The sequence below is a fragment of the Yoonia sp. 208BN28-4 genome, assembly GCF_037543925.1.
Taxonomy (GTDB): Bacteria; Pseudomonadota; Alphaproteobacteria; order Rhodobacterales; family Rhodobacteraceae; genus Yoonia.
The window spans coordinates 226,647-673,371 of sequence record NZ_JBBIFY010000002.1; the positions used below are offsets into that span (position 1 = coordinate 226,647).

At 58.9% G+C, this 446,725-nt stretch carries 477 protein-coding genes, 4 tRNA genes and 1 riboswitch (2 of these 482 only partly in view); of the genes, 284 read left to right on the top strand and 197 right to left on the bottom strand.

Features of this window, described 5'->3' with window-relative positions; genetic code table 11:
- Window positions 1–51: the start of a DMT family transporter gene (locus V8J84_RS07190; protein WP_339929541.1), read on the bottom strand. Its footprint begins 384 nt before the window's first position; only the first 51 of its 435 coding nucleotides appear in the window; its start codon is at window positions 49–51; the stop codon falls past the left edge of the window.
- A 141-nt stretch (window positions 52–192) separates the two neighbouring features.
- On the opposite strand from V8J84_RS07190, the gene V8J84_RS07195 reads away from it, so the two are divergent.
- The 3 genes from V8J84_RS07195 to V8J84_RS07205 all read left to right on the top strand — a co-directional run bounded on the left by V8J84_RS07195 (window position 193) and on the right by V8J84_RS07205 (window position 2,096).
- On the top strand, window positions 193–585 hold the full coding sequence (locus V8J84_RS07195; RefSeq protein WP_339929543.1) for a cytochrome c: 393 nt from the start codon (window positions 193–195) through the stop codon (window positions 583–585).
- 96 nt (window positions 586–681) lie between these two features.
- Window positions 682–1,323: a DUF3047 domain-containing protein gene (locus tag V8J84_RS07200; RefSeq protein WP_339929545.1), complete on the top strand. Its 642-nt coding sequence runs from the start codon at window positions 682–684 to the stop codon at window positions 1,321–1,323.
- Window positions 1,323–2,096 carry an alpha/beta hydrolase family esterase gene (locus V8J84_RS07205; protein WP_339929547.1) on the top strand — a complete coding sequence of 258 codons (774 nt, stop codon included), beginning with the start codon at window positions 1,323–1,325 and terminating at the stop codon, window positions 2,094–2,096. Before V8J84_RS07200 ends, V8J84_RS07205 begins: the two co-directional genes overlap by 1 nt.
- 27 nt (window positions 2,097–2,123) lie before the next feature.
- Here the strand turns inward: V8J84_RS07205 and V8J84_RS07210 are convergent, their stop codons facing one another.
- Complete coding sequence (locus V8J84_RS07210; protein WP_339929549.1) at window positions 2,124–3,056, bottom strand: restriction endonuclease; 933 nt, start codon at window positions 3,054–3,056, stop codon at window positions 2,124–2,126.
- Window positions 3,049–5,007: a DNA topoisomerase IV subunit B gene (gene parE / locus V8J84_RS07215; protein ID WP_339929551.1), complete on the bottom strand. Its 1,959-nt coding sequence runs from the start codon at window positions 5,005–5,007 to the stop codon at window positions 3,049–3,051. The genes V8J84_RS07210 and parE overlap by 8 nt, the downstream gene beginning before the upstream one ends.
- Window positions 5,008–5,158: 151 nt before the next feature.
- Here parE and V8J84_RS07220 point away from each other — a divergent pair, with 151 nt between their 5' ends.
- Window positions 5,159–5,623: a CoxG family protein gene (locus V8J84_RS07220; RefSeq protein WP_339929553.1), complete on the top strand. Its 465-nt coding sequence runs from the start codon at window positions 5,159–5,161 to the stop codon at window positions 5,621–5,623.
- The gene (locus tag V8J84_RS07225) at window positions 5,616–6,536 is read left to right on the top strand and encodes an XdhC family protein (RefSeq protein ID WP_339929555.1); all 921 of its coding nucleotides are present in this window, start codon (window positions 5,616–5,618) and stop codon (window positions 6,534–6,536) included. The genes V8J84_RS07220 and V8J84_RS07225 overlap by 8 nt, the downstream gene beginning before the upstream one ends.
- Here the strand turns inward: V8J84_RS07225 and V8J84_RS07230 are convergent.
- The gene (locus V8J84_RS07230) at window positions 6,533–7,084 is read right to left on the bottom strand and encodes a GNAT family N-acetyltransferase (protein ID WP_339929557.1); all 552 of its coding nucleotides are present in this window, start codon (window positions 7,082–7,084) and stop codon (window positions 6,533–6,535) included. The genes V8J84_RS07225 and V8J84_RS07230 overlap by 4 nt on opposite strands.
- A gap of 136 nt (window positions 7,085–7,220) precedes the next feature.
- On the opposite strand from V8J84_RS07230, the gene V8J84_RS07235 reads away from it, so the two are divergent.
- Window positions 7,221–8,159 carry an isopenicillin N synthase family dioxygenase gene (locus tag V8J84_RS07235; RefSeq protein WP_339929559.1) on the top strand — a complete coding sequence of 313 codons (939 nt, stop codon included), beginning with the start codon at window positions 7,221–7,223 and terminating at the stop codon, window positions 8,157–8,159.
- Window positions 8,156–8,644, top strand: a complete 489-nt coding sequence (locus tag V8J84_RS07240; RefSeq protein ID WP_339929561.1) for a hypothetical protein — start codon at window positions 8,156–8,158, stop codon at window positions 8,642–8,644. The genes V8J84_RS07235 and V8J84_RS07240 overlap by 4 nt, the downstream gene beginning before the upstream one ends.
- Here the strand turns inward: V8J84_RS07240 and V8J84_RS07245 are convergent.
- Entirely contained in the window at window positions 8,618–9,265 is a 648-nt protein-coding gene (locus tag V8J84_RS07245) for a DUF2461 domain-containing protein (protein ID WP_339929563.1), read from the bottom strand. The two genes, V8J84_RS07240 and V8J84_RS07245, sit on opposite strands and share 27 nt — an antisense overlap.
- 140 nt (window positions 9,266–9,405) lie before the next feature.
- Here V8J84_RS07245 and V8J84_RS07250 point away from each other — a divergent pair, with 140 nt between their 5' ends.
- Complete coding sequence (locus V8J84_RS07250; RefSeq protein WP_339929564.1) at window positions 9,406–10,794, top strand: MATE family efflux transporter; 1,389 nt, start codon at window positions 9,406–9,408, stop codon at window positions 10,792–10,794.
- A 9-nt stretch (window positions 10,795–10,803) separates the two neighbouring features.
- On the top strand, window positions 10,804–11,397 hold the full coding sequence (locus tag V8J84_RS07255; protein ID WP_339929566.1) for a DedA family protein: 594 nt from the start codon (window positions 10,804–10,806) through the stop codon (window positions 11,395–11,397).
- On the opposite strand, the gene V8J84_RS07260 is transcribed toward V8J84_RS07255, so the two are convergent.
- Both V8J84_RS07260 and V8J84_RS07265 read right to left on the bottom strand, forming a co-directional pair.
- Window positions 11,394–11,810: a hypothetical protein gene (locus V8J84_RS07260; protein WP_339929568.1), complete on the bottom strand. Its 417-nt coding sequence runs from the start codon at window positions 11,808–11,810 to the stop codon at window positions 11,394–11,396. The two genes, V8J84_RS07255 and V8J84_RS07260, sit on opposite strands and share 4 nt — an antisense overlap.
- Before the next feature lie 120 nt (window positions 11,811–11,930).
- On the bottom strand, window positions 11,931–13,133 hold the full coding sequence (locus V8J84_RS07265; protein ID WP_339929570.1) for a pyridoxal phosphate-dependent aminotransferase: 1,203 nt from the start codon (window positions 13,131–13,133) through the stop codon (window positions 11,931–11,933).
- 82 nt (window positions 13,134–13,215) lie between these two features.
- Here V8J84_RS07265 and V8J84_RS07270 point away from each other — a divergent pair, with 82 nt between their 5' ends.
- The 3 genes from V8J84_RS07270 to V8J84_RS07280 all read left to right on the top strand — a co-directional run bounded on the left by V8J84_RS07270 (window position 13,216) and on the right by V8J84_RS07280 (window position 14,474).
- Window positions 13,216–13,608: a helix-turn-helix domain-containing protein gene (locus V8J84_RS07270; protein WP_339929572.1), complete on the top strand. Its 393-nt coding sequence runs from the start codon at window positions 13,216–13,218 to the stop codon at window positions 13,606–13,608.
- Window positions 13,605–13,889 (top strand): succinate dehydrogenase assembly factor 2, encoded by a 285-nt coding sequence (locus tag V8J84_RS07275; protein ID WP_339929574.1) that lies wholly within the window; start codon window positions 13,605–13,607, stop codon window positions 13,887–13,889. The genes V8J84_RS07270 and V8J84_RS07275 overlap by 4 nt, the downstream gene beginning before the upstream one ends.
- A 72-nt stretch (window positions 13,890–13,961) precedes the next feature.
- Window positions 13,962–14,474 (top strand): MarR family winged helix-turn-helix transcriptional regulator, encoded by a 513-nt coding sequence (locus V8J84_RS07280; RefSeq protein WP_339929576.1) that lies wholly within the window; start codon window positions 13,962–13,964, stop codon window positions 14,472–14,474.
- Here V8J84_RS07280 and V8J84_RS07285 read toward each other — a convergent pair.
- The 5 genes from V8J84_RS07285 to V8J84_RS07305 all read right to left on the bottom strand — a co-directional run bounded on the left by V8J84_RS07285 (window position 14,468) and on the right by V8J84_RS07305 (window position 18,940).
- Window positions 14,468–15,184, bottom strand: a complete 717-nt coding sequence (locus tag V8J84_RS07285; protein ID WP_339929578.1) for a DUF1194 domain-containing protein — start codon at window positions 15,182–15,184, stop codon at window positions 14,468–14,470. The genes V8J84_RS07280 and V8J84_RS07285 overlap by 7 nt on opposite strands.
- Window positions 15,181–15,891, bottom strand: a complete 711-nt coding sequence (locus V8J84_RS07290; protein ID WP_339929580.1) for a DUF1194 domain-containing protein — start codon at window positions 15,889–15,891, stop codon at window positions 15,181–15,183. The genes V8J84_RS07285 and V8J84_RS07290 overlap by 4 nt, the downstream gene beginning before the upstream one ends.
- A 6-nt stretch (window positions 15,892–15,897) precedes the next feature.
- Entirely contained in the window at window positions 15,898–16,326 is a 429-nt protein-coding gene (locus tag V8J84_RS07295) for a VOC family protein (RefSeq protein ID WP_339929582.1), read from the bottom strand.
- A 66-nt stretch (window positions 16,327–16,392) separates the two neighbouring features.
- On the bottom strand, window positions 16,393–17,790 hold the full coding sequence (locus tag V8J84_RS07300; protein ID WP_339929584.1) for a hypothetical protein: 1,398 nt from the start codon (window positions 17,788–17,790) through the stop codon (window positions 16,393–16,395).
- Window positions 17,791–17,797: 7 nt separating this feature from the next.
- On the bottom strand, window positions 17,798–18,940 hold the full coding sequence (locus tag V8J84_RS07305; RefSeq protein ID WP_339929586.1) for a hypothetical protein: 1,143 nt from the start codon (window positions 18,938–18,940) through the stop codon (window positions 17,798–17,800).
- 171 nt (window positions 18,941–19,111) lie between these two features.
- On the opposite strand from V8J84_RS07305, the gene thyX reads away from it, so the two are divergent.
- Window positions 19,112–20,035, top strand: coding sequence for an FAD-dependent thymidylate synthase (gene thyX, locus V8J84_RS07310; protein ID WP_339929588.1), 924 nt, complete (start codon window positions 19,112–19,114; stop codon window positions 20,033–20,035).
- An 81-nt stretch (window positions 20,036–20,116) separates the two neighbouring features.
- On the opposite strand, the gene V8J84_RS07315 is transcribed toward thyX, so the two are convergent.
- Entirely contained in the window at window positions 20,117–20,323 is a 207-nt protein-coding gene (locus V8J84_RS07315; protein ID WP_339929590.1) for a cold-shock protein, read from the bottom strand.
- Window positions 20,324–20,459: 136 nt separating this feature from the next.
- On the opposite strand from V8J84_RS07315, the gene V8J84_RS07320 reads away from it, so the two are divergent.
- Window positions 20,460–20,801, top strand: coding sequence for an arsenate reductase family protein (locus tag V8J84_RS07320; protein WP_339929592.1), 342 nt, complete (start codon window positions 20,460–20,462; stop codon window positions 20,799–20,801).
- 28 nt (window positions 20,802–20,829) lie between these two features.
- Complete coding sequence (locus V8J84_RS07325; RefSeq protein ID WP_339929594.1) at window positions 20,830–21,198, top strand: hypothetical protein; 369 nt, start codon at window positions 20,830–20,832, stop codon at window positions 21,196–21,198.
- 115 nt (window positions 21,199–21,313) lie between these two features.
- Here the strand turns inward: V8J84_RS07325 and thrS are convergent, their stop codons facing one another.
- The gene (gene thrS / locus V8J84_RS07330) at window positions 21,314–23,260 is read right to left on the bottom strand and encodes a threonine--tRNA ligase (protein ID WP_339929596.1); all 1,947 of its coding nucleotides are present in this window, start codon (window positions 23,258–23,260) and stop codon (window positions 21,314–21,316) included.
- Between the two features lie 232 nt (window positions 23,261–23,492).
- Here thrS and V8J84_RS07335 point away from each other — a divergent pair, with 232 nt between their 5' ends.
- The 7 genes from V8J84_RS07335 (at window position 23,493) to V8J84_RS07365 (ending at window position 29,139) form a co-directional block, all read left to right on the top strand.
- Window positions 23,493–24,086 (top strand): hypothetical protein, encoded by a 594-nt coding sequence (locus V8J84_RS07335; protein ID WP_339929598.1) that lies wholly within the window; start codon window positions 23,493–23,495, stop codon window positions 24,084–24,086.
- A gap of 182 nt (window positions 24,087–24,268) precedes the next feature.
- Window positions 24,269–24,514, top strand: coding sequence for a hypothetical protein (locus V8J84_RS07340; protein ID WP_339929600.1), 246 nt, complete (start codon window positions 24,269–24,271; stop codon window positions 24,512–24,514).
- Window positions 24,515–24,702: 188 nt separating this feature from the next.
- Window positions 24,703–25,260 carry a hypothetical protein gene (locus V8J84_RS07345; RefSeq protein WP_339929602.1) on the top strand — a complete coding sequence of 186 codons (558 nt, stop codon included), beginning with the start codon at window positions 24,703–24,705 and terminating at the stop codon, window positions 25,258–25,260.
- Window positions 25,261–25,316: 56 nt separating this feature from the next.
- Window positions 25,317–26,066: an alpha/beta fold hydrolase gene (locus V8J84_RS07350; RefSeq protein ID WP_339929604.1), complete on the top strand. Its 750-nt coding sequence runs from the start codon at window positions 25,317–25,319 to the stop codon at window positions 26,064–26,066.
- Between the two features lie 77 nt (window positions 26,067–26,143).
- A complete protein-coding gene (locus V8J84_RS07355) occupies window positions 26,144–27,481 on the top strand; it encodes an MFS transporter (RefSeq protein WP_339929606.1) in 1,338 nt (445 codons plus the stop codon).
- A complete protein-coding gene (locus V8J84_RS07360) occupies window positions 27,474–28,331 on the top strand; it encodes an alpha/beta hydrolase (RefSeq protein WP_339929608.1) in 858 nt (285 codons plus the stop codon). Before V8J84_RS07355 ends, V8J84_RS07360 begins: the two co-directional genes overlap by 8 nt.
- A 94-nt stretch (window positions 28,332–28,425) precedes the next feature.
- Window positions 28,426–29,139 carry an alpha/beta fold hydrolase gene (locus tag V8J84_RS07365; RefSeq protein WP_339929610.1) on the top strand — a complete coding sequence of 238 codons (714 nt, stop codon included), beginning with the start codon at window positions 28,426–28,428 and terminating at the stop codon, window positions 29,137–29,139.
- Between the two features lie 4 nt (window positions 29,140–29,143).
- Here V8J84_RS07365 and phaZ read toward each other — a convergent pair whose 3' ends face one another.
- The gene (gene phaZ, locus V8J84_RS07370; protein WP_339929612.1) at window positions 29,144–30,442 is read right to left on the bottom strand and encodes a polyhydroxyalkanoate depolymerase; all 1,299 of its coding nucleotides are present in this window, start codon (window positions 30,440–30,442) and stop codon (window positions 29,144–29,146) included.
- Between the two features lie 94 nt (window positions 30,443–30,536).
- Between phaZ and V8J84_RS07375 the strand changes: the two genes are divergently transcribed.
- A complete protein-coding gene (locus V8J84_RS07375; protein WP_339929614.1) occupies window positions 30,537–32,342 on the top strand; it encodes a PHA/PHB synthase family protein in 1,806 nt (601 codons plus the stop codon).
- Here V8J84_RS07375 and V8J84_RS07380 read toward each other — a convergent pair.
- A complete protein-coding gene (locus tag V8J84_RS07380; RefSeq protein WP_339929616.1) occupies window positions 32,339–32,755 on the bottom strand; it encodes a GFA family protein in 417 nt (138 codons plus the stop codon). The two genes, V8J84_RS07375 and V8J84_RS07380, sit on opposite strands and share 4 nt — an antisense overlap.
- Window positions 32,756–33,025: 270 nt before the next feature.
- On the opposite strand from V8J84_RS07380, the gene V8J84_RS07385 reads away from it, so the two are divergent.
- Entirely contained in the window at window positions 33,026–33,469 is a 444-nt protein-coding gene (locus V8J84_RS07385) for a phasin family protein (RefSeq protein WP_339929618.1), read from the top strand.
- An 86-nt stretch (window positions 33,470–33,555) separates the two neighbouring features.
- Here the strand turns inward: V8J84_RS07385 and V8J84_RS07390 are convergent, their stop codons facing one another.
- A complete protein-coding gene (locus V8J84_RS07390) occupies window positions 33,556–34,590 on the bottom strand; it encodes an ester cyclase (RefSeq protein WP_339929620.1) in 1,035 nt (344 codons plus the stop codon).
- 130 nt (window positions 34,591–34,720) lie between these two features.
- Here V8J84_RS07390 and phaR point away from each other — a divergent pair, with 130 nt between their 5' ends.
- The gene (gene phaR / locus V8J84_RS07395) at window positions 34,721–35,275 is read left to right on the top strand and encodes a polyhydroxyalkanoate synthesis repressor PhaR (protein WP_339930695.1); all 555 of its coding nucleotides are present in this window, start codon (window positions 34,721–34,723) and stop codon (window positions 35,273–35,275) included.
- Between the two features lie 23 nt (window positions 35,276–35,298).
- Here phaR and V8J84_RS07400 read toward each other — a convergent pair whose 3' ends face one another.
- From V8J84_RS07400 to V8J84_RS07470, 15 genes are all read right to left on the bottom strand, one after another.
- Window positions 35,299–36,363 carry a hypothetical protein gene (locus V8J84_RS07400; RefSeq protein WP_339929622.1) on the bottom strand — a complete coding sequence of 355 codons (1,065 nt, stop codon included), beginning with the start codon at window positions 36,361–36,363 and terminating at the stop codon, window positions 35,299–35,301.
- A 77-nt stretch (window positions 36,364–36,440) separates the two neighbouring features.
- Window positions 36,441–37,808, bottom strand: a complete 1,368-nt coding sequence (locus V8J84_RS07405) for an aminotransferase (protein ID WP_339929624.1) — start codon at window positions 37,806–37,808, stop codon at window positions 36,441–36,443.
- A gap of 84 nt (window positions 37,809–37,892) precedes the next feature.
- Window positions 37,893–39,359: a mannitol dehydrogenase family protein gene (locus V8J84_RS07410; protein WP_339929626.1), complete on the bottom strand. Its 1,467-nt coding sequence runs from the start codon at window positions 39,357–39,359 to the stop codon at window positions 37,893–37,895.
- Window positions 39,360–39,388: 29 nt separating this feature from the next.
- Entirely contained in the window at window positions 39,389–40,159 is a 771-nt protein-coding gene (locus tag V8J84_RS07415; protein WP_339929628.1) for an L-iditol 2-dehydrogenase, read from the bottom strand.
- A complete protein-coding gene (locus tag V8J84_RS07420) occupies window positions 40,159–41,163 on the bottom strand; it encodes an ABC transporter ATP-binding protein (protein WP_339929630.1) in 1,005 nt (334 codons plus the stop codon). The genes V8J84_RS07415 and V8J84_RS07420 overlap by 1 nt, the downstream gene beginning before the upstream one ends.
- A 12-nt stretch (window positions 41,164–41,175) precedes the next feature.
- Complete coding sequence (locus tag V8J84_RS07425; RefSeq protein WP_339929632.1) at window positions 41,176–42,006, bottom strand: carbohydrate ABC transporter permease; 831 nt, start codon at window positions 42,004–42,006, stop codon at window positions 41,176–41,178.
- 2 nt (window positions 42,007–42,008) lie between these two features.
- The gene (locus V8J84_RS07430; RefSeq protein WP_339929634.1) at window positions 42,009–42,875 is read right to left on the bottom strand and encodes a carbohydrate ABC transporter permease; all 867 of its coding nucleotides are present in this window, start codon (window positions 42,873–42,875) and stop codon (window positions 42,009–42,011) included.
- Between the two features lie 122 nt (window positions 42,876–42,997).
- Entirely contained in the window at window positions 42,998–44,314 is a 1,317-nt protein-coding gene (locus tag V8J84_RS07435) for an ABC transporter substrate-binding protein (RefSeq protein ID WP_339929636.1), read from the bottom strand.
- 93 nt (window positions 44,315–44,407) lie between these two features.
- Complete coding sequence (locus tag V8J84_RS07440) at window positions 44,408–45,433, bottom strand: LacI family DNA-binding transcriptional regulator (RefSeq protein ID WP_339929638.1); 1,026 nt, start codon at window positions 45,431–45,433, stop codon at window positions 44,408–44,410.
- Between the two features lie 126 nt (window positions 45,434–45,559).
- Window positions 45,560–46,858: an NAD(P)/FAD-dependent oxidoreductase gene (locus V8J84_RS07445; RefSeq protein WP_339929640.1), complete on the bottom strand. Its 1,299-nt coding sequence runs from the start codon at window positions 46,856–46,858 to the stop codon at window positions 45,560–45,562.
- 3 nt (window positions 46,859–46,861) lie between these two features.
- Window positions 46,862–48,214 carry a glutamine synthetase family protein gene (locus V8J84_RS07450; RefSeq protein WP_339929642.1) on the bottom strand — a complete coding sequence of 451 codons (1,353 nt, stop codon included), beginning with the start codon at window positions 48,212–48,214 and terminating at the stop codon, window positions 46,862–46,864.
- Window positions 48,211–48,894, bottom strand: a complete 684-nt coding sequence (locus V8J84_RS07455; RefSeq protein WP_339929644.1) for a type 1 glutamine amidotransferase — start codon at window positions 48,892–48,894, stop codon at window positions 48,211–48,213. Before V8J84_RS07455 ends, V8J84_RS07450 begins: the two co-directional genes overlap by 4 nt.
- 58 nt (window positions 48,895–48,952) lie before the next feature.
- Complete coding sequence (locus V8J84_RS07460; protein ID WP_339929646.1) at window positions 48,953–50,284, bottom strand: glutamine synthetase family protein; 1,332 nt, start codon at window positions 50,282–50,284, stop codon at window positions 48,953–48,955.
- Window positions 50,285–50,350: 66 nt separating this feature from the next.
- Entirely contained in the window at window positions 50,351–51,157 is an 807-nt protein-coding gene (locus tag V8J84_RS07465) for an ABC transporter permease (protein ID WP_339929648.1), read from the bottom strand.
- Between the two features lie 175 nt (window positions 51,158–51,332).
- Window positions 51,333–52,217 (bottom strand): ABC transporter permease, encoded by an 885-nt coding sequence (locus V8J84_RS07470; protein WP_339930697.1) that lies wholly within the window; start codon window positions 52,215–52,217, stop codon window positions 51,333–51,335.
- A 112-nt stretch (window positions 52,218–52,329) separates the two neighbouring features.
- On the opposite strand from V8J84_RS07470, the gene V8J84_RS07475 reads away from it, so the two are divergent.
- Window positions 52,330–53,400 carry an NAD(P)/FAD-dependent oxidoreductase gene (locus tag V8J84_RS07475; protein WP_339929650.1) on the top strand — a complete coding sequence of 357 codons (1,071 nt, stop codon included), beginning with the start codon at window positions 52,330–52,332 and terminating at the stop codon, window positions 53,398–53,400.
- Window positions 53,401–53,463: 63 nt separating this feature from the next.
- On the opposite strand, the gene V8J84_RS07480 is transcribed toward V8J84_RS07475, so the two are convergent.
- The 6 genes from V8J84_RS07480 to V8J84_RS07505 all read right to left on the bottom strand — a co-directional run bounded on the left by V8J84_RS07480 (window position 53,464) and on the right by V8J84_RS07505 (window position 57,411).
- A complete protein-coding gene (locus V8J84_RS07480) occupies window positions 53,464–54,189 on the bottom strand; it encodes a transporter substrate-binding domain-containing protein (protein WP_339929652.1) in 726 nt (241 codons plus the stop codon).
- Window positions 54,190–54,218: 29 nt separating this feature from the next.
- Window positions 54,219–54,992, bottom strand: coding sequence for an ABC transporter ATP-binding protein (locus V8J84_RS07485; protein WP_339929654.1), 774 nt, complete (start codon window positions 54,990–54,992; stop codon window positions 54,219–54,221).
- 84 nt (window positions 54,993–55,076) lie between these two features.
- Window positions 55,077–55,832 (bottom strand): PhnD/SsuA/transferrin family substrate-binding protein, encoded by a 756-nt coding sequence (locus tag V8J84_RS07490; RefSeq protein WP_339929656.1) that lies wholly within the window; start codon window positions 55,830–55,832, stop codon window positions 55,077–55,079.
- Entirely contained in the window at window positions 55,829–56,263 is a 435-nt protein-coding gene (locus V8J84_RS07495) for a tellurite resistance TerB family protein (protein ID WP_339929658.1), read from the bottom strand. Before V8J84_RS07495 ends, V8J84_RS07490 begins: the two co-directional genes overlap by 4 nt.
- Before the next feature lie 53 nt (window positions 56,264–56,316).
- Window positions 56,317–56,610 carry a DUF1330 domain-containing protein gene (locus V8J84_RS07500; protein ID WP_339929660.1) on the bottom strand — a complete coding sequence of 98 codons (294 nt, stop codon included), beginning with the start codon at window positions 56,608–56,610 and terminating at the stop codon, window positions 56,317–56,319.
- Between the two features lie 3 nt (window positions 56,611–56,613).
- Window positions 56,614–57,411 (bottom strand): 23S rRNA (adenine(2030)-N(6))-methyltransferase RlmJ, encoded by a 798-nt coding sequence (locus V8J84_RS07505; protein WP_339929662.1) that lies wholly within the window; start codon window positions 57,409–57,411, stop codon window positions 56,614–56,616.
- Between the two features lie 119 nt (window positions 57,412–57,530).
- On the opposite strand from V8J84_RS07505, the gene V8J84_RS07510 reads away from it, so the two are divergent.
- Window positions 57,531–58,277, top strand: a complete 747-nt coding sequence (locus V8J84_RS07510; RefSeq protein ID WP_339929664.1) for a MipA/OmpV family protein — start codon at window positions 57,531–57,533, stop codon at window positions 58,275–58,277.
- Window positions 58,278–58,351: 74 nt separating this feature from the next.
- On the opposite strand, the gene V8J84_RS07515 is transcribed toward V8J84_RS07510, so the two are convergent.
- The 3 genes from V8J84_RS07515 to V8J84_RS07525 form a co-directional block, all read right to left on the bottom strand.
- Window positions 58,352–59,995 carry a CTP synthase gene (locus V8J84_RS07515; RefSeq protein WP_339929666.1) on the bottom strand — a complete coding sequence of 548 codons (1,644 nt, stop codon included), beginning with the start codon at window positions 59,993–59,995 and terminating at the stop codon, window positions 58,352–58,354.
- A 168-nt stretch (window positions 59,996–60,163) separates the two neighbouring features.
- The gene (secG, locus tag V8J84_RS07520; protein ID WP_339929668.1) at window positions 60,164–60,523 is read right to left on the bottom strand and encodes a preprotein translocase subunit SecG; all 360 of its coding nucleotides are present in this window, start codon (window positions 60,521–60,523) and stop codon (window positions 60,164–60,166) included.
- Window positions 60,524–60,611: 88 nt separating this feature from the next.
- Window positions 60,612–61,007, bottom strand: a complete 396-nt coding sequence (locus V8J84_RS07525) for a DUF6524 family protein (RefSeq protein WP_339929670.1) — start codon at window positions 61,005–61,007, stop codon at window positions 60,612–60,614.
- 139 nt (window positions 61,008–61,146) lie between these two features.
- Between V8J84_RS07525 and V8J84_RS07530 the strand changes: the two genes are divergently transcribed.
- Together V8J84_RS07530 and V8J84_RS07535 are read left to right on the top strand one after the other, a co-directional pair.
- Complete coding sequence (locus V8J84_RS07530; protein ID WP_339929672.1) at window positions 61,147–62,439, top strand: adenylosuccinate synthase; 1,293 nt, start codon at window positions 61,147–61,149, stop codon at window positions 62,437–62,439.
- Between the two features lie 10 nt (window positions 62,440–62,449).
- On the top strand, window positions 62,450–62,695 hold the full coding sequence (locus V8J84_RS07535; RefSeq protein ID WP_339929674.1) for a DUF2842 domain-containing protein: 246 nt from the start codon (window positions 62,450–62,452) through the stop codon (window positions 62,693–62,695).
- Between the two features lie 183 nt (window positions 62,696–62,878).
- Here V8J84_RS07535 and V8J84_RS07540 read toward each other — a convergent pair whose 3' ends face one another.
- Window positions 62,879–63,790 (bottom strand): pirin family protein, encoded by a 912-nt coding sequence (locus tag V8J84_RS07540; RefSeq protein WP_339929676.1) that lies wholly within the window; start codon window positions 63,788–63,790, stop codon window positions 62,879–62,881.
- A gap of 153 nt (window positions 63,791–63,943) precedes the next feature.
- Here V8J84_RS07540 and V8J84_RS07545 point away from each other — a divergent pair, with 153 nt between their 5' ends.
- Together V8J84_RS07545 and V8J84_RS07550 are read left to right on the top strand one after the other, a co-directional pair.
- The gene (locus tag V8J84_RS07545; protein ID WP_339929678.1) at window positions 63,944–64,891 is read left to right on the top strand and encodes an NAD(P)-dependent oxidoreductase; all 948 of its coding nucleotides are present in this window, start codon (window positions 63,944–63,946) and stop codon (window positions 64,889–64,891) included.
- 67 nt (window positions 64,892–64,958) lie between these two features.
- On the top strand, window positions 64,959–65,438 hold the full coding sequence (locus V8J84_RS07550; RefSeq protein ID WP_339929680.1) for a hypothetical protein: 480 nt from the start codon (window positions 64,959–64,961) through the stop codon (window positions 65,436–65,438).
- 53 nt (window positions 65,439–65,491) lie between these two features.
- On the opposite strand, the gene V8J84_RS07555 is transcribed toward V8J84_RS07550, so the two are convergent.
- The 3 genes from V8J84_RS07555 to V8J84_RS07565 are packed head-to-tail and all read right to left on the bottom strand — an operon-like array spanning window position 65,492 to window position 68,081.
- Window positions 65,492–66,085, bottom strand: coding sequence for a TadE/TadG family type IV pilus assembly protein (locus V8J84_RS07555; RefSeq protein ID WP_339929682.1), 594 nt, complete (start codon window positions 66,083–66,085; stop codon window positions 65,492–65,494).
- A complete protein-coding gene (locus V8J84_RS07560; protein WP_339929684.1) occupies window positions 66,082–66,630 on the bottom strand; it encodes a TadE/TadG family type IV pilus assembly protein in 549 nt (182 codons plus the stop codon). The genes V8J84_RS07555 and V8J84_RS07560 overlap by 4 nt, the downstream gene beginning before the upstream one ends.
- Window positions 66,627–68,081 (bottom strand): TadE/TadG family type IV pilus assembly protein, encoded by a 1,455-nt coding sequence (locus V8J84_RS07565; RefSeq protein ID WP_339929686.1) that lies wholly within the window; start codon window positions 68,079–68,081, stop codon window positions 66,627–66,629. The genes V8J84_RS07560 and V8J84_RS07565 overlap by 4 nt, the downstream gene beginning before the upstream one ends.
- Window positions 68,082–68,474: 393 nt before the next feature.
- Between V8J84_RS07565 and V8J84_RS07570 the strand changes: the two genes are divergently transcribed.
- From V8J84_RS07570 to V8J84_RS07625, 12 genes are all read left to right on the top strand, one after another.
- A complete protein-coding gene (locus V8J84_RS07570; RefSeq protein ID WP_339929688.1) occupies window positions 68,475–68,987 on the top strand; it encodes a YcxB family protein in 513 nt (170 codons plus the stop codon).
- Between the two features lie 152 nt (window positions 68,988–69,139).
- Complete coding sequence (locus V8J84_RS07575; protein ID WP_339929690.1) at window positions 69,140–70,393, top strand: sarcosine oxidase subunit beta family protein; 1,254 nt, start codon at window positions 69,140–69,142, stop codon at window positions 70,391–70,393.
- Between the two features lie 4 nt (window positions 70,394–70,397).
- Window positions 70,398–70,868, top strand: coding sequence for a hypothetical protein (locus V8J84_RS07580; RefSeq protein ID WP_339929692.1), 471 nt, complete (start codon window positions 70,398–70,400; stop codon window positions 70,866–70,868).
- A 2-nt stretch (window positions 70,869–70,870) separates the two neighbouring features.
- Window positions 70,871–71,134 (top strand): sarcosine oxidase subunit delta, encoded by a 264-nt coding sequence (locus V8J84_RS07585; protein ID WP_339929694.1) that lies wholly within the window; start codon window positions 70,871–70,873, stop codon window positions 71,132–71,134.
- Window positions 71,131–74,037 carry a sarcosine oxidase subunit alpha family protein gene (locus V8J84_RS07590; RefSeq protein ID WP_339929696.1) on the top strand — a complete coding sequence of 969 codons (2,907 nt, stop codon included), beginning with the start codon at window positions 71,131–71,133 and terminating at the stop codon, window positions 74,035–74,037. Before V8J84_RS07585 ends, V8J84_RS07590 begins: the two co-directional genes overlap by 4 nt.
- Window positions 74,030–74,569: a sarcosine oxidase subunit gamma gene (locus V8J84_RS07595; RefSeq protein WP_339929698.1), complete on the top strand. Its 540-nt coding sequence runs from the start codon at window positions 74,030–74,032 to the stop codon at window positions 74,567–74,569. The genes V8J84_RS07590 and V8J84_RS07595 overlap by 8 nt, the downstream gene beginning before the upstream one ends.
- A gap of 31 nt (window positions 74,570–74,600) precedes the next feature.
- The gene (gene dnaG, locus V8J84_RS07600; RefSeq protein WP_339929700.1) at window positions 74,601–76,580 is read left to right on the top strand and encodes a DNA primase; all 1,980 of its coding nucleotides are present in this window, start codon (window positions 74,601–74,603) and stop codon (window positions 76,578–76,580) included.
- Window positions 76,581–76,705: 125 nt separating this feature from the next.
- Entirely contained in the window at window positions 76,706–78,685 is a 1,980-nt protein-coding gene (rpoD, locus tag V8J84_RS07605) for an RNA polymerase sigma factor RpoD (protein ID WP_339929702.1), read from the top strand.
- Window position 78,686: 1 nt separating this feature from the next.
- The gene (locus V8J84_RS07610; RefSeq protein WP_339929704.1) at window positions 78,687–78,962 is read left to right on the top strand and encodes an HlyU family transcriptional regulator; all 276 of its coding nucleotides are present in this window, start codon (window positions 78,687–78,689) and stop codon (window positions 78,960–78,962) included.
- A gap of 88 nt (window positions 78,963–79,050) precedes the next feature.
- Complete coding sequence (locus tag V8J84_RS07615) at window positions 79,051–79,494, top strand: hypothetical protein (protein ID WP_339929706.1); 444 nt, start codon at window positions 79,051–79,053, stop codon at window positions 79,492–79,494.
- Between the two features lie 123 nt (window positions 79,495–79,617).
- Complete coding sequence (locus V8J84_RS07620) at window positions 79,618–79,878, top strand: hypothetical protein (protein WP_339929708.1); 261 nt, start codon at window positions 79,618–79,620, stop codon at window positions 79,876–79,878.
- 9 nt (window positions 79,879–79,887) lie between these two features.
- The gene (locus tag V8J84_RS07625; protein ID WP_339929710.1) at window positions 79,888–80,301 is read left to right on the top strand and encodes a secondary thiamine-phosphate synthase enzyme YjbQ; all 414 of its coding nucleotides are present in this window, start codon (window positions 79,888–79,890) and stop codon (window positions 80,299–80,301) included.
- Here V8J84_RS07625 and V8J84_RS07630 read toward each other — a convergent pair.
- Window positions 80,279–81,844, bottom strand: coding sequence for a tetratricopeptide repeat-containing sulfotransferase family protein (locus V8J84_RS07630; RefSeq protein WP_339929712.1), 1,566 nt, complete (start codon window positions 81,842–81,844; stop codon window positions 80,279–80,281). The two genes, V8J84_RS07625 and V8J84_RS07630, sit on opposite strands and share 23 nt — an antisense overlap.
- A gap of 187 nt (window positions 81,845–82,031) precedes the next feature.
- Here V8J84_RS07630 and nrdR point away from each other — a divergent pair, with 187 nt between their 5' ends.
- Both nrdR and ribD read left to right on the top strand, forming a co-directional pair.
- Window positions 82,032–82,499 carry a transcriptional regulator NrdR gene (nrdR, locus tag V8J84_RS07635; protein ID WP_339929714.1) on the top strand — a complete coding sequence of 156 codons (468 nt, stop codon included), beginning with the start codon at window positions 82,032–82,034 and terminating at the stop codon, window positions 82,497–82,499.
- On the top strand, window positions 82,496–83,581 hold the full coding sequence (gene ribD / locus V8J84_RS07640) for a bifunctional diaminohydroxyphosphoribosylaminopyrimidine deaminase/5-amino-6-(5-phosphoribosylamino)uracil reductase RibD (protein WP_339929716.1): 1,086 nt from the start codon (window positions 82,496–82,498) through the stop codon (window positions 83,579–83,581). Before nrdR ends, ribD begins: the two co-directional genes overlap by 4 nt.
- On the opposite strand, the gene V8J84_RS07645 is transcribed toward ribD, so the two are convergent.
- Window positions 83,578–85,596 (bottom strand): capsular polysaccharide biosynthesis protein, encoded by a 2,019-nt coding sequence (locus tag V8J84_RS07645; RefSeq protein ID WP_339929718.1) that lies wholly within the window; start codon window positions 85,594–85,596, stop codon window positions 83,578–83,580. The genes ribD and V8J84_RS07645 overlap by 4 nt on opposite strands.
- Before the next feature lie 6 nt (window positions 85,597–85,602).
- Window positions 85,603–86,748 carry a polysaccharide biosynthesis/export family protein gene (locus V8J84_RS07650; protein WP_339929720.1) on the bottom strand — a complete coding sequence of 382 codons (1,146 nt, stop codon included), beginning with the start codon at window positions 86,746–86,748 and terminating at the stop codon, window positions 85,603–85,605.
- Window positions 86,749–87,089: 341 nt separating this feature from the next.
- On the opposite strand from V8J84_RS07650, the gene V8J84_RS07655 reads away from it, so the two are divergent.
- On the top strand, window positions 87,090–87,665 hold the full coding sequence (locus V8J84_RS07655) for a hypothetical protein (RefSeq protein ID WP_339929722.1): 576 nt from the start codon (window positions 87,090–87,092) through the stop codon (window positions 87,663–87,665).
- Between the two features lie 7 nt (window positions 87,666–87,672).
- On the opposite strand, the gene V8J84_RS07660 is transcribed toward V8J84_RS07655, so the two are convergent.
- Window positions 87,673–88,959 carry a capsule biosynthesis protein gene (locus V8J84_RS07660; RefSeq protein WP_339929724.1) on the bottom strand — a complete coding sequence of 429 codons (1,287 nt, stop codon included), beginning with the start codon at window positions 88,957–88,959 and terminating at the stop codon, window positions 87,673–87,675.
- Between the two features lie 160 nt (window positions 88,960–89,119).
- Between V8J84_RS07660 and V8J84_RS07665 the strand changes: the two genes are divergently transcribed.
- Together V8J84_RS07665 and V8J84_RS07670 are read left to right on the top strand one after the other, a co-directional pair.
- A complete protein-coding gene (locus V8J84_RS07665; RefSeq protein WP_339929726.1) occupies window positions 89,120–89,725 on the top strand; it encodes a riboflavin synthase in 606 nt (201 codons plus the stop codon).
- Window positions 89,722–89,937: a hypothetical protein gene (locus V8J84_RS07670; protein ID WP_339929728.1), complete on the top strand. Its 216-nt coding sequence runs from the start codon at window positions 89,722–89,724 to the stop codon at window positions 89,935–89,937. The genes V8J84_RS07665 and V8J84_RS07670 overlap by 4 nt, the downstream gene beginning before the upstream one ends.
- A 96-nt stretch (window positions 89,938–90,033) precedes the next feature.
- On the opposite strand, the gene V8J84_RS07675 is transcribed toward V8J84_RS07670, so the two are convergent.
- Window positions 90,034–90,258, bottom strand: a complete 225-nt coding sequence (locus V8J84_RS07675) for a GDCCVxC domain-containing (seleno)protein (protein ID WP_339929730.1) — start codon at window positions 90,256–90,258, stop codon at window positions 90,034–90,036.
- Window positions 90,240–90,443, bottom strand: a complete 204-nt coding sequence (gene merF / locus V8J84_RS07680) for a mercury resistance system transport protein MerF (protein WP_339929732.1) — start codon at window positions 90,441–90,443, stop codon at window positions 90,240–90,242. The genes V8J84_RS07675 and merF overlap by 19 nt, the downstream gene beginning before the upstream one ends.
- Before the next feature lie 425 nt (window positions 90,444–90,868).
- Here merF and V8J84_RS07685 point away from each other — a divergent pair, with 425 nt between their 5' ends.
- The 6 genes from V8J84_RS07685 to V8J84_RS07710 all read left to right on the top strand — a co-directional run bounded on the left by V8J84_RS07685 (window position 90,869) and on the right by V8J84_RS07710 (window position 94,434).
- On the top strand, window positions 90,869–91,282 hold the full coding sequence (locus V8J84_RS07685; protein WP_339929734.1) for a MerR family transcriptional regulator: 414 nt from the start codon (window positions 90,869–90,871) through the stop codon (window positions 91,280–91,282).
- Window positions 91,283–91,523: 241 nt separating this feature from the next.
- Window positions 91,524–92,666 carry a 3,4-dihydroxy-2-butanone-4-phosphate synthase gene (gene ribB, locus V8J84_RS07690; RefSeq protein ID WP_339929736.1) on the top strand — a complete coding sequence of 381 codons (1,143 nt, stop codon included), beginning with the start codon at window positions 91,524–91,526 and terminating at the stop codon, window positions 92,664–92,666.
- The gene (locus V8J84_RS07695; RefSeq protein WP_339929738.1) at window positions 92,666–93,199 is read left to right on the top strand and encodes a 6,7-dimethyl-8-ribityllumazine synthase; all 534 of its coding nucleotides are present in this window, start codon (window positions 92,666–92,668) and stop codon (window positions 93,197–93,199) included. Before ribB ends, V8J84_RS07695 begins: the two co-directional genes overlap by 1 nt.
- A complete protein-coding gene (gene nusB, locus V8J84_RS07700; RefSeq protein ID WP_339929739.1) occupies window positions 93,196–93,663 on the top strand; it encodes a transcription antitermination factor NusB in 468 nt (155 codons plus the stop codon). Before V8J84_RS07695 ends, nusB begins: the two co-directional genes overlap by 4 nt.
- Window positions 93,664–93,739: 76 nt before the next feature.
- Window positions 93,740–94,033 (top strand): hypothetical protein, encoded by a 294-nt coding sequence (locus tag V8J84_RS07705; RefSeq protein WP_339929740.1) that lies wholly within the window; start codon window positions 93,740–93,742, stop codon window positions 94,031–94,033.
- A 209-nt stretch (window positions 94,034–94,242) separates the two neighbouring features.
- Window positions 94,243–94,434, top strand: a complete 192-nt coding sequence (locus V8J84_RS07710) for a hypothetical protein (RefSeq protein WP_339929741.1) — start codon at window positions 94,243–94,245, stop codon at window positions 94,432–94,434.
- 272 nt (window positions 94,435–94,706) lie between these two features.
- Here V8J84_RS07710 and V8J84_RS07715 read toward each other — a convergent pair whose 3' ends face one another.
- Window positions 94,707–94,847: a hypothetical protein gene (locus tag V8J84_RS07715; RefSeq protein WP_339929742.1), complete on the bottom strand. Its 141-nt coding sequence runs from the start codon at window positions 94,845–94,847 to the stop codon at window positions 94,707–94,709.
- 202 nt (window positions 94,848–95,049) lie between these two features.
- Between V8J84_RS07715 and V8J84_RS07720 the strand changes: the two genes are divergently transcribed.
- Window positions 95,050–95,517 carry an MmcB family DNA repair protein gene (locus V8J84_RS07720; RefSeq protein WP_339929743.1) on the top strand — a complete coding sequence of 156 codons (468 nt, stop codon included), beginning with the start codon at window positions 95,050–95,052 and terminating at the stop codon, window positions 95,515–95,517.
- Here the strand turns inward: V8J84_RS07720 and V8J84_RS07725 are convergent.
- Window positions 95,514–96,206 carry a rhomboid family intramembrane serine protease gene (locus V8J84_RS07725; protein ID WP_339929745.1) on the bottom strand — a complete coding sequence of 231 codons (693 nt, stop codon included), beginning with the start codon at window positions 96,204–96,206 and terminating at the stop codon, window positions 95,514–95,516. The two genes, V8J84_RS07720 and V8J84_RS07725, sit on opposite strands and share 4 nt — an antisense overlap.
- A gap of 84 nt (window positions 96,207–96,290) precedes the next feature.
- Here V8J84_RS07725 and trpS point away from each other — a divergent pair, with 84 nt between their 5' ends.
- Window positions 96,291–97,307, top strand: a complete 1,017-nt coding sequence (gene trpS / locus V8J84_RS07730) for a tryptophan--tRNA ligase (protein WP_339929747.1) — start codon at window positions 96,291–96,293, stop codon at window positions 97,305–97,307.
- Here trpS and V8J84_RS07735 read toward each other — a convergent pair.
- Window positions 97,304–97,495 (bottom strand): DUF6324 family protein, encoded by a 192-nt coding sequence (locus V8J84_RS07735; protein WP_339929749.1) that lies wholly within the window; start codon window positions 97,493–97,495, stop codon window positions 97,304–97,306. The genes trpS and V8J84_RS07735 overlap by 4 nt on opposite strands.
- 104 nt (window positions 97,496–97,599) lie before the next feature.
- Here V8J84_RS07735 and V8J84_RS07740 point away from each other — a divergent pair.
- Window positions 97,600–97,676, top strand: a tRNA-His gene (locus V8J84_RS07740).
- Between the two features lie 157 nt (window positions 97,677–97,833).
- Here the strand turns inward: V8J84_RS07740 and V8J84_RS07745 are convergent.
- Genes V8J84_RS07745 through V8J84_RS07765 form a run of 5 tightly spaced genes read right to left on the bottom strand, consistent with a single transcriptional unit; the run spans window position 97,834 to window position 102,375 of the window.
- On the bottom strand, window positions 97,834–98,136 hold the full coding sequence (locus tag V8J84_RS07745) for a DUF4387 family protein (RefSeq protein ID WP_339929751.1): 303 nt from the start codon (window positions 98,134–98,136) through the stop codon (window positions 97,834–97,836).
- Window positions 98,133–99,464: an acyclic terpene utilization AtuA family protein gene (locus tag V8J84_RS07750; RefSeq protein WP_339929753.1), complete on the bottom strand. Its 1,332-nt coding sequence runs from the start codon at window positions 99,462–99,464 to the stop codon at window positions 98,133–98,135. The genes V8J84_RS07745 and V8J84_RS07750 overlap by 4 nt, the downstream gene beginning before the upstream one ends.
- On the bottom strand, window positions 99,457–100,962 hold the full coding sequence (locus V8J84_RS07755; RefSeq protein WP_339929755.1) for a tripartite tricarboxylate transporter permease: 1,506 nt from the start codon (window positions 100,960–100,962) through the stop codon (window positions 99,457–99,459). Before V8J84_RS07755 ends, V8J84_RS07750 begins: the two co-directional genes overlap by 8 nt.
- A complete protein-coding gene (locus tag V8J84_RS07760; RefSeq protein WP_339929757.1) occupies window positions 100,962–101,411 on the bottom strand; it encodes a tripartite tricarboxylate transporter TctB family protein in 450 nt (149 codons plus the stop codon). Before V8J84_RS07760 ends, V8J84_RS07755 begins: the two co-directional genes overlap by 1 nt.
- Before the next feature lies 1 nt (window position 101,412).
- Complete coding sequence (locus V8J84_RS07765) at window positions 101,413–102,375, bottom strand: Bug family tripartite tricarboxylate transporter substrate binding protein (RefSeq protein WP_339929759.1); 963 nt, start codon at window positions 102,373–102,375, stop codon at window positions 101,413–101,415.
- Between the two features lie 152 nt (window positions 102,376–102,527).
- Here V8J84_RS07765 and V8J84_RS07770 point away from each other — a divergent pair, with 152 nt between their 5' ends.
- The 8 genes from V8J84_RS07770 to V8J84_RS07805 all read left to right on the top strand — a co-directional run bounded on the left by V8J84_RS07770 (window position 102,528) and on the right by V8J84_RS07805 (window position 109,447).
- On the top strand, window positions 102,528–103,193 hold the full coding sequence (locus V8J84_RS07770) for a response regulator transcription factor (RefSeq protein WP_339929761.1): 666 nt from the start codon (window positions 102,528–102,530) through the stop codon (window positions 103,191–103,193).
- Window positions 103,194–103,234: 41 nt separating this feature from the next.
- Window positions 103,235–104,575, top strand: coding sequence for a sensor histidine kinase (locus tag V8J84_RS07775; RefSeq protein ID WP_339929763.1), 1,341 nt, complete (start codon window positions 103,235–103,237; stop codon window positions 104,573–104,575).
- Window positions 104,545–105,579, top strand: coding sequence for an ABC transporter substrate-binding protein (locus tag V8J84_RS07780; protein WP_339929765.1), 1,035 nt, complete (start codon window positions 104,545–104,547; stop codon window positions 105,577–105,579). The genes V8J84_RS07775 and V8J84_RS07780 overlap by 31 nt, the downstream gene beginning before the upstream one ends.
- 107 nt (window positions 105,580–105,686) lie before the next feature.
- On the top strand, window positions 105,687–106,715 hold the full coding sequence (locus tag V8J84_RS07785; RefSeq protein ID WP_339929767.1) for an RluA family pseudouridine synthase: 1,029 nt from the start codon (window positions 105,687–105,689) through the stop codon (window positions 106,713–106,715).
- A 178-nt stretch (window positions 106,716–106,893) separates the two neighbouring features.
- Complete coding sequence (gene rpoH, locus V8J84_RS07790) at window positions 106,894–107,790, top strand: RNA polymerase sigma factor RpoH (RefSeq protein WP_339929769.1); 897 nt, start codon at window positions 106,894–106,896, stop codon at window positions 107,788–107,790.
- A gap of 134 nt (window positions 107,791–107,924) precedes the next feature.
- Window positions 107,925–108,896, top strand: coding sequence for a Gfo/Idh/MocA family protein (locus V8J84_RS07795; RefSeq protein WP_339929771.1), 972 nt, complete (start codon window positions 107,925–107,927; stop codon window positions 108,894–108,896).
- Window positions 108,897–108,908: 12 nt separating this feature from the next.
- On the top strand, window positions 108,909–109,178 hold the full coding sequence (locus V8J84_RS07800) for a DUF4389 domain-containing protein (protein ID WP_339929773.1): 270 nt from the start codon (window positions 108,909–108,911) through the stop codon (window positions 109,176–109,178).
- Window positions 109,178–109,447, top strand: a complete 270-nt coding sequence (locus V8J84_RS07805; protein WP_339929775.1) for a DksA/TraR family C4-type zinc finger protein — start codon at window positions 109,178–109,180, stop codon at window positions 109,445–109,447. The genes V8J84_RS07800 and V8J84_RS07805 overlap by 1 nt, the downstream gene beginning before the upstream one ends.
- 4 nt (window positions 109,448–109,451) lie before the next feature.
- Here V8J84_RS07805 and V8J84_RS07810 read toward each other — a convergent pair whose 3' ends face one another.
- The 7 genes from V8J84_RS07810 to V8J84_RS07840 all read right to left on the bottom strand — a co-directional run bounded on the left by V8J84_RS07810 (window position 109,452) and on the right by V8J84_RS07840 (window position 116,709).
- A complete protein-coding gene (locus V8J84_RS07810) occupies window positions 109,452–111,269 on the bottom strand; it encodes a M3 family oligoendopeptidase (RefSeq protein ID WP_339929777.1) in 1,818 nt (605 codons plus the stop codon).
- A 74-nt stretch (window positions 111,270–111,343) separates the two neighbouring features.
- Window positions 111,344–112,219: an amidohydrolase family protein gene (locus V8J84_RS07815; RefSeq protein WP_339929779.1), complete on the bottom strand. Its 876-nt coding sequence runs from the start codon at window positions 112,217–112,219 to the stop codon at window positions 111,344–111,346.
- The gene (locus V8J84_RS07820; protein ID WP_339929781.1) at window positions 112,212–113,801 is read right to left on the bottom strand and encodes an ATP-dependent DNA ligase; all 1,590 of its coding nucleotides are present in this window, start codon (window positions 113,799–113,801) and stop codon (window positions 112,212–112,214) included. Before V8J84_RS07820 ends, V8J84_RS07815 begins: the two co-directional genes overlap by 8 nt.
- On the bottom strand, window positions 113,798–114,427 hold the full coding sequence (lepB, locus tag V8J84_RS07825; RefSeq protein WP_339929783.1) for a signal peptidase I: 630 nt from the start codon (window positions 114,425–114,427) through the stop codon (window positions 113,798–113,800). The genes V8J84_RS07820 and lepB overlap by 4 nt, the downstream gene beginning before the upstream one ends.
- On the bottom strand, window positions 114,424–115,449 hold the full coding sequence (locus tag V8J84_RS07830) for a ligase-associated DNA damage response exonuclease (RefSeq protein ID WP_339929785.1): 1,026 nt from the start codon (window positions 115,447–115,449) through the stop codon (window positions 114,424–114,426). Before V8J84_RS07830 ends, lepB begins: the two co-directional genes overlap by 4 nt.
- Before the next feature lie 17 nt (window positions 115,450–115,466).
- Entirely contained in the window at window positions 115,467–116,420 is a 954-nt protein-coding gene (locus V8J84_RS07835) for an alpha/beta hydrolase (protein WP_339929787.1), read from the bottom strand.
- 1 nt (window position 116,421) lies between these two features.
- Window positions 116,422–116,709 (bottom strand): SCP2 sterol-binding domain-containing protein, encoded by a 288-nt coding sequence (locus tag V8J84_RS07840; protein ID WP_339929789.1) that lies wholly within the window; start codon window positions 116,707–116,709, stop codon window positions 116,422–116,424.
- Window positions 116,710–116,879: 170 nt separating this feature from the next.
- On the opposite strand from V8J84_RS07840, the gene V8J84_RS07845 reads away from it, so the two are divergent.
- From V8J84_RS07845 to V8J84_RS07865, 5 genes are all read left to right on the top strand, one after another.
- Entirely contained in the window at window positions 116,880–117,350 is a 471-nt protein-coding gene (locus V8J84_RS07845) for a tetratricopeptide repeat protein (protein ID WP_339929791.1), read from the top strand.
- 33 nt (window positions 117,351–117,383) lie between these two features.
- Window positions 117,384–120,170: a helicase-related protein gene (locus V8J84_RS07850; protein WP_339929792.1), complete on the top strand. Its 2,787-nt coding sequence runs from the start codon at window positions 117,384–117,386 to the stop codon at window positions 120,168–120,170.
- Window positions 120,167–120,574, top strand: coding sequence for an RNA-binding S4 domain-containing protein (locus V8J84_RS07855; RefSeq protein ID WP_339929793.1), 408 nt, complete (start codon window positions 120,167–120,169; stop codon window positions 120,572–120,574). Before V8J84_RS07850 ends, V8J84_RS07855 begins: the two co-directional genes overlap by 4 nt.
- Before the next feature lie 51 nt (window positions 120,575–120,625).
- Window positions 120,626–120,961 (top strand): ferredoxin FdxA, encoded by a 336-nt coding sequence (gene fdxA, locus V8J84_RS07860; protein WP_055294642.1) that lies wholly within the window; start codon window positions 120,626–120,628, stop codon window positions 120,959–120,961.
- Window positions 120,962–121,190: 229 nt separating this feature from the next.
- Entirely contained in the window at window positions 121,191–121,697 is a 507-nt protein-coding gene (locus V8J84_RS07865; protein WP_339929794.1) for a CarD family transcriptional regulator, read from the top strand.
- A 183-nt stretch (window positions 121,698–121,880) separates the two neighbouring features.
- Here the strand turns inward: V8J84_RS07865 and purD are convergent, their stop codons facing one another.
- Window positions 121,881–123,137, bottom strand: coding sequence for a phosphoribosylamine--glycine ligase (gene purD, locus V8J84_RS07870; RefSeq protein ID WP_339929795.1), 1,257 nt, complete (start codon window positions 123,135–123,137; stop codon window positions 121,881–121,883).
- 70 nt (window positions 123,138–123,207) lie between these two features.
- Between purD and xseA the strand changes: the two genes are divergently transcribed.
- Entirely contained in the window at window positions 123,208–124,707 is a 1,500-nt protein-coding gene (gene xseA / locus V8J84_RS07875; RefSeq protein WP_339929796.1) for an exodeoxyribonuclease VII large subunit, read from the top strand.
- A 26-nt stretch (window positions 124,708–124,733) separates the two neighbouring features.
- Here the strand turns inward: xseA and V8J84_RS07880 are convergent, their stop codons facing one another.
- Together V8J84_RS07880 and V8J84_RS07885 are read right to left on the bottom strand one after the other, a co-directional pair.
- Window positions 124,734–125,114 (bottom strand): hypothetical protein, encoded by a 381-nt coding sequence (locus V8J84_RS07880; RefSeq protein ID WP_339929797.1) that lies wholly within the window; start codon window positions 125,112–125,114, stop codon window positions 124,734–124,736.
- Window positions 125,115–125,155: 41 nt separating this feature from the next.
- Window positions 125,156–126,184, bottom strand: a complete 1,029-nt coding sequence (locus V8J84_RS07885; RefSeq protein WP_339929799.1) for an alkane 1-monooxygenase — start codon at window positions 126,182–126,184, stop codon at window positions 125,156–125,158.
- A 199-nt stretch (window positions 126,185–126,383) separates the two neighbouring features.
- On the opposite strand from V8J84_RS07885, the gene V8J84_RS07890 reads away from it, so the two are divergent.
- The 5 genes from V8J84_RS07890 (at window position 126,384) to V8J84_RS07910 (ending at window position 132,139) form a co-directional block, all read left to right on the top strand.
- Window positions 126,384–128,072, top strand: coding sequence for an NAD(P)H-dependent oxidoreductase subunit E (locus tag V8J84_RS07890; protein WP_339929801.1), 1,689 nt, complete (start codon window positions 126,384–126,386; stop codon window positions 128,070–128,072).
- Window positions 128,073–128,182: 110 nt separating this feature from the next.
- Window positions 128,183–129,679 (top strand): signal recognition particle-docking protein FtsY, encoded by a 1,497-nt coding sequence (ftsY, locus tag V8J84_RS07895; protein WP_339929803.1) that lies wholly within the window; start codon window positions 128,183–128,185, stop codon window positions 129,677–129,679.
- Window positions 129,676–130,557: a hypothetical protein gene (locus V8J84_RS07900; protein WP_339929805.1), complete on the top strand. Its 882-nt coding sequence runs from the start codon at window positions 129,676–129,678 to the stop codon at window positions 130,555–130,557. Before ftsY ends, V8J84_RS07900 begins: the two co-directional genes overlap by 4 nt.
- A complete protein-coding gene (locus V8J84_RS07905; RefSeq protein WP_339929807.1) occupies window positions 130,557–131,468 on the top strand; it encodes a DMT family transporter in 912 nt (303 codons plus the stop codon). The genes V8J84_RS07900 and V8J84_RS07905 overlap by 1 nt, the downstream gene beginning before the upstream one ends.
- A 74-nt stretch (window positions 131,469–131,542) precedes the next feature.
- On the top strand, window positions 131,543–132,139 hold the full coding sequence (locus V8J84_RS07910) for an inner membrane-spanning protein YciB (RefSeq protein ID WP_339929809.1): 597 nt from the start codon (window positions 131,543–131,545) through the stop codon (window positions 132,137–132,139).
- Here the strand turns inward: V8J84_RS07910 and V8J84_RS07915 are convergent.
- On the bottom strand, window positions 132,136–132,462 hold the full coding sequence (locus V8J84_RS07915; protein WP_339929811.1) for a PilZ domain-containing protein: 327 nt from the start codon (window positions 132,460–132,462) through the stop codon (window positions 132,136–132,138). The two genes, V8J84_RS07910 and V8J84_RS07915, sit on opposite strands and share 4 nt — an antisense overlap.
- A gap of 118 nt (window positions 132,463–132,580) precedes the next feature.
- Window positions 132,581–132,658: riboswitch (SAM riboswitch) on the top strand.
- 61 nt (window positions 132,659–132,719) lie between these two features.
- Here V8J84_RS07915 and metZ point away from each other — a divergent pair.
- The 6 genes from metZ (at window position 132,720) to V8J84_RS07945 (ending at window position 139,832) form a co-directional block, all read left to right on the top strand.
- Window positions 132,720–133,904, top strand: a complete 1,185-nt coding sequence (gene metZ, locus V8J84_RS07920; protein ID WP_339929813.1) for an O-succinylhomoserine sulfhydrylase — start codon at window positions 132,720–132,722, stop codon at window positions 133,902–133,904.
- A 71-nt stretch (window positions 133,905–133,975) separates the two neighbouring features.
- On the top strand, window positions 133,976–134,374 hold the full coding sequence (locus V8J84_RS07925; protein WP_339930699.1) for a GNAT family N-acetyltransferase: 399 nt from the start codon (window positions 133,976–133,978) through the stop codon (window positions 134,372–134,374).
- A 123-nt stretch (window positions 134,375–134,497) separates the two neighbouring features.
- On the top strand, window positions 134,498–135,601 hold the full coding sequence (gene folE2 / locus V8J84_RS07930) for a GTP cyclohydrolase FolE2 (protein ID WP_339929815.1): 1,104 nt from the start codon (window positions 134,498–134,500) through the stop codon (window positions 135,599–135,601).
- Window positions 135,602–135,709: 108 nt separating this feature from the next.
- Window positions 135,710–136,615 (top strand): hypothetical protein, encoded by a 906-nt coding sequence (locus V8J84_RS07935; RefSeq protein ID WP_339929817.1) that lies wholly within the window; start codon window positions 135,710–135,712, stop codon window positions 136,613–136,615.
- 143 nt (window positions 136,616–136,758) lie between these two features.
- Window positions 136,759–138,207, top strand: a complete 1,449-nt coding sequence (locus tag V8J84_RS07940) for a TrkH family potassium uptake protein (protein WP_339929819.1) — start codon at window positions 136,759–136,761, stop codon at window positions 138,205–138,207.
- Window positions 138,208–138,209: 2 nt separating this feature from the next.
- On the top strand, window positions 138,210–139,832 hold the full coding sequence (locus V8J84_RS07945; protein WP_339929821.1) for a thiamine pyrophosphate-binding protein: 1,623 nt from the start codon (window positions 138,210–138,212) through the stop codon (window positions 139,830–139,832).
- Here V8J84_RS07945 and V8J84_RS07950 read toward each other — a convergent pair.
- Window positions 139,819–141,576 carry a trypsin-like peptidase domain-containing protein gene (locus V8J84_RS07950; RefSeq protein ID WP_339929823.1) on the bottom strand — a complete coding sequence of 586 codons (1,758 nt, stop codon included), beginning with the start codon at window positions 141,574–141,576 and terminating at the stop codon, window positions 139,819–139,821. The two genes, V8J84_RS07945 and V8J84_RS07950, sit on opposite strands and share 14 nt — an antisense overlap.
- A 243-nt stretch (window positions 141,577–141,819) precedes the next feature.
- On the opposite strand from V8J84_RS07950, the gene V8J84_RS07955 reads away from it, so the two are divergent.
- The 8 genes from V8J84_RS07955 (at window position 141,820) to glmM (ending at window position 152,164) form a co-directional block, all read left to right on the top strand.
- Window positions 141,820–142,755 (top strand): glycine--tRNA ligase subunit alpha, encoded by a 936-nt coding sequence (locus tag V8J84_RS07955; RefSeq protein WP_339929825.1) that lies wholly within the window; start codon window positions 141,820–141,822, stop codon window positions 142,753–142,755.
- Window positions 142,752–143,282, top strand: coding sequence for a DUF6446 family protein (locus V8J84_RS07960; RefSeq protein WP_339929827.1), 531 nt, complete (start codon window positions 142,752–142,754; stop codon window positions 143,280–143,282). The genes V8J84_RS07955 and V8J84_RS07960 overlap by 4 nt, the downstream gene beginning before the upstream one ends.
- Window positions 143,282–145,339, top strand: a complete 2,058-nt coding sequence (glyS, locus tag V8J84_RS07965) for a glycine--tRNA ligase subunit beta (protein WP_339929829.1) — start codon at window positions 143,282–143,284, stop codon at window positions 145,337–145,339. Before V8J84_RS07960 ends, glyS begins: the two co-directional genes overlap by 1 nt.
- 75 nt (window positions 145,340–145,414) lie before the next feature.
- Window positions 145,415–147,961, top strand: a complete 2,547-nt coding sequence (locus V8J84_RS07970; RefSeq protein ID WP_445285960.1) for a putative PEP-binding protein — start codon at window positions 145,415–145,417, stop codon at window positions 147,959–147,961.
- A gap of 169 nt (window positions 147,962–148,130) precedes the next feature.
- Complete coding sequence (locus tag V8J84_RS07975) at window positions 148,131–148,805, top strand: cell wall hydrolase (RefSeq protein ID WP_339929831.1); 675 nt, start codon at window positions 148,131–148,133, stop codon at window positions 148,803–148,805.
- Window positions 148,806–148,900: 95 nt separating this feature from the next.
- Complete coding sequence (locus V8J84_RS07980) at window positions 148,901–149,815, top strand: dihydroneopterin aldolase (RefSeq protein WP_339929833.1); 915 nt, start codon at window positions 148,901–148,903, stop codon at window positions 149,813–149,815.
- Window positions 149,812–150,828 carry a dihydropteroate synthase gene (folP, locus tag V8J84_RS07985; RefSeq protein ID WP_339929835.1) on the top strand — a complete coding sequence of 339 codons (1,017 nt, stop codon included), beginning with the start codon at window positions 149,812–149,814 and terminating at the stop codon, window positions 150,826–150,828. The genes V8J84_RS07980 and folP overlap by 4 nt, the downstream gene beginning before the upstream one ends.
- Window positions 150,821–152,164 (top strand): phosphoglucosamine mutase, encoded by a 1,344-nt coding sequence (glmM, locus tag V8J84_RS07990; RefSeq protein WP_339929837.1) that lies wholly within the window; start codon window positions 150,821–150,823, stop codon window positions 152,162–152,164. The genes folP and glmM overlap by 8 nt, the downstream gene beginning before the upstream one ends.
- Here the strand turns inward: glmM and V8J84_RS07995 are convergent.
- Together V8J84_RS07995 and V8J84_RS08000 are read right to left on the bottom strand one after the other, a co-directional pair.
- A complete protein-coding gene (locus V8J84_RS07995) occupies window positions 152,161–153,075 on the bottom strand; it encodes a DMT family transporter (RefSeq protein WP_339929839.1) in 915 nt (304 codons plus the stop codon). The genes glmM and V8J84_RS07995 overlap by 4 nt on opposite strands.
- 70 nt (window positions 153,076–153,145) lie before the next feature.
- The gene (locus V8J84_RS08000; protein ID WP_339929841.1) at window positions 153,146–153,607 is read right to left on the bottom strand and encodes a GyrI-like domain-containing protein; all 462 of its coding nucleotides are present in this window, start codon (window positions 153,605–153,607) and stop codon (window positions 153,146–153,148) included.
- Window positions 153,608–153,748: 141 nt separating this feature from the next.
- On the opposite strand from V8J84_RS08000, the gene V8J84_RS08005 reads away from it, so the two are divergent.
- A complete protein-coding gene (locus tag V8J84_RS08005; protein ID WP_339929843.1) occupies window positions 153,749–153,913 on the top strand; it encodes a hypothetical protein in 165 nt (54 codons plus the stop codon).
- A gap of 55 nt (window positions 153,914–153,968) precedes the next feature.
- Here V8J84_RS08005 and ilvC read toward each other — a convergent pair whose 3' ends face one another.
- Window positions 153,969–154,991 (bottom strand): ketol-acid reductoisomerase, encoded by a 1,023-nt coding sequence (gene ilvC, locus V8J84_RS08010; protein WP_339929845.1) that lies wholly within the window; start codon window positions 154,989–154,991, stop codon window positions 153,969–153,971.
- A 131-nt stretch (window positions 154,992–155,122) separates the two neighbouring features.
- Here ilvC and V8J84_RS08015 point away from each other — a divergent pair, with 131 nt between their 5' ends.
- The 3 genes from V8J84_RS08015 (at window position 155,123) to V8J84_RS08025 (ending at window position 157,285) form a co-directional block, all read left to right on the top strand.
- Entirely contained in the window at window positions 155,123–155,578 is a 456-nt protein-coding gene (locus tag V8J84_RS08015) for an Lrp/AsnC family transcriptional regulator (RefSeq protein ID WP_339929847.1), read from the top strand.
- The gene (locus tag V8J84_RS08020; RefSeq protein ID WP_339929849.1) at window positions 155,575–156,027 is read left to right on the top strand and encodes an Lrp/AsnC family transcriptional regulator; all 453 of its coding nucleotides are present in this window, start codon (window positions 155,575–155,577) and stop codon (window positions 156,025–156,027) included. Before V8J84_RS08015 ends, V8J84_RS08020 begins: the two co-directional genes overlap by 4 nt.
- Before the next feature lie 130 nt (window positions 156,028–156,157).
- The gene (locus V8J84_RS08025) at window positions 156,158–157,285 is read left to right on the top strand and encodes an aminotransferase class V-fold PLP-dependent enzyme (RefSeq protein WP_339929851.1); all 1,128 of its coding nucleotides are present in this window, start codon (window positions 156,158–156,160) and stop codon (window positions 157,283–157,285) included.
- Here V8J84_RS08025 and V8J84_RS08030 read toward each other — a convergent pair.
- The gene (locus tag V8J84_RS08030; protein ID WP_339930703.1) at window positions 157,282–158,475 is read right to left on the bottom strand and encodes a UbiH/UbiF family hydroxylase; all 1,194 of its coding nucleotides are present in this window, start codon (window positions 158,473–158,475) and stop codon (window positions 157,282–157,284) included. The genes V8J84_RS08025 and V8J84_RS08030 overlap by 4 nt on opposite strands.
- 122 nt (window positions 158,476–158,597) lie before the next feature.
- Here V8J84_RS08030 and V8J84_RS08035 point away from each other — a divergent pair, with 122 nt between their 5' ends.
- Complete coding sequence (locus V8J84_RS08035) at window positions 158,598–159,251, top strand: GntR family transcriptional regulator (RefSeq protein ID WP_339929853.1); 654 nt, start codon at window positions 158,598–158,600, stop codon at window positions 159,249–159,251.
- Here V8J84_RS08035 and V8J84_RS08040 read toward each other — a convergent pair.
- Window positions 159,205–161,103: a glycosyltransferase family 2 protein gene (locus tag V8J84_RS08040; protein WP_339929856.1), complete on the bottom strand. Its 1,899-nt coding sequence runs from the start codon at window positions 161,101–161,103 to the stop codon at window positions 159,205–159,207. The two genes, V8J84_RS08035 and V8J84_RS08040, sit on opposite strands and share 47 nt — an antisense overlap.
- Before the next feature lie 77 nt (window positions 161,104–161,180).
- On the bottom strand, window positions 161,181–162,344 hold the full coding sequence (gene carA, locus V8J84_RS08045; RefSeq protein WP_339929858.1) for a glutamine-hydrolyzing carbamoyl-phosphate synthase small subunit: 1,164 nt from the start codon (window positions 162,342–162,344) through the stop codon (window positions 161,181–161,183).
- Between the two features lie 202 nt (window positions 162,345–162,546).
- On the opposite strand from carA, the gene V8J84_RS08050 reads away from it, so the two are divergent.
- Window positions 162,547–163,008: a GatB/YqeY domain-containing protein gene (locus V8J84_RS08050; protein ID WP_339929860.1), complete on the top strand. Its 462-nt coding sequence runs from the start codon at window positions 162,547–162,549 to the stop codon at window positions 163,006–163,008.
- 160 nt (window positions 163,009–163,168) lie between these two features.
- On the top strand, window positions 163,169–163,339 hold the full coding sequence (locus tag V8J84_RS08055) for a DUF3008 family protein (protein WP_339929862.1): 171 nt from the start codon (window positions 163,169–163,171) through the stop codon (window positions 163,337–163,339).
- Here the strand turns inward: V8J84_RS08055 and V8J84_RS08060 are convergent.
- Window positions 163,336–163,824 carry a DUF2244 domain-containing protein gene (locus V8J84_RS08060; RefSeq protein ID WP_339929864.1) on the bottom strand — a complete coding sequence of 163 codons (489 nt, stop codon included), beginning with the start codon at window positions 163,822–163,824 and terminating at the stop codon, window positions 163,336–163,338. The two genes, V8J84_RS08055 and V8J84_RS08060, sit on opposite strands and share 4 nt — an antisense overlap.
- Before the next feature lie 75 nt (window positions 163,825–163,899).
- Window positions 163,900–164,424, bottom strand: coding sequence for a TetR/AcrR family transcriptional regulator (locus tag V8J84_RS08065; RefSeq protein ID WP_339929866.1), 525 nt, complete (start codon window positions 164,422–164,424; stop codon window positions 163,900–163,902).
- A gap of 78 nt (window positions 164,425–164,502) precedes the next feature.
- On the opposite strand from V8J84_RS08065, the gene V8J84_RS08070 reads away from it, so the two are divergent.
- Window positions 164,503–164,886 (top strand): hypothetical protein, encoded by a 384-nt coding sequence (locus tag V8J84_RS08070; RefSeq protein WP_339929868.1) that lies wholly within the window; start codon window positions 164,503–164,505, stop codon window positions 164,884–164,886.
- Window positions 164,887–164,941: 55 nt separating this feature from the next.
- Here the strand turns inward: V8J84_RS08070 and ctaD are convergent, their stop codons facing one another.
- A complete protein-coding gene (gene ctaD / locus V8J84_RS08075) occupies window positions 164,942–166,615 on the bottom strand; it encodes a cytochrome c oxidase subunit I (RefSeq protein WP_339929870.1) in 1,674 nt (557 codons plus the stop codon).
- A 224-nt stretch (window positions 166,616–166,839) separates the two neighbouring features.
- Between ctaD and V8J84_RS08080 the strand changes: the two genes are divergently transcribed.
- The 3 genes from V8J84_RS08080 (at window position 166,840) to V8J84_RS08090 (ending at window position 169,697) form a co-directional block, all read left to right on the top strand.
- Entirely contained in the window at window positions 166,840–167,970 is a 1,131-nt protein-coding gene (locus tag V8J84_RS08080) for an Acg family FMN-binding oxidoreductase (protein ID WP_339929872.1), read from the top strand.
- 10 nt (window positions 167,971–167,980) lie between these two features.
- Window positions 167,981–168,424, top strand: coding sequence for a MarR family winged helix-turn-helix transcriptional regulator (locus V8J84_RS08085; RefSeq protein WP_339929874.1), 444 nt, complete (start codon window positions 167,981–167,983; stop codon window positions 168,422–168,424).
- Between the two features lie 61 nt (window positions 168,425–168,485).
- Window positions 168,486–169,697, top strand: a complete 1,212-nt coding sequence (locus tag V8J84_RS08090; protein WP_339929876.1) for an aminotransferase-like domain-containing protein — start codon at window positions 168,486–168,488, stop codon at window positions 169,695–169,697.
- Here the strand turns inward: V8J84_RS08090 and lipB are convergent, their stop codons facing one another.
- On the bottom strand, window positions 169,698–170,357 hold the full coding sequence (gene lipB / locus V8J84_RS08095) for a lipoyl(octanoyl) transferase LipB (RefSeq protein ID WP_339929878.1): 660 nt from the start codon (window positions 170,355–170,357) through the stop codon (window positions 169,698–169,700).
- A 199-nt stretch (window positions 170,358–170,556) separates the two neighbouring features.
- Between lipB and V8J84_RS08100 the strand changes: the two genes are divergently transcribed.
- Window positions 170,557–170,643 (top strand) — tRNA-Leu (locus tag V8J84_RS08100).
- Window positions 170,644–170,704: 61 nt separating this feature from the next.
- Here V8J84_RS08100 and V8J84_RS08105 read toward each other — a convergent pair.
- From V8J84_RS08105 to V8J84_RS08125, 5 genes are all read right to left on the bottom strand, one after another.
- Complete coding sequence (locus V8J84_RS08105) at window positions 170,705–171,265, bottom strand: PqiC family protein (protein ID WP_339929880.1); 561 nt, start codon at window positions 171,263–171,265, stop codon at window positions 170,705–170,707.
- Window positions 171,266–171,268: 3 nt separating this feature from the next.
- Window positions 171,269–173,716, bottom strand: coding sequence for a PqiB family protein (locus V8J84_RS08110; protein WP_339929882.1), 2,448 nt, complete (start codon window positions 173,714–173,716; stop codon window positions 171,269–171,271).
- Window positions 173,713–174,351 (bottom strand): paraquat-inducible protein A, encoded by a 639-nt coding sequence (locus tag V8J84_RS08115; RefSeq protein WP_339929884.1) that lies wholly within the window; start codon window positions 174,349–174,351, stop codon window positions 173,713–173,715. The genes V8J84_RS08110 and V8J84_RS08115 overlap by 4 nt, the downstream gene beginning before the upstream one ends.
- On the bottom strand, window positions 174,315–174,965 hold the full coding sequence (locus V8J84_RS08120; protein WP_339929886.1) for a paraquat-inducible protein A: 651 nt from the start codon (window positions 174,963–174,965) through the stop codon (window positions 174,315–174,317). The genes V8J84_RS08115 and V8J84_RS08120 overlap by 37 nt, the downstream gene beginning before the upstream one ends.
- Window positions 174,966–175,058: 93 nt before the next feature.
- The gene (locus V8J84_RS08125) at window positions 175,059–175,700 is read right to left on the bottom strand and encodes an AAA family ATPase (protein WP_339929888.1); all 642 of its coding nucleotides are present in this window, start codon (window positions 175,698–175,700) and stop codon (window positions 175,059–175,061) included.
- Window positions 175,701–175,997: 297 nt separating this feature from the next.
- Between V8J84_RS08125 and V8J84_RS08130 the strand changes: the two genes are divergently transcribed.
- The 7 genes from V8J84_RS08130 to V8J84_RS08160 all read left to right on the top strand — a co-directional run bounded on the left by V8J84_RS08130 (window position 175,998) and on the right by V8J84_RS08160 (window position 186,199).
- On the top strand, window positions 175,998–176,864 hold the full coding sequence (locus tag V8J84_RS08130; RefSeq protein WP_339929890.1) for a YihY/virulence factor BrkB family protein: 867 nt from the start codon (window positions 175,998–176,000) through the stop codon (window positions 176,862–176,864).
- A 131-nt stretch (window positions 176,865–176,995) separates the two neighbouring features.
- The gene (locus tag V8J84_RS08135; protein ID WP_339929892.1) at window positions 176,996–179,947 is read left to right on the top strand and encodes an Ig-like domain-containing protein; all 2,952 of its coding nucleotides are present in this window, start codon (window positions 176,996–176,998) and stop codon (window positions 179,945–179,947) included.
- 145 nt (window positions 179,948–180,092) lie between these two features.
- A complete protein-coding gene (locus V8J84_RS08140) occupies window positions 180,093–181,355 on the top strand; it encodes a TolC family protein (RefSeq protein WP_339929894.1) in 1,263 nt (420 codons plus the stop codon).
- Window positions 181,352–183,682 carry an ATP-binding cassette domain-containing protein gene (locus tag V8J84_RS08145; RefSeq protein ID WP_339929896.1) on the top strand — a complete coding sequence of 777 codons (2,331 nt, stop codon included), beginning with the start codon at window positions 181,352–181,354 and terminating at the stop codon, window positions 183,680–183,682. Before V8J84_RS08140 ends, V8J84_RS08145 begins: the two co-directional genes overlap by 4 nt.
- 2 nt (window positions 183,683–183,684) lie before the next feature.
- On the top strand, window positions 183,685–184,854 hold the full coding sequence (locus V8J84_RS08150) for an HlyD family efflux transporter periplasmic adaptor subunit (protein WP_339929898.1): 1,170 nt from the start codon (window positions 183,685–183,687) through the stop codon (window positions 184,852–184,854).
- Entirely contained in the window at window positions 184,844–185,422 is a 579-nt protein-coding gene (locus V8J84_RS08155; protein ID WP_339929900.1) for a DUF1349 domain-containing protein, read from the top strand. Before V8J84_RS08150 ends, V8J84_RS08155 begins: the two co-directional genes overlap by 11 nt.
- Before the next feature lie 15 nt (window positions 185,423–185,437).
- The gene (locus V8J84_RS08160) at window positions 185,438–186,199 is read left to right on the top strand and encodes an SDR family oxidoreductase (RefSeq protein WP_339929902.1); all 762 of its coding nucleotides are present in this window, start codon (window positions 185,438–185,440) and stop codon (window positions 186,197–186,199) included.
- Window positions 186,200–186,205: 6 nt separating this feature from the next.
- Here V8J84_RS08160 and V8J84_RS08165 read toward each other — a convergent pair whose 3' ends face one another.
- On the bottom strand, window positions 186,206–186,964 hold the full coding sequence (locus V8J84_RS08165; RefSeq protein ID WP_339929904.1) for an SDR family NAD(P)-dependent oxidoreductase: 759 nt from the start codon (window positions 186,962–186,964) through the stop codon (window positions 186,206–186,208).
- A gap of 70 nt (window positions 186,965–187,034) precedes the next feature.
- Between V8J84_RS08165 and V8J84_RS08170 the strand changes: the two genes are divergently transcribed.
- The 6 genes from V8J84_RS08170 (at window position 187,035) to V8J84_RS08195 (ending at window position 193,295) form a co-directional block, all read left to right on the top strand.
- Window positions 187,035–187,475 (top strand): methyltransferase family protein, encoded by a 441-nt coding sequence (locus tag V8J84_RS08170; protein WP_339929906.1) that lies wholly within the window; start codon window positions 187,035–187,037, stop codon window positions 187,473–187,475.
- Between the two features lie 100 nt (window positions 187,476–187,575).
- A complete protein-coding gene (locus tag V8J84_RS08175) occupies window positions 187,576–189,150 on the top strand; it encodes a Re/Si-specific NAD(P)(+) transhydrogenase subunit alpha (protein WP_339929908.1) in 1,575 nt (524 codons plus the stop codon).
- A gap of 13 nt (window positions 189,151–189,163) precedes the next feature.
- Window positions 189,164–190,597, top strand: a complete 1,434-nt coding sequence (locus V8J84_RS08180; RefSeq protein WP_339929910.1) for an NAD(P)(+) transhydrogenase (Re/Si-specific) subunit beta — start codon at window positions 189,164–189,166, stop codon at window positions 190,595–190,597.
- Between the two features lie 112 nt (window positions 190,598–190,709).
- On the top strand, window positions 190,710–191,387 hold the full coding sequence (locus V8J84_RS08185) for a hypothetical protein (RefSeq protein ID WP_339929912.1): 678 nt from the start codon (window positions 190,710–190,712) through the stop codon (window positions 191,385–191,387).
- 188 nt (window positions 191,388–191,575) lie between these two features.
- Window positions 191,576–192,250: a hypothetical protein gene (locus V8J84_RS08190; protein ID WP_339929914.1), complete on the top strand. Its 675-nt coding sequence runs from the start codon at window positions 191,576–191,578 to the stop codon at window positions 192,248–192,250.
- A gap of 271 nt (window positions 192,251–192,521) precedes the next feature.
- Window positions 192,522–193,295: a hypothetical protein gene (locus V8J84_RS08195; protein ID WP_339929916.1), complete on the top strand. Its 774-nt coding sequence runs from the start codon at window positions 192,522–192,524 to the stop codon at window positions 193,293–193,295.
- A gap of 56 nt (window positions 193,296–193,351) precedes the next feature.
- Here the strand turns inward: V8J84_RS08195 and V8J84_RS08200 are convergent, their stop codons facing one another.
- The gene (locus tag V8J84_RS08200) at window positions 193,352–193,906 is read right to left on the bottom strand and encodes a pseudouridine synthase (protein ID WP_339929918.1); all 555 of its coding nucleotides are present in this window, start codon (window positions 193,904–193,906) and stop codon (window positions 193,352–193,354) included.
- A gap of 232 nt (window positions 193,907–194,138) precedes the next feature.
- Between V8J84_RS08200 and V8J84_RS08205 the strand changes: the two genes are divergently transcribed.
- Window positions 194,139–195,311, top strand: a complete 1,173-nt coding sequence (locus V8J84_RS08205) for a type III PLP-dependent enzyme (protein ID WP_339929920.1) — start codon at window positions 194,139–194,141, stop codon at window positions 195,309–195,311.
- A 149-nt stretch (window positions 195,312–195,460) separates the two neighbouring features.
- The gene (locus tag V8J84_RS08210) at window positions 195,461–196,747 is read left to right on the top strand and encodes a DUF3422 family protein (RefSeq protein WP_339929922.1); all 1,287 of its coding nucleotides are present in this window, start codon (window positions 195,461–195,463) and stop codon (window positions 196,745–196,747) included.
- On the opposite strand, the gene V8J84_RS08215 is transcribed toward V8J84_RS08210, so the two are convergent.
- From V8J84_RS08215 to V8J84_RS08230, 4 genes are all read right to left on the bottom strand, one after another.
- Window positions 196,744–198,108 carry an MATE family efflux transporter gene (locus V8J84_RS08215; protein WP_339929924.1) on the bottom strand — a complete coding sequence of 455 codons (1,365 nt, stop codon included), beginning with the start codon at window positions 198,106–198,108 and terminating at the stop codon, window positions 196,744–196,746. The genes V8J84_RS08210 and V8J84_RS08215 overlap by 4 nt on opposite strands.
- 57 nt (window positions 198,109–198,165) lie before the next feature.
- Window positions 198,166–199,116, bottom strand: a complete 951-nt coding sequence (locus V8J84_RS08220; RefSeq protein ID WP_339930705.1) for an ABC transporter permease — start codon at window positions 199,114–199,116, stop codon at window positions 198,166–198,168.
- Between the two features lie 28 nt (window positions 199,117–199,144).
- Window positions 199,145–200,152: an ABC transporter permease gene (locus tag V8J84_RS08225; RefSeq protein WP_339929926.1), complete on the bottom strand. Its 1,008-nt coding sequence runs from the start codon at window positions 200,150–200,152 to the stop codon at window positions 199,145–199,147.
- An 81-nt stretch (window positions 200,153–200,233) separates the two neighbouring features.
- Window positions 200,234–201,952, bottom strand: coding sequence for a peptide ABC transporter substrate-binding protein (locus V8J84_RS08230; protein ID WP_339929928.1), 1,719 nt, complete (start codon window positions 201,950–201,952; stop codon window positions 200,234–200,236).
- Between the two features lie 294 nt (window positions 201,953–202,246).
- Here V8J84_RS08230 and V8J84_RS08235 point away from each other — a divergent pair, with 294 nt between their 5' ends.
- Genes V8J84_RS08235 through V8J84_RS08245 form a run of 3 tightly spaced genes read left to right on the top strand, consistent with a single transcriptional unit; the run spans window position 202,247 to window position 206,388 of the window.
- Complete coding sequence (locus V8J84_RS08235; RefSeq protein WP_339929930.1) at window positions 202,247–204,058, top strand: ABC transporter ATP-binding protein; 1,812 nt, start codon at window positions 202,247–202,249, stop codon at window positions 204,056–204,058.
- Window positions 204,055–205,209 (top strand): acetylornithine deacetylase, encoded by a 1,155-nt coding sequence (gene argE, locus V8J84_RS08240; protein WP_339929932.1) that lies wholly within the window; start codon window positions 204,055–204,057, stop codon window positions 205,207–205,209. The genes V8J84_RS08235 and argE overlap by 4 nt, the downstream gene beginning before the upstream one ends.
- A gap of 15 nt (window positions 205,210–205,224) precedes the next feature.
- Window positions 205,225–206,388: a M20 aminoacylase family protein gene (locus V8J84_RS08245; protein WP_339929933.1), complete on the top strand. Its 1,164-nt coding sequence runs from the start codon at window positions 205,225–205,227 to the stop codon at window positions 206,386–206,388.
- 158 nt (window positions 206,389–206,546) lie between these two features.
- Here the strand turns inward: V8J84_RS08245 and moaA are convergent, their stop codons facing one another.
- Window positions 206,547–207,548, bottom strand: a complete 1,002-nt coding sequence (gene moaA / locus V8J84_RS08250; protein ID WP_339929935.1) for a GTP 3',8-cyclase MoaA — start codon at window positions 207,546–207,548, stop codon at window positions 206,547–206,549.
- A gap of 87 nt (window positions 207,549–207,635) precedes the next feature.
- Here moaA and V8J84_RS08255 point away from each other — a divergent pair, with 87 nt between their 5' ends.
- Window positions 207,636–208,214: a D-galactarate dehydratase gene (locus tag V8J84_RS08255; protein ID WP_339929937.1), complete on the top strand. Its 579-nt coding sequence runs from the start codon at window positions 207,636–207,638 to the stop codon at window positions 208,212–208,214.
- Window positions 208,215–208,253: 39 nt separating this feature from the next.
- Here V8J84_RS08255 and V8J84_RS08260 read toward each other — a convergent pair whose 3' ends face one another.
- The 3 genes from V8J84_RS08260 to glmU are packed head-to-tail and all read right to left on the bottom strand — an operon-like array spanning window position 208,254 to window position 212,113.
- Complete coding sequence (locus V8J84_RS08260; protein ID WP_339929939.1) at window positions 208,254–208,937, bottom strand: DNA alkylation repair protein; 684 nt, start codon at window positions 208,935–208,937, stop codon at window positions 208,254–208,256.
- Complete coding sequence (gene glmS / locus V8J84_RS08265; RefSeq protein WP_339929941.1) at window positions 208,934–210,757, bottom strand: glutamine--fructose-6-phosphate transaminase (isomerizing); 1,824 nt, start codon at window positions 210,755–210,757, stop codon at window positions 208,934–208,936. The genes V8J84_RS08260 and glmS overlap by 4 nt, the downstream gene beginning before the upstream one ends.
- 3 nt (window positions 210,758–210,760) lie before the next feature.
- A complete protein-coding gene (glmU, locus tag V8J84_RS08270) occupies window positions 210,761–212,113 on the bottom strand; it encodes a bifunctional UDP-N-acetylglucosamine diphosphorylase/glucosamine-1-phosphate N-acetyltransferase GlmU (RefSeq protein ID WP_339929943.1) in 1,353 nt (450 codons plus the stop codon).
- 137 nt (window positions 212,114–212,250) lie between these two features.
- Here glmU and V8J84_RS08275 point away from each other — a divergent pair, with 137 nt between their 5' ends.
- Complete coding sequence (locus V8J84_RS08275) at window positions 212,251–212,913, top strand: HAD-IA family hydrolase (RefSeq protein WP_339929945.1); 663 nt, start codon at window positions 212,251–212,253, stop codon at window positions 212,911–212,913.
- 66 nt (window positions 212,914–212,979) lie between these two features.
- On the top strand, window positions 212,980–214,176 hold the full coding sequence (locus V8J84_RS08280) for a DegT/DnrJ/EryC1/StrS family aminotransferase (protein WP_339929947.1): 1,197 nt from the start codon (window positions 212,980–212,982) through the stop codon (window positions 214,174–214,176).
- Window positions 214,177–214,279: 103 nt separating this feature from the next.
- On the opposite strand, the gene V8J84_RS08285 is transcribed toward V8J84_RS08280, so the two are convergent.
- The gene (locus tag V8J84_RS08285) at window positions 214,280–214,771 is read right to left on the bottom strand and encodes a CreA family protein (RefSeq protein WP_339930707.1); all 492 of its coding nucleotides are present in this window, start codon (window positions 214,769–214,771) and stop codon (window positions 214,280–214,282) included.
- A gap of 168 nt (window positions 214,772–214,939) precedes the next feature.
- On the opposite strand from V8J84_RS08285, the gene V8J84_RS08290 reads away from it, so the two are divergent.
- The 39 genes from V8J84_RS08290 (at window position 214,940) to V8J84_RS08480 (ending at window position 248,086) form a co-directional block, all read left to right on the top strand.
- Window positions 214,940–215,584: a hypothetical protein gene (locus tag V8J84_RS08290; RefSeq protein ID WP_339929949.1), complete on the top strand. Its 645-nt coding sequence runs from the start codon at window positions 214,940–214,942 to the stop codon at window positions 215,582–215,584.
- Between the two features lie 134 nt (window positions 215,585–215,718).
- A complete protein-coding gene (locus V8J84_RS08295; RefSeq protein ID WP_339929951.1) occupies window positions 215,719–216,882 on the top strand; it encodes an acyl-CoA dehydrogenase family protein in 1,164 nt (387 codons plus the stop codon).
- Complete coding sequence (locus V8J84_RS08300; RefSeq protein WP_339929953.1) at window positions 216,882–217,175, top strand: hypothetical protein; 294 nt, start codon at window positions 216,882–216,884, stop codon at window positions 217,173–217,175. The genes V8J84_RS08295 and V8J84_RS08300 overlap by 1 nt, the downstream gene beginning before the upstream one ends.
- Window positions 217,172–217,627, top strand: coding sequence for a hypothetical protein (locus V8J84_RS08305; protein ID WP_339929955.1), 456 nt, complete (start codon window positions 217,172–217,174; stop codon window positions 217,625–217,627). The genes V8J84_RS08300 and V8J84_RS08305 overlap by 4 nt, the downstream gene beginning before the upstream one ends.
- A 112-nt stretch (window positions 217,628–217,739) precedes the next feature.
- Window positions 217,740–219,314 (top strand): carboxyl transferase domain-containing protein, encoded by a 1,575-nt coding sequence (locus V8J84_RS08310; protein ID WP_339929957.1) that lies wholly within the window; start codon window positions 217,740–217,742, stop codon window positions 219,312–219,314.
- Entirely contained in the window at window positions 219,314–219,865 is a 552-nt protein-coding gene (locus V8J84_RS08315) for a thermonuclease family protein (protein WP_339929959.1), read from the top strand. Before V8J84_RS08310 ends, V8J84_RS08315 begins: the two co-directional genes overlap by 1 nt.
- Window positions 219,866–219,867: 2 nt before the next feature.
- Window positions 219,868–221,808, top strand: coding sequence for an acetyl/propionyl/methylcrotonyl-CoA carboxylase subunit alpha (locus V8J84_RS08320; RefSeq protein WP_339929961.1), 1,941 nt, complete (start codon window positions 219,868–219,870; stop codon window positions 221,806–221,808).
- A complete protein-coding gene (locus V8J84_RS08325) occupies window positions 221,805–222,464 on the top strand; it encodes a glutathione S-transferase family protein (protein ID WP_339929963.1) in 660 nt (219 codons plus the stop codon). Before V8J84_RS08320 ends, V8J84_RS08325 begins: the two co-directional genes overlap by 4 nt.
- 141 nt (window positions 222,465–222,605) lie before the next feature.
- The gene (locus tag V8J84_RS08330) at window positions 222,606–223,463 is read left to right on the top strand and encodes a hydroxymethylglutaryl-CoA lyase (protein ID WP_339929965.1); all 858 of its coding nucleotides are present in this window, start codon (window positions 222,606–222,608) and stop codon (window positions 223,461–223,463) included.
- Complete coding sequence (locus V8J84_RS08335) at window positions 223,460–224,233, top strand: crotonase/enoyl-CoA hydratase family protein (RefSeq protein ID WP_339929967.1); 774 nt, start codon at window positions 223,460–223,462, stop codon at window positions 224,231–224,233. The genes V8J84_RS08330 and V8J84_RS08335 overlap by 4 nt, the downstream gene beginning before the upstream one ends.
- A 195-nt stretch (window positions 224,234–224,428) precedes the next feature.
- Window positions 224,429–224,794, top strand: a complete 366-nt coding sequence (locus V8J84_RS08340) for an NADH-quinone oxidoreductase subunit A (RefSeq protein WP_339929969.1) — start codon at window positions 224,429–224,431, stop codon at window positions 224,792–224,794.
- Window positions 224,785–225,315 (top strand): NuoB/complex I 20 kDa subunit family protein, encoded by a 531-nt coding sequence (locus tag V8J84_RS08345; RefSeq protein ID WP_339929971.1) that lies wholly within the window; start codon window positions 224,785–224,787, stop codon window positions 225,313–225,315. Before V8J84_RS08340 ends, V8J84_RS08345 begins: the two co-directional genes overlap by 10 nt.
- Window positions 225,312–225,923 carry an NADH-quinone oxidoreductase subunit C gene (locus V8J84_RS08350; protein WP_339929973.1) on the top strand — a complete coding sequence of 204 codons (612 nt, stop codon included), beginning with the start codon at window positions 225,312–225,314 and terminating at the stop codon, window positions 225,921–225,923. Before V8J84_RS08345 ends, V8J84_RS08350 begins: the two co-directional genes overlap by 4 nt.
- Window positions 225,920–227,158 (top strand): NADH-quinone oxidoreductase subunit D, encoded by a 1,239-nt coding sequence (locus tag V8J84_RS08355; protein WP_339929975.1) that lies wholly within the window; start codon window positions 225,920–225,922, stop codon window positions 227,156–227,158. Before V8J84_RS08350 ends, V8J84_RS08355 begins: the two co-directional genes overlap by 4 nt.
- Before the next feature lie 94 nt (window positions 227,159–227,252).
- Complete coding sequence (locus tag V8J84_RS08360; protein WP_339929977.1) at window positions 227,253–227,552, top strand: hypothetical protein; 300 nt, start codon at window positions 227,253–227,255, stop codon at window positions 227,550–227,552.
- A 121-nt stretch (window positions 227,553–227,673) separates the two neighbouring features.
- Window positions 227,674–228,825 carry an NADH-quinone oxidoreductase subunit E gene (locus tag V8J84_RS08365; protein ID WP_339929979.1) on the top strand — a complete coding sequence of 384 codons (1,152 nt, stop codon included), beginning with the start codon at window positions 227,674–227,676 and terminating at the stop codon, window positions 228,823–228,825.
- Between the two features lie 174 nt (window positions 228,826–228,999).
- A complete protein-coding gene (locus V8J84_RS08370; RefSeq protein ID WP_339929981.1) occupies window positions 229,000–229,875 on the top strand; it encodes an NADH:ubiquinone oxidoreductase in 876 nt (291 codons plus the stop codon).
- Between the two features lie 30 nt (window positions 229,876–229,905).
- Complete coding sequence (locus tag V8J84_RS08375; RefSeq protein WP_339929983.1) at window positions 229,906–230,130, top strand: DUF5337 domain-containing protein; 225 nt, start codon at window positions 229,906–229,908, stop codon at window positions 230,128–230,130.
- A 41-nt stretch (window positions 230,131–230,171) separates the two neighbouring features.
- The gene (gene nuoF / locus V8J84_RS08380; RefSeq protein WP_339929985.1) at window positions 230,172–231,458 is read left to right on the top strand and encodes an NADH-quinone oxidoreductase subunit NuoF; all 1,287 of its coding nucleotides are present in this window, start codon (window positions 230,172–230,174) and stop codon (window positions 231,456–231,458) included.
- Window positions 231,455–231,733 (top strand): hypothetical protein, encoded by a 279-nt coding sequence (locus tag V8J84_RS08385; RefSeq protein ID WP_339929987.1) that lies wholly within the window; start codon window positions 231,455–231,457, stop codon window positions 231,731–231,733. The genes nuoF and V8J84_RS08385 overlap by 4 nt, the downstream gene beginning before the upstream one ends.
- Window positions 231,734–232,003: 270 nt before the next feature.
- The gene (locus V8J84_RS08390) at window positions 232,004–232,330 is read left to right on the top strand and encodes a hypothetical protein (protein ID WP_339929989.1); all 327 of its coding nucleotides are present in this window, start codon (window positions 232,004–232,006) and stop codon (window positions 232,328–232,330) included.
- A gap of 15 nt (window positions 232,331–232,345) precedes the next feature.
- The gene (locus V8J84_RS08395; protein ID WP_339929991.1) at window positions 232,346–232,549 is read left to right on the top strand and encodes a hypothetical protein; all 204 of its coding nucleotides are present in this window, start codon (window positions 232,346–232,348) and stop codon (window positions 232,547–232,549) included.
- A 5-nt stretch (window positions 232,550–232,554) separates the two neighbouring features.
- Window positions 232,555–233,037 (top strand): DUF3291 domain-containing protein, encoded by a 483-nt coding sequence (locus V8J84_RS08400; protein WP_339929993.1) that lies wholly within the window; start codon window positions 232,555–232,557, stop codon window positions 233,035–233,037.
- Window positions 233,034–233,267: a hypothetical protein gene (locus V8J84_RS08405; protein ID WP_339929995.1), complete on the top strand. Its 234-nt coding sequence runs from the start codon at window positions 233,034–233,036 to the stop codon at window positions 233,265–233,267. Before V8J84_RS08400 ends, V8J84_RS08405 begins: the two co-directional genes overlap by 4 nt.
- A 78-nt stretch (window positions 233,268–233,345) precedes the next feature.
- A complete protein-coding gene (locus tag V8J84_RS08410) occupies window positions 233,346–233,690 on the top strand; it encodes a hypothetical protein (RefSeq protein ID WP_339929997.1) in 345 nt (114 codons plus the stop codon).
- Window positions 233,691–233,809: 119 nt separating this feature from the next.
- Entirely contained in the window at window positions 233,810–234,214 is a 405-nt protein-coding gene (locus V8J84_RS08415) for a DUF5333 domain-containing protein (protein WP_339929999.1), read from the top strand.
- Window positions 234,215–234,370: 156 nt separating this feature from the next.
- Window positions 234,371–236,389 (top strand): NADH-quinone oxidoreductase subunit NuoG, encoded by a 2,019-nt coding sequence (gene nuoG / locus V8J84_RS08420; protein WP_339930001.1) that lies wholly within the window; start codon window positions 234,371–234,373, stop codon window positions 236,387–236,389.
- A gap of 57 nt (window positions 236,390–236,446) precedes the next feature.
- Entirely contained in the window at window positions 236,447–236,779 is a 333-nt protein-coding gene (locus V8J84_RS08425) for a hypothetical protein (protein WP_339930003.1), read from the top strand.
- 9 nt (window positions 236,780–236,788) lie between these two features.
- The gene (nuoH, locus tag V8J84_RS08430) at window positions 236,789–237,829 is read left to right on the top strand and encodes an NADH-quinone oxidoreductase subunit NuoH (protein WP_339930005.1); all 1,041 of its coding nucleotides are present in this window, start codon (window positions 236,789–236,791) and stop codon (window positions 237,827–237,829) included.
- Between the two features lie 3 nt (window positions 237,830–237,832).
- Window positions 237,833–238,327, top strand: coding sequence for an NADH-quinone oxidoreductase subunit NuoI (gene nuoI, locus V8J84_RS08435; RefSeq protein WP_339930007.1), 495 nt, complete (start codon window positions 237,833–237,835; stop codon window positions 238,325–238,327).
- Window positions 238,324–238,725 carry a carboxymuconolactone decarboxylase family protein gene (locus tag V8J84_RS08440; RefSeq protein WP_339930009.1) on the top strand — a complete coding sequence of 134 codons (402 nt, stop codon included), beginning with the start codon at window positions 238,324–238,326 and terminating at the stop codon, window positions 238,723–238,725. Before nuoI ends, V8J84_RS08440 begins: the two co-directional genes overlap by 4 nt.
- Window positions 238,722–239,327 carry an NADH-quinone oxidoreductase subunit J gene (locus tag V8J84_RS08445; protein ID WP_339930011.1) on the top strand — a complete coding sequence of 202 codons (606 nt, stop codon included), beginning with the start codon at window positions 238,722–238,724 and terminating at the stop codon, window positions 239,325–239,327. The genes V8J84_RS08440 and V8J84_RS08445 overlap by 4 nt, the downstream gene beginning before the upstream one ends.
- Window positions 239,328–239,454: 127 nt before the next feature.
- A complete protein-coding gene (gene nuoK, locus V8J84_RS08450; RefSeq protein WP_129763037.1) occupies window positions 239,455–239,760 on the top strand; it encodes an NADH-quinone oxidoreductase subunit NuoK in 306 nt (101 codons plus the stop codon).
- Window positions 239,761–239,766: 6 nt separating this feature from the next.
- On the top strand, window positions 239,767–241,881 hold the full coding sequence (gene nuoL, locus V8J84_RS08455; RefSeq protein WP_339930013.1) for an NADH-quinone oxidoreductase subunit L: 2,115 nt from the start codon (window positions 239,767–239,769) through the stop codon (window positions 241,879–241,881).
- Window positions 241,881–243,422 (top strand): NADH-quinone oxidoreductase subunit M, encoded by a 1,542-nt coding sequence (locus V8J84_RS08460; RefSeq protein ID WP_339930015.1) that lies wholly within the window; start codon window positions 241,881–241,883, stop codon window positions 243,420–243,422. Before nuoL ends, V8J84_RS08460 begins: the two co-directional genes overlap by 1 nt.
- 9 nt (window positions 243,423–243,431) lie before the next feature.
- Window positions 243,432–244,874, top strand: a complete 1,443-nt coding sequence (nuoN, locus tag V8J84_RS08465; protein WP_339930017.1) for an NADH-quinone oxidoreductase subunit NuoN — start codon at window positions 243,432–243,434, stop codon at window positions 244,872–244,874.
- Window positions 244,864–245,622, top strand: coding sequence for a biotin--[acetyl-CoA-carboxylase] ligase (locus V8J84_RS08470; protein WP_339930019.1), 759 nt, complete (start codon window positions 244,864–244,866; stop codon window positions 245,620–245,622). The genes nuoN and V8J84_RS08470 overlap by 11 nt, the downstream gene beginning before the upstream one ends.
- A gap of 14 nt (window positions 245,623–245,636) precedes the next feature.
- Complete coding sequence (locus V8J84_RS08475) at window positions 245,637–246,407, top strand: type III pantothenate kinase (protein WP_339930021.1); 771 nt, start codon at window positions 245,637–245,639, stop codon at window positions 246,405–246,407.
- Window positions 246,407–248,086, top strand: coding sequence for a ribonuclease J (locus V8J84_RS08480; RefSeq protein WP_339930023.1), 1,680 nt, complete (start codon window positions 246,407–246,409; stop codon window positions 248,084–248,086). Before V8J84_RS08475 ends, V8J84_RS08480 begins: the two co-directional genes overlap by 1 nt.
- A gap of 103 nt (window positions 248,087–248,189) precedes the next feature.
- On the opposite strand, the gene V8J84_RS08485 is transcribed toward V8J84_RS08480, so the two are convergent.
- From V8J84_RS08485 to V8J84_RS08500, 4 genes are all read right to left on the bottom strand, one after another.
- Window positions 248,190–249,752 (bottom strand): DEAD/DEAH box helicase, encoded by a 1,563-nt coding sequence (locus V8J84_RS08485; RefSeq protein WP_339930025.1) that lies wholly within the window; start codon window positions 249,750–249,752, stop codon window positions 248,190–248,192.
- Between the two features lie 119 nt (window positions 249,753–249,871).
- Complete coding sequence (locus V8J84_RS08490) at window positions 249,872–250,495, bottom strand: hypothetical protein (protein WP_339930027.1); 624 nt, start codon at window positions 250,493–250,495, stop codon at window positions 249,872–249,874.
- The gene (locus V8J84_RS08495) at window positions 250,495–251,142 is read right to left on the bottom strand and encodes a hypothetical protein (protein WP_339930029.1); all 648 of its coding nucleotides are present in this window, start codon (window positions 251,140–251,142) and stop codon (window positions 250,495–250,497) included. Before V8J84_RS08495 ends, V8J84_RS08490 begins: the two co-directional genes overlap by 1 nt.
- An 8-nt stretch (window positions 251,143–251,150) precedes the next feature.
- Complete coding sequence (locus V8J84_RS08500) at window positions 251,151–252,746, bottom strand: peptide chain release factor 3 (RefSeq protein WP_339930031.1); 1,596 nt, start codon at window positions 252,744–252,746, stop codon at window positions 251,151–251,153.
- Between the two features lie 131 nt (window positions 252,747–252,877).
- Between V8J84_RS08500 and V8J84_RS08505 the strand changes: the two genes are divergently transcribed.
- Together V8J84_RS08505 and V8J84_RS08510 are read left to right on the top strand one after the other, a co-directional pair.
- Window positions 252,878–253,522 carry a hypothetical protein gene (locus V8J84_RS08505; RefSeq protein ID WP_339930033.1) on the top strand — a complete coding sequence of 215 codons (645 nt, stop codon included), beginning with the start codon at window positions 252,878–252,880 and terminating at the stop codon, window positions 253,520–253,522.
- Between the two features lie 71 nt (window positions 253,523–253,593).
- Window positions 253,594–254,151, top strand: a complete 558-nt coding sequence (locus V8J84_RS08510; RefSeq protein ID WP_339930035.1) for a hypothetical protein — start codon at window positions 253,594–253,596, stop codon at window positions 254,149–254,151.
- A gap of 89 nt (window positions 254,152–254,240) precedes the next feature.
- On the opposite strand, the gene V8J84_RS08515 is transcribed toward V8J84_RS08510, so the two are convergent.
- Window positions 254,241–255,251 carry a Hint domain-containing protein gene (locus V8J84_RS08515; RefSeq protein WP_339930037.1) on the bottom strand — a complete coding sequence of 337 codons (1,011 nt, stop codon included), beginning with the start codon at window positions 255,249–255,251 and terminating at the stop codon, window positions 254,241–254,243.
- A 152-nt stretch (window positions 255,252–255,403) separates the two neighbouring features.
- On the opposite strand from V8J84_RS08515, the gene V8J84_RS08520 reads away from it, so the two are divergent.
- The 3 genes from V8J84_RS08520 (at window position 255,404) to V8J84_RS08530 (ending at window position 258,454) form a co-directional block, all read left to right on the top strand.
- Complete coding sequence (locus V8J84_RS08520; RefSeq protein ID WP_339930709.1) at window positions 255,404–256,183, top strand: SDR family oxidoreductase; 780 nt, start codon at window positions 255,404–255,406, stop codon at window positions 256,181–256,183.
- Between the two features lie 3 nt (window positions 256,184–256,186).
- Window positions 256,187–257,305, top strand: coding sequence for a DNA alkylation repair protein (locus tag V8J84_RS08525; protein ID WP_339930039.1), 1,119 nt, complete (start codon window positions 256,187–256,189; stop codon window positions 257,303–257,305).
- Between the two features lie 75 nt (window positions 257,306–257,380).
- Window positions 257,381–258,454 (top strand): ABC transporter ATP-binding protein, encoded by a 1,074-nt coding sequence (locus V8J84_RS08530; protein ID WP_339930041.1) that lies wholly within the window; start codon window positions 257,381–257,383, stop codon window positions 258,452–258,454.
- Here the strand turns inward: V8J84_RS08530 and V8J84_RS08535 are convergent.
- The 3 genes from V8J84_RS08535 to ccmI are packed head-to-tail and all read right to left on the bottom strand — an operon-like array spanning window position 258,451 to window position 260,359.
- Window positions 258,451–258,696: a DUF1289 domain-containing protein gene (locus V8J84_RS08535; protein WP_339930043.1), complete on the bottom strand. Its 246-nt coding sequence runs from the start codon at window positions 258,694–258,696 to the stop codon at window positions 258,451–258,453. The two genes, V8J84_RS08530 and V8J84_RS08535, sit on opposite strands and share 4 nt — an antisense overlap.
- Window positions 258,693–259,169 carry a Holliday junction resolvase RuvX gene (gene ruvX, locus V8J84_RS08540; protein ID WP_339930045.1) on the bottom strand — a complete coding sequence of 159 codons (477 nt, stop codon included), beginning with the start codon at window positions 259,167–259,169 and terminating at the stop codon, window positions 258,693–258,695. Before ruvX ends, V8J84_RS08535 begins: the two co-directional genes overlap by 4 nt.
- Window positions 259,166–260,359, bottom strand: a complete 1,194-nt coding sequence (gene ccmI, locus V8J84_RS08545) for a c-type cytochrome biogenesis protein CcmI (RefSeq protein WP_339930047.1) — start codon at window positions 260,357–260,359, stop codon at window positions 259,166–259,168. The genes ruvX and ccmI overlap by 4 nt, the downstream gene beginning before the upstream one ends.
- Window positions 260,360–260,542: 183 nt before the next feature.
- Between ccmI and V8J84_RS08550 the strand changes: the two genes are divergently transcribed.
- The 10 genes from V8J84_RS08550 (at window position 260,543) to rarD (ending at window position 268,909) form a co-directional block, all read left to right on the top strand.
- Window positions 260,543–261,793, top strand: coding sequence for a sarcosine oxidase subunit beta family protein (locus V8J84_RS08550; RefSeq protein ID WP_339930049.1), 1,251 nt, complete (start codon window positions 260,543–260,545; stop codon window positions 261,791–261,793).
- A 70-nt stretch (window positions 261,794–261,863) separates the two neighbouring features.
- Window positions 261,864–262,091, top strand: a complete 228-nt coding sequence (locus tag V8J84_RS08555; protein WP_339930051.1) for a hypothetical protein — start codon at window positions 261,864–261,866, stop codon at window positions 262,089–262,091.
- Between the two features lie 132 nt (window positions 262,092–262,223).
- Complete coding sequence (locus tag V8J84_RS08560) at window positions 262,224–262,424, top strand: hypothetical protein (RefSeq protein ID WP_339930053.1); 201 nt, start codon at window positions 262,224–262,226, stop codon at window positions 262,422–262,424.
- Between the two features lie 120 nt (window positions 262,425–262,544).
- Window positions 262,545–262,874: a sarcosine oxidase subunit delta gene (locus V8J84_RS08565; protein WP_339930055.1), complete on the top strand. Its 330-nt coding sequence runs from the start codon at window positions 262,545–262,547 to the stop codon at window positions 262,872–262,874.
- Complete coding sequence (locus V8J84_RS08570) at window positions 262,871–265,867, top strand: sarcosine oxidase subunit alpha family protein (RefSeq protein ID WP_339930057.1); 2,997 nt, start codon at window positions 262,871–262,873, stop codon at window positions 265,865–265,867. The genes V8J84_RS08565 and V8J84_RS08570 overlap by 4 nt, the downstream gene beginning before the upstream one ends.
- Window positions 265,860–266,423: a sarcosine oxidase subunit gamma gene (locus V8J84_RS08575; protein ID WP_339930059.1), complete on the top strand. Its 564-nt coding sequence runs from the start codon at window positions 265,860–265,862 to the stop codon at window positions 266,421–266,423. The genes V8J84_RS08570 and V8J84_RS08575 overlap by 8 nt, the downstream gene beginning before the upstream one ends.
- Before the next feature lie 99 nt (window positions 266,424–266,522).
- A complete protein-coding gene (locus tag V8J84_RS08580) occupies window positions 266,523–267,122 on the top strand; it encodes a superoxide dismutase (RefSeq protein ID WP_339930061.1) in 600 nt (199 codons plus the stop codon).
- A gap of 120 nt (window positions 267,123–267,242) precedes the next feature.
- Window positions 267,243–267,428, top strand: a complete 186-nt coding sequence (locus V8J84_RS08585) for a hypothetical protein (protein WP_339930063.1) — start codon at window positions 267,243–267,245, stop codon at window positions 267,426–267,428.
- Window positions 267,421–267,873: a host attachment family protein gene (locus tag V8J84_RS08590; RefSeq protein WP_339930065.1), complete on the top strand. Its 453-nt coding sequence runs from the start codon at window positions 267,421–267,423 to the stop codon at window positions 267,871–267,873. The genes V8J84_RS08585 and V8J84_RS08590 overlap by 8 nt, the downstream gene beginning before the upstream one ends.
- A gap of 121 nt (window positions 267,874–267,994) precedes the next feature.
- Window positions 267,995–268,909 carry an EamA family transporter RarD gene (rarD, locus tag V8J84_RS08595; RefSeq protein ID WP_339930067.1) on the top strand — a complete coding sequence of 305 codons (915 nt, stop codon included), beginning with the start codon at window positions 267,995–267,997 and terminating at the stop codon, window positions 268,907–268,909.
- Here the strand turns inward: rarD and V8J84_RS08600 are convergent.
- Window positions 268,846–269,403 (bottom strand): LOG family protein, encoded by a 558-nt coding sequence (locus tag V8J84_RS08600; protein ID WP_339930069.1) that lies wholly within the window; start codon window positions 269,401–269,403, stop codon window positions 268,846–268,848. The genes rarD and V8J84_RS08600 overlap by 64 nt on opposite strands.
- 87 nt (window positions 269,404–269,490) lie before the next feature.
- Between V8J84_RS08600 and V8J84_RS08605 the strand changes: the two genes are divergently transcribed.
- The 3 genes from V8J84_RS08605 to V8J84_RS08615 all read left to right on the top strand — a co-directional run bounded on the left by V8J84_RS08605 (window position 269,491) and on the right by V8J84_RS08615 (window position 273,295).
- Entirely contained in the window at window positions 269,491–271,083 is a 1,593-nt protein-coding gene (locus V8J84_RS08605) for a LysM peptidoglycan-binding domain-containing protein (RefSeq protein WP_339930071.1), read from the top strand.
- A 68-nt stretch (window positions 271,084–271,151) separates the two neighbouring features.
- The gene (locus V8J84_RS08610) at window positions 271,152–272,975 is read left to right on the top strand and encodes an ABCB family ABC transporter ATP-binding protein/permease (protein WP_339930073.1); all 1,824 of its coding nucleotides are present in this window, start codon (window positions 271,152–271,154) and stop codon (window positions 272,973–272,975) included.
- Window positions 272,975–273,295: a hypothetical protein gene (locus V8J84_RS08615; RefSeq protein WP_339930075.1), complete on the top strand. Its 321-nt coding sequence runs from the start codon at window positions 272,975–272,977 to the stop codon at window positions 273,293–273,295. The genes V8J84_RS08610 and V8J84_RS08615 overlap by 1 nt, the downstream gene beginning before the upstream one ends.
- Here the strand turns inward: V8J84_RS08615 and V8J84_RS08620 are convergent.
- The 3 genes from V8J84_RS08620 to V8J84_RS08630 are packed head-to-tail and all read right to left on the bottom strand — an operon-like array spanning window position 273,292 to window position 278,707.
- Window positions 273,292–273,663, bottom strand: a complete 372-nt coding sequence (locus tag V8J84_RS08620) for a hypothetical protein (protein ID WP_339930077.1) — start codon at window positions 273,661–273,663, stop codon at window positions 273,292–273,294. The two genes, V8J84_RS08615 and V8J84_RS08620, sit on opposite strands and share 4 nt — an antisense overlap.
- Complete coding sequence (locus tag V8J84_RS08625) at window positions 273,660–277,430, bottom strand: efflux RND transporter permease subunit (protein WP_339930079.1); 3,771 nt, start codon at window positions 277,428–277,430, stop codon at window positions 273,660–273,662. Before V8J84_RS08625 ends, V8J84_RS08620 begins: the two co-directional genes overlap by 4 nt.
- Window positions 277,427–278,707 (bottom strand): efflux RND transporter periplasmic adaptor subunit, encoded by a 1,281-nt coding sequence (locus V8J84_RS08630; RefSeq protein WP_339930081.1) that lies wholly within the window; start codon window positions 278,705–278,707, stop codon window positions 277,427–277,429. Before V8J84_RS08630 ends, V8J84_RS08625 begins: the two co-directional genes overlap by 4 nt.
- Window positions 278,708–278,985: 278 nt before the next feature.
- Here V8J84_RS08630 and V8J84_RS08635 point away from each other — a divergent pair, with 278 nt between their 5' ends.
- The 4 genes from V8J84_RS08635 to V8J84_RS08650 are packed head-to-tail and all read left to right on the top strand — an operon-like array spanning window position 278,986 to window position 282,854.
- Window positions 278,986–279,672: a hypothetical protein gene (locus V8J84_RS08635; RefSeq protein ID WP_339930083.1), complete on the top strand. Its 687-nt coding sequence runs from the start codon at window positions 278,986–278,988 to the stop codon at window positions 279,670–279,672.
- A gap of 24 nt (window positions 279,673–279,696) precedes the next feature.
- Entirely contained in the window at window positions 279,697–280,989 is a 1,293-nt protein-coding gene (locus V8J84_RS08640; protein ID WP_339930085.1) for a PQQ-like beta-propeller repeat protein, read from the top strand.
- 48 nt (window positions 280,990–281,037) lie between these two features.
- Window positions 281,038–282,492, top strand: a complete 1,455-nt coding sequence (der, locus tag V8J84_RS08645) for a ribosome biogenesis GTPase Der (protein WP_339930087.1) — start codon at window positions 281,038–281,040, stop codon at window positions 282,490–282,492.
- Complete coding sequence (locus V8J84_RS08650; protein ID WP_339930089.1) at window positions 282,492–282,854, top strand: hypothetical protein; 363 nt, start codon at window positions 282,492–282,494, stop codon at window positions 282,852–282,854. Before der ends, V8J84_RS08650 begins: the two co-directional genes overlap by 1 nt.
- Here the strand turns inward: V8J84_RS08650 and V8J84_RS08655 are convergent.
- Together V8J84_RS08655 and serS are read right to left on the bottom strand one after the other, a co-directional pair.
- Window positions 282,851–283,564, bottom strand: a complete 714-nt coding sequence (locus tag V8J84_RS08655) for a tryptophan-rich sensory protein (protein ID WP_339930091.1) — start codon at window positions 283,562–283,564, stop codon at window positions 282,851–282,853. The genes V8J84_RS08650 and V8J84_RS08655 overlap by 4 nt on opposite strands.
- A 34-nt stretch (window positions 283,565–283,598) precedes the next feature.
- Window positions 283,599–284,891 (bottom strand): serine--tRNA ligase, encoded by a 1,293-nt coding sequence (gene serS, locus V8J84_RS08660; RefSeq protein WP_339930093.1) that lies wholly within the window; start codon window positions 284,889–284,891, stop codon window positions 283,599–283,601.
- 203 nt (window positions 284,892–285,094) lie between these two features.
- Between serS and yajC the strand changes: the two genes are divergently transcribed.
- The 8 genes from yajC (at window position 285,095) to V8J84_RS08700 (ending at window position 291,159) form a co-directional block, all read left to right on the top strand.
- Window positions 285,095–285,376, top strand: coding sequence for a preprotein translocase subunit YajC (gene yajC / locus V8J84_RS08665; RefSeq protein WP_339930095.1), 282 nt, complete (start codon window positions 285,095–285,097; stop codon window positions 285,374–285,376).
- Between the two features lie 70 nt (window positions 285,377–285,446).
- On the top strand, window positions 285,447–288,077 hold the full coding sequence (gene secD / locus V8J84_RS08670; RefSeq protein WP_339930097.1) for a protein translocase subunit SecD: 2,631 nt from the start codon (window positions 285,447–285,449) through the stop codon (window positions 288,075–288,077).
- Between the two features lie 12 nt (window positions 288,078–288,089).
- Entirely contained in the window at window positions 288,090–288,443 is a 354-nt protein-coding gene (locus V8J84_RS08675) for an Mth938-like domain-containing protein (RefSeq protein WP_339930099.1), read from the top strand.
- On the top strand, window positions 288,444–289,058 hold the full coding sequence (ccmA, locus tag V8J84_RS08680) for a heme ABC exporter ATP-binding protein CcmA (protein ID WP_339930101.1): 615 nt from the start codon (window positions 288,444–288,446) through the stop codon (window positions 289,056–289,058). It begins immediately after the preceding gene.
- The gene (gene ccmB, locus V8J84_RS08685; protein WP_339930103.1) at window positions 289,055–289,711 is read left to right on the top strand and encodes a heme exporter protein CcmB; all 657 of its coding nucleotides are present in this window, start codon (window positions 289,055–289,057) and stop codon (window positions 289,709–289,711) included. Before ccmA ends, ccmB begins: the two co-directional genes overlap by 4 nt.
- Window positions 289,712–289,752: 41 nt before the next feature.
- Window positions 289,753–290,481, top strand: a complete 729-nt coding sequence (gene ccmC, locus V8J84_RS08690; protein WP_339930105.1) for a heme ABC transporter permease CcmC — start codon at window positions 289,753–289,755, stop codon at window positions 290,479–290,481.
- A complete protein-coding gene (gene ccmD / locus V8J84_RS08695; RefSeq protein ID WP_445285961.1) occupies window positions 290,481–290,624 on the top strand; it encodes a heme exporter protein CcmD in 144 nt (47 codons plus the stop codon). Before ccmC ends, ccmD begins: the two co-directional genes overlap by 1 nt.
- Window positions 290,617–291,159: a DsbE family thiol:disulfide interchange protein gene (locus tag V8J84_RS08700; protein ID WP_339930109.1), complete on the top strand. Its 543-nt coding sequence runs from the start codon at window positions 290,617–290,619 to the stop codon at window positions 291,157–291,159. The genes ccmD and V8J84_RS08700 overlap by 8 nt, the downstream gene beginning before the upstream one ends.
- A 192-nt stretch (window positions 291,160–291,351) precedes the next feature.
- Here V8J84_RS08700 and acnA read toward each other — a convergent pair whose 3' ends face one another.
- Complete coding sequence (gene acnA / locus V8J84_RS08705) at window positions 291,352–294,123, bottom strand: aconitate hydratase AcnA (RefSeq protein ID WP_339930111.1); 2,772 nt, start codon at window positions 294,121–294,123, stop codon at window positions 291,352–291,354.
- Between the two features lie 255 nt (window positions 294,124–294,378).
- Between acnA and V8J84_RS08710 the strand changes: the two genes are divergently transcribed.
- A complete protein-coding gene (locus V8J84_RS08710; protein ID WP_339930113.1) occupies window positions 294,379–295,071 on the top strand; it encodes a DUF1223 domain-containing protein in 693 nt (230 codons plus the stop codon).
- On the opposite strand, the gene V8J84_RS08715 is transcribed toward V8J84_RS08710, so the two are convergent.
- From V8J84_RS08715 to V8J84_RS08740, 6 genes are all read right to left on the bottom strand, one after another.
- The gene (locus V8J84_RS08715; RefSeq protein ID WP_339930115.1) at window positions 295,072–295,947 is read right to left on the bottom strand and encodes a lysophospholipid acyltransferase family protein; all 876 of its coding nucleotides are present in this window, start codon (window positions 295,945–295,947) and stop codon (window positions 295,072–295,074) included.
- 3 nt (window positions 295,948–295,950) lie between these two features.
- The gene (nthA, locus tag V8J84_RS08720; protein ID WP_339930117.1) at window positions 295,951–296,604 is read right to left on the bottom strand and encodes a nitrile hydratase subunit alpha; all 654 of its coding nucleotides are present in this window, start codon (window positions 296,602–296,604) and stop codon (window positions 295,951–295,953) included.
- Entirely contained in the window at window positions 296,604–296,867 is a 264-nt protein-coding gene (locus V8J84_RS08725) for an SH3-like domain-containing protein (protein ID WP_339930711.1), read from the bottom strand. Before V8J84_RS08725 ends, nthA begins: the two co-directional genes overlap by 1 nt.
- Before the next feature lie 13 nt (window positions 296,868–296,880).
- Window positions 296,881–297,231, bottom strand: coding sequence for a ScnB-like protein (locus V8J84_RS08730; RefSeq protein ID WP_339930119.1), 351 nt, complete (start codon window positions 297,229–297,231; stop codon window positions 296,881–296,883).
- 45 nt (window positions 297,232–297,276) lie between these two features.
- Window positions 297,277–298,302, bottom strand: coding sequence for a FliG C-terminal domain-containing protein (locus V8J84_RS08735; RefSeq protein ID WP_339930121.1), 1,026 nt, complete (start codon window positions 298,300–298,302; stop codon window positions 297,277–297,279).
- Window positions 298,303–298,383: 81 nt separating this feature from the next.
- Window positions 298,384–298,875: an autoinducer binding domain-containing protein gene (locus tag V8J84_RS08740; protein ID WP_339930123.1), complete on the bottom strand. Its 492-nt coding sequence runs from the start codon at window positions 298,873–298,875 to the stop codon at window positions 298,384–298,386.
- Between the two features lie 140 nt (window positions 298,876–299,015).
- Between V8J84_RS08740 and V8J84_RS08745 the strand changes: the two genes are divergently transcribed.
- Entirely contained in the window at window positions 299,016–299,624 is a 609-nt protein-coding gene (locus tag V8J84_RS08745; RefSeq protein ID WP_339930125.1) for a helix-turn-helix transcriptional regulator, read from the top strand.
- A gap of 99 nt (window positions 299,625–299,723) precedes the next feature.
- Window positions 299,724–300,377, top strand: a complete 654-nt coding sequence (locus V8J84_RS08750) for an acyl-homoserine-lactone synthase (RefSeq protein ID WP_339930127.1) — start codon at window positions 299,724–299,726, stop codon at window positions 300,375–300,377.
- A 126-nt stretch (window positions 300,378–300,503) separates the two neighbouring features.
- Here the strand turns inward: V8J84_RS08750 and purB are convergent, their stop codons facing one another.
- Window positions 300,504–301,805, bottom strand: a complete 1,302-nt coding sequence (purB, locus tag V8J84_RS08755; RefSeq protein ID WP_339930129.1) for an adenylosuccinate lyase — start codon at window positions 301,803–301,805, stop codon at window positions 300,504–300,506.
- A 134-nt stretch (window positions 301,806–301,939) separates the two neighbouring features.
- On the opposite strand from purB, the gene V8J84_RS08760 reads away from it, so the two are divergent.
- The 3 genes from V8J84_RS08760 (at window position 301,940) to V8J84_RS08770 (ending at window position 303,325) form a co-directional block, all read left to right on the top strand.
- Complete coding sequence (locus tag V8J84_RS08760) at window positions 301,940–302,224, top strand: hypothetical protein (protein WP_339930131.1); 285 nt, start codon at window positions 301,940–301,942, stop codon at window positions 302,222–302,224.
- The gene (locus V8J84_RS08765) at window positions 302,224–302,646 is read left to right on the top strand and encodes a DUF6314 family protein (protein WP_339930133.1); all 423 of its coding nucleotides are present in this window, start codon (window positions 302,224–302,226) and stop codon (window positions 302,644–302,646) included. Before V8J84_RS08760 ends, V8J84_RS08765 begins: the two co-directional genes overlap by 1 nt.
- Window positions 302,647–302,719: 73 nt before the next feature.
- A complete protein-coding gene (locus tag V8J84_RS08770) occupies window positions 302,720–303,325 on the top strand; it encodes a biotin transporter BioY (protein WP_339930135.1) in 606 nt (201 codons plus the stop codon).
- A gap of 58 nt (window positions 303,326–303,383) precedes the next feature.
- Here the strand turns inward: V8J84_RS08770 and V8J84_RS08775 are convergent, their stop codons facing one another.
- From V8J84_RS08775 to V8J84_RS08800, 6 genes are all read right to left on the bottom strand, one after another.
- Window positions 303,384–304,583 (bottom strand): bifunctional alpha/beta hydrolase/OsmC family protein, encoded by a 1,200-nt coding sequence (locus V8J84_RS08775; protein WP_339930137.1) that lies wholly within the window; start codon window positions 304,581–304,583, stop codon window positions 303,384–303,386.
- Window positions 304,584–304,683: 100 nt separating this feature from the next.
- Complete coding sequence (gene dddP / locus V8J84_RS08780; protein ID WP_339930139.1) at window positions 304,684–306,027, bottom strand: dimethylsulfonioproprionate lyase DddP; 1,344 nt, start codon at window positions 306,025–306,027, stop codon at window positions 304,684–304,686.
- Between the two features lie 85 nt (window positions 306,028–306,112).
- Entirely contained in the window at window positions 306,113–306,649 is a 537-nt protein-coding gene (locus V8J84_RS08785; RefSeq protein WP_339930141.1) for a hypothetical protein, read from the bottom strand.
- Window positions 306,650–306,772: 123 nt separating this feature from the next.
- Window positions 306,773–308,179: a type I glutamate--ammonia ligase gene (gene glnA / locus V8J84_RS08790; protein WP_339930143.1), complete on the bottom strand. Its 1,407-nt coding sequence runs from the start codon at window positions 308,177–308,179 to the stop codon at window positions 306,773–306,775.
- Window positions 308,180–308,224: 45 nt separating this feature from the next.
- Entirely contained in the window at window positions 308,225–308,563 is a 339-nt protein-coding gene (locus tag V8J84_RS08795) for a P-II family nitrogen regulator (RefSeq protein WP_339930145.1), read from the bottom strand.
- A 266-nt stretch (window positions 308,564–308,829) separates the two neighbouring features.
- The gene (locus tag V8J84_RS08800) at window positions 308,830–309,297 is read right to left on the bottom strand and encodes a Hint domain-containing protein (protein WP_339930147.1); all 468 of its coding nucleotides are present in this window, start codon (window positions 309,295–309,297) and stop codon (window positions 308,830–308,832) included.
- A gap of 176 nt (window positions 309,298–309,473) precedes the next feature.
- Here V8J84_RS08800 and V8J84_RS08805 point away from each other — a divergent pair.
- From V8J84_RS08805 to V8J84_RS08815, 3 genes are all read left to right on the top strand, one after another.
- A tRNA-Leu gene (locus V8J84_RS08805) sits at window positions 309,474–309,558 on the top strand.
- Between the two features lie 21 nt (window positions 309,559–309,579).
- Entirely contained in the window at window positions 309,580–310,911 is a 1,332-nt protein-coding gene (tig, locus tag V8J84_RS08810; protein WP_339930149.1) for a trigger factor, read from the top strand.
- Window positions 310,912–311,082: 171 nt separating this feature from the next.
- Window positions 311,083–311,559: a hypothetical protein gene (locus V8J84_RS08815; RefSeq protein ID WP_339930151.1), complete on the top strand. Its 477-nt coding sequence runs from the start codon at window positions 311,083–311,085 to the stop codon at window positions 311,557–311,559.
- Between the two features lie 78 nt (window positions 311,560–311,637).
- Here V8J84_RS08815 and rplI read toward each other — a convergent pair whose 3' ends face one another.
- Genes rplI through rpsF form a run of 3 tightly spaced genes read right to left on the bottom strand, consistent with a single transcriptional unit; the run spans window position 311,638 to window position 312,878 of the window.
- Complete coding sequence (gene rplI / locus V8J84_RS08820; RefSeq protein ID WP_339930153.1) at window positions 311,638–312,255, bottom strand: 50S ribosomal protein L9; 618 nt, start codon at window positions 312,253–312,255, stop codon at window positions 311,638–311,640.
- Window positions 312,256–312,267: 12 nt separating this feature from the next.
- Window positions 312,268–312,495 (bottom strand): 30S ribosomal protein S18, encoded by a 228-nt coding sequence (rpsR, locus tag V8J84_RS08825; protein WP_339930155.1) that lies wholly within the window; start codon window positions 312,493–312,495, stop codon window positions 312,268–312,270.
- Window positions 312,496–312,521: 26 nt separating this feature from the next.
- Window positions 312,522–312,878 (bottom strand): 30S ribosomal protein S6, encoded by a 357-nt coding sequence (rpsF, locus tag V8J84_RS08830; protein WP_339930157.1) that lies wholly within the window; start codon window positions 312,876–312,878, stop codon window positions 312,522–312,524.
- A gap of 267 nt (window positions 312,879–313,145) precedes the next feature.
- Here rpsF and V8J84_RS08835 point away from each other — a divergent pair, with 267 nt between their 5' ends.
- Window positions 313,146–313,736: a hypothetical protein gene (locus V8J84_RS08835; RefSeq protein WP_339930159.1), complete on the top strand. Its 591-nt coding sequence runs from the start codon at window positions 313,146–313,148 to the stop codon at window positions 313,734–313,736.
- Window positions 313,737–313,883: 147 nt separating this feature from the next.
- A complete protein-coding gene (locus V8J84_RS08840; RefSeq protein ID WP_445285962.1) occupies window positions 313,884–314,474 on the top strand; it encodes a YceI family protein in 591 nt (196 codons plus the stop codon).
- Between the two features lie 57 nt (window positions 314,475–314,531).
- On the opposite strand, the gene V8J84_RS08845 is transcribed toward V8J84_RS08840, so the two are convergent.
- A complete protein-coding gene (locus tag V8J84_RS08845; RefSeq protein WP_339930161.1) occupies window positions 314,532–315,716 on the bottom strand; it encodes a cytochrome b/b6 domain-containing protein in 1,185 nt (394 codons plus the stop codon).
- A 175-nt stretch (window positions 315,717–315,891) separates the two neighbouring features.
- Between V8J84_RS08845 and fabD the strand changes: the two genes are divergently transcribed.
- From fabD to V8J84_RS08860, 3 genes are all read left to right on the top strand, one after another.
- Window positions 315,892–316,827 (top strand): ACP S-malonyltransferase, encoded by a 936-nt coding sequence (gene fabD, locus V8J84_RS08850; RefSeq protein WP_339930163.1) that lies wholly within the window; start codon window positions 315,892–315,894, stop codon window positions 316,825–316,827.
- 24 nt (window positions 316,828–316,851) lie between these two features.
- Entirely contained in the window at window positions 316,852–317,589 is a 738-nt protein-coding gene (fabG, locus tag V8J84_RS08855) for a 3-oxoacyl-[acyl-carrier-protein] reductase (protein ID WP_339930165.1), read from the top strand.
- A 148-nt stretch (window positions 317,590–317,737) separates the two neighbouring features.
- A complete protein-coding gene (locus tag V8J84_RS08860) occupies window positions 317,738–317,971 on the top strand; it encodes an acyl carrier protein (protein ID WP_339930167.1) in 234 nt (77 codons plus the stop codon).
- 17 nt (window positions 317,972–317,988) lie between these two features.
- On the opposite strand, the gene V8J84_RS08865 is transcribed toward V8J84_RS08860, so the two are convergent.
- Window positions 317,989–318,924, bottom strand: a complete 936-nt coding sequence (locus V8J84_RS08865; protein WP_339930169.1) for a PilZ domain-containing protein — start codon at window positions 318,922–318,924, stop codon at window positions 317,989–317,991.
- 138 nt (window positions 318,925–319,062) lie between these two features.
- Between V8J84_RS08865 and fabF the strand changes: the two genes are divergently transcribed.
- From fabF to cysE, 21 genes are all read left to right on the top strand, one after another.
- Window positions 319,063–320,322 (top strand): beta-ketoacyl-ACP synthase II, encoded by a 1,260-nt coding sequence (gene fabF, locus V8J84_RS08870; protein WP_339930171.1) that lies wholly within the window; start codon window positions 319,063–319,065, stop codon window positions 320,320–320,322.
- Entirely contained in the window at window positions 320,322–321,476 is a 1,155-nt protein-coding gene (mltG, locus tag V8J84_RS08875) for an endolytic transglycosylase MltG (RefSeq protein ID WP_339930173.1), read from the top strand. Before fabF ends, mltG begins: the two co-directional genes overlap by 1 nt.
- A 190-nt stretch (window positions 321,477–321,666) precedes the next feature.
- Complete coding sequence (locus V8J84_RS08880) at window positions 321,667–322,017, top strand: hypothetical protein (RefSeq protein WP_339930175.1); 351 nt, start codon at window positions 321,667–321,669, stop codon at window positions 322,015–322,017.
- Entirely contained in the window at window positions 321,911–323,296 is a 1,386-nt protein-coding gene (locus tag V8J84_RS08885) for a DNA-packaging protein (RefSeq protein WP_339930177.1), read from the top strand. Before V8J84_RS08880 ends, V8J84_RS08885 begins: the two co-directional genes overlap by 107 nt.
- A 112-nt stretch (window positions 323,297–323,408) precedes the next feature.
- Window positions 323,409–324,590, top strand: a complete 1,182-nt coding sequence (locus V8J84_RS08890) for a phage portal protein (protein ID WP_339930179.1) — start codon at window positions 323,409–323,411, stop codon at window positions 324,588–324,590.
- On the top strand, window positions 324,580–324,789 hold the full coding sequence (locus V8J84_RS08895) for a hypothetical protein (RefSeq protein ID WP_339930181.1): 210 nt from the start codon (window positions 324,580–324,582) through the stop codon (window positions 324,787–324,789). Before V8J84_RS08890 ends, V8J84_RS08895 begins: the two co-directional genes overlap by 11 nt.
- Window positions 324,790–324,800: 11 nt before the next feature.
- Window positions 324,801–325,334 carry an HK97 family phage prohead protease gene (locus V8J84_RS08900; protein WP_339930183.1) on the top strand — a complete coding sequence of 178 codons (534 nt, stop codon included), beginning with the start codon at window positions 324,801–324,803 and terminating at the stop codon, window positions 325,332–325,334.
- A 46-nt stretch (window positions 325,335–325,380) separates the two neighbouring features.
- Complete coding sequence (locus V8J84_RS08905; RefSeq protein WP_339930185.1) at window positions 325,381–326,574, top strand: phage major capsid protein; 1,194 nt, start codon at window positions 325,381–325,383, stop codon at window positions 326,572–326,574.
- Between the two features lie 189 nt (window positions 326,575–326,763).
- On the top strand, window positions 326,764–327,363 hold the full coding sequence (locus V8J84_RS08910; protein ID WP_339930187.1) for a head-tail connector protein: 600 nt from the start codon (window positions 326,764–326,766) through the stop codon (window positions 327,361–327,363).
- Window positions 327,360–327,698 (top strand): phage head closure protein, encoded by a 339-nt coding sequence (locus V8J84_RS08915; RefSeq protein ID WP_339930189.1) that lies wholly within the window; start codon window positions 327,360–327,362, stop codon window positions 327,696–327,698. Before V8J84_RS08910 ends, V8J84_RS08915 begins: the two co-directional genes overlap by 4 nt.
- A complete protein-coding gene (locus tag V8J84_RS08920; RefSeq protein ID WP_339930191.1) occupies window positions 327,695–328,108 on the top strand; it encodes a DUF3168 domain-containing protein in 414 nt (137 codons plus the stop codon). The genes V8J84_RS08915 and V8J84_RS08920 overlap by 4 nt, the downstream gene beginning before the upstream one ends.
- A gap of 25 nt (window positions 328,109–328,133) precedes the next feature.
- Window positions 328,134–328,550 (top strand): phage major tail protein, TP901-1 family, encoded by a 417-nt coding sequence (locus V8J84_RS08925; RefSeq protein WP_339930193.1) that lies wholly within the window; start codon window positions 328,134–328,136, stop codon window positions 328,548–328,550.
- Window positions 328,550–328,864: a gene transfer agent family protein gene (locus V8J84_RS08930; protein WP_339930195.1), complete on the top strand. Its 315-nt coding sequence runs from the start codon at window positions 328,550–328,552 to the stop codon at window positions 328,862–328,864. Before V8J84_RS08925 ends, V8J84_RS08930 begins: the two co-directional genes overlap by 1 nt.
- Window positions 328,861–329,049: a rcc01693 family protein gene (locus V8J84_RS08935; RefSeq protein WP_339930197.1), complete on the top strand. Its 189-nt coding sequence runs from the start codon at window positions 328,861–328,863 to the stop codon at window positions 329,047–329,049. The genes V8J84_RS08930 and V8J84_RS08935 overlap by 4 nt, the downstream gene beginning before the upstream one ends.
- A 5-nt stretch (window positions 329,050–329,054) precedes the next feature.
- On the top strand, window positions 329,055–329,714 hold the full coding sequence (locus tag V8J84_RS08940) for a phage tail tape measure protein (RefSeq protein WP_339930199.1): 660 nt from the start codon (window positions 329,055–329,057) through the stop codon (window positions 329,712–329,714).
- A gap of 12 nt (window positions 329,715–329,726) precedes the next feature.
- The gene (locus V8J84_RS08945; protein ID WP_339930201.1) at window positions 329,727–330,359 is read left to right on the top strand and encodes a DUF2460 domain-containing protein; all 633 of its coding nucleotides are present in this window, start codon (window positions 329,727–329,729) and stop codon (window positions 330,357–330,359) included.
- Window positions 330,356–331,237: a DUF2163 domain-containing protein gene (locus tag V8J84_RS08950; protein ID WP_339930203.1), complete on the top strand. Its 882-nt coding sequence runs from the start codon at window positions 330,356–330,358 to the stop codon at window positions 331,235–331,237. Before V8J84_RS08945 ends, V8J84_RS08950 begins: the two co-directional genes overlap by 4 nt.
- Window positions 331,234–331,662 (top strand): NlpC/P60 family protein, encoded by a 429-nt coding sequence (locus V8J84_RS08955; RefSeq protein ID WP_339930205.1) that lies wholly within the window; start codon window positions 331,234–331,236, stop codon window positions 331,660–331,662. The genes V8J84_RS08950 and V8J84_RS08955 overlap by 4 nt, the downstream gene beginning before the upstream one ends.
- A 3-nt stretch (window positions 331,663–331,665) precedes the next feature.
- A complete protein-coding gene (locus V8J84_RS08960; protein ID WP_339930207.1) occupies window positions 331,666–335,574 on the top strand; it encodes a baseplate multidomain protein megatron in 3,909 nt (1,302 codons plus the stop codon).
- A 2-nt stretch (window positions 335,575–335,576) separates the two neighbouring features.
- Entirely contained in the window at window positions 335,577–335,861 is a 285-nt protein-coding gene (locus V8J84_RS08965; RefSeq protein WP_339930209.1) for a DUF7742 family protein, read from the top strand.
- Window positions 335,862–335,945: 84 nt separating this feature from the next.
- On the top strand, window positions 335,946–336,755 hold the full coding sequence (gene cysE, locus V8J84_RS08970) for a serine O-acetyltransferase (RefSeq protein WP_339930211.1): 810 nt from the start codon (window positions 335,946–335,948) through the stop codon (window positions 336,753–336,755).
- Window positions 336,756–336,821: 66 nt separating this feature from the next.
- On the opposite strand, the gene V8J84_RS08975 is transcribed toward cysE, so the two are convergent.
- From V8J84_RS08975 to V8J84_RS09010, 8 genes are all read right to left on the bottom strand, one after another.
- Window positions 336,822–338,159, bottom strand: coding sequence for a pyruvate dehydrogenase complex dihydrolipoamide acetyltransferase (locus V8J84_RS08975; RefSeq protein ID WP_339930213.1), 1,338 nt, complete (start codon window positions 338,157–338,159; stop codon window positions 336,822–336,824).
- A 13-nt stretch (window positions 338,160–338,172) separates the two neighbouring features.
- Window positions 338,173–338,472: a hypothetical protein gene (locus V8J84_RS08980; protein ID WP_339930215.1), complete on the bottom strand. Its 300-nt coding sequence runs from the start codon at window positions 338,470–338,472 to the stop codon at window positions 338,173–338,175.
- Complete coding sequence (locus tag V8J84_RS08985) at window positions 338,469–339,851, bottom strand: pyruvate dehydrogenase complex E1 component subunit beta (RefSeq protein WP_339930217.1); 1,383 nt, start codon at window positions 339,849–339,851, stop codon at window positions 338,469–338,471. Before V8J84_RS08985 ends, V8J84_RS08980 begins: the two co-directional genes overlap by 4 nt.
- A 72-nt stretch (window positions 339,852–339,923) precedes the next feature.
- The gene (pdhA, locus tag V8J84_RS08990; protein WP_339930219.1) at window positions 339,924–340,937 is read right to left on the bottom strand and encodes a pyruvate dehydrogenase (acetyl-transferring) E1 component subunit alpha; all 1,014 of its coding nucleotides are present in this window, start codon (window positions 340,935–340,937) and stop codon (window positions 339,924–339,926) included.
- Window positions 340,938–341,100: 163 nt separating this feature from the next.
- Complete coding sequence (locus V8J84_RS08995; protein ID WP_339930221.1) at window positions 341,101–341,400, bottom strand: FtsB family cell division protein; 300 nt, start codon at window positions 341,398–341,400, stop codon at window positions 341,101–341,103.
- A gap of 89 nt (window positions 341,401–341,489) precedes the next feature.
- Complete coding sequence (locus V8J84_RS09000; RefSeq protein WP_339930223.1) at window positions 341,490–342,065, bottom strand: hypothetical protein; 576 nt, start codon at window positions 342,063–342,065, stop codon at window positions 341,490–341,492.
- Window positions 342,066–342,128: 63 nt separating this feature from the next.
- Window positions 342,129–343,022, bottom strand: coding sequence for a fructose bisphosphate aldolase (locus V8J84_RS09005; RefSeq protein ID WP_339930225.1), 894 nt, complete (start codon window positions 343,020–343,022; stop codon window positions 342,129–342,131).
- A 91-nt stretch (window positions 343,023–343,113) separates the two neighbouring features.
- Window positions 343,114–344,304: a phosphoglycerate kinase gene (locus V8J84_RS09010; RefSeq protein WP_339930227.1), complete on the bottom strand. Its 1,191-nt coding sequence runs from the start codon at window positions 344,302–344,304 to the stop codon at window positions 343,114–343,116.
- A gap of 144 nt (window positions 344,305–344,448) precedes the next feature.
- On the opposite strand from V8J84_RS09010, the gene V8J84_RS09015 reads away from it, so the two are divergent.
- The 3 genes from V8J84_RS09015 to V8J84_RS09025 all read left to right on the top strand — a co-directional run bounded on the left by V8J84_RS09015 (window position 344,449) and on the right by V8J84_RS09025 (window position 346,583).
- Window positions 344,449–344,955, top strand: a complete 507-nt coding sequence (locus V8J84_RS09015) for a peptidylprolyl isomerase (protein ID WP_339930229.1) — start codon at window positions 344,449–344,451, stop codon at window positions 344,953–344,955.
- A complete protein-coding gene (locus V8J84_RS09020) occupies window positions 344,948–345,493 on the top strand; it encodes a peptidylprolyl isomerase (RefSeq protein ID WP_339930231.1) in 546 nt (181 codons plus the stop codon). The genes V8J84_RS09015 and V8J84_RS09020 overlap by 8 nt, the downstream gene beginning before the upstream one ends.
- A 190-nt stretch (window positions 345,494–345,683) precedes the next feature.
- Window positions 345,684–346,583, top strand: coding sequence for a DMT family transporter (locus tag V8J84_RS09025; RefSeq protein WP_339930233.1), 900 nt, complete (start codon window positions 345,684–345,686; stop codon window positions 346,581–346,583).
- Here V8J84_RS09025 and V8J84_RS09030 read toward each other — a convergent pair.
- From V8J84_RS09030 to V8J84_RS09040, 3 genes are read right to left on the bottom strand one after another with little or no spacing between them, the layout of a single operon-like run.
- Entirely contained in the window at window positions 346,558–347,967 is a 1,410-nt protein-coding gene (locus V8J84_RS09030) for a protein adenylyltransferase SelO (protein ID WP_339930235.1), read from the bottom strand. The two genes, V8J84_RS09025 and V8J84_RS09030, sit on opposite strands and share 26 nt — an antisense overlap.
- Window positions 347,964–348,413, bottom strand: a complete 450-nt coding sequence (locus tag V8J84_RS09035) for a GNAT family N-acetyltransferase (RefSeq protein WP_339930237.1) — start codon at window positions 348,411–348,413, stop codon at window positions 347,964–347,966. The genes V8J84_RS09030 and V8J84_RS09035 overlap by 4 nt, the downstream gene beginning before the upstream one ends.
- A complete protein-coding gene (locus V8J84_RS09040; RefSeq protein WP_339930239.1) occupies window positions 348,410–349,351 on the bottom strand; it encodes a nucleoside hydrolase in 942 nt (313 codons plus the stop codon). The genes V8J84_RS09035 and V8J84_RS09040 overlap by 4 nt, the downstream gene beginning before the upstream one ends.
- Window positions 349,352–349,692: 341 nt before the next feature.
- Between V8J84_RS09040 and V8J84_RS09045 the strand changes: the two genes are divergently transcribed.
- Both V8J84_RS09045 and V8J84_RS09050 read left to right on the top strand, forming a co-directional pair.
- Window positions 349,693–349,950, top strand: coding sequence for a hypothetical protein (locus V8J84_RS09045; RefSeq protein ID WP_339930241.1), 258 nt, complete (start codon window positions 349,693–349,695; stop codon window positions 349,948–349,950).
- A 136-nt stretch (window positions 349,951–350,086) separates the two neighbouring features.
- Window positions 350,087–350,365 carry a hypothetical protein gene (locus V8J84_RS09050; protein ID WP_339930243.1) on the top strand — a complete coding sequence of 93 codons (279 nt, stop codon included), beginning with the start codon at window positions 350,087–350,089 and terminating at the stop codon, window positions 350,363–350,365.
- Between the two features lie 66 nt (window positions 350,366–350,431).
- Here V8J84_RS09050 and ilvN read toward each other — a convergent pair whose 3' ends face one another.
- From ilvN to V8J84_RS09080, 6 genes are all read right to left on the bottom strand, one after another.
- Complete coding sequence (gene ilvN, locus V8J84_RS09055; protein ID WP_339930245.1) at window positions 350,432–351,004, bottom strand: acetolactate synthase small subunit; 573 nt, start codon at window positions 351,002–351,004, stop codon at window positions 350,432–350,434.
- A 91-nt stretch (window positions 351,005–351,095) separates the two neighbouring features.
- On the bottom strand, window positions 351,096–352,847 hold the full coding sequence (locus V8J84_RS09060) for an acetolactate synthase 3 large subunit (protein ID WP_339930247.1): 1,752 nt from the start codon (window positions 352,845–352,847) through the stop codon (window positions 351,096–351,098).
- Between the two features lie 272 nt (window positions 352,848–353,119).
- Window positions 353,120–354,058 (bottom strand): fatty acid desaturase, encoded by a 939-nt coding sequence (locus tag V8J84_RS09065; RefSeq protein WP_339930249.1) that lies wholly within the window; start codon window positions 354,056–354,058, stop codon window positions 353,120–353,122.
- 109 nt (window positions 354,059–354,167) lie between these two features.
- Window positions 354,168–354,830: a hypothetical protein gene (locus V8J84_RS09070; RefSeq protein WP_339930251.1), complete on the bottom strand. Its 663-nt coding sequence runs from the start codon at window positions 354,828–354,830 to the stop codon at window positions 354,168–354,170.
- A gap of 99 nt (window positions 354,831–354,929) precedes the next feature.
- Window positions 354,930–355,805 (bottom strand): glutathione-dependent disulfide-bond oxidoreductase, encoded by an 876-nt coding sequence (gene yghU / locus V8J84_RS09075; protein WP_339930253.1) that lies wholly within the window; start codon window positions 355,803–355,805, stop codon window positions 354,930–354,932.
- Window positions 355,806–356,140: 335 nt separating this feature from the next.
- Window positions 356,141–356,236, bottom strand: a complete 96-nt coding sequence (locus tag V8J84_RS09080) for a cache domain-containing protein (RefSeq protein ID WP_339930255.1) — start codon at window positions 356,234–356,236, stop codon at window positions 356,141–356,143.
- 441 nt (window positions 356,237–356,677) lie between these two features.
- On the opposite strand from V8J84_RS09080, the gene V8J84_RS09085 reads away from it, so the two are divergent.
- The 3 genes from V8J84_RS09085 (at window position 356,678) to V8J84_RS09095 (ending at window position 361,267) form a co-directional block, all read left to right on the top strand.
- Complete coding sequence (locus V8J84_RS09085; RefSeq protein ID WP_339930257.1) at window positions 356,678–357,760, top strand: TRAP transporter substrate-binding protein; 1,083 nt, start codon at window positions 356,678–356,680, stop codon at window positions 357,758–357,760.
- Between the two features lie 129 nt (window positions 357,761–357,889).
- The gene (locus V8J84_RS09090; RefSeq protein WP_339930259.1) at window positions 357,890–358,894 is read left to right on the top strand and encodes a TRAP transporter small permease subunit; all 1,005 of its coding nucleotides are present in this window, start codon (window positions 357,890–357,892) and stop codon (window positions 358,892–358,894) included.
- Window positions 358,895–358,912: 18 nt separating this feature from the next.
- Window positions 358,913–361,267 carry a TRAP transporter large permease gene (locus V8J84_RS09095; RefSeq protein WP_339930261.1) on the top strand — a complete coding sequence of 785 codons (2,355 nt, stop codon included), beginning with the start codon at window positions 358,913–358,915 and terminating at the stop codon, window positions 361,265–361,267.
- Window positions 361,268–361,336: 69 nt separating this feature from the next.
- On the opposite strand, the gene rpiB is transcribed toward V8J84_RS09095, so the two are convergent.
- The 5 genes from rpiB to V8J84_RS09120 all read right to left on the bottom strand — a co-directional run bounded on the left by rpiB (window position 361,337) and on the right by V8J84_RS09120 (window position 364,357).
- Entirely contained in the window at window positions 361,337–361,786 is a 450-nt protein-coding gene (rpiB, locus tag V8J84_RS09100; protein WP_339930263.1) for a ribose 5-phosphate isomerase B, read from the bottom strand.
- 38 nt (window positions 361,787–361,824) lie between these two features.
- Window positions 361,825–362,646, bottom strand: coding sequence for an arginyltransferase (locus tag V8J84_RS09105; RefSeq protein WP_339930265.1), 822 nt, complete (start codon window positions 362,644–362,646; stop codon window positions 361,825–361,827).
- A gap of 66 nt (window positions 362,647–362,712) precedes the next feature.
- Entirely contained in the window at window positions 362,713–363,174 is a 462-nt protein-coding gene (locus V8J84_RS09110; RefSeq protein WP_339930267.1) for an RDD family protein, read from the bottom strand.
- A gap of 106 nt (window positions 363,175–363,280) precedes the next feature.
- On the bottom strand, window positions 363,281–363,721 hold the full coding sequence (locus V8J84_RS09115; protein ID WP_339930269.1) for a DUF2852 domain-containing protein: 441 nt from the start codon (window positions 363,719–363,721) through the stop codon (window positions 363,281–363,283).
- 162 nt (window positions 363,722–363,883) lie between these two features.
- Window positions 363,884–364,357 carry a YbaK/EbsC family protein gene (locus V8J84_RS09120; protein ID WP_339930271.1) on the bottom strand — a complete coding sequence of 158 codons (474 nt, stop codon included), beginning with the start codon at window positions 364,355–364,357 and terminating at the stop codon, window positions 363,884–363,886.
- 27 nt (window positions 364,358–364,384) lie between these two features.
- Between V8J84_RS09120 and V8J84_RS09125 the strand changes: the two genes are divergently transcribed.
- Genes V8J84_RS09125 through V8J84_RS09135 form a run of 3 tightly spaced genes read left to right on the top strand, consistent with a single transcriptional unit; the run spans window position 364,385 to window position 367,814 of the window.
- The gene (locus V8J84_RS09125) at window positions 364,385–364,777 is read left to right on the top strand and encodes a nuclear transport factor 2 family protein (protein WP_339930273.1); all 393 of its coding nucleotides are present in this window, start codon (window positions 364,385–364,387) and stop codon (window positions 364,775–364,777) included.
- On the top strand, window positions 364,774–367,542 hold the full coding sequence (locus V8J84_RS09130) for a glutamine-synthetase adenylyltransferase (protein ID WP_339930275.1): 2,769 nt from the start codon (window positions 364,774–364,776) through the stop codon (window positions 367,540–367,542). Before V8J84_RS09125 ends, V8J84_RS09130 begins: the two co-directional genes overlap by 4 nt.
- Window positions 367,542–367,814: a hypothetical protein gene (locus tag V8J84_RS09135; RefSeq protein ID WP_339930277.1), complete on the top strand. Its 273-nt coding sequence runs from the start codon at window positions 367,542–367,544 to the stop codon at window positions 367,812–367,814. Before V8J84_RS09130 ends, V8J84_RS09135 begins: the two co-directional genes overlap by 1 nt.
- On the opposite strand, the gene eda is transcribed toward V8J84_RS09135, so the two are convergent.
- Together eda and edd are read right to left on the bottom strand one after the other, a co-directional pair.
- Complete coding sequence (eda, locus tag V8J84_RS09140) at window positions 367,811–368,452, bottom strand: bifunctional 4-hydroxy-2-oxoglutarate aldolase/2-dehydro-3-deoxy-phosphogluconate aldolase (protein WP_339930279.1); 642 nt, start codon at window positions 368,450–368,452, stop codon at window positions 367,811–367,813. The genes V8J84_RS09135 and eda overlap by 4 nt on opposite strands.
- Before the next feature lie 89 nt (window positions 368,453–368,541).
- The gene (edd, locus tag V8J84_RS09145; protein WP_339930280.1) at window positions 368,542–370,347 is read right to left on the bottom strand and encodes a phosphogluconate dehydratase; all 1,806 of its coding nucleotides are present in this window, start codon (window positions 370,345–370,347) and stop codon (window positions 368,542–368,544) included.
- Window positions 370,348–370,479: 132 nt separating this feature from the next.
- On the opposite strand from edd, the gene V8J84_RS09150 reads away from it, so the two are divergent.
- The 3 genes from V8J84_RS09150 to V8J84_RS09160 all read left to right on the top strand — a co-directional run bounded on the left by V8J84_RS09150 (window position 370,480) and on the right by V8J84_RS09160 (window position 373,222).
- Window positions 370,480–371,691: an RSP_2647 family RNA methyltransferase gene (locus V8J84_RS09150; RefSeq protein WP_339930282.1), complete on the top strand. Its 1,212-nt coding sequence runs from the start codon at window positions 370,480–370,482 to the stop codon at window positions 371,689–371,691.
- A 10-nt stretch (window positions 371,692–371,701) separates the two neighbouring features.
- Window positions 371,702–372,247 carry an RSP_2648 family PIN domain-containing protein gene (locus V8J84_RS09155; protein WP_339930284.1) on the top strand — a complete coding sequence of 182 codons (546 nt, stop codon included), beginning with the start codon at window positions 371,702–371,704 and terminating at the stop codon, window positions 372,245–372,247.
- Window positions 372,248–372,418: 171 nt separating this feature from the next.
- Window positions 372,419–373,222: a PRC-barrel domain-containing protein gene (locus V8J84_RS09160; protein WP_339930286.1), complete on the top strand. Its 804-nt coding sequence runs from the start codon at window positions 372,419–372,421 to the stop codon at window positions 373,220–373,222.
- 80 nt (window positions 373,223–373,302) lie between these two features.
- On the opposite strand, the gene V8J84_RS09165 is transcribed toward V8J84_RS09160, so the two are convergent.
- Genes V8J84_RS09165 through V8J84_RS09195 form a run of 7 tightly spaced genes read right to left on the bottom strand, consistent with a single transcriptional unit; the run spans window position 373,303 to window position 378,267 of the window.
- Window positions 373,303–373,986 (bottom strand): M48 family metallopeptidase, encoded by a 684-nt coding sequence (locus tag V8J84_RS09165; RefSeq protein WP_339930288.1) that lies wholly within the window; start codon window positions 373,984–373,986, stop codon window positions 373,303–373,305.
- A gap of 39 nt (window positions 373,987–374,025) precedes the next feature.
- On the bottom strand, window positions 374,026–374,643 hold the full coding sequence (locus tag V8J84_RS09170; protein WP_339930290.1) for a DedA family protein: 618 nt from the start codon (window positions 374,641–374,643) through the stop codon (window positions 374,026–374,028).
- Window positions 374,640–375,005 carry a hypothetical protein gene (locus tag V8J84_RS09175; protein ID WP_339930292.1) on the bottom strand — a complete coding sequence of 122 codons (366 nt, stop codon included), beginning with the start codon at window positions 375,003–375,005 and terminating at the stop codon, window positions 374,640–374,642. Before V8J84_RS09175 ends, V8J84_RS09170 begins: the two co-directional genes overlap by 4 nt.
- A 60-nt stretch (window positions 375,006–375,065) precedes the next feature.
- On the bottom strand, window positions 375,066–376,253 hold the full coding sequence (locus tag V8J84_RS09180; protein ID WP_339930294.1) for a vWA domain-containing protein: 1,188 nt from the start codon (window positions 376,251–376,253) through the stop codon (window positions 375,066–375,068).
- A gap of 5 nt (window positions 376,254–376,258) precedes the next feature.
- Window positions 376,259–376,429 (bottom strand): hypothetical protein, encoded by a 171-nt coding sequence (locus V8J84_RS09185; protein WP_339930296.1) that lies wholly within the window; start codon window positions 376,427–376,429, stop codon window positions 376,259–376,261.
- 27 nt (window positions 376,430–376,456) lie between these two features.
- On the bottom strand, window positions 376,457–377,821 hold the full coding sequence (locus V8J84_RS09190) for a DUF2927 domain-containing protein (RefSeq protein WP_339930298.1): 1,365 nt from the start codon (window positions 377,819–377,821) through the stop codon (window positions 376,457–376,459).
- Entirely contained in the window at window positions 377,818–378,267 is a 450-nt protein-coding gene (locus V8J84_RS09195; RefSeq protein WP_339930715.1) for a GNAT family N-acetyltransferase, read from the bottom strand. The genes V8J84_RS09190 and V8J84_RS09195 overlap by 4 nt, the downstream gene beginning before the upstream one ends.
- A gap of 483 nt (window positions 378,268–378,750) precedes the next feature.
- Here V8J84_RS09195 and V8J84_RS09200 point away from each other — a divergent pair, with 483 nt between their 5' ends.
- The 6 genes from V8J84_RS09200 to V8J84_RS09225 are packed head-to-tail and all read left to right on the top strand — an operon-like array spanning window position 378,751 to window position 383,206.
- Complete coding sequence (locus tag V8J84_RS09200; protein ID WP_339930300.1) at window positions 378,751–379,329, top strand: hypothetical protein; 579 nt, start codon at window positions 378,751–378,753, stop codon at window positions 379,327–379,329.
- Window positions 379,329–379,997, top strand: a complete 669-nt coding sequence (locus tag V8J84_RS09205) for an ABC transporter ATP-binding protein (protein WP_339930302.1) — start codon at window positions 379,329–379,331, stop codon at window positions 379,995–379,997. The genes V8J84_RS09200 and V8J84_RS09205 overlap by 1 nt, the downstream gene beginning before the upstream one ends.
- Entirely contained in the window at window positions 379,994–381,163 is a 1,170-nt protein-coding gene (locus V8J84_RS09210; RefSeq protein ID WP_339930304.1) for an ABC transporter permease, read from the top strand. The genes V8J84_RS09205 and V8J84_RS09210 overlap by 4 nt, the downstream gene beginning before the upstream one ends.
- A gap of 26 nt (window positions 381,164–381,189) precedes the next feature.
- Window positions 381,190–381,966 (top strand): DUF4198 domain-containing protein, encoded by a 777-nt coding sequence (locus V8J84_RS09215; RefSeq protein ID WP_339930306.1) that lies wholly within the window; start codon window positions 381,190–381,192, stop codon window positions 381,964–381,966.
- The gene (locus tag V8J84_RS09220; RefSeq protein ID WP_339930308.1) at window positions 381,963–382,310 is read left to right on the top strand and encodes a hypothetical protein; all 348 of its coding nucleotides are present in this window, start codon (window positions 381,963–381,965) and stop codon (window positions 382,308–382,310) included. Before V8J84_RS09215 ends, V8J84_RS09220 begins: the two co-directional genes overlap by 4 nt.
- An 11-nt stretch (window positions 382,311–382,321) precedes the next feature.
- The gene (locus V8J84_RS09225; protein WP_339930310.1) at window positions 382,322–383,206 is read left to right on the top strand and encodes a metal ABC transporter substrate-binding protein; all 885 of its coding nucleotides are present in this window, start codon (window positions 382,322–382,324) and stop codon (window positions 383,204–383,206) included.
- Between the two features lie 151 nt (window positions 383,207–383,357).
- On the opposite strand, the gene V8J84_RS09230 is transcribed toward V8J84_RS09225, so the two are convergent.
- Window positions 383,358–384,197, bottom strand: a complete 840-nt coding sequence (locus tag V8J84_RS09230; RefSeq protein WP_339930312.1) for an AAA family ATPase — start codon at window positions 384,195–384,197, stop codon at window positions 383,358–383,360.
- Between the two features lie 197 nt (window positions 384,198–384,394).
- On the opposite strand from V8J84_RS09230, the gene dksA reads away from it, so the two are divergent.
- Window positions 384,395–384,817 carry an RNA polymerase-binding protein DksA gene (gene dksA / locus V8J84_RS09235; protein ID WP_339930314.1) on the top strand — a complete coding sequence of 141 codons (423 nt, stop codon included), beginning with the start codon at window positions 384,395–384,397 and terminating at the stop codon, window positions 384,815–384,817.
- On the top strand, window positions 384,817–385,950 hold the full coding sequence (locus tag V8J84_RS09240; protein WP_339930316.1) for an FAD-dependent monooxygenase: 1,134 nt from the start codon (window positions 384,817–384,819) through the stop codon (window positions 385,948–385,950). The genes dksA and V8J84_RS09240 overlap by 1 nt, the downstream gene beginning before the upstream one ends.
- Here V8J84_RS09240 and xth read toward each other — a convergent pair.
- The gene (gene xth / locus V8J84_RS09245; protein ID WP_339930318.1) at window positions 385,947–386,753 is read right to left on the bottom strand and encodes an exodeoxyribonuclease III; all 807 of its coding nucleotides are present in this window, start codon (window positions 386,751–386,753) and stop codon (window positions 385,947–385,949) included. The genes V8J84_RS09240 and xth overlap by 4 nt on opposite strands.
- A gap of 103 nt (window positions 386,754–386,856) precedes the next feature.
- Window positions 386,857–387,180 carry a HesB/IscA family protein gene (locus V8J84_RS09250; protein WP_339930717.1) on the bottom strand — a complete coding sequence of 108 codons (324 nt, stop codon included), beginning with the start codon at window positions 387,178–387,180 and terminating at the stop codon, window positions 386,857–386,859.
- Between the two features lie 114 nt (window positions 387,181–387,294).
- On the opposite strand from V8J84_RS09250, the gene V8J84_RS09255 reads away from it, so the two are divergent.
- The 10 genes from V8J84_RS09255 (at window position 387,295) to V8J84_RS09300 (ending at window position 397,509) form a co-directional block, all read left to right on the top strand.
- Window positions 387,295–388,437, top strand: coding sequence for a deoxyguanosinetriphosphate triphosphohydrolase (locus V8J84_RS09255; RefSeq protein WP_339930320.1), 1,143 nt, complete (start codon window positions 387,295–387,297; stop codon window positions 388,435–388,437).
- A gap of 136 nt (window positions 388,438–388,573) precedes the next feature.
- Window positions 388,574–389,194: a hypothetical protein gene (locus V8J84_RS09260; protein ID WP_339930322.1), complete on the top strand. Its 621-nt coding sequence runs from the start codon at window positions 388,574–388,576 to the stop codon at window positions 389,192–389,194.
- 135 nt (window positions 389,195–389,329) lie between these two features.
- Window positions 389,330–389,944: a VPLPA-CTERM sorting domain-containing protein gene (locus V8J84_RS09265; RefSeq protein ID WP_339930324.1), complete on the top strand. Its 615-nt coding sequence runs from the start codon at window positions 389,330–389,332 to the stop codon at window positions 389,942–389,944.
- A 52-nt stretch (window positions 389,945–389,996) separates the two neighbouring features.
- Window positions 389,997–391,838 (top strand): cation:proton antiporter, encoded by a 1,842-nt coding sequence (locus V8J84_RS09270; RefSeq protein ID WP_339930326.1) that lies wholly within the window; start codon window positions 389,997–389,999, stop codon window positions 391,836–391,838.
- 95 nt (window positions 391,839–391,933) lie between these two features.
- Complete coding sequence (gene argS / locus V8J84_RS09275) at window positions 391,934–393,676, top strand: arginine--tRNA ligase (RefSeq protein WP_339930328.1); 1,743 nt, start codon at window positions 391,934–391,936, stop codon at window positions 393,674–393,676.
- 75 nt (window positions 393,677–393,751) lie between these two features.
- Window positions 393,752–394,786: an SPOR domain-containing protein gene (locus V8J84_RS09280; protein ID WP_339930330.1), complete on the top strand. Its 1,035-nt coding sequence runs from the start codon at window positions 393,752–393,754 to the stop codon at window positions 394,784–394,786.
- Window positions 394,787–395,788: a glycoside hydrolase family 3 N-terminal domain-containing protein gene (locus tag V8J84_RS09285; RefSeq protein ID WP_339930332.1), complete on the top strand. Its 1,002-nt coding sequence runs from the start codon at window positions 394,787–394,789 to the stop codon at window positions 395,786–395,788.
- Between the two features lie 6 nt (window positions 395,789–395,794).
- A complete protein-coding gene (locus tag V8J84_RS09290; RefSeq protein WP_339930334.1) occupies window positions 395,795–396,607 on the top strand; it encodes a segregation and condensation protein A in 813 nt (270 codons plus the stop codon).
- A complete protein-coding gene (scpB, locus tag V8J84_RS09295) occupies window positions 396,594–397,250 on the top strand; it encodes an SMC-Scp complex subunit ScpB (protein ID WP_339930336.1) in 657 nt (218 codons plus the stop codon). Before V8J84_RS09290 ends, scpB begins: the two co-directional genes overlap by 14 nt.
- A 55-nt stretch (window positions 397,251–397,305) precedes the next feature.
- Complete coding sequence (locus V8J84_RS09300; RefSeq protein WP_339930338.1) at window positions 397,306–397,509, top strand: hypothetical protein; 204 nt, start codon at window positions 397,306–397,308, stop codon at window positions 397,507–397,509.
- On the opposite strand, the gene V8J84_RS09305 is transcribed toward V8J84_RS09300, so the two are convergent.
- From V8J84_RS09305 to V8J84_RS09345, 9 genes are all read right to left on the bottom strand, one after another.
- Window positions 397,510–397,878: a hypothetical protein gene (locus V8J84_RS09305; RefSeq protein ID WP_339930340.1), complete on the bottom strand. Its 369-nt coding sequence runs from the start codon at window positions 397,876–397,878 to the stop codon at window positions 397,510–397,512. It lies immediately after the preceding gene.
- 98 nt (window positions 397,879–397,976) lie between these two features.
- Window positions 397,977–399,053, bottom strand: a complete 1,077-nt coding sequence (locus V8J84_RS09310) for a 2'-deoxycytidine 5'-triphosphate deaminase (protein ID WP_339930342.1) — start codon at window positions 399,051–399,053, stop codon at window positions 397,977–397,979.
- 70 nt (window positions 399,054–399,123) lie between these two features.
- Window positions 399,124–399,200, bottom strand: a tRNA-Pro gene (locus V8J84_RS09315).
- Window positions 399,201–399,271: 71 nt separating this feature from the next.
- Window positions 399,272–400,204 carry a MerR family transcriptional regulator gene (locus tag V8J84_RS09320; protein ID WP_339930344.1) on the bottom strand — a complete coding sequence of 311 codons (933 nt, stop codon included), beginning with the start codon at window positions 400,202–400,204 and terminating at the stop codon, window positions 399,272–399,274.
- Between the two features lie 2 nt (window positions 400,205–400,206).
- Window positions 400,207–400,509, bottom strand: coding sequence for an integration host factor subunit alpha (ihfA, locus tag V8J84_RS09325; protein ID WP_339930346.1), 303 nt, complete (start codon window positions 400,507–400,509; stop codon window positions 400,207–400,209).
- A 97-nt stretch (window positions 400,510–400,606) separates the two neighbouring features.
- The gene (locus V8J84_RS09330; RefSeq protein ID WP_339930348.1) at window positions 400,607–401,578 is read right to left on the bottom strand and encodes a beta-ketoacyl-ACP synthase III; all 972 of its coding nucleotides are present in this window, start codon (window positions 401,576–401,578) and stop codon (window positions 400,607–400,609) included.
- Between the two features lie 4 nt (window positions 401,579–401,582).
- Entirely contained in the window at window positions 401,583–402,692 is a 1,110-nt protein-coding gene (plsX, locus tag V8J84_RS09335; RefSeq protein WP_339930350.1) for a phosphate acyltransferase PlsX, read from the bottom strand.
- A 34-nt stretch (window positions 402,693–402,726) separates the two neighbouring features.
- Window positions 402,727–402,933: a 50S ribosomal protein L32 gene (gene rpmF / locus V8J84_RS09340; RefSeq protein ID WP_339930352.1), complete on the bottom strand. Its 207-nt coding sequence runs from the start codon at window positions 402,931–402,933 to the stop codon at window positions 402,727–402,729.
- 184 nt (window positions 402,934–403,117) lie between these two features.
- Window positions 403,118–403,672 (bottom strand): YceD family protein, encoded by a 555-nt coding sequence (locus V8J84_RS09345; protein ID WP_339930354.1) that lies wholly within the window; start codon window positions 403,670–403,672, stop codon window positions 403,118–403,120.
- Window positions 403,673–403,756: 84 nt separating this feature from the next.
- Here V8J84_RS09345 and V8J84_RS09350 point away from each other — a divergent pair, with 84 nt between their 5' ends.
- On the top strand, window positions 403,757–404,233 hold the full coding sequence (locus V8J84_RS09350) for an outer membrane protein assembly factor BamE (protein WP_339930356.1): 477 nt from the start codon (window positions 403,757–403,759) through the stop codon (window positions 404,231–404,233).
- A gap of 20 nt (window positions 404,234–404,253) precedes the next feature.
- On the opposite strand, the gene msrB is transcribed toward V8J84_RS09350, so the two are convergent.
- Window positions 404,254–404,649: a peptide-methionine (R)-S-oxide reductase MsrB gene (msrB, locus tag V8J84_RS09355; protein ID WP_339930358.1), complete on the bottom strand. Its 396-nt coding sequence runs from the start codon at window positions 404,647–404,649 to the stop codon at window positions 404,254–404,256.
- Window positions 404,650–404,743: 94 nt separating this feature from the next.
- On the opposite strand from msrB, the gene V8J84_RS09360 reads away from it, so the two are divergent.
- Together V8J84_RS09360 and V8J84_RS09365 are read left to right on the top strand one after the other, a co-directional pair.
- Entirely contained in the window at window positions 404,744–405,475 is a 732-nt protein-coding gene (locus V8J84_RS09360; protein ID WP_339930360.1) for a GNAT family N-acetyltransferase, read from the top strand.
- Window positions 405,476–405,522: 47 nt separating this feature from the next.
- The gene (locus V8J84_RS09365) at window positions 405,523–407,337 is read left to right on the top strand and encodes an ABC-F family ATP-binding cassette domain-containing protein (protein ID WP_339930362.1); all 1,815 of its coding nucleotides are present in this window, start codon (window positions 405,523–405,525) and stop codon (window positions 407,335–407,337) included.
- A gap of 6 nt (window positions 407,338–407,343) precedes the next feature.
- On the opposite strand, the gene V8J84_RS09370 is transcribed toward V8J84_RS09365, so the two are convergent.
- The 5 genes from V8J84_RS09370 to mazG all read right to left on the bottom strand — a co-directional run bounded on the left by V8J84_RS09370 (window position 407,344) and on the right by mazG (window position 411,944).
- On the bottom strand, window positions 407,344–408,054 hold the full coding sequence (locus V8J84_RS09370) for a hypothetical protein (protein WP_339930364.1): 711 nt from the start codon (window positions 408,052–408,054) through the stop codon (window positions 407,344–407,346).
- Window positions 408,045–409,103 carry a GSCFA domain-containing protein gene (locus tag V8J84_RS09375; protein WP_339930366.1) on the bottom strand — a complete coding sequence of 353 codons (1,059 nt, stop codon included), beginning with the start codon at window positions 409,101–409,103 and terminating at the stop codon, window positions 408,045–408,047. Before V8J84_RS09375 ends, V8J84_RS09370 begins: the two co-directional genes overlap by 10 nt.
- Window positions 409,104–409,226: 123 nt before the next feature.
- The gene (locus V8J84_RS09380; protein ID WP_339930368.1) at window positions 409,227–409,850 is read right to left on the bottom strand and encodes a CatB-related O-acetyltransferase; all 624 of its coding nucleotides are present in this window, start codon (window positions 409,848–409,850) and stop codon (window positions 409,227–409,229) included.
- Window positions 409,851–410,025: 175 nt separating this feature from the next.
- A complete protein-coding gene (locus V8J84_RS09385) occupies window positions 410,026–411,030 on the bottom strand; it encodes a Fe(3+) ABC transporter substrate-binding protein (protein WP_339930370.1) in 1,005 nt (334 codons plus the stop codon).
- Between the two features lie 77 nt (window positions 411,031–411,107).
- Window positions 411,108–411,944, bottom strand: a complete 837-nt coding sequence (gene mazG / locus V8J84_RS09390) for a nucleoside triphosphate pyrophosphohydrolase (protein ID WP_339930372.1) — start codon at window positions 411,942–411,944, stop codon at window positions 411,108–411,110.
- Between the two features lie 63 nt (window positions 411,945–412,007).
- Between mazG and V8J84_RS09395 the strand changes: the two genes are divergently transcribed.
- The 8 genes from V8J84_RS09395 to V8J84_RS09430 all read left to right on the top strand — a co-directional run bounded on the left by V8J84_RS09395 (window position 412,008) and on the right by V8J84_RS09430 (window position 419,088).
- Entirely contained in the window at window positions 412,008–413,177 is a 1,170-nt protein-coding gene (locus V8J84_RS09395; RefSeq protein WP_339930374.1) for a M20 aminoacylase family protein, read from the top strand.
- Window positions 413,178–413,440: 263 nt separating this feature from the next.
- On the top strand, window positions 413,441–414,409 hold the full coding sequence (gene speB, locus V8J84_RS09400) for an agmatinase (RefSeq protein WP_339930376.1): 969 nt from the start codon (window positions 413,441–413,443) through the stop codon (window positions 414,407–414,409).
- A complete protein-coding gene (gene speB, locus V8J84_RS09405) occupies window positions 414,409–415,350 on the top strand; it encodes an agmatinase (RefSeq protein ID WP_339930378.1) in 942 nt (313 codons plus the stop codon). The genes speB (V8J84_RS09400) and speB (V8J84_RS09405) overlap by 1 nt, the downstream gene beginning before the upstream one ends.
- Window positions 415,351–415,422: 72 nt before the next feature.
- Window positions 415,423–415,866, top strand: coding sequence for a DUF1499 domain-containing protein (locus tag V8J84_RS09410; RefSeq protein ID WP_339930380.1), 444 nt, complete (start codon window positions 415,423–415,425; stop codon window positions 415,864–415,866).
- 18 nt (window positions 415,867–415,884) lie between these two features.
- Entirely contained in the window at window positions 415,885–416,940 is a 1,056-nt protein-coding gene (gene prfA, locus V8J84_RS09415) for a peptide chain release factor 1 (protein ID WP_339930382.1), read from the top strand.
- Complete coding sequence (gene prmC, locus V8J84_RS09420) at window positions 416,937–417,797, top strand: peptide chain release factor N(5)-glutamine methyltransferase (protein WP_339930384.1); 861 nt, start codon at window positions 416,937–416,939, stop codon at window positions 417,795–417,797. The genes prfA and prmC overlap by 4 nt, the downstream gene beginning before the upstream one ends.
- A 176-nt stretch (window positions 417,798–417,973) precedes the next feature.
- Window positions 417,974–418,522, top strand: coding sequence for a DUF4167 domain-containing protein (locus tag V8J84_RS09425; RefSeq protein WP_339930386.1), 549 nt, complete (start codon window positions 417,974–417,976; stop codon window positions 418,520–418,522).
- Entirely contained in the window at window positions 418,519–419,088 is a 570-nt protein-coding gene (locus V8J84_RS09430) for a hypothetical protein (RefSeq protein ID WP_339930388.1), read from the top strand. The genes V8J84_RS09425 and V8J84_RS09430 overlap by 4 nt, the downstream gene beginning before the upstream one ends.
- Here V8J84_RS09430 and rsmA read toward each other — a convergent pair.
- The 6 genes from rsmA to lptF are packed head-to-tail and all read right to left on the bottom strand — an operon-like array spanning window position 419,044 to window position 426,417.
- Window positions 419,044–419,886, bottom strand: a complete 843-nt coding sequence (rsmA, locus tag V8J84_RS09435) for a 16S rRNA (adenine(1518)-N(6)/adenine(1519)-N(6))-dimethyltransferase RsmA (protein ID WP_339930390.1) — start codon at window positions 419,884–419,886, stop codon at window positions 419,044–419,046. The genes V8J84_RS09430 and rsmA overlap by 45 nt on opposite strands.
- A gap of 45 nt (window positions 419,887–419,931) precedes the next feature.
- Window positions 419,932–420,900 carry a 4-hydroxythreonine-4-phosphate dehydrogenase PdxA gene (pdxA, locus tag V8J84_RS09440; RefSeq protein ID WP_339930392.1) on the bottom strand — a complete coding sequence of 323 codons (969 nt, stop codon included), beginning with the start codon at window positions 420,898–420,900 and terminating at the stop codon, window positions 419,932–419,934.
- The gene (locus V8J84_RS09445; RefSeq protein WP_339930394.1) at window positions 420,897–422,111 is read right to left on the bottom strand and encodes a peptidylprolyl isomerase; all 1,215 of its coding nucleotides are present in this window, start codon (window positions 422,109–422,111) and stop codon (window positions 420,897–420,899) included. Before V8J84_RS09445 ends, pdxA begins: the two co-directional genes overlap by 4 nt.
- A gap of 18 nt (window positions 422,112–422,129) precedes the next feature.
- On the bottom strand, window positions 422,130–424,220 hold the full coding sequence (locus tag V8J84_RS09450) for an LPS-assembly protein LptD (RefSeq protein WP_339930396.1): 2,091 nt from the start codon (window positions 424,218–424,220) through the stop codon (window positions 422,130–422,132).
- On the bottom strand, window positions 424,217–425,311 hold the full coding sequence (gene lptG, locus V8J84_RS09455; protein ID WP_339930398.1) for an LPS export ABC transporter permease LptG: 1,095 nt from the start codon (window positions 425,309–425,311) through the stop codon (window positions 424,217–424,219). The genes V8J84_RS09450 and lptG overlap by 4 nt, the downstream gene beginning before the upstream one ends.
- The gene (lptF, locus tag V8J84_RS09460; protein ID WP_445285967.1) at window positions 425,308–426,417 is read right to left on the bottom strand and encodes an LPS export ABC transporter permease LptF; all 1,110 of its coding nucleotides are present in this window, start codon (window positions 426,415–426,417) and stop codon (window positions 425,308–425,310) included. The genes lptG and lptF overlap by 4 nt, the downstream gene beginning before the upstream one ends.
- A gap of 171 nt (window positions 426,418–426,588) precedes the next feature.
- Here lptF and V8J84_RS09465 point away from each other — a divergent pair, with 171 nt between their 5' ends.
- Window positions 426,589–428,058, top strand: coding sequence for a leucyl aminopeptidase (locus tag V8J84_RS09465; RefSeq protein WP_339930402.1), 1,470 nt, complete (start codon window positions 426,589–426,591; stop codon window positions 428,056–428,058).
- Window position 428,059: 1 nt separating this feature from the next.
- Window positions 428,060–428,506, top strand: coding sequence for a DNA polymerase III subunit chi (locus tag V8J84_RS09470; RefSeq protein WP_339930404.1), 447 nt, complete (start codon window positions 428,060–428,062; stop codon window positions 428,504–428,506).
- A 119-nt stretch (window positions 428,507–428,625) separates the two neighbouring features.
- Here the strand turns inward: V8J84_RS09470 and V8J84_RS09475 are convergent, their stop codons facing one another.
- The 3 genes from V8J84_RS09475 to V8J84_RS09485 all read right to left on the bottom strand — a co-directional run bounded on the left by V8J84_RS09475 (window position 428,626) and on the right by V8J84_RS09485 (window position 431,778).
- Window positions 428,626–429,204, bottom strand: a complete 579-nt coding sequence (locus V8J84_RS09475) for a retropepsin-like aspartic protease family protein (RefSeq protein WP_339930406.1) — start codon at window positions 429,202–429,204, stop codon at window positions 428,626–428,628.
- Between the two features lie 19 nt (window positions 429,205–429,223).
- Complete coding sequence (locus tag V8J84_RS09480; RefSeq protein WP_339930408.1) at window positions 429,224–429,853, bottom strand: MarC family protein; 630 nt, start codon at window positions 429,851–429,853, stop codon at window positions 429,224–429,226.
- Between the two features lie 71 nt (window positions 429,854–429,924).
- Entirely contained in the window at window positions 429,925–431,778 is a 1,854-nt protein-coding gene (locus tag V8J84_RS09485; RefSeq protein ID WP_339930410.1) for an ABC-F family ATP-binding cassette domain-containing protein, read from the bottom strand.
- A gap of 125 nt (window positions 431,779–431,903) precedes the next feature.
- On the opposite strand from V8J84_RS09485, the gene ndk reads away from it, so the two are divergent.
- Window positions 431,904–432,326: a nucleoside-diphosphate kinase gene (gene ndk / locus V8J84_RS09490; protein ID WP_148055205.1), complete on the top strand. Its 423-nt coding sequence runs from the start codon at window positions 431,904–431,906 to the stop codon at window positions 432,324–432,326.
- A 13-nt stretch (window positions 432,327–432,339) separates the two neighbouring features.
- On the opposite strand, the gene V8J84_RS09495 is transcribed toward ndk, so the two are convergent.
- Window positions 432,340–432,756 (bottom strand): DUF4112 domain-containing protein, encoded by a 417-nt coding sequence (locus V8J84_RS09495; RefSeq protein ID WP_339930412.1) that lies wholly within the window; start codon window positions 432,754–432,756, stop codon window positions 432,340–432,342.
- 91 nt (window positions 432,757–432,847) lie between these two features.
- Between V8J84_RS09495 and V8J84_RS09500 the strand changes: the two genes are divergently transcribed.
- Window positions 432,848–433,405 (top strand): hypothetical protein, encoded by a 558-nt coding sequence (locus V8J84_RS09500; protein ID WP_339930414.1) that lies wholly within the window; start codon window positions 432,848–432,850, stop codon window positions 433,403–433,405.
- On the opposite strand, the gene V8J84_RS09505 is transcribed toward V8J84_RS09500, so the two are convergent.
- On the bottom strand, window positions 433,402–433,731 hold the full coding sequence (locus tag V8J84_RS09505; RefSeq protein ID WP_339930415.1) for a TfoX/Sxy family protein: 330 nt from the start codon (window positions 433,729–433,731) through the stop codon (window positions 433,402–433,404). The genes V8J84_RS09500 and V8J84_RS09505 overlap by 4 nt on opposite strands.
- A 155-nt stretch (window positions 433,732–433,886) precedes the next feature.
- Between V8J84_RS09505 and V8J84_RS09510 the strand changes: the two genes are divergently transcribed.
- Window positions 433,887–434,057: a hypothetical protein gene (locus V8J84_RS09510; RefSeq protein ID WP_339930417.1), complete on the top strand. Its 171-nt coding sequence runs from the start codon at window positions 433,887–433,889 to the stop codon at window positions 434,055–434,057.
- A gap of 67 nt (window positions 434,058–434,124) precedes the next feature.
- Here V8J84_RS09510 and V8J84_RS09515 read toward each other — a convergent pair whose 3' ends face one another.
- The 7 genes from V8J84_RS09515 to V8J84_RS09545 all read right to left on the bottom strand — a co-directional run bounded on the left by V8J84_RS09515 (window position 434,125) and on the right by V8J84_RS09545 (window position 439,929).
- A complete protein-coding gene (locus V8J84_RS09515) occupies window positions 434,125–436,275 on the bottom strand; it encodes a DEAD/DEAH box helicase (protein WP_339930419.1) in 2,151 nt (716 codons plus the stop codon).
- Between the two features lie 85 nt (window positions 436,276–436,360).
- The gene (locus V8J84_RS09520; protein WP_339930421.1) at window positions 436,361–437,185 is read right to left on the bottom strand and encodes a CPBP family intramembrane glutamic endopeptidase; all 825 of its coding nucleotides are present in this window, start codon (window positions 437,183–437,185) and stop codon (window positions 436,361–436,363) included.
- Complete coding sequence (locus V8J84_RS09525) at window positions 437,186–437,992, bottom strand: class I SAM-dependent methyltransferase (RefSeq protein WP_339930423.1); 807 nt, start codon at window positions 437,990–437,992, stop codon at window positions 437,186–437,188. It abuts the gene before it with no gap.
- Complete coding sequence (locus tag V8J84_RS09530) at window positions 437,989–438,588, bottom strand: HD domain-containing protein (RefSeq protein ID WP_339930425.1); 600 nt, start codon at window positions 438,586–438,588, stop codon at window positions 437,989–437,991. The genes V8J84_RS09525 and V8J84_RS09530 overlap by 4 nt, the downstream gene beginning before the upstream one ends.
- Window positions 438,589–438,597: 9 nt before the next feature.
- A complete protein-coding gene (locus tag V8J84_RS09535) occupies window positions 438,598–439,014 on the bottom strand; it encodes a hypothetical protein (RefSeq protein WP_339930427.1) in 417 nt (138 codons plus the stop codon).
- A 6-nt stretch (window positions 439,015–439,020) separates the two neighbouring features.
- Window positions 439,021–439,269: a hypothetical protein gene (locus V8J84_RS09540; protein WP_339930429.1), complete on the bottom strand. Its 249-nt coding sequence runs from the start codon at window positions 439,267–439,269 to the stop codon at window positions 439,021–439,023.
- A gap of 6 nt (window positions 439,270–439,275) precedes the next feature.
- Window positions 439,276–439,929: an alpha/beta hydrolase gene (locus tag V8J84_RS09545; RefSeq protein WP_339930431.1), complete on the bottom strand. Its 654-nt coding sequence runs from the start codon at window positions 439,927–439,929 to the stop codon at window positions 439,276–439,278.
- A 182-nt stretch (window positions 439,930–440,111) separates the two neighbouring features.
- On the opposite strand from V8J84_RS09545, the gene V8J84_RS09550 reads away from it, so the two are divergent.
- From V8J84_RS09550 to V8J84_RS09590, 9 genes are all read left to right on the top strand, one after another.
- The gene (locus V8J84_RS09550; RefSeq protein ID WP_339930433.1) at window positions 440,112–440,576 is read left to right on the top strand and encodes an Rrf2 family transcriptional regulator; all 465 of its coding nucleotides are present in this window, start codon (window positions 440,112–440,114) and stop codon (window positions 440,574–440,576) included.
- Window positions 440,577–440,681: 105 nt separating this feature from the next.
- A complete protein-coding gene (locus tag V8J84_RS09555; protein ID WP_339930435.1) occupies window positions 440,682–441,716 on the top strand; it encodes a cysteine desulfurase family protein in 1,035 nt (344 codons plus the stop codon).
- Between the two features lie 26 nt (window positions 441,717–441,742).
- On the top strand, window positions 441,743–443,266 hold the full coding sequence (sufB, locus tag V8J84_RS09560) for a Fe-S cluster assembly protein SufB (RefSeq protein WP_339930437.1): 1,524 nt from the start codon (window positions 441,743–441,745) through the stop codon (window positions 443,264–443,266).
- Window positions 443,263–443,595, top strand: a complete 333-nt coding sequence (locus V8J84_RS09565) for a hypothetical protein (RefSeq protein WP_339930439.1) — start codon at window positions 443,263–443,265, stop codon at window positions 443,593–443,595. Before sufB ends, V8J84_RS09565 begins: the two co-directional genes overlap by 4 nt.
- 27 nt (window positions 443,596–443,622) lie before the next feature.
- Complete coding sequence (locus tag V8J84_RS09570; RefSeq protein ID WP_339930441.1) at window positions 443,623–443,790, top strand: hypothetical protein; 168 nt, start codon at window positions 443,623–443,625, stop codon at window positions 443,788–443,790.
- A gap of 111 nt (window positions 443,791–443,901) precedes the next feature.
- Window positions 443,902–444,408 carry a hypothetical protein gene (locus V8J84_RS09575; protein ID WP_339930443.1) on the top strand — a complete coding sequence of 169 codons (507 nt, stop codon included), beginning with the start codon at window positions 443,902–443,904 and terminating at the stop codon, window positions 444,406–444,408.
- Between the two features lie 99 nt (window positions 444,409–444,507).
- A complete protein-coding gene (sufC, locus tag V8J84_RS09580; RefSeq protein WP_339930445.1) occupies window positions 444,508–445,263 on the top strand; it encodes a Fe-S cluster assembly ATPase SufC in 756 nt (251 codons plus the stop codon).
- Window positions 445,263–446,549 (top strand): SufB/SufD family protein, encoded by a 1,287-nt coding sequence (locus tag V8J84_RS09585; protein ID WP_339930448.1) that lies wholly within the window; start codon window positions 445,263–445,265, stop codon window positions 446,547–446,549. Before sufC ends, V8J84_RS09585 begins: the two co-directional genes overlap by 1 nt.
- 17 nt (window positions 446,550–446,566) lie before the next feature.
- A protein-coding gene (locus tag V8J84_RS09590) for a YIP1 family protein (protein ID WP_339930450.1) crosses the window boundary here: on the top strand, window positions 446,567–446,725 show its 5' end (the start). The gene runs 333 nt beyond the window's last position; only the first 159 of its 492 coding nucleotides appear in the window; it begins with the start codon at window positions 446,567–446,569; the stop codon falls past the right edge of the window.

A 446,725-nucleotide genomic window follows, 5' to 3' on the forward strand; every position in this document is an offset into this window, starting at 1 on the left:
AATGGGAATGCCGATCCCTGCGGCGAACATGATGGCGATGTGATGGGTCATGGCGTGGCCTTTCGGTAATTCACCGCGCAGGCTAGGCGGGTGGGGATCGCGATGCAAAGGTTTGTCAGGGCTCGTGTGATCCAGATCAAAGCACTGCCATTGTTCCCCTCCCATAATGGGAAAAAACAAGGAGGCACCTCAATGACATATCGCGCATTACTATTCCCCCTCATTTTGGCCGCTTGCAGTCTGGAAACCGAAGTGCCTGACGGGCGCGCGGCCTTTGCGGCAAATTGCGCGGGCTGTCACGGCGCTGATGCGATGGGGCGCGGTACAATCACCCGCGACACCGGCATCATCACCCCCGACCTGACCACACTAGCCAAACGCAACGGCGGCACGTTCCCCCGCACCTATGTCATGGCCACGATCGACGGGCTGGATCGCGGCGCGCATTTTTCCAACGCCATGCCAGAGTTCGGCGCAGGCGATCTGGGCGAGGCTGTAATTGTCGAGATGGACGGGCTTGGCACGCCTGTGCCCTTGGTTCTGCTGGCGCTGACCGACTATCTGGAGAGCATCCAGCAGGACTGACGCGCCTGACATTTCCGTGATCCACAAAGTCGTGAAGTGAAACTCCTGCCGCGCCTGATACGTGATTTCCCAAACGTATCTGATAGGAGAGACTCTATGACATTGCTGCGCACCGCCATCCTTGCCGCTTCCCTGACCGCCACCGCCGCTGCGGCGGGACCGGTTTCGTTTTCATCCGGCTGGCAAGAGCAGCGCCTGTCGCTTTTCTCGTCCAATGATTACAGCTTTGGCAATCAGCTTTCGATGACATCCGACGGGTCGGTCAGCATTGCCTACGCCCGCGTGCCGCAGTCTGACTGGCAGGCATCGTCGGCATCATGGGGCTGGACGGTGAACCAGTCCGTGCCTGCAACTGACCTGCGCCGTAAGGGTGGTGACGACCGCAACCTGTCGCTTTATTTCGTTTTCCTGCCCGATAGCAAAGCCGCTGCGATGCAAGGATCGGGCATCAATGCACTGCTGAGTGACAGCGATGTGCGCGTGCTGCTTTACACATGGGGCGGCAACCATAGCCGCGGGGCTGCGTTCCCGTCGCCTTACCTGCCGGGGCAGGGCATGAACATCGCGCTGCGCCCCGCGGGAACCGGATCGTTCAATGAGAGCGTGAACCTTGCGGCCGACTACGCCAATGCGTTCGGCGGCCAACCGGGCAGCCTTGTGGGCCTTGCCGTATCGGGCGACAGCGATGACACCGACAGCATGATCTCTGCCGCTATCGGCAATCTGCGTCTGAATTGATGCGCTTTCTGGTCGCCCTCGCGCTGATCCTTTCGCCTGCGGTCGCATCAGCTTGCGGACAGGATACCGACTGCGTGGTGGGCGATCGTATCTACCGGATTGCGGTGCCCGAGGGCGTCGCAAACCCCGGCGTGCTTGCCTACGCCCACGGCTACCGCGGGTCGGCGGCGGGGGCGATGCGCAATGGCAACCTGCGACGGCTCGCGCACGAGAACGGCATGGCCTATCTGGCGCTGCAAGGCGTGGACGGAAGCTGGCAACTCCCGAACCGCCCCCGCGCGCGTGACAACACCGGTGAGGCCGAGTTCGCCTACGTCGAAGCCGTCTTGTCCGACGCCGAAGCCCGCTTTGGTCTGGACCTGTCGCGGTCCGTGATGACCGGATTTTCCGCAGGCGGCATGATGACGTGGAACATCGCCTGCCACCGCTCGGAGCTGTTTGAGACCTTTGTGCCGATGTCCGGCACCTTCTGGGATCCGGTGCCTGAGACCTGCACATCGCCCCCCGCGAACGTGGTGCATATCCACGGGAACGCGGACACCACCGTGCCTTTGTCCGGCCGCGCCATCGCCGACAGCAGCCAAGGCGACGTGCTGGAAGCTCTGGCGATGTACGCGGGCTACGGCGGGTTTACAGGCGAAGAGCGTGCGCAGGTTGGCGACATGACCTGCGAGACGCGACTCAACGCCAACGGCCATCGCCTAGGCTTCTGCCTGTTCGACGGCGGACACGGGTTTGGTGTGGGGCGATTGCGGGCTGCATTGGCCGATTGAATTATGACCTGCGCCACTATTGTCTCTTCATGTTTCGTCGAAAAATGTTTCGTCAAGTTCCATCAGGCGAATTAGTGATTTCTCTCTGCACCCAATACCATAAGTGATCATGAGTTTAGTGAGCCTTGCACCATCAATCAGCACAATCCGTCCGCCAAGCGCACGGGCCGTTTCGATTGCCGATGACGTGAATGATGATGTAGTGACGAAAATGCCCTTTGTCGCTTTATGTATGCTGAGTGCGCCAAAAAAATCTCTAATGTCGCCGGACCCAATTGAGTTTGCAGAAGCATATCGTTTTGCTTGCAAATAAATCTGATCGACCCCCAGCGGGTCTTGGTCAATAACTCCATCGACACCATTATCGCCTGTTTGCCCAAGCGCACGGCCGGCGTTTTCGGTTGATCCACCGTAACCCATGGCTATCAGTAGATCGACTATGAGTTGTTCGAAAAACGCTGGTGAGGATTGCTGAGTAGCAGTCAGCAGATTCATGGAAAGCGATCTATTCCACCGTTTGTGGGCATTTTCTATCTGCTCATCCGGAGTAGTCTCCTGTTCAGTCTCGACTAGTTCAGATGTTACTACATCAGGCTTATTCGTCCGTTGTTGAAAATCCTGAAACTGGTCGAACTGTTCGAGATACCTCTTATCAATCATTAGATTTGGATCGGTCAGGGCTTGGCGACCCTCATCAGTCAATTCAAACCAACCTCTTTGAGTATTGCGAACAAGACCCGCTTGCTTGAGATAAGATCTTGCCCAATGAATTCTATTTGCAATTACAGTCTGTTTGCCACTTGGTAGCATAACTGATCGCTCTTCATCAGTAAGTTCAAGCTCCGTTGAAATCTCATTAACGACATCGCTTATTTTGCGCGGGGCATTTTTCGCGGATTCTAAAACAGGCCTCATTAATTCTTGATAGTTGGGCAATTTTCGTTTGGCCTCCTCAAACATCCAACTCCTCCACAAACCGCGCGTTTTCCTGAATGTACTGGAAGCGCAATTCCGGCTTTTTGCCCATCAGACGCTCCACCAGATCACCCGTCTCACCCGGCACATCATCTCCAACGGTCACGCGGATCAGTTTGCGGGTGTTGGGGTCCATCGTGGTCTCTTTGAGGTCCTTCGCGTCCATCTCGCCCAGACCCTTGAAGCGTTGCACGTCGATTTTACCCTTTCCACCCAAACCCTTGGCCATCACAGCGTCCTTCTCGGCATCATCCGCCACATAGACGCGGCGCGCGCCCTGGGTCAGGCGGTAGAGGGGCGGGCAGGCCAGATACAGATGCCCCGCGTCGATCATCGGGCGCATTTGGGTGAAGAAGAACGTCATCAAGAGCGCCGCGATATGCGCGCCGTCGACGTCCGCGTCGGTCATGATGATGATCTTTTCGTAGCGCAGATCGTCGATGTTGAATTTTGTGCCCATGCCAACGCCCAGCGCCTCGCACAGGTCGTTGATCTCGGCGTTGGTGTTCAGCTTGCCGGATGCGGCGCCCAGCACGTTCAGGATTTTACCCTTGAGCGGCAGCAGCGCCTGCGTTTTGCGATCCCGCGCGCCTTTGCCGGAACCACCAGCCGAGTCGCCTTCCACGATAAACAGTTCCGTGCCAGCGCGGTCCTTGTTGGTGCAATCGGTCAGCTTACCGGGCAGGCGGAGTTTTTTGGTGGCGGACTTGCGCGCGGTCTCTTTCTCCTGACGGCGGCGCTGGCGTTCCTCGGCCCGCAGCACCAGAAAATCAAGGATCGCGCCTGCGGATTTCGTGTCGGCCGCCAGCCAGTTGTCGAAGTGATCGCGCACAGCACCTTCGGTCATTTTCGCCGCCGCTTCGGTCGACAGGCGGTCCTTGGTCTGGCCCACAAACGCAGGCTCGGCGATGAAGCATGACACCAGCGCACAGCCGCCGGACGTCAAATCCTCACGCGTGATCTGGGCCGCTTTCTTGTTGCCTGCCAGTTCGCCGTAAGCCTTCACACCCTTCAAAACCGCCGCCCAAAAGCCCGCGACGTGCGTGCCGCCCTCGGGCGTGGGGACCGTGTTACAGTAGGACTGGATGAAGCCGTCGCGCACGGGCGTCCAGTTGATCGCCCATTCCACCTTGCCCGGCGCGCCGAATTTCTCCTGAAAATCGACGGTGCCCGCAAAAGGTTTCTCGGAATAGGTCGTAGCGGTGCCCAGCGTTTCGTTCAGGTAATCGGCCAGACCGCCGGGGAAGTGGAAGGTCGCCTCTGTCGGGGTCTCGCCGTCGTCGATTTCTGATTTCCAGCGGATTTCGACGCCGGAGAAGAGGTACGCTTTGGAGCGGATGGATTTGAACAGACGCGCGGGTTTGAAGCGGTGAGAGCCGAAGATTTGCTCGTCCGCGTGGAAGGTGAATGTCGTGCCGCGCCGATTGGGGGCGGCTCCCACTTTTTCAACAGGTCCCAAAGGGATACCGCGTGAAAAGCGTTGTTCATACAGCTCCTTGTTCCGTGCAACCTGCACGACAAGGCTGTCGGACAGCGCGTTCACTACTGACGCGCCCACGCCGTGCAGACCGCCGGAGGTCTGGTAGGCCTTGCCGCTGAATTTGCCGCCCGCGTGCAGGGTGCAAAGGATCACCTCAAGCGCGGATTTGGCGGGAAATTTCGGGTGCGGATCAATCGGGATGCCGCGCCCGTTGTCGCGGATTGTGACGGCGTAATCTGCGTGCAGTTCCACCTCGATCCGGTTCGCGTGGCCCGCGACAGCCTCGTCCATCGAGTTGTCCAGCACCTCGGCCACAAGGTGGTGCAGCGCACGTTCGTCCGTGCCGCCGATATACATGCCGGGGCGTTTGCGGACAGGCTCCAGCCCCTCCAGCACCTCGATGCTGTCGGCGTTATAGTCGTCAGGTCCGGTTCCGGACAAAAGATCATCGGCCATGTGTGCTGCTCGCTTTGTTTGGGCCTACAATATGGGGGCACGGGCAGGGGGGCAATGCGTAAGGCGCGACACGCACTTGCGTAAGGCGCGACAATTGTCACAAAGTGGCGCAACACCCCACCCGTTGCGGCCCATCAAAGAAGGACATCGCATGGAACTGTCAGACGAGATTGTCATCAACGCGCCCAAGGATCAGGTCTATGCGGCCCTGAATGATCCGGCGATTTTGCAGCAGTGCATTCCGGGGTGCGAGGAGTTGATCAAACACTCCGACACAGAACTTGAGGCAAAGGTCGTGCTGAAGATTGGCCCTGTGAAGGCCAAGTTCAGTGGTGACGTGGTATTGGATAAATCTGGCGCGCCCGATGCTTTCTCATTGGTCGGGAAGGGCAGCGGCGGTGCGGCGGGTTACGCCAAGGGCGGCGCTGACGTGACGCTCACTGCAGATGGTGACAAGACAATCCTGCGGTATGAGGCAAAGGCCGACACTGGCGGGAAAATCGCACAGCTTGGCAGCCGCCTGATCCAGAGCACGGCCAAGAAGCTGTCGGCCAAGTTCTTTGCTTCATTTGCCGAGATCGTGGGCGAGGGCGAGGACGCGCAGCCCGTTGCCTGACGACATATCCTATGTGGAACACGCCAGCGATGTGATTGCGGCCGCGGCGGATTTGGCCCGCGCGGGTCGCAAGTTTGCGCTGATTACATCTGTCGGCATCGAAGGCGGTGCAGCCCGTGAGGTCGGGTCGCTTGCGCTGGTGGATGATCGCGGTGCGATGGCGGGCTATCTGTCCAACGGTTGCATCGACAGCGATATCCAGTTTCACGCAACCGAGGCGCTGCGCCTTGGGCGAAAACAACTTGTCCGCTACGGCAATGGATCGCGCTTTGTCGATCTGAAGCTGCCATGTGGGGGGGCGCTGGATGTGTTGATTGATCCAGCCCCCGATCTGGATGCAGTGCTGGATGCGAGCGACAGGCTGACAGCGCGGCACCCGACCGACCTTGCGTTCACAACGCCTGATGGGGAACAGCACCGCTTTACCTATTTGCCCAAGTTCAGGCTTGTGCTGGCGGGACGCGGCGCGATTTTTCGGGCCGTCGCCGAAGTGGCGCAGTCAGCGGGCTTTCAGATCGGGCTTTTGTCACCGCAAGAGGATGATCTGGCGGCGGTGGGCCATTTGGCGATCACCGCGCCTGTGCATCTGACATCACCGGATCAGGCGATCACGCTAGCTGATCTGGATGCGCATGCGGGTTTCCTGACGCTGTTTCACGATCATGAATGGGAGCCTGCACTTGTGCGGGCGGCCCTAGACACGCAGGCGCGCTATGTCGGGTGCCTTGGCAGTTTACGCACGCAAGCGGCACGCAAGGATACATTGCGCGCGATGGGCGTGCAGGAGGATGATCTGGCGCGGCTGCGTGGCCCTATCGGGCTTGTCCCGTCACTAAGAGAGGCGCCGTTGATTGCTATTTCAGCCATTGCTGAGATCGTCACCCATCTGCCAGCCGCCATCACGCGATCCTAGCCACGCATCCGGCGCACGGCCCAATCCGATTTTGTCAGTTTAAAGACCAGCCAGTCAGCCGTGGCATTGGTCAGCGCCAGTTGTGCACGGTAGCTGAATTTCGCACCAAGCTTTTCCGTCGCCTTTTGGGACCGGATGTTATCGGGATCAATGTGGAACCAGACCGTGTCGGTTGATTTGAACGCGTGATCCAGCATCAACAGCTTGACCGCAAAGTTCACATCACCGCCCCAGAACGCATGATGCAAAAACGTGAAACCGATCGAGATGCCGGAGGGATTATCGGGTGCCGCGTAGTAGCGCGAACATCCGATGACAGCGAGCGTCTTTTGATCGCGGATCGTCAACGTCCCGCCACTGTTCAGCAGAAACCGGAAATAGGGGCGAAAGACGTGATCAAGATACCTGTCTTTGCTGGGATGACCGGCCCATGTCTCGGGATCGGCGGCGGCGACGGACAACGCCTCGTAATCTTCAACCCGCAACGGGCGAAGGATCACAGCATCTCCGGTCAGGATCGGCTGGGCATGAAAGCCGGGTGGAAACATGGCACGCTCAATTCAACAAACACAAAGTCTTCTTAACACACTAGCTGACGTTTACGTCAAACTTGAGGCAAGGTTTCGATATTGCGCACAACCATCAGGGTCGCCACAGTCGGACCCATGACAAAAGGATCGCATCATGTCGTTTCCACAGTTTGATCTGGCCGCGTTCGAGGCCGCGTCAGGGCCCGCACGCAAAGCCATGGCTGTTCGTCTTGACGAAATATGCCGCGACACCGGATTTGTCGTTCTGACAGGGCACGGGGTGGATGATGCGATCATCGCGAACCAGTGGCAGGCCATGCAACGGTTCTTTGACCAACCGCTTGCCGACAAGCAGGCCACTGCAGCACCTTATCCGGGGTATCCTTACGGCTATCTTGGCCCCAATAGCGAGGCGTTGGCAAAATCGAAGGGGCACGACACGCCGCCTGATTTGAAGGAAAGCTTCAACGGTGGTCCGGCAGAGGTGCCCGAGGGCATCACCGATCCTGACGCGCTGGCCTTTCGCTATGTTCCGACGCCATGGCCCGACGTCGCGGGCTTCCGGCATGCATGGCAAAACTACTATGCCGCAATGGAGAATCTGGCGGGCCGGATCATGGCGGCAATGGCGCAGGCGTTGTCACTGCCGTCCGATTTCTTCGCGCCCTACATCGGACACCCCATCTCGGCGCTGCGGGCTTTGCATTATCCTGCAACGCAAGGGGCTGCATTGAAGGACCAACAGCGGGCCGGGGCGCATTCCGACTACGGATCACTGACAATCCTGTTGCCACAACCGGGGTCGTCAGGGCTGCAAATCGCCCGCGATGACGGCTGGCTGGACGTGCCTGCACCCGACGGGGCGTTTGTGATCAACATCGGTGATCTGATGGCCCGCTGGACCGCCGACCGTTGGGTCAGCACCTTGCATCGCGTGGTGGCCAAACCGGATCAGCCCGCCCGCCAAAGCATCGCCTTTTTCCATCAGCCCGACTGGGACGCAGAAATTGTGCCGCTGGACGGATCAAGCGCCTATCCGCCTGTGCGCTCTGGCCCGTATCTGATGGAAAAATTCAAGGCCACAGGGCAATGACCGTCCCACGTGCAGCGCCACTGCCAGACGACGCATTGCTGCGTGTCTATACCGAACAGGGCGCTTACACGGACTGCTTTGTCAAAGATGTGGCAAACGATGTCGATCTGGCTGGTTACTTGATGGGTTTTTACACGACCCCGCTTTTTCGGGTGGAACGGTTGATCTTGCGGCTCGCACTCAAGCGGCCCTCCACGGACGCGGATGTGGCAGCCCTCGCGCGCAAGCAGTCAGACAGCTTTGCCGCATGGGACGTCGAGGCGCGAACCGAGGATCAGGTATTGCTGTGCGATATGGGGCAGGCGACACGGTCTTGGTTCAAGGTGGCGCGATCGGGGACTGGCACGCGGCTTTATTTCGGCTCGGCTGTGGTCGCGCCTGACCATTGGCTCATGCGGGCGTTGCTGCCGCTGCACAGGCTTTACGCGCGGGCGCTGCTATGGTCGGTCAGAAAGCCTTCAGCTTTCGGCGATCTGGATCAATAGCGCGTTCAGTGGCCAAGCTGCGCGAAAACGATCAAGGATCGCTGCGGGCAGGTCCGACGTTTGCTGAAGCTCGCTGCGCGCAATCACGCCTTTCATCCGCAACAGATGTTCGGCCGGATGGTCCTTGGCATAGGCTGGCGGCACACGCTTCAGCGCAGGGTCGCCCAGCGTAAAGCCCGCTTTTTCAATCTGCGCTACGATCCCCAGAATACGCTTGGTATCAAGGTCCACAAAGGTGCGCCAATCGGCCAGAACGTCTTTGTCAAAGCCCATGATCCCGACCCCTGTGGTGACATAGTCGATACCGATGCCGAAAAAGAAAACAGGCATTTGCCGGGCATCGCCAGTGATCGACCACATCATATGCAGGTGCGTTTTGTAGGGTGTCTTGTCCTTGGAAAAACGCACGTCGCGGTGGGGCCGGAAAATCTTGCCGGTCACCGGTGCGCCAGCAAGATCGGCAAGCGGCGGTGTCAGTTCGTCCAGCAGCGCCTGCGCGGGCGCTTTAAGCTTTGTGTCGTAGGTCGTTTTATGATCCTGCCACCACGCTTTGGCATTGTTCTGCTCAAGCGTCGTAAAGAACGCTTGGGCATCGGGGATCAGGGGGGCGAAATCTGTCATGGTGTGGCTGCTTGTCTGCAAAGGGCTCTGACAGCGTGACGGATGCGGGTTGCTGTGTCCAGCCAACGGCATGTGACGTTGTTCCGGTTGCCGACCGAAATCCGCTGGACCCGTTGCGGCAGGGGGCCTATCACTCAGTGATGAATACCCCATCTCCCTCTGTCCAATCTGTGCCGGCCCAAAGCTATGCGCAGCACAGCTCTGCCATTTTCCGGCTGGGGCTGCCGCTGGCGCTCAGCAACATGGCGCAGTTTGCAATCCACATCACCGATACGCTGATGCTGGGGCGCTATGACGTCACCGCGCTGGCCGCGGCGACCATCGCCACCACGCTGTTTTTCGTCACGTTTATCGTGGGTGCAGGCTTTGCGACGGCTGTGACGCCAATGGTCGCCGCCGCCGCCGAGGAGGCCGACGACCAGAAGGTCCGGCGTGTCACGCGCATGGGGCTGTGGCTGTCGATCATCTACGGTATCGTTTTCACCATTCCGTTTATGTGGTCCGAAGATATCCTGCTTTTCATCGGGCAAGAGCCAGAGGTGGCCGCCGCCGCGCATGACTATCTGCTGATTGCAGCATGGCAGATGGTGCCGGCCTTGCTGGTGATGACGCTCAAGGCGTTTTTCGTGGCGCTTGAAAAGACCGCGATGATCCTGATTGCGACCATCGGCATTGCGCTCTTGAACGTGGTTTTCAACTACGCCCTTATCTTCGGCAATCTGGGCATGCCGGAACTGGGCCTTCAGGGGGCCGCGATTGCGTCACTGCTGGGCAATCTGATCGGTCTGGCCGTGCTGACTGTTTATGCCTTGCGTGCCACGCCGCAGTTCAAGCTGCTCCAGAACTTTCACAAGCCGGACCGCGAATACATGGCGCGCGTTTATGCGCTGGGATGGCCCATTGGCCTGACATCCTTGGCGGAGGGCGGGTTGTTTTCGGCAACCGCCGTGATGATGGGGTGGATCGGCACAATCGAACTGGCCGCCCACGGCATCGCGATCCAACTGGCCAGCCTGACATTCATGGTGCATCTGGCGCTGTCGCAGGCTGCCACTGTGCGGGCCGGGCGCGCGCTGGGGCGGCGTGACGAGGTGGCTTTGCGCCGTGGCGGTGCCGCGGCGATCTTTATGTCGCTGGTCTTTGCGGCTGTCACGATGATCGGCTTCTGGGGCTTTCCCGAATTCCTGATCGCCCTGTTCCTTGACTCGGACGAACCGCAGCGGGTTGACCTGATTGCCGTGGGCGTGGGTCTGTTGTTCATGGCGGGCCTGTTCCAGATCGTCGATGCCTTGCAGGTTATGGCGCTGGGTCTGTTGCGCGGGGTGCTGGACACGACTGTGCCGATGATCATGGCCACGGTCAGCTATTGGGTGATCGGGATGCCGGTGGCCTATCTGCTGGCGTTCCCACTGGGCATGGGCGGTGTGGGCCTGTGGCTGGGGCTGGTTGTGGGCCTGACCGTTGCTGCGGTTTTGTTGTTCTGGCGGTTTTGGTGGCGGTCGGTTTTCATTGACCGTGTCGCGCCCTAAATCTGCATCATGTTTGACTTTATCACCGAAACCATTGTGCAATTTGGCGCGCTTGGCATTGCCGTCTTGATGTTTGCTGAGAACATCTTTCCGCCCATCCCTTCCGAGCTGATCCTTCCGCTTGCGGGCTACCTTGTGGCGGACGGGCAGATGAACGCCCTGACCGTGATGGTTGCAGCCCAGATCGGCACGCTTGCAGGTGCAATGCCGTGGTATTGGGCAGGCCAAAAGCTGGGGAAAGGGCGGCTTCTTGATCTTGCCGACCGCCATGGGCGCTGGCTGACTGTAACGCGGGCCGAGATGGAGCGGGCTTTTGCTTGGTTCGACCGCAATGAAAATCGTGCCGTGTTTCTGGCCCGTCTGGTGCCGGGATTGCGCACCGTCATTTCGCTGCCAGCAGGGATGGCGCACATGCCGCTGACCCGCTTTCTGGCGCTATCCGCCGCAGGAAGCTTGATCTGGACGGCTGTTTTGTTGGCCGCAGGGTTTGTGTTGCAAGCCAACTACGCCCGTGTCGGGGCTTGGATGGATATGGTGGTGAACGTGGCGCTGATCGGGTTGGTGGGTGTTTACGTCTGGCGCCTGATCCGCTGGCGGACCTAGTCTGACGTATCGCTGTCGCGCAACAGCCGGTCGGCCTTTTTGCGCACCAGTACAGTGCGTAGATCATGCATGGCGAGCAGCAAAGGGTCGGTGACGGATTCAAGATCCTCGTCCGAGGCTTTGGACTGCACCCATTGCGTCGTCAAATTCAGATGGTCCACGGCGCGGTGGATGTCGTCAATATCGCGCCGCGCGAGCAGCGCCACACGATCATTCAGCCAGTTCTGAATCGCGTCGATATCTTCGTCCGTCAGCGTGCGATCACCATGCGGTTTCACCTCGCCATTACGGACGTTGACCACAGCCACCTGATCCATTTCGATCCGGCGCTGACGGTTTTCGGTATCCACACGGAACACCGCTGCCCCGTTTTCACGGATCCGAAAATAGTAGTCTGGAAGCTCTGCGCCCATGAAGGCCTCTGGATGTTGTCAGGCGAACGTTATCAGCCCCATATCAACAGGACCAGAACGGTTTTATGGCGCGATTGCGGCAGATCGGGGTGCTAGAGTTTTCTGGTAAATCCTGTCGCCCTACGTCAGCCCTTCGCAAAACGTGATGATGCGGTTGCATGCGTCTTCAAGCGCGGCGTTGGACGTCGCATAGCTGACACGGAAATTAGGGCTTAGCCCGAAAGCTGCGCCAAAAACAACGGCCACGCCGGTTTCTTCCAGAAGGGCCGTCGCAAAAGCCTCGTCATCGGTGATCTGTGCGCCGCCAGCCGAGGTCTTGCCGATACATTCTGCAATGGACGGATACACGTAAAACGCACCTTCAGGGCGGGGGCACACGATGCCGGGCGCTTTGTTCAGCATATCCACGACCAGATCGCGCCGTGTCACGAACAGATCGTTGTTTGGTGCCAGAAAATCCTGCGTGCCGTTCAAGGCTTCAACCGCAGCCCACTGACTGACGGAACAGGGGTTGGACGTGGATTGCGACTGCACCTTGCGCATTGCCTTGATCAGTATCTCTGGACCCGCCGCATAGCCGATCCGCCAGCCCGTCATCGCGTAGGCCTTTGACACACCGTTCACGGTGAGTGTGCGGTCATAAAGCTGCGGTTCCACCTGTGCGGGGGTGCAGAATTTGAAATCACCATAGGCCAGATGTTCATACATATCATCTGTCATGACCCAGACATGCGGATGCCGCAGCAACACATCTGTCAGCGCCTTCAACTCGTCCCAGCTATAGCCCGCGCCCGTGGGGTTGGATGGCGAGTTAAACAAAAACCACTTGGTTTGCGGCGTGATCGCGGCCTCAAGCTGCTCGGCGGTGATCTTGTAGCCTTGCTCCATGACGCCTTCGACAAACACCGGTGTGCCGCCGCCCAGCAGCACCATATCGGGGTAGCTGACCCAATAGGGGGCAGGGATAATCACCTCGTCACCGGGGTTTAGCGTGGCCATTAAGGCGTTATAGAGCACCTGTTTCCCACCCGTGCCGACAGTCACCTGCGCGGGCGTATAATCCAACGCATTGTCGCGCTTGAACTTGGCGCAGATCGCCTGCTTCAATTCGGGAATACCATCTACGGCTGTGTATTTCGTTTTGCCGTCCGCGATGGCCGCAACGGCTGCATCCTTGATGTTTTGCGGCGTATCAAAATCAGGTTCGCCCGCACCCAGCCCGATCACATCGCGCCCTGCTGCCTTCAGCTCTTGCGCCTTGGTTGTGACCGCGATGGTTGGTGACGGCTTCACGCGGTCGAGTGTCGCAGATAAAAAACTCATGGGGGCGCTCCTGTGGTCAAGATGGGTCTGTCATGTCATAGGGTGCGCCACGCCCGTGACGCAAGCGACAAGGAGCCTGATGATGCCCGACGATGAAATTAACTGGTACAGCGAAGAAAACGCCACCTTGGGCGACAGGCTTGCCACAGCCCGCGAGGCCGCAGGGTTAACCCAGGCGCAACTGGCAAAACAGCTTGGCGTGAAAACTTCCGTGCTTGATGGCTGGGAAAACGATCGCAAAGAACCCCGTGCGAACCGTCTGCAAATGCTGACAGGTCTGTTGGGTGTATCGCTACGGTGGCTTTTGACCGGTGAAGGCGACGGCCCTGATAACGAGGCCGAGGATTTGGCCGTGTCTGCCGATCTTGAGGCGCTGCTGGCAGAAATCCGTTCCGTGCGCACAACAGTCGCGGCCGCCGGTGTGCGGTTAGGGCAGTTGGAAAAGCGCCTGCGCACAGCGATCCGCGACCAATGACCAACGAGACACACGAAGCACGGGTCAAGCGGCTTTATATGCGCTCGATCCGTCGCGGCATCAAAGAGATGGACCTGATCCTGTCTGCCTATGCCGCCGCCCATTTGAACGGGCTGAGCGACGACGATCTGGCGCTATACGATGCGCTTTTGGCTGAAAACGATCACGACATCCTAAGCTGGGTCACCGGCCACGCCCAAGAGCCGGAGCAGTATCGCGCCATCATGGACGATATCCGTGGACTGGCCGAAGGTCTGACCCGCCCCGGCGCGGCATTGTAGAAAACACAATCGCTTAACCAAACATTCGTGAATTTGGCCGATAAGCATCCCGACCCAAGCTGGAGGACCGGGATGAGCATTCACAAGACAGTCGCAGAAGACGCGCCGATCGCGCCTCATTCGACGGCTTTCATGGCCAGTTATCTGGACGGTTTAACGCTGGTTGAACGACTGCACCGGCTTTTGCTGGATGTGATCAAGGATGAATTTGAACGCGTGGGCGTGCAGGAAATCAGCCCCGTGCAGGGCTTGCTGCTGTTCAATGTCGGCCTGAACGAGGTGACCGCAGGCGAGCTGAAATCGCGCGGCTACTATCAGGGGTCGAACGTCAGCTATAACCTGAAAAAGCTGGTGGACGCGGGCTATATGCACCACCAGCGTAGCGAAATTGATCGCAGATCAGTCCGCGTCAGCCTGACCGAAAAGGGCCGTAAGATCAGGCTTGTGGTGGGTAAGCTGTTTGCAACCCATGCCAATGGCCTGACCGATGGCGGCGTGTTGGATCAGGAGGGGCTGGACGATATCAACACCGCCCTGCGGCGGGTCGAACGGTATTGGACCGAACAAATCCGCTATATCTATTGATCGGGTGGCGTCGCGTCGCTTAACGCAAGGCTTGTCAATTCGCGCAGCAGCTTACGCTCCATCGCGGCGGCGTAATCGGTAAAGCCAAGTGCGGCCTCCACAAATGCATCAGGTCCCCGAATGACGCGGGCGGCGAAATAGGATGAAAGTTCCTTGATCTCGGCTTGCCTGCGATCATGGCTCCCTGCGCTCGTCGCGATCACCAATCCGTTGACAACAACACCGGCAGGGGTGCGGCTGTCGGGAATGTCCTGCGGGCGTGGTCCGGTATTTGCCTCACCGTCGCCGGAAATATCCAACGTGCGTTTCCAGCAGTTTTGTCGTTGATCCAGCAGATCAAAACCAAAAATCATTGCCGAACCAATGGCTGTAGTCAGATCAGCGGTCACGCGATTTGTGGATCGGAGAACCGTCGTCGCTGCTGCAAGGTCATCCGGCGTCAACAGTGTCTGCCAATCCAGCACGAGGCGCTGATAGGTCGGCCCGCTCCACTCATAAACGGCAATATCGACAGGGGCTGCCGATTGTGCGAACAAAACCTGCTGCACCGCCTCGCTTTCCAGCGCTGTGGCCAGGCCATCAAGCTGCAACCGGTATTCAGTTGCGTCAACGGAACCCGAGACATCCAAGCCCAGCGCTAGCGCCTGACGACATGCAGCATCAGCAGTCGACGCAAAACACGCTGAAATTATTGCGAAGAACCGTATCATCCGCGCGTCGGTGTGTCGGTGGCACCAGTGCGCCCGATCATCTGGGACAGCAATTCTCGCAGCAGTTTGCGCCGCATCGTTTCCTCAAAATCTTCAAACCGTGTAGCGATTTCCAAAAACGCGCCGGGGCCGCGTAGAACTTCGTTTCGGTAAAACGGGATCAGCCCATCGTTTCCAGCAAATGATCCGGCATCAATCACAAGGCCATTCACGATGACATTGTCGAACGGGAATGCGGCGTAAGCCTCTGCAGGACCAAACCCGTGATTGTTTTTCCCGTCACCGGCGACATCAATCGTGCGATTTGCACAGGCCGGCACCTCGCGCAATTTGGTGGCGGCAAAGCCCAAGGCATAGCCCAGCGATGTGGGCGAATCCCGCGCAATGCGGGTGCTATTGGCAACGGTATTGGCGGCATTGAACAACACTTCCGGTGACGTGATCGCAACCCAATCGACGATGATGTCCTGATTGTATTGCCCGCTCCACTCAAAAATCAGCAGGGACACCGGGTCAGAACTGACCAGAAACGCGTCCTGAACATCGGGATGGAGGAGGGCGCTTGCCAGCCCATTGCGCTGCAACGCGTCTTCGCGCGCATCAACCGAATTGGACACATCCATTGCCAGAACAAGCGCGAGGCGGCAGGCATCGGCAGCGCCGGACCAAAGGCCCAACGCTGCACAAATGCCAAGTGTTTTCAACACGGTGACTTACCAGTGACCTGTGTTTTCCATGCTGGCCCAAGGCTCCTGACTGGGAAGATCATCGCCTTCTTGCAGGAGTTCGATCGAAATGTTGTCGGGCGAGCGTACAAACGCCATATGCCCGTCGCGCGGTGGACGATTGATGGTTACGCCGGCGTCCATCAGCTTTTGGCACAGATCGTAGATGTTGGGCACACGGTAGGCCAAATGCCCGAAATGACGGCTGTCATCCGGCAACGCATCATCGCCGTCCCAGTTATAGGTCAGCTCTACCGGGCAATCCTCGTCACCGGGGGCCGCCATGAAGACCAGCGTGAAACGCCCGCCTTCGTTTTCCATCCGCTTGGTCTCTTCCAGACCCAGCAGGCGATAGAAATCCATAGACTTTTCAAGGTCTTTCACGCGCACCATCGTGTGCAGATATTTCAAACCCATGTTCGTATCCTTTCAATTGCTTGTCAGGAACCTAGAGCCAGCAGACCGGAAGGCCAAGGTGGCGTGCTAGAATGATGACTGCAAATCAAAGCCGACGCGGGTATATTCGCGATCAAACAGGTCGATCGAGGATTCCTGTCGTGTCGCCTCGAACGTGACCACGGGTTGAAAGCCAAAAAGCTCGACCTGAGAGACCACCGCCCGCATCCGCGCAGTTGTCGTGCGATCAGTGCGTTCGTTGACGCCAACGTCAAATCGCGAGTCGTCGTAAAGGCGTTCTTCGTATTCCAGACCAAATCCCACATCGAAACCAAGGATCGGCTCCGCCAGATTGTAGTCACCGGCGACGCGGTAGGACGTGTAATCGGAATCCAGTGTGTCAGAGTCGCTTTCGCGAAGGCCAAGCGTGAACTGCGCCGTGTCACCCCACGAAAACGCGTGGGTCCAGCTGCCAGTGATGCCAAAGCTGTTGATCGGATCCTGATCCTGAAGCCCGACCGTGCGTTGCAGCGACATGGACAGGTTCAAGCGATCAGTCGGTGTCAGGTTCCAGGCATGCGAACCGGTCAGCGTGGCAGACCGCGAATAGGGTTCATCGGCGTACCAGTTTTGCGAGACCTGAAAGCTAAGCGATGTGGGCAGGTCGCCGGGCCGGCCAATGAACCGATGCGTCACACCAAATGTGAGGTTGGCATCGGCATAGTCGCTGCCTTCGGCGTCAGGTGCTTGTTCGCGGGCATCATCGCTGAGCCTGTAAGTCCGATAGTTGGCCGCGGCGGTCAGAAATGTGCCGCTCGTGTCTGTTGTGCGCAGACGGTAAGCAGTGTTGAAGCCGCCGCTGATCTCGTAGCCGGACAGGGCCTGCGCATCGCCGGACAGGTCTGCGGGTGCGTTCGGGTCACGCCCAAAGAAGATGTTCAACTGTTGCAACAGTTCGGTTGGCTGCGTTGTCTCGCTCGCGCTGCCATTGTTGATGTTGCTAGATGGCGTGATGCCAAAGCGGAAGCTGGTCGACCACGGATTGCGATTGCGCAGAAACTGGTAGTCTTCGGCGACGCCTTGTGCCGCTGCGGCGTTCGGGGCGAATTGGCGCGCAAGGCGGAGCCAGATTTGTGCGCGGGTATCATTGCCCTGACGCGCGTGGGCCAGAGCGACAAGGCGCGCGGATGTAAATGTCGCCTCGCGGCCTTCGGCCTCCCAGAATGCCTGACGCCCGCGCGTAATTGCGGTGGCGTAGTCTTCTTGCACAATGGCAGTTTCGGTGCGCAGCAGCAGGGCGCTGACGTTAGACGGCGCGACAGACAACAAGGCGTCAGCCCCTTCAGCGGCGGCAGCAGGGCGCCCTTCGCGGAGTGCCTGCACAGAGGCTGCATAAAGATCGGTCGGAGTAATCAAAATATCTTGGGCTGCCAGCGGAGACGCGAGCAGCCCAAGTGCGAAAATTGCAGTTTTATGAAAAATCATTGTTTCCTCAGCGATAAACGATAAAGCCTCCGGTTTCCTGAGCTGTGACCTCTTGGTAGCGGGGATCAAGCGATTCCACTTTCAAGACGCCGACAATTTCACCACCGTCGCTTGGGTCAGTCGTATCACCTGCGATGACTGCATAATAGTTGCCTTCCTCATAAGTGACGCGCGATCCGGTGTCCGAGAGGATCGAGTTGGCAACACGGCCACTGAATTCGCCGTTTGGCTGGATGTCTGTGCCACCGACAGTGATCGAGAAGGGCAGGCGTGGGAGAACGAGCCCGCCTTCGCCGCCAAGCGCAACAGGCGACCCGTCAATGTTGAAGGCTTGACGGTTTGTCACCTCACCGCGCACAGCGTTGTTGTCGTTGAAGTCACGGAAATCGATGGCAATTTCCATGTCACCCTGTGTCAGCTCCATGCCATCGCGGCCTGAAAAGACACGCACGCCGGCATAGCTGCCGGTAAAGATCGCCTGACCCGTTTCCGGCAGAACCACCGATCCGTTACGTTCGTATAGATAACCACCAAAGCCGAAGCCCGTAAAATCGCCTGTGCGCACAATCGCAAGCGACGTGCGCGGTTCGCCTGTATCAAGGCTGTTTTCACTTACACCGTAAATTGCACGGAAGGGGCGAACCTGATCGATGGCATTGCCTGTCAGGAAGTCAGGTGATGCAACGTCGGCCTCGTAGACCTGGAAGGCAGAACCAAGCTGCGAAATCGGATCACCGCGTGAATATGTGTTTTCACCGTCAAAACCCAGACCATCCACGATCAGCGCATCACGCGGCAGCGGGATATATTGCACAGCAGACACGCGGCCATTCACGGAACTGTCGCCAGCCGCCTCTGCCCGGATAATGTCGCCACGGGCGATCAGGTCAGTGCTTTGTGGTGGGCGTACGGTGCCCGTATTAAGCGAATCGGTCGCGCCGGTGTTGCCGTCAGGGTTGTTGCCACCGGCTGCATCTGTTGTGCTGCCACCTGTGTCACCGCCGCCGGTCGAACCGCCGGTATCGCCGCCACCTGTGCTGCCGCCGGTTGTTGAACCGTCCGTGCTGCTTTCGTCAAATGTGAAGGGCTGGCCATCACCACAGGCGGCCAGCGAAAGGATCAAAAGCAATGGTGCGGAAAAACGGATCATGGGGCGGCCTGTTTTAAGAACATATTGTTGACGCAATCATCGTTAACGCACCCTTTGGAGTCAATGCGAGATACGCCGCCGGACCACATCATTTTACGCGATATCGAGGTTTTTAGATCACAACCCTCAATATATAGTGAAGAACGACTCGCTCGCTTACAGGAGAACTTGATGCCCATCACAGCCGAACAACAGGCCGAAATCGACGCGCTGCGTAGCGCACCGCAACCCACCTTGCGGGCCGTTTCCGCCGGCATGGAGGAGCATCTTTATCGGGCATATGATGTTTTAGATCATGGGTTTATCCGCGTCATTGATTACATGGGCGACGATGCCGCGATCTGTCAGGCCGCGCGCGTATCCTATGGCAAGGGCACCAAGTCGGTTCAGAATGATGCGGGTCTGATCCGCTATCTGATGCGTCACTGGCATTCGACCCCCTTCGAGATGTGCGAGATAAAATTGCACGTCAAATTGCCGGTTTTTGTCGCGCGACAGTGGATTCGCCACCGGACAGCGAACGTAAACGAGTATTCTGCGCGGTATTCGATTCTTGATCGCGAGTTCTATATTCCAGAGCCGTCACAGCTGGCGGCACAGTCGGTGATTAACAATCAGGGTAGGGGTGCTGCGTTAACACCGGATGAATCGGCGCGTGTGCTTGAGATCCTCAAGGGTGATGCCGCGCGGTCGTATGATCATTATGAGGAGATGATTACTGACACATCCGATCAGGAAGGCGGCAAACAGGGACTTGCGCGCGAACTGGCGCGGATGAACCTGCCCGCCAATATCTACACTCAATGGTACTGGAAGGTTGATCTGCACAATCTGTTCCATTTCCTGCGCCTGCGTGCGGATACCCACGCGCAATACGAAATCCGCGTTTATGCTGATGCGATCTGCAAGGTCGTCGCCGATTGGGTCCCCGCTGCCTATGGCGCGTTCGAAGACTACCGCATGGGCGGGGCTGTTTTGTCGGGAAAGGGGCTCGATTGCCTCAAGCGGATGCTGAAAGGCGAGGACGTCACGCAGGAAACATCCGGCATGAGCAAAGGCGAATGGCGCGAGTTCAAGGCTGCGCTGGACGACTAGACAATCATCCGCGCCGCGGCGCGGACAATTCCCGCAGACATGAAAAAGGGGCGACACCAGCGCGGTGTCGCCCCTTTTCATTCACGACAGCGCGATATTTCCCGCCATCTGTCGGCCATCACGGCCGTCAATCAGATCATAGGTGACTTTCTGGTCATCGGCCAAACCGGTGAGGCCAGACTGTTCGACCGCCGAGATATGCACAAAAACATCTGCTCCACCCTCATCGGGTGCAATAAACCCGAACCCTTTGGAAGTGTTGAACCATTTGACTGTGCCGCTGGGCATGTGACATCTCCATCTTCGGTATTTCATTCAAGGTGACCTAGAGTTAGGCCGATTTCTTGAAAGACAAACAATCATCGGCTGGAATGGTTGCATGATGTGTGGCAACACGCCGCGGGTGCATAAAACGGGGGCAGTGATGCGACTGATTGGTTTGAAAACATGCGACACCTGTCGCAAGGCGCTGAAAGAACTGCGGGCGGCGGGGCTTGATCCCGAGGTGATTGACGTGCGTGCAGATGGCGTCACGGATGCCGATCTTGATGCAATTGTCGCAAATTTCCCCCTCAAGGCGGTGAACAAATCGTCCACCACTTGGCGAGGATTGTCGGACGCCGAAAAAGACAGTGATCCCAAGGCGTTGTTGCAAGCTCATCCAACTTTGCTGAAACGGCCCGTCATCATTGCGGATGACATGACGATAGGGTGGGACAAGGCCACACGCGCCCGTTGGCTTGGCGATGCGGCGATGGGTGCATAGCTAGGTCTGGCAACAACAGGAGAATGACATGCGCAGTGCCGCAAGCCTTTTGGGTATCATCGCCGGTTTGATCGGCATCATCGTTGGTATGGTCGGTTTTGGTTTTGCCACGGTAACCGAGCAGAACGCGGAACTGGGCGAGATTTTCGGCCTGCTGGATAATCCCGCGTTCGTGAAATTCGCAAGCTTCTCGGCGCCCTTGCTGGCGATTGCCGGTGGCGCGATGGCCAAGACCCGCGCGCTTTGGGGCGGGATCGCTTTGCTGGTGTCGTGTGTGTTGTTCTACACAGGCTTTGGGTTCAACGTGGGCACGATGTTCCCGATCGGCTTTGCCGGACTGGCTGGCGTGCTGGCGATTGCGGCGGGGAAGCCGGACGAGGAACGCGCGCATTTCTGAGCGTTCCGTGTGTTGACGGGGCAGGAGCCTCCGGCGGGAGTTGTTTTGGCCAAATGAAGACGGGGCGCGGCAGGTTGATGCCGCGCCCCGCTTTTTGACAGTGCCGAATTTGCGACTAGCGCAAGTCTGGCGGGGTGGCTTCGATCTTCAGGTCGGCGACGATCTCGTCCAGCGGCACAACCTTCGTCTGTTTCTCGCCCAAGCGCCGCAGGTTCACCGTCCGGTCCCCGACCTCACGCGCACCAATAGCAAGAATCGCTGGCACCTTGCCGTGACTGTGTTCGCGGACCTTATAGTTGATCTTCTCGTTGCGCGTATCGGCCTCGGCCCGCACACCGGCGGCGCGCAGGGCGGCGACAACCTCGTTCACATAGTCATCCGCGTCCGAGATGATCGAGGCCACAACAACCTGACGCGGGGCCAGCCAGAACGGCAGCTTGCCCGCGTGTTCTTCGATCAGGATACCGATGAAACGCTCAAACGATCCCAGCGTCGCGCGGTGCAGCATCACAGGGCGGTGCTTGTTGCCGTCCTGCCCGATGTAAGTCGCGTCCAGCCGTTCGGGCAGCACAAAGTCCACCTGATGGGTGCCGCACTGCCAGTCGCGGCCAATCGCGTCGGTCAGCACAAACTCCAGCTTGGGGCCATAGAACGCGCCTTCACCGGGGTTGATCTCGGGTTCGATCCCTGCCTTGCGGGTGGCCGATAGCAAAGCCTCTTCGGCCTTGTCCCATACTTCATCCGATCCGGAGCGTGTTTCTGGTCGATCCGAGAATTTCACGCGGAAGTTCTCGAATCCAAGGTCTTTGTAGATGCCCGACAGGAAGTCGATATAAACCGCTGTTTCGCTCTCGATCTGGTCCTCGGCGCAGAAGATGTGACCGTCGTCTTGGGTGAACCCGCGCACGCGCATGATGCCATGCAACGCGCCGGATGGCTCGTAGCGGTTGCACGACCCGAATTCGGCCATGCGCAGCGGCAAGTCGCGGTAGGATTTCAGGCCTTGGTTGAAGATCTGTACGTGACACGGGCAGTTCATCGGCTTGAGCGCGTTTACGGCCTTTTCGCGGGCATGCTCCTCGTCCACTTCGACGATGAACATGTTTTCCTGATATTTTTCCCAGTGGCCCGAGGCCTCCCACAGCTTGCGGTCCACGACCTGCGGGGTGTTCACCTCGACATAGCCGCCCGCGCGCTGCTGGCGGCGCATGTAATCTTGCAGCAGCGTGTAAATCGTCCAGCCGCCCGGGTGCCAGAACACCTGACCGGGGGCTTCTTCCTGCATGTGGAACAGGTCCATCTCGCGGCCCAGCTTGCGGTGGTCGCGTTTGGCGGCTTCCTCCAGACGATGCAGGTGGGCCTTCAGCCCTTCTTTGTTGGTAAACGCCGCGCCGTAGATACGTTGTAGCATCGGGCGGTCGCTGTCCCCGCGCCAGTAGGCGCCCGCGATGTTCATCAGTTTGAATGCGTCGCCGGGAACCTGACCCGTGTGTTGCAGGTGCGGGCCACGGCAGAGGTCCTGCCAGTCGCCGTGCCAATACATGCGCAGCGGCTCGTCGCCGGGGATGCTTTCGATCAGTTCGACTTTGTAGGGCTCTCCGCGGTCCTTGTAGTACTGGATCGCGCGATCACGCTCCCAAATCTCGGTGCGGACCTCATCGCGCTTGTTGATGATCTCTTTCATCTTCTTTTCGATCAGCGCGAGGTCTTCTGGCACAAACGGCTCCTTACGATCAAAATCGTAGTACCAACCGTCCTTGATCACAGGCCCGATTGTGACCTGCACATCGGGCCAAATCTCTTGCACCGCGCGCGCCATGATGTGCGCCAGATCGTGGCGGACCAGTTCCAACGCAGGCTCTTCGTCCTTCATGGTGTTGATCGCGATGCTGCTGTCGGCGTCGATGGGCCATTGCAGGTCCCAGTGCTGGCCATTCACCGTGGCAGAAATCGCCTTCTTGCGCAGGCTGCTGGAAATGTCAGCGGCCACGTCGGCGGCAGTCACACCGGCATCATACTGGCGTGCGTTACCATCGGGAAATGTCAGAGAGATTTGGGCCATATGTCTGGCTCCTTGTCGGTTTGGCGCCCACGGAACGCCCGGTTGCAGGGTATATCGCAGCCCTTTTGCGCAGGGGAGGTGGCCCTGTCAAGCGGCTGGCTGGCCTGATCGAATTCCAATTCGGTCTGGGTGTCAGCGCACCAGTCATACCGCGGGATCGCTACGTTGCAAATGCAACCTGGCCGTGCCATCTAAGCGCCACACAAAACCCTTATCCTACGGACCTCACTTCATGACTTTCAAATTGTCTCTGCCCGCCCTGATCTGTGTCGGAACCCTGTCAGCTTGTGGCGGGTCATCGTCTGGCATTGGGTTCGATCAACTGCGTGGCACCGGGGAACGTGTCACACTCGCGCTGCGCGATCTTGACTCTACGCCATTGCGGGACTTGCCGTCTGGCACGGCGACTTACGAGGGGATCGCGGTTCTGGGTGAAGCGCCGTCTTCATTTGCAAGTCAGGCAGAATATGCCGTTGTCGGCGCCTCGACCGTCACAGTCAATTTTGCTGACGCCGATGACATTGTGGCGTCCGTTACAGATTTGTTTGAGGTTGCCCCCGAATCGCTGAGCTCCGACAGCGACCTCCGGTTTGAACAGTCAGCGCGCGCAGTTGATGGCGGGCTGACCTATGACGCAACAACAGAAGCCATCACCGGTTCAATCACACGATCTTCAGGCGAAACGCGCGACTACGAACTGTTCGTGACAAGGAGCGAATACCTAGGCGACGATGCCGAGGGGCTTGAGACAATCAGCACGGGCCAGTCCACAAGCGAAGGCAGCAGCCCGAAATTTGTGTTCCTGCGTACGTCTGGGTTGCGCTGAATACAATCACGCGACGCCTGCCAAAGGGTCAGCCGATGTGTCTGCCCCTTTGCAGGATGCGGATTGCCAAGATTGTATACCCAGATAGACCTTGCATGCGACACCCCGCTTGCTAAAAGCGACACATCGTTTCCAATCGGAAACGCATCGTCGTCAAAAGGGAAAACCCCGGGAGTATTTGAATGGCTGCCTATAACCGCACTTTTGAACTGAGCATCAATGACGTCGCCCTGATCGAAGAGGCGCTGCGCGCGCGCGGTCGCGAATTGTCGAACATGCGTCTGGCTTTGTCAGAAGAAAACCCCGCCCACCTTGAGGCGATCCGCGTTGTCGAAGGGGACCAGCGCGAGAACGAAGGTCTTTTGGGACGTCTTCATAACCAGAAGATTTTTTACCGTCCCAAAAAGGCGGTTTACGTCAGCGGCTAATGCTGTCGCTGCTCTCGGATTAACGCATTCTTAACCATGGTGCCGTCTGATCGGACGAAGCCCGCAGGATTGGCCTGCGGCGTTTTCGTTTGTCGTGGCCCGTGACTGGCCGCCTGTCGGAGCCTGAAATGCGATCCATTACGCTTCAAAAGCCAATTTTGCGCATGGCGCTGATCGCTTGCCTTCCCGTGTTGACAGCTGGTTGTGGCGGATCGGGCGGCGATACCTCCATGACGGCAAAACCACCATCCATCGCCCGCTTTGACGACGGTATCGACATCCTGCGCCGTCTGGGAGGCGAAGCGGCCATGGCGCCGCTGACGCCAAGCCGTGGGCTGCCCGCCTCGCTGGCGCAATATTCCGGAGCAGTTCTGATCGACGCAGGCGATCTGCCAACGATCGTCGGGAGGCTTGAAGTGGACGTTGATTTCACCGCCGCCGGACAGGTCAGCGGCACAGCGGATCTCTTTCAGGATTTGTCGGGGGGCGCTTACAGCGGCACACTTTCTGCAACTGGCGGGCAGATCACGTCCGAAACCTCGCTCGGGGTGGAAACGGTTGATCTGGCGCTGGACCTTGATGGCAACCTCGCGCGTGGCGGGGGCGATGACGTCACTTATGACCTAAGCTACACGGGCACGTTCTTTGGCGCGGCAGCGCAATACCTGTCAGGCAATCTGCGCGGCACGGCACTGTCGGATGGCAATCCGGTTGGCGTCACCGGACAAGCCGAACTGTCGCGCTAGGCGGCACCTGCACGCGGGGGCTTGCGATGCATTGTCCGGTGTGATGATTTCGGACCATGACACAAAGCGACACACCCACATTCGTCACCCCGCAAGGCCGCAGGCTTGCCTATCATCTGACCGATGGCACCGGCCCCGCGATTGTCTTTCTTGGCGGCTTTAAATCCGACATGGAAGGCACGAAAGCCATCCATCTTGAGGCTTGGGCCAAGCGCGAGGGGCGTGCTTTCCTCCGGTTCGACTATTCCGGCCACGGACAAAGCTCCGAGGCGTTCACCGATGGTGCGATTGGCGACTGGTTTGAGGATGCCTGTGCGGCACTAGGGCTGATCGCTGGCAAGGTGATCCTTGTGGGGTCGTCCATGGGCGGCTGGATTTCGCTCTTGGTTGCCCGCCAGATGCCAGAGCGGATTGCAGGCATGGTCACAATCGCAGCCGCGCCCGATTTCACCGAAGACAGCATGTGGGCAGGATTTGACGCGGCACAGCGCGATGAACTGGCCAGCGCGGGGCAGGTGGCTTTGCCGTCGGACTATGGCGATCCCTACATCATCACCGAGCGTCTGATCACCGAAGGGCGTAACCGGCTTGTCCTGCGAGAGCCGCTGGCGCTCCCGTTTCCGGTGCGGTTCTTGCAAGGCACAGCGGATGCGGATGTGAAGATGTCGGTGGCGCTGCGCCTGCTGGATCATGCGGACGGACCAGACATGCGCCTGACACTTGTGGACGGGGCCGATCACCGCTTCTCCGACGACACCTGCCTTGATCTGATCGTGCAGTCCGTGCGCGACGTGATAGACGCATAGACCACAACGCCACGTCACGCTTTGTGCAATCAGACACCGCCCCTAAGGTCGCGCAAACGCCTTGGGAGGGGACCGTCATGGCACTAAGCACACTTCAAAAAGCAGGCTGGGGACTGGCCGACATGGGCGTGGTCGTCTTTGTGGTGGTCAAGCAACTGCTGATCCTAGCGTTTCTGACTTCCTACCTTGGGGTACCGGTTGGCATTGCCGGTCTGGTGACGACGGCTGTGCTGGTCTTTGACATGATCACCGATCCGCTTGTCGGGTATCTGTCTGATGCCACGCAAAGCCGCTTTGGCAGACGCGCGCCGTGGATGGCCACCGGCGCGGTTGTGATGGCGGCGGCAATGGTCGCACTTTTTGCCGTGCCAGAAGGCTTGGGGCAAACCGGCAATCTGGCATGGGTCACAGGCTTTTTCATCCTTGCGACAATCGGATTTACGATGGTCGCCATTCCCTATGGCGCCCAAGCGGGCGAGATCACGCAAGACCCCAAAGAGCGGTCGACCATGACAGGCTGGCGCATGGGATTTGCCAGCATCGGCATCCTTGTGGGCGGCGCGGTGATCCCCGGACTTGCTGGCGGAATGGGCTATGCCATGGCAGCCCTGACGGTGACGCCGCTGATTGTGGGGGCGGTGTGGTTATCGCTGTGGTCCACGCGAAAGGCACCCCGCGTTGCGGATGCAGCAAAGGTATCACTGCGCGGCATGTATGGTCTCGTCTTCACCAACAAACCCTTTGTCGTGCTGGTGATCCTCTACGGCGTAATGACGCTTGCGATCGCGCTGATTACGGCGGGCCTGCCCTTTGCGGCCATTTATCTGATCGTGGACAGTGGTGATACGATGCTGTCGGGGGCCGCGGCGGCGCTGACCACCCTCAGCCTGATGTTCGCGGCCTTTGTCGTGGGCTCCATTCTCAGTCAGGCGATCTGGGTCCTTTTGTCCCACGCGCTGGGCAAGGTGACAGCGCTGGTGATCGGCCTGTGCCTGTATGCTGTCCTGCTTTATGGCCTCTATACCGTCCTGCCATCGGTCAACGTGACCGCGATTGCTGGCATGTTTGTCTTGGCGGGCATGACGAACGGCGCGTATCAGCAGATCCCTTGGGCGATTTACCCCGACCTGATGGATGTGACCCGCAACCAGACAGGGGCCGCGATTGAAGGGGCGTTTTCAGCTGTCTGGCTCTTTGGGCAAAAGCTGGCCAACGCCGCTGCACCCGCCCTGCTTGGCCTGATCCTGTCTGTGGCAGGCTGGCAAGAGACGCGTGACGGCGTGGCACCGCAAAGTGACACGGCATTGGCCGCACTGCAAACCGCGATCACATTGGTGCCCGCTGGTATTTTGCTGGTGGCGGTCCTAGGTTTGATTGCAATCTATCAACCATTGGTGCGCCGCCTTCATGCCTGACATTTCGACCCTGACCGACGACCTTGATCGCGCCGAAAGCCTTGTGCCGCGTCTGCGTGCGGGCTGTCAGAAGCAGGTGGTCTGGGCAGGCCAACCGGGCGCAAAAACGGCGCTGTCCGTCATTTTTATCCACGGGTTTTCCGCGTCCTGCGGCGAACTGCGGCCCTTGCCCGATCTGGTCGCCGAGGGACTTGGCGCGAACTTGTTTTTTACGCGACTGACAGGTCACGGGCAGGACGGTGCTGCCATGGGTGAGGCCACGTTACAGGCGTGGCTTGATGACACGGCCGAGGCGCTTGAGATCGGTCAGACCATCGGTGACGAGGTGATTGTCATTGGCTGTTCCACCGGCTGCACGCTTACAACACTTGCGCTGACGGCGGGCGCGCAGATCAAGGGCTTTGTTCAGGTATCCCCCAACTACGGGCTGGCGCACCGGATCGCTCAAGCCGTGCTGGATGCGCCGTTCTCGGATCGCTGGGGCCATCTGGTCGCAGGTGCCACCCGCGAGTTTGAGGTGCAAAGCCCCGGACACGCGCAATTCTGGACCACGCGCTATCCGATCCGTGCCGTCAATCCGATGGGGCAGGCTGTGCGTGCTGCCAAAGCGGCCAAATTGGAAGACCTGACCACGCCGACACTGGCGGCATTCACCGAAACCGATCAGGTGGTCAACGCGGGTTCAATTCACCGCGTGCTTAAACGCTGGGGCGGGCCGGTCACGCATGTGCCGCTCGTGCAGGGGCCTGATGATGATGCGATGGGGCACGTGATGGCCGGCGATGTGTTCAGTCCCAAACAGACCGCCCCCTTGGCTGCGCGGATAATTGACTGGGTGCGCACGCTTTAGCGGTCGGGTCTTGCGGTAACCGGCAGATGGGGCCTAGAAGGGATTGCACCCTGACGCATGCAACGACGTCGGGGACCCACAAAAGGCCTCAGGCATGACCAGCGAAACCCTTGTTCTTATTCCGCCAATCCTGTGCGACGCGCGCGTTTTTGCGCCGCAAATGTCTGCGATTTCAGCGCAGCACAGCGTTCTGTTTGCCGTCACCCGACACGGCGAGCGGATCAGCGAGATCGCATCGACCATTCTGGATAGCGCGCCGTCGCGTTTTGCTCTGGCAGGCATGGGCATGGGCGGGATGATCGCGATGGAGCTGTTTCGCCGCGCACCGGGCCGGATCACGCGGATCGCGCTGATTGCGACAAACCCGCAGGCAGATACGCCTGACGTGGCCGCCAACCGCGAACCGCTGATTATTGCAGCACGCGCAGGCCGGATGAATGACGTGATTGCGCATGAACTGGCACCTGCGGCACTGGCACCCACCGCCAACCGGCCCGAGGTGGCAGCACTGGTGCAGGATATGGCGCACGGGCTTGGCCCCACCGCTTATGTGAAACAGGCCCGCGCGATGCAGCGCAGGCCCGATCAGCAGGATGTTCTGCGCAAGATCAAGGTGCCAGCCCTGATTATGTGTGGTGACCATGATACCCAGAATACCGTGCGGCGGCACGAATTCATGGCGGACATGATCCCCTATGCAAAGCTTGAGGTTCTGCCAGATGCCGCGCATCTGCCGACGCTGGAGCGGCCCAATCGCAGCACGGCCATCCTGCAAAGCTGGATGGCCGAGCCGTTTGTGCTGCGCTAGGCGCTTACTTTAGCGCGACGACCTTGGGGTCTTTGGCCTTTGGCGCGGATTTGCTTTTGGCCTTTGGCGTGTCGCTTGCGTTGGCATCAATGAAATCGAGCACCAGCGGGCGGATGTTGTTGCGCCAGCTTGATCCCGCGAAAATGCCATAGTGGCCCGCACCGGGCTCAAGATGTGCGGCCTTCTTGCTGTCGGGCAGGCCCGTCAGTAGATCAAGTGCGGCCAGACACTGACCGGGGGCCGAGATATCATCGTCCTCGCCCTCGACAATTTTGACGGCGACAGTGGTGATCTTGCCGATATCCACGCGGCGGCCATCGACGACAAAGTCATTGCGCGCGATGTCACGATCTTTAAACACGCGTTCCACCGTGGACAGATAGAACTCGGCTGGCATGTCCATCACGGCCAGATATTCGTCGTAGAATGCGTTGTGCTTGTCATGTTCTGAAGCCTCGCCCTTGGCGGTGCGAATGATCTGGTCGCGGAAGGCGTTGGTGTGCGTTTCACTGTTCATCGAAATGAACGACGCCAGCTGCAACAAACCGGGATAGACCATGCGCCCCACGCCCGCATATTTGAAGCCGACACGCTGGATCATCGTCTGTTCCAACTGGCCCATCGTGACGCGGCGGCCAAAATCTGTGACGTCCGTGGCGGCGGCGTCAGGATCAATCGGACCACCGATCAGGGTCAGCGACAGCGGCTGCGCGTCTGGGTCTTCTTCGGCAAGATAGGCCGTCGCAGCCAGTGTCAGCGGGGCAGGCTGGCACACGGCAATGACGTGAATGTCGCTACCCAGCTCGCGCATGAAATCGACCAGATAGAGCGTGTAGTCCTCAACATCGAACTTACCCGCACTGACAGGAATGTCGCGCGCGTTGTGCCAATCGGTGACGTAAACTTCGCAGTCGGGCAGCAGGCTGATGACTGTCTTGCGCAAAAGCGTGGCGTAGTGTCCCGACATCGGGGCGACCAGCAGCACACGGCGCTTGCGCACATCGCGGCCCGGCATGGTGAAATGAATCAAATCGCCAAACGGCTTTTCCATCACGGTTTCGACAACCACAGGGAAATCGCGGCCGCTTTGGCCTGTGACGGGGGGGATGTTCCAGTCGGGTTTCACAACCATGCGGCTGAACGTGCGCTCTGTCACTTCGCCCCAGGCACCCAGCCAGTCCATTGCAGGGTTCGCGGTCATCGACATCACTGGATAGGCGGCAAAGGCTCTTGCTGTTGCACCAAGCCATTGATTTGTATTCCGGATGCCTTCCATCATGTCGTAGGTCATCATATACTTCATTGGAAACGTAACTCCTGCATGTTGCTGCCGCTCATCTGGCAAAACCTGTCACCTGACAAATGCTGCACATGCACGGTAGGAGGACTGGCCGACCATGACAACCGATGATTCAGCACCCGACACAACATCTGCCCAAAATGTGACAAAACTAGAGGCAAATCTGGGGCGGATCGAGGAATTGACCCAACGTCTGCTGGCTGCGATGGCGCAGAAAAAGCAATCTCCGGCATCATTGCAGGGTCCATCGCCAGAGCTTTATGCACAAGCAGCAACGGCCTACATGACCGAAATGATGAATAATCCGGGCAAGATTATCGAACATCAGCTGTCCTATTGGTCCAAATCGGTAAAGCATTTTGTAGAAGCCCAGCACGTGCTGGCCCAAGGCAAGATGGAGCCACCCACAGACGAAACACCCGCCGACCGCCGCTTTGGTCACGAGATGTGGGAGACGAACCCCTACTTTAACTACATCAAACAACAATATCTGATGAACGCCGAAGCCGTTCAGACCGCAATCGCCGATATCGATACGATGGACGGCGAGGAAAAGAAGCGGCTGGAATATTTCGGTCAGCAGATCATCGATATGTTCAGCCCGACCAATTTTCTGGCCACCAACCCCGAGGCGCTGTCGCTCGCCGCCGAGACCGAAGGCGAAAGCCTGATCAAAGGTCTTGAAAACATGATCAACGACCTTGAGGCCAACAACGGAGAGCTTGTCGTCACGCTGGCCGATAAGCAGGCGTTTTCCGTCGGCAAAAACCTTGGCACCACGCCCGGGCAGGTCGTGTTCCGCAACCACATGTTCGAGCTAATCCAGTATACGCCCGTGACAGAGCAGGTTTACAAGACGCCGCTGGTGATCTTTCCGCCGTGGATCAACAAGTTCTACATCCTTGACCTGAAACCGCAGAACAGCATGATCAAATGGGCGGTAGAGCAGGGCTATACCGTCTTCATCGTGTCGTGGGTGAACCCCGACGCCAGCTATCGCGATACGGCCATGACCGATTATGTCGAAGACGGCTATCTGACCGCGATCGCGCAGGTCAAAAAGATCTGCGATGTCAAAAAGGTCAATGCGGTGGGCTATTGCATCGCTGGGACCACGCTGTCAATCACGCTGGGGCTGATGGCGCAGCGCAAAGATACGTCTGTTAACGCCGCCACGTTCTTTACAACGCTCACAGATTTCTCGGATCGCGGCGAAGTGGGTGTGTTCCTCGACGATGATTTCGTTGACGGGATCGAGGCCGAGGTGAACGACAGCGGTATCCTGTCGTCATTCTACATGTCGCGCACGTTCAGCTTCCTGCGCTCGCGCGATCTGATCTACGGCCCTGCGATCAACAGCTACATGCTGGGCAAGGCACCACCTGCCTTTGACCTGCTGTATTGGAACGGCGACGGCACCAACCTGCCTGCAAAGATGTCCGTCGAATATCTGCGCGGGCTGTGTCAGGACGACAAGCTGGCGACGGACGGATTTCCCATTGCCGATACCACGGTCCATTTGTCCGAGGTGAAGGTGCCTGTCTGCGCCATCGCCTGTGAAACCGATCACATCGCCGCTTGGAAAAGCAGCTATCGCGGCGTGCAAAAGATGGGATCAAAGGACAAAACCTTTGTCCTGTCCGAAAGCGGGCACATTGCGGGTATCGTCAATCCGCCCAGCAAAAACAAATACGGACACTATACCAACCCCGAGCTGGGCCTCACGCCGGAAGACTGGCAGGCGGATGCCGACCATCACGCAGGATCGTGGTGGCCGCGCTGGCATAAGTGGCTGTCGAAAAAGTCCGGTAAAAAGGTGCCCGCACGCACGCCGGGCGATGCGACACATCCCGTGCTGGAACCCGCACCCGGCAGCTATGTCAAAGGCGAGCGGCCCACCTAGGTTTTGATGTAGCGCAATACCCCCGCGATCTGGGGCGCATCAGGATCATCGCTGGGATGGATCTGCCCCTCGTTGACCGGCACATCGGGAAAATCAAACGGGCTGATCCCTTCAAGGCAGGCCGCGTTCACACCGTATTCGTTCGGGTTCGACCGCCTGCGGTGGTGGGTGTATATCCTGCATGTCTTGCAGAAATAGTGCTCAGCAGTGCGGGTGTTGAACTGGTAAAGCGTCAGGTTGCTATCGCCCTTGGTAATCGTGAATTGATCCAGTTGTGCGGTAAAGGCCACCGCACCCCGCATGGCGCAAAACGAACAGTTGCAGCGCCTTGGGGCTGATGTGCCACCGGTCAGCGTGGTTTCGAATTGCACAGCGCCGCAATGACATTTTCCCTTGTGGGTTGAGTCGGCCATGATCTGCATCCTTGTCTTGCCCTAAAGGCAGATTTGCGAAGTTGGAATGGGCTTACAAGGGCAAAAAATTTACGGTGGAATCGGGAAAAAGGCGCGTCAGCGCCGTTGTTTTACAGTTAAATCAGGGCATTATGCACCTGCAGAAAAAATCTATGCTGCAGTGCAGAAAATACTTGAAATGCCGCAGTGCAGCATGTATCTATGTGTCAGACGAGAACAGCGGGTCCTCCCCCCGCGAGACACACCAAGTAACCTGAAAGGTTGTTTACAATGGCTAAGACACAAGATTTCACCGCAGTCTTCAAAGACATGATGGGTTCTTTCCCAGTTGACACAAAAGCATTCGACGATGCTTTCAAATCCCAGACAACACTGGCCGAGAAAATGTCCGCAGTCGCAATCGACGCTGCTGGCAAGTCGACAGACCTGTCCGCAAAGTGGACACAGGACACACTGACAAAGCTGCAGGACATGTCCAAAGCCAAGGCAGAACCTGCTGACTACGCAAAAGCAATGACAGACTTCGCAACTGCAAACGCTGAAGCTGCTGCCGAGCACATGTCCGCTTTCGCCGAGATCGCGAAAAAGGTCCAGACACAGACAATGGAACTGATGATGGCCGCTGGCAAAGACATGTCCGAGGACATGCAGGCTGCCGCAAAGAAAGCCACTGAAGAAGTTACAACAGCTGCGAAAAAAGCAACTGCAAAGTAAGTCACAGGATTTCGCCGGACTGATCCTCCCTTGAAGTCCGGCACTCCTGAAAGGCGGTCCGCATAATGCGGGCCGCCTTTTTCGTTTTACATACCGCTTGGCACGGTGATCCGGCCCACATTGCGGGCTTTGTTGAACTCGGCCACGCGACCCAGCACATCGACACCGATCTGCGCGTATAGATCGAGCAGGTCGACCAACACCCAGTTTTCGCGGATCAGGCCATCTTCGACCCGCCAGAAGTCCAGACTGCGCAACAACACCTCTTTGTCCGACGGGGCAATCCCCATCCAGCCGTCGCCCGACAGCGTCAGCCGCATATTGGGCCAGCCGGTTTCACAGGCGTAGTTTCCTTCACCAACCCAATGCGACATCAGATCACCCATCGCATCCAGTTTGCGGTCCGGCATGCCGCGCAGGAACGGTATCTGGTGCCAGTTGCGGAACCCTGAAATCCCGCGTGCCGTGCCAATCCCTGCAGGGCCATACCAGTTGAAACGCGGGTGCCAGTAGGTTTCGAGGTTCATCACTGCAGGGTCGGGATCGGCAGGATATTTGCACAGGTCCGTCAGCATCGCGATCACATGATCCACCGCCTCTTGTCCGTCGCCCGAAACGCGCAGACCGTCCTGCGTCATTGGGGCAGGGGTGCAAAGGTAGGCCCCCAGCTGTGGCGCCATCGGCCAGGCATTTGTCTGCATCATCAGCTCTGGCAAATCCCAGATCGCCTGCATTTCGGTGATCTTGCCGTCTGTGATCTGGAAAAACTCGTGATAGCGCATGTGCACCAGCCGCCCCAATGGCGGGATACCCAGAAAGTCGCCTGTCATCGTGCCCATGTAGTTGCCCATGGTGCCGACCCAGTCCTGACCCTCTGGCGTGGTGCCAGCCATCACGATCATGTCGCGCCGTTCAAGATCAGGGATCGCATCGACCAGTGGCGCGATACAGGTTGCGTGATAGGCCTGCGCACCATTGAGCGAGCCAAACGGGTGGCACAGGTGCAGCGTGGCATCAGGTGCAAAGCAAGGGTCAAGCGCGTCACGGACAGATGCGGCGTCAACGCAGGACAGGGCGGCCTGATAGGGGGCGATTGCGGATTTGATCTGATCGGGGGTCATTTTTGCGTCCTTCGGCAGTGGTCTTACCTGCCATTACGTCAATTTCGCCGACCGGCCCATAGTTCTTTTCTTTTTGGCGGATGCAGCATAGGCTTCTCTGCACTGCAATATGTCTTGGGAGGGACAGACCGTGGCATCCACCGACAAACCGCTTTTGATCAAACGCTACGCCAGCCGCCGTCTCTATAATACCGAGACAAGCGACTACGTTACGCTTGAAGACATCGCCACCTTCATCCGCGAGGGCCGCGAGGTGCAGATCGTTGATCTGAAGTCGGGGGATGACCTGACACGGCAGTATCTCCTGCAAATCATCGCCGAGCACGAAAGCCGCGGTGAAAGCGTGCTGGGCGTCGATATCCTGACCGATCTGGTGCGCAGCTATACCACGCAGGCCTCTAGCGTTGTGCCGCAATTCCTCGCGGCCAGCTTTGAGATGCTGCGCGACGGGCAGTCCAAGGCGATGGAAAACATGGGATCGATGAACCCGATGGCCAATATGCCGGGGTTCGAGGCCATGCGCGCCCAACAGCAAGCCTTCATGAAAGCGATGACCGGCGGCATGATGGGTGGGGCGGCGTCACCCGGCGACACCGGTGCCTCTGAAAACGGCAACGATGATCTTGATGATATCAAAGCCCAACTTCAGGCTATGCAGGACAAGCTATCGAAGATGGGGAAATAGACCCACCTTCGACGCTGCGGGGCTTACCCCCCGATTTTGTTTAGCTCACCGGTGACGATCACCTGACAGACGCCAAATCCACCTTGTTGGATGTTGTTTTCCCACGTGATGCGCGTGGGGCTTTCGATGCTGGCATTGAACACAACCAGCGACATAAGTTGATCGTTCATCTCCAATCGGTTCACCAAAAGCGACCAGTTCCCGTCGCCGCGATCTTCCCAACTGCCCATGGCCTGCGTGTCGGGGAACATCGGGTTCAGGCTAAAGCGTGCGGGCCAGACGATATCCATGGTTTTGGTCAGGCCAGCGACCTGCTCCTGGATCGCGCCGGAAACTGCAGCGGGACAATCGGCTGAGGCGGAAAAGTCCGACATCGTCATTTCCCACTGGCCGTCCTCGACAGGGCTTGTGTCGGCACCAGCACACATCACGCCCATTTCGTCCGGCGTCAGGACCGACCAGAAGCTTTGCCGTGTGGTCGTGTCGTAATACATCGCCGTGACACCTGCTGGCATCGGCTCTTGCATATAGTTCCACACGGTCAGCTGCTCGGCCGTGCCGCTTTGCGTAAAGATGTTAAGCGTGCCTTCGGCGGTGCAGAAATACTTGGTGATCTCGATCACCGGCTTCTGGACGCAGATCTCGTCCAGCTGTGCGTTGCTCTCGGATGTCCAGCGGCCTGCGCTGGTCTGATCAATGTAGATGCGTTGCCCGTGTTCGGGGGCAAAGCGATCAATGTTATATTCCTTGGCGCGGGCAATATCGCCAACAGCCACACGCGAGACCGAAATCTCGCCATTTACGGCACAGCGGATAGACTCGACATAAGTCGGAGCCGCGCAGAACGCTTCGGCCTCGGCAATCGTGGCCCAGATCGCTTGCGGCAGATCGGTGCGCAGGACGATGTGGCTGTCGCTGGGCCGCCCATATTCGTTCAGCCACAGATCGCTGTTGTATGTGTCCAAAACGCTGTCGGCGATTTGTTCAATCTCGCCGCCGTTGCATTGATACGTCTCAACCGTGATTTCGGCGGCGGCGAATTGCGCGATGCCCACAAAAGGCAGCGCGAGGGTTAAGTGTTTCAGCATTTTGATATCCTTGGATAAATTTGTCCAAGGTATGCAGACTGCGCCGCTGTCGCACCATCCCCCCAAATACGGGGGGACTAGGCCACGTCGGCAAAGACGCCTTTGAGGGCGCGTTCCAGCTTGGCGAACATTTCATCCATCTGGGACGGCGTGAACACAAAAGCGGGGCACAACACCACGGCTTGTCCCAGCGGGCGACAGATCAGGCCCTGATCGGTGCAGGCATTGGCGATCCGCTCGGATACGGACAGCGATCCGTCAAACGGCTTTTTCGTATCCTTATCGGCCACAGCCTCAAGCGCGCCCATCAGGCCCTTGCCGCGCCATTCCCCGATATTCGGGTTCTCGGCCAGCCGCGCCATGCCTTCCTCGAACAGCGGGGTGAGCGTGCGGACGTTGTCCAGCAACCCTTCGTTCATCACCACATCAATCGCTTTCAGCGCGATGGCGCAGCCCACAGGATGCCCCGACGCCGTGAACCCATGCGGAAATTCCTCAATCGCCTCGGCCGCGGCCTGCAAATGATCAGTCAGGTCCGGCCCAAGGATCACAGCACCCATCGGAAAGAAACCAGCCGTCAGGTTTTTGGACGAGATGATCGCGTCAGGTACAAAATCATAGGTTTCGCAGCCCCACGTATTCCCCGTGCGACCAAAGCCGGTGATCACTTCGTCAGCAATCAGCGGAATACCGTGCTTTTTGAGAATTGGTTGGATCGCCTGAAAATACCCCTCGGACGGTGGGATGACACCGCCAGCGCCCATGACAGGCTCTGCAAAGAAACCGGCGATGGTGTCGGCACCCTCACGGGCGATCGTGTCTTCAAGCTCCTGCGCCATGCGCTGGGTGAACCGCTGCTCCGTCTCGCCGTCCTTGCCAAACCGCCAATAGTGCGGGCAGGACAGGTGGATGAAGCCGTCCAGCGGCAGACCAAACACAGAGTTATACGGCTTACCTGTCATCGATGCCGAGACCGCCGTCACACCATGATAGGCATTCACGCGCGTCAGGATCTTGCGCTTTTTCGGGTGCCCTTCTGCACCGCCCAGAAACCACAGCATCTTGACCATCGTGTCATTCGCCTCGGACCCGGAGTTGGTATAGAACACCTTGCCCCGCTCAAACGGTGACACCTCGACCAGTTTTTCGGACAGCATCACCGTCTGGTCCGACATCCGGCCAAAGAAGGCGTGATAACCGGGAAAGCGGTCGTATTGTGCCTTTGCGGCTTCGGTCAGGCCCTTGTGGTCAAAGCCTGCGACCATGTTCCACAGGCCCGAATTGCCATCCAGATACTCGCGCCCGTGCACATCATAGACATATGGACCTTTACCGTGGGTCAGCACGATTGTGCCGCGATCCTTGACCGTGGGCAGATCGGTGAAACCGTAAAAGGAATGGGCATCCGCGCGGGATTCCCAGCTATTGGGCGAATTGTCGTTCATGGTGTGACCTATAATGGCGATGCTGGAACGCTATCGCGCAAAGCGGTGATTTGGCAATCACCACATAGCAGCCACAGCGCGACGTCAGTCGTTCAAATACGTCTGAAGTGTCGCTTCCAGACCTTGGTCCCAGATCATGTTCAGCCATTTGGAGAAGGCATCAGCAAACGCGGGCTGATCGGCCAGATCACCATAGAACTGACGCTGTTCCAACCAGACCGACGGATCGTCCTTTGCAGCCAGTGCGGCGGCGTTCAGATCGTCCCAGAACGGATCGTTTGGTGCAATCTCTGATCCGTCCTCGCGGGTGCCAGCGCACATGCGGGCCCATTGGGCCTCGACCAGTGCAAGACCAGTCACGGATATGCCAGCTTTCAGGCCGTCGCGGATGGACGGGATCACAAAACCAGGGTGGCGGGACGCGCCATCAAAGGCCACACGCCGTGTGGTGTCCACGATGCGCGGGTTGGCAAAGCGGCTTTTGATCAGCGTCACATAGTCGGTCGGCTTCATCCCCGGCACAGGGGCCAGATGGGGCAGAATTTCTGTTGTCGCGACCTTTTCAAACAGGGCCGCGATGCCGTCGTGGGCCATGCAGCCTGCAATGGTTTCAATCGACAGCAGTTCACCTGCGTTGGCGATAATCTGGTGCCCGCCGTTCAGCACGCGGATTTTCATCGCTTCGAAATCGTGCACGTCGTTGGTGAACGTTGCACCGACCTTGTCCCAGTCAGGGCGGCCCGCGCAGAAGTCGTCTTCGATCACCCACTGGCGATAGTTTTCATGCGTCACAGGCGACGCGTCATCAATGCCGAGCGATTTGACCAAGGCCAGTTCGTTTGGCCCAGTCGCAGGAACGATGCAATCGACCATGGAATTGGGGAAGCTACAGTGCGCGTCGATCCAGTCCGCCAGATCGGGGTCCGACAGACGGGCGAGGGACACGACGGTCTGCCGCAAGATCGCGCCATTGCCTTGCAGGTTATCGCAACTCATGCAGGTGAATGGGCCTGTGCCCGCATCACGGCGCGCCTTGAGCGCTGCAATCATCGCACCAAATGCTGTGCGCGGTGCGGCAGGGTGGGCGGCATCATATTTGATATCTTCGTGGGCGGCATCGAACCCTTTGGTGGCGGGATCAATGAAATAGCCGCCTTCGGTCACGGTCAGTGCCACAATGCGGATCGCCGGATCGGTCATCTGCGCAATCAACGGCGCGTTATCCGCAGCCACGGGCGCAAAGCCGATCATGGAACCGATCACCTCGGCAGAGGTGCTGGCGGGATCAAGTTCGATCAGCGTGGTCAGGTAATCCTGCGCCGCAAGACGGTCACGCTGTGCCGCATCGCCTTCGCGGACACCCGCACCGATGATCGCCCAATCATGTGCAAGGCTGTCCTGCATCAGACGGTGCAGATACCACGCCTGATGGCCACGGTGAAAATTGCCAAGGCCGATGTGGACGATGCCCGGCGTCAAAGCGCTGCGATCATACGTCGGAACGTCAATGGCATCGGGCAATTCCTTGAGTGTCGCATTGCTCAATTTCATCGTCGTTCTCCCCTTCACGTGCATATTCATCAGCTTAACCAGTTCCCGCCATCGACATTGTAGGTCTGGGCCACGACGTAAGCGGCGTCGTCGCTCGCCAGAAAGACCGCCATGCCTGTCAGATCATCCGCAGTGCCCATCCTCCCGAAAGGCACAGCTTCACCGACTTCTTTTTTCTTCTGGCCCGGTGCCTTGCCTTCGTGTTTGGCAAAAAAGGCATCCACGCCGTCCCAGTGTTCGCCATCCACCACACCGGGTGCGATAGCATTCACGTTAATTCCGTGCGCAATCAGGTTCAGACCTGCCGATTGCGTCAGGCTGATCACAGCAGCCTTGCTGGCGCAGTAGACCGCAACAAGGCTTTCGCCCCGCCTGCCGGCCTGCGAGGCCATGTTGATGATGCGGCCTTTGATGCCACGATCCATCATGTGTCGTGCCACGGCCTGCATCGTAAAAAGCGTGCCGCTGACGTTGATGTCAAACACGCGCGCATAGTCTTCGCGCGTGATCTCGGCGATAGGGGCGGCGGTGAAAATCGCCGCGTTGTTGATCAGGATGTCGATCTGACCCAACGCTTTGACGGTCTGGTCTACGCCCGCGTCGATACTGGCCTGATCGGTCACGTTCACGTGCACTGCGATGGCGTTCTCGCCCAGGCTTTCAGCCGCCTTGGTCGCGCGATCAATGTCGATATCCGCAATAGCGACGCGCGCCCCCTCTGCCACATAGCGCGCGGCGAAGGCGAGACCGATGCCGCGTGCGGCACCGGTAATCAGGGCTGTCTTTCCAGCAAGGCGCATTAGGAAATACGCAAGCCTTGAGCGTCGAACTTGTGCATTTCGGCGACGCGCGGGTTCAGGTGAATTTCGTCACCGTGGGTGAGTTTGACATCACCAATCGCGCGCACTGTCAGCGTTTCGGCCAGACCCGTGTTGTGGATGTGGAAGAACGTGTCGGACCCAAGGTGCTCGGATACGCCAACGGTGCCTTTCCACATGCCGCCGCTTTCAACAACGTCGATGTGCTCGGGCCGGATACCAATTGTATGCGCACCGTATTTCATCGCCTCGTCACCATCGACAAAGTTCATCTTTGGCGAACCGATAAAGCCGGCCACAAACTTGTTGCGCGGGTTGCGATACAGCTCAAGAGGGGAGCCGACCTGCTCGATCACGCCAGCCTGCAGCACGACGATCTTGTCGGCCATTGTCATGGCTTCCACCTGATCGTGCGTCACGTAGACCATGGTGGTCGCCAGCTTCTTGTGCAGTTCGGAGATTTCCATCCGCATGCCGACACGCAAGGCCGCATCAAGGTTCGACAGTGGTTCGTCGAACAAGAAGGCAGCAGGCTCGCGCACAATCGCACGGCCAATAGCCACACGCTGGCGCTGACCACCCGACAACTGGCCGGGGCGACGGTCGATGTAGTCGGCCAGGTTCAAAATCTTGGCTGCGTTTGCCACGCGGCTGTCGATCTCGGACTGGTCCATCTTGGCCATCCGCAGCGGGAAGGCGATGTTCTTGCGCACCGACATATGCGGATAAAGCGCATATGACTGGAACACCATCGCAAGGCCGCGCTTGGCTGGTACCAGATCAGTGGCGTCTTTGCCGTCGATCTCGATGTGGCCCGAAGTGATGTCTTCCAGACCTGCGATCAGGCGCAGGAGGGTGGACTTACCGCAGCCAGAGGGGCCGACGAAGACCGTGAATTCACCATCGTGGATTGTCAGATCAAGTGGCGGGATGACTTGAACGTCACCAAAGCTCTTCGTGACCTGCTTGAGTTGTATCTGTCCCATATCTCAGGTTCCTTATTTCACTGCGCCGAAGGTCAAGCCGCGGACAAGTTGTTTCTGGCTGAACCAGCCAAGGATGAGGATTGGCGCGATGGCCATTGTCGATGCAGCACTCAGCTTGGCAAAGAACAGTCCCTCAGGTGAGGAGTAGCTGGCGATGAACGCTGTCAGTGGCGCCGCGTTGACGGCTGTCAGGTTCAGGGTCCAGAATGCTTCGTTCCAAGCAAGAATGAAGTTCAGCAGCAAGGTTGACGCGATGCCGGGAATGGCCATCGGTGTCAGGATGTAGAGGATCTCCTCCTTCAAGGTGGCCCCGTCCATCCGTGCTGCTTCCAGGATCTCACCGGGAATTTCGCGGAAGTAGGTGTAAAGCATCCAAACGATAATCGGCAGGTTGATCAGCATCAGGATGATGACAAGTGCCACGCGGTTATCCAGAATGCCCAGCTGAATGCAGATCAGGTAGATCGGATAAAGCACACCCACCGCTGGCAGCATCTTGGTCGAGAGCATCCAGAGCAGGATGTCTTTGGTCCGCTTGGAAGGCACAAAGGCCATGGACCATGCGGCGGGGACGGCGACAATCAGACCCAGAACCGTAGAGGCACCAGCGATGATGATCGAGTTCCACAAGAACCGTGCGTAATTCGACCGCTCCAGAACAGTTGCGTAGTTTTCCAGCGTCCATTCGAAGTTCAGAAAGATCGGTGGGCTGGCGATGGCCTGACCCTCGGTCTTGAACGACGTCAGGATAGTCCAGAGGATCGGGAAGAAGATCAGCAGGCCGATTGCCCATGCAAAGACGGTGTTGATCAGTTTGCGTTGTGACGTAACAGAGCGTGCCATGATCAGTTATCCAAATTCTTGCCGACGATCCGCATCAGGAAAATCGCGACGATGTTTGCAAGGATGATGGCATAGACGCCACCGGCGGATCCCAGACCAATGTTCTGGCTTTCCAGCACGCGCTGGAAGATGAGGTAGGACAAAGTGCGCGTTCCGAAGGCACCACCTGTGGTCACGAAGATCTCTGCGAAGATCGCCAGCAGGAAGATGGTCTGGATCAGGATCACGATGGTGATTGCCCGGCTCAGGTGCGGCAGCACAATGAAGAAGAACCGTTTGTGGAATGGCGCGCCATCCATTTCGGCGGCCTCAAGCTGTTCGCTGTCCAACGACTGGAATGCAGTCAGCAAGATCAGGGTCGCAAAGGGCAGCCACTGCCAGCTTACAATCATGATCAGCGCAGGCATGGCCTGATCGGACAACCAACTGACGGGTTCGGCCCCGAAGAACCTGAACAAATGCGCAAACAAGCCGTTGATGGGGTCCATGAACATGTTCTTCCAAACCAGTGCGGACACGGTTGGCATGACAAAGAAGGGGGCAATCACGAGGATGCGCACAACGCCCTGGCCCCACATCGGCTGGTCCAGAAGCATGGCAATCAGGATGCCAAGAACGACGGTAATAATGAGGACACCCAGCACGATAATCAGCGTTGTCTGTACCGCGGGCCAGAATGAACTGGAGGATACGAACCGGACGTAGTTGTCAAAACCGGTCCAGCCCTGATCGCCACCACGCAGGGGCAGATACGTGCGGAATGAAAACCACAGCGTCATGATCAGCGGAACCAGCATCCAGCCCAAAAGCAAAATAACGGCAGGTGCCATCATCAGTCTTGCGGCGGATCGGGAAGCTTTGGTGGCCATTGGATGTATCCTTCCTGTGAACAGAAAGCGCGTTTTTAGCGCTCTGTTTTCAGACGATTATCAAATACAGGGGGTCGAGATGTCCAGAGGGCGGCGCGTGGCCACCCTCTGGGGGGAGGAGCTTACTGGTAACCAGCAGCTTCCAGTGCTTCGTTGACGATGTCCTGACCTTTGGCCAGTGCCTCTTCAACAGTCTGCTGACCAGCGTAGGCGGCAGAGAATTCCTGGCTCACTTCAGTCCAGAAACCTGCGAACTCGGGGATCGCCATGAACTGCACGCCTGTGTACGGCACAGGATCAACAGTTGGGTTAGTTGGATCAGCCGACAGGATCGAGTCCAGTGTCATCTGGGCGAAAGGAACCGCCTGATACTCTGGGTTGTCGTACAGCGACTGACGTGCACCTGGTGGTACGTTTGCCCAACCTTCGTTGGCTGCAACCATTTCGATGTACGCTTTACCAGTTGCCCACTCGATGAACTGCTTGGCTTCGTCCTGCTGCTGTGTGCCGGCAGGAATTGCCAGTGCCCAAGCCCAGAGCCAGTTGGAGTTCTTGCCAAGGCCTGTGTTTGGCGCAAGAGCGAAACCAACGCTGTCAGCAACTTCGCTGTCGTCTGGGTTTGTCACGAAGGACGCAGCCACTGTGGCGTCGATCCACATGCCGCACTTACCCTGGTTGAACAGGGACAGGTTCTCGTTGAAACCGTTGGTTGCGTAGCCTGTTGGGCCGGACGCGTCCATCATGTCCTTGTAGAAGTTCAGGGTGTTCGCCCAAGCTTCGCTGTCCAGCTGTGCGTTCCAATCTTCATCGACAACGCGTGCGCCGAAGGAGTTTGCCATTGCGTTGATGAAAGCACCGCCTTCACCCCAACCGGCCTTACCGCGCAGGCAGATACCGTTGATTTCTGCGTCACGGTCGGTCATCGCGGCTGCTGCCTCTGCGATGAATTCCCATGTTGGCGCGTCGGGCATTTCCAGACCAGCAGCTTCCATCAGGTCAGTGCGGTACATGATCATGGACGATTCACCGTAGAATGGTGCAGCGTACAGTGTGCCGTCGTGGGACAGGCCACCAGCCATTGCTGGCAGGATGTCAGCGGCGTCATACTCGTCGGACATGTCGTCCAGTGGGACCAACCAGCCGTTTGCGCCCCAGATCGGTGCTTCGTACATACCGATTGTTGTGATGTCGAACTGACCACCGTTTGTGGTGATGTCAGTTGTCACACGCTGGCGCAGTGTGTTCTCTTCCAGTGTGACCCACTCGACAGCAATGCCTGTCTCTTCGGTGAACTGGTCTGTGTAACCCTGCATACGGATCATGTCGCCGTTGTTTACGGTGGCGATTGTGATCGTTGCGGAGTGGCCGTCTGCAAATGCGCTGCTTGCTGTGATCAGCGAAAGCGCGGTTGCAGCACGAAGTGTGCTCTTCAAAGACATCCGGTAATTCCTCCCTAGTAGATGTGCAGCCACGCTATAGGATCGGTCAACGCCGCGTCAACAAAAAATTTACGCGCGTAAAGAAATTGGCTGTCACGCGGAGTCGCGCATGATGAGCTTGCCCTCAAGACGTGTGCTTTTCCAAGGCTCTACGTGGCCATCGATGGCAGCAAACAGGGCATCTGCGGCATGCTTGGACACCGCGTCATAGTCGTGCGAAATGGTTGTCAGGGGCGGGCAGGTGTAGCGTGAATGGGGGTGGCCGTCTTGCCCGGCGACACGAATCGAGCAGCCTTCCGTGCGCCCGACGCGAATCCCCCGCTCGTAGCAGGCGGTCAGCAATCCAATGGCCAGACGGTCGTTGCTGCACAGAATCGTATTGGTCGAGAACTGACCTTCGGACAGGGCCTTGTGTCCACCAAGACGTCCAATCTCTTCAAACGCCCAGCCTTCACCTTCGACCGACACCACCTGCGGGGTGAATCCGAACTTCTCCATGGCATTCAGGTAGCTTTGCCGACGCCTGTGGGCGTTCGGGTTTGCCGGTGTTTTCATTTCGAAAAAGCAGGGCGGCTCACCCGTGCGGCACAGATAATCCGATATATGCGCCGTAAATTGCATATTATCGGATCCCACAAAGCCAAGCCCGATTTCCTCAACGCTGCTGTCGAAAATAAGCGTGGGGACGTCTTCGCTGAACTTCTCAAGCGCCCTGACATTGGACGCGCGCCCCAAGGGCGCAATCAGAACGCCTGCGGGTTTCATGGACCGCAGGTTATCAAGCACTTCGACCTCAAGATCGGGGTCGCCATGAGCGCTGAACAGGGTCGGGCGATAGCCTGCATCAAGGCACCTCTGTTCCAGATTGCGCGCGATCTCGGCGAAATAGGGGTCGGCCAGCAACGGCACCACAATCCCGACATTCTTTGTCAGCTTGCGGTTCTGGTTCATCGCAAAGATGTTCGGACGATAGTCGTATTTTTCAATCGCGGCCTCGATCCGCGCACGCGTCGAAAGCCGCACGCTGTCGGGATCGTGGAAGAACTTGGAAACCGTTGGGCGAGAGATGCCGCTGATCGCGGAGAACTCCTCCATGTTTCTGATTTTCTGTTGTGCCATTGTTTTGTTGCTTTTCGTTCTTACAGTGCGGCAATAGTTTCTTGTCGCGCGTTAAAAAGCAACTTTCTTTTCGGTGAATTAGTTTTTACCAATGGAAAAAGAGGTTTGGCAATTCTGTGATGGTCGTCAAACGCCCAATCGGTCGCGCATCGCGTACCACGACATTGCCAGTGTCAGCAGCGGCGCGCGCAAGGCGCCACCACCCGGAAACTTGGGCGCGGGCAGTAGTGCAAGCGTGTCAAACTTGCCTGCCTGACCTGCAATCGCCTCGGCCATTACCTTGCCCGCAAATCCTGACAGGGCCACGCCATGCCCCGAAAACCCCGCCGCCGAAATCATGTTTGGCGCAACGCGCTGCACGCTGGGCAGGCGTGACATGGTAATCCCCAATGTGCCGCCCCAGACGTAATCAATGCCGACACCATCAAGCTGCGGGAAAAGCGATGTCATCCGCTGCACCAAAGCTGTCGAGATATCCTTGGGAAATCCGATCGAATAGCTTTCGCGCCCGCCAAACAAAAAACGGTTATCCTCTGACATGCGGTAGTAGTTGACCACAAACTTGCTGTCAGCCACCGCGATATCGAGGGCCAGCACCATTTGCGCGTCGCTAAGCGGGGCGGTGGCGCAGATAAAGCTGTTGATCGGCATGACCCGCTGCGTGACCTTCGGCACGATATTGGGCAGGTATCCGTTTCCGGCCAGCACAACATGCCGCGCCATTACATGACCGCGTCCGGTTTGCACCTTGGCCGGATCACCCTCGACAATCCGGTGCACCTCGGACCCTTCATAGATCACAGCGCCAGCGTCTTCGGCCGCTGCGGCAAGCCGCGTCACATAGCGCAGCGGGTGAATGTGACCCGCACCATGATCTAGAACGCCGCCGTGATAGCTTTGCGTTTTGACCAGCGCGCGCATGGCATCCTGATCCAGATCATCAATCTGGTCGTAGCCGTAGGTGTCGCGCAGATAAGCGGCATCGCGTTGATCCTCGGCTGCCTCTGCCGCCGAATAGGCCCCGTGCGCCACGCCGGGTTTGAACATGATATCGGGCTGGTCGCGGGCGAAGTCGCGGATATCCTGCTTTGCCTCCTCGCTCATGTCCCAAAGGGCGCGGGCGTTGTCTTGGCCAAGTTGCTTGGCAAGCCACCGCTGCGATTTGTTGTAGCCCGACCCGACCTGTCCGCCGTTTCGGCCAGATGCGCCAAACCCCGCCCGATGCGCGTCCAGCACCACAACCGACAGACCGCGCCGCGCAAGGTGGAGCGCCGCTGACAGTCCGGTAAATCCGGCCCCGACCACACAGACATCCGCCGTCACAGCGCCTTTCAGGGCAGGGCGCTGCGGCGGCAGGTCCGTTGACGCGGCATACCAGCTTGCCGGATGTTCACCCTTTTTGTCATTGCGGAAAAGTGGGTTCATGGATCAGACGTTCAGCAAAAGGTGTTCGCGTTCCCAAGGGCTGATGACTTGCAGGAATTCGCTGTATTCCGCCCTTTTCACAATGGAAAACACGCGCGCAAATTCCGCACCCAGCACGCCGTGCATCTCGGTGGCTGCATCAAACAGTTCCATCGCCTCGTATGGACTTTGCGGGATATCGGGCTCGGCGTCATAGGCCTCACCCTTGTAGCGCTTGTCGGGGGCGATCTTGTTGACCAGACCCAAATAGCCGCAGGCCAGTGATGCGGCGATGGCCAGATAGGGATTACAATCCATGCCCGCCAAGCGGTTCTCGATCCGCCGCGCGGCTGGATCACTGATCGGGATGCGGATGCCCGTCGTGCGGTTATCGCGTCCCCATTCAAGATTGATCGGCGCGGCATAGTCTTTCACGTAGCGGCGAAAGCTGTTCACATAAGGGGCCATCACGCCGATGACGCTTGGCATGTGTTCCTGCAACCCGCCAATAAAGTGGAAGAACGCGTCCGTCTCGCCGCCACCCTTGCCGGTAAAGATATTCCGGCCCTCGTCATCAATCACCGAATGGTGGATGTGCATCGCGCTGCCGGGCTCCCCGCTGATCGGCTTGGCCATGAAAGTGGCAAAACAATCGTGGCGCAGCGCCGCCTCGCGGATCAGGCGTTTGAAATAGAACACCTCGTCAGCCAGTTTGACAGGATCGCCGTGGCGCAGGTTGATCTCAAGCTGGCCTGCGCCGCCTTCCTGCGTGATGCCGTCAATCTCAAAGCCTTGCACTTCGGCGAATTCGTAAATGTCGTCGATCACGGGGCCATAGTCATCCACCGCCGTCATCGAATAGGCCTGACGACCAGCCGCAGGGCGCCCCGTGCGGCCCATCATCGGTTCAATCGGCTTGGCAGGGTCCACGTTGCGGCCCACCAGATAGAACTCCATCTCGGGTGCGACAACGGGCGTCCAGCCCTGCGCCTCGTAGAGTGCCACCACGCGTTTCAGCACGTTGCGCGGGGAATACCCAACCGGATCGCCTTTTTGGTCAAAGGCATCGTGAATTACCTGCAATGTCCCGTCCGACGCCCAAGGGGCCGCCGTCGCCGTGCCCAGATCGGGGCGCAGGATCATGTCTGGTTCGGTAAACCCGCCCGGTCCGGCGGCCTCACCCCAATCGCCCGTGATGGTCTGGAAAAAGATCGAATTGGGCAGATGGAAATGCGTCTGCTTTTCCCACTTGGCAGCTGGCACAGCCTTGCCGCGCGCGATGCCGGGCAAGTCGGGGATCAGGCATTCCACCTCGTCCAGACGGCTTGCCTCAAGGTATTTCAAAGCCGCTTCGGGGATGTCATCGGTCCAGGTCATGCGACACGTCTTTCCTTGAAGAACGACACAACCTGCTGGGCCAGTCGCGCGTTATCAACAGGCGCGTCAATGTTTGCGCGCACGGTATCAAGCAGACCGTCCGGCACCACACCCGGCCCGCGATAGGTCGCAAGCCCGTCGACAAACGCGCCGTCAAATTCGGGATGCGCCTGCACGGTGAACGCTTTTTGTCCGTAGACCAGTGCGGCATTGGCGCAAAAATCATTGCTGGCACAAACCTCGGCACCTTCGGGCAGGGCCACAACCTGGTCCTGATGCCACGCATTCAGATAGATCGTTTCGCCTTGCCAGTCATAGGACTGCCGACCAACGGCCCAGCCGCCTTCGAACTTCATCACCTTGCCACCCAGCGCCTGCGCGATGATCTGATGGCCAAAGCAGACGCCAACCATCGGAATATCTGCGGCGTAACAATCGCGGATGAACGTCTCAAGCGGGGCAATAAACGGGTGATCCTCGTAAGCGCCATGTTTCGAGCCGGTGATCAGCCAGCCATCGCAATCGCGGATCGTGTCGGGAAAGGCCATGTCGACCACGTTATAGACGACAAAGTCAAAGCCGTTTCCATCGAGGAATTTTTCAAACAGATTGCTGAAGTTGCCTGACAAAGGCCGCAGTTCCTCTGGGGCGTGGCCGGTCTGGAGAATACCGATTTTCATTTGGATGTCCTGTCGCGCGTTTGCAAAGACGTTAGGCCCGTGATGTCACGCGGGCAAGTCAGACTGTATCGAGATAAAGCTCAAGCTGTTCTTCCGGCGTCAGTTGCTGGAAATAGTGCAGCTCTTGCCGCTTGGTCAGCACAAAGTTCTTGATCAGCAGCGGATCAAAAATGCGTTTGACCATTTCACCTGTCTCAAACGCATCAATCGCGGCGGCCCACGTGTCGGGAATCTGCCGGATTTCCTGATCATAGGCATTCCCCGAAATCGGGGCGGGCGGTGTCAGCTTGTCCTCGATCCCGATCAGGGCGGAGCCCAGTACAGCCGCCAGAAACAGATAGGGGTTCACATCGCCACCGGCCACGCGGTGTTCCACGCGGCGCGCCTTGAAGCTGCCGCCAGGCACGCGGACAGAGGCCGTGCGATTGTCATAGGCCCAGCAAATGGCCGTTGGCGCATGGCTGTCCGGCACCAGCCGTTCATAGGAATTGCCGTGCGGCGCAAAGATCAGCGCCAGTTCAGGTATACCCTTCAGGCAGCCCGCGATGGCATTACGCAACACGTCAGAGCCTTCGAACGTATCGTTGTCCATGATATTCCGACCATCTTTGTCGATGATCGAAAAATGCGTGTGCAAGCCGTTGCCCGCGTGTTCGGGATAGGGCTTTGCCATAAAGCTGGCAGCCATCCCGTGCTTGCGGGCCAGCCCGCGCACCAGCATCTTGAACAGCCACGCATCATCAGCGGCCTTCAGCGCGTCATTGACGTGTTCGAGGTTCACCTCGAATTGGCCCAGACCGCCTTCGGAAATGGCAGCCTCTGCGGGAATGTCCATCGCCTCACAGGCGTCGTAAAGATCGTTGAAGAACACATCAAACGCATCCAGCGCCCGCAGCGACAGAATTTCCGCGCCGGGGCGGCGTTTACCCGATCGCGGACTGCGCGGCTGGCGCAATTCGCGGCCACTGTCATCGACCAGATAGAACTCCATCTCGGTGGCGACGACAGGCGTCAGATCAAGCGCAGCAAACCGTTCAACAACCCGCGCAAGCGCGTGACGCGGATCGCTTTGATACGGTGTGCCGTCCTCCCAATGCATCCAGACCGGAAGCAGCGCCGACGGGCGTTCCAGCCACGGCATCGGCACATAACCGCGCTCGGTGGGCAGCAAAATTCCGTCTGCGTCGCCTGTCTCGAACACCATCGGGCTGTTGTCCACATCCTCGCCCCAGATATCGAGGCTCAGAACAGAGAGCGGGAACCGCGTGCCTTCGGCCTCGAGCTTTTCGGCAAAGCGGCGGGGTACGCGCTTGCCACGGGCCTGACCGTTCAGGTCGGCAGCGCCACAGCGCACGTTACGGACATCGGGGTTTTCGTGAAGCCAGCTCATCGCGTGGGGGGCCTGAAATAAAGGAGTTACGCCATTGCTATGCGCCCAAGTGCGCGCAAGTGCAAGCTACCGAATGATCTGCGGGCGAATACGCAAACGGCGGCGGCGCTCTTGCGGCAAATGCCGGTTCAGCCGCGCGTTGATGATGCCGAAAATGCTGATGACGATCAGTGTCAGGATGATGAAATACCCCGCCAGAATGGGGTAGGGGATAAACGGGTTGAACGTCTTGTCGGCAAAATAACTGGCGTAATACAGCGCGTCGCCCTTTTGCTGAAACGCGGGAAAGCCTGCGAAATAAACCAGCGTGGTGGCGTGGAACAGAAAGATCGCCTCGTTCGTGTAAGCAGGCCAGCCGAGACGCAGCATCGTGGGCCAGATCACCCGCTTGAACCGCGCCCAGCCCGACATCCCGTAGGCGTCAGCGGCCTCGGTGTCGCCCTTGGGAATGGACTGCAGCGCGCCATAGAATATCTCGCCCGAATAGGCGGCAGTGTTGAGGATCAGCACCACCAACGCGCCGAAAGTGGCGGACGTTAGGGGGCTGAAGATCGGGTAAACGCCCTTAAGCGACAGGAACAGGAAGTAGGCGAAAAAGAACTGGATAAAGAGCGGTGAGCCGCGGAAGAGAAAGATAAACCACTCTGCCGGTTTGCGGGTCCAGCGGCTGGTCGAGGCCTTGCCCATCGCCACCGCCGTCGCCAGCACAAACCCGATGATCAGGGCCAGCACGCCAAAATAGATGTTCCAGATCATGCCCGACCCGATCAGGGTGAACTGCTGGCAAAGGGTGAAATCCGAACGCGGCAATAGACGCTCACCAATCCCGATGGAGCGCAGGCCGTAGTCGAGGATAGTCTGGGCGCAGCTCATGGGGCACAGCCCCGGGCAGCGCACTCCCTGGAGGGCGTTTGGACCATCTGTTTGACTGGTGTCATATCAACCAAATCAGCGGCACTACTCATTGCAACGTCGCAAAAGCGCCCTCCGTGGGGAGGGAGTGCGCTGCCCGGCGATGCCGGGCGGGACAAGGATATGGTGTTTCGCATCACGCCGCTGCCTTTCGCTGTGCTTCGCCGCCAGACGTGGCCTGACCCTTCGTCAGCCGCGCCATGATCCGGTCCAGCACGACCTCGGACACGCGGGTAAAGCACAGGTAAAACACCAGCAGCCCGAAGAAGTACCACATGCGCCAGTCGGGGTGCGGGTAGTCGGTGAATTGCGGCGTCTTGGACCCGCCCAGCTCGCGCGACCAGTAGACGATATCCTCCACACCCAGCAGAAACAGCAGCGGCGTGGCCTTGATCAGCACCATCCAGAGGTTTGACAGGCCGGGCAGGGCATAGACCCACATCTGCGGCACAAGAATGCGCCAGAAGGTCTGGCGGCGCGACATGCCGTAAGCCTCTCCGGTTTCGATCTGCCCGCGTGGCACCGCCCGCATCGCGCCATAAAGCACGTTGGCCGCAAACGCCCCGAACACGATGGCAAAGGTCAGAACAGCAAGGAAAAACCCGTAGGTTTCGTGAATCCACTGCGGCGCGTTGCCAAGGGGCAGTTTCGCCTGCGCGCAGACGACAAAGTCATTGCCCTGCCGCACCGCATCGGGCCAGTCGGGGCACTTGATCCGGTGGCGGACGTATTCAAAGCCCTGATCCAAGGCGATGACAAAAAACAGGAAAAACGCGATGTCAGGCACACCGCGCACAATGGCGATGTAGGTTTTGCCGAACCAGCGCAGGGGCGCAAAATTGCTCCGCGCCGACGCCGCCCCGCCAAATCCGAACGCGAGTGCTGCCGGCGCTGTGATCGCCAAAAGCAACAGCACCGTGCCCAGCGAATAATACAGGTTCATGTGCTTGCCCGTGGTCAGGTAGCACGACAGCCAAGTGAACCCTTCAAGGGTGGCGGGATCTGCACAGTAGCTAAAGATGGCGCGCCCCTTTTGGTCTTGGCGGTTATGGGTCCGACGAACAGCATTGCATGTGATTGCGTTGTCGCCAATATGTATCGCTACGAAAACAGCAGTTTGAGGGCGTTGTATCATGGTGCAATCCATACTTGTCGTGGGATCGGGCATCATCGGCGCAGCGACGGCCCTGCATCTGGCGCGCGACGGCCACCGCGTGCGGGTGATCAGTGCGGGTGCTGGCCCTGCGACGGCGACCGCATTTGGCTGGATCAACGCAAGCTTCTACCTCGACATCGCCCACCACCACCTGCGTGTCGCGGGCATCGCGGCATGGCGCAGGCTTGCGTCAGAGCTTGCGCTTGATGTGACATGGCCGGGGTGTGTGTGCTGGGACATGCCCCCCGCTGAACTGGCGGCCACTTATGATGCACTTCGCGGCGTGGATTACCCCGTCGAGATGCTGACCCGCGCACAAGTCGCGGACATGGAGCCTGCCTTGCGCGACGCCCCGCAGACGGCTCTGTTCTTCCCCGAAGAAGGGGCGGCACAATCCGCAGCCATCCCACGGCAGTTGCTTGCAGCGGCGCAGTCATTTGGTGCGCAACTGATCGAGAATACGCCCGTGACAGGTGTCCATATGAGAAATGGCCGCGCCGCGGGCGTTGAGACAGCCCAAGGCAGGTTGCTCGCCGATCAGGTTATTGTCGCCGCTGGCACGGGCACGACGGCGCTGGCGCAAACAGCGGGTGTTGATATCCATCTGGTTCCGCGCCCCGCCTATATCGTGCGCACCACACCACTGCGGCCGATGCTCAACCACATCCTTGCCTCTCCCGTCGGGGAAATCCGGCAAGAGGCGTCGGGTCAGCTCCTCTTGCCCGCCGCACTTGGCCATCAGGGCGACACAACGACCTCGCTTACCCACACGCCCGAAGCGGCAGCCGATGACACCGTCGCGCGCCTGAAAGGTATGTTCCATGGGCTGGACAATCTGCGCTGGTCACAGGTGCAACGTGCCGAACGCCCTGTGCCCGAGGGCGGACAGCCGATCGTCGGCGCATTGGACAACGGACTTTACGTGGCGGTGATGCATTCGGGCATTACGCTTGGCCCGCTGATGGGTCAGCTTATTGCGCGTGAGATCACGCACGGCCTTGATGCGGATGAGGCGGCCCTTTTGGCCCCGTACCGCCCCCGACACTGAGAGCCGCACGAAAAAGGGCCGCCAAACTGGCGACCCTCTCTCACGTTTTGGTCTACTGCCGACTTAGAACGTCGCGGAGTCTGGCAGCCACTTCACGATCAGCTCGTTCAATGTGCCGTCGTCCTTCATGGACTGGATCGCCGCGCTGAACTTCTCACGCAGCTCTGCATCGCTTTCGCGCAGGCCAAGGCCGATACCGCCACCGATCAGAACGTCTTGGGACACCAGTGTCATGTCCGCGTCGGCCTCAGCAACAGGTGCGAGGAACGCTTTGTCGGCCAGAACCGCATCCGCTTCGCCGTTTTTCACAGCAGCGACAGTTTCGTCAGGTGTTGCGAATTCGAGCAGCGTTGCACCGCTTTCAGCCACATAGCTAGCCTGAATGGTGCCAGCTTGTGCCGCCACAACAGACCCTTCGATGTCGAAATCAGCGTTCATCGACAGGAATGCAGATGGATCGGGCTGTGTGTATGGGTCGGAGAAGTCGATCACTTCGTCACGCTCGTCCGTGATCGACATGCCAGCCATGATCACATCGTAGTTGCCGGACACGAGGTTGGGGATAATGCTGTCCCACTCGTTTGTGACCCACTCGCAGGTCAGCTCGGCACGTGCGCAAAGCTCGTCGCCCAGCTCGCGCTCGAAACCGTCAACTTCGCCAGCGTCGTTGAGGAAGTTATACGGAGGGTAGGCGCCCTCGGTGCCCATGCGGACAACGGCGTGGCCATCGGCCATTGCCATGCCAGCGGTCAGCGCCAGTGCGGCAGTGGAAAGGATCAGGTTTTTCATCAGGTTTCTCCCGTAAGTTGATGATTTGATTAATGTTGTGTGCTGGACAGAAAACCGCGCAGGCGGTCTGTCTTGGGGCTGCTGAAGAGTGTCTCCGGCGGTCCTTCTTCTTCGATCAGGCCTTGGTGCAGGAATACGACGTGGTCGCTGACATCAGCAGCCAACCGCATGTCGTGGGTGACGATCAGCATCGTGCGGCCTTCGGCGGCGAGGTCTTTGATCACCTTCACCACCTCTTGTTCCAGTTCAGGATCAAGCGCCGATGTGGGTTCGTCAAACAAGAGCGCTTTAGGCTCCATACAAAGGGCGCGCGCAATCGCGGCACGTTGCTGCTGGCCGCCGGAAAGCTGGGCAGGATAGACGTCGCATTTGTCACCGATGCCGACCTTGGCCAGATACTTGCGCGCTGCCTCCTCGACCTGCGCCGGATCGCGTTTCAGCACCGTCACGGGTGCTTCCATCACGTTTTGCAGGATCGTCATATGCGCCCAGAGGTTAAACTGCTGGAACACCATCGACAGGTTCGTGCGGATGCGGATCAGTTGCGCGTGATCACCGGGCCTGCGGTTATGGCCCGTGCCTTTCCACGTCACCGGTTCGCCGCAAAACAGCACCTCGCCTTGCTGGCTATCCTCAAGCAGGTTGGCGCAGCGTAGCAGCGTTGATTTTCCCGAACCGGACGAACCGATAAGCGACACCACATGGCCCGCGGGGGCGGCGATATTCACGCCTTTGAGCACCTCAAGTGACCCATAGGCCTTGTGAAGATCCTGAATTTCAATGACTGGCGCGGCGGTCGTCACGTGTTGGTCGTCCCTTACAGCTTCGGCGCAGTAGGGCTTATTTTTGCAGGGTTTGCAACGGATTCGGTCTGATGTGACCTAGGGTCAGGCCACGGCCTGTGTCAGTGCGGGGATGGGCAGAGCATAGTCTGCATCCGGCAGTTGTACGATATCGCGCCAGCCGATTGCGTCTTGGTGCTGCTGCGGTAATGCGGCAAGTGCGGCTTTGATCGCGGCAAAATACGGGGCAGGGTCGCGCTGGCCTGCGGTGATCAAGCTCATCGCCGGGCTGGACTGTGTTTGTCCGATGACACGCACCTCTTGCGACAGGGGATCATCGGCACACAGATGACGCCATGTTTGCGCGTCAATGCTGGCGCAATCGGCGGCACCGGTGGCCACGGCCCGCAGGCTGAGCGCATGCGCACCCGACGCAAGTTGCGGCACAAGGTCGATCCCTTTGCGGGCGGCCATCTGATGGGCCGCGCCAAAGCCCGATTGTGACATATAGTCGTTGATCACAAACCGCTGCTGCATGGCCGCGTAGGGATCGGTCACATCACTATCGCCGCGCACAATAAACAGCGTATTGTAATGACCGGGGGGGCAGTCAGGCAGGCCATAATCAGCCGTCCCGATCACGGTCACGGTCGGCGCGAATTTGGCCCGCAGCGGCAAGTTGCAAATCTGGCCCAGCACCAGATCATCCTGTGCCCATGTGTCCAGATGCGGCATCTCGTGATCCAGCGCGTCTGGTGCATCAAGGCCCGCGTCGCGCAGGTTGTCGCGGATCAGCACCCACAGCGCATCATAACCGGCCCGCGTCGACGGGCGGTCATACATCGGAAAACTGGCGATCATTTGCCCTGTTCGACCTCGCGGCGGGCGATATTGCTGTCTTGGTCGGTGACACCTAGCAAAGGCGCAACCATCCGCATGATGCTGTCCTCTTCCGCACCGCGCGCACCGTCTGCCAGCACGACTTCCCACATGGCCTTCATCACGCTGGTCCGCTCATCATAGGCCACGGCATCTTTGATCGCGCGGGTAAAGCGCACGGTGTCGGGCGCCTGCGCCTCAAGCTCTTCGCAGTCACGCAAAAGCGGCTCGGGGTCTGACAGGCCGTAACGGCGGGCCAGTACCTTCGAGATTTTCTCGCGCTCTGACACGGCATAATCACCGTCAGAGCGGGCCAGTCGCACAAGAAGCGCGCCAAGCGCCAGACGCGCATCGGTCTCGGGAAGCGGGGCGGGGTCGGGGGCGGTCAAACGCCGTATGAAATCACCAAACATGAATTGCGATATAGGGCCGCCTGCCGCAGCAGAAAACCCCAAAGCCCGCGCAATTATCCGTCATATCCTTCGACAATCACCAAATCGCCAGACGACACCGGATCGCGCAGCGCCTTAGCGGCCTGATATTCGGGGCTGTGATAGCAATCCTGCGCATCCTGAAAGCTGTCAAACTCAATCACGACGCTACGGGGTTTGGCTGTGCCTTCGACATCAACCCGCGTGCCGCCGCGCACGAGGAACCGCGCGTTGTATTTGGCAAACGCCACCGCATTGGCCGCACGATACGCCTCGTAGGCGTGCGGATCATCAACGGCGACATGGGCAATCCAGTATCCTTTGGGCATGTGTCAGACCTCCTTGGGTTGGGGCGCGCGGGTGGCAAATTTCGCTTTCAACCGCGCCAGTTCGTCTGACAGGCCATATGGTGGATTGACCACAAACAGCCCCGATCCCGTCATACCGTGTCCTTCGCGGGCAGGGGGAAAGGCCACTTCATGCAGCAACCCGTCCGGAATAGCGCGGCACAACGCGGCCGTCATCGGCGCATGGGCCCCGCTTGTCAGGATCGGATACCACAGCATGATGACGCCCACGGGCCACTTGCGGTGCAGTTTGGCGATGGTGTCCGGGATGCTCTGATAATCCGATTTCACCTCAAACGAGGGATCGATCAGCAAAAATCCGCGGCGCGGGTCTGGCGGGCAGCGTGACAACGCCATCTCCCAGCCATCCCTTTGGTCGCAGATCGCGCCATGAGGCTTCATCACAGCGGTGAGTGCGGCATGTTCTTGCGGGTGCAATTCCGACAAATAAAGCGGATCGGTAGACCGCAGCACCTGCGCGGCCACAAGCGGTGATCCGGGATAGGCATCCGGCCCATGCGCGACCTGCACCGCGGCCAGCGCCCGCAAATAGGGATGATCGGCAGGAAACCACCCATCGATCAGCGCGACGCCCTGCGCGGCCTCACCTGTTTTGGCGGCTTCGGTCCCGCCCAGATCGTAAAGCGCGCGGCCCGCGTGTGTCTCAAGATACGTCAGCGGTTTGGGCTTTTTGGTCATGTAATCAAGCGCCCAGGCCAAAGCGCCATGTTTGTGCACATCGGCCATATTTCCGGCGTGATAGGCGTGTTGATAAGAAAGCATGAACCATTTGCCCCGTAAGCTGTTAAGCATCGGTAACGTGTTGTTCAGATGGGGCCAAGGCCCATTGCTTTTGTCTGACAAGGGGTTACTCTTAATACAACTCACGGACGAACACGGCTATGAAATCGATTCCACTCCTCCTGCTCGGCGCCAGCCTGATGGCGACCTCTGCCCACGCGCAGTCCAATGGCGTGGAATTTACCATCGGCGCTGGCGCTTTGGCGGCTCCGGGGTATTTCGGGTCGGATGATTACGTCATCGGGCCAACAGGCAGCTTCAGTCTGGAACGCCTGCATTTTGGCAGCCTGTCCATTGGCGAAAACGGCACCAGTGACGGCTTTGGCTACCACGGCGGTTTCCGCTATATTGGGGAGCGGTCCTCGGACGAATTTTCAGAGCTTGAGGGCCTGAACGACGTAGATGCTGCCATCGAATTGGGCGGCGGCCTGCATTATGCAGCTGACGACTATTACCTATATGCCGATGTCCGCTACGGCGTGATCGGACATGAATCGCTCGTGGCCGAGGTGGGGGCAGATGCCTACTACCGCCCTACAAACGAACTGACACTTGCTGCTGGCCCCCGCGTGCTGATCGGCAGCGATGATTACGCCGATACCTATTTCGGCGTCACCGCGGCAGAGGCTGCGGCAAGCGGCTTTGACGCGTTTGATCCCGATGCCGGCGTCATCTCAAGCGGGCTTGAGGCATCTGCCACTTACCAGTTCAACGATGATTGGGGTGTGACCGGCACCGTGCGCTATGATCTGCTGCGCGAAGACGCAGCCGACAGCCCGATCACGGCTTCTGATGAACAGCTGTCGGTTGGCATCGTCCTGACGCGTTCGGTGTCCTTCGGCTTCTGATCGCGAAAAAGGCCGCTGCATTGTGTGCAACGGCCTTTTCGTATCATTTTGCCAAAAATACTCATCTTCTGGTGCTACACCAGCCGCGAATTCTCGACGGCTGCACGGACAAATCCGTCAAACAGGGGGTGCGGTGCAAACGGCTTTGACTTCAGTTCAGGGTGGAATTGCACACCAATGAACCACGGGTGATCGGACCATTCGACGATTTCTGGCAGCTTGCCATCCGGTGACATGCCAGAGAAACACAGCCCGTGCTTTTCCAACTGATCTCGGTATTTGATGTCGACCTCATAGCGGTGGCGGTGACGCTCTTCGATGGTTGTGGTGCCGTAAACCTCGGCAACTTTTGACCCTTCGGTCAGCGCGGCATCATAGGACCCAAGGCGCATCGTTCCGCCCTTGTCATCGTCTGCCTTGCGGGTCACCGCGTGATTGCCCTGAATCCATTCCTTGAGGTGATAAACCACAGGCTCGAACCGCTTTTTGCCCGCCTCGTGGTCAAACTCTTCCGAACCGGCGGTCGCCAGACCGGCGACATTACGCGCGGCCTCGATCACGGCCATCTGCATGCCCAGACAAATGCCCAGATACGGCACGTTGTGTTCGCGCGCGAATTGCGCAGCTTTAATCTTGCCCTCGGTGCCGCGTTCGCCAAAGCCGCCGGGCACAAGGATTGCGTGGAAACCAGTCAGGTGCGGGGCGGCGTCGCCCTTGTCAAAGACTTCTGCATCCACCCATTCGATTTTCACTTTCACACGGTTGGCCATGCCACCGTGCGTCAGCGCCTCGGCGATGGATTTATACGCGTCCTCCAACTGCACGTATTTGCCCACGATGGCGACTTTCACCTCGCCTTCGGGATTGTGGATGCGGTCATAGACGTCGTGCCAGACATCCAGCTTGGGCATCGGCGCTGGCGAGATATCAAACGCATCCAGCACCGCCTGATCAAGGCCCTGCGCGTGATAGGCCAGCGGCGCCTCGTAGATCGACTTGAGATCATAGGCTGGCACAACGCAGTTTTTGCGGACGTTACAAAAAAGCGCGATCTTCTCTAGCTCACGATCAGGGATTGGCTGTTCGGAGCGGCAGACCAGCACATCGGGCGCGATACCGATGGATTGCAGTTCCTTGACCGAGTGTTGCGTGGGCTTTGTCTTCAACTCGCCCGATGCGGTCAGGTAGGGCAGCAGCGTCAGGTGCATGAAAATGCACTGGCCGCGCGGCTTGTCATGGGCAAACTGGCGGATCGCTTCAAAGAACGGCAGACCTTCGATATCGCCCACCGTGCCGCCGATCTCGCAGAGCATGAAATCCACTTCATCCTCGCCGATGCGGATGAAGTCCTTGATCTCGTTGGTGACGTGCGGAACAACCTGAATGGTTTTCCCAAGGTAGTCGCCACGGCGCTCTTTTTCCAAAACGTTTGAATAAATCCGGCCAGACGACACAGAATCGGTTTTGCGGGCAGGGACGCCGGTGAACCGCTCATAGTGGCCAAGGTCGAGATCGGTTTCCGCGCCGTCGTCGGTCACAAACACCTCACCGTGTTCAAACGGTGACATCGTGCCCGGATCGACGTTCAGATAGGGATCAAGCTTGCGCAGCCGCACAGAAAACCCGCGGGCCTGCAACAGCGATCCCAACGCCGCCGAGGCAAGACCCTTGCCGAGAGATGACACAACGCCGCCAGTAATAAAGATAAATCGCGCCATCAGGCATCTCCCGTGAGTGTCAAAATTCAGCTACGGCGCAGACATCAAGATGCGCACCATCACGGGATTTAAGAATACGCGGATTCGCCCATCTCACGCAACCCGCAAACGCAAGATGATGTTGCCCAACCCCGAAGGTTGGACAAAATCTTGTGGATAACTCGTGGCTTAGTTGCCGGACGGCACCAGCGGTGCATCGTCGCTGGACGGTGGCAACAGATCGTCGCCCAGGCCCGGCACGGTTGTATCTTGCTCTTCCGCGGCAGGCTGGTCGCTCAGGCGATCCAGAACCGAAGCACCTGCCGATTGATCGGCTGCGATCAGTGTCAGCGCGATGGATGTGCAGATGAACGCAATCGCAAGAATCCATGTGAACTTGCCCGCTGCCGATTGGGGCGGACGGCTTGCGCCAGCACCGCCACCGCCGCCACCAATGCCCAGACCGCCGCCTTCCGACCGCTGCATCAGCACAGCGCCAATCAGGCTCAGCGCGAGGATCAGGTGGATGACAAGAATGACGTTTTCCATGGACGGACGTGCCTTTCGGGGCGTGGTGCAACTTGGCGGTATCTAAAAGCTGATCGGCCCTGCCGCAACCCCTAAGCCGGGGCTTTCTTCAGGCGTCGATATCATCCACATCCGCTTGTCCTGATAGCCGCCTGCGCACAATCGACCACGACAGCCCGATTGCCAGCACCAGTGACAGCACAACAAGCGCCAGCCATGTATTAAACGTGGGATCGGTCAGATCAATGAACCCCTGATCGTAAAGTACCCAAAGCAGGGTGCCCGCCACCGCCAGCACCAGCAGCATACCAAACACGCCAATGGATCGCAGCGTGGCCCGCAGATAGACGATATAACCCACCAGCAGCACCAGCCCGATCAGCACAGTGACCGGCAGGTTCGTTTCCCAGTTGGCCATGCCCCATCGCACAAAATTCCAGTCTGTCGGGTTATAGGTCGCGGCCAGCAGCAGAAATGCAAACGCCCAGCGCAGAAGAAAGCCCATCGTGATGCCTCGTGTGTCTTGTGTTGCGCCGGACCATGCCCAATCGGGCGCGGCTCTGTCCAGTGCGCAATTTGCGGTTTCGCCCGTTGGGGTGCATCGCTATAGAGGCGCGGGGATTGCAGCAAGGAAACACCTGACAATGGCAAACGTAGTGGTCGTGGGCGCCCAGTGGGGCGACGAAGGTAAAGGCAAAATCGTTGACTGGCTGTCGGAACGCGCCGATGTCATCGCGCGGTTTCAGGGCGGTCACAACGCTGGCCATACGCTTGTGATTGGCGAAGAGGTCTACAAACTCCACGCGCTGCCATCCGGTGTTGTGCGCGGCGGCAAGCTCAGCGTCATCGGCAACGGCGTTGTCCTCGATCCGTGGCATCTGATGAAAGAGATCGAAACCCTGCGTGGGCAGGGCGTCACGATCACGCCAGAGACTTTGATGGTCGCCGAGAACACACCCCTGATCATGCCGTTCCACGGCGAGTTGGACCGCGCGCGCGAAGGTCAGAACTCTGTCGCTAAGATCGGCACCACAGGTCGCGGTATCGGTCCGTGCTACGAGGACAAGGTCGGCCGTCGTGTGATCCGCGTCGCCGATCTGGCCGACGATGCCACGCTGGAGCTGCGCGTTGATCGTGCGCTGATCCACCACAACGCCCTGCGCAACGGTCTGGGCCTTGACCCCATCGACCGCGACGCGCTCCTCGCCCAACTCCGCGAGATTGCCCCTCAGGTGCTGGAATACGCCGCCCCCGTCTGGAAGGTGCTGAATGAAAAGCGCAAGGCCGGCAAACGCATCCTGTTCGAAGGTGCGCAAGGTGCGCTCCTCGACATCGACTTTGGCACATATCCGTTCGTTACATCCTCGAATGTCATCGCAGGGCAGGCGGCGGCTGGCACCGGCATGGGGCCGGGCGCGATTGAATTTGTGCTGGGCATCGTCAAAGCCTACACTACCCGCGTTGGTGAGGGTCCGTTCCCGACAGAACTGCACGATGCAGACGGCCAGATGCTGGGCGAGCGCGGCCATGAGTTTGGCACTACAACAGGTCGCAAGCGCCGCTGCGGCTGGTTTGATGCGGCGCTCGTCCGCCAGACCTGCGTGACCTCCGGCGTCACAGGCATCGCGCTCACGAAGCTCGACGTTCTCGACGGCTTCGAGACCCTCAAGATTTGCACCGGCTATGAACTAGACGGCACAACGCTGGACTATCTGCCAACCGCCGCCGACGAACAGGCGCGTTGCAAACCCATCTACGAAGAAATGCCCGGCTGGTCCGAAAGCACCGAAGGCGCGCGCTCATGGGCGGACCTGCCAGCGGCTGCGATCAAATACGTGCGCCGCGTGGAAGAGTTGATCGACTGCCCCGTCGCCCTACTTTCCACATCACCAGAACGCGAGGACACGATCCTCGTGACAGACCCATTCGCAGACTAAAGGACGGATCATGGCGCTCAGTTACAAGGCACGCAAACGCTGGGCGATTGCCATCCTGATTTTCGGGATTCCGCTTTATATTGTGTCGTGTGTGACGATCATGAACTGGCTCTACCCTGATCCACTCAATCGTCCGCCGCTTGGTGTGGAATTGCTGATCTATGTGGGGCTGGGCATTCTATGGGCCTTCCCGCTCAGGTCCATCTTCAAGGGTATCGGCCAAGCCGATCCCGACGCGCCACCGCCTGCCGATTGACGGCCCACAAGGCGGCACGATGCTCTGTGAACGCGCCGCTCTTCTTCTTTTGGACTAAAATACTTCCGCCGGAGGCACCCGGCGTTAACCAAAATGCGCTGCCGCCGCGTCGGTGCACGTCCGGTGCACACGCGGTGCACAGCTTTGCACCGCGCGAAACACCAGAAGTAAACGCACCGTGCGTCAGTGCGCGGGCTTGATAAACGTCCCGTTATTCAGATCCATCATCGCCTGACGCAATTCGGCTTGGGTGTTCATCACAATCGGCCCGTGCCACGCGACAGGCTCCTCAATCGGCGCGCCCGAAATCAGCAGGAACCTGATGCCTTCATCGCCCGCCTGCACGGTCACCTCATCGCCTGATCCAAAACGCACCAGCGTGCGGTTGCCGGACATATCGCGAATGTTCACCTCTTCGCCCAGCACCTCTTTCTCAAGCAGGATACCGGCAGGTTTGGCCGCATCGGTAAAGCTGCCAGCGCCTGCAAAAACGTAAGCAAAAGCGCGGCGATAGGTGTCGATCTTAAACGTTTTGCGCACACCAGCTGGCACTGAAACATCCAGATACTGCGGATCGGCAGCAATACCGTCCACCGGGCCTTTCTTGCCCCAGAAGTCACCGACGATCACGCGCACAGATGTACCGTCGTCATCGACAACCGTCGGAATATCCTTGGCCTCAACGTCCTGATAGCGGGGCGCTGTCATCTTCATGGAGCCGGGCAAGTTGGCCCAAAGCTGGAAGCCGTGCATCTGCCCATTGGCATTTCCGCGCGGCATTTCCTGATGCAGAATGCCCGACCCGGCGGTCATCCATTGCACGTCACCCGCGTTCAGATCGCCTGTGTTTCCAAGGCTGTCCGCATGCGCCACCGTGCCGTCGAGCACGTATGTAATCGTCTCGATCCCGCGGTGCGGGTGCCATGGAAAGCCTTTGGCGTAATCCTCTGGTCGCTCATTGCGAAAATCGTCAAACAGCAGAAACGGATCAAGCTCGCTTGGGTCCTGAAAGCCGAATGCACGGTGCAATTTCACGCCAGCGCCTTCCATGGTCGGAATGGCTTGGCGGGTCTCAAGTGTAGGTCTGATGGACATGTGATGTCTCCTTTGACCCTCAGTTAAGTTCACGCCGCACGTCCCGCAAGATCGCCATCTGTGCGGCTGTGCACACAATATGTCGGAAACGGGCGAGACGGACCGGCAACGGGGCGGCGAGCATTTGAGCGAAACACAAAAAGGAACGGCATTATGCAGGTTGGGTTCATCGGATTAGGCAACGTCGGCGGAAAGCTTGCGGGGAGTCTTTTGCGCAACGGATATGCGCTAAGCGTCTATGATCTTGATGCGTCCCTTGTGACCGGATTTGTGACGCGCGGTGCGGCCAGCGGCACTGGCCCCGCGCAGTTGATGCGTGATTGCGATGTCGTCATCACCTGTTTGCCCAGCCCTGCTGCTTGCGAGGATGTCGTGCTGGCCATGTTGCCAGAGGTCACCAGCGGCAAGATTTGGATGGAGATGTCCACAACCGACGCGGTCGAGGTCGCGAAGCTGGCCAAGCTGGTAAAGGCCAGCGGCGGTGCGGCGGTTGAATGTCCTGTGTCAGGCGGCTGTCACCGCGCCGATACGGGCAATATCAGCATCTTTGCAGGCTGTGATCGCGCGACTTTTGACAAGGTCCTGCCGCTCCTGACCACCCTTGGCCGCCGCGTCTTGCATACCGGTGATATCGGCACGGCCAGCACGCTCAAGGTGATGACCAATTATCTTGCCACCGCCAACCTGCTGACCGTATGCGAGGCGCTGGTCACGATGAAAGCCGCAGGGCTGGATCTTGCGACCACTTACGAGGCGATCAAGATCAGTTCCGGCACCAGTTTTGTGCACGAAACCGAAAGCCAGATGATCCTGAACGGGTGCCGCGATATCAACTTCACGATGGATCTGGTGAAAAAGGATATCGGCCTGTTTCAGGATATTGCCGAGCGCCACGATGTCCCGCTTGAGATCAGCCCGCTGATGGTGTCGATTTTCGAGGATGGCATCGCGCGCTATGGCGACCGCGCCCAGTCAGACGACATTATTCGCAGGCTTGAGGATGCAACTGGTCTTTCAATCACTGCCCCCGGATTTCCGGCTGAAATGGTCGATGATGAACCCGAAGAGCCGGGCTATGAGGTGAAGCCACCCCGCGGCTAATTGCGTCGGGGCTGGCAAAGCCCGTCATTCGCGGGTAATCCGTCGCCAAACAGGGGCGGGGGCCGATATGTTTCAACCGGATCAGGACGGAATTTATGCAACGGTCTCCGCATCGCCGATGCGACGACTTTTCGCCTGTGGTGTTCTTTTTTTGCTAGGCGGTCTGGTGATCTACATCGCCCTGCTGCCGCCGTTCAAAGTTGTCCTGACCCCGCTGCTGCTGGCCCTCGGGATCGGGACGCTGGTGATCGGTGACAAGCTGCGCCGCGCCACGCTTTTGTCGGTCTATCTGACAGCGGATGACGTGCGCAGCAGCGACGGCGAAGTCCTTGCGACACTGGCGGAAATCGAGGCCGTGAACCGTGGTGCCTTCGCGTTCAAACCGTCCCACGGCTTTACGCTGATCCTCAAGAGCAGCGGCCCGCGCAGTTGGGCACCGGGAATGTGGTGGCGTCTGGGGCGCAGGCTTGGCGTGGGCGGCGTTACAGCATCAGGCCAAACCAAATTCATGGCCGAACAGATCGCGTTGCGCATCTCGACCACGTAAAAAAGCCCCCGACGCTAAGCGTCAGAGGCTCATTTTGTCATGTGATCAGTCGATCAGCACTTTGCGTCAACCGGATCGGTTTCCGCTGTCGGCGCAAAGCAAAGCTGCGTGGAAAAGCGCGGGCGCGTCACGATAAAGCTTTCGAATTCAAACTCGTTCAGACCCAGATTGTATTCGTATTGCGGCACATAGTCTGTCCATGTCTCGACAATAATCGCGCGCTCTTGGTCTTTCAGAAGCGGAAGCTGGTTGCTGATATCGGGCAGATCGCTTGTCCGCAGCGTTGGCTTGTCGCCGCGTTCGCGTGACCAGCGTACGACGTATTTGTTCTTGTCTTCATTCCACATGATGACTGTCAGGCGGTAGCTGGGAACTGTGTCCGACATTGTCAAAAACCGCAGCATGCCGCGCATCCCGTTCAGGTAGGACGGTGTGATGTATTCCGTTTCACGGCTCACCATGTCGGCCAATGTGGTGGCAGCTTTTGTTGCAACGTGCTCGGACCGGTAAGCGTGAAAATACGAGATCGTCGACAACAGGCACCAGCACAACAGCGGCACCATAAAGACCATCTCGACAGTACCACTGCCGCTTTCGTCGCGGCGCAAGCGGCGCAGGCGGGCAAGGATTGATTTTGTCAGGCTCATTGGAATGGCTCCATCACAAAGGAGGACACGGCCGTCAGCGCATAAGCGCCTTCGCTTTCCTTGGGGATCGCGGACCCGATAATCGTGTTGGGCATCACCGGATCGTAAAGCGCGCAGACCCGCAGAACCATCAGCTGGTTGTTGCCGCCGGTCGTGAAGTTGATCAGCGGCGTGCCAACCTGCACGCGGTCAATACAGTCGGGTTGCGCCGACATATTCTGCCAGTTGCGCGGATCACGGATCACCATTTCCAGCTTCACCTGGTTCAGGCAGTCAGGGATCACGAGAGCTTCTTCACAGATCGCTGCTTTCAGGTCGTCGTGCTTGGGATCGGGGATCGCCCCGATCCGCACGCGGCGCACGACCACATCAAGACCGCGTTCCAACATCACCTGACGTGTGGACAGGATGCCTGTCTCGTAGGTGGTGAAGGTAATCATGATCGCCAGCGGCATCATCATCACGAATTCGATCGACGCGTTGCCACCTTCCGAACGGCCGAACCGTCCCAGAAAACTGGCGATGGGGCGAAGGTAATTGATCATAGCGTCAACCTCAGGTCGGTGATTTGGGCCGCGATGGCTTCGAAGATCGAGACAAGCTCGGACCCGCTTGCATTGTGGTAGTGGCTTGGCGACGACGCGCAGTAAGACATCAAGGATTCGCCCGCCGATGTGGCTTCGAAAGCGATTGTGTGGATCTGGATGCCTTTCAGCTTGGCCGCGTCACACAGGTTCTTGGTCAGCTGGTCCGCGTCACTTTCGCCTTCGATCCCGTAAAGCTCGAGGTACTTGGGCGCGGTGTAACGCACATAGGTCCAATCATCCCGCGTGGTGTTTGTGGCGTAGTTTGCGGTCCAGTTATCCAGATTGTAGTCTTCCCAGTGCGCGATTTCGCTGGGCGTATCATAGTGTTCGTCGTCCAGACGATAGGACCACTGGTTGTCACCGTCGGTCATCAGCACGATGAATTTCTCCGTGCGCGAATCCGGGTTGGTGGCAGAGGGGTAGTCAAACGGACGTCCGCTGAATTCGCCTTCCTGTCCACCGGCAACCATTGCGCGTGTCGATGGGTCAAGCAAAGCCGCACCCCACTTCAGACCAAGGTGGATCGACGTACTGTTACGCGGCGCAAGAAGCTCGATCTGGTCATCAATATTGTCTTTGTTCTGCGACATGAAGATCACCCGTTCCTGCGTATAACGCGGGCAGACAGGGTTCGAGATGCTGGCCGTGCCATCATCGCGGTCATAATATTGGAAATGCTGGACCTGCGTATAGGTCAACGATGTGTTCCATGCGGGCGATGCAAATTCCGAATCCGGAATGTTCAGGCAGTGTGAATAGTCGTGGTCATGCTGCTTGTTGGTCACGCGACCAAACAGGGTTGGGCCAATGTTCACGTCAGCCGAATAGGGGACCAACGACAGAGAAATCTTGCCACGGTGTTGTTCGGTGAAGATCGCGGCAGTAAACGCTTTGGCCGCCTCTTGCAGGGCCTGCATCTTGGTCTGCGCCAATGGTGTGCCGTTCTCGTCGTGCGTGGTTTCCCGCATGGAACCCGAGATATCCACGACAAGCGAGATTTCCACGTTGCCCACACCCTCAATCGCCTTTGAGCTGCTGCCAGCGGTCAGAGCGTCGATGCCGACGAGTTTGAGAAAGAATGTATCAAGCTCCATCTCGGCTTTGACCTGCACGGCGCGATAGTTCGCGTCGTCGCCGCCCGATGCAGTCGGTTGACCGACAAGATACTGGTCCAGTCCGGCCTTCACAAAGTAATCAAGTGCGATGGCTTCGGCTTCTTCGTCTGTGCTGGAGTTGCGCAGGCTGGCACCGGCAAGGGCCGCACGGTCCGACACGCCCTGCAACATCGAGCGGCGCGATTCAAAGCGCATGAAGTCAACGGCCATACCGCCAAGGATCAACATCACGACAAGCAGATAGAGAGAGAAAACGATCATGCTGCCGTTTTCATCGCGTCCGAACTGGCGCATCAGTTTGCGCAAAGGATGCCTGCTGTGGGCCTTGTGCTGTGTCATCTGAACCATCACTCGTTTTCCATTCCCGCGTTACCATCGTGACCACAAAAGCCACGCGGAACGCATTAATCCGAGGGATGTTAGACCACTGTGCTGTGACGAAAGTTGGGCGAAACTGGTTTGAAATATGTCGTATTCCAAGGCGCTTTCGCCACAATTGGCGCTTTGAGCCCGCAACCGTTTCCATACGGTAAACGCAAACGCGGTGTCGGCCTGAGTCGGGGTCGAATCAATGCTTAAGACGATCAATATCTTAACATTTCGTTTCGGCGGCCATGAAAGCCCGCGTCGCAGGCGGTGATGCGCAATCGACTTGCAATTACACTGTGATCCGCGCTTGCTGTAGCCATGAAGCCGCCGGTCACCATCACATACACGCTGTCTGAAAACGCCTATATGCGCGGCTGTTACCAGCTATGGGCGCACCGCGCGCTTGGCCGGACAGGCAATTTTGTGGTGGGCGGTGTGCTTATTTTTTGTGCATTGTTCCTGATGTGGCAAGGCGTGCCGGGACCGTGGAGCTGGATCATGCTGCTGGGCGGGGCGGGCATCATCGGCATGGACGTGATGCGCGACAGGGCGTGGCGGCGGCACTATCGCGGGTTGATCAAATACACCGCGCCGATCCGCGTGGCTTTTGCGGATGGCGGGCTTGATATGCAGTCTGCCGAGGCATCAACCCATCTGGATTGGTCCACCTTCCGGCACCACATCTTTACGCAGGATTTCCTGTTTCTGGTTATCGACCAACGCCGCTTTTCGGTCATCCCGCTGGCGGCTTTTGACAGCCACGCGGACCGCGCCGCAGCCGAGGCCATCGTGGCGGCCAACCTGAAACCGCTCAAAGGGCGTTTGCTGTAGTTGGACAATCGCTGGCGGGATTGGATGACTTGCCCGTTTGGTCAAAAGTCTGTCGCAAACGGGCCTGCCGCGACGTTTTCCGAGGCTTGCCAACGGATGCCAAATCTCGCCAACTGTTCAGGTACGAATCGTCACCCCGAGGACAGCGGCACATGCGATATTCCGGCTTTCGGGTCATAAAAGAAGGGTTGTTTGGCCAGAAGGGCTGGACCCCTGCGTGGCGTAATCCCGAACCCAAGCCCAGCTATGATGCCATAATCATCGGTGGCGGCGGTCATGGTCTGGCCACCGCGTTTTATCTGGCCAAAAACCACGGGCTGACAAACGTGGCCGTGCTTGAAAAAGGCTATCTGGGCGGCGGCAATGTCGGGCGCAACACGACCATCGTGCGGGCCAACTATTTCCTGCCGGGTAACTCCGAATTCTATTCCCATTCCCTGAAACTGTGGGAGGGGATGGAGCAGGAACTGAACTATAACGTCATGCATTCACAGCGTGGCCTGATTAATCTGTTCCACTCCGACGGTCAGCGAGACGCCTTTGTGCGGCGCGGCAATTCCATGGTTAATCAAGGTGATGACGCCGTCTTGCTGGACCGTGATGGCGTGCAAAGTCACCTGCCTTATCTGGATTTTGATAACGTGCGCTTCCCTGTCTATGGCGGTCTGTTGCATCCGCGTGGCGGCACGGCCCGGCATGATGCGGTCGCGTGGGGGTATGCGCGTGGCGCTGACGCGCGTGGAGTGGATCTGATCCAGAACTGCGAAGTCACCGGCATCGATATCGAAAACGGTAAAGTCACAGGCGTGCAGACCACGCGCGGTGCGATCAAAGCAGGCAAGGTCGGGATGGTCGTTGCTGGCCGCTCGGGTCAGGTCGCGGCAATGGCGGGGATGCGTCTGCCTGTGGAAAGCCACATCTTGCAGGCTTTTGTCACCGAGGGGCTGAAACCGGTCATCGATCATGTCGTCAGTTTCGGGATGGGGCACTTTTACATCAGCCAGTCCGACAAGGGCGGTCTGGTCTTTGGCGGCGATCTTGATTTCTACGCCAGCTATGCCGCGCGTGGAAACCTTCCGATGAAGGAGCATGTGATGGACGCCGCGATGACGCTGATGCCGATGATCGGCAAGGCCAAGGTGCTGCGATCATGGGGCGGGATCATGGATATGACACCCGACGGCAGCCCGATTATCGACAAGACCCCCACCGAGGGTTTGTTCCTGAATTGCGGCTGGTGTTACGGCGGCTTCAAGGCTGTGCCGGGGTCCGGCTACAGCTTTGCCCATCTGATGGCGACGGGTGAACATCACGCGCCCGCCGCCCGTTTCCGGCTGGATCGCTTTGCAACAGGGCGTGGCCTCATGGACGAGGAGGGGACCGGTGCGCAACACAATCTGCACTAGCCTGATGGCCTTGCTGCCATTTGCGGCCATGGCCGACGGTCCGGCCACGGGGTGCTTTGAACGGACATATTCACCTGCACACCTTGCGGATCATCCGCTGCAAGTCGTGTCAAAGCTGCGCATCCTAATCTGGGACGCACCAACAAACGATGACACCTTCGCAGTGATCGAGGCTCAGATGACGCGGCAGGGCCACGTGGCAGCAACACCAGCAGCCGGGCAGCGCATCACGCAGGGTCTGTTCTGTTTTGGTCCGGCTCAGGGCCGACCCGCAGGCTGCGCCGTCGATTGCGATGGTGGCAGCTTTGAGGTTGCGCGTCAGTCCAAGCAAGAGCTTGTGATCCGCACCTCTTACCTGATGATGGGCGATGCCGATAACTGCAACGGCGCCACTGATCTGGCCGAGATACCCGCCACACCTGTGTCCTATCGGCTTAATGCGGTGCCGATGTCTGTTTGCGAAGGGCTGAGATAACCATGCGCATATCCTGTCCCATTTGCGGTGAACGCGACCGGCGAGAGTTCTACTACAAGGGCGATGCGGTCGCACTTGACCGACCTGCAACGGATGCGGCCCCGCAGCAGTGGGACGACTACTTGCACAATCGCACCAACCCAGCGGGAAAGACCCGTGATCTTTGGCACCATGTTGCGGGCTGTGGCGCTTGGGTGGTGGTGACCCGAGATACCCGCACGCACGAGATATTCGATGTGGCTTTGGTCGCGGGGGCAAAATCATGAGGCTGCGCAATCACGATCAGGCCGTCGTCAATTTTACCTTTGACGGCAAACCCTTCAAGGCCATCGCGGGCGAAACGCTTGCAGCCGCACTCATGGCCAATGGCGTGAAGCTGGTGGCACGGTCGTTCAAATACCACCGCCCTCGCGGCACTATGACAGCCGGATCGGAAGAGCCGAACGCGCTGGTCACAATCGGGCGCGGTGCGTCGCAGGACCCCAATGTGCGGGCAACCGTGCAAGAAGTTTACGAGGGAATGGAAGCGTTTAGCCAGAACGCGTGGCCCAGCCTCAAGCGCGATGTGATGGCTGTGAATGACGCGGCCTCGCCGTTCTTATCAGCAGGTTTCTATTACAAGACCTTCATGTGGCCGCGCAGTTTTTGGGAAAAGCTCTACGAGCCAGTGATCCGCCGCGCCGCAGGTCTGGGCGCGTTGAGCGGTGAGCATAACGCCGACACCTATGAAAAGGCTTTTGCGTTTTGCGATGTGCTGGTCATCGGCGGCGGACCAACGGGTCTGATGGCGGCTTTGGCCGCTGCGACAGCGGGTGCGGATGTCATCATCGCTGACGAAGACACCGCGCTGGGCGGCAGGCTTTTGGTTGAACGCGAATTGATCGAAGGGGCGCCAGCAGCCGACTGGATCGCCAAGACGACAGCGCAACTCGAAGCGATGCCCAACGTGCGGATCATGACCCGCACCACCGTGACAGGGGCCTATGATCAGGGCACTTATGGCGCGTTGGAACGGGTCAACAGCGGACAGCCTAATTCTGATCTGCCCGTTGCCTGTTTCTGGCGGATCGCGGCCAAGCGAAGCATCCTGTGTGCCGGTGCGCTTGAGCGACCCATCGCCTTTCCCAACAACGACAGACCCGGCATCATGCTGGCCAGCGGTGTGCGCGCCTATGTGAACCGTTGGGGCGTAGCGCCCGGCAAATCGGTGGCCGTCTTTGGCAACAACGACGACGCGCACCGCACCGCGCATGATCTTGTTGCGGCAGGGGTGAATGTGGTCGGCCTGATCGACAGCCGCGCTGATGTGCAAGTCAGTGGCGATTTTCCCGTGTTCACCAATGGGGTCGTCACAGCGACCACGGGACGTCATGCGCTTGAAACCATCACGATTACCCATAGCGGCGGGACACGCACGTTGCGGGCGGACTGCCTTGCTGTGTCGGGTGGCTGGAATCCCTCTGTTCACCTGACGTGCCATATGAACGGTCGCCCGGTTTGGGACGCAAACATCCTGTCGTTTGTGCCGACCGATGACGCGGTGCCGGGGTTGCGTGCAGCGGGTGCCTGCAACGGCATCTTCGACACGCAAGGCTGTTTTGAAAACGCGATTGCGGTGGCAGCTGCGACATTGCGCGATCTGGGCCATACCGTGCCCGAACTTGATGTGCCTGCCGCAGATGCCACGCCTTATCACATCGCTCCGCTATGGATGGTTGAGGGGAAAGGGCGCAAGTGGCTCGATTTCCAGAACGATGTGCATGTGAAAGATATCCAGCTTGCCGCGCGCGAAAACTTCGCCTCGGTCGAGCATATGAAGCGGTACACCACCCAAGGCATGGCCCCCGATCAGGGCAAATCGTCGAACGTCGCCGCACTGGCCATCTTGGCGGATGCCACGGGGCGCGGGATACCCGAAACCGGCACGACGACCTTCCGCCCGCCATATGTGCCCGTGCCGATTGCCGCTATGGGGGCCGGATCGCAGGGGCACGGCTTCGCCCCTGAACGGCACACCACGTCGCACAAAGCATCCACTGCACGCGGCGCGCCGATGATCGAGGCGGGTCTGTGGTATCGCCCCAGCTACTTTCCCGCGCAGGGCGAAACGACCTGGCGCGAGGCATGCGACCGCGAGGTTGGATATGTGCGCCATGCAGTTGGCGTGTGTGATGTCTCGACCTTGGGAAAGATCGACATTCAGGGCCCCGATGCTGGGACATTACTTGATTTTGTCTATGCCAATACGTTTTCAACGCTCAAGGCAGGGCGCGTGCGCTACGGGCTGATGCTGCGCGAGGACGGCACGGTCATGGATGATGGCACAACCGCCTGTATCGCCGAAAATCACTATGTGATGACGACGACCACGGCGGCTGCTGGCAATGTCATGCAGCATCTGGAATTTGTCAGGCAAGGTTTGCGGGCTGATCTGGATGTGCAAATCACCTCTGTCACCGAACAGTGGGCGCAATTTGCCGTTGCTGGACCGCTGGCAAAAGACCTGCTTGAAGGGTTGGGCGATGCTGCGATTGATCTGCCGTTTATGGGCTGCGGGGCGTTTGACATTGCTGGCGTTGCAGGACGGCTTTTCCGAATCTCATTCTCTGGCGAACATGCCTACGAGGTTGCTGTCCCGTCGCGCTTTGGCGATAGCCTGTTCCGTATTCTTGTGGCCCAAGCCGAGGCGCTGGGCGGCGGTGCCTACGGGATGGAGGCACTGAATGTGCTGCGGATCGAAAAAGGGTTCCTGACCCACGCCGAAATGGATGGCCGTGTGACGGCATTTGATCTGGGCCTTGCCGGAATGGTCAGTGCCAAAAAAGACTGTATCGGGCAGGCCGCCGCGCAAAGACCTGGTTTGTCTGGCGATCATCGCACCCAGCTTGTTGGGCTGAAAGCCGTGACGCCGGAAAATGCGCTCAGTGCTGGCGCGCATCTGTTTGCTCAGAATGCCGAATTCACGCGCGAAAACAGCGCGGGCAATGTCACATCGGTGTGCTGGTCACCCACATTGGAATGCAACATCGCGCTGGGATTCTTGCAAAACGGGCGCGCGCGCCATGGCGAGACGATTGTGCTCAACGATCACCTGCGAGGATTGACTGAAAAGGTCGAGGTTTGCGATCCGGTGTTTTTCGACAAAGACGGAGGGCGGGTGCGTGGTTAGATTGATTGCCAAAACGCCTTGCGCGGGGCTGCTGCCGGTCACACACGGTGATCTGAGGCTTGAAGAAGTCACTTACCCCACAATCACCAGCGTGGCGCCGTTCAAAGGGCAGGCAACCGCCGTGTCCAAGGCGCTCAAATCCGCTGTTGGCGTCAGTTTCCCGAAACCGAACCGGTCCACCAGCGCCGCAGATACGCGGGCGATTTGGGCAGGGCTTGGTGTGGCGCTTATCTGCGGACCGGATGCGCCGCGTTTGGACGGTGCGGCGGTGACTGACCAAAGTGACGGTTGGGCCATCGTGCGCCTGTCAGGTGACAGCGCAGAGGACGTTTTGGCACGGCTTGTGCCGATTGATCTGCGCAAACAGGTGTTTCCCAGCGGGCAGACGGCCCGCACGATGTTGGCGCATATGTCTGTATCCGTCACACGGATCGACGACAGCTTTGAGGTGATGGCTATGCGGTCGATGGCAGGCACGTTGGTCCATGATCTGGAAACCGCGATGCGGGGCGTGGCGGCACGCACGACCTAGACTCTCTGCTGCGCGGGCTAGATAATAGGGCATGAGCTTGCCCCCCGGATTCCTTGATGAGTTGCGCACACGCCTGTCCCTTGGGCAGGTGGTCGGGCGCAAGGTTATGTGGGACCAGCGCAAGACAAATCAGGGCAAGGGCGACTATTGGGCGCCGTGCCCGTTCCATCAGGAAAAATCCGCCAGCTTTCACGTCGATGACCAAAAGGGGTTCTACTACTGCTTTGGGTGTCACGCCAAAGGTGATGCGATTTCCTTTGTGCGCGAAACCGAAAATGTGGGCTTCATGGAAGCCGTGCAAATCCTGGCCGGTGAAGCCGGAATGCCGATGCCGGCCCGTGATCCGCAAGCACAGGAAAAGGCCGACCGCCGCACACTACTGGCAGATGTGATGGAGCAGGCGGTGCAGTGGCATAAGCTGCAACTGCAAACAGCCGCTGCCGGTGCTGCGCGGGACTATCTGGATAAACGCGGACTGGGACCGGAGGCGCAGGCGCGCTGGGACATCGGTTATGCCCCCGACAACGGCGGGATCATGGCACATCTGACTGGCAAGGGTGTGGATTCCAAACTGGTGATCGAGGCTGGTCTTGCTGCTGAAAGTGACCGCGGTGGCAGCCCTTATGACCGGTTTCGTGGCCGCATCATCTTTCCCATTCGCGATGGCCGTGGCCGTGCTATTGGACTTGGCGGGCGGGCTATGGCAGCCGATGCCCGTGCGAAATATTTGAATTCACCCGAAACGCCTTTGTTCGATAAGGGCCGCAGCCTTTATAACCAGAAGCCCGCGCGCGAGGCGGCTGGCAAAGGCACGCCGCTGATTGTCGCCGAAGGCTATATGGACGTGATCGCGCTGTCCGAGGCAGGCTTTGGCGCAACTGTCGCCCCACTTGGCACGGCAATCACTGAGGATCAGCTGCGCCTGTTATGGCGTATCAGCCCCGAACCGATCATTGCGCTGGACGGCGATACCGCTGGTATGCGCGCCGCGATGCGGGTGATCGACAACGCTCTGCCATTGTTGGAGGCTGGTCAATCGCTCCGTTTTGCCCTGATGCCAGAGGGTATGGACCCCGACGATCTGCTCAAAGCCAAAGGCGCGTCGGCGATGCAGGACCTGCTCGATCAGGCGATCCCGATGGTGCAGCTTTTGTGGCAGCGCGAAACGGATGGTAAGGTCTTTGACAGCCCCGAACGTAAAGCGGCACTGGATAAAACCCTGCGCGAAAAGATCAAATTGATCGCGGACCCGTCGATCCGCAGCCACTATGGCGAGGCGATCAAACAAATGCGCTGGGCGCTGTTCAATCCGCGCAACACCGCAAGCCCGCGCAAGCAATCGGGCGGTGCGCGTCAGCCGTGGAACCGCAATGCACAGCCATGGCAACGCAGTCTGTCGCCTGTACCCAGCAACAAGCAGTCCGCGCTGGGGGCAGGGGCCGCAAACGAAGACCACCTGCGCGAAGCAGTGATCCTTGCGACGCTTCTGGCCACGCCCGCTGTGGCATCGGAGTTTGAAGCCCAGCTTGAACGCATGACCTGCGCGGATGAGACGCACACCCGTATCCGCGACGGTATCCTCACGCACATTGGCGCTGTGGATGTGGTGGAAACACTGACGGCAGAACTTGCATTTGATCCCCTTGAAAAGCTGAAAGAGCAGACCCACGTTCGCATCACGCCCACAGTTTTGCGTGCCGGTGATATTGAGGCTGCGCGCCTGTGTTTGGGGCACGAACTGGCGCGATTGTCCGCGATGCGCGGCTACGCCCGAGAGGTCAGCGACGGGATGGAAGACACGCTGGATGATGTCGCGGACGAAAGCGTGACATGGCGTCTGGCCAAGGCAGCCGCAGCGGTCGATACATCCGTGCGACGCGAAACGAACGACACGGCGGATTTTGAAACCGCTGAAAACGGGGCAAAGCTTTCGAAAGACGAACGCAGCGCCTTTGACGATATGTTGAGCCGAATCAGCTTGACCAAAAAGGGACAGGGCGAAGCAGGGTGACCTGCAACAGACCCAAACAAATAACGCCGACGTGGTTGCGAATCAGTCTGAAGCCAGATTGATTCGGACATAACGAATCATCCGAATCAGTCGGGCCTCCCCGACGACAGCCTAAGGATCATTTCATGGCCGCCAAAGACAACGACGACCGTAAGGACCAGGATCAGGACGACGTATCGCTCGACATGAGCCAAGCCGCCGTCAAAAAGATGATCGCCGATGCCCGAGAACGGGGCTACATCACTTACGATCAGTTGAACGCGGTTCTTCCTCCTGAACAGGTATCCTCTGACCAGATTGAAGACGTGATGTCGATGTTGTCCGAAATGGGCATTCAGGTCACCGAGGAAGAAGAAAGCGAAGAAGTTGACGACAACTCTTCCAAGGAACTGACCACCACCGGCGGTAATCGCGAAATTACGCTGGCAGGTGCCGACAACGAGAAGCTGGATCGCACCGACGACCCTGTGCGCATGTATCTGCGCGAGATGGGCAGCGTTGAACTGCTGTCGCGCGAAGGCGAGATCGCGATTGCCAAACGCATCGAAGCGGGCCGCAACACGATGATCCTCGGGCTGTGCGAAAGCCCGCTGACATTCCAGGCGATCACCATCTGGCGCGACGAACTTTTGTCGGAAGACATTTTGCTGCGCGACGTGATCGACCTTGAAACCACCTTTGGCAACCAGCTTGAGGAAGACGAGGAAGAAGAGTCCGTCGTAGCCCCCGGTGCCGCCGCCACTGCGGAAGGTGCCAAGGAAGAAAAGCAGGAACTTGACGCGGATGGCAACCCGATTGCCAAGGATGACGACGACGACGACGAAGAGCAGGCGAACATGTCGCTTGCCGCGATGGAAGCGGCACTGAAGCCACGCGTGCTTGAAACCCTTGAAGTGATCGCACACGACTTTGCCGAACTGTCCGAAATGCAGGACGCGCGGATGTCCGCGACCCTGAACGAGGATGACAGCTTCTCCAAAAAGTCCGAGGGCGAATACCAGTTGTTGCGCTCGCAGATCGTCGAGATGGTGAACTCGCTTCACCTGCACAACAACCGTATCGAAGCGCTGATCGACCAGCTTTACGGCATCAACCGCCGTATCATGCAGATTGATAGTTCCATGGTGAAGCTGGCGGATCAGGCCCGCATCAACCGCCGCGAATTCATTGACGCCTATCGCGGGCGTGAGTTGGACCCCAACTGGCTTGAGGAAATGGGCGGAAAGACCGGCCGCGGCTGGCAGGCCCTGACCGAACGCTCAACCGACAAAATCGAAGAACTGCGCGGCGACATGGCCCAAGTTGGTCAGTATGTTGGCGTCGACATCACTGAATTCCGCCGCATCGTGCAGCAGGTTCAGAAGGGCGAAAAAGAAGCCCGTCAGGCCAAGAAAGAAATGGTCGAGGCGAACCTGCGTCTCGTGATTTCGATTGCGAAGAAGTACACGAACCGTGGCCTGCAATTCCTTGATCTTATTCAGGAAGGTAACATCGGCCTGATGAAGGCGGTGGATAAGTTTGAATACCGTCGCGGCTACAAATTCTCGACCTACGCAACGTGGTGGATCCGTCAAGCGATCACCCGCTCGATTGCTGATCAGGCCCGCACGATCCGTATTCCGGTCCACATGATCGAGACGATCAATAAACTGGTCCGTACCGGTCGCCAGATGCTGCACGAGATTGGCCGCGAGCCGACGCCAGAGGAATTGGCAGAAAAGCTGCAAATGCCTTTGGAGAAGGTCCGCAAGGTGATGAAAATCGCCAAAGAGCCGATTTCGCTTGAGACACCGATTGGTGACGAGGAAGACAGCCAGCTTGGTGATTTCATTGAGGACAAGAATGCGATCCTGCCCTTGGACAGCGCCATTCAGGAAAACCTCAAGGAAACCACGACCCGCGTTCTGGCGTCGCTCACCCCACGCGAGGAGCGTGTACTGCGTATGCGTTTCGGCATCGGTATGAATACCGACCACACGCTTGAAGAAGTGGGCCAGCAGTTCAGCGTGACGCGCGAACGTATCCGCCAGATTGAGGCGAAAGCGTTGCGCAAGCTCAAGCACCCAAGCCGGTCGCGCAAGCTGCGGTCGTTCCTGGATCAGTAAAATGGCGTGGTTGTCAAAACTTCTCGGCGGGTCAAAGCCCGCCGCCGAAGCCACCCCGGCCGAGACGCACAAGGGCTTCTCAATCGTGCCAAGTCCTACGAAAGAGGGTGGCGGCTACCGGATCGGGGCGCAGATTACCAAAGATGTTGATGGCCAGACGCGCGCGCATCAATTGATCCGCGCTGATACCGTGGGCGACTATGACGAGGCGTGTAAAATGTCACTGGCAAAGGCCAAGCAGGTGATCGACGAACAAGGCGACGAGATCTTCCGCTAGATTTGCGCGAAATGCGTGGTGCAAGGGGCTCTGATCGCGGGCCCCCGTGTGCTATTGGTGGGGCAGATATTTCAAAACGGGTGATGTCATGCGCATTTTCGCAACGCTTTTTGTAACACTTCTTGCCGTTCCGGCCTTTGCGGCCTGCGATGCGGGTCGAACGGTTTTCATGTCGTGTAGTTTTCAGAACGGTGGCAAAACGGTCGAGGTCTGTGCCAGCAAATCGACGGCGTCTTACAGGTTTGGTCCACGCGGCGGACAGGCAGAACTGGCGCTAAGCGTGCCGGTCAGTGACGTTGACTACGCGCCATGGCCCGGTGTGGGCAGTTCTATTTTCGAGGCCGTTACGTTTTATAACAACACGGTAGCCTACGAAGTTTATGCAGGCGTGGATCGCAACCCGTCCGCCAGCGGTAAACAGAATGTCCCGTTTGGCGGCATCAATATCTTTGAAAACGGCGCGCAGATCGCAACGCTTGAATGCGATGACGGTTCGGTCGCATTTCCTTGGACAGACGTGCTGTCTCGCTAGGTCTGTTTCAGCGGCATCACCAAGCTGTGCACGTCTGGCGATCACACGGGCGTGCAATAGGGTTCTGTGACGTGCGGATAGTGGCCACTTTGAGGTTAACGCCGCACGAAAGGACCACGTCCCATGACCCGTCTTATGTTTGCTATCAAAACAACTGCCGTTCTGACCATCTGGGCTGGTGGCGCTGCCGCCCATACAGGTGAGGCTGCGCAAACCACCGCCAGCCTACAACCCGCCGCAGTCTTGATCGCGCAACCGATCCAATCGCCGATGCCGCAGCCAGTCATTGGCGATATTTGCGAAGTACCTGCGGTGCTGCTGTCGATTGTGCCGACAGGGGGTCAGTCCCGAGTGCCTCTCGCGTTGGCCTGTCTGGCGGAGTAGTCTGCGATTATGCAGACAGATTTCACCATCCCGACAAACGGGCCCGGCTTATACGAATTCACCGCGCAGGTTGCGGCATCCCTTCACGGGCAGACCGCAGGCGTGCTGACGCTATTTGTCCAGCACACGTCCTGTTCGCTTGTTATTCAGGAAAACGCCGACCCAGAAGTGCAGGTTGATTTGCATAACTATTTCGCGCGCCTTGTGCCACCGACGACCGATCCGAAGATGGCCTATCTGACGCATACCTACGAAGGGCCTGACGATATGCCAGCCCATATCAAGGCAGCGCTCTTGCCAACGCACTTGTCCATTCCTGTCCGGAACGGGCAGCTCATGCTGGGAACGTGGCAGGGGATTTACCTTTTCGAACATCGCGACAGGGCGCACCGCCGAAACGTTATTGGCCACCTGTCTTCGTAAAGCCGTCAGGGTATAGAGGTGCCAGCGCCGATTTCAGCGGTCCGATCCGGTCATCATAGCGCTGCCACCGCGCAATGGACCGCGTATTCAGCGGCTGCCGCACGGCCCACGTTGATAGGGTCGCGCTTGTGTTCGTGGTGGTCTGAAAATCCAGACAGTTGTCTTCCCAATCGAGCTTCAGAAAATCCGTAACACCGGAAGCTGTGGATTTGGGATCAGCGATAAGCGTTTCATAAGGCACCGTCAGCATCGGATTTGGGAGAACGGCGGCCCAGTGGTCCATCAACCGCCTGTATTGCAGATAGTACCGCCCCAATGCGGTCTGGTCCTGTGTGTAGCTGTGCCACGCCGACAGCGGCTGCATGTAGCATGACACGCAAGTATCCAACGGATCGCGGATGGTGTGGATAATAGGCGCATTCGGAAACAGCTTGGCGAAAAAGCCCAGTAGTTCGAAATTATGGAGGTTCTTGTCGATGGTATAGGTGTTGTCGCCCGGCGTACCGATCTGGGTCAGATAACGCCCGCTTAGCTGGGTGACAGCCTCTGCCGGAATTTGCTTGATCGCTTGCGCCAAGGCAGGGCCTTGATGTTTGCGCACACCGATATCCTGCACCATGATGTTCAGGCTTGGGCTTTCGCCTGCGCTGTCAATCTGACTGTGGCCTGTCAGGATCTGCTCCAGCAAGGTGGACCCGCTTCTGGGCATCCCCACGATCAACAAAGGCTGTTGTGACGGATTGCCGCCCGCCGTGAAGTCGTCCTTGCTAATCCGGTTGACCATCGCGCTTAAAAAATTGGCGTATCCGGCGCTGTCATGCGTGATACCCCGCGCGGTTTTGGCGCGGGCGAAGCTGTCAAAGGCGGCCCCAAAGTCCCGCTGGTCGTTCTGTGCTTTGCCGATCAGATGCAAGATGTTGGTCAGGACCGCACCACCAAGTTTTTCGCACGCTGGCAGGATACGGTCGCGCACATCGACAAACACCGGATCATCGGCGGCGATCTGGGTGGTGCTGAAATAAAGCTCAAGCGCGTTCAGATCATCAGGGTTGCGGGCAAGTAGGATGCGCGCAACTTCGGTGGCCTCATCCAGCTGGCCAGTATTGCGCAGGGCACGTCCCTTTTGCAGCAGGGAAGGGGCATGATCGGGGCGCGCGGACAATGCCCGATCCAGATAGTCCATAGCCTGATCGAAGCGATTGATTTGCATCATCGTCACGGCGGCCACAAACAGACAATCGGCGTCATCAGGCGCAAGTGACACGGCCTGATCCGCATGCGGTTGTGCCAGAAACGGGCGGGCACAGTTGCAGTAGGTCTCGGCGGCAACAGCATGGGCCTGCGCGCTTTTGGGTTTCAGCGCGACAAGCGCCTGCACATACGGCACGGCGGCGCGATATTTGCGGCTATACCGGTTGTGAAAGGTGATTACGGTTTGCAGCACGGTTGCGTTGCGTGGCTTGTCTTTCACCAGCTTGGCATAAAGCGCCTCTGCGTCTTTGAAGTTGCCTGCGCGCGCCAGTTTGTCCGCTTTCTCGAGCATGATCCGCCCTCCCTTGTGCCCAATAAACACGGCAAGAAAGCAAGAGCAAATGGCATCTGCGCCACAGCGACGCCCCTTGATCTAGGGGTGCGTTAATCAGACTACCCAAAGTGTAGCGGCTGGCCTATAGTGTCTGTGGATAAGTGGGACCAAATACCCACGGACAGGTAAATAAAGAGGACAGGACATGCGTTGCCCCTTTTGCGGAAACGTCGACACCCAGGTTAAGGACAGCCGTCCTGCTGAAGATCATGTAGCCATCCGGCGCCGGCGTTTTTGCCCTGCGTGTGGTGGTCGTTTCACCACCTATGAACGTGTGCAGTTGCGTGATCTTGTGGTGATCAAATCAAATGGCCGCCGCGAAGATTTTGACCGCGATAAGCTGGAACGCTCCATCCGTATCTCCCTGCAAAAACGCCCTGTCGAGCCTGAGCGCATGGACCAGATGATTTCCGGTATCGTGCGGCGGTTGGAAAGCATGGGCGAAACCGACATCAAATCCACCACCATCGGCGAGATCGTGATGGAAAGCCTCGCGCGGATCGACACAGTGGCTTACGTGCGATTTGCCAGTGTTTACAAGAACTTCCAAGCGGCAGACGACTTTGACAAGTTCGTGTCAGAGCTGCGCCCGGATCAGAAACCCGACGCGTGACCCAAGCAACTGACGCCCGTTTCATGGCGATGGCCCTGGCATTGGGCCGTCGCGGCATGGGACGTGTCTGGCCGAACCCCGCCGTGGGTTGCGTCATTGTGCGCGATGGCGTTGTTCTGGGGCGCGGACGCACGGCTGATGGCGGCAGACCCCACGCAGAGGTGATCGCCTTGGCGCAAGCGGGCGATGCCCACGGTGCGACCGCCTATGTCACGCTTGAACCCTGTGCCCATCATGGACAGACGCCGCCCTGTGCTGATGCGCTGGTCGCGGCGGGCGTGGCGCGCGTTGTGGTCGCGACCACGGACCCTGATCCGCGTGTCGCTGGCAAAGGCATTAGGATGTTGCGGAACGCTGGCATTGTGGTGGATGTTGGCTGTCTGGGTGCGCAGGCGGATCGCGATCATGCGGGTTTCTTCAAGCGATTGCAGGCAAAGCGCCCTTATCTGACGTTGAAGCTGGCGTGTTCGCTGGACGGGCGCATTGCGACAGCCAGCGGTGAAAGTCAGTGGATTACCGGACCTGCCGCAAGGCGAGAGGTCCATATGATGCGCGCGCGCCATGATGCGGTGATGGTTGGTGCTGGCACTGTCCGCGCTGATGATCCCGAACTGACGGTGCGCGGGCTTGGCATCGATCGGCAGCCCTTGCGCATTGTCGTTTCGCGCAATCTGGCAATTCCCGTTGATGGCAAACTGGGCCGAACGGCCCGCGATGTGCCGGTATGGCTGTGCCATGGACCGCGCGCCGATACCGCCCTGTGGGAGGCTGCGGGTGCAACCTCGGTGCCGTGCCACGTGGCGCATGGTCAGGTTGATCCTGTTCATATGTTGGCACAATTGGCGGACCGTGGACTGACCCGCATTTTTTGCGAAGGTGGTGGCGGTCTTGCCGCGTCCCTTTTAGGGGCAGGGCTGGTAGATGAACTGGTCGTGTTTCAGGCCGGCATGGTCATTGGTGCCGAAGGCACACCGGCGCTGGCTGCCATGGGGCTGGGAAAGCTGGCGGATGCACCACGATTTACACTGGTAGATCAGCGCCAAACAGGGCCAGACACGTTACAACGCTGGGCCGCGGTCTAACGCCATAAATAGGCGTAGGTCGCAAACCACCCCTGCAATTTTGCTACAGCACGGTTCGCCCGCCCCGGACGGGGGATTTCACCTGATGCAAGCCGCTCAACCGCTACTTCTGGCGGGCAGGGCAGCTTGGTCACAGGATCAAAGTAGCGCGGGTAGTCGATCAGCACCGCATGGGCCAGCGCCGTCAGGTCAGGCGTGGCACTGCGCCGCGCAACGGGCATCGCCCGATCATCCGTTAGGCCCCAGCCCGCGTAAAACGGAGTGCCAAGACAAGTCACATCCTTGCCGCGCAAAAGCGCTTCAAACCCCAGCGTGCTGGTCATCGTCCAGACGCAATCCACCAGATCGAGCGCGGCGATGGCGTTGGTTTCGGTCAGCACCAGATCGGCAATTGCCTCGGCGTTTGCGACGACACCTTTCCGCAGACCGGCCTCAACATCCGGATGCGGTTTATAGATGATGAAGGCGGCGGGGTTGGCGTCGCGGGTTGCTTGAAGCAAGGCCGCGTTGGTTTTGACCGTTTCGGTGCCACTTTGAATAGAGGCATCATCCTCGACCTGTCCCGGCACAAGTATCTTGCGTCCTTGCGGAAGATCTGTGGGCAGGGCTGCGGCGTTGCCGACATTGTATTTCGACAGACGTGCATCGATCAGCTTGGCGATCAACCTGTCAGCACGATCCCGCGCCGCATGATCCAGCGTCTGAGAAGCGGCGATCAGATATTCCAGCCTGCTATCGTAAGTAGGGTCATAGTAGATCCCGATGTCATCACACACGAGCGACAGGGGCGGGATCAAATCAGCACCCAGCCCGCGTGAGCGTAGAAAACCATCCTCAAGGCGAACCGCATCTGGTGCAGACGCCGCCTTATTGGCCCAAACCATCGTGCGGCGGTCTTGTGCATTCGGTGTCTTGGAGGCTGCGAATACCATCGGTTTATAGCGCCCGAACACCGTTTGAAGCGGCTTTCGCTTCCACGGCTTCATGCCGACGGCAACCCAACCACGATGATCTTCGCGCCACGCACGCGTCTGTGCCTCAAGCGCCGCAATCGCGTCTTCAAGCTGGCACAAACGGTCGCGATAGGGGTCATACCAAACCGGATAAAGGATCATCGCGGCGGCAAAAAGCTGCGCGCGCGTCAGCTTCCTCTGCCGCCGGTCCAGCGGCTTGCGGTCGTCTGTCAGCCCCCAGCCCATATAAAACGGCTGGCCGAAAACGACGGGTTTATGGCCTGTCAGGATCGCCTCGAAGCCCATCTGTGATGACACCGTGTAAACAGCAATCGCACCGTCAAATAGCGCGTAGGGCGATAGCGCGTCATCGTTCAGGCTGATCCGGTCCGTGCAATCGGCTTGGGTGAAATATCCCTGCCTGTGACCCGCAGTCGTTTCGGGGTGGGTTTTGATGATGATGCGTGCGCCGGGATGTTCGTCCTGCGCGTAAAACAGCATCTCGCGGAAGGTATTCAGATCGGCACCGCTTGCCTTGACCGACGCATCGCCGCGTGTCTGATCGATCACCAAAACATAGCCCGCATCGGGGGCAGGGATGGTCGGGTCGAAGGCGTTGTATTTGGAAAGATGCGCCTTTTGCAGCCGCGCCATGGCCGCTTTCGCACGGGTCAGCAGCGCTGCATCGTCCAGCGGGTCTTCGATCAGGATGGTTTCCAGATCGGACCGCGTAGCAGGGTCGAAATGCACGCCGCGTGTGTCGATGTGCAAGCCGATGGGATCATCCCCATCGCGGCCGGTCAGCACAGAGCGCAAAAACGCATCTTCAACGCGTACGACAGGCGTGTTGGTCTTGGCGGCCACACTTTCACCGCGTGGCGACGTGGGGCTTTGCCCCCATACGCCGACCAGATCATCATCGGACGGTTTGCCAACAGAAATGTTGTAGCCGGCCAGCGTCAGAATACGTCTGATCCGGCGTTTCGTCAGAAATCCGCCGTTATAAACGTAAAGCCGCCGCGAAGTCTCCTTCGCGGCGGCATCTGTCCCGAAAGGGGGCATGATGGTTTAGAGCCCGGAAAGCGACGTAGACGCATCGCTGAGCGAATTCACAGCTGTCAGCGATCCGGTCACGGCAGCGATTGTTTTGCTGAACTCGCTGAACGGCGCTTCGGTCACATAAACGGTGTCTTCGTCACGGATCGCAAAGTCGCGGGCCATAAAGATGCCGTTCGGCTTGGTCAGGTCGAGCACATAGACAACGCGCTGTGTGCCGATCAGGTCATTGCGGCCGACAAGCTGGTTTGCGATGCTCTCCGGCTCGTTACGGAACACAAAAACACCCGTTGGATCAGCAAGGCTGCTGTTCAGGCCGCCCACTTGCGCAATCGCCTCAACTGCGGAAATGGTCTGGCTGTCGAACTGCACGCGATCCTGACTGCCAGTCGCGCCGAGGGCGGTGAATGTGCGGGTATCCTCTTCGACGAAAATCCGGTCGCCGCCACGCAGGGCGATATCGTGGCCGGGGTGATCGTAAAGGTCCTCAAACCAGATGGAGCCGGAATGATCGCCGCGCACGACGGTCACTTGCGCAATCTCGGGGCGGGTCGCGACACCACCCGCTGCGGCCAGCATGGATGCCAGCGTGCGGGTCGGGCGTTCAATGGGATAAACGCCTTGGGCGCTTACGGCACCGACGATAGACACGGTGGACCCGTCACCAGCCAGACGGCGCACCTGCACCTGCGGATCAGGTGTTTGTTCGGCCAGCTTTTCGCTGATGATCCGGCGGATTGCTTCGGGCGTGTTACCAGCGGCGCGCACGCGGCCTGCGTAGGGCACAAAGATAAAGCCGGAGCCGTCAACCTGCACCTCTTCGAGGACAGTCGCGTTCTGGCCTTGCGGCACCAGCAACCCGTCGTCGACGTTTTCCCAAATCGTCAGGCCCAGCACGTCGCCCGCGTTGATCGTGTCCGACCCCAGCGTGCTGGCATTGCGAAAGCCCGCCGCGAACCCAAGCGATGGGGTGACGGATGCAATACGGTTCACGCGGTCATCGACGGTCAGGACAAAGGCGTCGCCCTGTTCCAGAACGGAGCCGGAGAAAATTTCAGCTTTGTTTGGCCCTGAACGCGGAAGACCACAGGCGGCCACAAGGCCAAGGGTCACCACAAGGGCCGCGCCTTTTGCAAAGCGCAATGTCAGGATTTTCACTGCTCGGTCTCCTCGACCTGTTATTATTCTGCCTGTTCTTTTTCTGTTAAGGTACGGGAATCCGGTCTCAAAAGCTAGTTGGCGGCGTGGCAGAATGCCGCTTGTGGCAAAAATGTGTTGCGCGCTTGCCGCGATAGGGGCCGGTTTCTACAGGGTCTAGTGGCGTGGGGTCAGTCGCCCGCCAGATGCAGTGTTGCGATCCTGTCGCAATCTTGGTCCAAGACGCTCATTGCATTCGTGCCCTTCCGCAACCTTAAGTATTTGCCCGCACGGTCAGGCCTGTGCCAAACTCGCCGTATTGAATTCTGCCGTAAATGACGAAGGGCTGCTTGATGTTTTCTATGCGTTTCATTTTTCCCGCAGCTATTTTGTTGGTTGCCGCATGTGGGGGGTCAACCACAGGTCCGCTGACACTGGCTGATCTGAAAGAGCGTGATCTTCTATTTCAAGAGCGCGCGAATAGCGGGCAGGGTGGCTTTGCGCCAACTGTCACGCTGCCGGACTATGCCACGGCAAGCTATTCAGGCGTGGCTTTTGTGGTGATCGGAACCGACCAGCCGCAGGGCGACAGTGTGGCGGCTTTGGGGGCGGCAGAGCTGACAGTGGATCTGGTAAACGCGCGTGTCTCGGGCACCGCGGATACGTTCTTCCAGATTGACCAGTTCTCATCCCTTAACATCCAGCAGGCCGAAGGTGATCCGATCACTGGCACGCTGACCTACGCGTTGACGCAGACGGCGGCAGGTGAAAACAGCTTTAACGGACGTGTTGTGGGAACGATTACGGCGCTGGACGGGCAAGCCTACGACTTCAATCTGGACGGTGGTGGTGTGTTGGGTGGCGAGAACGCAGAGGTGTTCGGGATCGAGGCGGCACAGGGCAATATCGCTGCCGCCATTCTGACCAGCCGAGACTAACGCGCATTCAGGTCACAATGCGAAGCGGCTGACGCGGCGGTGTCCGGCCAGCGGCCAGCGCATCATACGGATCTTCGTCGGCCAGCATCATATCAACGACCTGCCGCAGTAACTGCCTGCGTCCGCGTGCGGCGTAAAATCCACCGGGGATCTGGCTGGTTTCCAACAGGAACCGGCGGTAATCACGGTAGGCTTTGCTATTGGGCCGCGTGGGTTGTGCAAAGAATTGCGGCAGCGTCTGCTCCGATACAAACTCGGGCTTGGAATAGACAGCATCGCCAAAAACCTTCAGCGGAATGCCACGCCACAACACCTGCTGTCCGGCGGTAGAGTTTACAGTGACGGCAGTGCGCGCGTTATCCAAAAGGCGCGCCAGCTTACCGCCGCGCACATAGTGGACACGGTTTGTCACGCCATGTTCTGCCGCCAGTTTGCGGATAATCTGGCGCAGCGGCGATCTGCCGTTTTCCAACGGGTGCGCCTTGAAGACAAGATGGTGATGGCGCGGCGTGCCCTTGGCAAACCCCTTGATGACAACGGCCACAAACTGTTCCATGCGCGTAAACGGCGAGTGTGTTTGAAAGCTCGCGTCATGTTCAAGCTGCATCAGCACAAGATGGTAGGGAAAGCCGCCAAACCTGATCCGCATCGTGGCAATCCGGCGGTCAAGCGCGATGAATGGCATTAGCAGAAGGCGCTTTGTGTAAAGCCAAGCCTCGGTGGCGACTGGCAATTCGCGGTGGCGGGCAAAATTGCGATAGTCGCGGTTCCGGAACATCACGAACCAGTGGTAAAGCGCGCCGTAGAACACATGGTGGCGCATATCGCCCCAATGCGACGGTGGTGTCGGCACCTCAAGATCGGAGAGGGCCAGTGCCTTTTGCATCTCGGGGATCGTCATATCCATCAGGCGGGAATGGCCGTTTGTGCCGCCCCGCTCATACGTCACCCAATAGGGCCGCATGTACCCTTCTTCGAAGACATGCACCCGTAAACCTGCGGCCTTGGCCAAGGTCACGGCCTGTGCGTGGATGGGACGGGTATCGCCGTATAGCACGATGTCCGTCACGCCTTTGTCGTTCACGATGCTGGTAAAGGTATCGGCCCAAGCCTCAGGCGGATCGCGGTACGGGATATAGCCCGGACTGCCGAACCAGAAGGCGCGGTCACCTGCATTGAAGCCCACGCGCCAGACCTGCGCACCCGCCGCACGCAGCATTTTGCCCAACTTGTGAAAGAAGGGACCATGCGGTCCTTGCAGGAACAAAAAAGTGCGTTCGGTGGGATCGTTCACGATACTTCATTCAAAATTGGTTAACGGCGCATGGAAACAGTCTGTATCCAACCGATTTGGCAGAAATGAGGCAATACGCCAAGGCGGTAACTTGTTTGTTAATCCTCAAAAGGTTACCCAAAGATGGGCTAAATGAACGCAGACGACAAAAAGGCTGGGCATGTTCACTGGGATAATCACGGATATCGGCCATGTGCTTGAGACCGAACAGCGCGGTGATCTGCGCGCACGGATCGGCACGGCTTATGATATCGCTGGCATTGATATAGGCGCGTCGATCGCATGCGAAGGCGTGTGCCTGACCGTCGTTGCGTTGGGTGACACGCCGCAAAACTGGTTTGACGTTGAGATTTCCACGGAGACAGTTGGTGCGACAAATATCGGACGCAATACTTGGACCAAGGGGCGCCGCCTGAATTTGGAACGTGCGTTGAAGGTCGGGGACGAGCTTGGCGGGCATATCGTGTCGGGTCATGTCGATGGCGTGGCCGAGGTGGTCGAGATGCGCGATGAGGGCGACAGCACCCGCGTCACATTCCGCGCACCTGACGATCTGGCGCGGTTTATTGCGCCCAAAGGCTCTGTTGCGCTCAATGGCACATCGCTGACCGTGAACGAGGTGAATGGCACCGACTTCGGTGTGAACTTCATCCCGCATACCAAACAAGCCACCACATGGGGTGACGTTGCCGTGGGTGACTTCATCAATCTGGAAATTGATACTATGGCCCGCTACGTCGCGCGTCTGAGGGAGTATGACGCATGACACAGAAGGTAGTTGTTTCACTGGAAGCCGAAACCGGAGACCGCTGCGTCGAATTCCTGCGCATCGACGAGGATGGCTTTGCCTTCCGCGAATGCGAACGCGGCGCCGACGCAGGCTGGCGCAAACTGCCGCAACGCTTGCCACAGGTCTATCCGTCTTACGGATTGGCGCTAGAGGCCGCAAAAGGCGAAGTCGACTGGCTGCGCGTGTAGCGCGCGTACGCGACTATATCCTGAACAGGTTGCGGAATAGCGGATGGAGGCTTCGAGCCCAATCCTTCCAAGTTGTGGCTACGCGGCGAAGGTCGGCTATGCGCAGCAGGAATTGCCTTCCTGAATTGGCGGACACGGCACCGTTGCATAAGAACAGTAGACGCAACAATCGCCTTCGAGCGGCTTTAAGAGGGTGTTGCAAGCCTTGCACTCATAGAACCATTGGCAGGCATCCGTCGGCATCGTCTCCGTCTCAACATGCCCGCATGAAGGACAAGTAAGAGTCGACTCCCAAACTACTTTTATTGCTTCAGTCGCCATATCGCGTACCCCGTCAGAATGAGAAAACCTGCAAGCATCGGCAGCAAAACTGCATCGTTGTAGAGGACGCCAAGCAAGCCGCTCAGGCCAAGCGCCGTCAGGACAATTGGCAGGAGGGGAGTGAAGCAGCACAATGCGGCCAAGACTGTTCCCGCCAGCCCGACGGCGAGAAGTTTGTTCTTCATCGTGTTGATCTCCACAAATCCCACATAAACCGTTGTGCCGAAGCCTCCCAAAGCGGCGAAGAAGCTGCGATCAGAAATGCAACTGTCGCGAGACTAACCCAGATGATGGAAGCTCGTCTGCGCGAGATGCATGGGTGCGCCCGCAACACGCGATACCACGCCCATACTAGCGCGACCGCTATCCCAGATAGGATGAAAACGCGGTAGGCGATGAACGGTCCAAGCATCGTGAGCCATGCCCCACCCAAGCCAAGGATCGACAGCCCAATAGGCAGAACACAGCACGAAGCCGACAAAAGGGCCAGCAAGTTTGCAACCGGCATTGCCAGGCGCATAGCAAAGCCTTCTCTACTGTTGGATTCTTGAGTGTTCACTGCGTCCATGATGTGTATGTACTTCCTGTAGTCACTACAGGAGCAAGCGAAATGTTCACAATTGGGAAGGCGTCCGAACAAAGTGGCGTGAACGTGGAAACGATCCGCTACTACGAGCGTGAGGGCATCGTTCCAAAGCCGGGCAGATCGTCCGGTGGGCGCAGGCTCTACTCTGCGGATGAAATCGCACGGCTACGCTTCGTTAGGCGCTGCCGAGATTTGGGCTTTCCGATCTCCATCATTCGTACCTTTTTGTCCTTTGCCGCTGAGGATGTACGATCCTGCGGGGAGGTAAAAAGCCTAGCTGAAAATCATCTGGCGGAGATTGACGCCAAAATCTCCAACCTCCTGCGGCTACGAGATGCGCTCCAAAGCCTTTCGAAAAATTGCGAGGACGGTAGTGTGGCCTGTCCAATGCTCGATGCGCTTATGAAAGATGGTTTTGGTGAAGGTGTACTGCGATAGCAGCCATTCAAATTCGCAAAACGTAGGTTGGCTTTGTCCGCATGGCTGACATTCACTTCCCGGTGTCGCCAAGTCGCACGGTTGAGGTCGCTCCGTGGCGTCAGCGAGTTCGTTAAATATCCAAAGCAGTCCGACAGAATTTGCCAGATCGCATTTCACCTCACGTCGATTGCACGAGCACCCACTTTCCAACCGCGTCGCGCTGGGCTACCTAAGCCGCAACTCAAAACCGAGGTGCGCCATGTCTTCCAATCCTACTGGGACTTTTGAACAACCGGGGCCTGTGGAACGGGACTGGTCCGACGCGATTTCCAGCATTGAAGAGATCATCGACGATGCCCGCAACGGCCGCATGTTCGTGCTGGTCGATCACGAGGACCGCGAAAACGAAGGCGATCTGGTGATCCCGGCGCAAATGGCCACGCCGGATGCGATCAACTTTATGGCCACGCACGGGCGCGGGCTGATTTGTCTGACGTTGCCAAGCGCGCGGATTGACGCGCTGGGGCTGTCGCTGATGTCGACGCAAAACTCGTCCCGCCACGAAACAGCATTTACCGTGAGCATCGAAGCCCGCGAGGGTGTGACGACCGGCATCTCTGCCGCTGATCGCGCGCGCACGGTGTCCGTTGCCATCGACAGCACCAAAGGCGCGCAGGACATCGCGACCCCCGGTCACGTCTTTCCCCTACGTGCACGCGATGGCGGCGTTCTGGTCCGTGCGGGCCACACAGAGGCTGCCGTGGACATCTCGCGTCTTGCCGGTCTGAACCCGTCGGGCGTGATCTGCGAGATCATGAAAGACGACGGCGAGATGGCACGCTTGCCTGATTTGGTTTCGTTTGCGCAACTGCATGGCCTGAAAATCGGCACAATCAGCGATCTTATCGCTTACCGCCGCCGCCACGATAACCTTGTGCGCGTCCGCTCGACCGAGACGATCACGTCGGAGTTTGGTGGCGATTGGGACATGAAAGTCTACACTGACGAGGCGCATGGCGACGAACATATCGTGCTGACGAAGGGCGATATCACCACGTCTGATCCGGTTTTGGTCCGCATGCACGCGATGGACCCGATGCTGGACGTGATCGGCACAGGGCCAAAAGGCCGCGCTGCCGAATTTGGCCACGCGATGGAGGCTGTCGCCGCCGAAGGACGCGGCGTTGTGGTTCTGCTGCGCGATACCTCCATGAAACTGGATGCCGCCGATGAGGTGTCACCAAAGACGCTCCGCCAATACGGGCTTGGCGCACAAATCCTGTCGTCGCTGGGTCTGTCTGACCTGATCTTGCTGACCAATTCCCCAACGCCAAAGGTTGTCGGGCTTGAGGCCTACGGACTTGAGATCGTCGGCACGCGCAAAATTTCGGAGCTTGGCTAATGGCTGGTATCTCGCATCACATCATGCCGCTGCCGGATTTCGACAAGCCGGTGAAGCTGCTCATCGTGGCATCGCCCTATTACAAGGACATCTCTGACCACCAGATCGCTGGCGCGAAGGCCGAGATCGAAAAGGCCGACGGCACATGGGACATCGTCGAGGTGCCTGGCGCGCTGGAAATTCCGACGGCCATCGGCATCGCCGAGCGGATGAGCAATTTTGACGGCTATGTAGCCCTTGGCTGCGTGATCCGTGGCGAAACCACGCATTACGATACCGTTTGCAACGACAGCTCTCGCGCGATCCAGCTGCTGGGTCTGCAAGGGCTTTGTATCGGCAACGGGATACTGACGGTTGAGAATTATGAACAAGCCGTCGTGCGCGCCGATCCGGCAGATCAAAACAAAGGTGGCGGGGCGGCTGCTGCGGCCTTGCACCTGATCGCACTCAGCCGTAAGTGGGGCCGTCCTGACAAGGGCGTCGGTTTCACATCCGAGATACTTCTCGCGCAAAAAGGCAATCCTACTGCATGACCCTTTCGAATAATCAGAAACGGAAAATGAAATCTGCGGCGCGGCTCTATGCGGTGCAGGCCCTGTTTCAGATGGAAGCATCGTCGCAGACGGTGGACGAGGTTGTGCGCGAGTTTGAGGACCATCGCTTTGGCGCGGTTTATGAAGGCGACGAGATGCAGGAAGGTGATGTCGATACCTTCCGCGATTTGATGGAGCGGGCAGTCGACGAACAGGCCGCTATCGACCAGATGACCGACCGTGCGTTGGTGGCCAAATGGCCGCTGGGCCGAATTGATCCCACGCTGCGCGGCCTGTTTCGGGCCGCTGGCGCAGAGTTTTTGCTGAAAGACACGCCGCCCAAGGTGGTGATTGTCGAATTTGTGTCGGTCGCACAGGCGTTTTTTCCCGAAGGGAAAGAGCCGAAGTTCGTGAACGCCGTGCTTGATCACATGGCCCGAGAGGCGCGGCCAGACCAGTTCTGAACCGGCTTGTATCGGCATTAACGCTAATCTTACCAATTTGAACGATAGTCGCCCTGACAACCAGAAAGGGCGTCTGATGACTTGGTTCAAGATAACATTTGTATTGGCGGTCTTTGCGGGACTGACGGCACATGCCGACGGCCCGCTGCCCCAGCTTTCCGATCCTGTGGTCATCCCCGCGCCGATTGTTATCCAAAACGGGCCGCTGGTGGCACCCGGCTTGGCACCACCTGTCATAGCGGCCGGCGGGCAGGGCAGTCTGTTGGGCTATCCTGTCAACATCGCGTGGGATCACGTGGCGGTGGGTGCGGCCATCTTGGGCGTGATGTATGCGCTGGGTGCTGACGCTCCTGCGGCAGGTACATTCTAACGTTGGTAGATTTCACCCTTCTGACGGGTACGGAAATGCCTACTGTCGTTTATGGCCGTGACATAGTATGGCAGTCATGCTGACAAATTGGTCAGCGGAACAAATCCGCATTGGCTCAAAATGAATTTTAAGTAACAATTTTTCTTGGCGTTTTCGTCGCCAAGACAATGACATCCACGGTCGCTTCGGCCGACTGTTGTGGTCCAGGTATGGTTCCGCCGATCCTTGAAGAACCCCCGATTGAGGTCGAACCGCCCATTCGCGGTAACACAGCACCCCCGACCGGCGGTCCGACAGTGATCACGGATGCCGCGCAACTGTCGGTGGATAAGATCACGATTGGTGTCGCGGCCTTCGTCGGTATCATCGCCTTGACCAATAGCGCGTCCAGTTCGTTCTAAAATCAAAATGCGCGCCCCGACGCGGGGCGCGCATTTTTGAGATCAGGTGGTATTAGTGTGGCGGGAACCGCAGCGACCGTTCGGGGCTTATTCCCGAGGACCTGTATATACAGGTGGGCGCCAGTTAACTGAACCAGGGCTCAGACAGAGCCAGCTCCCTCGGATTTGCTTAAGGCCACTGGAATGTAGCCCGTCTGACACGAGAAGAGCAGAAGCCCGCCACCGCACCAGATAGGGTGCGCAATCTGATGTGGCAAGGCGCGCGTGCCGATTTACTGGGTCATGCCCGCAACTTGCAGCCATGTGCGTGGCGCGAAACGCAGCATGCCGCGCTCAACCAGTCCGACGACCATCAAAGCCGCACAGATTTCAAAGAATGTGACGTTGGCGAATACTGTTGGCAGGAAAGACATCGGGGCAGCTCCGTGTTTTGGTGTTGCGACTTATCTGGCCTGACATCGCGTCCCAAAGATGACGTGACCATGTTCAAATGTGGCATGACGCTACGTCAAACGCCGCAATTCCGCCCCGATTGCGAGACGCCGCTTCGCCCCATTCATGGGATTTAGGCGAAACATCTTGATTTTTGTTCACCTATTGTTCACAACTGTTGTCATGCCAGATGATGCCCAAATCCCGTCACTTATGCCCGGCCAGCTATTGGCGCGGGGCGTCTGCCGCCATCTGCGCAGCCATGATTTTGTAAGCGTCGAAGAACTGACCCCGACTTCTGGCCTGCGCGTCGATGTGATGGCGCTTGGCCCGAAGGGTGAGATTTGGGTGATCGAATGCAAATCGTCGCGGTCCGATTTTCAGTCGGACCACAAATGGGAAGGCTATCTGCCGTGGTGCGACAGGTTTTTCTGGGCCGTTGATACCGTCTTTCCGACAGAGCTTTTGCCCGATGATACCGGTCTGATCATTGCCGATGCCTATGACGCTGAAATCATACGGATGGGGCCGGAAACGAAACTGGCACCGGCCCGCCGCAAGGTGATGATCCAGAAATTTGCGCGCCACGCCGCGATGCGCGCGCATGTGGCGCGTGATCCCGGCCTGATCATGCCAAATGGGTTGCTTTAGCGCTGGCGGAGCTTGGCCAGCAGGGCCGACCATCCGCCCGGAGCCAGCAGTACGGACAAGCCAAAGCCGATAACAAATCCCGATAATTCGGCGATCCACATCTGACCTGCACCAAATATCAGTCCAAACACCAACTGGATGCCAAGCAGGAACCCAATCAATTGAAAGGCCTTCAGCTGGTTTTGCCCGCTTTGCCCAAGGGACAGCCAGACGACATAGGTGTAGGCGCCAATCAGGCCGTAGATAGGTGTGAAAGCGCTGAACAGCGGCGACGTGCCGCTGGCGATCAGGCCAAACACCAACGCGCCGCCAATGGTCGAACCGAAAAACAATACCAGCGTGGCGGGGGTGCGAAACACATCGCCCACGAATTTTCCCAATGCCAAAAGCAGCGCCCCGGCAAACAAAGCCTGCGTGAACGATCCGTGCACAAAGGGGTAGGTGACAAAGCGCCTGAGTAAATCCAGCGTGTAGTCCGACCGCGTGATCATCCAGTCCAACACGGCTGGCGAAAAACCATAGTCCTGCAGCGCCGCCAACCGCCAGCCCAGCCCCCTTGGGCCACCAACAACGCCAGCCTCGGCCAGCGACAATGCGCCTTCGACCAGCACGATGGCCAGGGTCAAAAGAATGATTGCGGGTGGAATAGGGTTCACCGGAGGTTCAAATCCGCCATCTGGGTCGATCATACTGGCCAGTCCTGCCTACTTGCGCGTTGCGTCAGGCATGGGTATGCGACCTTTATCCATATGACCAGAGCGGACCGCAGGCCCATGACACAAGCTTTTACTCCACGCGTATTTTCCGGCATTAAACCGTCCGGCGGCCTGACGCTGGGCAATTATCTTGGCGCCATTAAGCGGTTTGTCGGCATGCAGGGCCAGATGGAAACGATTTACTGCGTGGTCGATATGCACGCCATCACCGTCTGGCAGGACCCGTCTGAGCTAGCCAATGCTACGCGTGAAGTGGCCGCAGGGTATCTGGCCGCGGGTCTTGATCCGGCGACGTCGATCCTGTTCAACCAAAGTCAGGTCAGCGCCCACGCCGAGTTGGGCTGGATTTTCAATTGCGTCGCCCGCGTGGGCTGGATGAATCGCATGACGCAGTTCAAGGACAAGGCGGGATCAAGCGCCGAGAAGGCGTCGCTGGGGCTTTATGCCTATCCTGCGCTGATGGCGGCGGACATTCTGCTGTATCACGCGACGCATGTGCCAGTGGGCGAGGATCAGAAGCAACACGTTGAATTGACACGCGATATTGCGGCCAAATTCAACCATGACTTCAAGGTTGATTTCTTCCCCCGGACCGAGCCTGTGATCGACGGACCGGCGACGCGTGTAATGAACCTGCGCGACGGGACCAAGAAGATGTCAAAGTCCGGCGAAAGCGACATGGAACGCATCAATATGACGGACGGGGCCGACCTGATCGCGAAAAAGTTCAAGAAGGCCAAGACAGATCCGGAGCCTCTGCCCGAGACTCTTGAGGGGCTCAAAGACCGTGCGGAGGCCCGCAATCTGGTCGACATTTATGCGTCACTGTCTGATTCAACGCCAGAGGCTGTGATTGCGGAATACGCAGGCGCAGGGTGGGGGCGGTTCAAGCCCGCGCTGGCCGATCTGGCGGTCGAAAAGCTGGCCCCGATGGGCGACGAGATGGCCCGCCTGATGGCAGACCCCGCCGAGATTGATCGCGTGCTTGCAGAAGGGTCTGAGAAGGCCCGTGCGCTGGCCGCGCCAATTCTGGCGCAGACCTATGATATCGTTGGGCTTTTGCGCGGCCGCTAGCGGGGTTTGACGGCACGGGCGGCCATTGCGGCTGCCTTGATTTCGTCGGCGATTTCCATGGCTTCGTCAGGGTCGAAGTCCATCGGAATTTCGACGCTGCCTGCCTCGATAAAAAGCCGGACCATGCCCTGATCTGTCGGGCCGATCTGCATGTTTGCTTCTACATCGCGTTCGTCGTTGATGCCCATCGTCAGGTCCTTTCTTGTGTTGTCCTGTCCTAACGCGGCGTGGGGATATTTGGCAAGTATCGGGTCTTGCAATCATTCTGACCCCGCGCTAAATCACCCGTGTTGCCGCCTTAGCTCAGTTGGTTAGAGCACTGGTTTGTGGAACCAGGGGTCCCCCGTTCAAGCCGGGGAGGCGGTACCATCCCCCCATTTTGATGTGTGTGATTTGCGTGCACCGGACGTGCACCAAGCGTGCACTGAATTTTTTGGTGTTGCGCCCGCTTGCGCGGTCGCGAGGGGGGCGCGCTGCGCGCCCCCGTTTTGAGTATTTTTGGCAAAATGATGCAGAAGGTTGTGTGTTAGTCCAGCTGCATCTCTGCGATTAACGGCGCCCAGCCTGCGCCGTGCATATCGCGGTCGCGGAGGCTGCCTTGGATTTGCGGGCGGGGGAGGCTGAATTTCACGACGTTCAGGTCCGCAATGTCGAAACGTTTCAGTGTATCCGGATCGGCATTGAACAATGCCGCCACGCGAGCGGTGGATAGGCCTTGGGTGATTTGGGCGAGGGCGGCTGGGCTACCGCAGAAGATGTCGATGGTCAGCCAGAAGGGGCCCGCGTTTTTCGAGCGCACTTTGGTGGCGATGTCGGCGACGGTCGTCATGACAACACCTCGAGGCGGAAGGCGTCCATCGGGTCGGTGAGAGTCATCGTGTGGTGGAGCGCAAAGCTGTAAAGCGGGCCAAGGGGCACTTCTGCGGGTGAGAAGGGGAAGGCGAAGGTTGGTTGTTCTTCTTCCTGCGTGAGCGGGTGGTGCAGTAAGTAGGGGTTAAGCAGGCGGGCGATGTCGTGGGCGGCCTCTGGTGTGGGGGCGGTTACGATTCCCATGACGCCGACCTCGGTGAGGTCGGTCGTGCGGTTTTCGAGCGGGCCAAGCGTGGCGTTCTGGCCGATGATGCGCAGGTCGAGGGTGAAGTCGGTATTGCCGAGGCGGTCGGTGACTTTTGCGCGGTGTTTGACCGTAATATCGTCGCACCATGCCTGCACATTTGCCACATAATGCGCGTCGCGGATTGTGGCCATGACCATCGCTTGATGACCCGCGATGCGCGCGCCTTCTAGTTTGACGGTGTAGGTGTCGGAGGGGACCCATTTGGAGCCGGTGACGCGCACGGAGGTATCGTCGAGCGCGGTGTAGGTTGCGTTTGTGACGTCGAGGTGGCCGCCCGGTTCATAGAGGATGAACGGGTCGGAGTTTTCATAGAGCATGTGTGCCGAGACGGTGTGCGGCGTGGCATGTGCCCCGTCAGCGAGTGGTGTGACGATAAAACCGTCGCCATCGAAGTCCACCATGATGACGCCGGATTGCGGGTTGGTGGCGCAGAGCGCGCCACATTCGCCGATCTTGGCTCCATGCCACGCGGGGCCAGCGTCGTGGCCATGCATGATAGGCAAGGCGGCGATGATCGCGGTGTCGGTGGTGCGGCCCGCGATGATGATATCGGAGCCTGTATTGATGGCGGCGGCGATTTGTTCAGCGCCTGCAAGGGCTACGATATGAGTGCAGTCGGTAATGGTGTTTGCGTCGATTTCGGGTGCGCCGGAGAGGGGAGTGAGGTCGGTTTGCGCGATATCTGCTGGGTCTTGTTCGGATTTCAGCGTGGCGATCTTGGCGGTCAGGCCAGCCTCGCTCAGAATTTCGCGGGTGATGTCGACGAGCCAGTCCACGGTGCTGTCGGTGCCGCATGTGCCTGCGGTGCCGATCACGAGCGGGCAGCCCGCGGTGGCGCGGGCGTGTATGAGGCCCGCCCATTCTGCCTTGGTGCTGGCGCGGGCGTATTTGGAGACGCCGCGACCGAGGTATGAGGGGCCGGAGTCCGTGGAGCCGCCGTCGACCGCGATGAGGTCTGGCTTCAGGGCGACGCCGCGTGCAAGTGCCGTGGCATCGTAGCCAAGGCCCAGTGCGCCGGAGGGGATCAGGACCTTAGTCACTGACGCGCTGCGGTTTTGTGAGGATGTGGCGCAGGAAAATGGGTGCGACGAAACCGATGACGGAGGCGATGATGAGGCCGGTCGAGATGCCCGACGAGAAGAGATACTGCCATTCGCCGTCCGACAGGACCATTGCGTCGCGCAGTTGTTTCTCCATCTGGTGACCGAGCAGGATGCCGAGGATGACCGGCACCGTGGGGATGTCGAGCTTGCGCAGGACGTATCCCAGCACACCGAAGGCCACGACGAGCAGGAGGTCGAAATAGCTGCCTGTGAGAGAGTAGATGCCCACGAAGCTGACCATCGTGACGCCGGGCAACAGGAGGGCCGGTGGGACGCTGAGGATTTTTACGAAGATTTTGACCATTGGCACGTTCATCGCCAGCAGGACAAAGTTCGCGATCAGCAGGGACGCGATGAGGCCCCAGACGACTTCGGGGCGTTCGGTGAACAGTGTAGGGCCAGGGGTGATGTTGAGCGTGACAAGCACGGCCAGCAGCACGGCGGTCGTGCCGGAACCGGGGACGCCGAGGGTCAGCATGGGCACCAGCGCGCCACCGGCGGCGGCGTTATTGCCAGCCTCGGGGGCCGCGACACCTTTGGCGACGCCTGTGCCGAACCCGCCTTTTTCACCGGCGATGGATTTCTCCATCATGTAGGTCATGAAGCTGCCAAGCGATGCGCCTGCACCGGGCAGGACGCCTGCGAAAAAGCCCAGACCGGAGGAGCGGAGCATGGTCCAACGGGTGGACCACAGTTCTTTCCACGGCACGCGCACCTTATCGATCTTGATGCCGACGGCGGAGGTTTTGCCGTGGCTTTCGATGAAGAAGAAGATTTCCGAGACCGCGAACAGGCCTACAATGGCGACGAGGAAGTCGATGCCGTCGTAGAGGTGCAGGTTGCCGCCCGTCATGCGTGGCAGGCCGGAGTTGGGATCAAGGCCGATCATCGCAATCATCAGGCCGATGCAGGAGGCGAGAGCGGCTTTGGCTTGGTTATTGGACGAGATGCCGCCGAGGGTCGAGAAGGCGAGCAGGTAGAGAGCGAAGTATTCGGCGGGGCCGAATTGATAAGCGACGCGGGATAGCAGCGGGGCCAGCAGCATCAGGCCGATGGTGGCGAGGAACGCACCGATGAAGGACGCGAAACCGGAAATGACAAGCGCGTCGCCCGCGCGGCCCGCTTTGGCCATCGGGTAGCCGTCGAGCGTGGTCATCAGGGCGGGCTCGTCGCCGGGGATGTTGAGTAGGATCGACGAGATGCGACCGCCATACATTGCGCCGTAGTAGATCGCGGTGAGCAGGACGAGGGCGGAGACGGCGTCGAGGCCCATCGAGAACGTCAGCGGGATCATGATCGCCACGCCGTTTGACGGGCCGAGACCGGGCAGGGCACCGACGATGGTGCCGATGAAACAACCGATCACGGCCAGCATGAGGGTGTAGGGCGACAGCGCGATGCCGAAGCCCATGGAGAGGTTGGCGAGGATATCCATCAGACGAGGCCCCATGTTTTTGGAAAGCCCTGAAGGCCCAGATCGAGGATGAATTTGAACAGGATGAACAGACCAGCGGACAGGCCGATGCCAGCGAGGGCGGCGCCTTTGACGCTTGGTGTGATCTGGTAGGACAACGCACCCGCGACGATCGCCGTGGGGATCAGAAAGCCAAGCGGCTTGAGCGCGTAGGAGTAGCCAACCAGCAGCACAATCGAAATGCCGATGGAAAAGACGGTCCAAAGTTCGGGCCAGTCGGGTTCTTCATCAGGGCGCAGGATCATCACCACGCAGCAGATGATCGCGACGGATGCCACGCCAATCGGAAAGGCCTTGGAGCCTACGGGATCGGACAAAAAGCTGACCTGAACCTGCGTGGCGCTCGCGATATACACGAGCGCCACAAGGATCATGGCCAGACCAAAGATGCGGTCTGACAAACGGCCCATTTTACTGGATCACACCGATTTCGCGGGACAGTTCTTCAGTCTGGGCGACAACACCGTCGATCCAGCTTTGGAAATCGCCACCGACTTTGGTGAAGGGTGCAAGGCCGTTGTCCTGCATGGCTTGCTGCCACTCAGCGCTGTCTGCGACAGCCTGAAGTTTGGCGCCCCATGCTTCAAAGTCCTCGTCAGAGATGTCCTTTGGGACATAAAGACCACGCCAGTTTACGGCGACGACATCAAGACCCTGCTCGCGGGCGGTGGGGATGTCAAAGCCCGGTACGCGGTCTTCGGTCAGCGTTGCCAGCACGCGAATCTCGCCTGCGTCAAGGAAGCCCACGACCTCTGACATGTCGCCGGTCATGGCTTGGGTAAAGCCACCAACGGTCTGCGTGATCGCGTCGGCGCCACCGTCAACACCGATGTATTTCACGGCTGTGATGTCTTCAAAGCCAGCCTCGCGCAGCACCATCAGCGGCTTGAGGTGGTCAAATCCGCCCACGGCGGAACCGCCAGCGAAAGCAACCGACGCGGGATCTTCTTTGATCGCGTCAACCAGATCGTTCAGCGTGAGGTAAGGGCTGTCAGCAGCCACAACGATCACGCCCGGATCGGCACCGATGGCACCCACAAAGCGGACCTGATCGGCGGTTGCACCACCGTAGGCGTTCTGGGCCAGACGTGTGGTTGTCGCGGACGATGCAGCAACGATCAGGTCGTTATCGTCAGAGCGTTCGTTGACCACGGTAGAGAACGCAAGACCGCCACCGGCACCGGCCATGTTTGTGATCTGCACAGGCGCGTCAACTTCGCCGATATCATACAGGATTTTGCCGATCTGGCGGCAGGTGAAGTCCCAGCCACCACCGGGGTTGGCGGGTGCGATACATTCGGTCGCGTAGGCTGTGGTGCCCGAAAAGGCAAAAAGTGCGCTGGCGGCAATCGCGCCCATAAGCGTCTTTTTCATGTGATGGTTCCTCCCAAAATTCACATATGTCAGGAAGGCACAGCTCCTCCGCTGCGATGCTCCCCCCTTGCATGCGATTAACATTTGGTTCCAACCTGACAGCAACCTGACAGCCACTTGTGAGGGGCAACTTTTTTCAAAGGACACGCGCAGTGCGGTTTTTGCTGGTCGAGGACAATCATGATTTGGGTGGGGCGGTACAGACGCGGCTGTCGCTTGACGGGCATGGCGTGGATTGGGCGCGGTCGCTGGAAGAGGCCGAAGACCATTTGGCCACCGCGACCTATGATTTGATCTTGCTCGACATCATGTTGCCCGACGGGGACGGGCGCGACTTTCTGGCGGCCCACAGACGCGCCAAACGCGACACGCCGGTTATTGTGATGACGGCCCGCTCTGCCGTGTCTGACCGCGTGGCATTGCTTGATACCGGTGCCGATGATTATGTGACAAAACCTTTTGATTTCGCTGAGTTAGAGGCGCGTGTTCGTGCAGTTTTGCGCAGGCGCGGTGGTGCGGCGCAAACGGATGTGGCCTATGCCGATCTGACGTTTGATCCGCTCGCAGCCTCGGTCACGGTTGGAGGTGAGGCGCGCGAGTTGCGTAACCGCGAACTGCGCCTGTTTGAAATTCTGGTGGCCGCGCCGGACCGGATTTTTTCCAAAGGCCAGCTGTGCGACAGGCTTTTTTCAGCGGCAGAGGCTGTCAGTGACAATGCCATCGAAGTTTACGTGGGCCGCTTGCGCAAAAAGCTGGAAGGATCGCAGGCGCGCATCGAAACCGTGCGCGGCGTGGGCTATCGGCTGACAGCGCCGTGATCAGTGCGATGCGCCCTGCGGGATCGATTCGCCAGCGGTTGGTGCTGACCCTGTTGGTGGTTGCGGCTGTTCTGTCGGGACTGCTTTACCTATCCGTGCGCACCGTGGCTGATGCCGCCGTTGAAACAACGCAAGACAGTATTCTGGGGGCTGCGACCGTCGCCATTGCCGAAGAACTGCGTGGCGGTGATGACGGGCTGAGCGTGGATATTCCCTATGCGGCGTTCTCTATGTTGGGGGCCACGGGTGAGGATCGGGTCTTTTACCGCATCTTGATCGGGGAGCAGACCGTCACCGGATACGATGATCTACCGGTCCCTGACCAAGCGCCAAGCGGTCTGACGCCGTATTTCTATTCCACCGCCTATCAGGATGCGCAGGTGCGCGTCGGTGCTGTGACGCGCACCGTGCTTGTTGATGGTAGTCAGGTGATTGTGCAGGTGCTTGTGGCCCAGACCCGCACCACACAAGACGCCATCAGCCGCCAGATGGCCAACCGGGCGGCGGCCCTTGGGCTTGGGTTCTTTGCAATTGCGGCTGTGCTTTCGCTTTTGACCGCGCGATCTGTTCTGCAACCGTTGCAGGGGCTGGCAGAGGCGATGGGGCGTCGCGGCCCGCAAGATTTGCGCCCGTTTGAACGGTCTGTGCCGCTGGAGCTGACGCCACTGACGGGAGCGTTAAACGGGTTTATCGCGCGCTTGCGCGGGGCTTTGTCGCGCACGGAGACTTTTATCACCGAAGCGGCCCATCACGTGCGCACGCCGCTGGCGACGGTGCGGGCGCAGGCCGAAATTGCTTTGCGCCAAACCGATGACGATGCGACCCGTGCCACACTGGGCCGTGTGATCCGTGCGGTTGATGATAGCGCACGGTCTGCCGGACAACTGCTGGACCACGCCACCGTGGTTTACCGGACCGACCAGCGCAGTGACGAGGTTCTGGCGCTTGGCCCGCTGATCACCGATGTCGCGGCGGCGTTTCACACGACGGCCGACATGCGCGATATCACGATCAAGGTGGATGTGCCGCATGACACCATCGCGTTACGCTTTGATCGTCTGCTGCTGGAAAGTGCGCTGCGCAATCTGATCGATAACGCGATCAAATACAGTTTTGAGGACGGATCAATCGCCATCGCGCTCAAGGCTGAGGCGGGTCAGGCCATCATCACGGTCAAGGATCGCGGGCGCGGGCTGGGTGACGACAGCGGCCAGCGGCTTGCGGGACGGTTCCAGCGCGGTGCGAATGTGGAAGATGTGATCGGGTCAGGGCTTGGTCTGACAATCGTGCGTGACGTGGCCCGCGCGGTTGGCGGCAGCTTTACGATCCGCAATAGGGAAGGGGGCGGCACATGCGCCATTTTGATCTTACCGCTTGGATAGGCGTGGCTTGGCTCGCGCTGGCGGGGGCCGCTGCTGCCTTTGAAATCGAGGAGGACACGACATTTGCTGGCACGGGGTCGGCGCAAATCAGTGTGCTATCGACAACCGATACCCAGGCCTTTGCCCCCGTGATCATAGCCTTTCAGAAGGATCGGCCCGATGTGACCGTGCGCTATGTGGTGGCCAATAGTCAGGACGTGTTTTCCGCTGTTCAGGATCAGGCGGCGTTTGATCTGGTGATCTCGTCAGCGATGGATTTACAACTGAAGCTGGCCAATGACGGTTTCGCCCAAGGCTACAGCAGTGCCGCGACCACCGGCCTGCCGTCATGGGCGAAATGGCGTGACCAGTTGTTTGCATTTGCGCAAGAACCTGTGGTCATGGTGCTGTCGCGCGCAGGATTTGACGGTTTGCCGCTACCACGCACCCGCGCCGACCTGATCCGCACGCTGCGCGATCACCCTGACCGTTTTGCGGGGCGCGTCGGCACCTATGATCCGCAGCAATCCGGCGCGGGATACCTCTTTGCAACGCAAGACGCCCGCCAGTCCGACACAAGCTGGCGTCTGGCGGAAGTGATGGGCGGTCTGGATCCGCAGCTTTTTACTGCCAGCGGTGACATGATTGCAGGTGTGCAGGGCGGTCGGCTGGACGTTGCGCTGAATGTGCTGGGCAGTTACGCCGCTGCGCGTCTGCCCGTTGGCGGGGACGGTGTGATCGTGGCCCCGCAAGACTTTACCCATGTTCTTTTGCGCACCGCGCTGATCCCCCGCGACGCAGCAGCGCCCGCATTGGGGCAGGCATTCCTTGATTTTCTGCTATCGGAAGAAGGACAGCGGCTGATCGAGGATGAAACGGGTTTGCCGCGTATTAACGAGGCGGCGTTGGCCGCAGGGCCGCATCTGCGCCCGATCAGGCTTGATCCCGGGCTTTTGGTGTTTGTCGATCCGTTGATGCGGCAGCGCTTTCTTGAGGAATGGACAGCGGCAGTGGTGCAGCCGTGATGACGGCATGGGCAAGCTGACAATGCGACCAATATTTTGCGCGGATATTTGGGTTCACCCCGCGCACAGGGCTGGCGATGCGGCGGCGTTGGCGCTAGGGACGGGGCATGCAAACAACCGTCACCTTTGAGATCGCCGATGCCCCGCCACCCCGACTGGATAAGGCGCTGGCCCGCGATGTGCCGCAAGATGCCGCGCTGTCCCGCTCGCGGCTGGCCAAGCTGATCGCGGACGGTGCGGTGCAGGTCGATGGTGTCAGCGTCACCGATCCGCGGTTTCGCGTCGCTGCGGGCGCGCAGATCAGCATCACGGTCGCGGTGGCGCAAGAAAGCCATATCACGGGCGAGGAGATCCCCCTGACCGTGGTCTATGAAGACGACGATCTGATCGTGATAAACAAACCGGCGGGCATGGTAGTTCATCCGGCCCCCGGCACGCCTAGCGGCACATTGGTCAACGCGCTCATCCATCACTGTGGTGACGGTCTATCAGGCGTGGGCGGCATGAAACGCCCCGGTATTGTGCACCGGATCGACAAGGAAACAACCGGACTGCTGGTCGCCGCCAAAAGCGATCAGGCGCATAATGGTCTGGCCAAGCAGTTCGCCGATCATACCGTTGCGCGGCGTTATCTGGCGGTGTGTTACGGCGTGCCGTCATCGAATGATCCGCGTTTGCGTGGGATCAAGGGGACGTCTTTTGAGCCGGGCAATATCCTGAAGGTCCAGACGTTTCTGGGCCGCCACAAAACCGACCGTCAAAAGCAGGCGGTGTCGTTTGACCAAGGCAGACACGCCGTGACCCGCGCGCGGGTGATCGAAGAACTGGGCCAGCCTGCTGCTGCCGCCCTGATCGAATGTTGGCTGGAAACTGGCCGGACACATCAAATCCGCGTGCATCTCGCCCATTGTGGTCACGCGCTCATCGGTGATCCGGTTTATGGCGGGCGGCGCAAGCTGTCGTCCAAGGCCGTTGGCGAAGATGGTGTTACAGCCGCCCATGGCTTTGCGCGTCAGGCCTTGCACGCGGCGACATTGGGGTTTCGGCATCCGGTGACGGGGGAAAGCCTTGAATTTGCAGCTGAAATGCCTGCCGATATGACTGAATTGGCTAGCGCTTTGCGCACATCTGCGTGAAATAAACGATCCCGTGTGCGTGAGCGCGCAGTGCGGAACCTTCACTTTGGCACGCCGTTCTTCATATAACAGTTACGAAATCGCAGTAGGCGGACCTTGAAAGCCGTCACTTTGCTACCCATATCCATGTTAAGCCCGTAAACATCACTCTGATGCACCGGGTGGGGAGACGAATAAAATGAGCAATTATGCCAATCTGCCGGCACCATCGCCGGAACAAGGCCTGAACCGCTACATGCAGGAAATCCGCAAGTTTCCAATGCTGGAGCCTGAGCAGGAATACATGCTGGCCAAGCGCTGGGTCGATCACGAAGATACTGACGCGGCCCACCAGATGGTCACGTCGCACCTGCGTTTGGCGGCCAAGATCGCAATGGGTTATCGCGGCTACGGCCTGCCACAGGCCGAAGTGATTTCCGAGGCCAATGTGGGCCTGATGCAGGCGGTCAAACGCTTTGACCCTGAAAAGGGCTTCCGCCTTGCGACCTATGCAATGTGGTGGATCCGTGCGTCTATTCAGGAATACATCCTGCGGTCCTGGAGCCTTGTGAAGCTGGGCACCACGTCCGCGCAGAAAAAACTGTTCTTTAACCTGCGCAAAGCCAAAAACCGTATCGGTGCGTTGGAAGAAGGCGATCTGCGCCCCGAAAACGTGGCCCGTATCGCCAATGACCTTGGCGTGACCGAAGCCGAAGTGACATCGATGAACCGGCGTCTGTCGGGCGGCGATGCGTCGCTGAACGCGACTGTCGGGTCCGAAGGCGAAGGCACGATGCAATGGCAGGACTGGCTTGAGGACGAAAGCGCCGATACCGCCGGTGACTATGAAGAAACCGACGAGATGGAGCAGCGCCGCGCATTGCTGGCCGAAGCGATGGACGTGCTGAACGACCGCGAAAAGGACATTCTTGTCCAGCGCCGTCTGGCCGAAGAAACCGTGACGCTGGAAGACCTGAGCGGGCAGTACGATGTGTCCCGCGAGCGTATTCGCCAGATCGAGGTGCGCGCGTTTGAAAAGCTGCAAAAGCGTATGCATGATCTTGCCAAAGAAAAGGGCATGCTTGAACCGGCATAAGCCGCGATCCAGCAGCTGAACATTTAATCCCCGTCGGAGCCTCCGGCGGGGATTTCTTTTGCCTTAAAGGCGGGTCCGGCTTTTCTCGGAGGCGGGGATGGCGCTAGGGTGGTGCGACAAATACGGGGGACGGTATGACAATGAACTGGGGTGTTTTGGGGGCTGCGGCCTTTGCGCGGGATCATATGGCCCCCGCGATCCATGCCGCACGCGGCGCACGGCTTGCTGCTTTGGCCACGTCCTCTCCTGATAAAGGTGCTGCGTTTCAGGCCTTTGCGCCCGATCTGCGCATCATGGACAGCTACGATGCGCTTCTGGCCGACCCTGCGATTGATGCCGTCTACATACCGCTGCCGAACCATCTGCATGTCGAGTGGACTATCAAGGCGCTTGAGGCGGGCAAGCACGTCCTTTGCGAAAAGCCGATTGCGCTGGAGGCTGGTCAATTTGACAAGTTGGAGGCTGCACAGGCCGCATCTGGCAAGCTGGCCGCCGAGGCGTTTATGATTGTCCATCACCCGCAATTCACCCGCGCCCGCGATCTTGTGCAAAGTGGTGCGATTGGGAAGGTCATGCATGTGGACGCGACCTTTAGCTATAATAACGCAGGCGAGGCCGAGAATATCCGCAACAAGCCTGACACCGGTGGCGGCGGGCTGCCGGACATCGGCGTGTATACTTTTGGTGCCGCGCGTTTCGTGACGGGCCAAGACTGCACGCGCGTCGATTTTGCCGATATCCGCTATGAAAACGGCGTGGATGTCTTTGCGCAGGTGGCGGCGAAACTGGGTGACATCAGCTATGCTGCGACCGTGTCGATGCGCATGTTTCCGCGCCAGCAGATTACCTTTCACGGCGACAAAGGCGTGCTCACGCTGACATGCCCGTTTAATGCAAACCTGCATGACATGGCACAACTGCGCCTTGAGACAGAGGCTGGACGCGTGTCGACAGAACGCTGGCCCGCTGCCAATCACTATGTCTTGCAGGTCGAGGCGTTCGGCGATGCGGCCCGCAATGGCACGCCTTACGCTTGCCCTTTGACGTTTTCGCGTGGCACACAAGAGATGATGGACATGGTTTTCGCAGCCGGTCCAAAGCCATAAAGGAGCGGTGCAATGACGCAGAATGCTGATAACGGCGATTTTGAACCGATGTGGCAGCGGTTGCTGTGGATGATCATCATTGCGGTATTGCTGAGCTTCGCGCAGTCGCTTTTGTGGGTCATCACCATCGCGCAGTTCATCATCATGCTGGTCAACAAGCGCGAACCGAACGAACAGTTGCAGGAATTCGGCACCACGATGGGGGTCTGGATGGCCAAGGCTGTCCGTTATCTGACCGCTGGTAGCGAGGTGAAGCCGTGGCCGTGGACGGAGCTTGATTGATGGCAGGGGGTTGGGCCAAGGACGGGGCAGTGTCCGAACAGATTGAGGCATCAATTAATGACGAACTTGCACGGCTGAAGGCGCGCAAGGGGCCGCAAGGCGAAAGCCTGACGCACTGTGCCGAATGCGAAGAGCCGATCCCGGAGGCGCGGCGCGAGGCGTTGCCCGGCGTCAAACTCTGCATCAACTGCCAGAACGAACGCGACGGGGCATTCAAGGCCCGCGGCGGGATCAACCGCCGCGGATCAAAGGATAGTCAGCTGAAATAAGCGGCTAGTCTTCCATCGCTTCCAGTTCGTCGATGAACCCTTCGATCATCGACAGGCCCTTGTCCCAGAATTTGGGATCAGAGGCATCAAGGCCAAACGGGGCCAGCAATTCTTTGTGGTGCTTGGACCCGCCCGCCTTGAGCATATCAAAGTATTTGTCTTTGAAGTCGGGATCGCCTTCTTCGTAGACCGCATAAAGCGCGTTTACCAAACCGTCGCCGAATGCATAGGCGTAGACGTAGAACGGCGAATGAACGAAGTGCGGGATGTAGGCCCAGAACGTCTCGTAACCTTCGTGGAAATCGAACACGTCCCCAAGGCTTTCGGCCTGCACCGACATCCACAGCGCGTTGATGTCATCAGGGGTCAGTTCACCCTGCGCACGTGCGGCGTGCAGCTTGCATTCAAAGTCGTAGAACGCGATCTGGCGCACGACCGTGTTGATCATATCCTCAACCTTGCCCGCCAGCAGAACCTTGCGCTCTTGCTTGTCCTTGGCGCCTTCGAGCAGCTTGCGGAAGGTCAGCATCTCGCCAAACACGGAAGCGGTTTCCGCCAGTGTCAGCGGGGTCGAGGACAGCAATTCACCTTGTTCCGCCGCCAGCACCTGATGCACGCCGTGGCCCAACTCGTGCGCCAGCGTCATCACATCACGCGGTTTGCCGAGATAGTTCAGCATCACGTAGGGGTGCACATTGGTGACTGTGGGGTGGGCAAAAGCGCCAGGGGCCTTGCCCGGTTTGACGGGGGCATCGATCCAGCCTTTAGTAAAAAACGGCTCTGCCAGATCGGCCATCTTGGGGTCGAAATCACCGTAGGCGGTCATCACCGTGTCGCGCGCCTCGTCCCAGTTGACCAACCGGTCACTTTCCATCGGCAAAGGCGCGTTGCGGTCCCACGTTTGCATGCGGTCCAGCCCCAGCCATTTGGCTTTCAGCTTGTAATACCGGTGGCTGAGACGGGGATAGGCGGCGACAACCGCATCGCGCAGCGCCTCGACCACTTCGGCCTCGACGTGGTTGGACAGATGGCGGCCTGTTTGGGGCGTTGGCATCTTGCGCCAACGATCCTCGATCTCTTTTTCTTTAGCCAGCGTATTGTGGACACGTGCGAAAATCTTGATGTTTTCCGCGAACACAGCGGCAAGGGAATGACTGGCCGCCTCGCGTTTGCCGCGGTTTTGGTCGGTGAGGAGGTTCAGCGTCGCTTCCAGATTGAGCGTTTCACCGTCCACGTCAAACTCAAGGCCCGCCATGGTTTCATCAAACAGGCGGTTCCACGCGGCGGCACCTACGGTGGACTGGTCGTGCAGAAACTTCTCAAGCTCGTCGGACAGTTGGTAAGGCTTCATCGCCCGCATGCGGTCAAAAACGGGTTTGTAGCGGGCCAGATCGCTGTTTTGTGCCAGCAGACCGTCTAGATGCGCGTCATCCAAACGGTTGAACTCCAGCCCGTAAAACACCAGCGGGGTTGTGAAACTTGTGATTTTGTCCTGCGCATCGGCCATGAATTTGGCGCGGTCGGCATCCGTGGTGATCTGGTAATACCGCAGACCCGCGTAGGACATGATGCGGCCCGCGATCATATCAATCTCTTCGTAGCGCTGCACTGCTTTCAACAGGCCGGCAGCATCAAGGTCGGCCAGCTTGCCGTCGTAATCATTGGCAAAATCGGCGCAGGCCTGATCAAGCCACGCCATGTCGCGCTTCAACGCGTCGCTATCCTCACCGGGGTACAGATCGGTAAGATCCCACTCGGGCAGATCGCCGAATGCGGACCCGCCGCTGACGTTGGCATCATAGACAGGGCTGACAAATTTCATGCGCTTTACCTTTTCTTATCATCTGTTTGTGAGATAGGCCCTCGGCCCCAGTGATGAAAGGACAATGGCAAGAATTAAGTGGAAAACCCGTAAAGTCGCGCCGGATTATCGACCAGAATTGTATTTCGTGTCGCCGCGTCAGGCACAGCCCGCAGGAATGTCTGCCACAGATCAGTGGTCTGCGGCATTTGCGCGCCATTCAGCATGATATGCGGCCAGTCAGAGCCCCATAAACACCGTTCCGGGTTGGCCGCGACAAGTGCGGCTACATGCGCATCGGCCTGCGTGTATGGCGCATCGCAAAGCCGGTAGAGGCCGGACAGTTTGACGTAGGCATCGCCATCCGCAAGCGCGCGGCACAGCGCCTGAAATCCGGGGTGGTCCGGACCCAAGGACAGGTCCGGCCAACCGATATGGTCAAAGACCACAGGCACGGGCAGGGCGCGCACGTCATCGGCAAGGCCTTCCATGTGCTGGTCTGCGTGCATCAGCATCTGGATGTGCATGTCGCGGTCGGCCAGCATCGGGGCCATCGCCTTTGCCCCATCCCACGTCAGCACGCCGCCATGCACGTAGTTCAGTCGCACGCCTTTCAGGTTCCACTCTACAAATTGGTCAAGTGCTGCGGCATCGGCGCCGTCCGGCAATAGACCGATGCCCTTGAAACCATGGCCCAGGTCGCGCACGGCCTGCACCGTTACCGTGTTATCAAGCCCGTAAAAAATCGACTGCACGACAACACCGCGTGTGATGCCAAGAGCCGCAAGCTGCGCTTTGTAGTCTGCCAGATAAGCGGCATAGCTTTGCGCGGGGTCTTCTGTGCGGCCATCGAACAGCGGAAATTCGTCGGGGCCACCCAACAGATGCACATGCGTATCGCAGGCGTTCTCTGGCGCTTTGTGGGCAGCGTCAATCGGTTGTGGTGGCAGTGGGCTGGTGGGTTTAGCCATATATTTCAAGCATTTCCTTTAGGTCGTCCAGCGTGTTCGCCTCGGACACAGGTTTGTCCTTACGCCAACGTAGCATACGGGGAAAACGCAAGGCTACGCCCGATTTGTGGCGTGGGCTGGCCTGAATGCCTTCGAACGCGATCTCGAACACGTGCTCTGCCGGAACCTGCCGGACAGGTCCGAACTTTTGCAGCGTGTTGCGGCGCACCCAGTTGGTGATCTGGCGAAATTCGGCATCGGTCAGGCCTGAATAGGCCTTGGTAAAAGGTGTGAGTTCGTTGCCATTCCAGACTGCAAACGTGTAGTCGGTGAACAGGTTGGCGCGGCGGCCAGAGCCGGATTGCGCATAGATCATCACCGCATCAATCGTCAGCGGATCAACCTTCCATTTCCACCAGTCACCGCGTTTGCGGCCCGCCAGATAGGGGCTGTGCTTGTTCTTGAGCATCAGCCCTTCTGCATTCAACTCGCGTGATCTGTCGCGTTCCTTGGCAAGCGTATCCCACCCGTCAAAATCGACCGAGGCTGACAGGCGGATCGGCGCATCCGCGGGTGCGGCCTGAACGAGTTGTTCAAGGTGCGCCCTCCGGGTCAGAAACGTATTGTCACGAATGTCCTGCCCGCCGTGTTCCAAAAGGTCGTAGGCCATCAGGATCACCGGCGCTTCGGCCAGCAGCTTTTTTGGCACGGTCTTGCGTCCGATCCGTTTTTGCAGGGCGTTGAATGACAAGGGGGTTTCGTCGGCAAAGGCCAGCACCTCTCCGTCGATCACGGTGCCGTCGGGCAGGTAGTCGCGCAGCTGCGCCAGTTCGGGAAAGCGGTCGGTCATCAGGTCTTCGCCGCGTGACCAAAGGTGATGTTCACCGCCCCGCAGAATGAACTGTCCGCGAATGCCGTCCCATTTCCGCTCTGCATTCCAGTCGGCGGGGTCGCCCAAATCGTCAAGCGTATCAAGCCCGTAGGCGAGATAGAACGGGTAGGGGCGTGACAGGTCGGCGGTGGGATCATCCGCTTCGATCAGGCTTTCCCATGTGACGGTTTCTGGCGTCCAGTTGCCCATCAACTTGTGGGTCAGAATGGCTTCGTCCTGATCGGTGGCCTGTGCCAAGGCGCGGGTCATCAGCTTGGTGCTGACGCCAACGCGAAATCCACCTGTCAGCAGCTTGGTGAACAAGAACCGCTCCGTGTTGGGCAGGCTATCCCATGCGGCCAGAATACCAGCCTTGCGGTCGTCGTCCTCAAGCGTGGACAGGTGTTTGATCGTGGTGATCCAGTGCGTAAGGCTGCGATCTTCGTGCGCCTTTGGCGGGGGCAACACCAACGAGATGGTTTCAGCCAGATCACCGACGATGTGATAGCTGTCCTCAAACAGCCAGTCAGGTAAGCCTGCCAGTTCCGCTGCCCACTCGCGCAGGCGTGTGGCGGTGATTGTGCGTTTTGGTCTGCGGCCCGAGAACAGAGCAATCGTCCAAAGCTTGTCGTCGTCAGGTGCAGCGCGGAAGTAGTCGGCCAAAGCCGCGGTTTTGACGCTTGTGCGCGTGGTCTCATCAATGCGGGTGAAAAGGGCTGCGAAATCCTTCATTCGCGTATCTCGTGCAGCACGCCGGTTACATCAGTGAGGGCGACAAAGCCGAAGCCGCCTTGTGCGGGGGCCATGCGGCTGTCCACTGCATTGTCACGGTTGTCGCCCAACACGAACACATAGCCCGCAGGCACGATGAATATGCCAGTATCATCGCCACGCGATGCACCAAGGTCGAGCGTGTCGTAGCTCACACCGCCCAGCGTTTCGGTGTGGCGCAGGATCAGGCAATGATCTGTCATCGGAGTGGGCACGGGGCAACGGGGCACGCTACCCGCCTCGCGCTGCATCACTTGCCGATAGTCGGGTTGCGGCACGCGCGGCACAGGCGCACCGTCGATAATCAGCGCCCCACCTGACATCTGCACGGACTGTCCGGCAAGGCCGACAACGCGGCTTAGATAGGTTTGGTCGAATGCCAAATGGGTCACAACATCGCCCGCGGCAACATTATCAAAATCAGTGCGCACGATGATGCATTGGCCCGGTTCCAAAGTCGGCTTCATGGAGCCTGACACAGGCGCGTAGCGGTCAAACGGGCCGGTGATACATTCCAGACAGACACAGACCGATTGCGCGGCGGCAGGGCCGGACAGAAGCGCCAAGGCAGCGAGGGTGCGGATCATGATGCGGCTTCCTTTTCGACGATATCTTCGTCCTCGGCATCGCCGCTATATTCGGTGCTGACGATATGCGCGTCATAGCCCTGTTCGGACAGCCACCGCTGGAATGTGGATGTATAGCCATGCGTGGCGAATACTTTGGTGGCGCCGGTTTCCTTGATCGCCGCATTCAGCCCGTCCCAATCGGCGTGATCGGATACCACGAACCCGCGATCGGCCGCACGACGGCGGCGGGTGCCGCGCACGGCCATCCAGCCTGATGCAAAGGCAGAAGATGCGTTTGGAAACCGCCGCATCCACGGCCCGCCCATCGCACCCGGTGTGGCAAGGATCAGCGCGCCTGGGTGGTCTTTGTAAGTCGTCTCGGCGGTGGTGCGGATTGTATCGGGCAGGGTGATCCCTTGATCGCGCAGCACCGCATTGGTGTTTTCAATCGCGGCATGGGTCAGGATCGGCCCAATGGACGGGTCCACTGTGGTCAGAAGGCGCTGCGCCTTGCCCAGTGCGTAACATCCCAGCACGGCGGGGCGTCCGGCAGCCGCACATGCCGCCCACCAGCTGTTGATCTGCTCGGACAGGATATCTTGCGGGGTCCACGAAAAGACCGGCATGCCAAAGGTGCATTCGGTGATGAAGGCGTGGCATTTCACAGGTTCAAACGGCTCCGAGATGCCGTCGTCTACCGTTTTGTAGTCGCCGGAAACGACCCAGACCTCTCCGCCGACTTCCACGCGAATCTGGGCCGATCCGATGACGTGGCCTGCGGGGTGATACGATACTTTTGCGCCGCCGATCTGGCGCACCTCGCCATAGGGGATGGTTTCGATCACGGCCTCATCGCCAAGGCGGTGTTGCATGACTGGCTTGGCCGCGGGCGTTGCCAGATAGCGTTTCATCCCCCAGCGCGAATGGTCCGCATGTCCGTGGGTAATCAGCGCGCGGTCCACCGGGCGCCACGGGTCGATGTAGAAATCGCCAGCGGGGCAATAAATACCGCGGTCGGTGAAGGTCAGTACGTCAGCCATACACCCAAGGTAGGGTGTTAGGGGTTGGCGTCAAAATGCGCGATCATGCCGTCATAGACATGCCTGCGCGTGGCGGGGATTTCCAGCATGACCTCGTGCTCGGCCTCGTCCAGCAGGTGCAGCACGCCATTGGGCCAATCGGCCATACGGGCGGTGATGCGGTCGGCGTCGACAATCGCCTCTCTTCGGCCAAGAAATGTCACCGTCGGCACGTTGGGCGAGGGCAGCTTTGCGATGCGGTTCATCTCGCGCATGGATGCGATCAGCCAATGCAGCGACGGCCCGCCAAGCGCCAGGTCGGGCTGCGCGCGCATTTGGGTTTGCAGCCGTTCCCACATCGTTTTGTCGCGGGTCAGCGTGTTCACTTCAAATTCTTCGCGCAGGACGTAGGTTTCGCGCGATTGCGTGGGCACCATGCGATGACCCTGACCGATCTTTTCAGCCACCCAACCCATGATCCATGAGAACGGACGCAAAATAGCGGGCGTGATCTGGATACCCCACATGGGGGCGGAAAAAGCCGCCGCCTTTACGGGCAGGCCTTCGGACAAAGCACGCAGACCGATGCAGCCGCCCATTGAATGACCGACGAGATAGAACGGCTCTGGCATATGCAGGGCACGCGCATGGGCCAGAAGGGCCGCCACATCGTGCTGGTAATCGGCGAATTTCCCGACGTGACCGATCGCGCGATCTTCCGTCATACGATCCGCGATACCCTGTCCACGCCAGTCGACGGCCACAGTCGCGTATCCGCCCTTGGCGAATTCCAGCGCCGCGTCGCCGTATTTTTCGATGTATTCCGTACGCCCGGGGAACATCAAGACCGTGCCTTTTGCTCCGTCAAGCGGCCAGTGGGCCACGCGGATGCGCAGCCCGTCTGACGTTTTTACCCAATGCGCCGCCCCGCCTTGCGGTCCGAAAGCGATATCCTCAAAGAACGGTGCAGGCGTCATCGGGGTGGTCAACATATCAGGCCAGAACGCCGGACAGTTTCATCGCCTGACCCATATCGCCGTCCACGGACAGTTTGCCTGTCATAAAGGCGGCCGTGGGGTTCTGCTCACCATCTAGGATCGCCTTGAAAGTTTCGGTGCTGGCGGTCAGGGTCACGTCTGCCTCTTCGTCGCCTGCGCGCGCGCCTGCTTCGTCGATCATGATGGCGCCTTCGCCTTCGACAACAAACTTGGCTTTGCCGTCGAAGCCGCCGTCCATTTTGGCGTTCAGTTGTGTGACTGCTTCTGTGATGACGTCGCTCATATCGGGGTATCCTTGGGTCAAGTTTCAGTTAGATGCAGCGCACCTCTGGTGCTGGGCGCGCAAAACGCTACATTCAAGTTATGGGCATCCTGAGACAGCACTTCAATTCTGCCGTTACGGCATTTACGTTGACGTTCGCGTCAACGCTCCCGCTTGCGGCCCAGACAAGCGTGCTTGATGACCTATTTCAAGAGCTTCTGGAGGCGGATGAACAGACCCATTCGCGGATTGCCGACCGTATTTCGGGCCAGTGGGAACGCAGTGGGTCTGCGGCGATTGACCTGCTTTATCGGCGGGGCACCGACGCGCTTGAGGAAAACGAACCGGGCATTGCAGCCGAACATCTGACGGCCGCGCTGGATCATGATCCGACATTTGCCGAAGGGTATCACGCCCGCGCATCGGCTTATTACGCGCTTGGCATGGTTGGGCCTGCGTTGGATGACCTGCGTCAAACGCTTGTGCTTGAGCCGCGGCACTTTGATGCGATGTTCGGCTTTGGTGTGCTACTGGAAGAGCTTGAGCGGTATGAAGATGCCGCCGAGGTATACCGCCGCATCCAGGAGATTTACCCGCTTGATCCCGAAGCCGCAGCCGGGTTGGAGCGTATTTCACTACAGCTTGAGGGTCAGTCGCTCTAATCCGCGTCTGGCCCTGCCACGTCAGGGAACATCATGCAAAATTCCCGGATCACGGCTGTTTTAGGGCCAACGAACACTGGCAAAACGCACTACGCGATTGAACGGATGCTGTCCTATCGGACGGGCGTGATCGGCCTGCCGCTGCGCCTGCTCGCCCGCGAGGTCTATGACCGGATCGTCGCGGTGCGCGGCCCGTCTGTGGTGGCGCTGATTACCGGCGAAGAACGGATCGTGCCGGACCGGGTGCAATACTGGGTCTGCACGGTTGAGGCGATGCCAGAGGGCATGGGTTGCGATTTTCTGGCTGTGGACGAGATACAGCTTTGCGCCGATCCCGAGCGCGGACATGTGTTTACCGACCGCTTGCTGCACGCGCGGGGCCTGCACGAGACGCTGTTCATGGGGGCCGAAACCATGCGGTCTGCCATCGCTTCGTTGGTGCCCAAAGCGCAGTTCGTGCGGCGTGAGCGGATGTCTCAGCTGACCTACGCAGGTTCGAAAAAGCTAAGCCGGATGCCCGGACGGGCGGCGATTGTCGGGTTTTCGGTTGAAAATTGCTATGCCATTGCGGAATTGCTACGCCGGACAAAAGGCGGCGCGGCTGTCGTGATGGGCGCGCTTTCGCCCCGCACGCGCAACGCGCAGGTCGAGATGTATCAGAACGGCGAGGTCGATTATCTGGTGGCGACGGATGCCATCGGGATGGGGCTCAATCTCGACATTAACCACGTTGCTTTCTCCGCCCTGTCTAAGTTCGACGGCCAGCGGATGCGACCGCTCCATGCCGAAGAGCTTGCCCAGATCGCAGGCCGTGCTGGTCGGCACATGAATAACGGTAGTTTTGGCGTGACGGGCGAGGCGCCGCCGCTGGAAGACGAGACGATCCACGCGATTGAGAACCACCAGTTCCGGCCCGTGGGTAAGCTGATGTGGCGCAATTCAGACCTGCAATTCGGGTCGGCCAAGCGGTTGATCCAGTGTTTGGAAGAACGCACGAATGACATGCTGCTGACACGCGTGCGCGAGAGCGACGATCTGGCGGCACTCAAGGCGCTGGCGTCGGATGAGCTGATCGCGGCGCGGGCGCGTGATGGGCCATCTGTACGGCTGTTGTGGGATGTCTGCCGTATCCCCGACTTTCGTGGTATAAGCCGTGGCGAACACGCGGGCCTGCTGACGCGCATTTACACCGATCTGCATCAGGACGGTGTGGTTGACGAAAACTGGTTTGCGCTGCAAATCGCGCGGATTGATCGCCACGACGGTGATATTGATACGTTATCCAAACGGTTGGCGTATATCCGCACATGGACCTACGTGGCACAGCGCAAAGGCTGGCTGCGTGACGAAAGCCATTGGCGCGACCAGACAAGGGCGGTAGAAGACCGCCTATCAGACGCGCTACATGGCGCATTGACGCAAAGATTTGTGGACCGGCGGACAAGCGTTTTGCTTCGCCGGCTCAACCAAAAGGAAAAGCTGTTGGCTGACGTAAACGAACAAGGCGAAGTGACCGTAGAGGGTGAATTCGTGGGCAAACTGGAAGGGTTCCGCTTTCGCATGGACAAAACCGGAAGCCCTGATGAGGCGAAAACCCTGCGGCAGGCCTCTGTCGCGGCACTGGTCCCGCATTGGCACCTGATGGCCGACCGATTTTACAACGCGCCAGACCCCGAACTGGATTTCACCGAACAGGGCGGCCTGATGTGGGGCGACCACGCGGTTGGCAAACTGGTGGCGGGCAGTGACCCGATGAAACCTACCGTCCAGCCGTTTGTGGACGAAGAGGCAGGATCGGACGTGGCGGAGAAGGTGCAGCGCCGCTTGCAGCATTTCATTGACCGCAAGATCGCCGCCGGGTTCGAGCCGCTGTTGAAGTTGCAAGGCGACGAGACGCTGGAAGGTATTGCCAAAGGCTTTGCTTACCGCATGGTCGAAGGCTTTGGCATTGTGCCGCGCGGTGAGGTGGCTGATGAGGTGAAAGCGCTGGATCAGGACGCCCGTGGCGCGCTGCGCAAGCACGGTATCCGCTTTGGCCAGTTCACGATCTTTATGCCGCTCCTGCTGAAGCCCGCGCCGACGCGCCTGCGACTGGTGCTTTGGTCGCTGGCGAAGAACTTGCAGGAATTCCCTGAAAGCCCGCCTCCCGGCATGGTCACTGTGCCCGCCGCCAAAGGCGTGCCGCCAGGATATTATGCGATGGCCGGCTACCGCGCTGCGGGCGAACGGGCGATCCGGATTGATATGCTGGAGCGTTTGGCCGACATGCTGCGCGACAAGGACAGCCGCGGCGGCTTTGAAGCGAACCCCGACATGCTGTCGATCACAGGCATGACGCTTGAGCAGTTTGCTGACCTGATGGTTGGTCTTGGATACAAGGCTGACAAAGGGGAGCGTGCAAAAGTGAAAGCCGCAGTTCTGGAGAAACCCGAAGAGAAACCGCAAGAGGTGCCTGTGGAAGAGCCGCAGGAAGCGCCTCCCGCACCGCCAACCGACTTGCCACCAGCTGATCCGCCAGCAGAAGTGCCAAACGAAACCCCGACTGATCTGCCACCTGTTGAGTTGCCACCCGAGGTGCCGCAGGCGGACGCCGAGCAGGAGGTATTCTATACCTTCACATGGGGTGGCCGTGCCCAGCGTCAGGCGCCGCGTGGTGAGCGTCCGCAAGGTGGCAAGCCCAAGGGCAAAGGCAAGCCACCGCGTGGCAAAGGGCAGGGTAGCAACAAACCCGAGCGGTTCCAGGCCAAGCCGAAGAAAGAAAAGCAGATCGATCCTGACAATCCCTTTGCGGCTGCACTGATGGGGCTAAAGAAGGATTGACCGAAACGCCCCGCGACACCATCCGCATTGATAAATGGTTGTGGCACGCGCGGTTTTTCAAATCGCGCAGCCTTGCCGCGGGTGTTGTCTCGGCGGGTAAGGTGCGGGTGGATGGCAATCCCGTCAGCAAACCGTCCCGCGCGGTCGGGGCGGGTGATGTGCTGACATTTGTCAAAGAGACCGAAACACGGGTTGTGAAAATCGCAGCCTGCGGTGTGCGCCGTGGACCGGCACCCGAGGCGCAGGCGCTTTACGAAGATATGACGCCCGCCAAACCCGCGCCAAAGGTTGGCGATGCGCAGGCCAAAAACCTTGAATATGACGGCAAGGGGCGACCGACCAAACGTGATCGCAGACACTTGATGTCGCAGCGGGGCGGACGCGGGGCGTTTGACCTTGAATGACCGACCGGTCTGGCCTAGCAAGGCGCGCGACTAGATACGGATACCGCCCCCATGACTTACATCGTCAACGACAACTGCATTGCCTGCAAATACACCGACTGTGTTGAGGTGTGCCCCGTGGATTGCTTCTATGAGGGTGAGAATATGCTGGTGATCCACCCTGACGAATGCATCGACTGTGGTGTGTGCGAGCCTGAATGCCCTGCGGATGCGATCCGTCCCGACACCGAGCCGGATATGGAAAAGTGGGTTGAGTTCAACCGCAAGTATTCCGAGATGTGGCCGGTCATCATCACCAAGAAAGACCCGCTGCCCAATGCCGAAGAAATGGACGGCAAAGAGGGCAAGATGGAGCTCTTCTCTGAGGCCGCTGGCGAGGGCGGTTGATTCGGGCTTACCGAATTGCGCTAAGTTACTGATCCCATTGAGTTTTGCATTGCTGCACTGCGGCGCTTTCGCAAGGGTCGTTTTTGTGCTATGATGGCTCCAATGTTGCTGACGATCTGAACAGTTCTAATACGAAATGCCGCCCGACGGAACTATCCGTGCGGGCGTTCTGCTGTGCAGATCGCAAGACACGCGCTGATAGGTCCAATGTGGGCCGGAAAAGGATACCATGAGCAAGAAGAAGCTGGACTTTAGCCCGAACGAATACGTCGTCTACCCCGCACACGGGGTCGGCCAGATCACGTCTGTTGAAAAGCAGGAAGTCGCCGGTATCGAACTGGAGCTTTTCGTGATTGCGTTCGAAAAGGACAAAATGACCCTGCGGGTGCCGACGCACAAGGCGACGGACGTAGGCATGCGTGCGCTGGCCACGCCTGATGTTGTTGCCCACGCGATGAAAACGCTGCGCGGTAAAGCCAAGGTGAAAAAGGCCATGTGGTCGCGCCGTGCGCAGGAATACGAGCAAAAGATCAACTCCGGTGATCTGATTGCCATTGCCGAGGTCGTGCGCGATTTGCACCGTCAGGATGACCAGCGCGAACAAAGCTATTCCGAGCGTCAGCTTTACGAGGCCGCTCTTGAGCGTCTGACACGCGAGATCGCTGCTGTGGCTGGCCACGACGAAGTCGCCGCAGCCCAAGAGATTGATAGCGTCCTTGTTGGTCGCGCTGCCTGATCCTTACGTTTGACCGAATTGAAAAAGCCCCGTTGTCCGTGCCGGACAGCGGGGCTTTTGCGTGATGTTTTGATTTTCGATCCCGAAAATCGGATTGGCGGATCGTCGCATTTGGTAAGATAGCTGGATAGTGCGGGAGCCTCCGGCGGAAGTATTTTTATCCAAAAGAAGCGGGGGCGCGTCCTAATCAGAAAGCGCGCGCCACCCGATATCCGTGCGATAAAAACCTCCGGGCCAATCGATCTGGTTAATGGATGCATAAGCGCTGTCGCGTGCCGCTTGCAGTGTTTCGGCGCGCGCCGTGACTGCCAGAACCCGTCCGCCAGTTGCCACGACGCTGCCATCGCGCTGGGCCGTGCCTGCGTGAAACGTCATGTTGCGGCTATCTTCGGGCAAGGTGTCGAGGCCGCGGATCTGGGAGCCTTTGGCGTAGTCACCGGGGTAGCCATTGGCCGCGTAAACCACCGTCAGGGCATGATCATCGGCCCATGCGACTTGTTGGTCGGCAAGGCGATGTTCGGCGCAGGCTTGCAGCAAATCAAGCACCTGCCCGCCAAGGCGCATCATCAGGCATTGGCATTCAGGGTCGCCAAAGCGGACGTTGTATTCCACTAGACGTGGCTGCCCGTCCTTGATCATGAAGCCCGCAAAAAGCACGCCTTCAAACGGTGTGCCGCGCTTGGCCATTTCGGCCATCGTCGGTGCGATGATCTCGTCCATCGCCTTTTGTGTGACAGCGTCTGTCATCACGGGCGCGGGGGAATAGGCGCCCATGCCGCCCGTATTTGGGCCAGTGTCGCCGTTGCCGACGCGCTTATGGTCTTGTGCGGTGCCAACGGGCAGCAAGGTGGTGCCGTCTGACAGGATAAAAAATGAGGCCTCTTCACCGTCCATGAACTCTTCGATCACCACTTCCGCGTTGGAATCGCTGAACAGATCGGTAAGGGCGGCTTCGGCTTCGGGCAGGGTCATCGCGACGGTCACGCCTTTGCCTGCTGCCAACCCGTCCGCCTTGATCACGATCGGTGCGCCCTGCGCGCGCGTATAGTCCAGCGCGGCATTCAGTTCTGCGAAATGCGCATAAGCGGCAGTCGGTGCGCCTGCGGCGGTGCAGATATCTTTGGTAAAGGCCTTGGAGGCTTCCAATTGGGCTGCCGCCTGACTTGGTCCGAAAGTCAGGATACCGCCTGCGCGCAGCGTGTCGGCCACGCCTGCGGCCAGTGGTGCCTCTGGCCCGATCACAACAAGATCAATCGCGTGATCCGTGGCAAAGGCCGTTACGGCATCGCCATCGCAGATATCAAGGTTGGCACATTCGGCCAGATCGGCAAGGCCGGCATTGCCCGGCGCTACAATCAGGCGGTCGCATTTCGGGTTCTGCTTGATCGCCCACGCAAGGCTGTGTTCACGTCCGCCGCTGCCCAGAATAAGGATATTCATCTGCCGTTCCCCGTTGGCCTTTGTTGGCTTGCGTTCTAGGATGTGCGCAGAGCAGCGACAAGGGGCTGGCATGGACCTATTTGACGACGGACCTGACGCGGCAGGCGCGGGAAACGCGCCGGAGTTTTCCGTATCAGAGATTTCCGGTGCGGTGAAAAAGGCCGTGGAGGCCGGATTCTCGCACGTGCGCGTGCGTGGCGAGGTCGGGCGCGTATCGCGTCCACGTTCCGGTCACCTGTATCTGGACCTTAAGGATGATCGCGCTGTGCTTGCCGGTATCATCTGGAAGGGCCGTGCGGTCGCTTTGGCGCACCAGCCGGAAGAAGGGATGGAGGTCATTGCCACGGGCAAGCTGACCACGTTCCCCGGTCAGTCGAAATACCAGATGGTGATCGAAGATATCGCACCCGCAGGGGCTGGTGCGCTTATGGCGATGCTGGAAAAGCGCAAGAAGGCGCTGGAGGCTGAAGGGCTTTTCGCAGCTGAGCGAAAGAAGGCGCTGCCTTATCTTCCGGAAGTCATTGGCGTTGTGACATCGCCCTCGGGGGCGGTGATCCGTGATATCCTGCACCGGTTGCGGGATCGTTTTCCGCGCAAGGTGCTTGTGTGGCCTGTGGCGGTTCAAGGTCAGAAAGCAGCACCTGAGGTGGCTGCCGCGATCAACGGCTTTAACGCGATGACACCGGGCGGGGCGTTACCGCGCCCTGACTTGCTGATTGTCGCCCGTGGCGGTGGATCGCTGGAAGATCTTTGGGGCTTTAACGAGGAAAGCGTGGCGCGCGCAGCGGCGGCCTCGCAAATTCCACTGATCTCGGCTGTGGGGCATGAAACTGACACTACGCTGATCGATTTTGTGTCTGACAGGCGCGCCCCGACGCCAACTGCGGCAGCGGAATTGGCGGTGCCTGTGCGGCTTGATCTCTTGAACTGGGTTGAACAGCAGGGCGGGCGGCTGACGCGGGCGCTAACAACAGGCGTCGGTCAGCGCCAGCAGCGGCTGCGCGATCTTGCCCGTGCCTTGCCGCAGCGCGAGTCCCTCTTGGACGGGCCTGCGCAACGGCTCGACTATCTGAGCGAGCGATTACCAGCAGGGCTGCGGGCGTCTGCTGCGAAAAAGCGGGTGCATCTGGCGGACGTTGCAGGGGGTTTGCGACCGCAAGTCCTGACCCGCATGATTGGTGAGGAGAGACGGCGGGTCTCTGCGCTGGCTGACAGATTGGCTCCGGCGTTGGATCGGCGCATAGCGCAGTCGCGTGATGCCTTAGGCCGCCAGACCCTGCGCGCGCCCGACACGCTGCGCGCTGCTGAACGGCTGGACACGGTCCTGCAACGGCTTGCGTCGCGGGCGCGTCAGTTACAGGCGGAGCGGGTGGCGAAGCTGGATGCGCTGTCACGGCTGCGCGAGACGTTGGGATATCGCGAAACGCTCAAACGCGGGTATGCGGTTGTGCGTGGCGATGGTGCTGTGGTGACAACGGCTGAAGGCGTGAAAGCGGCCAGTACGGTCGAGATTGAATTTGCCGATGCGCGGGTTGTCGTGGACAGCGATCCGCAGGGGCGATTGTTCTAACGCGGCCTTTTCATAAGGGTGGCACGCTAGGACGCCAGATTATTGCAGACCAGCGGTTTCGCATCCTCGACCTTTTCAAAGATGATGCTTGTGTCAGGGCGTGTGGTGAAAACGGCGCGTAACCCGTCAGTCTCTTTGTAGATTTCCCAGCATTTGGGTTCAGGGTCGTTTTCGTAGACAAAGCAGATGTCACGCCCCTGATCGTACCAAACGCCAGTTGTGCATTCACCGGGGATGGTGGACCACAGAACGCGACGGTCAGAAAGATACATTTCAGTGCCGAAATTCGGCGTCGTCGGGGTGCTGAAGGTCAGCGTGCGGCCCGCTGTATAGGCCTCGAATGCATCGCCCGTCATCGGGCTTTCTGCCACGGCGGGAGAGGCGGCAAGGGCAAGGGCAAGGATCATTCGCATAGCGTAATGATAGCGCGGCCGTCGCAAAGTGAAAGTCAGGCAGGTCGCCAAACGCGCGCGCGATCATCCATCACTTTGCGCCACAAGCGGGGATGCAGTGCGATGCAGGCCATGACGGGCAATGATCGCGGAAGCATCGGGCTGTCTTCTGGCAAATCCAATGACGCATATGGGCGTGACGGATGCGCATGATGTGCCGCATGTCGTGGCGCGTTCAGCATCAGAGCGGAGGAAAACCAGTGCGGGCTGTTCCAGCTATGACGGTCGCCTACGGGCTCGGGCCGTCCATCCTCACGCACGGCGCGGGACAGGCCGTAGTGCTGCACATAATCCGACATCAGCAGTTGAAACTGCGCAAATCCCACAAGGCAAATGTAAACAAAAACGCCTTTGCCACCTGCAAGGACGTAGGCCCACAGCACAAAACCGGCAGCGCCCGCGATATATAGCCAGTATGGATTGCGCCACGCAGGGCGATTGATTTTGGCCAACCGCGAAGCCTCTGCCTTGTAGCCGGACACAAAAGACCCACGCCAAGCCCGTATCACATACCGATAAAGGCTCTCGCCGATGCGCGACGTGCTGGGATCATCGCGGGTCGCGACAAGCCGGTGATGGACAAGGACATGCGCCGATGTGTGGTGTCCGAACAGCATGGAAATATAGATCCACATGCCAAGCCGGTGCAGCGCACGGCTGCCGCGATGGATTAGCTCATGAGCGTTGGAATTGCTGACCTGTCCAAAAAACAGACCCGCCGCGAAAAACAGCGGCAGCTTTTCCCACAGCGCCAGCGTGTCGCCCGCCAGTGTTGTCACCACAACCAGTAGCAGCACAAAATGGCCGATCCCCAAAGCCACAAGCAACGCATCGGCGGCTGGGAATTCACTTTCGGATGTGGGTGGGCTGACACGGCGCACCAGCTCATCAAGGCTACCAGTCAGAACGGTCAGAAAGACAAGCGCGGCCAGCACCCACCATCCCCCTTGCAACGCGGCAAGCGTGAGAAGCGCCAGAGGCATCAGGGTGGCAAAACCAAACAGGATCATAGGACGACTTAGCATGGAATGCCTTTAGCACAGGTAAATGGCTCCGTCAGGCACGCGCACCTGCGACACAGTGTTTCGTGCCAATGCTGTTTCGTATCGGAGACAGGCGGCACCGCTCGCTTGCGTGTCTGATCGCTTTGATGTCGCTTTTGCGTGTCGCAGCAGGCGCAAGTCGCGGTAGAACACGCGCAAGTTTACGACGAAGGGGACCGTTATGGCGCTTGACGACAAACAGGGCGTTTGGAAATCCGGTAAGGGTAAGGGCCGTCATACGCCAAAAGGGCGCCAGCTTGACGATCAGGCGTGGGACGAGGTCAGGGCGCTGTTGGGCACAGGTCCCTATCGCCGTGATATGCTGATCGAGTATCTGCACCTGATTCAGGATAAATACGGCTGCTTGTCTGCCGCGCATCTGCGTGCCCTGGCCGAGGAATTGCGGATCGGGCAGGCGGAAGTTTACGAAGTTGCCACGTTCTATGCCCACTTTGATGTCGTGAAAGAAGGCGAGACACCGCCGCCTGCGCTGACGATCCGTGTTTGTGATTCCCTGTCGTGCGAACTGGCGGGTGCGCAGGCGCTGCAAAAGGCGTTGGAAGACGGGCTGGATGCGGACAAGGTGCGCGTTGTGCGTGCGCCTTGCATGGGGCGTTGTGATACCGCACCTGTGTTGGAATTGGGCCACAACCATATTGATCACGCCAATCTGTCCAAGGTCGAGGCGGCGATTGCGGCAGGCGACACCCACGCCCATGTGCCCGAATATCAGACCTATGCGGCCTATGTGGCTGATGGTGGCTATGGCGAACTGAAAGCCCTGCGCGATGGCGGCGATTGGGAGGCAGTGCAGGACAAGGTGCTAGCGTCCGGTCTGCGTGGTCTTGGCGGCGCGGGTTTTCCATCTGGCAAGAAATGGGGCTTTGTGCGTGCTAATGCCGGCACGCGCTATCTGGCCGTCAACGGCGACGAGGGGGAGCCGGGCACGTTCAAAGATCGCTACTACCTTGAGCGCACGCCGCACCTGTTTCTGGAAGGCATGCTGATCGCCGCTTGGGCGGTCGAGGCCGAAACATGCTTTATCTACATGCGCGACGAATACCCTGCTGTACTTGATATTTTGGCGCGCGAGATTGCGGCGCTGGAAGAGGCCGGTATCGTCGACAAAGGCTATATCGATCTGCGGCGCGGGGCGGGGGCCTATATCTGCGGCGAGGAATCCGCGATGATCGAAAGTATCGAAGGCAAGCGTGGCATCCCGCGTCACCGCCCGCCTTTTGTGGCGCAGGTCGGGATATTCGGCAAACCGACGCTGGTGCACAATGTGGAAACGCTGTTGTGGGTCGCGCGGGTGTGTCGTGAAGGGCCGGAGATTTTGAACGGCGTTGAAAAGAACGGGCGCAAGGGGCTGCGGTCCTATTCTGTGTCAGGACGCGTGGCGTCACCGGGTGTTTACCTTTTGCCCGCCGGATCGACGATCATGGATGTGATTGCGGCTGCCGGCGGCATGGCCGAGGGGCAGACGTTCAAGGCGTATCAACCGGGTGGGCCATCATCCGGCCTGCTTCCCGCGACGATGAACGACATCCCGCTGGATTTTGACACTTTGCAACCGCACGGCAGTTTCATCGGATCGGCCGCAGTAGTCGTGTTGTCCGAGCAGGATAAGGCCCGCGATGCCGCTCTGAATATGTTGCGGTTTTTTGAAGACGAAAGCTGCGGGCAATGCACACCGTGCCGCGTTGGGTGTGAAAAGGCAGTGAAGTTGATGCAGGCGGATGCATGGGATCAGGACCTGCTGCGCGATCTGTCAACGGCGATGGTGGATGCCAGCATTTGCGGTCTGGGGCAGGCGGCTCCCAACCCGATCAAAATGGTGATGACGCACTTTAGCGACGAAATCAGCTAGAAGCGGCTGCTTCCCCGAACGGTTTGAGGGCGTCATTGCGGTGACGCCCTCTTTTGTTTGGGGCGTGGGCGTATTAGGTCTTGGTCAAGACCACGTCCAAAGGGAAATCCATGTCCTTCTTCAAGAAACTCAAAGACAAAATGTTCCGTTCGTCCTCCAAGATTGACGAGGGACTGGACGCGATTGTCAGTGATGGTGGCGAGGAAGAGGAAGTGTCTGTCGAAGAGCTTGTCACGGCGGAACCCGTGGCGGAGAGCATTCCAGAGCCAGAGCCAGAGCCAGAGCCAGAGCCAGAGCCAGAGCCAGAGCCAGAGCCAGAGCCAGAGCCAGAGCCTGAGCCTGTTGCCGACGTACAAGCAACATCACCACCCAAAAATGAAACTGTTGCGGGGGATACGCCGGATGCGTCGCCAGACGTCGAACATGACGGTGCTGCGGCTGCGGTGCCGGTCAACGACATCATCGACGAAATTGTGGAGGAACCGGTATCGGATGATATGAGCACAGCCGTTGAAGCGGCGGTTGACCTCAGCAACGGGCTGAATGCAATTTCACCCGAACCCGAACCCGAACCCGAACCCGAACCCGAACCCGAACCCGAACCCGAACCCGAACCCGAACCCGAACGGGCGTTCACGCCGTCGGTTGAGTTGCCGCAGACTATCTCTCCCGTGGCCCCCGCGCTTGCGGAAACGGTTGAGGACGCGCCAGCGGCGAAAAAGGGTATCCTCGGACGGTTCTTTGGCGGGAAAGAGCAGAAAACAGTCGTCCGACGCACGCTTGACGACGACATGCTGGAACAGCTGGAAGAGCTTTTGATCAGCGCCGATATGGGTGTCGACACGGCCTTGCGCGTGACTGCGAACATGGCAGAGGGCCGCATCGGCAAAAAGCTGTCGGTGGCCGAAATCAAGGCCCTTATGGCCGCCGAAGTGACACGCATCATGGACCCTGTGGCGCGGCCCATGCCGCTTTACGCGCACAAGCCTCAGGTGGTGTTGGTGGTCGGGGTCAATGGCTCTGGCAAGACGACGACCATCGGTAAGCTGGCCAGCCAGTTCAAGGCCGCTGGCAAGAAGGTGGTCATTGCTGCAGGCGACACGTTCCGCGCTGCTGCTGTCGAACAACTTCAGGTTTGGGGTGATCGCGCAGGTGTGCCTGTCCTGACCGCGCCGGAAGGGTCGGACCCTGCCAGCCTCGCGTTTGACGCGATGGGCAAGGCGCAAGCAGATGGTGCTGATCTGCTGATGATCGATACCGCCGGACGGTTGCAAAACCGCGCAGACCTGATGGAAGAACTGTCTAAAATCGTGCGCGTGATCCGCAAGAAAGACCCTGACGCGCCGCACAACACGCTGCTGGTGCTGGATGCCACAACGGGCCAGAACGCGGTGCAGCAGGTGAAAGTGTTTCAGGAATTGGCGGACGTTTCCGGCCTTGTGATGACCAAGCTGGACGGCACCGCAAAAGGCGGCGTGCTGGTCGCATTGGCGGACAAGTTTGGCCTGCCGATCCACGCGATTGGCGTGGGCGAGCAGATCGATGATCTTGCCCCGTTTGACCCCGAGGATTTCGCCGCAGCCCTTGTAGGAACCGAAACGCGATGATCCTCAGCCGGTCCCTTCGGATTGCGATGGTGGCGGCCCTGTGGCCCGCCAATGCATTCGCCTACGAAGTGGCCAGCGGCGCGGAATGCCGCGCGATGTGGCAGGCATTTGTCGACATCGTGCCCATCGCATTTGATGACGACGATAATCCCCGCGATGTGCCCGTGACGGCAACTGACGACGGGTGGTGCCGGATTTCGGGTGCCGCGCCAGAGCTACAGAACGCCCAGTTTGATACGTTTGATTTTCGCGCGGACGGGATCAACCGTCTAATTGTCGACGGCCTGCCGCCCCGCGCGGTTGGGTTGCGATTTTCGGACTTCTTGACCGAAGGGCCGGAACCGCGCGCGGTTGATACGGTCAACATCACACTGAGCCACGATCAGGCGAGCCGCACACTCCTGCTTGAAAACTTTGAAATGCTGGCGCCCGATGGAAACCGCCTTCAGCTGACAGCGGTATTCAACCATCTGGACCTGAGCAATCGCGGCACCATGATGATGAGCCTTGGCGGCATCAGCCTGTCGCAGATGGCCGGTGTGATGGATGTGGTCGGCGGTGATGATCTGTTCGAGGCGCGGCGCAAACCGCGTGCGGACCAAGAGATGTTTCTGCAAGCTCTCCCGTCGCTGCCAGAGTCTATCGCTGATGATGACAGCAAGGCAGCACTGCGTGCTTTTCTGGCCGCCGACACACCCGATGGCACCCTGACGTTCAGCCTGCTGAGCGCGCGGGGGATCGGCTTCCTGCAATCGATGACCGGCAGTTTTGTGAACCGCGTGGATACACCCGAGGGTGTCGCCCGCGCGCTGGAGCTGATGCTGGATGGGGCGACAGTCCGGTTTGCGTGGGAACCGGCCCTGACGATCGAACATTAATGGATACGCTCGGCGCGTGGCTGGTCAGTATCGCGAATACGCCAGACGGCGCACGATTGGCCACGGCACTGGCGCTGATGTCGGCCGTGGCGCACGCGGCGTTTGGCGCATTGCAAAAGGGGCGGCACGATCCGTGGCTGACCCGCGGCGCGATTGACGGCTGGCTGGTCGTTATCTCGGCGCCCGTGGCGCTGTTCGTGGTGCCGTGGCCCACGGCGACGACGTTCTGGTTTGTGGCCGGTGCCTTGGTCATCCATTTTGCCTATAAACTGACGATGGCGCTGGCGTATGAAAGGGCGGCCTACACGGTGGTCTATCCCGTGGTGCGCGGCACAGGGCCTTTGGTCACGGTGCTTGCGGCCAGTCTGATCTTTCAGGAACACTTCACACTGATGCAATGGTTTGGCGTGGCGTGCTTGTCGGGGGGGATTCTGCTGCTTGCACTGCGTAACCTGTCAGAGGAAACGCTGGACCCGCACGCATTGCGGGTCGGCCTGATGTGGGCCGTGGCGGGTGGCGTCATGGTTGCAATTTATACAACCTTTGACGCCTATGCTATCAGGCAGTCGCTGAACCCGTTTACGTTTCTGGCGTGGTTCTTCTTTATCACATCGCTGGATTTCCCGATCCTTGCCGCGTGGCGTTACCGCCGGATGATCGATCCCCCCACCTTGCGCCCGTTGATGTGGCGTGGGCTGTTGGGGGCTTTTATCGCGTGGTTCAGCTTTGGCGGCGTGATGATGGCCACACGGCTTGATAAGGTTGGCGAGGCGGCAGTCCTGCGAGAGACATCCACCGTTTTTGCCGCCCTGATCGGTTGGTTTATCCTGGGCGAAAAGGTCGGCCCGCGCAGGCTGGCTTTGATGGCGCTGGTCGCGGCTGGCGCGGTGATCGTGGAAATTGGCGGATAGCGTGCTTATGTCGTGACGTGACGCGGCAGACCGGATAACAACGCATAAATGCGAAATGCAGCAGGACCCTTTGTATGACAGAGAAAACGATCAATCCCGTGCTGAAACAGGTGCTGGAACTTGGCCCGACACTGGTCTTTTTCCTGATCTATTTGAGGATCAAGGATGACACCTATCTGATTGGCGGAACAGAATATTCCGGCTTTATCGTGGCCACTTTGATCTTTGTGCCGATCCTTTTAGTGGCGATGGGAATACTGTGGGCGCTGACCCGTCAGTTAAGCCGGATGCAGATGTTCACGGCCTTTATGGTGATCTTTTTCGGCGGACTGACCGCGTGGTTCAATGACGAGCGTTTCTTCAAGATGAAGACGACGATTGTCTATGGCACATTTGTTGTGATCCTTGGGATCGGGTTGTTGCGCGGGCAAAGCTATCTTGAGTGGGTGATGGGTGAGTTCTTGCCGATGAAAAGCAAGGGCTGGATGATCCTGACCCAACGCATCACAGCGTTCTTTCTGTTCATGGCTGTATTGAACGAAATTGTCTGGCGGACAATGTCGACCGATGCGTGGGTGAAGATTGAGACATTTGCCTTTCCCATCATGCTTTTCGCATTTCTATGGGGGCAGATCGTGGCGCTACGCCGCTACCTGATCTCTCCGCTTTAGCGCAGTTCCATCAGGTGTGATGAATCGAACCGTCTGCCTGTGGTGCGCGTGCCAAAACAATGGCTGATCCGATCCACCATGGCCTGCGGGATCATGGGTTGAAAAGCGATGCCAGCGCGCCCGTCATGGGTCCAGCGGATTTTTGCGGTCAGCGTATCGCCCAGAATGGCCAGCCGGACCGTGCTACCCGCTTGTAGGGGCGTATCCAGCCGGATTTGCGCACCTTTGGCGTTCACATCCAGAATGCGGGCCGGGCTGACACCGTCGGGTGTCATGACGCGTGCATCGAATTCGGCGGGATAGCGGCGATCACGAAATTGCATTGCAGTGCTCCTGTAGCTGGTATGCCCAACACCTAGCTGCGATGACCTAATACATTGTGAATGGCTGGCAGAAATCTTGTGATCGCCGCCCGCTTGACCCCGCCACACGCAACGCATAGCAAGACGCCGTGGCGATTTGTTACCGGATTGTGGGCCACGTTAAACATGCCGCTAAAAGGGTAAGGGTGCGTGAGCCCCGATACCTGTTCCCGGTGTCGGGGTTTTTTATTGCCCCCATTGGATATGGAAAGAACGCGATGACTGCGAACAAATGGCACAAGCGCACGCAAGCCGTGCATTCCGGCATCCGCCGCAGCCAATATGGTGAGGTGTCCGAGGCGATCTATCTGACGCAAGGCTTTGTCTATGACACGGCCGAGGCGGCAGAAGAGCGCTTTATCAAGATCGAGGGCGACGAGTTTATCTACGCCCGCTACGGCAATCCGACCGTTGCGATGTTCGAGGACCGGATTGCCCAGCTTGAAGGCGCAGAGGCTGGTTTTGCCACCGCATCGGGCATGGCGGCGGTGAACGGTGCGCTGATGTCGATGCTGAAGGCAGGCGATCATGTGGTGTCGAGCCGCGCGCTGTTTGGGTCGTGCCTGTATCTGTTGGAAGATGTGCTGCGCCGATTTGGTGTTGAGGTGACGCTGGTCGATGGCCGTGATCTGGCCGAGTGGGAAGCGGCGATCCGCCCTGACACGATACTGGTGTTTCTGGAAAGCATCTCGAACCCGACGCTGGAGGTGATTGACCTCAAGGCCGTAGCCGATCTGGCCCATTCGCATGATGCGCTGGTGGTGGTTGATAACGTCTTTGCGACGCCAATTTATACCTACGCGATCGAGAGCGGTGCCGATCTGGTGATCTACTCCACAACCAAGCACATTGACGGGCAGGGGCGCTGTCTGGGGGGCGTGGTGCTAGGCAAGCGCGATGTGATCCGTGGACCGGTTGAGGCCTATCTCAAACACTCCGGCGGGGCGATGTCGCCGTTTAACGCGTGGGTGATGCTCAAGTCGCTGGACACGATGCAACTGCGGATCGATGCGCAGTGCGACACGGCGGATAAGTTGGCAGAGGCATTGCACGGCCACGAAAAGCTTGAAAACGTCATTTTCCCCGGTCATCCGTCGCACCCGCAATACGATCTGGCACAGCGCCAGTCAGAGCGTGGCGGCACAGTTCTGGCGATTGATGTGAAGGGCGGGAAAGAGGCAACGTTCCGGTTCCTGAACGCGTTGGAGATTTTCACTATTTCCAACAACTTTGCCGACAGCAAATCCATCGTGACCCATCCGGCGACCACAACCCACCAGCGCCTGACGCCAGAACATCGGGCGACCTTAGGGATTACTGACGGGTTGGTGCGCGTGTCCTGCGGATTGGAACATGCTGAGGATCTGCTTGCTGATCTGATGCAGGCGCTTGCGCAGGTCTGAGATCGGTGGTCACCATTCGGCCTTTCGCCGCAGCGGATAGTCCAGCGCTGGCACCCATTTTTTACGATGCAGTGCAGATCGGGGCCGCGGCGGACTATAGCAAGGCGGAGCGCGATGCATGGTGCGCTGCTCTTCCGCCCAGCGACTGGGCGGTCTCGCGATTTGCGGGCCTCGTGACATATGTTGCGGTCACGGACAGGCTGGTGGGGTTCATGAACATGGACCGGCACGGCTATGTTGATATGGCGTTTGTCGCGCCGCACATGCACCGGTCTGGCGTCGCATCGGCCTTGCTTGCCCGCTTGGAAATTCACGCCAGATCAACCGCAATCCAGCAGCTTTCCACCTATGCCAGCAAAACCGCACGGCCCTTTTTCGCGCACCATGGCTGGGACGTGATCCGCGCCAATACTGTCGAAAAAGGTGCAATCACCTTGCAAAACTGGTTTATGATGAAGGCGTTATCCTAACCAAGGGTTCATGGCGTGACAGATCCAAACAACCATCAGGCGCGTATTATCGATGCAGCCGTTAGAAAACTGTCGCAAGCGCCCCATATAGATGGGGACGACGGGCCGATGGGGGACCAGACCATGAATATTCATTCCCGCGACATTGATCGTGAACCAAGCCGGGCAGAGGCCGAGGCCGCACTTGCGCTTTTGCGGCGCTGGGCCGGTGATGTGACGCCCGAGGAAGTGGCCACCCTAGACCCGCTGGTCAGCCGCCTGATCCCCGGACAGGAGGTCACGAATTACCCCGCCTTGGCCCGCGCGTACCCCGAGGATTTTGCAGTTGATGATGTTTATAAAGCATCAATGCCGGATTTGCAGAACGGCCCGTCATCGCTGATCCGTGGTGCGCGGCAGAATATCCAGCACGTTGGTATCTCGAACTTCCGCCTGCCGATCCGCTTCAAGATGCGCGACAACGGCGATCTGACGCTGGAAACCTCTGTCACCGGCACCGTATCGCTTGAGGCGGAAAAGAAGGGCATTAACATGTCGCGCATCATGCGCACCTTCTACAAGCACGCCGAAGAGACGTTCAGCTTTGAAGTGATCGAACGGGCGCTGGACGCCTATAAAACCGACCTTGAGAGCTTTGACGCGCGTATCCAGATGCGCTTTTCCTTTCCGATGAAGGTGCAGTCGCTGCGGTCGGGCTTGGAAGGTTACCAGTATTACGACATCGCGCTTGAGCTGGTGGAACGGGCAGGGGTGCGCCAGAAGATCGTGCATCTTGATTACGTCTATTCATCCACATGCCCGTGTTCGCTGGAATTGTCCGAACACGCCCGCCAATTCCGTGGGCAGCTGGCCACTCCGCATTCGCAACGCTCTGTCGCGCGCATGTCGCTGGTCGTGGATGACGACAAAAACATCCTGTGGTTCGAAGACCTGATCGATATGGCCCGCGCCGCCGTTCCGACCGAAACGCAAGTGATGGTCAAGCGTGAGGACGAACAAGCCTTTGCCGAGCTAAACGCCGCCAACCCGATCTTTGTCGAGGACGCGGCCCGGTTGTTCTGCGAACAACTGCTGGCCGACAGCCGCATCGGTGATTTCCGCGTTGTCGCCAGCCATCAGGAAAGCCTGCACAGCCACGACGCAGTGTCAGTCCTGACTGAAGGTGAGACCTTCGCAGGTGCCAGCATTGATCCTCGTATGTTCGCAACGCTGTTCCACGTGGGGTAGTGAGCACGCGCTGATCTGAAATACGCACGTCGCTTGTGCGTCGACGGTTTCTTTTTGCGCTTTCTTGCGTCAGGCACCATTGTCGCGTGACTTAAGAAAGCGGGAATGATGAACGATAAGCTGGTCTTACACGAAAGAGAGTTTCACGGAGCCAACAGCATCAAGGCGGTTGCCGTCGTCAATGACCTATTTAACTTAGGCGTTGACGCCCATCTGGACGGACTTAGCAAGAATGTTCAGGACGTTTTAGAAACCCTGCGCGCTCCTTACATCGGTGATGCCGACGCATTACTTCATGTTGCGACAATGAGGGAGGCAGCGAAATCATCACAAGAGCATTCCGATTATTTCCCCAACGCGGCTGTGTGGCGTGAAATCGGCTACCCCGACATCGCGGCGGTTTTCGACGATTGGCACGCGCTGGCAGATGATGTGAAGATCAAATTGAGATATCAGGGGACTGTGGACGAGCATCCGATCGTCCTGAACGCAGATGAGATCAATGCAAATTGCAAAAAGCTGCGCCGCCGTCTTGATTCTCTTGTCGACGACCTCCCCTTCACCGCGAATGAAATCGAACAAACTGTCTGCGATATGTTCGCAATTGATCTGCGTCCCGAACACCTTTTCAGGAAATACTGGATTGATCGCATTGTGAACTCATCTGGTTTTGCACAATACGCACCGCCACTGAACAAGGATGGTTTGCCACATGACGAGCCTTTCGGATGGCTGACAAAGCGCCATGTCAAAGCGCTTAAAGCGCATGGCTACGCTTATAGATTTGCATTTTGGCAAGAAGCTGTGGGCGATACCCGCGGCCACCTTTGGATTCAGACAGATCAAGGCCCACTTGTATTGAGCGACCAGACGGATTCAGTCTCGTTGAAAACCAATTTTCCCGTTCAGGTTTCAAGTCTCGCAAGACGCAAGAAATTCAAGCTCAGGGAGCGGGATCTTGAGGGCAAACCACGCGGCGGAAATATTCTACTGCGCATGTTCGGTCGGAAATAGGAGATTTAACAAGATCCGAGATACGTGTGTGCCTTGCCATGCATCAAGCCAAGCTCAGGCCTGTCGCGTAGTTTGCACACAGTCCCACGCACACGCGCCCGCTACCGCTTGACTATCCCGCCCCCTCGCGCCAACCCTGCCATATGGTTGATTTACGCCCTGCGGGATATGTTATCGGACTGCTGATTGCGTCGCTGGGTGTCACCATGCTGGTGCCGCTGGGGTTCGACCTGTGGGCGGGCAACGGGCATTGGCCGGTTTTCTTTGAATCCTCGGTGCTGACGGTGCTCTGCGGCGGGCTTGTTGCGATCGCCTGCGCGAATGGCGTGACAGCAGGGCTGAACCTGCGGCAGACGTTTCTTTTGACCATCTTTGTCTGGTTTTCGTTGCCGATCTTTGGCGCGATCCCCTTTGTGCTGGGCGCGACCAACGCCACATTCACCAACGCATTTTTTGAGGCGATGTCGGGCCTGACCACAACCGGTGCCACCGTGTTCAGCGGGTTAGAGGCGCTGCCGGAGGGGCTCAAGGTTTGGCGGGCAATCCTGCAATGGTTAGGCGGGGTTGGTATCATCGTGGTTGCGATGGTGTTCCTGCCGGAACTGCGGGTCGGTGGTATGCAGATCTTCCGATCGGAAGCCTTTGACACGATGGGAAAAATCCTGCCGCGCGCGGGTCAGATTGCGCGCGATATTTCGGTGATCTATGTCGCGCTGACACTGGCTTGCGCGCTGGCCTACTACAGCACGGGCATGGCGCCGTTTGACGCGTTCTGCCACGCGATGACAACGGTTTCGACAGGCGGCATGGCCAACTCTGACGCGTCGTTTGGCGCCTACAATCCTGCATCGCACTATGTCGCTGTCGTTTTTATGTTCCTCGCCGCGCTGCCGTTTGTGCGCTTTGTGCAGCTTTTGGCAGGCGAGGCGCGACCGCTTTTTCAGGACAGCCAGATCAAGGCGTTTTTCCTGACCTACGCCATCTGCGTATTGCTGGTGGCAAGCTGGCTTTGGGGGCGCGATGGCTTTGTCACCGAACAGGCCTTCCGAGAGTCGCTGTTCAACGTGTTGTCGATCATGTCAGGCACAGGCTATGCCAGCGCCGATTACATGGTCTGGGGCACATTTCCGGTCGTGGTGTTTTTCTTCATTGGTCTGATCGGCGGATGCGCGGGATCAACGTCATGCTCGGTCAAGGTTTTCCGCTATCAGCTTTTGTTCGCATCTATCAAAAGCCAGATCAGACAAATCCATTCGCCGCACGGTATTTTTCCGCCGCGCTATGAAGGGCGTAAGGTCAGCGATGACGTTCTCAATTCGGTGATGGCGTTCTTTGTGGCTTTCCTGATCCTGCTGGGGCTTACAACCGTGTTGCTGGGGATGACGGGTCTCGATTTTATCACGTCCGTATCAGGTGCTGCTGCTGCCATCGGGAACATCGGCCCGGGTCTTGGGCCAGAGATCGGACCGGCTGGAAATTACGCGGGTCTGAACGATCTGGCGAAATGGATACTGGCCGCCGCGATGTTTATCGGCAGACTAGAGATTATGGTGGTGCTGGCCATTCTGGCCCCGAAATTCTGGAAATCATAACGATGGCAAACCGACCTTTAGGCGCACAAATCTCCCACATGCTCAAAGCGCGTGGCGTGAGCACAATCTTCGGTATTCCGGGCGTCCATAATCAGGAAATGTATCGCGGCATCGAAGAGGCGGGGCTGACGCATGTGCTGGCGCGGCACGAACAGGGTGCTGGCTTTATGGCGGACGGATATGCGCGTGCGACAGGCAGGCCGGGTGTGGCCTATGTCATCACCGGACCGGGCCTGTGCAATATCATGACCCCGATGGGGCAGGCCTATTCCGACAGCGTGCCGCTTCTGGTGCTGTCGTCCTGCCTTTTGGACACAGCCGCGACGCGTGGGCAGTTGCATCAGATGCGCGATCAGGAAGGGGCGGCGGCAGCGGTTTGTGACTGGTCCGAGACAGCAGTGACGCCAGATGCTGCCTATCATCTGATCGACCGCGCCTTGGGCGAGATGACCATCGGGCGCAAACGCCCCAAGCATATTCAGGTGCCTATCCCGCTGCTGGAAGGCGCAGCCCCCGAAAGCTGGCCTGCCAAGGCCGCACTTGGCCCACGTCCGATCCAGCCGGAGCCTGACTGGATCACTTATGCCGCAGCCCTGCTGTCTGAGGCGAAGCGTCCGCTGTTTGTCTTTGGTGGCGGCGCTGTTGCGCTTGGCTATCCCGATCTGGGCCAATCACGTCCGGAGTTGCTGGAAAGGGTGCTACGCAAAACGGGGGCGGCTACCTTTACCACCTATGCCGGTCGCGGGATCGTGCCGGATGACAGCCCATTACACTTTGGCGCAACGCTGGCGCGGGTTGGCAGCGCGGATGTCATCGCCAGCGCCGATCTGGTTATTGCGGTTGGCACAACACTGTCAGAGGTTGATCTGTGGCGCGATGATCTGGGCCATAGTGGACGCCTTTTGCGGGTGGATATTGATGACGAGGTGTTGTCGGAAAACATTGCCCGACAGCAGCCTGTGCGCAGCGATGCTGAGGCCTTTTTCGCCGCACTTGACGCGGCCCTTCCTGATCGCGCTGCCACGGGCTGGACTCCACAAGAAGTTGCAGACAAGCGCACGGCATGGCGCACTGAGATCGACATGGAGCGGCCAGGCATTCTGCCGGTGGCCGATGCGCTGCGGGCTGCATTGCCAGACAATACGATCATCTATTCCGACATGACGCAGTTTGCCTATGCCGCCAAAGAGGTCTGGCCCATGGCCCGCCCCAACCTGTGGCATCACCCCTATGGCTTTGGCACGCTGGGCTATGCGCTTCCTGCGGCGATCGGAGGCAAAATCGGCAAACCCGATCAGCCTGTGGTGGCGGTCGCGGGGGACTACGGTTTTCAGTACACGTTGCAGGAACTGATGGTCGCGGTCGAACTTGAATTGTCACTGCCGATCATCGTCTGGGACAACGGCAAATTAGGCGAGATCGAAGACAGCATGGTGCGCGCACAAATAGCGCCAAATGCAGTCATCCAGAAAAATCCCGATTTCGTCAAACTGGCAGAGGCCTACGGTGCGGCCAGCGCGGCCCCGCAGACACTTGCGCAAATGGCCGATGACGTGCGGTCAGCGCTGGCCCGTCAGGGGCCAACGCTGATCTATCTTGATGCGACTGTGCTTACCAGCAGCTAACCAGCACGGTCACATCTGTGGCGCGCAATGTCAGGGTTTCCGGTGGCATGAAGGCGACAGTGTCAGTCGTTTCGATGGAAATACCGGCAGCGCCAAGCGATGTGATAATCTCGGTGGCGTCGACGGCAAAGCTTGTGTCGCGGGGCAGGACCTGACCGTTGTCCACCGTGCGTGGCAATAACATGCCCAAAACAGCGCCGCCATTGTCAAACACAGGGCCACCAGCGTCACCGTCACGCGCGGCCAGTGCAAGGCGCTTGACCTCTTCCTCGCCGTTCAGGCCGCGAATGTCTGCCAGCTTACCGAATGTCAGGGACGGGGCGGCCAGCACGCCGCCGTAAGGGTAACCGGACACAGCCACCTCCGATTGCAAACGCGGGACAGATGTCTGGAAGGCTGCCACACCCAGCGGGGCAAGTGCCGTCTGCGGGCGCAACACGGCCAGACCACGTGCATCGTCCAGATGCACAACATCGGCGTCATGTGTGTCGTCGATGCTGATACGTTCGCAGCCTTGCACTGCCTCGGATGTGGTCAGGACAGACCCGCGCCCATCCACATAGAAACCGGAGCGTGACAGCGAAGGTTTGCGCACCGCAAGACCTGCAACCAGATCAACGGCCTGATCTTCGTCGGGCAGGGCGATGGCGGGGTCAAGCACACCGGGAATGGTGTTGAAGCTGGCCTGCATGTTTTGCAGCACACGGCTGCGGCGTTCTTCGTCACCCTGAGGCCAAATGAGCGAGAAACCCTTGATCTGACCATCGCGCAAGGTGGCGGTGGTGTAGGAGTGGATGCCGTCGCCGATCCCTTCCAGAACAAAGGAATTGCTGTCGCGTGACCGTGGCCCGTCCATCGGCACGATGGCGAGAGTTTGCAGGATTTCATAAAGGCCAAACAGACGATCCTGATCGCCTTCCTGACTGATCAGCAGGACGCGGGCCTGCAGATCGCCCTTGGCATCAAAACGCGCAAAGGGCGGTTCGTATTCGGCAAATTCCACGACGCCTGTGGGGATCACCATCTCGATACCGGTGGCATCGTCACGTACCATTTGCAGGTCCATGCCGCGCAATACGGCGTTATAAGCGTCGATCAGTTCGCTGCGCTGTGCGGTGGTCAGAACGCCTGTGTCTTCGTGGTTGTTGGCGTCCTGCCATGCGCGCATGGAGGCCCGCGTGCCGCGCCCGAAAGCGCCATCGATCGCGGCTTCGTAGAAACCAGCCCACTTCAGGGCGATTTGCAGCAGTTCTTTCTCGGGCCGGCTCAGTGCCGCCTCGGAGGCGCGCGCCTCGGCGACTGTTTCGTCAGGCACGGCGATAACAGGTTCTGGCGCAACAACGGGTTCAACCGGCGCCTCGTCGGTCTCTTGCGTGACCGCCTCGGCAGTTACGTCGGCGCTTGTATCCGCGTCAGGCAGGGGTTGTGCGGTGGTGGCTGCACCTACGCCAATCGGCCAGAACTGCTGGCGGAAGTTGTCGCCCACGGCGATAAACGCATCGCGTGGAATGCGGCCTTCGCTGCGCAAACGGCGGCGCAACGTATCTGCATCGTCGCGGCTGTATGGCCCCAACACGATCCCGTACCAACCGGACCCAAGATAGAAACCGGCCACATCCTCAAGATCGGCAGCATAGGCGCGCACGCGATCTTGTGCTGCGGTCAGTGTCGGTTGCGCCTCGACCTGCACCCAAACCGTGTTCTGGGCGGTGGCGGGAAGAGCGGCAAAAAAAGTGATGAACATGGCGGCGATCAGCCTGAAATACTGCATGGAATATCGTTCGCTTTAATCTGGTGTCTGTGACTTTGGCAAAACCTATCAGAAGTAAAGCCAGACACACCCCGATTCGACATATGGTCGGCAAGAATTAGACAGGCGTGGCCTGATTGACCCGCAGCGTCGATGCGACACCGCAACCTGTGATCCCAGTCTTGCACCCATACCCGCGGCACCCTATTGAACGCGGGATATGACGGAGATGGCCCGATGGCAGATAAACCACGCAGTTTTCAAGAGATCATCCTGAGGCTTCAGGCCTATTGGGCGGCCAAGGGCTGTGCGGTGATGCAACCCTACGACATGGAAGTGGGGGCGGGCACATTTCACCCTGCCACGACGCTGCGGTCGCTGGGATCAACGCCTTGGGCCGCGGCCTATGTGCAGCCGTCACGCCGCCCCACGGACGGGCGCTATGGCGAGAACCCGAACCGGTTGCAGCATTACTATCAGTATCAGGTGTTGATCAAACCATCGCCGCCGGACTTGCAGGACCTGTATCTGGGATCGCTCAAGGCGATTGGCGTTGATGCGGCGATGCATGATATCCGCTTCGTGGAAGACGACTGGGAAAGCCCGACGCTGGGCGCGTGGGGGCTTGGCTGGGAAGTCTGGTGCGATGGCATGGAAGTGTCGCAATTCACCTACTTTCAGCAGGTTGGCGGGCATGACTGCAAACCGGTGTCAGGAGAGCTGACCTACGGGTTGGAGCGTCTGGCGATGTATATTCTTGACGTGGATCACGTCATGGACATGCCTTACAACGATCCTGATGCACCCATCGCGCTGACGTATGGCGACGTCTTCAAGCAGACCGAAGAAGAATACGCACGCTGGAACTTTGACGTGGCCGACACCGATACGCTCTTGCAGCACTTCAAGGATGCAGAGGCCGAGTGCGAGCGTATTCTGGCGCAGGCCCACGACGATCCTAAGACGGGCAAGCGCATCATCATGGCGCATCCGGCTTATGACCAGTGCATCAAGGCCAGCCACCTGTTCAATCTGCTGGACGCGCGCGGTGTGATCTCTGTCACGGAACGTCAGGCCTATATCGGACGTGTGCGTGCGCTGGCCAAAGCCTGTGCGGATGCGTTTGTACAAACCACTGCTGGCGGGGCCGTTCCTGAAAAGGTCGTGGCATGAATGCGGGAAAGGTATTTATCGTGGGACTAGGCACATCAGCTTTAGTCGCCGGCATGGCGATGTATTATTTTCAGGTCTACGGCTTTTATGAAGAGGTGAATGCGGAAGTTGCGGAAGTGCAATTAACGTCACTTGTCACAGGCCAGCCAGAAGAGATTTTGTTCGAAAACTTCAAGGCGATCGACAGTGACAGCAGCCCTGTGCGCTTTCGTGCCTGCTTTAATACCGGCATGTCGCTGGCCACGCTGACCGAGACTTACGAGATTTACGACGCAGCCGAACCCTTGGTTGCCCCGAACTGGTTTGATTGCTTTGACGCGCGCCGGATCGGTGAGGATCTTGAGACCGGCGATGCTGTTGCCTTTCTGGGGCAGGAAAACATCCAATACGGGATCGACCGGATCGTCGCCGTCTATCCTGACGGCAGCGCCTTTGCATGGCACCAGATCAATGCGTGCGGCGAAGTTGTCTTTGACGGAAACCGCCCGCCAGAGGGCTGCCCAACACCACCTGAAAGTCTGAATTGATGGCCGCTAACCGTGATCTTCTGATCGAGCTTTTCTCCGAGGAAATTCCTGCGCGGATGCAGGCCAAGGCCGCTGCCGACCTGCAAAAGCTGGTGACAGACGGGCTGGTCGAGGCGGGTCTGACCTATGCCAGCGCCGCCGCCTTTGCCACGCCGCGCCGTCTTGCGCTGTCGGTCGAAGGTCTGATGGCCGAAAGCAAGCCTGTGCGCGAAGAGCGCAAGGGGCCATCGGCGTCGGCACCTGATAAAGCGATTGAAGGGTTCTTGCGATCGACCGGTTTGACAAAGGACCAGCTGGAGCTGCGCGACGACAAAAAGGGTCAGGTTTACTTTGCCGTGATCGAAAAGCCGGGACGCCTGGCTGCCGATATTATCGCCGAGGTGCTGGAAAAAGCTGTGCGCAATTTCCCGTGGCCCAAAGCGATGCGCTGGGGCACAGGCACGCTGCGTTGGGTGCGTCCTCTGCATACGATCCTGTGTATTCTGAGCGATGAAGCTGGTGCCGAAGTGGTGCCGCTGACCATTGACGGGATCACATCAGGCGACACGACACGCGGTCATCGCTTTATGGGGCCGGATGCCTTTTCTGTCGTGTCCTTCGATGATTACGAGGCAAAGCTGAAGCGCGCCAAGGTCATGCTGCGCGCCGAAGAACGCGCTGAGACGATCTGGCACGACGCGACCAATCAGGCCTTTGCACTGGGTCTTGAGGTTGTTGAAGATCGTGGATTGCTGACCGAAGTTGCGGGGCTTGTTGAATGGCCGGTAACCCTGATGGGCCGCATCGCTGATGATTTCCTGAACCTCCCGCCCGAGGTGCTGCAAACTTCGATGAAAGAGCATCAGAAGTTCTTTTCGGTGCGCAATGCGAAGTCTGGCCGGATTGAGCGGTTTGTGACTGTCGCCAACATCGAAACGCCAGATCAGGGCATGACCATTCTGGCTGGTAACGAAAAGGTCCTTTTCGCGCGGCTGTCGGATGCCAAATTTTTCTGGGAAAACGATCTGCGTGTGGCGAAGGCGGGCATGGATGAGTGGGCCGATGGTCTGAAATCCGTGACGTTCCACAACAAGCTGGGCACACAGTTTGACCGTGTCGACCGGATTGCCACTTTGGCTGCTGAAATCGCGCCGATGGTGGTGGCTGATGCGGAAGAAGCCGCGGCCGCCGCGCGCATTGCAAAGGTCGATCTGCAATCCGAGATGGTCGGGGAATTCCCTGAACTTCAAGGGCTTATGGGGCGCTATTATGCTGACGCGGCTGGCTTGTCGCCCGCTGTCTCGGCCGCCGCGCAAGAGCATTACTCACCGTTGGGCCCATCCGATACCGTGCCGTCCGCGCCTGTTTCTGTCGCCGTTGCCTTGGCCGACAAGCTGGACACATTGACAGGGTTCTGGGGCATTGACGAGAAGCCAACAGGCTCCAAAGACCCGTTTGCCCTGCGCCGCGCCGCGTTGGGTGTCATCCGGTTGATCGTAACGAACGATCTGACGTTGCCGTTGTCGAAGGTGTTTGGCGATGCCAGCTGGTCGGCTGACTTGCTGTCTTTCTTCCATGACCGCTTGAAGGTATTCCTGAAAGATCAAGGTATCCGCCACGATATCATCGACGCCTGCATCGCCATGCCGGGCAACGATGATCTGACGCTGCTGGTCAAGCGCGCGCAGGCGTTGTCCGAGACACTGAAAACTGACGACGGTGAGAACCTGTTGCAGGGCTTCAAGCGCGCCAACAACATTCTGACACAGGCCGAGAGCAAGGATGGCGTAGAATACTCCTATGGGGCCGACGTGAAATTTGCTGAAGAGCCTGCAGAAAAGGCGCTGTTTGCAGCACTGGATGCGGCGGAGGCGAAGATTGCACCCGCGATGGACGCGCAGGACTTTGGCTCTGCAATGGCGGCTATGGCTGATTTGCGCGGCCCGATTGATGCGTTTTTCACCGATGTTCAGGTCAATGCAGAAAGCGAGATCATTCGTCGGAACCGTCTGAACCTGCTGAGCCGTATTCGCACGATTTGCATGTCTGTGGCCGATCTGACGCGCATTGAAGGCTGACAGCGCTGTAACGCTTTCTTTACAGGCGACGGGTCATAGGCCTATGTTGCAGGCACAGCAAAGAAAGACGCCGCGGTGCAGCAACAACGGACCTTCGATCCGGTGACCTTGATCACCGCGACAGCGCCTATGAAGGCGGATGTCTATGGCGGGCGGGCGAAATGCCTGCAGCGGCTGGTGCGATTGGACATGCCTGTTCCGACCACGGTTGCGCTTTCATTTGACGCGGTGCACCGGATTGCAAACGGTCAGATGCCAGCGATGGACGAGGTGCTGTTTCCCTTTGGCGACACGCCGCTTTTGTCGGTGCGTCCGTCCAGTCAGGACCCTGACTGGGGGGGGCCGGGCGCAATCCTGAATATCGGGATGTGTGACGCGCGTCACGCCCAAATGGTTAAGGACATTGGCGAACCTTTGGCCACGCGGCTTTATCTGCGGTTCGTGCAATCCTACGCGATCCACGTGGCACGGCTTGATCCAGAAATGTTCGATTTGCCAGCCAACGCAGGGCAGGCGGGTCTGAAACAGGCGCTGGATGCGTTCGAATTCGAAACTGACGAAGTGTTCCCGCAAGACCCGGCTGTGCAACTGGCAGAAGTTCTCCGGTCCATGGCCCGCGCATGGGAAGGCACGACGGCCCGCCTGCTGCGTCAGGCGAAAGGTGCGCCCGCTGACGCGGGTCTTGGCCTTGTGGTGCAGGCCATGGCGCTTGGCGTAGGGCCGGGCGAGTGCGGCACAGGTGTGATCCAGTATGTCGATGCGGCAACCGGTCAACCGCAGATCAAAGGGCGCTATCTGGGGCAAAGCCAGCGGCGCGAGGCGTTGGGCGATGTCGAAGGCGCGATATTTCTGACCCATGATGATCGTGGCCCATCACTTGAAGACCTCTGCCCCGATATCTTTGCCCGCCTTGTGGAATACGGCGATGTGTGCCGTCGCAAGCTGCGTGAAGAGATGTCGGTCGAATTTACAATCGAGTCCGGCGCGCTTTGGATACTCGATGCGGTGCGGGTCCAGCGGTCAAGCCGTGCCAGTGTGCGCATCGCGGTTGCGTTGGCCGAGGACAAGATCATTCCCCGCGAAGAGGCCGTGCTGCGCGTGCAGCCCACAGCATTGTCCGAGATGTTGCACAGGCAAGTTGACCCAAGCGCAGAGCGTGACCTGATCGTCAGCGGCATTGCTGCCAGTCCCGGTGCTGCGACCGGCAAAATCGTTCTGACCGCAAGCGAGGCCCAGGCAAGTGCGGCCCGTGGCGAGGCGTGTATCCTTGTGCGCCGAGAAACCACGCCCGAAGACATTCGTGGCATGCACGCAGCGCATGCGGTGCTGACCATGCGCGGTGGTATCACCAGCCATGCCGCCGTTATCGGGCGCGGTCTTGGCCTGCCGTGCGTGGTGGGGGCCTCTGATCTGTCGATTGACCTGAGGAAAGGCCTCATTATCTCGCCTGACGGGCGCCAGTTTGCCGCGGGTGATGTGATCACCGTAGATGGCACCGCTGGCGATGTGCTGGCCGGACAGCCCGCCATGACTGAAGCGGCGCTTGATGGTGCGTTCCAAACACTGCTTGATTGGGCTGACGATATTCGCGACATCGGCGTGCGGGCCAATGCCGACACGCCGCTTGATGCCAAGACCGCCAGCAATTTTGCCGCCGAAGGTATCGGGCTGTGCCGCACGGAACACATGTTCTTCGGCAGTGACCGTCTGGGCGTCATGCGCGAGATGATCTTTGCCGAAACAGCCGCGGACAGGCGTGCTGTGCTTGACCGCCTGCTGCCGATCCAGCGCGCTGATTTTGGCGAACTGTTTGACATCATGCAGGGCCAGCCTGTCTGTATCCGCTTGTTCGATCCGCCACTGCACGAATTTTTGCCAAGCGATAAAGCAGGTCTGCGCGATCTGGCTGAACAGCTTGCGTTGCCATTGTTCGAAGTATCCGAACGCGTTGCGGCATTGACGGAATACAATCCCATGCTGGGCATGCGTGGCGTGCGCCTTGGCATCGCGATCCCCGAGATTTACGAAATGCAGGCCCGCGCGATCTTTGAGGCGACAGTTGCGTCGGCCACGCCTGTGGTCCCCGAGATCATGATCCCGCTTGTGAGCGCGATGAAAGAGGTGGAACTGGTCAAATCGCGGATCGATGCGATTGCGGCATCGGTTGCCGCATCGTCCAAGGTCGATTTCAAATACAAGCTGGGTGTGATGGTCGAAACCCCGCGCGCCGCTTTGCGGGCCGAGGATATCGCGCAGCACGCTTCTTTCCTGTCTTTTGGCACAAACGATCTGACCCAGATGACCTATGGCCTGTCGCGCGACGACGCGGGGCGCTTTATGTCGGCCTATGTCCAGCAGGGGGTCTACGACGAAGATCCGTTTCACAGTTTGGACGTCGAAGGTGTGGGTGAATTGCTGTCAATCGGTGCCGAACGGGGGCGCCTTGGCCGCCCTGATGTCACGCTTTCGATCTGTGGTGAACATGGCGGAACACGCTCTGCGATTGCATTTTGCCGCAGTCAGGGGTTCGATTACGTGTCCTGCTCGCCGTTCCGCGTTCCTGTTGCGCGGCTTTCCGCCGCCCAGTTGACGCTTTTGGACCTCGCGAATTCGGATATTTAGCGATCAATCCCACCTCAACCACCTGATATTGAAAAGGATTGTTTCCGTTCACTGAACGGTTACGTCTGCTACGCGGCGCAGGGCCGCCTGCATTTGACCTCTGCAAAATGATGGCCTAAAGACGCCGCGCCTGTGTGGGGCTGATCCACGCGAGATTGGGACATAAAACATGCGTTTTGGTTTGTGGCGCGCCGCGTCAGGTTTTGCGGCGGCATGCATTATTGCGTTGGCGACACCGGTCGCCGCTGATGAGGTTCTGGCCAGTCGTCTTGGTGCCTTGCTGGGTGCGGAACGTCAGGCACTGTCCGTCGTGCCTGATGCGACGATGGCCGCGCTGACCGTACTGCCGCCAGCCTCCGAACGTGATGTGCAGACAGCGCCGACAACCATCAGCTACGACCGCGCCTACCTTGATGCACTGCCCGTCGCAGGCGGCGGTGCGCAGTGGGAATGCCTGTCCGAGGCGCTTTATCACGAAGCCCGCGGTGAAACCGTGCGCGGCCTTTTTGCTGTTGGCGAAGTTATTTTGAACCGTGTCGATAGCTCTGCCTATCCTGATAGCGCGTGTGGCGTGATCAATCAGGGCACAGGCCGCCGGTTTGCCTGCCAGTTCACCTATACCTGCGATGGCCGCTCTGACCGGATCAACGAAATTGGCGCCTACAATCGTATCGGGAAAGTGGCCCGTTTGTTGCTTGATGGTGCGCCACGCGCATTGACCGAAGGTGCAACCCACTACCATACGCGCGCTGTCAGCCCGTCTTGGGCCCGTCGTTTCCCGCGCACCGCGACCATCGGTTCGCACCACTTTTATCGCCAGCCGACCCGCACAGCGTCCAACTAAAGTCGCTTGTGCGGTCCTGCGTGCCGCTTGTTCTTACACTTGCTCTGGCCTGATCGGGCAATTATGCCCCGATCAACGCCAGAAGAAGGACAGCCATGACCGACGACATCCGCCTTGCCTTTGCGCATCCGTCCGAGCGGGCCGCGGCCAGCAGTGATATGCCCTATGATCGCATCTCGTTGCGCGACTATATCGTCGAGGTCGAGATCGGCGCCTTTCAACAGGAACGCGGCACCTTGCAGCGTGTGGTCTTCAACGTGGTGGTTGAGGTGCTGCCGCTGACAGGGCCGATCGATGACGATGTTGATCGCATCCTGTCCTATGATCGCGTGACCGATGCGATCGCCGCAGAGCTTGAGGCGGAGCGGATTAACTTGCTTGAAACGCTGGCGGCCCGCGTGGCTGACCGTATCCTGCTTGAACCACAGGCAGAGCGTGTCTTCGTACGGATCGAAAAGCTGGATCGCGGCCCCTTTGCCTTGGGCGTTGAGATCGTGAGGGCGCGCGATGGACACGCGACGGTCGTGACAGACACACCCGCGGTGCCACATCCGCGCGTCGTACATCTGTCCAATGACGCGATGACGTCACCACGGCTAAGTGACTGGATCGACAGTCTTGCCGCGCAGGATGCGCCGTTGATCCTGACCGTGGGGGCAGGGGCCTTGCCCGCGCCCCAGACAGGCCATGCCATGACCCAGCGCCGGATTGATCTGTTGGCCATTGAACAAAACGCTTGGGTTCTGGCGGCACGCGATCATCGTTGCAAGGTTGTGGCCACCCGCACCGAACTTGATTGGGCCATGAAGAACGGCCAGATTTGCATCTGGGCGCCGTCCAAGATTGTGCTGGATGCCGTAGATGGCCCGCCCGCCGAAGCCAGTAACGGGGCCGCGTTGTCCGCATGGTTCGCCGCCGAGATGGACGCGGCCGAGCTTTTGGTGATCGGTGACACTGCACCCGACACAGCTATCGCGACCCGCGCCATCGGCATCGAAGACCCGCTATGACGCCTTACGTCCGACCTGTTCCTGTCTCAGCGTCCGAGGACGGCGATGTGACCCGTCTTGCCGGAAGCGAAACGGTTCGTTTCACGCAGGTCGACGTGTTTGATCGGGGCCAGACTGCGACACGTCAGGCAAGTGACCACCTGTCGGCAGAGGCCTCGAAACGTCTTTCAGCGCTTCGGGCGGACGTGTGTGGTCTGACGTTCGACCAGCCCCGCATCATGGGCATCTTGAACGTCACGCCCGACAGCTTTTCGGACGGTGGCACCCTTTCCGGCATTGCCGATGCTGTCACGCGGGCCGGTGCAATGGCGGCGGACGTGGATATCCTTGATATCGGCGGGGAAAGCACGCGGCCCGGCGCGGCAGAGGTGACGGGTTCAGAGGAGATTAGGCGCACCGCCCCCGTCATTCGCGCCATTCGCGATGCGGGCATCACGACACCCATTTCTATTGATACGCGCAAGGCCGCCGTGGCGCAGGCCGCTCTTGATGCGGGGGCCGATATGGTCAATGACGTGACGGCCCTACGCTTTGATCGCGACATGGCCTCTGTGGTGGCCGGTGCGGGCGTGCCGGTTTGCCTGATGCATTCGGTTGGCACGCCGGAGACGATGCAATCGCAAGCCAATTACGATGACGTGCTGTGCGACGTCTATGATCATCTGGCCGAGCGGATAGACGCGGCCACAAGCGCAGGCATCGCGCGCGACAGCATCATTGTCGATCCGGGCATCGGGTTTGGTAAGACATTGCAACACAATGTGACCCTGCTGCGCGGTCTTGCGGTCTATCATAGCCTTGGTTTGCCCATCCTTTTGGGCGCATCACGTAAACGCTTTATCGGGACACTGTCGGGCGAGGATGACGCGGCACAACGGGTAGGCGGATCATTGGCTGTTGCGCTGCACGGGGCGGCGCAGGGGGTGCAGATCCTGCGTGTGCATGATACCAAACAAACAAGGCAGGCGTTAGACCTGCAACTGGCACTGAGTGGGACACAGACATATGGCTGAGAAACTGTTTGGCACCGATGGTGTGCGTGGCAAGGCGAACATCCATCCGATGACAGCCGATATGGCTTTGAAGATCGGCGCGGCAGCGGGGCGTTATTTCCGCAATGACGGGTCCAACGGTCATCGCGTGGTGATTGGCAAAGACACGCGCCTGTCGGGCTACATGTTTGAAAATGCGCTGACGGCGGGTCTGACATCAACGGGCATGAACGTGTTGTTGCTTGGCCCTGTGCCGACACCTGCGGTTGGTTTGCTGACGACCTCTATGCGCGCCGATCTGGGCATCATGATTTCGGCCAGCCACAATCCGCACCACGACAACGGCATCAAACTGTTTGGCCCTGACGGGTTCAAACTGTCGGACGATGCACAAACTGCGATTGAGGAATTGATTGCGGGCGATATTCAACCCGCGCAGGCCAATAACATCGGACGCGCCAAGCGTATTGATGACGGGCGTTTCCGCTATGCCGAACGGGTAAAGTCAACGTTCCCGTCAGGCATGCGGCTGGACGGTCTGAAAGTCGTGATCGATTGCGCCAATGGTGCGGCCTATAAGGTCGCGCCAGAAGTGTTGTGGGAAATGGGCGCAACTGTCATCCCCGTTGGCGTCAGCCCTGATGGATTGAACATCAACGATAATTGCGGATCGACAAACACTACGCTGACCGCCGAAACAATCCTGAGCCATGGTGCCGATGTAGGCATCTGTCTTGATGGGGACGCCGACCGCGTGATGATCCTTGATGAGCGTGGTCAGGTGGCTGACGGCGATCAGATCATGGCGCTTTTTGCTGGTCAGTGGGCTGATCAGGGCCGTCTCAACGGCGACACGCTGGTGGCGACTGTTATGTCAAATCTGGGGTTGGAGCGGTATCTGGATGGCCGCGGCCTTCGGTTGGAACGCACAGCGGTCGGCGACCGCTATGTCGTCGAGAAGATGCGCGAAAACGGATTCAATCTGGGGGGCGAGCAGTCGGGCCATATCGTGATGACCGATTTTGCGACCACAGGTGACGGGCTTCTGGCGGGTCTGCAATTCCTTGCCGCCATGATCGAAACCGGCAAGTCGGCCAGCGAGCTAAGCCGCACATTCGAGACCGTGCCGCAGATGCTTAAGAACGTAACCTATAGCCTTGGGCAGGACCCGCTGTCGTCCGCGACAGTGACCGCCGCAATCAAGGATGCAGAGGCGCGTCTGACGGGCAAAGGGCGTTTGTTGATCCGCAAGTCGGGCACAGAACCGCTTGTCCGCGTCATGGCCGAATGCGAGGACGAGGTTCTTCTGGAACAGGTTGTCGACAGCATCGTGGCCGAGGTGCAGGCGGGCGCTTAACCTGTCGCGGGCGCGCGGCCCACGATACGACGCAAGCTGGCCCATTGGCTGATTGCCAGCCCCAGCAGGATCAGGCCCAGTGCCGCGAAGAACCGCAGTGGCAGCGCCTCGCTGAGGATATAAGCGCCAAAGATCATCGACCAGACCGGCACCTGATAGTTTACCAGCGTCATAAAGACCGCTCCTGCTGTGCGGATCGTCGCCACGCGGATCAATGCGGCTAGCGCTGTCGGGATGAAGCCCAGAAACAGGATCGCCCATGTGCTGCGCGCGTCAGACAGGCTTGGCACGCCCTCGATCAGCAGCATGGCAGGGATCAGCGGCACGGACCCCACAAAAAGCAGAAGCGCCGCCATGACGATGGGATCAATGGGTGGGCAACGGCGGGTCATGATGCTGGACACCGCATAGGAACATGAGGCGGCGATACAGGCCAGTTGGCCCAGCGGCTCTAGTCCTGTGCCAAGACGCAGGACTGACGGGCCGATCAGCACCAGCGCGCCGAAAAAGCCAAGGATCACCCCAAGAGTGGTGCGTGTCGTCATCTTTTCGTCGGTAAAAACATGTGCCAGCGGCAGGACAAACAAGGGCAAGGCCGCCATGGAGATGCCCGCAAAGGCCGACGGCACATATTGCTGCCCCCAACTGAGCAATGCAAACGGCAGCGCTGTATTCAGCAGACCGATCACGGTCAGGTATTTGATCATGCGCCGGTCAAAGACAGGCATCGGGCGGCGCAACGCCACCATCAGGCTCAGCAGGGCAGTCGCGCCAAGTGCAGTGCGCGCAGCCGCCACGGTCAGCGGTCCATAGCCATCAAGAGCGATACGCACGACCATGAACGTCCCGCCCCAAATCAGCCCAAGGGCCGCGATCGAGGCCCAGTTGGCCGGAGTGGGATGATTTGCCATGGTCCTGCCTGATGATCCGCGTCGCGTGCTTTGTGCGCGCTAATGGCTAACGCGACAAGCCTGATTTGGTTCAGGCGATGGCGCGAAACACATCCGTTTTCAGATCTGCTTCCGGCGTTTCGCCCGGATCATTGATGTAGACCTCCCACACGGGCATGGCCGCGGGTATCCCTTCGGCCTCCATATGCGACCAGAGCGCCTGATGCGTTTCATTCAGTGATGTGTAGGGACCGGTGTGGGTCGTCTTCATCACGTCACCTTCGGGAAGGACGTCTGCTTTTACATCACCGCTGGCCTTCGCCGCGTCCTCTGCCGATACCATCACACCGGCCCGAAAGCGCAGCATGGACGGGTCCATCGCCATATAGACCGTGATCGGCATGGATTGCGGCGTAATCCCGTGTTGGCCCACAAACCCGAACACTTCACCAAAGCCCGCGCCCATCGCATCAGCGATCTCGGGGCCGTAAGGACACTCCTTATCCACATAAAGATAGGGCTGCCCCGTCAATGTCTCGCGCGTGATCGACATGGTCTTACTCCTTGCTATGGCACACGCAGTTTAGACGTGGGCCCGCAATTCTCCAAATCGGGCTGGTCTGCCCCTAGGGAACGGATCAGCCGTTTGCGGGTTATGTCCGCAAGAGAACGCGACACACAAAAGGAGAAAATGATGTCAGGTCCATACCTGTTGCCAGCCCTTGCCCTGTTTACACTGCTTGCCGCGATCGGGATCGCGGTCTGGAGCAAAAAGCGCACGAAGGATCGTATGGCCAATGATGATGCCCCGAAATCATCGCTTGCCAAAGACGGTCCCGGCCCGCAGCCGTTCCGCTAAACATAAAAAAGGGCGCCCTGATCGGGGCGCCCTTTTTCTTTACCGTGATGGCAAATTAGTTCTTGGCTTTGTCGACCATCTTGCCTTCGGAAATCCAAGGCATCATGTCGCGCAGCTTGCCACCGACCAGCTCGATCTGGTGCTCGTCATTGGCGCGGCGGGAAGCTTTCAGCGTGGGCTGGCCCACAGCATTTTCCAGCATGAAGTCACGCACGAACTTACCGGTCTGAATGTCCGACAGCACGTCTTTCATGCGCTTCTTTGTCTCGTCGTAAGGCAGGATGCGCGGGCCGGACACGTACTGGCCATACTCGGCAGTGTTCGAGATCGAGTAATCCATGTTGGCGATGCCGCCTTCATAGATCAGGTCCACGATCAGCTTGGTCTCGTGCAGACACTCGAAATACGCCATCTCCGGCTCGTAGCCAGCCTCGACCAGTGTTTCAAAGCCGCAACGGATCAGCTCGACGATACCGCCGCATAGCACGGCCTGCTCACCAAATAGGTCTGTTTCGCATTCCTGACGGAAGTTGGTTTCGATGATGCCGGAGCGACCGCCGCCGATCGCCGAACAATAGGACAGACCGATTTCCTGCGCTTTGCCGGATGCATCTGTGTGCACCGCGATCAGGCAGGGCACGCCGCCGCCTTTGGTGTATTCGCCGCGCACAGTGTGGCCCGGACCTTTTGGCGCCATCATGATGACGTCAACGCCGTCCTTCGGCTCAATCAGGCCAAAGTGCACGTTCAGGCCGTGGGCGAACGCAATCGCGGCACCTGGCTTGATGTTGTCGTGCACGTATTTCTTGTATGTCTCTGCCTGAAGTTCATCGGGCATGGTGAACATGATGACGTCACACCAAGCAGCGGCTTCGGCAATGCCCATAACCTTCAGGCCTTCACCTTCAGCTTTGGCCTGGGAAGGAGAGCCTTCGCGCAGGGCGACGACAAGGTTCTTGGCACCGCTGTCGCGCAGGTTCAGCGCGTGGGCGTGGCCTTGGGAGCCGTAACCAAGGATGGCCACTTTTTTGTCTTTGATGAGGTTCACATCGCAATCGCGATCGTAATAAACGCGCATGATTTTGCACTCCTTGTTGAATTCTGCGGTGTGGATATCGGGCGTTTTGCGTGAAGTGAAGTTGGATTTTTGAGTATTTTTGGCAAAATGATACTTGTTATGCGCCATTTCGTCATTTAGCGGTGTAAATTATGCTTGATGATGAAAGCCGCGCGATTTTGCGCCAGATGCAGGCCGACCCAAGCCTGACCATGCCGGAGCTTGCCGCGCGTGTCGGTATGACCACGGCCCGTGTGACGCGCCGCGTGGACCGGTTGATCGATGAAGGGATCATCGCGGGGCAACAGGCGCGGATCAACTGGGCCGCACTTGGGTTTGCGGTGCACGTCGCGCTGAGGATCACGCTGGATAAGACCGTTGCGCGGGCCTTTGATGAATTTCTGGCGGCGGCACGACAGGTGCCGGAGGTCTTGGAGATACAAACGTTTCTGGGGCAGGTCGATGTGCGGCTGGCGTTGATGGCGCGCGATTTGCCGCACTACCAGACGCTTTATCGTGACAGCATCCTGACCCTGCCGCATATCGCGGATATCGAGGCGCTAATGACTGTGGCGACCGTCAAGCAGGACGAGGCGCTGCCTCTATGACATTGGATGATCTGGATCGTAATCTTCTGCGCTTGTTGGTCGTGGATGCCACGCAGCCAACCGGACGACTGGGAGAGAAGCTGGGCCTGTCGCAACCTGCCACGTGGCGGCGGATCAAGCGATTGCAGGATGCTGGCGTTCTGGCAGGGCGCAGACTGGTGCTGGATGCACAGAAGGCCGGATTTACGGTGACGGTGTTTCTGGGCGTGAAACTGGCCACGAAAGGGCGCGTCAGCCTCGAGGATTTCGAGCGCGCCGTGACCGGCATCGCGGAGGTGCAAAGCGTTGAGCATGTTCTGGGCCTTTATGATTACCGCCTGCGAGTGGTCGCCCGCGATCTAACGGATTTCGAGCGGGTTTTGCGGCGGCGGATCATGACGCTGCCCGGTGTGGGAAATGTTGAAGCAAACGTGCTGTTGTCAGAAGAACGCCTGCCGGGGCCAATCTGACGATCATACGAAACAGCGTTTCCTCAAATACGGCTTAAGCGCCCATTTCGGACGCTCTGTATACCCAGATAGACTTTGCCTTTTCAGGACCGAAGCCGTAGCCCCGTCATAGCCCACGATGGAGGACAGCATGGACAACGCAGTATCAGCAGTGGACCCTGACGGGTTGATGGAATTTTCGGTCGTCTTTACTGACCGGTCACTGAACAGCATGTCGGCGGCGTTTCAGGATGTGATGAAAGACATCTCGGGGATGCTCAAAGAGGTGTATGCAGCCGGCCACGTGGCCATCGTGCCCGGCGGCGGCACCTACGCGATGGAAGCTGTCGCACGACAGTTTGGCGGCGGCGCGCATGCATTTGTGGTGCGCAACGGCTGGTTCTCCTACCGCTGGAGCCAGATTTTCGAGGCAGGTAATTTCACCGCGAAAACGACTGTCCTGAAGGCCCGCCAAGCAGGCAACGACACGCGTGCACCCTTTGCACCTGCACCGATTGACGAGGTGACAGCAGCGATCCGCGAGGCGAAGCCCGACGTGGTCTTTGCCCCGCACGTCGAAACATCCGCAGGAATCATTCTGCCTGACGACTACATCACAGCATTGGCGGATGCCGCTCATGAAGTCGGCGCGATCATGGTGCTGGATTGCATCGCATCCGGCTGTGTCTGGGTCGACATGAAGGCGACGGGCGTGGACGTGCTGATCTCGGCCCCGCAAAAAGGCTGGTCGGCCACGCCAAGCGCGGGCCTTGTGATGATGTCTGATCGCGCGGCTGAGCGGATGGCGGCGACCAATTCGGACAGTTTCACGATTGATCTCAAAAAGTGGCACAGCATCATGGCGACCTACGAGGGTGGCGGGCACGCCTATCACGCCACGATGCCAACTGATGGTCTGCGGGCCTTCCGTGACACGATGCTGGAAACCCGCGATTTTGGCTTTGAGAAACTGAAGGACGCGCAGTGGGCGCTAGGCAATGCTGTGCGCACAAAACTTGCGGAAATGGGAGTGCAGTCCGTAGCGGCTGACGGCTTTGGCGCGCCGGGCGTGATTGTCAGCTACACCGACGACCCTGACATCCAGAACGGCAGCAAATTCAAGGCCGAAGGTATGCAGATCGCCGCCGGTGTGCCGCTACAATGCGACGAGCCTGACGATTTCCGCACCTTCCGGCTTGGGCTGTTCGGGCTTGATAAGCTCTATGATGTTGACGGCACCTTGGGACGTCTGGTGCCGGTATTGGATCGGGTGCTTTAAGAGGCACCCAATCCCATTTTCATTAGTGTCTTGCGCACAGGCGTTGCCCCGTGCAGCGCCTTGATCCCCGCGACCCGCAGATCCTGTAACAGCGGTGATCCGATCATAGACGCGCGGTTCAGGGCATCAATCCCTGTGACCCGCAGCTTGATGTCGTTGTGCCGCGCCTTTTCGTAGGTCGCCAGCATGTCCCTGCTGCCAAGCGGGTGCGTCTGGGACAGGTCCAGCAATGTCGCCAGATCGGTCAGCGACATATTCAGCCCCTGCGCCCCGATGGGCGGCATGACGTGTGCCGCCTCTGCCACCAGTGCGGTGCGTGGGGCGGTTAGACTGTCTGCAATCTGGCTGATGATCGGCCAAGCCATCCGGCGCGTGGCAAGTGTCAGCGGTCCGTACAGGTTGGCAGAGCGTTCTGTTGCGACAGCCTCGAACGCAGCATCAGGGAGGGCCGCCAGGCGGTTTGCTTCGGCAGCCTGCTCCATCCAGACCACGGCAGAGCAGGGCTTGCCGTCATGGTCGGGCAAAGGCACCAGCGTGAACGGACCGCCAGAGCGATGAATTTCGGTGGACACGTTGTGGTGTGGTGCGTCGTGCGTCACGGCAAAGGTCACGGCCTTTTGCCCATAGCGCGTCGTTTGTGCGCCGATCCCCGCCGCCTGCCGGACGGAAGAGTTCCGACCATCTGCACCAATCACCAGTTTCGCGCGCAGGCTGTTGCCGTCCGTTAGCTGCACAAGCACTTCTTCCTCACGCGCAAGCATGGATTTGAAACCGGTGCCAGTGCGGAAATCGACATTTGGCAGGTCGTTCAGGCGGGCCACCATCTCGCGGCGCAACAGCCAGTTTGGCAGATTCCACCCGAACGGCAGATCTGAAATATCGCTGGCGTCAAAATCCGTTGTGACCCGTGCTTCGCCATCGTCGCCCGAGACATCCGCGATCCGCATCACTTGCAGCGGCGTTGCATGTTCTTTGAGGCGGTCCCAGATGCCCGCGCGGTCAAGAAAATCGCGGGCGGGCTGCAAGAATGCCGTTGTGCGCAAATCAGCACCATCTGTGGCCTGATCTGTAATCGGCGGGGCAGGGTCGACGATGACCACGTCAAAGCCCGCGGTGCCAAAAGCTGCAGCTGCTGTCAGTCCGGCGACACCGCCGCCGGCAATCACGATATCTGTTGTTTTGCGTGTCATATCCCAGACATAGGCCGCCGCGCGCAGCTGGGAAAGGGGATGCGACATCAAAGCGGGCCTGCGATTGCCTGCGCGGTCCGTGGTCGCTAGGGTCGGGACAACCAACAGCTTAGGTTTTTACAATGTACGATACCAAGGGTCCGCCCAAAGACGCCTACGCCATGATCCTTGAGGCGATCGACAGCCATATCTACATTCCGGGCAGCCGCTTGGTGGAATCCGAACTGGCCGACCGCTTTGGCGTGTCGCGCACTCCGATCCGCGAGGCATTGCAGCGGCTGGAAACGCAAAACCTGCTGACCCGTGACGGGCGGTCGCTGATCGTGGCGTCGCTTGATCATACACAAATGTCCGAGCTGTATGTGGTGCGTGGCGAGCTTGAGGGCCTGGCTGCACGCCTTGCCGCGAGCCACGCGACACCCGAAGAAGTGAAGGTGCTGCGCGATATGCTTGAAGCGGATCAGGAGTTAGTCAATGATCCCCAAGCGTTGAGCCGTGCCAACAAGCGATTTCATAAGCAAATTCACCTTGCCAGTCACAACCGGTTTCTGGTTCAGCAGCTTGATCTGGTGCATCGGTCCATGGCGCTTTTGGCGACAACATCAATTGCCGCCGAAGGGCGCAGCGCGGATACGTTGGAAGAGCACGCCAAGATTGTCGAAGCAATTGAAAACGGGCAGGGTGATGCGGCTGACACAGCACTTCGCACCCACATTTCAAAGGCTTACGTCACGCGGTTGAAGCTTGACGCACAGGCTGTTGAGGCTGCGGACTAGCGTCACAATCGTCTTTGGCAGGCAAGACACCGTGGGTGGTTTTGTCCCAATAAAACGGCTTCCATGCCAACTCCAGAATACCCTTGTAAGCCGCAACCGCAGCCAATGGAAAATAGATGTGCAGGCTGATCGCCCAAGGGATCAGCCACGTTTTTGCAGCGGCTTTCACCCCGATTGCAGCAGCGGCCAGATTGGTCACTTCGGACAAGGCAAATACACCCGCCAGCGTCCAGATCAGCGGACCGGTGAGAACGTCAGACATCGGATGTGGCAATCCCAATGGCACCATCCAGAACGACAGCAACAGCGGTGCCAGTACAAAGCTAAGCAACGCGCCCAGAAACTGCACCTGAAACCCGATGAAGCGTTTAAAGCCCAGATCACGGTAGAGGCGGACAGGATCGCGCATGTGAACGCCATAGGTGACGGCATAACCCTTAATCCAGCGGCTGCGCTGTTTCACCCATGGCCAAGCGCGGCCATTCGCCTCTTCACCGGTTGTCGTATCCAGCAGCTCGGTTGTGTAGCCTTGTCGGACCAGACGGATGCCCAAATCGGCGTCCTCGGTGACGTTATGCGCGTCCCAACCGCCCAGTTTTTCGATGATGTCGCGCCGAAAAAAGAGTGTCGTTCCGCCCAACGGCACCACCAGCCCCATACGCGCGAGCCCCGGGAGCATCACGCGAAACCAGCTTGCATATTCTAACGTGAAACAACGGGTAAGCCAATTGACGGGTGCGTTGTAGTAATCAAGGACTCCTTGCAAACAAGCCACCTGAGGGCCGCGATTGGCAAAGCGCGTGGCGACCTTGCGCAGTTGGTCGGGGTCTGGCGCGTCCTCTGCGTCCCATATGCCGATGATTGACCCGCGGGCGAAATCTAGCGCGTAATTCAGCGCTCGCGGTTTGGTTTGCAGGCTTCCCTCGGGCACCGTGATCGCGCGAATCCATGGCGGCAGGTTTGTCCGGCTAAGCGCCGCGCGTGTCGTGCTGTCAGAGGCTTCAAGCACGAGGCAGAGGTCCAGATTTTCGTGTGGGTAATCAAGATCGCACAGGCGCGTGATCAGATGGTCCGCAATCTCGTTTTCCTTGAATAGCGGCACCAGCATCGTGATCGTCGGCAAATGGGCAAGTACGACAGGGTTCTGTGGGGGCGGGGGCGACCGCAAAGCAAGCCCCATGCAGGCCAGTTTCAGGATCGTCTGCGCGACAAGCACGGTCAGCGCGATGACGGTCAGCACTGCGAATGTCGCCAGCGTCGAAAGGCTGAGGCAAAGACCGAGCAGGGCCATCACGACAAAGCCTGCAAGTGCAGTGCGGCGCGGGTTCAGGTCACGGCAGCTCCATTTCTGGGCGACACGGGTTTCGGCACGATGAACCAGTGTGCGTTGAAATTGTGATGTAATTGCTGTGGTTAGCGCCTTGCCTGTGGTCAGTGCCATACGGACGGGGCCGAAATGCGATTCAAGAAACGGACGCAGCCGGTCAAACTGGTCAGGGCGTGTTGTTAGGATAATGGTGCAAGCGCCTGCACGCCGCCACGGGATCACACCGTAATGCAGACAGTGATGCGGCCCCCAACCGGCAATTAATGAAACGTCTGCGGGATGCTGCTGGAGATCGACGATCGGCACGCCGAACTGGTCGGCCATGGCGTTGGTCACGCTGAGCGGCGACACACCCAGAGCAACGGGCAGTGTGTCCGCCAGATCAAGGCCAGCCGTTGCCGCATCACTGCGTGCGGCACGCATTTCTTTTGGGGCGATCAGCTTGCCTGCGACCAGTCGGTCAGACCAGTCCGGGACATGCGGTTCGGCAGGGGGCGCAATCACCGAATACGGCGGGGGCGGCATTCTTAACTCCTGATAGTCAGGGTTAAGATGCCGTTAAGCCGTAAACAAATGGTTAATCAGACCAAACAGGCCCGCAATCAGGCCTTTTGCAAGGCCCGCTCTGCCATCGCGTCCGCAAAGCGCTCAAACAGGTAGTAGCTGTCTTGCGGGCCGGGCGATGCCTCGGGGTGGTATTGCACCGAAAACACCGGTCTGTCCGCCAGACGGATGCCGCAGTTGGACCCGTCAAACAGCGACACATGCGTCTCAACCACGTTGTCAGGTAGCGACTGGCTATCAACTGTGAAACCGTGGTTCATGGACGTGATCTCAACGCGGCCCGTGTCGTTGTCTTTGACAGGGTGGTTTGCGCCGTGGTGACCGTGGTTCATCTTGATCGTCTTGGCACCAACCGCCAGCGCCAGCATCTGGTGTCCCAGACAAATGCCGAAAACAGGGGTATCCGTTTCCAGCACACCTTTGATCATGGGCACCGCATAAGCACCGGTTGCCGCCGGATCACCGGGACCATTGGACAGGAAAACGCCATCAGGGTTCAGGGCCATCACATCCTCGGTCGTGGCCGTGGCGGGCAGGACGGTCACGTCGCATCCCGCAGAGGCCAGACACCGCAGGATGTTCCGCTTTGCACCATAATCAATCGCCACGACCTTGTGACGCGGGGCCGTCTGGGGCTTGTAGCCTTCGGGCCAGGCCCACCGCATCTCGTTCCAGTGATAGGATTGGGTGCAGCTGACCTCGCGGGCAAGATCAAGCCCTTCAAGACCAGAAAAGGCGCGTGCTGCTTCGACCAGTGCGGCCACGTCAAAGTTGCCGTCGGGGTCATGGGCCAATGCCACATGCGGCGCACCTTGCTGGCGAATGGCGCGGGTCAGGCGGCGGGTATCAACACCCCCCATACCGATCCGGCCCCGCTTTTCCAGCCATGGGCCAAGCTCTTGCGTGGCGCGCCAGTTGGACGGTGCTGTCGGATCCCATTTGACGACCATACCGGCAGCCACCGGATCAGCGGTTTCGTCATCCTCGGGGTTCACGCCGGTGTTGCCGATGTGCGGGAAAGTAAAGGTTACAACCTGACCCGCATAGGACGGGTCCGTCATGATCTCCTGATAGCCGGTCATGGCGGTGTTGAAACACAGCTCGGCAGTGGTCTGCCCTTTGGCGCCGAACCCGCGGCCATAAAATACGGTGCCGTCGGCGAGTGCGAGGCAGGCGGTCGGTTTGGCAGTGCTGGTTGGCATGGCGCGATGTCCCCCAAAAGACTGATGAATTGTGGCAAATTGTGCCGCTTTTAGGGGGCGTGGGCAGGCGGGTCAAGGCCAGAACAGCACAGCAGCGTGGCCTTGCAAACAAGGGAATTGACGTGGCGTTGTCGTGTGTTGTCAGCCTTGGTGCGGCACACTATGGTGCCCGCCTGATATGAGGTCATGAACGGGGAAATTCATGGACATGCGCGACCGGGTCAATGCGGCCCTGAAAGACGCAATGAAGGCCAAGGAAGCAGACCGTCTGTCGACGCTGCGCCTGATCAATGCCGCCATCAAGGATCGCGATATTGCACTGCGCGGCACCGAGGATGAGGCAAAAGGCTGCGAAAACAGTGACGTGCTGGCCATTCTGGGACGGATGGTCAAGCAACGTCAGGAAAGCGCACGCGCCTACGAAGAGGGCGGGCGTCTTGAACTGGCGGAAAAGGAACTGGCCGAGATCAAGATCATCGAGGAGTTTCTGCCAAAGCAGTTGACGGCCGAGGAAACCGAAAAAGCCGTTGATGCGGCGATTGCCGATGTGGGTGCTGACAGCATCCGCGACATGGGTAAGGTCATGGGCGCGCTGAAAGGCAAATATACCGGCCAGATGGATTTCGGTAAGGTCGGCCCGATGGTGAAGAACCGTTTGGGATAAGCCGCCGGTCTGGCGCGCGCGTGCCGCGACGCCCCTCCCGCCGTCCCGCATCATTGCGGCAAGCGTACATTCGGCAGGTAAGACACAAAGAAGCGCGGCTGATGGAACGTCAGCCGCGCTTTTGCTGTTGGGCCAGACGTAACAATCAGGGAGCACACCGATGAAAGCGCAATCCAAAGCCCAACAACAGGCCGCAGGCGCAGCCCTGTCAGCCAAGCGCGGTGACACCAATGTCAGCGAGCTTGAGGGCGCATCCAAGGATATGTACGACAGCATGTCCGAGGACGAGCTGGAAGAGATGGCAAGCACGTCACACGACGAAATCGATTAGGGATGCAGCGCGGCCTTCAGTTCGTCGTAGAGGGCCAACCGTTCAGCCGCGTCCAGAAACCGGCCCAATTCCACTTCGCGGTCGCCACCGCGCAGTGTGATGTAATTCTCCACCGGTCCGTCTTTAGGGTGCAAGTGTACCGTGACCCAATAGCGGTTTGCCTCCCACTCTTGCGCGGGGCCTTTGGGGTTGTGGCGGGTCAGATGGGCCGTGTCTGCGGTGACGGTCAGTTCTTCCAATACCTCGCCGCGTTTGTAGCTGACGCCTAGGGCAAACCAGACTCCCCAGAGGGCCAGCGCGAAAAATGGCAAAAGCCCCCACAATACGGGCGATCCGATGACCGCCAGCAATGGCAATGCGATCAAGGCCACGGTGGCCCCCATGAAGATGACGAAATCCTTACGCAGCAGCGATCTGTACGGCCAGAGGCTCAGCTGCCAATCAGGCGTGTCATGCGGCGGGGCGGGGGACCATTCGTAGGGCATGCGAAAGAGTTAGCGCGGTGGCGTTACGTTTTCCATGCGACGGACTGTCATTGTGGTAGCCGCAAGGACTACGACCTAACCCAGTTTCTCGCGCAGACGTTTCAGCCCGGTTGCGGCAGTTGCCGCGTGGCCCGCTTCTTGCAAAACCAGTAGCCCTTCGAACTGGGTCAGAACAAACGGGGCATCTTCGGGATCGGTCAGGTGTGCTGCAGTCCAATCCAGAAATCCTGTGACAATCTGGTCCGCGACATTTGCCTTGGCGCCGCCCTCGCGGGATGCGATGGCGACCAGTTCCAGCCAGATCCGCATGGTCGGGCGCATCGTTTCGGACTGGGCGGCTTGCCACAAATTCTCAAGCAATGCGCCAGCCGATCGTGATCGCTGGTCGGTCAAAAGCGCCGTCAGGTCGTGGGCCATGCGATCGGCGATATAGTGCAGGACATCGTCGACCAAAGCCTCCTTCGAGCCGAAGTGATAGATCAGCATCCGGTCGCTTGTGCCCGCAGCTTTGGCCAGCGGGCGCAGGCTGGCCGTTTGCAGCCCGTGTGCCAGCACATGGTCCGACAGGCTTTGCAACAGCGCGTCTGTGGTCAATGCCATGTTGAAATCCCCACACTTGTAGCGGTCGCTACGTTTTGATATGTGTAGCGGGTGCTACATATATGAGAGGAGCGCGGTATGACAAAATCAGAAACAGGTCGCATGGTGGCCTATGGCGTTGCAGGTTGGTTTGTTGCGGCGATGATTATCCGGGGGCTTGGGCCGCATATGTTTAATCAGGCCCTACTGCATTTGGCGATGCTTGTCATCGCTGCGGTGATCGCGTGGCCAACGGTGCGCATTGCCGAGATGATGCTGGATGACCAACAGAGCGCAGGGATGCTTGCGCCCATCGCGGTATTCACGGCGACAGCCACAGTCATCGACGGGATCGCCCTGTCATTTGCGCCTTGGATCTACGGCGACATCGGACTTCATACGGGATTTGCAGGGGGCACCATCCTGTTTGGGGTTGGTGCGCTGCTGATTGTAGGGATGATCGCGGATAGTCGCAGAGCCTGAACAAAAAAGGCCCCGCCGGAGTGGCGGGGCCTTTTTAATGTCGTGTCGCAGCGCCTTAGTGCGCGTGTTGCTTGTCCCAATCGGACTGCTTTGGCAGCTGCTCGAATGTGTGCTCTGGCGGTGGGGACGGCAGTGTCCACTCCAGCGTGTCGGCATACTCGTTCCACGGGTTCGCCTCGGTCACGCGGCGACCAGCGAAGAGGGTGTAGAACAATACACCGATGAAGAACACGAAGCTGGCGAAGGACAGGAAGGCGCCCCAGCTGCTGACGTAGTTCCAGTAGGCAAATGCCTCTGGGTAGTCGATGTAGCGGCGTGGCATACCCTGACGACCCAGGAAGTGCTGTGGGAAGAATGTAATGTTCGCACCGATGAACATCATCCAGAAGTGCAGCTTACCAGCCCACTCGGGGTACATCTTGCCCGACATCTTTGGCAGGTAGAAGTAGATACCCGCAAAGATACAGAACACAGCTCCCAGCGACATCACGTAGTGGAAGTGCGCCACAACGTAGTATGTGTCGTGATATGCGCGGTCCACACCGGCCTGAGAGAGCACGATGCCGGTCACACCACCCACGGTGAACAGGAACAAGAAGCCCATCGCCCACAGCATCGGTGTTTTGAACTCGACCGAGCCGCCCCACATAGTGGCGATCCAGCTGAAGATCTTCACACCCGTCGGCACGGCGATCACCATCGTGGCCAACATGAAGTAGGACTGCTGGGTCAGCGACATACCCACGGTGTACATGTGGTGCGCCCAAACGACGAAGCCCAATGCACCGATGGCGACCATCGCGTAGACCATTGGCAGGTAGCCAAAGATCGGCTTTTTGGAGAACGTCGCGATGACGTGGCTCACGATACCAAAGCCCGGCACAATGATGATGTACACTTCGGGGTGACCGAAGAACCACAGGATGTGCTGGTAAAGGATCGGGTCACCGCCGCCTTCAGGCTGGAAGAACGTGGTGCCAAAGTTGCGGTCTGTCAGCAGCATCGTGATCGCACCGGCCAGAACGGGCAGGGCGAGCAGGATCAACCAAGCAGTCACAAAGATCGACCACGAGAACAGCGGCACCTTGTGCAGCGTCATGCCGGGGGCGCGCATGTTCAGGAAGGTTGTGATCATGTTGATCGCACCAAGGATCGACGAGGCACCCGACAGGTGCACCGCAAAGATCGCAAGGTCCATCGACATGCCAGCCTCGGACGTGGAGAGCGGCGGATAAAGCACCCAACCCACACCGGAGCCAAGCTGACCGTTGCCACCTGGCGCCAGCATGGATGCAACACCCAGCGAGGAGCCGGCCACATACATCCAGAACGACAGGTTGTTCATCCGTGGGAACGCCATATCCGGCGCGCCGATCTGCAAAGGCATGAAATAGTTACCAAAACCACCGAACAGGGCGGGAATGACGACGAAGAACATCATCAGAACGCCGTGATAGGTGATCATCACGTTCCAAAGGTGGCCGTTTGGCGTACATTCGGCACCGGCGTCAGCAATGAAACGTGCGCCTTCAAGGCACATGTACTGCACACCGGGGTTCATCAGCTCTAGACGCATGTAGACGGTGAAGGCAACTGAGACGAAACCCAGTGCACCGGCTACAAACAAGTAGAGGATGCCGATATCTTTGTGGTTGGTGGACATGAACCAGCGGGTAAAGAACCCGCGTTCGTCATGATGGTCTTGGCCGTGAATGGCGGCGTCTGCCATGTGGCTCTCCCTCGGTTTGGCTACTCGGAACGGGGGCGTGAATCGCACTGCACCCCGCGTTTGGCCCCGTTCTAGTCACTTGTTCTTATACAAGCAATAAAGGATGCCCCGTCACGGGTGGGTAAAATTGGCGCAGCCGCATCAAAGGGGCATTGTCAAAGTGCTTGACTTAGTTCGATATCAAACAATATATGTTCGACATCGAACTATATGGAGATGTGACAATGGAACGACGTGGATTTCTCAAATTGGTGGGCGGTGGTGTGGTGCTGGCCGCAGCCGGATTGGCCTATAACGCGCAGCGGTTTCCTGATGCTGCCATAGCTCCTTGGGCAGACGCGGGGCAGGGACATGACGATCCGCGTCTGCACGCGCTGTCCTATGCCATTCTGGCGCCAAACCCGCACAACCGTCAGCCGTGGATGGCAAAGCTTGAAGGCGATGATGCGCTGACCTTGCATGTCGATCCTGACCGGCTGTTGCCGCACACCGATCCGTTCAATCGCCAGATCACGATCGGGCTGGGCTGTTTTCTTGAATTGTTGCGCATGGCCGCGGCTGAACAAGGGCAGGCCGTTGAGATAACGCCGTTTCCCGAAGGTGGTGATGCCGCAGCCCTCGACGGTCGGCCTGTCGCGCGTGTGGTGTTTGACGGTGCTGCCACCGCTGATCCGCTTTTTGCCCATTACCACGATAGACGCTCCCTGAAAGAGCCGTTTGACACCACCCGCACCGTGCCGGATGCGGCGCTGGCGGCCATCATCGCCGCTGCGCAATCGGTTCCGGCGGGCGGCAGCATCGCGGAAAACGACATTGCGTTCTGGCGACAACTGACCCGTGACGCTTTGCTGGTCGAGATCGAAACGCCACGGATCTACAAAGAGAGCGTGGACCTGTTCCGCTTCGGCAAGGCAGAGGTAAACGCTAACCCCGACGGGATCGACTTTACCGGCCCGCTGTTCCAGACGCTGACAACATTCGGCTTGATGACGCGAGAGGCCGCTTTGGACACGTCATCGACGATGTACACCCAAGGCATCGACGCGGTTCTGGCCAATACCGACACCGCGATGGGGCATGTCTGGCTGGTCAGCGCAACAAACTCCCGCGCCGATCAAATCCGCACCGGCGCCGACTGGCTCCGGATGAACCTTGCCGCGACGGCGCAGGGCATCGGTTTTCAGCCGCTTAGTCAGGCACTACAGGAATATCCAGAAATGTCAGCTTATTACGATGAGACCCATGCGCGGCTTGCGCCCGATGGCGGGACGGTTCAAATGCTCTCGCGGATTGGCTATGGTCCGCAAGTGCCTGTCAGCCCGCGCTGGCCATTGGAGGCAAAACTGATGTCTTGAAGGGGCTTTGATGGATCAGGCAACGCAGCTTTTTTCCCTTTTCCGCGAGATCGGGATCATTCAGCAGCTTTCAGGCACGATGTTTGCCCGCAGGTTGCCTGACGGGCTGCATCCATCGCATTTTGCGCTCTTGTCGAACCTGATCCGGCTGGGGGACGGCAAAACGCCGCAAGCGCTGGCCTCGGCCTTTCAGGTGCCGAAAGCCACGATGACAAACACACTGTCTGTGCTGGGCGGGCTTGGGCTGATTGATGTGCGCCCCAATCCTGATGACAAACGCTCAAAACTGGTCTTTGCAACCGATGCGGGGCGTGCGTTCCACGATGACGCGGTGGCAGGGATGGGGCCGGTCATGGCTGACTTATTTCCGCTTATTCGAGACGTCGATGTCGAAGCGGCACTGACCGAGCTGCAAAAGTTGCGCGTGATCCTTGATAATAATCGTGACATATAGGTCATAATCGTTGACATAAATCGCGTCGCCGCACAGGATATCCCCAACAGGGGAGGATCGTATGGATTGGCAACAGGTCTTTGCGACACGCAATAGCCGGATGAAAGCATCCGAGATTCGTGAATTGCTCAAGCTGTTGGATCAGCCGGACATTATATCATTCGCCGGTGGCATTCCTGATCCCGCGCTGTTTCCCAAAGATGATTTCCAGGCAGCGTTTTCGGATATTTTCACGTCAGATCAATCTGATACGGCGCTGCAATATTCAGTTAGCGAAGGCTACAAACCGCTGCGCGACTGGATCGCAGTGCAAATGGCGGATCTTGGCGTGCCGTGTGATGTGGACAACGTGCTGATCACATCAGGGTCGCAACAGGCGCTGGATTATCTGGGGAAATTGCTGATTTCGCCGCGCGACACGATGCTGATCGGTTGGCCCACATACCTGGGCGCATTGGGCGCGTTCAACGCCTACGAACCGACCTATGACAAGCTGGTCCCGTTCGGGAACCGGACCGCAAGTGACTATGCTCAAGCGGCCACGGACGCAGGCGGTCAGGTGAAGGCGGCTTATGCGTCGGTCGATTTCGCCAACCCCACAGGCGAAACGCTGGACCGCGCCGCACGCGAGCGGATCTTGGCGCTGGCCGATGATCTGGACATCGCCGTGATCGAGGATGCAGCCTATCAGGCGCTCCGCTTTGACGGGGAGGCCATCCCGCCGATCCTTGCACTCGAAGTCGCGCGCAAAGGTGATATCGAGGCGTGCCGCACGATCTATTGTGGCAGCTTTTCAAAAACCTTGGCGCCCGGCCTGCGTGTCGGATTTGTCGTGGCGGCAAAGCCGGTCATTGCGCAGATGGTGCTGCTGAAACAAGCGTCTGACTTGCACACGCCCACACTGAACCAGATCGCGGTTGAGCGGATCGTGCGCGACGGGTTTGCAGATCAGGTGGCAAAGATCAAAAAGGTTTATGGTGCGCGACGTGATGCGATGCTGGCAGCCTTGGAAGCAGAAATGCCCAAGGACGTGCAGTGGACCCGCCCCGAAGGCGGCATGTTTGTCTGGCTGACATTGCCTGATCACCTGGACGGTGCCGCGCTTTTGGCGCAATCGCTGGAAAGCGAACGGGTCGCCTTTGTGCCGGGTTCTGCGTTCTTTGCCGACGGGTCGGGCCGTAACTCTATCCGGCTGAGCTTTTCCCGCGCCGATGAGGCGACCATCGCCGAGGGAATCAAACGGCTGGGCGCTTTGCTGCGGCGGACTGGCTGATCAGGCAGGTGTTTTGAAAACGGTCCCGAACGTGGATTTCAACGCCATATCAAGATCGTCCATCGTGACGGGCAGCCCCAAATCGACGAGCGATGTGACCCCATGATTGGAAATGCCGCAGGGCACGATGCCGTCAAAATGTGTCAGGTCGGGCTCCACATTGATCGAAATACCGTGAAAAGACACCCATTTACGCAAGCGGATACCGATTGCGGCGATCTTGTCTTCTGCGACTGATCCATCGGGCATCAAGGGTTTGTCAGGGCGGTTGACCCAAACACCCACGCGCCCTTCACGAATCGTCCCATCGACGTTGAACTCGGCAAGCGTGGCGATGACCCACGCCTCAAGTTCTTGCACAAAGCGGCGCACGTCACGGCCGCGTTTGCCCACGTCGAGCATCACGTAAATCACCCGCTGTCCCGGCCCGTGATAGGTGTATTGCCCGCCGCGCCGCGCCTCGAACACCGGAAAACGGTCGGGATCGGTCAGGTCCTCGCGCTTGGCCGAGGTGCCGGACGTATAAAGCGGAGGATGCTCTAACAGCCAGATCAGCTCATGCGCTTCACCTGCGGCGATGGCGTCGGCGCGGGCTTCCATTTCGGCAAGCGCGACGGTGTAGTCGGTCAAACCTTTGGACGTGCGCCATTCAACAGTCATGACAGGGCCTTATCAGAGTGCGCACTGGATAGACCACAGCGCAATCAGGCTGGCAAGACGGGTGCTGAATGTCTTGAACAAGGCCCGAAGACTTCATCTCTGTCAGGCGGGATCAAACAACCGTATTTGAGTTACGATTGACCTCTTGCGCAGGGCAGGGGCATTGTCTAAAGACGCGCCATACCAAGCTTATGATTTTGCGGTCGTGGCGGAATTGGTAGACGCGCAGCGTTGAGGTCGCTGTTCTGTAACAAGAGTGGGGGTTCGAGTCCCCCCGACCGCACCATCCCCCCCGATAGCAGTGATGAAAAAACGCCCGTCGCAAGGACAGGCGTTTGCAATTGCGCTTAGCGCGCGATGGACCGCGCGATGGTTTCCGATAGCTCCATCAGGGCAGCCGCCTGCGCCTGTGGCACAGCGTTCAAACCCTCACCAACAAGCGGACGCGCGATGTCAAAGCTGCGTGCGCGGTTGGGGAAATCGATCCCGTCGCCACCCACAAAGAACTGACCACGCAGGCGGAAAATCCCGTCAGCACCGGCCAGCATTTCGGACACGCGCACCTCGATCGACACGTCAGGCAAGCCGACAAACGGCCAAGGATCAGGGCCGATGGTGGCGTTCAGGATACCGTTCATGTTGCGCGTAATCAAAAGCGTCACGGCCCGTTCTGGATCGTCGGCCCAGAGGATCGCGCTATCAGAGGAAATGAACCCCTCCGGCGTCTCGAATGCGAATTCTTCTGACGCCGCATAGGTTGGCAGCGACACCGTGCGCACCATCGCAGAGCTGACCAAGGCGCGCAGTTGCAGGTCTGACGTGATCTGCGCCATGTCGATCCGGTTGGTGGGGCCGGAGCAGGCCGCAAGCAGGGCAGTTGCCGCGACAATAAGTGTGGTTCTGAACATGTCTTAGCGTCCTGTCAAAAGTGAGTTGGGATTGCGCTGGATCGCGCGGGCAAGGGATGACACCGCATCGGCGGCGGCCTGAATGTCACGCAGGGTGGCCAGCGTTTCGGCGTTGAACCGCCCGCGTTCGCCAAAGTTCTCAAGCACGTCACCGGTCTGGATCGCCAGCGCATTGGCGCGTTGGGTCAGACCGGGCAGCGATGCCGCTGCACGTTCGATGGCCTGTGCAGCCTGATTGGCCGAGTTGAGCGCCGCATTCACGTTCTGCACGGCGCCGCCCTCGCGCACATCGGCCAGCACACCGCGCATTTCATCAAGTGCGGCAGATAGCGACGCGGGCAGTTCTGCAGCTTGCGTATCAGCGACGAGCGCTTCAATAGCGTCCAGCGTGCTTTCGGTTTGCGCAACAAGGCTGTCGATCTCGACACCGTTGGCCTTGGCCACCAGCGCCTCGATTTCGGCGGTGATTTGCGGCAGGTTTTCTAAAGCGGTATCGATGTTGGCCAGCAGGTCAGACGCTTGCTGCGACAGTTCCGGCAAATCCGACACGGCCCCTTCAACGGCGCTGGCCGCTTCATTGGCTGACGCAAGCGCCGCATTCAGGTTGTCGGCGGCACCACCTTCGCGGAAATCGGCGACAAGGCCGCGGATTTCATCCAGCGCCGTGTTGACCGATCCGGGCAGGGCGTTGGTTTCTTCGCTGCCCACCAAACCGTCGATGGACGACAGGGTTTGCGATGTCTGGTTGACCAGCGCCTCAAGTTCCAGCGCGTTGGCCTTGGCAGCAAGCGCCTCAACCTCGGCCATGATCGCGGGCAGGTTCGCGGTGCCAGTGTCGATGTTGGCGACAGCAGTGTTCGCTGTCTCGATCGCATCAGCAAGACGACCCACCAGATTGTTTTCAGTGGCTTGTGTGGCGATGTTGTTGAAATTGGCAATCGCATCATCAAGCTGGGTCAGTACCGCCTGCACGTCGGCGGGCACGGACTGGATTGCCTCGGATGCGATCAGGCCACGCACGTCTTGCAGCAGGCCCAGCACCTCGTCGGGGGCTGATTGCAGGCCTTCGCTTGCGATCAGGTTTTCGGCGCTGTCCATCAGGTCAATGGCGCTTTGCATCACCTCTTCCACGGGCAGGTCGCTGACGCGCTGTAACAAGCCTTCGGCAGTGGCGCCGCGTTCGGCGATGTTTGAATCGGTGGATGGCAAAAGCGGCAGTTCGCCTTCGGTATAGGTGATCTGCGCATCCGGCACATCCGCCACACGGACCAGTTCGACGATCAGGTTTTGCGACAACAGGCCAGAGGTGGCCAGACGTGCGCGCACACCTTGGGCCACGAAATCCTCAAGCAGCGCCAGACCTTCTTCGCTGGTGGAATCCGCTTGCATGCCAAGACGGTCGGTTTCGATGGAAAGGATCGTCCGCAGTTGCACATCGGCCCCGTCCGCGCTTTCGATCACACGGGCATTCAGGGCCGTCACACGTCCCACGCGGATACCACGGTAGCGCACGTCGGCACCGATATTCAGGCCGCTGACCGTTTCGTCAAAATAGACGGCCACATCCAGCGTTTCACGATCCGGATCGACAAACAGATTGTCGCGGGCTTCTTCCTGATTGCCAAAAATCGCAAAAGTCTGTCCATCACGGATCGGCCCGCCGCCCGATGCAAACGTGTCAAAGGCAATGCCGCCTTCGATGATCGACGCGATTGAACTGACATCAAGGCTCAGACCGGCTGCGCCAACAGATACCGAAAAGCCGGAGGTGTCCCAGAACCGCGTGGCGGTGGTGATGCGGCGATCATAGGGGGCTTCGATGAACGCCGTGGCAAGCACTTCGCGACCATTAGGGGCCAGTTCGGGCTTTTCGAGGTATCCAACCTGAATACCCTTGTGCAAAATCGGCGCGCCTGTGGCCAATGACGATCCGTCGATGGCAGTCAGAACAATCTGCGTGCCGCGCTGGCTGGCGCGCACCAGGGGCGGCTCTTCCAGACCGGTGAACATGGTCTGTGCCTGATCAGGGTCGGTGTCCCAATTGCCTTCGATGTAAACACCGCTCAAAACGGTATCGAGGCCGGAGATCCCGCGCACCGAAACGTCAGGCCGGACCACCCAGAACTGCGCGTCCTGATCAAGATAGGGGGCGATTTCCTTGTCCACACGTGCGTAGACAAGGATCACATCCAGCCCTTCAGCAAATTCGACCTTTTCAACCTCGCCCACGTTCACGTCGCGGTACTTAATCTTTGTCTCTGACGAGATGCCCGATGCGTTCTCGAAAGCGATCTCGACCAGCGTGCCCTGATCAAGGTAGTTTTGGTAGGCTACGCTAAGCGAAACAGCCAGTGCGACCAGCGGCACCAGCCAAACAAACGAAATCCGCCGCCACCAGCGCGGCTTTGCATCGCGGACGTCCAGATCGGCGGGTGAGTTTTGATCAGTCATTTGCGTGTCCTGTCGGCATCCCAGATGAGACGCGAATCAAAGCTTTGGGCGGAAAGCATGGTAAAGATGACCGACAAAGCAAAGCTGACAGCCGCAATGCCGGGATGAATGGTGGCCACGCTATCAAGCTGCACAAGCGCAGACAGGATCGCGACGACAAAGACGTCGATCATTGACCAGCGGCCAATAAATTCAACGGCTTCGTAAAGATGGTGGCGTTGGTGCATATTCAGCAGCGACCGCCGCTGCACCGAGATCGCCAGATAAGCGATGGCAATAAACTTGCCCACCGGAATGACAATCGACGCCACAAAGACAATCGTGGCAATCCCGTAGGACCCGTAGTGCAACAGTTCGACAACACCGCCGATAATGGTGCTTTCGGAGCTTTCCACCAGCGTAGCTGTCTTAAGCATCGGGTAGATGTTGGCGGGAAAGAACGCGATGATGCCCGCAATCAGATAGGCCCACACCTTTTGATTGCTGTCGCGCGCACGGCTGACCAGCCGCCCGTCACAGCGTTTGCAGCGCTGTGTGCCAAGCGCATGCACCTGCCCGCAACCGCGACAGGCCACCAGACCCGCCTCGCGGGCAGTGATCAGCCCCTCGGCGCGCGTGTGTCCAGTGCTTCCCAAATCGAATACCTACAAATCAGCTGATCCTTGAGCGCCGTGATGACGACAAGGCCGGCAAAGGCCCAGAACGCGGGCCCGAATGTGATGGTGGCAACGCCTGCCACTTTAACGAGCGCCACAGCGACGCCCACGATGAAGATTTCCGCCATCGACCAAGGCCGTAGCCGTTCGGCCAGTCGAAACGCCGAGCGCGCACCACGGCGCGGGCGGGTGCCGCTGACCAGCGGGCCGATCGCGTAGATGATGGCCATCAGGCGCATCAGCGGAATGACGATAATGAAACCCGCAACCGCAAAGGCCAATGGCAGGGCCAGCGTGTCGGAGAAGGCGAAGATCGCACTTAAGACAGAGGTGCTGTTGCCGCGTCCGGCAGCGGTCAGATCAAGAAACGGAAAGCTGATCGCGGCGATCATCAGCACGAATGCAGTGATCGCAAGGCTGAGCACTTGTGCAATCGCAGCAGGGCGGGCGGTAACCATCACGATGCCACAGCGTTTGCAATGCGCGCGGGCATTCTCTGGCAGGGTCTGGGCGGCATAAAGCGTGTCGCACTGCGGACAGGCGACAAGGTCATCCAGATTACCAAGAGGTAGGGGATCGGGCAGCGGTTTCATCCTTGGATCAAGCCGCCCGGCAGATGGACGACTCGTTGCCTGACACTACATTTTGCGGCCACCTGATACCAGACGCATAATTGCCGCCAGACGTTAGACCTGACCCGCAGCTCCGAATGTCACGTCGCAGGGCAGCACGTGATCGACGACGCGCTGCGCGTTTGGGATGTCGTTGCTCTCGGCCCGTCGCGTGGCCGCTGCGCGTGACAGGTTGTGGCTTAACCAGCGCTGGATCAGACGCGCCCGCAGTTCGGGCATCGGCACATGCAGGTGCACCGTCAAATCCCAGAGCGTCTCCAGATCGGTCCACGGTGCTTCGTTCAGCATCACGTAATTGCCTTCGACAATAATGACGGGGCAGGACGCAGGAATTTCAATCGCTCCAGCCACGGACAGGTCGCGGGGGCGATCAAATGTCGGTGCGATCACTTCAAGACCGGTGCGCAGGCGTCTGATAAGATATACAAAACCGTCAGCATCAAAGGTTTCCGGCGCGCCTTTGCGATTGCGGAATCCGCGGGCGTCCAGAATACCGTTATCAAGGTGAAAGCCATCCATCGGCACCACCATGGCGGGGCATTTTTGCATATTGAGCCTGCGCGCCAGTTCTTCGGCAAGGGTCGATTTTCCGCTGCCAGGTGCGCCACTGATCGCCACGATCACGCGGTCTTGCGATTTGCGCAGGTCGTAGATGCGGTCGGACAGGGCGTTGATTTCAAGGGTCAGGTCGATCATGGCATCCTGCAAAGCTGTCGTGTTTTGCCCTAGCTATAGCGTGTTTCGCCGCCCAAGAAACAGCGATTTCGACAGATCGGCAGGGTGCTTCGTACCTGATGCGTAAAATTTGCCCGCGACATGAGGATTGAATTGTAAGTAAATGATTTTGATCAATATATATGCGTGGCATGTATCGGCGAAAATCCACCGCAGCCATAGCCTTGCAATCGTCGCTGGTGAATTGGGCAGGATACATTACATAAAGGGCGTGAAACCAGATGGCTGCCCATGACCGCTTTGATCCGAGTTTGCCTTATGCTTTACCGTGTCTGGGAAACAGCCGCGAACAAGCACCTTGGCCTGATTGCCGCTGGCGTGGCCTTTTTTGGCATGTTCGCGATCTTTCCCGGCATCACAGCGATTATCGCGATCTTTGGCCTGCTGGCTGATCCGATTATCGTGGCGGAGCAGTTGGCGCTGATGGAAGATATCATCCCGCCCGATGCCTACCGCTTGTTTCAGGCGCAGATCACCGGATTATTGGTTGCGGGCAAACAAACGCTTGGCTTTGCAACAGGCGTTTCCATTCTGCTTGCGGTCTGGGCATCGCGAGCAGGGGTGGCGGCTCTTATCGGCGGGTTGAACGCGATTGAAGGCATGCCGAACCGCAACGGGTTCAAGCAGGTTCTGGTGGCCCTGATGCTGACGATATCGCTTGTTGTGCTGGCGATTGTCGCGCTGGGTGCCGTTGTGATCATGCCCATCATTCTGGCCTTCGTGCCCTTGGCCAACAGCACCGCGTGGTTGCTTGAGGGGGTGCGCTGGCTCCTTGCGTTGTCGGTGCTTTTTGCCGGGCTCAGCATTCTCTACCGCTTTGGCCCGAACATGCGGCCAGAACGTCGACCATGGGTCACGCTGGGTGCTGCGATTGTCATTGTCCTGTGGATCGCCGCATCTGTCGGGCTGTCATTCTACCTGACGAATTTCGCCAGTTATAATGAGGTCTATGGATCGCTTGGCGCGGTGATCGGCCTGCTGCTTTGGCTTTATATTTCAGCCTATCTAATCATGCTTGGCGCGGTGTTGAACGCCCAAATCTACGGCAAAAGCCCCGAGGCAATTGACCTTGCAGACGATGACGCGGTTCTTCCCGATGCCCATAACCAGACAAAAGAGGCATGAATAAGGCGTAAAAAGGGGGAAAACTGTGACATTTTTCCACTAGTTTTCGCGATTCATCCCAGATACGGTAGCCGCAATCAAAACAAGCACACGCCAAAAATGAGCGGTGCATTTCGAGGCGGAGCAGTATTATGTCAACGATTGATTTCGTTGTCCGCGATGACGCGGGCGCAATCCAACGTGGCTCATTGGCGGGTGCCGATGGGTCTTCTATTGTTGTGGCGCAGGGGCAGGATGTTTCCCTGAACCTGCAACGCGGTAACATTCTTTCTTATGTCCGTCAGGGGCAGGCGCTTCAGGTCACCTTGGTGGATGGCCAGGTGCTGACCTTGCAGGGGTTCTTTACGCCAGAAGGCGACCAGCTTGCTGATCTGTTCATCTCCGCGAACGGTGCACTGTCGGTCGTTGATCTGACAGCCGGTGACGGCAATCTGCTTTATGCACAGTATGTCGACGGTGACGGCTTTGGTAAGTGGTCGCCTGACGATGATCTTTACTTTGTGCGCGGCTCTGACGTTGTGGTTGCGGGTGTCGAGCCTGCTGACGGCGCAGAGGCTGGCATGCTTGGCACTGCTCTTCTGGGCGGTATCGGCGGTCTTGGTCTGCCAGCAGGTGCGGCGGCTGCCGGTCTGGGCAGCGCACTGCTGCTGACAGGCGGCGGTGGCGAGGACAACGGCGGCGAAGATGGCGGCGTTGATAATGGCGGCGGCGACGGCGACACCACACCCCCGGTTGTTGCGATCACCGAAGGCACCGAGAGCGCTGACCACGTGGTCAATGCTGACGATCACGCCGATGGCGTTGAAATCGGTGGCACCGGCACGCCCGGCGGCACAGTGACCGTTGTGGTTGAGGGCAACGAAGAAGAAACAACAGTTGGCGACGACGGCACATGGGAAGTCACCTTCCCGCCAGAGGACGTGCCAGGTGGCGAACGTGAAGTTGATGTCACTGTCACGATTGAGACAGATGACGGCACAGCGACAACAACCGACACCGTGATCATCGACACAGTCACAACTGTGACCTTTGAAAATGAAATCGTTGAAACAGACGGCACAATCAATCTGGTTGAAGAGTCCGACGGCTTTACTCTGACCGGCACCAACGAGGCTGGCGCAACTGTTGTTGTGACCATTGACGGCACAGATTACGATGCAGTGGTCGACGGCACTGGCTGGACACTGAACGTTGGCAGCGGCGTGATCGCTGGTGGTGAATACGATCTGAACGTTATCGTGACGGCGACAGACGGCTACAGCAACACAGCCACGACATCGGGGATCGTACACGTCGATACCGTGACGGACGTCACTGTCGATACTTCCGCGGCGGGCGGAAATGGTACGGTCAATCTTGTCGAATATCCCGACGGTTTCCTTGTATCCGGCACGGCGGAAGTTGGTGCGACGGTCGTGGTCACCACTAACATGGGTGGTGAACATACGGTTGTTGCGACTGACGGAACATGGTCCACCACGTTCACGTCAAGCGAACTGCCCGACGGGACCTATGATCTGGTCGTCACAGCTGTATCGACCGATATTAACATGAATACCGCAACGGCGTCTGGCACGATTGCTGTTGATACTGAACTGGACGTGACTGTCGTGACGCAGAATGCAGGCGGAAACGGTACGGTCAACGCGCAAGAGCATCCTGACGGTGTCCTGCTGTCCGGTCAGACCGAGGCAAATGCTGAAGTGACCGTCACTTTTGGCACTGGCAGTTACACCATCAACGCTGACGGCGCCGGTGCCTGGTCGCAGGTCTTCCCGGCAAGCGAAGTGCCCACCGGTCAGTTGCATGACGAAGTGGCGACCGTTCGCGCCGTGGATGCTGCCGGAAACGTTGCAACAGCGACAGGCGTCGTTGTGGTCGATACGGTGATCAATGTAGATCTCGATACAAGCGGTGTGGCGGATGACGGTATCGTCAACTTCGTGGAACGCCGCGATGATGGTTTGACGCTGTCAGGAACATCTGACGCTTTTGCCGAGATCGACGTGACTTTCAATGGTGTCTCACGCTCGACCTCTGCCGATGGCGATGGCAACTGGACCGCAAGCTGGCCCACATCCGCAATTCCGTTGGGCGAACACCCTGCCGTTGCGGTTTCTGTCCGCGCCGAGGATGCAGCCGGTAACGTCAAGACGATCCAACGCAGCGTCGAGGTTGATACCTTTGTCAATCAGCTCGAATTCGACGCGGGTGCCGACGCAGACATCGGAACCGTGAACGGGGCCGAAGCAGCGCAGGGTCTGACGATCGGCGGTGTTGTGGAGCAGGGGTCGAACCCTGTGATGGTCAGCATTGCGCGGTTGGGTAGCAGCGCTGTCATGGCAACGGAGCAGGCGACTGTCTTTGATGATGGCACCTGGAGCGTGACCTTCGATGCTGATGACATCGATCAGGGCACCTATGATGCGACAGTCACCGTGACCGCTACGGACCGTGCTGGCAACACTGACTCGATTTCAGACAACTTTGCAGTCGATACCGATCCAAACGCAGCACCTGATATCGAGGATTACACCGACAGTTCGTCCGGCGTAAAAGGCTTCTCGATGCTGACACCTGATGGTGTGGTTGATGTGGACGAGGTTCAGTTTGACGGATCGTCCGCAACCGATCAGCCGATTGGTCAGCGCAGCGACTTTGATGGTGAAACATCGATCCGCTTTACGTCCGAAAACTACGTGCAGGACGGATCGCATCTGATTGTGACAGACACCGACACGGCCGGGAACACCAACTCGACCCTGTTCGTGCTGGATGACACCGCCACCAATGACGTATCCTTCCCGATGGCAAATCTGGACGGCTACAACATCGGCGCGATTGATCTGGAACTGGCCGAGGACACCGATCTGACGATCAGCGTGGCAGACATCAAGGCGATGTCGGACAACGATGATAACCTGATCATCCACGGCGGTGTTGACGACAGTGTTACGCTGGAAGGCACAGCGACTGACACAGGCGACACGCAGGTCATCAACAGCCAGACCTATAAGGTTGTGGACCTTGGCGATGACAGCACGCTGCTGATCAACGACCAGATCCAGTTCTCGACCATCTAAGACCAACGACAAGACGACACGGGCCGGCAACGACCGGCCCGTGATCCACCCTGCATCAAAAAGCAGGGGGATGCGGTAATAAAAAAGAGGCGGGGCAGGCAGCGTGAATGGGCGAGGCGTCTTAACAAGATTTTCAGCGGTTTCGATGATTGCGGTGGTGTCGGCATGTGCTGGCATCGGTGGCGATGTGTCGCGCGCGGCAACCGATGGCGGGGCCCCTGTGCCTGCATTGGACAGCCAGCAGATCACCGGTGAACGATCCCAGATTATCGAAGGTTTGCTGAACCGCCGGTCCGTTCTGGACAGCGGTTCTTTTGCGCAGGTGGCGGACGCCGTGCTGGCCGCAAACTCCCGCGCGGCAGAGGCTGATTTGCGTGCCGCAACCCTGCGGGCCGAGGCGCGCCAGCACAATTGGTTGCCGACCATCGGACCATCGCTCTCACTGACATCCATGGGTGATTTCGTGACCCAGCTGGTGGTGGAGCAGGTGTTGTTCGACAATGGACGCCAGAAGGCAGAGCGCGACTATGCAGCCGCCGACGTTGAAGTTGCCGCCGTGGCGCTGGCGCAGGACACCAACGACCGTGTCTTGGCCGCACTTGAGCTTTATCTGACAGCGGAACAGGCCAAGGCCCGCGCTGGCGTGAACGCCGCCGCGATGGAGCGGATGCGCCATTTCGAATATGTCATGCAAGAACGGGTCCGTGGCGGTGTATCCGCCCGCGTTGATCTGCAAATCGTGCAGCAGAAGCTGAACCAGATGCAGTCAGACATGGCGTCCGACCAAGAGGCTGCGGCTTCCGCCCTGTCTGAACTTGGCGCGATGTCGGCCCATTCGGTGGCGGGGATCAGCGGACTGTCTGCCGTGACGGCCGCGAACCCGTCGGCGCAGCCGCTCAGCGTGATGAAGGCCGAAGCCGAAGCAACGCGGTCCGCTGCCGAGGCGATCGTGGCGCGGGCAGGGTTCCTGCCGGGGATCACGGCAACAGGTTCTGTCGGATCAAACGGATCGGATGGCGGTCTGAACGTCGGGGCTGCAAACGGGTTCGGCTTTGGCACCGGCGCATCGCTTGAGGCCTTGGCCCAGCAGCAGGCCGCAGCAGAGGCCCGCGTGGGGCAGGTGCAGGAAGACGCGAACCGCGTTCTGCGCTCGCTTGAGGGGCAGCTTGCATCCTTGCAACGCCAGCATGCACAGGCGCAGACACTCGCCGCGCAAGCCGCTGCAAACTATGATATTTTCGCCGAACAACAACGGGCGGGCCATCGCGCCGTGCCGGATGTGGTCGGCATCTTCGAGACGAAAGTGCGCACTGAACGCGAGGCTGTCGGCCTGCGTTACGAAATCGCACGCATCGAGCTTCAGATCGCGGCCCAGATGGGCACATTGGTAAATGGTGAACAGATATGAGCGGACCGGTTCTGGCCTTTGACATGAACGCCACACGCGGCGGGAAACTGACGCGGATCGAAACGGTAAAAGTGCCTGCAGAGGTCGCAAACGACCCAGCGGTTGATCCTATCGCAGTTGCCGAGGCGATTGCTGCGCCAGAAACGGAAACCGAAGCCGAAACTCAGATCGAAACCGTGGCCGCGCCGGTTCAGGCCGAACCAACACCAGAACCCACATCGCCATTCTCCGAAAAAGCCGTCGCACGGGCTGAACTTGCATCAACCTACGCCAGCTTCTTGGGTGTAGACCTGCAACGCACCGACTTGATGGAACGCCTGACTGCCGACAGCGGCGATGATTTCACCGCCGAGGCCATTGCCGCCGCGCTGAACCGTGTGGGTCTGGTTGCAAATGTGACAACGGTATCGCCACCGCAGCCAAACGTCTGGCCCGCGCTGGCAGAAATGACATCCGGCCAGATGGTGCTGGTGCTGGATCAGCAGGGGGACATGCTGACGGTTTACGACAGCACCCGCGATAACAATCAGGCCGATGTGGAAATGGCCGAGTTTCTGGGCGTTTACGCAGGCAAGATCATCCGCGCTGACGTGCAGGTGAACGAACTTAATCGCCGTCACGCGAACGAGGGCGCCAAGAAGCACTGGTTTTGGGGCGAGATCAGCAAATTCCGCAAGATCATGTTCGAAGTGGCGCTCGGGTCGTTCGTTGCCAACCTGCTGGCCGTGGCCGTCGCTTTGTTCAGCTTGCAAGTCTATGACCGCGTGATCCCGCACCAGTCAATTGCCACGCTTTGGGTGCTGGCCATTGGCGCTGGCCTTGCCATGCTGCTTGAGGCGTTTCTGCGCATCGCACGCGCCCGCCTGATGGACAGCGCAGGTCGCAAGATCGAATTGCGCATCCAGAATATGTTGATGGACCGTCTGCTGGGGATGCAGGCGGGTCGCCCCGGCCAAACGCCATCCGGCACATTCGCTGCCGTGCGCGAGTTTTCGGCCATCCGCGAGTTTTTCACAGCTTCTACCATCGGCACGCTGACAGACCTCCCCTTCATCGTGCTGTTTCTGGCGCTGGTTGCGTCAATCGGCGGCAATGTCGTCTGGGTCCTCTTCGCCGGGGGTATCCTGATGGTGTTGCCGTCTTTTTTCATGCAGAAAAAGATGATGGCGCTGACCATGGCCACGCAGGGGGCGTCTGTTAAATCCAGCCGCCTGCTGCACGAAAGCATCTATGATCTTGATACGATTAAATCCCAACGCGGCGAGGAGCGTTTCCGCCGTATCTGGGGCGAACTCTCGGCGCTGTCATCCATCGCCACATCCGAACAGCGCAAGCTGTCCACCACGCTGACCTTCTGGTCTCAAGGCGTGCAGCAGGCGACATACGTGGCCGCCGTCGTTGTTGGCACGTTCATGGTATTCCAGGGCATGTTCACCGTCGGCACTATTATCGCCGTGGGTATCCTGACGTCGCGCACGTTGGGGCCGCTGACACAACTGGCTGGCACACTTGCCCGCTGGGCAAACGTGAAGGCGGCACTTGAGGCGCTGGACGAGATCGCTGACGCACCACAGGACGTTGAAGAAGGTCGCAGCTACCTGCGTCGCGAGAATCTGCAAGGCGGGTTTGAGTTGCGCGAGGTGATCTACACCTATGACGAAGAGGCGGGCGATACGCTGAACATTCCTGCGCTCACGATCCAGCCGGGGCAGAAGATTGCGGTGCTTGGCGCCAATGGCTCTGGCAAGTCCACGCTGCTTAAGATGATGTCGGGGCTGCACCGCCCCACATCGGGCCGCGTGCTGATCGACGGTGTGGATATGGGGCAGGTGATGTCCCGCGATCTGCGCCGCGGCATCGGCTATCTGTCCCAAGAGGTGCGCCTGTTTGCGGGCACGTTGCGTGAGAACCTGAACCTGACGCTGCTGGAGCGGGACGACGAACGGATGCTGGCGGCTCTCGACTTTGCGGGCATGGGTCCGTTTGTGCGCAACCACCCGCGCGGGCTTGATCTGGAAATCCGCGACGGCGGCGAAGGCCTGTCGATCGGCCAGCGTCAGTCGATCGGTTGGGCGCGCCTGTGGCTGCAAAACCCGAAGGTCTGTCTGCTCGACGAACCCACTGCGGCACTGGATCAGACGCTGGAAAGCACGCTGGTCAGCCGCTTGGAAACTTGGTTGGAGGGGCGGACTGCCATCATCGCCACCCACCGTGTGCCGATCCTTGCCTTGGCAGATCGCACGATGATTTTGGACAATGGCCGCCTGATCGTGGACGGCCCGCGCGATGAGGTTCTGGCCCATCTGCAAAGCAAGAAGGCAAGCTGACGATGGCAACAGTCGACGCAGAATTTTCCGGTGAAATGAAGGGCGCGTCCCTGATCATCTGGCTTGTGGCCGCGGTGATCGCGATCTTCCTGATCTGGGCCAAGTTTGCGTGGATCGACGAGATTGTCCGCAGCCAGGGCGAGGTCGTCTCCGCATCGCGCCCGCAGATCATCCAGAACCTTGAGGGCGGTATTCTGGCCGAACTGCTGGTCAGCGAAGGTGACGTTGTGCAGGCCGGTGATGTGATCGCACGTCTGCGTGGGACGAACTTTGAAACATCTGTGGCCGACTTGCAGGACCAGATTTTGGCCGCTGACATTCGCCGCATCCGGCTTGAGGCCGAGATGGCAGGAGCCTACGATTTTGACGTGCCCGCCGACATGCTGGCGCGGTCCCCGCATATCGTGGCGTCCGAGCGTGCGCTGCTGGCCGCGCGTCAGTCCGACTACACATCAAAGGTGCAGGGCGCACAGGCTGTCATGGCCGAAACGCGCCGCGAGTTGGACCTGATGGAAGACATGCTCGCCCGCGAGATTGTGGCCCTGATCGAGGCGACCGCCGCCCGCAAGCGCCACGCCGATGCCGAGATCAGGTATAACGAGATCGTCACAGGGGCGGAGCTGGAACGCGCTGCCGCCTATTCCGAAACGCTGCAAGAACTGGCGCAATTGAACCAGAACCTGCGCGGGGCCAATGACCAGTTGTCACGCACCGTGATCACATCGCCTATGCGCGGGATCGTGAACAACCTGTCGATCACCACCATCGGCGGCGTCATCCGCCCCGGTGAGGAAATCGCCCAGATCACACCGCTGGGGGATGAGCTGTTTGTCGAGGCGCAGGTCCGCCCGCAGGACATTGCCAATGTGGTGCCGGGTCAGCGCGCGACGATCAAGTTCACGGCCTATGACTATACCATCTACGGCTCGCTTGATGCCGAGGTGCGGTTCATCTCGGCCGATACATTCAAGGACGAACGCCGCGCGGATGACGATGCGCACTACAAAGTCACGCTGCGCGTGAACACCGACAATCTGGACGCCCGTCAAAGCCAGATCGCGATCCGTCCCGGTTTGCAGGCGACGGTTGAACTGCACACAGGTGAGAAAACCGTGCTGCACTACCTGACAAAGCCGCTCTACCGTTCGCGAGAGGCGCTGCATGAGCCGTAACTGGCAAGGCGGATGGCATTGCCCGCCGCCCGCGCACCATGTGGATGCAAACGGGGTGCTACATGCTACAGGCGGTGAGAAAACCGATTTCTGGCAAACGACCCATTACGGTTTCCAGCGCGACGATGACCACGCGCTGTTTCAGCCAGCGACCGGAGGCTTTTCAGCCACGCTGACCTTTGGCGGGGACTATACAGCGCTTTACGATCAGGCAGGGATGCTGCTGCGCGTTTGCGCGCGTAACTGGATCAAGTTCGGGATCGAACACACAGACGGCGCACTGCATCTCAGTGTGGTTGCTGCGCGGGATGGTTTGTCTGACTGGTCCGCGCAAACGATCCCTTTCAGCGATAGCGTTACCGTGCGGGCAACCCGTTTAAACGACGCGATGCTTTTGCAGTGGCAGCCCGACGGGTGCGGTGACTGGTGCATGGTGCGTCTTGCACCCGCCCCACAGGGTGGACCGCTGCTGGTAGGTCCCTACCTGTGTTCGCCGGAACGGGCAGGGTTCGCGGCACACTTCCATCGCTTTGATCTAACAGACGCGCAGGTTGACGCGCTGCACTAAAGCCGGAGCTTCGATATGACACAGCGGGTTTTGATTACAGCAGGTGCGTCTGGCATCGGCTATGCAATGGCCGAAGCGTTTGTCGCTCAGGGCGCGCAGGTTTGGGTGACAGATATCGATAGTGATGCTTTGGACGCCGTGCCTGCGCAGTGGCAACGGTCCAAGGTTGACGCGTCGGACGAGGCCCAGATGGCAACGCTCTTTTCCAGTATCAACAGTGATTGGGGCGGGTTGGATGTGCTATGCGCCAATGCAGGCATCGCAGGACCAACCGCATCGGTCGAGGATGTGGCGCTTGCGGATTGGCGGGCGTGTGTGTCGGTCAATATGGAAGGTGCCTTTCTGGCCGCAAAATACGCAACACCACTCATGAAAGCGCAGACAAGTGGTGCAATGATCCTGACATCATCGACGGCCGGGATCTACGGATATCCCAACCGCGCACCCTATGCGGCGGCCAAGTGGGCCATCATCGGTCTGATGAAGACGCTAGCAATGGAGCTTGGACCCTTTGGCATCAGGGCCAACGCGATCTGTCCCGGAGCGGTTGAAGGTCCGCGGATGGAAGGCGTACTGGAGCGCGAGGCAGCGGCCAAAGGCATGACCCGCAATGACGTTTACGCAGGCTATGCCATGGGCACATCGATGCGGTCTTTCGTGACGGCAGCTGACATCGCGCACATGGCGGCCTTTCTGGGCAGCGACGCGGCGCGGCTGGTATCGGGTCAGGTCATTGCAGTGGATGGTCACACCGAAAACCCCGACCCAAAGGTGTAGGCGGGGTTAAACCTGCCCACCCGATATTTCGACAGTTTGCCCGTTCACGGACCGCGCACCGTCCGAACAGAGCCACATGGCTGCGGCGGTGACTTCGTCTACTTCGAGCAGTTGCTTGTGGCGGTTGCCCGACGCGATTGCGGCGACAGCACCTGCGCGGTCGGTGTCGAAGCGTTTCATCAGGCCGGGGATCTGGTTTTCGACAATATCGGTGTCCACATAGCCCGGGCAGATTGCGTTGAATGTGATTGGCGCGCGCATGTATTCCTCGCTCAACCCGCGGATCAGGCCGATGACACCGTGTTTGGTCACCGTGTAGGGGATCGCGTTTTTCAGACCGCGCACACCTGCGATGGAACTGATGACGATCATGCGGGCAGGGGTGTCGGGGGCCAGCGTCGCCATCGCTGCCTGAAATGTCAGGAAGACACCGTCGAGGTTCGTCGTCATCATCTCGCGCCACTGGGGCAGAGTGGTCTTGGCAAACGGCCCGCCCGTGGCGATGCCCGCGTTCGCAACACAAATCTGCACCGGACCACGCGCTTGTGCGGCGGCGGCGATCCCGTCGCGCACGGATGCCTCATCGGCCACGTCCATTTGCAGCGCGTGGATGCGCGGGCTGTCTTTGGCCACGTCCTCTAGCACGTCCATCCGGCGACCTGTGATTGTCACCTCGGCCCCGGCTGCGGCCAGCGCCAGCGCGATGTCACGGCCAATCCCTGTGCCGCCGCCTGTCACAAGCGCGTGTTTTCCCGAATGATCCATGATGCCTCTCCCTTGTTGCGGGCCATGCTAGTTGTCATGCTGGGACGTGCAAGCCAAAGGAGCGCGCGAAATGAAATGGATTGATCTGCCACCTGTCTGGCTTGCCGCGATGGCCATGCTCGTCTGGGTCTTTGCCGGACAGGGCAGCCTGATGTTCGCGGCGCAAAGCACGGTGGGTGGGGTTCTGATCGGCGCGGGTCTGGGCCTCATGGCCTCAGCAATCATTGAAATGACGCGCAGGCGCACAACGGTCATTCCGCACATGCAGGCGGCGACGCTGGTCGATACGGGCATCTTCCGCTTTTCGCGCAACCCGATTTATCTGGGTGACACGCTGATCCTGTGCGGTCTGATCCTGCGATGGATGCCGCCTTGGTGGCTTTGGCTGACCGTGCCGGCGTTCGTCTGGATCATCACTGTGCGCTTTATCAAACCGGAAGAGGCGATGCTGCAAACGCATTTTGGAACGGCGTTTGAGCGTTACCGCAAACATACACGGCGATGGCTCTAAAAACGCCACGTATACAATTGTATGCGTCAAAGCCGCCTTGCGAAACATTATTGCGCGGGATAATGCATGTGCAGCAATGAATTTGTGAGGGGGATAGCCTGTGAAAATCGGTGCACCAAACGAGATTTTTCCCGGTGAGGACAGGGTCGCGATGACGCCTGCCTCGGCGCGGGATTTGCAGAAACTGGGCTATGACTGTGTGATCGAGGCGGGCGCTGGCCTGTCCGCAGGCTTTACCGATGAAGCTTACAAGGACGCGGGCGTTGAGGTTGTCAAAACCGCCGCCGCGTTGTGGAAAGCCGCCGATATCGTGGCCAAGGTGCGCCCACCGTCGGATGCGGAAGCCAAGAAACTGCGCGACGGGCAGACGCTGATTTCTTTCTTCTATCCCGGCCAGAACGAAAAGCTGATGAAAGCCGCGGCCAAGACAGGTGCGACCGTCGTGGCGATGGACATGGTGCCGCGTATTTCGCGCGCACAGAAGATGGACGCGCTATCGTCGATGGCCAATATCGCGGGTTATCGCGCGGTGATCGAGGCAGGCAACAACTTTGGCCGCTTCTTTACCGGACAGATCACAGCCGCCGGCAAGGTGCCACCTGCGAAGGTGCTGGTTGTCGGTGCCGGTGTGGCTGGTTTGGCGGCCATCGGCACGTCGACATCACTTGGTGCGATCACATACGCCTTTGACGTGCGCCCCGAAGTGGCCGAGCAGGTCGAGAGCATGGGTGCCGAGTTTGTCTTCCTTGATTTTGAAGAGGAGCAGCAGGACGGGTCCGCAACGGGTGGCTATGCCGCCGTATCGTCGCCAGAGTTCGCCGCAGCACAGCTTGCGAAGTTCCGCGAAATTGCCCCCGACATGGATATCGTCATCACCACGGCGCTGATCCCCGGACGCGACGCGCCCAAGCTGTGGACCGCAGACATGATCGCGTCCATGAAGCCCGGTTCGGTGATTGTAGACCTTGCGGCAGAGCGGGGCGGCAACGCTGAAGGCACTGTGAAGGACGAAAAGGTCGTAACCGATAATGGTGTGACGATCATCGGCTACACCGATTTCCCAAGCCGGATGGCTGCGCAATCCTCCACGCTTTATGCGACCAACATTCGTCATATGATGGCCGACCTCACGCCGGACAAAGACGGTGTGCCGCAGCACAACATGGAAGACGACGTGATCCGTGGTGCCACGGCCACGCACGCGGGCGAGGTTACGTTCCCGCCGCCGCCGCCCAAAGTGGCCGCGATTGCCGCCGCCCCGAAAAAGGAAGCGCCAAAGGAACTGACCGCAGAAGAAAAGCGCGCCAAGGAAGTCGCTGAATTCAAGACACGGACCCGCAATCAGGTTACTTTGCTGACCGTAGGTGCGGCGCTTTTGCTGGCCGTGGGGCTCGTCGCACCTGCCAGCTTTATGCAGCACTTCATCGTGTTTGTGCTGGCCGTGTTCGTCGGTTTCCAAGTGATCTGGGGCGTGGCGCACAGCTTGCACACACCGCTGATGGCCGTGACCAACGCGATTTCGTCGATCATCATTCTGGGCGCGCTGACGCAGATCGGATCAGGCTCTTGGCTGGTGGTGATCCTTGCGGCATTGGCCGTGTTTATGACCGGTATCAACATCTTTGGCGGGTTCCTCGTCACACGGCGCATGCTTGCCATGTTCCAGAAGTCTTAAGGGGGCCTGATCAATGGAATTTGGTTTTACAACAGCGGCCTACGTGGTTGCGGCAATCCTTTTCATCCTCTCGCTGGGCGGCCTTTCGGGGCAGGAAAGCGCGAAACGCGCGGTGTGGTACGGCATCGCTGGCATGGCGCTTGCCGTGGCGGCCACACTGATCGGACCCGGCTCTGGCTATTGGCTTTTGTCAATCATCCTGATCGCGGGCGGCGGTGCGATTGGCTACCAACTGGCGACCAAGGTGCAGATGACGCAGATGCCCGAGCTGGTTGCTGCGATGCACAGCCTTGTGGGTCTGGCGGCGGTGTTCGTCGGCTTCATCGCGCATTTTGAACTGAACCGCGTGCTGGGCATGGCGATGCCGGAGACAAAAGAGCTTGGCACGTTTGCCGCCTTGCTGGCCAAGAAAACGCCCGTTGAGGTGAACATCCTGCGGGTAGAGCTGTTCTTGGGCATCTTTATCGGTGCGATCACATTCACCGGTTCCGTCATTGCCTATGGCAAGCTGGCGGGTCGCGTTGACAGTGCAGCGACGAAGCTGCCCGGTGGTCACATGCTGAACATCGCGGCGGCTGTCGTGTCGCTGCTGGCGCTGATCTGGTATTTCAATACTGGCGGCTTCTTCCCGCTGTTTATCATGACGCTGGCCGCGCTGTTTATCGGCTATCACCTGATTATGGGGATCGGCGGGGCGGACATGCCTGTCGTGGTGTCGATGCTGAACAGCTATTCCGGTTGGGCGGCGGCGGCGATTGGTTTCTCGCTGGGCAACGATCTGTTGATCGTTGTCGGTGCGCTGGTCGGCTCGTCCGGTGCGATCCTGTCCTACATCATGTGTAAGGCGATGAACCGTTCGTTCGTCAGCGTGATCCTCGGCGGTTTTGGCGGCCCTGCTGGTGAGCAGATGGCCGTCGAAGGCGAGCAGGTAGCGATTGACGCCGATGGTGTCGCAACCGCGCTGAACGAAGCCGACAGCATTGTCATCATCCCCGGCTACGGCATGGCCGTGGCGCAGGCGCAGTCCGCTGTCGCTGAACTGACGCGCAAGCTGCGGGCCAAGGGCAAGAACGTGCGCTTTGCGATCCACCCCGTCGCGGGGCGTCTACCGGGTCACATGAACGTGCTGCTGGCCGAGGCCAAAGTGCCTTACGACATCGTACTGGAAATGGACGAGATCAACGACGATTTTCCGGACACCGACGTTGCCATCGTTATCGGTTCGAACGACATCGTGAACCCTGCGGCTCAGGATGATCCCAACAGCCCCATCGCCGGTATGCCGGTGCTGGAATGCTGGAAGGCCAAGCAGGTGTTTGTCTCCAAGCGCGGGCAGGGCACGGGCTATTCAGGCATCGAAAACCCGCTGTTCTTCAAGGATAACACGCGGATGTTCTACGGTGATGCCAAGGCATCTTTGGACAGCCTCTTGCCCAAGATCGACTGACCAAAATCCGGATATGCCTGTTTCCCTTGGCACAAGGGGGGTGCAGGTGCCATTATTGAACGGCTCGTCGCTATTTCGCGGCGGGCCGTTTGAATAATTGGTGGATACGATGATGATAGATGCAAAGACCTTTACGACACGCGCAGCCTTCGTGTTGGGGTGCGGGCTTCTCGCGGCGTGCGGCGGGACGACCACGTCGATGGATATGGACGATGATGGCGCCGAACAGCGAGCCGAGGACGCTGTGGCACTGATCAACCGCGTCAGCGGCGATATCGACACCCTACAACCGGGCCTGCCAGCCGCCGCAATCTCAGATGTGCCCACCAGCGGGGCTGCGGTGTTCGAAGGCATCGGCGCGTTGAATTACTACACGCGCACCAGCGCAGGCGGCCTGACGACTGACACGCAGGTCTTTACCTTTCTGGGCGATGCCGAACTTGAGGTGACGTTCGGTGCCACGCCGGTCGATACAAATATCACTGGCGATGTGACCAACATTATCGCGACCGACGAAAACGATACGTTGGTGGATGTCACCGGATTTTGGACCGTAAACTCGGGCCGCATCGGCACCACCAGCAGCCCCAGCACGGTCAGTCTGTCCTATGAGAGCGAACTGCTGGCTTTCGGGCGTCCGTTCAATAATTCCGGCGTCTTGCGGGGGCTTTTGCGGACAGGCGGCGATGGTGACAACGGGCGCGCGCTGGATGCAATTGATCGCGACACGCCCGTAGGCAGCGACATTGAGGACCTCTTTGTCGACATTGCGATTGTCGCCGAAAACTAGGCTTTGGCTTGACCGAAAAGCGGGCCTTGCAAGCAATGCGGGGCCCGTTCTGCTGCGGACTGTGCCACCCGATCGGCAAAAACAGCTATGGAATCGCGCATGTCCGTGGCAGACTTCCCCTACGTCATCTTTGAGGGCCGGTTTTGGTCCCGCTGCATTTGACGCTTATTTTTAGGGGGAAGATTTCAATGATATCACTGCATACAGCCATGAAGCCAGTTGTGGCCATCAGTTTTGTAGCGCTTGCTGCCTGTCAGGCGACCACCGAGGACGAGCTTGAGAAATTCGTCAAGGACGCCAGCCGTGTGAGCGATGCTCAGGCCGTGCTTGAAAGGATCAACGGTGACGAATTTGGCGGTCCGGCTGGTCTGGCCAATCTGTCGGCGGGGCAGGTGCCGACCAGTGGGTCGGTGGAATATAACGGCGTGGGTTCGCTGTCGTTTTACGTCAACGACAACGGCTTTACCGATTTTACCGATGGCAACGCGGCCGATTTCTATGGTGACGCGCAGGTCAACGTGACCTTCGGGGCGACGCCAGCCCAGACCAATATTACTGGTTCGGTCTCAGACCTGTTTGCCACGCGCACGACGTCGACATCCCTGCTTGATGTGGGCGAGGCCAACGGCAGCCTGACGATCACCAGCGGGTCGGTCGGGACCAGCGGTGCATCGTCGCTGACGGCGAATTACACCTATGATGTCACAGGCTTTGATCGCAATCTGACGGGTGGTGGTACGGCTACTGGCAACGTGCTGGCTGATGGTGGCGATACCGCGCTGCGGCTTAATCAGGATGATGTGCCTGTCGCATCAACCACGCCAAACCTGTTCCTTGATCTTGATATCGTGGGCGCTGACTAAGCGAACCGACCTGCAAGACAGCACTGCCATTTGACAAGCGGGCCGCGTGAACAGCGCGGCCCGTTTGCATGACGCAGGACCGCTTTGATTCGCGGCGATAACGCTGTGACATGCGCTGGAAACGGACTGCCTTATTCTGCCGCTGAATGGTGATCCTATCGGGCAAATTGACCGTGATTGTCGAAACAGTGGCAACAATAATGCAGACTTTTTGACGCGCAGCTTAACCCTGCGTTAATAAGTGCCCATACGCGCCTGCGTGGGTTTCAAAATGGATTGGATGACGATGATGCTGAACAAAACAGTTAAGACAGTTGGATTTGGCGGAATTGCCTTGCTTGCGCTGACCGCGTGCAGTTCGTCCAACGATTCAGGGTCCGATGTGACCGACGTCACACCGATGTCGGCCTTCCAGACACTGGGCGTCAACAGCGCCACGATCCAGAACCGCGTGTCGGGCCTGCCTGGATCGGCCTTTGATGCGGTTCCCGCGTCCGGATCGGCCAACTTTACCGGCACAGGCGTGGTCACGATGGTGCTGTCCGAAACTGACGATCTGAACTTCCGCGCGATTGGCGATGCGGACGTCACAGTCAATTTCGGCAACGGCACCGATGCAAATTCCGAATCCATCTCTGGCGGCTTGTCCAACCTGACAGCAGCCGTGGGCACCGAAGCACAGGTGAACGCAGGCTCAGACGATTCGACGATGCTGGATGTGGAGGGCGAGATCGCACTGAGCCGTCTGAACATCTATACTCGCGCCGATGATAGCCTCAGCAACCGGTTCGGCGTCAGCTATGGCGGCACACTGACCGCTGATGGCACCGATTATGTCGTCGCTGGCCGTCAGGAAGGCGGCGAGGATGTGACCGGTGGCTTTGACGGAAACCGCTTTAACGGCACGTTTGTGCGCGGCACTGAAGGCGTGCGTCTGCGCAGCATCCAGATTGAGGATCAAAGCGATACATTCGCCACCGTGGGTGAAGGCGATACCGCAGTGACCTATGAGGGCAGCATCGGGATTTACGGCGAAAACCGCTAAATCCAGATTAGAATTTCTAGCAAAGGGCCGTTTAGCGATGCGCGGCCTTTTGCGTGTCAGGGCGTGTCCGTCGTATCGCGCCATTTGCCGCTTGCCAGTTCATCAAGCGTCCAGTGGCCGATTTGCCAGCGCACAAGGCGCAGCGTCGGAAAGCCGATGTGGGCCGTCATTCGGCGCACCTGCCTGTTACGCCCTTCATGGATCACCAGCCTGATCCACGCATCTGGCACGGACTTGCGGTAACGCACCGGCGGTGTGCGTTCCCACAGGACAGGGGAGTCGATACGCGCGACCTCCGCAGGCAGGGTAGGCCCATCTTTCAGCGTCACGCCACTGCGCAATGCGGCCAGATCATCGTCAGAGGGATCACCTTCGACCTGCGCCAGATAGACCTTGCGCATCTTGTGGCGCGGATTGCTGATCTGGGCCTGAAGCTTGCCATCGTCTGTCAGGATCAACAGCCCCTCGCTATCGCGATCCAGCCGCCCCGCCGGATAGACGTTCGGCACATCGATATAGTCCGACAACGTGGCCCGCGGTGTGGGGCTGCGCGCATCGGTGAATTGCGAAAGAACATCAAACGGTTTGTTGAATAGGATCGTGCGGGCCATGGCAGACTGCTAGCGGTGTGATGCGGATTTGTCGATAACACCCCTGCGACAAACAATCGTCTCCACGCTGCATTTTCCCTCTTGCGCCGAATCCGGTTTGGCCTCACTGCGCCCGTCAGTAGACGCCAACGCACGCGCCCCAAAAGGAAAGCGACGGTAACGTCTCCGTTGGAACTGAGCGGTCTCTTGTCGGGTTAAACCCTTCTATGGCCGGGTCTTTTGGAGATGCGATATGACGATGGAACTATCTGCAGCCCGCGCTGCGCAACAAGCCGAAAAAACCGCAAACCTTGATGCCTACGTGGCAGGTCGCAGCTTTGATAAGCCAACGCTTGTGCTCGACGTTGATCTGGTCGAGGCGCAGTATCATGCGTTGAAGGCTGGTCTGGGCCGTGCGGATATCCACTACGCCGTCAAGGCCAATCCGGCTGACGCCATTATCGAACGGCTGGTGGCACTGGGCTCGCATTTTGATGCCGCATCGCGTGGTGAGATCGAACTGTGCTTGTCCAAAGGTGCCAGCCCCGATCACATTTCGTTCGGCAATACGATCAAACGCGCCACCGATATCGCCTTCGCCCATCAGGCGGGGATCAAGACGTTTTCGGCGGACGCTGACGAAGAGCTTGAAAAGATCGCTGTGCATGCGCCCGGCGCATCGGTCTATATCCGTCTGATCGTCGAAGTCTCACAGGCTGACTGGCCGCTGTCGCGCAAGTTTGGCTGCGACAAGGACACCGCTTTGCGCCTGTTGGATGTGGCCAAAGACTTGGGGCTCAATCCGGTTGGTTTCTCGTTCCACGTCGGCTCGCAAACCCGCAAGGCCGATATGTGGGAGCCGACACTGGCCGCCCTGTCCGAGATCTGGGACGCCGCGCGCGATGCCGGTCATGAACTGACCCTGCTGAATATTGGTGGCGGTTTTCCTGCGTTCTATGGCGAGGCGATCGAGGCCCCGACATCCTACGCAGCACGCGTCATGGCGTTGATCGAGGCGCATTTTGCCGGTGCCAAGACCATCATGGCCGAACCCGGTCGCGGTCTTGTGGCCGAGGCCGGCGTGATCGTGTCCGAGGTGATGCTGGTCAGCCGCAAGTCCGACCGCGACGTGCACCGTTGGGTCTATCTTGATATTGGTCGCTTCTCCGGCTTGGCCGAAACCGAGGGCGAGGCGATCCGTTATCAGTTTGAGACACCACGCGACGGTGATCCGATGGGGCCGTGCATCATGGCCGGACCAAGCTGTGACAGTGCCGATGTGCTTTATGAAAAGCGCCCGATGCAACTGCCGCTGACGCTGAAATCCGGTGATCGTGTGCTGATCCGCAACACAGGCGCCTATACATCGACCTATTCATCGGTGTGTTTTAACGGCTTCCCGCCGCTGGATGTTGTTGTGATCTAACGCTTTTTTCTGCAGGGCGATATCAATTCAGGCGGCGCACAGTATACCATTGTGCGCCGCTAACTATTTATAAATCAACGATTTTTATTTACTTGCAAGGCGTTGACGCTAGGTTCTGGATCAACACCGCATTTTCAGGACCGGACCGAATGCCACCGATTTCAGACCACCCGCTGCGTTATTCCATCGCCAACGAACTGCACGCGCGGCCCTTTCCATCGGTATCGGGGCATAGCCGCGCGGCCTATCTGGCGATCAAACCGGCCGAAAATGCAGCCGGTCGGGACCGCGCCGCCGACAGGGCACACCTGTTGGCCTTACTGGACAGATTTGGCGCCCAGCACCCGCAGCCCGACGCGACGCACTGGTTCGGACAGATCGGTCGGCACCAGTTGAAATGGGAAAGCCATACAGAGTTTGTGACCTACACCATCTTTGGCGAAGGCGTCGCTGAAACGCCCTTTGATGCCAAGACCTTTGGCGTATTCCCGCAGGACTGGCTTGAGGAGGCACCGGGCGTGCGGATCACCTCTGCGCTCATTCGTGTTGAGGACGCGCCGGACGACAGTGGCATCCACGATAAGGCGCATGAATGGTTTGTGCCCGAAAGCCTTGCCATCAGCCGCGTGCTGGATGACGAGTTGGTGATCGCAGGCGATTTCCGCATCGATGAGGCGGGCCATATGCGCTTTGCCGTTTTTGCCCGCCCCGATGCAGGCGAGCAGCGGATCGGCCGCGTGGTGCAGCGCCTGTGCGAAATCGAAACGTATAAGGCGATGGCCATGCTGGGCCTGACCCGCGCACATACCCTCAGCCCGCAACTGGGCGCGATTGACAAGCGTCTGACCAGCTTGCTGGGGGATATGGTTGGCCCGGTGAGTGACCCTGCCGACGTGCTGCAAAAGCTGCTTGAGGTGTCGTCCGAGGTCGAGAACATCGCAGCCCTTGCGGCGTTTCGCTTCGGGGCCACCGGTGCTTACGAGACGATTGTGAACCAGCGGATAGATGTCCTGCGCGAGGAACGCTTTGCCGGACGTCAGACCTTCGGCGAATTTATGATGCGCCGCTTTGATCCGGCCATGCGAACGGTGAAATCAACTGAACGGCGTTTGGACGCGATGTCGGGCAGGGCGCTGCGTGCCGCCAATCTGCTGCGAACGCGGGTTGATGTCGAACGTTCTGCGCAAAATCAGGAACTGCTGACCAGCATGGACAAGCGTGCTGATCTTCAATTGCGTCTTCAAAATACGGTTGAGGGGTTGTCCACCGTCGCGATCAGTTACTACGCGGTCAGCCTTGTGTTGTATCTGACAGGCCCGCTGGAACAGATGCTGGATATCAGCAAGGTCACAATGGCTGCCATTGTGACGCCGATTGTTCTGCTGGGCGTGTGGTTCATGGTGCGCCGGATCAGGGCGCGGGTCGAGAAAGACTAGGCAAAAGCCGCGTCCATTTTCTTGGACCGGAACAGCCCTGTCATCCACACCGCACCAACCGCCGCAATTGCTGCCAAAACATTCGCCAGCACAGCCGCGTAGGTGATGCCCAGATAGTCCAGCACGGTCACACCGATCCAGGCCGCAGGCAGATACACCACAAAGATGCGGCCCAGCGACAGGCCCATCGACCAGACAGCTTTTGAGCGCGCATTCATCGCAGCATTTGCTGTCACGACAAAGCCATAGCCAAAGATGCTCCAACCCACGACGCGCAGATAGGTCGCGCCAAATTCGGTCGCGTCACCGCCTGACGCAACAAGCGTGGCAAGCTGTTCTGCAAACACGAACATGACAGCGCCCACAGCAAGGCCGTAGCCGAGGCAGAACACAAACGCCCACTTCATCGCAGCGGCGGCCCGGTCATATTTTTCAGCGCCCCAGTTCTGGCCCACGACAGGGCCAATGCCCGACGACAGCGCGAACATCGGCACCAGAGCCAGCGACTGGATGCGTGTCGCAGCACCAAACCCACCCACGGCAGCCTCACCCACTGTGGCCACGGCGGCTGTGACCAGCGCCATGCCAGCAGGATTGATCGCGTTTGAAATCGCAGCAGGTGCGCCCACGTTCAGCAGGCCCTTTACGGTATTGCTGGCGTTCTTGAAGGGTGCACCACAGGTCGAGATGATGCCAGTGTGGAAGGCATAGGTCAGCGAACAGCCCGCAATCAGGGCGCGTGCCGTGAATGTGGCCATGGCGGCCCCGGCAGTTTCAAAACCGGGCACAAAGGCCCATCCAAAGATGAAAAGCGGGGTCAAACCGATGTTGATGACCGCCTCGCTTACCATAAAGCCTGCCGACACTGCCGATGATCCATGCGCCCGAAACAGCGCGTTGATCAGCATGGTTGTGACTGCAAAAGGGAATGACAGGCACCACCACGGCATAAAGGCCGCAATTTCCGTGAGCACTTCGTCAGACGCCCCCATGATCGAAAACAGCGGCTGGTGCAGGACATAAAGCGTGAGACTTGCCAGCGCGGCCATCAGCACGCCAAAGCTGAGGGCTTGTATGGCGTTGCGGGCTGCCGCGTCATCATCGTCGCCAGCCCCAAGCGCCTGACTGATCATCGCGTTTGCACCGGCAGACAGACCGATGGATAGCGATGTGACTGCCGCTGTTACAGGATAGATATACCCCACCGCAGCAAGCGCATTGCCGCCGATCTTGCCAAGAAAGAACGCATCAACCAGACCGACACTTAGCACGGCCAGAATACCCAGCGACATTGGCGCGGACATGATGACAAGCGCCCACCAGACGGGTCCCTTTGTCAGGTCGCGGGTATTTTCAGACATGGGACTTCCTTTGTGCGCATTCAGTTGCGAACACGCCCAAGCAAGTTTGGTTCCGCCTCAGACGCCGCGAATACGCGGGTCAAGCGCGTCGCGCAGGCCATCTCCGATGTAGTTCACCGACAAAACCGTCAGCGAGATACACAGGCCTGGCCAGATCACCCGCTCGGGGAAGGCGGTCATCCGGTCGACACTGTCGAACAGGATTTTGCCCCATGTGGGGAAGTCTGACGGGAAGCCAAGACCAAGAAACGACAGCGCGCTTTCCGTGATAATCGCCGTGGCAAGACCAAGGGCGGCGCTGACCATGATGGGCGACAGCACGTTGGGCAACAGGTGGCGCGTGATCATCTTGCCCGATGGCGTGCCAATGGATCGCGCCGCAAGGATGAATTCACGTTCTTTCAGTGCCAGCACATCACCGCGCACGATCCGCGCGGTCTGCATCCAGCTTGTGATACCAATGCCAGCTACGATCAGCAGGAAAATCCCGTTTTCGGGGCCAAAGGCGGCCCTCAGGCTGTCGCGGAACAGCAGCATCATCACCAGCAGCAACGGCAGCAGGGGCAGCGACAAAACCAGATCGGTAAAGCGCATCAGGATGCCGTCCAACCTACGAAAGTATCCCGCCAGTACGCCGATGGTGGTGCCGATGAAAAGCGCAAGGATCATTGCCGTCCATCCCACCGCAAGCGAGATTTGCCCACCTTGCATGATGTTGGCCATGATATCGCGGCCAAGGTTGTCTGTCCCCATCGGGGTGGCCCAGCTTGTCTTGGCGGTATCAGAGAACAGCGCCATATAAATGGGACGCACATCTTTGTTACGGATATCCAGCTTGCCGGGGTCCACACCCCAAAGCGTCGGACCAATCACACAGAACAGTGTGATAAACGCCAGAAAGAACAATCCGAACAGAGCGCCCTTGTGGCTGCGGAACTGGCGCCAGATATCAGCCCATTTGCTGCTGACGGGCGCCGCTGGCATGTCAGGCGGCTCTTGCGCGGGCATAAGCGTGTTGTCGGGTGTGGTGAGGCGATCAGTCATAGCGGATCCTCGGATCGAGAAGGCCATACAGGATGTCGGCGATGATGTTCATCATCACAATCATCACGGCAAACAGGAATGTCAGTGTCATCACCATCGGGATGTCATTGCCCTGTAGTGCGATAATCAAAAGCTGGCCGATCCCGTTCACCTTGAATACCTGTTCGGTGATGATCGCGCCGCCAAAGATCGACGGGATACCTAGCGCGATGACGGTGATAACCGGGATCATGGAATTGCGCAGAACGTGGCGCATGACGACGACGCTCTCACCCATACCCTTGGCCCGGGCGGTGCGGACATAGTCCTGACCAAGATTATCAAGCATGGAGGCCCGCATGTAGCGGCTGACCTGCGCCGTTGTCTGAAGCGCCAGCACCATGACGGGCATAATCATCTGTTTAAGCTGGAAGACAAATGTCTCCCACGAATTGACCACATGGGTGGTGTCATAGATCGACGGCAGCCAGCCCAGCTGCACCGAAAAGATTACGATCACCAGAACGCCCGAAAAGAACGGTGGCACCGAAAAGCCGACCATCGAAATAAATGTGCCAACTTGGTCAAACACCGAATACTGCTTGTAGGCGCTGATGATCCCGATGGGCAGGGCGATCAGAACACCCACAACATAAGACATGCCAACCACCCAAAGCGTCTGCGGGATACGCTCTGCAATCGTGTCGAATACGGGGCTGCGGGATTGGAAGCTGATGATGCGCTGCTTGCCCTGGGCCAGATCGGTTCCGAATATGCCATCAATCCAGTACTGCGGTTCGACCACGAAAAACTGGTAAATCCACAGGCCGAACCGGATATACCACGGCTCTCCCAGACCCAGCGCCTCGCGCATGCGCTGCTTGACCTCGTCAGGGATCGTCAGCGGCATTGAGGCCATCGGATCACCCGGTGCCAGTTCCAGTAGCAGAAAAATCACCAAAGCGATGAACAAAAGCGTCGGGATCGACAGCAGCAATCGGCGGATTGTGTAAGTCAGCATGTCAGCGGGACGCCTTGGGTCATATCTTTGTCAATGGGATGGGCCGGACGAGGTAAAACCCCGTCCGGCCCGATTTATCACTTACTCAGCGACGCGGTACCACTCGGCCGCGTTCCACAGCTCTGAGTCCCATGTGTTCAGCACAACACCACCCAGCGAGTTGGCGTGCGCCGACAGGCGGCCACGATCAACCAGCGGGATCATCATGCCGTTCTGCACAGCCATGTCGTTCAGCTCTTTGGCGATACGGCCACGCTCTTGCAGGTCGGATGTCTGCTGAAGCTCTGCGTGCAGGGCATCATACTCTTCCATGCAGAAGCGGCTGATGTTCTCACCCTGCCACTGTGTGTCAGGTGTGGGGGCTGCATCGCACAGACCGTTGCCCAGATAGGCTTGCGGGTCGGTGCCGGGGAAGTTGTTGGCATACATTTCCACGTCGGCCATGAACTTCTGGAATGTGTCGGGCGAACCCGGATCACCACCAAAGAACACAGACGCGTCGATGTTGCGCAGTTCGACTTCCATACCGATCTCTTCCCACCACTGCTTGATCAGGGCCTGGAAGTCCTGACGCACGGCGTTTGTCGATGTCTGGTAGAGCATCGACATTTTCACACCATCTGGCGTCTCGCGCACGCCGTCACCGTCGGTGTCAACATAGCCTGCTTCTTCCAGCATCGCCTTGGCACCTTCGATGTCCTGTGTGTCACAGGTCATGGATGTGGATGCGTAAAGCTCTGGTGCGGGCACCCAGTTACAGGTCACGCGACCGGCCTGACCATAACCCACTTCGACCAGAAGCGGACGGTCTATGGCCATCGACAGCGCGTTGTAAACTGCCGGATCACCCAGGAACGGATGCGGACGGATCACCGAACGCTCTTCGTCGGACAGGCTTGGATCGGGGTTGGTGTTGTTGAGCATGATACGCTCGACCAAAGTACCAAAGCCCGCAACGGTCGTGCCGTTGCCGCCTGATTCCATCTGCGCGATGACATCGGGTGCAAGCTGCAGGTTCCAGGCATAGTCAAACTCGCCTGTCTCAAGCACGGCGCGACCGGCAGCAGTGGCGTCACCGCCGCCTTTAAAGGTTACCGTCGCAAATGCAGGCTGACCTTCAACGCGGTAGTTTTCGTTCGCAGCAAGCTGGATCACGTCGTTGGTGCGGAAGTCTGTGACCGTGAACGGGCCAGTGCCGATTGGGCCAAAGTTCTCATCCGTACACTCTGGCGCTTTCGGGCCAAGGCAATCGGCAAACTGTGCAGCCTGAATGATCGGGCTTTCGGCACCGTTGAACGCCGAATAAGGGTATGGTGTTGGACCAGAGAAGTTGACCACAACGGTCAGATCATCAGGTGTTTCGACGCTATCGATGCCTTCAAACTTGGTCGCCTGCGCACAGCCGCCGCCTTCGGCGGTGCAATAGTCGTAGGTGAATTTCACGTCGGCAGATGTGAACGGCGTGCCGTCCGACCATGTGATGCCGGGCGTGATGTTATAGGTGATCTGCGTCAGTTCTTCGTTCAGGCCACCGTTTTCGACTGTGGGAATTTCTTCCACCAGCCACGGCACCAGCGCGCCGGTTTGGTCAAAGCGCATCAGCGGTTCAAGGATCAGCGATGCCGCTTCCACGTCTTTTGTGCCTCCCGACAGGAACGGGTTGAGGATGGACGGGGCCTGCCAATAGATGATTTTCACTTCACCATCACGGCCGCGCTCGCCTTCGTGGCCATCGGCGTAAGCCATTGGCGCCAAAGCAAAGCTGGCGGCAGCACCCAGAAGGGCTGTCTTCAGTTTCATTGTCTTTTCTCCTTGTTGTTGGTCATGTGCAGCCGCGACGTCAGGCGTCGGCCCGTGCGCATGGCAGCCGTGGGGGACGAATAGTTGGCGGAATAATCCACATCCATTTCTTGAAAGGCCCCCAGCAGTCATTGCGTCAGTCAAATGGCTAATGTTTCAGATTGCAAGCCTTGCGTGACGACAGGCGACAAACTTTTGACCGATTGGCAAAATTTTAGGCACGCGCACCACCTTGGCATTTGACACTTCGCCTGAGGGCGGTCAGCTTTGGCGCGAAGCCCCATGAGGATTGCTATGCTTGACGACCGTCCCATCGCGAATATCCAGAATCTGCGTGTCTCGTTTGAGACAAAGAACGGCACCGTCACAGCCGTCAAAGACGTGTCGATTAGCGTCAAACCGGGCGAAACGGTCTGTATTGTAGGCGAAAGCGGGTCGGGCAAGTCGGTGACGTCACTGTCGCTGATGCGGCTTGTGGGCTACGGCGGCGGCACAATCGAAAACGGCCAGATGGTTTTTGAACACCGCGACGGCAGCACCGAAGACCTTGCCAAGCGGTCGTCCGAGGACATGCAGGAAATTCGCGGCAACGAAATCGGCATGATCTTTCAAGAGCCGATGACATCCCTCAATCCTGTGCTGACCGTTGGCGCGCAACTGGCCGAGGGGCTGATCCGGCACAAGAAAATGTCCAAGTCGCAAGCACGCGAACGCGTGGTCGAACTGCTGCGTCAGGTGCGTATCCCCGAACCCGAACGCCGTCTGGACCAATACCCGCACGAACTGTCCGGCGGCATGCGCCAACGCGTTGTGATCGCCATGGCCTTGGCCTGCGAACCGCGCCTGCTGATCGCGGATGAGCCGACAACCGCGCTTGACGTGACAATTCAGGCCGAAATTCTGGCGCTGATCAACAAGCTGAAAAAAGAAACCGGCACAGCCGTTCTTTTCATCACGCATGATATGGCCGTGGTGGCCCAGATCGCTGACCGCGTGGTCGTGATGTATCGCGGTGACAAGGTGGAAGAGGGCACAGTCGAGGAAATCTTCGAAAACCCGCAGCACACCTACACCAAGGCGCTTTTGTCCGCCGTGCCGCGATTGGGCGAGATGGACGGCACTGCCTATCCGCAGCCCATGCGCCTTTTGGGCCGTGAAAGCGAACAGGGCGCACCGATTGTCGGCACGCAAGAGCCTTATCTTGTTGTGAAAAACCTCACCACACGCTTTCCCGTCAAAGGCGGCCTGCTCCGGCGGACCGTGGCGAATGTGCATGCAGTCGAAGATGTATCGTTTTCGATCAACAAGGGGCAAACCCTGTCGCTTGTCGGCGAATCAGGGTGCGGGAAGTCCTCATGCGGGCGCTCGATCCTGCGGTTGGTCGAACCAACCTCTGGTGAGGTTCACATCGATGGTAAGGATATTCTGTCGCTGGGTCCGAAGGAACTGCGCGACGCGCGACGCGAGATGCAGATGGTGTTTCAGGACCCTTTTGCATCCCTTGATCCGCAAATGACGCTGGGCGATCAGGTGGCCGAGCCGCTGATTAACTACAACCTTGCCAAAGGCGCCGAGCTGAAGGAACGCGTGGCCAAGCTTTTTGACCGCGTGCAATTGCCACGCCCCTTTATGGAGCGTTATCCCCACGAACTGTCAGGCGGTCAGCGCCAACGTATCGCCATCGCGCGCGCTCTGGCTGTAAACCCGAAACTGATCGTATCGGACGAGGCGGTCAGCGCATTGGATGTGTCGGTGCAGGCCGAAGTTCTTAATCTTATGATGGAGTTACAGGCCGAACTTGGTCTGTCCTACCTGTTCATCAGCCACGACATGGCCGTGGTGGAACGTGTCAGCCATATGGTTGGTGTGATGTATCTTGGCCGCATCGTCGAGATCGGCCCGCGTGCCGCAATCTTCGAAAATCCGCAACACAGCTACACGCAAAAGCTGCTCTCCGCCGTGCCTGTCGCTGATCCGCGCAACCGGATGTTGGTGGGCGATATCGACTTCACGCCAATCCCGTCGCCCATTTTCCCAGTCGATCACGACCCCGCACCATCGGTCTATCGCGATCTGGGCAACGGCCATCAGGTGATGGTCGAATGAACGCGCGTGACATGCTGGATAAGCTGGTCGGCTTTGACACGGTCAGCCGCAACTCAAACCTGCCGCTGATTGATTTTGTTGAGGATTATCTGGCAGGTCACGGCGCCAAAAGCGTGCGTGTCCCTGATCCGACAGGCACCAAAGCAGCCCTTTACGCCCACATCGGCCCGCAAGTTGATGGCGCTATCGTGTTGTCCGGCCACACCGATGTCGTGCCTGTGGACGGGCAGGCGTGGGACACCGATCCCTTCGTTGTAATGGAAAAAGACGGCAAGCTTTACGGGCGCGGCACGGCTGACATGAAAGGCTTTTGCGCGCTGGCATTGGCAGCCGTGCCATTGGCGTTGGAAAAGGGCATTAAACGCCCGCTGCAAATCGCATTGTCCTATGACGAAGAGGTCGGCTGCCTCGGCGCACCGCCCATGATCGACCACATGGTTGCAAGCGGCCTGCCACGTGGCAACGCTGTGATCGTTGGCGAACCCTCTATGATGCAGGTGGTCACCGGCCACAAAGGCGGCTTCGGGTTCAAGCTGCATTTTCAAGGGTTTGAAGTCCACTCTTCCATCGCCTACCAGGGTGTGTCCGCGATCATGATGGCCGCAAAATTCATCGAATGGGCCAATCAGGTGAATGCCGAAAGCGCTGCCGCCATACCAAACGAGATCAACGCCGTCTTTGACCCGCCTTACACATCGCTGCATTTTGGCACGATCACAGGCGGCACCGCCAACAACATCACCGCGAAAGATTGCCACGTCACGATGGACGTGCGCCTTGTCCCCGGCGACGACGGGCAAGCGTGGCGTGACCGCATCCACGCCAAACTGTCCGAGATCGAAACGCAGATGAAAGCCGTTCAGCCAACCTGCGCGATTGTGGCCGAACCGTTTTTTGGCATCCCACCCCTGTCGCCCGAAACAAATGGCACCGCCGAAGAACTGGCCCGCCGCCTGACAGGCGACAACGGCACCCACGTCGTCAGCTACGGCACCGAAGGCGGCCAGTTTCAGGAACGCGGCTTTTCCACCGTGGTCTGCGGCCCCGGCGACATTGCCCAAGCGCACCAACCAAACGAATTCATCACCGTCGACCAGTTTGAACAGGGCGAGGCTTTTCTCGCCCGCCTGATCGACCACCTCGCATCCTAACCGAAAGGCCCTGTCATGCCCGTCAAGAACCGCTTTGCCGAACTGCTGCCAGAGATCACTGCATGGCGCCGCGATCTACACGAAAACCCAGAGATTCTGTTCGAAACCCACCGCACCTCCGCCATCGTGGCCGAAAAGCTGCAGGGTTTTGGCTGTGACGAGGTTGTCACCGGTATTGGCCGCACGGGTGTCGTTGCTGTCATCAAGGGCAAGACCAATAACTCGGGCAAAACCATCGGCTTGCGCGCCGATATGGATGCGCTGCCGATCCACGAGGCGACAGGGCTGCCCTATGCCTCTAAAACCGACGGCGCGATGCACGCCTGCGGCCACGATGGCCACACAGCGATGCTGCTTGGAGCCGCGCAGTATCTGGCCGAAACGCGCAATTTCGACGGCACAGTGGTTGTGATTTTCCAGCCCGCCGAAGAAGGCGGCGGCGGTGGCCGCGAAATGTGCGAAGACGGTATGATGGACCGCTGGTCGATTGACGAGGTCTACGGCATGCACAATTGGCCCGGCAAACCCGTGGGGGCCTTCGCGATCCGCCCCGGCGCGTTTTTCGCCGCGACTGACCAGTTCGACATCGTCATCGAAGGTAAGGGTGGCCACGCCGCCAAGCCGCAGGAAACCGTAGACAGCACGCTCGTCGCGTCCCATGTGGTGCTGGCCCTGCAATCTATCGTGTCACGCAATGCGGACCCCGTGGATCAGATCGTGGTGTCTGTGACGTCTATCGAAAGCTCGTCCAAAGCTTTCAACGTGATCGCCCAGCGGGTGCATCTGAAAGGCACAGTGCGCACCATGTCCAAAGGCATGCGCGATCTGGCGGAAACGCGGCTGAAGGCGATTGCAGAAACCACCGCATTGGCCTTTGGCGCAACGGCAGACGTGACCTATCACCGCGGATATCCATGCATGGTCAACCACGACGAACAGACGGAATTCGCAGCCAAAGTTGCCGCAGACGTCTCGGGGGCCTGCGAAGATGCGCCGCTTGTTATGGGCGGCGAGGATTTTGCCTTCATGCTCGAAGAACGCCCCGGTGCGTATATCCTCGTCGGCAACGGCGACTCAGCTTCCGTGCACCACCCCGAGTACAATTTTAATGATGAAGCGATCCCAGCGGGCTGCTCGTGGTGGGCCGAGATTGTCGAACAACGCATGCCCGCTGCCTAAGAGTGCGGGACGCCTCCAGCGGGGGAGTATTTCGCGGCAAAATGATACGAATTGCCGCGCCATACTTCTTTTGGACAAAAATACTTTGGGGGTGCGGGGGCAACGCCCCCGCTTTGGCGGCGCCATAGGCGGCGCAAAACCTGATCTGAGCGAAAAACCTAGCCGCCAGTGTGCGACATATGGCGGCTGACTTGACCGTCGACGGTCTGGCGGGAATAGTCAAAATCGTGACCTTTGGGTTTCAGCGCAATCGCCGCGCGGATCGCGTCCTCCAGCGGGGCATCGCCCTCGGTCGCGCGCAGCGGGCCGCGCAGATCGGAATGGCCCTCTTGCCCCAGACAGGTGTAAATCTCTCCTGTGCAGGTGATCCGCACACGATTGCAGCTTTCGCAAAAATTATGGCTCAGCGGCGTGATAAACCCGATCTTCAGGCCTGTTTCCAGCTGAACGTAGCGGGCAGGGCCGCCTGTGCGCTGCGGGATATCTGTCACCGTGTGCCGCTCTGCCAGCCGTGCGCGTAAGTCTTTGAGGGACCAATACTGGCCAAACCGATCCTCGTTCCCGATATCGCCCATCGGCATCACTTCGATAAACGTCAGGTCAATACCGCGCGATGTGCACCAGTCGGTCAGCGTAAACAGCTCGTCCTCGTTAAAGCCCTTCAGGGCGACCGCGTTGATCTTCACCCGCAGCCCAGCTTTTTGCGCCGCGTCGATGCCGCGCAAGACTTGGGGCAGGCGGCCCCAGCGCGTGATCTCGGCAAACTTCGCCTCGTCCAGCGTATCAAGCGAGACGTTGATCCGTTTCACACCGGCAGCCGCCAGATCGGCTGCGTATTTTTCAAGCTGGCTGCCATTTGTGGTCACTGTTAGCTCTTCCAGTGCGCCGCTTTCCAGATGGCGCGTCATCCCGCGAAAGAACGTCATGATATCGCGCCGCACCAGCGGCTCACCGCCCGTGATCCGCAGCTTTTGCACGCCAAGCCGGATAAACGCCGAACACAGGCGATCAAGCTCTTCTAGCGTCAGCAGGTCGCGCTTTGGCAGGAACGTCATGTTCTCGGACATGCAATACACGCAGCGGAAATCGCAGCGGTCTGTCACGGACAAACGCAAGTAGCTGATGGCGCGGGCAAATGGGTCGATCAGGGGGGCTGTCATGGGCCAAAACCTATGCTTGCGCGGGGCCGCGCGCAAGCGGTCAGACAAAAGTTGCCAGAACGTCGCACCCGCTCTAGTTTCAGTTGCATGAACAAGACGCTCTTTATCCCCGCCTTCGCGCTGCCTTTGCTGGCCGCTTGTGACGATCCGCTTTTTGCGGTGCAACAGCCCACGCCGCCCGATGGTGCCGTGGTAGAGGCCGTGGTCGACGCGCCGGTGGAGACACTGGACCCGACACCACCACCGCCGCCGCCACCCACAGCGCGCACGGTTGAGGAGTTTGACACCACATCCGCGGAGGACCGTGCAGAGGCTGTGGCGGTTGATCCGCAGCCTGCTGGTGAACAGCGTCTGGGCACCACAAATGTGTCGCTGGGGTCGGCGGCTGATCCGGGTATCTGGTTGAAAACAGGACTGGTCAGCGCATTGGCGCCGGGCCGCGTGGTTTATCCCGCCAACGGCAATACGGTGAACCTTGAACTGCGCCCGTCAGGCAACGCGGCATCAGCCGCCAGCCAGATGAGCCTTGCTGCAATGCGGCTCCTGGAAATCCCGTTGACGGCACTGGCTGATGTTGAGGTATTCCGCCGCCCGGCATCCGCAGCCCCCGCAGAAGAGCCTGTCGCGACAGCGGACGCGGGCGATGTGGCTGACGACAACAGCTAAATCCGGTTGAGCGGGCGGGGCTGGCCCCCGCGCCGCCATTCAGACGGGTGGCAACTTGCGCGCGGCTTCCTTGCGGGCAAAGGGTTTCATCGTCTCGCCATGCTTTTCCAGAAAGGCCCGCACGCGCGGTGCGTCGTGTTTGGACAGGTCTCGCAGCCACCATGCGACGGCTTTTTGGATAAACCACTCAGGATCGCTGACATAGGATGCAGCCCATCCCAAAATCCGGTCGCAGGCGGCTTCTTCGCCCGGTTTGGGGTGGTTCTGTTTGGTCCACGGCAGGGTCATCACAAGCGCTGCGCGGCGGGTCCACATATGCTCTGACGTGGTCCACGTCTCGACCTGATCCAGTCGCGCGGGATCGGCCACCAGCCGCTTTTGCCCCGCGATGGACGCGTGATCTGCCACTGCCCACGCATCAAAGCTAGGCACCCAAGACGCGATCAAATCCCAGGCGGCGGTATCATCGGGGCGGAGGCGGGCTTGGGTCAGCAATTTGCCGGCCGCGATTCGGGCCTCGTGGATATTTGTGTCCCAAAGATCAGAGGCCAGCGCGATCCGTTCGTCCAATGTGCAGGCGGCGCGCCATTCTTTCACCGCCGCATCCAGATCGGGGTTGGCCACGCCCAGATAGGGGCGGTCTGCCTTATGATAGCGGGCCATGTCAGCGGCTTTAGCCGGATCGCCAATCAGTTGGCTGAGCGCCTCTTGTGCTGTGATCATTCCACGGTCACGGATTTGGCAAGATTGCGCGGCTGATCCACATCTGTGCCTTTGGCAATTGCCGTGTGATAGGCAAGTAATTGCGCGGGAACAGCGTAGAGCACGGGTGCCAGAAACGGATCAATCGCAGGCATCTGGAGCGTCGCCCATGTGCCATCACTTGCTGCATCCAGACCAGCCTTATCACTGATCAACAGCACACGCCCGCCGCGGGCCATCACCTCTTGCATGTTGGAAACGGTCTTGTCGAACAGCGCATCGCTGGGGGCCATGACGATAACAGGCACATGCTCATCCACCAGCGCGATAGGGCCGTGTTTAAGCTCGCCCGACGCGTAAGCTTCGGCGTGGATGTAGCTGATTTCTTTCAGCTTTAGGGCGCCCTCATGGGCCAATGGATACATCGCGCCACGACCGAGGAAGAGAATATCACGGGCCTCTGACAGCTTGCGGGCGATGTCGCGGCAGCGCCCTTCGATGCCCAGCGCAAGGTTGATGATCCCCGGTAAGGACCGCAGGTTGCCCAGCATTTCAGCCATCTTGGCGTCATCGATTTTGCCGCGCGCGTGGGCGGCATGGATCGCAAGAATAGCAAGTGTTGTCAGTTGGCAGGTAAACGCCTTGGTCGAGGCCACGCCGATTTCGGCACCCGCGAGAATTGGCAGCGCCAAATCGCTTTCGCGGGCAATGGTGCTTGTGTCGACGTTGACCACGCTGATGATTTTGTCAGCGCGTCCCTTCAAATATCGCAGGGCCGCCAGCGTGTCGGCTGTTTCGCCTGATTGGCTGACAAAAAGCCCCACTGTGCCTGCCGTTACGGGAGGTTCGCGATAGCGGAATTCAGAGGCAACATCGATTTCAACCGGCATTTCAGCCAGCTGCTCAAACCAGTATTTGGCGACCATGCAGGCGTAGAAGGCCGTGCCACAGGCCACCATTGTTATGCGTTCGATTTTGGTAAAGTCGATGCCTGCGTCGGGCAGGGTGATCGCATTGGCGTCTGCGTTGATGTAATGGCTCAGTGCGCCTTGCAGCACCGTTGGCTGTTCGGCAATTTCCTTGGCCATAAAGTGCTTGAATTCGCCCTTGTCGACATTGGCGGTGCTGATCTGGATCGTCTGTTTGTCACGATTGGCCAGCTTGCCATTGATGTCGCGAATCTCGATGCTTGTGCGGGTGACAATCGCCCAGTCACCTTCTTCTAGATAGGTGATCTGGTCGGTCATCGGGGCCAGCGCAATCGCATCAGACCCGACATAGTTTTCGCCGTCCCCGTGACCAATTGCCAACGGCGAGCCCTTGCGCGCAGCAATCAACAGATCGCTTTCACCTTCAAACAGGAAACACAGCGCATATGCCCCTTCGAGGCGGGCGATAGTCTTTTCGGCAGCATCCTGCGGGCTTAACCCCTGATCGCGGAAATGCTGACACAACAATGCGACAGTTTCTGTATCGGTATCGGTTGCGTGGGTGATATTGTTTTCGGCCAGATAGGCCCGTAATTCGCGGAAGTTTTCAATGATACCGTTGTGCACAACGGCCACGCCACCCGCGCGGTGGGGGTGCGCGTTGTCGACGTTTGGCGCACCGTGGGTCGCCCACCGCGTGTGGCCAATCCCCGACTTGCCGGGCAGGGGGTTGTGAACAAGCAGGTCGGACAGATTGACCAATTTTCCCATCGCACGGCGGCGATCCAGCTTTTGATCGTTGATGGTCGCAATGCCCGCACTGTCATAACCGCGATACTCCAGACGCCGCAGGCTATCGACCAGCAGGGGGGCCGCTTCGTGGTTGCTCAGTACGCCAACAATTCCGCACATGTTCTAGTGTCCTTTCTGCTGGCGGGCCTTTTTGGCACGCAGCATATCGAAGAGTTTGGTAGCAAAGCCCGATTTTGTGACCTGACGTGTTCGCCCAAGTCCCAATGCGCCATCCGGCACGTCCTCGGTGATGACAGATCCGCTCCCGGTCATTGCGCCATTGCCCACACTGACAGGGGCCACAAGCATCGTGCTTGATCCGATAAATGCGCCCGCGCCGATATTTGTCTTGTGCTTGAAGAAGCCGTCGTAGTTGCACGTCACTGTGCCTGCTCCGATGTTCGCCTTCTCGCCGATGCTGGCATCGCCGATGTAGGTCAGGTGATTGACCTTCGCACCAGCGGCCACGGTCGCGTTCTTGATCTCGACAAAGTTGCCGACCTTGGTGTCTTCGGCCAATTCAGCCCCCGGCCGTAGACGTGCATAAGGTCCGACCACGGCACCGCGCGACACATGGCAACCTTCCAGATGGCTGAACGCGCGGATCGTCGCACCGCTTTCCACAGTCGCACCGGGACCAAAGACGACGTGCGGCTCAATCACGCTATCGCGGCCAAGCACGGTATCATGCGCAAAATAGACTGTGTCGGGTGCGGTCAGGGTCACGCCATCCTCAAGCGCCTCCTGCCGCGCGCGGGACTGGAACAGGGCCTCGGCACCTGCAAGCTCGGCACGTGAATTGACGCCAAGCGTTTCGGCCTCATCGCACTGCACCACAGTTGCCAAAAGACCGGCGGCGCGGGCGATCCCGATGATATCGGTCAGATAGTATTCACCTGATGCGTTGTCATTGCCAACCTTGGCGATCAGATCGAACAGTGTCTTGCAGTCGGCGGCAATCACGCCGCTGTTGCAAAGCCGGATCGCACGTTCTTCGTCAGTGGCGTCTTTGAACTCGACAATCCTGTCGAGCTGCTCTGCCTGCATCACCAACCGTCCATAGCGTCCCGGATCAGCTGCCTCAAATCCCAGCACGACTATATCGTGGCTTGCGCGCGCGGCGATCATCGCTTCCAGCGTTTCCGGCCGGATGAAAGGCGTGTCGCCATACAAAACAATGGCATCCCCCTCAAAGCCCGCAAGAGCATCCGCCGCCTGTCCAACCGCGTGACCTGTGCCAAGCTGTTCGGACTGGATCACAACCTGCACATCACTGTCCCAGCTTTGCGCGGCTGCCGTCACCATCTGTGCGCCATGCCCTGCAACCACAACGGTTTTTTCGGGCGTCACAGCCGCGCCGGCCTTCATCGCATGCACCAGCATCGGCGCACCCGCGATGGGATGAAGCACCTTTGGCAGGTCCGAATTCATCCGCGTGCCCATGCCCGCGCCCAAAATAATCAATGCCGTTGCCATGGATACCGCCCGTGAATGCTGCATTTACTGTCTTTTAATGCACCTTCTAGCAATTCGCCCGCGTTTCACAAGGCAACAGGGCTTCACTTCACCTTACGCATCGTTACAGAACGGTGTGACACAGCAGGAAACCACACATGACGCGCACCGTAATCTTCGATCTTGATGGCACTTTGGCCGATACCAGTGGCGATCTGTTGGCGGCTGCAAATGCGTGTTTTCGTGATCTGGGGCTAGGGGATCTGCTGGATGCACGTGACAGCGGCACTGCGCTCAAGGGCGGGCGGGCGATGCTGCGGCTTGGCTTCAGCCGCGTTGACGGTTTTGACGAAGACAACGTGGACGACCAGTATCAGCCGCTGTTGCATAATTACGCGCAAGCGATCGACCACCACACATACCTTTACGAAGGCGCAATCGACACGGTCCGCGCGTTGAAATCAGACGGATATGTTGTCGGGATCGCCACCAACAAGCCCGCAGGTCTGGCCGAGACATTGATGCGTAGCCTTGGCGTGCGCGATGACTTCGGGTCGCTGATCGGGGCCGATACGCTCACCGTGCGCAAGCCCGACCCCGAACACCTGTTCGAGGCTGTGCGCCGTGCGGGCGGTGATCCGGACCGCTGTTTGCTGGTGGGCGATACCGCGACCGACCGTAATACCTCGCGCAACGCGGGCCGTCCGTCGATCCTTGTCACCTTCGGGCCGGGCGATGATGATGTGCGCGATCTGGAACCGGAAGGGCTGATCGGCCACTACGACGAATTGCGCGGCGAGGTCCGCCGCCTGATCGGCTGAAACACCGCGATTGACACATCACCCCATCGTGCTGACAACTGATCGCAACGTCACACGGGAGGATAGATGGAAAACTTCACCGGCAGCTTTACCCAGCAAGAACCCATTCCCGCCGCAGGCATCGCGGCTGCGACCGCTGTGATGCAACACGGGCGGTTGCACCGGTATAATACGGTTGATGGCGAGACGGCTGAGACGGCCCTGCTGGAAGAAGAGTTTGCCGCCCAGACCGGTGCGCAATTCTGTCTGGCGGTCGCATCCGGTGGCTACGCCATGACCACCGCGCTGCGGGCCTGCGGTGTGGGGCATGGCGACCGCGTGCTGACAAATGCGTTCACATTGGCCCCTGTGCCGGGCGCAATCGCAGCGGTCGGGGCAACGCCTGTCTTTGTCGGTGTCACACCGGATCTGACGATTGATCTAGATGATCTGGCAGGCAAACTGGATCAGGCCGATACCCTGCTGCTGTCACACATGCGCGGTCACATCTGTGACATGCGCCGCCTGATTGCGCTTTGTGACGCTGCTGGCGTGACGGTGATTGAGGATTGCGCCCACACGATGGGGGCCGCATGGGACGGTGTGCCATCTGGCCGCTGGGGCCGTTTCGGCTGCTTCTCGACCCAAACCTACAAACACATCAATTCCGGAGAGGGCGGGTTGCTGATCTCTGATGACGCAGAGGGCATGGCGCGGGCGATCATGTTATCCGGCAGCTACATGCTGTTTGACAAACATAGCGCAGCACCGCCGCCCGAAACCTTTGCACAGATCAAATACGAAACACCGAATATCTCGGGCCGGATGGACAATCTGCGCGCCGCCATCCTGCGCCCGCAACTGGCCGATCTGGCGCAACAGGCTGGCCGCTGGAATGATCGCTACGCCGTTCTGGCTGGCGGGCTGGAAGACACTGGCGGTCTGATGCTGCCGCATCGTCCGGCGTCGGAACAATTCGTCGCCTCTTCATTCCAGTTTTTACTGTTGGACTGGCCGTCCGATGCCGTCGCTGACGTGATCGCCCGCTGCAAGACGCGCGGGGTTGAACTGAAATGGTTTGGCGGGGCAGAGCCTACCGGATTTACCAGCCGCTATGACAGCTGGCGTTATGCCCCGTCAGCACCGATGCCAGAGACAGACCGCGTCCTTGCAGGGATCGTCGATATGCGCCTGCCACTGACATTCAGCCTTGCCGACTGCGCCCTCATCGCACGCATTATCAAGGCAGAGGTATCAGCCGTCTGGCAGTCCCGCGCCGCCTGACGCGCCACGTGATGCATCACTTTGCCTGAAATACTCAAATAAAAGGGGGGTGCCTGCGCTGCAGGCACCCCCCCTCTGGCGACGTGCATCGCACGGCGCAATATTAGTCGTCCCGCACCGCGCCTGTTTCATAAAGCGGAATGGTCGAAATCGACATCTTCGCCGATCCCTGGCTCAACTCGGACGCATGGGCCAGATAGATCAGCGTATTGTTGTCGGCGTCAAAGATGCGCTTGACCACGACGGATTTCAGCACGATCGATTGGCGCTCGCGAAAGACATTCTCCCCGTCCCAACTGCGGTCGATGTCACCGACGACAATCGGGCCGGTTTGACGACAATCAATCGCGGCATTCGACGGGTCTTCAAACCAGTTGCCGTTTGACAGCCGGTCGAACAAGGACCGCTCGAAATAGGCGATATGGCAGGTCACACCCTGCACCTCGGGGTCGGGGATGGCCTCGATAATGATATCATTGCCAACCCAATCCACACCAACGCGCCCGACCTCGTCGGCGGCCAAAAGACTTGGTGTAAGACAGGCCGCGCCAGCGACGATGGAGATGCGTTTCAACGCGTTTACTAAGGTATTCATAGCGGCAAAACGCATGCCGCCCTGATCGGTTCCATCGCCAGCGATATCACTTAGCATCAGGTGAAGCCCGCAACATCAACCATGCGATCTGCGCAAGGTCGCTGGATTGACTTGTTACAACGGCTCCGTCAGCGTGATGCAAACGCAAATGAGTGGAATGGTATGAGTATGAACAATCGTGTTGCCTTGGGAATTCCCGTCATTGCCGTGCTTGCGGGCTGCGGTGGCGGTGGTGCGTCGAATGTGGACATGAACATATCACCGGGTGGCGCTTCGTTCAGTGATGTCTTACAGGCGCAACGCGACAGCGAAGGCGTTTTCTCGTTTTTCCCGCTTACCCCGGCAAGCGATCCAATCTCGGGCAGCTTTACCTACGAAGGGCTGGCGGTGGTTGAACAGCAGGCCAACCGTCGCGACAGTGACGTCAATTTTATCGCCTACGGTTTGCTCAACAGCGAGGTGGATTTCACCACCAACCAGATGACGGCGACAGGATCGAATTTCTACCAGCTTGATGCCGCGCAATACAATTCATCCGGTCAGGAAAGGGCGCGGGGTGCGATCGCGGGTGACATATCCTATGCCGCGACCCTGACCCGTGATCGCGGCTTCATCGAAGGATTGATGGGGCAGGCCACAGGCACGCTGACGTCGCTTGAAGGGACGCCGATTGTCGTCGATGCCGATGCCACGGCCGTCTTTGCCTTGGATGGTGCGCCGCAGATGTACATCAACGGGCCCAGCACAAATTCGGCAACGACAAACCTTGATGAGGCATTCAACGCGGTCAGGCTTTACGGGATACAGCAATAGCGATCCGCGCGACACGGCGGTGATGGCCCAAAAGATTTGGGTGGCACTCGTCAATTACACATCACAATCATTGACGGGACGCGCGTTTCAGTTCTACAAATGAACAAGCGTTCAATTAATGGAGATATCCTTTTATGTTTCTCGCATCAATGACCTTTGATCTGGGCGAGGATGTGAATGCCCTGCGCGATATGGTGCATGGCTGGGCGCAGGACCGCGTGAAACCCATGGCCGCCCGGATTGATGCCGATAACGCCTTTCCCCCCGCACTCTGGCGCGAAATGGGCGAGTTGGGCCTTTTGGGCGTCACCGTGGACGAGGCTTATGGCGGCGCTGGCATGTCCTATCTGGCGCATACCGTCGCGATTGAGGAAATCGCCCGTGCCAGCGCATCGGTGTCGCTGTCGTACGGCGCACATTCCAACCTGTGTGTGAACCAGATCAAGCTGAATGGGTCTGACGATCAAAAGCAGAAATACTTGCCACGTCTGATTTCGGGCGAACACGTCGGCGCCTTGGCCATGTCAGAGGCGGGCGCGGGGTCCGACGTAGTATCTATGTCGCTACGCGCAGAAAAGCGGAACGATCACTACCGTCTGAACGGCAACAAATACTGGATCACCAATGGCCCCGACGCCGACACGCTCGTGGTTTACGCCAAGACCGATCCCGATGCAGGCGCAAAAGGGATCACCGCTTTCCTAATCGAAAAAGAGATGACGGGCTTCAGCACATCGCCCCATTTCGACAAACTGGGCATGCGCGGCTCTAACACGGCAGAGCTGATCTTTGATAATGTCGAAGTACCGTTTGAAAATGTCTTGGGCGAAGAAGGACGCGGCGTGCGCGTTCTGATGTCGGGCCTTGATTACGAACGTGTGGTGCTGGCGGGCATCGGCCTTGGCATCATGGCCGCCTGTCTGGACGAGATCATGCCTTATCTGGCATCGCGCAAACAGTTCGGCCAACCCATTGGCAACTTCCAACTGATGCAGGGCAAAATCGCGGATATGTACACAGCGATGAACTCGGCCCGCGCCTATGTCTACGAGGTCGCGCGCGCCTGTGACCGTGGTACAGTGACCCGTCAGGATGCCGCCGCGTGCTGTCTTTATGCATCTGAAGAAGCAATGAAACAGGCCCATCAGGCCGTGCAGGCCATGGGCGGGGCAGGGTTCCTGAATGATGCCCCTGTGGCCCGCATATTCCGCGACGCCAAGCTGATGGAGATCGGCGCGGGCACATCGGAAATCCGCCGCATGCTGGTCGGGCGCGAGATGATGGGGGCGATGGGCTGATGCCCTGGCGCTGGATCATCGGCGCCGTTTTGCTGCTGGCGATGCCTGCGGCCTATCTTGGCTTGCGCCTTGGCCAACCTGTGTCAGAGACCGAGGCCATTACCTTTTTTGCCACGCAATATACGAACACGACCGGACGGCCCGCTTCCGATTGCTCGGCCATTCCGTCGCAGCGCGATGATGTCTGGATCGAAGTGATCTGCATTGGTCCCGATCTGACCGGTTACAATTATCTGGTCGGCGCGCGTGGTCAGCAGGTGGCTGTCATTGAAATGAAAGCGCCGCAATCATGAGGCCCGCCGCCGCCATCGCAATGATGCTTGCTGTGGCGTCACCAGTCGCGGCGCAGGATGAAGCGCCACCGCGCTATCTGACCTGTGTGGATGACACCATCCGCTCCAATCTGGACAATCCGTTTGTCGATCTCCTTGCTATCGTAACCTGTGGTGAACGCTATGCGCCGCCGCGACACAGCTGTGTTGGATTGCAGTATATGATGCGCCATACGGCAGCATCCTGCGAGGAACAGGATCACGCCTATTGGTCCGGTCAGCTGGCCCTGTGGCAGGCGCGGCTGGATGCAGAGGGCGGGCAGGAAAGCTCTTTGATGCAACCGGGGCTGGAGCGTTGCGCCGAGGAGCCGGAGAACGTGCTGGTGTGTGAAACCGAAGTGTACTGGCGCGAGGTGTTGGGCTTCATGTCAAACGAAACACGTCTGGCCATATTCGGACCTGCAAACCCATGAGCGTGCTGATCAGGATACATGCAATGACGACGGCTATGTCCGTCTGTGATGGCTGTTTGGTCGTCGGTTCGCCGACATCATACACGACTGCGATTTAGGAGGAGGGTGCGGCATGTCTGACACCGAGAACCCAAGGCCCGCACACGAGGCTGCATTGGCCGATGTGGCAAAAGCCGCCGCAGCCGCAGCCGCGGGCGGTGGTGAGAAATCCCGTGCGCGGCATGTCTCGCGCGGGAAAATGCTGCCACGCGATCGGGTGGCAGGCTTGCTGGACCCCGGATCGCCGTTTCTTGAGGTCGGCGCAACTGCGGCACATGGCATGTATGACGGGGCAGCACCATGCGCTGGCGTCGTTGCAGGCGTGGGCCGTGTGCACGGGCGTGATGTGATGGTTGTGTGTAACGATGCTACCGTCAAAGGCGGCACCTACTATCCGATGACCGTCAAGAAGCACCTGCGCGCGCAGGAGATTGCGGAAAGCTGCCATCTGCCTTGCATCTATCTGGTCGATAGCGGTGGCGCAAACCTGCCCAATCAGGACGAGGTCTTTCCGGACCGCGATCACTTTGGCCGGATTTTCTACAATCAGGCGCAGATGTCTGCAAAAGGCATCCCGCAGATTGCCGTTGTGATGGGGTCCTGCACGGCGGGCGGCGCATATGTGCCCGCAATGGCGGATGTGTCGATCATCGTGAAAGAGCAGGGCACGATTTTCCTTGCTGGACCACCACTGGTGAAAGCCGCGACAGGCGAAGTTGTGAGCGCAGAAGATCTGGGCGGCGGTGACGTGCATACGCGCCTCTCGGGTGTTGCGGACTATCTGGCGGAGGACGACGCCCATGCGCTTGCCTTGGCGCGCCAAGCGGTTGCGTCATGTGCTCGTCCGCCCAAACAGGCGGCCTCGCGACAGGTGCCGAAGCTGCCAGCGGTTGATCCAGAGACGCTTTTTGACGCGATTCCCGCAGACCTGCGCACGCCTTACGACATCCGCGAGGTCATCAAACGCATCGTGGACGGATCGCGCTTTGACGAGTTCAAGGCGCGGTTCGGCGACACGCTGGTCACCGGATTTGCCCATATCGACGGCTGGCCGTGCGGCATTATCGCCAACAACGGCGTGCTTTTCTCCGAAGCGGCGCAGAAGGGCGCGCACTTTGTGGAATTGTGCAGCCAGCGCAAAATCCCGCTGATCTTTTTGCAGAATATCACCGGCTTCATGGTTGGTCGCAAATACGAGAATGAGGGGATCGCGCGCCACGGGGCCAAGATGGTCACAGCCGTGGCGACGACCGCGGTGCCCAAAATCACGATGGTTGTAGGGGGGTCTTACGGGGCTGGCAACTATGGTATGGCGGGGCGCGCCTACTCCCCCGATTTCATGTGGTCATGGCCCACGTCACGCATTTCGGTGATGGGCGGCGAACAGGCGGCTGGCGTGCTGGCGACAGTCAAGCGCGACGCCATCGAACGCAGCGGCGAGACATGGACCGAAGAGGAAGAAACAGCCTTTAAGCAACCAACGATTGATATGTTCGCCGAACAGTCACACCCCCTCTACGCCAGCGCGCGGCTTTGGGACGACGGCATCATCGACCCCCGAAAATCCCGCGATGTGCTGGCCATGTCGCTGTCGGCCTGCATGAACAAAGAGATCGAGGAAACGCGCTTTGGCGTGTTCAGGATGTGATGGGGCGCAGACGCGATCAGAAGGTGGTTCCGTTCAGCCGCGACTATAGACGGACGCGGCCATTTGATATGGGGCTGCCGAAACGGCGCAAGCCCCGGCGCGATCCCAAATCCTACCTGAAAGCTGTCATTCTGGTCGGTGCTGGTGCTTTGGTCGCGCTGCCTGCGCTGACAGATGCCACTGTTGCCGTCCTTCGCCCTTTGCAAAGCGGTGACGGGACATGTCGTATCGCGGGCGTAATTGATGGGGACACAGTGCAATTGTGGTGTCCGTCACTTGGGTCGCAGCGGGCGCGTCTGCTGGGCTTTGATGCACCGGAACTTTTTAGTCCGCAGTGCACGGGCGAGGCGACGCAAGCGCTGGCGGCGAAGTGGTATCTGCGGCGCGTGCTTTTTTCAGCCGACGATTTGCGCTTGGTGAAAGAAGGGCGTGACCGCTACGATAGATCTTTGGTGCGCGTGTTTGTCGATGGCGTGCCATTGGCCCGCCAGATGATTGAAGAGGGACACGCGCGCCCTTACGAAGGCGGCAAGCGTGCCGGATGGTGCTGAATATGTTTAACAAAATCCTGATTGCCAACCGTGGAGAGATCGCCTGTCGTGTCATGCAGACAGCGCGGCGCATGGGTGTGAAAACCGTCGCGGTGTATTCAGACGCCGATGCAGATGCGCTTCACGTCGCACAAGCGGACGAGGCGGTGCGGCTGGGGCCTGCGCCTGTGGCCGACAGCTATTTGCGTGGTGATCTAATTATTCAGGTAGCCATCGACACCGGCGCGCAAGCGATCCATCCGGGCTACGGCTTTTTGTCTGAAAATCCCGACTTCGTGGATGCCGTCGAAAAAGCGGGGCTGGTTTTTATCGGACCGTCTGCCAAGGCCATTCGCGCTATGGGGCTGAAAGATGCGGCAAAGGCGCTGATGGATATGGCGGGCGTGCCTGTTGTGCCGGGCTATCATGGCGACAATCAGGACGGGGACTTTCTCGCGGGTGAGGCGCAAAAGATCGGTTATCCCGTGCTGGTCAAGGCTGTCGCTGGCGGCGGCGGTAAGGGCATGCGTTTGGTGGAACGCGAAGCAGACTTTGCCGAAGGACTGGCCAGCGCGCAGGCCGAAGCCAAAACCGCCTTTGGCAACGCCGACGTGCTGATCGAAAAGTTTGTGCAGAGCCCGCGCCATATCGAAGTGCAGGTTTTCGGGGATGGCACTGACGCGGTGCATCTGTTCGAGCGCGACTGTTCGCTTCAACGCAGGCATCAGAAAGTGATTGAAGAGGCGCCAGCCCCCGGTATGACCGAAGCGATGCGCCGCGCGATGGGCGATGCAGCCGTCACGGCGGCCAAGGCCATTGGATATGCAGGTGCTGGCACCATCGAATTTATCGTGGACGGCTCTGACGGTCTGCGCACAGATGGCTTCTGGTTCATGGAGATGAACACGCGCCTTCAGGTCGAACACCCCGTCACGGAAGCGATCACCGGCGTTGATCTGGTGGAATGGCAGTTGCTGGTGGCCGCAGGGGGGAAGATCCCCGCGCAGCAGGACGATCTGACGATTACCGGTCATGCGTTTGAAGCGCGTATCTACGCCGAGGACGTGCCAGCAGGGTTTTTGCCCGCGACAGGCACACTGGCACATCTACAGTTTCCAGATAGCGCCCGCATCGACAGCGGCGTGGCAACCGGATCAGAGATTTCGCCCTGGTATGATCCAATGATTGCGAAGCTGACAGTGCACGGACCTGACCGCCCAACCGCTCTGACGCAGTTGGCGCAGGCGCTGGGCGATACACAGGTGGCAGGGACTGTCACCAACCTGGCGTTTTTGCGCAGGCTTGCCGTGGATGATGATTTCGCCGCTGGCCGCGTCGATACAGGTCTCATTGCACGTAAAATTGACACGCTATCACAGGCCGCCACGGCCAGCCCGCAACGGATCGCTGCAGCGGCTTTGGTGGCGACCGGTCTGGATAACACAGGCGATGCGTTGCGCGGGTTCTCACTCTGGACGCCGCTCAAGCACACAATCGACCTTGCCGCAGGTGACACGGTTTATAGCTGCCAGCTGACTGTGAACGGTCCCGACAATGTGAGCGTTGCGGTTGAGGGAACAAACGTCGCTGTGCGGCGCAGGCGTGGTCAATGGTGGACCGACGGACAAAAGATGCCGCACGTGCGACACCACGACGACGCTGTCACCGTCTTTGATGACGAGACCCTGACCTTGCGCGTGATCGACCCGCTTGACCGCGCCACTGCCGCCGGTGGCAGTGACGAGGTGATTGCGCCGATGCCGGGCCTTGTGCGCGATGTGGCAGTGACATCAGGACAAAACGTTCAGGCAGGCGACAGGCTGGCAGTGCTTGAGGCGATGAAGATGGAACATGTGCTGCGCGCCCATCGCGATGGCACGGTGGACAAGGTTGCGGTAAAAGCAGGCGATCAGGTTGTGGCAGGGGCCTTGCTTGTCGCTCTTGCGCCGTTGGACGCGTCATGATCCGGCTGCATCACTGTCCGCAGACACGATCCATGCGCAGCCTGTGGCTTCTGCACGAGCTTGGGATTGAGTTCGCGGTAAAGACCTACGGCTTTGGGCCCGAAATCAAGGCCGAGACCTATCTGGATTTGAACCCTACCGGTCGGGTGCCAAGCCTTGAGATTGATGGCGACGTGCTGTTTGAAAGCGGTGCGATCGCCGAGGTGCTGTGCGAACGCCATCCGGACGCCGGCTTTGGTCGCGGTGCTGGTGATCCCGAGCGGGCGGCTTGGCTGAACTGGGTCCACTACGCCGAAACAGTCAGCCAACACGTCGCGGCGCTGACACAGCAGCATGTGATGCTCTTTGAAGACTGGATGCGCAGCCCGACGGTGATGAAACTGGAGGCCGCACGCCTGCGCAAATGCTATGGCGCGATCGATGACGCGCTGGGCGGGCAGGCATATCTTTTGCCATGCGGATTTTCAGCCGCGGATATCGGGGTGGGGCAGGCGGTCTATATGGGGGCGCATTTTGCAGCGCTTGACGGGTTCGAACACTTGCAAGACTGGATGGCGCGGCTGCAAGCGCGACCCGCGTTTCAAGCATCCTTGCCGGACGACGCAAACCGCCTTTACCAGCAGGATTTCTATCCTGCGTGGGAGCAACCAAAATGAGCGGCTGCGCCGCACGCGATATTTTGGGCTGCCGCACGCAGGTAAGACAGCGTTGCGCATCATGCCGGTTCGCCCGCTTGGCGAATTGGAGGCCAGCCTCCAAACCTCCGAAGTATTTCTATCCAAAAGAAGGAGGGGTGCATGTCTGACCATGTACATCTTCACGAGGTGGGGCCGCGGGACGGGCTGCAGAATGAAAAGGCTGTGATCGGGGTAGACCGGAAGGTTGCGCTCATTGACCTGTTATCGGGCAGCGGGTTGCAGGACATCGAAGTGGGATCGTTTGTCAGCCCCAAATGGGTGCCGCAGATGGCGGATACGCCAGAGGTGTTGGGCCAGATGCAGCGTGCCGCAGGTGTAACGTACGGCGTGTTGGTGCCCAATATGCGCGGCTGGGACGGCTTTGCGCCATTTGCAAACGGTCCGTTTGAAATTGCCGTGTTTATCTCGGCCTCCGAGGGGTTCAGTCAGGCTAACTTGAACTGCTCGGTCCGTGAAAGCGTCGCGCGCGCGGCACCGGTCGTGACGGCGGCGCAAGAGGCGGGTGTTGGTGTGCGCGGTTATGTATCCTGCGTGACCGACTGTCCGTTTGACGGTCCCGTCGCGCCGGATGCGGTGGCAGAGGCCACGGGGCTGCTGCGGGCGCTTGCGCCGATGCAGGTGTCGTTGGGCGACACGATTGGCAAAGGCACGCCAGAGCGGGTGGGTGCGATGCTAGAGGCCGTGTTGCACGACACGCCAGCGGATCAACTGGCCGGGCATTTTCACGACACAACCGGACTTGCGACACGCAATATCGCCGTGGCGCTTGATCTGGGGCTGCGGCATTTCGATAGCGCCGTCGGCGGTCTGGGCGGCTGTCCCTATGCGCCGGGCGCGCCGGGGAATGTGGCGACTGAAACCGTTCTGGAGATGCTCGACAAACAAGGGTGGCATCATGGCGTAGATCGCGATGTCATCGCCAAGGCGGCAGTTATGGCAAAAGGGATGCGCGCATGATCAGGACCGAGACAGACGCACGCGGCGTGGCGACACTTACTCTCGCGCGGGCGGAAAAGCACAACGCCCTGTCAGCCGAAATGATCGCGGGATTGACCGAGGCTGCACAAACGCTTGGCGCTGATCCTGAGGTGCGTGTCGTTGTCCTCTCAGCAGACGGGCGGACGTTTTGCGCAGGCGGTGATCTGGGCTGGATGCGCGACCAGATGGAGGCTACGCCGCAGGACCGCGCGCGGGAGGCCCGCAAACTGGCCGAGATGTTGCAGGTTCTAAACCTAATGCCCAAGCCGCTGATCGGGCGGGTGCAGGGCAATGCCTTTGGCGGTGGCGTGGGCATGGCCTGCGTGTGCGATACGGTTGTCGCCGTGGATGCCGCGAAATTTGCGCTGACCGAAACCAAGCTGGGGCTGATTCCCGCAACCATCGGGCCCTATGTACTGGCGCGTATGGGCGAGGGACGTGCACGGCGCGTTTTCATGTCAGGCCGTGTGTTTGATGCAGATGAGGCGATGGCCTTGGGTGTCGTGGCCAAGGTTGTGTCGCCTGATGCGCTTGATGAAGCCATTGAGGCCGAGGTCGCACCCTATTTAGCTTGCGCGCCGGGGGCTGTGGCCGATGCAAAGACCTACGCCAGATCGTTGGGCCCGGTGATTGACGATGCGCTGATTGATCGGTCCATCGCGGGGTTGATGGCGCGTTGGGAAGATGAAGAGGCGCAGGAAGGGATCGGTGCGTTCTTTGACAAGCGCAAACCGCGCTGGGCCAAGTAGGCGGGCGATTGGCCGAGATGTGACACCTCAGGCGCGTGCCACACCACGTTGAGCTTTCACGATCTACTTCCTCAGCGCAAATACACCGGCACAAAGTGTCGCCCCCCGTTGACCCCCCCAAGTCACGGGGTTAAGTGTCTGACCAGCCAAAAAGGGCGGGGTTGATCCCCTCGCGCAAAGGGAAAGGACCACCCCTTGGACTTTGATGTCACTGAATACCTGCCGATCCTGATTTTTCTGGGGCTTGCCATCGCGCTGGGCCTGATTTTGATCCTTGCCGCCGCCGTTGTGGCGGTGCGTGCGCCGGATCCCGAGAAAGTATCGGCCTACGAATGCGGATTTAACGCCTTTGATGATGCGCGGATGAAATTCGACGTGCGGTTCTACCTCGTGTCGATCCTGTTTATTATCTTCGATCTTGAAGTTGCGTTCCTGTTCCCTTGGGCGGTTGCCTTCAAGGATGTGAGCATGGTGGGCTTCTGGTCGATGATGGTGTTCCTTGGCGTGCTGACCATCGGCTTTGCTTACGAATGGAAGAAAGGGGCGCTCGAATGGGAGTGATGACCGGAACCCAAGTGGGCGCTGACAAAGAGCACGGCACCCAGCTTTTGAATAAAGAGTTGCAGGACAAGGGTTTCCTTGTGACCTCGACCGCCGACATGGTGAACTGGGCGCGGACAGGGTCCTTGCACTGGATGACCTTTGGTTTGGCCTGCTGCGCGGTTGAAATGATGCACACGTCCATGCCGCGCTATGACCTTGAGCGGTTTGGCACAGCGCCACGCGCATCGCCGCGCCAGTCCGACCTGATGATTGTGGCCGGTACGCTGACCAACAAGATGGCACCCGCGCTGCGCAAGGTCTACGACCAGATGCCAGAGCCGCGTTACGTGATCTCGATGGGGTCCTGCGCGAACGGTGGTGGCTACTATCACTACAGCTATTCCGTTGTGCGCGGCTGTGACCGCATCGTGCCGGTGGATGTCTACGTGCCCGGCTGCCCGCCAACGGCAGAGGCGCTGCTTTACGGTATCCTGCAACTGCAACGCAAAATCCGCCGGACAGGGACGATCATCAGATGAGCAATGCACTGCAAGAGCTTGGCGCGCACATTGAGCTGAAGCGCAAGGACTGCGTTCTGTCGTGGGAAGTTGCCCATAACGAGCTGACGATCACCGTGTCGCTGTCCAATCTGGTGGGCTTTGTCGAGTTTCTGAAAACCGACGGCGCTTGCCAGTTCAACAGCCTCGTGGACATCACAGCCGTGGATTACCCCAGCCGCGCCAAGCGGTTCGACGTGGTCTATCACTTCCTGTCGATGTACCAGAACCACCGCATCCGCATCCGCACGCAAATCCGTGAAAAGGATATGGTGCCTTCGATCATCGACGTGCATCCATCGGCCAACTGGTTCGAGCGCGAGATCTTCGACATGTTCGGCATCCTGTTTTCAGGCCACCCCGATCTGCGCCGCTTGCTGACCGACTACGGTTTCCGCGGCTATCCGCTGCGCAAGGATTTCCCGACGACGGGTTACACCGAAGTGCGCTATGACGAAGTGCAAAAGCGGGTCGTCTACGAGCCGGTTTCGCTGGTTCAGGAATACCGCCAGTTCGATTTCATGTCCCCTTGGGAAGGCGCGCAATACGTCATTCCGGGTGACGAAAAAGCCGAGGAGTCAGCAAAATGATGGACGGCGATATCCGTGTAAACACCTACGACGACGGCTCGACCGATGCGTTGACGGGTGAGCAGAAGATCCGCAACTTCAACATCAACTTCGGCCCGCAGCACCCTGCGGCGCACGGTGTGTTGCGTCTGGTGCTTGAACTGGACGGCGAGATTGTCGAACGCTGCGACCCGCACATCGGCCTGCTGCACCGTGGCACCGAAAAGCTGATGGAAAGCCGCACCTACCTGCAAAACCTGCCGTATCTGGACCGCCTTGATTATGTGGCCCCGATGAATCAGGAACACTCATGGTGTTTGGCGATTGAAAAGCTGACCGGCGCCGAAGTGCCGCGTCGCGCGTCGCTGATCCGCGTTTTGTATTCCGAAATTGGCCGCATCCTGTCGCACCTGCTCAACGTCACGACACAGGCGATGGACGTGGGCGCGCTGACCCCGCCGCTTTGGGGCTTTGAAGAGCGTGAAAAGCTGATGGTGTTCTACGAACGCGCCTGTGGTGCGCGTTTGCACGCCGCCTATTTCCGCCCCGGTGGTGTGCATCAGGACCTGCCCGATGATCTGGTTGAGGATATTGACCAGTGGGCCGTGGAATTCCCCAAGGTGATCGACGACATTGACGGCCTTCTGACCGAAAACCGCATCTTCAAACAGCGTAACGCCGATATTGGTGTCGTCAGTGAGCAGGATATTCAGGACTGGGGTTTCTCCGGTGTGATGGTCCGTGGCTCCGGCTTGGCTTGGGACCTGCGCCGTGCACAGCCTTACGAGTGCTACGACGAGTTTGAATTCCAAATCCCTGTCGGCAAGAACGGCGACTGCTACGACCGCTATCTGGTCCGCATGGAAGAGATGCACCAATCGGTGTCGATCATCCGTCAGGCCTGCGAAAAGCTGCGCCACGAAAAGGGCGACGTGATGGCCCGTGGTAAGCTGACACCACCCACACGCGGCGAGATGAAGACCTCAATGGAAGCGCTGATCCACCACTTCAAACTCTACACCGAAGGCTTCCACGTGCCTGCCGGTGAGGTTTATGCGGCGGTAGAGGCCCCTAAGGGCGAGTTCGGCGTTTATCTGGTCGCCGACGGCACCAATAAGCCATATCGCGCCAAGCTGCGCGCGCCGGGCTATCTCCACCTGCAGGCGATGGATTACCTTGCATCGGGTCACCAACTTGCCGACGTCGCCGCCATTATCGGCACGATGGACGTGGTGTTTGGTGAAATCGACAGATGATCCTGACAGGGATCATCCTTGGATTTTTGAAATACGTTTTGCCGTTGGACCAGTTGGAATTCTGGATTGCGGCCGAGATAATGGAGATAGCAGCATGACCAGATTTGTAAGCGCATTGGCCCTGATCGCTGTGGCCGCCTGTGGTGAAGTGTCACTTGTTTCCGATACGCCGTCCGCACCGGCCACTGTCCAGCTTTCTGCGAAAGAGCGGTTTATTCGCGCCGTCGAAGGGCAGGGCTGCGTCCTGAGTGCCGACAACGTGGGCGCAATCCTGAGCCGCGCGTCGATCACGCCTGACGACATGCGCCGCATCGTGCCAGAGCTTGAAGCCGCAGGGCAGGCCGAAGTCGCCAGCGACGGCGAAATCCGCGTCTTGTCGGCCAACTGCATATGATCGCTATGTCTCTCATCGGGGTGGTGCCGGGCTTTTTCGCGTCCGGACTTATCTTTCACGCCCCACCACTTGCCATTTTTGCCGCGCTTTCAGCGGGCACCCTTGCGACCGGAATGAACTAATGCTGCGTAGACTTCACGCCGACCAACCTGACAGCTTTGCCTTTACGCCCGAGAACCTGAAATGGGCCGAAGGACAGATGACCAAATACCCCGAGGGCCGTCAGGCATCGGCCATCATCCCGCTGTTGTGGCGTGCGCAGGAACAGGAAGGCTGGCTGACTCGCCCCGCGATTGAAGAAGTCGCGCGCATGCTTGATCTGGCCTATATCCGCGCGCTTGAGGTGGCATCGTTCTACTTTATGTTCCAGCTTCAACCTGTTGGTTCTGTTGCACATATTCAGGTCTGCGGCACGCTGTCCTGCATGATCTGTGGCGCCGAAGACTTGGTCGCGGTGTGCAAAGAAAAGATCGCCGCCAACCCGCACGAGCTGTCTGCTGATGGCAAGTTTTCGTGGGAAGAGGTCGAATGCCTTGGGTCCTGTGCGAACGCACCAATGGCCCAGATCGGCAAAGATTACTATGAAGACCTGACCGCAGCCCGCATGGGCGAGATCATTGACGAACTGGCCGCTGGCAAGGTGCCAACACCCGGCCCACAGAACGGACGGTATGCCGCCGAACCACTGAAAGGGCTGACCAGCCTCAAGGACTACGACAGCGGCAAGACGCAATATAATGCGTCCGTGCAGCTGGCGACGGATATTGGCGACACAGTCAAGCGGATCGACGGCACCGAAGTGCCGATCCTGACGCCGTGGCAGGACAGTGGCGAGACTGTCAAGGATCGCCCCGCCCAGACGCCGCCCAAGCCCGCAAAGGCCAAAAAGCTGGCGGAAAAGAACGCACCGCGCCCTGCCAAGGATACGCCTGCAAACGGCTCTGGCGTGACCGAGCAGCAGGCCGATGCCGCGTCCAAGGCCAAGCCTGTGGGCAAATCCAATCCCGGCACCTCGCCCGAGGCGACCGGCCCCGAGAGCAAGCCGGAAACCCTGACAACCGCACGCGCCGAAGGGGCGGATGACCTCAAGCGGATTAGCGGTGTCGGCCCGAAACTGGAGCAGACGCTCAACGATCTGGGCTTTTATCACTTCGACCAGATCGCGGCCTGGACACAGGACGAAATCCAGTGGGTTGATAACCGGTTGAAGTTCAAAGGGCGCATCGTGCGCGACAACTGGATCGCACAGGCAACTGATCTAGCTAAGGCGTAAGCCCCGCATCATGCGGGCAAGGCAAGGGCCTGACGGGAAAATCCCTTATCAAACGGCGAAAAAACCGTTATTCAAGGGGTTGCGGCGTCATCTGTTGGGACACAGCACTTGCCGGACCGCAGATTTGTAGGGGTGGCGCCGCTGTGTTCTGCCGCCTTGGGGAGAAAAGTTGAAATGAAAGATACTGCACCTATCAGCCTTGGCATTATCGCTGTCGCTGGCCTGTTTGGCCTGATCGCCGCGGGCGTTGCCTTTGTTTTGTATGAATATGCGGTGGCCGCCGCGATCTTTGTCGGCGCGATTGTCGCGGTGATTGCAGCCGTCGTTCTGATGTTGGGCTGGCGGTCGCCACAGGCAGGTCCGATGGGCCCGCGCGACGTATCGCCAGACGGCAATCAGGCACAACGCAGCGGCATGGCGCCATCCGCGACAGGGACGCCGGTTGGTGCAACGCCTGTCATGGCAGGTGCCTCGGTCGCTGGCGGGGCCACGGTTGATGCCATGTCGGGCAAAGCATCGCCACAGGCAGATGCGGCCCACCAGCCTGCATCAACACCAAGCGCACCTGCGCCAACAGCGCCGGCACAGCCTTCGCCGTCAACAGCGACTGCGTCGGCAGCAACGACCGCGCAAAAGCCTGATGATACCGGCATTCTGGAAGAGCCTGACCGCAGCGTGAAAGCCGCACCTGCCGCGACGCCAGCACCGGCGAAACCTGCTCCGGCTCCGGCTCCGGCAACACCTGCGCCAGCAGTGTCGGACGCGGACAAGCCACAGATGCTGACTGCGGCCCGCGATGGCGGTCCGGATAACCTCAAGCAGATCAAGGGCGTTGGCCCAAAGCTGGAAGGCATGCTGCACCGGATGGGTGTCTATCACTTCGATCAGGTCGCCAGCTGGGGACCAAACGAAGTGGCATGGGTTGACCAGAACCTCGAAGGTTTCAAAGGCCGCGTCAGCCGTGACAACTGGGTGCCTCAGGCCAAAGTTCTGGCGGAAGGCGGCGCAACCGACTTCTCCAGCAAAGTGAAAAAGGGCGGCGTTTACTAAACGCCGCTTGCCAAATAACCGCGAGACGCAATGACCCAGACAGGCAAGTCACCACAAGGCAAAGCAGGACAACGCGTCGCGTTGCTTATGGCCGGCGTTGGTGTTTTTTGGATCATAGCGACGCTGGCAGGGTCGGAATTGGGGTGGTCACATCGCACCATCGCACTTTTTGACCTTGCAGCCCTCGCTGGTTTCGGGTTTGCGCTATGGCAGACTTATTTGCTCTGGCGTGCGCGCCAGAACGACGATGAATGACAAGACCGACACGACGACAACGGGCGACAAGGGTTTAGCAGATGCTTCAGGATCAGGACCGGATTTTCACCAACCTTTACGGGATGCACGACCGGACACTTGATGGCGCGAAAAAGCGTGGTCACTGGGACGGCACGGCCGCTATCATCCAGAAGGGCCGCGACTGGATCGTGGACGAGATGAAAGCCTCCGGCCTGCGTGGTCGCGGTGGCGCTGGTTTCCCCACGGGTCTCAAGTGGTCGTTCATGCCCAAGGAAAGCGACGGACGCCCTGCCTATCTGGTCGTCAACGCCGACGAATCAGAGCCGGGCACCTGCAAAGACCGCGAGATTATGCGCCACGATCCGCACACCTTGATCGAAGGGTGCCTGATCGCCAGCTTCGCGATGAACGCACACGCCTGCTACATCTACATTCGCGGCGAATACATCCGCGAGAAAGAGGCGCTGCAAAACGCCATCGACGAAGCATACGAGGCCGGACTGGTCGGCAAGAATGCTGCTGGATCGGGCTGGGATTTCGACCTTTATCTGCACCACGGGGCAGGGGCCTACATCTGTGGCGAAGAAACTGCACTGCTCGAAAGCCTTGAAGGCAAAAAGGGCATGCCACGCATGAAGCCGCCATTCCCTGCGGGTGCCGGACTTTATGGCTGCCCGACCACTGTGAACAACGTGGAATCGATTGCCGTCGTGCCAACAATCTTGCGCCGCGGCGGCGCGTGGTTCGCTGGCATGGGCCGTCCGAACAACGTGGGCACCAAGCTGTTCGCGATCTCCGGCCATGTGAACAACCCCTGTGTCGTCGAAGAAGAAATGTCGATCACCTTTGAAGAGCTGATCGACAAGCACTGCGGCGGTATTCGCGGCGGGTGGGATAACCTCAAGGCCGTGATCCCCGGCGGGTCGTCCGTTCCTGTTGTGCGCGGCGAAAAGATGCGCGATGCGATCATGGATTTCGATTACCTGCGCGGTGAGCTTGGCTCTGGCCTTGGCACGGCGGCGGTGATCGTGATGGACCAGTCCACCGACATCATCAAAGCGATCTGGCGTTTGTCCAAATTCTACAAGCACGAAAGCTGCGGCCAGTGCACGCCGTGCCGCGAAGGCACCGGCTGGATGATGCGCGTGATGGAACGCCTTGTGCGCGGCGACGCCGATCCGGCGGAAATCGACATGCTGTTTGACGTGACCAAGCAGGTCGAAGGCCACACGATCTGTGCGCTAGGTGATGCGGCGGCTTGGCCGATTCAGGGCCTCATCAACAATTTCCGCGACGAGATCGAAGACCGGATCAAGCACAAGCGCAGCCCAGTCGCCGCTGAATGATCAAAGCGTTAGGCTGTGTCGTCGGATTGCTGGCAGCGCCCCTTGCGGCTGCTGCCGACACACGGCCCTCCATGCCCTACGATTTGGTGATTGTCAGCTGGTCTGCGCAATCCGCCGTTTTCCTGGCCCAAGATTGCGACGAATTTATCCTTGCTGAAGGGCTGGATTCTGTGGTCCGCGATTACCTTCAGGATCTGGTGGATCGCGGTATCAGGGTCGAAGACTATGAGACCTACTACGCGCCAGCGCCCGCATTTTCTGGCGATGCGGTGTAGCTGTTGTTCGACATCTCAAATCTGCGCGTCATCCGCCACACAGAACAGATGGACGGGTGCAATTTTGCGTGGTTGGTTTACGATTCCGATAAGCTGACCGGCGTAATGATCACATCGCGCCCTGAAAACAATGTGCTAGGCTAAAGCTGTCGCGCAGCACTGCGCAACCAAACTGCCGCAATGGCGTTTGTTCTGTGTTACGCGAGACGCGGCGGCTATGATAGGGTTTCGGCCACCGCACCAATGCCTTTGATGGCAGAAAGGATCGCTATGAAACGCTTTGCATTGTTGATGGTCCCGTTTGTGATGTCCGCCTGCCTGCCGCTTGACGTGGCCGTGGTAGAGCAGTCCTCCACGGCTGTGATTGATGGTGTCACCGTCAGCTACAACGAAGATTATCTGGCCGTATCGCGCCAGTTTCAGGCGCTGCAAAACACGCGGGAAGATCAGGTCGCGGCCCGCGCGGCTGTAGGGGCCTATTGCGGCAATCAGGGGCTGGGCTATCTGGACCGGTCATCGTCGTTTAACGCTTCAGACATGACTTGGCGTTTTCGCGGAAACTGCGTGCTGCCCGACGGCACACCTGTATCGCAGTAAAGCAGTCTTGCGCCGATGCTGACCCATCCCGATGTCTGCCCGGCTTGCAACACAAAACCCTATCCCGTGGGGCGGGCGTGCGACCACTGCGGATATGTCGGGCAAAAGCTTGATAGTATCCAGCGGTTGAAAATTTTTCCGGTCTGGATGATGTTGCCAGTCATGCTGATTACCTGCCTGCTGGCCGTGGTGATCTTTTTCTATGTGATCACGGGGTAATCCGAATGCATCTTGCCGAATTGAATGTCGGGCGTCTGACCGCCCCCACAGATGATCCGCGCGTGGCGGACTTCATGTCGAATCTTGACCGGATCAACGGTCTTGGCAAACGGATGCCCGGATTTGTCTGGATGGCCGAGGGGTCTGGCGAGCCGGGCACTGGCAACACCGAGGACAAGCTGGACGGTGATCCGCTGTTTGTGTCGAACTTGACAGTCTGGGAAACGCCGGCGGCGCTTGAAACCTTTGTCTGGGGCACGGTTCACAAGCAATTTTACGAACGCAAGGCGGAATGGTTCGAGGTGCTTGGCGGGATGCATTTTGTCATGTGGTGGGTGCCGGAAGGGCACAAACCATCGCTCGACGAAGCCCGCGCGCGTCTGGCCCACCGCGAAGCGCACGGCGATAGCGATCACGCTTTCGGCTGGGACTGGCTGAAGGAGAATACGATGCACAAGACGCACGCCTGCGGGGTCGCTGCCGAATGAAGGCGCTGATCGACGGGTTCCTCAGCTTCTTGGCCGCGATTGCCACGGCGTTCATCTGCGGTGTGCCAGCATGGTTCACATTTCAGGCGGTGCAGACGGGGCTTGCCCCGATGTGGGTGTATGCCGCCGTTGCCGCGCTTGCGGGCGTCGGGCTTTTGATGACCTACACCTTTATCGAAAAAGGCTTTCGCGGCGTCAGCCCCTCGCGCGACAGGCGTCGCCCGTCCTAGGTCGGGAAAACGTGACTTCGTCGCAGCGTATGAGGTGTGATAGATTGTAGCCACATGCATTTCGCGAGGTTGTAATCTATGCATCTATCCAAGCTTTTTTTCATCGTCGGTCTCGTTGCTCCCGCCGTCCTTGCCGCCCAAGAGGCGCAGGTCACCGAAACGCGCCAGCTGGGGCAGCCCGAATTTTACGAAAACACCACCAGTGTTTTTGAAGGCGGCAGCATGTTGTCATTGTCGACTTCTGCGACGCCGGTCACAGTGATCTATCGGCGCGTCGCTGGCGAACCGCTAACAGATATGGATGCCGCAGCGCTTGCTACTACGGCTTATGTTTGTGACGGATTTGAGATGATCGACAAAACGTCGACAGTCACACCCGATGTTATCACGTTTTCCTATCGCTGTATCACCCCTGACCAATAGGCAGTTTTCGGCAAGGCGGACGATCAAAATAGCCGTCCGATATTGAATAACAGGCCCGCCTGACCGATGTGAAATGGCAACGGGCAGCCAAACTTGCCCAAGCGCCAAGGAGCAGATCAATGAAAACACCCGCAATCGTTACCGCCGCCGCAATGACCGTGGCCATGCTGGCGGGCAACGCCTCGGCGCAGTCCAACCTGCGCGACGTGACCGAGATCACCGAAGGGTTGATTGCCGTTGGCACCGCTGTTGAGATCAGCGACAAATGCGGATCCATTGGGCCGCGCAACTTTCGTGGGCTTGCCTATCTGAATTCATTGCGCAACCGCGCTGTGGCACTGGGGTTTTCAGCGTCACAGATTGATGATTTCACCGATGACAAAGCCGAACAGGACCGTCTTGAGGCGATTGCGCGGGCCCGTCTGGCCGACAAAGGCGTGGTTGAAGGACGCGAAGAGACATATTGCGCCGTGGGCCGTGCCGAGATGGCGGCAAATTCAGCCATTGGGCGGTTGCTTTACTAGCATCCGGCAGGGGCAGATCAGACGTGACAACTCACCGCAAAAAGCCCCTTAAAAAAATGCGCTAGCCGCTGGCATCACCCGCGACCATCCGTTAGAACCCGTGCCAACGGCCTTCCCTTGCCCGGGACTGCCGCCAAGGGAACGGAAAGGCGCGCTATGTCTGATCTGAAAAAAGTCGTCATTGATGGAAACGAGATCGAGGTTGATGGGGCGATGACCCTCATTCAGGCCTGCGAGGTTGCCGGGATCGAAATCCCGCGTTTCTGTTACCACGAACGTCTGACAATTGCAGGCAACTGCCGCATGTGTCTGGTCGAGGTTGTGGGTGGCCCGCCCAAGCCCGCCGCGTCCTGTGCGATGCAGGTGCGCGATCTGCGCCCCGGTCCCGAAGGACAGGCGCCACAGGTCAAAACCAATTCGCCCATGGTGAAAAAGGCCCGCGAGGGCGTGATGGAATTCCTGCTGATCAACCACCCGCTGGATTGCCCGATCTGCGATCAGGGCGGCGAGTGTGACTTGCAGGATCAGGCCATGGCCTATGGCGTGGACTTCTCGCGCTTCCGCGAACCAAAGCGTGCGACCGAAGACCTTGATCTTGGCCCGCTGGTCGAGACGCACATGACACGCTGCATTTCCTGCACCCGCTGCGTGCGCTTCACCACCGAGGTGGCTGGTATCAACCAGATGGGCCAGACAGGTCGTGGTGAGGATGCTGAGATTACGTCTTATTTGGGCGAAACGCTTGATTCGAACATGCAGGGCAACATCATCGACCTGTGCCCCGTTGGCGCGCTGGTCTCAAAGCCTTACGCCTTCACCGCCCGTCCGTGGGAACTGTCCAAGACCGAATCCATCGACGTGATGGATGCGCTTGGCGCGAACATCCGCGTTGATACCAAGGGCCGTGAAGTGATGCGGTTCCTGCCGCGCAACCACGACGGCGTGAACGAAGAGTGGATTTCCGACAAGACACGCTTTGTCTGGGACGGTTTGCGCCGCCAGCGTCTTGATACACCTTACATCCGCGAAAACGGCAAACTGCGCAAAGCGGGCTGGGATGAAGCCCTGACTGCTGCCGCTGCTGCGATGAAGGGCAAGAAAGTTGCAGGTCTGGTCGGCGATCTGGCCCCGACCGAGGCGGCCTATGCGCTGAAAGCCATGATCGAAGGGCAGGGCGGTCACGTCGAATGCCGCACCGACGGCGCCAAGCTGCCAGCGGGCAACCGTTCGGGCTATGTTGGCACCGCGACAATCGAAGATATCGAAAACGCTGAAAACATCATTCTGATCGGCGCGAACCCACGGGTCGAAGCACCGGTTTTGAACGCGCGTATCCGCAAGGCGTGGATCAAAGGCGCGAAAGTGGCCCGCATCGGCACGCCGGTTGATCTGACCTATGACGTCATTGAACTGGGAACCGACCGCGCAGCGCTGCAAAACCTTGCTGACATGGATCACTCCGACAAAGACGGTGTCGCTGGCGTGATGATCATCGGGCAGGGCGCATTGACCGAAGCGGACGGTGCTGCTGTGCTAGGCACTGCCATGCAGATGGCGCAGGCCGGTTCGTCGAAATTCATGGTTCTGCACACAGCGGCTGGCCGCGTTGGCGCGCTGGACGTGGACGCCACGACCGAAGGCGGCATGGATGCCGCGCTTGATGGTGCCGAAGTTGTGTACAACCTTGGTGTGGACGAGGCTGAAATCGCTGCTGGCCCGTTTGTCATCTATCAGGGCAGTCACGGTGATCGCGGTGCGCATCGCGCTGACATCATCCTGCCGGGTGCCGCCTATACGGAGGAAAGCGGCCTGTTTGTGAACACCGAAGGCCGCCCGCAACTGGCCCTGCGTGCCAGCTTTGCCCCCGGTGAAGCCAAGGAAAACTGGGCGATCCTGCGCGCTTTGTCCGCTGAACTGGGCAATACACTGCCGTTTGATAGCCTTGCGCAACTGCGTCAGGCCATGATCGCGGCGCATCCGCATCTGGCAAAGGTTGACGAGGTGCCTGAAAACGAATGGCAGCCGCTTGAAGCCAAGGCCATGGGCAGCGCCGATTTCCGCTACGCCCTCACCGATTTCTGGCTGACCAACCCGATTGCACGCTCCAGTAAGCTGATGGCGGAACTGTCGGCCAATGCCAAAATGCGCCAGACGCAGAAACTGGCAGCCGAATAGGTGAGATATGCCGCCGTCATAAGCGCTGCGGCCCTCGCGGGCTGCGCCGGAACGCAGGTGGACACACCTGACGCCCCGTTTGCGCCTGTCTATGGCGGTGTTGAAACGCGGTTGCTTGACGGTGAATTGGTGAATTTCCGCGTCAGCATGACCGGTGCACGCGGGCAGGCCGACGTGGTGGATTACGCCAAATGCGCCGCCGCGCAATACACGCTGATCCGCGGGTATGGATTTTTGCGACAGGTGCGCACGACCGCCGCCGAAGAGGGTGGTCTTTGGACCGCAGATGCTGTTTACACCATCTCGCCTGCTTTGCCGCGCGGGAACAGAACGATAGACGCCGAAGTGACGGTGGCCGAATGTGGCCGTGCCGGCATTCCGACGGTGTAAGGGACTGACATGATAGAGTTTTTCACACAAACGAACCTTGGCATTGTGCTGCTGATCTTGGGCCAGTGTCTGCTGGTTCTGGTTCCGCTGCTCGTGGCGCTGGCGTTTTTGATGTATGCAGACCGCAAGATCTGGGCCGCTGTTCAGATGCGCAAGGGACCCAATATCGTGGGTCCGTTTGGTTTGCTTCAATCGTTTGCCGACTTTCTGAAGTATATCGTCAAGGAAATCGTTGTTCCTGCAGGCGCTGATAAATCGGTCTTTTTCCTCGCTCCGATGATCTCCTTCGTGTTGGCCGTGATCGCGTGGTCGGTGATCCCGTTTAACGATGGGTGGGTGCTGGCCGATATCAACGTGGCGATCCTCTATGTTTTTGCCGTGTCCTCGCTTGAGGTTTACGGCGTGATCATGGGCGGTTGGGCGTCGAACTCCAAATATCCGTTCCTTGGCTCGCTCCGTTCTGCCGCGCAGATGATCTCTTACGAGGTGTCGCTGGGCCTGATCATTATCGGTGTGATTATCTCCACCGGGTCTATGAACTTTGGCGCAATTGTCGAAGCGCAGCGCGGTGATGCGGGCCTCTTCAACTGGTACTGGGTCGCGCACTTCCCGATGGTATTCCTGTTCTTCATCAGTGCCTTGGCCGAAACAAACCGTCCGCCGTTCGACCTGCCGGAAGCTGAATCCGAACTGGTCGCGGGCTATCAGGTGGAATACTCCTCCACACCATTCCTGCTCTTTATGATCGGCGAACTGATGGCCGTGGTGCTGATGTGCGCACTGGTCACGCTGCTGTTCTTTGGTGGCTGGCTGTCGCCCGTGCCGTTCCTGCCGGACGGTGTGTTCTGGATGATCCTGAAGATGGCGCTGGTGTTCTTCATGTTCTCGATGGTGAAAGCCATCACCCCGCGCTACCGCTACGACCAGTTGATGCGCATCGGTTGGAAGGTATTCCTGCCGCTGTCACTGGCATGGGTCGTGCTGGTATCGTTCCTTGCGAAATTCGAAGTTCTTGGCGGCTTTTGGGCCCGCTGGACAATGGGAGGCTGATCAATGAGCAGTTTCGACTACACCCGCGCAGGCAAGTATTTCCTGCTGATGGACTTCTGGAAGGGCTTTGGCCTTGGCATGAAGTATTTCTTCAGCCCCAAAGCCACGCTGAACTATCCGCACGAAAAGGGGCCGATTTCCCCACGTTTCCGTGGTGAGCATGCCCTGCGCCGTTATCCCAATGGCGAAGAGCGTTGCATTGCATGCAAATTGTGCGAGGCCGTCTGCCCCGCGCAGGCCATCACAATCGACGCAGAACCGCGCGATGATGGCTCCCGCCGCACCACGCGCTACGACATCGACATGACGAAATGCATCTACTGCGGCTTCTGCCAAGAGGCATGTCCCGTCGATGCAATCGTCGAAGGCCCGAACTTCGAATTCTCGACCGAGACCCGTGAAGAGCTGTATTACGACAAAGAAAAGCTCCTCGATAACGGCGACCGCTGGGAAGCCGAGATCGCGCGCAACCTCGAGATGGACGCGCCGTACAGATGACCGATGCCGCCAACCCTTTTGCCGCGATGATGAAGATGGGTCAGGACTGGGCCAAGCAGGTGAACCCTGCTTTGACCACGTTCACGCCCAAAGGCTTTGAAGAGATGTTCCCGACCATGCCAAAGGACGTCATGGAGATGTTCATGGGCAAGGGGATGAACCCCGAAGGGCTCGATTCAAAGACAAAGCTGCTGTTGACGCTGCAAGGTTTGACCATCATGGGCGCACAGGCCGAGGCGCAGGTGCGTCTGACCGTGCGCCACGCGGTCGAGGCAGGGGCAAGCAAGCAGGAAATCGCGGAAACGATTGCCCAAGCGGCAATGTTCGGCGGTGTGCCTGCAATGACGAAGGCGATGGAACTCGCCACCGAAGTTTTGGACAAGGATAACGAAGCATGACTGTCGCTGCGTTTACGTTTTACCTTTTCGCCCTTTCCACAGTGATCGGCGGGCTGTTCACGGTCATCAGCCGGAACCCTGTGCACTCGGTCTTGTGGCTGATCCTTGCGTTTTTGTCTTCGGCCGGCCTGTTCGTGCTTTTGGGCGCGGAATTTGTAGCGATGCTGCTGATCATCGTTTACGTGGGCGCCGTCGCGGTGCTGTTCCTTTTCGTTGTGATGATGCTGGACGTGGATTTCGCCGAACTGAAGGCCGAGATGACCAAATACCTGCCACTGGCACTGCTGATCGGTGTGATCATCATCATGCAGCTTGCACTGGCGTTTGGCGTCTGGGGCTTTGCCGATAACGTGGCCGAAAATCTTGCCGCACCCACGTCGGACTTCAACAACACGGGCGCGCTGGGTCTGCTGATCTACGACCAGTACATCATCCTGTTCCAGCTTGCCGGATTGATTCTGCTGGTGGCGATGATCGGTGCGATTGTGCTGACGCTGCGCCACCGCGTGGATATCAAGCGCCAAAATGTCATTGCCCAGATGCACCGCGATCCGGCACTGGCGATGGAACTCAAAGACGTGAAACCGGGACAGGGACTTTAATATGTCGAGAAATACTATCGGTGTTTTGGTCGTTGTGCTGATCGTGATTTTTGGCGGATACGGCCTGTCGCTGTAAGCGGCGTCGCAAAAGAATAAAGCGGGGCAAAGACCCCGATGAGGGACTGACATGATCGGACTTGAACATTATCTCACAGTGGCGGCTGCGCTTTTTGTGATCGGCATCTTCGGGCTGTTCCTGAACCGCAAGAACGTGATCATCCTGCTGATGAGTATCGAACTGATGCTGCTGGCAGTGAACATCAACTTTGTGGCCTTTTCCAGCTTCCTCAACGATCTGGTGGGGCAGGTGTTCACCCTGTTCGTGCTGACCGTTGCCGCCGCCGAGGCCGCGATTGGTCTGGCGATCCTTGTCTGTTTCTTCCGCAACCGTGGGACCATCGACGTTGAAGACGTCAACGTGATGAAGGGCTAAAGACCAATGGAAACTATTATCCTTTTCGCCCCTCTTGTTGGTGCACTCATCGCGGGCTTCGGCTGGAAGTTTATCGGTGAGACCGCGGCACAGTGGGTCACCACTGGCCTGCTGTTTCTGGCCGCCTTCCTGTCGTGGATCGTGTTCCTGACCTTTGACGGTCAGACAGAAAGCATCCAGATCTTGCGCTGGATCGAAAGCGGGTCGCTCAGCACCGATTGGGCCATCCGCATGGACCGCCTGACGGCCACGATGCTGATCGTGATCACCACCGTGTCCGCTCTCGTCCACTTGTATTCCTTCGGCTACATGGCCCATGACGAGAATTTCAAAGAGGGTGAGCATTACAAGGCCCGCTTCTTTGCCTACCTGTCGTTCTTCACCTTTGCGATGTTGATGCTGGTCACAGCCGACAACCTTGTGCAGATGTTCTTTGGCTGGGAAGGGGTTGGCGTCGCGTCCTACCTTTTGATCGGTTTCTACTACAAAAAACCGTCCGCTAACGCCGCCGCGATCAAGGCCTTTGTGGTCAACCGCGTGGGTGACTTCGGCTTTGCGCTGGGTATTTTCGCGCTGTTCATGCTGACCGACAGCATCAAGTTTGACGATATCTTTGCCGCCGCACCTGACTTGGCCGAGCAGACGATGGGGTTCGTCGGGCTTGAGTTCAATGCCGCCAACCTGATCGGTATCCTGCTGTTCATCGGCGCGATGGGTAAATCGGCGCAGTTGATCCTGCACACATGGCTGCCGGACGCGATGGAAGGCCCGACACCAGTGTCCGCCCTGATCCACGCCGCCACCATGGTGACCGCCGGTGTTTTCCTTGTCTGCCGCATGAGCCCTGTGTTCGAATATGCGCCAGAGGCCAAGCAGTTCATCGTATTCCTTGGTGCCTCCACCGCGTTTTTTGCCGCGACCGTGGGTCTGGTGCAGAACGATATCAAGCGCGTCATTGCCTATTCGACCTGTTCGCAGTTGGGCTACATGTTCGTGGCCGCTGGCGTTGGTGTTTACTCCGTTGCCATGTTCCACCTGCTGACACACGCGTTCTTTAAGGCGATGTTGTTCCTTGGCGCTGGTTCCGTCATCCACGGGATGCATCACGAGCAGGACATGCGGAACTACGGCGGTCTGCGCCACAAGTTGCCCAAGACATTCTGGGCCATGATGATCGGCACGTTGGCGATCACAGGCGTTGGTATCCCGCTGCTTTATATCGGCTTCCCTGTTGGCTTTGCGGGCTTTGTGTCCAAGGACGCGATCATCGAAAGCGCTTATGCAGCCGAAGCAGGCTATGCCTTCTGGATGCTGGTGATTGCCGCGCTGATGACCAGCTTCTACAGCTGGCGCCTGATGTTCCTGACGTTCTACGGCACGCCACGCGGTGACAAGCACACGCATGAACACGCGCACGAAAGCCCCAATGTCATGCTGATCCCGCTGGCTGTGCTGGCCATCGGGGCGATCTTCTCGGGCATGTATTTCTACAAGCCGTTCTTCGGCTCCGACAAATATGTGGGCGAGTTCTTCGGCGTGATCGAGACGAAGTACGAAGCAGAAGACACGGCCAATACGTTCTACCTGATCGCGCCAGCCTATGCTGCTGCTGAAGAGACGGAAGAGGGTGCTGCGGACGATCACGGTGCCGAGTGGCCCGAGACACCGGGGCAAGGCGCGATCTTCAAGGCACCCGACAACCACGTCCTGCACGATGCGCACTATGTGCCTGTCTGGGTCAAGCTGTCGCCGTTCATCGCGATGCTGCTTGGCTTTGGTCTGGCGTTCCAGATGTATATTCGTCGCCCCGACTGGCCCGCCAAGCTGGCTGCCAACCAGGCACCGCTTTATAACTTCCTGCTCAACAAGTGGTATTTTGACGAGCTGTACAATTTCATCTTCGTGCGTCCTGCCATGGCCATTGGCCGCTTCTTCTGGAAGCAGGGCGATACCAACACGATTGACGGCGGGATCAACGGTCTTGCTATGGGGATCGTGCCGTTCTTCACACGGCTCGCGAACCGCGCGCAGTCGGGTTACATGTTCACTTACGCATTTGCGATGGTTCTGGGGATTACAGTGCTTCTCACATGGGTCACGCTGTTCGGAGGTGCCAACTAATGGATAACCTTCTGACGCTTACCACCTTCATCCCGCTGCTGGGTGCTGTCATTCTGGCTGTGTTCTTGCGCGGCGACGATGAGGCCGCACAACGCAACGCCAAATGGCTGGCTCTGGCCGCGACGGTCGCCACGTTTGTGGTGTCGCTCTTTATTCTGGCTGCGTTTGATCCGGCAAACACCGATTTCCAGCTGGTGGAAGAGCGTGATTGGCTCTTGGGCCTGCAATACAAAATGGGTGTCGACGGGATTTCGATCCTGTTTGTGATGCTGACCACATTCCTGATGCCGCTTGTCATTGCGTCATGCTGGTCGGTCGAAACCCGCGTGAAGGAATACATGATCGCATTCCTGTTCCTTGAGACGCTCATGCTGGGCGTGTTCATGGCGCTGGACCTTGTGCTGTTCTACCTCTTCTTTGAGGCGGGCCTCATTCCGATGTTCCTGATCATCGGCATCTGGGGCGGGGCGAACCGCATCTATGCATCGTTCAAATTCTTCCTCTACACCTTCCTCGGGTCCGTCCTGATGCTGGTGGCGATGGTGGCTATGTTCAACGACGCTGGCACCACCGACATCCCGACGCTGATGACGCACGAGTTTGGATCAGAGAGCTTCTCGCTCTTGGGTATCCAGATCATCGGCGGCGCGCAAACCTTGATGTGGATCGCGTTCTTTGCATCCTTCGCAGTGAAAATGCCGATGTGGCCCGTCCACACGTGGCTGCCCGACGCGCACGTCCAAGCGCCAACCGCAGGTTCTGTTGTGCTGGCCGCGATCCTGTTGAAGATGGGCGGCTACGGCTTCCTGCGTTTCTCGCTGCCAATGTTCCCCGTTGGCTCCGAAGTCATGGGGCCGCTGGTCCTTTGGCTGTCGGCGATTGCGATTGTCTACACATCGCTGGTTGCCCTCGTGCAGGCCGACATGAAAAAGCTGATCGCCTATTCATCCGTCGCCCACATGGGTTACGTCACCATGGGTATCTTTGCGGTGAACCAGCAGGGTATCGACGGCGCGATCTTCCAGATGATCTCCCACGGCTTCATCTCTGGCGCGCTCTTCCTGTGTGTTGGCGTGATCTACGACCGGATGCACACCCGCGAGATTGACGCTTACGGTGGTCTTGTGAATCGGATGCCTGCCTACGCGCTGATCTTCCTGTTCTTCACAATGGCCAATGTGGGCCTGCCGGGCACATCGGGCTTTATCGGTGAATTCCTGACGCTGATGGGTATCTTCCAGGTCAACGTCTGGGTCGCGATTATCGCCACATCCGGTGTGATCCTGTCGGCAGCCTACGCGCTGTGGCTCTACCGCCGCGTGGTCATGGGTGACCTGATCAAGGAAAGCCTGAAATCCATCACGGATATGACAGGCCGCGAGCGTGCGATCTTCGTGCCGCTGGTTGTGATGACGCTGCTGCTGGGCGTCTATCCTGCGCTGGTCCTCGACATCATTGGCCCAAGCGTGACTGCGCTGGTCGCCAACTACGATACTGCAACGGCCGCCTTTGAGGCTGCCAATCAACTTGCTTCGCAATAAGGAACGGACATGATTTCCGCTGACCTTCAAATCGTCCTGCCCGAAATTCTGCTGGCCGTCTATGCGATGGTAGCCTTGCTGGTGGCTGTCTATACGACCAAAGATGGCATGGCCCCGCTGCTGACATGGATCACGTCAGGCGTGTTCCTCGTGCTGGCCTTCATCATCGCCACAGGCGACGGCACGCATGCGGCATTTGGCGGCATGTTCGTCGACGACGGTTTTGCGCGCTTCTCCAAATCGGTGATCCTTGTATCCGCCGCTGCCGTCCTGTTGATGAGCCAGGAATACATGCAGCGCCGTGACCTGCTGCGCTTCGAATATCCGTTGCTGGTCGCGCTGGCCGTCGTTGGCATGATGGTTATGGTCTCCGCAGGCGATCTGATGGCGCTTTACATGGGCCTCGAACTGCAATCGCTGGCGCTTTACGTCGTGGCCTCTCTGCGCCGCGACAGCGTGAAATCGACCGAAGCAGGTCTGAAGTATTTCGTGCTTGGCGCGCTGTCGTCTGGCCTTCTGCTCTATGGCGCATCGCTGACCTACGGGTTTGCTGGCACCACGCTTTTCTCCGGCATCATCGAGGCGGTGCAGACAGACATCACGCTGGGCCTGTTGTTCGGTCTTGTGTTCCTGATCGCGGGTTTCGCGTTCAAGGTTTCTGCCGCACCTTTCCACATGTGGACGCCAGACGTTTACGAAGGGTCGCCCACACCCGTCACAGCCTTCTTCGCCACAGCCCCCAAGGTTGCCGCGATGGCGCTCTTTGCCCGTGTGGTGCATGACGCATTCGGGGGCATCACAGGCGAATGGCAGCAGATCGTGGCCTTCCTGTCGGTCGTGTCCATGTTCCTTGGCGCAATCGCCGCGATTGGCCAGAACAACATCAAACGCCTGATGGCCTATTCGTCCATCGCGCACATGGGCTTTGCCCTGATGGGTCTGGCCGCTGGCACCGCGTTCGGCGTGCAGGCGATGCTGATCTACATGGTGATCTATGTGACAATGAACATCGGCACATTTGCTTTCATCCTGATGATGGAAAAGGATGGCCGCCCCGTCACAGACATCCGGTCCCTGCAATCCTACTCCAAGCAAAACCCGCTGATGGCGCTGGTCGTGTTAATCATGATGTTCAGCCTTGCTGGCGTCCCGCCGCTCTTGGGCTTCTTCGGGAAGTTCTACGTGCTGCGCGCGGCCTATGACGCGGGCCTTGGCTGGCTGGCGGTTGCTGGTGTGATCGCATCTGTGATCGGCGCGTTCTACTATCTGCGCATCGTCTACTACGTCTACTTTGGCGAAGATACAGACGGGCTGGACAAGAAAAGCAACCCTGTCCTGTGGGTCGCCGCTGTGGGCACCGCTGCGATCATCGCACTGGGCTGGCTGCCGGGGATCAACCTCTTCGGGATGGAGCCTTGGGCCGAAGCTGCGGCGGCAACGCTTGTCAACTGATCCAGACTTTGGCGCGTGGCCCGAGGGCTATGACCGGGTCTTTCTGGACGAGACCGACAGCACCATGGCCGAGGCGGCGCGCCGTGTCGGCCTGATCGAGCGGCCAACGTGGATCCTAGCGGGTCATCAGACAGATGCGCGGGGCAGGCGGGGCAAGAAGTGGCAGGTGCCTCCCGGCAACCTCAACGCCACGCTGATCTGCAAGCCAGAGATTTCCGCCGCCGACGCGGCCCGTCATTCGTTTCTTGCCGCCAACGCGCTCAATGCTGCCTTGGCGCTTTACGTCAGTCAGGCAAAGCTCGGTCTGAAGTGGCCCAACGACGTGTTGCTGCGCCGCAAGAAGGTGGCTGGCATCTTGCTCGAATCCAGCGGGCGGGGTCCATTTGTCGACTGGCTCTCGATTGGCATCGGCGTGAACCTCAAGCATGTGCCAGACGGCGTGACCGATGCAGCATTCCCGCCGACCAGCGTCGTGGCGGAAGGCGGCAAAGAAGTGTCGCCGGAAGACTTCCTCACCACGCTGGCCGGTTGCTACGCCACGCAAGAGGCGAAACTGGCCGAACTGGGTTTTGCGCGTATTCGCGAAGACTGGCTGCGCCACGCCGCACGCTTGGGCGAAGAGATTACCGCCAAAACGGGCCGCGAGACGATCACCGGCACCTTTGATACCATCGACGCAGACGGCAATTTGGTGCTGATCACTGGCGCGGGCCCGCGCGTGATCCCTGCTGCCGAAGTGTTTTTCTAAGTAAGGAACGCATCATGCTTTTGGCCATCGACTGCGGCAATACCAATACCGTTTTTGCCATCTGGGACGGCGACGACTGGGTCGCAAGCTGGCGCACGGCCACTGAATGGCAGCGCACGGCGGACCAATATTACGTCTGGCTGACCTCGCTCATGCAGTTCCAAAAGATTGAGGCTGACATCACCGAGGTCATCGTGTCCTCCACCGTGCCCCGCGTCGTGTTTAACCTGCGCGTTTTTGCGGACCGGTATTTCAACTGCCGCCCCATCGTGGTGGGCAAGGCTGACTGCGCGTTGCCCGTCAATCCGCGCGTGGACATCGGCACGCAGGTCGGGCCGGACCGTCTGGTGAACACCGCTGGTGCATACGACCGCCATGGCGGCGATCTGATCGTCGTGGATTTCGGCACGGCCACCACGTTTGATGTCGTGGCCCATGACGGCGCTTATGTCGGTGGCGTCATCGCACCCGGCGTGAACCTGTCGCTTGAGGCGCTGCACAACGCCGCCGCCGCTTTGCCGCATGTCGATATTTCCAAACCCCAGCAGGTTGTCGGCACCAATACGGTTGCCTGCATGCAGTCTGGCGTCTTTTGGGGTTACATCGGGCTGGTCCGTGAGATATGCGCGCGGATCAAGGCAGAACGCGGCGTCGCGATGCGAGTTGTTTCAACCGGTGGCCTTGCCCCGTTGTTCCAGCAGGCCGAAGCCCTATTTGATGCCTTTGAAGATGATTTGACGATGCACGGTCTGACCGTCATCCACCGCTATAACAAGGAGCTCTGATGAGCCGTAAGAAACAAAATGATCGCCTGATCTATCTGCCACTGGGTGGCGCGGGCGAGATCGGGATGAACGCCTATGTCTATGGATATGGCGCACCCGGCAAAGAGAAATTGATCGTGGTCGATCTTGGTGTGACATTCCCCGATATGGATACGACACCCGGCGTTGACCTGATCCTGCCCGACATCGACTGGCTGGTGAAGCGCAAAGCCGATATCGAGGGGATCTTTATCACCCACGCGCATGAAGATCACGTAGGCGCGATCGGCCACTTCTGGGAAGACCTTGGCGCGCCAGTTTACGCGCGTCCCTTCACCGCAAACATCGCGCGGCGCAAGTTGCAGGAACATGGTCACCCCGAAAACGTGGTGACGGTCGTGGATGTCTATCCGCAGGTGATTGATTGTGGCGCTTTGAAAGTGTCCTACCTGCCCATTTCGCACTCGATCCCCGAAAGCGCCGGTCTGATGATCGACACGCCCGAGGGGCGCATCCTGCACTCCGGCGATTTCAAGATCGACCTGACTCCGGGTGTTGGCGATCCGTTCAACCACGCGCTTTGGGAAGAGGTTTCAAAGGACGGCGTGAAGGCGTTGGTCTGCGATTCCACCAACGTGTTCTCGATGGAGCCTGGACGGTCTGAGTCCACCATCGGCCCCGCGATTGCGGATATGATGCGTGCGGCTGACGGTATGGTCGTGGCAACAACATTCGCCTCGAACATCGCGCGCCTGCGGACGCTTGCGCAGGCGGCTGTCGAGGCAGGGCGGTCTGTCTGTTTGCTTGGCCGTTCGATGCAGCGCATGACGGAAGCGGCCAAGGAAACCGGCCTGTTGACCGATTTCCCGCCCACCATCAGCCCAGAGGACGCGCTGAATGTGCCACGCGAAAGCCTGATGCTGCTGGTGACCGGCAGCCAGGGCGAACGCCGTGCGGCCTCTGCACAACTGGCGCAGGGCAAGTATCTGGGCCTGTCGATGAAAGAGGGCGACACGTTCCTGTTTTCGTCGAAAACCATACCCGGCAACGAACGCGGCGTGATCCGCATCATGAACATGTTCTCTGAACTGGGTGTGGATGTGATTGACGATGCGGGTGGCAAATACCACGTGTCCGGTCACGCAAACCGCCCCGATCTGATCACGTTGCACGAGATCACGAAGCCGCAGATCCTGATCCCGATGCACGGCGAACATCGTCACCTGCGCGAGCACGTGAAGCTGGGAAACGAGCGTGGTCTGACGGGCGTTGTGGCTGTGAACGGCATGATGATTGATCTGTCGGGCAATCAACCAACCGTGGCCGAATACATCGAAACGGGCCGTACCTATCTGGACGGCTCTGTGCAGGTTGGCCAGTTTGACGGCATCGTGCGCGACCGTATCCGCATGGCGCTGAACGGGCAGATCGTGGTGACGCTGATCATTGACGAACAGGATGAACCACTGGGTGATCCGTGGGTCGAACTGTCGGGTCTGGCGGAAACAGGGCGTAGCAATGCGTCACTGGTCGAGGCGATCGAAGAAGACCTGAGCCAATTCGTGAACCGCGCCAAGCCTAAGACCTTGCGCGATGATGTGGCGCTGGAGAAAGAGCTGAAGCAGATCGCTCGCCGTACTGCGCAATCCGAAATTGGCAAAAAGCCCGAAGTTATGGTGATTGTGTCACGGCTGTCTTGATGCATGGATGTTTTGCGCCCGCTGTCGCGGTCGCGAGAAGGGGGGCGCCTGCGGCGCCCCCCTTTTTTGAGTACTTTGGGCAAAATGATGCGAGAGCGGTGCGCTAGCCTTTCGGACGTTCCGCGAAGCTGAGCGCGATGAAGGCCGGCGTATCATCGCCAAGGCCTACAACCTTGTTGTCGTTTCCACCGCGTCCACGACCACCACGCCCGCGATTGTTGTCGCGGTTATTGTCGTGATTGCGTGGTTGCTGCTGGCGCTCGTCTTGCTTTGGCGCATCATCCGCTTTTGCGTCTTGCTTTTCACCATCTTGCTTACCACGTCCGCGACCACGGCCACGTTGCGGCTTTTCGCCTTCGGGCTTGTCGTTCTTCGGCTTGGCTTCGGCAACGGGTTGCTCTGTCTTGGCATCGGCCTGATCTTCACGCGGTTTGCGCGACCGGGACCGGCTGCGCTTGGGCTTGTCCTCGACTTTGGAGCCATCATCGTCCTGCTGACCCGTTGGGGCAGGGCGGTTGTCGAGCGGGTTATCCAGACGCGGCACTTCCATCTTCACAAGGCGTTCCACGTCTTCGAAGTTCTTTTCGTCGCGCGGATTGCAGATCATGATCGCGGCACCCTTGCGGCCCGCACGACCTGTGCGACCGATCCGGTGCACGTAATCTTCGGCGTGGCTTGGTACGTCAAAGTTGAACACATGGGACACCGCCGGAATATCCAATCCGCGCGCGGCCACGTCGGAGGCCACAAGGAACTTCAACGATCCGTCGCGGAACTGGTCCAGCGTTTTCGTGCGGTGTGACTGGTCCAGATCACCGTGGATCGGGGCCGCGTCCATGCCGTATTTCTTCAGCGATTTCGCAACGATATCCACGTCGGACTTGCGGTTACAGAAGATGATCGCGTTGGTGCAAGCCTCGCCTTCAGCCTCAATCAGAGCGCGCAACAGCTTGCGCTTTTCGGTGCCTTCGCGATCCTTGCGCGACGCTTTGAACATCACGACGCCCTGCTTGATGTTCTCGGATGTCGTCGCGGCGCGTGCCACCTCGATCTTCACGGGAGCGGAGAGGAACGTGTTGGTGATCCGCTCAATCTCTGGGGCCATTGTGGCCGAGAAGAACAGCGTCTGGCGCGTGAACGGCGTTTTCTTGAAGATTTCCTCGATGTCGGGGATGAATCCCATGTCGAGCATGCGGTCCGCCTCGTCCACGACCATGATCTTGACGTCAGACAGGATCAGCTTGCCGCGCGAGAAATGGTCGAGCAGGCGCCCGGGGGTGGCGATCAGAACATCCACGCCTTTGTCGATTAGCAGGTCTTGCTCCTTGAACGAAACACCACCGATCAGCAGCGCTTTGGTCAGCTTGGTGTATTTGGCGTAGGCATCGAAGTTTTCAGCAACCTGCGCGGCCAGTTCCCGTGTGGGGGCCAGCACCAGCGAGCGTGGCATCCGTGCCCGCGCACGACCACGGCCCAGCAGGGTGATCATCGGCAGCGTGAAGGCGGCGGTTTTACCTGTGCCGGTCTGGGCGATGCCCAAAACGTCTTTGCCTTCCAGCGCGGGTGCAATCGCGCCCGCTTGAATTGGGGTGGGGGTGTCATAGCCGGTTTCGGCGATGGCTTTCAGAACCTTCTTGTCGAGGTTCAGGTCGGTAAATTTTGTCATGTGGCCCTTTCAGTTTTGCGGCACTCATGGCCGCATAAACTGCGCGGCCCGCCCGACCATATTGTCGGCGCGTTCGACATGGCTGCATCTAGCGACAAGTGAATGAAACGTCAAGGAAATCAGGTTTTTGCCGCAGCGGCGCTTGGGTGAACCTGCGGCGTATACCCGGCGGACAGGACGGCAACACTTGGCTTTGGTGTCAAAACGGAAACAACCGTGTCCATTTGCGCAACAATAGGTGAGCCGTATCCGCCCGGCGTGTAGGGCAACAGGCGGGACGCCTGAACCAGATGCGGCGTGTCCGCCCATTGCACAAACGCGCCATCAGGCAGTTGGGAAAGCGGCGCCTGATACGTCACCTTCTGCCGATGGCGCGTCACCCGTGCAGGATGAAGAGCCGCATCAATATCGCCAGCCTTTGGCGTTGTACCTGTCGCAACCGCCCAAGCGTCACGGTAGGCGGCGTAGGCCGTCCTTCTGCAATATCCGCAGGGCCTGTGCCCCGCCGCCAAGGCCACCGCTTCATCCAGAAAGAACAGTTCCGTCCAGTTGCGTCCTGTCATGACCTCGCGCTTGCGCCCCTGCCAATTAAGCGTGCAGCAAATCCACGCATGATGCGACCAGCGCGATGTGCCCAGCGTCTTGTCGCCGCGATGGATAATCCCGCGATTGCCCGTCAGCGTACCGCGCGCAGGGATCGCGGTGATTTCACCAGTAGGAAGGACGCGATTTTGGAGGGGCATCAATTCTGATACCTGAGGTTGACGCATGACCCATCGCTAACCAGCACAACTTGATCAAAAGTACTTACGAGTTTTGGGTTCTTGAGAATTAAACTCACAACACGATCAAGTTTCGTCCCTGCTGGCGAACCCCTATCGTATATTACCAAATGGTTTTTCGTGTACTTTTTGATAGCTCCATCTTCAAGTTTCTTTGTCTTATCGGCTATCCGTTTGCAAATCAGCTCCGACAATAGTCGTTCGGATTCATCACTACCTATTCCTGCTTCTTTCAGGCTTTCGGCAGCCATTTGCCGGATTCTATCGCGTTTTGCACCACTCTGCTCTCGCCAAAACTTCATTGGAGCGTAGATCTGTTCATTTTCAAAGCTCATGAACTGCGCCAAGGATTGTGGTACTGCTTCAGTCACTTCAATCCCGACCAAAGCTTCATCAATTTCAAGCAGAAAATCTGGTTTGTCCTGATGAATTAGCCGCCATTTTCTTGATGAAGTCTCTTCGATGATGTTGCTTATGGCTCTTTGCAGTATCCAAAACTCTCGCGCGTCTGCCGTAGCTCTGCCAGGTGGATGAGTCTTTGGCGTGACGGAACAAACCTGATTGATAAAATCTGAAAAGCTTGAAGACTCGATGACTTTTGGGCTCATGGGAACCTCTAAACCATCATCTCTTTCGTCGCCGTCAGCGTTACATCGGGATAGTCGCGGGTTACGCGGTCAATGTCCCATTGCAGGCGGGTCAGATAGACCACGTCGCCGTCGTTATCCTCTGCGATGTGCTGTTTGTTGGCGGCGATGAACTTGTCCACGGCGGCTTTGTCACCCTGCACCCAACGGGCGGAGGTGAATTGCGAGCCCTCAAAGCGCACAGGCAGGCCGTATTCCATCTCGATCCGACTGGCGAGCACCTCGAATTGCAACGCGCCCACGACGCCGACGATAAAGCCCGATCCGAAGGTCGGTTTGAATACCTTCGCGGCACCTTCCTCGGCAAACTGCATCAGCGCCTTTTCAAGGTGCTTGGCTTTCATCGGGTCACCAGCGCGGCAGTTTTGCAAAAGCTCAGGCGCGAACGATGGAATACCCGACACACGGATCGCTTCGCCCTCGGTCAGCGTATCGCCGATGCGCAGCTGTCCGTGGTTGGGGATACCGATGATATCACCGGCCCAGGCCTCTTCCGCCAGTTCGCGGTCGGCGGCCAGAAACAGCACAGGGTTGGCAATCGCCATCTGCTTTTTGGACCGCACGTGGGTCAGCTTCATGCCGCGTTCAAAATGCCCCGACGCAAGACGCACGAACGCCACGCGGTCACGGTGCTTGGGGTCCATATTGGCTTGCACCTTGAACACAAAGCCCGCCACCTTCTTTTCTTCAGGCGCTACGTTGCGCGGGGTCGCTGTCTGCACCTGCGGCTCGGGCCCGTAGGTCGCGATGCCGTCCATCAGTTCTTTCACGCCAAAGCTGTTCATCGCAGAGCCGAACCAGATCGGCGTCATCGTGCCATCAAGCAGCGCCTGCGGGTCAAGCGGCGGCAAAAGCTCCTTCGCCATCTCGATCTCTTCGAGGAAGGTCTCAAGCAAGTTCGCGGGCACCAATTCCGCCAGCTTCGGATCATCGAGACCCGAAATCGACACGCTTTCCGCCACTTTGTTGCGGTCGGCGCGATCCATCAGCTCCAGCTTGTCCTGCAACAGATCATAACAGCCGATAAACTCTCGCCCAACGCCAATCGGCCATGACGCTGGCGTCACATCAATCGCAAGGTTTTCCTGAATTTCGTCAATAATTTCAAACGTATCGCGGCTTTCGCGGTCCATCTTGTTACAGAACGTCAGGATCGGCAGATCGCGCAGGCGGCACACTTCAAACAGCTTTTGCGTCTGGCTTTCCACACCCTTCGCGCCGTCGATCACCATCACGGCCGCATCCACCGCCGTCAGCGTGCGATAGGTATCCTCGGAAAAGTCCGAGTGACCGGGCGTGTCCACCAGATTGAAGCGGTATTTCTCGAAATCGAACGACATCGCCGACGCCGAAACGGAGATTCCGCGATCCTTTTCCATCTGCATAAAGTCCGACCGCGTGCGCCGCGCCTCACCCTTGGCGCGCACCTGTCCGGCCATCTGGATCGCACCACCATACAGCAGGAATTTCTCGGTCAGCGTCGTCTTGCCCGCATCCGGGTGCGAGATGATCGCAAAAGTGCGGCGACGGGCGATTTCGGGGGGCAGGTCAGGGCGGTTTGTCATGGCGCATGCTCTAGCCTCAGCCCGCTTCCGGCGCAACCGCTGCCTGCGTTTCACTGCGGTCCCGGATTTGACAGGTTTCGCAAATCAGCGCAGTATTTCGCCCATTATTTATTAACAAATTGGAGACTGCCATGAATTTCTTCGGGCACAAGATTGGTTCTGCCACGACAGCTATTGTTTTGCTCACGGCCTGCGGCGGCGCAAATTCGCCGTCGTTCGGGGGCTATGCGACTGACGCTTATGCGGCTTTTCGTTCAAACGGTATCAATAAGATTTCGGATACCGATCTGGATACCAGCGCGATGGCCCTTCCGGTCAGCGGTAGCGCGGAGCTTGACGGCTACATCGGTATGTTGATTGTGCCAGACGGCGGCACGCCGCGACAGCTGCGCACCCCGGCCGATGTAGATGCACTGGGACTGTTTTCGTTCACGGCATCGCTTACCCCCGCAGGCGGGACCTATTCTGCCGTGGCGGACGAATTTATCGGGCGTAGCGGTGAAGAATACGCCGGTGAACTGGTATCAACCGGCACCCTGACGCGCGAACCTGCCAACGCCTCCCGGCCAGACGGATCAATTGATATTTCGGGAAACCTGTCGGGGACGCTAACCGGAACGGGTCTTGTCAACGGTGTTTACAGTAACGGGGACCTTGATGGCACAGTTTTTGAGGATGGTGAGTTAATCATTGGATTTGGCGAAGCGGATTTTGACGCGGCCATCGGCGGTGCGACAGATAACGCGGTCTTTGCTTATATTCTTGAAGACGACTGATCCTGCTCGCCCTTGCTTGCGCGCAGCTATTAAAGCTTTGTTAACCCTGATCCCCCATCATCCGGGGGATCATGCAATACCATTTTCTGATCCCGTTGTTTCTCTTGCTGGCTGCCTGCGGTGGCAGCTCCGGCAGCGCCGTTGATAGCACCGCAGAGCCGCCCCCGGATACAAACCAAAGGCCCGTGCCTGACATTGATCTTGTCGATCCCACCGATCTGCCAGTGTCGGGGCGCTTTGACTACGCGGGCGAAATATCACTTGATTTTGCGCCCGCTGGCGGCGCGTTGCAAACCGCGACATCACCGCTGGCACTTGATGTGGATTTTGGCGGCGGGGACGCGCAGGTCACTGGCCACGCCGACGGATTTTCCGGCTACAATGGGCGCATCTTTTTCAGCCTTGGTGAAATTGACCGCACAGCGGGCGACACCCGACCGGCGATCACAGGCACGCTGTCCGGCACGCTGAAGGAGGCATCGGAAAACTATCTGGTCTTCGGCACCTTTGACGGCAGCTTTCGTGGCACCTCCCAGGACGCCATCAGCGGGCGCATCGTAGGATCGGTGCTCAACAACAGCGTCGAAAGCCCGCTCAGCGGCAGCTATCAGGCGGGCCGTGCCCCCTGACGCGCACTCTCGCATCATTTTGCCAATAATACTCAAACCGCGCGGCGTAGCCGCGCCCCCCGGCGATGTGCATCGCACAGCGCAACCTTTTAGTTGGATGACGCTTTGCGCAGCAATTCAACAGCATCAGGATTGCTCAGCAATGTCTCCTGCACTTCGTAATCCAGATGCGGGCGATGCGCATGCCCGTCCGCACCCCCCGGACGCTGGCCATGTTCGTCGACAGGCAACGCTCCACGCGTGCGCGGGTCAATCAGCAGGGATTCCGCTGCGATCCCCTCGGCATAAATGATCTGGTGATCGTCGAACAAAAGCTGGAAATAATCGACAAAACCGCCGTCCTGCTGATAAACGGTATCGCCGTTGATCAGGTGGCGCACCTTCACCAACACCTCAGATCGTCCCGCACCAAGCCTGTCTTGTCGCTGATAAACAAAGAGCCGGTGGTCAGGGCTGACAACCAGATCGTTTTCATTGTGCAAGGCACCCTTGCTGATCACCACCGGGGCAAAATCGCCCACGGCGCGCAGGGTCGTCTGGCCGATCCAGCGCACAATCTGCGGGCCGTCATCGCGTGTCAGGACCTTGTCACCAACGCTCAGGTCTTCGATCGGGGTCTGCTGCCCCGATGCCATGGTGATATGGGTGCCACGTGTGAACGATACGCAAGCCACCTCGGCAAATCGGGTTGTGGCCGTGTGGCGGTCAACGCCCACAAGCCTGTAATCGGTCTTGGGTTGCAACGTGGCAAGCGGCAGCAAAAAGATATCCTCGACACCATCGCTTTCCACCTCGACCAGCACAAGCGCCTCGTAGGTCGTGCTGTCGGGTGCCATCAGCGTCACGCAGCAGTCCAGAACAACCGTGTTGCCCGCGTGGCCCAAACCACTGTCGGCGGCCACAGCAAAAAGGCCTGTATCGTCGTCCATCGCCAGCGAAAGCCGCCCGCGTTCCGCGCCCGCATCAAGCTGGTAAATATCATCCATCACCAGCTCGTCCGCAAAGGAAAGCGCCTCGCCCTCGGCCACGCCTTCGGTCACGCAAAAAGCGCGCGTGGGATAGACCGCGACGGTCTGGATCGGAGCGGGCATGTCGGACATCAAGTGGGCCTGATTTGTGGGCTGTGACGCAATTGCGCCTTACCTAAGGTTTCGCAGCATAAGGGTCAACGCTTGCAACGGCGCTTGCCCGATTGCCACCCATGCCGTGCTGTGGCAGCTTGCCTGCAAATCACTCAAAAGGAATGAAACAGATGGATCTGGGCATCAAAGGTAAGACAGCGCTGGTTTGCGCATCGTCAAAAGGTTTGGGCAAGGGATGTGCAGCGGCACTTGCAGCGGCAGGTGTCGATCTGATCCTGAACGCACGCGGCGCAGATGCGCTTGAGGCGACTGCACAGGAATTGCGCGATGCCCATGGCGTGAAAGTCACCGCTGTGGCCGCAGATATCACCAGCCCCGAGGGACGCGCCAAGGTGCTGGATGCCGCCGGTCAGGTGGACATTCTGGTTACAAACGCGGGCGGCCCGCCACCGGGGCTGTGGAAAGACTGGGGCCGTGATGATTTCATCAATGCCATGGACGCCAACATGCTGACACCTATCGCGCTGATGCAGGCGATGTTGCCGGGTATGATGGAAAACGGCTGGGGCCGGATCGTGAATATCACGTCTGGCTCTGTCAAAGCACCGATCCCGCAGTTGGGCCTGTCCAACACGGCCCGCGCAGGTTTGACCGGTTTCGTCGCAGGCACCGCCCGTCAGGTGGCCGAGAAGGGTGTGACGATCAACAACCTCTTGCCTGGTATCCACGCGACAGATCGGGCGGTCATGCTTGATAACGGGGTGGCCAAGGCGCAGGACATCAGCGTTGATCAGGCAACCCAGCAGCGCAAGGCCACGATTCCGGCGCGGCGCTACGGCACGGCGGAAGAGTTCGGCAGCACATGTGCGTTCATGTGTTCGCAGCACGCGGGCTTCATGGTTGGTCAGAACATCGTGCTGGATGGCGGCGCGATCAACGCCACGATCTAACGGGTGGCTGCGGGCTATAGCCTCAAGGACGATCTGTTTAACGCGCAAACGGTCCGCCATTTAGGCGGGCTGTTTGACGCGGCAGGTGTTTTTGCCAGTGATCCGTTTGTTGATGACGTTATGGCGCGGCTTGCCCCGCTCGAGCTGAAAGCGCGGATCGCCATGATTGCCGAGGTCTTGGCCGATCACTTGCCAAACAACTTTCCGCAGGCTGCTCTTGCCATGCGCAAGGCGCTTCCACCGCCGCTTGATCCATTGGCTCAGGATGATGACTTTGGTCATTTCATCTATGCGCCACTTGGCGTCTACGTGGAAAACCACGGCCTCGCGCATGACTTTGATCTGTCGCTCGATCTGTTGCACGACATCACGCAGCGATTTTCGATGGAGTTTTCCTTGCGCGCATTTCTGAATGCCGATGCAACGCGCACCATGACCCGCGCCACGCAGTGGGCGCAAAGCGACAATTACCACGTGCGTCGTTTGGCCAGCGAAGGCACGCGCCCGCGACTGCCGTGGGGGCAGGGTATTGGGCTACAGCCCGCCGACACGCTGCCTGTTCTGGACATGCTGCACGCTGATCCCACGCGCTACGTCACGCGGTCGGTGGCCAATCACCTCAACGACATCAGCAAGATCGACCCCGATCTGGCCGTGGCGCAGCTGGATAAATGGCGCAGGGACGGGCGGCAAAACAGCAAGGAGCTTGATTGGATCGCACGCCACGCGCTGCGCGGCCTGATTAAGGCGGGGCACGCGGGTGCAATGGCCCATCTTGGATATGATCCGGATGTTGCCGTTAAGATTGCGGATTTCGGACTTGCCACTGTGACCCCGGCGCGGGGTGACAAAGTTGCGGTCTCAGCGACGCTGATCACGCCCGACGATGCGCCTCTGATCGTGGATTACATCGTCGATTACGTCAAAGCTAACGGCCGCACAGCCCCCAAGGTGTTCAAGCTGAAGGTGACGCAGACCAAAGCCGGACAGGCACTGCATCTGACCAAGCAACACCACTTCAAGGATGATGCGACCACATTCCGTCTCTATCCCGGCGCGCACCGTATCCACCTGCAAGTCAACGGGCGCATCAGGGCATCGCAGGCGTTTGATCTGTCTTGACCTTGCCCATCGCAGCTGGGGTTGCTAGGGACGCGTGACAAACCCTATCAAATCACTCAGGGATAGCCTGCCTGCATGACCGCCCCCCGTCTGGAAATCAAAAACCTGTCGCGGAGCTTTGCCGGGCGGCAGGTCGTCGATGATGTGAGCCTGCGCGTGATGCCGGGGCAGGTGACGTGCCTGCTTGGCCCATCCGGTTGCGGCAAATCCACGACGCTGCGCATGGTTGCAGGCGTTGATATGCAAGACAGCGGCGAGATTTTTCTTGATGGCAAGATGATCTGCGACACCGTGCATCACACCCCGCCAGAAGATCGGTCCATCGGCCTGATGTTTCAGGATTTTGCGCTTTTCCCGCACCTAAGCGTGGCGCAAAACGTGGGCTTTGGTCTGAAAGGAAAGGCAGCCGAGAAAACCAGCCGGATCAAGGCGCTGCTGGATCGTGTTGGTATGGCTCGCCATATTGATCGCTATCCCCACGAACTCTCTGGTGGCGAACAGCAACGTGTTGCGCTTGCCCGCGCGCTTGCGCCACGGCCCAAAGTGATGCTGATGGACGAGCCGTTCTCGGGCCTTGATGACCGCCTGCGCGATGATATCCGCGATGAAACGCTTGAGGTGCTCAAGGACGAAGGCACTGCCGTCCTGCTGGTCACGCACGAGCCGGGCGAAGCGATGCGCATGGCTGACGAAATTGCGCTTATGCGTGATGGCCGGATCGTGCAGCAGGGCGCGCCATACAATATCTACAACGCACCTGTTGATCGGCAGGCCGCCGCTTTCTTTAGTGATATCAATGTGATCAACGGCACTGTTCACGGGGCGCTGACTGAAACCCCCTTTGGCCAGTTTCTGGCCCCAGGTCAGCCAGATGGCACGGCGGTCGAGATTGTGATCCGCCCGCAGCACCTCAAGATCGACTTTGATCGCGGTGGGCGCGGCCCGAACCCGACAATCGCCGAGGGCACACCCGCCCGCGGTATCGTGCGCCGCGCGCGTTTCATGGGATCGGAAAGCCTTGTCGAATTTACGATGGATTTCGACGGATCAGTGCTCCGTGCGGTCATCCCGTCCGTGTTTTTGCCAAAGCCGGGCACGCCGCTGTGGATCATGATCCGCCGCGACAAGTGCTTCGTGTTTCCCCGCTAGGTTCCCAGCCGCCCTGCACGACCACCGCGCCGTTTGGTCAGTTGCGACCGGCGGCTTTCCAGCTCTGCCATCACCTCTGACCGGACTTCGGGCGTCATCCGTGACCACGCGCCAATTTCGTCGATCGTGCGCAGGCAACCTGTGCAAAGACGGCTTTTGGGTTCAATCACGCAAATCTTGATGCAGGGGCTTTCGATCTCGGCCCGCTTCCAGATGCGATCAGTGGGGTCAGGTTTGGTCACGGGTTTGCTTTCAGATGTGTCAGCCGGTCCAGCATGCCTTGCAGAATATAACTCGCGGCGACCCGATCAATGACCTCGGCGCGACGTTTGCGTGACGTATCCGCCTCAATCAGCACGCGTTCGGCGGCAACAGTCGACAGGCGTTCGTCCCAGAACGTGATTGGCAGTGGCGTCAACCGTTCCAGATTGCGGGCGAAACTGCGCGTCGCCTGACAGCGCGGCCCTTCTGATCCGTCCATGTTCATCGGCAGGCCCAGCACGACGCCCGCGACATCGCGCTGCGCGAAAATCTCAAGCAGGCGGGCGGCATCAAGACCAAATTTGCGCCGTTTGATCGTCTCAACCGGACTGGCGGCCGTGCGCAAACCATCCGACACCGCAACGCCGATCGTAACGGTCCCAAGATCAAGACCCGCCAAAGACCCCAGCTGCGGAATGGCATCCGCGAAGGATATGGCATCGGGGCAAATCATTCGCTGAGCCCCGCACGTTCGGCGGCAGCGTCAATCGTGGCAAGTGCCGTGGGCGATGCGCCAAACACGTCGCGGGCTTCAGTCCAGATGGCGCGGGCCGTGTCGGTCTGACCCAGAACGCCGTAAGCCGTGATCAATCGCGCCCAATCGGCGGGTGGGCCGCCTTGCTCGGCCAGTCTGTCGGCCAGCCCTTCAACCATGCCAGCAATCATCTGCTGCTGATCCTCGGGCGGCAAATCCTGCATGTTGGCTACGTCGGCGGCACTCGGACCGGTTTGTTCCGGCAATGCGTAGTCAGTGCCCGCGCGGAAGGCGGCATCTTCGATCTGTTCGCGGGCAAAGGCCACGTGGAACAGGTCCGACGGTCCGTTCTCAACAATATCGCGCCAGATGCGGAAGGCGATATCGGGCCGGTCTGTTTGGTTGTAAAGCGATCCCAGATAATAGCGCGCCGGTATGTTGGCCTCGTCCACTGCCAGAATCCCGCGGATCAGATCCTCGGCTTCGGGAGATACAAAGCCGTTGGCGGCGGCGACCATCATATCGACCTGCACCATCTGGTCTGACAGGGTCGCCTCATCACCTTTGAGCGCCACAACACGGGCCTGTGCTTGTGCTGCTGCGGCAAAGTTGTTCAGGGCAGCCTCGTGCTGGGCAAGCAAAACCCATCCTTGCAGATCATCAGGGCGCTGCGGCACGATCTGGCGCAACTGCTGCACGGTTCTCAGATATTCTTCGGCCGCATCCACGGCAGGAGGGGCAGGGGCCGCGGCCTCTGCTTGCGCCTGTGACGGGCGGTTCGCGCGGGCCTCGTCGCTATTTGCCAACCGCAGCCCAAGCGGCAGATCGGGATAGCTGGGCGCGCCAAGCTGCTGGTAGGTCACAAGCGACAGCACGATCACTGTGCCGGCGGCAAAAACCGCGCCGGCGCGACCACGCCCTGCATCACCATCAACTGCATCGGTCCTCTGGCTGGCCAAAAGGCGGCGGGCGATCTCGGTGCGTGCAGCCTCGGCCTCATCAGGGGCCAGCAGATCACGCGCAACATCGCGGTCCACCTCGGCCAGTTGAGCCTTGTAGAAAGCCACATCACTTTCAGATGTCGCAGGGGTCGGTTTGCGCAGCATTGGTCCGGCCACGACAAGCGCAACAAGCAGCGTCAGTATCCCACAAATTGTCCAGAACAGCATAGTCCGCTTCCTTTGATCCCGCCCTAGGTATGCCGGATTTGTGGCAAACAAAAGGGGCGCTCACAGCGGCGTTAGACCGCATGTCGTAAAAGGGAAAAGGATTGTCGCCGTGAGTATCCTCTTATATCCGGCGCGGGTCCAATAACGTGACAGCCAACCATCAGTGTAGGAACGGGATTCGCCATGGCCCAGAAACGCTTTTCCGCCTTTGCCATCGCCCGCGAGGCCATGCGTCAGCATTCGGGATGGGGCCGCACATGGGGCAATCCCGAGCCGAAGAAAAAGTACGATGTGATTATCGTGGGCGCGGGCGGTCACGGTCTGGCCACGGCGTATTTTCTGGGCAAGAATTTCGGCATCACGAATGTGGCGATCATCGAAAAAGGCTGGCTGGGCGGCGGTAACACGGGCCGCAACACAACGATCATTCGCTCCAACTACCTGCAAGACCCGTCTGCTGCGCTTTATGAAAAGTCCCGCTCGCTTTACGAGACGATGTCGCAGGATTTGAACTATAATGTCATGTTCAGCCCGCGCGGCGTGATCATGTTGGCGCAGACCCAGCACGAAATCCGCGGCTACAAGCGCACGGCGCACGCGAACTCGCTCCAAGGTGTCACGACCGAATGGATTGAACCCGCCCGCGTGAAAGAGCTTTGCCCGATCATGAATATCGACGGCCCGCGCTACCCTGTCTTGGGCGGCCTCTGGCAGGCACGCGGCGGCACAGCGCGTCACGACGCTGTCGCGTGGGGCTATGCTCGCGCCTGCACCGATATGGGCATGGATGTGATCCAGCAATGTGAGGTTCAGGCGGTCCGCACCGAAGGTGGCAAGGTCGTTGGCGTCGACACCACCAAAGGCCCGATTGATTGCGACAAGCTGGGTATGGTTGTGGCCGGTCACTCATCAGTTCTGGCTGAAAAAGCAGGCTTCCGTCTGCCGATGGAATCCGTGGCGCTGCAGGCGCTGGTGTCTGAGCCGATCAAACCCGCGATGGACATCGTTGTGATGGCCAACACCGTGCACGGCTACCTTTCGCAGTCCGACAAAGGCGAGATGGTGATCGGCGGCGGCACTGACGGGTTCAACAACTACACGCAGCGCGGCAGCTTTCACCACATCGAGGAAACTGTCCGCGCTTTGGTCGAAACCTTCCCGATGATCGCGCGTCTGAAAATGCTGCGCCAATGGGGCGGCATCGTGGACGTCACTGGCGACCGCTCACCGATCCTGTCCAAAACACCCATCGACGGCATCTTTGTGAACTGCGGCTGGGGCACTGGCGGGTTCAAGGCGACACCGGGGTCGGGCTGGGCGATGGCCGAACTGATGGCAAAAGGCCAATCACCACTGACCGATGAATTCAGCATGTTCCGCTTCCGCGAAGGCAAATTCATCGACGAAAGCGTGGCGGCAGGGGTCGCACACTGATGATTGCGCGGAACCGGACAGACGATGGCGGCGTTGGCTTGATAGATCAAATCTATCAGGATGCTGCCACATGTCTGATCACACAACACGCTACCCGCGCGCGCCGCGCTATTCCCGCCTGCACGGATATCTCTTCATCGGTGGCGTTGTTGCCATCGTCGGCGGCTTCGTCGCGTTTCTTTTCCTTGCCGAAAGCAACTACGACGTCGAAAGCGGCAGCACCGGGCTGTCTGTCTCTGGCACGGAAAACCTGCTTGATGCGGTCGGAGAAACTATCAGCGGCACTGTCGGAGAGTGAAACGGCTGGTTTTGGCCGACCCGATTGGTCGCTTTCGCCTGATAGCCGCCGAAATCGGCAGGGGATTTTTGCCGATATCGCTTTTGACGCCACACAATCCAAGATGGAGCCATCCCAAAAGGAGGCATCATCATGGTTGACTACACCACATCCAAAAGCAGCGGCAGCAGCGTGGGCCTTATCCTTGCCGCGGCCTTTATCGCGGCGGTCGTCCTTTATGCGATCTACGCGGGCAGCGGCAGCAGTACAGACAGCGCGACGCCAACAGATGCGCCAGCCGTGCTCGAAGGCGTGCCAGACAGCACAGCCCCGGCAACCGTTCCAACCGAATAAGACCACCACTCACATCCGAACCGCAGCAGGCGGGCGCAGCAATGCGCCCGCCTTATTGCGGTGCACGGACGGTGCACGCCCGGTGCACGCTTTTCACACCCCCATTTCAAAGGTTCTGCCATGCTGACTTTGCAGTGTCCCTATTGCGGCGTCCAAGCCGACGAAACCGATCTGCACGGAGGTGGAGAGGCGCATCTGAAACGGTTCGGACCCGGATCGTCCGATGACGATTTCGAGGCGTATCTGTTCCGTCGCGCCAACACCAAAGGCGTGCATTTCGAACGCTGGCGGCACGTTTACGGCTGTGGAAAATGGTTTCTGGCCGCACGCGATACCGCCACTTTGGAAGTGTTTGGCACCTATTCGGCACAGACGCTAGAGCCACCGCAAAAGATCAAAGACGCCATTTCTGCCAAGCGCGCAGACTGGACATGGGAGCCCGCAACATGAGCACACGTCTTGAGACCGATGGTCGTTTAATCAACAAAAACAAAGCAGTATCGTTCACTTTTAATGGTAAGCAAATGCGCGGGCTGGAAGGCGATACGCTGGCCTCTGCGCTTTTGGCAAACGATCAACTGCTGGTGGGCCGCTCGTTCAAATACCACCGCCCGCGCGGCGTTGTGGCCTCTGGCGCAGAAGAACCCAATGGTCTGGTGAACTTGGGCAAAGGCGGTCATTTTGAACCCAACCAGCGAGTGACCACCACCGAAGTCTACGATGGCCTGACAGCCACGTCGCAAAACCACTTTCCGTCGCTGGAATTCGACGTAGGCGCGATCAACACGCATCTGTCGCGCTTCTTACCTGCCGGTTTTTACTACAAAATGTTCATCCACCCGCGTCCGTTGTGGAAGCACGTGTATGAACCCATCATCCGCAAATCTGCCGGTCTGGGCAAAGCACCCAAAGACCGCGACGCGGACACGTATGAACATTTCCACGCGCACGTGGATGTGCTGGTTGTGGGCGGCGGCATCGCCGGTCTGGCGGCGGCTTTGGCCGCTGGTGAGGCGGGCAAGCGCGTTATGCTGATGGAGCAAACCCACGCGTGGGGCGGACGCGCCGCTGTCGACGATCCGCAGGTTGATGGCATGATCGCGGGTGACTGGATCGAACAGACCGTGGCTTCGTTAGAGACGATGCCGAATGTGACCCTGCGCTTGCGTTGTATGGGTGCTGGCGTCTATGACCATGGCTATGTGCTGGGTTACGAGAAGCTGAACGAACATAACCCAAGCGCGGACGGCCCGCGTCAGCGTTTGTGGCGCATCCGTGCAGGGCATGTTGTGACCGCCACTGGCGCTATTGAACGTCCTTTGTCTTTTTCAGGCAATGACTTGCCGGGTGTTCTTCTTGCGAGCGCCGTGCGCGATTACGTAGTGAATTTTGGCGTGTCGTTGGGCGATCGCACCGTTGTCGTGACCAATAACGACGATGCTTATCGCACAGCAATCCGGCTGAAAGAGGCCGGCCTAGACGTGCCCGCGATCATTGACGCGCGGCCCACGGCGGATGGCGAATTGCCGCAACAGGCGCGGGCTTTGGGCATTGCCGTCAAAACGGGCAAGGCCATCGCCAAAGTCAAAGGCGGCAAGCGCGTCACGGGCGTTGCGATCTGCGCACAAGCGGGCGAAGGCGCTGTTCTGGAAGAGATTTCGTGCGATTGTGTTGCCATGTCAGGCGGCTGGTCGCCAGTGGTGCACCTGTGGTCACACTGCGGTGGTAAGCTGGTCTGGGACGCTGAAAACGTGATGTTCCGCCCCGATACAGACCGTCCGCCGACGGGTGCTGACGGGCAGGGCTTCGTCACCACTGCTGGCATCGCAAATGGCCATCTCTTTACCGCGGAGGCTGTCGCGGACGGCTACACAGCTGGCCGGACGGCAGCAGGCGCGGACAGCGGCACCGCGCCATCAGGTGAGGATGAAGCCGAAGAACCGATTTCTCCCGTCTGGCTGATGCCACAGGGGGCGAGCTACAAGCTACGGTCGAAAGCATGGCTCGATTTCCAGAACGACGTGAAGGTTAGCGATGTGCAGCTTGCCGCGCAGGAAGGTTTCGAGAGCGTCGAACACGCCAAGCGATACACGACACTTGGCATGGCGACGGATCAGGGAAAGCTGAGTAATATCAACGGTCTCGCGACCCTTTCTAAAGCGTTGAACAAGGATATCCCGAACGTCGGCACCACCACGTTCCGGCCACCCTATACGCCGATCTCAATGTCATCCATCGCCGGTGTTGCGCAGAATGACCTGTTCCAGCCGGTGCAGATGACGCCCGTGTCGGAGTGGTCGAACGCCAATGGAGCCGACAACGAACCAGTCGGTCACTGGCGCCGTCCGTTTGCCTATGTCCAGAGCGGCGAAAGCGTGCATGACGCGGTCAACCGCGAGGTGCTAAATACGCGCCAGAATGTCGGGCTGCTGGACGCCTCGACGCTGGGCAAGATCATCGTGCAGGGGCCCGATGCGGGGAAATTCCTCGACATGCTTTACACCAACATGATGTCAACGCTGCCCATCGGCAAATGTCGCTACGGTCTGATGTGCACAGAGAACGGCTTTCTGTCTGACGACGGCGTGGTGGCGCGCATTTCCGAAGATCGCTGGCTGTGTCACACGACAACCGGCGGTGCAGACCGCATCCACGCGTGGATGGAGGACTGGTTGCAGTGCGAGTGGTGGGACTGGAAGGTCTATACCGCCAATGTGACCGAACAGTTTGCGCAGATCGCGGTTGTCGGCCCCAACGCCCGTAAGGTCTTGGAAAAGCTGGGCGGCATGGATGTGTCGAAAGAGACCTTGCCCTTCATGCAGTGGGCCGACGGCACCATCGGTGGGTTTGACGCAAGGATGTTCCGCATCTCGTTCTCGGGTGAGCTGTCCTACGAAATCGCGGTTCCAGCCAGCCAAGGAGCCGCCTTCTGGGAGGCTTTGATAGAGGCGGGCGAGGAGTTCGGGATTATGCCTTACGGCACCGAAACGCTGCACATCTTGCGGGCCGAGAAGGGCTTTATCATGATCGGGGACGAGACCGATGGCACGGTCATCCCGCAAGATCTGAATCTGCACTGGGCGCTGTCGAAAAAGAAGGACGACTACATGGGCAAGCGCGCCCACCAGCGCAGTCACATGGCCGATCCGAACCGCTGGAAACTTGTGGGGCTAGAGACGCTGGATGGCTCCGTGCTTGAGGATGGGGCCTATGCGATTGCCGACGGTACAAATGCCAACGGGCAGCGCAACACGCAAGGGCGCGTCACGTCGACCTATTTTTCTGCCACGCTGGACCGCGGGATTGCGATGGGGCTGGTCCACAACGGACCGGACCGAATGGGCGATGTGATCGAATTCACGCGCATCGGGAAAGAGCCGGTGAAAGCCAAGATCGTTGATCCGGTCATCTACGATAAAGAGGGGGCCAAACAGAATGTCTAACGCTGCAAGCGCTTTGAACAACCGCGTCGCGAATGGCACTGTCACCGTGCGCGAAATGGGCCTGCGTGGCATGATCACCCTGCGCGGCGATCTGTCGGACGCATCCTTAAAGAAAGCCTGCAAGTCACTGACAGGTCAGGACTTTCCGGCGATGGGAAAGGCCAATGTTGATGGCGAAAAAGGCCTGTGCTGGATGTCGCCCGACGAGGTTCTCATCCTTGTCCCGCATGCGCAGGCCGCCGAAGCTGTCACTCAGATCGAGAAGGCGATGAAGGGCAAACACCATCTGGCGGTCAACGTATCCGACGCCCGCGCGCTGCTGTCTGTTGAAGGCCCTTACGCCCGCGAGGTGATCGCCAAACTGGCCCCCGTTGATCTGCACCCCGATACATTCAAACCGGGCGACTTTCGCAGGTCGCGTCTGGGGCAGGTGGCTGCGGCATTCTGGATGGCGGATGCCACGACAGCGCATGTGATCTGCTTCCGGTCGATTGCGGATTACGCATTCCGGCTTTTGGCCACATCGGCCAAGGCGGGACCTGTCGGAATCTTCTGAACGAATGCGCGGCGCACGCGTTGTCTTACCACACTTGACCTTCTGCGCTGCCGCGCTCTTATGTTGTGCGACGCGGAACCAATAGAAAGAGAGCGAAACATGGCTTTTGAACTTCCCGACCTTCCATATGCACACGATGCCCTTGCCGATAACGGCATGTCGAAAGAGACATTGGAGTATCACCACGATATTCACCACAACGCCTACGTCACAAACGGCAACAAGCTGATTGAAGGCACCGAGTGGGAGGGCAAGTCCCTCGAAGAGATCATCAAGGGCACGTATGACGCAAATGCCGTCGCGCAGTCCGGCATTTTCAACAACATCAGCCAGTTGTGGAACCACAACCAGTTCTGGGAAATGATGTCGCCCGGTAAATCCGACATGCCGTCCGAGCTTGAAAAAGCGATCACCGACAGCTTTGGTTCGGTGGACAAATTTAAGGACGATTTCAGCGCTGCTGGCGGTGGTCAGTTCGGTTCTGGATGGGCGTGGCTGGTCAAAGACACCGATGGCAGCCTGAAAGTTACCAAGACCGAAAACGGCGTGAACCCTGTCTGCTTTGGTCAGACGACACTGCTGGGCTGTGATGTGTGGGAGCACTCTTACTACATCGACTTCCGCAACAAGCGTCCGGCGTATCTGACCAACTTCCTTGATAATCTGGTCAACTGGGAAAATGTTGCATCGCGCATGTAATCCCAATCGATCAGAGCTGAATATTAAGGCCCGTCGCTTCAGCGGCGGGCCTTTTTCGTTGGAACCATCGGCGCGGGAAATCGTTTTCCTAGTGAGATCCGCAACATCAAGGAGACAGTTATGACAAACGGCCAAAAATCACCCCTGACGCGTGGCGATATTCCTGCCGACAATGGCAAGAAAGACGGCGTTCCCGGCGCACATGGCAACGAGGACAAGCGAGAGCACAGCGGATCAACCGGTGCATCCTACACCCGCCGCGGTCCCGACCGGATTGAACCAAGCGAGGACGTTGACAATGACTAGGCTGACGCAAGGCACATGGGTGCTTGTGACGGACAGCGAAAAGGCATTGTTTCTTGAAAACCAGACAGATGGGGAAGATCCGCATCTGACGGTGGTCAAGAAAGAAACGCAGGACAACCCGTCGGATATCGACCAGTCCGCAAACCGCCCCGGCCGGATGAGCGATAACGGCATGGGCCAGCGGTCCGCGCTTGACGACACGGACTGGCACGAGCTTGCCAAGGAACGCTTTGCCGCTGATCTGAGCGATATGCTATATGAGCGCGCCCATCGCGGCGACTTCAGCAAGCTGGTTCTGGTAGCATCCCCGATGATTTTGGGGGAACTGCGCCAAAACCTGCACGTCACGGTCACCGACAAGATCATTGGCGAGATCGACAAAACTCTGTCGAACCACCCGATCGACGAGATCGAAGACATCGTAAAAAAAGAACTGGCGTCCTAACGCCACTGGCACGGCCCATTTTTTCGGGTCGTGCCATTCCCAGCTATCCCCCGCACATCTTGATACGCCCTAATCCCCAATGGCGCTTGCGCTTGGCCCTTGAAGCTGCGCAGGTCGGCGCATGACGGAAGGGACAAAAGGCATTCTGGCGATGGTGATCGCCTGCGTGACGTGGGGCTTGTCACCCATCTATTACGCCATGCTCAAACACGTCCCACCGTTTGAGGTGCTGTGCTATCGCGCGCTTTGGTCGCTGGCCTTTTTCGCTGGAATTCTGCTGCTTCAAGGGCGGTTACGAGAGATAGCGACCGCACTGAAAAGCCCCAAGCGCTTTATGATTGTCACAGCCGCAGCGGTTCTGATTTCCGTCAACTGGTTCGGCTACATCTACGCCATCTCCACGGCACAAGGTGTTGAAGCGTCGCTGGGCTATTACATCTTCCCGATTGTGGCGGTCGTGCTTGGCCGCGTGGTGTTTGGTGAACGGCTTGACCGTCTGCAATGGCTGGCAGTGGCACTTGTCACCGGCGCGGTTGTGGTGCTGACCGCCGGATTGGGCGTGGCCCCGTGGATCGCGTTAGTGCTTGCAGTAACCTTTGGTTTTTACGGTGTCATCAAAAAGCAGCTTGACCTTGGTCCGGTTGTGTCGGTGACAGCGGAGGTGTTGATCCTCAGTCCCATCGCCATTGGGTGGATTGTTGTCGCCGGAACCGGAGCGGGGGGCGGCAACGATATTAAGACCCATGTGCTATTAGCGCTTTCCGGTCCGCTGACCGCAACGCCGCTGATCCTGTTATCCTACGCCGCCCGCCGGGCGCGGCTATCGACACTGGGGCTGGTGCAATACCTGAACCCCAGCCTCCAGTTCTTTTGCGCGGTTGTCATCTTTGCCGAACCGTTCACGCGGTGGCACGGCATCGCATTTGCGATCATCTGGGCGGCGCTGGCGCTTTATTCCGTGGCCAGCCTGCGTCAGGACAGGGCAGCCCGCAAACGCGCCTCAAGCGTGGGCACGTCCGGCACTACGGTTGCGTAGTCCAGCAGATTATCATCGGCAAACCCCTGATCAATCGTGTGGCGGACCAGTGCCGACAGAGGTGTCCAGTAATCCCGCGTGTTCACGACAAAGATCGGTTTGCTGTGCAGTCCAAGCTGGCGCCATGTCAGGGCCTCGAAAAACTCGTCCAGTGAACCGGCACCACCGGGCAGCAGCACGACGGCCTCGGCGTTCATCAGCATGACCTTTTTACGCTCGTGCATGGTTTCGGTGATGATGAAACTGTCCAGATCGCGCTTGCCAACCTCCCAATCCATCAGGTGCGTCGGGATCACGCCGAATGTCTGCCCACCAGCGGCTTGCGTGCTGCGTGCAACGCGGCCCATCAGACCCACATCGCCTGCGCCATAAACCAACCGCCAGTTGTTTGCGGCCAGCATACGCCCCGTGTCTTCTGCAGCTTGGGCGAAATCGGCGTGCGCGCCATCGCGCGATCCGCAGTAAACGCAGACAGAGGGTTGCGGTTTTGTCATGGTATCGGGTCCTATGCGATGGGGCTTTGACCGTGCATACCCGCGTTGCTATGGTCTGCCAACCTATGGAACGAAGGGGGTGGTCCGGTGGCATCAGGCACAGGTTCAAATGCACTGTCGCTCTGGCTGGGCGTTGCCGCTGCCGGCGCAATTGGCGTCGGCACGGTGGTCCTTTTGGGGCCGGTGACACAGCCGGACGATCCTGCGCAAGCGACGGCTCCTACGGTGACGGATGGTCCAGCCGCGACTGATGATCAGGCGGATGTGGCTCCTGCGTCTGATACGGCTGTGGCCGAAAGCACAGATGCAAATGTCGCGCCCGTCGATGACACGTCTGATGCGAAGGTCACCCAGACTGGCGAAACTACGGCGCCTGCCGCTGCCGATACTGAAACTGATGAGGACACGACCCCAGTCATATTGCCGCCAACGCGCGAGACGTTTTTGATGTTCCCCGACGGCTTCGCCACAATCGCAGGACGCGCAACGCCAAACGCTGTGGTCGAGATCAAATTGGCTGGCGACCCACTGGAACGTGTGACAGCCGATGCCAATGGCGGCTTTGGCGTGACGGTTTTTATCGCGCCGTCCGATCAGCCCCGCCGCATGCAGTTGATCGCCGATCCTGACGGGGCTGCGGTTGCTTCGGCGGAAACCTATCTGGTGCAGCCCACACTTGCGCTGGCGTCAAACGATACGGTTGCTGACGTGCCAGACGAAGTTCAGCCAACAGCAGAGGCACCCGACGAAACCGAGGCCACTGATGTTGTGAACGTCGCGGATGTAGCAGATGATGCGGTGGACGAACCGACGACAGCGGATACGCCAGTGGAGATGGCCGAGGCTCCATCTGATGAGGATGCGGTCGCATTGGCGGCAGTTGATGAAGTTGTCAGCACAGATGCGTCACCTGCGGAAACGGTGGACACGAGTGATATCGCGGCTGCGGTAGAGGCCGAGAGTGATCCTGATACAGACGTGGCCGCATTGATTGAGCCCGCCACCGACGCACCGACAGCCGATACAACTGCGGTTGAAATCGCGACGCCGGACCTACCCGACACACAAACCGTCGCCAGTGTTTCCGAACCGGTGGCACCCACCACAGACGAAGCCCCCGCAAGCCCTGCCGTTCTTGTCTCCGATGCGGAAGGCGTGCGCGTTCTACAGCCATCATCCGATATCCAGCCAGAGGTGATGTCGCAGGTGGCACTGGATACGATCAGCTATGACAACACCGGCGACGTGCTGTTGTCGGGCCGTGGTGCGGGTGAGGGGTTCGTGCAGGTCTATCTTGATAACCAGCCGATCACCACGTCTCGCATTGACGACCAGGGCGGGTGGCAAATTGATCTGCCCGAGATCGACACCGGCGTCTACACGCTGCGCATTGATCAGGTTAGCGCCGAAGGCGAGGTCACATCGCGGATCGAAACGCCGTTCCAGCGCGAGGAAGCGGCTGACGTTGCGGCTGTCTTTGCCGACGAAACCGCCGACGCGAGCTTTGACGTGGCCGTGCGCACCGTGCAGCCCGGGGCCACGCTTTGGGCGATTGCACGTGAACAGTTTGGCGAGGGGATCATGTATGTGGCCGTGTTCGAGGCCAATCGTGACCGGATCCGCGACCCCGACCTGATTTACCCCGGCCAGATTTTTCGGATTCCCGACGTGGCACAATAGCGGCCCGCTGGCTCTGGTCATTTGCAGGGTGCGGCCCTAGGTATGAAGGCCACTAGCCGGAGTACCCGATGCGTCGTTTGACCAAGACCCAAGCCAATCTCGATAATCATAAAATTCAGGGTTGGAACGTCATCAAGCGCGTCGCGCCCTACCTGTGGCCCAAGGGGGCGACAGGGACCAAGGTGCGGGTGGTCCTGTCGATGGCCGCACTTTTGTTGTCGCAGGTGATAGCTGTCATCACGCCGCAATTTTTTAGTCAGGCTGTTGATGTCATGGCGCCTGAAAACGGCGATATGGCGACGTACTTGGGGCTGGGCGCAGTTGGCCTGACGCTTGCCTATGGTCTGGCGCGTCTGATGACGGTCGGATTTCAGCAGTTACGTGACGTGATCTTTACTGTGGTCGGGCAGGGCGCGTTGCGGGCACTGGCCCTGCAAACCTTTACCCACATTCATCGCCTGTCGATGCGCTATCATATCACGCGCAAAACAGGAGGGTTAAGCCGGATTATCGAACGCGGTGTGAAGGGCGTTGAATTTTTGCTCCGCTTCCTGCTGTTCTCGGTCGGGCCGCTGATCCTGCAATTGCTGATGATCGCAGGCGTGCTCTTTTTCAGCTTTGACGTCTGGTATCTGGTCGTGGTTGTCGTGACCATCGGGCTTTATGTCTGGTTCACCTTTGCGGTGACTGAATGGCGCGTAAAAATCCGCAAGGAAATGAATGATCAGGACACGGACGCCAACCAAAAGGCGATCGACAGCCTTCTGAACTTTGAAACGGTGAAATACTTCGGCGCTGAACAGTGGGAATCCGACCGCTACGACAGCGCGATGCAGCAGTATCAGAAGGCTGCCATCAAAACGAACTACACGCTGGCCTTTCTGAACTTTGGTCAGGCGCTTTTGATCACTGGCGGTCTGGTTGCCGTGATGGTGATGGCGGCGGTTGGTGTTCAGAACGGCGACCTGACTGTTGGTGATTTCGTGCTGGTGAACGCCTATATGATCCAGATTACGATGCCGCTGAATTTTCTTGGCACGGTCTATCGTGAAATCCGGCAGGCATTGATCGACATGGGCGACATGTTTGACCTGTTGGAACAGCCCGCCGAGGTGCAGGACAGCGATGACGCAAAACCACTGGATGTCACAGGCGGGCATGTCGAATTGCGCGACGTGCATTTTGGCTACGACACCGAGCGTATGATCCTCAAAGGCGTGAGCCTTGACGTGAAGCCCGGCCAGACCGTTGCAATCGTCGGGTCATCAGGGTCCGGCAAATCGACCATCGGGCGATTACTTTTCCGGTTCTACGATGTGACGAACGGTGCGCTATTGATTGATGGTCAGGACGTGCGGGACGTGACGCAAGACAGCCTCCATGCGCAGATCGGCGTCGTGCCGCAGGATACTGTGCTTTTCAACGATACGGTGCATTACAACATCGCCTATGGCCGCCCTTCTGCGTCCGAGGACGAGATTATGGCCGCCGCGAAAGCCGCGAAAATCTATGATTTCATCATGTCCTTGCCGGACGGGTTTGACACGACAGTGGGCGAGCGCGGTCTGAAATTGTCGGGCGGTGAAAAGCAGCGCGTGGGCATTGCGCGGACGCTTTTGAAAAACCCGCCGATCCTCTTGCTGGACGAGGCGACAAGTGCGCTGGACACCGAAACCGAGATGGAAATTCAGGCCGAACTCAAGGCGATGGGCGAGGGGCGCACCGTGATCACCATCGCGCACCGCCTGTCCACGATTGCCGATGCAGACCAGATCGTTGTGCTGGAGGATGGTCATATCGTCGAGACCGGCACGCATGACGCGCTGCTGGCCAGTGATGGCCGCTATGCGCATCTGTGGAACCGCCAGTCCGAAGAGGAAGAGCTTGTCTGATGGCGCGTGCGGATTATCCGCGCACGCCCGACGGGCGGTATTTCGTGGCCAAAGACCGGCTTTGGCGCTGCACCGATCCCCGGCTTGATGACAGCGAACGTCGTGCGGCGGTCAAGGCGCTGATGCAGGCGCGCCGTGATGTGCACCTTAAACGCGATGATCCCGATGCTGTGGCAGAGGCGCGCACGCGGGTGGACGCTGCCAAGCGCAGGCTGGGAGAGCGCGGACCAGTCTGGTGGGACGATGGCGCTGCGGATGAGGGCGGCAAACACCCCAAGAACAGCAGTTACGCCGCATGGTGGGCAGGACTGAGCGACTAGGACGTGGCCGCGATGGTCCCCAGCAGCGTCAGTCCCGCAAACATCGTCGCTTGCGGCAGCACTTTGAACGACACTTTAGCCACGAGCGGGTAAATCAGCGCCGTTATCGCGTAGGTCAGGCTGAACAGTGTGGCCGCGATCGCAAGCGGTTGGCTGTCCCAATACGCCGCCGCTGCGAACAATGCGCCAAGCTGGGCCAGTGCCACGGTAAACAGATGCCAGACGAGCAGGCCTGTATGCTTGGCCGTTGTATCAAGGTCACGCGACGCCTTGATCGGGCGCGCCGTATCCTTGCCGCCCGCGATAGCATGCACAGCACAGATAAACGCAGCTACTCCCGCAGCGATCCAAAGCGGGAGGGTCGTCATTCTGCAGCGCGGATTGTTGGCGACATCGGCACAGGGGCTGGGTGGTCGTCCTCTGTCCAGATAAACTCCGGCGACTTGATGCGACGTGCCTGACGCGAAAGGGCCCAATCCTGTGCAGCACGGCTGGACCGGCCTAACGACAGCTTTGCCAGAAGCTGTGCAAACCACAACGCGTAGGTGGTGATCCAGACCCGCAGTGCCAGCATCGCGGGCGTAAAGACCAGTGTCAGAACCGTCGCGATGCCAAGACCAAAGACCACTGCCGTCGCCAGTTGTTTCCACCACAGCGCGGTCGGGCTGTTAAAGCTGTAGCCGCCGCCAAAGAAATCGAGACTTAGACCAAACATCATCGGCGCGAGGCCCGCCATCGTTGTGATTGTGGTCAGCAACACAGGGCGGATACGATCCTCGGCGGTGCGCGTGATGGCCTCGGTGCGCGGCATGTACTGGCTGTATTCCTGATAGGTGTCGATCAGAATGATGTTGTTGTTTACCACAATTCCGGCCAGCGCCACGATCCCTGTACCTGTCATGATGATCGAAAATGCCTGATCCATGACCAGCATGCCCACAAGCGTGCCTGCGGTGGACATGACCACTGCCAGCAGCACCAGCACGGCGTTGTAGATCGAATTAAACTGCGCCAGCAGGATGATGAACATCAAGCCTAGCGCACCGGCAAAAGCGGTTTGCAGGAACGCGCCGCTTTCGGCTTGATCTTCTTGGTCGCCGGTCCATTCCCATTGCACGGATGCAGGGAAGGGGTTGGTATCAAGCCATTCTGTCAGGCGTTCGATGCGTTCGTTTGGATTGACAATGGTTTCCGTCAGGCCGTCCGCGTCGATGGCGGCGATCAGGTCGCTTTCGCCAAATCCATCGGCATAGGATTCGATCTCGTACTTTGCGATCCCTACGGCATCTTCGTCCGCGATGCGCGCCGTAGCGATGATCGGAGTGTCGCCCTCGTCGCCGTCAGAGCTTGCGGCACGCAAAGTGACCAAACCGCTTTCCACGCCAGATTTCACGTCAAAATAACGCTTCTGCTCAACCCGGTCGATCTGGGCCAGCTTGGCCACAGGCGTGCGTGTGATGAAGTTCGACAACGGCACGAGGCCCGCATTGGTGCGCACACGCAGACTGTCGAGAGTGGACAGCACGCGATCCTCTTCCGGCAGGCGCACGCGAATTTCGATCTCTTCGTCAGAGCTGTCAACGCGCATCGTGTCCAGCAAGATACCGCGCGTGACCATCTGGACCATCGCGCCAACCGAGGCCACATCGGCCCCAAAGCGGCCCGCTTTTTCCACATCCACATTGATCTGCCAGTCGATGCCGGGCAGGGGGCGGGTGTCTTCAATCAGTTCCAGCCCCGGCATGGTGTCGAAATAATCCCGCGCGGTTGCGGTGGCGGCGCGCAGATCATCCCAGTTTTCGCTTTGGATGCGCAGGTGGACCGGCTTGGCCGACGCAGGACCACGCGACAGGGCCAGAATTTCGGTCTGAATGCCCGGCACAAGATCCAGTTCATCCTGAATTTGTTGCAGGATCAGATCACCGTCAAAGCTGTCATCTTTCACGCTGCGGCTGACGATCCAACCGACAACAGGAATAGTGAACCATGGTTCGCGCACAGTGGGGCGATCATCCCAAGTTATCGTCTCGAACTGGACCTGACCGATGGTGTCACGCGGGGCAGAGCCGCCACCTGTGTTCTGGTTCAAGCCGCCTTCACCCGCAAAGGAAAACGCGGTCAGCACACCGGGGTTCGCCAGCACAATGTTTTCGGCCTGACGGACCAGCGCATCTTTTTCAACCAGCGACAGGTTCCCGCGGGCGCGGACATAGACGGTGCCTTGCTCCGGCTCGGATTCCACGAAAAACTCAACGCCATTATTATTTGCGCCAAAGTAGGTGAAGATCGAAACAACGGTGAAAATCACCGCACCAATCGTGACAATCGGCATGATCGGATTGCCTGCGATCAGGTGCATAAAGCGGCCAAAAAGGCTACGCCTGTAACCGGCACGAATACGCTTGCGGCGGATCGTGACTTTGGCCGCGCCGATAGTGATCGAGGCGGCGAAAGCACCGATTAGAAACAGGATGATCCCGGGAAGGCTGTCTGAAAGACCTGTGGTTTGCACCGCTTCGCCTGTCAGATATCCGGGGTTCAGCGTCAGCATGGCTCCTGCAAAGACCGTCATCAGCGCCAGAGGCACCAATGCGGCGCGGATCACCCACGGCAGGCGCGCGCGCAGCCAGTCAGAGGCATGGCCAAATCCGCTGCTGAGCCGGCCGGTCACGCCGCCCATCACAGGCAGGTAGATCAGCGCCACGACAAGCGATGCACTCAGCACGAAAATCAGCGTGACGGGCAACATTCCCATGAATTGCCCCGGCACACCGGGCCAGAACAGCATCGGCAAGAACGCACACAGCGTGGTCGCGGTGGACGAAATGATCGGCCAGAACATGCGTTTGGCGGCTTCGGTATAGGCGGACATCGGGCCGGACCCTTCTTCGATCCGGCGGTCAGCGTATTCGACCACCACAATCGCGCCGTCCACCAGCATCCCCACGGCAAGGATCAGTCCGAACATCACGATGTTGGAAATGGTGATGCCCATGATGGCAAGCAGGGCGAAACACAGCAGGAAGGACGTGGGGATCGCAAAACCCACCAGCAGTGCGGGGCGCGTGCCAAGGGCCGCCAATACGACGATCATGACCAGCGCCACCGCTGTCAGAACCGACCCTTCCAACTGGCTGACCATTGAGGCCACGCCACGCGACTGATCGTTTGATGTGCCCACCTCGACAGAGGCGCTAAGCTCGGGTCCCCAAGATGCCTGCTCTTCGGCCACGATCTCTTTGACCATCGCGGAGGTATCAATCAGGTTGAAGCCTTTCCGTTTGACCACCTGCAACGCCACCGTGTTCACGCCGTTAAAGCGCGCTGTGCCGATCCGGTCTTCAAACGTCAGCCGGATATCGGCCAGATCACCCAATGTAATCACGCGGTCGCCGTTGGTTTTCACGGGCAGGGAATAGACGTCACGCGGCTCGTCAAACGAAGACGGGATTTTGACGGCAAAGGTGCCTTGCGCGGTTTCAACTTCACCGGCAGCGATCAGCATGTTGTTGTTTGTGACCACACCAATCAATTCACCGGCGGTTACGTTGTAGGCTTCCAACTTGAGCGGGTCGATCAGCACCTCAAGCATCTCGTCGCGCTGTCCGGCCAGACCAGCCTCAAGCACAGCATCCATGCCCTCGATCCGCTCTTGCAGGCGTTCGGCCACACCTCGCAGGGTGCGTTCAGGCACGGCACCGGTGAGGTTTACAATCAGGATCGGAAACTCTGAAAAGTTGATCTCGTTGATCGAATACTGGTCCGCGCCTTGTGGAAACTGCGCCTCGGCAGAGTTCATCGCGTCGCGGATATCGGCCAGTACCTTTGTCTTGTCCCAACCAAACTCAAATTCCATGATCATGCCCGCGTAGCCTTCGGCGGCAGTTGCGGACAATGTTTTTAGGCCATCAAGATCGGACAGTTCGGTTTCCATCGGCTTGACTAGCAGCGTTTCGCTGTCAGCCGCCGAAATGCCGGGGAAGGGGACAGACACAAAGATCGCCGGAATTTCGATGTCCGGCTCACCCTCTTTGGGAAGCCCCACATAGGCCATGCCCCCCGCCAGAAGCGAGAGGGCGATAAACGCAAGGACCATGCGGGCACGCGATGCGGCCCAGTCAACCATACCGGTCATCCTTTTGCCTCCTCGAAAGTGGGCACGACGACAACACCGTCTACCACGTATTCCTGACCGATCAGGATCACATCGACCGTGTCGGGCAGGTCTGTCAGCCAGACACCGTCCACCGTATCGCGCAGCAGTGTAACAGGCATAAAGACCGAGGCGTTATCAGGGCCAATCGTGCGGACCCCCAATGCGCCTTCGTCGTTCAGGGTCAGCGCCGATTGCGGCAGCAGGTGTGCCCGGCGACCATCGGATGCCACGATCATCTCAACGGTCTGGCCATCGCGCACGGTCAGATCATCATTTGGCACCTGCACTTCGACGCGGAAGGTGCGCGTTGTTTCATCTGCCGAGCGCGACAGGAATGTAACGCGCCCGCTCAGCTCTTGTCCGCCGGTCAGACGCGCTGCTGCTGGAGAGCCAACAGTGACCTTTTGCACGTCCGCCTCGGGGACAAATCCAACCAGTTTGATAGGATCAAGCTGAATAATCGTGGCGCAAGCGGCGCCGGGCTGCATCAGCGTGCCCAACTCGGCGGTATCCGTTTCCAGCAAGCCAGCAAACGGCGCACGCACGATCAGCCGTTCAATCTCACGCTCCGCGGCGGCAACACCGGCAGCAGCGGCTTCGATCCCGGCTTGAGCGGAGGCAACACCGGATTGCGCACGTTGCAAACCGGCAGCAGCGGCTTCGGCCACCGCTTCGGCACTGACAAGACGTGTTTCAGAGGCAAATCCGCCCTCGCTAAGCTGGCGGGCGGCGTTCACGTTGACCTCGGCCTCGCGGATGCGGGCATTTGCTTCGGCGATTGCGGCCTGTGCTTCGGGCACGCGGCCTTCGGCTTCGGCTAGGCGGGCGCGTGCTTCGGCAAGGCTGGCCTCGCGCGTTCCGGGGTCAAGGCTGCACAATTCCTGATCGGCTTCGACATAAGCGCCTTTGCGCAGGGGTTCGGACACGACCAGACCTGATGTTTCGGCGGCCACAGTGACCTGACGGGCGGCTTCTGTCCGGCCACGCAGGATCACGGCGCTGTCGATGGTTTGTGCGGTTGAATGGGTCGCCACGACGCGGATGACGCCCCCATCTGCCTCAACCGATGGTGCGTCCTCGGCTGTGCCAGACGCAGCAGCGGTGTCTGTGTCAGGCGCGTCGCCCGCCTCCGTATCAGCAGGGGCTGTGACTGGCGATGACGTTTGCGCAAATTCCAAAAGGCGGTCGCGTTCAAAGACACCAAGATAAAGCGCCACGCTCACGAGGATGGCAGTCAGGATTGGAACAAGCTTCATCGCAATGGCCTTTGGTCGTACAAGGATGCGGTATCGCATCTTGGGTCTTATAAAAATGTTACGTTTCACACGCCGTTCCGGATCAGCGGCAAGCTGAACCGACCAGTTTAGTTTACGAAGTTGACGCAGCTTCCGCAAGGTCCGTTTTCTGCGCTGCCGCGAAGGTTTCCGCCAACTGTGGCTGCGGGGTGCCGTGGCGGGTCTTGGCATTTGCCGAAGTTTCGCTGTATGACCAACAAAACAGGATTTGGCGCATCGCGCCGCACGAGGGGGTCCGGGTGAGCGAAACCGATAGTTTCATCAATGAAGTCAGTGAAGAAGTCCGCCGTGACAGGCTTTACGGATATGTGCGCCGGTACGGCTGGATTGCAGTTCTGGCCGTTCTTTTGATCGTGGGCGGCACGGCTTACAACGAATACTCCGATGCGCAGGAAGCTGCCACCGCACAGGCCGCAGGTGATGCGATGCTTGATGCACTTGGGCAAGATGACCCAGAGGCGCGGGCCGCGGCATTGGCCGAAGTTGATGCGCAAGGTGAAGCGGTTGCCGTGACCGACCTACTTACTGCGGCGACCCAGCAAGAGGCCGGTGATCTGGCTGCGGCCAAAGCCACGCTTGACGGTCTGGCCGTTAATCCCGATGTGCCGCAGATTTACCGGGATGTCGCTGGCTTTAAGGCTGCTCTGATCAATCTGCCTGATACCGATCAGACTGCGCGCCGCCAGACGTTTGAAGCACTGTCGCAACCCGGTGCCCCGTTCCGCCTTCTGGCGCTGGAACAGCTGGCCCAGATGGATGTAGCGGCAGGTGAGACCGATGCCGCAATCACGACATTGCGTGCCATCTTGGAAGATGCGGCTGTGACGCGGGGCTTGCGTGAACGCGCGCAAAGCCTGATTGTGGCGCTGGGGGCCGAGCTTGAGCAGCCGGCAGTCGCAGGCGCAGACGACAGCGCAGACCAATAGGCCAATAAGGGGCGCGTGACAGTGATGGCAAATAAGATCCTTGGCGCGGCACTGGCCATGGCCATCATCTCAGCTTGCGGAGAAGCCGATATCATCCTGCCGGGTGAACGGCTTGATATCCGGCCCGATCAAGCCGCAACCGTCAACGAGGCCCGCCCGATCGGATTGCCCGCACAGCGTGTGAATGCCGACTGGACCCACGGCAACGGCGGGCCCGATCACCAGATTACCCATCCCGCTCTGAACGCCACGCTAACGCAGGTCTTTGTAAACGGCATCGGCGAAGGCGACAGTTTGCGCGCGCGGATCACGGCCGATCCGGTTGTGGCCAATGGCGTGATCTACACGCTTGATGCGCGGTCGCTGGTGACAGCCACGACATCCAGCGGACAAACCGCCTGGACCCGCGATGTGACGCCTGCCACAGATAATGCAAGTGACGCCTCTGGCGGTGGTCTAGCGGTCGGCGGCGGGCAGCTTTATGTAACAACCGGCTTTGGCGAGGTGACTGCCATCAATGCCGCCACGGGTGCAGAGCTTTGGACCCAAGACCTTGATGCGCCAAGTGGTGCGCCAACCGTGTTTGGCGATCTGGTTTATATCGCGGGCCGCGACAGCACCGGTTGGGCGCTGGACAAGACAAACGGGCGTATCCGCTGGCAAGTCACTGGCACACCTGCTGTTGCGGGCTTCGGCGGCGGGTCTGGCGTTGCCGTTAACAGCAACATCGCCATTTTCCCCTTCCAATCAGGCGAGGTGATCGCAGCTTTCCCGCAAGGTGGTTTGCGTCGGTGGAACACATTTGTCGCGGGCGAACGTGACGGATCGGCTGCGGCAAATATCTCGGATGTGGCAGGTGATCCGGTCATTGACGGAACAACGGTATACGTCGGCAACTTCTCGGGCCGTATTTCGGCGATGGACGTCAGTAACGGCGACCGTATCTGGACCGCGCAGGAAGGCACCACCGGAACAGTCTGGCCTGTTGGCGGATCGGTGTTTTTGCTGAATGATCTGAACGAACTTGTGCGCCTTGATGCGGCTGACGGGTCGGTTATCTGGCGCGTGGCCCTGCCTGACACGGTTGAGGGCCGCTTTGGCAGCATCGTTGGCAAGCACGCGCATTACGGCCCTATCGTTGCTGGCGGACGCGTGATCGTGGCATCATCTGACGGTGTGATCCGGCAGTTTGATCCGGTATCAGGCGCTGTTGCTGGGCTGACAACACTGGAAGGTGGCGCATCATCCGCCCCCGTCGTCGCTGGGCAGACGCTTTACGTTGTCAGCAAGTTGGGCAATTTACACGCTTTCCGTTAAGCGCAACTTGGTATATCGGCAGCGATCTAACACGCCGGAGCCGTTATCATGTCGTTCACCCTTGCCATTGTGGGCCGCCCGAATGTCGGGAAATCCACGCTTTTCAACCGTTTGGTTGGCAAAAAACTCGCCTTGGTCGATGACCAGCCAGGCGTGACGCGTGATTTGCGCGAAGGGCAGGGCCGGATTGCGGACCTGAAGTTTACGGTGATCGACAGCGCCGGTCTGGAAGAGGCAACTGACGATAGCCTGCAGGGACGCATGCGCCGCCTGACCGAACGTGCAGTGGAAATGGCCGATGTCTGCCTTTTCATGATCGACGCGCGGGCAGGGGTTCTGCCAGCCGACGAGGTGTTCGCTGACATTTTGCGCAAGAAAAACGCCAACGTGATCCTTGCTGCCAACAAGGGCGAAGGCAAAGCGGCCGATGCATCAATCCTTGAGGCCTACGCTCTGGGGCTGGGCGAGCCGATCCGCATGTCCGCCGAACATGGTGAGGGCATGGGCGAATTACTCGATATGCTGCGCCCGATTGCCGAGGACATGGAAGAACGTGCTGCCGCTGATGCGCCCGATGTGGATGTGGATGTCGGAGAGGATGACGAAGACGAAGCTCGCGTTCCGACCAAAGAGCGGCCGTTGCAGATCGCTGTCGTGGGTCGCCCGAATGCGGGCAAGTCCACCTTGATCAACAAGATCATCGGTGAAGAGCGCCTGCTGACCGGCCCCGAGGCGGGGATTACCCGCGACGCGATCTCGGTCCAGCAAGACTGGGACGGCGTGCCAATGCGCATCTTCGACACCGCTGGCATGCGCAAAAAGGCAAAGGTGCAGGAAAAGTTGGAAAAGCTTTCTGTGTCCGATGGTCTGCGAGCTGTGAAATTTGCGGAAGTTGTCGTGGTGCTGCTCGACGTTAGCATCCCGTTTGAACAGCAAGACCTGCGCATCGCCGATCTGGCAGAGCGTGAGGGCCGTGCTGTCGTTGTCGCTGTGAATAAATGGGACACCGAGGACGAAAAGCAGGGCAAGCTGAAAGAGCTTCGCGAAAGCTTTGAGCGGCTTCTGCCGCAGCTGCGTGGTGCGCCGCTGGTGACGGTGTCGGCCAAGACGGGCAAGGGGCTGGACCGTTTGCAGCAAGCGATCATGCGCGCCCACGAAGTCTGGAACCGTCGTGCAACCACCGCACAGTTGAACCGCTGGCTGACGGGCATGCTGGAACAGCACCCGCCACCCGCACCGGGCGGTAAGCGGATCAAGATGCGCTATGCCACGCAGGTCAAAACACGGCCCCCTGCATTTGTGGTTATGACATCGCATCCTGATGCTGTGCCCGAAAGCTATAAGCGTTATCTTATCAATGGCTTGCGGGCCGACTTTGACATGCCCGGCACGCCTGTGCGGCTGTATCTGCGCGATCAGGGGGACAAGAACCCTTACAAGGACAAGAAGTCCTCACAACCCTCGCGCCTGTCCAAGCACCTCAAGAAGAAGCCCACAAACTGATGTGGCAGAAGTATGCGTTTCTGGCGCTGGTTGTGCCGCTTCACCTGCTGATTTTTCAAGGCGCTGCTGTCATTATCGGCGGTCTGTTCGGCGGCGGTGAACCTTTGCCGCTGTCCGCGTTGATCGTGCCTGCTTTATTGCTTGTGTGGTGGTGTGACACGGCCTTGCTGACCCGATGGGTTGGCATGACAAATTTGTCGACGGCGATGGCAACTGCGGTGGCTGGCGGCGTGCTGCCGGTGATCGCCACGCTGGTCGCGATTTATACGGGCACGTTGGCGCCGATGGAAGCGTTGATTGCGGTCAGTATCCTGACGATTGGTGTCTACGCGCTGTTGCTGCGCAACGTGCGACGCGCTTAGGACACGGCAAGTTTCGGCGCGCGTCCCATCAGGATTGTCGCGGCGAGGAGCATCACGATCCCGACCGCAGCCAATGCGCTGACCGTCCAGACGACCATACCGTTTGCAACGATGATCCCGACCAGCGCCCAGACCACCGTCAGCAGGTATTCGGGGGCCGAGCGGCGCATGGCGTAGACCCCCAGCGAAACGACAAGCGCGATGCTAATGCCAGCGTAGGCCCAGCCCAGACTTTCAAACGCGATCCCATAGCCTGCCATTGTGCTGCCGATGCTGACGCATGACGCGGCGGTCAACCAGCCTGCATAAATTGCGACCGGTGCCTGAAACAACCAGCGATCCTTTTGAGGTGCCATGATCATTGCTGCAATTGCGGTGACTGCCATCGCGATGATCATAATGGTGGCCAAAATCGCGCTTTGTGTTGCCACATAAAGCCATGGCGTGCCAATCGCGAGGCTTGCAATCAGGGACAGGCGGGCGCGGTCCCACGCGGCATCTTCACGGCGCTGCCAAAGACCGTAAGCGGCCGATACGACTAGCCAAGCATAGATCAGCCCCCAGATGCTGAACGCATAGCCCGCGGGCTGGATCGGCGGGTCGACCTGCGGAATAGGCAACTGGTTTGCCTCAAACCCCGAAAAGGAGGTGAATGCAGGCGACACGACAAATGTCAGGGTGAAGAGGGTGGTCAATATTGCTTTGGTCATGCCCTTAAACGCGGGGCATGACCAATTGGTTCACTTATATAAGTTGCCCATCGGCACTGATTGCCGTCTTGCCACGCAGATAGGGGTGCAGCGCCTTTGGCAGGCTGACAGAGCCATCGGCCTGCTGCCCGTTTTCCAGCACGGCAATCAATGTCCGGCCAACAGCCAGACCGGAGCCGTTCAGCGTATGGACAAACTCAGGCTTGCCACCGCCGGCTGGCTTGAACCGCGCGTTCATTCGGCGGGCCTGATAGGCGCCACAGGTCGAAACGCTGGAGATTTCGCGGTACGTGTTCTGCCCGGGCAACCAGACTTCGATATCGTGCGTCCGGCGCGCACCTGCACCCATGTCACCGGTGCACAGAACGACCGTGCGATAGGGCAGGTCCAGCGCCTCGAGGATACCTTCGGCGCAGGCAGTCATGCGCAAGTGTTCGGCGTCAGAATGATCGGGGTGACAAATCGTCACCATTTCGACCTTTTCGAACTGGTGCTGGCGCAACATGCCGGAGGTATCACGCCCCGCGCTGCCAGCCTCGGACCGGAAGCACAGCGTGTGGGCCACATGACGGCGGGGCAGATCAGCTTCTTCCAGTGTTACGCCATTGACGGTGTTGGTCAGCGGCACCTCTGCCGTCGGGATCAGCCACCAGCCGTTTGTCGTCTGATAGCTGTCCTCGCCAAACTTGGGCAGCTGGCCTGTGCCGACCATCATGTCCTCAAGTACCATGACGGGCGTGTTGGTTTCCAGCAGGTCGTTTTTGTCGACATGGGTATCCAGCATGAACTGCGCCAGCGCACGGTGTACGCGGGCCACGGCCCCTTTAAGCATGACAAAGCGGCTGCCGGACAGCTTGGCCGCCGTCTCAAAATCCATACCGTCCGAAACGCCCGCGATTTCAAAGTGTTCAACGGGATCAAAGTCAAAGTTGCGCGGGTTGCCCGCACGTTTGATCTCTACGTTGTCGTCTTCGTCCGCACCATCAGGCACATCGTCATAGGGCAGGTTTGGCAGCGTCAGCAGCAGCTCGGTCAGTTGTCCGTCCTGCGCTTTGGCGGTGTCGTTCAGCTCAGCAATCTCGGCTTTCTTGTCGCCCACAAGTGCGCGCAGACGTGCAAATTCGTCCTCGTCGCCACGCGCCTTGGCTGCACCCACTTCTTTGGCGGCTTTGTTGGCCTGTGCCTGCGCTTCCTCTGCGGCCTGAATGCTGGCCCGACGGGCGGCATCCAGCGCAAGGATATCGGATGAGATTGCGTCCATCCCACGGCGAGACAGCGCTGCGTCAAACGCAGCAGGGTTGTCACGGATCATGCGGATATCATGCATTTCATCGGTCCTTTGGTTGGCAAGTTGAAAACGTGCCCCCATATGCCCCAAAGGACGGGGGCTGTGAACACCTTATTGTCACGCGGTGTCGCGCGAATATCGCGTTGCCATCGCAGGCCCTTCCACCTAATGTGCCGCGACCGCGGGCAGGCCAAGTGACAGGCCAGTTTGCCCGCATGAAATTCAGACCAAAGGACCCACCCATGCAGGGCATTGAATCACTCGTTCCATTGCTGCTTATCTTCGGCATCATGTATTTTTTGCTGATCCGTCCACAGCAGAAAAAGCTGAAAGAACATCAGGCCATGGTCGAGGCGCTGCGCCGCGGTGATCAGGTCATCACGCAGGGCGGGATCATGGGCAAGGTGTCCAAGGTCAAGGACGACAGCAACGAGCTTGAGGTCGAGATCGCGCAGGGCGTCACAGTCCGCGTTGTCCGCTCCACGATTGCCACAGTCGTCAACAAGACAGAGCCTGCAAAATAAGCAAGGCCTAGACGGGGCCCCTGCGGCCCCGTTTGCGTTATAAAACTTCGGTCAACAGGGCAGATCACAGATGTTGCAAATCTCCGGTTTCAAACAGTTTATGATCTGGGCCACCGTGCTGATCGGTCTTCTGCTGGCGATGCCCAACGGCTTTTACGGGCGGGTCGAGCAGCACAATGATGCGGTCGCACTGGTCGAGCAGGGGCAGCTTTCGCCTGAGATCGAAGAAGATGTGGCCAGCTGGCCGTCGTTCCTGCCGTCTGGACTTGTGAATCTTGGCCTTGATTTGCGCGGCGGTGCGCATCTGCTGGCTGAAGTGCAAACATCCGACGTCTACGCCACGTTGATGGAAGCGTCTTGGCCGGAAGTGCGTGATGCGCTGGCCGCCGAACGCGACACGGTGGGTTTTGTGACCCGCGAAGACGGCCCCGAAGACCTGTTGATCGTGCGCATTTCCAACCCCGAAGGTGCCGACCGCGCGCTAGAGATTATTCGTGGTCTGGCGCGTCCTGTGCAAACGCTGACAGGTGTCGGTGCGACGGATATCGAGGTGACGGCCAACGGGCCTGTCTTCACGATCCAGCTGTCCGAGGCCGAGCGTCAGGCGGTGGACGAGCGGACGATGCAGCAGTCGCTGGAAATTATCCGCAACCGGATTGACGAGGTTGGTACACGCGAACCCACCATCCAGCGCCAAGGGACGAACCGGATTCTGGTGCAGGTCCCCGGTGTGGGATCGGCGCAAGAGGTCAAGGACATCATCGGCACCACGGCGCAACTGTCATTCCGTCCCGTTGTGGGCCGCACGGATGACGCCGCTGCATCGCCGGGGTCCGGCAATGTGCTGCTGCCTTCGGTGGACGAGCCGGGCCTGTTCTATATTCTTGAGCGTAGCCCTGTCGTGACCGGCGAGCAGCTTGTCGATGCACAGCCTGCGTTTGACCAGAACGGTCGCCCTGCAGTGAACTTCCGCTTTAACGTCACAGGCGCGCGTCAATTTGGCGACTACACCGCTGAGAACGTCGGATCGCCTTTTGCCATTGTGCTGGACGACGAGGTCATCAGCGCCCCGACAATTCAAAGCCATATCCCTGGCGGGTCGGGTATCATCACCGGAAACTTCTCGGTCGAGGAATCGACCAACCTTGCCGTGCTGCTGCGGGCAGGTGCCTTGCCTGCGGAACTGACGTTCCTCGAAGAACGCACCATCGGGCCAGAACTGGGCCAAGACAGCATCGACGCGGGCCAGATCGCCTGTATCGTCGCGGGCATCGCGGTTCTGATCTATATGTTCCTGTCCTATGGACTGTTTGGTGTCTTCGCCAACATCGGCTTGATTATCAACGTGGGCCTCATCTTTGGTCTGTTGTCGCTGATCGGTGCCACGCTCACACTGCCCGGTATCGCTGGTATCGTGCTGACCATCGGTATGGCGGTGGACGCGAACGTCATTGTGTTCGAGCGTATTCGCGAAGAATTGAAAACCGCCAAAGGACCGGCCCGCGCGATTGAGTTGGGCTATGAAAAGGCGCTGTCGTCCATTTTGGATGCGAACATCACAACCTTCATGACCGCCTCGATCCTGTTCATCATGGGCTCCGGTCCTGTGCGCGGCTTTGCCATTACGCTGGGGCTTGGTATTCTGACATCGGTCTTCACGGCGCTCTTCGTGACCCGCGCGATTATCGTGCTGTGGTACGGCCGTAAGCGGCCCAAGACGATCATGGATGGCCCCCGCCTGAAAATGATCAAGGACGAAACGAAGTTCGATTTCTTCAACCGCGCCAAAATGTGGCTGGGGATTTCCGGTATCGCGATGCTGATCGCCTTCGGGTCATTTGCCTATCAGGGCCTGAATTTCGGCATCGATTTCCAAGGCGGCACAAGCATCCGTACGCAGTCGGAGCAACCGGTTGATGTGGGGGCCTATCGCGATGCGATTGAGCCGCTCGAGCTTGGCGATGTCTCCATTTCCGAGGTTTTTGATCCGACATTTGACGCCGATCAGAATGTGGCCATGGTCCGTATTCAGGCGCAGGACGGCGACGAAAGTGTGAGCGCTGACACCATCGCAGCGGTTGAGGCCGCGTTGCAGAGTATTGATCCGTCGATCACCTTCCCGTCGGTGGAGTCGGTGGGTCCGAAAGTATCGGGAGAGCTGATCCAGACCGCGATCATCGCCGTGGCTTTGGCGGTGATCGGGATCATGGCCTACATCTGGCTGCGCTTCGAATGGCAGTTTGCCGTGGGCGCCGTGCTGGCGCTGGTTCATGACGTTCTGCTGACCATCGGCATCTTCTCGGAATTGCAGATCAAGTTTGATCTGGCAATCATCGCGGCCTTGCTGACCATCGTTGGCTATTCGATCAACGACACTGTGATCGTTTTCGACCGCGTGCGGGAAAACCTGCGCAAGTATAAGCAGAAGTCGCTGAAAGACGTGCTGAACCTGTCGATCAACGAAACCCTGTCACGCACATTGATGACCTCGGGCACCACCATGCTGGCCCTGCTGGCGCTCTTCATCCTTGGCGGTGACGTGATCCGTGGTTTCGTGTTTGCGATGATGTGGGGCGTCTTTATTGGTACGTATTCGTCGATCTTTGTGGCGACCGCTGTGCTGCTTGTGCTTGGCGTCAAACGGGATTGGACGAAAAAGGCACCTACGGTCGGAAACCAGTATTCCAACATTGATGCGTAAAGGGGCAGCGATATGCGCTTGAACGAGGTTCAATTCAACGACAGCCAACCGATTGACGGCTACGGCCCCAACTTTTTCCGCATCGGCGGTCAGGTTCACGAGGGGCCAGTGCTTGCCTTGCCCGGCGGAGTTTTCGCTTGGGGCGGTTACGTCGATACGGCCTCTGTTCTGGCGCATCGCGGGGACATTGATGTTCTGTTTGTTGGCACGGGGGCCGAGATCACGCATCTGCCCGACGCGTTCCAAGAGGCGCTCGAGGCCGAAGGGATCGGCGTAGAACCCATGGCATCGCCCGCCGCCTGCCGGACCTACAACGTGCTTTTGTCAGAAGGGCGGCGCGTGGCTGCTGCCCTGATCCCCGTCTAAATGCTGACCGTCCGTGATGCCGCCTGCGCGCGTGGCGGCGTGACGGTGTTGGAAGGGCTTAGTTTTGATGTGACAGCGGGACAGGCGCTGATCTTGCGCGGCCCAAACGGAATCGGCAAAACGACTTTGTTGCGCAGTCTTGCGGGATTGCAGCCGATCACGGCAGGCGCCGCGGACTTTCCCGAAGACGAAGGCGCCTACGCCAGCCACGCTGACGGTGTAAAAACGGCGCTGAACGTGACCGAGAATCTGACCTTCTGGGCGCAGGTCTATGGCAATGCGGTGCCTGATACAGTTTTTGCGCAGTTTGATCTGGATGACCTGCGGGACCGGATGGCGGGCACGTTATCGGCAGGGCAAAAACGCAGGCTGGGTCTGGCACGGCTTGGCGTGATCGGGCGCAAGGTGCTTTTTCTGGACGAACCCACCGTGTCGCTGGACCGGTTTTCGGTAAAACTCTTTGCCGACTGGCTGCGGGATGTGCATTTAGCCGCAGGTGGCGTTGCTGTTATTGCAACGCATATTGATCTGGGGCTGGATGCGCCGGAGATGGATCTGACACCCTTTCGCGCAGCCCTTGATTCAGGCGGCAGCGCGGACGAGGCGTTTTTGTGATCGCACTTCTCAAGCGGGACTTGCGCCTTGCTGTGCGGGCGGGCGGCGGCTTTGGCCTTGGGTTGGCCTTTTTCCTAATTGTCGTGGTCCTTGTGCCGTTTGGGGTGGGGCCAGAGCAGTCGGTCCTGACGCGCATCGCGCCCGGCATCCTTTGGGTCGCTGCCTTGCTGGCCGCTTTGCTGTCGCTTGACCGGATTTTTGCGCTGGATTTCGAGGACGGATCGCTTTCACTGCTGGCCACTTCCCCGTTGCCTCTGGAGGGTGTGGGGCTGATCAAAGCCTTGGCGCACTGGATTACGACGGGCTTGCCATTGACGTTGGTGGCCCCGCTGCTGGGTTTCTTGCTGCATCTGGCACCTTCAGCCTATGCCTATCTTCTGGCGTCGCTTTTCATCGGCACACCTGCGCTGTCGATGATCGGCAGCTTCGGAGCGGCGCTGACGGTGGGGCTGCGGCGCGGCGGGTTACTGTTGTCCTTGCTGGTCTTACCGCTCTACGTCCCGACATTGATCTTCGGGGCAGAGGCGGTGCGGCGGGGCAGTGACGGGCTAGATGCCACAGCCCCCTTGATGATCTTGGGCGGCATCACATTTGGCACATTGGCGCTCTTGCCATTTGCGACGGCGGCGGTGCTGCGGATCAATCTGCGGTGAGGCGCATTGCAGGGCGCGCGGTCGCCGGATAAGGAAACGACATGTCTTTGTGGGAATATGCAAATCCGAAGAAGTTCATGGACTGGACAGCGCCAGTGCTGCCGGTTGTGTTTGGCCTTTCGGTGATCTGTCTGGTCGTCGGTCTGGTTTGGGGCTTCTTCTTTACGCCGGATGATTTCCGGCAAGGCTCCACGGTCAAAATCATCTACCTGCATGTGCCGTCAGCCCTAATGGCGATCAATGCGTGGATCATGATGCTTGTGGCGTCTTTGATCTGGATTGTCCGGCGGCACCACGTGTCGGCGCTTGCGGCCAAGGCAGCAGCACCCGTGGGCATCGCCATGACATTGATTGCCTTGGTGACCGGCGCTGTCTGGGGATCGCCGATGTGGGGCACATATTGGGCGTGGGATCCGCGCCTGACGTCGTTCCTGATCCTGTTTTTGTTCTACTTAGGCTATGTCGCGCTATGGGCCGCGATCGATGATCCGGACACCGCGGCGGACCTCACGAGCGTGTTGTGTATGGTCGGGTCCATCTTTGCGTTGCTGTCGCGATATGCGGTGAACTTCTGGAACCAGGGCCTGCATCAGGGCGCGTCGCTGTCATTGGACGCCGAGAAGAACGTGGCCGATGTCTTTTATCAGCCGTTGTTATTTGCCATCGCGGGTTTTGTGCTGTTGTTCGTAGCGCTCGTGTTATTGGGCACGCGGACAGAAATCAGGTTGCGCCGCATGCGCGCGCTTGAAGCCCGCGCGAGGAGAACGTGATGCCTGATCTTGGCAAATATGCCTTTGAAGTGCTGCTGGCCTATGGGGCGAGCCTGAGCCTTCTAGGTGTTCTTGTCCTCTATTGTGTGGTCCGGTCGCGGCGTGCCAAAGCCGCTTTGGCAAAGGTTGAACGCCATGGCTAAGGTTTCCAAACTGGTCTTCATTCCACCTGTGGTGTTTGCGGCCCTCGCAGGGCTGTTTTTCAGCGGGATGATGCGTGATCGCGCCGATGAATTGCCGTCCACATTCGTGGGGCAGACGGCACCTGCGTTGCCCGAAATGGCTGTCGACGGGACAACGCTTTTGACCGCGGATGATTTAGCCACTGGCGAGGTGACAGTGGTGAATTTCTGGGCCAGCTGGTGTCCGCCGTGCCGTGCAGAGCACCCAAACCTTCTGGCGCTAGAGGCTGACGGCGTGCGCGTGGCGGGTGTAAATTTCCGCGATACGCAAGATCAGGCGGCGGACTATTTGCGCGACGAGGAAGACCCGTTCTTCGCCACAGGCTTTGACCCGCGCGGACGCACGGCAATCGATTGGGGCGTCACAGCGCCGCCAGAAACATTTATCGTAGATGGTGACGGCACAGTGCTGTTTCGTTTTATAGGGCCGCTGATCGGATCGGATTACGAGCAACGGTTTTTACCGGAGCTGCAGAAGGCGCTGGACGGCGCCTGATCCAGCGGACCGCGGCGATGCCGCGGACGAGATTTTTTGATCCCCGCGCTCGTGGCAATGTCTAGTTGACCGTTCTTAGGTTTGGTGCAGGTGGTGAGCGCGGGAGCCTCCGGCGGAAGTATTTTTGTCCAAAAGAAGCGAAAAAGGCCCCGCGATGTTGCGGGGCCTTTCGTTTTGGCAATGTGTGGATGATCAGGCGGCTTTGGCCAGATTGCGTAGCACGTAGTGCAGCACGCCACCGTTCTCGATGTACTCAATCTCCACGGCTGTATCGATGCGGCACTTCACGGTGATGTCTTTGGTCGTGCCATCGGCCATCGTGATTTGCGCGGTCATTTCCTGCAGCGGTTTCACATCGTCCAGACCGGTGATGGAGACCGTTTCGTCGCCTGTCAGGCCCAGTGATTTGCGTGTGTCACCGCCTGTGAACTCAAACGGGATGACGCCCATACCAACAAGGTTGGAGCGGTGGATACGCTCGAAGTTTTCAGCAATGACCGCTTTCACGCCGAGCAGTGCTGTGCCCTTGGCCGCCCAGTCGCGCGAGGAGCCTGCGCCGTACTGTTCGCCTGCAAAGATCACCAGCGGTGTGCCGTTTTCCTGATGCGCCATAGCGGCATCAAAGATCGCAGCCTGCTTGCCATCGGGGCCTTTGGTGTAGCCGCCCTCAACGCCGTCCAGCATCTCGTTCTTGATGCGGATGTTGGCGAAGGTGCCGCGCATCATGACCTCGTGGTTGCCGCGACGCGACCCGTAGGAGTTGAACTCGCGCACGGGCACCTGACGTTCGATCAGGTACTGACCGGCGGGCGTTGTGTCCTTGAACGAACCGGCTGGCGAAATGTGGTCTGTGGTGACCATATCGCCCAGAACGGCCAGCACTTTGGCGTCTTTGACGTTCTGGATTGTGCCAGCGTCCTTGGACATGCCTTGGAAGTAGGGCGGGTTCTGGACGTAGGTGGAGGAGGCGGGCCAGTCGTAAGTCTCAGAGTCCGTGACCTCGACGGCCTGCCACTTGTCGTCGCCTTTGAACACATCGGCGTATTTGGACATGAACGCTTCGCGGGTCACTGTCTTTTCGACCAGTTCGTTGATCTCGGCGGCGGTTGGCCAGATGTCTTTGAGGAAGACATCGTTGCCGTTCTTGTCCTGACCCAGCGCGTCTTTGGTGATGTCGATATTCATGTCACCGGCCAGCGCGTAGGCCACCACGAGGGGCGGGGAGGCCAGATAGTTGGCGCGCACGTCAGGCGAGATGCGACCCTCGAAGTTGCGGTTGCCAGAGAGCACGGACGTCGCAATCAGGTCGCCTGCGGTGATGGCATCCGACAGCTCCTTCTGGATCGGGCCGGAGTTGCCGATGCAGGTCGTGCAGCCGTAGCCCACAAGGTTGAAGCCGATGGCATCAAGGTCTTTTTGCAGGTCAGCAGCCTCAAGATATTCCGAAACCACCTGAGAGCCGGGTGCGAGGGATGTCTTCACCCATGGCTTGCGGTTCAGGCCCAATTCGCGGGCTTTGCGCGCCACAAGACCCGCGCCGATCATCACATACGGGTTGGATGTATTGGTGCAGGACGTGATCGACGCGATCACGATGGAGCCGTCGTGCAGTTTGTAGTCTTCGCCTTCAACAGCGTGACTTTTGTGATGGCCTTCGTCACCGGGGATGTGGTGCGTGGGGACGGGGCCGCCCTCTGCTGCCATTTCGACTTTCTCTTCGCGTGGCGCTGATTTTTCTTCGCGCTGGCCAGAGATGTATTTGCCGAATGCGGATGCCGCATCTGTCAGTGCAATGTAGTCCTGCGGACGCTTCGGGCCGGAAATCGCAGGCACGATGGTGCCCATATCGAGTGACAGTGTGCTGGAGTAGACGGGTGCGTAGTCCGCGTCGCGCCAGAAGCCGTTTTCCTTGGCATAAGCTTCGACCAGTGCAATCCGGTCCTCATCGCGGCCTGTGTTGCGCAGGTAGCGGAGGGTTTCGCCGTCGATCGGGAAGAAGCCGCAGGTCGCGCCATATTCGGGCGCCATGTTGGCGATTGTCGCACGGTCTGCAAGCGGCAGAACGTCGAGGCCCTTACCGTAGAATTCGACGAATTTGCCGACAACGCCGTGCTCGCGCAGCATTTCGACGACCTTCAGCACAAGGTCGGTGCCTGTGGTGCCTTCCATCATTTCGCCTGTCAGCTCAAAGCCCACAACTTCGGGGATGAGCATCGACACTGGCTGGCCCAGCATCGCGGCTTCTGCCTCGATCCCGCCAACGCCCCAGCCGAGAACGGCCAGACCGTTGACCATGGTCGTGTGGCTGTCGGTGCCGACGAGGGTGTCGGGGTAGGCAATCTCTTCGCCGTTCTGGTCTTTGTCTGTCCAGACGGTTTGCGCGAGATATTCAAGGTTCACCTGGTGGCAGATGCCTGTGCCCGGTGGCACAACGCGGAAGTTTTCAAACGCCTTCTGGCCCCACTTGAGGAACTGGTAGCGTTCCATGTTCCGCTCGTATTCGCGGTCCACGTTCATTTGGAACGCGCGCGGGTTGCCGAACTCGTCGATCATAACCGAGTGGTCGATGACCAGATCAACCGGGTTCAGCGGGTTGATCTGCTGCGCGTCGCCGCCCAGCGCCACAATGCCGTCGCGCATCGCGGCAAGGTCAACCACGGCAGGGACGCCTGTGAAGTCTTGCATCAGCACGCGGGCAGGGCGGTAGGCGATTTCGCGGGGGTTTTTACCGCCTTTGTCGGCCCATTCGGAAAACGCCTTGATGTCGTCGGTGGAGACCGAAAATCCGCCATCCTCGAACCGCAGCAGGTTTTCCAGAACCACCTTGAGCGCGGCTGGCAGCTTGGAGAAATCACCAAGGCCCGCATCTGTGGCGGCCTGAATGGAGTAGTAGCCGACCGATTGGTCGCCAACGGTGAGGGTTTTGCGGGTTTTAGCGGTATCTGTGCCGACGGTGACTGTCATTGCGGTCCCTTTCTCAGGTGCGGAATCTGGCTATGTCTGGCTTTTGCCCCAACGGATCGAACGGTTCAAGAGCCTTGGATTGTTTTTTGTATACCATTGCACACAATTAGTCTGCAAGGGGATGTCACAAGCTGTGAACGGCAAAGATGAAGACAGGCTGAATGGCTTATGACACAACACTCGCAAATCCTTGATTGGCCATTTCATGCAAAGCGCCATAGATCAGAGCCAATGACACGAAAACAGGTTCACCCCATGCGCCACGTCCTCACATCGCTGTGCCTCATGACATCACTGACGGCTGGTGCTGCCCATGCGGATGCAGGGCCTGTCGTGGTGGAGCTTTATACATCGCAGGGCTGTTCTTCATGTCCGCCCGCCGATGAGATGCTCACAGAGCTTGCGTCGCGTGACGATGTGATCGCGCTTGCGCTGCATGTCGACTATTGGGATTACATCGGTTGGGCCGACAGCTTTGCCAATCCTGTGCACACCCAACGCCAGCATGATTATGCGCGTGCTGCCGGATCGGCCACTGTCTATACGCCGCAGATGGTGATTGGCGGGGTTGATCACGTCGTCGGCTCGCGCCCGATGGAGGTTGCTGATCTGTTGCAGGCCCATCGGGGTCAGGACCACGGTGTTGATCTGGACATTGCACGCGACGGAGATGTGATCATCGTGGAGGCGACATCAGACAACGCCGCCCCCATGGTGATCCAGATGGTGCGTTATATGCCGCAGGAAACCGTGGCGATTGGGCGTGGCGAAAACGCAGGTCAGGAAATCACGTATTCAAATATCGTGACGGCGTGGCAAGCGGTTGCCACATGGGATGGCACAGAAGAGATCGCCATTCAGGCCGAGATCGAGGGCGATGATCCGGTGGTCGTTCTCGTGCAGTCTGGCACCAACGGCCCGATCCTTGCGGCGGCGCAGCTGCGCTAATTACTTCCAGCGACGGTGAACCCAGAACCATTGTTCGGGGTGGGCTGCGATGCGCGCCTCAAGCCTGGCTGTCATGGCCGTTGTCATCGCGATAGGATCGCCATGCGCAATCGGGCTTTCGAGATAGACATCAAAATTCAGCCCATCAGGACGCCGGACCGCAAAGTATGGCAAGACCAGCGCATCGGTGCGCAAAGCAAGATCAGCCGCCGAGGTCAGCGTTTTGGCGTCATGGCCTAAAAACGGGATTGGTGTGCCATGGCTGCTGGCCACATCAAACAACAGTGTCGCCATGCCGCCGGCTTTGAGGTGGCGTGCAAAGCCAGCCGTTCCACGGCGACCCTGTTCAAAAACCGGACCGCCCCATGATGTCATGGTTTTGGCGTAGTGGTCATTGAAATAGGGATTGCCCATCGGGCGGTATAGCCCGCCAATCTCATAGCCGCGTGCGGTCAAAAGATGGCGGGGCACTTCGTGGTTGGCAAAGTGGCCGGTGACAAAAATCACCGCGCGCTTTTCGTCGCGGGCCGTTTCGAGTGCAGCCAGCCCGTCGCCTTGCAACTCCGTGTCGGCAAGCCGCTGCCCCAATTCCTGCCAGCTGTAATTCTCGATCAGGGTCCGTCCGAAGTTGTCGCAGACCTGATCGGCCAGTTCGCGGCGGGCAGGGGTGGTCATTCGAGGATAGACCATCTGCAGATTCTGCTTCGCCCGACGGCGGTAACCGGCCAGCGGGCCGATCACACGCCGCAGCACTGCCCCCATAAAGGGCACCCGCTTGTCATAAGGCATGCGCATGGCAGAGCCGATCAGCGCCCGCAGCACCTTGTCCGCCGCCCAATCACCGGTCGACCCGTCTGGCATATCATCTTGAGGCATCTGTCAGGCGGCAGGCGTGCGCGGCAGACCGGTGCCGATCATGCTGTCGCGGGTGACAAGCGCAGCAAGATCCGCCTCGGACAGGTTTTCGGTACCCGCAGGTCTGTCAGGAATGACGATGTAGCGCATATCGGCCGTACTGTCGTGGACGCGCACCTGCATATCATCTGGCAGTGTCACGCCAAACTCGGCCAAAACCTTGCGGGGTTCGCGCACGGTGCGCGACCGGTAGGCCCGCGATTTGTACCAGTCTGGCGGCAGACCAAGCAGGTTGCGCGGATAGCAGGAACACAAGGTACAAACGACGACGTTGTGCACCTGTGGTGTGTTCATGACCGCAATCAGCTTCATCGGTCCGATATCAAAGCCCATCTCGGTGGCAGCCGCGCCCGCGTCTTGCGCAAGGCGTTCGGCGAAGTCCGGATCGGTCCATGCACGCGCCACAACCGCCGCGCCATTGGCAGGGCTGCGGCTATCCATGGCGTCAATCTGTGCCGCGATCTCAGATGGGGTGGTCACACCCTTTGCGATCAAAAGCTCACGGATCGCGATTTCCATCGTTTGCCAATAGCTCAGGCTGGTGTCGCTATCCGGCCGGTAGGGATGGCCCGACGGCGACATGCCATCATGGTGGTGGTTGTGATGATCATGGTGCATCAGTCGTCTGCCTTCTCAAGCCAGTGGGCGTAAATCTCCGCCTCAAGTGTATCGTCGGGATTTTCCGTATCAGCGCCCCAGACCTCTGACATGGGAAAGTGGACACGCAAAAGCGGCAGGGCGGGGGCGGGTACGCCATAGGCCAAAGCCTCTGGGTTGGGAAAAGGACCCAGCACCCGTTCGATTGTTCCGGTCTTGCCGCGCAGATAGGTGGGCGTGCGCACATGTCCGGGTGGCGCATATGTTTTGACGCGCACGGTCATGCCAGATGCCCACTCAGCCACCTGTCGCATCCCCGTAGGTCGTGCCGCGTGCGGTGACCTGCTCCATCCGTTCTGCCAGTTCGGCGGTCGTGTAAATGCCCGCCTCGATCAGATTCTGGTTCACGGATGCGATCCAGCGTTCGTAATACGTCATCGTCTCGAACGCCTCTTCAGGCATATCTTCAAGAACGCGCCTTAGACCGTCGACGGTAAAATGCCCCTTGGTCGAGCAAAGCACCATCAGCGCATCAACGCGCTTTTCCCAAAGCGCAAAATCATGCTGGTCGGTGGGCACGGGGCCAGCAGCATCGCCGCCCATGTCATGCCACCGGCGGGCAGCAGCAGGAGGTTTTTGGTTTGTCATGCTGCCAAGCTACCGGATTGCTTGGTCGGGTGTCCATGCGGGTTTTTAGTCCGCATCCTCTTCGGTTTCGATCAATTTGATCGTGCCGTCGTCGACCAGTTCCCGAATGGCACCGGTGACACCGTTCATCGCCTTATCCCCATCAGCCGGTTTGATCTTGCCCAGTTCGGCAATGCTTTCGCGGATCTGGCCCGCCATCCGCTGAGAGATGTTGGACAAGATAAAATCGGCTGACGCAGCAAGGGCGCCGCCAGCCGCTGTCGCCCCGCCCAGCGCCATGTTCAGCGTGTCGGGGTCTACATTGCGGATACAGGCGGCCACATCGGTTGGGACGATGCGGATAGCAATATCCTCGAATGTGAAAATTGCGCGGCGCACCTCGTCGGCGAACAGCGCATCTGTATCTGTCAGACTTTCCAGCATGCTGTTGCGGGTGTCAGCGGCGCTGGAGTTCAATATCTCGCCCACGCGCTGACCGGCATCGCGTTCAAACGCTACGGCAGAGGACACGCAATGTTCGTGGACCAAGGCTGTTCCGATCTGGCTGACCATGCCGGGCGAAATATCAGAGGTTTGTGAAATGGCGTAGGTGATCTGGCGTGCACGCGGGCCGGGCAGTTTGCCCAAAATCTCGGCGGCCTTGCCGACGGTTAGCTTTGACAGGACCACGGCCGCGATCTGTACACTTTGCACCTGCATCACCCGAACCAGATCTTCGACGGGAAGGGCGGTCAGCATGGGCCAAGGATCGCTCATCTTGGCATTGGCAATATCGGCGCGCAGTTTGCTGGCAAGGGCGGGGCTGATGTGATCGCCCAGCGTTTTCAACACGTCCTCTGCGTTGCCGGGCGCGATCAGGCCTACCTCTTCCAATGCGCCGACAAATTCGTTGGCAACCGTATTAACCGTGGTTTTGTCGACAAGACGGATGCTGCGCAGTTCATCCGCCAACGCCTCTTGCAGCGACAGGGGAAGAGAGGCCAGCTTGAGTTGGTCGCCGTTGCCGACAATCATCTGAACAACCATTGCCGCTTTGCGTTTGCGGGTCAGACCCTGCATCGTTGAAGTCATGATCTACGCGCCCTTTGCCATGGGCACGTTTCATCACATCAAAGTAAAGGACGGGTTAGCGCGTCTGAGATGTCGCGAAAATTACGCACCCGGGTGGGTGTAGTTCACGGACATGGTTTTCAGCTTTTCTTTCATGCTTTCCGGCAACGCCTCGCCACTGGCGGTCAGGGTGTGCAATTCGCTGACGTGATCATACAGTGCCTGCATCTCGTCCTCGGTAAATTCGCGGTCACCGCGCGAGAAACCGCCAAAGCTGCGACCCGCGTCCGTTTCAAGCGCGACAGTCACACCAAAGTTCAGTCCATGCTCTGCCGCGGCTACAAGAACACCTTGCGTGTCCTGCGCGGTCAGGGATGACCATCTGACAGAGCCAGTGTTTTCAAATCCCCAATGCACAATGGGATCGGTCATCAAAAAGCCCTTTTGGGCATACAGATCAAGCCATGCACGCGGATAGCTCTGGAACATGTATGTGGGCGTCGTATAAACGACGTGCAATCCCAGCGCGTATCCGGCCGGAGAGGCAATTTTAAGGGCCGCAAGTTTGTCGCTGATTAGAGTTTCTTCACGCATATCAAAGATACTCGCTTTTAAGTTGCCAAGGTTGGTTTAACAGAAATACTCTAAGGACATGATCAATCCCGATTACACTAATACCACGCAAAGTATTGCGATAGGGTTTTTTATAGGTGAATTGATCTAGAGGAGCATGAATGTCCACAGTGTTGGGCCCAGAAGACGTCGCGCAATTTGCGCCAGCGGGACACTATGTGGCCTTGCGAATCGGATTCGCTTTTCCGGTGGAAGAAGTGAATCAGCTGCCGCCCGATTGGGTCGAACATTACACCAAAAATCGATACATGCTTTTCGATCCGATTATCCGTTGGGTTTACGGCAATACAGGCGCCATCCGGTGGAGCGAGATCGATCTTGACGATCCACGGCGCATTCTGCCGCAGGCACAGACGTTTGGTCTGCGGTATGGCGTCGCAGTGGCCTGTCTGGATCAGGACGGGGAAGGGCAGCGATCTTTTGGATCGTTCGCGCGATCTGATCGGGAATTCAACACATTGGAAGTCAAGCTGCTGCGCGCTTATGTGACGCGCCGCCATCACGAAATGGCACCTCCGACGAACCTGACGAAGGCAGAGCTTGAGGCGCTTGGCATGGTGCGCGACGGCCTGCGCACCAAGGAAATTGCCCACGCTCTTGGCGTGTCAGAGGGGGCGGTGAAACAACGGCTCAAAAATGCCAAGCTGAAGCTGGATGCAAAAACCGGTTCACAGGCGGCCGCACTGGCCGCGCAATACGGACTGATTTAGCCCGCGCCACCCAACCCGCGTTAAGATTTTATTATCCGTGTTTCTATGACAATCGACGGATGAAGTGCTATTTGTTTCTCGCCATAAAGGAGAGCAAACATGGAAAATATCACATTCAATTTCGTCGAACTTCACGAGCACGGAGGGGCATTTCGCGATTATCTGAGACTGCGCAAGCGCCTTTTTGTCGATAATCTGGGCTGGGATATCCCGCACGACGAATCGTTTGAAATGGATCAATACGACAATCCGAAGGCCTACTATTCGCTGGCCGTTCTGGATGGTGAAGTCGTGGGTGGCGTGCGTGTGATGCCAACAACCGCACAGTGGGGCACGCACAGCTATATGCTGCGTGACGCCTTCCACGGAAAGCTGATCGATATCCCAAGCAGCTTGCTGCAAGAGGACGTCTACAACCCGACTATTTGGGAAGGCACCCGCGTCGTGGTGTCAGACAGCCTGCGGACCCATCGTGAACGCGGCGCGTGCCTGTCCAATATCATGGACGGGATGATCGACATCGTGCGCGAACATCACGGTGAACAGATCATGGCGCTTTGCCCGTTGGCGATGATGCGCGCCTTGCGGCAGCTTGGCTATGACGTGGATAAGCTGGGCACGCCCTACAAAAGCGAACATGACGGCAGGCGCTATTCAGTGCTGACGATGCCGGCTGAAAGAACCTTGCGCAACGTGCCGAACGCCAATTATCGGCCTCAGGTACAAACGCTTCACGCGCCAGCGACAGCTTAAGCGATTTACACCATCACGCTTGGGCGGTGATTGGTATTTCTCTTGCGTGGCATAGCGCACGAGCAGGGTGGTGTAACCCGGACTGGCAGGTTGTCTGCCAGCCCGGTTTACTTTTGCAATTTGGTTTTAGCCAAAGACGCGCTTGAAAATCGTATCCACGTGCTTGGTGTGGTATCCGATATCGAACTTTTCCTTGATCTCATCTTCGGACAGCGCGGCAAGGACATCCTTGTCGGCCAAAAGCTCTGTCTGGAAATCCGCGCCTTGTTCCCAGACGCGCATGGCGTTGCGTTGCACCAGCTTGTAAGCGTCCTCGCGGCTGACACCGGCTTGGGTTAGGGCCAGCAGAACGCGCTGCGACATCACAAGACCGCGGAATTTGTTCATGTTGGCCAGCATGTTGTCGGGATAAATCACCAGCTTTTCGATCACACCCGCCAGACGGTTCAGTGCGAAATCCAGCGTAATCGTGGTGTCCGGCCCGATAGCCCGTTCGACAGACGAGTGGCTGATGTCGCGCTCGTGCCAAAGCGTCACGTTCTCCATTGCAGGCACCACGGACATGCGCACCAGACGCGCCAGACCGGTAAGATTTTCGGTCAGCACAGGATTGCGCTTGTGCGGCATCGCGCTTGAGCCTTTTTGCCCCTTGGAAAAGAACTCTTCGGCCTCAAGGACTTCAGTTCGCTGCATGTGGCGCACTTCGGTGGCGATGTTTTCGATGCTGGAGGCGATGACGCCCAGTGTCGCAAAGAACATCGCGTGGCGGTCGCGGGGGATGACTTGCGTGCTGATCGGCTCTGGCGTCAGGCCCAGCTTTTCGCACACATGCTCCTCAACAGCAGGATCAATGTTGGCAAATGTGCCGACAGCGCCGGAAATGGCACCGGTCGCGATTTCGGCGCGGGCATTGACGAGACGCGCGCGACCTCGGTCCATCTCGGCGTAGAAACGGGCGAATGTCAGACCCATTGTGGTGGGTTCGGCGTGGATACCGTGGCTGCGGCCAATACGGACGGTTTCCTTGTGTTCAATCGCGCGGGTTTTCAGCGCAGCCAGCACCCGATCCATATCCGCGATCAGCAGATCGGCAGCGCGAACCAGTTGCACGTTCAGCGTGGTGTCCAGGACGTCGGAACTGGTCATGCCTTGGTGCACAAAGCGCGCGTCCTCGGATCCGATATGCTCGGACAGGTGGGTCAGGAACGCGATGACGTCATGTTTGGTCACGGCCTCGATCTCGTCGATGCGGGCCACGTCGAACTCTACGTCTTTGGCTTTCCACACCGCCTTGGCGTTTTCGCGCGGGATGACGCCCAGATCGGCTTGCGCGTCGCAGGCGTGGGCCTCGATCTCGTACCAGATTTTGAACTTGGCGGCAGGCGACCAGATGGCGGTCATTTCGGGGCGGGAATAGCGTTCGATCATGGGCTGGTGGCCTTTTTATGAATGGGCAGCGCGTGCGGTTTGGGTCATAAATGCGCGTGACCAATCTCTCAAGGGCCGGAGACAGCAAGATGCGACTAATCGCGATATGTTTGACACTTTGTCCTGCGATCGCCGTGGCAGAGTTTGCGCCACTCACCGGTGACGAGATCCGCGAGACGCTGACTGATGCGGACATCATCTACCCGATGGCAGCGCAGACGTTTTTTGCATCCGGTCGCACGCTTTACGAAACGGACGCGCCCGAGGCGTGGGGCTATTGGCGGGTGGAGCAGGGCCAGTATTGCAGCCAGTGGCCCCCCAGCGATCTGTGGGCCTGCTATGACGTGTCACGCGATGGCGATAAGATCCGATTTACAGCGGGTGACGGGTTCGTTACCGACGGGGTTTTGCAAGACTGATGCTGGGGCCGAATGATTTTGTCGGAGTCTGGCAGCTTGAGCGCAAGCTGGAGGACCGGTTGGGTGTTATGGACGGGACGCTGGTCGGTAAGGCGGTGTTTGATGGCGGCGGCGATGCGGACCTTGGCGGTCTGCGATACGAGGAAAGCGGCTCGCTGACGCTGGCATCGGGTGGCGTCATGCAAGCCACGCGGACGTACTACTGGCAGTTCGACGATAGTGAGGTGCACGTCCGCTTTGCAGATGGCATGCCGTTTCACGGTTTTGTTCCTCACGGACAAAGTGCTGGCACACCTCATCTGTGCGGTGCCGATCTTTATGTCTGCGCCTATGATTTCACCCATTGGCCCGCGTGGAAGGCTGTCTGGACGGTGAAAGGCCCTTCGAAAGACTATATTTCCACATCGCACTACCGGCGTTAGCGCGATCTTTGTTGCACATGCAGCATGAGTGGGGCAGAAATAGCCCAACGCTTAACAAAAAGGGGGCGACACAATGGCGCTTGCTATGAATGACAAGGTCTTGATCGAGGCTTTTGGTGAAAACGCGCAGACTGTGCGCCGCGTCAAGCAGGCGCTGATGGTTGTCTTGGGCATTGCCGTGCTGGCACTGACCGCCAAGATCAAGGTGCTTTTGCCCGGTACACCTGTGCCGATCACTCTCACCACATTTGCCGTGCTGACAATCGGCGCTGGCTATGGCGCGCGTTTGGGCATGCTGACGGTTCTTGGCTATCTTGTTGTCGGCGCATTCGGCTTTGACGTGTTTGCCGGTTCTTCGGCCGAAAACAACGGCCTTGTTTACATGATGGGCGGCACAGGCGGTTATCTGGTGGGCTATGCGCTGGCTGCTGGCGCATTGGGCCTTGCGGCACGCGCTGGCTGGGACCGCTCGGTTCTGAAGATGGCGCTGGCAATGCTGATCGGCACCGCGCTGATCTATCTGCCGGGTCTGGCATGGCTGTACCAGTTCGCGTCCGGTTGGGAGCAGACACTGGCATGGGGTATCACACCATTCCTGCTGGGTGACGCGGTCAAGCTGGCGTTGGCCGCATTGATCCTGCCAGCGGTCTGGAAGCTGATCGGCGACGCACGCAAGTAAGCGAACGCCCGCAAGAATTGGAAAGGCGCGGCTAGCCAACCGCGCCTTTTTTTTGTGGCTAGGCCAGCGTGGTCGTGACCGACGCACCGCTTTCCAGCGTTTTATGCACGGGACATTTGTCTGCAATCTCCAGCAACCGTGCGCGTTGATCATCGGTCAGATCGCCATGCAGATTCACAACGCGGTCAAACTGATCGATCCGTCCACTTTCCTTGCAATCGGTGTTGTGACATTTGGCGTGGCTGACATCGACGCTCACGTGATCAAGCGGCCATTCCTTCCGACGCGCATACATGCGGATCGTCATCGACGTGCAGGCGGCAAGCGCGGCGGACAGGTAGCCATAAGGCGTCATGCCACGGTTTGTGCCGCCGTATTTGGCAGGCTCGTCGGCGATGGTGTGATGGGGGCCAGAGAAAATGTCTTGCAGAAACCCACCCGCGTCTACTTCGGATGAACGCAGAACGCCTTCTGGCAGGTCCGGTGTTTCCGGCGCGGTCAGGTCGATGTAGCGGCTGACCCATGTGGCAATGACATCAGCGGCGTAATCGGCATCGGCCTGTCGCGTGATCAAGTGATCGGCGTCGTCAAGCGTGACAAAGCTTTTGGGATGTTTGGCGGCGAGGAAAATCTGGCTCGCGTTCTCAATTCCAACGGTCTGATCGCGGGGACCGTGCAGCACCAGAAGGGCCGCTTTGAGGTTGGTCAGGGCAGGGGTCAGTTCACCTTTTGCGACATCGTCGAGAAACTGTTTGCCGATGTTAAAGGGGCGCCCGCCAAGGTTCACTGACGCGACGCCTTCTTCGATAATCTTGGGCAATGCTTCGCCAAAGTTATGCGTGACATGCGCGGGGTCGAAGGGTGCGCCGATCGTGGCGACCGCCTTGACCGAGGGGATTTGCGCCGCTGCTTTGATGACCGCAGCACCGCCAAGCGAGTGGCCGACTAACAGCGATGGGGCCATTTCGCGGGCGTCAAGCGCCTGACAAGCGGCCAACAGATCATCGACGTTGGATGTGAAATTGGTGTTTTCAAACTCGCCACCCGAGTGTCCCAGCCCTGTGAAATCAAAGCGCAGCACTGCGATGCCCATACCGGACAGGCGTGCCGCGATACGGCGCGCCGCAGCAATGTCTTTGGAGCAGGTAAAGCAGTGCGCAAAAAGCGCCGTGGCAAGCACTGGACCTGCAGGCAGATCAAGCCGTGCGGCCAGATCATGGCCTGCGTGGCCGGGGAAGGTGAGCTTTTCTGTAGGCATCGGCGTGGTCTCCTGCTGTGGTCCCTTGCAGATGGACCGCGCAGGACCGCCGCGCAAGCAAACGCGGGGGGCGTCACGCGATGGTGACGATTGTTGCGGGCTACATCTCTCCGGTCAGGCGGGGATCGAAGGGGTACTTTGTCAGGTTTTCAAAGCCGTCCTCGGTGATGAGCACCTGATCCTCCAACTTGATCGAGAAATCGCCGCCTTCGGGTGAGATCAGCGCCTCAACACAGAGCGTCATGCCCACTTCAAGCGGATGATCGAATGCGCCCGGCACCGCCTTGTCGGGGTAAGCCACCAGCGGCCATTCATCACATAGGCCCACACCGTGCATGAGGCATCCGTATTTGAGCGACTGATACTTGTCCGGCAGCTTGTGACATTTGGCCGTCAGGTCGGGGATCATCACACCGGGTTTGAGCATTTGCATATTGGTTTCAATATGTTCGATGCCGATCTTCATGGCATCGATCATCTCCGCGCGGGGCTTTTCATCACCAATCCACCACGTCCGGCTGATATCGATACAGATACCGTAAGAGCCGATCAGATCGGTATCAAAGGCCACGATTTCGTTGTTTTGCACGATGCGTGGGCCGCATTCCTGAAACCACGGGTTGGTGCGTGGGCCGGATGCCAGAAGGCGGGTTTCGATCCATTCGCCACCGCGCCGGATGTTTTCAGCATGCAGCACGGCCCAGATATCATCCTCTGACATATTGCCTTGCGGCACACCTGCGCGGGCGGCCTTCTCCATTTCAAGGCAGGCGGTTTCGCAGGCGTGCGAGGCGCAGCGCATCGCCAAAATCTCATCCGGCCCCTTGATGGACCGCGCGTGTTCCGTGAGCTCTTCGCCTTCCATGACTTGCAATCCATGAGCTTCAAGGCTGCGCAGGCCGGACACCATGATTTTGTCCACGCCCAGCCGCGTGTTGCCGCATGCGTGTTCGCGCAATAGGTCTATCACTTGCGCGGTAAAGCTGACGGCGGCGTCCTCGCCCTTATCGCCGGTTGAGAAATAGAACATCGACGCGCCAGAGCGGCTTTCGCGGACCAGCGGGTTATAATCGGCCAAGAATGGCGCGTTTTTGTAATCCCACAGCACCATGTAACCATCGGCGCAGACCAGACAGGCGCGGAACGGATTGTGGGTATTCCACAGCTGCATATTCGTGGTGTCAGTGGCGTAGCGGATGTTGAGCGGGTCAAACATGAGGATGCCCGCATAGCCGCGTGTGTTCACCGCATCGATAAGGCGTTGCAGGCGGTAGGCGCGCATCTTTTCCAGATTGGGCAGGACTAGACCAGCGGTCTCCCATTCGCGAAAAGCCAGTTGGGTGGGGCCAATCTCAACGCGATCCGCGTCATTGGGCGTGCCGTCGGGCAGGGTCAGACCCTTGGTGGGATCAATCTTGCGGGTGTCGCGGTAATGCTGGTTCATTGGCTGGTCCTCAGTTCCCTAAGGTCAGCCTGCGCCTAACAACCGTGCAGTGTCAGGCACGTTTGCGACATTTTTAGCCCTGTGTTCAGTCTGCCATGAGATCGACCGGCTTCATCAAATCCGAGATCGCAGGTGCGCTGAACGATGTAGTTCCGTCACTGACGTAGATGTACTCCTCGGGCAGGAGTTCCCCGAACATGTAGGGCGCGGTCAAAACGATCATCATCCAGATGGCCAAAACAAACATCAAGGCGCCGCGCGTGAAATAGAGACGCGGACCGAGCAAGGCGTTCACCACAAGGACCAGAACCCCGATAGGCGGCATTGCCAGAAACATCGCGAAGGAATTGCGCCATAAATGCCGCTTGAGTTCCTTTTCTGTCCGCAGCCTGCCGTTGAGCATCCGTTGGCCCAAGGCGAATTCCCTTAGCTTTTGCTTTAATCCAACGGTCGTGTCGTCGTCAGGCTTGGCAATATGCGATGCCAAGCGCAACGATGGCATATCGCTGCCTAAGGATGCAGTCCCCATGTGGTCAATGAATCTGTCTTTCCAACCCGGCTTGGCCGGTTCCGGACGCAGCCGTCCGTCGCGGTCGATAGAGGGCATGGCTGGGACGGTCATGGCGAAGGCTCCTGCAACTGTAGGTTTCACCGGACACCAGAATTGGGGCGCGAATTTGACCCTGAAGCAAAACAAAAAGGGCGCCCCAATGGAGCGCCCTTCGATATTCTAAAGTGCTGGAAATTAGCAGCTGTAGTACAGCTTGTATTCCATTGGGTGGGGTGTGTGCTCGTAGGCGTGAACCTCTTCCCACTTCAGTTCCATGTAGCCTTCCAGCTGGGATTTGGTGAACACGTCGCCCTGCAGCAGGAACTCGTGATCTTTTTCCAGCTCTTCCAGGGCTTCGCGCAAGCTTCCGCAAACTGTCGGGATGCCCGCCAGCTCTTCTGGTGGCAGATCGTACAGGTCTTTATCCGAAGATGCGCCTGGATCGATCTTGTTCTTGATGCCGTCAAGACCAGCCATCATCAGGGCCGCAAAGCACAGGTATGGGTTGGCTGCCGGATCGGGGAAACGGGCTTCGACGCGCTTTGCCTTGGGGCTCTCGGCCCAAGGAATACGCACGCAGCCAGACCGGTTGGACGCGGAGTAGGCGCGCAGAACAGGTGCCTCAAAGCCCGGGATCAAACGCTTGTAGCTGTTTGTCGTCGGGTTTGTGATCGCGTTCAGGGCTTTGGCGTGCTTGAGGATACCGCCGATGAAGTACAGCGCTTCCTGAGACAGGTCGGCATACTTATCGCCAGCGAACAGTGGCTTGCCGTCTTTCCAGATCGACATGTTCACGTGCATACCGGTGCCGTTGTCGCCTGCGATGGGCTTTGGCATGAATGTCGCGGATTTGCCGTAAGCCTGTGCGACGTTGTGCACGACGTACTTATACTTCTGGATTTCGTCAGCCTGATGGGTCAGCGATCCAAAGATCAGGCCAAGCTCGTGCTGGCACGACGCAACCTCGTGGTGGTGCTTGTCGACCTTCATACCCATGCGCTTCATCGTCGAAAGCATCTCGCCGCGCATGTCTTGTGCGTCGTCGATGGGGTTCACGGGGAAATAGCCGCCCTTAACGCCGGGACGGTGGCCGGTGTTGCCCATCTCGTATTCGGTGTCGGTGTTCCAGGCGCCGTCGATGGCATCAACCTGATAGGACACTTTGTTCATGGAGACCTGGAAGCGCACATCGTCAAAGACGAAGAATTCAGCTTCTGGACCAAAGTAGGCCGCATCACCGATGCCGGAGGACTTCAGATACTCTTCGGCCTTCACAGCGGTGCCGCGTGGGTCACGCTCGTATGGCTCCATTGTGTCTGGCTCAACCACGTTGCAGTGAATGCAGGCGGTCTTTTCAGCATAGAAGGGGTCAAGGTAGGCGCTTTCGACCTGTGGCATCAGCTTCATGTCGGATTTGTCGATGGATTTCCAACCAGCAATGGAGGAGCCGTCAAACATAAAGCCTTCATCAAGGAAGTCTTCGTCGACAAGATCGGCAACCACGGTGACGTGCTGCAGCTTGCCGCGCGGGTCGGTAAAGCGAACGTCGACGTATTCAACGTCCTCGTCCTTAATCATCTTCAAAAACTCGGCAGTATTCATCAGGTAGTTTCCTCTTATTAGCAGGCTGGGAATGGGTGGTTGATCTTACAGCGCGTCTTCGCCGGTCTCGCCGGTGCGCACGCGGATCGCTTGTTCAATGGTCGAGACGAAGATTTTACCGTCGCCAATTTTGTCGGTCTTGGCGGCGCCGATGATAGCTTCGATGGCGGCATCAAGCAGATCATCGGCCAAAACGACTTCGATCTTCACTTTCGGCAGGAAGTCGACAACGTATTCTGCCCCGCGATAGAGTTCGGTGTGACCCTTTTGGCGACCAAAGCCTTTGACTTCGACCACGCTCAGTCCTTGCACACCTACGTCCTGCAAGGCTTCCTTCACCTCATCAAGCTTGAACGGCTTGATAATTGCTTCAATCTTCTTCACGGCGCGACTCCCCCGACAGTGTATTCAAGAGGGTGAGATCATTTTCCGTCCGCGACAACAATCAAGTCAGGCGGGGATGTGATGCGGAAACTTGATGCAAATCACCGAATGATTAAAAATTGGGCAGTTTGTCTGATTTGGCGGCTAAATGAAAACTCATCCACAGAGCTGATTTGGCCGAATGGCGCGAAGCCTAAGAATACAATGGCAAAACGCCGCCCCATTTCGGGAGCGGCGTTCAGAAAAAGCGGTGGGCAAGTGGGCGATCAGGACTTTTCGGCGACCATTTCCACGCCATCGGCGTAGATGATGTGCGCACGATCAAATTGCAGTTCATAAACTGTCATTTCACGCAGGCTTTGCTCAGCAAGAAATTCGCCGTCAACAAGACGGTCGGCGGTGACGCTTGCGGATTTGGCACCAAAAAGGGCCTCTGCGCGCCAGTCACGCAGGTGAATCAGTGTGCCAGGAGCGACGATCATGTCGCGATCGGGGCGGGTGTGGCCCAGCGATCCGGCTTTGATACGAATGGGGTTTACCTTGACGGTGCGGGCTGTGACGCCGCGCAGAACGCTCATCCCGCTGTCGCGTGTAATAATACGGTCGCCAGCGCTGAGGTGTTCAACAGGGATTTCTCCGTCGAGCGTCATGATTGTGGTGCCAGCGCAGATGCCTGATTCCTTAACCTTGACGGCTGTGACGTTGTCTTTGAAGGCGTGTGACTTGAGTTCCATGTCTTGTTTTCCCGCTTTTATCTTTTTCTGGCACCATCATTGAAGGCCAAATGTGGCAAGAAAGCGTTTAAGAGCCGCCATTTTGAGGGAAAAATTTGCTCTCGCATCCCCTGCAGACCTTTGCTAGAAGGCCGCAACACATAAAGGGGTAGGTTGTGCCTGCCCCTTATTCACATGCGGGTGTGGCGGAATTGGTAGACGCACCAGATTTAGGTTCTGGCGCCGCAAGGCGTGGGGGTTCGAGTCCCTTCACCCGCACCATAGATAGAAGAAGGACGATCCATGCAGGTCACCGAGACCCTGAACGAAGGCCTCAAGCGCGGTTACGCGATCACGGTCACAGCAGCCGAGCTTGAAGCGAAGGTCACTGAGAAGCTGACAGAAGCCCAGCCCGAAGTTGAGATGAAGGGCTTTCGCAAGGGCAAGGTCCCGATGGCACTGCTGCGCAAGCAGTTTGGCCAGCGTGTGATGGGCGAAGCGATGCAGGAAAGCATCGATTCCGCTATGTCCGAGCACATGGAGAGCACAGGGGACCGCCCGGCGACCCAGCCCGAGATGAAGATGACCAACGAGGACTGGAAAGAGGGCGACGACGTAAACGTCGAAGTGTCCTATGAAAAGCTCCCCGAGGTGCCGGAAACCGACTTCAGCAAGATCAAGCTGGAGCGTATGGTGGTGAAGGCTGACGACGCATCCGTTCAGGAAGCGCTGGAAAACCTCGCCAAGACTGCGCAGAACTTTGAAGACCGCAAAAAGGGCTCCAAGGCGAAAGACGGCGATCAGGTTGTTTTTGATTTCCTTGGCAAGGTTGACGGCGAAGCGTTTGAAGGCGGCGCTGCCGAGGATCACGCTCTGGTTCTGGGATCCGGTCAGTTTATCCCCGGTTTCGAAGAGGGTCTGATCGGTGTGAAAGCCGGCGACGAAAAGGATGTCGAGGTCACATTCCCTGAGCAGTACAACGCCGAGCATCTGGCCGGTAAAGCTGCCGTATTCGAGTGCAAGATCAAAGCCGTGAAAGCACCAAAAGACGCCGAGATCGACGACGAGATGGCCAAGCAGTTCGGCGCAGAAGATCTGGAAGCACTCAAAGCGCAGATCACAGAGCGTCTGGAAGCTGAATACACAGGCGCGTCCCGTGCCGTGACCAAGCGTGCGTTGCTCGATGAGCTGGACAAGCTGGTTGATTTTGAACTGCCAGAGACACTGACAACAGCCGAGGCCAACCAGATTGCGCACCAGCTGTGGCACGAGGAAAACCCTGACGTGCAGGGCCATGATCACCCAGAGATCGAAGCAACCGACGAGCACAAGAAACTTGCGGCGCGTCGCGTGAAGCTGGGCCTGCTTTTGGCAGAGATCGGTCAGAAGGCCGACGTTAAGGTATCCGACGCCGAAATGACCCAAGCGGTCATGAACCAGGCGCGTCAGTACCCCGGTCAGGAGAAAGAATTCTTTGAATTCGTGCAGCAGAACGCGCAATTCCGCCAGCAGCTTCAGGCGCCGATGTTCGAGGATAAGGTCGTGGACCACATCTTTGAACAGGCCAAAGTGACCGACAAGGAAGTCAGCAAAGACGACCTGCAAAAGGCGGTTGAGGCTCTCGACGACGAGTAATCGAAGTCAATTCTAGATTGCAAAGGGGTGCCCATTGGGCGCCCCTTTTTCGTTGGATCAGGTGATAAAGTCTGGAAAACCTTGCCAAATCTGCACAAATCAACGGTTCTCAAGTGGCATATTTCCGCTTAGGCTGCGGCCATCCCAACCGTTTTTCTACGAGGAGACATTATGAAAACGCTTATTTTAGCAGCCGTTGCTGCCATGGGTTTTGGAACAACAGCTTTTGCTTGCCCCAACTTCAATGCCGCCCCCGCCGAATCTTATAACGCCAGCGGCAGCCAGCTGCGCCAGCGCCGCGGCTTTAATGTTGTAGCAGGCGGCAACAACTACATCTGGAATTGCCCGAACGTGCGTCCAGGAACAGATACAGGTGCGGGCTATTTCCCGACTGCACCCGACTTTTCCTTCAACATGAGCGGTATGGGCGGTCTGCGTTTGGTCGTCAGCGTCGTCAGCGACTGTGATTCTGCGCTGCTGATCAACACAGCATCTGCGAACTGGTATTACGATGACGACGACAACGGGAACCTTGATCCGCGTATCGTCCTGACACGTCCGGCCAATGGCCGCATCGACGTTTGGGTTGGCACATACGATGGGGAATTCTGCAACGCCCAGCTGCAGATGGAGACATTCGCGCGCTAAGCGCGGCTGATAACAAATAAAAATGGCCGCCGGATGGATGATCCGGCGGCCCTTTCTTTATTTGCGTCAGTCGCTGACTTAGTCGTCGTCGCTCTCTGCCGCCGGGGCAGGGGCTGCGTCGTCGCCGAAGTCTTCAACACCGGCAGCGCCGATATCGTCGAAGAGTTCCTGAATTTCAAACTCAGCAGCGGCTTCTTCTTCAGCGGCCAGATCCTGAATGGATTTGCCGGATGCCTGAAGCTCTGCCTCTTCGGTGGAGCGTGCGACGTTCAGTGTCACAGTCACAGACACCTCGGGGTGCAGAACAACAGTTGCGTCGTGCAAACCGAGTTCCTTGATCGCGCCCATCAGGACAACCTGACGCTTGTCGACCGAGAAACCTTCCTCAGTAGCGGCATCGGCGATGTCACGTGGTGTGACAGAACCGTAGAGCGAACCCGCGTCGGATGCAGAGCGAATCACGATGAAAGTCTGACCGTCCAGCTTTTCAGCCAGCTTTTCAGCTTCTTTCTTGGTTTCGAGATTGCGCGCTTCCATCTGGGCTTTTTCAGCTTCGAAGCGGGCCATGTTGGCCTCGTTCACGCGCAGGGCTTTACCCTTGGCGAGAAGATAGTTGCGGGCATAGCCGGGCTTCACAGAGACGACTTCGCCCATCTGACCCAGTTTTGCGACGCGTTCGAGCAGGATAACATCCATGTGCGTTTCTCCTTACTTAACTGCGTAGGGCAGCAGGGCCAGGAAACGCGCGCGCTTGATCGCCTGAGCGAGCTTGCGCTGGTTCTTGGAGCCAACAGCCGTGATACGGGATGGAACGATCTTGCCGCGCTCGGAAATGTAGCGTTGCAGGAGGCGAGTGTCTTTGTAGTCGATCTTCGGAGCGTTATCGCCCTCGAACGGATCAGACTTACGACGACGGAAAAATGGTTTAGTTGCCATGATTTATGGTCCTTTCCTGATCTAAATTAGCGACGCTCGCGTGGACCGCGGTCCCGCTCGTCACGCTTTTGCATCTGGATGGATGGGCCTTCTTCGTGGGCATCCACTTTGATGGTCAGAACGCGCATGACGTCATCATGCAAACGCATCAGACGCTCCATTTCCTGAATAGCAGGAGCAGGTGCATCGGTGCGCAAAAAGGCGTAGTGGCCTTTGCGGTTCTTATTGATCTTGTAGGCCATCGTTTTGACGCCCCAGTACTCGTTCTCCAACAGCTTGCCGCCGTTGTCCGAAAGGACTGTGCCGAAATGTTCGATCAGGCTTTCTGCTTGCGTGTTGGACAGGTCCTGACGCGCAATCATAACATGCTCATACAAAGGCATGTGGTCTCCGTTCATATCTGCGGCGCATTTCATAGAGCGGGCGATTGATCTTTTGCGGCCCGGTCACGAGAGTCTGCGCAGTTCATAAGTGTCTGCAAAAGATTGGTGGCTTATACAGCCAAGACACCTGCATGCAAGCCTGCAATCACAAGCAAATTAACGTTGACGTAAACGGTAAACGAAACCTTAACGACGCCATTACCGCGCCCATTTCCTGCCTTAGTTCACCCTCAGATTGTATCGCAACAGTTATGAGGAGCTAAAGTGATGACTGACATGGCAAATGTGGACGGCCAGTTAGTATCGAGTGATGTGTTTCAAGGACCCAAAGTTGCGCCGTTTCAAATCGATGAGGCGTATTGGGGCTATATTATCCGGGCGGCCAATGCATCGAGCGTGTTCATGTATGTGGCACAGACGATAACGATGTTTTTGGGGGCAGCTTTTATGGCAGCGGCGCTTGGATTGTTGTTGATGCCAGCCACGGTGATGGACGGGCAGTTGGACCTGTTCCGTATATTTGCGGTCATCATGTTTGTCGCGGCTTCGGTTTTCCTGTTGTGGTTTGCAAGTCGCGGGACCGAGACAGAGCTTCAGATTGACACCACATTGGGCGAAGTCCGCGAAGTTGTGCGCAACCGGACAGGGAAGACCACGCTTTTGGGCCGTTATGGCTTTGACGCGATTGGCGGCGTGTTTATCAACCGTCAGCCGGGGCAAAAGCTGGATGCCTTGATGCTGCGCTATCGCAATACATCACAGACGCTTTTGATCGCTACAGCCAAGGAAGCAGATTTGCAGCCGTTGCGTGACCGACTGGGCCGCGATCTGATGATCGTGGGGGCCGATAAGGGCTAAGCGGACATCCGCACAAGAGAACTCAAGGGTCGCCTTTGGCGGCCCTTTTTGCTTTTTGAACAGACCCTGTTCGGAAATGGAGAGTTGAGTTTGTGCGTGTCAGGTCCATTTTAAGGTCCAGAGTTCAAAAACACGGAGGATACTTCCATGATCAAGCAAACTGCACTTGCAGCCATTCTGTCAGCTGCCGCACTGCCCGCGCTGGCCGCACCAGAGGCCTACACCTTTAACGAAAGCCACAGCCAGGCGCTGTTCACATACGACCACGCCGGTTTCTCGACCACGTTTGGTATGTATTCGGGCTTTGGCGGCGACATCATGTTTGATGCCGAAGATCCCGCAAATTCGACTGTATCGGTCACATTCCCTGCATCCGAAATGATCACAGGTTGGGATGGCCGCAGCCAGCACTTCCTGCAGTCGGGTGACTTTTTCAAGTTGGGTGAATTCCCTGACGTGACATTCGAATCCACATCAATCGAAGTGACAGGCGAGACGACAGCCAACATCACCGGCGATCTGACGCTGAATGGTGTGACTAAATCGGTCGTGCTGGAAACAGTGCTGAACCAGATGACAGAGGAATATCCATTCCCGCCATATCAGGGCCGCAAGGCAATGGGTCTGGACGCAACAACCACGCTGATGCGGTCCGACTATAATCTTGGCATGTTCACACCGTTTATCCCTGACGAGATTCCGGTCACCATTTCGATCGAAGCCGTCGCCGCAGAATAAGTGCTGACTTATAAATGAAAGGGCCGCGTCAGCATCTGCTGGCGCGGCCCTTTTCTGTTAGGGTTGCGTGGCGGTCAGTGTCACATCGATCTGCACGCCAAAGCCAAGGCTGCCTTCGTCCGCCATGCTTTCCCCGATTTTGAACGCCGTGCGATCAAGCGTCATCTGGCCTGCCATAGTCGCAGTGTCGTCGGCAATCTCCAGCGTGAAGGGCAGGGACACCGGCACGGTTTCGCCTTTTAGCGTCAATGTGCCATCAGCCAGATAACCTGTGTCGGCCGGGGTGATGTCAGCTGCAAAAACAGCCGTTTCGTATTGTGCCACGTCGAAGAAATCAGCGCCCATTGCCTGCTCGGTCACTGATCCAAGTGTCAAAGAACCGATGGCGATCGTCGTTTCGACGTTTCCGGTGCCGCTGTCGGGATCGAATACAATGGCTGCGGTCCAGTTTTCAAAACGGCCTGTCACGTCACTGCCAAGCTGTTTGACCGTGATTGCAATCTCGCCGTCTTGGACGGTCCAATCAGATTGCACGGTTTCCAATGCTACGATTTGAGCGGTTTCCTTTTCGTCAAAGAAACCGGCCATTGCCCCTGCGCCGGTTGCGGCTGCAAAGACGACGATGGCACTTATTGGCGCGGCATAAGATGCGCGATGGGCCTGAACAGCTGGAGCATCGGCTTTGCCGAACCACATACGCCGCAATGTGGCGTCTTTATCAACGATATGGTGCTTCAGCGCGCCCGCAATATGAAGAAGGAGCGAGGCAACCATCACCTTGCCGAAGATCCAGTGCAGGCTGGCGAAGGTGTGGGCGAGAGTTTCATTTTGCGGCACAAATGGCAGTGTCTGGCCGAAGGGCCACCAGATAGGGGCAAAACCTGTGGTCGCGGCATGTTCGATCCAGCCCGAAAGCGGCACGATCACGAGAGAGATATAAAGCGCCCAATGAATGACATTGGCCAGATACGTCTCGGCTTTGCGTTCGGGGTGAAGGTGCCCCGGTTTTGACTGTCCGATGGCCCAAAGGATTCGGAGAAGCGCGACAAAGAATACCAGCACACCCAGCGTCTTGTGCCATGAAAAAATCTGCGCCTTGAAGGCAAGCTGTTCGCTGGTCTCGTAGGGAAGTCGGTTCGCCACGGCGCCAAGCGGGATGATCGCAATGATCAGAAGGGCCGTCAGCCAGTGAAAAACCTTGGTGACGCTGCCATAGCTTGTGATCGTGTTCCTGCTGGCCATCCGGCTGCCTCCTGATTGATTTGGCTGTCAGACTAGCAGTGATCGGCTTTGTCGCCAATTTCAACGGTTGCAAGGATGCTGTGCGCATTTGCAGGGCTGATTGCCGTGCTTTCCTTGTGAGAGGCCCGCCGGCACGCTAACACTGTGACAAAGAGCAACAAAGAAGGAAGCAGCCATGCGGGCATTCTTATTTCCCGGCCAAGGGGCGCAGACCATCGGCATGGGGCGCGATCTGGCACAGGCCTATCCAGCAGCACAGGCGGTCTTTGACGAAGTTGATGATGCGCTTGGCGAAAAACTGTCCGATCTGATCTGGGAAGGTGACATCACCGATCTTACCCTCACACGCAATGCGCAGCCCGCGCTTATGGCCACATCGCTTGCCGCGATGCGCGCACTTGAAGCTGAAGGAGTGACGATTGCTTCCGCCGATTACGTCGCCGGGCATTCGCTGGGCGAATACTCCGCACTGGCAGCTGCCGGAGCGCTGAGCGTGGCAGACACCGCCCGCTTGTTGCGTCTGCGTGGCCAAGCCATGCAAGAAGCCGTGCCTGTCGGCGTGGGCGCGATGGCGGCTTTGCTTGGTCTCGATTTTGAAACGGCAAAAGCTGTCGCCGACGAAGCGGCGCAAGGCGAGGTTTGTCAGGCGGCCAATGACAACGATCCGTCGCAGGTCGTTGTGTCGGGCCACAAGGCGGCGGTCGAACGCGCCCTTGATATCGCAAAAGAGAAGGGCGCAAAGCGGGCCATGCTTCTGCCGGTCAGTGCGCCGTTTCATTGCGCGTTAATGGCACCTGCGGCGGACGCCATGGCGGCGGCCTTGGCCGACGTCAATATCGCGGCACCCGCTGTGCCAGTGGTTGCTAATGTCCGCGCCGAAGCTGTGAGCGATCCGGCTGTGATCCGTGATCTGCTGGTTGAACAGGTGACCGGATCGGTGCGCTGGCGCGAAAGTGTCATGTGGATGGGCGAGCAGGGCGTTCAGACCGCTTGGGAAGTTGGTGCAGGCAAGGCGCTGTCAGGCATGGTGCGCCGGATCAATAAAGAGATCACCTGTCTGGCTGTCGGCACACCCGATCAGGTAAAAGCCGCAGCCGAAAGTCTTGCGTGACGTATTTCAAAGAAAGAAAAACCTATGTTTGATCTAACTGATAAGAATGTCCTTCTGACCGGCGCATCCGGCGGGATCGGTGGCGCCATCGCGCATGCATTGCACGGGGCTGGCGCAACTGTGGCACTATCCGGCACGCGGGTTGAACCGCTTGAGGCACTCGCCGCCGAACTGGGTGAACGCGCGCACGTGCTGCCCTGTAATCTGAGCGATGCCGAAGCAGTGACCGGGCTGCCCAAGCAAGCCGCCGATGCGATGGGATCGGTTGATATTCTGGTCAACAACGCAGGCATCACGCGCGACAACCTGTTTATGCGCATGTCCGATGAGGAGTGGGCAAGCGTGCTTGAGGTGAACCTGACGTCCACCATGCGACTTTGCAAAGGCGTGATCCGTGGCATGATGAAGTCGCGCTGGGGCCGGATCGTGAATATCTCAAGTGTGGTTGGCGCAACCGGCAACCCCGGTCAGGCCAACTATGCAGCGTCAAAGGCCGGAATGGTCGGCATGTCGAAATCCATCGCCTATGAGGTCGCAAGCCGTGGGATCACAGTCAATTGCGTGGCTCCGGGCTTTATCACGACGCCGATGACCGAAAAGCTGACCGATGATCAGAAGGCGGGAATTCTGGGGCAGGTGCCTGCTGGACGCATGGGTGACGCATCCGAGATCGGTGCCGCCGTGCTGTACCTTGCCAGCCCCGAAGCGGCTTATATCACTGGCACGACCTTGCACGTGAACGGCGGCATGGCCATGTATTGAGCGTATGGCGGCTAGACCCTATGGTCTTGTCGTTTTCGTTTGCGTGGCGTCAATCTTCTGTTATAGGCCACGCAGATCAAGTCGGGCGGCTGTTTTAATGGCCGTTCCAAAACCGGGTTTTTGCCCAAAACGAACGTGAGGAAAGCCAATGAGCGACGTCGCAGACCGCGTACGCAAGATTGTTGTAGAGCATCTTGGTGTTGAAGAAGACAAAGTTGTAGAAGGTGCATCCTTCATCGACGATCTGGGCGCAGACAGCCTTGATACCGTTGAATTGGTCATGGCTTTCGAAGAAGAGTTCGGGATCGAGATTCCTGACGACGCAGCCGAGACAATCCAGACATTTGGCGATGCCGTCACATTTATCAAAGCCGCGCAGTAATCTGCGAAGCTGACAGTTTAAAGCGGCGTCCGTGCTTCGGGCGCCGCTTTTGTTTTTGGGCCTGCGCGCCGCTTGGATGCCGCCGTCAGACCACCGACTAATCTGGACAGACGCGAAAATCTGATCCGGCGATCAAATTGGATGCCGCAGTACCAGTGATTGCTCCAGCTGATTTTTGCAGGCACCCAGGATTCGTTTAGCCAGATCGCAACAGGATCGCCCGGTGACGGTTCTGTCTCTGGGCTGCATTTCAGCTTTGCGCCCATGCAACTCAGGTCAACGATGCGTGCGGGGTCAATCTCGTGCCCGCTTTTGATCTTTGAGGTCAGATTGACCGGATAGCGCCGCCTGCGTCGTTTGCGTTTCTGGGACAGTTTTTGCGCAAAGCGTATCCACCACCAAAGCGCCAGCCCGCCTGCGACAAATGCCAGTGTAAGAATAATCGATGCAGGCAAGTGGAAGCCCAAGCCTGTTCGGGCCTGATCGGTCAGATGCATGCCGGAGCCTGTCCGGTCAGTTCCGTTTGGTGGGGTGCCTGCTGTCACATCTCTGCTGTCGCAGCCAAAGTTCGGCAAAACGCGCGCCAGTCGCGCGAATAGTTTGCGCGTGTCGGCTTGCGTCAGGAAATGTTCGAACGATCCGGTGTCGGGTTGTTGTGCTAGCCGATCAAGCATGGATGCCCGCAGCCAGAAAGATTGCACATCATCCACATCAGACCGTGTGGGATGATCGCGTAGCGCGTTGCTGATGCTGCGGCTGTCCAATCGCGACACCTCGGACCGGATGATCTGCAAATCTGTTGGATCAAACGGGCCGGGAGAGGCCGCAAGCAGCCGCGCCTCTGCATCATGGATACGTTCGATACCGCCCACGACAGCGCAATCAACAGCCGCCTGTGCAGAACCGCCCGCACAGACAAAACCAAGACAGCAGATAAGATGAAAATAGCGCATGTCGGACCGGCCAGTGATTGCCGGTGCAACCTATGGGATCAGTGTTAACGCGCGATGAAGCGCGCATGCCCTTGCTCCTCTTGCGGGGCTTGGGCTATCAGGGGTCAAACACCCCCAAGGATAAGGTGAGGGCACATTATGCGGCGCGTTGTAGTGACAGGACTAGGTCTCGTGACACCATTGGCAGATGGGGTCGAAAACAGTTGGCGCAAAATCCTTGACGGACAGTCCGGCGCGGGTCCAATCACATCCTTTGACGCAAGCGCATTAGCCACGACTTATGCCTGTGAAGTGCCACGCGGTGACGGGTCGGACGGCACGTTCAACTCTGACACCTATATGGCACCAAAAGACGCGCGGAAGGTGGACGACTTTATCCTGTTCGGCATCGCGGCCGCGCAGCAAGCGGTCGAAGATTCCGGCTGGTCGCCAGAGACAGACGAAGAAAAGCACCGCACCGGTGTGATGATCGGGTCGGGTATTGGCGGTCTGAAGTCGATTGCGGACACTGCCGTGATGATCAAGGAAAAAGGCCCACGTCGCGTGTCGCCGTTCTTTATTCCCGGTGCGCTGATCAACCTGATCTCTGGTCAGGTGAGCATCAAATATGGGTTCAAGGGGCCGAACCATTCGGTTGTGACAGCATGTTCCACAGGTGCCCACGCTATTGGTGATGCAACGCGCCTGATCAAATACGGCAGTGCCGATGTGATGGTCGCCGGTGGTGCCGAGGCTGCTATCTGCGAGATCGGTATCGCGGGCTTTAACGCCTGTAAGGCGCTGTCGACCAAACGCGCGGATGATCCGCAGAAAGCAAGCCGCCCTTATGATGCGGATCGTGACGGCTTTGTCATGGGCGAGGGCGCGGGCATCGTGGTGTTGGAAGAATACGAGCACGCCAAGGCACGTGGTGCGAAAATCTACGCCGAAGTGCTGGGTTATGGTCTGTCAGGTGACGCCTATCACATCACCGCACCGTCCGAGGACGGCGAAGGCGGTGAGCGGTCCATGCGCGCGGCACTTGCAGATGCAGGGCTTGAGCCGACGGATGTGGACTACATCAATGCTCATGGCACATCGACAATGGCCGATACCATCGAGCTGGGCGCGGTCGAGCGGATGATGGGCGATGCGGCGGCTGAAGTGACGATGTCATCGACAAAATCCGCCACGGGGCACCTTCTTGGGGCCGCTGGCGCGATTGAAGCGATCTTTTCGATCCTTGCGATCCGCGATCAGGTTGCACCGCCAACCATCAATCTGGATAACCCTGCGGTGGACTCCAAGGTTGATCTGGCCCCCAACGCCAAGCGCGAACGCAAGATTGATGTGGCCCTGTCGAACTCGTTCGGATTTGGCGGCACAAACGCGAGCGTCATCTTCGGAAAGCCCAGCTAATGTGGCGTCATATTGCAGCGAACGCGCTCACGTTTTTGATCGTGGCGCTGTTTCTGGTGGCTGGTGCCGTCGCGTGGGGTGCGAAATCCTATTCGGCTGAAGGTCCGCTTGAACAGGCGATGTGCTTGCGCGTTGAAAGTGGTTCCAACATGCGGCGTGTCAGCGAAAACCTGGCAGAGCAGGGGGCGGTGACGTCGCCTGCCATTTTCCGCATGGGCGCTGACTATTCCGAAAGGTCCGACCAGCTTAAGGCGGGTAGCTTTTTGGTCGAGGCCGGTGCTTCGATGGAAGAGATCGTCGATACCGTGACCCGTGGCGGGGCGAGCACTTGCGGAACCGAAGTGGTGTACCGCATCGGCGTGACCCGCACGACGGTTCAAGTGCGAGAGCTTGATCCAGCCACAAACCGGTTTGTCGAGGTGGCGCAATTTGACCCCGCCGAGGAAGACGCGCCTGATGCTTACCAGCAGGTTCGCGAGGAAGGCGACACCCGCTACCGCGTCGCCGTTGCAGAAGGTGTCACAAGCTGGCAGATCAAAACGGCTTTGAATGCGCTTGATCTACTTGAGGACGATGTCGTCGACACACCGCCCGAAGGGTCGCTTGCGCCCGATAGCTATGAATTTGCACCGGGTGCCACGGTCGCATCGCTGCTGGATCGGATGACCACGGCACAGACACAGATTTTGGCAGATGCTTGGGCGCAGCGGTCTGACGATGTGCCGCTGAGCAGCCCTGAAGAGGCACTGATCCTTGCCAGTATTGTCGAAAAGGAAACCGGTGTTGCCGAAGAGCGGCGTCAGGTGGCGTCGGTCTTTACCAACAGATTGAACCGCGGGATGCGTCTGCAAACCGACCCCACGGTAATCTATGGCATCACGCAGGGCGAAGGAATTCTTGGACGTGGCCTGCGCCAAAGCGAGCTGCGCCGCGAGACACCGTGGAACACCTATGTCATCGACGCGCTGCCCCCGACACCTATCGCAAACCCCGGACGGGCCAGCATTGAGGCGGCGCTGAACCCTGACAGCACGGAATACATCTTCTTTGTGGCTGACGGGACGGGGGGCCACGCTTTTGCGACCAACCTTGACGATCATAACCGCAACGTCGCCGTGTGGCGTCAGATCGAAGCAGACCGCGCTGGCAACTAGGCCATAAGCCTTTACAGACGTTAGGGATTTGTTCATCGGACCGGACGTAGACGCGGGCCGGTTCGTTGACTTTTGGGGGTCCGAGGCCTATCCATCAGATACGCTAGAAACAATCCTGCTTGGTTGGTCACCGTGTAACGGCCTGGATTATCTCGACTGTATCGGAAGTCCATACAGGCGCATTCAAAGCATGACATCATCCGTGAACGACACACTTTCCGGCGCGACAAAGGCCGCAGAAAGGATTGTGGAGATCGACCAGCTTTATCAGTCGATGCGCAAATTGTTGCAGGTCTGGTTGGCAAGCTCCGAAGACCCTTCTGCTGAAATGTCCAAAAAGATGCTGGCAAAGATGGGTGACATTCAGGTCGCGCATACGTTGCTGTTGAAAGCGGAAGAACGCTTTCATGCCCTGTCAGATGATGGAGGGTCAGATGACCCAACGCCAGACCTTGACGACATCCGCGCTGAAATCGGGGGCATGCTTGATCGCCTCCGCGACGCCGCAGGACAGAGCGACGTTCCTCAACAGCCTGACTGACGACCAGATTGCCGCGCTCCCTTATCTATTCACATTTTGGGCCATGCCGCACCAGTTGCCGCCGGAAGGTGACTGGCGCACATGGGTCATCATGGGCGGGCGCGGGGCTGGCAAGACCCGCGCGGGTGCCGAATGGGTGCGCGGGATGGCCGAAGGCGTCACACCACGCGCTGCTGGCCGTGCGCGGCGCATTGCCATTGTCGGTGAGACATTCGATCAGGCCCGCGAAGTGATGATCTTTGGTGATAGCGGGATCATGGCGGTATCGCCGGCATCGCAACGCCCGAAATGGATTGCCGGCCGCAAGCAGTTGCAGTGGCCCAACGGGGCCGTGGCGCAGGTCTGTTCTGCCCATGATCCCGAAAGCTTGCGCGGTCCGCAGTTTGATGCGCTATGGGCGGATGAATTGGCGAAATGGGCCCACGGTCACGACAGTTGGGACATGCTGCAATTCGCGTTGCGATTGGGCGAGCATCCGCAAGCCTGCGTGACCACTACGCCGCGCAATGTTGACGTGCTCAAAGACCTTTTGGCCCGCGATAGCACGGTGATGACCCACGCGCCGACCGAGGCCAACGCCGCCAATCTGGCAAAAGGATTCATCGACGAGGTGCAGGCGAAATACGGCGGCACGCGTCTTGGACGGCAGGAACTTGAGGGTAAATTGTTGGCCGACGTGGCTGGCGCGCTTTGGACACCGCAGTTGCTGGCTGACGCGCAAAGTGATCAGGCACCACACGGGATGCGCGTGGTGGTGGCTGTAGATCCAGCCGTGTCATCGCACAGCAAATCTGATGCTTGCGGCATTATCGTCGCAGGTGCGCTGACCGACGGGCCTGTGTCCACTTGGCGGGCATTCGTAATCGAGGATGCCACGGTGCAGGGGGCCACACCGTCTGAATGGGCTGCCGTCGCCGTTGAGGCGTTCGAGCGGCATAGCGCGGACAAGATCGTGGCCGAGGTCAATCAGGGCGGCGGACTGGTTGAAAGCGTGATCCGTCAAATCTCTGACCTGATCCCGTTCAAGGCACTGCATGCCAGCAAGGGCAAAGCGCGGCGGGCAGAGCCGGTCGCTGCACTTTATGAACAAGGGCGCGTGCAACACCTGCGCGGTTTGGGCCAGCTTGAGGACCAGATGTGCGCCATGACGACTAGCGGTTTTCAGGGGAAAGGATCGCCGGACCGTGTGGACGCACTTGTCTGGGCGCTGCACGAGCTGATGATTGCGCCCTCTCTCAAGGCGCAGGGGCGGCCACAGGTGCGCGGGCTTGGCCGCTAGGGTGTTGCGCGCCCCACCGAACGCCCGTTTGTCAGCCTGCTAAGACTTTGGCTGCATAACTCTCCTCAACGATCTGAACCACGCCGCAAAGGCGCTGCAAGGGAACCAATGCATGTTTGACTTTTTCAACCGCAAGCCAGCCGCAACCGCGCCCGAAGCCAAGGCATCGGCCTCGGGCCCGCTGATTGCGATGCAGGGCGGTGTGGGCCGTGTCGCCTGGAGCCCGCGGGATGCTGTCACGCTGACCAAGGTTGGTTTTGCAGGCAACCCAATCGGCTTTCGCGCGGTCAAGATCATTGCCGAGGCAGCGGCGGCGCTTCCGTTGGTGCTGCAAGATCGCGTGCACCGCTACGAGACTCATCCGATGCAAGACCTGATCAATCGCCCCAATGCGGGGCAGGGACGCGCGGAATTGCTTGAGGCGCTTTATGGTCAGCTTTTGCTGACAGGTAACGCCTATGTCGAGGGAGTTGTTCTGGACGATACACCAGCAGAAATGCATGTGCTGCGATCAGACCGGATGAGTGTCGTGCCGGGTTCAGATGGCTGGCCCGCTGCTTATGAATACAACGTCAGTGGCAAAAAGCTGCGGTTCAACGTGCAAGATGGTGTCAGCCTGATTTGCCACATCAAATCGTTCCATCCGCAAGATGATCACTATGGTTTTTCGGTGCTTCAGGCAGCGGCCAACGCGATTGATGTGCACAATGCCGCGTCGCGCTGGTCGAAAGCGTTGCTTGACAATGCGGCACGTCCTTCGGGCGCCATTGTGTACCGCGGATCGGAAAGCCAGTCGCAGCTAAGCCAGGATCAGTATGATCGTTTGGTGGACGAGATGGAAAGCCAGCATCAGGGTGCGCGCAATGCGGGCAGGCCGATGTTGCTGGAAGGTGGGCTGGATTGGAAGCCGATGGGGTTCTCGCCCTCTGATATGGAATTCCAAAAGACCAAAGAGGCCGCCGCGCGGGAAATCTCGGTCGCGTTTGGTGTGCCGCCTATGTTGCTGGGTATTCCAGGCGACGCGACCTACGCCAACTATCAGGAAGCGAACCGCGCATTCTATCGCCTCACGGTGCTGCCGCTGGCGCAACGGGTGACAAGCGCGATTGCGGATTGGCTGTCTGACTTCACTGGAGAACGGATCGACCTGCGCCCCGATCTGGATCAAATCCCTGCGCTGTCGGCGGAACGCGATGCGCAATGGCGGCGGGTGTCTGATGCAGCGTTCCTGACCAATGCTGAAAAGCGGAACTTGTTGGGACTACCTGAGCAGGAGGTCGGTGATGACGGATAACGTCGTGGATATGGACCGCAGCCGCCGCAAATCAGCGCCCAAGCCCGTAGCCACGGATTTCTGGTTTGCCCAGCTTGATGTGCGCCTGAGCCGGATCGAGCTACTCGTCTCGCGGTTGGAAATGCAGATGCTGATGATTGCGTGCGGTGCGTTTGCGCTGCTGGTGCTGGAAATGATCGCGCTTGTGCGTGGCACGTGAAGGGAACGGATATGATCGACTTGGAACATAAATTCTGCCGGATTGGCGCAGATGTGAAGGTCAAGGATGGCACCGAAATCTCGGGCTACGCGTCTTTGTTCGGCAAAACCGATCAGGGCGGTGATGTCGTCGGATCGGGGGCCTATGCGACATCGCTTGGCAAAAAGCACAGCATCAAGATGTTATGGCAGCACGACCCGACGCAGCCCATCGGCGTCTGGGACGAGGTGCGCGAGGACGCAACAGGACTGTGGGTCAAGGGGCGCATCCTGACGGACGTGGCCAAGGGCCGCGAGGCTGCGGCGCTGATCGAAGCGGGCGCGATTGACGGGCTGTCGATTGGCTATCGCACCGTCAAATCGCACAAAGGCACGGGCGGCCAGCGTCATCTGGACGAGTTGGAGCTGTGGGAGGTGTCGCTGGTGACCTTCCCCATGCTTCCCGATGCGCGTGTAGGGGGGAAGGCGGATGATCCGGCCGACACCGCCTTACGTGATCTGGCGGCGGTGTTCGACGCTGCCCGACAGGACCTTGCCACGCGGTAGGGACTAACCGGCACTTCGTCGGACCATCAACCAAAAGGACCAACACATGATCAAGACCCAAGGCAAGGCCTTGGCCGGGAAAGGCGTGTCGCAAGACATGTCACCGGCTGAAGAACTGCGGACCGCGATTGGCGGCTTCGTGGCTGATTTCAAAAGTTTCTCCAACGGCGTGAACGCCAAATTGCAAAAACAGGATGACCGCATGAACAAGCTGGATCGAAAGACACTGATGGCCGCACGCCCTGCACTGAGTGCGGCTGCCGAGGCTGACGCCCCTCACCAAAAGGCATTCGCTGCCTACCTGCGCTCTGGCGATGATGACGGGCTGCGCGGGCTGGAGATGGACAGCAAGGCGATGTCGTCGTCTGTGGCTGCCGATGGGGGCTATCTGGTAGACCCGCAAACCTCTGACCGGATCAAGGGCACACTGAGTGCAACGGCTTCCATCCGCGCGATTGCCAATGTGGTGGCCGTTGATGCCACGTCCTACGATGTGCTGGTCGATCACACAGAAATGGGTGCAGGCTGGGCCACAGAGACCGGCACGCTGGCCGAGACGGATACGGCGCAGATTGATCGCATTTCCATTCCGCTGAATGAACTGTCGGCGCTGCCCAAAGCCTCTCAGCGTCTACTGGACGATAGCGCCTTTGACATCGAAGGCTGGCTGGCTGGCCGGATTGCAGACAAATTCGCGCGCTCCGAGGCGCAGGCCTTTGTTTCGGGTGATGGTGCGGACAAGCCGCGCGGTTTCCTTAATTATCCGGTGGTCGACAATGGTGCATGGACCTGGGGTAGCCTTGGCTATGTGGCGTCCGGCTCGGACGGCGGCATTGCGGACGGTGATCCGATTGTCGATCTCGTCTATGCGATTGGCGCTGAGTATCGCGCGAACGGCACGTTTGTTATGAATTCCAAGACCGCTGGCACGATCCGCAAGCTGAAAGACAATGATGGTCGCTTCTTGTGGTCGGACGGTCTGGCCGCCGGTGAACCGGCACGCCTGCTGGGCTATCCTGTGCTGATTGCCGAGGACATGCCCGATATTGCATCCGACAGCACGGCGATTGCCTTTGGCGACTTTGGAGCGGGCTACACTGTCGCCGAACGCCCTGATCTGCGCGTGTTGCGTGATCCGTTCTCGGCCAAGCCGCATGTGCTGTTCTATGCCACCAAGCGCGTGGGCGGTGCCGTCAGCGACTTTGCCGCGATCAAGCTGATGAAGTTCGCCGCAAGCTAACTTGCGCGAAGCGGGTGCTGCGACTGACCGCGCAGCATCCCGTGTCCGGACGCGCGCCCAGTCGACTGCGTTGTCTAGCTGCTTCCTTCCGTCCGAGCAACGCGGGCGATGCGCGTCCGGCCCATCAAGAACGCATCATTTCCACCACTCCGGCACCTGTAGTTGAGGCCGATTTTTCGGAGACATTCCATGATATTAGTCGAAGAGACCACGGTGCCGCTGTCTGCATTGCCCTTGGCCGTATTCAAAGATCATTTGCGACTGGGGTCCGGCTTTGCTGACGATACGTTGCAGGATGATGCGCTTGAGACCTGCCTGCGTTCGGCACTTGCTGCGATTGAGGCGCGCACCTGCAAGGTTCTTTTTGCACGCGATTTTCTATGGACCCTGTCGCAGTGGCGCGATCAGACACGCCAGCCCTTGCCAGTCGCGCCCGTTGAGGACGTGGTCACAGTGACGCTGGTGGACCGTCAGGGGAGCGAAACCGATTGGCCCGCCGAGTTCTGGATGCTGGAACGCGATGGGCAACGCCCGCATCTTTGCGCAGAGCGTCGCGGTCTGCCATCTGTGCCCAATGGTGGTGCGGTGAGGATCCGGATCATCGCGGGATTTGCGCAAGACTGGTCCGGCATTCCAGATGATCTGGCGCGCGCGGTATTGTTGCTGGCCGCCCACTTTTACGAATTTCGCTATGACAGCGGCGGCAGCGCATCGCAGTTTCCGCAGATTGTGGACAGCTTGATCGCGCCGCACCGCACGGTCCGTCTGTTGGGCGGGCGCCGCGCATGACTGTTCCTCAGCTAAACCGCAGCCTGACGCTGCTGACACCTGTTCAGGCACCGGATGATGCGGGCGGATTGATCACAAGCTGGGTGTCGCTTGGCGTGCTTTGGGCAGAGATGAAACCTGCCAGCACCCGAGAAACCACAGGATTCGCCGGACCGGTATCAAAGGCGGCCTACAAAATCACCGTCCGTGCAGCGGCAACGGGATCGCCGCGCAGGCCAAAAGCGGGCCAGCGGTTCACAATCGGGACACGGCAGTTTGAGGTGGAAACGGTGGTCGAGCGCGATCTGGATGGCCGCTATCTGACCTGTCTTTGCAAAGAAGAGGTGGCGTCATGAGCTATGCCGTTTCAGCCGCCTTGCAGGCCGCTGTTTTCCAACAGCTTTACACCGATCCGGTCGTATCCGGGCTTGTTGGCACGCACGTATATGACGCGATCCCCGCAGGTAGCGTGCCGCAGCTTTATATCGCGCTGGGGTCCGAGACGGTGCGCGACGCATCAGACAAAACAGGGGGTGGTGCGTTGCATGATCTGACCGTTCTTGTCGTCAGCGATGCTGCAGGGTTCACCAAAGCCAAAGAGGTCGCGGGCGCTGTGTCTGACGCGCTGGTGGACAGCGATCTGACGCTGACGCGGGGCGCACTTGTCTGGCTGAATTTTCTCAAGGCCCGCGCTGCACGCGTAGGCACCGGAGATACGCGCAGGATCACACTGACATTCCGCGCCCGCGTGGACGACGACAACTGATTTCACTTGATAGGAGGGCTGCGTAATGGCTGCTCAGAACGGCAAAGACCTTTTGGTCAAAATCGACATGACCGGTGACGGTTCGTTTGAAACCGTCGCGGGCCTGCGGGCCACGCGGATCAGCTTTAACGCCGAGACCGTGGACGTGACATCGCTGGAAAGCACCGGTGGCTGGCGCGAGTTGCTGGCGGGGGCAGGGGTCAAGACCGCTGCAATCTCGGGCTCTGGCGTATTCAAGGACGACACGACAGACGAACGCGCACGCCAGATTTTCTTTGACGGCGAAACGCCCGAATTTCAGGTGGTGATCCCCGACTTTGGCATCGTGGAAGGCGCGTTTCAGATCACATCGGTCGAGTATGCAGGTGCCCACAACGGTGAGGCGACCTACGAGCTGGCGCTGGCCTCCGCCGGTGCGCTGACCTTCACGGCGCTGGTCTGATGGCGAACCCCTACGCAGGCGAAGTGGCGCTGGTCATCGACGGGCAGGCGCATGTTTGCAAGCTGACGCTTGGCGCCCTCGCTGAACTTGAAACGCAACTGGGTGAGGACACGCTTGTCGATCTCGTGCGCCGTTTTGAGGCCGGAGCCTATGCATCGCGCGATGTCATGGCGTTGCTGGTGGCGGGCTTGCGTGGGGGTGGGTGGCGTGGAACGGCATCCGATCTGTTGAGCGCCCAAATCGAAGACGGGCCGGTCGGAGCCGCAAAAGCCGCAGCCATGCTACTGGCGCGTGCCTTTGCGCCGCCACCATGAGCGGGCTTGATTTTGGCGCTTTGATGCAAGCCGGCATTTTGGGTCTGCAACTGCGCCCCGCCGAGTTTTGGGCGCTGACGCCTGCCGAACTGCAAATGATGCTGGGCCGCACGGCTGTAGAGACTCCGATGGGACGCGCTGCATTGGCGGCATTGCAGGATACCTATCCGGATAAGAAGGAGTAATCGCAATGAGAGAGATCGACGAGATAGATGCGCTGGACAGCGATGTTGCAGCGCTTGAGCGCACGCTAGGTGACACAGCAGCGATGACAGCGGCATTCGACGGGCAGCTGCGCGATGTGCAAGGCACGCTTGGTGCCACAACACGCGATTTGGGCAATCTGGAACGCGGCTTTTCGGGCGGACTACGTAAGGCATTTGATGGTGTGGTGTTTGACGGCCTAAAGCTGTCTGACGCTTTGTCTGTTGTCGCCACGTCCATGTCGAACACGGTCTACAACGCCGCGATAAAGCCTGTGACCAGCCATTTGGGCGGTCTGCTATCCGATGGCGTCAATTCGGTAGTGTCCAGCCTACAGCCCTTCGCCGACGGCGGTACGTTCAGCCAAGGCCGCGTGATGCCGTTCGCCAAAGGCGGCGTTGTCAGCGGCCCCACCACATTCCCCATGCGCGGCGGCACCGGTCTGATGGGCGAAGCGGGGCCGGAAGCCATCATGCCACTGACTCGTGGCGCGGATGGTCGCCTTGGTGTGCGCAGCGCGGGTGTTGGGGGCGTGAACGTCACCATGCATATCCACACGCCCGATGTGCAGGGCTTTGAACGCAGTCAGTCCCAGATCGCCGCGCGTATGTCGCGTGCGCTGGGGCATGGCAATCGCAACCGCTAGGAGGTCACTACAATGGCGTTTCATGAAATCCGTTTTCCGGCTTCTCTGTCCTTTGGCGCAATCGGCGGGCCAGAGCGTCGCACAGAGATCGTGACCCTTGTGAACGGGTTTGAAGAGCGCAACACCCCGTGGGCGCATTCGCGCAGGCGCTATGATGCGGGCTTGGGATTGCGGTCCCTTGATGATGTGGCTGACCTCGTGGCCTTCTTTGAGGCCCGTCAGGGGCAGTTGCACGCTTTCCGTTGGAAGGATTGGGGTGACTTCAAATCCTGTAAGGCGTCTGGCAAGCCCGCTGCTCTGGATCAGCTGCTTGGCCACGGCGATGAAGAAACGAAAGTTTGGCCGCTGATCAAGGACTATGCCTCTGGCGGAAATTGCTATCAGCGGCCGATCAGCAAACCTGTTGCAGGCACCGTGCTGGTCGCCGTGGGTGGAGACACGCTGCAAGAGGGCATCGACTTTGACGTCGATTTTGCCGCCGGAGATATCCACTTTCACGCTGCCCCTGATATGGGTGCGGAAATCCGCGCCGGTTTTGAGTTTGATGTGCCCGCGCGATTTGACACGGACCGCATCCAGACGTCTGTCGCCAGCTTTCGCGCGGGTGATGTGCCCAACGTCCCTGTGATCGAGGTGCGGGTATGACTTCAACCGCACTTCATCAGCACCTAAAGACGGGTCACACCCATGTATGTCAGTGCTGGTCCATCACGCGCTCTGATGGTTTGACACTCGGGTTTACCGACCATGACCGCGATCTGGAATTTAACGGGATCACTTACGTGGCAGACAGCGGCATGAACGCCAAAGCCTTGGCCAGCACGTCCGGCATGTCGGTTAACAACACCGAGGCGCTGGGCATTCTGACTGCTGACAGTATCACCGAAACCGACATTGCGGCGGGCCGCTACGATGCAGCAGAGGTCATCGTCTGGCGTGTGCAATGGGATGATGTGTCTGCCAGACAAATCCTGTTCCGTGGCAGCATTGGCGAGATCACGCGGGCTGGCGGGTCGTTTCGGGCTGATTTGCGGGGGCTGACCGATGCGCTGAACCAGCCACAGGGGCGTAGCTACCTGAAAACCTGTTCCGCGGTACTAGGGGACACGACTTGCAAAGTATCACTTGAGGATCCGCTTTTTGTTGGGCTCGCTACGATTGATCGCATCGGCGACGGGCAAAAGCTGGACGTGGTCACACAGAATTTTCAGGACCGCTGGTTTGTCGGCGGAATGGTGGAGATCACGTCAGGTGAAGCCAAGGGTCTGACCGCTGCTATCAAGCATGATCGGCTCACTGGCGCGCGCCGGCGTGTCGAGCTGTGGCAGGCGATTACCATTGATATGCAAGTCGGTGATACCCTACGCCTCATCGCCGGTTGCGACAAACGCGCTGAAACATGCCGCGCCAAGTTTGCAAATCTGGTCAACTTTCAGGGTTTTCCCCACATTCCAGGCGACGACTGGCTGATGTCCGTGCCACGGTCCGACAAGGATAACACCGGTGGGAGCCTGACGCCGTGAGCCGCATTGTGCAAACTGCGCGAGGCTGGATCGGCACGCCATATTTGCATCAGGCCTCGGTGAAAGGGGCAGGGTGCGACTGCCTTGGCCTGATCCGTGGCATTTGGCGCGATATCCACGGCCACGAACCCGAACAGGTGCCGCATTACACGGCTGACTGGTCCGAACCGCAAGGCGATGAAGTTCTCTGGCGCGCTGCGTTGAGGCACTGTGTTGATGTGTCGTCGTCACCAATGACACCCGGAAACATTCTGCTGTTTCGCATGCGCGATACCGCTGTCGCAAAGCACCTTGGCATCGTCAGCGACATCGGACCGTCGCCAACCTTCATTCACGCCTACACCGGCCACGGGGTGACCGAGAGCCCGCTGTCGGCCCCATGGCAACGCAAGATCGTTGCCCGTTTCGCATTTCAGGAAGGATAGCCCATGGCTACAATCGTTCTTTCAGCAGCCGGATTGGCGCTGGGCACATCGCTTGGCGGGTCGGTCCTTGGTCTGTCTGCGGCCGTGATCGGGCGTGCGGCGGGTGCCACTTTGGGTCGTGTCATTGATCAACGGCTGCTTGGCGCGGGGTCCGAAGCCGTTGAAACCGGCCGCGTGGACCGCTTTCGTCTAACAGGGGCCAGCGAAGGTGCGACCGTTCAGCAGGTCTACGGGCGTATGCGCGTGGCAGGTCAGGTGATCTGGGCGACCAAATTTCTTGAAGACAGCGAAACATCTGGCGGCGGGAAGGGTGCACCTGCCAGCCCCAAAGTGACCGAATACAGCTATGCGATTAGCATCGCTGTTGCACTTTGCGAAGGTGAGATCGCACGCGTGGGACGCGTCTGGGCTGATGGGGAGGAGGTTGCGGTCACAGACCTGAATATGCGCCTGTATCGCGGCACCGTTGACCAGCAGCCGGACCCCAAGATTGCAGCTACGGAAGGCGCTGCGAATACGCCAGCCTATCGTGGCCTTGCGTATGTCGTGATGGAAGATCTGCCGCTTGCGCAGTTCGGTAATCGCGTGCCGCAATTCACGTTTGAGGTGATGCGCCCGTCTGATGCAGCAACTCCGCCAGCATTGCAGGACATGTCGCAGCAGGTGCAAGCGGTGGCCATGATCCCTGGCACGGGTGAATACAGCCTCGCGACAACACCGGTTTATTTGGAAGCGGACAACGCCGAAACTGTCGCGATCAATATGAACACACCCTCTGGCCGGACCGACTTCTCCCAGTCCACAACCGCATTGGCGGAAGAGCTGCCAAAGACAGGCTCTGCGCTTCTGGTGGTGTCATGGTTTGGTGACGATTTGCGGTGCGGGTCTTGCGACTTGCGCCCGAAGGTCGAGCAGAATGATGTGGATCCAAAAGCGATGCCATGGCAGGTCAGCGGGCTGTCACGAGCCAACGCGCAGACGATTGCACAAGCTGAGGGCCGCCCGATCTATGGCGGCACGCCCTGTGATGCCTCGGTGATTGAGGGGATTGAACGTCTGAAGTTCAAAGGCCAGCGACCTGTCTTTTATCCTTTCATTCTGATGGAACAGCAAAGCGGCAATAGTCTCACTGACCCGTGGAACGGCAGCGGGTCTCAGCCGGCCTTGCCGTGGCGGGGCCGGATTACGACATCACTGGCGCCTACGCAGGATGGGTCGCCCGACGGCACATCAACAGCAGAGCAGGAAGTTGCCGCGTTCCTTGGCAGCTGTGCGCCGTCTGATTTTGCGATCAATGGCAAATCGGTGGAGTATTCGGGCCTCGATGCATGGGGCTACAGGCGCTTTATCCTGCATTATGCGCATCTTTGTGCTGCTGCGGGCGGCGTTTCGGCGTTTTGCATCGGCTCGGAAATGCGCGGCATGACGCAAATTCGCGGCGCAGGCGGTAGCTTTCCGTTTGTGACTGCGCTGCGCCAGCTTGCAGCAGAGGTGCGGGCCATTTTGGGCACTGAGACCAAGATCAGCTATGCGGCAGACTGGTCGGAATATCATGGCTATCAACCTGCTGGCACAGCCGACAAAATCTTTCATCTCGACCCGCTCTGGTCCGATCCGAACATCGATTTCATCGGAATTGACAACTACATGCCGCTATCTGACTGGCGCGATGGCGAAGATCATGCGGATGCGGCGTTCGGGTCAATCTACAATCCGGCCTACCTAGAAGCTAACGTCACCGGAGGTGAGGGTTTCGATTGGTACTACAAATCGCCAACCGCGCGTGATGCGCAACGGCGCACGCCCATTACCGACGGGCACGGCGAACCTTGGGTCTGGCGCTATAAGGATTTGCCGAACTGGTGGTCCAATCCACATCACAATCGGATTGACGGCGCACGCGCCGCGACCCCGACAGACTGGGTGCCGGAATCCAAGCCGTTCTGGTTCACCGAACTGGGCTGTGCCGCGATTGATAAGGGGACCAATCAACCCAACAAATTCATTGATCCCAAATCATCTGAATCGCAATTACCGCATTATTCCAACGGGATGCGCGACGATCTTATACAAGCTCAGTACATTCGCGCGATGACGTCACACTACGCCAAAAGCGCCAATAATCCGCTGTCGTCGGTGTTCAACGGTCGCATGGTTGCGATGGACCGTGCGCATGTCTGGGCATGGGACGCGCGACCATTTCCGCATTTTCCGGCCGCAAGCACGCTTTGGTCTGACGGGGCAAATTACGCACGCGGGCACTGGCTGAACGGGCGTGCAAGCAGCCGGACCTTGGCCGGTGTCGTAACCGAAATCTGTGCCCGTTCAGGGATCGACGCTGTCGATACCACAGAACTTTACGGTCTTGTGCGCGGCTATGCTGTCGCCGACATCGGATCGGCCCGCGCGGCCTTGCAACCTCTGATCCTTGCCTACGGGATCGAGGTGGCAGAGCGGGACGGCAAGCTTGTCTTCAGCAACCGGACAGGGCGGTCAGACAAGATCATTTCCATTGACCATTGCGCGCAGGACCCCGCGCAGGACACAGCCATGACCGTCACGCGCGCGCCCAAGACCGAGATGACCGGTCGCGTGCAGCTGGAATATATCGACAGCGAAGCCGATTACGAGGCTGGCGTCTCAGAAGCGGTGCATCCTGATGATCGCACACTGGGCGTGTCGCGCAGCACGTTCCCGCTGGCCCTGACCCGGGCGGAGGGGGCGCGCACTGTATCGCGCTGGATCACCGAGGCGCGGGTTGCGCAGGACACAGCGACCTTTGCCCTGCCGCCTTCGCAGCTTGATGTGGGCGCTGGCGATGTCGTCACGCTTCAGACACCCCAAGTCACAGGGCGCTTTCGCATTGACCGGATTGAAGAGGCGGGGTTGCGCTTGGCCGAAGCGACGCGGGTTGACCCAGAGGTTTACCTTCCACAGCAAATTCCGGAGCAGACAGCCAGCCTAAAGCCATACGCAGCAACTGTGCCCGTTGACATGCTGTTCATGGATCTACCGCTCTTAACCGGTGACGAAATCCCGCACGCTCCGCACGTCGCGGCGATTGCCCGCCCGTGGCCGGGACTTGTTGCGCTTTATGATGCCGCGCAGGATAGCGGGTATGATTTTGCGCGTCTCATCACGCGGGCTTCGCACATCGGAACGTTAGAGACGTCTTTGGCGAAAGGGCCGGTCGGCTGCTGGGACCGGCAGGATGTGACAGTGCGTCTGCTGCGCGGTGCGCTGTCGTCGCTGTCGACCGAGGCGGTTCTGGCGGGTGGCAATACGATTGCGGTGGGTGATGGCAGCCCGGATCATTGGGAAATCATTCAGGCTGCAGAAGCGTCCCCCTTGGGGGCGGGACAGTTTACGCTCACGCGGCTTTTGCGCGGTCAGGCAGGAAGCAGCGGCGAGATGCCTGACGTCTGGCCTGCGGGATCGTGTGTCGTCGTGCTCAATGGCACACCAGCCCAGATCAGCCTGTCATCGGCTGGGCGCGGTACGCTCAGGCACTTCCGGTATGGACCTGCAAAGCGCCCCCTAGGGGACAGCAGCTACCGGCATGCAGCACATGCTTTTGCCGGAAACGGGCTGCGACCTTATCCCGTAGCACATCTGCGGGCATCATCGCAGGGTGCAGATTTGCAGATCAACTGGATCAGGCAGACGCGGATTGATGGCGACGATTGGTCCGGCGTGGACGTGCCATTGGGCGAGGATCGCGAAAGCTATCTGCTGCGCATCATGCAAGACGGGGTGATCCGGCGGGAGGCAATCCTGTCTGATGCGCAATTCACCTATGATGCCGCGCACCAAGCTGCCGAAACCGGTGCCGCGCCATTTCAGGTTGCGGTGGCACAGGTGTCCGCGCGCTACGGCCCCGGCCCGCTTGTCACGCTTGATGTGTCGCCCTAGCGATGCGCCCCTTTCATATCGCCGATATTGATGTTGCTGTCCGCTACCTGTTGTCAGTGCCGCAGGCCGACTGGTCTGCAACAGCACATCAGATCGTCAAACGGGCTGATTTGGCGGATCGCTTTCGCAAACGCTTGGCCCGCGCGCATCCCGAATGGGGGACAGGAACGCTTGCGACGGCTATTCCCGCGCGCGTGGGCAGGGCATATCCCGCCCATTGCGACGGGACGTATCTGGCAGCACTTGCGGTCCTGATCAACGCGCTGCAATCCCATCGTTTTCGGTGATCATGGCGATCACGGCTTTTTTCTTGGCACAGACCGCCTATGTGTTTTAAGACACACGCCCAAGACGACGTAAGGATGACCGCCATGGCACAGACAAACGCGACAGTGACACCCGTCGATCCGGTCTGGCATCGCATCTGCGAAGAGGCGGAGGCCGCGATCAAGGCCGAGCCGCTTATGGGCGGCCTGATCCACTCCGGCATTTTGCACCACAGCGCTTTGTCGGCTGCATTGGCCTATCGCATCTCAATGAAGCTTTCTTCGCCAGAGATGTCTGAACAGATTTTGCGCGAAATTGTGGACCAGACCTTTGAGGAAGACCCTGCAATCGTTGAGGCGTCCCGCGCTGACCTGATGGCAATTTTTGACCGTGATCCGGCGTGCCACCGGCTGATGCAACCACTGCTCTTTTTCAAAGGCTTTCAAGCGGTTCAATCCTACCGCATTGCGCACAGCCTGTTCACGGCCGGTCGCAAGGATTTGGCGTATTTCGTGCAAATGCGCGTGTCCGAGGCATTTGGCGTGGATATTCACCCTGCCGCAAGGATCGGTCGTGGCATCATGATCGACCATGCCCATTCCATCGTGATCGGTGAAACGGCGGTGGTGGGCGACAACGTGTCGATGCTGCACTCCGTAACTCTGGGCGGGACGGGCAAAGAAGACGATGACCGTCACCCCAAGATCGGCGACGGCGTCCTGATCGGTGCAGGTGCCAAAGTGTTGGGCAATATCAAGATCGGTCATTGCAGCCGTATCGCCGCCGGATCGGTGGTGCTGGAAGAGGTGCCGCCGATGAAAACTGTCGCTGGCGTGCCCGCGCGGATCGTCGGCGAAAGCGGTTGCGCGCAGCCATCTATTTCAATGGACCAGCTTTTCAAATCAATGGGATAGAAATTGATCCTAACGTAAAAAGGCCCGCCAATTTGGCGGGCCTTTTGTTTTTCTAGATGGCGCGGATCAGGCCAGCATGGTCATCGGGTTCTCAAGGTTGTCCTTGATCGCTGTCAACAGGTTGGCCCCCAGCGCGCCGTCGATCACACGGTGATCCACGGACAGTGTCACGCTCATCACGATGCCCACGGTCAGTTCGCCATCAGCGCCGACAATCGGCTTTTTCACGCCAGCGCCTACGGCCAGAATGGCCGCGTGTGGCGGGTTGATGATGGCGTCAAAGTTATCGATCCCGAACATGCCGAGGTTGGAAATCGCAAAACTGCCGCCTTGATATTCGTGCGGTGCCAGCTTGCGGTCGCGAGCGCGGGTGGCAAGGTCTTTCATCTCTGCCGACAAGGCCGACAGTGACTTCATCTCGGCGTCTTTCAGCACGGGTGTGAACAGACCGCCTTCGATAGCGACGGCCACGGCCACGTCGGATTTTTCGAACTTCAGCGTGCGATCACCGGCCCAGACGGCGTTTGCCTCTGGCACCTGTTGCAGCGCCAATGCGCAGGCCTTGATGATAAAGTCGTTGACCGACAGCTTCACTTCGCGCGCTTCCAGTTGCTTGTTGAGCTGGCTGCGGAACTTCATCAGCGCATCGAGCTGGATGTCCCGGCGCAGGTAGAAGTGCGGCACGGATTGCTTGGCCTCTGTCAGGCGCGCGGCGATGGTCTTGCGCATACCGTCCAGCTTGACCTCTTCAAACGGACGACCCTCGTAGGTCTTGATGACGGTCTCTGTCGACGGACCAGCGGCCATTGCGGCACCGGCAGGCGCGTCGGTCTTGGCGGCGGGCTTGCTATCGGACGCAGCCGCAGGTTTCGCACCGGGCTTGGCGTTCTCCACATCTGCCTTCACGATCCGACCGCGCGGGCCGGAGCCCGAGATATCGGCCAGATCAAGGCCCTTGTCCGCAGCGATGCGCCGCGCGAGGGGGGAGGCAAAGATGCGCTCGCCGTCCTTGGACCCTGCCGCAGGGGCCGGTGTCGCGTCAGTTGCGCCCTTGCCATAACCTTTGGCGGGCGCTGTGTCGTCTGATGCTTCCGCTGGGGCTGCGTTGCTGCTCGCCTCGCCCTTTGGCGCAGAAACTTCACCAATGTCATCTGCGCTTTCGCCGTCTTCCAACAGGACCGCGATGGGCGTGTTCACTTTCACACCTTCAGAGCCTTCGTCGATCAGGATCTTGCCGATGACGCCTTCGTCCACGGCCTCGAACTCCATCGTGGCTTTGTCGGTCTCGATCTCGGCCATGATGTCACCGGATGATACCGTATCACCTTCTTTGACGTGCCACTTTGCCAGTGTGCCTTCTTCCATAGTGGGCGACAGGGCGGGCATGAGGATTTCGATAGGCATGGGGCAGGCTCCGTTAGTTGGCGGATAGCGTTGGTTCAAGAATTTCCGAGACGAAGGTTTCGACGATTACCTCGCGCACGGCGGTAAAGTCGGCGCGGGTATCGGCGGCCAGATGAGCCTCGGTCAGTTGGATCGCAAGATCGGCCATGATGACACCCGTATCGGTGGGGTCGGTCAGACAGGCGGGATCAATCGTCAGCGTGATCGGTTTGTCTGCCATATCGACCACCTGTAAAGGCGCGCGATCACAGGCCAAGGCAGCAGCGGGCAGTGCCGCAGCCGTCAGGGCCAGTGTGACAAACGTCTGGATCATTTATAGGTGACCTTTTTGACGGCTTCGACAACTTCTTCTGTCGTTACAAGCGCGTGCTTTTCAAGGTTGGCGGCGTATGGCATCGGCACGTCTTTGCCTGTGCAGGTGATGACGGGCGCGTCGAGGTAATCAAACGCCTCTTGCATGATGACGCCACTGATGTAGCCGCCGACACTGCCTTGCGGCCAGCCTTCTTCGACGGTCACGCAGCGGTTGGTCTTGCGTACGGACTCAAGGATCGTTTCGGTGTCCATCGGACGCAGGGACCGCAGGTTAATCACCTCAGCGTTGATGCCTTCCTCGGCCAGCTTTTCAGCGGCGGCCAGTGCGTAGGTCATGCCGATGCCAAAGGAAACGATGGTCACATCATCGCCGGACCGTTCGATCTTGGCCTTGCCGAAGGGGATGGTGAAGTCTTCCAAATCAGGCACGTCGAACGACTTGCCGTACATGATCTCGTTCTCAAGGAAGATGACCGGGTTGTTGTCGCGGATCGCGGTTTTCATCAGACCTTTGGCGTCTGCGGCGGAGTAGGGCATCACGACCTTCAGGCCGGGCACCTGCATATACCAAGCGGCATAACATTGGGAGTGCTGGGCACCTACGCGGGCGGCGGCACCGTTAGCCCCACGGAACACCATCGGTGCACCCATCTGACCGCCAGACATATAAAGTGTCTTGGCCGCGGAATTGATAATTTGGTCAATGGCTTGCATGGCGAAGTTGAAAGTCATGAATTCAACAATCGGGCGTGTGCCACCAAAGGCCGCACCAACGGCGATACCGGTAAAGCCGTGTTCGGTGATCGGCGTGTCGATGACGCGCTTGTCGCCAAACTCGTCCAGCATGCCTTGCGAGATTTTGTAGGCACCTTGGTATTCGCCCACTTCCTCGCCCATCAAAAAGACATCTTCGTCGCGACGCATTTCTTCGGACATGGCATCGCGCAGCGCCTCGCGGACGGTCTGCTGCTTCATCGGTGTGCCTTCGGGCCAATCGGGCGAAGTGTCCTTGGGCTGAGCGGGCTCGGGGTGTGACATACCAGCGGCGGGCGCTGTTTCGGACGATTGCTCCTTGTCGGCAGGGGCAGGCTGCTGCGACTGGCTGTCGTCAATCTGTGCGTCGTCCATGCTTTCGCCGTCTTCGAGCAGTACCGCGATGGCCACGTTCACTTTGACGTTTTCAGTGCCTTCTTCGATCAGAATTTTGCCGATGATGCCTTCATCAACGGCTTCAAATTCCATCGTCGCTTTGTCGGTTTCGATCTCGGCCATGATGTCGCCGGATTTTACTTCGTCACCTTCTTTCACCAGCCATTTGGCCAGCGTGCCTTCTTCCATCGTGGGCGAGAGGGCGGGCATGAGGATTTCGGTTGCCATGTGTCTTATCCCTATTCAGTCGTGCGCGGGCATCTGGGCCCCGGCGCTTAATTGCATTGGCCAATCAGTCGCTTACGCAGCGGTGGGGTCTTCTTCGGCGTAGATATCTGTCCAAAGCTCGTCCAGCTCGGGCTCGGGGCTTTCTTTGGAGAACTCCGCAGCCTCGTTCACGATTCCTTTGATTTCCTTGTCGATCGCTTTCAGATCATCCTCAGAGGCGTGCTTGCCTGTCAGAAGCATGTCGCGGACCTGTTCAATGGGGTCACGCTCGTCTTTCATCTTCTGAACTTCCTCGCGGGTGCGGTATTTCGCAGGGTCCGACATGGAGTGGCCGCGATAGCGGTAGGTCTTGATCTCAAGGATGTAGGGGCCTTTGCCAGCGCGGCAGTGACCAACAGCGCGTTCGCCTGCCTCTTTCACGGCTAGCACGTCCATGCCGTCCACTTCCTCGCCGGGGATGCCGTAGGCTGCGCCGCGTTCCCAGTAGGATGGCGACTTGGTGGAGCGTTTGGTCGATGTACCCATCGCATACTGGTTGTTCTCGATCACGAACACGACCGGCAGGTCCCAAAGCTCGGCCATATTATAGGCCTCGTAGACCTGACCTTGGTTGGCAGCACCGTCACCGAAGTAGGTGAATGTCACGCGGCCATTGCCTTTGTATTTGTCGGCAAAGGCCAGACCGGCACCAATCGGCACCTGCGCTGCAACGATGCCGTGGCCACCGTAGAAATGCTTCTCCTTGGAGAACATGTGCATGGAGCCGCCTTTGCCTTTGGAAAAGCCGCCCTCGCGGCCTGTCAGCTCGGCCATGATGCCTTTTGGGTCCATGCCACAGGCCAGCATGTGGCCGTGGTCGCGGTAGGATGTGACGCGCTTGTCGCCTTCCTCTGCTGCGGCCTCAAGGCCCACAACAACCGCTTCTTGTCCGATGTAAAGGTGGCAAAAGCCGCCGATCAGTCCCATCCCGTAAAGTTGACCCGCTTTTTCCTCAAACCGTCGGATCAAGAGCATCTCGCGGTAGTGATCCAGCAGTTGTTCTGCGGAAACGTTGGGTTTTTTGGATGAAGCCTTTTTGGCGGCCATGTGATTTCCTCCGTCGGGGGACCAGACTGAAAAGTAGTTTAGCGTTAAACCATTTCCCTAAACCATGTATCAGGGAATTACGAGAGTCAAAGTGACGTTATGTCAACCGAACGACGCATAGGAGGGTTCCACTCCGTGCAAGGCTATCGCAAAGAAACTGGCTTTAACGGATGACAATCTCGTCGGCGCGGATAAGACCCAGCACGTCGCGGGCCTGTTCATCGAGCAGATCAAGATCAAGATATGTGTCCGACAGGCGCCGTGTGAGGTTTTCCATGCGGGCCACTTCGGCGTGCAGTTGCGCCAGTTCGATCTCAAGCGCGCGCGCCTCGGCCTTCACTTCACCACGCTTGAACACGCCATAGTCACCTTGCACCGCAGCAAAGGTGAAATAGACCCCAAGAAACAGGAGCCCCAAAAACGTGAAGAGCGGGCCCATTGCTGGGCGAGTGCGTCGGATCATGTCTGCCTCATCTGTCACCTCTGACGGGTGACTGACAGCAGAATCGCACATCTGATTCGCTTTGTGAATCCCTTAAATGCGCAAAATCCCTAGTTTTGCACGCCTACGGACGTATCAAATTCCCCCGACAACGGGACGCAGGCTTGTGTGTCTGCTTCGGTATCGCCCGTGCGACAGATCGTGCCGATGAGCGTGCCCGTGGCGCGCGCAAAGTTTGTGTTCGCCACGGGCACAAGGCTTGTCACAAAGACCTGCAAATCATCCTGCGCGGCGGCCAGCGTTGCGCCGTCTTCCCCGATGGCTGCAAGGGTGGCGCTTGATGATACACCCGGTCCAATCGTGGGGAAGGTCGCTCGCACGCGAATGCTGTTTGTGCCGGACAGGTCGGTGTCATTCGGGTCCAGCGCCCAAAGCGACAATGTCGGCGTGCCTGATTGCACCTCAAACCATGCGCTTGGATCGACGGCACCAACCGAAAAATCCACGAACGTGCGCGGTATCGTGTCGGTGCCTGCGGTGATGGTCAACGTGCCCAGCTTTGGGATGGTGTCGAATGTCACCGGCTCATTGATCAGCGCGCGGGCCAGCGTGACTTCGGGGGCAGGCGGCTCGGACGCGCAGGCCGCAAGCCAACTTAGGATAACAAGTCCCGAAATTTCACGCATACGCGCCACCGCTTTTTGCCCGTTTTTTGGCAATCTAGCAGATTGGCAGCACCGGTCTATGCCCTATCCCGCAACGGACGCCTGATAGATGCTGTCAACCGTCGCCGCGAGGTGTGCGTGGAATGCGTCATCGCTTTGATCGGCTGATAGCCCTTCGGTCAACGCGCGGCTAAAGCTGGCGATGATGCCGGTGTTTTGTGCCAATCTGGCGTTGGCCTCTGTCCGGTCGTATCCGCCCGATAGCGCCACGATCCGCAGCACGCGGGGGTGGTTGACCAGCGACAAATACTGGTTTGGCGTTTCAGGCAGCGTCAGTTTCAGCATGACCTGCTGATCGGCGGGCAGCGCATCAAGTGCTTTTGTCAAGGCGATAAGCAGCAGGTTCTCGGCCTCAGCCTTGTCGGCAATCGCGATGGAGACTTCGGGTTCAAGGATCGGAACAAGGCCGTGCGACAGGATCTGTTTACCGATCTCGAACTGCTGCACGACGATCGCGTTGATCCCGTCCGGGTTTGCCTCGGCGATGACCGACCGCATCTTGGTGCCAAACATGCCCGCATCGACGGCGCGCTGTAAAAGCGTATCCAGCCCGTCAATCGGCTTCATAAGCTGCACGCCGTTGTGCAGGTCGCGCAAGCCTTTATCGACTTTCAGAAAGGGGACCACGCCGTGGTTCTGCCAAAGCGCCTCAGCGGCAGGGCGGCCTTCGATCTGGCGGTCCATCGTCATCTCGAACAGGATCGCGCCAACAACTTTTTCACCCGTAAAGGCAGGCGACGAGACGATCCGGCTGCGCATCCCGTGCATCAGCGCGAACATCTCATCATCGTTTGTGTAAGCTTCATCGGTCACGCCATATTGGCGCAGCGCCTTTGGCGTTGATCCGCCGCTCTGGTCCAGTGCCGCGATGAAACCCTGACCGCTTTGGATTTGTGCAAGTTGCGCCTGATGTACCATGCCGGACCCCGTGCTGAAGAAATGTTTGTTTCTTCACTAAGCACGGGCAGCAGGGGCCACTCAATCGGGGTTGCGCTAACGGTTAGCGTTATCAGGCCGAAAGGGCCGCAACACCTGGCAATTCCTTGCCTTCCATCCATTCCAGAAAGGCGCCGCCAGCGGTTGAAATGTAGCTGAAGTTATCCGCAACACCCGCCTGATTGAGCGCGGCAACCGTATCACCACCGCCCGCAACCGAGATCAGGTTGCCCGCATCTGTCAGCGCCGCAGCCACACCGGCAGCCGCATTGGTCGCCCGATCAAAAGGCTCGATCTCAAACGCACCCAGCGGGCCGTTCCAGACCAGCGTTTTGGCACCAGCAAAGACCTCTGAGATGTAGGTGACCGTATCGGGGCCTGCATCAAGGATCATCGCGTCGGCGGGGCATGCGTCTGGTGCGACAACCTCATTGGCGGCACCCGCTTTGAATTCGCGCGCCACAACGACATCGCGCGGCAGGACGATTTCACAGCCGGCGGCCTTAGCTTTTTCCAGAATATCGCGGGCTGTATCGGCAAGATCGTGTTCACACAGCGATTTGCCCACATCCATGCCTTGCGCGGCAAGAAATGTGTTCGCCATGCCGCCGCCGATCACCAGATAATCGCACTTGCCCACAAGATTGCCCAACAAATCCAGTTTGGTCGACACTTTGGCCCCACCAACCACAGCCACCAGCGGACGTTCTGGCGTGCCAAGTGCCTTTTCCAGCGCGCCCAGCTCTTCGGCCATCAGGCGGCCTGCGCAGGATGGCAGCAAGCGGGCAATCGCCTCGGTGCTGGCATGGGCGCGGTGGGCGGCCGAGAAAGCATCGTTCACGTAGATATCGGCCAGTGATGCAAGGCGCTTGGCAAAGCCCTCGTCGTTCTTCTCTTCGCCTGGATTGAAGCGGAGGTTTTCCAGCAGCAGCACCTCGTCGTCGTCCATCTCGGCAACGGCATCGACATAGTCGCTATCCACAAACGTCACCGGCAGGCCCAGCACGTCGGCCACGGCAGGGGCGATGTGTTCCAGCGACATTTCCGGCACCACCTGACCTTTCGGGCGACCAAAGTGGGCCATCAGAATGACCTTGCCGCCAGCCTCCTGAATGTCGTCCACGGTCGCGGTGATCCGTTCAATCCGCGTGGTGTCAGTGACTTTGCCATCCTCGACAGGGACGTTGATATCGACGCGCACAAGCACGCGCTTGCCTGCAAGGTCCATGTCATCAAGGGTTTTCCACGTCTGCGTGCCGGTCATCATGATCTCCTGTGCGGTCGGTTGGGGCCTACCTGCGACATGACCCGACGACAGTCAACCGCCGACACCCCATCACCTTGGCTTGGCAATTGCGGGCAAGCGCCATATGTCAGCAGGGAAACGATTTATGAACAGGAGAGCCGCATGGCCGACTATAAAGACCCCGAGAACACAATCATCATGACGCTCAAAGACGGCGATGTGATCATTGAATTGCTGCCAGACGTGGCGCCAAAGCATGTTGAGCGCATGAAAGCGCTGGCGCGTGCTGGCAAGTATGACAACGTGGCCTTCCACCGTGTCATTCCCGGCTTTATGGCGCAGACGGGCGATGTTGAACATGCAAACATGGAAAACAACTATAACCCGGGCCGCGCAGGCACAGGTGGGTCCGACATGCCAAACGTACCAGCGGAATTTGGCAAGGTGCCACACGCGCGCGGATCGCTTGGCGCTGCACGGTCGCAAAACCCGGATTCAGCCAACAGCCAGTTTTTCATCAACTTCAAGGACAACGATTTCCTGAACGGCCAGTATACCGTCTACGGTCAGGTCACATCGGGCATGGAGCACGTGGACAACATTGCCAAAGGCGAGCCACCTGCAAACCCGGACCGCATGATCAGCGTCAAGGTGGCTGCCGATGTATAAGCTGGCAACTGTTCTGGCGCTTGTCGCCAGCCCCGCGCTGTCCGCAGGTCTTGAGATCGATATCGCAGGCGAGGCCGAGGGCACAATCGTGATCGATCTGTTCGAAGAGGTCGCACCGCTGCACGCAGCCCAGATCACCGCGATTGCGGCTGATGGTGGCTATGACGGCGTTGTGTTTCACCGCGTGATTGACGGCTTCATGGCGCAGACAGGTGATGTCGAATACGGCGTGGTCGGTGGCGATATGCGTCGCGCTGGCACAGGCGGCTCTGATCTGGGCAACATTCCTGCTGAGTTTTCCGATCTGGCGTTCGAGCGTGGCGTGGTCGGTATGGCCCGTTCGCAGAACCCTGACAGCGCAAACAGCCAGTTCTTCATCATGTTCGAACCAGGCTATTTCCTGAACGGTCAGTACACGGTCGTTGGTGAGGTTGTGTCCGGCATGGAAACCGTGGACGCGATCAAGCGCGGCACAGGCCCGAACGGCGCTGTGGTCGGCGAGCCCGACCGCATGGCGGCCGTGCGTGTCACCGAGTAAACCGGCCTGATCCAAAGGAGCGGCCCCAAGGGGCCGCACGTCTTTTGTGATCTGGCACATCTGGCAAAGGGCGCGATCATCTGGCGATGGTTGCGCCCTTTGTCGTCGCAAGCTCTCGTAGGTACGAAATTTCGGTCAAAGCCATCGGGTTGCGCTTGACTTTGTATCCTGTCGAACCCCTGTTGACCGGATGGAAAAGAAATCCCAAATCGATGTTTTTGGCGCGGTGGCGCTGACCGGCTTTGCCCTGTTGCTGGCCTTCAATCAGGTCGTGATCAAGGTCACCAATGGCGGCTTTCAACCGATATTCTTTGCTGGCCTGCGGTCTTTGGGGGCGGCGGTCTGTGTTTATGCGTGGATGCGGTATCGCGGCATCCCTTTGGGACGCAATCCGCGCATCGCGGCACTGGGCGCGGCCTTGGGTTGCGTGTTCGCGTTTGAGTTCACATGTCTTTTTATCGCGCTTGATCTAACAGCGGTATCGCGGGCGTCGGTGATTTTCTATTCCATGCCGTTGTGGCTGGCTTTGATGGCGCACATCTGGCTGCCCGATGACAGGTTGACGCCGCTTAAGGCGATGGGATTGCTCTGTGCATTTGCTGGCGTTGCTGTGGCGATCCTGACGCGACCTGACGGGGTGGGCAACATCTGGGGCGATCTGTTGGCATTAGGGGCCGCCATCGGCTGGGCGCTGACCGCGCTTTTGGTCAAAGCCACGGACTTGCGCACCGTCAAACCCGAAGTACAGTTGTTTTGGCAGGTGGCCGTTTCAGCGCCGATCCTGTTAGTGCTGTCGCTGTTTACGGGTGATCTGATCCGTGATCTTCAACCGATCCACCTTGCGGGGCTGGCGTTCCAGATCATCATCGTTGTCAGCGCTGGTTTCATTTTCTGGCTGTGGCTTCTGTCGATTTACCCGGCCTCTGGTGTGGCATCCTTCAGCTTTCTGTCGCCTGTTCTTAGCGTGGCGCTTGGGTGGCTGCTGCTGGATGAGGCAATCACCGCCGATTTGATTGTCGCACTGATCCTTGTGGCGGCGGGTATTGTGCTGATTAACCGGCCCGTCAGGTCCCGCAGAACGTCTGCGTAACAGCTTCACCCTGCGCTGGTGGTTGCGCGAAAGGTGCTGTTTCGGGCGTCAATGCCGCATATGGCCGGGTCACCGCATTCAGCATCGCGTGAAAAGGGGCATCGTCGCCCGCGACACCTGCCGCGATCACGGCCTCTACATGATGGTTGCGTGGGATAATCAACGGGTTTGATTTGGCCATGATGGCGGAGCTGTTATCGGTCAGACGGCTGCGCCAGCGGGTCTCCCACGCCTGAAGGGCTGGCTGATCAACGAACTGGTCTTTGAGCGTATCCGTCGCCAGTGCGGCAAAGCTGTTGGTGAAATCTGCACCGTCACGCGCCATCAGCGTCAGAAAATCATCGATCAGCGCATTGTCATCAGCGGTGGCATCTGTCAGGCCCAGCTTGGCTGCAAAAACATCGCGACGCGCACCGTCGAATACGTCTGAAAAGGTGTTGATAATCGTAGTGAAGTTTTCGATTGCCTCATCCTGATCGGGCATCAGCGGGATCAACGCCGTGGCAAATTGCGTCAAGTTCCAGACGGCAACGCCGGGTTGGTTTGAATAGGCATAACGCCCGTATTGATCGATCGCGCTGAAGACAGTGTCAGGGTGATAGGTGTCCATGAATGCGCAGGGGCCATAGTCGATGGTTTCTCCCGCGACCGAGACATTGTCGGTGTTCATCACCCCGTGAATAAAGCCAAGCCCCATCCAGCGGGCGACCAGCGCAGCCTGTCGGTGCAAGACAGCTGTGAGCAGTCCAGATGGGTCTGTCACGTCGGGATAATGGCGGGCCACGGTATAGTCATAGAGCGCCGCAAGCGCCTCTTTATCGCCGCGCGCGGCGTAAATCTGGAATGTGCCGACACGGATGTGACTGCTGGCAACGCGGGTCAGAACCGCACCGGGAAGTAGCGTTTCGCGGATCACGGTGTCGGCGGTGCGCACTGCGGCAAGGGCGCGTGTTGTCGGCACGCCCAAGGCATGCATCGCTTCGGATACAAGATATTCGCGCAGGACAGGGCCAAGCCACGCGCGCCCGTCACCGCTGCGCGAATAAGGGGTCGGGCCAGAGCCTTTAAGCTGGATATCACGCCGCGTGCCGTTCTTGTCGGTCACTTCACCCAAAAGGAGCGCACGACCATCGCCAAGCTGCGGATTCCAGTTGCCGAACTGATGGCCAGCATAAAGCTGTGCCAGTGGATCGGCCCCGTCTGGCACCTGATTTCCGCTGAACACGGTGGCGATCTGCGCATCATCTCCGGCGGTGATCCCCAGATCGTCAGCAAGAGCCGCATTAAACGCAATCAGACTTGGATCACTAACAGCGGTCGGCCTAAGACGTGTAAACATCTGGGCGGGCAGATCGCCGTAGGTATTGTCGAACGGGATTTTCATGCGGTGTCGGACATGACATGTACAGTTTGACCATCGCGCAAGCCGATCCGGTGGCACAAGCGCGCAGCAGGGCTTTCATCAGAAGGCACCGCAGCGCGCAGTCTTTGAATGCCGGCCTGCGACAAGGATTTGCTAACGGCGTGTAGCACTTCGGTGCCAATCCCGCGGCGACGCACCGATTGACGCACGAAAACATCTTCAATCCATCCGATCATGCCGCCATCCGCGACGGACCAGCCAAATGTCACGACGACATAACCCAATGGCGCACGGATCGGTCCGATCAGCCAGACCGCACCCAACGGGCTTTCGTCCAACAAGGGCGCTAGGGCCTTTTCGCGGGCGGCATCATCCATCGCGATACCGCGCTCTTCATGGCAGCGCAGCATCAGCCCCAACACAACCTGCTGGTGGTCTGGGCTGGCAAGTGTAATCGCAGCAGTCACAGGCGGGCCAACCGATCTGCCAGCAGCGCGAAAAATCCGTCTGCATCAATCTGGCGCATGAAAGTGGCATTTGGCGGGCGGTCACTGACGCGCCACCAATCCGCGACGGTCATGCCAAGCGTCAGCTCCGAGGATGTTTCGATCTCGACGTTGATATGACGGCCCTCAAAAAGCTCGGGCTGGATCAGATAGGCAATTACGCAAGGGTCATGCAGAGGTGCCCCCTCGGACCCGTATTTTTCCTTGTCGAAGCGTTCGAAAAAATCGGTCCAAGCAGCGACCATATCACCAACAGGGGTGCCGAGATTGCGAAAGGCATCAACCCGCGCCTGCGTGGTCAGCGCCTGATGGGTGACGTCAAGCGGCATCATCGTGATTGGTGCGCCCGCGTCAAAAACGATCTTGGCAGCCTCTGGGTCAACATAGATGTTGAACTCGGCTGCGGGTGTGATGTTGCCGCCCTCAAAGAACCCGCCGCCCATCAGAACGATCTCTTGCACCTTACCTACAATGTCCGGCGCCTTTTCAAACGCCGTGGCGATGTTTGTGAGCGGTCCCAATGGGCAAAGGGTGACAGTGCCTGCATTATGGTCGCGCAAGGTGTCGATGATGAAGTCCACCGCGTGCTGGTCTTGCAGCGGCATCGTCGGGTCTGCCATCTGTGGGCCATCCAGCCCGGTCTTGCCGTGCACATGCTCTGCCGTCACCAGCTTGCGAGATATCGGCGCATCGCATCCTGAAAAAACCTTGGTTTCGGGCATGCCGGCCAGCTCGCACACAATCCGCGCGTTCTTTTGCGTCAGTGGCAGCGGCACGTTGCCCGCAACCGCTGTGACGCCCAGCACGTCGAGGTCGTCTGGTGACGCAAGCGCTAGTAGGATCGCGACGGCGTCGTCCTGTCCTGGATCGGTGTCGATGATGATTTTGCGAGGTGCCATAGAGCTTCTTTCGACCGTTGTGATCTTTGCCCAGACAGTGCCGCGTGGGGCAGGGCGGGGCAAGGCGAAACCCGCAGTGTGGCCTGAAACCGCTGCATGACGACAGGGCAGCGATATGGCCGGAGTTCGCTGATCTGCGCAACAGGACTGTGCGCAACTTTGCCATATGCCGGATCAACGAATTTTGTGGGCCGAACGCCGCGTAGCAAAGTGGTTTGATCTGGCGATGACGCGCCCATTTTCGCTTGCTAACTGGTCCGTGCTGGCGGGGTGGGGCCAGACCGCTCAGGCTTACCGATGAAGGCACTCCCGCCTTCGCAATCCAAATGGAGAACGACACAATGACCCTGAAAACATCGATGTACGTCCCTGCTGCTTTTGCGCTTTTGCTGACCTCCCCGGTGCTGGCGCAGGCAACCGATCCACTCATCGACGTGAACGGTGACGGGATGTACAGCTTTCCCGAAGTTCAGGCGATCATGCCTGAAATGACGGAGGACCAGTTCACCGTGCTTGATACGTCAGGCGACGGTCTGCTGGATGCAGATGAAATCACGGTTGGGGTCGAAGCAGGCATCTTGCCTGTATCGGATGGCTAACGCGGCGCATCGCGTCACGCAAAGCCCATGCGCCCCCCGCGCTTCGCCCCAATCGGGCGCGGGGGGTTGCAGCGCGTCTGGAACCATTTGGTCGGGTTTGGGTTGGTTAAGCAACGCAAAGACGAAAGGAATTATCATGACGATGTCATTCAAATCTCTCGCAATCCCCGCAGTTGCCGTGCTCGGTCTTGCCGCCTGCGACATGGCGCCAACACCGGTTGCCGTTGCATCACCCGCAGCCGGCCTGACGCTGGCACAAGCGCAGGCGCAGTATCCGGATCTGGGGCTGGCAGAGTTCAACGCGCTCGATATCGACCGTAACAATGTGCTGGACGCCACCGAAGCTGGGCGGATCGCTACAAGCGACAGCGACGTGTCCAGCTTGCAGGACATCAACATCGACAACGACAGCTAAAGCGTTGTGATGACAATAAAAAGCCCGCGCCGGATGCTTCGGCGCGGGTTTTTTTGTGCGCGGGTCTTAGACCAGTGAGTCAGCGCCGCGGGCCAAAGCGGCCACACCTGTGCGGGCAACTTCCTGTAATCCCAGCGGGCGCATCAGATCGGCAAATGCGTCAATCTTTTCCGGCGTCCCCGTGATTTCAAACACGAAGGATTCCAGCGTGCTGTCGACCACATTGGCGCGGAAAATGTCGGCCAGACGAATAGCCTCAATCCGGCTATCTCCTTGACCTGCAACCTTAAACAGCGCCAGTTCGCGTTCAACGGTTGGCCCTTCGACGGTCAGGTCGTGGACCTGATGCACCGTCACGATCCGGCCCAGTTGCAGCTTGATCTGTTCGATTATCTGCGGCGTGCCGGACGTGACAATCGTGATGCGCGAGCGGTGACCCGTGTGATCGATCTCGGCCACGGTGAGGCTTTCGATGTTATAGCCACGGCCCGAAAATAGTCCGACGACACGCGCCAGAACGCCCGGTTCGTTTTCTACGATCACAGCGAGCGTGTGCTGTTCGATCCCGTCGCCGTAGCCGGATTTAAGATCATAGGCGGAGTGGCTGGACGCGCCTTTTTTGAGTTTTAGCGGAGACATGATTGCGTCCCTTTATTGCGACAAATGTGGTGTGCACCAAGCGTGCACCGGACGTGCACAGCGCGTGCACCGGAAAAACGGGTGAAATCGGTCATACCAGTGCCTCGCCCGCGCCGGAGATGGCACCTTTGGTTGACGCTTCGCCCAGCAGCATTTCGTTGTGCGGTTTGCCCGACGGGATCATCGGGAAGCAGTTTTCGTGCTTGGTCACCAGACAGTCGAAGATCACCGGACCGTCGTGGTTGAGCATCTCCATGATCGCATCATCCAGATCGGCAGGATCATCCACTTGGATGCCTTTCGCGCCAAACGCTTCGGCCAGTTTCACGAAATCGGGCAGACTTTCCGACCAGCTGGAGGAATAGCGTTCGCCGTGCAGCAGTTCCTGCCACTGGCGCACCATGCCCAGACGTTCGTTGTTGAGGATGAATTGCTTGACGGGCAGGCGGTATTGCATCGCCGTGCCCAGTTCCTGCATGTTCATCAGCCACGACGCTTCACCAGCGACGTTGATGACAAGGCTTTCGGGGTGGGCCATTTGCACGCCGATAGACGCGGGAAAGCCATAGCCCATCGTGCCCAAGCCACCGGAGGTCATCCAGCGGTTCGGCGCTTCAAAACCAAGATACTGCGCGGCCCACATCTGATGCTGGCCCACTTCGGTGCAGATATAGCGGTCGTGGTCCTTGGTCAGCGCCTCAAGCCGTGAAAGCGCGTACTGCGGCTTGATGATGTTGCCTTCCTGCTTGAACTTCAAACAGTCGATGCTGCGCCATTCGTCAATCTGGCGCCACCATTTCACGACCTCTTCTTTGTTGGTCTTGCGACCACCCGCTTTCCAGACCTTCAGCAAGTCTTCAAGCACGTGGGCCACGTCACCAACAATCGGCATATCCACATGGATCACCTTGTTGATCGATGACGGATCAATGTCGATATGCGCCTTCTTTGACTTCGGGCTGAAATCGTCAACGCGACCTGTGATGCGGTCATCAAAGCGGGCGCCGATGTTGATCATCAGATCACAGTCGTGCATCGCCATGTTGGCCTCGTAGAGACCGTGCATGCCCAGCATGCCCAGCCACTTGTCGCCGGACGCAGGATAGCAGCCCAAACCCATCAGTGTGGACGTGATCGGAAAGCCTGTCGCCTCGACCAGTTCGCGCAGCAGTTGTGTTGCCGCATCGCCAGAGTTGATGACGCCGCCGCCTGTATAGAAGATCGGGCGCTTGGCGGTTTCTATCGCGCGGGCCAGTTCGGTGATCGCGTCGATATCGCCTTTCACCTTGGGGCGGTAATGCGTTTCCATCGCCTTCATCGGGGCATAGGTGCCGGTGGCAAACTGTACGTCTTTGGGGATGTCGATCAGCACAGGGCCGGGGCGGCCCGATGTGGCCACGTGAAACGCCTCGTGCAGCGTGTTGGCCAGCTGATCGGTCTCTTTCACCAGCCAGTTGTGTTTGGTGCAGGGGCGGGTGATGCCGACGGTGTCGGCCTCCTGAAACGCATCTGTGCCGATCATGAACGTCGGCACTTGGCCCGTCAGCACAACAATCGGGATGCTGTCCATCAGCGCATCCGTCAGGCCCGTCACAGCGTTCGTCGCACCAGGACCCGATGTCACCAGCGCCACGCCAACCTTACCGGTTGATCGCGCGTAGCCTTCGGCGGCATGGATCGCGCCCTGTTCGTGGCGCACCAATACGTGCTGGATGTGGTTTTGCTGGAAAATCTCGTCGTAAATCGGAAGGACCGCACCACCGGGGTAACCAAAGACGACGTCCACGCCCTGATCAACCAAGGCCTGCACTACCATTCTTGCGCCCGTCATGGACTTTGTCATATCGCTCGCGTCCTTCGCGTCTTGAGTTATCGTGTCTCACAAAAAAGCCCCCGAGGATGTCGGAGGCGCATGGGGTTAGCTAGATGGCTATACCGTTACCGGCCCATGCGCGTGTATCCTAGAATGACGACGACAGATTGCATCGTGAACTCCTTTGTCTGTGGCGGACATTACCATGCGTTGGGTCGGGGTCAACCGCCAGATCTGGAGAAAATGTCGCACGGATGCGGTTTTTGGTAATTTTATTTCACATTTGGGCATAATGCCGCAGTTTATGCGTTTTCGCGCGTGTGTATCTGCGTTTGGGCCTGTGTGCGATACATCAGCGGATGGTCGACAGGCTGTTTGACATGAAACGCAAAGCGGCGCGCGATATCGCGATAGCCTTTGAAAAGTGTGTTTTCATTGGCGGCAAGATATTGCGTGCGCCGTTCGCGGTACAGTGCGGGAATGTCATACCACGGTGTCGCGGGACTGGCGTGGTGCACGATATGCAGATTGTTATTCAGGTAAAGCAGCGCAAGCGCGGGGTGGGTTTCGACAATCGCCGACCGCGCGCCCACGTTTTCAGCCGCCTGATGTTCCGCGTAGGACCGCATCGCGGTGAGCGACAGGGCAGGGTAGATGACGCAGAGCGCATAGACCCACATGGGCATCTGAAAGACCGCCGTGACAATCCAGACAACAGCGATCAGGCCGACACCGTGTAGCGCCCACGCCATGCGTACGCCCGCTTCGCCTTGGCGCAGACGAGCGAGTTCGGTGCGGGTGAAGCCGACAATCGTCAAAGCCGGCCCAATCAGCAGCCGCCCGACAAAGGTATTGTTCAGCGCAAACAGGTGGCGGGCAAAGTCGTTCATCCGGTGCACATCCGCCTCGCACCAGAAATAGCTTTCGGGATCCTCATAAGGGTCGGTCAGATGTTCATCGCGGTGGTGGCGCAGATGCAGATCGCGGTAGCGGCGGTATGGAAAGACGACCGCAAGTGGCAGGCTGACCAGACATTCATTCAGCCAAGCCCATGGGGTCGGATGGCCATGGATCGTCTCGTGCTGCAATGACGTATGGAATGCGGCCAGAAACGGCATCATCAGCAGACCGACCCACCACAGCGATGTTGTCCAGAGCAATCCAGCGGCAAACCACAGGGCTGTTGCGCAAACAATCAGGCCAAGCGTCAGCCACTCCACACGCCAAACTACAGCCCTCACGTCCGTCCCCTTATGCAATTGTCAGATAGCCCGCGCCTGAATTGCGCCGGACGTCCGAAACGATGCGGGTCCGGCGCTTATGTGTCAAGAAATTCTGATGCAGCGGTATCTAGCGTTGGTCGGCGACAAACACGCCGTTCACCTGATCCTCGCCGCCGTCATCATAGCGTGCTTGCCCTGCAAAGCTGCCGATGGCGTTACGGTATTGCGGGTTCACGAAGGTGCCGTCGACGCGGGTATCGATCATCACAGGCTCTCCATCGACAGTGATGTTGCCTTGGATCAACCCGTCAAAATCATCCTCGCGCCGCGCAAGGTTGACGATCAGCTCACCGCTGGTGTCAACCACGCCGCGATCCGCCAGCGTCGCACTCAGATCGTCAACCGTGCCCATGATGGACGATGACCCGAATTCGAAATCGCCGGTAAAGCCGATTGCGCCGGTGACGGTGGCCAGAACAGTTCCGGAATCAAAGTCCGTCACCAACGCGCCAAACTGGCCTTCAAATTCCGGCTTGCCAACGGTGGGCGGCGTGGGGTTCATGCCGTTTTCATTCAGCGCGATAAAGTCGTTCAGAACCTCTTGGCCAGCAACCGGCAGCGATGGAATATCGGCGTTCGACGGCAGGATGACTCCTTGAAGCAATCCATTGGATGTTTGCGTGCCGGTTAGGTTGATACCCTGCACCATGTCGCCGTCGGTGGTGGTGCCACCACATGCGGATAAGGCAAGGCAGGCGCTTGTCGCGATAAAAGCTTTTTGAAATGACATCTGGATCTCCGTTTCCCTGGGGTCAACGCTACCAGATGTCTTTCACGTTTCAATCAAAACTGTCGGCGCGCTGCATGTGCGCGTCGACAGTTTTGGCCGTTAGCTGTCCGTGTCACCTGCGACCTTGTCTTGGGTCTTGGTGTCAAAATCGGCGGCGTCGTGGCGTTCGTGCAGTTGGTCTGACGGCTCTCCCCATGCGCGGTTCACCTTCTTGCCGCGGATCACGGCGGGACGTTGGGCAATGGCATCGGCCCAACGCATGACATTCTCATAGCTTGCCACATCCAGAAACTCTGCCGCGTCATAAACCAGCCCGTGCACCAGTGCGCCATACCAAGGGAAGGTTGCCATATCCGCGATCGAATAGTCGTCACCACCCAGATACGCGCTTTCCCCCAGCCGCCGGTCAAGCACATCCAACTGGCGCTTGGCCTCCATCGCAAAGCGGTTGATCGGGTATTCGAACTTTTCAGGCGCATAGGCGTAAAAGTGACCAAACCCGCCACCAAGATAGGGCGCCGAGCCTTGTAGCCAGAACAGCCAGTTTAGCGTCTCAGCGCGCGTGGCCGGATCGGAGGACAGGAATGCCCCGAATTTCTCGGCCAGGTACAACAGGATTGCACCGCTCTCGAACACACGGGTGGGCGTGGGCGTGGAGTGATCCATCAGCGCAGGGATCTTCGAGTTGGGGTTCACACCCACAAAGCCGGACCCGAATTGGTCGCCGTCCTGAATGTTGATCAACCACGCGTCATATTCAGCGCCTTTGTGGCCTGCTTCCAGCAATTCCTCGAACATGATGGTGACCTTCACCCCGTTGGGCGTGGCCAGCGAATAAAGCTGATGTGGGTGCTTACCGACCTCAAGGTCCTTGTCGTGGGTCGCACCTGCGATGGGGCGGTTGATGCTGGCAAACTTGCCGCCGCTTTCAGCGTCCCAGGTCCAGACTTTGGGCGGAGTGTAGGTATCGGTCATGGCAAGGCCTTTTATGAATTGTGTTACCCGCAACCTAAGGGCCTGTTTACAATTTGCCAGAGCGCGCAGCTGTGCATTTGCGCAGGACGTGCCTGCTTCTTTTGGATACAAATACTTCGGGGGAGGCTGCCACAGGCAGACGGGGGCAGCGCCCCAAACCATAAAATCGCGTGCGGCGCAGCCGCTCCGTAAGGTCAAATGCAGTGATGGTGCCTTTGCGCGGTTTGACCGGTCGATGGCTTTGGCGAGACAAAGGTATTCGACCCGCCGCCAGAGCCGGCGATCTCCATGATGCGGCCGGTGATGGGGACGCCGTTGCGACTTTATGGTCCCGCCTAGTTCTGGCCGATAAGCGATGTCTGGCGCGGTGCCACAAGGTTAGTGCCGTCATAATCATAGACAAAGAGATACCCGTCCTGCCCGTAAAGCATCGCGTACAGTTCGCACGATGGACAGGTAATTGCTCATCTCTTCTCGCCTGGCCAGTTGGCGGCTTCCGGATATGACGACCAGCGCGATCGGCGCCACAGCGACAATCATTGGCAGTGTGGCGAGCAAAAAATCGTTTGCCCATACGATACCGAAAAGATGCCCGACACGCGGAACGTGAACCACTCCTTACCCCGAATCGTCAGTAGCGCGCCTGAGCGAAATAGCGGAAATTTTGTGCAAATTTCGTCCCTTGCGACGGGCATCAAAAAGGTTAGCGCAAACAAACGGCAAATTGGTCAGAAAAAATGACAAAAAGGGGCATCTTTGGCAAACTACGTCTTTCGGTCGCCGGGTCCATTGGCTAGCATCCGCCTACGTAACGATCAGCCCGCGACGCGCTTTTCGCCTGTCGCAGGTGACTAATGGGAGGAAAAAACCACATGGATCGCCGTTCTTTTCTAAAAAATTCCGCGTTGGGTGGCACAGCCGCAGCCGCAACAACGCTGGCTGCACCTGCAATCGCGCAGGCTGGCCGCACACTGACGATGGTCACATCTGTTCCTGACGGTTTCGCTATCTTTGATGACGCTGCACAGCGTTTCGCCGATCAGGTCAACATCATGTCCGGCGGCAGCCTGACAATCGACAAGCGCCCAGCGGGCACGCTTGTGGGTGCATTCGAAGTGTTTGACGCGGTATCTGCCGGTCAGGCCGATATGTACCACTCGGCCGACTACTATTTTGGTGGTCAGCACCCCGGTTACTACTTTTTCACAGCCGTGCCATTCGGCGCGACTGCACAAGAGCATAACGCATGGTACCAGCATGCAGGCGGCAAAGAGCTGCACGACGAGCTGGGCTCCATCTTTGGCCTGAAGTCGTTCCTGTGTGGTTCCACCGGCGCACAGCCTGGTGGCTGGTTCTCCAAAGAGATCAACTCTGCGGCTGACCTGCAGGGTCTGAAGTTCCGTATGCCAGGTCTGGGCGGCAAAGCGCTGGGTCTGACAGGCGCATCCGTACAGAACGTACCGGGCGGCGAAATCTATCAGGCGCTGGCCTCCGGTGCCATCGACGGCGCCGAGTGGATCGGCCCGTTCGCGGACGAGCGTCTTGGCCTGCAAGAGGTGTGTGAGTTCTACTACACAGGTGGTTTCCACGAGCCGGGTTCGGCTTTGTCGGCAGCCGTCAACCTTGATGTCTGGGAAAGCCTCGAGCCTGCGCACCAGCAGATCATCGAAAACGCAGCAATGGCCACACACGGCTGGAGCATGGCGCAATCGGCGGCTGAAAACGGTGCGGCTCTTGATCGTCTGCGCTCGCAGGGCACAAAGATCATGCAATTCCCCGATGACGTCTGGGATGCGTTTGGTACTGCGTCGAACGAAGCACTGGACGAATTCATGGGTGACGAGCTTTACGCGCGTATCCGTGAGAGCCATGACGCGTCTGTTTCCAACACATCCAGCTGGGTGTCGCAGTCCGACAACGCGTTCACTGCACAGCGTGACCGTATCAAGGGCTAAACCGGTAACGGTTTGATCCAGATCAACAAAAGATGGCCCCATGCCTGTTAGGTGTGGGGCCATTGCGAACAGACGTCGCGCGGAGCGGGCCAGAGGACTCGGGCCCCCGCGCAGCCAAATGGGGGCATCATGGAAGACGATATTGCCTGCACGGGATTTTTCCGTGCCACGACCGAGGACACCATAAGCTGTCTTGATAAATTCCAGTCCGACGGTGCGCTGCAATACCTGTCCGGCAACTTACTGGAAGCCCCATACAATCTGATTTACGCCCTCACACATCCATCCGAATGGCTGGCGTGGGTGCCTTACACGAATGCCGCTATGCCGGACGCCGCCGTAAAGGAATCGCTGATGCGGTTCATCTACTACGGCGCGTCAGAGCAGTTGTTCTTTGTGGTTTTCTTCCTCTTTCTCTGCGTGACAATCGCGGGTCTGATCTTCAACCGTTTTATGTGGGGCGTTGTGCGCGTCCTTGAAGGGTTCGCCAACACGGTGGGTCGCTTCTTTGCGTGGGCGGGCCTTGCAATGGTCCTTCAGCAGATCGTCATCATCTTTATGCAGCGCGTTTTTGCGGTGTCCGAGATCAGTATCGGTTTCGGTATGACCGTGACCCATGACGTGAGTTGGTGGTCGGAAGAACTGAAGCTTTATAACGCAATGATCGTCTGTTTGTGTGCAACCTACACCTTTGTGCAGGGCGGGCATGTGCGTGTCGATCTGGTCTATTCCGCGATCAGCTACCGCGCCAAGCGCGTGATCGACATGATGGGCTCGATGATCTTTATGATCCCTGCCGCCATGCTGACGTGGCTTTATGGCTGGTTCTTCCTGTGGCGCGTTCTGGTGGTGCCAAACCCGTCCGCATCCGACAGCCTTGACCGCTTGATCGGCAAGGCGCGGGCGTTGCGCTGGAACGTCGAGACAATCGGCTTTTCGCCCAACGGCTTTAACGCCTACTTCCTGTTCAAAGTGCTGCTGGTGACCTTCACGTTCATGGTGATGTTGCAAGCCGTCGCGTTCTTCTACCGCTCCTATCTGGAGTTCAAAGAAGGCGAGGATAGCGAAGGCAAATACCTCGACAAAGACCAGCTGGGTGACGCGCAAGCGGAACTCGTTGCTGAAATCCACTAATTGTAAGGCGATCACCCCATGCTTTTTGGTATAGATGGCGTCGAGCTCGGCATTATCATTGTGTTCCTGACGCTCTTTGCGGGCATCCTGTCAGGCTTTCCTGTGGCCTTTGCAATCGGTGGCTCTGCGGTCATTTCGTTTGCGATTATCGCGGCGCTGGATACCAGCGGCTACCTTATTCACATGGCCGTCGACACGACCACGCCGGAATATGCCGCACTGATTGCCGAAGGCGTCAGGCCCGAAGCGATATCGGTCTTCCGAAATCCTGATTTGCCGCGTTACGCATCCGAACTGTTCCCGCAAGGGTGGGAAGTGGCGCTGGACCGCAACGTGGGCTTCTTGGTCAACCGTATGAACGAACGCGTGCTGGCGGGTCAGTCGATCGAGACTTTGCTGGCGGTGCTGATGTTCGTCATGATGGGCATCGTGCTGGAACGGTCGCGTATTGCAGACGAATTGCTGACAACGATGGCAAAGGTGTTTGGCCCGTTGCCGGGTGGTCTTGCCGTTTCCATTGTTATTGTGGGTGCTTTCTTGGCGGCGTCGACAGGTATCGTCGGTGCGACTGTTGTCACCATGGGCTTGCTGGCGCTGCCGACCATGTTGAAAAACGGCTACTCGCCAGAGCTTTCAACCGGTGTCATTGCGGCCTCGGGTACGTTGGGGCAGATCATTCCGCCGTCTATTGTGATCGTTCTGTTGGGCACGCTGGCCGGCGATCTCTATTCCGCCGCCCAAGAGGATCGCGCACAACTGGCCGGATGCACCGACGCGCTGACATTTCTGGGCGAGCCTGCGGTGGTATCGGTCGGCACGCTGTTTCAGGCCGCTTTGTTGCCGGGCATCCTGCTGGCGTTCCTTTATGCAGCCTACGCCTTTGGCTACGCGCTGTTGAACCCGTCCAAAGCGCCTGCTGTCGAACTGGGTGGCAGCGCGGGCAGGGAGGTCATCACACGCAATGACGCGCTGTTCTGGTTCCTTGCGGCACCTGTGGCGCTGATCGCGCTGTTCATCGCGCTGGGATCAGTCAACATTCGCGGTGACCAATCGGTCTTGGTGGATTCCTTCACAGACGCGGGCCAAACCGCATCCTTGCGCACCAACGTCAGCGAGGACTGCGCCGCCTCCATGATCGAACTGCACGGTCAAGAGGCGTGGGACACAGCCGTCGCAGAACAGTCGGCAATCACCGACGCTGGTGGCGTTGAACAAGCCCGCGAATTGACCGAGGAAGAACGCGCGCAGGCTGTGCAGGACAAGATTGCGGATGCTGCCCCGCTTGGTACTGGCATCGCGTTGCTGGCCCTGTTGGCCGCTCTGGCACTTGCACTTGGGCGCGGCGTGGCCCCGTCGGCCAACCCCGCACCGCTGATTGCAGGTGCGGCTGGTGTTCTGGCCATGCTGTTTGTTGATGCCGCTTTTGTCGGACCGACGACATCACCGGGGACAACTCTGGTGTTGATCGCCTTGCCGTTGATCGCCATCTTCTATGGCCTTAAACACGCCTCTGCGCGGATGTTCCAGAACGAGATTATCCGCGTGGTCTTTCCGCCGTTGGTCCTGATTATCGCTGTGCTGGGGTCGATCCTTGGCGGTATCACCAACCCGACGCCGGCTGCGGCACTCGGTGCGGGTGGTGCGATCCTGCTGGCGACATTCCGCAAATTGCAGGATCAAGGCCGGTCCGGCGCTGTCGTGCTTTGGACGGCGGCGGCAATCGTCATCATGCTGATCATCGGCACCAACTTTGACATGCGCATGGGACAAGAAGTTGTCCTGCTGGAAAACCGGTTCGCCTTCCTTGTGGCGTTTGGTGCGTTCCTGTTTGCCATGTTCGGGCTGCTGTGGTCGTGCTGGACCCTGTTTACCGGTGGTGTCCTGTCGCCAGTGGTGCGTGAAACGGCCAAGGTGACGTCGATGGTATTCACCATCCTGATCGGCTCGCAACTGCTGAACCTTGTGCTGATCTCGTTTGGTGGCGAACACCATATCCAGCAGTTCCTGCGGTCGTTCGACAGCGAAATTCAGGTCTTCCTGATCGTCATGCTGGTGTTGTTCGTGCTGGGCTTTGTGCTTGATTTCCTTGAGATCATCTACATCGTGATCCCGATTGTGGGTCCCGTCATCTACGGCGGCACGTTTGATCCCAAGTGGGTGACAATCATGATCGCTGTGAACCTACAGACATCGTTCCTGACGCCGCCGTTCGGCTTTGCACTGTTCTACCTGCGCGGTGTGGCCCCGAAAGAGATCACAACGGGCCAGATCTATCGCGGTGTGCTGCCGTTCATCGTTATTCAGGTGGTGGGGCTGTTGCTGCTTTACTGGTTCCCGACTGTTGTGACGATTGTCCCGAACCTGCTGAACTGATCAGCCTGACCCCGAAACGCAAAAGGCCCGCAATAACCGGCGGGCCTTTTTACGTCTTGATCGCAGTGACTAGGCTTCGATAGCTTTGATCATATCCACACGGGTTGCGTGGCGGCCCCCTTCAAACGCGGTTTTGAGGAAGGCATCAACCACCTCAAGCGCAAGTCCTTCGCCGATGACACGTGCGCCCATGGCCAGCATTTGCGCGTCGTTGTGCGCGCGGATCATGGCCGCCGAGAACGTATCGTGGCACACGCCGCAACGAATGCCGTGCACCTTATTGGCGGCCATCATGATCCCTTGGCCTGTGCCGCAGATGATGATGCCCAGATCGGCCTCGCCCTTGGCGATCATGCGGGCTGCTGCCTCACCGTGCTTGGGGTAGTGGGTGCTTTCGGTAGTTGTCGGGCCGATATCAATTGCCTCAAACCCCATGGTCTGGATATGCGCGGCAATGGCCTGACGCAGATCAATGGCAGCGTGATCGCTGGACAATACAACGCGGATTTTATCGGTCATGTTCGAAAGGTCCTGTCAGGTGGGGCGTTGCCCTGCGTCTACCTGATCGGGCGGCTGTCGGGCAAGGAGATACGTGCCACCTGTTCTGCAATCGGATCGGTTGAAAGCGGGTGACCCTGCGTATCAAACTCTGCCGGATCGCCCAGCGTTGTCCACGTGCGATTGTGGTAAATCTCAAGCCCTTTGAACTTGGCCTTGTAATCCATCTTGGGGCTGCCGGGCACCCAGTAGCCCAGATAGACATAAGGCAGACCCAGTTCCTGCGCGATGGCGATGTGATCAAGGATCACGTAGGTGCCAAGCGACGCTTTGGTCAGGTCGGGATCAAAGAAGGAATAGACCATGCTCAGACCATCATCGAGGATGTCTGTCAGGCAGACGGCCGCGATGCCGGTGTCTTTGTCATTGGTGCTGTATTCGATCAGGCGCGAGCGGATCGGCGTTTCCTCGACCATGGCGGCGAATTCGAACATGTCCATGTCAGCCATGCCACCGTCAGAGTGGCGACCATCCAGATAGCGCCGGAACAGATCGTATTGGTCTTCTGTCGCCCATGGCGACATCGGGCGGCGTATCAGATCGGCATTGCGCGCAGCAACACGGCGCTGACTGCGTGATGGCGCAAAATCGGCCACCTTGATGCGGGCCGACATGCAAGCTGCACAATCAGCGCAGGACGGGCGGTAAAGCACGTTTTGCGAACGGCGAAACCCTTGCTTGGACAATGCATCATTCAAACGCGGTGCGCCTTCGCCTTGCAGGGCGGTGAACAGCTTACGTTCCATCCGACCCTCAAGGTAGGGGCAGGGCTGCGGAGCGGTCACATAAAACTGTGGTGCAATGGGAAGTGTATGACGCATGGGGCCCAGTCTTGGTTATCACTGCGACGTTAGCAACTGGTTTACGTAGCGCCAACCCCCAGTAGGTCAGGCGGGCTGATAGGCGCGGTTATGGATCACGGTTTGCAGCGCTTTGTCCACCAGACCCTGCCTGCGATCATCCACAAGGATCAGGCCCATCGAGACAAGATGCAGCGGAAAGATCGAAAAAACGACAGTGCTGCCTGACGCGTGCAAGAACGCAGTCATGGCATCAGGATGCGCGCCGTCGCTATTGCGCATTTCCAGCGCCATCAGGCACATGCCCGGGGTCGCACCCCAGATCGCCAGCGTCACCCAGCGCAAAACTAGGTTCACCGTCAGCATCAGGAACGGGAAAAAGAAGATCGCGATGAAAAATGTGAACGGCACCACAATCGCTGCGATTATCGCGGACAGGATCATATCGATCACCCACGCCATCGCCCGCTTGGGTGCAACGCCTGCATAAAATTCGGGGCGCTGATCGGGGTCGGGCAGGGCGGATGTCATGTATGAGCGGTCGTGCATTGCGATCTTTCCCTTGCGAACGGGTTTGATGTGGTGCGGCCCCCGCACGGATGCAAGGGCCATTTGCGGACTTATGGGAGGGTCCGGGACGTTATGCGCGTCTCAATCAGGCGGCGGCGTCGTCGCTGTCGTCTGTCTTGCGGGCACGTTCGTTCATGAACTGGTCGAACTCGGCTTTGTCCTTGGCTTCGCGCAGACGCTCAAGGAAGTTCTCGAAGTTTGTCTGCTCTTCTTCAAGGCGGCGCAGTGTGTCCTCTTTGTAGGCATCAAACGTGCTGTTGCCAGAGGATTTCATGGCGCTGCGCAGGCTGTGCGCACGGCTACGGGTCATGGAATTGCAGGATTTGTTGAACATACGTTTGCTCCAGATCATATAGGCAAGAAGGGCAAGGCCGACGGGCCAGACGAAGATGAAACCAAGCACCATCGCCGCGATCCACGCGCCTTTGCCGCGCTCGTCCAGCCACGCTTCGGACCGTGCGAAAAAGCCTGGTCGCTCGGCGTGGTATGTCGGTTGTGCCGGGTATTGGGCGGTTGCGGTATTCATCTCAATGTCTCCTCTGTTTCGGTTGCTATGTGAAGGTCTTTCACATTACCAATATTGGGAGAGCGAGCATGGCTTGCAAGGCTTAATGTAAATGTTTTTTACATTTACTTTTATTTTTCTTTTGTATCAGGGTATTAGGTGCCTCTATTTCCGAAAGGAAGTTTACTTTTGCACTGTAAATTTGGCCGTCGTAGCACCTGCTAGCCGCTGAAGAACGTCCGGCGCGATGCCAAAAACGTGGCGCGGCGTGCCAGCGGCGGCATAGACAATGTCGAAGCCGGACAGACGAGGGTCCCAGAACGCGCGTGTCGGATTGACCAGCCCGACAGGGGACACACCGCCAATGGCAAAGCCTGTTTGCGCCCGGATCAGGGCCGCATCGGCCTTGCCCAGCGGCTCTTGCGCGACGGCGCTGGCAAGTGCTGCGTCAACCTGATTGCCGCCCGCAGTGATAAACAGGATTGCCGTGCCTGATGACGCGCCTGCAAAGATAATCGACTTGGCAATCTGGTCCACGGCGCATCCGGCACTAGCAGCGGCTTCGGCAGCGGTGCGTGCTGCACCGATCTCTTGCGGGGTAATCGCCAGACCGGCATAGGCCAGCGCCGCTGTAACCCGTTTCAAACTCTTGCTCATCCGCGCGCCGCTGCCTAGCCTAGCCGGATGACCGACACCGCAGACATCCAGTTGAATCACCTGAAAAAAGCCATCTATCGCTGCGAAGTGCAAGTGTGGGATGCGCTGGTTGCTGGTGACAGCACGGCGGACGCGCGGGCCTTGTCCGACACGTTTCTGGGCGTCTATCCGGACGGCTTTGCCGATAAGGCCGCTCATGTCGGTCAGCTGGACGATGGGGCGACGGTGGCCAGCTATCGTCTTAACGATGTCAGGGTGCGGCCTTTGGGGACGCATCACGCTCTGATTAGCTACCACGCCGCATTTTGCAGGCAGCAGGGCGGCGCGCAGGAACGCATGTATGTGTCGTCGATCTGGGAAAAGACGGGTGAGGAGTGGACCAACATTTTTTCGCAGGACACGCCAGAGGCCACAGCATGAGCATTGCAGCCCGACAGACCCGCTGCCCCGATCCGTATGATCCGGAAAGAGGGGCAGATGCCATTGCTGCCCTGCCGGATTTGGACGCCGCCTTGCATCCGCTGATTGCTGGTGCGGCTGGGTGTAGCCCCTATCTGGCCGGCTTGATTGCGCGTGAAGGCGCGTGGCTGACCTATGCGGTTGATGATCCCGAACAGGCGATGGATGCCCTGATTGCGGGATTGCCCGATATTGCTCTGAAAGACCTGCCGGACGGTTTGAGGCAAGCCAAGCGGCGCATGGCCCTGATCACGGCGCTGGCCGATCTGGCGGGGGTCTGGCCGCTTGAAACCGTCACGGGCTATCTGACCGATTTCGCGAACGCTTGCGTGGATACCTGTATCCGCAAGCTGGTCGCCGCCGAAGTGGACCGCGGCAAGGTGCCCGGTATGGGGGCTGACGTACTTGCCACGGCGTGTGGCATGACGGCGCTGGCGATGGGCAAGATGGGCGCGGGTGAGCTGAACTATTCGTCCGATATCGACCTGATCTGCCTTTATGACGAAACCCGCTTTGACCCCGATGACTATTTCGAGGCGCGAACAGCTTTTGTGCGGGTCACGCGCAAGATGGCGGCGATCCTGTCTGATGTTACAGGGGGTGGCTATGTCTTTCGCACCGATCTGCGGTTGCGCCCTGATCCTGCGACCACGCCTGTGTGTTTGTCGATGGAAGCGGCAGAGCGGTATTACGAAAGCGTGGGCCGCACATGGGAACGCGCCGCCTATATCAAGGCGCATCCCTCTGGCGGTGACGTGGTTGCCGCACAGCGGTTTCTGGACACGTTGCGGCCCTTCGTGTGGCGCAAGCATCTGGATTTTGCCGCCATTCAGGATGCGCATGATATGCGCCTGAAAATCCGCGACCACAAAGGTCTGCACGGGCCACTGACGCTTGAGGGTCATAATATGAAGCTGGGCCGCGGTGGCATCCGCGAGATCGAGTTTTTCACCCAAACGCGCCAGTTGATCGCGGGTGGGCGGGACCCCGATTTGCGGGTGCGCGGCACGCGGGACGGCTTGCAGGCATTGGCGAAAGCAGGCTGGGTGCCGCCGGATCATGCGGACACGCTCTATGATCACTATCGCGCCCACCGCGAGGTGGAGCACCGTTTGCAGATGATCAACGATGCCCAAACCCATCAATTACCCACCAGCGATGACGGATTTGCGCGTCTTGCGGCCTTCATGGGCACATCGGTGGCGGCGTTGCGGGATGACCTGACCCGCCGGATTGAAGAGGTGCACGGCCTGACCGAAGGGTTCTTTGCGCCTGATGCAGCACCCACGGTAGAGGCTGATTGGGCCGCCGATATTACATCGCGCTGGCCCACATACCCTGCGTTGCGATCTGACCGCGCGACGGAAATATTCAAGCGCTTGCGCCCCGAGATTTTGCGGCGCTTGCAAGATGCCGCCAAACCGGACGAGGCACTGCGCGAGTTTGATGGCTTCCTGCGTGGCCTGCCTGCGGGCGTGCAGCTTTTTTCATTGTTCGAGGCCAATCCGGCACTGACGCAGTTATTGGTCGATATCGCAGCGACAGCGCCCGCGCTGGCGCAGTATCTGTCGCGCAACGCGGGTGTTTTTGATGCCGTCATCGGTGGTGCGTTTTTTGATCCATGGCCCGCGCAGGAAGATCTGAATGCGCAGATTGCGCAGGTGCTGGCCGAAACACATGACTATGAAAGCAGCCTGATTGCGGCGCGTCGCTGGGCCAAGGAATGGCATTTCCGGATTGGTGTGCACTATCTGCGCGGGCTCAGCGATGCGCGCGAGAGTGGCGCGCAATATGCGGCACTGGCGCAAGCGGTGCTGACGGCACTTTGGCCTGTCGTGACGTCGGAATTTGCCCGCAAGCACGGGGCGCAGCCGGGGCGGGGTGCTGTCGTGATCGGGATGGGATCGCTGGGCGCAGGGCAGCTGAATGCCGCCTCTGACCTTGATCTAATCGTGATTTACGATGCGCAGGGCGTTGATGCGTCAGACGGGAAGCGGCCGCTTGCCACACGTCCCTTCTACGCGCGTCTGACGCAGGCGCTTGTCACAGCACTGAGCGCGCCGATGTCAGAAGGGCGGCTTTACGAGGTGGACATGCGGTTGCGGCCTTCTGGCCGGTCCGGTCCTGTGGCCACATCGCTGCAATCCTTCACCATCTATCAACAGGACGAAGCCTGGACGTGGGAGCATCTGGCCCTGACCCGCGCCCGTGTCATGGCGGGGGCCGCGGATGTCGCGGCAGATGTCGCGGCGTTTCGCACAGACCTTTTGTCGCGCAAGGCGTCCGGGGCCAGCATTGTCAAAGATGTCATGGATATGCGCGAACGGATCGCTGACGGAAAGGCCAATGCAAGCGCCTGGGACGCCAAGATCGGGGCGGGGCGGTTGCAGGATTGCGAACTTTTCGCACAGACCGCCGCCCTGCGCGCGGGATCCCCCGCACGCTCAACAGGGCAGCAATTGCAGGCCGGTGTCGCCAATGGCTGGCTCAGCGCCGCAGATGTGGCCGACATCTCGGCTGCGGCGACGCTTTTCTGGCAGTTGCAGGCGGCGTCCAAACTGCTCACGGGGGGTACGCTTGATCCGGATGTGCTTGGCGAAGGCGGGCGCAGGCTTATCTTGCGGGAAACAGACTGCGATGACATGTCCGCACTTGCCGGTAAAATTGAAACCTACGCCGCCGCCGCGCATCGCGTCATCACGGCAAAACTGACGGACGGAAGCTGATGGTCCCCAAAGATGCATTTGATCCCAAGGGGTTGATCCGCGAAAGCTATGCCATTGACGGGATTACCGCTGGCGAATGTCGATCAATCTTTCTGGATTGGGCCTTGGGTGTGCCCGCAGGTGCCGATCCAAAGGACCACGTGCAGCATCTGCTGACGCGCTATGCTGATCAGCCAGCAACCCATCCGATGACACAGACGCTTGTTGCCGCGCTCAAAGACAGCGGCCCCGCGCGGCGCCGTGGCGGACGCGCGGGGCGGGTGTCAAATTAGCGTGGCAGGGCGGCGGCCTCTTCGGCAAGTGCGGTAATGCCCGCCCAGTCTTTGGACGTGATCAGGTCTTTGGGGGCGACCCAAGAGCCACCGACACACAAGGTGTTCGGCAGGCTCAGATAGTCGTTTGCATTCTTCAGGCTGACACCGCCGGTCGGGCAGAATTTGACCTGTGGAATGGGCGCGCCGATTGCCTTCAGGGCAGGGACGCCGCCGTTGGCTTCGGCCGGGAAGAACTTTTGCACGGTGTAACCGGCCTCGAGCAGACGCATCGCCTCGGACGCTGTTGCAGCACCGGGCAGCAGGGGCAGATCGTTCGCCGCACAGGCCTCGAGCAGCGCATCTGTCGCACCGGGTGAGACACCAAAGGTCGCGCCAGCCTCTTTGGCAGCCTCGACATCCCATGGTGTCAGAAGTGTGCCGGCACCAACGACGCCACCTTCGACCTGCGCCATTTCACGGATCACGTCCAATGCGGCATCCGTGCGCAGGGTCACTTCCAGCGCGGGCAGGCCACCTTTGACCAGCGCTGCGGCCAGATCGGCGGCGATACTGGCGTCATCAACCACAAGAACCGGCACCACGGGGGCGAGATTGCAAATGCGGGCGGCTTCGTTGGAGGCTTCCATCGGGGTCATGTGATAATTGTCCTTCGGGTGGTGCCTTTGGCTGATGTCGGGGGCCTCCGGCGGGAGTATTTTCGGCAAAATGATACGAGAGGTTGCGCCTAGACTGCGACGCCAGCGCCGTCAGCGGCAAGGCCCACGTTCTGGCGGAACACCTCGAAAAGCTCTCGGCCTACGCCATTACCGTTGCCAGTCAGGTCTGCTGTGGCCACGTCGCGTGTGTCCAGATCGACATCGATGACGTCGATCGTGCCCTTGGTGGCATCAAGGCGCACGATGTCGCCGTCGCGGATTTTGGCGATGGGGCCGCCGTCGGCAGCTTCGGGGCAAACGTGAATTGCGCTTGGCACCTTGCCGGACGCGCCCGACATGCGGCCATCGGTGACAAGCGCGACCTTGAGGCCTCGGTCCTGCAGCACGGCAAGGGTCGGTGTGAGAGAGTGCAATTCGGGCATGCCGTTTGATTTCGGGCCCTGAAAGCGCACAACGATGATTGCGTCTTCAGTCAGCGTGCCAGCTTTGAAAGCCTCTTTCACCGCTTCCTGCGTGTGGAAGATGCGCGCGGGGGCTTCGATGATATGACGCTCTTCGGCGACGGCTGAGGTCTTGATGACCCCGCGGCCAAGGTTGCCAGACAGCTGTGTCAGACCGCCATGGGCGTGGAACGGGTTTGTCAGTGGACGCAGAATTTTTTCGTTCAGCGTCGTGGATGTGCCTGGTGCATAGGCCACGCGGCCATCCTGCAACTTGGGTTCTTGGGTGTAGCGTTCCAGACCGTCGCCTGCGACGGTCACCGTGTCATCGTGCAAAAGACCCGCATTCAGCAATTCGCCAATCATAAAGCCCAGACCGCCGGCGGCATGGAAGTGGTTCACGTCGGCCAGACCGTTGGGATAGACCTTTGCCATCAGCGGCACGATCTCGGAAATGTCGGAAAAATCTTCAAGATCCAGGATCACGCCAGCGGCGCGGGCCATGGCGGGCAGGTGGATGACAAGGTTCGTGGAGCCGCCTGTAGCCATCAAGCCGACAAGGCCGTTCACAAAGGTCCGCTCGTCCAGAATGTCGCTTGCCGGTCGGAAATCATTGCCGAGCGCGGTGATTTGCAAAGCGCGTTCTGTGCCAGCAACTGTGAGTGCATCGCGCAGTGGTGTGTTCGGGTTCACGAATGACGCGCCGGGCAGGTGCATCCCCATGAATTCCATCAGCATCTGGTTGGTGTTGGCCGTGCCATAGAACGTGCATGTGCCCGGACCGTGGTAAGAGGCCATTTCCGCTGCCATCAGCTCATCACGGCCAACTTCGCCGGTGGCAAATTGCTGGCGGACCTTCGCCTTTTGATCGTTTGGCAGGCCAGAGACCATGGGGCCCGCGGGCAGAAACACCGACGGAATGTAGCCGAAGGTGGCAGCAGCGATAATCAGGCCCGGCACGATCTTGTCGCAGACACCCAGATAGATTGCGGCGTCAAAGACGTTGTGCGACAGGCCGACACCAGCGGCCATGGCGATCACATCGCGCGAAAACAACGACAGTTCCATACCCGTCTGGCCTTGGGTCACGCCATCACACATGGCGGGCACACCACCTGCGACCTGTGCTGTGGCACCTGCTGCCCGCGCGGCCTCGCGGATCAGGGCGGGGTAATTCTCGAACGGTTGGTGGGCCGACAGCATGTCATTATAGGCAGTGATAATGCCGATGTTGGGCACGCGACCTGCGGCCAGCGCATCCTTGTCCTGACCCATGGCGGCAAAGGCGTGCGCCTGGTTGCCGCAGGTCATGTGGGCGCGGCGTGGCCCTTCGGCGGCAGCACGCGCCATGCGGTCCAGATATTCGCGGCGCGGCCCTTCGGAGCGGGCGCGGATACGGTCGGTGACTTCGGCAATTTTGGGATGCAGTGACATGGGCTGGCCTACTCGTTTTGGTGCAGCAATCTATAGTAGGGCGTCTATCAGGTCTTGTTAGCGCTAACAAGGGGCCGAGATGCCGCAGATGGCCCTTTGCGCTGGCAGATCAAACAGGCTAGGGACAGCCGCATGACCCAGACCCCAGATACACCCGCCATCACCGCCACAGTGCGCCTGACACCCAAGGGCGATGCCCGCGCGATCCGCCACGGTTTTCCGTGGGTTTTCGCCAATGAACTGGTGACCGACCGTCGCACGCGCAATCTGACCGCTGGCACCTTGGCGGTGCTGGAAGATGCCGACCGCCGCCCGATGGGTGTTGTGGCTGTCACACCTGCCTCTAAGATCATCTGCCGAATGTTGGACCGCGATCCCGAGGCGGTGATTGATGAGGCTTGGTTTGCCGCCCGCATCAGCCGTGCGCTGAAACTGCGCGACACGCTTTATGCTGATCCGTTCTATCGCCTGATCCACGCCGAGGCTGACGGTCTGCCGGGTGTTGTGATTGACCGCTTTGGTGACGTTGCTGTTGTGCAGCCCAACGCAGCTTGGGCAGATGTGCTGATCACACCGCTTGTCGCGGCCCTGCAGAAGGTGACCGGCGTCACAACCGTCGTGATGAACGGCACGGGGCGTGCGCGGTCGCTTGAAGGGTTGGATGAGGTCACCAAGGTTCTGGCAGGCGTAGCACCGGATGGGCCTGTGCCTGCTGTGATGAACGGGGCCACTTATATGGCTGATGTGATGGAAGGGCAGAAAACCGGTCTGTTCTACGACCAGCGCCCGAACCATGCGTTTGCCGCGTCGCTGTCCAAGGATGCGCGGGTGCTGGATGTGTTTTCGCATGTGGGCGGGTTTGGTCTGGCGGCTCTGGCGGGTGGTGCAAAATCTGTGCTGGCCGTTGACGGGTCCGCGCCTGCGCTTGATCTGGCCGAAAAGGGCGCTGCTGCCATGGGCGTATCGGCCCGGTTCGAGACGCGCAAAGGGGATGCCTTTGCCGTGCTGACCGATCTGGCAGAAGCGGGTGAGACATTTGACGTGGTGATCTGCGACCCGCCTGCTTTTGCGCCATCCAAGAACGCGCTGGATGCAGGTTTGCGCGCCTATGAGCGTGTTGCGCGGTTGGCTGCGGCGCTGGTGGCCGAGGGTGGCATCTTGGGTCTGTGTTCATGCAGCCATGCCGCCGATCTGACCAAGTTCCGCAACGCATCGGCCCGCGGGATCGGGCGTGCGGGGCGGCGTGGGCAGATTGTCTACACCGGCTTTGCCGGACCGGACCACCCGATGCTGCCGCATCTAGCCGAAAGCGGATATCTGAAATCGGTGTTCTTCCGCCTGTGAGGGGGGAGGCATGAAAGTCACCATCGACGCTTGCGTGCTTTATCCCACGGTAATGCGCGAAATGGTGCTTGGCTGCGCTGACGCAGGGCTGTTCAAGCCTGTTTGGTCCGATCGCATTTTGGAAGAGTGGGCGCGGGCCACGCGCAAGCTGGGCGCAGAGGCCGAAGTGTTTGCGCGGTCCGAGATTGTCCTTCTTGGCACACGCTACCCGACGGCGATTGTGCCACAGAACCCTACAATCACCGCGCGACTATGGCTGCCTGACCCTGACGATGTCCACGTGCTTGCAACTGCGGTGGCCAGTCGCTCTGACGTGATCCTGACGATGAACTTCAAGGATTTTCCAAGCCAGATACTGGCCGAAGAAGGGATCAGCCGCGCCAGTCCGGACATGTTCTTGCTGGGACTTTTGGAGGCAAATCCGGACCCTGTGACAGCCGTCGCCGAGGCGGTTCTGGACGAAGCCAGACGCCTGTCAGAGCATGACTGGTCGATGCGCGCCTTGATGAAAAAAGCGCGGTTACCCAGATTGGGAAAACGATTAAGCGTTGTTTAAGGTTCCAACAAATACCGGTGGTTAGCGGTAAAACTGAAGGTGAATTAATCTAGATTATACCATCGCATACATTTTGTGATCTTCTCGGAACTCTTCGTTGGGGTGCCGTGTTGCAAGCCCATACGCCAGACAAGACGTCAGGCGATGCAACACATCTTAAGGAGTTCAAAGATGAAACGTTATCTTGCTTCAACCGCAACAGCGATCCTTCTTGCAACCGGTGCTTTGGCCGATGGCCACACAGCCGCCTTTTCCGAATTCATGTTTGACGACAGCCGCAACCTGAACGCGTCTAACGTCATCGGCATGCGCGTATATGCGACCGAATCCGATATCACGGGCACAATGCCTGAAGATGGCGAAACCGAATGGGACGACATCGGCGAGATCAACGAGATCGTTCTGTCGCGTGACGGTCAGGTCGAGAATGTCATCGTCGGCGTTGGCGGCTTTCTGGGTATGGGCGAAAAAGATGTCGCCATCTCTATGGATCAGCTGAACTTTGTCACCCCTGAGGGCGGCGAAGCCGATGATTTCTTCCTTGTGATTGCAGCCAGCGCAGCAGGTGTTGAAGAGGCTCCGTCCTACGAGCGCGAGATGCAGGACAGCAGCATGACCGACGCAGAAGCCGACATGGACGAGAACGAGCGGACAATGTTGCGTGCGCCAGAAGTCGAGCGTGATGGCTACGAAACAGTTGAGATGGCAGACCTGACAACAGAGATGCTGACCGGCGCCGTTGTATACGGTTCGGGCGATGAGAACGTGGGCGAGATCAGCGAACTGCTGCTGACCGACGACGGCAAGATGGACCGCGCCGTCATCGACGTGGGCGGTTTCCTTGGCATGGGCGAACGCCCGATTGCCGTGACCATGGATGAGCTGCAGATCACGCGCGATGATGATGGTGATGTGCGCGTCTATATCGACAGCACTATGGAAGCTCTCGAAGAACAGCCCGTCTACGAAGACTAATCAAGCCAGGTCGTCGACTGGGCCGCGGGTAAACTGCGGCCCATTTTTCGCGTACGGTGTGCAGATCTGTTCTGACCGGATCAGGTCTGCCACTTCGCCGCGTTTGCCTCGATTGCTTTGATCCGTTCACCGGTCTTTGGATGGGACAAAAGCCACGCAGGCTGTGCCGCGCCCCGCGCGCCGGTCAGCGTTTCGAGCTTTCTGAACAACGAAATTTGCGGCGCTGTGCCAATGCCTGCCTTGACCAGAAGGGCGCTGGCATAGGCATCGGCCTCGTATTCGTCGGACCGCGACAGACGTGCCGCCAGCAAGGTCATCAAACCATTTGCAATCACCATGCCGACGCCGGGCAAGAACCGGTTGAGGATCATCGCAAGTGCCGTGCGCATCGCATTTTGCCCTGAAAAATCGATCATCCGGCGGCGTGAATGACCCAAGGCAACATGCCCAAGTTCGTGCGCGATAACGGAGGCAAGCTCGGCGGCGGTGACTTTGCCTTGCTTGTAGCGGTTGAAAAAGCCGCGCGTGATGAAAATGCGCCCGTCAGGGGCAGCAAGACCGTTCACAGGCTCAATCTCGTAGATGTTGACTTTGATGCGCGGTAAATCCAGCGCCTGCGCCATCTGGCGTGTCATATCCAGAAGCACAGGATCGGTCAGATCGGTGGATTGGCTGTCCAATTCCTTGGACGTGCGCCAGACCGAAAATCGATACATCGCATAGCCGTAAAGAACGGCCAGAAGAATGGGGGTAAACCGTAACATGCCACAGATATGGGGGTGTTGCGGCCAAAGGCCAAGGCGTCATTGTGTCAGGGTGTCGGTTTCACGCATTTTGCGACTGCTCAGCCGCCACAGCCACCACCCCAGCACGACAGTTCCAAGAGCGGCGCAGATCAAGCCGCTGGCGTTGCCCAGCACGCTGGCCACCTCGGTAATGCTATCGGCAAAACTGTAGCCAAGCCCGACATACAAGCTGACCCATACAATTTCCCCCGCGATGCCCCAAAGCGCAAAGCGTATCCACCGCAGGCGGCTAAGCCCGCTGACGTAATTCACATACGGGCCAAGCGGCGCGACCAGCCAGCACGAAAAGAACACCGATGATCCGCCCCAGCGCGCCATAAACGCCTTGGTGCGGGCCAGCAGGGCCGCGCGTTTGGGCGCACGGTCAAGCCACGCGTGAAACCGGTCGCCCAGCCCACGGGCAATCCAGTAGCCGCTGTTATCGCCCAATATCGCGCCGCCAAACGCTGCACCGAACACGGCGGTCAGCGACAGATCACCCGTGGCTGCAAACCCGCCAGATGCCAGCATCAAAAGCGATGACGGAACGGGCAGGGCAAGACAGCTGAGGAATGTCACCGTAAACACGATGCCCACACCGTAATCAGCGACAAGGGCCAATATCGTCTCGCTCATCTGCGGGCGTCGCGCAGGATCTTCTGCGCCTCCGCGGCGGCGTCGACACGCGATTGCAGCACGTCCAGCGTGACCTCGTTCTCCTTCGCGATCTGGCCAAGCGACACGCGGCGGATCGGGGCATCGGGGTCCAGAAACAAAGCCTCTTCCAGCACCTCTGGTGGGATTTGATAGGACCGCGACACGTAGCGCGGCGTCATCCATGCGGCCAAGGGTTGTTCCTGATGGGCCGGATCAGCCCAGTAGATGGCAGCAGAGACCGTGCGCACACCAAAAAAGCCCAAGGCACCAAGGATCAGACAGAACACCAGTAAAAGCGGCCTGTGGAACTGCCAGAGAAACAAAATGCGGTCGCGGATCATGGCAGGCCTTGGGCTAAGTCGGACATTTAACGTGCGCGGCGGTGATTTCCGTCGCAAAAACTAGCGCACCAAAGACTTCATACCTGTTTCCAAACCGGCAAGCGTCATCGGGACCATGCGGTCCGCGCCAAAAATCTGTTGGATCATCGCAATCGACTGCGTGTAGGGCCAGTATTTTTCAGGCAGAGGATTGATCCAGAGGTGCGAATTCCATTGATCGCGTGCGCGGGTCAGCCAGACCTCGCCACTTTCGGCGTTCCAATGTTCGTTCGCGCCACCTGCAAAAGCAATCTCGTAGGGGGACATGCTGGCGTCACCGACGAAGATACATTTGTAGTCAGGCCCGTAGGTGCGCAGGATTTCATGCGTGTCGATCTGCGCGTCCCAGCGGCGGCGGTTGTCGCGCCACACACCTTCATACAGGCAGTTGTGAAAGTAGAAGTGTTCAAGATGCTTGAACTCGGTCTTGGCAGCGCTGAACAGTTCTTCCACCACCTTGATATGCGGGTCCATTGATCCGCCTACATCAAGGAACAGCAGCACCTTCACCGCATTGCGCCGTTCGGGGCGGGTTTGCACATCCAGATAGCCGTGTTCGGCGGTGGCACGGATGGTGCCATTGAGGTCAAACTCATCCGCCGCACCGTCACGTGCCCAGTTGCGCAGACGCTTGAGGGCCACTTTGATGTTGCGGGTGCCGATCTCAACGCTGTCGTCCAGATTACGAAACTCGCGCTTGTCCCAGACCTTGACCGCGCGCTGGTGGCGGCTTTCGTTCTGACCGATGCGCACACCTTCTGGATTGTAGCCATAGGCACCAAACGGAGAGGTGCCGGCGGTGCCGACCCATTTAGACCCGCCTTGATGGCGGCCTTTTTGTTCCTCAAGTCGTTTTTTGAGCGTTTCCATCAGCTTATCAAAGCCACCTAATGCGTCGATCTCGGCTTTTTCTGCGGCGGTCAGGTGCTTTTCGGCCAGCTTTTCCAGCCATTCCTGCGGGATATCGACGGCGTTTAAAACAGCCTCGTCGGGGATCGCCTCAAGCCCTTCGAACGTGGCAGCAAAGGCGCGGTCAAAGCGGTCGATGTGGCGTTCGTCCTTGACCATAATCGTGCGGCCAAGAAAGTAGAACGCCTCTATGTCATAGGTCGCCAACCCTGCCTTCATGCCTTCCAGAAAGGCCAGAAATTCGCGCAGTGATACCGGCACACCGGCCTTGCGCAGATTTTCAAAGAACGGCAGGAACATCCGCTTTACGTGGCGGCGCGTTCGATAAAGACCAGAATGAACAGCCCCAAGACGCCACCGATCATCGCGTTCACCGCGCCCCATTGCAGCAGATCAAGCATTTTGCCGCCCTTGGATTTCGCGCGTATCGCACCGAAAAGGGCACCCAGAATTAGACCGGCAAGGGGGTAGATCATGGCATTGTCGTCCTGTCAGTTCACCACTCAGAAAGGGCGCAGGGCGGCGATCTCGTTCAAGCGCGCTTGCACACTGGCCTCTGAGCCGAACCCGTATCGCGCCCATCCCAGACTGTCCAGCCGAATGGCCTCGGCCTCGGCTGTGTTGCCCATCAGATCAAGCGCTTCGGCCTGAAACATCATCAGCGTCGACATGAGTGCCGCGTTCTGGTGACGCCGGGCCACGTCTGTGGCGCTTTCTGTCAGGCGCAAAACGGTTTCCCCATCACCCGCAGCAAGCGCAAAGGCGGCCTGTTGCACAGCAATGTGGGCCGCGTGAATTTGCGTTTCGGGTGAGCGGCGATAGGCGCGTTCGGCGGCGTTGAAGCTGGCCAGTGCGACTTCGGAATTGTTGCCGACCTGCAGGCGGCCATAGGCGTAGTGGGCGAACCCTTCGCGCGCGCCGGTCCAGCCAAAGGCACGACCCAAGGCGATGGCGCGCTCGGCGGCTGCGCGGCGGGCAAATGGGCTGGCACCGTTGGCTAACGCTTCTTCCATCGCGTTGATCCAATCGCGCGATGTGTCGGGTGCGGGATCAGGGGTTTCGCGTTGGCCTGCGGGGTTCATCCGCGCCAGAAGGGCGGGCAGGCGGTCAGCCACCTGGCGGCGGGTCATGCCATTGCGCAGGGCGGGTGAGTAATAGAGGCGCAAGATCAGCATATCAAAGCCGGTCAGGACGGTGTGAATGTTATCGTCATTGAACACAGAATCCGGCAGACGATACAGGTCATTCAGCGGGCCAAGCGCCTGTGCGAGTTCTTCATGCAAACAGTCGCGGATTTCCTGCGGGGCCACGTCAGCGGGTACAAAGATCGTGGCGCGATCGCGAGTTGTCAGCGTCGTCCAGTCGACCTGAGAGGTGCGGCGGGCAATGGTAAAGTCGGCCCAACTGTTGATGCGCGGCACAACGAAACAGGCCGCACGCGGCACGGCCCGTTGTAGGGTCGCGCGGGGCACAGCCTCGACCGTGATCTGGGCGTCGTCAGCAGTGGTCAGGCTGATATCCAGCCCAGCCTCGCGGCGCATCCGGTCCAGCAGAATCTCAAGATCGGTGATCATGGTGGGCCCGTAATTGCCGGTGGCACGCACTTTGATCGGTCCGTCGAAACGGGTCAGGGCAGGGATGTTGCGCCCGCTTTCCATGCGGAAGGCCAGATCAAGGAAATCCTGCGCAATCTCGCGGTTGGGCCGCGATGGTCGGGCGACTGACGTGTCGGTGAACATGCGCAGCGACGGAATTTCGCCTTGAAATCCGGCGGCACGTGTGGCGACAGTTTGACCATCAACCATATTTTGCGGCGTTGGCGCGCAAGAGGTGACAAAGCATAGCGCGAAAGCGGCAAGTCGGTTCATGCAACGCTCCGCTGGTATTTGATAAAGTCGGTCTTTTCAGCGATCCGGTCATAAAGCTGACGGGCCTGCATGTTGCCGGCTTGCGTTGTCCAGTAGACAGTCGGGCTTCCAGCGGCGTCTGCTGCGGCATAAACGGCTTCGATCAACGCGCGCCCCACGCCAAGACCACGGGTGGCGGGGTCAGCGAACAGGTCTTGCAGATAGCAGACATTCTCGATTTTCCATGCGTGGCGATGGAAGACATAGTGCGTCAGGCCCACAAGCTTTCCGTCAGCTTCTGCCACCAGACAGGTATAGTCTTGCGGATCGTCTCCCAGCAGGCGTTCGAATGTTGTCGCATAAACGACGTCGTCTACGGTTGACCCGTAAAATTCCAGATAGGCGGTCCAAAGTCCGCGCCACGCGGCCTGATCAGCCGGGCGTAACGGACGAATGATGACCGGCATTTTTGCCTTGGTCACGTTCTGCTCTCCTCATTCGCGTCAGTCGTTTCTGCCAGACGACTGCGGCCCCTCTTGGACGTGATTGCGACAATTGCGCGACCTGCGTGCGGGTGGGGGCAAGGGTGAGTTAAGGGCGAGAAGGGGCGATCAGGCACGATAATTTTGTGCGCTTCGATGCATTGAGTGCGCCCCGTTGCACGAAAGACTCATGCCTCTTGTGGCTCCGCGTGAGAGTGGCGCAAGATATGGGATTGCGGGAATTTTGAAGGTGATAGTGATGACCGCCTGACGGAATTCAGCGGGCTTTCGCCGCAGTTGCGCCAGTGGCCGCTTGCCCAACCGTGCGGTTTTGGTGACCAAAGCATAGAGTTGACGCAAGCGGCACGCAAATAGGTGCCGAGATTGTTACTCCACCCACTTGCAGACCGCAGTTGTCTGTAACAAGTTACACGCGAAAATCCCGATTTTACTTGGACTTGGTTGCCGATGAACAAGATCTCTATCCTTGCTGGTGTCGCTGTGGTGTCGTGCATCGGCGTGGCGGCATTGGTCTTTTGGCCAACGCGAGACTCTGTCTCCGAGACAGCCGAGTTTACGGCCCCCGGCCTTGAACCCATGACGATTGAAGCGGCGCGGGCGGAGTTTTGGCGCCTGACCCCGGCATTGCTGCTTGTCGTTTATGATGCGTTTGGCGAAACCGAAGAAGATGCCATTTATGACACGCTCTCAAGCGTCACACATGGGGACGCGCTGGAATACCTTTATCTGGAACGGGTCGGGGCGATGGCAGGCGGTGGCCTTGAAGAGGCGGACCAGACAATTCACGAGATCAAGCTTCTGGACACGCAGGTCGGTCGCGACGGGGCCAATTTGGCGATTGATGCGTCATGGCAGGTGATCGGGACCGTAGGGCACGCAGAACACCTGCACGTGCGGGGCAACACCTATAGTGCCGAACTGGCTGTGTCTCCGGTGGACGGCGCGTGGCGGATCACGGATTTTGATCTGCTTGAGGTGAACCGGGACACGGCGGGCGAAACATTCCTCGCGCCAGAAACGAACTGATGATTACAATTGAGAACCTCACCTTTCGCTATGGCAAAAGCGATTTTCGGCTGCGCATTCCGCGCTTTGACGTGCAAAGCGATGAGCGTGTCGCCATCGTCGGGCCAAGCGGCAGTGGCAAAACCACAATGCTTAATCTGGTGGCAGGCATCCTGACGCCGGATGGTGGCAAGATCGACGTGGCGGGCACTGAAGTTTCCAGCCTGTCGGATGTCCAACGCCGCCGGTTTCGGGCAAGCACCATTGGCTTTGTCTTTCAGGATTTCGCACTGCTCGACTATTTGTCAGCGCGGCAAAACATCCTTTACCCCTACCGGATCACACCCGCCCTGACGCTGAACGCAGAAGCCCGCGACCGCGCCGAAGCGCTGGCCGCGTCCTGCGGGATTGGCGATAAGTTAGACAGGCACCCGTCGGCGCTTAGTCAGGGCGAGCAGCAACGCGTCGCGATCTGCCGCGCATTGGTGACACAGCCCAAATTGATCCTGTCAGACGAGGCGACGGGGAATCTGGACCCCGACAGCAAATCGCGCATTCTTGATCTGTTGTTCGAACAAGCGTCGCAAGCAGGCGCCGCTGTGCTGGCCGTCACGCACGACCATGAATTGTTGCCCCGCTTCAAACGCGTGCTTGATTTCGCCGATTTCCGCGAAGGGGCAGACGCATGAACGCGCTTTATCTTGCCTTTGCTTATATGCGCTACCACTGGGCGCGTAGCCTTGTGTTGACCTTGGTCACTGCTTTGATCCTGTTCGTGCCGATTGCCACGCAAATCCTGCTATCCACCAGCGAACGCGCGCTTGTGGCGCGAGGGGAAGCGACGCCGCTGTTGCTGGGCAGTCGCGGGTCGCAATTGGACCTGACCATGGCCGCGCTGTATTTTTCCGAAGAACGCCCCGATCCTGTCGCCATGCGCGAGGTCGAGGCCGTTTGGGACAGTGGGCTGGGCATTCCGATCCCTGTGCACACCGCGTTTTCATCAAGCGGTTTCCGGATCGTCGGAACGACGCTGGATTATTTCGATTTTCGTGATTTGCCCTTGTCTGACGGGCGCGGGCTGTCAGTGCTTGGCGACGCCGTGATCGGGGCTGATGTGGCGGCGACGCTTGGCAAAGGGGTCGGCGATAGCCTTGTGTCATCGCCCGAAAATTTGTTCGATCTTGATGGTGTCTATCCGCTTGAAATGCCGATTGTCGGAGTTCTTGCCCGCACAAATTCGCCCGATGATCAGGCTGTTTTTGTTGATATCAAGACCGCTTGGGTGATCCAGGGGATCGGTCACGGTCACGAAGACGTGGTGACAGCCACGCAGGTCGCCGAAGGCACCGCAGCCCTGTCAAACGCAGCTGTCGTGCAATACCAAAAGATCACTGACGCCAATATCGACAGCTTTCACTTTCACGGATCGCAGGACGGATTTCCGGCCTCTGCGGTCATCATCGTTCCCAACGACACCCGGTCGGCGACGATCCTCAAGGGGCGCTATCTGGATACCGACGTTCCTGTGCAGCTTGTCGAACCATCCAGTGTGATCCAGGGGCTGGTGGATCGGATATTCCGGATCAAGTCACTGCTGGACGTTGTCACACTGATTATCGCGATCGCCGCATTTGCAGCTATCGGGTTGGCAGTGTTCCTGAGCTACCGTCTGCGCGCGCGCGAAATTGCCACCGCCGTCAAGCTGGGCGCACGGCGCGGCATGGTGCTGCGCTTATTGTCGGCGGAAACATTCACACTACTGTTAATTTCAGCATTTATTGCTGGTATCGGCACGATGATTGTGTCCCAAAATGCTGAAGGCTGGGTCAACTGGCTTCTTGCCCTCGGCGCATAACTTACGAAAGGCCATCAGGAGGTTTTATGAAACGTCATTTCCTTACCGCATCACTAGCAGCATTCGTTGCGGCCACGCCCGCGATTGCGCATTACGGGATGATCATCCCGAATGATCCGATGATCAGTCAGGAAGACGGGCGCAGTGTTGCGCTGACCATGTCGTTCTCGCATCCGTTCGAGATGGACGGCATGATGCTTGAAACCCCGGTTGGCTTTTCTGTCACCCACGAAGGGACGACAACCGACCTTTTGGGCGACCTGCAGGACGCGACCGTGATGGATGATCAGGGCTACACGCTTGATTATCCGCTTGAGCGGCCCGGCACCTATATTTTTGCGATGGAACCGCATCCGTATTGGGAACCCGCGGAGGATGCGTTTATCATCCACTACACCAAAACCTATGTGACCGCTTTTGGCGATGACGAAGGCTGGGACACTGAACTGGGCCTCAAGACCGAGATCGTGCCATTGTCCAAGCCTTTTGGTCTGTGGGAGCACAATGTTTTTCAAGGCATCGTCAAGATGGATGGCGAACCTGTGCCCTACGCCGAGGTCGAGGTTGAGTTTTTCAACGATGGCGCAGGTGCCACCGTGCCCGATGAGCTGATGATCACGCAAACGGTCAAAGCCGACGCTGATGGCGTGTTCACCTACGCGCCGCCGTCTGACGGCTGGTGGGGGTTTGCCGCGCTGAACACGGCTGATTACAAGCTGACCGAAGAAGGCTCTGGCGAGGAAAAAGCCGTTGAGCTTGGCGCAGTGATCTGGGTGCACTTTGAAGAGTGGACGGGTCAGTGACCCGAGCTTTTCGCGGGGCGCTTGCCCTGACATGCCTTTGTGTCGTCGCCCCCGTCGGGGCGGCCGCACACCAGTTGATCGTGTTTGCATCCGTTGACTGCGAAGCCGTGACGGTCGAGGCTAAATTTTCCAATGGCAATCCCGTCCAGATCGCAGATGTCCGCGTGCTGGATGGTCAGAACGCATTGATCACCACCTTGCCGATCACCGAAGACGGGACGCTCTCTGTGCCGCTTGACAGTCTGGATTATTCGCAAGGGCTGGTGATCGAAGTCGATACAGGCAGCCATGACAATTACTGGATTTTGACGCCCGACGACATCACCCGAAACTGCCAGAGCTAAGAGTGAAACCTATGTTAAGACGCCTTCTTTCCGCGTGGTTGTTCGTTTTTGTCGCCAGCGGCGCAACAGCGCAGGATCGCCCGCAGGTCGTGGCCGTGAATTACCCGTTACAGTATTTCGCCGAACGCCTGTTGGGGGATGATGCGGACGTGGTGTTTCCCGTTCCCGCAGACGTTGATCCGTCATTCTGGCGTCCCACGGTCGCGGATATCACCACGATCCAGTCTGCCGATTTGATCCTTCTGAACGGTGCGGGGTTTGCGACATGGGTTGATCGCGTATCGCTGCCACGTGCAAAGACCGTCAATACGACCGCGGCCATCGAAGACCAGTTCATCTTTACCGAAAGCATCACCCACAGCCACGGTGAGGGGGAAGAGCATTCGCATGAAGGGCTGGCATCCTACCTCTGGCTGGACCCGACACTGGCTGCCGCGCAAGCACAGGCTGTTGCTGACGCCATCACCGCGCGGGGGCTTTCCCCTGCTGATGATGTTGCGGCGCGCATGGCGGAGCTTCAGGCGGACCTAGAGGCGCTTGATACGCAAGCCAGCAGTGCGTTGGCGGATTTGCAGGACGTGACGATCATCACGACCCACCCACGCTATCAATACCTCGCCCGCCGTTATGGGCTGACCGTCAACTCGCTTGAATGGGAAGCGGGTGCTGCGCCGACAGATGATGAGCTTGATGCGTTGACGTCACTTATCACCGAGACAGGTGCGCGCGTCTTGATTTGGGAAGCGACCCCACCGGAAGCTGCCTTTGCACAAACAGCGGCACTTGGGGTGGAGAATGTGGTCTTTGTTTCACTGGCGCATCAAAGTGATGACAGCAAGTTTATTGACGCGTTTTCGGACGGGCTGGCAGCTTTGACGACGCTCACCTCGCAATAATTGACTGTCAGACTTGCGGTCTGGCAGGTCGCCGCTGGACAGTGTTCATCATCTCACTGGCAATCCGACTTTATGATGATCGGACATTCGATCAAGGTGCCGCACTGATCACGAATGGCCAAAGGTCGCGACGTTCAGCAATTTGAAGCCGCTACCGCCCGCCACGCGCCATAAACGCGAGGCGTTCAAAAAGATGCACGTCCTGCTCGTTCTTGAGCAAAGCGCCGTGCAGCTTGGGCAGGGCGTTTGCGCCATCGCGTTTCAGGTCAGCGGCGTCCAGATCCTCGGCCAGAAGTAGTTTCAGCCAGTCGAGAACCTCTGACGTGGACGGCTTTTTCTTCAATCCCTGCGTCTCGCGCACTTCATAGAACTGGGTGAGGGCGGCTGTCAGCAGGCTTTCTTTGATGTCGGGATGATGCACCGCCACGATCTCGCGCAGGGTGTCGATATCGGGGAAGCGGATGAAGTGGAAAAAGCAGCGCCGCAGGAAGGCGTCGGGCAACTCTTTTTCATTGTTGGACGTGATGATGACCACGGGGCGATGGATCGCACGGACGGTCTCGCCTGTCTCGTAGACGTGGAATTCCATCTTATCGAGCTCTTGCAGCAGGTCGTTCGGAAACTCGATATCCGCTTTGTCGATCTCGTCGATCAGCAGCACAACCTTGCCGTCTGCGCCAAATGCCTCCCACAGCTTGCCCTTGCGGATGTAGTTGGCGACGTCATGCACCTTTTCATCCCCAAGCTGGCTGTCGCGCAGGCGGCTGACCGCATCATATTCGTAAAGCCCCTGTTGGGCCTTTGTGGTCGATTTGATGTGCCATTCGATCATCGGCAGACCAAGTGCTGCGCTGACTTGCCGCGCCAGTTCGGTTTTGCCGGTGCCGGGTTCGCCTTTCACCAGAAGCGGCCGCTCCAGCGTGATCGCGGCGTTGACCGCCATTTTCAGATCATCTGTCGCGATATAGCTGTCCGTGCCGGCAAATTGCATGTCATCAAACCCCTTTGTGCGGGGTTGTCATATGCTGCAATCACGCGGGCTTCAACTGATTGCGCAAACATGGAATAGGGGGTGACACCGCGTCATCAAAGGCGTAAAGGACGGCCAATTCATGGGGTAACTAACAAGTATGCGACATGACAGATGATACCGTTTTTCCATCTGGATCGCACGCTAAGGGGACAAAAATGAAAGCCGAAACATTCCTTCCAGAAGATTATAAGCCGGTTGAAAACGAACCGTTCATGAACGAACGCCAGACCGAGTATTTCCGCCGCAAGCTGTTGAACTGGAAATCGGAACTGATGGAAGACAGCCGCGATACTGTCGCAGGCATGAAAGACCAGACCCGCAATATCCCCGACGTTGCCGACCGCGCGTCCGAGGAAACAGACCGCGCGCTGGAACTGCGCACACGTGACCGTCAGCGCAAGCTTGTGTCCAAAATTGACGCGGCCCTGCGCCGTATCGACGAGGGCGAGTATGGCTACTGCGAAATCACCGGTGAGCCGATCTCGCTCAAGCGTCTGGATGCACGTCCTATCGCTGTGATGAGCCTTGAGGCGCAAGAGCGTCACGAGCGCGGTGAAAAGGTGCACCGCAAAGACTGATGGGTCATAATGCGGGCCGCAGCATCGCCGTTGTTGGCGGCGGTATTGGCGGCCTGACCGCCGCGCTGGCGTTTGCCCGCACAGGCGCAAGAGTAACAGTTCACGAACAGGCAGCGGCGCTGACAGAAGTTGGCGCCGGACTGCAAATCACTCCGAACGGCGCACGCGTGCTGCATGCCTTGGGGTTATCCGATCAAATGGATCGCGCAGGGCTGCCCGCCGCTGCCGTTTGCCCCACCGATGCGCTGACCGGACGCCGGATCGCGCGGTTTGATCTGACGGGGCGCGACTACCGCTTTTTTCACCGTGCTGATCTGATCGATATGCTGGCCCAAAGCTGCGCGCAGGCCGGTGTTGAGGTGCGGACGAATGCGCGGGTCCAAGGGATGACGGGTGATGGTATGGATGATGAGACGTCGCCCATTCTGACCATCGGCGCGGACGGGCTGAAATCTGTCTGTCGTTCAGTGCTGAACCCGACCGACAAGCCGTTTTTTACAGGGCAGGTCGCGTGGCGGGCCATGGTGCCGATGGCAGATGTTGCCCCAGAGGCGAAGATCTGGATGGCACCCGGCCGCCATGTTGTCACCTATCCGCTGACCGGCGGGCGGCTTAACATCGTGGCGGTGCAAGAACGCGACAGCTTTGCCGAGGATGGCTGGCACCACCACGATGATCCTGCAAATTTGAGGGCGGCATTCAACGACGTCTGTCCCGTCTTGGCCGATATACTGGGTCGTGTGGATGATGTGCGGCTGTGGGGGCTGTTTCGCTATGAGGTCGCGCAAAACTGGCATGGCACGGGGCTTGCGCTTCTTGGCGATGCGGCGCATCCGACGCTACCGTTTCTGGCACAAGGGGCCAATCTGGCGATCGAGGATGCCTTTGTCTTGGCGCAGTGCTGTGACCGCGATCCGTCCGTGGAAAAGACCTTGCCGGAATATCAGGAGATCCGTCGCCCGCGTGTGATGCGTGCCATCGCTGCGGCAAACGCCAATGCGCGGAACTATCACCTTTCGGGGTTCAGGCGGCGCGTGGCGCACGCGGGGCTATCCGGTTTGGGCAAGATCGCGCCGGATGCATTCCTAAATCGGATGGATTGGCTTTACGGGCACGACGTCACTACGGGTTAGGCGGCCAGATCAATCCAGACGGGCACGTGATCGGACGGTTTTTCTCGCCCGCGCACAGCGCTTTCGATCCAGCAATCGCGCATCAGATCGGCGCATTGCGGTGTCAGCAGGAAATGGTCGATACGGATGCCATCGTCTTTTTCCCATGCGCCCGCCTGATAATCCCAGAATGAATAATGCCCCGCACCGGCCTGTCGCGCGCGAAAGCCTTCGGTGAAACCAAGGTTCACGATGCGTCGGAACGCTTGGCGGCTGGGCAGACGGTGCAACGCGTCTTTGGTCCATGCGTCAGGCCGCTTGGCGTCCTCGCGTTGCGGGATAATGTTGTAGTCACCGGCCATCAGGGCGGGTGTTTCTTGCGCCATGAGATCTTGTGCGCGATCATAAAGGCGGTCCATCCAGTCCAGCTTGTAGGCGTATTTGCCGCCTGCGACGGGGCTGCCGTCGTCGTTCAGTTCAACCGGATTGCCGTTTGGCAGATAGAGCCCGCAGATGCGCAGGGCCTGATCGCCAACCACAGTCGCCTCGATCCAGCGGGCCTGTTCATCGCTATCATCGCCGGGCAAGCCGCGGGTCACGTCCTCAAGGGGCAGTTTGGACAAGACTGCCACACCGTTAAAGCCTTTTTGCCCATGGGTTTCGACGTTGTAGCCCATGTCCTCGAACACGTCGCGAGGGAAGTTTTCATCAACCGATTTGATCTCTTGCAGCAGCGCCACGTCAGGCGCGCTTTCGGTCAGCCAGTCGGTTAGCGCGTTGATCCGCGCCTTGACGCCATTGATGTTGAATGTCGCGATTTTCATAAATGCCCCCGCCGATTGGTCAGATCACTTGTGCCGCGTCACGCGGGCGACTGCCAGCGGTTTCGAAACCTCCGATCAATTTCGCCATCAGAAACTCGGGGCGTTACATGGAGAACGAGGTGCCGCATCCACACGACGATGTCGCGTTGGGATTGTTGATCACAAAGCGCGCGCCGATCAGCTCTTCCGAGAAATCGATCACGGCGTCTGTCAAAAAGGGTAGGGACACGCTGTCGATCAGGACTTTCTCGCCAGACCCCTCAAGCACCAGATCGTCGTCCTTGGGTTCATCAAGATCAATCTCGTACTGAAAGCCCGAACACCCGCCACCTTCGACGGCGACGCGGAGGGCTTTGCCTTGGGCGGCTGCACCGATCTCTGACAAACGCTCAAACGCGCGCGGTGTGACTTTGGGGGGAACTGTCAGCATCATCAGACCTATCGAATTGCTCTCGCGCATAATATAGGGGGGTCAGGCAAACGGAACAAGGCGGCGGGCGGGACACCTGATGCTTTGATCCAGAAAAGATGGGGCAGGGACATGGCAGCGCGTTTTGCGACTGATCCGGCAAATGTGCGCGGGCGGCTTTTTGTCGAGGAAGAGAGCATCTTTCGCTCTCCCTTCCAGCGGGACCGCGACCGGATTATCCACGCATCGGCTTTTCGCAGGCTGAAGCATAAAACACAGGTGTTTATTGAACACGAAGGCGATTATTTCCGCACCCGTCTGACCCATTCCATCGAGGTGGCGCAAGTCGCCCGCACCGTGGCCGCAGCCCTTGATCTGAACGTGGAGCTGACCGAGGCCGTGGCCCTTGCGCATGATCTGGGGCACACCCCGTTTGGCCACACGGGCGAGGAGGCGTTGCACCGTCTCATGACACCCTACGGTGGTTTCGATCACAACGCGCAAGCCCTGCGCATCGTCACCAATCTGGAGCGCCACTACGCCGAATGGGACGGGCTGAACCTGACGTGGGAAACGCTGGAGGGTATCGCCAAGCACAACGGCCCTGTGACCGGCGATATCCCTTATGCGCTGGCCGATTACAACGCGCAGCACGATCTGGAACTGCACACCCACGCCAGCGCCGAAGCACAGGTGGCCGCGCTGTCGGACGATATCGCCTACAACAACCACGATCTGCACGATGGCCTGCGGGCCGAGTTGTTCAGCACCGATGATCTGGCCGAACTGCCGATCCTGCACGACTGCTTTGCCGAGGTGGACCGCAAGTATCCCGGTCTGAATTACTATCGCCGCCGCCACGAGGCTTTGCGGCGTTTCTTTGGTATTCTGGTCGAGGATGTGATCGTCGTCAGCCGCCGCAATCTGGCACGGCTTGATCCGGCATCGGTGCATGATGTGCGTCATGCGGGGCGGATGCTGGTGCAGTTTACGCCGGCGCTTTGGTCTGATCTGAAAATTATCCGCCAGTTCCTGTTCGAACGCATGTATCGCGCGCCCGCAGTGGTGCAGATGCGCCGCGAAGTGACGCAGATGGTCGATGAGTTGTTCCCGTTCTTCATGACCAACACCGACGAGTTGCCAAAACAGTGGCGCAAGGATGTCGCCGACGCGCCCGATCAAACAGCACTGGCACGGATCGTAGCGGATTACATTGCAGGCATGACCGACCGCTTTGCCATTCAAGAACACGCGCGGCTGATCGGTGGGGGCTGAGCCGATCCAGCGAAAACGCCACAAATTTGAATGAAATGCGTCACGGTTCCGCCCTGATTGGGGTGTCTATTCGATCTTGGTGGGACCAACCGTATGAGAACGTCTGCGCATATGCGCGGTTCTCAGGAAAGACGATATGTCCATTCGGAACCTGCCAGTTCTCATTACCCTTTTTACGCTCCTGTCATTCAAACCTGCCACGGCCGCTACGTTTTTCGCGGATCGGACATCATTTGAAACCGCAACGCAGGCGCTTGTTCTTGAGGATTTTCGCGATAGCAGTTTTGCGTCGGGATTGACCATCTCGTCGGACAACGGCGAGCGACGTGGCAATCAGTGGCGCGATACAGTTTCCCGACCGCTGTTGGGTTTGCTGGGTGGCGCGCAAAGCACCTTCAATTTCGCGGCCCCGCAAATCGCCTTCGGGGCGACGTTTGATCTGTCAGCAGGGGGCTTGGATGCCGGACTGCGTTTTGTGCTTGATGGATCAATCGCACTTGGGACCGAGTTGGCGCAAGCGGACGAAACCTTTTTCGGATTTATCGCTGACACGCCGTTCAGCAGTGTGACTATCATGGGTGGCACCAATGGCGGGCTTCTGACAACGTCTGAACGTTATACGATGGATGACCTTATCTTTACCAATACGGTCGCGCCATCGACCGTGCCGTTGCCAGCACCTTTCCTGCTTTTGCTTGCGGGTATGGTTGCGCTTTACACGTTACGGCGGCGCAGGACGGTATCGCTTACAACCTGACGTAGCGTCATCAACAATCGCCAGAGTTAAACCACATTGTTAACAAACCCCTGCCGCCAGAGCAGGGTTTAACCCTTGTCAGACGACAGGGGTGGTTTGTTCCAGACCACCGGTCACAGGAACAAGAGGTCTTTCATGTCGGGTCTGGTCAAATCACTGGCTTTTTCACTTGTTGCGGTCATGCTGGCTGCCACACCGACAGCGGCTGCCACGACGTTCTACACCGACCGCGCGGCCTTTGATGCGGCGACGAACCCTTTAGTAGTCGAGGACTTTGCCGACACCACGCTTGTCACTGGCCTGTCGGTGGCGACCAGTGTCGGACAAGCACAGGATGGCATCTGGCGCGACCGCCCGACGCCTGTTGGCGCGCAAACCACATGGTCATTTGCAGCACCCGTCACCGCGTTTGGTGCGGATTTCGATCTGTCACCGGGCGGGCAGGGCACAGGGCTGAAATTCCTGCTAAACGGCACGACCCTGTTGTCGCAGGAATTGCAAAATTTCACGCCCACGTTCTTTGGCTTTATCAGCGATGATCCTTTCGGCAGCCTGTTGATCCAGGCTGGCACGGCGCCTGTGTTTTACATCGCAGAAACCCATGACATGGATAACCTGTCATTTGGCAATGTCCTTGCCCCGCCTGTGGCACCGGTGCCCTTGCCAGCGGCGGTCTGGATGCTTCTGGCCGGCCTTGGCGCGGTCTTTAGTTTGTCGCGCCGCAAAGCCCAAATGCCTTCTGCCGCTTGAGGTTACGCGCCTTCGTGTTAGGTCTTAGCGAAATTAAGACCGGAGCACCGCCATGGCGACTGAATATACTGATGCAATGTCACCTGTAATGGCGTTTGCGCTTGTGGGCGCTTTGGGTGTGGGGTCGCAATGGCTTGCGTGGCGGCTGCGCATGCCCGCCATCGTGCTGATGCTGCTGGCCGGTGTGCTGGTGGGGCCGGTTCTGGGGATCTTTGATCCGCAACGCGATATCGGGACTTTGATGGGGCCGATAATCGCTATCGCGGTGGCGATTATTCTGTTTGAGGGCGGTCTAACGCTCAATTTTCATTCGTTGCAGGACGCTGTGAAAGGCGTGAAACGTCTGGTCTTTGTGGGCGCCCCGCTGGGCTGGCTGACCTCGGCGCTGGCCCTGCACTATGTGGCCGGGTTGAGCTGGGAAAGCGCGGCTGTTTTTGGCGGGATCATGATTGTCACAGGGCCGACGGTAATCGCCCCGCTACTGCGCACCGCGCGCCTGTCACGCAGACCCGCGGCGTTGTTGCAGTGGGAAGCAATCGTCAACGATCCCATTGGCGCGCTTGCAGCCGTGCTGGCCTACGAGGTCGTTCTGGTGCTGAACACCTCGACCACAGTGGGCGAGGCGGTCATTGATCTGGCCATCGGCATCACGATCGCCACCGTGCTTGGCGTGGCGGCAGGATACGGCCTTGCGCGGTCCTTCAAACGCGGATGGGTGCCTGAATATATGAAGGTGCCGGTGCTGTTTTCGTTGCTTCTGGCGACCTTTGCGCTGGCCGACGGTGTGCTGCACGAAAGCGGCCTGCTGGCGGTGACGATCATGGGGATCGTGATCGCAAACGCCAATCTGCCCAGCTATGAAGAACTGCGCAGGTTCAAGGAACACGCGACCGTTCTGCTGGTATCGGGTGTCTTTATCCTGCTGGCGGCTGGCCTTGATTTTGCGGCGCTTAGCCGTTTGGACTGGGCCGCGCTGGCCTTTGTCGCGATCGTGATCTTTGTGGCGCGCCCGCTGACCGTGCTCATATCGCTTTTTGCATCCGGCATCCCGTGGCGCGAGCAGATTCTGGTGGCGTTTACCGGTCCGCGCGGCGTTGTGCTTGTCGCTGTGGCGGGGCTTTTTGGCGAACGCCTGCTTGATCTGGGGTTTGAGGATGCCGCACTGATCGGCCCGCTGGCCTTTGTGCTGGTGTCGGCTACGGTGGTCCTGCACGGGTTCACGCTTGCCCCGTTTGCACGTTTCCTGGGTCTCACCGGTGCCGATACGCCCGGCGTTGTCCTGATCGGTGGGTCCAAATGGTCAACCGCCTTTGCTGAAGCCTTGAAAAAGGCGGATGTACCCGTGTTGATGACCGACCCCAATTTCGGGCATCTTCGGGATGCGCGCACTGCGGGCATTGATACGTTCTCGGGCGATATTCTGTCTGAAGCAGCCGAACTGCGCCTTGAGCTTGTCAGCTATGCCACACTCGTCGCGGCGACCGATAATGACGCGTACAATACGCTGGTCGCTACAGACCTTGCGCCGGAATTCGGCCGCGAAAACGTGTTCCAGATCATGCGGGTGAAAAGCGAAAGCGCACGCCACCAACTGCCGCGCACATTGGGCGGCAGACCGTTTGGCCCTGACAAAACCCACACCGAACTTGAACGGATGGTTGCAGATGGCTGGACATTCCGCGTGACGCGGCTGACAGAAGAATTCACCTTTGACGACTGGCGTCGTGAACGCCCAGATGCACTCTTGGTGGGCCGGATTTCCGAGATCGGTGACATCACGCTGATCCGCAAGGACGAAGACGTGAAGGGCGGACCGGACGTGCGGGTAATCGCGCTGCGCCCGCCGCGTGATCCGGCTGAAAAAATTCAGCCACCCGCAGCCGCAGGCAGCTGACACGCGCGGCTGCCGTTGACCTGACAGGGCTGCGTGATAAGACGCGGATCAAACGCGCCATGTGGCGTGCGCTGACGCATGAGAAAGCCTGACCGATGAACTTATTTGCCGATATCCGTGCCGTGGTGCTGACCTGTCTGGACCAGTTGGTGTCTGACGGTGTGCTGCCTGCCGATCTGTCCTACGACAACGTGTCGGTCGAGCCGCCCCGCGATGCGGCCCACGGTGATATGGCGACGAACGCCGCGATGGTGCTGGCCAAGCCCGCAAAATCGAACCCGCGCGCCATTGCAGAGGCATTGGCCGCCAAATTGCAGGCTGATAACCGGATCACAGTTGCCGAAGTGGCCGGGCCGGGCTTTTTGAACATGCGGCTGGCCCCGCAGGTCTGGCAGGGCGTGGTCAAGACTGCATTGACAGACGCCAGCTTTGGCCGCTCCGGTCTGGGGCAGGGGCAAAAGCTGATGGTGGAATATGTGTCCGCTAACCCCACAGGCCCGCTGCACGTGGGCCACACACGGGGCGCTGTGTTTGGTGACGCGCTGGCAAGCCTGCTGGATTACGCAGGCTATGACGTCACACGGGAATACTACATCAATGATGGCGGCGCGCAGGTCGATGTCCTCGCGCGGTCTGTGTATCTGCGGTATCAAGAGGCGCATGGCCAAGAGGTGGCGTTCCCCGAAGGCACGTATCCCGGTGACTACCTTGTTGCTGTGGGCGAGGCGCTGAAAGCGCGCGTGGGCGATGCGTATTTGGAAAAAAGCGAGGATGTGTGGCTCGCTGATGTGCGGGAATTCGCGACTGAACAGATGATGGACCTGATCCGTGCTGACCTAAAGGCGTTGGGTGTCGAAATGGACAGCTTCTATAGCGAGAAATCGCTCTACGGCACCGGCCTGATCGAAGAGGCGATTGCCGAGCTGGACGCCAAGGGCCTGATCTATCGTGGCACGCTGGAGCCGCCCAAGGGCAAGATGCCTGATGATTGGGAACCGCGCGAGCAGATGCTGTTCAAGTCCACCGAACATGGTGATGACGTAGACCGGCCTGTGCAGAAATCCGACGGCTCTTGGACCTATTTCGCGCCCGATATCGCTTACCACTACGACAAGGTGAAGCGCGGTTTTGACCAGCTGATTGACGTCTTCGGCGCCGATCACGGTGGCTATGTCAAACGGATGAAGGCGGCGGTATCTGCGTTGTCCGACACCAAGGTGCCGTTGGACGTGAAGCTGACACAGCTTGTGAAGCTCTATAAGAATGGCGAGCCGTTCAAGATGTCCAAGCGGGCAGGGACATTTGTGACCCTGCGCGACGTCGTTGATCAGGTTGGTGCGGACGTCACGCGGTTTCACATGCTGACCCGCAAGAACGATGCACCGCTGGATTTTGACTTTGACAAAGTGACCGAGCAGTCCAAAGACAATCCGGTTTTCTACGTGCAATACGCCCATGCGCGGGTGAACTCGGTGCTGCGCAAGGCGGCCGATGAAGGTATTGCAACTGATGACGCCACACTGGCAGCGGCGGATCTTGGCCGTTTGTCGCATGATGCTGAACTGACAGTTGCCAAGAAAATCGCCGAGTGGCCACGTCTGGTCGAGATTGCAGCCAAGGGTCACGAGCCACACAAGATCGCCTTCTATCTCTATGATTTAGCGTCAGATTTCCACGGACTGTGGAATCGTGGCAATGACGATACCAGCCTGCGGTTCTTGCAGGTGGGTGACATTGACACAACACAGGCGAAAATCGCGCTGATCCGTGCCGTTTCCGTTGTGATTTGCGAAGGCTTGTCTATTCTTGGCGTTACGCCGGTGGAAGAGATGCGCTAAAGCAACCGCCACCGCATGACATGAGCAGTAGCGATCTGCACCCGATCAATGAGGTGTGGGCGAGAGGCAAGAGCGATGGCAACTTACGACGAATTGAGCAACGGGACTCCGTCCAATCGGGCGGGTGTGCTGGTGAACTACGCCGGTGCGGCAGTCTCATTGGCCCTTGTGGCTGGTGTGGGCATCTGGGGATACAAACTGGTCATGCGTGATGTGACCGGCATTCCTGTTGTGCGTGCCATGGAAGGCGCGATGCGCGTGGCCCCCGAAAATCCTGGCGGCGACGTGGCGCGCCACGAAGGCCTTGCCGTGAACGAAGTTGCCGCTGATGGCGCTGCCGCAGCGCCGGGCGACACGCTGCTGCTTGCACCTGTGACCACGCAGCTGTCCGAAGAAGACCTTGCCGTGCAACCGATGGCCGAAGCTGACGAGGTGCGCGCAGCAGATGCAGCACCTGCAACCGCAGAGACCGAAACGCCAACCGCCCTGAACGCTGATCCGGTGGTGCCGGACGGACCATTGTCGGCTGACGATATTCTGGCGCTTGCCGACCAGATCGCCGCTGGGGCCGCCCCGCTGACTGCACTTGCCGAAGGGCAGGACGTGGCGCCGCAACTGGCCGTTGACGGTGAAGCTGTGGCAACCGCGCCGCTGATTGATCCAAGCGTGCCGGGTGTTGCCGTGTCATTGCGCCCAACTGTGCGCCCCGCAAGCCTTGTGACCGTTGCAGCACCAGCAGCAGCCCCGGCTGCAACCCCAAGTGACGCCGATGTTGTTGCAGCTGCTGTGGCCGAAGCTGCGCCGGCAAGCCAGCCAAACCTGACCACAACCGACCTCACACTGGCATCCTCCATTCCGGCTGGCACGCATCTGGTGCAGCTTGGTGCTTTCCCCACGGCTGAACAGGCCGCCAGCGAATGGGACCGTCTGTCAGGATCGTTTGCAGAATTCATGACAACCAAAAACCGCGTCATTCTCGAAGCTACAAGCGGCGGGCAAAAGTTCTATCGCTTGCGCGCCAGCGGCTTTGACCAGATGAGCGACGCCCGCCGTTTTTGTGCCGCTTTGATCGCGGGCAGTGCAGATTGCATCCCTGTGGTGACGCAATAAATGCCACTGCGCGAAACCCACGGTGCGACGATATTCGGCTGTGAAGGTCATGGTGTAACTAATTGGGAAAAATCGTTTTTTCGTGATGCCGACCCGCTTGGCTTCATTCTGTTTGCGCGCAACGTGGATACGCCTGACCAGCTCCGGCGCCTGACGTCTGACCTGCGGGAAACCGTGGGGTGGCAGGCCCCGATCCTGATTGATCAGGAAGGTGGCCGCGTGCAGCGGATGCGCGCGCCGCATTGGCACGACTATCTTCCTGCGCTGGACCAGATGGAACAGGCGCAGGACCCGATGCGCGCGCAATATCTGCGCAACCGGATGATCGCCCACGAACTGCATGCTGTTGGCATTGATGTGAACTGCGCCCCATTGGCTGATCTTGTCGAACGCCAAACCCATCCCGTGTTGCGAAACCGCCTATATGGCAGTGATATTGATACCGTTGTGGCCGCCGCGCAGGTCTGTGCCGATGCGTTTCTGGCCGGTGGTGTGTTGCCTGTACTGAAACATATTCCGGGATATGGGCGTGCGTCGGTGGATAGCCACAAGGCGCTGCCGCGTGTGCGTGAGGGGCGCGCTGCGCTGACTGCGCGGGATTTTGCGCCGTTCAAACAGCTCAATCACATCCCGATGGGGATGACCGCGCATATCGTGTTTGAGGATATCGACGCGGACGCGCCCGCCACCACGTCACCGAAGATGATGGAGGTGATCCGTCATGATATCGGTTTTCACGGGCTGATCATGTCGGATGATCTTTCGATGGAGGCCCTGTCCGGCACGCCTGCCGAACGCGCTGCGGCGACGATTGCGGCGGGCTGTGACATTGTTCTGCATTGCAACGGCGAACCTGATCAGATGGAGGCCGTTGCGGCCGCGTCGGGGACCATGACCGCATCCGCGCGCATCCGTGCCGATGCCGCCCTGGATCAGCGCAAAACCCCTGACGATATTGACTTTCGGTCACTGGAAGCGGAACTTGCAACCCTACTTGGGTAGGGACGCATGAGCGATACGGATTTTCAGGAAGACGCTCCGACAGGAGACATGTCTGTCAGCGACCGTGTGGCCGCTGAAGCCCTGATCGTGAACGTTGATGCCTTTGAAGGTCCGCTTGATCTGTTGCTGACACTTTCGCGCACCCAAAAGGTTGACCTGCGCCAGATTTCGATCCTTGCGCTGGCCGAACAGTATCTGGAATTTGTGGAGCGGGCCAAGCAGTTACGGCTTGAACTTGCAGCGGATTATCTGGTCATGGCCGCGTGGCTGGCGTTTCTGAAATCGCGCCTCTTGCTTCCGCCCGATCCCGAGGCCGAGGGGCCGTCGGGCGAAGAACTTGCCGCACACCTTGCCTTCCAGCTTGAACGCCTGTCTGCCATGCGCGATGCGGCAGCGAAACTGATGGCCCGTGACCAGCTAGGCCGTGATTTCTTTGCGCGCGGTATAACCGAGGACGTCGCCCGTGTGCGAAAAGTGACCTACACCGCGACCTTGCTGGACCTGATGCAAGGCTATGCCCGTATCCGCACCAAGGACGAATTTCGCCCCTTTGTCATGGACCGGCAAGCGGTGATGACGATGGAACAGGCGTTAGAGCGCATGCGCGGCCTGATCGGCTTTGCAGGCGAGTGGACCGACATCCTGTCCTATCTGCCCGATGGCTGGGAAGGCGACACCGTGCGCGCGCGGTCCAGCACGGCGGCGACCTTTGCTGCGTCGCTTGAGCTGGCCAAAGAAGGCAAGATTGAAATCCGGCAAGGCGATACCTTTGCCCCGATCCAAATTCGCAAGAAAGACCCCCGCGATGGCGAAACCTGAGAACGACAGCCTGTTTGAAGCGCCGCCCATGGGCGAGCAGGAACGCATGGTCGAGGCGATCCTGTTTGCAACGGCGGAACCTGTGACAGTGACCGAACTCATGGGCCGCATGCCTCATGGGTCTGATCCTGCCGAGGCCATCGTGTATCTGCGCAAACGCTACGAGGGGCGAGGCGTGAACATCGTCAAGATTGACGGTGCGTGGGCGATCCGCACCGCACCTGATCTTGGGTTCCTGATGCGCAAGGAAACCGTTGAGACGCGCAAGCTGTCCCGCGCTGCGATTGAGACGCTGGCGATTGTGGCCTACCACCAGCCCGCAACCCGCGCGGAAATTGAGGAAATCCGGGGTGTGAGCGTGTCACGCGGCACCATTGACCAGTTGATCGAGATGGAATGGATCAGGTTTGGCCGCAGGCGGATGACGCCCGGTCGGCCCGTCACGTTTATCGTCACGCAAGGCTTCTTGGATCACTTTGGGCTTGAGAATGCCCGCGATCTGCCGGGTCTGGCTGAACTGCGCTCTGCCGGATTGCTGGAAAACCGTCCACCGCCGGGGCAAGGACTTGGGTCGTCACAATCAGGTCAAACTGATGACGAAGAAGAAGACGATGATCAGGTCGATATGTTCGAGGACGAATAGGCGCGTTGTAAATGATGCTGTCGCGCCTATGTCTTGATCAAAGGAGCCCAGCACGATGAATGCTAACCACCTTATCCGCATGATTTCCCGCATGGTCATGAACCGCGGGATTAACCATGGCATCAATCATATGTCGCGCGGCGGCAAGCGCCCCGAGGATATCACGCCGGAAGAGCGCGAACGCGCCAAGCGGACCAAGGGCAATGCGCACCGTGCGCGTCAGGGTCTGAATATCATGCGGCGGTTCGGCCGCTTCTGATCATAGGTCAGTGCAAGGCAAGAGCAGTAGCTCGGTGCCATTGCTGATCATGCGAATTTCACCATCGGGCGTGCCGGTCTGCATCAGATCGATTGTGCGGTCATCCGTGCTGTCGCCCTCGGCATTACACTGCGTCCCGATCAATCTGACAAAGCCATCATCGGTGCCTTGCAGGTCGGAAATGGTGCAAGTTGTTTCGCCATAATTGAAATAGTCATCGGCGAAGGTCAGGTTAAAATCTGACCCCATGCATTGGCCATTCATGGCGTAGTCACCGGTCAGATCGGATTTGTAGTGATCAAAGGCGGCGGTTTGCGCGGTCGCCGCAAGCGGCAGGCAGCAAATGGTGGCAATGATGGTGCGGGTCATGAAAGTCTCCTTGGCAATATCGGTCTGCCCCTGAAATTGCAGGGATAGCGACAGGTTAGCCCACGAAAGGGATTTGCCAAAGGTGCGGTAATCCCGACTTAAGGGGCTGCGAAGTGCTTGGACAGCTTCAGCCCTTGGCCTTGATAGTTTGACGCGATCTCGCGGCCATAAAGCGCGGTGGGGACATCGGCCATGTGTTCATAGACCAGACGCCCGACGATTTGCCCGTGTTCCAGCACAAACGGCGCATCGTGGCAGCGCACTTCCAACACCCCGCGAGAGCCCGAACCGCCAGCCTCTGCATAGCCAAAGCCGGGATCGAAGAAGCCTGCGTAGTGCACGCGGAATTCGCCCACCATGGCCAGATAGGGGGCCATTTCGGCAGCAGCGGTTGGGGGAATCGCAATCGCCTCGCGGCTAACAAGGATATAGAAGGCACCGGGATCAAGGATGATCCAGCCGGTGTCGGAATGAACCTCTTCCCAATAGTCGCGCGGGTCGTAGTGGGCCAGTTTGCTAAGATCGACCACACCTGTGTGTGGTTTGGCGCGGTATCCGACAAGCGTCCCGCTGGCGGGCTTAAGATCAACCGAAAATCCCAATCCGTCCTGCACCACAGGATCACCGTTCACAATCGGCGTTTCGGCATGCAATGCGAGCAGGTCATCATCGGACATGATGGTTTTGCCGTCGCGAAAAATGATCTGGTTCAGCATTTGACCGGTCTGGGCAATCACGGAAAATGACTGCGGGCAAATCTCGACGTACAGCGGGCCGATGTAGCCATCCGGCACGCTGTCAAAGGCCACGCCGTGGTCGGTGATGACGCGGGTCAGCAGATCAAGCCTGCCGATGGATGACTTGGCAGAGGCCGCAGCCGTCATGCCGGCGGGCAGGGCAAGGCTTTCGATCAGGGGCACCACATAAACGCAGCCCTTTTCCAGCACAGCGCCGCCTGTCAGGTCAATCTCGTGCATCTGGAATTGGGTCAGACGCTCTGCCACAGTGCGATTGTGCCCCGCAAGGAACGACGCACGGACGCGGTAGGCCCGATCGCCCAGACGCAGATCAAGCGATGCCGGTTGAATCTGGCCGTCCACCACAGGTGCGGTCGCCGTGATCTGTCCGGCTGAAATCATGTCCCGAAGGTGATGGTCGGCCAATACACCTGTCATCGTCTTAGCGCCCCCCCGCGCCAGATATCAAAACGCCCGCCACGCAGGTGATGCGGACGGGCGGTTTTGTTGGTCGGGCTAGCAGGACTCGAACCTGCGACCTTCCGTCCCCCAGACGGACGCGCTACCAGGCTGCGCTATAGCCCGACTGGAAGTGTGTTTACTGCATCTTCGCGCAGGGGCAAGCCTCAAATCGTGAAATTCCCGATGGTGCCGTTTCAACTGCGCCGCATCTGGTCACGCAGACCTTCCAGCCGCGCGACAAGCGGCGCGATTTGTGCGGAATGAGCGGCGATGACATCAACATCGGCCTGTTGGATCAGGCCAAAGATGCGGTCCGACGCCTCTGGCAAATCGTCAGACAGGCGCGGGACGGCCAATGCGGCGGCAATCGGGGCAGGGGCTGTCACCTCGGGCGGTGATGCGTCCTCTGATGCGGGGCTATCGGCATCCTGCGCTTCAGCAGGTGCTGGCTCTGCGGGTGGGTTATCGCGAGGCGGTGTGTCGACCATCGGCTGCTGTCGCAGGAACGACGGCACATCGTCAGAGGTAAACGACGGCTCTGCTTCCTCGGAAGCTGCCGCACTGCTGTCTGCGGCATCATCGGTCGGGGCGTCGTCAACGGGTGCCGCATCAGGGACATCCGTATCGGCAGGTGCATTTGCGGATGGCGCGGTGAAGAGGCGCGGTTGCGCGTCTGTCTGAACCTGTGGAGGTGTCGGATCGTCCGCGACGATGGCCGCAACAGCCTCATGGTCCACAACATCCGCAACAGGCGCAGCCGTTTCAACCGGAGCCGCCTTTGTCTCTAGCACAGGTGTGGGAGGTGTTTCAGGCGCTGTTGGCACCATGTCGATCACGTCGCCTGATCCGTCAGTCGCATCCTGACCCAGCGCGATAACGTGCTTCACGCCTTTTTCGCGCAATAGTTTCTGCGCGCCTTTGATCGTCATACCCTGTTCGTGCAGCAGCTTTTTGATGCCAGACAGCAGCGACAGATCGTCGGGGCGGTAATAGCGCCGCCCGCCTGCACGCTTCACAGGTTTGATTTGCGTGAATTTGCTTTCCCAGAAGCGCAGAACGTGCGCGGGGGTATCAAGCGCCTCAGAAACTTCGCTGATCGTGCGAAACGCGTCTTTGGCCTTGGCCATGGTTAACGCTTGTTGCCCGCGGCAACGCGGTCTTTCATCAGGTGCGAGGGGCGGAATGTCAGCACGCGGCGCGGATGGATCGGCACCTCTTCACCGGTTTTCGGGTTGCGGCCCACGCGGGCTGCTTTCTCGCGGATCGAAAATGTCCCGAAGGATGAGATTTTCACAGTCTCACCAGCGACCAACGCATCGGACACATGGGTCAGCACACTTTCGACAAGATCGGCGCTGTCATTGCGCGACAATCCCACTTGCGCATGAACGGCATCGGCCAGATCCATACGCGTCAAAGTCTTGTCAGACATCATCATCCCCCTTTTATTTCACGCGACCATAGGCGACAGGTAAATTCAGAGTCAATAACAAGGGCTTGCAAGGCATGGTTGTGGCGGGATTTTTCCACTACCAGCGTATGACAACCGCCCCCCAGGCAAGCCCGCCGCCGATGGCTTCGGTCACGACAAGATCGCCTTGCTTGATCTGTTCGTTGGCGACCCCGACAGACAGGGCCAGTGGGATTGATGCAGCCGATGTGTTGCCGTGGTCCTGCACGGTAACAACCACGCGGTCCATGCCGACCCCCAGCTTTTTCGCGGTAGACTGGATGATCCGGATATTGGCCTGATGCGGCACGACCCAATCCACGTCATCGGCGGCAAGCCCCGCTTTTTCCAACGCGTGGTGCGCGGTTGCGGCCAGCTTTTCAACGGCATGGCGGAATACTTCCTTGCCTTCCATGCGCAATACACCGGTGGTTTGCGTGGATGTGCCACCATCGACATAAAGAATGTCCTGATACTGGCCATCCGAATTCAAATCGGTCGAAAGAATGCCACGGTCATCGGTTGTGCCCGTGCCCTCAGCACCTTCCAGAATGAGAGCACCAGCACCATCGCCGAAAAGAACGCAGGTTCCACGATCTGTCCAATCCATGATCCGGCTGAATGTTTCCGCCCCGATCACCAGCACACGATTGGCCTGTCCTGACAGGATCAGCGCGTTTGCATTGGTCAGCGCAAAGACAAACCCCGCGCAAACGGCCTGCACGTCAAAGGCAAACCCTTTGGTCATGCCGATTTTGCGCTGCACCATGGTGGCGGCTGATGGGAATGTCAGATCAGAGGTTGATGTGGCCAGCACAATGGCGTCGATGTCATTTGCTTCTAGTCCGGCCATTGAAAGGGCGTTCAGTGCTGCCGCCGCCGCCAGATCGGATGTGGTCTCACCGTCCGCCGCGAAATGGCGGCGTTCGATACCGGACCGTGATTTGATCCACGCGTCCGATGTTTCGAGAGATTTTTCAAATTCGGCGTTTTCGACGACACGAGAGGGCAGATAGTGTCCCACCCCTCTGACCACTGCGCGACGCGTCATAATGCTAGCCTGCTTTTTTGCTGTCCGGATCATTGGATTGATCGGCCTCTTGTGCGGTATCTTGCGCAAGTGCCGCAGCGGATGCAACCCGCGCTGCCAGTTTGTCCGAGAATCCCGACTGCGCCAGCCGGTAAGCCAGATTAAGGGCTGCAGCCACACCTGTCGCGTCGGCAGAGCCGTGGCTTTTGATCACCGTCTGGTTCAGGCCAAGAAACACACCGCCGTTGACCGTGCGCGGATCAATGCGCTGGCGCAAACGCTTGAGCGATCCCATCGCAAACAGGCCACCCAGCATCGCAAGTGGATTGGACTTCAGCGATGCACGCAGCAGACCGGAAATCAGTGTGGCAGTGCCTTCGCCGGTTTTCAGCGCGACATTGCCGGTAAAACCGTCCGTCACAATCACATCAACGCGGTCAGACGGCAGATCGCCGCCTTCCACAAAGCCGATGTAGTCAAAATCACCACGGTCAGCGGCGATGCCGATCAGCTCGTGGGCGACTTTAAGCTCGGCACGGCCCTTGTGTTCTTCGGTGCCGACATTCAGCAGACCGATGCGCGGACGTTTGATGCCCAGACCGTTGCGCGCATAAGACGCGCCCATCATGGCGTATGTCAGCAGATCATCCTGATCGGCGCGAATATCCGCACCAGCATCCAGCATGACGTTGAAGCCCGCCGGATTGCGCGATGGCCAAAGGCAAGCGATAGCGGGGCGATTGACGCCGTCCGCTTTACGCAGGCGCAGCATCGACATGGCCATCAGGCCACCTGTGTTGCCGCAGCTGACGGCGACCGCAGCTTCGCCGTTGCGGACAGCCTCGATCGTGGACCACATCGATGTCTTTTTACCGTGGCGCAGCACATGGCTGGGCTTGTCGGTCATTTTCACGACTTCCGGCGCATCACCGATCCGGACTCGGTCTGACAGGCCCTTTTTCGCCAAAAGCGGCTTCAATTCGCTTTCGGGGCCATGCAGAATCACGCTGGCGTCAGGGGTTGCGCTTAGAAACTTCGAAAGGCCCGCAACAACAGTTGCAGGCCCTTTATCGCCACCCATGGCGTCAACGGAAAGCACAGTCGCGGTTTGATCGACGGTCTTGGCCTCAGTCATGATAACCCCCGTGACAAACCTGCGCTGTCAGCACTTATGCTGCGTCGTCGTCCAGATCGATCTCGTCGTTTGCAGCGATCACTTCGCGCGATGCGTAGTGGTTGCACGACGGGCAGATGTGGTGCGGGCGCTTCAGCTCGCCGCAGTTTTCGCACTCGTTCGGGTTCGCAGCCGAGAGGGAATCATGCGCGCGACGGTTGTTGCGGCGGGATTTGGATACTTTATTCTGCTGGACAGCCATGTCTCAACCCTTGCGTTTTTAAGGGCCACATGGCCCGATGTGTCAGTCTTTCGGGGGTCCTACGCCAATTGGGCAGCCCTGTCGAGACGCGATTTGAAAGAGCGCGGAACATACTGCGATTCCACCCAAGCGCAAGGGGTGATTTGATGCTCTGCGTGCGGTGCGGCGCAACCTGTTTATGCGCCTAATCCTTGTCGTCTGTCTTGGCCGAAAGCTGGGCCTTGAGCGCACCCAGACCAGCAAACGGTTTGGCGTCCTCATCGGTCATCGGGGCCACGTCCGGTTCGGAATAGACAGCTTCGCCCAAGGCCGCACCGTCAGCGCGCGGAAACGGGGGCAGGGCCAGTGACAATGCCTCTTGCGCGACGGCCAGAAGATCAACGCTTGCGGGCAGGGCCTCGGTGGTGTCGTCCTCCGGCATTTCGGCCTCGGCAGCGTCGGGGTCTTCGTATCCGGCGATATAATTTCGCTGCACAGGCTCGTCGATGCGGGTGGTCACAGGGTCCAGCGTCACAACGCACTCCTGCACGATAGTGGCACCAAGCGTGGCCTCCAGCGTCCAGTCAGAGCGCCCAACAGGTGTCAGCATCCCGTCAATGCGCAGTTTGCGAATGGCCACGATGCCAAGCTCTTGCGCCATCCGGTCACGGACAGCGGCATCGGGGGTGATATCAAAACGGGTCGGTTTGCGCGTTGCCAGATCAGCCAGACGCAAGACAGTGCGGGGTTCATCAGCCAAAGACGTATCCATTCTTGAACAAGTGGGTCTGCATGTTGTAACTGGGGTAAAAGCCATCACGCGCCGAAGAGCAAGGGGTCAGACATGAGCAGCGATCACAGCAAGACGTGGCAACACGTCAGGCGCGTCATTCTGGCAGCGGGACTTGTGGCCGCCACCGCCTGTACCCCGATCATTCGCAATCACGGCTTTGCGCCCAGCGACGATGAATTGTCCTTGCTCCAGATCGGCGTGGATACGCGCGAAACGATCAGTGACAGCATCGGCCCGCCCACATCGGGCGGTGTGCTGGACGGCAGTGGCTATTACTACGTTGCCAGCAAATTCCGCCATCTGGGTGCCTTTGCGCCAGAGGAGATTTCGCGCGAGGTTGTGGCAATCAGCTTTGCCGACAACGGCACCGTGTCCAACGTCGAGCGCTTTGGTCTGGACGACGGGCGGGTTGTTGCCCTGTCGCGCCGTGTCACAGATGACGGCATCCGTGACACGACGTTTATCCGCCAGCTTCTGGGCAGCTTCGGCCGCATCGACGCGGGCACATTCCTAGGAGACGGAAGCTAGGGGCGATCAGGCTTTGCCGCTCAGTCGCTTTCGGGCTCGAACGTCAGTGCGACACCATTGATGCAGTAGCGCAGACCCGTGGGCTGTGGGCCGTCCGGAAAGACGTGACCCAAATGGGCCTCGCAACGGGCGCAATGCACCTCTGTGCGCTTCATGAAAAAGCTGCGATCTGTCGTTTCGCCAACCTGCTCGGCGTCGACAGGTTCATAAAACGATGGCCAACCGGTGCCGCTTTCAAACTTGGCGTCCTGATCGAACAGGGGGGCGCCGCAGCACACGCACATGTATGTGCCGGGGTCTTTGGGGAAATCCTCGTGAGTGCCAGCACGTTCGGTCGCATGTTTGCGCGTGACCTTATAGGCCATCTCTGACAACTGGGCGCGCCATTCGGCATCGGATTTGACGATCTTGTCCATGTTTTTATTTCCTTTGTCTGCGTTAAGCCTAATCTAGGGTCAGAGGTCTGTTCCGCAAGGGACGACACGGCCCGCTGACCGAAAGCGAACCCTGATGACTGCAACCCTGCGCCAGACGCGATACACGGCCCGCTTTGCGCAAACCCGCGACGCGATCACGGCCTGTCAGGCGTTGCGCAGGCAGGCGTTTTTTGGTGAGGAGGGGCTGGATCAGGATGCGTTTGATCCGCTGTGTCAGCATTTGATGATCATTGACTGCGCAACCGATCAGCTTGTTGGCACCACGCGGTTCGCGATCTTTGAACAAGGCGATGATTTATCGCGCAGCTATACCGCACAAAGCTATGATCTGACGGCGCTGCATGGTGTCACAGGCGCGGTGGCCGAGGTCGGTCGGTTTTGCCTGCGTGACGGGCCGGTCAGCAGCGATATCCTGCGGGTTGCGTGGGCGGCACTGACGCGGCTGGTTGATGCGCATGACGTGACGATGCTGTTTGGGTGTTCCAGTTTTGCAGGCACTGATCCCGCGCCACATGCAGCGGCGCTGTCGCTTTTGCGGCATCGCTATCTGGGGCCTGCGCATCTGCGTCCGGCGCGTAAAGCGGATGAAACGCTGCCGCTTGACCGGTTTGACGGCACGGCGCGAGACGGGCTTGCGCAGATGCCTCCGCTTTTGGCCAGCTACCTGCGGATGGGCGGCTGGGTCAGCGACCACGCTGTTGTGGATCATGCGATGCAGACATTGCATGTCTTTACGGGCCTGCTGATTGCCGACGTGCCACCCGCACGGGCCAAGGCGTTGCGCGGGCTGGCGCAGCTGATCTGATCACAGCGCCCCTTGCACCTGACTGCCCATCGCTCTAGCTGACGGTCATGGCACGTACACCTCTTCTTCAGATCTCCGATATCTCTCTCACCTTTGGCGGCGACCCCGTGTTCGAGGACATGTCGCTTGTCGTTCAACCCGGTGACAGGGTGGCCCTTGTGGGGCGTAACGGCTCCGGCAAATCCACACTGATGAAGGTCATGGCCGGACTGGTCGAGGCCGACAGCGGTGGCCGCGTTGCCGCACCCGGCGTGCGCGTGGGCTATATGGAGCAGGACCCCACAATGGAGGGGTTTGCAACATTAGGCGATTATGCGGCCAGCGGGCTGGATATCGACGAGGCCTACAAGGTTGATATGGTCGCAGATGGCCTGAAATTTGATCCCGCAGGCGATGTGAACACCGCGTCGGGTGGTGAGCGCAGGCGGGCCGCATTGGCCAAGCTGATGGCCGAAGCCCCCGAACTGATGTTGCTGGACGAGCCGACAAACCATCTGGATATCGAAGCCATCGCTTGGCTGGAAGCCGAGTTGAAGCAGACCCGTGCAGGCTTTGTCCTGATCAGCCACGACCGTGCGTTTCTGCGTGAATTGACGCGGGCCACGCTTTGGATTGACCGCGGGGCTGTGCGCCGTGCAGAGCAGGGCTTTGACGGGTTCGAGGACTGGCGCGACAAGATCTGGGAAGAAGAAGACCAGCAACGCCACAAGCTGAACCGCAAGATCAAGGCAGAGGCACGCTGGGCTGTCGAAGGCATCTCTGCGCGGCGCAAACGCAATCAGGGTCGCGTGCGCGCCTTGGGCGAATTACGCGCACAGCGGGCCGCGCAGATCACGCGGCAAGGCACTGCTGCGATGGCGTTTGAAGGCGGGCAAGCCTCGGGCAAGAAGGTGATCGAGGCGACAGGGCTTGCGAAATCCTTTGATGGAAAGCCGATTGTCCGTCATCTGGACCTGACCGTGCAACGCGGCGATAGGATTGCTTTTGTAGGGCCAAACGGTGTGGGTAAAACCACGGTCATCAAGATGCTGCTGGGGCAGGTGGAACCGGATGCGGGCACTGTGAAGCTTGGGACGAACCTTGATATCGCGGTGTTTGACCAGACCCGCGCCCAGCTTGATCCCGATATGACCCTTTGGGACAATCTGGTGAACGACCCGTCGATGGGTGTCAGCGGCAAAGCCGATCAGGTCATGGTGCGCGGCGCGCCCAAGCACGTGGTGGGATATCTCAAGGAATTTCTGTTCGACGATGCGCAGGCGCGGGCACCGGTCCGGTCCTTGTCGGGGGGTGAGAAAGCACGCCTTTTGCTGGCGAAACTTATGGCACGCGAAAGCAATCTGCTGGTGCTGGACGAACCGACAAACGATCTGGATATCGAAACGCTTGATTTGTTGCAGGACATTCTGGGGGATTATCCCGGCACGGTGCTGCTGGTCAGCCACGACCGTGATTTTCTGGATCGCACAGCCACGACAACCATCGCGATGGAAGGCAACGGCGAGGCGGTGGTCTATGCTGGTGGCTGGTCCGACTACCAAAGCCAACGCGGCAGTCCTGCCCATAACCCGACGGTGAAAAAGCAGACGTCCGCCGCAAAGCAATCTGCGCCAAAACAGGCGGCCGAACCTGCCAAGACAAAGCTGTCATTTACCGAAAAGCACCGTCTGGAAGCCCTTCCCGACGTGATTGAAAAGCTGACCGACGAGATCGCGAAGCTGGAGCAGCTACTGGCCACACCTGATCTTTACGCGCAAAATCCGGTTAAATTCCAGAAAGCCACTGACGCGCTGGTGCAGCGTCAGGACAGCCTTGCGCAGGCAGAGGACGAATGGCTCACGCTTGAAGAAAAAGCTGGCTAAACCGTTTTAATTGTTCGCCAGATAGTCCTCGATCTGGCGCAGCACCATCACGCCGTAGTCTGCATTGCCGTGGTATTCGTATTGATCGTCAGACCTGATTAGCCGCGCGGCCAATCGACCGTCCTCTAACGCCGCTTCAGGTGGGGCAATGATGTCGATTTTGCGCCGTCTGAGGGCCGCCGAAAACGTCTTGCGGTAGGCCGTTTCAAGCATCAGCAGTTCGGCGGTGTCCATGCTGCCAACTTTGGGCTGCGCCACAAAACGTGCGGGCAGCGGCGGTGCTGCCACGATGACGGGCTTGATGCCCTTGGCCTTGAGTTGGTCGAGGAACGACAGGATGTGAAAGTTGAAGCGGGTCGCCATCAGCTTGAAAGCGGACTGCGACAGGAACTGCCGGTCTGTCACGCCCTCTGCGATGGTGTAGTCGTTCCAAAGCTTGCTGTGAAAGAAATAGACGCCATGAAATCCAAGCGACAAAAACAACGGGCTGTTGCTTGGTGTCAGGTCTTCGATCCCTGCATTTGAAAGCAGAAATTCCTGTTTGCGTCCGCCACGAAACCTGACGCCGTTTGGCGTTTCAACGGAAAAGCGTTTTAGAAAGCCGCGCCCGACAGCCAGCATAAAGACGCGGTGCGCCTTGGCGGGGTCGTCGGCGGGCAGGGTCTCTTGGCCGGTTGCGATAATTCGCGCGTGGGAATCTCCGATGACTAGCGCCATTTTGCGGCCTCCTGCTCAAGCAACATTTCTTCGCACACGGCTTCATCATCATCGACGCCTGCCGTATCAGGCAGTGCGCTGACAGCGGCAGCACCGGCCCCTGCGGCGGTGTGCTGGCTAAAAAAGTGCTGCATCACAAAATCAACACCCTTTGTGTTGACCTCACGCTTGTTCGGCTCAAACGCAAAGCCGTTAAAGGGATGCGAGGAGACAACTTCGAACGACGGGAAGTAATCGGCAAAGTCGTAGTCCTGATAAATCTGTCCCGCGACAGCGCGCAGGACGGATTTGGAATAGACCGTTGCAGGCAAGACGTGTTGGTCGGATGCGGTGGCGGTCAGCGGCACCGGTGAGACAGTGAACAAGAATTTCAATCCCGGGTTCACGCCTTTGAGCAAAGCAATTGCACGCTTTAGATCGTCATACACCTCCGCGAAACCGAAGTTCGCGAAAGCATGTGCATTGGGGTCAAACGTGCCGCCCTGCGTGCCGGGGCACATCGGGAACACATCGCCGGTTGCTTTGTCGATCCACGCTTCGGTCAGGCCAAGTGTAAAGACCATGATGTCGGATTCTTCGATCACACGGCGCACAGCGCGATAGTGAGAGGCGCGCGCGGCAAGCATTTCGTCAGCCGTCTTATAAGGCACAGGTTCCACCACCGGGCGGAACGGATCGACAAAGCCGCCATCCTTTTCCCAAACCTGACCCAAGTGGTCCCGCTGCCCGAGGGCGCGTTCGATCGTCTGCAAAAGCTGCCGCGTGGTGTAGATATTGCAGTAGCGCGCCGAATAAACACCGAAGTTATAGCTTTTCAGCTTGGACGTCGGGAAATAGGCGGGGGCCTGTTCGTAGTCGCGGTAATTATAGCCCCGCTCGCGCAGCTTGCGGGCGATGTGTTGGGCAAAACAGCTTCCGGCGGTAACGATCCGGTCGGTTGGGTCGATTTCAAACTTTTTGACGTAAAGCTCGTCAATATCCAGAAAGGACCGCTCTGATATGGCGGGTTTCCAAAAAGCCTTTTTCGGTAAAGAGCGATAAGGGTTCATGGTAACCTCTTGGATTTATATGAATAATAAAATGTGCTGCGGCGTGTATCATAATGGCGCAACCATGGCAAAAGCCTAGCCGATCACTTCGATTGCCGCAATCATCGCGTCTGACGTGCGATGCTAGAGCGCCTCTAGCGCATCAAGGCAGGCCTCGATATCGGCAAAATCCAATTTGCCCAGCACCGAAACGGGCTGTTCCCACCACTTGGACGCCATGAGGCGCTTAATGGTTTTGTCATCAAAGCGCTTGCGGATTTCCTTGGCTGGCGTGCCTGCTACAATCGCGTAGGGCGCGACATCACGGGTGACGATTGAACCGGCACCCACCACGGCGCCGGTGCCGATCGTGACACCGCGCAGGATCATGGCGTTTGTGCCGATCCAGACGTCGTGGCCGATGACCGCACCCGGCTTGCGCTTGGGCTTGTTCTTGATGAACTGGTCCTGTTCGTCGGGAAAATGCAGGTGCGCGTTATAGCTGACCGGACTGGTCGAAAGACGCTCCATCGGGTGGTCAAACGGGCCGATTTCGATGTTTTTGCCGATCGAGCAGAACCGCCCCATCTTGGTGCCGGTGTGCAGTGTGGTGCGGGTGTTGATAAACGTGAAGTGTCCGACCTCAACCTTTTTGCGGATCTTCACCGATCCGTAAGTCCGCACCGGAGCTTCAAAAGACGCGCTTTTCTCGATCCGGCTTTCGGACGAGAAATAGTTCTTGGGGGTCGGTTTGTCTTTCTCGGCCATCGGTCCAACTTTGTTCAACGCCTATCACGTTTGATTTGCATTGTTGGTCGAAAAAGAAAAGGGTTTTCAATAGGCTTGCGCGTATCTTCGCGTGGCCTGTGTCTGTGTGACATGCCCGATCATCGTCATTGAAACGGTGCGGGGCCGCGGTGAACGGCCCCGCTTTTTGGCTGGATCAGCCGTCAAAATCGACTTCTTCCATGATCCGCAGTGCCGTTGGACGGTGCCCCGCGATTGTTGTCAGGTCGGTGTCATCGGCCGTGATATCGCCCCAGCTTGCCACCAGATCGGACACTGGCGCGCCCTCCAGAACGGGGTATTCGTAGTTGTCTTTGGCGTAGATGGCCTGTGCTTGTGGTGACACAAGGAACTCCATCAGCTGCACAGCCTCGTCGCGGTTGGGCGCTGCTTGGGTCATGGCGATGCCCGAGACATTGACGTGCACGCCGCCATCGGCAAATTCAGGGAAGACAATGCGCACGCTTTCGGCCCATTCGGTCTGCTCTTCGTTTTCCAGCATTTTGCCCATGTAGTAGGTGTTGCCCAGCGAGATATCACACTCGCCCGCCCAGATCGCTTTGACCTGCGCGCGGTCATTGCCTTCGGGTTTGCGGGCCAGATTGTCTTTGATGCCCTGCACCCACGCCGCCGCACCGTCTTCGCCAGCGTGTTCGATCACGGCAGAAACAAGTGCCAGATTGTAGTCATGCAGGCCAGAGCGCGTGCAGATGCGGCCCGCCCATTTTGGATCAGCAAGATCTTCGTAGGTGGTCACCTCGCCGTCTGCGACGCGGTCGCGGCTGGCGTAGATGATGCGGGCGCGGGTTGTCAGACCAAACCAGCGGTTGTCTGCGTCCCGCAAGGCTTCGGGAATTGCCGCGGTCAGCACGTCGCTTTCCACCGGCTGGACAACATCCGCATCAACGATCTGCTGCAGGTTGGCGATATCAACGGTCATGACCAGATCGGCGGGCGACCGCGTGCCCTCGGCCTTGAGGCGTTCAACAATGCCGCCGTCCACAAAGGCCAGATTGACGGCAATACCGGTTTCAGCGGTGAAGGCATCCATAACCGGTTGAATCAGCTCGGGCTGTCGGGTGGTGTAGATATTCACGTCGGCCAGCGCGGGGGCGGCAATGGCAACGGTTGTGGACGCAAGAAGGAGAGTGCGCAGGGTCATGGGTTTGCTCCGGTAGGGTGCGTTTCGATTGAGCACTATAAATCCGACAAAATTAGTCGGGTCAATACCTGAATGTTTTAGTCGGATAAATTTCGCACAGGCTTCTTTTCCGCATTTTTGATCTCGGTCCAAAGCGCGTCCATCTCGGCAAGATGGCTTTCGGCGGGAGTTTTGCCGCGCTCTTTCAGGATGTCTTCAATCGCGGCAAAACGGCGTTCGACCTTTGCGTTGGTGCGGCGCACGGCGGCTTCGGGATCGATATCAAGATGCCGCGCGAGATTGGCCATGACGAACATCAAATCACCAAACTCCGCTTCCATCTCGTCTGCGCTGGCCTGGTCGCGAGCTTCGACCAGTTCGGCGGCCTCTTCAACGATCTTGTCCAGCACACTTTGCGTCTCTGCCCAGTCAAAACCCACCCGCGCGAGCCGGTTTTGCAGTTTGACGGCCCGTGTCATCCCAGGCAGGCCAATGGCTACCCCATCTAGCGTGCGCTTCTGTTTCTTGCCTGCTCGTTCTGCGGCTTTGATCTTTTCCCAGTCTTTGGTCTGCTGCTCTGCCGATTTGTCGCGGGATTCGTCCCCGAAAACGTGTGGATGTCGTGCGACCATTTTGTCGGCAATCGCCTTGACCACGCTGTCAAAGGTGAAGTGACCGGCCTCCGCGCCCATCTGCGTGTGATAGACAGTTTGCAGCAACAGATCACCCAACTCGCCTTCCAGATCAGCCATGTCGCTGCGGGCAATGGCATCGGCGACCTCGTAAGCCTCTTCAATCGTGTAGGGCGCGATGGTCGTGAAATCCTGTTCGATATCCCAAGGACAGCCTGTCTGCGGGTCGCGCAGGCGGCGCATAATTTCAAGCAGGCGCGGCATGCCGCCGTCGGGATCGTGGATCAGGGTATCATCAGGCATTGCGCGCGCTCCGGTCTTGCAGTTAGGTCGCAGCCTATTGACCCTGAAACCGGAGTGCCACCCATGCCCGTCATCAATCGTATCGCTGCCTTTTCCGATGACATGACCGCGTGGCGCAGGCATCTGCACCAACATCCCGAGATCACGTTTGACTGCCACAATACCGCGGCCTTTGTGGTAGATCGCTTGCGCGACTTCGGAATCACGGAAATTCACACAGGCATCGCGACGTCAGGCGTTGTGGCCATTATCGAAGGGCAGGGTGCTGGCCCGACCATCGGCTTGCGGGCCGATATGGATGCGCTGCCGATGGCCGAGGAAACCGGGCTGGACTATGCCTCGACAATTGACGGCAAGATGCACGCCTGTGGCCACGACGGACACACCACGATGCTGCTGGGTGCGGCACGGTATCTGGCGGAAACGCGAAACTTTGCGGGGCGTGTGGCGCTGATCTTCCAGCCCGCCGAAGAAGGCGGCGGCGGCGCGCAGGTGATGCGGGACGAAGGGATATTAGACACCTTTGATATTGCAGAGGTTTATGCCCTGCACAACGCGCCCGGCACGCCCGTGGGGCAGTTTTACACAACACCCGGTCCGATCATGGCGGCGGTGGATACGTTTTCCATCCAGATCAAGGGCGTTGGCGGCCATGGTGCAATGCCGCATGAAACCCGCGACCCGATTGTGGCCGCAGTCAGCATGGTGCAGGCGATCCAGACGATTGTGAGCCGCAACCACTATGCCGCCGACGCGCTGGTGGTCTCGGTGACGCAGATCCACACCGGATCAGCCGATAACATCATCCCAGAAGGTGCATGGATCAACGGCACGGTGCGCACGTTCGACAAGCGTGTGCAGGACATGGTGCGCACGCGCCTGTCCGAGATTGTGGCGGGGCAAGCGGCCAGCTTTGGCGTGACAGCCGCGCTGGACTATGAGGTGGGCTATCCGGCCACGGTGAACGACGCGGACAAAGCGGCCTTTGCGGCAGATGTGGCCCGCGAGATCGCAGGTGACGCCGGCGTGGTCGCTGATGCGGGGCCGGAGATGGGGGCAGAGGATTTTGCCTATTTTCTGGAAGACCGTCCGGGGGCGTATCTGTTCGTGGGCAACGGCGATACGGCAGGCCTGCACCATCCGGGCTATGATTTTGCCGATGATACTGCTGCGGCAGGTGCATCTTTCTTTGCGCGCTTGATTGAACGCGCGCTGCCGGTGAGCAAAGTCTGATCCAAAGGTGCGCTACCGCGCATTTTTGATATTGAAATCGGAGACGTGCCGCATTGTTTGAAAGTTTGGTGCTGGTTGAAGATTTTTGTCAATCTGCGCAGAGGCCGTTTGCGGACAGGTCTGCCGCAAGACAGGCCATGTCAAGTGTAATTGCGCCGCCTGACGCGTCAAGGATAAACAGATGCAAGCATCTGCGCCTGCGGCGTCCTTGACCCGCCAGTCGTCGCGGTGGCACGTTGCGGCAGACAAATTGGAGAGATGCGATGAGTTTGGAAGACGCCAAAAGCCAGATTGATCTGGCCTTCACGCGGCCTGACCGCAAGGGGCTGGCTTACGAGAACGCATTTGGCGGTGCGACGTCGTTCATGCGGCGGCAGTATTCCAAGGATTTGCAAAGGGTTGAGCTGGCTGTGACGGGTGTGCCCTTTGATCAGGCGGTGACCCATCGCGCTGGCGCGCGTTTTGGCCCCCGTGCCATCCGTGAGGCATCTGCCCTGCAACCGTTTGATCCGCCTTACGGCTGGGACGGGTTTGATCCGCTGGGTGATCATGTGATCGTAGATTACGGCGATCTTGCTTTTGATTACGCGCATACGCCCAGCTTTCCCGGACTGCTGGAGGCGCATATCGGCGGGATTATCAGACAGGGGCCGGGGACGATCACGCTGGGGGGCGATCACTTTATCACGCTACCAATCCTGCGCGCCTACGCCGAAAAATACGGGCCGATGTCGGTGATCCAGTTTGACGCCCACTCGGACCTCTGGGCAGACGACGATATGGAGCGGATCGACCACGGCACGTTTATGTATAAGGCGGTGAAGCTGGGGTTGGTGGACGTGACACGCTCTGTGCAGATCGGGATCAGGACAGAGTGTGATGATTACTGCGGGATGCCATTCATTGACGCGCGCACCTGCCATGAACGTGGATCGCAGTATGTCACGCAAAAGGTTAAGGAGATTGTAGGCGACAGTCCGACCTATGTGACTTTTGATATCGACGCGCTTGATCCGGCCTTTGCCCCCGGCACCGGCACACCCGTCTGGGGTGGGCTGGCAAGCTGGCAGGCGGCGGCAATGCTGCGCGATCTGGCGGGGATCAACATGGTTGGCGGTGACGTGGTTGAGGTGTCACCGGCCTATGACACCACAGGAGTGACCGCGATTGCCGGGGCGCATATCGCGATGGAGCTTTGCTGCCTTGCGCTTTGGAACCAAAGGAAAAAATGATGCCTGCCCAACCGATTTCGGGAAATGATCTGGCGCGGTTTTCAGGCCCGCAGACCTTTATGCGCTTGCCTGCAGCGGAGACGGCCAAGGGCATCGACGTAGGTTTCATCGGGATACCGATGGACATAGGCACAAGCTGGCGCTCTGGCACGCGGTTCGGGCCCAAGCAGGTGCGTGCGGAAAGTGCGATGATCCGCCCCTACAACATCCAAAGCGGGGCAGCGCCATTTGATGCACTGCACTGCGCTGACCTTGGTGATGTGTCGGTCAACACGTTCAATCTGGCCGACACGATTCGTTTGATTACAGAGACTTATGACACGCATCTGGCGCATGACATTGTGCCGATGGGCATTGGTGGAGATCATACGATGACGCTGCCGATTTTGCGGTCGATTGCCCGCAAACACGGGCCGGTGGCGCTGGTGCATGTGGATGCCCATGCGGATGTGAACGACGAGATGTTTGGCGAGCGTGAGACGCATGGCACTGTATTTCGGCGCGCCTATGAAGAGGGGCTGATCACCGCTGACAAGGTTTTCCAGATCGGGTTGCGTGGCACGGGATACACGGCTGATGACTTTACCGAGGCGGCGAGCTGGGGGTTCAACCAATGGCTTGCCCCTGATCTGTGGCACAAGAGCCTTGCGCCATTGGCCGCTGAAATCAAAGAGAAAATTGGCGACCAGAAGACCTATATCACCTACGATATCGATAGCCTTGATCCCAGTTTTGCGCCCGGCACCGGCACGCCCGAGATCGGCGGGCTGACCACGATGCAGGCGATGGAACTGATCCGCGGTCTGCGCGGGCTCAACATCGTGGGCTGTGATCTGGTCGAGGTGTCGCCGCCTTATGATCCCAGTGGAAACACGGCGCTTGTGGGGGCCAATATCATGTTCGAGATGTTGTCGATCCTGCCTGGCGTGCCATATCGTTAATAATCAAAACACTGTGCACCGGACGTGCACCAAACGTGCACAGCGCATGCACCGGATAAGAGGGTCGCTTTCTTGTTAACCAACATCCTATACGCCATCGTCGCCATTGCAGTGGCCTTGATGCTTTACATCCGGTTTGTGCCAGCCAATGCGGAAAAATGGACGTCACCCGACGTGGCGTTGATGCCATCCGGCGATACGGACGGTGAACGGTCGTTTATCGCGGTGCGCCGGGTCGAAAGCGACGATATGCTGGACCGGCTGACCTCTGTTGCGCTGGCGACGCCGCGCACGCAACTGCTGTCGGACGGGTCAGGCCAATGGACGACTTTTGTGACCCGCACGCGGATCATGGGCTATCCCGATTATACGTCTGCGCGCGTTTACGATCTGGGCGGGCAGCCGCATTTGCAGATTTACGCTCGCGCACGGTTTGGCAAGCTGGACATGGGTGTGAACAAGGCGCGGGTGCAGGACTGGCTGACGCGTCTTGACCTCTTGACGCCGGAAGGCTGATCCGCCACCACCTTTCCCATGATTGCATCAGAAAAAATCGACCAGATCATTGACCGTTTCGAGTTTCTCGAGGCCAAGATGGCCTCGGGTGACGTGGGTAGTGATATGGTCACTTTGGCCCGCGAATACAGTGAGTTAAAGCCCGTTGTTGAGACCGTTTCCGCTTATCGCGACCTGTTGGTTCAGATTGACGATGCCGAAGCCATGTTGCGTGATCCCGAGATGCGCGAAATGGCCGAAGAGGAATTACCGGGGCTGAAAGAACAGCTTGCTGCGTCCGAGGAAGGCGTGCAGCTGGCGCTTTTGCCCAAGGATGCTGCTGACGGTCGGCCCGCGCTGCTGGAAATCCGGCCTGGCACGGGCGGTGATGAGGCGGGGCTTTTTGCCGCTGATCTGCTGCGGATGTATCAGCGATACGCCGAAAAGCAGGGCTGGAAGTTTGAAATTCTTGAAGAAAGCCTGAGCGAACTGGGCGGCGTGAAAGAGGTTGTCGCGCGAATTGCGGGCGAGAATGTCTTTGCGCGGATGAAATACGAAAGCGGCGTGCACCGCGTGCAGCGCGTGCCGGAAACCGAAAGCGGCGGGCGTATTCACACCTCTGCCGCGACGGTGGCGGTGCTGCCAGAGGCCGAAGACGTCGATATCCAGATCAACCCGTCCGATCTGCGGATTGATACCATGCGCGCCTCAGGGTCTGGCGGGCAGCACGTGAACACGACTGACTCGGCGGTGCGCATCCTGCACATCCCGACGGGTCTGATTGTGGTCAGCGCCGAAAAATCCCAGCACCGCAACCGCGAGATCGCGATGCAGGTGTTGAAAACACGTCTGTTCGATCTGGAGCGGCAGCGTGTGGACGGTGAACGATCAGCGGACCGCAAGGCGCAGGTCGGATCGGGGGACCGTTCGGAACGTATCCGCACCTATAATTTTCCGCAGGGACGCATGACGGATCACCGGATTAACCTGACGCTTTATGCGCTGGCGCAGGTGATGGCGGGCGATCTGGACGAAATCATCGACGCGCTGACGGCAGACGCGCAGGCCACGCTCTTGGCCGAGATGGGATCGTGACGACCGGACAACAGGCCATTGCCCTTGCGGCCAAGGTGTTGACCGCTGCCGGAATTGATGATGCGGCGCGCGATGCGCGCAGGCTCTTTGCATATGTCATGGGCGTTGATGCGTCGCGTGTCACGCTGATTGCCGGTGATCCGGTGACACCTGCGCAAGAGGCTGCCTTTGTGGCGTTGATTGAACGCCGCGCGCGGCGAGAGCCCGTAGCGCATCTGACAGGGGAACGGCAGTTTTACGGTCGCCGGTTTGAAGTGGGCCCAGACGTGCTTGATCCGCGCCCCGAAACGGAAGAGCTGGTCGCGCAGGCGATGACTGTGCCCTTTGGCCGTGTGCTGGATCTTGGGACAGGATCAGGCTGCATTATCACGACCTTATTGGCCGAACGCGGGTCAGATGCGTTTGGCGTAGCCACCGATATGTCCACCGCCGCACTTGCCATTGCGCAACGCAACGCCGCACGACTGCGGGTTGAGGACCGGATGCGCTTTTACCAAGGCGATTGGTATGACGCCGTGCCGCAAAGCGAGGTGGCTTTTGATCTGGTCGTCAGCAACCCGCCCTATATTGCGGCCGACGAGATGCCGGGCCTTGCGGCAGAGGTGCGCGATTTTGAGCCGCGTTTGGCGCTCACAGATGAAGGTGACGGGCTGACAGCTTACCGCGCCATCTCGGCGGGGGCGTTCGCGCATCTGGCAAACGGCGGCTGGCTGATGGTCGAGATCGGACCAACCCAAGGGGCTGCGGTCAGCGAAATGCTGCACCACGAAGGATTCGCGCAGATCGCGGTCCGGCCTGATCTGGACGGGCGTGATCGTGTCGTTATCGGTCAAAAACCGCCATTTTCGCCCCAATAAGCTGCAAAAAGGGCATTTGCTCTTGTCACGCGGGCATAGAAGTGCTTTTTGAAACCTATCGCACGATGAGCCTCTGCTGCTCTCGTCGGTGGTCGCCACACAAACTGGGTCACTTTTGAACCGCATCACCATGCGCCTGACCCGATAAAAGCTACAGGCTTGACGAAAGCACATTCATGAGATCATCCAAGTCACGGTCGCGGGGCAATAAGAACCGCAATAACCGCCCATCCGGCGGCAACATCATCAACCGCGTGTTCGACAGCAGCGGACCCGAGGGGAAGGTGCGCGGCACGCCGCAGCAGATCATCGAGAAATACAACCAGCTGCACCGCGACGCGCAACTGTCGGGTGATCGGGTGAACGCTGAAAACTATGCCCAGCACGCGGAACATTATCTGCGGATGCTGGCCGAAGCGCAGCGCGAGGTCGAAAAGGCCCGTGTGGAGCAAGAGGAAAAGAACCGCGAACGTCAGGCAGAGCGTGACCGCGAGCGGAACGAACGCCTGAAGGCGCAAGAGGCCGCGTCGAACGATCCGGCCGCGATGGATCAACCCAGTGTCGATGCAAACGACGACAGCGGTGACAGCAGCCTTGTGGAAACGCCAGAGGCGCAGCCGGAGCCAAAACCCCGTAAGCCGCGCCAGCGCAAACCGCGCCCTCCCAAGCCGCAAGACGATGGGCAGGGTGGTCAGGATACACCGCCATCGGAAGCCGCCGAATGAACACAAAGGCCCACCTGTCCGGTGGGCCTTTTGCGTTGCAGCGTGTGGTGGTGACAGGGGCCAATGGCGCGGGAAAATCGACATTTGCAACAACCTTGGGCCAGCGAAGCGGCTTGCCCGTTCTGCACAATGATGCGTTTGCGCTGACGACCCGCTGGCAGAGGCGCCCGCGCAGCGGTGTGCAACGGGCCGTTGCTCAGGCCCTGAGCGCACCGCGCTGGATTATCGAAGGCGGGCCATCGCTGATCCGGCCGGATGTTCTGGCGCACGCGCCATTGGTGATCTGGCTGGACCTGCCGCGCGGGCTGCGCATCCGGCGGATCATCGGGCGCTCCCTGCGCTATGCGGGGCGCACGCGGCCTGAGCACCCGGCGGGCAACCGCGATTGGCCTGGTGTTCGGCAGGTGCGCTTTGTTGCGGGTGCCTGGCGTGACGCCGGCGCCTACAACCGCGCGATATCAGAGGGTTTGGGCAGCTATCCCGTGACGCGTTTGACATCGCCTCAAGCCATTTCTGCGTTTCTAGATACCGTCGAGACTGCGGGCGAGGGCACAAAACTGCTCTAGCGACACCTGCTCGGCCCGTTCGGTCGGTTTGATACCGGCGGCGATCAGATGATCTTCGATATCCGGCCCGAGGGATTTGAGCGCAGAGCGCAGCATCTTGCGGCGCTGGTTGAACCCTGCCGCAACGACCTTGTTCAGCGTGGCGGCATTGGCCGGAAAGCGTGGCGCGGGCAGGGCCGTCAGATGCACAACAGCAGAGCTGACCTTGGGCGGCGGCGAAAATGCCTCTGGTGGCAGGTCCATCACGATCCGCGCATCAGCCCGCCATTGTGCCAGCAGCGCCAGACGCCCGTAAGCCTTCGAGCCGGGTTGCGCCACGATACGTTGCGCCACCTCGCGCTGGAACATCAGCGTCAGCGTGTCCCAGAACGGTGGCCAATCGGGTGGCGTCAGCCAGCGCACCAGCAGTTCGGTGCCGACGTTATAGGGTAGATTGGCCGCGATTTTGATCGGCGGCGTCAGATGCGCCAAGGCGTCCACCTCAAGCGCATCGCCCTGAATGACTTGCAACCGGTCCGGATAGGCCGCACCGATGTCTGCCAGCGCAGGCAGGCAGCGCGGGTCCATCTCGACCGCCAGCACGCGCCGTGCGCCTTCAGCCAGAAGACCGCGGGTCAAACCACCCGGACCGGGGCCGACCTCAAGCACGTCAGACCCGCTCAGATCGCCCGCAAGTCGCGCGATTTTGGCGGTGAGATTCAAATCCAGAAGAAAGTTCTGCCCCAGCGACTTTTTCGCGGCGATGCCGTGTGTGTCGATGACCTCGCGCAGCGGTGGCAGTTGATCAATGCCGCTCATGGTATCATTTTGCCCTCAATACTCCCGCCGGAGGCACCTGATCGTTCAAACACCGCGGGCATCCGCCATTGTGCGCGCCATGCGTAAGGCGGCGATCATGGATGTGGCATCAGCGACGCCTTGGCCCGCAATATCAAAGGCCGTGCCATGATCGGGCGAGGTGCGGATAAACGGCAGGCCCAGTGTGACATTCACACCGCCCGAGAAATCAAGCGTCTTGATCGGGATCAGGGCCTGATCGTGATACATGCACACGGCGGCATCATAGTGTTGACGCGCGCCTGCGTGGAACAGCGTATCGGCAGATAGCGGACCGCTCAGGTTCATGCCTTCGTTGCGCAGGGCCGTCAGAACGGGCGTGATCATCTCGATCTCTTCGCGCCCCATTTTGCCGTCCTCTCCCGCGTGGGGGTTCAGACCGGCCACCGCAATGCGGGGGGCTGCAATGCCGAAATCACGGCGCAGGGCTGCGTGTGTAATAAGCAGCGTGTTGGTTAAAAGGCTGGCGGTCAGCTGCGCTGGCACTTCTGACAGCGGAATGTGGATCGTGGTGGGCACAACGCGCAACGCATCGCACGCCAGCATCATCACCACACGGTCCACACCGGCAAGTGCGGCAAGATATTCTGTGTGACCGGGGTACGCGAAATTGGCACCATCAATTAGCGCGGCCTTGTGGATCGGCGCGGTGCAGATTGCGCGTGCATGGCCGGTGGTGACGCAGTCCACACCATGCGCTATCGCATCAATCACCGTCTGGGCATTGGCCGCATCAGGCACGCCCGGCGTGGCAGGTTTCCCAACTTTATGCGCCAGCACACCCAGCTTGCCAGGCTGTGGCGTTTCGCGCACATCGCGCAGCAGCTCGTATGGGGTTTCATATGGCAGATGCGCGGGATCACCGATCCAAAGGAGCGGCATTTCATCCCGAAGAGCCGCCCAAGCGGCGACAGCAATTTCCGGTCCGATACCTGCGGGTTCGCCGCAGCTGATCACAATCGGTTTGTTGGTCATCGCACCACGATCGTGGCGGAGGCACGCAGGTTTTCAAGCAGGCTTTCGGCAAATCCGGCCAGTCGCTGGCTCCGCAAGCGGTTCTGGACGGCCTCGCGGTCGACCTCGGTTTCGGTGTCTGCAACGCGATTGCATAGCATCAGAAACACGATGGTCTGGCCGTTTGCGCGGGTCAGGTTGTAAGACACTTCGCCCGGATCAAGGCGGGCCAGTTCAATCGCCACGTCCTGCGGAATTTCGGCAGGCGCAAGGCTGGAGCGTTCAAGCACCTCGGCTGGCTGACCTTGGGCGATGCCATAAAGATCGTCGCAGGTGTCTACACGGTTAGCCACATCCTGCGCGCCCGCAAGACCGGCAGAGCTATCGATGTAGTAAGCGGCGTATTCAATTGCGGCGGGGGCAGGCGGAGCGGTTGGCACTTCGCGCACGCCGCGCATCTGGAACAGCGCCACACCATTTGTGATCTGGATCGGCGCGGTTACTTCGTTTGTGCCAAGCGACAGCAAAAGCCCGCGAAGCTGCGGCGGGTAGTTCGTGATGGGCAGCCAGCCAAGACGGCCACCATTGTTGCGTGATGGAAGCGCCGAAACCTGTCGTGCTGCAGCCGAGAACGCATCCTGACTGCGCAGACCCGCGATCTGCTGGGCACGGGCCAAAGCCTGCGCTGCACGCGGCGGTGGGGCGGGAATGATAATCTCGGACAGGAGCACTTCGATCCCCGCACCGGCACCCGTGGTGGCCGCGATTGCGCGATCAATATCGGTTTCGCTGACCTGTGTGCTTGGCCCATAGCGATTGCGGATGTAATCGCGCCAAGAGATCCCGCTTACAACAAAATCGCGCAGTGTCGCGCGATCAACGCCTTGCTGGGACAGAACCTGAAGGAACTGGTCGAGCGTGAGATTAGCGCGTTCCGCGAACTGCTCCATCGCGCTGAGCACGCCTTCCTCGGTCAGGCTAAAGCCCGCGCGATCAAGTTCGGCCTGCTTGAGACGCTCCTCGATCAGCTGTTCGCGGGCAAGCTCTGGTCCGGCACCCGGCGTGCGAAACGCTGTCAGAAGGCGCGCGCGTTGGTCGATCTCGTAATAGGTGATGACCTTGTCATCCACGGTCACCGCTGGCGAAAATCCGCTTTGCGCCATGGCTTGCGGCGCGACAACAAACGCCAGCAAAAGGGCGATAGTGCGGGTGACGTGTGAAAGGATGCGCATGTGCCTGCCTCGTGATCTTTAATTCGTACAACCGGTTGCGGGTCCGCCGCCTGATCGCCCGGCTGAAAAGCCGTTCAGCGACACGCCAAGCCCGACATCGGTCGATGGGTCCACAGTAGTCGAAGACGTGAAGCGGCGCGAGACCGAAAGACTGACCGTCACGCATTCGTTTTGCCATTCCAGTTCAAGCGCTGTGCGGGCAGGGCGGCCAGCGGCGATATCATAGCGCCCGTCAAATCCGATGCGCCACGCATCCGTGACCTGCACGGCGGTATCCAGCCGCCATTCCGATACTGCATCGGGGCGGTTTTCTACACCATCGGCGGCCTGAAAGACGTAGGCGGCGTCCAGCGACAGATCGGCGGTTTGCCAGTTGATCCGCGCGGTGCCTTGGGTGATGTCAAAGTCGTCGTCAAACAGGCTGCGGGCCTCGACGAAAAAACCGTCAGCGGTGGCGATCTGTCCTGACAACAGCCAGTCGGACCTTTGCCCTGATAAGCCCGAAGACGCGCTGAAATCCGAGATGGCCTCATCGCGGAAAATGCGTCCGAATGTCAGGTTCGATGTGGTGCCAGCAGCCATATGGCGTGTCCAGCTGAGGCCTGCCGCGGCGCGCAAACCCGTCTCGGTCCGATCCTCGCCTGCAAAACGGGATAGCGCAAAGAGGTTGCCACGATCCAGTTCGGCGCGGGTGCTGTCTTCGTTGGGCGGGGTGTCGCCAAACTGATCCGACCACGCCAAGGCCAAGGTCGGCTCCAAAAGATCGGTGACACCGCCAGCGCCGCGCCGGATCAGCGGCCACCGCAGCGTTGTCGCCACATGGGGAATCGTTTGCAGCCCCGCGTTGTCGATACTTGGGTCATCGGCCACCTGAAAATAGTTGGCTTGCAATCCCGCGCTGGTTTCCATCAGGACGCCGCCTGCCAGCTGGAAATTGCGCTGCCAGCGCATGCCTGCCCCGATGCGGGCCACATCCCGCGCGTCATCCTTATTTGTGCGCACGGCCACATCCGCGCCAAGGGTCAGGTCAAGCCAGCTCGCGCTGCCCAGATCGATGCGGCGGTCATAGCCGATGGCGGCCACAACTGGCGGCAGGGCGGTATCGACTTCGTTGTCGCGCAGTGATTCAAAGAATGTCAGCTGCGTCTGGAACAGATCATCAGCGCGCACCCGCGTCAGGCTGATCTGGCTTTCAAGGCGGTCCGTATCGCCAAACCCGTAATCAAGTAGGTAGGCCGGATCACTTACAGTTTGCAGCGTGAAATCCAGTTTGAAGTCCGACCGCAGGTCAAAGCTGCCTTCGGTGAACAGGAACGATCTGATGTCGTCTTGCAAGGTGTCGTCGGTCACAGCGCCTTCGATCAGCAGATTGCCGTTGATAAACGCCTCGCGGTAGCGGGCCTCAAGCGTGCGGGTCTTGGCCGAAACATATGGTGTCAACGTTAGGTCACGGTGATCCCCAAGCCGGATGAAATACGGCAGTTTCAGGCCGGTGCCCAGTTGATCTGTCGTGCGCAAACGCGGGATCAACAGCCCCGTCGCGCGGTCTAGTGTCGGATCAGGCAGGCGCATATACGGCAGCCACAAGATCGGCAGCCCGCGCACGCGCAAAACGGCGTTATCAAAATAAAGCTGCCGTGCGTCCTGATCATGCACAACGCGGTCAGCGCGAATGTCCCACAGCGGGGCCTGTTGGCCGCAAATCTGGCAGGATGTGGCCGCCACCTGACGCAGGTCCGCATAGCGCCCGTCCACTCGTGCGATCTGGGTGGCGGCCAGTTGCAACTGTCGGTCCAGCACCAGACGCGCCCCGCGCAAAAGACCGTTTTCAAGGCGGGGATCAAGGCTTGCGCGATCCGCCGTGATCAGGTTTCCCGTGCCATCGGTGATGAAAATCGGCCCGTCGATCATCAGCCTGTCAGATGCGCGGTCATAGACGATCCGGCGCGCAGACAGGCGGGTGCCATCATAAAAGGCTTCGATGTTTCCCTCGGCGATCAGTTGTTCGTCAGCGGTCACGACGACGCTGTCGGCAATCAGCGTTGCTGTGCCTTGCGCCGTGGCCAAGCCGGGCAGAAACGCCAGAAGAAGGGCAAGCCACCGCATCATCCGTCCTCCTGATGCAATAAAAAACCAAGTGACAGACCAATCGCGGCAAGTGGTGGTGCCCATGCCGCAAGTGCGGCTGGTAACTGGCCGTTCTCACCCAGAATTTGCGCAAAGTTACGTAGGAAATAGATGGCAAACGAGAACATGATTGCCATCAGCACCATCAGACCCACGCGCCCGCCGCGTTGGTGGCGCATCGTAAAGGCCGCACCGATCAGCATCATTGCGGCCATAAACGCAGGCATTGCCAGTTCCATCTGGAACCACACCTCGTGCCGCTGGGCCGAGAAGCCTGCCGCACGCAGGCGGTCGATAAATTGCGGCAGATCCCAGATCGGGATCGACGATGGCGTGCCAAAGCTGTCTCTGATCTGATCGGCGGTCAAAGTGGACGGGATTGTCAGTTGGGGATGCAGGGATGCCGCCGCCTCTGGCGTCGTGTTGCCTGACAGTGGCCATAGTTTGGCATTTGTCGCGACCCATGCGCCAGCGACCAGTTCGGCGCGGGCGGCCTCAATCCTTTGGATCGGGCCAACTGTGCGGTCAAAGCTGATGAAGGTGACGCCGTTCAGCTCTGTGCCGTCAAGATTGGCGCTATCGGCCTGAATGACCGTTTGCTGGTCGTCGTTGCCCTGCCGCAGCCACAGCCCCGTCGAGCCGAGCGATAGCACACTGCTTTCGCCTTTCAGCGCATCGATCCGCGCCTCGGCCTGACGTTGGGTGGCTGCAACAATCGGGTTCATCACTGCGACAGCCAGCACGCCGATCAGAAAGGCCACGACCAAAGGCGCCATCAGCGCCCGTAAGCCGGACCGGCCCGCCGCCCGCGTGACGACAAGCTCTGACGAGCGGGCAAGCCCGAGAAACAGGGTAATGGTCGCAAGGATCATGATCAGCGGGAGGATTCCGTAAATCGATTCCGGCGTTTGCAGCAGGGTGAGCACGGCAATTTCGGCCAGACTGGCATCGGCGTTGGCATAGCGGCGCAGTTGATCGACGAAATCAATGAACGTCAGGATCATCACAAAGACAGCAAACACACCCAGAAAGCTGAACGTGAAGCGGCGCGCAAAATACCGGTGCAAGATCATGATAATGCCACCGCAGTTGGCCGCCGCTTGAACAGATACGGGCGGCCTGCCTTGAACAAAAGCGCCCAACCGATCAGGAACCCCACAACGCTGGGCAGGTAGGTGGCAAACCAAAGGTTGGGATCGGCGCGCGCGGCGCTTAGGCCGACAGCCTCAACCGCTTTGACAAAGACAATCAGCAAGATCGCCACCACGATCTGTTTCCAGACGCCAAAGCGGCTGAACCCCGCCGAGATCAGGGCCGCAAAGCCGACAAGCGCCGACACGGCACCAAGGATCGATTGCCCGATCCGGTTGTGACCTTCAGCCATTAATTCTGGGATCGACCGGCGTGTTTCGTCTGCAAGGGCGTCGTCGGCTTGCATCAGCTCTAACGTGGGCACCTCGCGCGATCTGCGCCCTTCACGCGGCGCAACCGACAGGAAGCTGCCAATGTCGTAAGCGAAATCATCAAAGGATGTGGTGAAAAGCTTTTGATCCGACAGGCGCAGCGTCTGCACCAGCCCGTCGACCATCACAAGCTGTGCCGCACCGTCATTGCGCACCAGAAAGGCTTGCGCTGCGGTATAGGTCACCTGTTCGTCGGCCGAGCGGCTGTCTGACAAGAACAGATCACGCAATTCACCCGCTGGCGTGATTTCGCGGATGTAAAACGTCAGACCATCAAGCGGTTCAAGAAACTCGCCCTCGGTCAAAAGCCGTGCGGTTGCGTTTTGTGAAATTTCGGCCTGACGGTCCTGCAGGCGCGCGGAGGATACCGGCACCAGATAGTGCATCAGCGCCGACATCAGCAGAAACACGATCAGCCCGAAGTAAATCACTGGCCGCGCCATGCGGAAGGGGGAATAGCCCGTGGCCTGCACAGCGACAAGTTCGCTGTCCGTGCTCATGCGGTTGGTGACATAAACGGCAGCGGCAAACGACGCGATGGGCAGTGCCAGCCGGATCACGCTGGGCAGCGATAAAACCGTAAATTCAAGGAAAACCGCCGCTGATTGGCCGTCCGCGATCAGTTGGTCAAACAGGCGTACCGCACGGTTGATCCAGTAGATCAGCACAAGCACAAGGCTGAAAAAGCCAAACAGCATCATCAGCTGTGACAGCATATAGCGGTCAAATCGTGCCAAGTCGTGCCCACCCCTTATGCTGCTGCGCCCCGTATTCCGCGTTGGTTCTAACGCAACCACCGGACGGTTTGAACAGTTATCTGGTCAAGCGCGCAGGCGCGGGCTAGGTATTGCCAAACCACGCCAAACAGACATCCAGTGAGGTCGCATATGACAACCGTTTGCCCCTATACAATCACCGCCGCCAGTGTTGATACGCTTGCCGATCTGGGCGGTCAGATCGCGGTTCTTGTCAGTCTGAACGGACAGCTTGGCGGGCTTGGCACGCAACTGGATGCGCGCATGCATGGCGCGCTGTCGGGTGCCGTGAACAGTCCCGCATTTGAAAAGGCATCAGCTGGCGATTGTCTGACCATCGGCTTTCCGTCAGGGATCGCGGCCGACGCCGTGCTGGTTGTGAAGCTTGGCGCAGATGCCACACAAGACGAGGCGCGCAAGGCGGGCGCTGCATTGGCCAAGGCCAAGGGCGACAAAAGCCTGCATGTGCTGGCCTCTGACATGGCCCGGTTGACAGATCTGGCACTGGGCCTTCTTTTGCGCGACTACCGCTTTGACGCGCATATGACCAAAGCCCCTGATCCGCGCGGGCATATCGATTTCTGCGTCGACGATCCCGAAGCGGCCCGTGACAAGATCGCGGCTGCCAAAGATATCGCGGAAGGCGTGTTTTTCACTCGCGACCTGACAAATGAACCGGCAAACGTCCTGACAACGACCGATTTTGCAGACCGTCTGAAAGCGATGGAAGACATTGGCCTGACGGTTGAGGTGCTGGAAGAGGACGAGTTGGAGCGCTTGGGCATGGGTGCGCTTTTGTGTGTCGGACAAGGCTCTGACAGTCCGACCAAGGTTGTTGTGATGCAGTGGAACGGCGGCACCGAAGGCGAGGCCCCGTTTGCGCTGGTCGGAAAAGGCGTGGTTTTTGATACCGGCGGTATCAGCCTCAAGCCCGGCGCGGGCATGTGGGACATGACGATGGACATGGGCGGCGCAGGCGTTGTGTCGGGCGTCATGAAGACACTCGCACTGCGCAAGGCCAAGGCCAACGTCGTGGGGCTGGTCGGCATTGTGGAGAACATGCCGTCCGGCAATGCCGTGCGCCCCGGCGATGTGGTCACATCCATGAAGGGCGATACGATTGAAGTGCAGAATACGGACGCCGAGGGGCGCTTAGTTCTGGCGGACGTGCTGTGGTACGCCCAAGACCGCTTTGCGCCGACAGGCATGATCAATCTGGCGACGCTGACCGGTGCGATGGTCGTTGCCCTCGGGCACGAGAATGCGGGCGTTTTCAGCAATGACGACACGCTTTGCGATGCGTTCCTGAAAGCCGCCGCCAGCGAAAGCGAAGGCGCGTGGCGGATGCCGCTGGGTGATGCCTATGATGCGCTGCTCAAATCGCGTGTCGCGGACATGAAAAACATCGGCGGGCGCCCTGCGGGGTCCATCACGGCCGCGCAATTCCTCAAACGCTTTGTCAAAGATGATATGCCGTGGTGCCATCTGGATATCGCAGGCGTTGCATCGCGGTCTTCCCAGACCAATCTTGCTCCGGCTGGGGCGACGGGCTGGGGTGTGATGGCGCTGAACCGGCTGATCGCCGAGCACTACGAAGGCTGATATGGGGGCTGCATATTTCTATCATCTGACAGCGACCCCGCTGGAAAAAACGCTTCCCATGCTGCTTGGTAAAGCGCGCGAGGCCGGGTGGCGCGTGTTGGTGCGCGGGCAAGACGCAGGACTGCTTGAAAGGCTTGATCAGGTGCTGTGGCAGGACGGATTTCTGCCGCATGGGTTGGCTGGCGGCCCACATGATGATGATCAACCTGTGCTTTTGGGGAGCGGCACGCCGTCTGATGGTTTTGCCTGCGTGATGAGCGTGGGCGGTGGCGATGTGACGCCTGCCGAAGTGGGCCTGCTTGATCGCACCTGTATCCTGTTTGACGGCCACGACGAAGCGGCATTGGGCTTTGCACGCGGTCAGTGGAAGATGCTGACCGACGCAGGCTGCACCGCCCAATATTGGGCGCAAGAGGACGGACGCTGGACCAAAAAGGCCGAGAAATGACGCCTAGAATTCAAAGTCTGCGTTAAAATCTTCTGGCAGCTCGGTTGCGGCAGTTCCTGCGCAGGCAGCAACGAACAGAATGGCGACGAACGGCAGGATGAAGCGCATGATTTTGAACCTTATCGGGTGAGGATCAGGCGGTCGCCTGCGATACGTATTTCATCGTAAAGGCCAAGATAGCTCATGCCAAGCAGCGATCCGTTCATCTCGCCGGCGTTGACGGACGCGCGAATTTGATTGTCGGTGAAGGGGCCAAGCGCCACGTCGTCAAGCCAGACTGAGGCCGTGCGCGTCACACCATTGGCGGTATTGGCTTGCCCCAGATAAGCGAGATTGTCCGGGTCCAGACCAACCCTTGCCGCGTCGGCTTGCGTCAAAACGACCTGCGTCGCGCCGGTATCCACCACAAAATTTACAGGAACGCCGTTCACATCAAGCGTGAGATAATAGTGACCGTCCGCCATGCGCGGCACCTCGATGGTGGTGCCGTTGACCACCGATTGCCGTCCAGTCACATCGCGCGATACATCCGACCAAAGCCCGATAGCCGCGATGACACCGACAAAAATAAGGCCCCAGATCGTGGCCTGCTGCGCCATTTTTCCAAGACTGTCGCGATTTGCCACAAGGTAGGACCCCGCGATTGCGACGCCGAGGAGCCCTAAAAAGGCTGCGTTTGCGATCTGATCACCATTCATGGGGATGATATAGGGTGTCTTACCCGATCCCGAAAGACTGCGACACGCCATCAAGAATAAATTGGATCGCCAAAGCGGCCAGAAGCATGCCCAACAGCCGCGTCACGATATTGATGCCGGTTTTTCCCAGCGCGCGCTCAATCCCGGTGCCGGAGAGAAACGCAAGGAACACGGTCAGCAAGACGGTGAACATCACGGCGGTGATCGCGATGAAATCCGCGGCACCTTCGGCCTGACCTGCGAGCAGGATGATAGTGGTGATCGCACCCGGCCCAACGATTAGCGGCAGCGCGAGGGGGAACACGGATGGATCGTCTTCGTGGTCAGCTACGCCTTCTTCGGCATTGTCTTGTCGACGGGCCTGTCGTTTCTGAAACAGCATCTCAAGCGCTGTCAGAAACAAAAGGATGCCGCCAGCGATGCGGAAGGCGGGCATGGAGATACCGATAAAGCCAAGAACAGCCTCGCCCAGAAACAGGAAGACGATCATCAGCACCGCCGACACAATCGTGGCACGCACGGCGATGGCGCGGCGTTGTGCGGGCGTCATACCTTGCGTCAGCGCGATAAAGATCGGCACCAGACCCGGCGGGTCGATGATGATGAAAAGCGTGGTAAAGGCTGCGATCAGCGCAGGAATTTCGGTCATGATGCAACCTTAGCAGAGTATGCGAATTTTCTCGGAAATTCTGGGTGGCGTAAAAATCCAGAATTCTGGGATCAGGGTTTTTGTGCTTTTTCCAGCTTCTCAAGCGCCTGCATCCACAAGGCTTCGGCCCGTTCCAGCGCGTCCATCACCTCAGCGTATTTCTTGTTCCACGTCTCAAGCTCGCCTTTGCGGGCATCTTCGTAGAGCGCTGGATCGGCCAGCTTTTTGGCCAGCTTGTCGCGCATGTCGTTGATCTTTGTCACACGCTCTTCGGATTTGCGGACGTCTGATTTCAATGCAAGGATCGCGTCGCGTGACGGTTTGGGCGTCTTGGGCGCGGCAGGCTTGTCTTTCGCCTTGGGCTTTTCGGGCGTGATCAGCATCTGGCGATAGGTCGGCAGGTCTTCCTCGTAGGGCTTCACGTTGCCGCCTTTGACCAGCCAAAGCCGGTCGGCCACCATCGACAGCAGGTGCATGTCGTGGCTGACAAGGATCACAGCGCCGTTGTAGGCGGTTAGTGCTTCGACCAGCGCCTCGCGGCTTTCGATGTCAAGGTGGTTTGTTGGCTCGTCCAAGATCAGCAGATGCGGGGCTGGCAAAGTGGCCAGCAGCAGCGACAGACGCGCCTTCTGACCACCTGACAGGCGGCCCACTTCGGTATCGGCTTGCGCGGCGCCTAGGCCGAAACCTGCAAGACGGGCGCGGAGCTTGGCTTGGCCTTCCTCGGCACGTTCGCGCAGCAGGTGTTGCAGCGGTGTTTCCTCAACGCGCAATTCGTCCACTTGGTGCTGGGCGAAAAAGCCGATGCGCAGCTTGTTGGATGACTGCATCTTGCCGCGCGCGACTTCAAGTCTGCCTGATAACATCTTGGAAAGAGTTGATTTTCCCTCACCGTTACGGCCCAGCAGTGCGATCCGGTCGTCCTGATCAATGCGCAGGTTCAGATCGTGCAGGATGATCTGGTTGCCGTAGCCAACTGCGGCCCCTTCGGTCGCGATGATCGGGGGCGAGAGTTCTTCGGGATTGGGGAAGGTAAAGACCGTGCGTGCCGCGTCCTCGGGCGCGCGAATGGTTTCCATCTTTTCCAGCATTTTCACGCGGGATTGCGCCTGTTTCGCCTTGGAAGCCTTGGCCTTGAAACGGTCCACAAAGGCTTGCAAATGCGCGCGTTTGGCATCCTGCTTTTTCGCGGCAGAGGCCATCAGCGCACGCTTTTCGGCCCGCTGTTTGGCGAACATATCGTAGGTGCCGGTGTAATAGATCAGACCCTTGTCTTCGAGGTGCAGAATGCCGCCGACAGAGCGGTTCAGCAGTTCGCGGTCGTGGCTGACAATCAGGACGGTGTGCGGGTATTTGACCAGATAAGCCTCAAGCCACAACGCACCTTCGAGATCGAGGTAGTTGGTCGGCTCGTCCAGCAGCAGCAGGTCGGGTTCGGAGAACAGCACAGCGGCCAAGGCCACGCGCATCCGCCAGCCACCGGAAAAAGCTGAGCAGGGCATGCGCTGTTCTTCATCCGTGAAGCCCAAGCCCTTGAGGATCGCAGAGGCGCGGCCTTCGGCTGACCATGCGTCAATATCGGCCAGACGGGTCTGGATATCGGCAATTCGAGTTGGGTCGGTGGCTGTCTCGGATTCGGCCAGCAGCGCTTCGCGCTCCGTATCCGCGCGCAGGACGGTGTTGATCAGCGACACCTCGTTGCCCGGCACCTCTTGGCTGACGCCGCCGATCTTCCAGCCGCGCGGCATGTCGATGTTGCCGGTATCCAGCGGAAGTTCGCCACGTATCATCTTGAATAACGTGGTTTTTCCCGTGCCGTTGCGGCCCACAAGGCCAACCTTGTGGCCAGTGGGAATAGTGGCGGAGGTGTGTTCCAGCAAGGAACGCCCTTCGATGGAATAGCTGAGGTCTGTGATGCGTAACATAAGGCAGGCTTTGCCTGATCGGCCAAGCGGCGTCAATCACAGCTTTTCAAGGGCCATGGCCCGTGTTAGTGCGCGCGCAGATATTCCACTGGCCCTTGGGCCTGACAGCAAGAAAGACATGAAACATGGCTATCCAACGCACATTTTCCATCATCAAACCCGACGCCACAAAGCGTAACCTGACAGGCAAGATCGCCGCCAAGTTCGAAGAAGCCGGTCTGCGCATCGTCGCGTCCAAGCGTATCCAGCTGACACTGGCTCAGGCACAGCAATTCTATGGTGTTCACGCTGAGCGTCCGTTCTTTGACGAACTGTGCGAGTTCATGATCTCCGAGCCGATCGTTGTTCAGGTTCTGGAAGGCGAAGACGCGATTGCAAAGAACCGCGAAGTCATGGGTGCAACTAACCCAGCAGACGCCGCTGACGGCACAATCCGCAAGGAATTCGCGCTGTCCATCGGTGAGAACTCGGTCCACGGATCCGACGCGCCAGAGACAGCTGCAGAAGAGATTGCTTTCTTCTTCTCCGGTCTTGAGCTGGTTGGCTAAACGCCCATTGCGTTTATGAAATTGAACCGCCGTGCCCGATAGGGTGCGGCGGTTTTTCTATGGCCGCACCATTTTCGGCAATCTGGCCGCGCAAATCGTTTTCCATCAGGCGGTAGTTGCGCAGGTTTGCCTTATAGAAGGTGTCAAAAATATCGCCAAGGATCGGAATTGATCCGATCGCAAAGTCCAGCCCCGAATTGACCGCCATGCGCGTCAGGGTGCTGTTGCGCGCCCCCAATTGCCGCGCGCGCCATACCATATAGGCCGCAGGCGTGAGCGACGCGACATCGCCAACCACCGGCACGAGGCCAAGAATACTATCAAGGCCGACGGTGATACTGGTGCCGGGAATGCGAAAAAGCGCGTCCATCCGCTGCGACAGGCGTCCCAGCTTTTCCAGATCGCGATCAATGGTTTCAGGGTTTTGCATGCCATAGATGTAGGTCTTGCTGCACAATTTGGAATGGTTGATGCGCACAAAGGCTTGCAGAATGGCATCTGTCTGCGGTTAAGGTGGCGTCATGACTGATGACGGACCAAACACCTATACCTATTCCCAAGCCGCGCTGCGCGGGGAAGCAACTTTTGTCGTTGACGGCGACCAACTGCGAAAGGATGGTGATGACGGCTGGTCTTTGCGCTTTGGTGATGTGACTGCGGCGACATACACAATCATCGGCACCAAAACAGGCGCAACCCGCGAGCTTTTGCTTGAGGCGGATGAGCCACGAAAACTGATCTATGTTGGTCCCGGTGGGGACAATGCGGATAACGCGACGTTTCGGGCGCTTTGCAAGGATGTGGGCAAGGGGCTGCATGCCGCGCAACCCGGGTTCGAAATTGTGCGCGGGTTCGCCAAGGGGCCACGGCGCTGGATGTTTGCCGCATCGCTGTTTTCGATAGCTGTAGCCTTATCGCTGGGTGTGGCGATGATGCTGGCAGGGGTCAGCACGGATATCCTGATCGCGCAATCGTTTCCGCTAATCGGTTTGCTGCTTTTCGGGGCGTGGGGCGCGTGGTCGTATTCACCGACGCGCAAGCCCAGCACGATCAAAGCACAGTATTTTCCGCAGGGCTAGCGGACTGTATCCACCACGCCGATTTTGTTGAGAAACTCTTCAATTTCAGATCGTTGCGCATCAAAGCTCGTGTCCTTGAGCGCGTCAAAAGACTTGCGCAGCGCCTTCTTTTCATCGCCTTTGCAATCGTTCCAAGGGCGACCCTGCAGCGCCATGTGCAACACATAATAGCCGATGAAATGGGGCTTCATACCGTTGGCCAGCATCTTGGCATACGCGGCATCCGCGCCGACGGTATGCAGCTCTTCGGCGGTCATAATGCCTACCGCCTGAAGCTGTTCTTCAAATGCGGGGCCGATATTTCGGATTGTCGTCAGCGCTGCCATGCCGTGATCGTAACGGGAGGCTGCAAAAAGGGCCAGTGGGGCGGCACCCTCAGGGGGAGGATGTGAAGGCGCAAGCGCACCCGCTGGCCGGTCTTGTAACGCCTGAGGGAGGACAGGCGTCACGGTCGTTGGTGTGTCAGATGCTCGCGTAGTCCGTGAACACCGGCTTTCGCGGTGGCGTGGGTGCCGCTGATTTCGGCGGTGTTACGGGTGGTTTTGCGGGCTTTGGTGGATGTTGCGATGCCATTGGATCGCTCCTTTGGTTGCCTGTCATGGCGGAGTGTCCGCCGGTACTGTCGCGGGTCGTCTTACGCGACCTGACCTAGCGTAAACACGCAAATGGGCCACCGAAGTGGCCCAATTATGGCAGTATTAAGGCAATTTTAACCAGTTTTAGCGGCTCTTGGGGCCGGATCGGCGTGGTGGGCCCGATCCTGCACCTTTGCCGCCGGGCTTTCCGCCCGCCTTGTGGCGCGGTTTAGCCTTGCCACCCGGGGGAACAAACCGTTTGGACGTGTCAGACGCTTTTGCCTTGGGCTTTGCCGGAGCACCCTCACTGCGCGGCTTGCCTTTGTAGCCCTCTGACTTGCCCTTATAGCCGTCCGATTTGCCTTTGTAGCCGGGCTTTCCGCCGCTTGGCTTGTCGTCGCGGCCACCTTTGTAGGGTGGCTTGCCGGATTTCGCTGTGACAGCGCCATCGTAATCGCGGCGCTCTGGCTTGGCGAAATTCGTCTTGGTATGACGTGACTTGCGGGGTGCAGTGTCATCGGCGGCACCTGCGATGGGCGCCACGTTTTCCTGCCGTGACGGTGGTGGTGCAGAGTTGTCGCGCGGCTTGTCATAGCGGGGTTTGTCGCCGCGCGGTTTCTTGTCGTAGGGTTTCTTGTCGCCACGTGGCTTGTCGTCGTAGCTGCGCTTGGACGGGCGTGCGCCACGCTCCGAAATTTGCGGCGGTCCATCAAGGGCTGTCAGTTGCGCCTGGTTCTCAAGGCTCATGTCGGGGCCAACTTCCTTGAGGAAGTTCGGCACGGCGGCCTCGGAAATTTCCACAAAGGTTTCATTCGGCTGGATGCGGATCGCGCCAATTTCTTTCTTGGTGATGCCACCGGCCTTACAGATCATTGGCAGCAACCAACGTGCTTCGGCCTTGCCTTCACGCCCGATGTCCACGCTGAACCACTTGGACGGGCCAAAGGGTGCACGCTCCTTGCGCTCGCGCTTTTCGTAAGCGGGGGCAGCGGCGTTGGGATCGACGAAAGTGAGGTCTTCGGGCGCGGAGTTCTTGCCTTGGAACAGGCGCAGATAGGCGGCGGCGATCTTCTCGGGCGCGTGTAATTCCAACAGGCGGGTCGCGAAACCCTGTTCGCTTTCGGTGAAATCTTCGGACCAGATGCTGTCGGTCAGCAGACGTTCTTCGTCCCTCGCCTGCACCTCGTCTGCGGTGGGGGGCGATGCCCATGTGGCGCTAAGCTTGCCCCACTTGAGCAGGTTTTCTGCGCGGCGGCGCATTTTGGGCGGCACGATCATCGTCGAAATGCCCTTGCGACCCGCGCGACCCGTACGGCCAGAGCGGTGCAGCAGGGTTTCGGCGTTCGTGGGCAGTTCGGCGTGGATCACAAGCTCTAGATTGGGCAGGTCGATGCCGCGCGCGGCCACGTCGGTCGCCACACAGACCCGTGCACGCCCGTCGCGCATCGCTTGCAGCGCGTGGGAGCGTTCGGTTTGCGACAGCTCGCCGGACAGCGCCACAACGCTGAACCCACGGTTCGACAGGCGCGTCGTCAGGCGCGTGACCATCGCGCGGGTGTTGGCGAAGACGATGGCATTGGGCGCCTCGTAGTAACGCAAGACGTTGATGATCGCGTTGTCGGCGTCGTGCTGGGCCACGGTCAGGGCGCGGTATTCGATGTCTGCGTGCTGGCCTTCTTTGCTGGCGGTCGCCACGCGCACGGCGTCTTTTTGGTAGGATTTCGCCAGTTTGGCGATCATAGGCGGCACAGTGGCCGAGAACATGAGCGTGCGGCGCGTCTCGGGTGCTTCGCCGAGGATAAACTCAAGGTCCTCGCGGAAACCCAGATCAAGCATCTCGTCGGCTTCGTCCAGCACAATGGCTTTCATATCGGACATATCAAGCGACCCGCGCATGATATGATCCTTCAGGCGGCCCGGCGTGGCGACGACGATATGCGCGCCGCGATCAAGCGCGCGACGTTCATCGCGCATGTCCATACCACCCACGGTGGAGGCCATGACGACGCCAGCACCTGCATAAAGCCACTGAAGCTCGCGTTTCACCTGCAAGGCCAGTTCGCGCGTGGGCGCGATGACCAATGCAACAGGGCGGCCAGCGGGGCCAAATGTGCCGTCTTCGGCCAGGATTGTCGGGCCAATCGCCAGACCGAAACCAACCGTCTTGCCCGATCCCGTCTGGGCAGAGACCAGCAAATCCTGCCCCTCAAGGTCGGGGTCGGTGACCGCCTCTTGCACGGGGGTGAGGGTGTCATAGCCTTGTTTGGCAAGGGCATCGGCGAGGGTCTGGATCATAGCGGCTTTCACGGACTTGACGTATCGGTCATTTCAAAGGGGTCGCCTATGCCTGTTGGCGGGCTTTGTATAGGGGTAATCGGGGTCAATCGACAGGCCCGACGCGGCGTTGCCACCGGTTGTAGGTCAGAAGGCCGATCAGCGTGATCGCCGTGGGATAGATCCACAGGCCAGAGATATCGGTGGTTGTTGCCTGCACGATTGCCTCACCCAGCGTAAGCTCGGCCAGCATCTGGGAGGTCATGCCAGCGGCGTTCCACAAAAAGTGCAGGATGATCGGCGGCCAGAGCGAATTGGTCTGTAAGTAGACCGCGCCAAACACAAGCCCCAAGGCAAACGCGTTCAGCACCTGAAAGACGGTGAAGGCAAAATCCTGTCCGGCCAGAACATTGCTGAAATGGAAGATGCCAAAGATGACCGACGACAACAGAAGTGCCGCAAACGGACCAAAGCGGGATCGCAGACCGTGCATCAGGATGCCGCGAAAGATCGTCTCTTCAAAGAGTGCAACACCGATGTTGAGCGCCACAATCGCCAGAAACGGGCGCAGATAGTCTTGCGGGGTGAAGCCTGCCACCAGCGCCAGCATGGCCATCATCAGTATGATCAGCGGATAGGCTGCGACCCAGCGAAACGCGCGCCGACCGTCCGGATCGGGTGTTGATGCGATCCCGCTGTGCACGGCCCAGCCGAACGCCCAGACAACGGTCAGCGCCAAGACGACAAAGGCCCATTCAAAGACCAGCACCTCAATCGGCAGGCGGTATCCGATGCGCCCCGTGCCACCGGTCGCATCACCGCCTTCGAAAATCAGGTAGGGGCCGACAAACAGCACCTCGACCAGCAAAACCGCCAGAAGTGCGGCCCGCAGCGGGTAACCATTCGCCCATATGCGCAAAGTCTGGATCATTCAGCGCCGCATGGCCTGCATCCAAAGCCACGGGGTCGGACCGGCACGCCATTCCCACAAGGCCAGCAGACGGTCCATATCCGAGAAACCGTCCATCCAGTCCGGCAGGCTATCGGATGAAAACGCGCGCTCCAGCCGCGTGATCGTGTGCGTGTCCTCAAAGCGCTCTGTCAGCGTGTCGCTGAGGCCGGGGATCATGCCGTCATGCACTTCGACCAGAATATCGGCGCGGCGCAGGCCTTTGGCGCGATCAGGGTCTAGAAGCGCCTCTTCCGCGCCTTCGATATCGCAAATGATCGTTGTTGGCTGGGCGCGACAGATGTCAAAATCGGCGTGGGTCAGCTTTCCGCCAGTCTTCACACGCTCTGCGACGCCGTTGGTTTCTGCCAGTGTCTGACATTTTTCGATGGCGGCATCATTGCTGTCGCGGGCCCAGATGATGGTGTCGGGCAAGCGGGTCGCAAAGCCCACCGCATAAAAGCCCTCTGCGCAGCCCACATCGATAATCAGTGGTGGGGCAGTGGCGATAATATCTTCGATCACCGGCGCGAGCGACTTTTCATAGCATCCAAGCAGGCGGGCGATGCGCGTGCCTTCGGATGCGGGGGTGTCATAGGCCATGCCTTCAAACGGGCCGGACATTACGCGGGTGCCCGATTGGGCCACCAGCGTGTTTTCCAACAGCCGTGACCGCCATTTTGCCAGATAGCGCAGTGCTGCGTTGAGTTTGGCGGGATCGGGATCACCTTCAAGCAGACGTAAGATTTCGGCTTTTGTTGCGGTGCTTAACTTGCTGGGTGATTTCATCGCGTGGCAAACCAAGCGGAAATCCGGGTGTGCAATGCGTCCCAGATCGCAGGCGCGCCGCGTTTCACCTTGGCGCCGACGCGGCTTTCCAACTGATCAAGCGTGACATTGTAGTCAATCCAGCTTGCGCCGCCCGCTTCCAAATTGCTGACCACCGGTTGCACACGGTCCAGCGATTTTGCGAAAACCGCATCATCTGTTTCAGCGGCTTCGAATTCATCCCAAAGCGCGCGAAAGCTGCTGGCCTGATCCGGCGGCAAAAGGCCAAAAATGCGGGTTGCGGCGGCTTGCTCCTCAGCCTCTTGCGTGGCTGCGTCGCGGGCGGCAGCGCTGTGGATTGGCACGTCGCCTGCATCAATTTCCACCAGATCATGGATCAGCAGCATCTTGATCACGCGATCTACATTCACCGGACGGTTCGCATGCTCGGCCATCACCATGGCGTAAAGCGCGATGTGCCAGCTGTGTTCGCCGGTGTATTCACGCCGCGAATTGTCGTGCAGGCTGGTGCCACGCATGACGGATTTCAGTTTGTCGGCTTCGATCAGGAAGGCCAGTTGGGCGTCGATGCGACCCTGATGTGGGTGGGTTGTCATGGGCCCAACTTAGGTGGCAGGGGCGGGCCTGTCGAGGTCTGGCCCGTCGATATCGGGGCGCTTGATCTGGTCGAACAGATCGCCAAAGCCGTCCCATGGGTAAAGACCGTGCCACGCTGACATAAACGCCTCGATCACGGCCGGATCGTGGACGGGCGTGTCGGCGTCCGCCTGCGGCAGATCAAGCGGTAGTTGGTCATAGCCTGCCAAGGGCCACAGGCCGGCGGCAATGGCAGACGGTTCGATCCGCGTGAAGGCGATGATGTCACGTTTTTGCAAAGGCGACTGTGGACCCGGTGATGCGACACGTCGGTTGGTGAGCGCGCAAAACGGCGTGTCGCCGACGATGTCGATCACCTGCGCCACGCCAAGCTGTCCGTCCAGCAGCGGGATCAGCAAATAGTCAGCCTGGGCCGCGCGGATCATTGCGGGTTAACCGGTCGAATTGGCCGCTTCTGCAGCGGCCTGATTGCGCTTTTGGGCGTGCTCGGCCAGCACGGCACGGGCGCGGCGTTCGGCCCTGCGGACGCGCACGCCAGTCAGGTAGCCTTCGTGCAGGGACTGCGACGACGCGCCCAGAATTTCACCGATCCGGTCGATGATCTTGTCATCACCCGACGCCTCCGCCTCGGCCATGGCAAGATCGGCCAGTTCGTCAGCGACGTCATCAACATAAGCCATTGCGGTCTACCTTGTGTTTTCGGTCAGGCGGCGACGGACGTAGGTTTTTACCGTGTCGATCATCGGGTCCATGTAAGGATCTTCGAAGAAATGACCCGCGCCGTCCATTTCATCGTGGGTGATGGTGATGCCCTTTTGCTCGTGCAGCTTATTCACAAGGTTCACCGTGTCCTGTGGCGGGGCCACGCGGTCGGTGGAGCCGTTGATGATCAGGCCGGACGACGGGCAGGGCGCAAGGAAGCTGAAGTCATACATATTGGCGGGCGGCGAGACCGAGATAAAGCCTGTGATCTCGGGGCGGCGCATCAAAAGCTGCATCCCGATCCACGCGCCAAAGCTGAAGCCGGCGACCCAGCAGTGTTTGGCGTTGTTGTTCATGGATTGCAGGTAGTCGAGCGCCGATGCCGCATCGGACAATTCGCCCACGCCCTGATCGTATTCGCCTTGGCTCCGGCCTACGCCACGGAAGTTGAAGCGCAGCACGGTAAAGCCCATCTGATAGAAAGCGTAGTGCAGGTTATAAACCACACGGTTGTTCATGGTCCCGCCAAACTGCGGATGCGGGTGCAGCACGATCGCAATCGGGGCATCGCGGTCTTTTTGCGGATGATAGCGGCCTTCGAGGCGACCTTCTGGTCCGGGAAAGATGACTTCGGGCATGAAAAAGGTCCGTCTTGGTTGTCAGGTGCGGCGCGTGTTGCTGTTTGTTGACAGAAACACTCAGGCACCTTAGAAAGATTCTAAACTTGGCAGCAGGCTTTGCGCAAGTCGCGTCGCGGTGATCTATCTTTGGCAGCGCGAAAGGTCAATGAAATTAACCCCAAGTGCCGGAGGGCGCGCGCATGAAGTTAAGCACGAAAGGCCGGTACGCGATGGTTGCGCTTGCCGATCTGGCGCTGCAACCGGCGGGCCATCTTGTGAACCTGACCGAAATATCAAAGCGGCAGGATATCTCGTTACCGTATCTGGAGCAGTTGTTTGTAAAGCTGCGCCGTGCGGGACTTGTGGAAAGCGTGCGTGGGCCGGGCGGTGGATACCGGTTGGCCGCCCCCGCCGCCGATATCCGCGTGGTCGATATTCTGGCGGCGGTGGATGAGACGGTATCGGCAATGCACAAGGGGGCAGGTGCCTCTGGCGCGGCATCCGGTAGTCGTGCGCAATCGCTGACCAACCGGTTGTGGGAGGGGCTGAGCGCCCATGTCTACGTTTTCTTGCATCAGGCGCGGTTGTCGGATGTTGTCGGCAACGGGCTTGCTCCGTGTCCGGCTGTTCCCGCACTTTTTGAAGTGGTTGACGAGGATGTTTGACCTAACGGAGCGGCTACGCCGCACGCTATTTTTGGTTTGGGGGGCGCTGCCCCCGTCCTGCGGACTCCCCCGAAGTATTTTTGTCCAAAAGAAGGTCTATTCCGCATGACGCGGGTGTATCTGGATCATAACGCGACGACTCCGCTGCGGGCTGAAGCGCGTGACGCGATGCTGGCGGCGATGGATGTTGTGGGAAATCCGTCGTCTGTGCACGCAGAAGGGCGGACCGCGAAGGGTGTGGTCGAGACGGCGCGGGCGCAGATTGCGGCGGCTGTAGGGGCTGTGGGTGCAGATGTGGTGTTTACGTCGGGTGCCACAGAGGCTGCGGCGCTGGCGTTGGCGGGGCGTGGGTTGCATGCGTCGGGGTTAGAGCATGAGGCGGTTGCGGCGTGGGTCGCGCAGGATTTGCCTGTTGAGGGCGGGCGGGTTGTCATGGCTGATCCGGCGCAAAGTGTCTTGCAGCTGGCCAATTCCGAGACCGGGATCGTGCAGGACGTCACAGGCGTGGCGGTGACCGATATCACGCAAGGCTTTGGCCGTGTGCCGTTTGCCTTTGACTGGTCGGGTGTGGGCATGGCGTTTTTGTCGGCCCATAAGTTCGGCGGTCCAAAAGGTGTGGGCGCGCTGATTTTTCCGGCGGGGACAAATGTTGCAGCCCATATCAAGGGTGGCGGGCAGGAAATGGGCCGTCGGTCCGGCACCGAAAACATCATCGGGATCGCAGGTTTCGGGGCAGCGGCAGAGGCGGCGCAGACGGATTTGGCCAATGGTGTCTGGGACCGGGTTGCGCACCTTAGAAATATTCTAGAAAAGGCCATTGAGAGTGCCCAATACCGCACTATTTTTGTAGGACAAGGAAATGACCGCCTGCCCAACACATCGTGCTTTATCGCACCGGGCTGGAAAGGCGAAACGCAAGTGATGGCGATGGACCTGGCAGGCTTTGCCGTTTCGGCAGGATCCGCCTGTTCGAGCGGTAAGGTCAAAGCCAGCCGCGTGTTGGCCGCCTTGGGCTACGACGATGCATTGGCGCGCTGTGCGCTGCGGGTGTCGCTTGGCACCCAGACAACAGAAGACGACGTGCTGCGGTTTGCCGATGCGTGGGCCGCAAAATACGCGAAAAGATCAAGCGCCGCGTGAAGCTGGCGGAAAAGAGGACCGAGAGGATGACTGCTTTGGACCAGATGGATGTCAAAGAAGGTGTGGATCAGGAAACGGTTGAGGCCGTCTCTGCGCTGTCGGGCAATTACAAGTACGGCTGGGAAACCGAGATCGAGATGGAATACGCGCCCAAAGGCGTGAACCCCGATATCGTGAAGCTGATTTCCGGCAAGAACGACGAGCCCGAGTGGATGACCGAGTGGCGTTTGTCGGCGTTCCAGCGGTGGGAGAACATGGAGGTGCCCAACTGGGCGATGTTGAAGGTCGCGGATATCGACTTTCAGGACCTCTATTACTACGCCCGCCCGAAAAGCATGGAAGTGAAGCCCAAGTCGTTGGACGAGGTGGACCCAAAGCTGCTGGCGACCTATGCCAAGCTGGGTATTCCTTTGAAAGAGCAGGCCATTCTGGCTGGCGTTGAAGGCGCGGAAGACATGCCTGCCGAGGGCCGCAAGGTGGCCGTGGATGCGGTGTTTGATAGTGTGTCTGTTGGCACAACCTTTCAGGCCGAGCTGAAAAAGGCTGGCGTGATCTTTTGCTCGATCTCGGAGGCGATCCGCGATCACCCGGAGTTGGTAAAGAAGTATCTGGGCAGCGTGGTGCCACCGTCGGACAACTTTTATGCGACGCTGAACTCGGCTGTCTTCTCGGACGGATCGTTTGTTTACGTGCCGCCTGGTGTGCGCTGCCCGATGGAGCTGTCCACGTATTTCCGGATCAACGCGGAAAACACAGGCCAGTTTGAGCGGACACTGATCATTGCCGACAAGGGCTCATACGTGTCCTATCTTGAGGGTTGCACAGCGCCCAAGCGCGACGTGGCGCAGCTGCACGCGGCTGTGGTCGAGATCATCATCGAAGAAGATGCAGAGGTCAAGTATTCCACCGTGCAGAACTGGTATCCCGGCGATGAGGATGGCAACGGCGGCATCTACAACTTCGTGACAAAGCGCGCGGACTGTCGTGGCGCGCGGTCCAAGGTGATGTGGACGCAGGTCGAAACCGGCTCTGCTGTGACGTGGAAGTATCCAAGCTGCATTTTGCGCGGCGACGACAGCCAAGGTGAGTTCTATTCGATCGCCATCGCCAACAACCATCAGCAAGCCGACACAGGCACAAAGATGGTGCACTTGGGTAAGAACACTAAGTCGCGGATTGTGTCCAAAGGCATTTCAGCGGGCGTGGCGCAGAACACGTATCGCGGTCTGGTGTCGATGCACCCCAGAGCCAAGGACAGCCGGAACTATACGCAGTGCGACTCGCTTTTGATTGGCGACAAGTGCGGCGCGCATACGGTGCCTTACATCGAGGTGAAGAATAACTCGTCTCGTGTTGAGCATGAGGCGACGACATCCAAGATCGACGATGATCAGATGTTCTATTGCCGCAGCCGTGGCATGGACGAGGAAGAGGCCGTGGCCCTGATCGTGAACGGGTTCGCCAAGGAAGTGCTGCAAGTGCTGCCGATGGAATTTGCGATGGAAGCACAGGCGCTTGTGGCGATTTCGCTGGAAGGGTCCGTGGGGTGAGACTGCGACCCAGACGACTGACTGGCCGACGTGGCGGCACCAGCTTTGGCAAGTGGGGTGACCGCGTGCTTCTGCTTGTCGTGATCGTGCTGTCTCCGGTTCTGCTGATCCCGATCTACATGGGCCTTTCCACACTGGGCGACGGCGTTGCGACGGTCGCATTTCTAGCGACCCTCGCCGTGATCGGGATGGCGGTCACAACGCTTGTCAGCCGTTGGAAACGGCAGGAAGCGGCGAAACACTCAGAGGCCGCTCAGGACGAGGCTGAACGGATTTTGGACGAAATGCGCGAGAAGGCGAATGCGAAACATTCGATTTGGAAACGCTGATGCGGTTGTTCGGCATTTCATTGACGATTGACGATTGCCGTGCTGACGGGCGTGTTCTGCGCCGGTCTGTCGATCCTGATCGCAGCACTTCTTCCGCCGTTCGAAGGCTACGAGGTGCCGATTGTGGCGCTGATCTCGGGCTTTACAGGCTCCGTTCTGGCGCAGGCTGTCATTATGTGGCGGGGGCGTTCGTAATGCCTTTTCTGAACCAAAATCACCCAACTGCTGTCACGCAGCGGCCCGATTTGCGCCGCAGTCTACACCTAAAGGTTGACGACAGGACCAATCGGATTGGTGTGACGGACCATGCATTCAAACGCCCAGATGGAAAGCTTCAATCAGCGTATCAAGCGGATCAACAATCCGCGCAATACGCATTACGTGGATGCCGAAACGGGGATGAAAATTCCCAAACGGCTATCCAAGGACATGATTGCCAAAGCCTCCAGCAAACCTTCGGCGATTGCGCTGCTGATGGCGCTTGTTGTGGGCACGCTTGGCCTGATGGCGGCGCGGCTTGCGCGCTACACCGTGTTGGAAATGCCCGAAACGAACGACACGACTTTGATGGTCGAATTGGCGATAGCGGGGATCGTGGCATTTATCGTGGGTGCGATGATCAACCAGAAAACAATGCCGCACATGATTGCCCACATCGCAGGGGCCGCGTTTATGGCCGTCGCGATGCACAATCTGGTCTGGATGTTTCCCGCCGAATTCGCGGCCTACTATTCGCCGGATTACGTCAGCCACGTGCAAAGCAATACCGCACCGATGTCGCTGTATCTGCGCGGTCAAACCTACACCATCTGAACACACGGGCCACTGGCCTGATGACACCACACGCCGCGCAGGTTCGTCCTGTCGCGGCTAAATCTATTGGCATGGCCCAAGCGGCCTAAAGGAGACGATATGCTTGAGATCAAGAACCTCGCTGTGAAACTCGAAGAAGAGGACAAGCAGATCCTCAAGGGCGTGGACCTAAGCATTGGCGCAGGTGAAGTGCATGCGATCATGGGGCCAAACGGCTCTGGCAAGTCTACGCTGTCGTACGTGCTGTCCGGCAAGGACGGGTACGAAGTGACAGGGGGCGCAGCCGAACTGGAAGGCGAAGACCTGTTGGACATGGAACCCGAAGAGCGCGCGGCGGCGGGCCTGTTTCTGGCGTTCCAGTATCCAGTCGAAATCCCCGGTGTGGGCAACATGACGTTCCTGCGCACAGCCGTGAATGCACAGCGCAAGCAGCGTGGCGAAGATGAGCTGTCGGCGGCAGACTTCCTCAAGGAAATCCGCGCCAAGGCCAAAGACCTCAAGATCGACGCAGAGATGCTGAAGCGCCCGGTCAACGTGGGCTTTTCCGGCGGTGAGAAAAAGCGCAACGAGATTTTGCAAATGGCGATGTTGACCCCAAAGATGTGCGTGCTGGACGAGACAGACTCCGGTCTTGACGTGGACGCGATGAAACTGGTGTCCGAAGGCGTGAACGCGCTGCGGTCCGAGGGACGGTCGTTCCTTGTGATCACACACTACCAGCGCCTGCTGGACCACATCAAACCTGATGTCGTGCACATCATGGCCGATGGCAAAATTATCAAATCGGGCGGGCCGGAACTGGCGCTTGAAGTCGAAAACAACGGCTACGCCGATATTCTGGCAGAGGTGGCCTAATGGCAGCCCCGAAACAAAACCCCGAAGTTGTCGAAGCGCGGCTGGCGTCAATGTCCATGCCCGAAGGTGCGGCGTGGGCCACGGATATCCGCCGTGATGCCATGGCACGCGTGCAGGCGATGGGCCTGCCGACTAAGCGTGACGAATACTGGCGCTACACCGATCCGGCGTCGTTGACGCAGGGCGACGCCCCGCAAGCGGCGGTGTTTCACAACGACGAAGGCCCACTATTCGCGGATGTAGACCGCGTGCGCGTGGTCTTTGTGGACGGTGTTTTTGACCCCGACCAGTCCGATGATCTTGAGGTTGCTGGCTTGACCGTAGAGCGTCTGGCTGACGTGATGGCCAAGGATATCCATTGGGCCAAAGACCTTTACGGCGTTCTTGAAACCCGTGGTCAGACCCCTGTGGCGCGGCCATTGGCGGCGATGAACACAGCCTATGCCAGCGACGGTGTGGTCATCCACGCGACGGGAAAGGCCGCAAAGCCTGTGAACATTGTCTATCTGCACAATGATCCTGCCTCTGACGCGATCATCCACAACCTTGTGAAGGTCGATGAGGGGGCCGAAGTGACGCTGCTGGAGACCGGTCCGGGTGCGGCGCGACTGTCCAAGGTTCTTGAAGTTGATGTGGCAGACACAGGCACCTTTCACCACGTGCGTGCGCAGGGTCGGGACCATGAACGTCGCGCTGTAACACATTGTTTTGCAAGGATTGCACGGGAATCGACCTTCAAGTCATTCACGCTTACATTCAACGGTGTGCTGACACGCAACGAATGCATCATCGAAATCACTGGCGACGATGCGGTGGCCCATGTGGCTGGTGCCTGTGTCGGCGACGGCAAGGATTTTCACCACGATGACACCGTGTTTGTGACGCATGACGCGCTGAACGGCGAAAGCCGTCAGGTGTTCAAGAAAGTGCTGCGCAACGGCGCAACAGGTGTGTTCCAAGGCAAGATTCTGGTGAAAGCGGGCGCACAGAAAACCGATGGCTACCAGATCAGCCAGTCGCTTTTGCTGGATGACGATAGTCAGTTCCTCGCCAAGCCAGAGCTTGAGATCTATGCCGATGATGTGGCCTGTTCGCACGGGTCCACATCTGGCGCGATTGACGAGACTGCCTTGTTCTACCTGCGGTCCCGCGGTGTGCCAGAAAAGCAGGCGACCAACCTGTTGACGCTGGCATTTCTGGCAGAAGCGCTGGAAGAGGTCGAGGACGAAGCCTTGGCAGAGGACCTTCTGGGTCGTCTGGAAAGCTGGCTGGGCCGTCACGGCTGATGGCAGTTGTAAACGACATGGCACGGTCCTGGCGCGCGCCGGGGCAGGTGATGCGCAAGATACTGGCAGATGGCCCGCGCGAAGACCGCGCGATTGCCTATCTGCTGGTGGCTTGCGTGCTGGTCGTGATCGCGCAGTGGCCGCGCCTTGTGCGGGCCGCGGCCGGGTTTGAGCTG

Coding starts and splice junctions, on each gene's coding strand:
- V8J84_RS07195 (WP_339929543.1), top strand. CDS start 193: ATGACATATCGCGCATTACTATTCCCCCTCATTTTGGCCGCTTGCAGT.
- V8J84_RS07200 (WP_339929545.1), top strand. CDS start 682: ATGACATTGCTGCGCACCGCCATCCTTGCCGCTTCCCTGACCGCCACC.
- V8J84_RS07205 (WP_339929547.1), top strand. CDS start 1,323: ATGCGCTTTCTGGTCGCCCTCGCGCTGATCCTTTCGCCTGCGGTCGCA.
- V8J84_RS07210 (WP_339929549.1), bottom strand. CDS start 3,056: ATGTTTGAGGAGGCCAAACGAAAATTGCCCAACTATCAAGAATTAATG.
- parE (WP_339929551.1), bottom strand. CDS start 5,007: ATGGCCGATGATCTTTTGTCCGGAACCGGACCTGACGACTATAACGCC.
- V8J84_RS07220 (WP_339929553.1), top strand. CDS start 5,159: ATGGAACTGTCAGACGAGATTGTCATCAACGCGCCCAAGGATCAGGTC.
- V8J84_RS07230 (WP_339929557.1), bottom strand. CDS start 7,084: ATGTTTCCACCCGGCTTTCATGCCCAGCCGATCCTGACCGGAGATGCT.
- V8J84_RS07235 (WP_339929559.1), top strand. CDS start 7,221: ATGTCGTTTCCACAGTTTGATCTGGCCGCGTTCGAGGCCGCGTCAGGG.
- V8J84_RS07240 (WP_339929561.1), top strand. CDS start 8,156: ATGACCGTCCCACGTGCAGCGCCACTGCCAGACGACGCATTGCTGCGT.
- V8J84_RS07245 (WP_339929563.1), bottom strand. CDS start 9,265: ATGACAGATTTCGCCCCCCTGATCCCCGATGCCCAAGCGTTCTTTACG.
- V8J84_RS07250 (WP_339929564.1), top strand. CDS start 9,406: ATGAATACCCCATCTCCCTCTGTCCAATCTGTGCCGGCCCAAAGCTAT.
- V8J84_RS07255 (WP_339929566.1), top strand. CDS start 10,804: ATGTTTGACTTTATCACCGAAACCATTGTGCAATTTGGCGCGCTTGGC.
- V8J84_RS07260 (WP_339929568.1), bottom strand. CDS start 11,810: ATGGGCGCAGAGCTTCCAGACTACTATTTTCGGATCCGTGAAAACGGG.
- V8J84_RS07265 (WP_339929570.1), bottom strand. CDS start 13,133: ATGAGTTTTTTATCTGCGACACTCGACCGCGTGAAGCCGTCACCAACC.
- V8J84_RS07270 (WP_339929572.1), top strand. CDS start 13,216: ATGCCCGACGATGAAATTAACTGGTACAGCGAAGAAAACGCCACCTTG.
- V8J84_RS07275 (WP_339929574.1), top strand. CDS start 13,605: ATGACCAACGAGACACACGAAGCACGGGTCAAGCGGCTTTATATGCGC.
- V8J84_RS07280 (WP_339929576.1), top strand. CDS start 13,962: ATGAGCATTCACAAGACAGTCGCAGAAGACGCGCCGATCGCGCCTCAT.
- V8J84_RS07285 (WP_339929578.1), bottom strand. CDS start 15,184: ATGATACGGTTCTTCGCAATAATTTCAGCGTGTTTTGCGTCGACTGCT.
- V8J84_RS07295 (WP_339929582.1), bottom strand. CDS start 16,326: ATGGGTTTGAAATATCTGCACACGATGGTGCGCGTGAAAGACCTTGAA.
- V8J84_RS07300 (WP_339929584.1), bottom strand. CDS start 17,790: ATGATTTTTCATAAAACTGCAATTTTCGCACTTGGGCTGCTCGCGTCT.
- V8J84_RS07305 (WP_339929586.1), bottom strand. CDS start 18,940: ATGATCCGTTTTTCCGCACCATTGCTTTTGATCCTTTCGCTGGCCGCC.
- thyX (WP_339929588.1), top strand. CDS start 19,112: ATGCCCATCACAGCCGAACAACAGGCCGAAATCGACGCGCTGCGTAGC.
- V8J84_RS07315 (WP_339929590.1), bottom strand. CDS start 20,323: ATGCCCAGCGGCACAGTCAAATGGTTCAACACTTCCAAAGGGTTCGGG.
- V8J84_RS07320 (WP_339929592.1), top strand. CDS start 20,460: ATGCGACTGATTGGTTTGAAAACATGCGACACCTGTCGCAAGGCGCTG.
- V8J84_RS07325 (WP_339929594.1), top strand. CDS start 20,830: ATGCGCAGTGCCGCAAGCCTTTTGGGTATCATCGCCGGTTTGATCGGC.
- thrS (WP_339929596.1), bottom strand. CDS start 23,260: ATGGCCCAAATCTCTCTGACATTTCCCGATGGTAACGCACGCCAGTAT.
- V8J84_RS07335 (WP_339929598.1), top strand. CDS start 23,493: ATGACTTTCAAATTGTCTCTGCCCGCCCTGATCTGTGTCGGAACCCTG.
- V8J84_RS07340 (WP_339929600.1), top strand. CDS start 24,269: ATGGCTGCCTATAACCGCACTTTTGAACTGAGCATCAATGACGTCGCC.
- V8J84_RS07350 (WP_339929604.1), top strand. CDS start 25,317: ATGACACAAAGCGACACACCCACATTCGTCACCCCGCAAGGCCGCAGG.
- V8J84_RS07355 (WP_339929606.1), top strand. CDS start 26,144: ATGGCACTAAGCACACTTCAAAAAGCAGGCTGGGGACTGGCCGACATG.
- V8J84_RS07360 (WP_339929608.1), top strand. CDS start 27,474: ATGCCTGACATTTCGACCCTGACCGACGACCTTGATCGCGCCGAAAGC.
- V8J84_RS07365 (WP_339929610.1), top strand. CDS start 28,426: ATGACCAGCGAAACCCTTGTTCTTATTCCGCCAATCCTGTGCGACGCG.
- phaZ (WP_339929612.1), bottom strand. CDS start 30,442: ATGAAGTATATGATGACCTACGACATGATGGAAGGCATCCGGAATACA.
- V8J84_RS07375 (WP_339929614.1), top strand. CDS start 30,537: ATGACAACCGATGATTCAGCACCCGACACAACATCTGCCCAAAATGTG.
- V8J84_RS07380 (WP_339929616.1), bottom strand. CDS start 32,755: ATGGCCGACTCAACCCACAAGGGAAAATGTCATTGCGGCGCTGTGCAA.
- V8J84_RS07385 (WP_339929618.1), top strand. CDS start 33,026: ATGGCTAAGACACAAGATTTCACCGCAGTCTTCAAAGACATGATGGGT.
- V8J84_RS07390 (WP_339929620.1), bottom strand. CDS start 34,590: ATGACCCCCGATCAGATCAAATCCGCAATCGCCCCCTATCAGGCCGCC.
- V8J84_RS07400 (WP_339929622.1), bottom strand. CDS start 36,363: ATGCTGAAACACTTAACCCTCGCGCTGCCTTTTGTGGGCATCGCGCAA.
- V8J84_RS07405 (WP_339929624.1), bottom strand. CDS start 37,808: ATGAACGACAATTCGCCCAATAGCTGGGAATCCCGCGCGGATGCCCAT.
- V8J84_RS07410 (WP_339929626.1), bottom strand. CDS start 39,359: ATGAAATTGAGCAATGCGACACTCAAGGAATTGCCCGATGCCATTGAC.
- V8J84_RS07415 (WP_339929628.1), bottom strand. CDS start 40,159: ATGCGCCTTGCTGGAAAGACAGCCCTGATTACCGGTGCCGCACGCGGC.
- V8J84_RS07420 (WP_339929630.1), bottom strand. CDS start 41,163: ATGGGACAGATACAACTCAAGCAGGTCACGAAGAGCTTTGGTGACGTT.
- V8J84_RS07425 (WP_339929632.1), bottom strand. CDS start 42,006: ATGGCACGCTCTGTTACGTCACAACGCAAACTGATCAACACCGTCTTT.
- V8J84_RS07430 (WP_339929634.1), bottom strand. CDS start 42,875: ATGGCCACCAAAGCTTCCCGATCCGCCGCAAGACTGATGATGGCACCT.
- V8J84_RS07435 (WP_339929636.1), bottom strand. CDS start 44,314: ATGTCTTTGAAGAGCACACTTCGTGCTGCAACCGCGCTTTCGCTGATC.
- V8J84_RS07440 (WP_339929638.1), bottom strand. CDS start 45,433: ATGGCACAACAGAAAATCAGAAACATGGAGGAGTTCTCCGCGATCAGC.
- V8J84_RS07445 (WP_339929640.1), bottom strand. CDS start 46,858: ATGAACCCACTTTTCCGCAATGACAAAAAGGGTGAACATCCGGCAAGC.
- V8J84_RS07450 (WP_339929642.1), bottom strand. CDS start 48,214: ATGACCTGGACCGATGACATCCCCGAAGCGGCTTTGAAATACCTTGAG.
- V8J84_RS07455 (WP_339929644.1), bottom strand. CDS start 48,894: ATGAAAATCGGTATTCTCCAGACCGGCCACGCCCCAGAGGAACTGCGG.
- V8J84_RS07460 (WP_339929646.1), bottom strand. CDS start 50,284: ATGAGCTGGCTTCACGAAAACCCCGATGTCCGTAACGTGCGCTGTGGC.
- V8J84_RS07465 (WP_339929648.1), bottom strand. CDS start 51,157: ATGAGCTGCGCCCAGACTATCCTCGACTACGGCCTGCGCTCCATCGGG.
- V8J84_RS07475 (WP_339929650.1), top strand. CDS start 52,330: ATGGTGCAATCCATACTTGTCGTGGGATCGGGCATCATCGGCGCAGCG.
- V8J84_RS07480 (WP_339929652.1), bottom strand. CDS start 54,189: ATGAAAAACCTGATCCTTTCCACTGCCGCACTGGCGCTGACCGCTGGC.
- V8J84_RS07490 (WP_339929656.1), bottom strand. CDS start 55,832: ATGATCGCCAGTTTTCCGATGTATGACCGCCCGTCGACGCGGGCCGGT.
- V8J84_RS07495 (WP_339929658.1), bottom strand. CDS start 56,263: ATGTTTGGTGATTTCATACGGCGTTTGACCGCCCCCGACCCCGCCCCG.
- V8J84_RS07500 (WP_339929660.1), bottom strand. CDS start 56,610: ATGCCCAAAGGATACTGGATTGCCCATGTCGCCGTTGATGATCCGCAC.
- V8J84_RS07505 (WP_339929662.1), bottom strand. CDS start 57,411: ATGCTTTCTTATCAACACGCCTATCACGCCGGAAATATGGCCGATGTG.
- V8J84_RS07510 (WP_339929664.1), top strand. CDS start 57,531: ATGAAATCGATTCCACTCCTCCTGCTCGGCGCCAGCCTGATGGCGACC.
- V8J84_RS07515 (WP_339929666.1), bottom strand. CDS start 59,995: ATGGCGCGATTTATCTTTATTACTGGCGGCGTTGTGTCATCTCTCGGC.
- secG (WP_339929668.1), bottom strand. CDS start 60,523: ATGGAAAACGTCATTCTTGTCATCCACCTGATCCTCGCGCTGAGCCTG.
- V8J84_RS07525 (WP_339929670.1), bottom strand. CDS start 61,007: ATGGGCTTTCTTCTGCGCTGGGCGTTTGCATTTCTGCTGCTGGCCGCG.
- V8J84_RS07530 (WP_339929672.1), top strand. CDS start 61,147: ATGGCAAACGTAGTGGTCGTGGGCGCCCAGTGGGGCGACGAAGGTAAA.
- V8J84_RS07535 (WP_339929674.1), top strand. CDS start 62,450: ATGGCGCTCAGTTACAAGGCACGCAAACGCTGGGCGATTGCCATCCTG.
- V8J84_RS07540 (WP_339929676.1), bottom strand. CDS start 63,790: ATGTCCATCAGACCTACACTTGAGACCCGCCAAGCCATTCCGACCATG.
- V8J84_RS07545 (WP_339929678.1), top strand. CDS start 63,944: ATGCAGGTTGGGTTCATCGGATTAGGCAACGTCGGCGGAAAGCTTGCG.
- V8J84_RS07550 (WP_339929680.1), top strand. CDS start 64,959: ATGTTTCAACCGGATCAGGACGGAATTTATGCAACGGTCTCCGCATCG.
- V8J84_RS07555 (WP_339929682.1), bottom strand. CDS start 66,085: ATGAGCCTGACAAAATCAATCCTTGCCCGCCTGCGCCGCTTGCGCCGC.
- V8J84_RS07560 (WP_339929684.1), bottom strand. CDS start 66,630: ATGATCAATTACCTTCGCCCCATCGCCAGTTTTCTGGGACGGTTCGGC.
- V8J84_RS07565 (WP_339929686.1), bottom strand. CDS start 68,081: ATGCGCCAGTTCGGACGCGATGAAAACGGCAGCATGATCGTTTTCTCT.
- V8J84_RS07570 (WP_339929688.1), top strand. CDS start 68,475: ATGAAGCCGCCGGTCACCATCACATACACGCTGTCTGAAAACGCCTAT.
- V8J84_RS07575 (WP_339929690.1), top strand. CDS start 69,140: ATGCGATATTCCGGCTTTCGGGTCATAAAAGAAGGGTTGTTTGGCCAG.
- V8J84_RS07580 (WP_339929692.1), top strand. CDS start 70,398: ATGGCCTTGCTGCCATTTGCGGCCATGGCCGACGGTCCGGCCACGGGG.
- V8J84_RS07585 (WP_339929694.1), top strand. CDS start 70,871: ATGCGCATATCCTGTCCCATTTGCGGTGAACGCGACCGGCGAGAGTTC.
- V8J84_RS07590 (WP_339929696.1), top strand. CDS start 71,131: ATGAGGCTGCGCAATCACGATCAGGCCGTCGTCAATTTTACCTTTGAC.
- dnaG (WP_339929700.1), top strand. CDS start 74,601: ATGAGCTTGCCCCCCGGATTCCTTGATGAGTTGCGCACACGCCTGTCC.
- rpoD (WP_339929702.1), top strand. CDS start 76,706: ATGGCCGCCAAAGACAACGACGACCGTAAGGACCAGGATCAGGACGAC.
- V8J84_RS07610 (WP_339929704.1), top strand. CDS start 78,687: ATGGCGTGGTTGTCAAAACTTCTCGGCGGGTCAAAGCCCGCCGCCGAA.
- V8J84_RS07615 (WP_339929706.1), top strand. CDS start 79,051: ATGCGCATTTTCGCAACGCTTTTTGTAACACTTCTTGCCGTTCCGGCC.
- V8J84_RS07620 (WP_339929708.1), top strand. CDS start 79,618: ATGACCCGTCTTATGTTTGCTATCAAAACAACTGCCGTTCTGACCATC.
- V8J84_RS07625 (WP_339929710.1), top strand. CDS start 79,888: ATGCAGACAGATTTCACCATCCCGACAAACGGGCCCGGCTTATACGAA.
- V8J84_RS07630 (WP_339929712.1), bottom strand. CDS start 81,844: ATGCTCGAGAAAGCGGACAAACTGGCGCGCGCAGGCAACTTCAAAGAC.
- nrdR (WP_339929714.1), top strand. CDS start 82,032: ATGCGTTGCCCCTTTTGCGGAAACGTCGACACCCAGGTTAAGGACAGC.
- V8J84_RS07645 (WP_339929718.1), bottom strand. CDS start 85,596: ATGCCCCCTTTCGGGACAGATGCCGCCGCGAAGGAGACTTCGCGGCGG.
- V8J84_RS07655 (WP_339929722.1), top strand. CDS start 87,090: ATGCGTTTCATTTTTCCCGCAGCTATTTTGTTGGTTGCCGCATGTGGG.
- V8J84_RS07665 (WP_339929726.1), top strand. CDS start 89,120: ATGTTCACTGGGATAATCACGGATATCGGCCATGTGCTTGAGACCGAA.
- V8J84_RS07670 (WP_339929728.1), top strand. CDS start 89,722: ATGACACAGAAGGTAGTTGTTTCACTGGAAGCCGAAACCGGAGACCGC.
- V8J84_RS07675 (WP_339929730.1), bottom strand. CDS start 90,258: ATGGCGACTGAAGCAATAAAAGTAGTTTGGGAGTCGACTCTTACTTGT.
- merF (WP_339929732.1), bottom strand. CDS start 90,443: ATGAAGAACAAACTTCTCGCCGTCGGGCTGGCGGGAACAGTCTTGGCC.
- V8J84_RS07685 (WP_339929734.1), top strand. CDS start 90,869: ATGTTCACAATTGGGAAGGCGTCCGAACAAAGTGGCGTGAACGTGGAA.
- ribB (WP_339929736.1), top strand. CDS start 91,524: ATGTCTTCCAATCCTACTGGGACTTTTGAACAACCGGGGCCTGTGGAA.
- V8J84_RS07695 (WP_339929738.1), top strand. CDS start 92,666: ATGGCTGGTATCTCGCATCACATCATGCCGCTGCCGGATTTCGACAAG.
- nusB (WP_339929739.1), top strand. CDS start 93,196: ATGACCCTTTCGAATAATCAGAAACGGAAAATGAAATCTGCGGCGCGG.
- V8J84_RS07705 (WP_339929740.1), top strand. CDS start 93,740: ATGACTTGGTTCAAGATAACATTTGTATTGGCGGTCTTTGCGGGACTG.
- V8J84_RS07710 (WP_339929741.1), top strand. CDS start 94,243: ATGGTTCCGCCGATCCTTGAAGAACCCCCGATTGAGGTCGAACCGCCC.
- V8J84_RS07715 (WP_339929742.1), bottom strand. CDS start 94,847: ATGTCTTTCCTGCCAACAGTATTCGCCAACGTCACATTCTTTGAAATC.
- V8J84_RS07720 (WP_339929743.1), top strand. CDS start 95,050: ATGCCAGATGATGCCCAAATCCCGTCACTTATGCCCGGCCAGCTATTG.
- V8J84_RS07725 (WP_339929745.1), bottom strand. CDS start 96,206: ATGATCGACCCAGATGGCGGATTTGAACCTCCGGTGAACCCTATTCCA.
- trpS (WP_339929747.1), top strand. CDS start 96,291: ATGACACAAGCTTTTACTCCACGCGTATTTTCCGGCATTAAACCGTCC.
- V8J84_RS07735 (WP_339929749.1), bottom strand. CDS start 97,495: ATGGGCATCAACGACGAACGCGATGTAGAAGCAAACATGCAGATCGGC.
- V8J84_RS07745 (WP_339929751.1), bottom strand. CDS start 98,136: ATGACGACCGTCGCCGACATCGCCACCAAAGTGCGCTCGAAAAACGCG.
- V8J84_RS07755 (WP_339929755.1), bottom strand. CDS start 100,962: ATGGATATCCTCGCCAACCTCTCCATGGGCTTCGGCATCGCGCTGTCG.
- V8J84_RS07760 (WP_339929757.1), bottom strand. CDS start 101,411: ATGGGCCGTTTGTCAGACCGCATCTTTGGTCTGGCCATGATCCTTGTG.
- V8J84_RS07765 (WP_339929759.1), bottom strand. CDS start 102,375: ATGAAAAAGACGCTTATGGGCGCGATTGCCGCCAGCGCACTTTTTGCC.
- V8J84_RS07780 (WP_339929765.1), top strand. CDS start 104,545: ATGCGCCATTTTGATCTTACCGCTTGGATAGGCGTGGCTTGGCTCGCG.
- V8J84_RS07785 (WP_339929767.1), top strand. CDS start 105,687: ATGCAAACAACCGTCACCTTTGAGATCGCCGATGCCCCGCCACCCCGA.
- rpoH (WP_339929769.1), top strand. CDS start 106,894: ATGAGCAATTATGCCAATCTGCCGGCACCATCGCCGGAACAAGGCCTG.
- V8J84_RS07795 (WP_339929771.1), top strand. CDS start 107,925: ATGACAATGAACTGGGGTGTTTTGGGGGCTGCGGCCTTTGCGCGGGAT.
- V8J84_RS07800 (WP_339929773.1), top strand. CDS start 108,909: ATGACGCAGAATGCTGATAACGGCGATTTTGAACCGATGTGGCAGCGG.
- V8J84_RS07805 (WP_339929775.1), top strand. CDS start 109,178: ATGGCAGGGGGTTGGGCCAAGGACGGGGCAGTGTCCGAACAGATTGAG.
- V8J84_RS07810 (WP_339929777.1), bottom strand. CDS start 111,269: ATGAAATTTGTCAGCCCTGTCTATGATGCCAACGTCAGCGGCGGGTCC.
- V8J84_RS07815 (WP_339929779.1), bottom strand. CDS start 112,219: ATGGCTAAACCCACCAGCCCACTGCCACCACAACCGATTGACGCTGCC.
- V8J84_RS07820 (WP_339929781.1), bottom strand. CDS start 113,801: ATGAAGGATTTCGCAGCCCTTTTCACCCGCATTGATGAGACCACGCGC.
- lepB (WP_339929783.1), bottom strand. CDS start 114,427: ATGATCCGCACCCTCGCTGCCTTGGCGCTTCTGTCCGGCCCTGCCGCC.
- V8J84_RS07830 (WP_339929785.1), bottom strand. CDS start 115,449: ATGGCTGACGTACTGACCTTCACCGACCGCGGTATTTATTGCCCCGCT.
- V8J84_RS07835 (WP_339929787.1), bottom strand. CDS start 116,420: ATGTTGACCACCCCGATGACGCCTGCACCGTTCTTTGAGGATATCGCT.
- V8J84_RS07840 (WP_339929789.1), bottom strand. CDS start 116,709: ATGAGCGACGTCATCACAGAAGCAGTCACACAACTGAACGCCAAAATG.
- V8J84_RS07850 (WP_339929792.1), top strand. CDS start 117,384: ATGCAAAATTCCCGGATCACGGCTGTTTTAGGGCCAACGAACACTGGC.
- fdxA (WP_055294642.1), top strand. CDS start 120,626: ATGACTTACATCGTCAACGACAACTGCATTGCCTGCAAATACACCGAC.
- V8J84_RS07865 (WP_339929794.1), top strand. CDS start 121,191: ATGAGCAAGAAGAAGCTGGACTTTAGCCCGAACGAATACGTCGTCTAC.
- purD (WP_339929795.1), bottom strand. CDS start 123,137: ATGAATATCCTTATTCTGGGCAGCGGCGGACGTGAACACAGCCTTGCG.
- xseA (WP_339929796.1), top strand. CDS start 123,208: ATGGACCTATTTGACGACGGACCTGACGCGGCAGGCGCGGGAAACGCG.
- V8J84_RS07880 (WP_339929797.1), bottom strand. CDS start 125,114: ATGATCCTTGCCCTTGCCCTTGCCGCCTCTCCCGCCGTGGCAGAAAGC.
- V8J84_RS07885 (WP_339929799.1), bottom strand. CDS start 126,184: ATGCTAAGTCGTCCTATGATCCTGTTTGGTTTTGCCACCCTGATGCCT.
- V8J84_RS07890 (WP_339929801.1), top strand. CDS start 126,384: ATGGCGCTTGACGACAAACAGGGCGTTTGGAAATCCGGTAAGGGTAAG.
- ftsY (WP_339929803.1), top strand. CDS start 128,183: ATGTCCTTCTTCAAGAAACTCAAAGACAAAATGTTCCGTTCGTCCTCC.
- V8J84_RS07900 (WP_339929805.1), top strand. CDS start 129,676: ATGATCCTCAGCCGGTCCCTTCGGATTGCGATGGTGGCGGCCCTGTGG.
- V8J84_RS07905 (WP_339929807.1), top strand. CDS start 130,557: ATGGATACGCTCGGCGCGTGGCTGGTCAGTATCGCGAATACGCCAGAC.
- V8J84_RS07910 (WP_339929809.1), top strand. CDS start 131,543: ATGACAGAGAAAACGATCAATCCCGTGCTGAAACAGGTGCTGGAACTT.
- V8J84_RS07915 (WP_339929811.1), bottom strand. CDS start 132,462: ATGCAATTTCGTGATCGCCGCTATCCCGCCGAATTCGATGCACGCGTC.
- metZ (WP_339929813.1), top strand. CDS start 132,720: ATGACTGCGAACAAATGGCACAAGCGCACGCAAGCCGTGCATTCCGGC.
- folE2 (WP_339929815.1), top strand. CDS start 134,498: ATGAATATTCATTCCCGCGACATTGATCGTGAACCAAGCCGGGCAGAG.
- V8J84_RS07935 (WP_339929817.1), top strand. CDS start 135,710: ATGAACGATAAGCTGGTCTTACACGAAAGAGAGTTTCACGGAGCCAAC.
- V8J84_RS07940 (WP_339929819.1), top strand. CDS start 136,759: ATGGTTGATTTACGCCCTGCGGGATATGTTATCGGACTGCTGATTGCG.
- V8J84_RS07945 (WP_339929821.1), top strand. CDS start 138,210: ATGGCAAACCGACCTTTAGGCGCACAAATCTCCCACATGCTCAAAGCG.
- V8J84_RS07950 (WP_339929823.1), bottom strand. CDS start 141,576: ATGTTCATCACTTTTTTTGCCGCTCTTCCCGCCACCGCCCAGAACACG.
- V8J84_RS07955 (WP_339929825.1), top strand. CDS start 141,820: ATGGCAGATAAACCACGCAGTTTTCAAGAGATCATCCTGAGGCTTCAG.
- V8J84_RS07960 (WP_339929827.1), top strand. CDS start 142,752: ATGAATGCGGGAAAGGTATTTATCGTGGGACTAGGCACATCAGCTTTA.
- glyS (WP_339929829.1), top strand. CDS start 143,282: ATGGCCGCTAACCGTGATCTTCTGATCGAGCTTTTCTCCGAGGAAATT.
- V8J84_RS07975 (WP_339929831.1), top strand. CDS start 148,131: ATGCGTTTTGGTTTGTGGCGCGCCGCGTCAGGTTTTGCGGCGGCATGC.
- V8J84_RS07980 (WP_339929833.1), top strand. CDS start 148,901: ATGACCGACGACATCCGCCTTGCCTTTGCGCATCCGTCCGAGCGGGCC.
- folP (WP_339929835.1), top strand. CDS start 149,812: ATGACGCCTTACGTCCGACCTGTTCCTGTCTCAGCGTCCGAGGACGGC.
- glmM (WP_339929837.1), top strand. CDS start 150,821: ATGGCTGAGAAACTGTTTGGCACCGATGGTGTGCGTGGCAAGGCGAAC.
- V8J84_RS07995 (WP_339929839.1), bottom strand. CDS start 153,075: ATGGCAAATCATCCCACTCCGGCCAACTGGGCCTCGATCGCGGCCCTT.
- V8J84_RS08000 (WP_339929841.1), bottom strand. CDS start 153,607: ATGTCGATCACGCGCGAGACATTGACGGGGCAGCCCTATCTTTATGTG.
- V8J84_RS08005 (WP_339929843.1), top strand. CDS start 153,749: ATGTCAGGTCCATACCTGTTGCCAGCCCTTGCCCTGTTTACACTGCTT.
- ilvC (WP_339929845.1), bottom strand. CDS start 154,991: ATGCGCGTTTATTACGATCGCGATTGCGATGTGAACCTCATCAAAGAC.
- V8J84_RS08015 (WP_339929847.1), top strand. CDS start 155,123: ATGCTTGATGATGAAAGCCGCGCGATTTTGCGCCAGATGCAGGCCGAC.
- V8J84_RS08020 (WP_339929849.1), top strand. CDS start 155,575: ATGACATTGGATGATCTGGATCGTAATCTTCTGCGCTTGTTGGTCGTG.
- V8J84_RS08025 (WP_339929851.1), top strand. CDS start 156,158: ATGGACAACGCAGTATCAGCAGTGGACCCTGACGGGTTGATGGAATTT.
- V8J84_RS08030 (WP_339930703.1), bottom strand. CDS start 158,475: ATGACACGCAAAACAACAGATATCGTGATTGCCGGCGGCGGTGTCGCC.
- V8J84_RS08035 (WP_339929853.1), top strand. CDS start 158,598: ATGTACGATACCAAGGGTCCGCCCAAAGACGCCTACGCCATGATCCTT.
- V8J84_RS08040 (WP_339929856.1), bottom strand. CDS start 161,103: ATGCCGCCCCCGCCGTATTCGGTGATTGCGCCCCCTGCCGAACCGCAT.
- carA (WP_339929858.1), bottom strand. CDS start 162,344: ATGCCAACCAGCACTGCCAAACCGACCGCCTGCCTCGCACTCGCCGAC.
- V8J84_RS08050 (WP_339929860.1), top strand. CDS start 162,547: ATGGACATGCGCGACCGGGTCAATGCGGCCCTGAAAGACGCAATGAAG.
- V8J84_RS08055 (WP_339929862.1), top strand. CDS start 163,169: ATGAAAGCGCAATCCAAAGCCCAACAACAGGCCGCAGGCGCAGCCCTG.
- V8J84_RS08060 (WP_339929864.1), bottom strand. CDS start 163,824: ATGCCCTACGAATGGTCCCCCGCCCCGCCGCATGACACGCCTGATTGG.
- V8J84_RS08065 (WP_339929866.1), bottom strand. CDS start 164,424: ATGGCATTGACCACAGACGCGCTGTTGCAAAGCCTGTCGGACCATGTG.
- V8J84_RS08070 (WP_339929868.1), top strand. CDS start 164,503: ATGACAAAATCAGAAACAGGTCGCATGGTGGCCTATGGCGTTGCAGGT.
- ctaD (WP_339929870.1), bottom strand. CDS start 166,615: ATGGCAGACGCCGCCATTCACGGCCAAGACCATCATGACGAACGCGGG.
- V8J84_RS08080 (WP_339929872.1), top strand. CDS start 166,840: ATGGAACGACGTGGATTTCTCAAATTGGTGGGCGGTGGTGTGGTGCTG.
- V8J84_RS08085 (WP_339929874.1), top strand. CDS start 167,981: ATGGATCAGGCAACGCAGCTTTTTTCCCTTTTCCGCGAGATCGGGATC.
- V8J84_RS08090 (WP_339929876.1), top strand. CDS start 168,486: ATGGATTGGCAACAGGTCTTTGCGACACGCAATAGCCGGATGAAAGCA.
- lipB (WP_339929878.1), bottom strand. CDS start 170,357: ATGACTGTTGAATGGCGCACGTCCAAAGGTTTGACCGACTACACCGTC.
- V8J84_RS08105 (WP_339929880.1), bottom strand. CDS start 171,265: ATGTTCAGAACCACACTTATTGTCGCGGCAACTGCCCTGCTTGCGGCC.
- V8J84_RS08110 (WP_339929882.1), bottom strand. CDS start 173,716: ATGACTGATCAAAACTCACCCGCCGATCTGGACGTCCGCGATGCAAAG.
- V8J84_RS08120 (WP_339929886.1), bottom strand. CDS start 174,965: ATGAAACCGCTGCCCGATCCCCTACCTCTTGGTAATCTGGATGACCTT.
- V8J84_RS08125 (WP_339929888.1), bottom strand. CDS start 175,700: ATGATCGACCTGACCCTTGAAATCAACGCCCTGTCCGACCGCATCTAC.
- V8J84_RS08130 (WP_339929890.1), top strand. CDS start 175,998: ATGCTTTACCGTGTCTGGGAAACAGCCGCGAACAAGCACCTTGGCCTG.
- V8J84_RS08135 (WP_339929892.1), top strand. CDS start 176,996: ATGTCAACGATTGATTTCGTTGTCCGCGATGACGCGGGCGCAATCCAA.
- V8J84_RS08140 (WP_339929894.1), top strand. CDS start 180,093: ATGATTGCGGTGGTGTCGGCATGTGCTGGCATCGGTGGCGATGTGTCG.
- V8J84_RS08145 (WP_339929896.1), top strand. CDS start 181,352: ATGAGCGGACCGGTTCTGGCCTTTGACATGAACGCCACACGCGGCGGG.
- V8J84_RS08150 (WP_339929898.1), top strand. CDS start 183,685: ATGGCAACAGTCGACGCAGAATTTTCCGGTGAAATGAAGGGCGCGTCC.
- V8J84_RS08155 (WP_339929900.1), top strand. CDS start 184,844: ATGAGCCGTAACTGGCAAGGCGGATGGCATTGCCCGCCGCCCGCGCAC.
- V8J84_RS08160 (WP_339929902.1), top strand. CDS start 185,438: ATGACACAGCGGGTTTTGATTACAGCAGGTGCGTCTGGCATCGGCTAT.
- V8J84_RS08165 (WP_339929904.1), bottom strand. CDS start 186,964: ATGGATCATTCGGGAAAACACGCGCTTGTGACAGGCGGCGGCACAGGG.
- V8J84_RS08170 (WP_339929906.1), top strand. CDS start 187,035: ATGAAATGGATTGATCTGCCACCTGTCTGGCTTGCCGCGATGGCCATG.
- V8J84_RS08180 (WP_339929910.1), top strand. CDS start 189,164: ATGGAATTTGGTTTTACAACAGCGGCCTACGTGGTTGCGGCAATCCTT.
- V8J84_RS08185 (WP_339929912.1), top strand. CDS start 190,710: ATGATAGATGCAAAGACCTTTACGACACGCGCAGCCTTCGTGTTGGGG.
- V8J84_RS08190 (WP_339929914.1), top strand. CDS start 191,576: ATGATATCACTGCATACAGCCATGAAGCCAGTTGTGGCCATCAGTTTT.
- V8J84_RS08195 (WP_339929916.1), top strand. CDS start 192,522: ATGGATTGGATGACGATGATGCTGAACAAAACAGTTAAGACAGTTGGA.
- V8J84_RS08200 (WP_339929918.1), bottom strand. CDS start 193,906: ATGGCCCGCACGATCCTATTCAACAAACCGTTTGATGTTCTTTCGCAA.
- V8J84_RS08205 (WP_339929920.1), top strand. CDS start 194,139: ATGACGATGGAACTATCTGCAGCCCGCGCTGCGCAACAAGCCGAAAAA.
- V8J84_RS08210 (WP_339929922.1), top strand. CDS start 195,461: ATGCCACCGATTTCAGACCACCCGCTGCGTTATTCCATCGCCAACGAA.
- V8J84_RS08215 (WP_339929924.1), bottom strand. CDS start 198,108: ATGTCTGAAAATACCCGCGACCTGACAAAGGGACCCGTCTGGTGGGCG.
- V8J84_RS08220 (WP_339930705.1), bottom strand. CDS start 199,116: ATGCCCGCGCAAGAGCCGCCTGACATGCCAGCGGCGCCCGTCAGCAGC.
- V8J84_RS08225 (WP_339929926.1), bottom strand. CDS start 200,152: ATGCTGACTTACACAATCCGCCGATTGCTGCTGTCGATCCCGACGCTT.
- V8J84_RS08230 (WP_339929928.1), bottom strand. CDS start 201,952: ATGAAACTGAAGACAGCCCTTCTGGGTGCTGCCGCCAGCTTTGCTTTG.
- V8J84_RS08235 (WP_339929930.1), top strand. CDS start 202,247: ATGCTTGACGACCGTCCCATCGCGAATATCCAGAATCTGCGTGTCTCG.
- argE (WP_339929932.1), top strand. CDS start 204,055: ATGAACGCGCGTGACATGCTGGATAAGCTGGTCGGCTTTGACACGGTC.
- V8J84_RS08245 (WP_339929933.1), top strand. CDS start 205,225: ATGCCCGTCAAGAACCGCTTTGCCGAACTGCTGCCAGAGATCACTGCA.
- moaA (WP_339929935.1), bottom strand. CDS start 207,548: ATGACAGCCCCCCTGATCGACCCATTTGCCCGCGCCATCAGCTACTTG.
- V8J84_RS08255 (WP_339929937.1), top strand. CDS start 207,636: ATGAACAAGACGCTCTTTATCCCCGCCTTCGCGCTGCCTTTGCTGGCC.
- V8J84_RS08260 (WP_339929939.1), bottom strand. CDS start 208,937: ATGATCACAGCACAAGAGGCGCTCAGCCAACTGATTGGCGATCCGGCT.
- glmS (WP_339929941.1), bottom strand. CDS start 210,757: ATGTGCGGAATTGTTGGCGTACTGAGCAACCACGAAGCGGCCCCCCTG.
- glmU (WP_339929943.1), bottom strand. CDS start 212,113: ATGGCAACGGCATTGATTATTTTGGGCGCGGGCATGGGCACGCGGATG.
- V8J84_RS08275 (WP_339929945.1), top strand. CDS start 212,251: ATGACGCGCACCGTAATCTTCGATCTTGATGGCACTTTGGCCGATACC.
- V8J84_RS08280 (WP_339929947.1), top strand. CDS start 212,980: ATGGAAAACTTCACCGGCAGCTTTACCCAGCAAGAACCCATTCCCGCC.
- V8J84_RS08285 (WP_339930707.1), bottom strand. CDS start 214,771: ATGAATACCTTAGTAAACGCGTTGAAACGCATCTCCATCGTCGCTGGC.
- V8J84_RS08290 (WP_339929949.1), top strand. CDS start 214,940: ATGAACAATCGTGTTGCCTTGGGAATTCCCGTCATTGCCGTGCTTGCG.
- V8J84_RS08295 (WP_339929951.1), top strand. CDS start 215,719: ATGTTTCTCGCATCAATGACCTTTGATCTGGGCGAGGATGTGAATGCC.
- V8J84_RS08300 (WP_339929953.1), top strand. CDS start 216,882: ATGCCCTGGCGCTGGATCATCGGCGCCGTTTTGCTGCTGGCGATGCCT.
- V8J84_RS08305 (WP_339929955.1), top strand. CDS start 217,172: ATGAGGCCCGCCGCCGCCATCGCAATGATGCTTGCTGTGGCGTCACCA.
- V8J84_RS08310 (WP_339929957.1), top strand. CDS start 217,740: ATGTCTGACACCGAGAACCCAAGGCCCGCACACGAGGCTGCATTGGCC.
- V8J84_RS08315 (WP_339929959.1), top strand. CDS start 219,314: ATGGGGCGCAGACGCGATCAGAAGGTGGTTCCGTTCAGCCGCGACTAT.
- V8J84_RS08320 (WP_339929961.1), top strand. CDS start 219,868: ATGTTTAACAAAATCCTGATTGCCAACCGTGGAGAGATCGCCTGTCGT.
- V8J84_RS08325 (WP_339929963.1), top strand. CDS start 221,805: ATGATCCGGCTGCATCACTGTCCGCAGACACGATCCATGCGCAGCCTG.
- V8J84_RS08330 (WP_339929965.1), top strand. CDS start 222,606: ATGTCTGACCATGTACATCTTCACGAGGTGGGGCCGCGGGACGGGCTG.
- V8J84_RS08335 (WP_339929967.1), top strand. CDS start 223,460: ATGATCAGGACCGAGACAGACGCACGCGGCGTGGCGACACTTACTCTC.
- V8J84_RS08345 (WP_339929971.1), top strand. CDS start 224,785: ATGGGAGTGATGACCGGAACCCAAGTGGGCGCTGACAAAGAGCACGGC.
- V8J84_RS08350 (WP_339929973.1), top strand. CDS start 225,312: ATGAGCAATGCACTGCAAGAGCTTGGCGCGCACATTGAGCTGAAGCGC.
- V8J84_RS08355 (WP_339929975.1), top strand. CDS start 225,920: ATGATGGACGGCGATATCCGTGTAAACACCTACGACGACGGCTCGACC.
- V8J84_RS08360 (WP_339929977.1), top strand. CDS start 227,253: ATGACCAGATTTGTAAGCGCATTGGCCCTGATCGCTGTGGCCGCCTGT.
- V8J84_RS08365 (WP_339929979.1), top strand. CDS start 227,674: ATGCTGCGTAGACTTCACGCCGACCAACCTGACAGCTTTGCCTTTACG.
- V8J84_RS08370 (WP_339929981.1), top strand. CDS start 229,000: ATGAAAGATACTGCACCTATCAGCCTTGGCATTATCGCTGTCGCTGGC.
- V8J84_RS08375 (WP_339929983.1), top strand. CDS start 229,906: ATGACCCAGACAGGCAAGTCACCACAAGGCAAAGCAGGACAACGCGTC.
- nuoF (WP_339929985.1), top strand. CDS start 230,172: ATGCTTCAGGATCAGGACCGGATTTTCACCAACCTTTACGGGATGCAC.
- V8J84_RS08385 (WP_339929987.1), top strand. CDS start 231,455: ATGATCAAAGCGTTAGGCTGTGTCGTCGGATTGCTGGCAGCGCCCCTT.
- V8J84_RS08390 (WP_339929989.1), top strand. CDS start 232,004: ATGAAACGCTTTGCATTGTTGATGGTCCCGTTTGTGATGTCCGCCTGC.
- V8J84_RS08395 (WP_339929991.1), top strand. CDS start 232,346: ATGCTGACCCATCCCGATGTCTGCCCGGCTTGCAACACAAAACCCTAT.
- V8J84_RS08400 (WP_339929993.1), top strand. CDS start 232,555: ATGCATCTTGCCGAATTGAATGTCGGGCGTCTGACCGCCCCCACAGAT.
- V8J84_RS08405 (WP_339929995.1), top strand. CDS start 233,034: ATGAAGGCGCTGATCGACGGGTTCCTCAGCTTCTTGGCCGCGATTGCC.
- V8J84_RS08410 (WP_339929997.1), top strand. CDS start 233,346: ATGCATCTATCCAAGCTTTTTTTCATCGTCGGTCTCGTTGCTCCCGCC.
- V8J84_RS08415 (WP_339929999.1), top strand. CDS start 233,810: ATGAAAACACCCGCAATCGTTACCGCCGCCGCAATGACCGTGGCCATG.
- nuoG (WP_339930001.1), top strand. CDS start 234,371: ATGTCTGATCTGAAAAAAGTCGTCATTGATGGAAACGAGATCGAGGTT.
- nuoH (WP_339930005.1), top strand. CDS start 236,789: ATGATAGAGTTTTTCACACAAACGAACCTTGGCATTGTGCTGCTGATC.
- nuoI (WP_339930007.1), top strand. CDS start 237,833: ATGAGCAGTTTCGACTACACCCGCGCAGGCAAGTATTTCCTGCTGATG.
- V8J84_RS08440 (WP_339930009.1), top strand. CDS start 238,324: ATGACCGATGCCGCCAACCCTTTTGCCGCGATGATGAAGATGGGTCAG.
- V8J84_RS08445 (WP_339930011.1), top strand. CDS start 238,722: ATGACTGTCGCTGCGTTTACGTTTTACCTTTTCGCCCTTTCCACAGTG.
- nuoK (WP_129763037.1), top strand. CDS start 239,455: ATGATCGGACTTGAACATTATCTCACAGTGGCGGCTGCGCTTTTTGTG.
- nuoL (WP_339930013.1), top strand. CDS start 239,767: ATGGAAACTATTATCCTTTTCGCCCCTCTTGTTGGTGCACTCATCGCG.
- V8J84_RS08460 (WP_339930015.1), top strand. CDS start 241,881: ATGGATAACCTTCTGACGCTTACCACCTTCATCCCGCTGCTGGGTGCT.
- nuoN (WP_339930017.1), top strand. CDS start 243,432: ATGATTTCCGCTGACCTTCAAATCGTCCTGCCCGAAATTCTGCTGGCC.
- V8J84_RS08475 (WP_339930021.1), top strand. CDS start 245,637: ATGCTTTTGGCCATCGACTGCGGCAATACCAATACCGTTTTTGCCATC.
- V8J84_RS08480 (WP_339930023.1), top strand. CDS start 246,407: ATGAGCCGTAAGAAACAAAATGATCGCCTGATCTATCTGCCACTGGGT.
- V8J84_RS08485 (WP_339930025.1), bottom strand. CDS start 249,752: ATGACAAAATTTACCGACCTGAACCTCGACAAGAAGGTTCTGAAAGCC.
- V8J84_RS08490 (WP_339930027.1), bottom strand. CDS start 250,495: ATGCCCCTCCAAAATCGCGTCCTTCCTACTGGTGAAATCACCGCGATC.
- V8J84_RS08495 (WP_339930029.1), bottom strand. CDS start 251,142: ATGAGCCCAAAAGTCATCGAGTCTTCAAGCTTTTCAGATTTTATCAAT.
- V8J84_RS08500 (WP_339930031.1), bottom strand. CDS start 252,746: ATGACAAACCGCCCTGACCTGCCCCCCGAAATCGCCCGTCGCCGCACT.
- V8J84_RS08505 (WP_339930033.1), top strand. CDS start 252,878: ATGAATTTCTTCGGGCACAAGATTGGTTCTGCCACGACAGCTATTGTT.
- V8J84_RS08510 (WP_339930035.1), top strand. CDS start 253,594: ATGCAATACCATTTTCTGATCCCGTTGTTTCTCTTGCTGGCTGCCTGC.
- V8J84_RS08515 (WP_339930037.1), bottom strand. CDS start 255,251: ATGTCCGACATGCCCGCTCCGATCCAGACCGTCGCGGTCTATCCCACG.
- V8J84_RS08520 (WP_339930709.1), top strand. CDS start 255,404: ATGGATCTGGGCATCAAAGGTAAGACAGCGCTGGTTTGCGCATCGTCA.
- V8J84_RS08530 (WP_339930041.1), top strand. CDS start 257,381: ATGACCGCCCCCCGTCTGGAAATCAAAAACCTGTCGCGGAGCTTTGCC.
- ruvX (WP_339930045.1), bottom strand. CDS start 259,169: ATGATTTGCCCCGATGCCATATCCTTCGCGGATGCCATTCCGCAGCTG.
- ccmI (WP_339930047.1), bottom strand. CDS start 260,359: ATGCTGTTCTGGACAATTTGTGGGATACTGACGCTGCTTGTTGCGCTT.
- V8J84_RS08550 (WP_339930049.1), top strand. CDS start 260,543: ATGGCCCAGAAACGCTTTTCCGCCTTTGCCATCGCCCGCGAGGCCATG.
- V8J84_RS08555 (WP_339930051.1), top strand. CDS start 261,864: ATGTCTGATCACACAACACGCTACCCGCGCGCGCCGCGCTATTCCCGC.
- V8J84_RS08560 (WP_339930053.1), top strand. CDS start 262,224: ATGGTTGACTACACCACATCCAAAAGCAGCGGCAGCAGCGTGGGCCTT.
- V8J84_RS08565 (WP_339930055.1), top strand. CDS start 262,545: ATGCTGACTTTGCAGTGTCCCTATTGCGGCGTCCAAGCCGACGAAACC.
- V8J84_RS08570 (WP_339930057.1), top strand. CDS start 262,871: ATGAGCACACGTCTTGAGACCGATGGTCGTTTAATCAACAAAAACAAA.
- V8J84_RS08575 (WP_339930059.1), top strand. CDS start 265,860: ATGTCTAACGCTGCAAGCGCTTTGAACAACCGCGTCGCGAATGGCACT.
- V8J84_RS08580 (WP_339930061.1), top strand. CDS start 266,523: ATGGCTTTTGAACTTCCCGACCTTCCATATGCACACGATGCCCTTGCC.
- V8J84_RS08585 (WP_339930063.1), top strand. CDS start 267,243: ATGACAAACGGCCAAAAATCACCCCTGACGCGTGGCGATATTCCTGCC.
- V8J84_RS08590 (WP_339930065.1), top strand. CDS start 267,421: ATGACTAGGCTGACGCAAGGCACATGGGTGCTTGTGACGGACAGCGAA.
- rarD (WP_339930067.1), top strand. CDS start 267,995: ATGACGGAAGGGACAAAAGGCATTCTGGCGATGGTGATCGCCTGCGTG.
- V8J84_RS08600 (WP_339930069.1), bottom strand. CDS start 269,403: ATGACAAAACCGCAACCCTCTGTCTGCGTTTACTGCGGATCGCGCGAT.
- V8J84_RS08610 (WP_339930073.1), top strand. CDS start 271,152: ATGCGTCGTTTGACCAAGACCCAAGCCAATCTCGATAATCATAAAATT.
- V8J84_RS08615 (WP_339930075.1), top strand. CDS start 272,975: ATGGCGCGTGCGGATTATCCGCGCACGCCCGACGGGCGGTATTTCGTG.
- V8J84_RS08620 (WP_339930077.1), bottom strand. CDS start 273,663: ATGACGACCCTCCCGCTTTGGATCGCTGCGGGAGTAGCTGCGTTTATC.
- V8J84_RS08625 (WP_339930079.1), bottom strand. CDS start 277,430: ATGACCGGTATGGTTGACTGGGCCGCATCGCGTGCCCGCATGGTCCTT.
- V8J84_RS08630 (WP_339930081.1), bottom strand. CDS start 278,707: ATGAAGCTTGTTCCAATCCTGACTGCCATCCTCGTGAGCGTGGCGCTT.
- V8J84_RS08640 (WP_339930085.1), top strand. CDS start 279,697: ATGGCAAATAAGATCCTTGGCGCGGCACTGGCCATGGCCATCATCTCA.
- der (WP_339930087.1), top strand. CDS start 281,038: ATGTCGTTCACCCTTGCCATTGTGGGCCGCCCGAATGTCGGGAAATCC.
- V8J84_RS08650 (WP_339930089.1), top strand. CDS start 282,492: ATGTGGCAGAAGTATGCGTTTCTGGCGCTGGTTGTGCCGCTTCACCTG.
- V8J84_RS08655 (WP_339930091.1), bottom strand. CDS start 283,564: ATGACCAAAGCAATATTGACCACCCTCTTCACCCTGACATTTGTCGTG.
- serS (WP_339930093.1), bottom strand. CDS start 284,891: ATGCATGATATCCGCATGATCCGTGACAACCCTGCTGCGTTTGACGCA.
- yajC (WP_339930095.1), top strand. CDS start 285,095: ATGCAGGGCATTGAATCACTCGTTCCATTGCTGCTTATCTTCGGCATC.
- secD (WP_339930097.1), top strand. CDS start 285,447: ATGTTGCAAATCTCCGGTTTCAAACAGTTTATGATCTGGGCCACCGTG.
- V8J84_RS08675 (WP_339930099.1), top strand. CDS start 288,090: ATGCGCTTGAACGAGGTTCAATTCAACGACAGCCAACCGATTGACGGC.
- ccmA (WP_339930101.1), top strand. CDS start 288,444: ATGCTGACCGTCCGTGATGCCGCCTGCGCGCGTGGCGGCGTGACGGTG.
- ccmC (WP_339930105.1), top strand. CDS start 289,753: ATGTCTTTGTGGGAATATGCAAATCCGAAGAAGTTCATGGACTGGACA.
- ccmD (WP_445285961.1), top strand. CDS start 290,481: ATGCCTGATCTTGGCAAATATGCCTTTGAAGTGCTGCTGGCCTATGGG.
- V8J84_RS08700 (WP_339930109.1), top strand. CDS start 290,617: ATGGCTAAGGTTTCCAAACTGGTCTTCATTCCACCTGTGGTGTTTGCG.
- acnA (WP_339930111.1), bottom strand. CDS start 294,123: ATGACAGTCACCGTCGGCACAGATACCGCTAAAACCCGCAAAACCCTC.
- V8J84_RS08710 (WP_339930113.1), top strand. CDS start 294,379: ATGCGCCACGTCCTCACATCGCTGTGCCTCATGACATCACTGACGGCT.
- V8J84_RS08715 (WP_339930115.1), bottom strand. CDS start 295,947: ATGCCTCAAGATGATATGCCAGACGGGTCGACCGGTGATTGGGCGGCG.
- nthA (WP_339930117.1), bottom strand. CDS start 296,604: ATGCACCATGATCATCACAACCACCACCATGATGGCATGTCGCCGTCG.
- V8J84_RS08725 (WP_339930711.1), bottom strand. CDS start 296,867: ATGACCGTGCGCGTCAAAACATATGCGCCACCCGGACATGTGCGCACG.
- V8J84_RS08730 (WP_339930119.1), bottom strand. CDS start 297,231: ATGACAAACCAAAAACCTCCTGCTGCTGCCCGCCGGTGGCATGACATG.
- V8J84_RS08735 (WP_339930121.1), bottom strand. CDS start 298,302: ATGACTTCAACGATGCAGGGTCTGACCCGCAAACGCAAAGCGGCAATG.
- V8J84_RS08740 (WP_339930123.1), bottom strand. CDS start 298,875: ATGCGTGAAGAAACTCTAATCAGCGACAAACTTGCGGCCCTTAAAATT.
- V8J84_RS08745 (WP_339930125.1), top strand. CDS start 299,016: ATGTCCACAGTGTTGGGCCCAGAAGACGTCGCGCAATTTGCGCCAGCG.
- V8J84_RS08750 (WP_339930127.1), top strand. CDS start 299,724: ATGGAAAATATCACATTCAATTTCGTCGAACTTCACGAGCACGGAGGG.
- purB (WP_339930129.1), bottom strand. CDS start 301,805: ATGATCGAACGCTATTCCCGCCCCGAAATGACCGCCATCTGGTCGCCT.
- V8J84_RS08765 (WP_339930133.1), top strand. CDS start 302,224: ATGCTGGGGCCGAATGATTTTGTCGGAGTCTGGCAGCTTGAGCGCAAG.
- V8J84_RS08770 (WP_339930135.1), top strand. CDS start 302,720: ATGGCGCTTGCTATGAATGACAAGGTCTTGATCGAGGCTTTTGGTGAA.
- V8J84_RS08775 (WP_339930137.1), bottom strand. CDS start 304,583: ATGCCTACAGAAAAGCTCACCTTCCCCGGCCACGCAGGCCATGATCTG.
- dddP (WP_339930139.1), bottom strand. CDS start 306,027: ATGAACCAGCATTACCGCGACACCCGCAAGATTGATCCCACCAAGGGT.
- V8J84_RS08785 (WP_339930141.1), bottom strand. CDS start 306,649: ATGACCGTCCCAGCCATGCCCTCTATCGACCGCGACGGACGGCTGCGT.
- glnA (WP_339930143.1), bottom strand. CDS start 308,179: ATGAATACTGCCGAGTTTTTGAAGATGATTAAGGACGAGGACGTTGAA.
- V8J84_RS08800 (WP_339930147.1), bottom strand. CDS start 309,297: ATGGAACTCAAGTCACACGCCTTCAAAGACAACGTCACAGCCGTCAAG.
- tig (WP_339930149.1), top strand. CDS start 309,580: ATGCAGGTCACCGAGACCCTGAACGAAGGCCTCAAGCGCGGTTACGCG.
- V8J84_RS08815 (WP_339930151.1), top strand. CDS start 311,083: ATGAAAACGCTTATTTTAGCAGCCGTTGCTGCCATGGGTTTTGGAACA.
- rplI (WP_339930153.1), bottom strand. CDS start 312,255: ATGGATGTTATCCTGCTCGAACGCGTCGCAAAACTGGGTCAGATGGGC.
- rpsR (WP_339930155.1), bottom strand. CDS start 312,495: ATGGCAACTAAACCATTTTTCCGTCGTCGTAAGTCTGATCCGTTCGAG.
- rpsF (WP_339930157.1), bottom strand. CDS start 312,878: ATGCCTTTGTATGAGCATGTTATGATTGCGCGTCAGGACCTGTCCAAC.
- V8J84_RS08835 (WP_339930159.1), top strand. CDS start 313,146: ATGACTGACATGGCAAATGTGGACGGCCAGTTAGTATCGAGTGATGTG.
- V8J84_RS08840 (WP_445285962.1), top strand. CDS start 313,884: ATGATCAAGCAAACTGCACTTGCAGCCATTCTGTCAGCTGCCGCACTG.
- V8J84_RS08845 (WP_339930161.1), bottom strand. CDS start 315,716: ATGGCCAGCAGGAACACGATCACAAGCTATGGCAGCGTCACCAAGGTT.
- fabD (WP_339930163.1), top strand. CDS start 315,892: ATGCGGGCATTCTTATTTCCCGGCCAAGGGGCGCAGACCATCGGCATG.
- fabG (WP_339930165.1), top strand. CDS start 316,852: ATGTTTGATCTAACTGATAAGAATGTCCTTCTGACCGGCGCATCCGGC.
- V8J84_RS08860 (WP_339930167.1), top strand. CDS start 317,738: ATGAGCGACGTCGCAGACCGCGTACGCAAGATTGTTGTAGAGCATCTT.
- V8J84_RS08865 (WP_339930169.1), bottom strand. CDS start 318,924: ATGCGCTATTTTCATCTTATCTGCTGTCTTGGTTTTGTCTGTGCGGGC.
- fabF (WP_339930171.1), top strand. CDS start 319,063: ATGCGGCGCGTTGTAGTGACAGGACTAGGTCTCGTGACACCATTGGCA.
- mltG (WP_339930173.1), top strand. CDS start 320,322: ATGTGGCGTCATATTGCAGCGAACGCGCTCACGTTTTTGATCGTGGCG.
- V8J84_RS08880 (WP_339930175.1), top strand. CDS start 321,667: ATGACATCATCCGTGAACGACACACTTTCCGGCGCGACAAAGGCCGCA.
- V8J84_RS08885 (WP_339930177.1), top strand. CDS start 321,911: ATGACCCAACGCCAGACCTTGACGACATCCGCGCTGAAATCGGGGGCA.
- V8J84_RS08890 (WP_339930179.1), top strand. CDS start 323,409: ATGTTTGACTTTTTCAACCGCAAGCCAGCCGCAACCGCGCCCGAAGCC.
- V8J84_RS08895 (WP_339930181.1), top strand. CDS start 324,580: ATGACGGATAACGTCGTGGATATGGACCGCAGCCGCCGCAAATCAGCG.
- V8J84_RS08900 (WP_339930183.1), top strand. CDS start 324,801: ATGATCGACTTGGAACATAAATTCTGCCGGATTGGCGCAGATGTGAAG.
- V8J84_RS08905 (WP_339930185.1), top strand. CDS start 325,381: ATGATCAAGACCCAAGGCAAGGCCTTGGCCGGGAAAGGCGTGTCGCAA.
- V8J84_RS08910 (WP_339930187.1), top strand. CDS start 326,764: ATGATATTAGTCGAAGAGACCACGGTGCCGCTGTCTGCATTGCCCTTG.
- V8J84_RS08915 (WP_339930189.1), top strand. CDS start 327,360: ATGACTGTTCCTCAGCTAAACCGCAGCCTGACGCTGCTGACACCTGTT.
- V8J84_RS08920 (WP_339930191.1), top strand. CDS start 327,695: ATGAGCTATGCCGTTTCAGCCGCCTTGCAGGCCGCTGTTTTCCAACAG.
- V8J84_RS08925 (WP_339930193.1), top strand. CDS start 328,134: ATGGCTGCTCAGAACGGCAAAGACCTTTTGGTCAAAATCGACATGACC.
- V8J84_RS08930 (WP_339930195.1), top strand. CDS start 328,550: ATGGCGAACCCCTACGCAGGCGAAGTGGCGCTGGTCATCGACGGGCAG.
- V8J84_RS08935 (WP_339930197.1), top strand. CDS start 328,861: ATGAGCGGGCTTGATTTTGGCGCTTTGATGCAAGCCGGCATTTTGGGT.
- V8J84_RS08940 (WP_339930199.1), top strand. CDS start 329,055: ATGAGAGAGATCGACGAGATAGATGCGCTGGACAGCGATGTTGCAGCG.
- V8J84_RS08945 (WP_339930201.1), top strand. CDS start 329,727: ATGGCGTTTCATGAAATCCGTTTTCCGGCTTCTCTGTCCTTTGGCGCA.
- V8J84_RS08950 (WP_339930203.1), top strand. CDS start 330,356: ATGACTTCAACCGCACTTCATCAGCACCTAAAGACGGGTCACACCCAT.
- V8J84_RS08960 (WP_339930207.1), top strand. CDS start 331,666: ATGGCTACAATCGTTCTTTCAGCAGCCGGATTGGCGCTGGGCACATCG.
- V8J84_RS08965 (WP_339930209.1), top strand. CDS start 335,577: ATGCGCCCCTTTCATATCGCCGATATTGATGTTGCTGTCCGCTACCTG.
- cysE (WP_339930211.1), top strand. CDS start 335,946: ATGGCACAGACAAACGCGACAGTGACACCCGTCGATCCGGTCTGGCAT.
- V8J84_RS08975 (WP_339930213.1), bottom strand. CDS start 338,159: ATGCCTATCGAAATCCTCATGCCCGCCCTGTCGCCCACTATGGAAGAA.
- V8J84_RS08980 (WP_339930215.1), bottom strand. CDS start 338,472: ATGATCCAGACGTTTGTCACACTGGCCCTGACGGCTGCGGCACTGCCC.
- V8J84_RS08985 (WP_339930217.1), bottom strand. CDS start 339,851: ATGGCAACCGAAATCCTCATGCCCGCCCTCTCGCCCACGATGGAAGAA.
- pdhA (WP_339930219.1), bottom strand. CDS start 340,937: ATGGCCGCCAAAAAGGCTTCATCCAAAAAACCCAACGTTTCCGCAGAA.
- V8J84_RS08995 (WP_339930221.1), bottom strand. CDS start 341,400: ATGATCCGACGCACTCGCCCAGCAATGGGCCCGCTCTTCACGTTTTTG.
- V8J84_RS09000 (WP_339930223.1), bottom strand. CDS start 342,065: ATGCGTGAAATTTCGGGACTTGTTATCCTAAGTTGGCTTGCGGCCTGC.
- V8J84_RS09005 (WP_339930225.1), bottom strand. CDS start 343,022: ATGGTACATCAGGCGCAACTTGCACAAATCCAAAGCGGTCAGGGTTTC.
- V8J84_RS09010 (WP_339930227.1), bottom strand. CDS start 344,304: ATGACCGGCACGCAGACGTGGAAAACCCTTGATGACATGGACCTTGCA.
- V8J84_RS09015 (WP_339930229.1), top strand. CDS start 344,449: ATGGCCGACTATAAAGACCCCGAGAACACAATCATCATGACGCTCAAA.
- V8J84_RS09020 (WP_339930231.1), top strand. CDS start 344,948: ATGTATAAGCTGGCAACTGTTCTGGCGCTTGTCGCCAGCCCCGCGCTG.
- V8J84_RS09025 (WP_339930233.1), top strand. CDS start 345,684: ATGGAAAAGAAATCCCAAATCGATGTTTTTGGCGCGGTGGCGCTGACC.
- V8J84_RS09030 (WP_339930235.1), bottom strand. CDS start 347,967: ATGAAAATCCCGTTCGACAATACCTACGGCGATCTGCCCGCCCAGATG.
- V8J84_RS09040 (WP_339930239.1), bottom strand. CDS start 349,351: ATGGCACCTCGCAAAATCATCATCGACACCGATCCAGGACAGGACGAC.
- V8J84_RS09045 (WP_339930241.1), top strand. CDS start 349,693: ATGACCCTGAAAACATCGATGTACGTCCCTGCTGCTTTTGCGCTTTTG.
- V8J84_RS09050 (WP_339930243.1), top strand. CDS start 350,087: ATGACGATGTCATTCAAATCTCTCGCAATCCCCGCAGTTGCCGTGCTC.
- ilvN (WP_339930245.1), bottom strand. CDS start 351,004: ATGTCTCCGCTAAAACTCAAAAAAGGCGCGTCCAGCCACTCCGCCTAT.
- V8J84_RS09060 (WP_339930247.1), bottom strand. CDS start 352,847: ATGACAAAGTCCATGACGGGCGCAAGAATGGTAGTGCAGGCCTTGGTT.
- V8J84_RS09070 (WP_339930251.1), bottom strand. CDS start 354,830: ATGTCATTTCAAAAAGCTTTTATCGCGACAAGCGCCTGCCTTGCCTTA.
- yghU (WP_339930253.1), bottom strand. CDS start 355,805: ATGACCGATACCTACACTCCGCCCAAAGTCTGGACCTGGGACGCTGAA.
- V8J84_RS09080 (WP_339930255.1), bottom strand. CDS start 356,236: ATGCTTTACGGGCAGGACGGGTATCTCTTTGTCTATGATTATGACGGC.
- V8J84_RS09085 (WP_339930257.1), top strand. CDS start 356,678: ATGGATCGCCGTTCTTTTCTAAAAAATTCCGCGTTGGGTGGCACAGCC.
- V8J84_RS09090 (WP_339930259.1), top strand. CDS start 357,890: ATGGAAGACGATATTGCCTGCACGGGATTTTTCCGTGCCACGACCGAG.
- V8J84_RS09095 (WP_339930261.1), top strand. CDS start 358,913: ATGCTTTTTGGTATAGATGGCGTCGAGCTCGGCATTATCATTGTGTTC.
- rpiB (WP_339930263.1), bottom strand. CDS start 361,786: ATGACCGATAAAATCCGCGTTGTATTGTCCAGCGATCACGCTGCCATT.
- V8J84_RS09105 (WP_339930265.1), bottom strand. CDS start 362,646: ATGCGTCATACACTTCCCATTGCACCACAGTTTTATGTGACCGCTCCG.
- V8J84_RS09110 (WP_339930267.1), bottom strand. CDS start 363,174: ATGCACGACCGCTCATACATGACATCCGCCCTGCCCGACCCCGATCAG.
- V8J84_RS09115 (WP_339930269.1), bottom strand. CDS start 363,721: ATGAATACCGCAACCGCCCAATACCCGGCACAACCGACATACCACGCC.
- V8J84_RS09120 (WP_339930271.1), bottom strand. CDS start 364,357: ATGAGCAAGAGTTTGAAACGGGTTACAGCGGCGCTGGCCTATGCCGGT.
- V8J84_RS09125 (WP_339930273.1), top strand. CDS start 364,385: ATGACCGACACCGCAGACATCCAGTTGAATCACCTGAAAAAAGCCATC.
- V8J84_RS09130 (WP_339930275.1), top strand. CDS start 364,774: ATGAGCATTGCAGCCCGACAGACCCGCTGCCCCGATCCGTATGATCCG.
- V8J84_RS09135 (WP_339930277.1), top strand. CDS start 367,542: ATGGTCCCCAAAGATGCATTTGATCCCAAGGGGTTGATCCGCGAAAGC.
- eda (WP_339930279.1), bottom strand. CDS start 368,452: ATGACCCCGATGGAAGCCTCCAACGAAGCCGCCCGCATTTGCAATCTC.
- edd (WP_339930280.1), bottom strand. CDS start 370,347: ATGTCACTGCATCCCAAAATTGCCGAAGTCACCGACCGTATCCGCGCC.
- V8J84_RS09150 (WP_339930282.1), top strand. CDS start 370,480: ATGACCCAGACCCCAGATACACCCGCCATCACCGCCACAGTGCGCCTG.
- V8J84_RS09155 (WP_339930284.1), top strand. CDS start 371,702: ATGAAAGTCACCATCGACGCTTGCGTGCTTTATCCCACGGTAATGCGC.
- V8J84_RS09160 (WP_339930286.1), top strand. CDS start 372,419: ATGAAACGTTATCTTGCTTCAACCGCAACAGCGATCCTTCTTGCAACC.
- V8J84_RS09165 (WP_339930288.1), bottom strand. CDS start 373,986: ATGTTACGGTTTACCCCCATTCTTCTGGCCGTTCTTTACGGCTATGCG.
- V8J84_RS09170 (WP_339930290.1), bottom strand. CDS start 374,643: ATGAGCGAGACGATATTGGCCCTTGTCGCTGATTACGGTGTGGGCATC.
- V8J84_RS09175 (WP_339930292.1), bottom strand. CDS start 375,005: ATGATCCGCGACCGCATTTTGTTTCTCTGGCAGTTCCACAGGCCGCTT.
- V8J84_RS09180 (WP_339930294.1), bottom strand. CDS start 376,253: ATGTTCCTGCCGTTCTTTGAAAATCTGCGCAAGGCCGGTGTGCCGGTA.
- V8J84_RS09185 (WP_339930296.1), bottom strand. CDS start 376,429: ATGATCTACCCCCTTGCCGGTCTAATTCTGGGTGCCCTTTTCGGTGCG.
- V8J84_RS09190 (WP_339930298.1), bottom strand. CDS start 377,821: ATGAACCGACTTGCCGCTTTCGCGCTATGCTTTGTCACCTCTTGCGCG.
- V8J84_RS09195 (WP_339930715.1), bottom strand. CDS start 378,267: ATGCCGGTCATCATTCGTCCGTTACGCCCGGCTGATCAGGCCGCGTGG.
- V8J84_RS09200 (WP_339930300.1), top strand. CDS start 378,751: ATGAACAAGATCTCTATCCTTGCTGGTGTCGCTGTGGTGTCGTGCATC.
- V8J84_RS09205 (WP_339930302.1), top strand. CDS start 379,329: ATGATTACAATTGAGAACCTCACCTTTCGCTATGGCAAAAGCGATTTT.
- V8J84_RS09210 (WP_339930304.1), top strand. CDS start 379,994: ATGAACGCGCTTTATCTTGCCTTTGCTTATATGCGCTACCACTGGGCG.
- V8J84_RS09215 (WP_339930306.1), top strand. CDS start 381,190: ATGAAACGTCATTTCCTTACCGCATCACTAGCAGCATTCGTTGCGGCC.
- V8J84_RS09225 (WP_339930310.1), top strand. CDS start 382,322: ATGTTAAGACGCCTTCTTTCCGCGTGGTTGTTCGTTTTTGTCGCCAGC.
- V8J84_RS09230 (WP_339930312.1), bottom strand. CDS start 384,197: ATGCAATTTGCCGGCACGGACAGCTATATCGCGACAGATGATCTGAAA.
- dksA (WP_339930314.1), top strand. CDS start 384,395: ATGAAAGCCGAAACATTCCTTCCAGAAGATTATAAGCCGGTTGAAAAC.
- V8J84_RS09240 (WP_339930316.1), top strand. CDS start 384,817: ATGGGTCATAATGCGGGCCGCAGCATCGCCGTTGTTGGCGGCGGTATT.
- xth (WP_339930318.1), bottom strand. CDS start 386,753: ATGAAAATCGCGACATTCAACATCAATGGCGTCAAGGCGCGGATCAAC.
- V8J84_RS09255 (WP_339930320.1), top strand. CDS start 387,295: ATGGCAGCGCGTTTTGCGACTGATCCGGCAAATGTGCGCGGGCGGCTT.
- V8J84_RS09260 (WP_339930322.1), top strand. CDS start 388,574: ATGTCCATTCGGAACCTGCCAGTTCTCATTACCCTTTTTACGCTCCTG.
- V8J84_RS09265 (WP_339930324.1), top strand. CDS start 389,330: ATGTCGGGTCTGGTCAAATCACTGGCTTTTTCACTTGTTGCGGTCATG.
- V8J84_RS09270 (WP_339930326.1), top strand. CDS start 389,997: ATGGCGACTGAATATACTGATGCAATGTCACCTGTAATGGCGTTTGCG.
- argS (WP_339930328.1), top strand. CDS start 391,934: ATGAACTTATTTGCCGATATCCGTGCCGTGGTGCTGACCTGTCTGGAC.
- V8J84_RS09280 (WP_339930330.1), top strand. CDS start 393,752: ATGGCAACTTACGACGAATTGAGCAACGGGACTCCGTCCAATCGGGCG.
- V8J84_RS09285 (WP_339930332.1), top strand. CDS start 394,787: ATGCCACTGCGCGAAACCCACGGTGCGACGATATTCGGCTGTGAAGGT.
- V8J84_RS09290 (WP_339930334.1), top strand. CDS start 395,795: ATGAGCGATACGGATTTTCAGGAAGACGCTCCGACAGGAGACATGTCT.
- scpB (WP_339930336.1), top strand. CDS start 396,594: ATGGCGAAACCTGAGAACGACAGCCTGTTTGAAGCGCCGCCCATGGGC.
- V8J84_RS09300 (WP_339930338.1), top strand. CDS start 397,306: ATGAATGCTAACCACCTTATCCGCATGATTTCCCGCATGGTCATGAAC.
- V8J84_RS09305 (WP_339930340.1), bottom strand. CDS start 397,878: ATGACCCGCACCATCATTGCCACCATTTGCTGCCTGCCGCTTGCGGCG.
- V8J84_RS09310 (WP_339930342.1), bottom strand. CDS start 399,053: ATGACAGGTGTATTGGCCGACCATCACCTTCGGGACATGATTTCAGCC.
- V8J84_RS09320 (WP_339930344.1), bottom strand. CDS start 400,204: ATGGCCAAGGCCAAAGACGCGTTTCGCACGATCAGCGAAGTTTCTGAG.
- ihfA (WP_339930346.1), bottom strand. CDS start 400,509: ATGTCTGACAAGACTTTGACGCGTATGGATCTGGCCGATGCCGTTCAT.
- V8J84_RS09330 (WP_339930348.1), bottom strand. CDS start 401,578: ATGACGCGTCGCGCAGTGGTCAGAGGGGTGGGACACTATCTGCCCTCT.
- plsX (WP_339930350.1), bottom strand. CDS start 402,692: ATGACTGAGGCCAAGACCGTCGATCAAACCGCGACTGTGCTTTCCGTT.
- rpmF (WP_339930352.1), bottom strand. CDS start 402,933: ATGGCTGTCCAGCAGAATAAAGTATCCAAATCCCGCCGCAACAACCGT.
- V8J84_RS09350 (WP_339930356.1), top strand. CDS start 403,757: ATGAGCAGCGATCACAGCAAGACGTGGCAACACGTCAGGCGCGTCATT.
- msrB (WP_339930358.1), bottom strand. CDS start 404,649: ATGGACAAGATCGTCAAATCCGATGCCGAATGGCGCGCCCAGTTGTCA.
- V8J84_RS09360 (WP_339930360.1), top strand. CDS start 404,744: ATGACTGCAACCCTGCGCCAGACGCGATACACGGCCCGCTTTGCGCAA.
- V8J84_RS09365 (WP_339930362.1), top strand. CDS start 405,523: ATGGCACGTACACCTCTTCTTCAGATCTCCGATATCTCTCTCACCTTT.
- V8J84_RS09370 (WP_339930364.1), bottom strand. CDS start 408,054: ATGGCGCTAGTCATCGGAGATTCCCACGCGCGAATTATCGCAACCGGC.
- V8J84_RS09375 (WP_339930366.1), bottom strand. CDS start 409,103: ATGAACCCTTATCGCTCTTTACCGAAAAAGGCTTTTTGGAAACCCGCC.
- V8J84_RS09380 (WP_339930368.1), bottom strand. CDS start 409,850: ATGGCCGAGAAAGACAAACCGACCCCCAAGAACTATTTCTCGTCCGAA.
- V8J84_RS09385 (WP_339930370.1), bottom strand. CDS start 411,030: ATGACCCTGCGCACTCTCCTTCTTGCGTCCACAACCGTTGCCATTGCC.
- mazG (WP_339930372.1), bottom strand. CDS start 411,944: ATGCCTGATGATACCCTGATCCACGATCCCGACGGCGGCATGCCGCGC.
- V8J84_RS09395 (WP_339930374.1), top strand. CDS start 412,008: ATGCCCGTCATCAATCGTATCGCTGCCTTTTCCGATGACATGACCGCG.
- speB (WP_339930376.1), top strand. CDS start 413,441: ATGAGTTTGGAAGACGCCAAAAGCCAGATTGATCTGGCCTTCACGCGG.
- speB (WP_339930378.1), top strand. CDS start 414,409: ATGCCTGCCCAACCGATTTCGGGAAATGATCTGGCGCGGTTTTCAGGC.
- prfA (WP_339930382.1), top strand. CDS start 415,885: ATGATTGCATCAGAAAAAATCGACCAGATCATTGACCGTTTCGAGTTT.
- V8J84_RS09425 (WP_339930386.1), top strand. CDS start 417,974: ATGAGATCATCCAAGTCACGGTCGCGGGGCAATAAGAACCGCAATAAC.
- V8J84_RS09430 (WP_339930388.1), top strand. CDS start 418,519: ATGAACACAAAGGCCCACCTGTCCGGTGGGCCTTTTGCGTTGCAGCGT.
- rsmA (WP_339930390.1), bottom strand. CDS start 419,886: ATGAGCGGCATTGATCAACTGCCACCGCTGCGCGAGGTCATCGACACA.
- pdxA (WP_339930392.1), bottom strand. CDS start 420,900: ATGACCAACAAACCGATTGTGATCAGCTGCGGCGAACCCGCAGGTATC.
- V8J84_RS09445 (WP_339930394.1), bottom strand. CDS start 422,111: ATGCGCATCCTTTCACACGTCACCCGCACTATCGCCCTTTTGCTGGCG.
- V8J84_RS09450 (WP_339930396.1), bottom strand. CDS start 424,220: ATGATGCGGTGGCTTGCCCTTCTTCTGGCGTTTCTGCCCGGCTTGGCC.
- lptG (WP_339930398.1), bottom strand. CDS start 425,311: ATGATCTTGCACCGGTATTTTGCGCGCCGCTTCACGTTCAGCTTTCTG.
- lptF (WP_445285967.1), bottom strand. CDS start 426,417: ATGCTGTCACAGCTGATGATGCTGTTTGGCTTTTTCAGCCTTGTGCTT.
- V8J84_RS09465 (WP_339930402.1), top strand. CDS start 426,589: ATGACAACCGTTTGCCCCTATACAATCACCGCCGCCAGTGTTGATACG.
- V8J84_RS09470 (WP_339930404.1), top strand. CDS start 428,060: ATGGGGGCTGCATATTTCTATCATCTGACAGCGACCCCGCTGGAAAAA.
- V8J84_RS09475 (WP_339930406.1), bottom strand. CDS start 429,204: ATGAATGGTGATCAGATCGCAAACGCAGCCTTTTTAGGGCTCCTCGGC.
- V8J84_RS09480 (WP_339930408.1), bottom strand. CDS start 429,853: ATGACCGAAATTCCTGCGCTGATCGCAGCCTTTACCACGCTTTTCATC.
- V8J84_RS09485 (WP_339930410.1), bottom strand. CDS start 431,778: ATGTTACGCATCACAGACCTCAGCTATTCCATCGAAGGGCGTTCCTTG.
- ndk (WP_148055205.1), top strand. CDS start 431,904: ATGGCTATCCAACGCACATTTTCCATCATCAAACCCGACGCCACAAAG.
- V8J84_RS09495 (WP_339930412.1), bottom strand. CDS start 432,756: ATGCAAAACCCTGAAACCATTGATCGCGATCTGGAAAAGCTGGGACGC.
- V8J84_RS09500 (WP_339930414.1), top strand. CDS start 432,848: ATGACTGATGACGGACCAAACACCTATACCTATTCCCAAGCCGCGCTG.
- V8J84_RS09505 (WP_339930415.1), bottom strand. CDS start 433,731: ATGGCAGCGCTGACGACAATCCGAAATATCGGCCCCGCATTTGAAGAA.
- V8J84_RS09515 (WP_339930419.1), bottom strand. CDS start 436,275: ATGATCCAGACCCTCGCCGATGCCCTTGCCAAACAAGGCTATGACACC.
- V8J84_RS09520 (WP_339930421.1), bottom strand. CDS start 437,185: ATGATCCAGACTTTGCGCATATGGGCGAATGGTTACCCGCTGCGGGCC.
- V8J84_RS09525 (WP_339930423.1), bottom strand. CDS start 437,992: ATGAAATCACCCAGCAAGTTAAGCACCGCAACAAAAGCCGAAATCTTA.
- V8J84_RS09530 (WP_339930425.1), bottom strand. CDS start 438,588: ATGACAACCCACCCACATCAGGGTCGCATCGACGCCCAACTGGCCTTC.
- V8J84_RS09535 (WP_339930427.1), bottom strand. CDS start 439,014: ATGATCCGCGCGGCCCAGGCTGACTATTTGCTGATCCCGCTGCTGGAC.
- V8J84_RS09540 (WP_339930429.1), bottom strand. CDS start 439,269: ATGGCTTATGTTGATGACGTCGCTGACGAACTGGCCGATCTTGCCATG.
- V8J84_RS09545 (WP_339930431.1), bottom strand. CDS start 439,929: ATGCCCGAAGTCATCTTTCCCGGACCAGAAGGTCGCCTCGAAGGCCGC.
- V8J84_RS09550 (WP_339930433.1), top strand. CDS start 440,112: ATGAAGTTAAGCACGAAAGGCCGGTACGCGATGGTTGCGCTTGCCGAT.
- V8J84_RS09555 (WP_339930435.1), top strand. CDS start 440,682: ATGACGCGGGTGTATCTGGATCATAACGCGACGACTCCGCTGCGGGCT.
- sufB (WP_339930437.1), top strand. CDS start 441,743: ATGACTGCTTTGGACCAGATGGATGTCAAAGAAGGTGTGGATCAGGAA.
- V8J84_RS09575 (WP_339930443.1), top strand. CDS start 443,902: ATGCATTCAAACGCCCAGATGGAAAGCTTCAATCAGCGTATCAAGCGG.
- sufC (WP_339930445.1), top strand. CDS start 444,508: ATGCTTGAGATCAAGAACCTCGCTGTGAAACTCGAAGAAGAGGACAAG.
- V8J84_RS09585 (WP_339930448.1), top strand. CDS start 445,263: ATGGCAGCCCCGAAACAAAACCCCGAAGTTGTCGAAGCGCGGCTGGCG.